The organism is Marinobacter vulgaris (genome assembly GCF_003344045.1).
Classification (GTDB): Bacteria; Pseudomonadota; Gammaproteobacteria; order Pseudomonadales; family Oleiphilaceae; genus Marinobacter; species Marinobacter vulgaris.
The window spans coordinates 228,651-687,324 of record NZ_QFWX01000001.1 but is presented as its reverse complement, the minus strand read 5'-3'; the positions used below and the strand labels follow the sequence as shown (position 1 = coordinate 687,324).

The window sequence follows — 458,674 nt, the reverse complement described above, 5'->3', positions numbered from 1 at the left end:
AACCCTGGGCCAGTTCCTGCAGGGCACACTGCCGCTCAGGCTGCGCCTGCCTCTGGGCTGCGCATCTCTGATGCTCGGGGTGATTCCGATAGCGCTAGGCATATACACCCAGTCCCTCGCACTGTTCATCGGCGGTGCTGTGATTGCCGGTATCGGCCAGGGCATCTCATTCCGCGCCGGTATGGGCGCCATCGCTGCGGCCAGCCCTGCAGGGGAGAAGGCAGCGGTGACGTCCACGTTCTTTGTCGTGGCCTATATCGCTATCTCGGTGCCGGTGATCGGCCTGGGATTGATGGCGAGCATGACCAGCCTAATGACGACCGGGATCACTTTCGCCGCTGTGATGGGGTCACTGGCGGCGCTGGCTTTGGTACTGCTGATTCGGCGGGAACGTGCAGGGGGAAAATAGATCTGTCCCGGTTTTCCTAGGTCGTCGGCTCCGTAAAAACGATCTCCATTGGCAACCCCTCTGAGTCAGCGACGGGCGAAGCAGGCACAGTCTGCAGAGCCTCACCCGGTGCACACGCGACGACCAGCGCAACCAGTGCGTCCAACACATCGTCCCGCGCCACGGATTTGCGGGGATAGGCGTCCAGGGCTTCGCTGACCAGATTTCGGGCGTTCGGAAACATCCGTTCCAGTAGCGCCATCCTCTGTTCGAAACCATCAGATTTTTTCTTCTTAGTAACCAGCGCACTGCGACCATTCAGGGCCCAGAAACACACCTCCGGGTGAACCTCTCTGATCGAAACCTTCCGATTGCGATTCCGCAGGAATTCATCGACCTCTCTGATCTTTGGCGTGATCGCATACGCCTGTTTACTGAGCTTTTTTCCAATCGCCTGAACGCTTAGTGCCTTAGCGTCCTCGTAGTTTCGCGCCTGAAGCACCGATCTGCATGGCGCAGGAAAAACCGAAGAGGCCTTGGCGCGCCCGAGGAGTTTTCGGGCTTCCACATCGCATACCCGGCCGGCTGAGCCCTGGTCAATCAGGCCGATTGGGATATCAATGCATACTTTGGAGTTATCGGGAAGCGAATCGCATAGGTTTGAAATGCTCTCTTCCACTCCGAAGGTGATTTCTTCACCCTCTTTTTGGAAGAAGAACCATCCGGATTTGCATCCGTCTATGCCGACTGATTTGGTCATTGGTTCCTTTAACGCCGCGTTCACCAGCTTGTCCGGTGCAACACTTTGTTAACCCATATTGCGTGATTGATACTCTTTGCTTGCATTAGCTAGATATTCTTTTTTATCGTCGTGTTTCGCTAGGTCGTCACGTATAGCTGTTAGCGCATATTTGGAGTACTTAAATATAGATGAAGAACCAGCGTCAACTTCAATTGCATATCTTTTGCTGCTTTTTAGTCCCAGCTTCCAGACAAGAACCTGGGCATCATAGGATCGAATTTGAAGCTCATCCGCCAGATGCTTAACCAAAAAAGGATAATCTTTATTTGGGTCAAGGTTAGGAACCACTACAGTATCGACTGGCGCAAGATTCCCTACCAGCTTGAGCGTAGGAGCTCCCTCTTTTTCCTTAAAATTTCCCTCTTGAACAAAAGAGACCTCATTTTTCAAGCCGGCCAATAGTTCCTCATCTATAACAAAATTGTTCGCTATGTTGGAGGATTCCATCTTGCCACTATAAAGATCAAGCAACGCTACGTTTTTTGGTCCAATTCGCGATATTTTCTCAATATGTTCCATCCATAGCTTTCGTTCTTTTTCGCGAATTTCAATCTGCATTCGCTTTAGTTCAGGAAACTCAATTCGTTTACTTGTCCCGCGATACCGATAGTAGATGTCTCCATCTTTTAAGACATCACCGGAGTTTTTCTTACAAATTACTGGTTTATCATCGGCCTCTTTTATTGCGATAAACCCATAGTGCTTTCTTTTGAACGTGACAACACCTATATCCCAGTGAATTTCTGGACTAAAGTATTCCGAAAGGTACGTGGATAGCTGCTCTATTTTAATCTGATCAAATTTATATTTATCGATTCCCTTCAACGTTCTCGGGTTATCAGTAACACCAAAAACAAGCACCCCACCTTGCGTATTCGAAAAGGCACAAATTGTCTTGAGATACTTCGCTAGGCTTTTGAAGCCAAAGCTCTCTTTAAATTCGAGAGACGTCGATTCTCTAGATTTGACTTTTCCATCATCGCTCGAATTAGCGAGAATCTCTTTAACTCGGTCTTCGTAGATGCGACTCATTTTTTTCCTTGTGCGAGGTTCAACATTTTGACCAGCGGCGCACTTTAGTGTGCCCGGTGCAGGGCCGCAGGCCCGGAACAACCTTCATCGCCTTGTTATGCATTATGAGCCCTCGACTTTCGAAAGACGTTCCTCTAAAGCTTGTATTTTTTGCTTTAACCTTTCCTTTTCCTCTGGGTACCGCCTGATCTGACTGAGCTTTGACACGGACGCGTAGGAAGCCGCAAGGACTAAAACCCAGGCAGAAAACTTGAAAAGAGCGAATGGGATTGAAGCCCCGCTGATAACCGCTAGAAAAGGACCTATGATTGAAGCAACCCCAATTAAGAACAGGACTATAAACAGAAGCCGGAAGCTAAAAAGTACGGCTTCTTCAAAAGAGTTCCCGACGCGCTCGAGCCATTCCTGCTCTGTCTTAAGCTCCTCAAGTTTTCCTGTGATCGCTTTTTTCGTCCGATACTGCCAGAACCACTTAAATCCATAAACCAATACCATGGTCAATAAAGCGAGCATTACTGACTTGGCATCCTGAATTGTAAGTTCCACGAAAAACTCCCTAGTTTTATTGTCTAACGACAGCGGCAGTGGCCGACGAAAGGGTCGTCCCCTGACCGCACTTGTTAGATTAGTGGCGTAGCTTTAGGTATTTTGCACACAAGGCATCAAATTCAGAATGCTGAGAAATAAGCCACTTCATAGTCTCTCCGCGAGCAGCAGCATGCTGTTTCTTTTCTTCACTTGAAGGGCCTTCAAGAATCGAATTATGAAGACCAAGATCTACAATCTTATCCCACAGTGTTTCATCTAAATATAGGTAAACTTCATTTCCAAATAGCCATTTAGCTGAACGAGTAGCCACAAGATAATTGATTTCTTCGGCCTGAGTTAATTTCCCGTTTCGTGCGACAATACCAAGCGTATTCCGGACGGCCTCATATATTTCCAAGCGCTTTTCAAAAAGATCATGCTTTAATTTATTGCGAGAAACTTGGAATTGGCGGAAGGCAATCCACGATCCAATCAATGCAATAACGGGAATTCCAATGGCAGAAACGTAATCAGCCCAGTGGATCGCTTCGCTCATAGCGCGTATACCTGAATTGAGGGGGATGTAAGCTTCATTGGCTAGGTTTTGGTTCGCCGGTGTTGACCAAAGAACGTAACTAAAGCCGATAACGCAAGCCACCAGTACAATAGAAAAAATTCCTAATAGTAGCGTCAACACGCCGGTTTCAGGCGCCACTTCCAAGCCAAGCTTTTCCCGGAGTTTAAAAACATCATCTCTGGTGACTACTGAAAGAACAGCTCCAGTCGTGAAAAAAAGTGAAAGTCCAATTCCGATAAGCCAGGGCAAATAAAGAGCAAGTTTAGCCTGCTCCGTATCTGTATTTGCGAAGTAAAAGGATAGCATTGCGCCCGAAACAGCAAAGTACAGACCTATTATTTTTACAGCCATTTCAATATAAAATTTATACGTCTCAATATGCTGTTGGTATTGGCACCAATCGACCTCTGGCTGATCCATAAAACTCCCTAAATTTAAAGCCTGCGTCACGGGTGGCTAAAAGCGTAGCTTTTTGACAGCCCGTGCACGCATTTGTTAGAGACATTCATTGTATGCGCGCCTTTCTACTACGCATAATATGCGTATAAGAAAATACATGAGACTTTCCTTTCCAACACATCATTATGCATACAAGTATGGTCGCGCCAAATATAACTATACGTAAAAAACTTACTGGTGCCGAAACTAAAAACGGTGGAAGAGTCGAATAAATTAGAAAACCCCAAATTATTAGTGTAAAAAAACTAACCCACTGATTGATTTTTGATACCGACAGCTGAGCCGGACCAGTTATTATTTTCTCAACGATGTCGTCATCTTTTGGTCTTTGAAGTCTCGTTTTGTAAAGCGGGCCTATCACCGAATCTTCAAGCATATTAACGTGATTTTCCCAATTTTCCTGCCAATATTTACTTCCACGATTCACTAAGAACCACGACCAGCTAAACACGAGACCTACGCAACCAATAATGAACGAATATAATTCCCTCTGGTCAATATCTTTGGAGCCCAGCACAGCAAAAAACCCAGCAAATGCTACTGCGATTAGCGCCCAAAAGTATGTCGCGCGCCTCCAATACATATCAATTTCAAATTTTCTTATATCTAGAGCGTAATCTAATGCCCGCTGCGTTTTCTCAATGCCTTCATCATTGATGCCGAATTTCTTCTTGTATCTATCTTGATTGTTCATGGGCACCTTAATTTTCTATCCTCGAAAGAACCGTCGGCATAGCAGTCCCGTTGTTTTCTTTGTTATAGACTTTCTGCTTTCGCTATTAAATCGGATAAGATTCTTTCTCTTTCAGCCCTTCTCGATTTGTCTGATGTTGAGCGTGTCGAGACCTCAGCATATAGCTCTATTTCTGGTTCGTCGGGGTCAAAATCATCCGCTTTAGCACGACTAACAAGACGTGTAATCGCTGTACAGACATCATCTGGACGTTTAAATTGATTTTTACCTGATGCTCTAAAATATTCCAAACAAACGCCGAAAAGGGAGTGAAAATTCCCCTTTGATTTAAATATCATTTTATTTTCATTATTAACAAGAGATCGCACTAGATTAATTGATGCGTTAAATTCGTCTTCGTATTCTGATTCAGACGGGAACTCTTCGTCATAGTTAACGTAAGCAGTTTCAAGCATGTCCTTTTTTGCCGTTATGCCAAATACTTGTCTAACCAAAAGCTCACTTACATACTCAATATCTAGCATTCTGCGAACATCTCTCGCAGTGAAAAGCCCAATACTTTGAAAATATGGATTATCCGCTAAGCGTTCGGCAAGCTGCTTAAATCTTCCAGAATATCTTGCATTTCTGAGCTCCTGATCATTCAATACTATATTATTGGTATTTAGCTTCGAAAAAATACTTCTTATTTCTTCGTCATTAGTTTTTCTAAGAAACCTAACTACTATCTTATAATCCCAGAATGACTCCTTTGCTTCAGGAGAAAGATCTTTAAAATATTCTCCATCCCAGTCATCATCGGTCGGTAACGAGAACTCATTATTAATGAATTTTAATATTGAGGTTATCCTCTGCTGCCCATCGACTACAACATGGTTTTGTTTTCCATTATCTGGATTGGTTACTACTTGAATATAAATTTCGGGGAACGGAAGATCCTTGAGAACAGTATCCATAAGAGCAGCCCGCTCTTTTTCTAACCAAACAGCGCGCCTTTGAAATTTTGGACTTATTTCAAGATCTTCATTATTTTTTAGTCCGTTAAACCACGATATGGTTTGCAAGCTAACATCATAATCCATTTTTTATCGCCCCTTTTGCTAACCGAAATCCTCTGACGTAATAGTCAATAGCTTCTTCTATATTTTTAAAATACATCATATTTACTGATCGATATCCCACATACTTGTTTGCATATTTGTTTGAATTGACCTCGTAGGCAAAGCGCGCAGGTGCTCTTCTACTTAATATCCATTTCGGAGATATAAACCCAGAATAAACATTTTCTCCATTTCTCTTAAGTCTCGATCGTTGATTTTGGCTCAAAAGATAATATTTGTTTCTGTGATATTCCCTAAGTTCTTTCCAAGTTTCTTGGAAAGCTTCATGGCATATAATGACAACGTCAATATCCGAGTAATCACCAAATGGGCGTAAAAATTTATCTGGATTTAAACTATATCCCCAGTTGCCCGAACCCATGATCGCTATGTGCTCTGCACATTTATAATCAGAAAATATCAATTTTATATATTCGCTGTAATCATTTTCCTTCGGAATCACATGAGTAAAACCTCTGAAAAGACTCTCTTCAACGATATCCTCTGGGTCTAGACCCCATATTATTCTTTTGAAATTATCAACGCTCATTTTTACCTTTATGGGTCCATATCTCTAACAGCATCGAGACCGAACGCTACGATATTGCAGAAAACTGCCCTCCTCATGATTACCTTGAAAAGAAGAGACGCCTGCATGCTTCGGCTATAGAAAACAGAAGCTTAGACGAGAAAAAACGACAACGCACGGAATATCCTGACTTCTTCGATATGCAATAACGAAGAAGTCAGGATATTACAGCCCGTATAAAGCAAAGGAGACAGAGTAAGCGCCGGCGGGCGGCGCTGGAGGCAAGTTGATACCTATAGGGGCAGCGATTCGAATTAGCGACGCTGCTTGATCACCTTCCATGCTGAAAGAGCAGCTGCCACGACGATACCCAACGCAAACAGGTACTCCACGTGCAAAACATCCCCAATCGCTTCGTGGCCTGGGTGCGCAATTACGCTGAATGAAGCTGATGATCGTCTCCAGCCCTACCCCGTCGTACAGGTTGGTGAACACAAACGGTCGCTCACCCCGCATTTTTTTTTGTCTCGATCCATCACGTCCAGGCAGGCGTGAACCTGTTCAGCGATGTCGATTTTGTTGGTGATCAGCAGGTCGGATTTGGTAATTCCGGGGCCGCCTTTGCGGGGGATTTTGTCGCCGCCGGATTCCACCAGCGCCAGTTTTAGCTTTGAGGGGCAGCTTTGCAGGTCGTTATACCGTCAAGTGCTTTTTGATTAGTTCGTCAGACAACTCCCCAATCCCCCCCTCAGCAACCCGTCGACCTCTATCCAATATCGCAAACCGATCCGCATACTTCCTCGCAAACGGCAACTTCTGCTCCACCAGCAGCACCGTCAGACCATCCTCCTCAATCAGCCTGCGAATCACCTCCCCAATCTGCGCCACAATATTCGGCTGAATCCCCTCCCCCGGCTCATCCAGAATCAGCAGTCTGGGCTCAATCACCAGTGCCCGTCCAATGGCCAACTGCTGTTGCTGCCCACCGGAAAGGTCGCCGCCTCTGCGGTTCTTCATTTCCTTCAGCACCGGAAAAAGTTCGTACACCCGCTCGGGGATTTTCTTGCTGCCGTCCTTGCGCACTGCCAGCCCGGTGCGGAGGTTTTCTTCCACGGTCAGCAGGGGGAAGATCTGCCTTCCCTGGGGCACATAGCCGATGCTAAGGCGTGATCGGTCTTCGATTTTCTTTTTGGTGAGTTCCACGTCTTCGGCAAATTCAATGCTGCCGCTTTTGGTGGTTTCCTCGCCCATGATGCATTTCATCAGGGTGGTTTTGCCCACGCCGTTGCGGCCCATTACGCAGGTGCACTGGCCCTGGGGTACGTCCAGGTCCAGATCCCAGAGGGTGTGGCTTTCGCCGTAGTATTGGTTGAGCTTCTGGATCTTCAGCATTACTCCTCCTCCCCCAGGTATACCTTGATGACTTCCGGGTCGTTGGAGACCTGGTCCATGGTGCCTTCGGCCAGCACGCTGCCCTGGTGCAGCACGGTCACCTGGCGGGCGATGGAGCGCACGAAGCCCATGTCGTGCTCCACCACCACAACGGACTGTTTGCCCGCCAGGCTGGTGAGCAGTTCGGCAGTGCGTTCCATTTCCTGTTCGGTCATGCCGGCTACGGGTTCGTCTACCAATAACAACCTTGGCTTCTGCATCAGCAGCATGCCGATTTCCAGCCACTGTTTCTGGCCGTGGGAGAGAATACCCGCGAGTTTGTCCCGCAGTTTCTGCAGGCCGATGGTTTGCAGCACTTCGTCGATGCGGTCCCGGTATTCCGGTTTCATGATGGCGGTCAGGGTGGGCAGTATGCGTTTGTCGGTGGCCATGGCCAGTTCCAGGTTTTCGAACACGGTGAGTGCTTCAAACACGGTGGGTTTCTGGAACTTGCGGCCGATACCCAGGCTGGCGATGTCGGGCTCGTTCTTGGTGAGCAGGTTGTGGCGGCTGCCGAACCATACCGAGCCGGTATCCGGGCGGGTTTTACCGGTGATGATGTCCATCATGGTGGTTTTGCCCGCGCCGTTGGGGCCGATGATGCAGCGCAGCTCGCCGTCGTCCACGGTGAGGTTGAGGTTGTTGATGGCCTTGAAGCCATCAAAGCTCACGTTCACGCCTTCCATGTACAGGATGGGGCCGTGGCGCACGTCGACTGGCGAGGCCACGGGGGCAAGGAAGTCGAACACTCGGTCGCGATGGGTGAGTTGCTCCAGCATGCTCATGCGGTGGCCTCCTGTCCGGTGGGTGTGTCGTCATCAGTTTTGGCTTTGCGGCGTTTCTGCAGCAGGCCGGCGATGCCCTTGGGCAGGAACACGGTTACCAGCACGAACAGGCCACCCAGGGCGAACAGCCAGGCGTCCGGCATTACGCCGGTGAACACGGTTTTGGCGTAGTTCACCAGGATGGCGCCGATCACTGCGCCGTAGAGGGTTGCGCGGCCACCCAGGGCGACCCACACCACGATTTCGATGGAGAACAGCGGCGAGAATTCGCTGGGGTTGATGATGCCCACTTGCGGCACGTACAAGGCCCCGGCCACACCCGCCAGCATGGCGGACACCACGAACACGAACAGCTGCACCCGTTCCACCCGGTAACCCAGGAAGCGGGTGCGGGCTTCAGCGTCGCGGCAGGCGATGCTCACCCGGCCCAGTTTGCTGGTCACAATGGCGCGGCAGATCACGTAGCCGATGGCCAGGGCGATGCCGGTGGCGATGAACAGCCCCAGCCTTGTGGCGTCTGTGCGCAGGTTGAAGCCGAGGATGTCGCGGAAGTCGGTCAGGCCGTTGTTGCCGCCAAAGCCCATTTCGTTGCGGAAGAAGGCCAGCATCAACGCAAAGGTCAGCGCCTGGGTAATGATGGAGAGGTACACCCCGGTCACCCGCGAGCGGAAGGCCAGGAAGCCGAACACCAGCGCCAGTATGCCCGGTGCCAGCAACACCATGATGAAGGCAAACCAGGCCATGTCGAAGCCCAGCCAGTACCAGGGCAGTTCGTCCCAGTTCAGGAACACCATGAAGTCCGGCAGGATCGGGTCGCCGTAGGTGCCACGGTCACCGATCTGGCGCATCAGGTACATGCCCATGGCGTAGCCGCCGAGGGCAAAGAAGGCGCCGTGGCCCAGGCTGAGGATACCGAGATATCCCCACACCAGATCCACTGCTACCGCCAGCAGCGCGTAGCACAGGTATTTGCCCAGCAGGGTGACAGTGTAGGCGCTGACATGCAGGGCGCTGTCCTGGGGCATGAACAGGTGGAGGAAGGTGACCACCACCAGGGCCGCGAACAGTACGCCAAGGAAAATTTGTGTGGAACGCTCCTGAAACGGCCGGAGCAGCCAGTTCTGTGATATCGCCATAACTCAGCCCTCCGCTGCCCGGCCTTTCTGGGGGAAGAGCCCCTTCGGCCGTTTCTGTATGAAAAGAATGATGAACACCAGCACGATGATTTTCGCGAGTACGGCACCGGCCCAGGGTTCAAGCAGCTGGTTGATGGTGCCCAGGGAGAGCCCGGCAATGAGGGTGCCCCACAGGTTGCCCACGCCACCGAACACCACCACCATGAAGGAGTCGATGATGTAGTTCTGGCCCAGGTTGGGGCCGACGTTGGTGAGCTGGGACAGCGCCACACCGGCCAGGCCGGCTACGCCGGAGCCGAGGGCAAAGGTCATGATGTCTACCCGGGTGGCGCGGATACCCATGGAACGTGCCATGTTGCGGTTCTGGGTAACGGCGCGCACCTCCAGGCCCAGGCGGGTCTTGCGCATGATCAGCATCAGTGTGGCGAAAACCACCAGCGCAAACGCCAATACGTACAGGCGGTTGAGCGTGAGGGAGAGCGCGTCATTGATCACCAGCGAGCCGCTCATCCATTCCGGTGTGACCACGGTGCGGTTCTGGGGGGAGATCACGGTACGCACCAGCTGCTGCAGGATCAGGCTGATGCCGAAGGTGGCCAGCAGGGTTTCCAGCGGGCGGCCCTTGAGGTACTGGATCACGCTGCGTTCAATGATGATGCCGGCGGTGGCGGCCACCATGAAACCGGTGGGAATGGAGAGAATCAATGCCAGGCCGGGCTGGCCGGGGAAGAGTTGCTGCATGCCCCAGGTGGTGTAGGCACCCAGCATGATCAGTTCACCGTGGGCCATGTTGATCACGCCCATTACGCCGAAGGTGATGGCCAGGCCGATGGCGGCGAGGACCAGAACCGAGCCGAGGGAGAGGCCGAAGTACAGGGTCTCGGCGGCGCGGTTCAGTTTGAGTTTCTGTTCGATGGTGCCCAGCGCCTGTTTGGCCTTGGTGGCCAGCGCAGGGTTATCGCCCCGGACGGCCTCGTTCAGGGCGGCACGGGCGCGGGGGTGCAGGCTGCCGGCCAGTACGTCGATGGCCTCCAGGTTGCCTTCGCCCACCCGGTAAATGGCCAGGGCTTCTTCAATGCGGTTGCGCACCCTGGCGCTGCCTTCCTGTTCCAGCCGCGCTTCCAGCGGCGCAACCAGCGAGGCGTCCACTTTGCCCATCATGTCCTGTGCGGAGGCTTCACGCACGTCCGGGTCTGCGGCGTTCAGGTCCAGCATGGCGAGTATGCCTTCAAGCTGGCCACGAATTCGGTTGTTGATGGCCACTCTGTCCAGCTCGCGGCGGGACATGTCGCCCATGTTCTCTCCGGTCAGCGGGTTGGCGATTTCCCAGTCCCGGCCCCGGTTGTTCAGAACCAGCACAACCTGGCCGGTGTCTTTTATCCGGCTCAGGCGGTTGTTGCCGTAGGCTTCAATCCAGCCCCTGGCTCTTTCATCACCGCTGCTGACGATGGCGTTAATCGCTTCTTCCACTTTGCTGGCCGGTGCTTCTGCGAGGTTGAACAGCAGTTGCTCTCCCGGGTCCTCGTCCTGTGCCGTTGCAGGAAGTGATAACACCGAAGCCAGGGCAATAAGCAGCAATGTGAGCGATCGAAGGATGCCCATGAGTGTGTCCTGTCTGTTGAAAGCGGGTTGCGGGGTGGCAACCGGGGGGGCGGTGTCGCTACCCCCGGTTGCCTTTGGTGCTTTGCTGGTGGCTATGCCTTATTCGTCAGCCGCCGCCATTTCGCCGGCGGAGGCACCGCAACTGCCGGTTTTGGTGTTGAAGGTTCCGCAGGACATCGGCTTGCGCCAGTCAGCAATCAGGTCCCGCGAACCGGGCAGGTAATCAGACCAGGCATCGCCAGCGACGGTGGACGGGGTTTCCCAGACCACGGAGAACTGGCCGTTGTCCTGGATCTCGCCAATCAGCACCGGCTTGGTGATGTGGTGGTTGGGCATCATGGCGGCGTAGCCACCGGTCAGGTTGGGCACGGTTACACCGATGATGGCGTCTTTCACCGCGTCAACGTCTGTGGTACCTGCTTTCTTGACGGCCTCGATGTACATGTTGAAGCCGATGTAGTGGGCTTCCATTGGGTCGTTGGTGACGGCTTCGTCGTTGCCGGTGTGTTCGATCCACTGGTCGATGAAGTCGTAGTTGGCGTCGCTGTCCACGCTCATGAAGTAGTTCCAGGCAGCCAGGTGGCCGACCAGCGGGCCGGTGTCGATACCGGAGAGTTCCTGCTCACCCACGGAGAAAGCCACCACCGGGATGTCGGATGCAGCAATGCCCTGGTTGCCCAGCTCACGGTAGAAAGGCACGTTGGCGTCACCGTTGATGGTGGACACCACGGCGGTCTTCTTGCCAGCGGAACCGAAGCGCTTGATGTCAGACACAATGTTCTGCCAGTCGGAATGCCCGAAAGGCGTGTAGTTGATCATGATGTCTTCCTTGGCCACGCCCATATCCATCAGGTAGGTCTCAAGGATCTTGTTGGTGGTGCGCGGGTAGACGTAATCGGTGCCCGCCAGTACCCAGCGTTCCACGCCGATTTCGTTCATCAGGTAGTTCACCGCAGGAATCGCCTGCTGGTTGGGGGCGGCGCCGGTGTAGAAGACGTTCTCGGAAGACTCTTCACCTTCGTACTGAACCGGGTAGAACAGCAGGCCGTTGAGTTCTTCCACTACCGGCAGTACGGATTTGCGGGACACCGAGGTCCAGTTGCCGAAGATAACGTCAACCTTTTCCTGGGCCAGCAGTTCGCGGGCTTTTTCCGCAAACAGCGGCCAGTCAGAAGCGGGGTCAACAACGACCGCTTCCAGCTCACGGCCGAGCACACCACCTTTAGCATTCTGCTGTTCGATGAGCATTTCCACGGTGTCTTTCAGGACCGTTTCACTGATGGCCATGGTGCCGGAGAGGGAATGGAGAATACCGACCTTGATGGGGTGCTCGTCGGCCATTGCGTTAAGGGAGACAGAGAGGGCCAGCGCTGACAGGCCAATTTTCACGTGTTTTTTGATCGTCATGTTGGTGCGTCCTTGTTTGCAGGTTGGTTCGTGCCATTCGCTTGAGTAAACGCACCCCGGCCACTGCATCTGTCGTTCCAGTTCCAATCAATCCCCATACATAACAAAGGGTTATCTAGTATACAAGCTGCCTCTGCCGACCGTTGCCGAGCTCAATGCCCTGTAAAACCCCGGGTTGAGAGCCTTTTGTTGGTGCACTCGCCCTTCAATGGTGCGCCCGGCCCACATTCCCTTGCTGGCCAATCGATCCTATATAACTGTTTTCATTGACTATTCCTAGAAACTCCCCGAATGGCACGGGCATTGCCATTGCTCATGTATACAAGTTGATGACGCACATGAGGACGAACCATGCCCGCAACACTCGGATGGACCATTGAGGATTGGCGAAAGGCTTACCAGTCAGGCGCTACGCCCGAGGAACTTATTGGCGAACTGGTGGCCAGCCTGGACACAACCGACAACGCCTGGATTGCACTATCAGACAGCACGCAGTTGCAGGCCGCCCTGTTCGATCTGTCAGGCTCCCTTTATAAAGTAGGCAGCGATGTCAGCCGGCTGCCGCTGTATGGCGTTCCTTTCGCGGTCAAAGACAACATCGATGCCACCGGTTTCGAAACCACCGCCGGCTGCCCTGCCTATGCCTACACGCCTGACGAGGACGCCACCAACGTTGCCCGGCTGAAGGCGGCTGGCGCGGTGCTGATCGGCAAGACCAACCTGGACCAGTTCGCTACCGGGCTGGTTGGCACCCGCTCTCCGTACGGGGCGGTACCCAACGCCTTCAAGCCGGAGGTCATCAGCGGCGGTTCCAGCTCCGGTTCCGCCTCGGTGGTGGCCCGTGGCCTGGTGCCTTTTGCGCTGGGTACGGACACCGCCGGCTCCGGCCGGGTACCTGCGGGGCTGAACAACCTGGTGGGCCTGAAGCCGACCCGGGGGCTGTTCAGCATCCAGGGCGTGGTGCCTGCCTGCCGCTCCCTGGATTGTGTGTCGGTGTTTGCGCTGACGGTGAACGATGCCGGACTGGTGGCGGATGCTATGGCCGGGTTTGATGCCGACGATGCCTTCTCCCGCAGGGCACCTTACGCGCTGCCTCTGGATGGCCCTGCCATTCGGCGCCCCGGGCCGGTGAAACACCTCGGCATTCCGGAGCACCCGCAGTGGTTTGGTGACCAGCAGGCAGAGGCAGCCTGGAACACCGCCCTCAGCCTGTGGCGGGAGCAGAATGTGGAACTGGTGCCGCTGGATTTCAGCCCCATGCTGGAGCTGGCTGCGCTGCTGTACGAAGGCCCCTGGGTGGCAGAACGCCACGCCGCCGTGGAATCCTTTATGGCCAGCCATGGCAACGATATGAACCCGGTGGTTAAAAGTATCATCAGCAATGCCACCAGATTCACCGCCACGGATACCTTCAGGGCCCAGTACCGCAAAGAGGAACTGCAGCGCCAGATTGATGAGCTACTGGCCGATGTGGACGCCCTGCTGGTGCCCACCACCCCCACGGCACCCACCATTGAAGCGGTCAATAATAACCCGGTCACCCTTAACAGCCAGCTGGGCACTTACACCAACTTCGTCAACCTGGCCGACTTCTGCGCCCTGGCCATTCCCGCGGGCTTCCGCGACGACGGCCTGCCCTTCGGCGTTACCCTGATCAGCGGTGCCTGGAAAGACACCGAGCTGCAGCATCTGGCCTGCCAGTGGCTGAATGCCCACCCCACCCCATTGGGCGCCATCGACAAGCGCCGGCCGGAAGAAACCCCCGGCGCAGAAATTTCCACGCCCACCGTGAAGGTGGCCGTGGTCGGCGCCCACCTCAGCGGCATGCCCTTGAACCGCCAGCTCACCGAGCGTTATGCCGCACTGCTGGAGCAGACCACCACCTCTGCCAATTACTGCCTCTATGCCCTGCCCAACACCACACCGCCCAAGCCCGGGCTCAAGCGGGTCGCGACCGGCGAGGGCCGGAAGATCCTCGTGGAAGTCTGGGAAATGCCCGCCTCGGCCTTTGGCTCCTTCGTGGACCTGATCCCGGCGCCCCTCGGCATCGGCAAGGTGGAACTGGCGGATGGCCGCTGGGTGAACGGCTTTATCTGCGAAGGCTACGGCTTTGAGGGTGCGCGGGATGTGACCGAGTTCGGCGGCTGGCGCGCATTTGTTCAGGGGTCTGACCCTGCCTAAAGGAGATTCAATATCATGTTCAGCAAAGTACTCATCGCCAACCGTGGTGAAATCGCCGTTCGCACCATTCGCACTCTCAAAGCCATGGGCGTTGCCAGCGTGGCGGTGCATTCCCATGAAGACCGCCACAGCCTGCATGTGACAACCGCCGACGAAGCGGTGGCCCTGACCGGCAACGGCGCCAGCGAAACCTACCTCGACAAGGCGCAGATACTGGCCGCGGCCAGGCACACCGGCGCCGAGGCCATCATTCCCGGTTATGGTTTTCTGTCCGAGAATGCGGATTTCGCGGAAAACTGCGAGGCCGAGGGCATCGCGTTTATCGGCCCCACGCCAACGCAGATGCGCGAGTTCGGCCTGAAACACCGCGCGCGGGAACTGGCAGAATCCGCCGGCGTGCCTCTGGCCCCCGGCAGCGGCCTGCTGGAAAGTCTCGAAGAAGCAGTGGCGACCGCCAACCGGCTCGGCTATCCGGTGATGCTCAAAAGTACCGCCGGCGGTGGCGGCATCGGCCTGACCCGCTGCAATAGCGAGTCTGAATTGCGGGATGCCTTTGGAACGGTCCGTCGCCAGGGCCAGAGCTTCTTTAACGACAGCGGGGTGTTCCTGGAGCGCTTCATCGCCCGCGCCCGCCATGTGGAAGTGCAGATATTCGGTGACGGCGAGGGCAATGTCGTTGCCCTGGGCGAACGGGACTGTTCCCTGCAGCGCCGCAACCAGAAGGTGGTGGAGGAAACTCCGGCCCCGAACCTGCCGGCCGCCACCCGCCAGAAGATGCTGAATGCTGCCGTCTCCCTCGGCCAGTCGGTGAATTACCGCTCGGCAGGCACCGTTGAATACATCTACGACGCCGACCGGGATGAATTCTACTTCCTGGAGGTGAATACCCGCTTACAGGTGGAGCACCCGGTGACCGAGTCCGTCACCGGTCTGGACCTGATCGAATGGATGCTGAAAATCGCAGCCGGCGAGAGCCCGGACCTGGCGAGCTTTGAGCCGGAACTGAAAGGTGCCTCCATGGAGGTTCGCATCTACGCCGAAGATCCGCTGAAGGATTTCCAGCCTTCACCGGGCGAACTGACCGATGTGCACTGGCCCGAGGAAGACGTCCGGATAGACACCTGGGTGGAAAACGGCAGCCAGGTCTCCGCCCACTATGACCCGATGATTGCCAAGCTGATCGTGCACGGCACAGACCGCGCCGATGCCCTGGTCAAACTGAAAACAGCCCTCGGCGAGACCCGGCTGATGGGCATTGCCACCAACCTTGATTACCTGCGCCAGGTGGTGGGCCAGCAGAGCTTTGCCGACGGCATCGTCTCCACCCGCGCGCTGGAGAGTTTCGAGTTCAGGCCCTCGGTGGCGGAAGTGGTCAAACCCGGCACCTACACCACGGTTCAGGATTACCCCGGCCGCATCGGCTACTGGAACATCGGTGTGCCTCCAAGTGGCCCCATGGACGACTACGCCTTCCGCATTGCCAACCGTATTGTGGGTAACCACCACGAGGCGGCAGGCCTGGAAGCCACCCTGATCGGCCCGAGCCTGAAGTTCCATAAAGATTCGGTGGTGGCCCTGACCGGTGCGCTGACCGAAGCGACCCTGGACGACAAGGCGGTGGAATTCTGGAAGCCCATCACCGTCAAAGCCGGCCAGGTACTGGCTGTGGGCAAGGCCATCAAAGGATGCCGCACCTATCTGGCGGTTCGCGGCGGGTTCGATGTGCCCGTGTATCTGGGCAGCCGTTCCACCTTTGCCCTCGGCCAGTTCGGCGGACACGGCGGCCGGCCCCTGCGCCCGGGTGACATGCTGGGCATCAGCCAGATCAGCCTGCCCGCCTGCACCACCACTGCACCAACCCATGACCCGGCCCCTGCGGACCCGGACCTGGTGCCGGACTATCCCGACCACTGGGAAATCGGCGTGCTCTATGGCCCCCATGGCGCCCCGGATTTCTTCACCGAGGCGTCCATCGAAAAGTTCTTCGAACAGGACTGGGAAGTGCACTACAACTCCAATCGCCTCGGCATCCGCCTGAACGGACCCAAACCGGAGTTCACCCGCGCCGACGGCGGCGAAGCGGGCCTGCATCCTTCCAACATCCACGACTGCGAATACGCCATCGGCTCCATCAACTTCACCGGCGACATGCCCGTGATCCTGACCAAGGACGGCCCCAGCCTGGGCGGCTTCGTGTGCCCGGTGACGATTGCGAAGGCCGAGCTGTGGAAAGTAGGCCAGGTCAAACCCGGCGATACCATCCGTTTCGTGGCCATCGATAACGACACCGCCGTGAAGCTCTCCAAACGCCAGGAACTGGCCATCAACAGCCTGATGGCGCCGCCGCTGCCGGCACTGGTCGCGCCGGGCCTGGCACCCTACAACGGCCTGTCCGCCACCATCCTGGCCCACCTGGAAGAAACCGACAGCCGCCCGGAAGTCACCTACCGCCAGGCCGGCGACCAGTACATCCTGCTGGAATACGGCCCCAACGTGATGGACCTGGGCGTACGCTTGCGAATCCATGCGCTGATGGAAGCCATTGCCGACGTGCAGCCGGCCGGCTTGCTGGAACTGTCCCCGGGCGTGCGCTCCCTGCAGCTGAGATACGACGCCCGTATCCTGCCGCAGGAATCGCTGATGACCTACCTGCTGGACCTGGAAGCCACCCTGCCGCCCACGGACGAACTGCAGGTCCGCAGCCGCGTCATCCACCTGCCCTTGGCCTTCGAAGACACCGCCACCCTGGAAGCGGTGGACAAATACCGCCAGTCCGTGCGCGACACCGCCCCCTGGCTGCCCAACAACGTCGACTTCATCCAACGCATTAACGGCTTGCCCAGCCGTGAAGACGTCCGCGATGTGCTGTTCTCGGCAAGATACCTGGTGCTCGGTCTTGGCGACGTCTACCTGGGCGCCCCCTGTGCCGTGCCCCTGGACCCGAGGCACCGACTGCTGACATCCAAGTACAACCCGGCCCGCACCTACACCGCCGAGGGCACCGTGGGCATCGGCGGCGTGTACATGTGCATCTACGGCATGGACTCCCCCGGCGGCTACCAGCTGGTCGGCCGTACCCTGCCGATCTGGAACAAATACCTGAAAAACCCCCAGTTCGCCGAAGGCGCCCCGTGGCTGCTGCGGTTCTTCGACCAGGTATGCTACTACCCGGTTTCCGAGGCCGAACTGAACGACATGCGAGACCAGTTCCGCGCCGGCCAGCTAACAGTGAAAATCGAGGAAGAAACCTTCGACCTCAAATCCCACCAGGCCTTCCTGGAGGCCAACGCCGACTCCATCGCCGAATTCCGCAAGCACCAGCAGGCGGCGTACGCAAAAGAGGTCGCCCTGTGGAAAGACAACGAAGCGGAAGAGCTCGACAAACTTGCCAAGGCGCCGCCGAAAGCGGACGTGTCTGACCTGGAGAAATTCGGGGAACTGGTGAGCGCAGAGATTGCCGGCAACATCTGGAAGTGCCTGGTGAAAGCGGGGGACACCGTGGCGGAGGGGGACCCATTGGTGATCGTGGAAGCCATGAAAATGGAGTTCGAGATAAACGCGACCCAATCCGGGCAGATCAGTGCCATGCATGTTGAGCCCGGTAAGGCAGTTACTCCCGGCGAGCCTCTGTTGAGCATCAAGATCTGACTTTGGAGTTTGATGCTTTACTGCACTGCCCGCGTGTTGGGTGCTGGGTCGATTAGAGAACCAGAGGGAAGCAGGGAAACATGGCAACAACCAGCAAAAGAAAAGAGTCCATGGCAGACAGGGTTTATGAAGCCCTGAAGGACGACATTTTTGAGTTTCGGCTGATCCCCGGTGACAAATTCAGCGAAGGAGATGTGGGAACGCGCCTGAATGCCAGCCGCACGCCGGTGCGTGAAGCGCTGTATCGTTTGCAGCGGGAAGGCTTTGTGGAAGTGCTGTTCCGCAGCGGCTGGCAGGTGAAGCCGTTTGATTTCCAGCAGGTGGAAGAACTCTACGACCTGCGCATTACCCTTGAACGGGCCGCGATGCACAAGATCTGCCAGTTGCCGGAAATGCCACAGATCGTGAAAACCCTCACCGCCATCTGGAACCCGGACCACCCCTCCGAACGGGCGGTGGGCAGCACCGTAAGGGCCCTGGACGAAAGCTTCCATTGCGACCTGGTGGCCGCCGCCGGCAACCGCGAGATGACGCGGATTCACCGGGAGATTACCGACCGCCTGCGGATTATCCGCCGGCTGGACTTTACCCGCGACGACCGGGTTGACGCCACTTACCGGGAACACGCCCAGATACTTGCGTCCGTTCGGGCCGGCCGCGCCGGGGAGGCGGCGGACCGGTTAACGAACCACATCCGCATCAGCCAGCGGGCGGTGCGGGAAATTACCATGGAGAAAATCCGCGAAACCGCCGAAGCCCACCAGTCATGGTCCAGGCTCTGATTACAAATCTGTAAGCTATATCGCACAAGCCACAGAGCAGATCTCCGATTACCTGAAACCGGGTCCCCAGTAGAATGGATAGCGTCAAGGATGAGAAGCTGGCATGGAATGCTGGCACAGGGAAGATCACCCCACGGATGGGGTTGCCCATGGAATCAGGGCTTACAGGGACGATGCACAGGGAAGAAGCGCCCAGGATGGAGCGCAGCCTGAAGGATCAGGCATGGGGTCAGCCACGGGCAGGTGCACAGATGATGTGTTTCTGCCCGTGCACTTCACTCCTTCTTTTCAGTTATCCTTTTGTTTTCCAACCAGCTCCGCCGCTTTTACGTCCTGACCAACAATCAGAAACGTGAATTCACACTCAGGAGCCAAATCACTATGAATTGCACCCCGACACGCACCCCCCTTATGGCCACACTGGTCCTGCTGTTCAGCCTGTTCGCCGGTTTCGCCCACGCGGAGCCAGTCACCATCAACATCAATACTGCTGACATCGAAACCCTGGCCAGCCTTGACGGCATCGGGCAGAGCAAGGCCGAAGCCATCGTGGCCTATCGCGACGCCAACGGCCCTTTCCAGTCCAGCGACGAGCTTGCCAATGTCAAAGGCATTGGTGAGCGCACGGTGGAAAAGAACGCTGAGCGAATGACCGTCGAGTAACCCTCCAGGGCAGTGGCCAGGCGCCACTGCCCGACTTTCCTGAACGATTCCCCTAAAGTCGCCTGGCAACACAGGTTCTGCGGCCCTATCATTGACTGTTACAGTCAATGATAACCTCGAGCGGCAGCACTATGGTTGATCCCATCAAGGTTTACCCGGCCAAACCTTCAAAAGTCTATTTCTACGGCACCTGCCTGGTGGACATGTTCTACCCGGATGCAGGCATGGCCGGCATTCAGTTACTGGAACGGGAGGGCATCGAGGTGATCTACCCCGAGGACCAGACCTGTTGCGGCCAGCCTGCCTACACCTCCGGTTACCACGACGAAGCCCGCGCGGTTGCCAAGGCCCAGCTGGGGCTGTTCCCGGAAGACTGGCCAATTGTGGTGCCCTCCGGTTCCTGTGGCGGCATGATGCGCAAGCACTACCCTGCGCTGTTCAAGGACACCGCCGAGGAGGTGAAAGCGGCGGAAATTGCTGGCCGGATCTGGGAACTGACGGATTTTCTGCTGCAGGTTTGCCATATCAAGCTGGACGACCTGGGTGAGCCAACGACCGTCGCCATGCACACTTCCTGCACCGCCCGCCGCGAAATGGGCGTGGCGGAAGTCGGGCCGAAACTGCTGGGTCAGCTGAAAAATGTGAACCTGGTGGAACAGGAGCGGGCTGCGGAGTGCTGCGGCTTTGGTGGCACGTTTGCCGTGCGTCACCCGGAGATTTCCGGTGCCATGGTCAGTGAAAAAGTGGACACCCTGGTGAATGCGGGCGCGAAGGAATTCGTTACTACCGACTGCGGCTGCCTGATGAATATCGACGGCTACGCTGAGAAAAACCAGAAGCCGGTGACCGGCCAGCATATTCTGAGCTTTCTCTGGGAACGCACCAACGGCGATGGGGGCAAGCGCTCATGACTGAAACCGCACAACAATCACCTCATCACATTGATGTGAAAGAATTTCACCCGCGCGCGCGGGCGGCCATCCACAACCCGCAGATTCGGCAGAACTTCCGCAAGGCGATGGACGGGCTGATGAGCAAGCGCAAGTCCGCATTCGAGGGCTGGGACCTGGAGACCCTGCGGGATCTGGGCGCCAATATCCGCCTGCGGGCACTGGCCCACCTGCCGGACCTGCTGGAGCAGCTGGAACAGAAACTGACCGAAAACGGCATTACCGTGCACTGGGCCAGCGATGGCGACGAAGCCTGCAAGATCGTGCGGGACATTTGTCTGGCCCGCAACGCCAAGACCGTTATCAAGGGCAAGTCCATGGTGTCCGAGGAAATGGAGCTGAACCATTACCTCGAGGAACAGGGCATCGAAGCCCTGGAATCAGACTTGGGCGAATATATTGTGCAGCTGGCCGAGGAAACGCCGTCCCATATCATCATGCCGGCAATTCACAAGAACACCGAAGAAATTTCTCAGCTGTTGCATGACAAGACCGGCACCGATCTTTCCCATGATGTGGAGTACCTGACTGCCAGCGCGCGTTTGCAGCTGCGGGAAAAGTTCATGAATGCGGATGTGGGCGTCTCCGGCGTTAACTTCGCCGTCGCCGAGACCGGTACCCTGTGCCTGGTGGAGAACGAAGGCAACGGGCGCATGACGACCACGGTGCCCCCCTGCCATATCGCGGTGACCGGCATCGAGAAGGTGGTGCCCAAGCTGGAAGACGTCACTGCCCTGTTGGCGCTGCTGACCCGCTCCGCCACGGGTCAGCACATCACCACCTATTTCAATATGATTTCGGGCCCCCGCAAGGCCAATGAGCTCGACGGGCCGGAAGAGGTCCATGTGGTGCTGGTGGATAACGGCCGCTCTACCATCTACCAGGACGACGAACTGCTGGACACCCTGCGCTGTATCCGCTGTGGCGCCTGCATGAACCATTGTCCGGTCTATACCCGCGTCGGTGGCCACGCCTACGGCACCACCTACCCGGGCCCCATCGGCAAGATACTGATGCCCCACATGGTGGGCCTGGACGAAGGGCGGCATCTGCCCACGGCGTCGAGCCTCTGTGGGGCCTGCGGTGAAGTCTGCCCGGTGAAGATCCCGATACCGGATCTGCTGGTGCGGTTGCGCCAGGAGTCCGTGGACGGTGACAAGCTGCACCCGGCCAAGGTGCGCGGCCATGGTGCCAAGCGCAGCAATATGGAAGCCATGATCTGGAAGGGCTGGAGCTGGATGCATGCGCGCCCCGGCATCTACCGGATGGGCACCCGCCTGGGCGCCCGCTTCCGCAAACTGCAGCCCGGCAAACTCGGTGGCTGGACGCAATACCGCACGGCACCAAAACTGGCCGCCAAAACCCTCCATGAACGGATCAAGGAGCGCAGCCAGTGAGTTCCCGTGACGCCATCCTGCAACGCCTGCGCCACCGCACCGGCGGCGAACTGACTGCCCCGGAATGCGACTTCTCGGTTCTCAACCGGCCCGAGTGGAGCACCGCGGAAAAACTCGACATGTTCGAGCAGACCATCGAGTCCGTCCATGGCGAAGTCCATCGCACAACGGAATCCGGCTGGATCGACCGGCTGGCTGAAATCCTCCAGACCCGTGGTGCCCAGACGCTGCTAATTACCAAAGAACACGAAATCGGCAAGGCGCTGCGAAGCGCCACAGAAGGCCGGGAAGACCTGCCCCATCTGCTGATTTATGACGAGCCGGTGGAAAGCTGGCAGGAAACCCTGTTCAGCGACGTGGATGCCGGTATTACCTCCACCCGTGGTGGCATTGCCGAAACCGGGTCCCTGATCCTGTGGCCATCGGTAGACGAGCCACGACTGATGAGCCTGGTGCCGCCAATCCATATTGCGGTGCTCAAGGCCAGTGAGCTCTACACCACGTTCCACCACGCCATGCAATCCCAGAACTGGGCCGCTGGCATGCCAACCAATGCGCTGTTAATCTCAGGGCCGTCGAAAACCGCAGATATCGAGCAGACCCTTGCCTACGGTGTCCACGGTCCCAAGGAACTTATCGTACTGGTTATTGAATGATTCAAGGCGCTTTACTGATCGCCCTGGCAGCCCTGCTCTGGGCGACTACGGGTATTGTCGCGAAATTCCTGTTTAACGGCACCGAGCTGCAGGCGGTGACGCTCGGCTTTCTGCGCCTGGCGGTCGCGCTGCCGTTTTTCTTTGCGCTGATGCGCAGGGAGCAGCGGGCCCTGGCTGGCAGGGCTACCCCGTTACCGAAATTTACCTGTAAGTCTCTGGCTCCGCTGATCGCCCTGGGGTTGTTCCAGGCTGTCTACCAGGGCAGTTACCTGCTGGCCGTGGATATGACCGGCGCGGGTATTGCCACACTGATTGCGTTGTGCCTGGCGCCGGTGCTGGTGGCTATTCTGGCAGCGCCCTTGCTGGGAGAAAAACCCGGACTGGTCACCATCCTCGCCCTGGCCGCGGCCATTGCCGGCACCGCCATGCTGGTGATAAGCGATATGGACAGCGCCGGCAGATTGCGACTGGGCGGTATCCTGGTAGCCGTTCTGGCGGCCTTTGTGTACGCCGGCTTTACCCTGACCAGTCGCCATACCTCCACGGGAACACCCGTGTTCACCACCGCCTTTATCTGCTTTTTTACGGCCGCGCTGATCCTGTTGCCCGTGGTGGCGGTCAGTGGTGGCTTCGAAGGTCTGGAAACCCTGGGAGTCGGGCAGTGGCTGATGGTGGCTTATATCGGCGTTGTGCCGACCTGCCTGGGGTATCTGAGTTTTTTCAGTGGCATGAAAACGACGCCGGCAACGTTATCCAGCATTATCGTGACCCTGGAGCCGCTATTCGTGGCGCTGCTTGCGTGGGTTTTCCTGGGCGAGGTGCTGGGCGTGATCGGCATGACCGGCGCGCTGATTCTGACAGCGGCGGTCATTGTGGCATCAGGCAGCAGTGCCGGGAAGAGGCCCGGCACTGCCTGACACGGCAAGAGGCTCTTGCTTAACTGTCCTGGCCTTCCTCTTGCAACCGGCGCTGTTTTTCAAGCATGTTCGGTTGCAGGATCTCGATCCAGTAGCCGTCGGGGTCCTTGATGAATGCCAACCCTTTCATCTTGCCATCGTCCGGTTTCTTGACGAACTCCACGCCCAGTTTATCCAGCCGGTCACAGGCGTAATAGACATCCGGAACTGCCACACCGATATGGCCGAAGCCCTGGGGTTCGTCGTTGCCATTGTGGTAGCTGAAATCCGGATCGTTCTCGGTGCCCCAGTTGTGGGTCAGCTCGAGCATAGCCTCGCGACCGAAGATAAACGTGGTGCGGTGGGCATCATCGTGGGGCACCCTGTTGGCCTGGCGATCATCAAGGTAGGCCATAAAGTAGAGGGTGAACTTCATTTCCGGGAAGTCGAGTTTCCTGACCAGCCGCATGCCCATTATCCGGGTGTAGAAGTCCATGGAGCGCTCGGGGTCCTTGATGCGCAGCATCGTCTGGTTGAAGACATAGCCCTCGGTGTCGGGGACGGGTGCTTCGTGCAGGCCAGGGGCTTGTTCGAAGTGCTTGGGCATGGAGTGCTCCCTTTCTTATGCGTTCAGGATTCAAACATTATACGTGTGTGCGTTACCAGAAGATTTCAAGGGCACAGCCCGCCGGCCGGGCTTCGATTCAAGCCAACTGGTGCTCCTCGCCCTGGTAATAGGCCTCCACTCTGGGGTTCATCACCTTTCTCCATAGCGGCGGAATCATGGCAATGAGGATCATCGCGGTATAGCCCGCCGGAAGCTGGGGGGCAACGTCATGGTGGCGAAGTACCTGGTAGCGGCGTTTGGCCCGGGCGTGGTGGTCACTGTGGCGCTGAAGGTGGAACAGGAAGGCATTGGTGAGAAAGTGATTGGAGTTCCAGCTGTGTTCCGGACCGGTACGTTCATAGCGGCCGCTTTCAAGTTTGCGGCGGTGGAGGCCATAGTGTTCCAGGTAGTTGACGATCTCCAGCATGTTAATGGCGATGACGCTCTGCCCCAGAAAGAAGACCACTCCAAGCCAGCCGAAGGCGATTGTGAAGGCGGCGAGCGTCAATGCGGAAAGGCTGTACCACCAGATGAGTTCGTTGCGCCAGTTGCAGGCGCGGTGGCTTTTTTTCCGCAGACGGCTGGCTTCGAGCTTCCAGGCATTCAGGAAATTGCGCACATAGGCCCGGGGCAGGAAGTTGTAAAGCGACTGGTTATAGCGCGAGGACGAGGCGTCTTCCGGGGTCGAGACATGCACGTGGTGGCCGCGCAGGTGCTCAACCTTGAAGCCGGCGTAGCAGACCAGTGACAGCATCAGGCCGCCGGCCCATGTCTCGAGCCTGTCATCCTTGTGGATGAGCTCGTGGGCAACGTTAATGCCCAGGCCGCCCACGATGCCCATGGAGAAAATCCAGCCAATGCTGCCGGCCACACTGAAGATACCGGATGCCAGCACAAACATGCTCCATACCAGCAACCCGACAAAGGCGGCGACCCAGCCCAGGGTGATGAATCTGTAGAAGACTTCGGCGTTCATGCGGGGTGTGTCGACGTCCTCGTCCGGGTTGAGGGCATCCTTACCCAGCAGCAGATCAAGTATGGGAATAAAGCCATACACCACGAAAGGAACACCCCAGGCGAACAGATTGACCCACCCCGTGGCCTGCCCGGCCGCCAGTGACAGAGGCGGCAGGGCCAGAGGTATCAGAGCGATAAGGAAGCTGTATTTCTTGAGCGTCAGTAGCGTCTTTCTGCGCGCGTATTCGGTGCTCGGGGCTAATGGTCTGGTACTCACGGGATTTCCCTTAATGGCGGTGGCGTTGGATCTTGTCGATCGCTTATTGTTAATGAATTATTGTCCTACAATACGACAATCGTCAAGCGGTCATTGCCGCCTTATGCCAGTGACTATCCCGGTCAGGACCCGTAAAATGCCCGTCTCAATACAGTGGGCCGTTCATGACCAACATCCCCGATCAAGATTATCAACAGCGCGCGTCCTGGCGCCGGCTGACGGTTTTCAGCCTGCTCTTCATCGCCATGACGGCCGCCGGGCTCTATGCGGTTTACGACCAGTTCGCGGGGCGCAGCGTTACCTTTGACCCGCGCCTGGTTTCACCGCAGGCCCTTGCTTCAATCGTCGCCCTGCTGATGGTTTACTTCGGGGCGGACGGGTTGCGGCTGCACTATACGCTGCGGGCGCTGGGGCACCGTTTGCCCTTTCCGGTGATTTTCCGGCTGGTGTTCATCAATCTGTTTTTTTCCAACGTCACACCCATGGCCACCGGCGGCGGCTTTGCACAAATCTGGTACCTGCAGCACCACGGGGTGCCGGTGGGGCGCGCTACCGCAGCAACGACCATCCGCACGGTCATTGCGGTGATCTTTATCTTTTCCCTCACGCCGGTTTTCCTGCTTACTCTCGACACCCTCGATAACCAGCCCCTGGTTGGCGAACTGGGGCCGATACTGGCCTTGCTGATCCTTGTCTATCTCGGTTTTTTCATGGTGGTCCTGTTCCGTACGCGGTGGCTGATTGGCCCATTGGGCCGATTGCTGAGCCTGTTGCACCGGTTCCACCTGCTCGGCGAGCGACGGCATGACCGCTGGCAGTTCAAGGCCAAGCGGGAAATGCTGCGCTTCTCCTCCAGCTTTGGCCACTACATCAACGGGCCGAAACAGTATGTGGCGCTGTCGGTCGTGTTTACCTTTGTATTTCTCCTCAGTCTGTTCAGCTTTCCGGCGCTGCTGATATCGTCCCTGGATTACGACGTAGACTACGTTGTGAGTACGGGCCTGCTGGTGGTGACCACCTTTGTGATGTACTTTTCACCAACACCCGGCGCTTCCGGCATATCCGAGGGGGTATTCGGCAGCTTCTTCCGGGACATACTCACGGCCAATCACCTGTTACTGGTGACCGTAAGCTGGCGATTCATCACCATCTACATCGGCATGCTTGCCGGCCTGGTGATTCTGCAGAGGGAACTGATGAGGAACAGAAAGGAATTCCCATGAAAAGCCGCCACCCGCTGAGAGCGCTGTTTTACACCAGCCTGTCGATTGTCCTGCTGCTGGTGGGGTACAAGGCCTACCTCAACCTGTTCGCGCCCGAGTTCAAGGCCCTGCACACAGAACAGGTGGCCCTCATCAGTGACAGTCTGTCCGATTCCGAGGGCTTCAGTTTTGCGGTGGTGGGCAACATCAACAACTCCGTGGGCGTTTTCGAAGACCAGATGATTCCGGTACTTAACCAGGCCGACCTGGACTTTGTGGTTTCCGCCGGCAATGCCGTCAGCGGGGGCGGGGAAGACAAATACCGGGCCATCCACGGAACCCTCTCCCACCTGGATATCCCCTACCTGCTGACATTCGGCGAAAATGAATACGAGAACTTCGGCAGCTACCGCTTTTACGACCACTTCGGCCCGCATTTTTTCAGCGTAAAAGCCGGCGGCGCCCGCCTGATCTTCCTCGACAGCACCGGCAAGACACCCTGGCAATGGCAGATCCGCTGGCTGAATGATCTGCTGAATCAGGAGCCCAACCGATTGCGCTTTCTGTTCATCGGGCACCCGCTACTGGAACCCGAGCAGGAAGCTCCCTTCGAGCAGGACGAGGATTTCCTCGAGCCCCCGGAATTCCGGCAGGCACTGCTTGAGGCTATTGCCCGGCACGATATCGATATGGTGTTCTCCGCCAATCTGTCCCTGTATTCGGATCAGGTCCGGGGCAACACCCGCTTCATTACCACGGGCGGAGCCGGTGGACTGGTGCTCAACGATGACACCAGCTTCTATCACTACGTGCGGGTGGATGTCAGCGAAGACGGTGAAGTCAGCCATTCCCTGCAGCGACTGGAGGGCCGGCAGAATCCGGTGCTGAGCACACTGGAGTCCCTCTGGTTCTTCGTTTACTCCCTGTTCTACGTGGGCTATGTGAACTTTATCCTGCTGGTGGCGGTGTTTGTGCTGATCAGCACCAAGCTCTACAGCGCCATTTTCGTGGAGAAGGACTACTACCCGGACTATGACCTGGACCCGCAGCCCTGGCTGTCCCGGCCATTACGGGTTGCCATGTTCACCAATAACTACCTGCCTTTCATTGGCGGCGTCCCCATTTCCATCGAACGGTTGCGCAAAGGCCTGGAAACCCTCGGCGACACCATCCTGATTGTCTGCCCGCGGTATCGTGACCAGCCACAACAGGAAACCAACGTGCTGCGGGTTCCGTCACTGCTGTCCATGGGCGAGGATCGCGAATTCCGGCTGGCCAATATTTTCCTGTCCAGGATCCGCAAGCGAGTGAAGGCTTTCAAGCCGGATATCATCCACCTGCACCACCCGATCTGGCTGGGCGGATCCCTGGGGCTGTTCATCGCCCGGCGCCTCAAGGTGCCGGCGGTCTACACCTACCACACCCGCCTGGAGCACTACGCGCATTTTGTACCCCTGCCGGGCAGCCTGTTTCGGAACCTGATCTCCCACGAGCTGATCAAGCACTTTGCCAACAAGTGCAATGGCGTTATCGTGCCCACCTACTCCACCGAGGAATACCTGCGGATGATCGGCGTCAAAAGCCCCGTATTCGTTCAGCCGACCGGCATCGAGTACCAGCGTTTCCAAGAGGTTGCCGATGAAGATGTCCGCAAACTGCGGGATTCCCTGAACATCGTCGATGAAATCGTATTCGTCAGTGTCTCGCGGCTGTCCAATGAAAAGAACATCGATTTCATGATCGATGCCATCGACGCACTACGCCGGCGTAGCGACCGCCCATTCAGATTCCTGATGATTGGTGAAGGCCACCAGCATGAGCGGCTGCAGCAGCGCATTGATGAACTGGAACTGCAGGACTGCTTTACATTGGTCGGCTCCATTCCGCCCGATGAGATGGCCACCTGGTATCATTTGGGTGACGCTTTCCTGTTTGCCTCCAAATCGGAAACCCAGGGCATGGTAATCCTGGAAGCCATGGCTGCAGGCCTGCCGGTGGTTGCCGTACGCTCCAGCGGCATTGACGATGTGGTGCGCCACGGCTTCAACGGCTTCAAGACACCGGAGAAACAGGATCAGTGGTGTGAGCGGGTGCGACAGCTGCTGGAAGATGACGCACTGCGCCAGGAGATGGCCGACCACGCCCTGGAATTCGCCGCGGATTATTCCGTGGAGCAGTTTGCCCGGGATATACGGGAAATCTACGCCCTGACCCTGGCGCAATCGTCCTCCCGGTAGCCGCAGCAGGGGACTGCCTTCAATGCCCCGCTATCAAGGCACCTGTTCCAACGCCAGCGCTGATCGGTTTAGACTGTGAAAACGTACCTGTAAGGTACTTTTTCAACCCGGAGACAGACTGTGACAGGCATTCCCGTTGGTATCAGCACCTGCCTGCTGGGCAAGGAAGTCCGCCATGACGGCGGCCATAAACATTCCCGCTTCTGTACCCAGGTACTTTCCCGCCACTTCGATTTCCGCTCCATCTGCCCCGAGCTGGAAGCAGGTCTGGGCGTGCCGCGGCCAGCCATACACCTGCGCGAAAATACCGATGGCCTCAGACTGATCGAGACCAGAGGCACGGCAGACCACACTGACGCCATGCAGGGGTTTATCGATGAAGTGATGCCGACCCTCGCGGACCTGAGAGGCTATATCCTGATGGCCAAGTCCCCCAGCTGTGGCATGGAGCGTATCAAGGTACACAACGACAACGGCAACGTGATCCGCCGCGACGGCAGAGGGCTGTTTGCCGAAGCCCTGATGCGGCACTACCCGCTGATGCCGGTGGAAGAGGAGGGCCGCCTGAATGACGACAGGCTGCGGGAGAACTTTATTGAACGGGTATTCGCCTACGACGACTGGCTGCAGAACGTGGCGGGCGAAAACCTGACGGCCCGCGCCCTGATCGGGTTTCACACCCGCCACAAGTTCCAGTTGCTGGCCCACTCCGAGAAGATCTACCGCCAGCTGGGGCCCATGCTCGGAAACCTGAAATCCGAACCCCTGACAGACATTGCGGAGCGTTATATTGCTTCCTTCATGGAAGCGATGACCCAGAGGGTGAGCCGCGGATCCCACGTAAACGCCATGCAGCACCTGATGGGTTATCTGAGGGACTCCATGGTAGATGAGGACCGGAAAGTGCTGGTGGAGCAGATCGAGGCCTACCACCGGGGTGAAGTCCCCCTGGTGGTGCCGATGACGCTGTTGCGGATGGCCCAGCGGCGGGAGCCGGTGGACTATCTCCACAGCCAGCAGTACCTGACCCCCTACCCGGACGAGCTGGGGCTCAGGAACCGGGTCTGACGCCCGTCAGAACCCGTAAAGCAGAACAGGAACAAGGACAGCGTGACAATGGCAAGGTTTGCCTTGAACTGCATGAATCCTCCCTGGTTTTAACGGTCAGGATTTGGCACGACGCTCGCCCATGTCACTCTTGCGGGCCTGCTGTTCACGCTCTGCCTTTTTGCGGGCTTTTCGCTCTGCAATGATACGTGCCGCCTCACCGCCCACATGGGCTTCGCCGCGTTCCTCCGCCAGGCGCATCTGGCGCTCACGCTCGGCGAAGCGGGCTTTCTGCGCTTCGGTCAGCGAGTCGATACAGCGATGACAGCTGACGCCCTGCTCGTATTCCGGGCGCTGCTTGTCTTGCTCGGTGATCGGCCGGCGGCAGGCGTGGCACTGGTCGAAGTCGCCCCGCTCCAGCTTGTGATTCACGGTTACCCGATCATCAAACACGAAGCACTCCCCCTGCCACAGGCTCTGGGATTGCGGCACCTCCTCGAGGTATCTGAGGATGCCACCCTTCAGGTGATACACCTCATCAAAGCCCTGTTCCTTCAAAAAAGCCGTGGATTTCTCGCAACGAATACCGCCGGTACAGAACATGGCCACCTTCTTGTGCCTTGATGGATCCAGGTTCTCCTTCACGTACCCGGGAAACTCGCGGAACGTATCCGTGGCCGGATTCCTGGCGTTCTGAAAGGTGCCGATCTCCACTTCGTACTGGTTACGGGTATCCACAACCAGAACGTCCGGGTCAGAGATGAGATCATTCCACTCTTTGGGGTCGACATAGGTGCCCACGATGCGTTTCGGGTCTATACCCTCCACGCCCATGGTGACGATCTCTTTCTTCAGTTTGACCTTGGTGCGCTTGAAGGGCTGGATATCGACAAAGGATTCCTTGTAATCGATGCCCTGGAACCGGTCATCGGCATCCAGCCAGTTGCGGACAGCATCAACACCCTTGCGGCTGCCGGCGATGGTGCCATTGATGCCCTCGCGGGCCAGCAACAGGGTGCCGTGCACGTCTTTCTCAAGCATCAGGTCCAGCAGCGGCTGGCGAAGGGTTTTGTAATCGTTCAGGACTGCGAACTTGTATAGCGCGCAGACAACAACATCCTGGCTCATGAGTCTGGTTTCTCCTGCGGGCCGGACCGTAAATCCGGAGCATGGTTAATGGTCGCCAAAGGCGCGAGGCGGCCATTCTAACGGATCCGAACCCAGGAGAATATTACGGGGTATTACTGCTGCGCATCCGCCAGCTCGCGATCAACCACTGCTGACAGCTGGCCCCATCCCGGGCGGGTCAGGCGGATGTTATCGACCAGTACCGTCGGTGTGCTGGTCACGCGCAGCTGCATTGCGACCCGCCGGCTCTGCTCGATTTCTTCGAGGTGCAGGTCTGTGGTCATGCAACGGCGGAAACGGCGCTCCTCCAGTCCCAGATCGTTGGCATAGCGGCTGAATGTATCGACCGGGCTGCCGGAGCCACTCCATTCAGTCTGCATGTCAAACAGCATGTCGTGCATTTCCCAGTAGGCGCCCTGATCACCGGCGCAGCGCGCGGCCTGGGCGGCAGGCATGGCGTTGTCGTGTTGCTGGAGTGGCAGGTCGAAATACACAAAGCGGACTTGGCCGGACTCGACGTACTGCTGTTTTAGCTGTTGGCTGGCCTCAGCAAAGCGGGCACAGGCCGGGCACTGGAAGTCCGCGAACTCCCTAACCACCACAGGCGCATCGTCTGCACCCATGGATACGCCGTAACGGTCCAGTTCGGCAGGAAACGGGCCGGCATTGGGGGTAGCGACCGGCAGCTCATCAGACGTCGGGTCCGGACTCGCGGTGAGGAAAAATACGCCGATGGCAACAAACACCAGCACGATAACACCGATACCGATGACCAGCGGCTTGCGATTCTTCTGCCTGGGGGGCGGCGGGGCACCGGTTGCCTTTCTTCTTTTTGCTTCGCCCATATGGGAGCTCCTTGTTGTTTAGTCGTCTATGATCATTTTCAGCCAATAACAGGCACGCTAAGATCCTCTCTATCGTACAGAAGTTCCAACAGCAATTAAGGAATTCCCATGGCCTTACCCGAATCACTGAAGAACTCCCTGAACCTCCCCCTGGTGGCAGCCCCCATGTTTCTGATCTCCGGCCCGGAAATGGCCCTTGCCTGCTGCAAGCAGGGCATTGTTGGCAGCTTCCCGGCTCTGAACCAGCGCACCAGCGAGGATTTTGAGAAATGGGTGATTCAGATGAACGAGGGCCTTAACGACTTCCGCCAGACCCATCCGGACCGGAAAACCGCCCCCTACGCCGTTAACCTGATTGTTCACCGTACCAACCCCCGCTGGGAGGCTGATCTGGAGCTGTGTGTAAAGCACCAGGTGCCTATTGTGATCACGTCTCTTGGCGCCGCAACCCGCGTGACCGAAGCCGTGCACAGTTACGGTGGCATGGTGTTCCACGACGTCACCAACCAGAAGCATGCCCGCAAGGCGGCAGAAGCCGGCGTGGATGGCATTATCGCCGTGTCTGCAGGCGCAGGCGGCCATGCCGGCACCCTCAACCCGTTTGTGCTGGTGCACGAAATTCGCGAGGTGTTCGATGGCATTATCCTGCTGGCCGGAGGGCTTTCCAGGGGCGAGGACATACTGGCAGCCCAGGCCATGGGCGCGGACCTGGTCTACATGGGTACCCGTTTTATCAACACCACCGAATCACAGGCGGAAGCGGCCTACCAGAACATGATCATTGAGGCCGTGTCCGGTGACATCATCCACACCCCGGCGGTCTCCGGCATTCCCGCCAACTTCATGCGCCAGAGCCTGGAGGCGGCCGGCTACCCCATGGACAAGCTGAACCAGGCCGGAGAGCTCAACTATGGAGAGAAACTCAAACCCGTAGATGACGAGGCGAAAGCCTGGAAGACCGTATGGTCTGCGGGCCAGGGAGTCAGCCAGATCAAGGATGTTGTGTCAGTCAGCGAGCTGGTGGAGCGCATTGGCAAGGAATATCGGGAGACCCGTTCAGAGCTTTGTGGCTAGGATTTCAGTAATAGAGGGTGCCCTGATGGGCACCCTGGCACGGTTATTGGCGATCAGTCGTCATCATCCTCTTCGAGTTCGACCTCTTCGGCTCTGTAGCGATATACCCCGACGTTGGTCGATCTATACTCCACCTCTATGATCGGAAAAGCTCCGGTCAGAGGGTTAACCAGGCTCTCCACTTTAGAGCGGTCATTGTCTGCGAATGCGTTTGCATCTGCAGCCATCCTGACACCCAGCACAGTGATTGACTGGTCATCTATACCGCGTAACTTTCCTTCCAGTTCGAACTCGCCCAAGCCGTCGCCTTCCGGCTCTTCGCGCTCAATCTTGAGGGCCTCCAGGAAGATGTCTCCCCTGCCGTCTTCTCTTTCGATCCCCGCAACTTCGACTTCATCCCCCCAGAACAAATCCTCGAAATCGATTCTCGCGTCGTCATCGCCTGTGATAATGGTCAAAGGCGTCGCTTTTACGCGCACGCCACCAACCTCAAAGGTCCTGGCAGAGCGGTCAACTGAAGAGGTTATATTGCCTTCAACTTCAGCATCAGCCTCCCTGAGTTCAATTTCCTCAGCCACAACCGTGCCGTCGGCGGCAAATTCACCCTCAACCTCTACCAGGATTCCCTGCTGCAAATCGCTGACCGTAAGACCACCATCAAGCTCGGTGTCGCCAGTTACCTGAACCGTAAGGTCGCTTATCAGGAACGTGCCTGTCTGGGCACCAGAACCACTTGAGCGAAAAGATTCCTGAATAGTGCTGGTTAGTTCGATATCTTCCGCCGCATTCCGACCGTAACGGCGAAAATCGTCGCGTTCGATTTCCCTCGCTTGCAGCGTGTCACCAGTGTAGCTCCCCTCGACTTCAAAGAAACGGCCCGGCACCAGATCGCTCACGCCAAGCCCTTCGCCAAATTCAACGTTATTGGCGTCATAGGTCACTTCAATGCCACCGATGATGAAACTGCCTTGTTGAACAGAATCCTCTTCAATCGCACCCTCCAGTTCCACGTCTGATCCAGTGGCTGGGATAACACCTACATAACTCGCGCGGAAGGAACCATCTTCCTGTCTCCAGCCACTCACCCTGATGCTAAGCCCCGTACCTTTCTGGGCCAACAGGTCCGTGTAGGTTGTACCGCTGACAACCGTCTGTTTATTAACAACGACGGTCTGGCCAAGAACAACCAACCGTATAAATTCACCAGCTCCCGAGGCGTCTGGTGTAATTGTTTCAATCACACCTCTAAGCGTATCGTCATACTCAACAAGATTGGCCGTGCCCTGGCCATCATCCTGCCATTCCCCGTTTACCCGCAGGATCATGCCCTCGTCCAGCTCCGACTCCATGGAAATACCGTCGTCGCTTTGCACTCCGCCGTTGAGGTTTTCGGTGTTAAACCGAACCCCATTAACGACCACGCTACCAAATCCGGAAACCGGGCCTACGCTCGACCCGGTGCCGCGGATACCGCCCTCGGCGACATCAAGATCACCACTGCCACCACCGCCACCACAGGCGGTGAGAATTCCCAACGCCAGAGCGCTCATTGAAAACCAGGCAATTGCGGGGACGGACTTCGGTTTCATTCGTGTTTCTCCCTGGCCGGTAACGTGGCCAACAATATTCATCAACAATCGTTAAGACGTCTGCGGGGGCTGTTGCCGTAGCTCGTATCATCTTCTGCAATCGAGACGCTATCACCCTGGTATGGCAGTCCCGGGACATAAGCGCTGCGGCGCAGTAACAGGCAGCCGCTATCATTCTGCTCCACGATTCCCTTGCGCAGCAGTTCGTTGAAAATGACCGTCGGTGCAAGTTCACGATTCACATGGCCGACAAGACTGGTAAACCCCGCCTCTCCCGGACTGGAGATGGGCAGAAGCGTAGGTTCGTTGTCGGCGTCAAGGAACTTCTGACAGCTGATCCAGTGCCGGACAACTTCCCGGGCACTGGCAGACAGAAGCGTGTTCACCAGTTCGGTGAGCTGCCAGCTTTGGCGAATTCGCGCGCAGGATCCGGGCCTTGTCATTTCTGGTCTCCATGGATCTCCGGCTGAACCGGATCTTCAAAGTAGAAAATGCCGACACCGGTCCGGACCGCCTCTCCCCTGGCGCCGCCCTCTCCCTGGCTGGCAATATCGCGGTCATGGGGGCCGAGCCACCGGTCGAGCTGCTCCAGCATTGACTGTGACTGCTCTGCTGCATACTGGCGCCAGCGCACGATGACGTCCGGCGGTATGTTGTTGTATACCAGCGTTCTCTGAAACAGGGGCTGACTGTTTTCTCCGCTCCCCACCAGGTTGTGATCAATGGTCGCTATCAGGTCTGATACGTCCTTACCGAAGATCTGTAGCATTTCTTCGCTGTCACCCGCCGGCACATAGGCCCTTTGGCGTAACGTCAGCTTTCCTGATCCGTCCGTTGCCACAACACCCACGCGGACCAGTTCTTCCAGAACCGCCCGCGGCGTCATATCGCCGCTGTAGCGTTTTACCAGTTCGCTGAAGCTGAGCGGGCCGTCGAACGGCAGCTCTGCGGGCTCACCATCACTGGTCTGGAAGGCGGAATCATGAACCCAGCCGGAAACCACGCGCGAGGCACGGTTTTCATGCCTCGCATCCAGGCCTCCTGCATGCTCACCTGCCAGGATCTCGCGCTGCCTCTTGACCTCCTTTCGCGTCAAACCCGTCATAACAGCTGCGCTGGAATCCGTGGGCTTTTTGCGATTGTTAGAAAAGTCTTCCAGAGCGGCATCCACATAGGCGCGCCTGACCAGCTCTGCGAACTCGGCAAACGGAATACCATTGCGGAGCAGCAGGCGTGCCATGGGGCGCAGAATGCGATACAGCGCCCGATGCAGGGGATTGGTTTCAGACTTTTTCATATTTGGGATTGTATTCCCATAGCGATATCAAAACCAATCAGTCGTCTTCCTCAATCTCACTGATGACATAGTCACCGCCGGTACTGCGGAAGTATTCAACCTCTACCTGATTGCCCACCCGGATGTCAGAGATATCCTCATCATCAAGGAACAACGTGAGTCCAAGCACGGTAACCGAGTTGTCAGTTACAGCTGTTATCCGTCCTTCAAGCTCGAAGTCTCCGCCATCTTCGTCGTCCTCACGTTCGATTTTGAGGGCTTCCAGATAGTCGGTGCCGGACGAGCGCTGACGGCCTTCCACTTCGATAAAGTCACCGACCCGCAGGCTTTCAATATCGCGAGTTCTCATGGTGATGCTGTCATCATCGTTATCGTCATCTTCGATGAGGGTGTTGCTGCTCAGCACTACACGTACACCACTGACAACCAGTTCGTTGTCGTTCTTCGATTCGATAACGCCTTCCACTTCCGCATCACCATCACGGGGTTCAATCTCTTCAGCCACGAGCACACCATTTCGGAAGCTGCCCTCGACCTTAACCAGCAGGCCATCACCCAGGTCACTCTCCTGCAGCCCGTCATCAAACTCGGTGCCGCCGTTCACCTGGACAGTAATTCCGTTGACGCTGAACTGCCGGCTGGCGTCGTCGTAGTCACCGCTGATGGCTCCTGCAATCTCGACATCATCGTCGTCATCGAACAGATCGTCTTCATCGTCGACCTCTTCTGCGATCAGAATACCGCCACTATCAATAAAACCCTCCACCTCAACGGCGAGGCCGTCGGCAAGATCATCAGGGTCCAGATCGTCATCCAATTCGGCGCTCTGATAGTTCACCTCGATACCGTTGATCTGAAAGGTCTGCGCGACTGGATCCAGGTTACGGATCACACCTTCGATTTCGACTTCATTGATGTCGTCAAAATCATCACTGACCGGTTTTACGCCTACGAAACTGGCACGGAAGATACCGTCGTCAAGTCGCCAGGCACTGATACGGACCCGATAGGTATCAGCGGCAACCCCATCCAGTTCCGCCGGTGTCGCGCCTTTGAAAACTGTTTGCCCATCCACCAGAATTTCCTGCCCGGCGACAATCAGCGTGCCCTCCCCGTCAAGCAAATCCGGACCATTCCAGATAGCGGATTGCAATGTGCCGCGGATCGTATCGTCATAATCCAGGCGATCGGCCTCGCCCCGACCATCATCGCCCCAGCGGCCACGAACCTTGAGAATCATGCCTTTCTCGAGTTGTGTTTCCCGTTCAATGCCGTCGTCGCTGTTAACACTGCCGTTGGTATCAAAGCGGGTGCCATTCACATACACACTGCCAAAACCCGACACCGGACCGACACTGGTGCCAGAAGATGCGGAGTCAGTGCTCGACGAGCCGGAACCACCGCCGCCGCCACAGGCCACAAGAGAACCGGCGACTGCACCGGTCAGGACCAGTTTGATTGCTGTTGCAAGGGGATTACGTTTCATTGGCCTTCTCCTTTTTAATTGGGATTATTTTCCCAAATATATAATTGGGAATTTATTCCCATTTTTAGGAGTTGTCCAGTTTTTGATCATGAAGATTTTGTGAACTTTCCGGCCCTATGGGCGTAAGCTACTGAACAGACAAATTAAAACAGGGGAAAAATAATGCTGGGATTTTTGAAGAGCGATCCGAAGAAAAAGCTACAGAAAGAGTACGAGGCGAAGCTGCAGAAGGCGCTCCACGCCCAGCGCAACGGTGACTTGCGCACTCACGGCACACTGATGGAAGAAGCTGAGAAGATCTACGCGGAACTGCAGAAGATTGGTAAGGAGTAGGTCTCCGAGTTTGGAGGAAGCTCCAGCTGGTGCCCCTGTTCAAAACCGTGGAGCGCCAGGGATGGCGCGACCGAGCCCTACAGGGACGTATTTACGGGCGTGTTTTGAACAGGGCGTACCAGTAGGACCCGAACTAGAAGTCGCCCATCAGATGGCGGAGTTGCCGGTTCAGACGGTCGACTTCACGCCGCATCTCCTGAACTTCATCAAGAAGCTCCAGGGACATCGCCAGGCCCGGCAGATTCAGCTTAAGGTCACGCTGCAGCCGCTGGGCCTTGCGCAACCGGGCCAGGGCCGGGAGATCAAACTCCCACTGGCGCGTCTCCGGCGATTCCTCAATCGGAGCAATCACACCATAGCTTACAAGTTTGATAACGAACTCGGCATGGCAGTCCCCACGCTCGCAAATCTCACGCAAAGTGAATGTTGCGGTCGGTTCCACCAGTTCGACGCTCAGAATCCGGTCTTTTTCAGTCATCCTTCACCCCGCTCACACATGCAGTTTGCTGCGTGGATTGAACCCTTTTTCTGCCTCGGCCAGCTGCCGGTAAAGCTCCTCGGCTTCTTCACTGTGACGCTCGGGCATCACAATCTGCAGCACCACCAGCTGGTCTCCCGGATGTTTACCAGGCAGACCTTTGCCCTTGAGCCGCAGCTTGCGGCCGCTGGAAGAGCCCTTGGGGACTTTTACGTTCACCTTCGAGCCAACCGTGGGAACGGTGACTGACGCACCAAGGGCAGCCTCCCAGGGGGCGATGGGCACGGTTACCAGTATATCCCGGCCCTCCACCGTGAACATGGGGTGCGGCGCGTATTCCACCTCGATGAAGAGATCGCCGTTCTCCGCGCCACCGACGCCGGGTGCACCCTGGCCCTTCAGACGGATGTGCTGGCCTTCTTTCATACCGGCGGGGATTTTTACGTTCAGGGTTTTCTGGCGGGGGACTACCCGGCCATTGGCGTCAGGCTCCTGAACGGTGAACGACACCTGCTTCTCGCAGCCCTGAAACGCTTCTTCCAGGAAAAGTGCCAGCCGGGCGTGAACGTCTTCACCCCGCATGCGCATGGAATGACGCTGGCCACCGAAACCGCCCCCAAAGCCGGGGCCGGCTCCACGGCGCCGGCCACCACCGAAGATTTCCTCAAAAAAGTCGCTGAACTGCGCCGCATCGGCTTCGGTGTAGCCACCACCGCCAAAGCCGGAGGCACTCTCCCATCCGGGAGGACGCTCGAACGACCCGTCTTTCCGGGCCCCGTATTTCCTGAGCTCATCGTATTCCGCCCGTTTCTCAGGGTCTTTCAGTACTTCGTAGGCCTCGCCGACGTCTTTGAATTTCTCATCGGCCTTGTCCTCCTTACTGACGTCCGGATGGTATTTCCGGGCCAGTTTGCGGTAGGCCTTTTTAATCTCCTCGGGGGAGGCAGACTCGCTCACACCGAGTACGGCGTAATAGTCTTTGAAGTCCATTCTTATCCTCACACCTGTTTAGAATGCTGGGCGTTATTTGCCCGGTTACTACCACTATATTTGATGAGGAAGTGGAAATTACAAGGTGGGCACGCATCAGAATTGACGCGTATCAGCTGTGTGGGCCGGGTTTATGCTCTTGTTTTCACCCCCTGGCCTATCCTAGGCTTGGTTAAATACGAGGAACATTTCAGGCATGGAATGCCGCCCATTTTGTTTTCAGGCAGGAGGGCACCTCCCATTACCCAAGAACCAGAGCTGGAACGAAAGGCCGGCTGGAGAAGTTCTCCCATTCTCGGGATGCTGGCCAGCATCGTTTTTGTCGGCGTTATTCTTGCGATCCTCTATTCCCTGGGCATCCATGAACAGGTTGTGGTCATGCTTCAGTGGTTTGAAGCCCAGGGCGCCTGGGCTGCCCTGTTGTTTGTTCTGCTGATGACGGTAACAGTGGTAGCACTATTGCCCGGCTTTCTGTTTACCACCGGCGCAGGCTTTGTATTCGGGGTGGCGGAAGGCACCGTCTATGTCGTCACGGGCACCGTGTTGGGCGCTTCCCTCGCTTTTCTGATAGCCCGCTATCTTTTTGGCGATCGCGCAAAAGAATTCGTGATGGCGAGAGCACGCCTGCGGCTGATGAGTGATGAGCTGACGCCCCATGGCTGGAAAATCGTACTCCTGACACGGCTGATTCCGTTTTTCCCCGGGAAGCTTTCCAACTATTTCTTTGGCCTGACCCGCTTTTCATTCGGCGGCTTTGTCTGGGGTTCCGTCATTGGCTTTATCCCTTTCTCCCTTCACAACGTCTACCTGGGCTCCATCGCGGCCGACCTGACTGTCCTGGGCGTGCGGGAGACCGGCCGCTCTCCTCTGGAGTGGGCCATATACGGCGCAGGCTTTGCCGGCACCCTGGCGGCTGTCATTTTTCTCAATATCCTGTCGCGCCGTGCCCTGGCCAAATACACAGACAAAGAACACACCCTGGAGATCAAACAGTGACCTGGATGAAATGGCTACCCTGGCGCTTTGTCGTGAAAAGCGTCGCCCGTAAACACGGTTTTCTCGATCCCATTGCGCTGCTCTCCAAACTTCATGGTTTCGCCCAGCCCTCGGAGGTTGGCGAGCCCATCGAGCTGCTGCGTGCCGGTGTGGTTTTCCATGCCCGGGGCCTGATAAACAGCCGCGTCATCCAGCACAATCTTGACTGGGTCTGGCCCTACTGGATCGAGCGGCAGTTCGATCCCAGGGACCCGTCGTTCATTCCCCGAGCGTTTTCCATTACCCATATCAACCTGAGCAACCGGAACTGGACCGCCGTGGGGCATCCCGACTGCGACGAGCTGCCGATCGTGGACCCAAGAGGCCTGCTGACGCCGTTTTTTGACAGCTGGTCGCTGGACGGATGGCTGCTGGCCAAAGACGGTCGCTGCCTGCTGCCCTCGCGGACGAAAGCTGCCCGTCAGTGGCAGGAACTCGGGGATGTAATCAGCGTGGATACGGAGTCATCCATGGACGGGCTGGAACTGAACAGCCGCTCCTGGGTGGAGTTGGAAGATGGCATTCCGGTCTGCAAATTCCGGGTGCGTGCAAAGTCGGACGTGTCGGGCTCACTGGTGCTTGCCCTGCGGCCCTCCAACCCGGAGGGAGTCAGTTTCATTAACAGCGTCAGCCTCTCCGGCAAACGGGATGCCTGGACGGTGGACGGCAATCGTTCAGTCACCTTCAGCGCCCCTGCCGAGAGGCATCATGTTTCGGATTACAGGAATGGCGATGTGCACATCCACCTGACGGATCGCGAGGATCAGCAGGAGGGCGTCTGTGACGTAGGCATGGTAACAGCGGCCGCGCTGTTTTCTGTCGAGGCCGGCAAGACCCGGGAAATCACCGCCAGCATTCCGCTTAGCCAGAGCCCTGCAGATCTGCCGGAGGCCGATGCCTGGCAGACAGAGCGCGAAGGCCATGCGCGGCTGGTGTGTCCGGAACCCCGATTCCAGTTTCTCTATGATGCGGCGGTGGCATCCCTGATTCTTCATTCGCCGGATGATGTCTATCCCGGCCCGTTCACTTACAAGCGCTTCTGGTTCCGCGACGCCGCCTTCATCATCAACGCACTGCTGAGCATCGGGCTGACGGCCCGAGCTGGCAGGGCCCTGTCACGCTTCCCCCAGCGCCAGACCAAAGGCGGTTATTTCCGCTCCCAGGAGGGCGAGTGGGACGCCAATGGCGAAGTGCTCTGGATACTCAAGCGCTTTTTCGACCTCACCGGCCGCCGCCCGGAAAAACACTGGCATGACCCCATACGCCGAGGCGCCAGGTGGATCACAAACAAACGCCTGCGCAAGGAAACGGAAGCACCCCACGCCGGCCTGCTGCCGGCGGGTTTCAGCGCTGAACATCTGGGCCCGAATGACTATTATTACTGGGATGACTTCTGGGGGATCTCTGGCCTGCACGCTGCCGCCGACATGCTAGCGGCCGACAGCCCGGCCGATAGCCGGACGTTCCGGGACGATGCAGTCGATTTCGCGAAAGCCGTCGATCGCAGCCTTGAGGGCTGCCGGCAGCGCCTGAAACGGCCGGGCATGCCAGCCTCCCCCTACCGTCGACTGGATGCGGGCGCCATCGGCTCCCTGGCCGTGGGTTACCCGACCCAGCTCTGCGCGCCTGATGATCCGCGACTGCTGGACTGCGTTGAATTTCTGCTGGAGCGGTGCTTTGTCGACGGTGCCTTCTACCAGGACATGATTCACTCCGGCCTGAACGCCTACCTGACCCTGCATGTGGCCCAGATTCTTCTGCGGGCCGGGGACCCCCGTTATCTGCAGCTGATCGACTCGGTGGCCGACCTGGCATCCCCTACCGGCCAGTGGCCTGAAGCCATCCATCCCGGCACCCGTGGAGGTTGCATGGGAGACGGGCACCACGTCTGGGCATCGGCGGAATGGGTACTGATGGTCCGTAACTGCTTTGTGCGGGAAGAAGGCGAACGCCTGGTGCTCTGCGGTGGCATACCGGAACGCTGGCTGGAACAGGGCGAGACCATCAGCTTCGGTCCAGCGCCAACCGCCTTCGGCACCGTCTTCGTGACTGTGACGCCCGACTCCGGAGGTTCTCCAACAGTTGAGTGGACCGCCGACTGGCACACCGAAGAGCCGCCTATTGATGTGAAGCTGCCAGGGTATGAGCCGGTGGTCGCGAGCCCGGGCACAAATGCCGTCAAGCTCTAATCAGCCAGGCATTATCGAGAAGTTCAAACAAGCAGTGATAGGCCTTCCTTCCGGGACCCTAAAAAACATGGATGTTTTTTAGGAGCCTACAGGGACGTATTTACGGCGTGTCCCGGAAGGAAGGCCTATCAGTGCGAAGCCCCCGCAACCGAAAGGCTACAGAGGCCAACTCCCAACCCTACTTAACCTTGGGATCAAGCTCCCCGGCAGCATAACGCTCAAACATGCGCTCAAGGTTAACAGGCTTGATCTTGCTGGCGTTGCCGGCAGTGCCGAAAGCCTCGTAGCGGGCCACGCAGACATCCGTCATCGCCTTCATGGTTTCCTTGAGGAATTTGCGCGGGTCAAACTCGGCCGGGTTCTGGGCCAGGAAGCGACGAACCGCGCCAGTGCTGGCCAGGCGCAGATCAGTGTCGATGTTGACCTTGCGAACACCATGCTTGATGCCTTCCACGATTTCCTCGACCGGTACGCCGTAGGTTTCCGGAATCTCGCCACCGTATTCGTTGATGATCTTCAGCCATTCCTGGGGCACAGAGCTGGAGCCGTGCATGACCAGGTGGGTGTCCGGGATACGGGCGTGGATGGCTTTGATCTGGTCAATAGCCAGGATGTCACCGGTCGGCGGACGGGTGAACTTGTAGGCGCCGTGACTGGTGCCGATGGCGATGGCCAGGGCATCCACGTGGGTTCTCTGGACGAAGTCCGCCGCTTCTTCCGGGTCGGTCAACATCTGGCTGTGATCCAGGGTGCCCTCAGCGCCGATACCATCTTCTTCACCGGCCTGGCCCGTTTCCAGAGAACCCAGACAGCCCAGCTCACCCTCCACCGATACGCCACAAGCATGGGCCATTTCCACAGTGCGACGGGTAACATCCACGTTGTAGTCGAAGTCGGTGGGCGTTTTACCATCTTCACCCAGGGAACCGTCCATCATTACTGAGCTGAAGCCCAATTGGATGGAACGCTGACACACAGCCGGGCTGGTGCCATGGTCCTGGTGCATCACTACCGGAATATGGGGAAACTCCTCAATGGCCGCCAGAATCAAATGGCGCAGGAAAGGAGCACCGGCGTACTTGCGGGCACCCGCGGAGGCTTGAACAATGACTGGAGAATCAGTCTTGTCGGCCGCTTCCATGATGGCCCTCATCTGTTCCAGGTTGTTCACGTTATACGCCGGCACGCCGTAACCATGTTCTGCGGCGTGGTCCAGCAGTTGCCGCATCGAAATCAGGGCCATTGGGTTTGTCTCCTTGGTTTATTAAATGTCTGTAGCAGACTTCCTAGCTTGGAGCCTGCTTCGGAGGGCCGAGAAGCTCTTCCGGGACACGCCGTGAATACGTCCATGTAGGCTCGTAAAAAACATCCCTGTTTTTTACGGTCCCGGAAGAGCTTCTCGGCCCTCCTCGCGATTTTACGATGTGCTATGCGCCGCGTTCTTCTAGTACGGCAACTGCCGGTAGCGTCTTTCCTTCCACGAATTCCAGGAAGGCACCGCCGCCGGTGGAAATGTACGAGATTTTGTCACTCACACCGTACTTGTCAATGGCAGCAACGGTGTCCCCGCCGCCGGCCAGGGAGAAGGCGTCGCTTTCTGCGATGGCTTCCGCCAGGGACTGGGTGCCGTTGCCGAACTGGTCAAACTCGAACACGCCAACCGGGCCGTTCCACAGAATAGTCTTTGAGGACTTCAGCAGGCCTGCAAACTTGGAGGCGGTCTCGGGGCCGACGTCGAGGATCATGTCGTCGTCAGTGACGTCATCGATTTTCTTGACGGTGGCTTCGGCGGTCTCGGCGAATTCGCTGGCGACTACCACATCCACTGGTAACGGGATTTCCACGCGGGAAGCGATTTCCCGGGCGGTATCGATCAGGTCGTGCTCACACAGGGATTTGCCCACAGGGTGCCCGGCGGCAGCGAGGAAGGTGTTGGCAATGCCGCCACCGACGATGATGGAGTCGCAGACTCTCTCCAGGGCGTTGAGTACATCCAGCTTGGTGGAGACCTTGGAACCGCCAACGATGGCAACCACGGGCTTGGCCGGGTTATCCAGGGCCTTGCCGAGTGCTTCCAGCTCCTTAGCCAGCAGCGGCCCGGCGCAAACCTCGGGGGCGAAGCGGGCAACACCGTGGGTGGAAGCCTGCGCGCGGTGAGCAGTGCCGAAGGCGTCCATGACATAGACATCGCACAGGGCTGCATACTTTTTGGAAAGCACTTCGTCGTCTTTCTTTTCACCCTTGTTGAAGCGCACGTTTTCGAGCAACACGACTTCGCCGTCGGCGACTTCAACGCCGTCCAGGTAATCGGTGATCAGGCGGACTTCCTGATCCAGCAGATTGCTGAGGTGCTCGGCCACCGGTTTCATGGAGGACGCCTCGTCATAAACGCCCTCTTCCGGGCGGCCCAGGTGGGACATCAGCATCACAGTGGCACCGGCGTCTCTGGCGGCCTTGATGGTGGGCAGCGAGGCGCGGATACGGGCATCGCTGGAAACGGCGCCGTTTTTTACCGGTACGTTCAGATCTTCACGGATCAGCACCCGCTTACCTGCGAGGTCCAGATCGGTCATTTTCTTGATGGCCATAACATTGATCCCTAAGTTTGCGGGGCCAGACCCCTTTGTCAGTGACCGGACAGCCAGCTTTTGCTGACGTCCAGCATCCGGTTTGCGAACCCCCACTCGTTATCAAACCAGCACAGCACCTTCACCATGGTACCGCCAGTGACCCGTGTCTGGCCGCCGTCGACAATGCCCGAGTGGGCGTCGTGGTTGAAATCGGAGCTTGCCAGAAGCTCATCGGTGTAGCCCAGAATGCGTTTCAACGGGCCATGGGCAGCATTTTTCAACAGGGTATTGACCGCCTCCACCGAGGTCCTTTCCCGGACGTTTACCACCATATCGATGGCCGACACGTTCATGGTGGGCACGCGCATGGCCACCGAGCTGAACCTGCCTTCCATGTGAGGAAGCAGGCGCTCAATGCCCCTGGCTAGACCCGTATCCACAGGAACGATGTTGTGCAGCGCGCTGCGGGTGCGGCGCAGGTCCTGGTGATGGTAGGCGTCAATGACGGGCTGGTCATTCATGGCAGCATGAATGGTGGTCGTGCTGCCCTGCTCCACACCCAGGGCATCGTCCAGGATCTGGATAACCGGCACCAGGCAGTTGGTGGTACAGGAGGCTGCCGCAACGATCCGGTCCGTATCCGTCAACTGGTCCTGGTTCACGCCATAAACCACGGTACGATCCACATCCGACTCCGCCGGTTGCGAAAACAGCAGGCGCGCCGCGCCGGCTTTCAGGTGCTGCTCTGCCGTGGCCCGGTCAGTGAACGCGCCGGAACATTCCAGCACCAGGTCAATGCCCAGCTCGTGCCAGGGCAGTTCCGAGGCATCGGCCTGGCGAACCACGCGGATGTGGTCACCATTCACAACCAGGGAATCGCCCTCAACCATGATTTCACCCTGGAACCGACCATGGGTGGAATCGTAGCGGGTCAGGTGGGCAATGGTGTCGATATCCGCCAGCTCGTTAATCGCGACCACCTGCAAATGGTCGCGAAAACCGTTCTCATAGAGCGCCCGCAAGACGCACTGGCCGATACGGCCGTACCCATTGATAGCGACGCGATACGGTGCGGCGGTGCTCATCAGGCTTCCAGCAGCTCACCGGCCACAGCAATGATGTTCTCAACGGTAAAACCGAACTCCTTGAACAGCTCACCCGCAGGCGCGGATTCACCAAAGCTGCTCATGCCCACCACGCGGCCGTCGAGGCCAACGTATTTGTACCAGTAGTCCTCGATGCCGGCTTCGACGGCAACGCGGTTGGTCACATCCAGCGGCAGAACTTCCTGCTTGTAGGCGGCGCTCTGAGCGTCAAAGGTGTCAGTGCTCGGCATGGAAACGACACGAACCCTGTTCCCTTTCTCCCGCAGCGCAGCCGCCGCGTCCTGCGCCAGCCCGAGCTCGCCGCCGGTGGCAATCAGGATCAGATCCGGAGTGCCTTCGCTGTCAGAAAGAATGTAGCCACCCTTGGCCACGTTCTGCAGCTGTGTGGCATCCCGATCCTGATGGGGCAGTCCCTGGCGGGAAAACACCAGGGCCGTCGGGCCGTCGGTACGCTCAAGCGCCGCTTTCCAGGCAATCGCAGATTCAACGGTGTCTGCCGGGCGCCACATGCTCATGTTGGGTGTGGTGCGCAAGCTGGCCATCTGCTCTACCGGCTGGTGAGTCGGGCCGTCTTCGCCCAGACCGATGGAGTCATGGGTGAAGACGTAGATGGAGCGCTGCTTCATCAGTGCGGCCATGCGCACGGCGTTACGGCAGTACTCCATGAAGATCAGGAAGGTGGCGCCATAGGGCACGAAGCCACCGTGCAGGGCCACGCCGTTCATGATGGCGGCCATGCCGAATTCACGAACGCCATAGTAGATGTAGTTGCCGCTGGCATCCTCGCTGGTCAGCGGTTTGCTGCCACCCCAGATGGTGAGGTTGGAGCCGGCCAGGTCGGCGGAGCCGCCCAGCAGTTCCGGCAGCAGCGGGCCATAAGCATTAAGGGTGTTCTGGGATGCCTTGCGGCTGGCGATGGTCTCGCCCTTGTCCTGGCATTCCTGGATATAGGCCTGGGCCTTTTTGGAGAAGTCTGCCGGCAGTTCGCCGGCCATGCGGCGCTTGAACTCGGCAGCCAGCTCCGGCTCGGCCTTCTCGTAAGCGGCAAAAGCCTGCTCCCACTCCGCCTGAGCGGCTGCACCCTTTTCCCGGGCATCCCAACCGCTGTAGATTTCTGACGGGATCTCGAAGGCGCCGTGGTTCCAGCCCAGCTTTTCCCGGGTCAGGGCGACTTCATCCTCGCCCAGCGCGGCGCCGTGGCAGGCTTCGGTGCCCTGTTTGTTGGGGGAGCCGAAGCCGATAATGGTCTTGCAGCAGATCAGCGTGGGCTGGGACGTGTTCGCCCGCGCCGCTTCAATGGCACCGCGGACCGCTTCCGGATCGTGGCCGTCGATGGCGGGAATGACCTGCCAGCCGTAGGACTCGAAACGCTTGGGAGTGTCGTCAGTGAACCAGCCATCCACTTCGCCGTCGATGGAAATGCCATTGTCGTCGTAGAACATGACTAGCTTGCCCAGACCCAGGGTGCCGGCAAGGGAGGAGACTTCGTGGGAAATGCCCTCCATCAGGCAGCCATCGCCCAAAAAGGCGTAGGTGTAGTGATCAACAATGTTGTGGCCGGGACGGTTGAACTGCTCGCCCAGGGCTTTTTCTGCCAGAGCAAAACCAACGGCATTGGCAATGCCCTGCCCTAAAGGACCGGTAGTGGTTTCAACCCCTGGCGTATACCCGTACTCCGGGTGACCGGGGGTTTTGGAGTGGAGCTGGCGGAAGTTCTTGATGTCATCGATGGAGACGTCATAGCCACTCAGGTGCAGCAGGGAGTACTGCAGCATCGAGCCGTGGCCATTGGAGAGCACAAAACGGTCGCGGTTGGCCCACTTCGGGTTGGCCGGGTTGTGGCTGAGGAAATCATTCCAGAGTACCTCGGCGATGTCCGCCATACCCATGGGCGCGCCCGGGTGGCCGGATTTGGCTTTCTGAACCGCATCCATGCTCAGCGCGCGAATGGCGTTGGCGAGATCTGTGCGAGATGGCATTGACGTTTTCTCCAGTTTTGGTCGGCAGAAGATGAACTGATAAAAAGAAGGCGCGTATTTTCGCCGATTAGTGACCACCGGGGCAAATCGGCGTCGCTCTTTTCACACCCCATGCCGTTGGCGGATTTTCTTCACTGGAAATTTGGCCAATATTTCAAACAGATCCAACACTATATCAATTTATTTTGATATAGATATTGATTGACCGGCCCTACATCCCTAGACTTTGCCCCATGACATCCCTGACCACACATGCAAATGAAGCGTCCTCCGTGGACGCCCTGGCACCGATCTTCAAAGCGAGCGGAGATCCGCTGCGCCTGGAAATTCTGCGTGTGTTACGCCGGGACACCTTCGGCGTGCTGGAACTGAGCCAGCTGTTCGATATGCGCCAATCCGGCATGAGCCACCACCTTAAAGTGATGCACAAGGCGGGATTGCTGGAACCCCAGCGCGAGGGAAACGCCATTTTTTACCGGCGCCCGCTGAATCTGGAAAGCGACAAACTCACCGACCAGACGATCCGCCAGGTGTTTGAAACCGTGGATCGCATTCCCCTGCCGCAACATCTGCGGGGAAAGATCGAGGCTATCCGCAACCAGCGTGCTGACCAGTCCCAGGCGTTCTTTGCGCGTTACGCGGAGAAATTCCGCGAGCAGCAGGAGCTGATCGCCGCGTTTGACCTGTACGCCGGACCCGTCGCCAACCTGATCCGCAACCGCTCTACCCGGCATGACTGGAAAACCGCCCTGGAAATCGGCCCCGGAGAGGGTGCATTCCTGCCCGTGCTCTCGGAACTCTGTGAGCATGTCGTGGCGCTGGACAATTCCCGCGACATGCTGGCCAAGGCCACACGCACCTGCATCAACGAGCATCTGAACAACGTCGACCTGATCGAGGGCGTCACGGACCACCTGCTGGCCCGGGGCGACGATTTCGACCTGGTAGTGGCCAACATGGTGCTGCACCACGTGCCCAGCCCCGCAGACATCTTCCTGGATGCCTCGGCACTGATGAAAACCGGTGGCTGCCTGATGATTAGCGACCTGTGCAGCCACGACCAGGACTGGGCAAAAGAGAACTGCGGTGACCTGTGGCTGGGCTTCGAGCCGGAAGAGTTAACCAGCTGGGCTGCCGATGCGGGCCTGGTGACCGGCGAGTCCCTGTTTATAGGCCTGCGCAACGGATTTCAGGTGCAGGTAAGAGAATTCTGGAAAAGCACGGACATTGTCTGAACGCAGAAATCAAAACTGCATCAGTTTTTTTTGATATAGAATTATGCAGGCTCTGAAAACTGATTTACGATACTGACATCAACACAGCCGGCCCGGCCCAAAGATCTACTGCCGGCGCGAATTTGCAACGCTCACAGAGGAGCAAACCTATGTCTGATTACAGCGTCTTTACCTCCGAATCGGTCTCTGAAGGCCACCCTGACAAACTGGCAGACCAGATTTCTGATGCCGTACTCGACGCCATTCTCGTGGATGACCCCCATGCGCGGGTTGCCTGTGAAACCATGGTAAAAACCGGTGTCGCCATCGTCGGCGGTGAAATCACCACCAGCGCCTGGGTTGACCTGGAAGACCTGGTACGGGACGTAATCAAGGACATTGGCTATACCTCTTCCAGGGTGGGCTATGACGGTGACACCTGCGGCATCATCAACATCATCGGCAAGCAGTCAGTCGACATCGCCCAGGGCGTTGATCGCAAGAAACCGGAAGACCAGGGCGCCGGCGACCAGGGCCTGATGTTCGGTTACGCCAGCAACGAAACTGACGTGCTGATGCCGGCACCGATCACCTTTTCGCACCGCCTTGTCCAGCGCCAGGCCGAAGCCCGCAAGAGCGGTTTGCTGCCGTGGCTGCGCCCCGATGCGAAAAGCCAGGTAACCTGCCGCTATGAAAACGGACAGGTGACCGGCATTGACGCCGTGGTGCTGTCTACCCAGCACGACGAAGACGTTACCCAGGCAGACCTGAAAGAAGCGGTGATGGAGCTGATCGTCAAAAACGCTCTGCCGGAAGAGTTGCTGCACAAGGACACCCAGTTCCACATCAACCCGACCGGCAAGTTCGTCATCGGCGGCCCCGTAGGCGACTGCGGCCTCACCGGCCGCAAGATCATCGTCGACACATACGGCGGCATGGCCCGCCACGGTGGCGGCGCTTTCTCCGGCAAAGACCCGTCCAAGGTGGACCGCTCCGCAGCCTACGCCGGCCGTTATGTCGCCAAGAACATTGTCGCCGCGGGCCTGGCCGAGAAGTGCGAGATCCAGGTGTCCTACGCCATCGGCGTGGCGCAGCCGACATCGATTTCCCTGAACACTTTCGGCACCGGCAAGATCAGCGACGACAGGATCATCCAACTGGTCCGCGAGCATTTCGACCTGCGCCCCTATGCCATCACCAACATGCTGGACCTGCTGCACCCGATGTACCGTGCCACGGCAGCTTACGGCCACTTCGGCCGCGAGCCGGTTGAGATGACCGTGGGCGGCAAGACATTTACCTCCTTCCCATGGGAGAAGACCGATCGCGCGGACCTGTTAAAGGACGCCGCTGGTATCTGATTTCAAAACTGGTCGTACAAAGACAGCGATCACCAGAATTTTAATGACAGGAGAACACCATGAGCACTCCAGCTGAGAAAATGAAGCAGTTCGACGACTACAAGGTTCGCGATATTTCACTGGCGGCCTGGGGCCGCAAGGAAATCAACATCGCAGAGGGCGAAATGCCCGCGCTAATCAAGCTCCGTGAAAAGTACAGGGGTGAGCAGCCGCTGAAAGGCGCCAACGTCATGGGCTGTATCCACATGACGATCCAGACCGCCGTGCTGATCGAAACCCTGATCGAACTCGGCGCCAACGTCCGCTGGTCGTCATGCAACATTTTCTCGACCCAGGACCAGGCCGCTGCCGCCATCGCCGCCCAGGGTATCCCGGTATTCGCCTGGAAAGGCGAAACCGACGAAGAGTACGACTGGTGCCTCGAGCGCACTGTGGGTGCGGACGTGGAAGGCTGGGAACCCAACATGATTCTGGACGACGGCGGCGACCTCACTGCCCTGCTCCATGAAAAATACCCGGAAGTCCTGGCCAAGTGCCACGGCGTGACCGAGGAGACCACCACCGGCGTACATCGCCTGCAGGAAATGATGCGGGACGGCAAGCTGAAGGTGCCTGCGATCAACGTCAACGACTCGGTCACCAAGGCCAAGAACGACAACAAGTACGGTTGCCGCCACAGCCTGAACGACGCCATCAAGCGCGCCACAGACCACCTGATGGCCGGCAAGAAGGCGCTGGTTATCGGTTACGGTGACGTGGGCAAGGGCTCTGCTGCGTCCCTGCGTCAGGAAGGCATGATTGTAAAAATCACCGAGGCCGACCCGATCTGTGCCATGCAGGCCTGCATGGACGGTTTTGAAGTGGTGTCGCCCTACCTCGACGGCGTCAATACCGGCACCGAAGCCGGCGTGAACAAGGCGCTGCTGCAGAACACCGACCTGCTGGTGACCAGCACCGGCAACATGAACGTGTGTGATGCCAATATGCTCAAGGCCCTGAAGACCGGTGCCGTGGTGTGCAACATCGGCCACTTCGACAACGAGATCGACACCGCCTACATGCGCAAGAACTGGGAGTGGGATGAGGTCAAACCCCAGGTACACGTGGTGTATCGCGACAAGGCCACCAATGACCATCTGATCCTGCTGTCTGAAGGCCGCCTGGTAAACCTCGGCAACGCCACCGGTCACCCGTCACGGATCATGGACGGCTCCTTTGCCAACCAGGTGCTGGCACAGATGTACCTGTTCGAGCGCAAGTTCGCCGACCTGCCGGAAGACGCCCGCGAGAAGGGCATCTACGTTCAGGTTCTGCCCAAGCAACTGGACGAGGAAGTGGCTCGCGCCATGGTGGAAGGCTTTGGCGGTGTGATCACCAAGATGACACCGGAGCAGGCGACGTACATTGGCGTACCGGTCGAAGGCCCGTACAAGCCGGAAAGTTACAAGTACTGATCAGGTAGCAGCATGGAAACCCAGAAACAGTTCAAGCGCCGCTTCAGCTTCGAGTTTTTCCCGCCCAAGACTGACATGGGCTGGGAGAAGCTGCAGGGCGTTCGCAACACGCTGGCCGAGGTTGACCCGGATTTTTTCTCGGTCACCTTTGGCGCCGGCGGCTCCACCCGGGACCGAACTGTGCAGACAGTACTGGACCTGCACAAGCGCGGCGTGTCCACCGCTCCGCATCTGTCCTGCGTGGGTGCCACCCGCGACAGCATTGCGGAACTGCTGGACGTATACCGTGACAATGGCATCAACCGTATCGTCGCCCTCCGGGGCGACATGCCCTCCGGCATGGGGGCAGCGGGTGAGCTGCGCTACGCCAATGAGTTGGTGACTTTCATCCGTAAACACAGCGGAGATACCTTCAATATCGAAGTGGCGGCCTATCCGGAGTTCCATCCCCAGGCCCGTACCGCGGAAGAGGACCTGAAGAACTTCGCCCGCAAGGTCGAAGCCGGCGCCAACAGCGCCATTACCCAGTACTTCTTCAACGCAGACAGCTACTTCTATTTTATCGACCGGCTGGAAAAGATGGGGGTCACCATTCCGGTGGTGCCGGGCATCATGCCCATCGTCAACTTCTCCAACCTGACCCGTTTCTCCGACATGTGCGGCGCGGAAATCCCCCGCTGGATCCGCAAGCAGCTGGAAGCCTACGGCGATGACAGCGACAGCATCCGCAAGTTCGGCGAGGAAGTGGTCACCGGCATGTGCGAGAAACTGCTCGCCGCCGGAGCCCCGGGATTGCACTTCTATACCCTGAACCAGGCTGAGCCCAGTGTCAGCATCTGGAAAAATCTGGGACTTGGCGAGCGGGAGAAGATTGCTTTTTGACGGATCTTCCATTCTGTCGGATTACCGCTTTGCGTAATCCGACACCCCTACTACTCCCGTCCCCCATCTCCCGTCCAACCATTTGATTTCCTGCATTTCTCCCGTTAATGGTCTAAAGTGTAGAGGTTGCAGTTCCATTAACCGCCCCCGGGCAAACCAGGCTTGATCAGCCTCGATTTCCGGAGCATCCCACCGGATGCCAGGGCGAACACAGAAGAAAAAGGAGATTGTATGAGCACAAAATGGCTTAAAACGGTTGGCGCAACCCTGGCATTCACCGTGGCAGCGGGAACCGCCAGCGCAGAGACTCTGCGTGTTGTTACCGACCCCAGCTTCGTGCCTTTTGAAATGATGGACCAGGAAACGGGTGAAATGATCGGCTTCGACATGGAAATCATTCGTGAAGTGGCGGACCGTGCCGGCTTTGAGATTGACCTGAACACCATGGACTTTAACGGCATTATACCGGCCCTTCAGACCGGCAATGTGGACATCGCCATCGCCGGCATCACCATCACCGAAGAGCGGGAGGAAATCGTTGACTTCTCTGACCCGTACTACGACTCTGGCCTGCGTATTCTGGTACGCCAGAGCAACGATGATGTGGAAGAGATCTCCGATCTTGAAGGCAAGAAAATCGGCACCAAAATCGGAAGCACCAGTTACGACTTCCTGACAAAAAATCTGGACGACAACGACGGCGTAACTCCCTATCCGGGCAGCTCAGACATGTACATGTCCCTTATGTCAGGCGCTGTTGATGCAGTCTTCTACGATGCGCCGAATGTCGGCTACTTCGCCAAGACCAAAGGCGAAGGCAAGGTGAAAACTGTTGGCAAGCTATACGAAGGCCAGCAATATGGCATCGCCCTGAAAGACGGCAGCGAGTGGGTCGATGACGTCAATGAAGCCCTGGCTGAGATCAAGGAAGACGGCACCTACAAGGAAATCTACGAGAAGTGGTTCGGCCCCATGCCGGAAGACCAGTAAAACTGAGAACCACAGCCGGGGCCGACAACGCCCCGGCTGGCAACTCCCCACTCAACGGAGACTCCCACTGTGGAATTCCAGTTTCAGTTTGACTGGCAGGCAGCGATTGACTCGATTCCCTTCCTGCTTAAAGGCGTTCCCTATACCCTATTGATTTCCTTCGGCGGCCTTGCCATTGGCTTTGTCCTCGGTATCTTTTTCGGTTTGCTGAGCATCAACAAAAAATGGTTCTTTCGCTGGCCTGCCACGGCGTACATCGAAATTTTCCGCGGCACCCCTATTCTCGTACAGGTGCTGTTCATCTTCTACGGCTTGCCGGACTTGATCGGCGGCCCCATTGACCCGCTGACTGCCGGTATCGCAGCCATTGCCCTGAACTCCGGCGCCTACATCTCGGAAGTGGTCCGGGGCGGCGTGCAGTCCATCGACAAGGGCCAGACCGAAGCGGGCCTGTCCCTCGGGTTGTCGCGATCCCAGACCTTCTGGTCGATCATCTGGCCCCAGGCTTTCCGCCGCATGATCCCGCCTTTGGGCAACCAGGCGATCGTGAGTATCAAGGACACCTCACTATTCTCGGTCATCGGCGTGGGCGAGCTGGTCCGTCAGGGCCAGGTGTATATCGCCAATACCTTTACCGCCTTCGAGGTCTACTTTGTGGTGGCTCTGATGTATCTCGCGATCACCCTCTCCCTCTCACTCGTGCTTCGCTACATAGAGCGGCGCGGGCTGGCTTCCGTCTGAAGGATAGGTACCCATGACACAGATCGTGCAAATGCAGGGCATGAACAAGTACTTCGGTACCTTGCATGTCCTCAAGGAAATTGACCTGACCGTTGAAGCCGGCGAAGTGGTGGTAATCATCGGCGCCAGTGGTTCCGGCAAGTCGACTCTTATACGTTGCGTCAACGGCCTGGAAGAATTCGAGTCCGGCAAATTGATAGTGGACGGTAACGAACTTGCCCCGAAAGGCGGTAACCAGAAAGCCCTGACCGAAATCCGCAAGGAAGTGGGCATGGTGTTCCAGCAGTTCAATCTCTTCCCCCACCTGACGGTGAAGAAAAACATCATGCTGGCACCCAGGAAGGTTAAGGAAGCACCCGAGCCCATCGCCAATGCCACGGCGGAGCGGTTACTGAACCGCGTGGGCATTGCCAGCCAGGCGGACAAGTACCCCTCCCACCTGTCCGGAGGCCAGCAGCAACGGGTAGCCATTGCCCGCGCCCTGGCCATGGAGCCAAAGCTGATGCTGTTCGACGAACCCACCTCGGCACTGGACCCGGAGATGATCGGCGAAGTACTGGATGTAATGCGGGAACTGGCGAAAGAGGGCATGACCATGATGGTGGTAACCCACGAGATGGGCTTCGCCCGGGAAGTGGCCGACCGCGTGATCTACATTCACGAAGGCAAAATTGTCGAGGAAGGCAAGCCGGCGGATGTCTTTGACAACCCGCAGAATGAACGTACCCAGGCATTTCTTAGCCGGGTGCTGGCGCACTGAGCAGGAGCCAGCCTGAAACAGTCACCCCGCCTTCCTGTAAACGCGGGGTGGCTGCCAGGCGGCAGTGGTCAGCAGGCGTTGTTAACTGTAATATCCGCACAGGTTAACCGCCGAGAATCCAGAACCTGACCGTCCCACGGAGATTTATCATGCGCAACGCTGACCTCGTCGCCCGCGGCCTCAAATCCGTATGGCATCCCTGTACCCAGATGAAAGACCATGAAGGAGCCGTACCGCTGGTCCCGATCAAGCGGGGTGAAGGCGTCTGGCTGGAGGATTTTGAGGGCAACCGGTTCATTGATGCGGTGAGTTCCTGGTGGGTCAACCTGTTCGGCCATGCCAATCCGCGAATCAACCACGCGATTCAGGAACAGATCGGCCAGCTGGAACACGTGATCCTGGCGGGGTTTACCCACGAGCCAGTGGTTAACCTGTCCGAGCGCCTTATCGAAGTGACCCCGGAAGGTCTTAACAAGTGCTTTTATGCAGACAATGGTTCTTCGGCCATCGAGGCGGCACTCAAGATGAGCTTCCATTACTGGAAGAATCACGGCAAGCCGGGCAAGAAAAACTTCGTGAACCTGAGCAACAGCTATCACGGAGAAACCCTGGGAGCCCTGGCCCTGGGTGATGTTGCTCTCTACAAAGACACCTATCAGCCGTTATTGATGGAAGTGCTGACAGCGCCCTCTCCCGACGCGTTCAATAAAGAGCCAGGGGAAAGCGACGAGGGTTACGCCCTGCGTCAGTTCGAGGCCATGGAAGCGCTGCTGGCAGAAAAGCACGACGAGATCTGCGCCGTGGTGGTCGAGCCTCTGATCCAGTGCGCAGGAGGGATGCGGATGCACCATCCCATCTATCACACCAGACTGCGTGAAGCCTGCAACCGCTATGGCGTGCACCTGATCGCCGACGAAATCGCCGTGGGCTTTGGCCGTACCGGCACTCTGTTTGCGTGTGAACAGTCCGGCATCACCCCGGACTTCATGTGCCTGTCCAAGGGCCTGACGGCCGGCTATCTGCCGCTGTCCGTGGTGCTAACCACCGATGACGTCTATAACGCCTTCTACGACGACTACCAGACCCTGAAGGCGTTCCTGCACAGCCACAGCTACACCGGCAACCCGATTGGCTGCGCCGTCGCCCTGGCAACCCTGGACATTTTCCGCGACGACAACGTTCTCGAGAACAACAGGCGCCTGAGCGCCTGCATGGCTGACTCCGTCGCCCACCTGGCTGACCATCCCAATGTTGGCGACATCCGTCAGCACGGCATGACCCTGGCGGTGGAAATGGTGAGGAACAAGGCCACCAAGGAGCCTTTTCCCTGGCAGGAGCGTCGTGGTATCCGGGTGTACCAGCACGCCCTCACCCGCCAGTCGCTGCTTCGGCCTCTGGGCAACGTCGTCTACTTTATGCCACCCTACGTGATCACCGAAGAACAGATCCGCCATCTGGCACAGGTCGCCACCGAAGGCATCGAACTCGCAGTACGGGACTGAAGCAGACACCATGCGTATCCCTCGCATTTACACCGACTCACCTCTTGACGAGGGTGCCAGTGCGGAACTGGACGACAACGCGGCACACCATGTTGGCCGAGTGCTGCGCATGCAGCCCGGGCAGGAACTGCTGCTGTTCAACGGCGACGGCAACGACTACCCCGCCACCATCACCGATGCCGGCAAAAAGCGGTTGGAGGTCCAGGTTGGCAGGCCGGTGATCAACGTCACTGAATCCCCTCTGGAGATCGTCCTTGGCCAGACCCTGTCCAAGGGAGACCGCATGGACTATGCCGTTCAGAAAGCGGTGGAAATGGGCGTCACCCGCATTGTGCCCCTCACCACCGAACGCTGCGACGTGAAACTCAAGGGCGACCGCGAAGACAAACGTCTGCGCCACTGGCAATCCGTAGCCGTCAGCGCCGCCGAGCAATGCGGCCGCGCCCGGGTACCTGAAATATTGCCGGTAATGCCACTGGCGGACTGGTTCGTGCACACCAGCGACTGCGACCTGCGACTGGTCCTCCACCACCGCACGGAACACTCCCTGGACACTCTGACCAGGCCCGCCCGGGTCGCCCTGATGATTGGCCCCGAGGGCGGCCTGAGCCCGGATGAGATCACCGCTGCCGAAACCGCCGGTTTCCTCCCCGTCGCCCTCGGCCCCCGCATCCTCAGAACCGAAACCGCGCCGATCGCGGCGATGGCCCTTTGCCAGTGGTTGTGGGGAGACATCGGACGTTGAACATCATGGAAGCTGCGAGCAACGGATGACAAGCCTGCTAAATACCCAGGAATTCTGGCAATACCTCAGTATCCCGGTCATTGCCGCCCTGATCGGCTGGATCACCAACTGGCTGGCCATCAAAATGACGTTCTATCCCCTGGAGTTCGTGGGAAAACCGCCACTACTGGGCTGGCAGGGCATTATCCCTTCCAAGGCCCGCAAAATGGCCGCCATCAGCGTGGACGCCACCATCTCCAAAATCGGTACCGTGCAGGAAATCTTCCAGCAGATTGACCCCGAGGTACTCGCTGCCCACATCATTTACACCGTCGAACCCCGCACCGAAGAATACGTCGACGAACTGATGCTCAAGGAGCACCCGATCTTCTGGGAAAACCTGCCGGCCTCCGCCAGGAATCTGGTCTATGAACGGGTACGCAAAGCCACCCCGCAACTGGTGGACAACCTGGTGGGCGATGTGTCTGACAACATCGAAGATCTGCTGGACATCAAGGGCATGGTCATCGAGCGGCTGGCGAAAGACAAACGCCTGCTGAACCGGATATTCATCGAATGCGGCGAGGTGGAATTCCGTTTCATCATCAACTCCGGGTTCTACTTCGGCTTTCTGTTCGGCCTGGGACAAATGACCGTGTGGTACTTCTACCAGGCCTGGTGGGTGCTGCCCTTCTTCGGTTTGCTGGTGGGTTGGGCCACCAACTGGATCGCACTGAACGTGATCTTTCGCCCGCTGCATGAGAAAAAAATAGGACCTTTCCGGCTGCAGGGGCTGTTTCTGAAGCGTCAGCCCGAAGTGGCGGAATCCTTCTGCCACATCGTGACTCATGAAATTCTCACCGTCGGCAATATCGTTTATGCCATCATGGAAGGCCCGAAAGGTGACCGCGCCCGCAACATGGTCAAGAAACACATCAAGCCCCTGGTGGATGAGACCGCCGGCCTGGGCAAAGCCCTGACTCAGGTGGCTTTTGGACCGACAGGCTTTGCCACCCTTAAAAACCAGGTGGGCCAGAAAGCCATCGATATTTCGCAAACCTCTTTCAACAATCCTGCATTTGAAACGGACCGGGCGCGGGCGGTAGAACGAATCATGGTTAAACGCATGATTGCCCTCTCCTCGGAGGAATTCCAGGACCTGCTGCGGCCCTGCTTCCAGGAAGACGAAATCAAACTGATCCTGGTGGGCGCCTTCCTGGGTTTCACGGCCGGACTCTGTCAACTGGTCTTCGTGTTCGGCGGCTCCGTTTTCTGAGGTCGGGGCTGAAAAACCACCAGTTATCTGCGCATTCACGCTGGGCATAATCGTCTCCTGACTCTATACTCAGGCCAGACCGGTGTGTATGTCCCGGCGACAATTCTTTTCCCGGAGGCAGCGGATGCCAGGCTTTCTTTCCTGGATGTCAGGGTTATTTTTTTCCGACAAACCGAACAGAGTATCAGCACCTGAGTCCCGCCTGCTTAACCCGGCTGCGTCAACGGAAAACAGCACGGAGACAGATCCCGCGCTGGTCCACCAACTGGAAGAGTATCTGTTTTGCTGGCTTCTTGACTCGCCGCCCACAGCGCTGCACTCGGAAGCCGGGCGATGGGAACACATACTGGAGGATCTGCGGGAGCGAATTGCCACGGGGGCGCTTAATGAGTTACCACGCCAACCCATGACCCTGCCCAAGCTGATGCGGGCGCTCTCCGATGACAAATCGGACCGGAACCAGCTCACCGAGATCATCCTCGATGATCCGGCACTCACCGACCAATTGCTACAGATTGCCAACAGCCCGTATTTTCGGCCCGGGGACCAATCCATCGACTCCGTGGACCAAGCGGTTTTCGTGCTGGGTCTGGACGGTATTCGCAACGTGATTTCCGCCTCCATCATGCGCCCCATGATGGCAGCCCGTAACAGTCGCGAGGCCCTTTTTGCCCAGAGAGTGTGGCGCTGGGGCCTCACCTGCGCCCGCAGCGCGGAACTGATCGCGAAAATCCAGGGCCAGGACAGCAGTGTTTACTTCATGTCCGGGTTACTGCCTGCTCTCTCCTATATCACCCTTCGCAGAGAGCTGCAGCGGATATGTCACGCCGAGCCGGGAATGACGGAACCTCCCGCCTCGCTGATACACGACGCCCTTTCCCGCTACCAGTGGGCAACGTCACAGCTGCTAGCCAATGAGTGGAATCTTCCTCCCAAATACCATGCCCTGCTGATGGCGGCCGAGCGACCTGCCCCGAGGCAGAGGCACACCCCGCTTAACGACGGCATTATCGTGGGAACCCGGGAAGTCCTGCGCCATGCCCACCAGCGCAACATGCCGGAGGAAGACGTGCTCAGTATCATTCACATTTCCGGACCACAGTTTACCCGGGTGCGCAAAGTCATTCTTGACGTACTGGAGGCCGGCTCCAAAGCACGTGCCTAGGAGCTTTTGCCGCCTTCTTCTTCCTGCCTCAACAATTCGGCAAAGGAAACCGATTCGTCTTCCGGAGCGCGGGCCAGGAGTCGTCGGGGCACCAGATACGGCAGGCGGTCAACCACACGGTCTTCATCGTGGCGAATGGCTTCCAGCACCCCGCCAATGGTTATCCTATCCAGAGACTGTCCCGGCACCAGACAGTCGCCGTTTCGGCCCGCCAGCTCCAGCAGTCGCGCACGAATGAGCTTGTCGCTGACGCCACGGGTTACCTCGCCGGGCACCCGCAGCTTCTGCTCAATCTCCTCCTGCTGGGGAGCCGGCCGGCCTTCACTGAAAGGCTTTGCCACCAGCCACATCAGTGCCAGGCCGGTATTTTCCTGCAGCTCCGGTGACAACCTTACCTGCCTGCGTTTGGCCACCGCGCCGGGATTCTGCAGATAAAACGCAATACTGGAACCCAGCAGAAGGATTATCCAGTTCAGATATAGCCAGATCAGCAGGATGATGCCGATGGCAAAACTGGAGTAAATGGCCGCGTACTTCGCTGAACCTGCCACAAAAGACGCGAACAGCATGCCTGCGAACTGCCAGGAGACGCCGGCTACCAGACCACCGATCAGGGCGTAACGAAACTTCACTCTGGTATTGGGAATAAACACGTACACGAAGGTGAATGCCCCCACCACGAGCATAAAAGGGGTAAAGCGAGTGGCAAAAAGAACCGCTGACCCCAGCGGCTCAACCGCCATCAGCGCCTGGACCAATGACGATGAAAAAATGGTAGCACTGATACCTATTGCCGATACCATCAACAGCGGACCAATCATGATCACGCTGAGGTAATTGCTGAAACGCTGGGCCATGGAACGCATATCCGGCACTCGCCAGATCATGTTGAAGGAGCGCTCGATTTTCTGCACCAGCGAAATCACGGTATAAACCAGCAGAGCCAGGCCCACCGAACCCAACACACCGACTTTCATGTTATCCACAAACCCGAGAATCTGCTCGGCAATCTGCACGCCCTGAGGTCCCATGGGTTCAAAGAACTGGAACAGGAACGGCTCCATACGCTCGTGCACGCCCAGCGCCTTGAGCACAGAAAAGCTCAGCGCCAGCAGCGGCACAATACTCAACAGCGTGGTATACACCAGGCTCATGGCGTGCAGGGTCAGGTTGCCGGCAGTGATATCCCGCACCAGGGCATAAGCCGTACGCCCGGTTTTATAAAGCCATGTCCATGGCCAGCTTTGCGGCGGGTTGGGATTGGCCAGAATCCAGGTCTCAGCTTGCTGGAGTCTGTCTTTCAGTTGGATAGAAGCCACACAACATCCTGCTTAAAAGTGTTTTTTTACTGGTGACAATTCAGAAGAGTAACTGTTAAATCAGACAGATGACAGATTCCGCGCTGTAATCTCCACAATCCTCTGCCTCGCTTCCCGACTTGCCCACGCGGAATGGGGGGTCACAATCAGATTGGGAATGTCGTCCGCCAACAGCGGATTGCCGTTGCGGGGCGGCTCTTCAGTCAGCACGTCAAAGCCGGCGCCGCCAATGGTACCGGCCCGCAGGGCGTCGGCCAGTGCCTGCTCGTCCACCAGGCCTCCGCGGCTGGTATTGATCAGCAGCGCCTCCTTTTTCATCATCTTCAGCTCGCGGGCACCGATCATGTTCCGGGTTTCGTCCGTCAGCAGGCAATGCAGGGAGAGTACGTCTACCCTGGGCAGTAACTCGTTCATGGGAACCCTGGTGTAACCATCCACCTCGCCAGCGGCCTGGCCCGGTCTTGCGCCGAGCAGGATATTCATACCGAATGCCCTGGCCCGTTCAGCCACCCCCTGCCCGAGATCACCGTAACCAAAAATTCCCAGCGTCCGCCCTTCCAGCTCCATGATCGGATGATCCATCAGGCAGAACATCGGGCTCTGTCCCCAGCGTCCGGCCCGCACATCCCGGTCGTAATCCAGCAGGCGCGTGGCCAGTGCCAGCATCAGCGCCATCGTATGCTGTGCCACGGTTGATCGCCCGTAGTTGGTGACATTCATTACCGCTATTCCGTGGGCCTTCGCAGCTTCCTGGTCAATGTTATTCAATCCGGTAGCCACCACCGCAATCGTCTTCAGTTCCGGACAGGCCTCAAAATGCTCCCGCCTCAGCACCACTTTGTTCACCAGAACCGTGTCAAAATCCCGGATTCGTTCCGTTACCTGCTCCGGTGATGTCCGCGGGTGTTTCACCATCTCACCGGTCACGGCCTCAATCGGCGAAAGGTCCACGTCGCTACCCAGGGTGTCTGCGTCCAGAAATACGGCTTTCATTTATCAATCCTTATTCGTGAAAGTATTGGCCAACCAACAGTCCTCAAGATTAAGTTAGACTGGACAAAACCTCCAACCGGCAAAAAAGGGGAACCCATATGGACCATGAATTCTGGCATGAACGCTGGGCCAAGAAAGAAATCGGCTTCCACGAAGGCACCGTCAACCAATACCTTTACGACCACTGGCCGGAACTGGCCGGCGATGGCACCGGCGCTGTGTTTGTTCCCCTGTGCGGAAAAGCACACGACATGTGGTGGCTCCACGACCGCGGCCACCCCGTGATTGGTGTGGAACTGAGTGAAGTCGCCTGCAAGGACTTCTTCGAGGAGGGCGGCGAAAAAGCGAAGGTCCATCCCGGCGAGCCCTTCATTACCTTCAAACACGATGGGCTGGAACTCTGGTGCGGCGATTTTTTCCAGATCGTGCCGGATGACCTGAAACACGTAAAGCTGGTGTACGACCGCGCCGCCCTGATCGCGCTGCCACCCCACATGCGCAAGGACTACGTCGACCACCTGACCGCAGTCATTCCGGACGGGACACGGATACTATTGATCACCCTGGACTACGATACCGTGATCAAGGGCCCGCCCTTCAACGTCAGCGACGACGAAGTGCGGGAACTCTACTCCGACGATTACGAAATAGAGCATATCCTGACCAACACCCTGGCAAAGGACCACCCCTTCACCAAGCGCAAAGGGCTGGCGGGAGCCACTGAAAGCGTGTTCCGGCTCCGTAAACGCTAAATCATAATTTAATGAACCTTAACGTTTCTCTCCCTGTCCAACTCCCGAAGCTTGAACTAAGCTCAAAGTAACCGAACCGAAATACAGTACCAGCGTTTTTCGGTTCGGTACTCCCTATACTTCCATCCATAACCTTAACACCCGTCCGGAGTGGCGGATCCAATAGCAACGGGGAAATTGCGTGAACTAAAAGCTGTCTATTAAACAGTAAGAGAGCAAGCGAGGGGCCATCTATGACCATCATGCAGCACTTCAAAGACCGGTATGAAGCGACTCAGGAGGAAGAATACACTCTTGAGGAATACCTGGAGATCTGCAAAAAGGACCCGGCGGCATACGCCACTGCCGCAGAACGGATGTTATTGGCAATCGGCGAACCGGAACCTGTCGACACCTCCCGTGACTCCCGACTGTCACGCATTTTTTCCAACAAGGTGATCAAGCGCTACCCGGAATTCTCGGAATTCTACGGTATGGAAGAAGCGGTCGAGAATATCGTCTCCTTCTTCCGCCACGCAGCCCAGGGCCTGGAAGAGAAGAAACAGATCCTGTATCTGCTCGGGCCCGTCGGCGGTGGTAAATCCTCGCTGGCAGAAAAGCTCAAGTCTCTGATGCAGAAAGTGCCCTTCTATGCCATCAAGGGTTCGCCGGTGAACGAATCCCCGCTGGGCCTGTTCGATCCGGCGGAAGACGCGGCGATTCTGGAAGAAGAATACGGCATTCCGTCCCGCTATCTGAAGTCCATCATGTCCCCCTGGGCGGTAAAGCGCCTGCACGAATACGGCGGTGACATCAGCCAGTTCCGGGTGGTGAAGATGTACCCGTCGGTTCTGGACCAGATCGGTGTTTCCAAGACCGAACCGGGGGACGACAACAACCAGGACATTTCCGCATTGGTGGGCAAGGTAAACATCCGCATGCTGGAGGACTACTCTCAGGATGACCCGGACGCCTACAGCTTCAGTGGTGGCCTGTGCAAAGCCAACCAGGGCCTGCTGGAATTCGTGGAGATGTTCAAGGCCCCGATCAAGGTTCTGCACCCGCTGCTGACCGCCACTCAGGAAGGCAATTACAACACCACCGAGGGCATGGGATCCGTGCCCTTCGACGGTGTCATACTGGCCCACTCCAACGAGTCCGAGTGGCAGACCTTCCGTAACAACAAGCACAACGAGGCCTTCCTCGACCGGGTTTACATCGTCAAGGTGCCTTATTGCGTGCGCGTTACCGAAGAGATTGATATCTACCGCAAACTATTGCGTGACAGTTCCCTGGCCGGTGCCCCCTGCGCCCCGGACACCCTGGACATGCTGGCGCAGTTCTCCATTCTGTCGCGCATCAAGGAGCCGGAGAACTCCAGTATTTTCTCCAAGATGCGCGTCTACGACGGCCAGAACATCAAGGATACCGATCCCAAGGCCAAGTCGATCCAGGAATACCGGGATGCGGCCGGTGTGAACGAGGGCATGGACGGGCTGTCGACACGTTTTGCCTTCAAGATCCTGTCCAAGGTGTTCAACTTCGACACCACCGAAGTCGCTGCCAACCCGGTCCACCTGCTGTATGTGCTGGAAAAGCAGATAGAGCAGGAGCAGTTTCCGGCGGAAACCCATGACCGCTACCTGCGGTTTATCAAGGAGTTCCTGGCACCCCACTATGTGGAATTCATCGGCAAGGAAATCCAGACCGCGTATCTGGAAAGTTACAGCGAGTACGGCCAGAATCTGTTCGACCGCTACGTGACCTATGCCGACTTCTGGATACAGGATCAGGAATACCGCGATCCGGAGACCGGGGAAATCCTCAACCGGTCAGCCATTAACGATGAGCTGGAAAAAATCGAGAAACCGGCGGGCATCAGTAATCCAAAGGATTTCCGTAACGAGGTGGTCAACTTCGTGCTGCGGGCACGGGCCAATAACCAGGGGCGCAATCCGTCCTGGCTCAGTTACGAAAAGCTGCGCAGCGTGATCGAGAAGAAGATGTTCTCCAATACCGAAGACCTGCTTCCGGTGATTTCTTTCAATCCGAAGGCCAGCCAGGAAGACCAGAACAAGCACAAGCAGTTCGTCGAGCGTATGGTCGATCGAGGCTACACGGAGAAACAGGTCCGTCTCCTTGCGGAATGGTACCTGCGGGTTCGTAAGTCTCAATAAGTCAGCTCTCATGCGCTGAACTGGAGTGAAACTATGGGTATGACCCACGTAGTCGATCGGCGACTGAACGGAAAGAACAAGAGTGCGGTAAACCGGGAACGGTTCCTGCGTCGCTACCGTCACCACATCAAGAAGGCGGTGGCGGATGCGGTTCACCGCCGCTCTATCACCGACATCGAACGCGGTGAAAATGTCAGCATCCCTTCCCGGGATACCGACGAACCGATTTTTCATCATGGCCAGGGTGGCAAACGGGAAGTGGTGCATCCGGGCAACAAGGAGTTTGTGGCCGGGGATACCGTGCCCAAGCCCCCCGGGGGCGGCGGTCAGGGCCAGGGACAAGGCCAGGCAAGCCCAGACGGTGAAGGCATGGATGAATTTGCTTTCCAGATCACCCAGGAAGAGTTCCTGGATTTTCTGTTCGATGACCTCGAACTGCCCAATCTTGCCCGCAAGAGGCTGAAGGATACCGAAGCGTTCAAGTACGTTCGCTCCGGCTTTTCCACCCAGGGCGTTCCCGCCAAACTGGATGTAGTGCGCTCGTTGCGAGGTGCCCATGCGCGGCGGCTGGGCCTGGGTGGTGCCCGCAAGAAGAAAATCCGCGAGATGGAAGCACAGCTGGCGGCACTGAAGAGCGCCCCGGAAGATCTGGACCCCGCCTTCAGCCACGAGGATCAGATCAAGGCGCTGGAGGATGAGATCGCCGAACTCAAGGCCAATGTCCGCCGCATCCCTTTCATCGACGAGATCGATCTGCGTTACCGCCAGCATCTGAAGCAGCCTCAACCGGCCACCAGTGCCGTGATGTTCTGCCTGATGGATGTATCCGGGTCCATGACCCAGATGCACAAGGACATCGCCAAACGCTTCTTTATTCTGCTGTACCTGTTCCTGAAGAAAAACTACAAGAAGATCGACGTGGTCTTTATCCGCCACCACACCAGCGCCAAGGAGGTGGACGAGGAAGAGTTCTTCTATTCACGGGAGACCGGCGGCACGATTGTTTCCAGCGCGCTGAAACTGATGCACAAGATCATCGAATCCCGCTATTCCCCCGCCGAGTGGAACATCTACGCAGCCCAGGCTTCGGACGGCGATAACTGGAACGATGACTCCCCCATCTGCAGCAAGTTGCTGGCCGACAGTATTTTACCGCTGGTTCAGTACTACGCCTATGTGGAGATCACACCCCAGGATCACCAGATGCTGTGGTATGAGTACGAGAAGATCCAGGAGCGATTCCCCCAGAGCTTCGCCCTGCAACAGATCGCCGATCCCGGTGAAATCTATCCGGTCTTCCGCCAGCTGTTCGAGAGGAAAGCCGCATGACCGACACCATGGACAGACCCAACGCGCCTAAAATCCGCGAACCGATTTCCACCAGCTCCGAGTGGACGTTTCCGCTGCTTGAAAAGTATGACGAGGAAATTGCCAAGTGTGCGGCGGAGTTCGGGCTGGACACCTATCCCAACCAGGTGGAAGTGATCAGTGCCGAGCAGATGATGGACGCCTACAGTTCCGTGGGTATGCCGGTGGGGTACCACCACTGGTCCTTCGGCAAGCAGTTCCTGTCGACATCCAAAGGTTACCAGCGGGGCCAGATGGGACTGGCGTACGAAATCGTCATTAATTCCAATCCCTGCATCGCCTATCTGATGGAAGAGAACACCCTGCCCATGCAGGCACTGGTGATTGCCCACGCCTCCTACGGTCACAATTCGTTCTTCAAGGGCAATTACCTGTTCCGTACCTGGACCGATGCCAGTGCCATTATTGACTATCTGGTGTTTGCGCGGGATTACGTGGCCGAATGCGAGGAGCGGCATGGCGTGGACGCGGTCGAGCAGATTCTGGATTCCTGCCATGCGCTGATGAATTACGGGGTGGACCGCTACAAACGTCCCGCGCCTATCTCCGCGGCGGAAGAAGCGCGCAGGCAAAAGGAACGGGAAGAATACCAGCAGCGCCGTCTCAGCGATCTCTGGCGAACGATTCCGAAGCTGGACGATGATGAAGACCCGATCCGGCGCAAGCAGCGTTATCCGGAAGAGCCCCAGGAAAACATTCTCTACTTCATCGAGAAAAACGCACCGCTGCTGGAAACTTGGCAACGGGAACTGATTCGCATCGTGCGCAAGCTGGCGCAGTATTTCTACCCCCAGCGCCAGACCCAGGTGATGAACGAGGGCTGGGCAACTTTCTGGCACTACACACTGTTGCACCGCATGTACGACAAGGGCCTGGTGAACGACGGCTTCATGCTGGAGTTCCTCCAGAGCCATTCCGCGGTGATCTACCAGCCGCCGTTTGACAGTCCCTGGTACTCGGGCATTAACCCTTACACCCTGGGCTTTTCCATCTTCACCGACCTCCGTCGCATCTGCGAAAACCCGACCGCCGAGGACCGGGAATGGTTCCCGGATATTGCAGGTACAGACTGGGTGGAAACCCTGCATTTCGCCATGAAGAACTTCAAGGACGAAAGCTTCATCCAGCAGTTTCTGTCGCCCAAGGTGATGCGGGACATGAAATTCTTTGCCATCCAGAACGATGATGAAGAAGACGTGTACCGCATCACCGCGATCCACGACGATCCGGGCTACCGTGCGCTCAGGGAGAAACTGGCGCGGCAATACAACCTCAGCTATCGGGAGCCCAACATCCAGGTATGGAATGTGGATGTCAGGGGCGATCGCTCGTTGACCCTGCGGCACATTCCCGTGGACCGGGTGCCATTAGGGGACGACACTGAGGAAGTGCTGCGCCATGTACACCGGCTGTGGGGTTTCGACGTGCATCTGGAGAGTGTAGATGATGGCCGGGTGGTGGAAGAGGCCCACTGCCCGGTGAAGGAACTGGATGAGGAGTGACCCCCCGGTCACTCCTCATCAGAGCCTGTTTACGCCGAGACTGAAGGCAGTCCCGACAGCGCCATCGCCAGTTCCTGCTCGTCGTATTCGTAATCGCTCAGCTCACCTGCGAAATACGACGTATAGGCCGCCATATCAAAATGGCCGTGGCCGCACAGGTTGAACAGGATCACCTCTTCCTTGCCTTCCCGCTTGCAGCGCAGGGCCTCGTCGATGGCGCCCTTGACGGCGTGGTTGGCTTCCGGTGCCGGCACGATGCCTTCGTTGCGGGCGAAGAGCACGCCGGCCTCGAAGCATTCCCGCTGGGTATAGGACACCGCGTCGAACAGCCCCAACTCCATGGCGTGAGACACCATGGGCGCCATGCCGTGATAACGCAGGCCGCCAGCATGGAAACCCGGTGGGGTGAAGTCGGAACCCAGGGTATGCATCTTGGTCAGCGGCGTCATGTGGGCGGTATCACCGTAGTCATAGGCGTACCTGCCGCGGGTCAGGGTCGGGCAGGCAGAAGGCTCTACCGCCACAATCCGGGATTTCTGTCCACCGCGCAGCGCATGGCCCATGAACGGGAACGCAATGCCGGCAAAGTTGGAACCACCACCAGTGCAACCCACAATGACATCCGGCCAGCAATCCGCCATCTCAATCTGCTGCATGGACTCCAGGCCAATGATGCTCTGGTGCAGCAATACGTGGTTCAGCACCGAGCCCAGGGCATACTTGGTGCCCGGATCCTGTACCGCCAGTTCCACCGCCTCGGAAATGGCAATGCCGAGGCTGCCGGTATGGTCCGGATTCTCCGCCAGTACCTTGCGCCCGAATTCTGTCAGCTCTGACGGTGAAGCCACACATTTCGCACCGTAGGTTTCCATCACGGCACGGCGATAGGGCTTCTGGTTGTAGGAAACCCTTACCTGGAACACTGTCACATCCAGATCGAACAGGGAGCCGGCGAACGACAACGAGGTGCCCCACTGGCCAGCGCCGGTTTCCGTGGTGAGAGTGCGAATGCCGGCTTCGCGGTTATAGAAGGCCTGGGGAATCGCCGTATTTGGCTTGTGACTGCCAGCAGGACTGCCGCCCTCGTACTTGTAGAAAATCTTTGCCGGTGTACCCAGCGCCTTTTCTAGGCGGTGAGCGCGGTACAGCGGAGCCGGACGCCAGAGTTTATAGACGTCGCGCACCGGCTCAGGGATCTCGATCTCCCGCTCGGTGGACACTTCCTGTTCGATCAGCGACATGGGAAACAGCGGTTCAAGATCGGAAGGCCCGACCGGCTGCTGCGTACCGGGATGAAGCACCGCTGGCAGCGGCTCCGGAAAATCTGCCTGGAGGTTATACCAGTACTTCGGCATCTGGCTTTCTTCGAGAAGAAACTTGGTTTGCATGGTCATGAATACCCTGGGGTTTGCGTTGTTATCAGGCCTTCAGAATACCCATTCCAGGCCGGCATAAAAAGTTCTTCCTGGCGCTGCTTCAAGAAACGTCTATCGCTGCCATTGAGAGGGTTATTACTGACTTTCATCAGATCGGAAATCAACGATTGCTCTTCAAATCCCGATCAGATCCACCAGCCATGGCACGATCAGGGCGGTCGCAAATGCCGACAGAGCCATGGCCAACCCCGAGAAAGCGCCCATCTGGGAGCTGACCTGAAAGGCCCGGGCCGTGCCAATGCCGTGGGCCGCTACCCCCATGGCGATGCCTTTCACGCTGTCATCGGTGATACGCATCCACTCAAACAGTTTGGTACCGAGCACCGCCCCGACGATACCCGTTGCCACCACCAATACGGCGGTCAGGGAGGGAATGCCGCCAATAGTCTCTGAAATACCCATGGCGACGGGCGCGGTTGCAGATTTTGGCGCCAGGGACATCTGGATTTCGGTGGAGCCGCCAAGCAGCCAGGCCAGACCGATCGAACTGCCCGCGGCAATCACCACACCACAGACCAGGGAAACCGTCACCGGCAACCATAGCTGGCGTAGCCGCGAAAACTGCTCATACAGGGGCACCGCCAGCGCCACGGTGGCCGGCCCCAGCAGAAAATGCACAAACTGCCCACCCTCAAAATATTCGCTGTAGGAGGTGCCGGTCATCATCAAAACAGCGATCAGCATCGCCACCGATGTCACTACCGGATTGACCAGGGGGCTGGAATTGGATTTCAGGTACAGCCGATAGGCAAGACCATAGGCCAGCAGCGTTATAGTTAGCCCCAGCAGTGGTGAAGCGGAGAGATAGACCCAGATATCGCGGATGGCTGGCTCATTCATCTGCCTGCCCTCCCCCCTGTTCCGGCCGGGCAAACCAGCGCGTGGTTAACTGCATGATGCCGGCAGTGGCCACCATGGTAATGATGGTGGAGAAAAACAGGGCCAGGGTGATCGGCAGCCATTCGTCTGCGATGCGATCAAAATGGGCCATCATGCCGACTCCGGCCGGGACGAATAACAGGGACAGGTGGCTGAGCAAAGCCGTTGAGGCATTCTCCACTGGCTCTGGCGTGCGGCCCCGGATCATCAGGGTCAGGAACAGCATCACCATACCCAGTACCGGGCCGGGTATGGGAACCGCCAGCAGGCGAACGGTGACTTCGCCCACCAGTTGATAGACCAGCAGCAGCGTCATTCCGTTAAGAAAGTTCATGGTGCTGGTCTCGCAATGATCGGGGCAGGGATGATTTTTCGACCGTACGCCGCCAGCACAAAGCCGATGGGGAACATCAGCACGCCGTACACCGCCGCCGGAATCGACATGGTGCTGGACTCAAGTAACGTCAGGGTCACCAGCAGGGCAATGGTACTGTTCTTGATGCCAAGCTCCACAGCAACAGCGATGGATTCCCGCTGGGTCAGCCCGGCAGCCCGTCCGGCCAGCAGGCCCAGGAAGATTCCGGCCAGGTTCAGCAACAGCGTTGCCGGGCCTGCCTGACGGAGCAGGTCCCAGATCTGGTCACGTACACCCCAGACCAGTCCAACCACCAACAGCGCCAGCACCACCCCACCGAACACACTCACGGCGCTTTCCGCACGATGGGACAGCGCCGGTGCCCGGGTACGAAAAACCATGCCGATAGCGACCGGGAACAGCACGATACCTATCAGCATGCCAACCGTGCGACCCACCGGCAGAGCGATGGATTCCTCGGTTCCGGCATAAAGCTGTAGAGCATAGTTGGTCAGTAATGGAAGGGTGACAATGGTAATGAGGCTGGCTGTCACCGTCAGCACAATCGACAGGGCGATATTTCCCCGTGCCAGCAACACAAACAGATTGGAGGTGGTGCCACCAGGGCAGGCGGCAATAATCACAAGGCCCACAGCAATGGCGGGAGAAAGATTGAGCATGGCAGCAATTGCGAAGGCAATCAGCGGCATCAGCAGTATCTGGGCAATGGTTCCCACGATCATGCCTTTTGGATAAACAGCCACCTGGCGAAAATCCCGGACCGTCAGGGTCATTCCGATACCGATCATGATGATGAACAGAGCGATCGGCAGCCCTGCAGAAATCAGGGGACTGGACTCCACGGTGCCTCCACGGATTGTTGTTTTAATGACGTTAGCCAGCGAAAGAAAATAGCACAAGCGAAGCAAAAAAAGTGAAACCTTTCGCGCCGTTCGTCGTGTGATTATCCCTGTTGTTGCGTATACTTGCGATCAACAACTATACGAACCCAAACGCAGTTAATAACGTGCAGTTTGGCTGCTCACCACGCAAGAGGACAAGGAATGAAACGCCTGGGAACACTGGATGCATCCTGGCTGGCAGTAGAGTCGGAAGATACGCCGATGCACGTTGGTAACCTGCAGATTTTTTCACTGCCGGAAGATGCGCCGGAGACCTTTCTGAGGGACATGCTGGCGCGCATGAAAGCAGAAGCCGATATTGCACCGCCCTGGTGTTACAAACTGGCGTTTTCCGGATTTCTCGGCCGCGTGGTGGCTCCGTCCTGGAAGGTCGACAAGAAGCTGGACCTGGATTACCACGTGCGCCACTCGGCACTGCCGCGCCCTGGCAGCGAGCGCGAGCTGGGCATCTTGGTATCCCGGCTGCACTCCAATCCCCTGGATTTTGCCCGCCCTTTGTGGGAATGCCATATTATTGAGGGCCTGGAGAATAACCGCTTTGCCCTTTACACCAAGATGCACCACTCGATGATCGATGGCATCAGCGGTGTCCGGTTGATGCAGCGTGTGTTGAGCAAAGACCCGGGCGAAATCAATATGCTGCCGCCGTGGTCGGTGCGCCCGGAGCGCACCCGCGGTAGCAAGACCGACACCGAGGCCAGTGTTCCCGCCGCGTTTTCCCAGGCAATGGAGGCCCTGAAGCTGCAGGCCGACATGGCCCCTCGGCTTGTGGGCGCCATGAACCGTCTGATCCATTCGGCCCGACACCCGGAGGATGGCCTCACACCTCCGTTCGCCGGCCCGGTATCAGCCCTCAACCACCGGGTGACCGGCCAGCGGCGCTTTGCCACCCAGCACTACCAGCTGGAACGCATCAAGCAGGTTTCCCACGCCACCAACGGCTCCCTGAACGATATCGTGCTCTATCTGTGCGGCACCGCCCTGCGGCGGTTTCTGCTGGAACAGGAGGGGTTGCCGGACACGCCACTGACCGCAGGAATTCCGGTCAATATCCGGCCCGTGGATGACCAGGGCACCGGCACCCAGATCAGCTTCATGATTGCCTCGCTGGCCACGAATGAGGCTGACCCGCTGACCCGGCTACAGAACATCAAGCAGTCCACACGACGGGCCAAGCAGCACCTGCAGAAACTGCCCCGCAAGGCATTGACCCAGTACACCATGCTGCTGATGTCACCGTATATTCTGCAACTGATGTCAGGCCTGGGCGGGCGCATGCGGCCGGTGTTCAACGTCACCATATCCAATGTGCCGGGTCCGGAAGAAACCCTTTATTACGAAGGGGCGCGACTGGAAGCTATGTATCCGGTGTCGCTGATTGCCCATGGTGGTGCGCTCAATATTACCTGCCTGAGCTATGCCGGTTCACTGAACTTTGGCTTCACGGGCTGCCGCGACACGCTGCCAAGCATGCAGAAGCTGGCTGTCTACACCGGCGAAGCGCTGGATGAGCTTGAAAGTCTGGTGCTGCCTCCGCCGGCCAGCTCCGCGGCCGGAACGAAGAAAGCAGGTACCGGGGCCCGCAAAGCCCCCCGTAAAAAAGCGACTCCCAAAACCGGATCCTGACTGGCCTCCGGCCCCACCGGGCCGGGGCTAATCAATATTCTCCAGGTGATGCTGTAAAGCAGCCGGGTCCGTCAGCACGATCCGGCCGTAAGACAACTCCAGCAGCCCCTCCCGCTCGAAGCCCTTGATCCATTGATGAATGCCCTGGCGGGTCATCCCCATCATGTTGGCAATATGTTCCCGGGTAATCCAGATGGTCACCGGCTCCGAGCCTGCCTCACGGTTGCCCTGGATCTCCGCAAGGAACAGCAGCCGCCGGCCAATCCGTGCGGCGATGCCTCGCAGGGCATCGTCTTCAATGATAGACATGGCCGCCCATAGGCGGCGGCTGACCATGTCGAGGATCACCGGGTAACATTCCGGGTATCTCCCCATAAGCTGGCGGAATGCGTCACCGGGCATTTCAACGATGGTCGCCGCCTCGTGTGCCCTGGCCCCATAGACCCGCCGCATACCGGGAGAAAACACCGAATCTCCGAACCAGGTGCCGGCACTGAACATGATCAGGGTGGCCTCCCTGCCCGCAGAATTGACCGAACTGATGCGCACCACGCCGGAGGCAATAATATTCAGAGTCGACGTTGCCGACCCCTTGTCGTAGATCGGCTCATCCGCTTCGAACCTGCGGGTACGGGCGATAGCCGCCAGATCCTCCAGCGCTGGCCGGGGAAAGCCGGAGAACAATGGGCAGTTGGCGAGCAGACTCTTGATATCGATCATATTCTGAATTGTAAACGAATTGACAGTCTTCGCCGATCACTCTTGCCTACACTCGGTGAGTGAACACAGTCATTACTACAACAAGAACACCTGGTGAGAGAGCCACGCTATGTCAGAACCGCTTTCCATTCCGTCAAAAAAGAATCAGGTCAGCAAGGAAGAGTGGCAGCTTCGGGTTGATCTTGCAGCGGCCTACAGACTGGTTGCGCTCCATGGCTGGGACGACCTTGTCTTTACCCATATTTCCGCGCGCATACCCGGTGACGAGCACCATTTCCTTATTAACCCCTATGGCATGATGTTCGAGGAAATCACAGCCTCCAGCCTGGTGCGAGTCGACCAGGACGCCAACAAGATCAACCCCGACGACTTCGACATCAACCCCGCCGGCTTTACCATCCACAGCGCCATTCATTCAGTAAGGGACGATGCCGCCTGTGTAATGCACCTGCACACCGCTGACGGTATCGCCGTCTCGGCCCAGCAGGAAGGTCTGTTGCCACTGTCTCAGCAAAGCCTGTTCGCACTGGCCAGCCTGTCGTACCACGACTACGAAGGTGTTGCGCTGCGCGAAGACGAGAAGGCACGCTTGCAGAAGGATCTGGGCAACGCCAATTTCATGATTCTGCGCAATCACGGCCTGCTGACCACCGGAAGCAGTATTCCTGATGCCTTCCTGGCCATGTATATCCTGCAGACGTCCTGTCAGATCCAGATCCGTGCGCTATCCGGCAATCGTCCACTGACGCCTATCCCCGCCGGCATCGTCGACACCATCAGACAACAGGCCGACCAGGTCACCAAGGGCCTGGGCGGTAAACTGGCCTGGCCGGGGCTACTGCGCAAGCTGGACCGCATCGACGCCAGTTTCCGGGAATAGCAGGCGTACAGAAATGCCGAAGGGGTCATGTGACCCCTGCTCCCCCGAACAACAACCGGATTCACTTCCATGCTTGCAAACATTGGCCTTCTGGCCGGTCTCGTTCGGTTGGAAGCGGCGACGGATTTCCTTTCAGGCAATCTGTAGCAGTCTGAGCAGCTGTGGCCGGTGCTGATCCTGGATCACATCCGCCAGGGTGTATTTGTCCAGGGTTTCGAGGAAAGCCGTAAGCGCTTCGCCAAACATGGACTTCAAACCACACACCGGCGTGATACGGCAGGCATTCTTTGAAGACAAGCACTCGACAATATTGAGATCCTGCTCGGTTTCCCGCACCAAAATACCAACGTTGATATCAGTAGGCGCCATATGCAGTCTCATGCCACCCTTTTTACCCCTGACAGTCTCGATGTAGCCCTTTTTGTTGAGCTGGTGAACCACTTTCATCAGGTGGTTCTTGGAGATATCGTAGCTGTCTGCAATTTCCTGGATGGTTGCCAGCTCGTCACCCTGCACCGCCAGGTAGATCAGAACACGCAGGGAATAATCGGTGTAACGGGTGATATGCATTCATCAACTCCAATACTTCAGATGCATCGTTAGCACGAGGCACGCGTTAAGAGATAACAGGTGAGGCCGATAAACATCAGACCTGTTGCTACCAGCACCACCGGTGCCGCACCGCCGAAAAACAATACTGACCAACTTACACACAACATCAGGCACGCAAACCGTTTTCCCTTGATCGGAATCGCACGCCTGTGGCGCCAGTTCTGTATGGCCGGGCCAAAAGTCCGGTGATTTTCCAACCAGACAGCAAAGGCCGGGGAGCCTTTGCTTGCGGCCCAGGCCGCCAGCAGAACAAACGGTGTCGTTGGCAACAATGGCAAGACAACACCGATAGCAGCCAATGCGATACTTGTATACGCAAGGACCCTGAAACCGGTTCTTCCGGACAAAGAATTCATTGGCATCTTCTCTCGGCAACGACCGTAACTTATGTCGCTATTCTACCTGTAATCAGTGTACGGGTCTTCCCAGTTGCTTCAGCGACACCAGCCTGGTGACGTAAGAAATCTTGATTCCGGTAGCAAATATCAGCGTTCCGATATGAGCGACAATCTGCCCGGCCATGGGCAAGACACTCGCATACGGATAGGCGAGAAGAATTGTGGCCAGAAGCCCGATCGTGGAAGCAAGCAGAGCACCATTTGCGAACCCGAGCAGCTTTTCCATTCCCTCTTCCTCATTTAAAACATATTAGTAATACATCTTTAATATATTGGGAACTGCTAAGAATATCAACGGGAAAATACATACCGCCAAGTCACCCTGGACTGGCGCCGGAAAGGGAATACTCCCGCTGGGGTATCGGATTCGACGGGCTGATTTGCCATAATTGAGCTACGCTATAAACTAAAAGCTTATACAACAACGGACAGGAACGCTCCCAATGCCCAACGCCAAGCTGACAGACCGATTCGGCCGCACCGTCAACTATGTGCGCCTGTCCGTAACTGACCGCTGCGATTTCCGCTGTGTGTACTGTATGGCCGAGGATATGACCTTCCTTCCACGGCAACAGGTTCTGACCCTGGAGGAAATTGCCCGGGTTGCCCGTAACTTCGTGGATCTTGGCACTGAAAAGATCCGCCTTACGGGGGGCGAGCCACTGGTGCGGAAGGACATCCTGGAGCTGGTCAACGAAATCGGCAGCTATGGGTTGCGTGACTTCGCCATGACCACCAACGGCAGCCAGTTGACCACCATGGCCGAACCACTGCGCAAGGCTGGAATGCACCGGCTGAACATCAGCCTCGATTCCCTGGATGCTGAAAAATTTCACAACATCACCCGCACCGGCAAACTCAGTCAGGTGCTGGATGGTATCGATGCCGCCCGCGATGCTGGTTTCCGGGGCATCAAGCTCAACACCGTGGTCATGAAGGGTCGCAACGATGAGGAAATCCCGGAGCTGATTGAGTTCGCCCGCAAGAAGCAGGTTGATATCAGCTTCATCGAGGAAATGCCCTTGGGCGAGATTTCCGAGCACGACCGGGGCCTGGCGCTGTGTACCAGTGAAGAAGTGCGGGATATCATCCGCCGGCACCACGAACTGGTGCCTGCAACCGAGGATTCCGGCGGCCCCGCACGCTACTACCGGATGCCGGACAGCCCTACCAAGGTTGGCTTCATTTCCCCCCACTCCCACAATTTCTGCTCTACCTGTAACCGGGTGCGCGTTACCGTCGAGGGCCGGCTGCTGCTTTGCCTGGGCAACGAGCATTCGGTGGATCTTCGCCGGGTTCTGCGGGGTAACCCGGTAACAGACGACAAGCTCCGGGAAACCATTATCAACGCCATGGACCTGAAGCCGGAGAAGCATCACTTTTCCACCAACGGGGATGTCGAGATTCTTCGGTTTATGAATATGACTGGCGGCTGAAGAGTTAACGCCTGGAACTCCTGGCTCGGAGTAAACGCCCGGAAGTGGGTGGGCCCTCCGGGATACGCTGTGAATACGTCCATGTACGCTCGACAAAAACATCCCTGTTTTTGACGATCCCGGAGGGCCCACCCACTTCCGGGCTTATGCGAATCTAGTGACTGCCGTTGTGACTACCCATACTACCCATTTCCATGTTTTGGTATGACATGTCCTGGGTCAGATGGTCCATTGTCACATCTTTGAACTCAACAACTTCTCCGCCAAATTCATTGGCGAATTCTACCGCTGAGTTTTCTGATGCGAACGAGGCCAGAGTTGGCCCCATGGCTCCGGTGCGCTCAGACCCCACCACAAAGAAAGCCTCCCGGGCGTCTATCAGGGCGGTGTCGTCCGGGCGTTCCCAGTCGGTCTGGGCCATGTCGTGGACGTAGAGGGTGTGATCCCGCTTGGCGTTTTCGGGCTGTAGTACCCAGGCGAACATGTCGCGGGTCGAGCAGAACTTGTGTACCTGCTGTTCTCTGGCGGTTATGGCTTCGCCTTTCGGGCCCGGGAAGCGGGTGATGGCCATGCCGCAGACGTGACACTCATCGCCGGATTCAATATGGACCGGGTCGGGCTTTTCGGTGACCTGCTCTTCGGTTTCGGAGCAGCCGACCAGGAACACGGCAAACATCACCGCTGTTGTTAACGCTTTAAAATTAACTGTACGCATGAATATCTCCGTGTCAGATTCGGCGGTTACGGAACAGGGCCCAGGCGCCGGCAAGGGGGATAACAAACCAGAGCACCAGGGCAAACCACAGCCCGTTGGCACCAATGGGCAGGTCTGCACCAAGGCTCAATACGCCGCTTAGCTGGGCGCCCTCACCGAAAGCAACGATGTTGAGCAGACGGTAAATGTCGGTGGGGTTGAGCATCAGCAGCCAGGGCAGCAGTTCGGGGCTGAGTTTGCCTTCACTGGCAACCAGAATGCCCAGCAGCATCAGATCGAAGACCAGCACGAAGAAGAACCAGATGCCCAGCGCCATGCCGGCGGCTACGGGCTTTTCGCTGACGCGCACGCTGATCATGTAGGCCAGCGCAATAAAGCCCCAGCCCAGCAGGATGGTGGAAACAATAAACCGGAACATGGCGGCGGCCAGGGCGCCAACAGCTACCTCATCCACCAGCAGGGCAATGGCGATGCCGGCGACGCCGAAACCGAGCAGCGTGGCAAAGGCCAACGTCAGGCCATGGCCGAGGAATTTGCCGAACAGCAACTGCCCGCGGCTGAGGGGATAGGTCATCAGCAGGAGCAAAGTGCCGCCCTCTTCTTCTCCCACAATGGCGTCATAGGCCAGTAGCAGTGCGATCAGAGGGATCAGGAAAATACCCAGGCTGGCCAGGCTGGCGATGGTGGCGGGGGTGGAAGCATAACCCACCTGCCCCGAGGCTGCCGCGCCAAACCAGGCGATGCCCAGTGCCAGTACCGCGAATACCAAAGCGATGGCAATCAGCCACCGGTTGCGCAGGCTGTCGCTGAGTTCCTTGCGGGCGATGGTCCAGATGCTGTTCATTGGGCACCTCCCCGGTGTGCCAGGCCACCGGCGCCGATAAAGTGAACGTAGACATCCTCCAGAGTGGGCTGGTAAATACCAAGGTCCTGAACCTCTCCGGAACTCATCAGCGACTGGATCAACGCCATTTTCTCCGACGGGCGAACGTCCACCTGCAGGCGTCCGTTATCTTTCTTGATCATCAGGCCGTTACCTGCTGAGGCACCGGCAATGGCTTTTTCAAGCGCAGGGGTACCGTTGGCCGGTTCGATGGACAGGGTGACCGGCATGTTGGCCTGCCGGCGCAGGGAAGCCAGGTCGCCCACAGCCTTCACGGCGCCATCGGTAAGAATTGCAGCCCGGTCGATATAGGGCTCTACACCCGGCAGCACGTGGGAACACAGCACAATGCCTGTGCCTTCGTCCCGCAGCCTGCGCAGCAACCGGTACAGATCCGCGGTTGCCACCGGGTCCAGCCCCACCGTGGGCTCGTCCAGCATCAGCAGTTTTGGCGTGCCAAGAAGTGCCTGGGCCAGCCCCAGACGCTGACGCATGCCCTTGGAGTAAGTTTTCACCCGTGCATTCATGGCATCGCCAAGGCCCACCTGCTCCAGCAACTGCGGAACCCGCTTCAGGGGCGCCCCTTTGAGCCGGGCAAAGTGATTGAGAATCTCCCGCCCGGTCAGCTGCGGGTAAAACATCACATTCTCCGGCAGGTAGCCGATGTGCTGGCTGACATGGGGATCACCCGCCTCACCGCCGAGCACCGATACCCTGCCCTGGGTCGGTGTCATCAATCCCAGGATCAGCTTGATGCTGGTAGTCTTGCCGGCGCCATTGTGGCCAAACAGCCCGAGAATCTCACCGGGCTCCAGACGCAGGTCAACGCCGTTCAGAACCAGGGCCTTGTCGTACCGGTAACTCACATTTTCAAGACGGAAACAGCTCATCAGGACTCCGGCTGTATGGATTCGGGCTGACTCATCAGCGGGTGGGAATCGCTGACACCAGCGGCTTTGATCACGGGAAACGCGTCCTGCACCCAGCGCAGGGTATCCACGGCGGGGCTGAACATCAGCACCTTGGCTTCCGGGTAGGTCCACAGCAGCCGGTCGACATTGTCATTGGGCTCATAGGCCACATCGCCAATGCCATCCTGATTGCGATCCCAACCCAGATAGTCACTCCAGTAATTGCCCCGCCCCTCCTTCGACCATTCCTGGGTGCGGGTCGCCACATACTTCACCTGGCGCTGGTTATTCACAAAGGCATTGCTGAACACTTCGTTCTCTTCCGAACCCGCTGTCAGATGAATACCAATATTGCTGTCGCGGAACACATTGCCCTCAAAGGTGTTGTAGAGCGAGTTGTAGATAAACACCGCCTTACCCTCAGCCCCGGAAATCGAAACACCCCCCGTCTCGCCCTGGGAAACGCCGGTCACCACATTGCCCCGCAGTTCCGAGTTGGTGATGAAGTTCATCAGAATGCCGTAGTTCTCATCGTTCTCGGAGCGGTTGTTAAACACCTTCAGATACTTGCTCTGCATCAAGGCATATCCGGTCCGTGTCCCCCGGGTGACGTTGCCTTCCAGCAGATTGTGCATCGAGTACATATAGTGAATGCCATAACGCAGATCCGTAATCAGGTTGCCGCGGAGCTCGTTATTGTTCGCCGTCTCGATATAGATACCGTCCCGGGTCTGACTGATGTCATTGCCTTCAATGAGCGCTCCGGTGGTGTTGAACATATGAATTCCGTTACCCCGATCCTGTGACCGTATGCCGGGATCTCCACGCAGATGATTATTACGAACCGTCACATCCTTAGTGGCATCCAACCAGATCCCGAACGCCGGACCGCTCAGACGATTGTTCTCGATCACCGCGCCCCGGGCTTCGCGGGCCACAAAAACCCCGGCATCCAGCTCGTTCAGATCCCCCCCCCAGTTGCGCACATCACAACCGGAAAACGTCACCCCCTCCGCCAGGATATCCACCGCGTTACCCTCACCCCCGCCATCGATGACCGTATCGGCATGACACGACACCGTGACACCGGGCACCCGCAAATCCAGCGACGAAAGTTGCTCGGGCGGCAGCTCAAAGACAGCACCGGGCTCCAGTGCATCCAGCTGTTCCTGCAGGCCCGCGTGAGCGGTAGGCGATAACAAGGCGACTGTCAGGGCCACCCCATAACGCAGAATTAGGTACATCAGCTTCTCTCTGAGGGTAAACATTTAGAGGCCAGCAACCTAGGCACGGCAAGCCAAGAGGAGACTGCTTTCCAAAACTGTGCGGAGCCATGGATGGCGGAGCTCAAGCGCCCCATGGACGGGCTTGAGCGTGTTTTGGAAAGCAGTCTCCTCTTGGTTTGCTTCTCCCAGGCTGAAGCTCCCGAAGGAGCCTCAACCCAGGATCAGCCAACAGAAGGTCAGGCCTTCTCCACCAACATGCGACCACCCATCTCCATGTGCAACGCATGACAGAACCAACTGCAGTAGTACCAGTAAACCCCCGGCTTACCCGCGGTAAAGGTCACTGAAGACGTCTGCTGCGGACTGATCTCCATGCTCACACCGTGATTCACCATCACAAACCCGTGAGACACATCCTCAATGGAATCCAGGTTGGTCACATACACCGTAACCTCATCACCTTCCTTGACCTTGAACTCCGTAGTGCCGAACTGGGGCGCCACCGAGGTCATGTAGACCCGGACCTTGTTGCCGTCACGGACCATCTCATTGGCAGCTTCCAGTGTGATGCCGTCCTTCTCGGCCTGAGCCCTTGCGCTGGCAAAGAAGGGATCGTCCCGGGTGTAGATCTTCTTGGTCTTGATCTGGTCACGACGAATCAGGATACAGTCGTGCGGTTCCGCGAACGCGGGGCCGTCATGAACCAGCTTCATCTCCTCACCGGAAATATCGATCAGCTGATCATTTTCGGGATGCAGCGGCCCTACCGGCAGGAAACGGTCCTTGGAGAACTTCGACAGAACCACCAGCCATTTGCCATCGGCATCCCGGGATTCGGTCAGCGACGCATGGTTGTGGCCGGGCTGGTAATGAACGTCGAGCTTCTGACGGATGTAATTAACATCTTCACCGTTGTAATGCCTGATGGCATCGGCGACGTTCCACTTGACCACCTGGCTGTCGATAAACAGCGTGGTATAGGCGTTGCCACGACCGTCATAGGTGGTGTGCAGCGGTCCGAGGCCCAGCTCCGGCTCGGCAACAATGGTTTCGCGCAGTTCAATCCTGTTGTCGAACAGATCATCCAGCTTGTCGATCTGGATAACGGAACAGGTCGGCGACAGCTTACCGTTGGCAATGAAGTATTTGCCGTCCGGAGAGGTGTTCAGGCCGTGAGGGTTCTTGGCAACCGGAATGTAACGGGTGAGTTCGGATTCACTACGCCCGTCCACTACAGGCACCTCGGAATCACCGATGGTCTTGAAGTTGCCTGCCTTGATGGCGGCTTCAATACGTTCAACGTTAAACACCACGACCCAGTCGCGATCGTTGCGCATTGTGCCCGCCAGCTCCGCCGCTTTCTCCGAGTTGTAGCAGGTGGAAGCAACGTACTTGCCAGTGTAGTCAGCATCGGTATTATCCAGGTTGCCGTCCACAATCACCTGCCACGCCACTTCCATGGTGTCCGCATCAACAGCGCTGAACATGGTGTAGCTGTTTTTCAGACTGAAATCGCTGCCGTCATTCGGGTGTGGAATGACAAATTCCGCGTTACAGAAGACATATTTGGTGCGAGGCACTTTCTGCAGCCGCAGACCGTGAATCGCCTGCACGTTCGGGATGTGCGTAATCTTGTCCGTCTTCATGATATCCAGGCGGATACGGGCAATACGGCTGTTGGCCTTGTCGTTGATGAACAGATACTTGCCGTCGTAACGCCCGTCTTCCATGGAAATATGAGGGTGGTGACAGTCACCATTCAGGTACTGCCGATCGCCGCCAAGGATCTCCTTGCTTTCATTGGTGATACCCCAGCCGGTGGCCGAATCCACGTTGAACACAGGGATGCGCATCAGCTCACGCATGGACGGCACACCAAGAACACGAACCTCTCCCTGGTGGCCGCCGCTCCAGAAACCGTAATATTCGTCCAGTTCGCCCGGGGCAACGTGAACCTTGTTCTGGGCGTCCTTGACAGCGGCAGCCCAGGACTCCCGGGTCATCACGGCGCCACCCAGGCCGGTAGCGCCCACGGCACCGGCAATTGCGGTTGCACCCAGGAATTTACGGCGGCTCAGTCCGCTCTCTTCCGGTGCATTGTTACCTAGCTCTTCTTTCTTTTTCATAGCATCCAACTCCGTTGTTGGTCATGGCGGTATTGCGTTTCTTCTTCCTGCTTTTCTTATGTCACCTGGGTAACCGGTATCTGCTCCGGATGGCCCGGTGCGTTATGGCCACGGCGCTTACCGCGGCGTTTAACAATCAGCGGTGGGCATTTCTTGTCATCGAAGTAGGTCATCTGGCAATCCAGGCAGTAGTGGCACTCCTGGTAATTGATGGTGCCGTCCGGATGGATGGCCTGTACCTCGCATTCGTGGTCGCACAGCCGGCAGGGGTTTCCGCACTCTTTACGACGCTTCAGCCAGTCAAAAACCCTCAACTTGGTGGGTAACGCCAGCGCCGCGCCCAGAGGGCACATGTAGCGACAGAAGACCTTGCGGGTGAACAGATTCACCACGATCAGCAGCACGGCATAGGTAACGAACGGCCAGCTGCGGTCAAAGCGCAGGGTGATGGCCGTCTTGAACGGCTCGATTTCGGCCATCTTCTCGGCGGTTGCGAGCGAATCCAGGGATACACCAAACAGCACCAGCAGAACGATGTACTTGATGGCCCAGAGGCGTTCATGGATAGCAAAAGGCACCGTGTACTGTGGCACTTTCAGCTTGCGGGCAATTTCGTTTACCAGCTCCTGCAGTGCTCCGAACGGGCAGAGCCAGCCACAGTAGACAGCCCGCCCCCACAGCAGAACAATGCCGGCGACCGTTGCCCAGAGAATGAATATCACCGGATCGACAAGGAAGGTTTCCCACTGGAAGCCGCTGATCAGGCTATTGACGAATGTCAGTACATTGACAATGGACAGCTGCCCCAGGGCATACCAGCCAATGAAGAACAGGGTATAGGTCAGAAAGGCGTGGCGTATCCAGCGGGTTACTTTCGGCTTTTTGACCAGCCAGTCCTGGAAAAACAGGATGAACATGAGAACGCCAATACCAATGCCCAGAACAATGACCTGGAACTGGCGCTGATACCACACCTGCACCCACAGGGGCTGGGTTTCCAGCCAATCTTCCTCGCTCAGCTCCACTTCTGGCCGGGTGTAGTATTGGTCCGGCAGCTGATATTCCAGCGGGAATACGGCGAACTCGCTGTCCAGTGGGCCGGTCTGGCGCTTGACGGACAGCTCCAGCGACCAGGGCGTGCCCGGGTCGAAATTGTACTGCTGCCGGATGATGAAGATCGCCATTTCGGAGAAATCCGGCATACCCTCGGCATAAACGTCACTCAGGCGATAGAAGTCCAGATCCCGGAAGTTGAAGGTGTCGCCAAACTGGCGAACCTGGACGCGATCGAAAATACCGCCGCGCACGTAGCCAGAACCCTTGAAGGAGTATTCCCCGCTCGCCATCACTGCAATGGCGTGCTCGCCCTCCTGCAGCTCCGACATCAGCCACTGGTACTGGTCTTCACCAAGCAGGTTCCTGCCGATGGTGGGTACGTTCAGATAACCGGTGTAGAGATCGATCAGCGCCTCATCGCGCTCGTCGGGAGCGGCCTCGTCAATACCTTCTGCCCCGGTTCCCTCGAAGGCATCGTCTACCTGCCCCCGGGTCACAAGTAGACGACGGATAGAGCCATCACCGGTCAGTTCTCCCCAGCTTTTTTCCGTGAACTCATCGGTGTGGACTTCCGCCACTGGTGGTCGTGAGTCCTTTCCGCCTTCAACCAGGCCCAGCTCGGCACCGATCCGGTGAGCGGTTTTCATGATGACTTCGTTGATCACCATTACCGTGACCGTGGCGCCGGAGAGGCCGTCCACGGCAATGCGGCGTTCCGAGGACTTGCCGCCCACCGTGACTCTCTGGTCTGCCTTGAGGCCGACGTACTGGTCGGTGAATTCATGCATCTTGATTTCGGGGATGCCGATCAGCAGGATCGGCTCATCGTGGTGTATCACCCGCGCGCCCTGGATCTCGCCCTCGGTATCAAGCACGACCATGGCATTCAGGGGTTTGCCGGAATAGGCAGGCGTCTGCACGAAGTCAAGAGTCTGATAGGCGTAACCCAGAAGCTCCTCGCCACGGCGGAGTTCCTGGATTGCGCGGTTGTCCTCCCGCGGAGATATGTCATCGACAGAGGGGAAGGCCTTCTGGATTACCTGACGCGCCGCGAGGGGTTCGTATTCCTCGGGAGCTGCCGCTATTGCAGTTGCCACTGGCATCAGGCCAAGGCCAACCACTCCCAGAATTGATATGACAGCATGCTTTATAAAATTCACGACACCCCCGGGGACCAATACAACAAAAACTTCAAATACCCTTCTAACCGGGTTACCCCAGGGCGACTGCCTGGCCTTTACTGTCCAGCGGCAAATAATTTCCTACGTGGCCCAGGCGGATGGACTCCACCATCATGGTGAGGGGCTGCTGCGCCTCATCAGACGACGGTGCCGTCCCGCCACGGCCGGACATGGCAGCGACGAACACCACATCCCAGGCCTGCCCGGTCTGGCGGGACTCATCCACCAGCGCCTCAAAGTTACTGACTTCCTCGGGCGCTTTGTCGACACACACCACGGGTGTCAGGGCGCCACCCTCGCCGTTGGCAAATCCTGCCCTCTCGGCTTCTGACGCATCGTCCGGCAGCTCGGCGCGGCAGAATACAAACAACAGTCGCTGGGGCTCGGGTTCAGCATCCGCAGCTTTGAGCAAATCGGTATAGCTAGAGATCATCAGGGGTTCCTGCTTTGACTAATTACTGGCTGATCTGAATCAGCCGCGCGGGGTCGGAAATGAACACCCGGCTGCGGTTAACGCGGACGAGGCCATTCGATTTCAGGTCTGCCAGAATCCTTGAGAAGGTTTCCGGCTGCATGGCAAGCCGTGACGCAACCAGGCATTTCGGCAATGGCAATTCCACTTCGCCACCCTGTTCCGCTCCGCTTGGCAACAGGTCGATCAGGTAACGGATCAGACGGTCACGGGCACTCTGGACGGTCATGATTTCCAGGTCATGGAAGCGCGCCACGGCGCGCCTGGCATAATGGCGAAGTGCTGCCTGAGTGTATTCGGGCTTCCTTTCCAGCAGTTCCTGGTAAACCTTGACGGGTATCATCAGCACTTCGCTGGATTTCAGTGCTTCGGCGTAACAGGCGTACCGGGCCGGATCTGCATAGATCATGACCTCGGCGAAGCAGTCACCGGGAGCAATGCTGTCCAGTGTGCGGTCTATGCCGGAGGCGTCGAGGCGGTAAAGGCGGAGCCGACCGGATACCACGAAGAAGAAGTGGTGAGCGGGCATGTCCTGGCGGTAGAGCAACTGGTGATGACCCAGGCGCAGGCGTCTGGATTGTCGCAACAGTGCGGTGAGGTCGTCGTCGCTCAGCGATGAGAAGAGTGCATGTTGGCGCATGGGGGCCAGCTGGTCGTCTTCGTTTATGAGTTTGTTGACGGCAACCAGTACCGGTTTGCTGTAGCGCGTTTCGGCGGTTTGTATCAGTGCCATGGTGTCTGCCCCTGCATTAATAATGCATTTCATATCTGGTTTTATAGTAATGGGGCTTGAGGGGAAAATCGCTCCCTCTATGGGGGTAGTTGAGGGGCTATTTCTGAGTAATTGATTTGCCTCAAAGAAGGGCTTTGGTGCATAGCCTGGCGGGGAGCCTCTTTCCAAAAACACGCTCCTTGCGGCACGTCCCTGTGACGCTTGAGCTTCGCCCCTCAGCGCTTATCGCTCCTGCGTCGCGCTGAGGGTCCTGGGCAGGCCATCCGTGGCCAGCCCGTGAAGAGCTATTCGCTCTTCACCCATGGCTCCGCACAGTTTTGGGAAGAAGGGGGCTACCGCCCTCCGAACGTTACCGTTGTCGCCCCGCTTACTGCATCAGTGGTGAGTCGGGTATTTCCATGTCGACTCCCTCAACACCGGTTTCCGCTGCCAGAACCTGAAGGTACTGACGGAACGCCCGTCTGGTGACGCTTTCGCTCAGATACTGCCGTATCTGGGGTTTCACATGCTCATAGGGCAGCTGTTCGCCGTCGATGCGTTGGTCGACTCTTACGATGTGCCAGCCGTAGCGGGTTTCGATCAGTTCCGGGTTGAGGCCTTCCTGGAGGGACAACACCGGGCGTTCGAATTCTTCGACGGTCTGGCCCCTGCTGATCTGGCCCAGACTGCCGCCCTGGTGGCGGGATTCGCAGGCGGAGTACTGCTTGGCAAGCTCCGCAAACTGGGCACGGCCGTCGAGCAGTGAGGACATGAGCTGTCTGCCTGCCTCTTCCTGGCGCATGCGCTCCTGGACGTCGTCCGGGGCCGCAGCGAGGAGGATATGGCTGACGGCCATCAGGGTGGGGCTGCGGAAGCGACCGGGGTTGGCGGCGTAGAAGCGTTCACAGTCCTGCTCGCCGGGGTCGGGGACGTTGAGTTCCAGTTCCAGTACACGGGCAATGCGGTCTTCTTCGTCGGCAATCTCTTCCAGGTTCAGGCGGCTGGCCTGTTGCAGGAGGAGTTCGCGGATGACGAGGCTTTTGGCGGCTTCGTGCCAGGCTTCGGCGACTTCTTCGGCCCGGTGGTGCTGCATTTCCCGGGCGATGTCGTCTTCCTCTATCAGGATGTCGCCCACGTAGACCGGCGGGAACTGGTTTCTGGGTTTTTCGGCTTCGCCGACGGGTATGAGTTGCATAGTGATAACCTCAGTGAACATGGGGTCAGATGAAGCTTTCATCTGACCCCGTTTTCAGTTGCATCAAGCGCGCTTGCGCACCACCTGGTACTTCCGTCCGAAATACTCCACCGGCACGCTGAGCATGTGCACCAGGCGGGTAAACGGGAACAGTACAAAGATGGTCAGGCCCAGGAAGATATGGGTCTTGTAGATCCAGTGCACATCAGCGATGTAGCCTGCCACGCCGCCCTGAAGGGTGACGATGCCCTGGGCCCACGCGGAGAACTTGAGCATGGTGCTGCCATCCAGATGACCCATGGTGGGCAGGATGGTGAGCATGCCCAGCACCAGCTGGATGACCAGGATGATGATGATCATGTTGTCCGCAAAGGTGCTGCTGGCCTTGATGCGGGGGTCGGTCAGCCGGCGCCAGGCCAGCATGCCGCCACCGATGATGGCCATGACTCCGGCAATACCGCCAACCACAATCGCCAGGATCTGTTTGGTGCCCGGTGTCATGAACGGCTCATAGAGCGCGTGGGGCGTCAGCAGACCTACCAGATGACCAAAGAAGATCACCAGCACACCCACATGGAACAGCACACTGGCCAGGACCATGTTTTTCTTGCGCAGCATCTGGCTGGAGTGAGCCTTCCAGGTGAACTGGCCCTGGTCGTATCGGGCCCAGGTACCGAAAACCAGCACGGCCAGGGCGATGTACGGGTAAACCCCGAAAAACAGTGTATTCAGATAGGACATCATTTCAGTTTCCTCCTGCGCCCTCAGGCGCCTCCTGCCTGACGGGGCATAGCATCCGTCATCAGCTGATCGGCGAGATGGATGGTCTGAGTCTGCTCCAGTTCGCGGCGGCGCTGGCCAACAACGCCCCCCGTACTGCAGGAACTTCCCTGATCGTCCACAAACTTCACCATTTCCTCTTCCCACACCTTGTCCAGCGCCTCCGGCGTATCGTCGCGCTCTTCCGCGGCGACGATCTGTGCCAGCTCCTGGCGATTGGCCTCACGGCCAGACAGCACCAGCAGCGAATCCATCAGCACGTGGTAGAGACTCTCTCGCTGGTAAAGTCTCTCTCCCAGAAGTCCGAGAATATGGTGGATATCTTCCAGCCAGTTCTTGATCTCTTCCCAGGGCCGTGTGGAGAGATACTCCAGGAACAGCGGCAGATAATCCGGCAGTTCCTTGGCATCGATCTCCAGGCCGTTGGCGCGATACTGCTCCATCAGATCCACCATCGCCTGACCACGGTCCCGGGACTCGCCGTGCACATGTTCGAACAACAGCAGGGACGTTGCCCTGCCCTTGTCGAAGGTGCCCACGTAGTTTTCCTGCATGTCCAGCAGATCACCGTCGCACACCAGATCGACACATCGCAGCAGCTGTTCCTTGTTCTGCCTTGGCAACCGGGCGTCTTCGAGGACAGCTGCTACCAGCGCGTCTTTGGAGGCCTGGAGCTCTTGGGTGGGGTACTCAAGCACCCGTGCTATTACTTTTAAAACTTGCATCTCGGCCTCCTTATTTCTGTAGCTGTTTCGGGTCAACCTGCTTCACGGTAGACAGTTTCTGCACCATGCTGGTGGTCTGCTTACGACCGCCGAACATGTTGAACTCGCTGTCGCCGTTGCAGCCGTCGCCGAAGCTGAATCCGCAGCCGCCGCGCTCGCCGTGGGCGTCAGGGAAGGCTTCCTTCGCCAGCTCGCGATGGCTGGTGGGAATCACGAACCGGTCCTCATAGTCCGCAATCGCCAGGTAGCGGTACATCTCATCGGCCTGGGCCTTGGTCAGGCCGACTTCCTGCAGCGCCCGCAGGTCTTCGCGGCCTTCCACGGTTTCGGCCCGCTTGTACAGTCGCATAGCCATGATCCGCTTGAGTGCCAGCACAATCGGCTTCTCATCACCCGCCGTCAGCAGGTTGGCCAGGTACTTGACCGGAATCCGCAGGCTTTCGATCTTGGGCAATATGCCGTCAAACTCGACCTTTCCGGCTTCCGCAGCAGACTGGATCGGGCTCAGGGGCGGCACGTACCAGACCATGGGCAGGGTGCGGTATTCCGGATGCAGCGGCAGGGCCAGCTTCCAGTCCACCGCCATTTTGTAGACCGGGCTGCGCTGGGCAGCTTCGATGACGTTCATCGGGATGCCGTCTTTCTTCGCCTGCTCAATCACCTTGGGATCGTTCGGGTCCAGGAAGATTTCCAGTTGCTTCTCGTACAGCTCGTGCTCGCCCGGGGTGCTGGCCACTTCTTCAATGCGGTCGGCATCGTATAGCAGCACACCCAGGTAGCGGATGCGGCCGACACAGGTCTCGGAGCAGACGGTCGGCATACCGGCTTCAATCCGCGGGTAGCAGAAGATGCACTTCTCGGACTTGCCGGTTTTCCAGTTGAAGTAGATCTTCTTGTACGGGCAGCCGGAGACACACATCCGCCAGCCACGGCACTTGTCCTGGTCGATCAGGACGATGCCGTCTTCTTCCCGCTTGTAGATAGCGCCGCTGGGGCAGCTGGCCACACAGGTGGGATTCAGGCAGTGCTCGCAAAGCCGCGGCAGATACATCATGAATGTATTTTCGAACTGGCCGTAGATATCCGCCTGGACCTGGTCGAAGTTCTTGTCCTTGCGGCGCTTGGCGAACTCGGTACCGAGAATTTCTTCCCAGTTCGGGCCCCATTCGATTTTCTCCATTCGCTGGCCGGAGATCAGCGACCGTGGCCTCGCCACCGGCTGGTGCTTGCTGTCACCGGCGGTATGCAGGTGCTGGTAATCGAAATCAAACGGCTCGTAGTAGTCGTCTATCTGCGGCAGATCCGGGTTGGCGAAAATGTTCGCCAGGATCCGGAAGCGGCCACCGATCTTGGGACGGATCTTGCCGGAGCTGTCACGCATCCAGCCGCCCTTCCATTTGTCCTGGTTCTCCCACTCTTTCGGGTAGCCGATACCGGGCTTGGTCTCGACGTTGTTGAACCAGGCGTATTCCATGCCTTCACGGCTGGTCCATACGTTTTTGCAGGTAACTGAACAGGTGTGGCAACCGATGCACTTGTCCAGGTTCAGTACCATGCCGACTTGGGAACGGATTTTCATTTTACAGCCTCCTGAACAGTGTCGTTACCTTCGCCATCGAGCCAGTCGATGTTGTGCATCTTGCGCACCACCACGAATTCATCGCGGTTGGAGCCTACGGTGCCGTAGTAGTTGAACCCGTAGGAGTACTGGGCGTAGCCACCGATCATGTGGGTCGGTTTCGGACAGACCCGTGTGACCGAGTTATGGATACCGCCACGAGTACCGGTGATCTCGGAGCCGGGAATGTTCACGACCCGCTCCTGAGCGTGGTACATCATCACCATGCCCGGCATGACCCGCTGGCTGACCACCGCCCGGGCTGCAATGGCACCGTTGGCGTTGAACACCTCGATCCAGTCGTTGTCTTCCACGCCGATTTCTTTGGCATCGTCTTCACTCAGCCAGACGATGGGTCCACCGCGGGACAGAGTCAGCATCAGCAGGTTGTCACTGTAGGTGCTGTGGATGCCCCATTTCTGGTGCGGAGTCAGGAAGTTAAGCGCCTTCTCGGGATTTCCGTTCGGCTTTTTGCCAAGCATGGGTGCCATCGCCTTGGTATTGATCGGCGGACGGTAGACCAGCAGGCTCTCACCGAAGGCGCGCATCCACTCATGATCCTGGTAGAACTGCTGGCGACCGGTCAGGGTACGCCAGGGAATCAGTTCATGAACGTTGGTGTAACCCGCGTTGTAGGACACATGCTCGTCTTCCAGGCCAGACCAGGTCGGGCTTGAGATGATCTTGCGTGGCTGGGCCACGATGTCCCGGAAGCGGATTTTTTCATCTTCCTTGTTTTTCGCCAGGTGGGTGTGGTCCAGACCAGTTTTTTCTGACAGCGCCGCCCAGGCTTTCACTGCAACCTGTCCGTTGGTTTCCGGCGCCAGGGTCAGGATCACTTCTGCCGCATCAATGGCAGATTCAATCTTTGGCCGACCGGCATTGGCCCCGTCCAGGTGGGTATAGTTCAGCTCCTTCAGGAAGTTGATTTCCTTCTTGGTATCCCAGTTGATGCCCTTGCCGCCGTTACCGAGCTCATCCAGCATCGGCCCAAGGGAGGTAAAGCGGGCGTAGGTGTTCGGGTAGTCCCGCTCCACGGTGATGAAGTGGGGCGCAGTCTTGCCCGGGATCAGCTCGCACTCGCCGCGCTTCCAGTCCTTCACATCAAAAGGCTGGCCAAGCTCGGCCGGTGCGTCATGCAGCAGCGGCAGGGTGACCACGTCTTTCTCGACACCCAGGTGACCTTCGGTCGCCTTGGAGAAAGCCTTGGCAATACCCTTGTAGATTTCCCAGTCGCTGCGGGCTTCCCAGGCGGGATCGGTGGCAGCGGTCAGCGGATGAATGAACGGGTGCATGTCCGAGGTATTCAGGTCGTTCTTCTCGTACCAGGTGGCAGTCGGCAGAACAACGTCGGAATACAGGCAGGTGGTGGACATGCGGAAGTCCAGGGTCACCAGCAGATCGAGCTTGCCTTCCGGCGCCTCCTCATGCCATTTCACTTCTGTCGGCTTGACACCGCCTTCGTGGCCAAGATCCTTGCCCTGCAGACCGCTCTTGGTCCCCAGCAGGTACTTCAACATGTACTCGTGACCCTTGCCGGATGAGCCCAGCAGGTTGGAACGCCAGACGAACAGGTTGCGCGGGCAGTTCTGCTTTGCTTCCGGATCCTCGCTGGCAAAAGCCAGGGAGCCGTCCTTCATGGACTGGGCCACGTAATCGGCCACTTCCATGCCGGCTTTCTCGGCTTCAGCTGCGATACCCAGCGGGTTGCGATTCAGCTGTGGCGCGGAAGGCAGCCAGCCCATGCGCTCGGCGCGGACGTTGTAATCAATCAGGCTGCCACTGAATTTGGACTTATCCGCCAGCGGCGACAGGATTTCGTCCACACCCAGTTTCTCGTAGCGCCACTGGCCGGAGTGGGCATAGAAGAAGGACGTAGAGTTCATGTGGCGCGGCGGGCGCTGCCAGTCCAGACCGAACGCCAGCGGCTGCCAGCCGGTCTGCGGGCGCAGTTTTTCCTGGCCAACGTAGTGTGCCCAGCCGCCACCGCTCTGGCCGATACAACCACACATGATCAGCATGTTGATCAGGCCACGATAGTTCATGTCCATGTGGTACCAGTGGTTCATACCGGCACCCACGATGACCATGGAACGACCCCTGGTCTTGTCCGCGTTGTCGGCGAACTCGCGGGCAATGCGGATCACCTTGTGGGCGGGAACACCGGTGATCTTTTCCTGCCAGGCCGGGGTGTAGGGCTTCACTTCGTCATAGGAAGTGGCGCCGTCATCGTCGCCCAGGCCGCGGCTGATGCCATAGTTCGCCACCATCAGGTCGAACACAGTGACGACGCGGCCTTCGCTGCCGTCGGCCAGTTGCACTGTGCGACTGCCCAGCTTGTGGGTCAGGGTGTCGGAGATCTCCACGCTCTTGAAATGGTCATGCTCGATACCGCCAAAGTACGGGAACGCCACATCCACCACGTCATCGTGTTTCTCGACCATGGAAAGCTGCAATTCCACGTCGGCGCTGCCAGCGGTCTGCTTCAGGTTCCACTTGCCTTTCTGACCCCAGCGGTAACCGATAGAGCCGTTCGGCGCGGTCAGCTGATTGGTTTTTTCATCGATGGCAATGGTTTTCCATTCGGGGTTGTTCTCTTCCCCGAGGCCATCCACCAGGTCACTGGCACGCAGGAAGCGGCCCGGCACGTAGCGGCCGTCCTCACGCTGATCCAGCATGACCAGGTAGGGCATATCGGTATAGCGCCGAACGTAGTCGGTAAAATACGCGCTGGGCTTGTCGATGTGGAATTCTTTCAGAATCACGTGGCCCATGGCCATACCCAGTGCGGCATCGGTGCCCTGCTTCGGGTTCATCCACTCGTCAGACAGCTTGGACACTTCCGCGTAGTCCGGGGTAATGGCAACCGTCTTGGTGCCCTTGTAACGTACTTCGGTAAAGAAGTGAGCGTCCGGGGTACGGGTCTGGGGTACGTTGGAACCCCAGGCGATGATGTAGCCGGAGTTGTACCAGTCCGCGGACTCGGGCACGTCGGTCTGCTCGCCCCAGGTTTGCGGGGAGGCCGGCGGCAGGTCGCAGTACCAGTCGTAGAAGCTCATGCAGACGCCACCGATCATGGACAGGTAACGGCTACCGGCGGCGTAGGACACCATGGACATGGCGGGAATCGGCGAGAAGCCGATGATGCGGTCCGGGCCATATTTTTTGGCGGTATAAACGTTGGAGGCAGCAATCAGCTCGTTGACTTCGTCCCAGTCGGACCGCACAAAACCACCCATACCACGGCGAGGCTTGTATTCCGCCGTTTTCTTCGGGTCTTCCACGATAGAGGCCCAGGCGTCTACCGGGTCGCCGTGTTCCGCTTTGGCGGCCCGCCAGAGCCTCATCAGATGCTTGCGCATCAGCGGATACTTCAGGCGGTTGGCGCTGTACATGTACCAGGAATAGCTGGCACCACGGGGACAGCCGCGGGGCTCGTGGTTGGGCAGATCCGGACGGGTGCGGGGATAGTCGGTCTGCTGGGTTTCCCAGGTAACCAGGCCGTTCTTGACGTAGATTTTCCAGCTGCAGGAGCCGGTGCAGTTTACGCCGTGGGTGGAGCGCACAATCTTGTCGTGCTGCCAGCGCTGGCGGTAGCTGTCTTCCCACTCGCGGCTGACGTCGTGGGTTTCGCCGTGGCCGTTTGCGAACGGCTCGCGCTTTTTCCTGAAGTAGCTCAGTTTATCGATCAAATGACTCATGGTCTCTCTCTCCATCTGCCCGTCTGCCGGATCGCTGTTCTGATGCAGCTCCGATTTGAGACCATTGTGAGCGAGAGAAACCCTGAAATCTGCGTGGTTACTACCACATAACCGGCTTCTACCACCTGGGTGGTAGAGGCGCTATACACCCCTGTATAACAATGCCTGACGCTCATCGCGACGGTAGTCAGAGGCAAATAAGAGCAGCGTGCAGGCCAGCAGCACAAAAAGAATCATGAACATGGCCGTACCCAGACCAATCCAGTGAATGATTGCACCAAACAGCACTGGCAGCAGGAAGGCAACCAGGCAGGCACTGAACAGCAACATACCGGCCACGAAGGCAGCAGCACCCCGGTTTTCTGCGATGATCATGCGCTGAAGGCCACCCATGGCAGAGCCCAGAGCCACGCCCAGTAGCACAATGAAAAACCCTTCCAGAGCGAGTGGCAGGGCCAGCTCCAGCTCAATCACTGACTCCACGCCACGGACTGATATCGTCATCGGCGGGTAGGACAGCACAAACAGGGTGGCAAGGCAGGCCGCCAGCGAACGCACCACCACGCGGCCGGCCCCATAGCGATCTGACAGCCCGCCCCCCATAATCTGGGCCAGCGCGCCAGGGACCACAAACCACAATGCCAGTCGAGCGCCTGACTCCATGGTCAGAAGGAAACGGGAGGACATGAAATCCGGCAGCCATAACGCCAGGGAAAAAAAGCCCCCGGCCACCACCCCAAAGTAAAGGTACATTCGGCACACCCGCGCGTCTGCGAGGCGCTTCAGTAATTGCAGAGCCCCGGTTTCAACGTCAGGATCGCCACGGGCGTCGGAATCGTCGGTCAGCAATGCCAGCAGGGCGGTCACCAGTAAAATAACCACCAGATAGGCAAGCGGCACCCCCCGCCATGAGAATGCCTGCACAATGAGCGGAACCAGGTAGTAATTGAAACCGGCCCCCGTCACTCCCGCGCCAAAAATTCCCAACACCAGCCCCATATGCCGGGAGGGCGTATGGCAGGTCACGAACTGCAGGCCAGCACTGTAGAATCCGCCCGCCAGACCCAGGCCAGCGGCAACCAGCAGGTAACCGGCCCAGGTTTCCACCGTCAGCAGCAATGCCATGCAGGTGGCAAGGCCAAGCAGACAGGCAATCATGACCCGCCGTGCCCCGACCTTTTGCGCCGCAATTCCGGCAGGCACCGCCAGTAAGGCTCCAGCCGCCATGGGCACTGCCAATAACAGACCAAACTCCAGGCTGCCCAGCCCCAGTGCATTCCGAACATGCGTGCCCGCCACGGCAAACAGGGTCCAGCAACCTGCAGCGATAACGAAGCCTACGACCGCCAGCGGAAGAACCACTGCCAGCGAGGCCAGATTATCACTGTCGCTGTCATCTCCAATGAAAGGCTGCATAACACCACCCACCAAAAGCCAACTTTCAGTTTCATGTTTTGCCCTGTAAAGGGTCAAAGACTATGATGGGGGATTGCCTATCGGGGTAATCAGGGACAGTCAGCTATCCTGAAGGAGGTACACTCCGGTTTAAAAACAGGTCACAATCGCCTTCATATTTGTTGTTCCCGACGAAGAAATCAGATGACACCTAACAGTCCCCTTGTTAAACGCATAGCCATTGTTGTTGGCGCTGTCGTACTGACCGCCATGGTCAGTATGGCGACCACCCTCGGAGTCTCACGCAGCATTGAGGGCAATGCCACAGCCATCAACGTGGCCGGCTCACTGCGTATGGGCGCCTATGAACTGCTTGCCCGCTCTGCCGCCGACTCCGCTGAGAACCACGCCACCACCTTCATGACCAGGCTGGAAACCTACCAGGCACGCATGGCCCATCCCGGGTTCAACCAGGCCATTCCCGATGCCGCGGACCACCCCCTGAAGCGACAGCACCAGGCCATGGAATCCCTCTGGCAGAACGAGCTCCGGCCGGCACTGGTTGCCAGCGCGCCAAACAGCACGCGCGTGACCCAGGAGCTCATCACTGCTACCGAGCTCTATGTGGCAGAAGCCGATGAACTGGTCAGCATGCTGGAGCACCGGACCGAGGCTCGCGTCGACCTGCTGCATCTGATCCAGATCATCAGCCTGGTGTTTTCGATTCTGATTATTTTCGGGCTGTTCCTCGACATCAAGAAACGGGTGCTTCTCCCCCTCCGCAAACTGGTCAACATCGCCGTCGCAGTGGGTGAACAGGATTTTTCGCGCAAGGCCAATCTTAAAGGTTCGGATGAGCTCTCTCAGCTGGGCATGGCCTTTGATCAGATGACCAGCGAGCTGGCCCTGAGCTATCGCGAACTCAAAGAAGAAGCCATGGCGAAAACCCGTGAACTGGAAAAGAGCCATGCTGCCCTGGAACTGCTCCACTCCTCCAGTCGCTCCCTGTTTGCCAATCATGACCTGTGCAATGGGGCCATTCCCATGCTTCAGGACCTTGAGCAACTGCTTGGCATCGGCCCCATACGGCTGTTTCTCCATGACAAGAATTCCAGCGAACCGGTAGAGGCCATTACCACCTCAACCACAGACCGCCCCTTCTACTGCAAGGATCACCATTGCAATGCCTGCCTGGTGACCCCGGAGGTGTTCGATGAGCTGCCATCGGAGGATAACGACGGCCGGCGACTACTGCTGCCGATTCGCACACCCGGACAGTTGCTGGGCACGCTTGAAGTCTGGTATCCCGCCAGCAAGGGGCTCTCCCAGACTGCCCGCCGCCTGCTGGAAACCCTGAGCGACCAGTTGGCCACGGCAATTTTCCTGGAGCGGCAGATTACCGAGGAGCAGCAACTCACGCTGGCAGAAGAGCGCACGGTGATCGCGCGGGAACTCCACGATTCCCTGGCCCAGTCCCTGTCATACCTCAAGATGCAGGTGGCACGACTGCGCCGTTTGGCGATCACCGGGGAACATGAAAAAATCCATAACGACATTCTGGAAGAGCTGAGCACCGGCCTGAACAGCGCCTACCGTCAACTGCGGGAGCTGCTGACCACCTTCCGCCTGAAACTGGACACCCCCGACCTGGCTACAGCTCTGCAACAGACCGTGCGGGAGTTCTCTGAACGGCTGGGCAGCGAGGTGCGGCTGGAATACCGGCTGCCCCCGCAAACCCTGTCTCCCAATGAGGAAATTCACACCCTGCAGATCGTTCGCGAAGGCCTGGCCAATGCGGTGAAACACTCTGAGGCATCGGAGATTCTGGTGCAGGTGATGTTTGAATCTCCCCGGGTACAGGTCAGAATACTCGATAATGGCAGGGGGCTGCCGCCCGGGGAGCAACCGGCACAGCACTATGGCCTGATAATCATGCAGGACAGGGCCCGCACTCTGGGCGGCAAAGTCAACGTTATCAACCGTGACAGTGGCGGCGTGGAAGTCACGTTGAGCTTCGTGCCCAAGAGCAGGCACCTGATCACATCCGCAGCCGCGAGCGGCTGAGCGTTGCAACACTACTTCAAATTATGAGAGGAACCATGTCTGACTCACCCGCAAGCATCCTGTTGATTGACGATCACCCTTTGCTTCGTCAGGGCATAAAACAACTGATCGAAATGGAAGACGACATGCAGGTGGCTGGCGAGGCAAGCAACGCGGTTGACGGTATCCGCCTGGCACAGGAGCTGGAGCCCGACCTGATCCTGATGGACCTCAATATGCCGGAAATGAACGGTATCGAGGCCCTGAAAAAGCTTCGGGAAAAAAGTATCAGCTCCCGCATCATCATGTTCACGGTGTCCGACCATGAAGACGACGTGGTCGCAGCCCTGAGAGCGGGAGCCGACGGCTACCTGCTCAAGGACATGGAACCGGAGGACATGATCCGACAGTTGCACGAGGCTGCCGTTGGCAAGATGGTGATCAGTGACCGCCTGACTGCGCTGCTGGCCCAGGCGCTACGGTCCCAGAAACCACAACAGGCCTCACGCCCTGACTTCGACAGCCTGACCCCACGGGAAAAAGACATCCTTCGCCTGATTGCCGAAGGCCTGTCCAACAAAATGATTGGCCGCAAGCTGGACATCAGCGATGGCACCGTCAAGGTGCACGTGAAGCACCTGCTGAAGAAACTGAACCTGCGCTCCCGCGTGGAAGTCGCGGTATGGGCGGTAGAGGAAGGCCTGCACAAGGGCTGAGTTATATCAAATCAATCCACCATGGCTTCCGATACTCTGGGCAGGTTTCTGACCGTCTCGGAGTAAGCCATGGCCTTTAACCTGCCCCCCATTGCAACGCTGAACAGCCCGCTTCTTGATCAATCCCTGGCGGTGCTCAGGGAGTATCTGCCCGGTGAGCCAGCAATGCGTCAGCCACCACCATTGCTCCATCACTGATCTGCTGCTCACGCAAAACTCTCCCCATACAATTCGCTTTGGCCGGTATCTTCCATTGCTTTGACATATTCCGCTATAAGACGTATATTCTATACATCTTAATAACATCCCCTCAGTGCTTTGCATTCCAGATACCGCGCTGGCAGTCAACGTACGAATGCGGCATTGCCTGTCGCTCCCAAAGGGGCACACCTCTAGTCATTGACCTGTATTTTCGAGGCCTTAATGCTCACAGCAGAAACCATAGCAACCGTTAAAGCCACCGTTCCGGCATTGCGGGATCACGGCGAAACCATAACCACTCATTTCTATCAGGTTATGTTCCGGGATTACCCTGAAGTGAAGGCCTACTTTAATCAGTCTCACCAAGCCCAGGGCACCCAGCCCCGGGCATTGGCCAACAGTGTCCTTGCCTATGCGGAAAACATTGACCGCCTGCAGGCATTGGAAGGAGCACTGCCCAATATTATCCAGAAACACGTCGCACTGGATATTCGGCCCGAGCACTACCCTATTGTCGGCGAGTGTCTGCTGAAGGCCATCGGAGATGTGTTGGGCGATGCGGCTACCCTGCCAGTGATGAGCGCCTGGGCAGAGGCTTACCAGCACCTGGCCGATCTTCTCATCGGGGCCGAGGAGTCCATTTACCAGGAGCGGGAAAATCGCAGGGGCGGCTGGCGTGGCCCACGCCGTTTCCGGGTTGCGCGCAAAGAGACTGAGAGTTCGGTCATTACCTCTTTCTACCTTGAACCCGTGGATGATGGGAAAATCATGGATTTCCAGCCCGGTCAGTTCATTACCGTCCTGCTGGATATCGATGGCCAGCCATCACGGCGCACCTACTCGCTGTCCGGCGGAGCCGGGTCCAATCACTACCGGATCAGCGTCAAACGTGAACCGGGGGGCATTGCATCAAATTACCTGCATGACCATATCGAGGTCGGCACGGAACTGGATCTGCTACCTCCGTCGGGGGAATTCACACTGACCGAAAGTCCACGACCACTTGTACTCTTGACCGCAGGTGTCGGCATTACACCGGCAATCAGTATGTTGGATGCGGCTGCCAGCAGCGGCCGCGATATCCAGTTCATCCATTGTGCCCTGAACAGCCGGGTCCACGCCTTCCGCGACCACGTTGACATGCTGGCTATCGAGAATGAAAACATCCAACCCCATTACATCTACAGCGACCCATTGCCCCATGACCGTGCCGATTCCGAAGGCTTCATCGATGAAGAAAAGCTGACCCGACTGTTACCAGAGGATCGCGATGTGGACCTCTATTTTCTGGGACCAAAGCCGTTCATGAAATCTGTCTGGTGCATTGCCTCGGATCTGGGGATACCGGAAAGGCAAATCCGCTACGAGTTCTTTGGGCCTTTGGAAACTCTCGGGGCCAGTTGATGATTGGCCCCTGGACTTTTCCGGGGGCATTCGATTTGATCCATCAATATCTCCCGTGCCATTTCAACACTTCATGATATCCTTTTGTGAACTATCTGCTAACCTTCATACTGAATACGCCTTTTTAAGTGCAGCTGCATCCGGTCAACGTATGGGAGCCCACTGCTATGAGTGGTTTTATAGTCAGACTATATCGCTATCATCCGGAACAGGATCGTGTGCCTTACAGCCAGGATTTCGAGGTTGGTGATGAGTTCCGCAACCGCATGGTGCTGGATGTGCTGGAGCATCTGAAAACCCGTGATACTACCCTGGCATTCCGGCGCTCCTGCCGCGAAGGGGTCTGTGGCTCTGACGGGCTCAGCATTAACGGCCGTAATGGCCTGGGCTGCATTACCAACGTAGCGGATGCCCTGGGTAAAAAAAATGTTCTGGAAATCCGGCCACTTCCGGGCATGCCGGTGATCCGGGACCTGGCGGTTGACCAGTCACTGTTCTTCAAACAGTACGAGCGCGTTATGCCCTGGCTGATCAACGATATGCCGGACCCGGCAATTGAAAGGCTGCAAAGCCCGGAGGACCGCGCAAAGCTGGACGGGTTATACGAGTGCATCCTCTGCGCCTGCTGCACCTCCGCCTGCCCGTCCTGGTGGTGGAATCCTGAGAAATACATCGGGCCATCGGGGCTGTTGCAGGCGTATCGGTTCCTTGTGGATTCGCGGGATACCGCCACCGGCGAACGCATGGAAAAGCTGGAAGACCCGTTTAGCGTATTTCGCTGCCGCGGCATTGGCAACTGCACAGCGTACTGCCCCAAGGGCCTCAATCCCATGAAAGCCATTGGTCATATCAAGGCCATGCTGCTCCGGGAACAGATCTGATTGCCCTTGCCGGTTCACTGATTTGCAGTGTTTAACCAGGTACCAATTGATTTATCTTCAAGAAGACAATGTGGCTCCCTGTTAATCTGGCAGAACCTGTTTTCTTCCCGAGGATTAGTAATGACAGAGGATCCGCGCAAACCTGACTGGAACCCTCGAAGCGACGAAGTGTTGGGTGGCCAGATACGGGCCTACGATACCATGCGTGCCCAGTGTCCGGTCGCCTGGAGCGACTACCAGCACTGGACGTTGTTCAGACATGGCGATGTTATGCGAGTACTGGAAGATCACCAGACCTTCAGCAGTGCGGCATCAAACCATCTTTCCGTCCCCAATGGCATGGACCCACCTGACCACACCCCCTATCGGCAGGTAATCGAGCCTTATTTCTCGCAACAGGCCATGAGTGAATTCGAGCCGGCCTGTCGCAGCATTGCCCATCACCTTGTCAATAGAATTCGATGGCTATATTTATGATTTGCTGGAAACCCGACGCCGCGCCGCAGCCAACGCTCCCATGGACGTCACTACGTTGTTGATGAAAGAACTCGTCAATGGGCGCCCCATGACCGATGAAGAGCTCACAAGCCTTCTGCGCAACTGGACTGTCGGTGAACTGGGCACAATCAGCGCCAGCGTATCGATTGTTGTTAACTACCTATCTGAACATCCGGATCTCAGGCAAAGCCTTGCCAATGACAACTCTGCGTTGCCGGACGCTATCGATGAAATACTGCGCATGGACGCGCCTCTGATGTCCAACCGCCGGGTCAGCACCCGGGATGTGGAGATTGGAGGAAGGCGGATTCCGGCAGGCGAGAAAATCACCATTTTGTGGGCATCCGCTAATCGTGACGAGAGGGTCTTCGGTGACCCGGATGCGTTTTGCCCAAAGAAGAACCGTGACCAGAATCTGCTTTATGGTGCTGGCGTTCACGTCTGCCCCGGTGCACCGCTTGCCAGGATGGAGCTGAGGGTTCTGATGGAGGAATTTCTGGCCGCTGTCGACACCCTGGAACCTGCGCCCGATGAGCAGCCTGAGCGGGCAGCTTTCCCGACCGGCGGCTTAAGTTACCTGCCAATGATCATCGGGAAACGTCAAGGATAGGAGTCAGTTAACCGGTTTTTCTTCCCTGAAACCCAGCTTCTTGAGAATCACCATAGCCGGGCACCATTTGGTGAAGGAGGACTGGATCAGGTTAAGGGCAATGAAGCCGGTAAAGAAAAGCCAGTACGGGCTTACATAGTGAGCCAGCAGAATGGAAATCAGCGTGAACACACCGGCTATCAGCCGAAGACCTTCATTAACTGTCATAACGACCTCCTTTATGGAATATCGATATACCTTCAATGAATATGCTCCGCTCAGCAATGACTTAAATCATGATTTACACACATGGACGCGAAAAAATGATCCGGTCGAAACACTGCCTTACAGCGGCTGCATCAGTTTCATAGCCGGTTATTCAGAATAAAATCCCGTAGCGCTACCGCATTGTTATGTTTGGTATCTTTTGCCGCGAACACCAGGGTAATCCGGTTGTGTTCTTCAACCAGGTTTTTGAGTTTCTCAAGATCTTCAACCGCGTCTTCCGTGGCTAGCTCGCTGAGGTATCGTTCCCGGAACTCCGACCATTTATCCGGATCGTGGCCGAACCATTTCCGCAATTCAGTGGACGGTGCCAACCCTTTTAGCCAGTGGGCGATATCGGCATCTTCTTTGGCCACACCCCGGGGCCAGATGCGGTCTACGAGTACCCGCGGGCCGTCCGAGCGGGCGGGGGCTTCATAGGCCCGTTTAAGGCGGATATCCATAATTCCCTCCCTCCTTTCTGTGCGAATGTATTGTCCGAGGTTACTCCCTGAATTCCATGCCCGCAAAGCGCCAGGTCAGCTATGGTCAGCACTTACAGTTCTTGACAAGTCTGTTCATAAGCGATGTGATCGAATAACAGTCTTTCGAGGGATACATCCGGACTTATCATCATCAGGAGGATGAAATGGACGCTCTCGTCAATTCCCTGCCCACCATCAGTTGGCACAACATCCTTGCCGCAGGACTTCGGATATTGGTCATCCTGGTAGCTGCCTGGATTGCATTGTACCTACTCCGCCGGGGCCTGCATCGCCTCGAACGTCAACTGGCACTTCGCACCCGTAAAGAAGGCGAGCCGCTAACCGAGTCGGCCAAGCGCATCGACACCCTTATCCGGCTTTTACGCCAGGGCATTTACCTGGTTCTCTGGATAATTGTGGTCCTGCTGATTCTCAGACAGGCTGGCATTGACATTACGCCGCTCCTGGCCGGCGCCGGCATCATTGGCCTCGCGGTAGGCTTCGGGGCACAGAGCCTTGTGAAGGATCTCATTTCCGGTTTTTTCTTCCTCCTGGAAAATCAGGTCCGTGTTGGTGATGTCGCCATGGTTAACGGCACCGGCGGCCTGGTTGAAGCTATCAACTTCCGCACTATCATTCTCCGGGATCTATCCGGGACCGTGCACATTTTCCCCAATGGCAGCGTCACAACCATGGCAAATATGACACGTGAATGGTCTGCGTACGTGTTTGAGCTGGGAGTGGCCTACAAGGAAGACACGGACAGGGTCGTGGCTATCATCAACCAGGTTGGCGCGGAAATGAAAGCAGACCCTGCCTACGGGCGCTTTATGCTGGATGAATTGCCGGAGCTGTTCGGGGTGGATAAATTTGGCGATTCTGCCGTGGTCATCAAAGGGCGCTTGAAAACCACGCCCATCAAACAATGGGAACTTGGTCGGGAATTCCTTCGTCGCATCAAGAAAGCATTCGACGATCAAGGTGTAGAAATTCCCTTTCCTCATCGCACACTTTACATGGGCGATGCCAGCAAACCCTTCGACATCAGAACCTCGCAAAAGTAAATCGGCTCAAAACAATCTTGAAATCGACTTCGTTGTCCACTATCCGGGCATTCCGCGGCTGATGCTAGTGCCAATCCCTGACAGCAAGTAGCATCACTGCTATGGTGTTTTTAAACCTGCAAATAAAAGGAATTATTCAAATGACAGCTAGAACCGGAAAATTCCTGGCTACCGTATTGTTGGGCCTGACAATCTCAACCAGCTCCCTCGCCGCGGAACCTGTCACCCCCGAACTCACTGACAAACTGAGCCAACTGCTTCAGCAGGAAATGAGAGCGGTACAGGGGGGCATGACTTCCATTCATTCCGCCATGGTTATGGGCCAGCATGAGGCTGTTGCAGAGAATGCCCAACAGATTCATGACAGCTTTATCCTGCAACAGGAGCTGACGGAGGAGGACCGCAAAGACCTGATGTCCGCTGTTCCGAAGGGCTTTATCAAACTGGACAAGGAGTTTCACAAGCTCGCAGCTTCACTGGCAGAAGCTGGTAGAAACGAAGACACCAAAGAACAGCACAGACTGTTCAGCAAAATGACAGGCAACTGTATTCAGTGCCACAGCAAGTACGTGTCTGACCGTTTCCCTGACGTTAAATCCGTCAAGGACTGATCGGCTCCTCGACGGCATGAATCGGCCAGGATGATGGCATCCACGCCCAGGCCTGCAGCGCGATCTACTGGCGTTTTCCATTGCTCCCAGCCATCCGGCTGTGGATAGGTATTGATGGCACAGAAAACACGGCTGCCCCTGGAGTGGGCGTATTCGATACCTTCACCGGCACGCTTGTCATTGAAATTCAGCCCCGCAAACTGGCGGGCGTTGGTGCTGCCACGGAAGCCGAAATAGACTGCATCAGCGCCATTGTCCACGGCGGTTTTCAGGGCTGGCAAACTACCAGCCGGGCATACGAGCTCCATGGCTATCTCCACTGCAAGAGTGCGGACACCATACCGCCACCCGCGCAGGGAGCGCCTTGACCATTGTCAGCGTGCGGTCCTAAGGATCAACAACGCCAGCCCACCCCTTTGTGAGTACCCTACGCAGGATTACCTAGGCACTGGTTTCTGGTTTCAAATCATACAGCTAACATTTAATTACAAAGACTTACCTGCCAGTGACTACCACCACAGCTACCCACTCACGTGAATACCACCTGCTCCGATTGTTCCGGACAATGGGCCCACGTTTCACAGAAGAGAATGGACCATGAGCCTGATCAACAATCTCTCCATGCGTGGCAAGCTACTGGCACTGGTTTTGCCAGCGCTTGTTGTTATCGCCTACTTTGCGATGGACTCCATCACCACCAGCTACGATGAACTTGGCAACATGCGGGAATTGCGCACCATGGTGGAGCTGGCAGATATCGGTGACCCGCTGATCGAAACCCTGCAGAAGGAACGCGGCCGGTCGGCTGTGGCTTTTGCCAGCCAGGCGGGAACCGAGATTGCCAAACAGGCAAACCGGGATCTGGGGGTGCAACGGCAACAAACCGATACCCGCCTGCGAGAGTATGACGCACAGCTGAATACTCTGAGGCTGGAGGCAACCTTTGACGACAGCGTCGATGACAACATCCGTTCTGTGCAGCAGGCGCTTGGAAACCTGGACTCACTCAGAGAGTCGGTCGACAGGCGGAGCATCGCCGCAGCCGAATCGGCCAAGCGCTATACCGCGCTTATCATGGAGCTGGTGGAGCGAATTCCGCTGATTATCCGCCGCTCAACCGACCCGGGCCTGACCCGGGAAGTCAACGCCTACTATGCCCTGGCAGAAACCACCGAGCGTGCTGGCCGCGAGCGTGCGGCGGGTGCTTCATTGATTCGCAGCGGTGACTTCGACCTGCCTTCGATTCAACAGATCGCCGACCTCGGCGGACAGCAGCAGGCCTACCTCAATCAGGCCCTGAGCATGCTTTCTTCAGAAGCCCCACTGACCACCGCCCTCAAAAACCTCGGGCAAACGGCAGCCAGCCGTGACCTTGTGGAAATGCGCGAAACCCTGTTCAGCAGCCCCTCCGGCCTGTACGCACTGGATGCGCCGGAGTGGTTTGCAACCACCACCCGTCGTATCGAGGGTCTTAACCAGACCCGATCGGACGAGCTGGAAAAAATACTGGCGCAGGCCGACAGGGGGGTTGCTGACGCCCGCGGTGAGCTGGTTACCGCCTCGATCATTGCCCTGGCTGCCATTCTTGGCGTCCTGGTGCTGACCGTGTTTATCATTCGCGCCATCAGCCGTCAGGTCGCCGACTTGCTTGCGGCCGTCCGGTTTGCCATGGACAACAAGGATCTGACCCGCCAGGTTTCCATATCCAGTAGCGATGAAGTGGGCACTATTGGCAAGGCCATCAACGAGCTGTTCGGCCGTTTCGGCAGTGCCCTTCAGCACATCGACAAGGCCAGTGTCCAGCTGGCAACCGCCACCGAAGAGACCAGTTCCACCGCCGACCAGAATGCCGGCCAGGTGAAAAATCAACAGCAACAGATTGAGCAGGTCGCCGCAGCAACCGAAGAGATGTCTGCCACATCCGAGGAAATCTCACGCAATACCCAACAGGTAGCCGATGCAGCCGGCAGCGCCATGGAAAAGAGCCGCGCGGGCGAAGAAGTCCTGCACGGCAGTGTGCGCAGAATCCGCTCTCTGGCTACCTCGGTGCAGGAGGTAAACGAGGTGATCGAGGAGCTGGAACGCCGCAGCACCTCAATCAGCGATGTGGTGGATGTGATTCGTCAGGTGGCCGACCAGACCAACCTGCTTGCCCTCAATGCTGCCATTGAAGCTGCACGGGCCGGCGAGCATGGCCGTGGCTTTGCAGTGGTCGCCGACGAAGTACGTACCCTGGCGCGTCAGACCCACGAGTCCACAACCAAGATTGAAGGCATTATCAACGGCTTCAAAGACATCACCGACAGCGCCAGCCGTTCCATCACCGCCAGCCACAAACTGGCCAATGAAACCAGTGAGCAGGCATCGGAACTGGAGCAGACGTTTGCCGATATACTCAGCGACGTAAACAGCATCTCTGACATGGCTTCCCAGATTGCCACGGCCTCTGAGGAACAGGTGTCAGTGACCCGGGAGCTCGCGGGTAATATGGAGTCTGTCAGTGAGGCAGCAATCCTGACGCTGACCGGCTCCCAGGAAATTACCCAGGTAACCGGGGAACAGGCGCGGCTTGCACGCCAGCTCCAGGACCTGGCCAATGAGTTCAAAGTGCCCGCCTGAACAGCGTCCATACCGAAGCCCGGCGACAGGTGCCGGGCTTTCAGGGCTCAGGCATTTCTGCTCAGCCAGCCCGATCAGATGAGATCTTCATCTGACTTCCGGGCCCTTCGAACGTCACGGGCTACGGCCCGGCAAATGACACCCAGCACAACAAACGTGATTGCTGGCCAGATCAGTATGTAGGCTCCATAAATCAGTTCGTTGGTCATTTTGCACCCTCCGGAATCATTGCGGCATCGTCTTCGATACCCGCGTCATCGTAGTCATCGACCCGCTTTCTGATCAGGTCGAAATCAAAACGCTCATTGCTGGTCAACGTCATGGCGGTACAGACCACCGCACTGGCACCATAGGCTGTCAGAGAAGCCACCAGCACCATGTAATCCCGCAGGAAACCGGTGGCGAAAACCAGCATGGCAACCAGCGTGATCAAACCGGCCACAAGCCCGGCCGCGCGGCCAAAGAAGCCGAATACCATCATGCCGATGACCACAGCACCGCCAACAGACGCCAATACCTCAAACGCCAGCACCGTGAATCCGGTCATTTCCAATAACTCGAAACGCGCGATACAGAACAGAGCCATGGCCACCACCACAGACCAGGTGAAGGCGGCATTGGTGACCCGGTCCCAGTAACAGCTGACGATGACCGGGAACACAATGGCCCCCCAGAGGGCACCCACGAACACCAGCATCACCAGGATATCGAGAGAGAAACTGGCGAACACCAGTCCCGCTACCGTGGCGACAACCATGGTGATACGTCCGACCAGCATCATCACTTTGGGATCGGGATTATTCCTGGCGATATTCTTGCCATACACGTCCGCCATTACGATGGTCGAGAGTGCAGACAAATCCGAGTCGGCGGTGGAAGACAGGGACCCGATCACCAGAATGAAAAACAGGGCCACGAAGACGGGCGACAGATAGGTGGACACCATCTGGGGGATCAGGTTGTTCATGTTGCCATCGATCGGCTCCATGCCCACAGACAGCGCCATCAGGCCAATCATGCCAAGGCCGATAACAATGGCGCCGTAGCCGATAGTGGCTGTCACAAACGTCGATTTGATGTGCTTTTCACGAACCGCAAACAGGCGTTGGGAGATAGTCTGGTTGCCGATAGCGTAGGCGAGAACGGCCACGAAGAAAGGCGCCCCCTGGTTCATGATGGCGTCCACCGAAAACAGGCTGGCCTGCTGGTCGGTCATACGGCTCAGGCCATCGACCATCACTTCCGTACCACCGGCTGAGAACAGCACGGCAGGAATGATAATGATGGCAATGGCCATCAGTGCGACCAGTTGGGCAAAATCCGTAAACACCGAGGCCCGGAAGCCGGAGGTCAGGGTGTAAGCCAGCACACCGATACCGGCAACGATCACACCGGTTTCGAACGATAAGGGGGAAAGCACAGACACCAGGGCACCGGCAGCCGTGAAGTTCACCATCAGACTGATCACACTCCCCAGAATATTGGAGCCTGCCAGAATCAACTGGCTGGAGGCGCCATGGCGGGCGTGAATCAACTCACCCAGGGTGTGGCCATTGGGCGCAAGCTGGCGAAATCGGCGACCAAACGGATAGATGAACAGAATCATCAGGGCGCCCCAGAGGCCGTAATGAATAGGCCCGGACACGCCGTAGGTATACCCGGATGTGGCCGCGGCATAGAAGGAGGCGGCCCAGATCCAGGTAGCAGTCATGCTCGCTGCGCCCATGCCAAAGCCGACATGATGCCCCGCGACCATAAAACCGGAGGTGTCTTCCCTGTCTTTGCGGATCAGCAGCGTCAGCAGGTAGGTGCCGCCATAGAAGGCGGCAAGCAGCAACAATACAGTCACTGTGGAGAATTCGGTAAAGCCGGTGTCGTTCAAGTCACAACCTCTTTTCAAAACAACAAACAGCCGCCAGTGGCCCGAATCATCTGGAATTCGGCCGTCAGGGGCAGGTGTCGGAAAACATCGCATTCAGGCGGTGCGGCTATTCAGGCGCGCGCAGAACAGCCACCGCTGGAGAGGTTTGAGGTCGCTAAGGGAAGCTTAGATGGGGCAAAAGCCCGCAAGAATTGTTAGATGTCAAAGTATTTTTATCCTCTTGACCAGAAAACCGCAAGCCAGGTGAGAGAGCGCATGACAGTACGCAAGAACTCACCTGGAGTCCAGTGGTTAGAGGGCGAAATATTAGCATGCAATACAGGTGGCTTTTGGCAAAAGCAGGTCAGATGATCCGCGAGAACCGCTGACTGGCACCCTCCTTCCGGTACAGATCAAAAATCTGGCAGATGGCGCGAATCAGCAGCCGGCCGGCGGGCTGGACCTGCAATGCAGTGCCATCATCGGCAATGAGCTCATCCTGAATCATCGGCTTCAGGCGGTTCAGTTCATCGGTGAAGTAGCGATCCAGATTCTCCCCCCACTCATTGGCAAACTGCTGGCGGTCCAGCCGGAACTGGCAGATCAGCTGGCCGATGACCCAGCGGCGGATACGGTCGTCCCGGCTCAGGTTCACACCCTTGGTGATGGCGAGCTGGCCGGCATCGATAGCGGTTTCCCAGGAAGGCAAGTCATGATTGTTCTGGAAGTAGGCATCGTCGGTCTGGCCGATCGCGGACACACCCAGGGACACCAGGTCGCAGTCCGAGTGGGTGGTATAACCCTGGAAATTCCGGTGCAGCCGCCCTTGCCGCTGGGCCACGGCGAGGCTGTCGTCCGGCTTGGCAAAGTGGTCCATGCCGATGTATTCGTAACCTGCCTCCAGAAGGCGATTGATGGTGTTGTGCAGGATAGTCAGTTTCTGCTGGGGCGTGGGCAGCGTCTCCGACAGAATACGGGTCTGCGGATAGAACCGGTCCGGCAGGTGGGCATAGCAGAACACCGAGAGCCGGTCCGGCGACATCTCGATCACCGCTTCCAGGGTTTCAGCGAAGCTTTCCGGGGTCTGGTGCGGCAGTCCGTAGATCAGATCCAGGTTGATGGAGCGGAAGCCCAGGCGGCGGGCTTCGTTGAGCACGGCCTCGGTCATTTCCCGGGGCTGGATGCGGTTAACGGCTTTCTGAACCTTCGGATTTACATCCTGCACACCCAGGCTGATGCGATTGAACCCCAGATCCCAGAGCGTCGGCAGGGTGTCCTGGTCCACTTCCCGCGGATCGATCTCCACGCTGTAATCCCGATCGTCACCGGTCTGAAGGTTGAACAGTTCGCCATAGCCTGCCATCAGGTGTTCCATGACCTCCTTTGGCAGGAAGGTGGGTGTGCCGCCACCCCAATGCAACTGTTTCACGGGCCGGTCCGCACCGAACAGCCGGGACTGGATCGCGGCTTCCTTCAGTAGCCGCTCCACGTAGGGCATGGCCTTGTCGCGCTTCTTGGTGATCACCTTGTTGCAGGCGCAGTAGTAACAGAGGTGGGCGCAGAACGGCAGATGCGTATAGAGTGACAATGGCCGGCCGCTGGCCTTGCTGCGAGCGGCTGCCTTTACCATATCTTCCACCGGATAATTCTGGTTGAATTCCACTGCCGTCGGGTAAGAGGTATAGCGCGGGCCGCTAAGGTCATAGCGGCGAATCAGCGCTTCGTCCCAGATGAATTCCGGCAGTGTGGATTCGGTGGTTTGCAAGGTGGCGGTGGCAGTCATAATACGAGCTCTGGTGTCGAAAACAGGGGGCATCCGGATAATGTCGACATCCTAGGACATTCCGGCGCTTCGCATTTTGATGCGGGTCAGCTGAACGATGGTTTCAGTTTACCAGCCCCCTTGATGAACCACCCTTGGGCTCTTGGCGTATCCTTGCTACCTCTTTTGGGGAGTATATGGTGTTTGGCGCCCGGCAAGCGGAGGGGGTGCCCTGCCAAAATACGCTGTGAATACGTCCCTGTACGCTCGGCTCCGCCATCCATGGCTACGCACGATTTTGGCAGGGCACCCCCTCCGCTTACCTGACTGTTCTGCAAAGCCGCAAACCAAAAACGGAGCCTACCCTTTGCCATGCCAAACCTGATTCTGATTCTCGGTGACCAGCTGACCCCCGATATAAGCGCACTGGAAGACGCTGACCGAAAACGGGACCGGATCGTGATGGCGGAGGTCCATGACGAAGCCACCTATACCAACCACCACAAGAAGAAAATCGTACTGCTGTTCAGTGCCATGCGCCATTTCGCGCAGCGGTTGCAGGCGGATGGCTGGCAGGTGCATTACCAGGCCTACCATCCGGACAATCACGAGCAGAGCCTGGAGGCCGTCGTCGCCCACCAGCTCAACGAGACCGGCGCGGATCGAGTGATTACCACCGAGTGCGGCGAGTGGCGGCTGCATGAGCAGATCAGTCAGTGGCATGAACGGCTTGAGGTGCCGGTGGAGATCCGCCCGGATTCCCGTTTTATTGCCAGCAAGCAGGAATTCGTGGATTGGGCCGAGGGCCGGAAGCAGCTGCGGATGGAGTTCTTTTACCGGGAAATGCGGCGAAAAACCGGTTTGATGATGACTTCTGATGGCAAGCCCGAGGGTGGGCAGTGGAACTTTGATGGCGACAATCGCCGCAAGTGGACGGGCAAACCGGCAGCCCCCGCCCCGTTCCGGGTGGAGCCTGATGACGTGACGCAGGCGGTGATTGACCTGGTGGAGGAGCATTTTCCCGATCATTTCGGCACCACGGAGGACTTTCACTTTGCGGTAACGCCAAAGGACGCTGAGCGGGCCCTGGATTACTTTATTGACTTCGCCCTGCCCTGCTTTGGCGACTTCCAGGACGCCATGTCCGATGACGAGGACTGGCTGTTCCATTCCATTCTGTCCCCCTACATCAATTGTGGCCTACTGGACCCACTCGCTGTTTGCGAAGCGGCTGCCCGGGCCTGGCATGCGGGGCGAGCGCCGATCAATGCGGTGGAAGGGTTTATCCGGCAGATCCTGGGGTGGCGGGAGTTTGTGCGGGGGATCTACTGGATGAATATGCCGGGCTATGCGGAGGAAAACCGGCTTGGCAATACCCGCTCCCTGCCCTGGTTTTACTGGACCGGTGACACCAAGATGCGCTGCATGCACAAGGCCATTGATGCCACCCGCCGCAACGCCTACGCCCATCACATCCAGCGGTTGATGGTCACCGGCAACTTCGCGCTTCTGGCCGGCGTCAGGCCCGAGGAGATCTGTGACTGGTACCTTGCGGTGTATGCCGATGCCTATGACTGGGTCGAGTTACCCAATGTGCTGGGCATGGTGATGCACGCCGATGGCGGCTACCTGGGTTCGAAGCCCTATGCGGCAAGCGGCAAGTATATCCAGCGGATGTCGGACCACTGCAGCAACTGCCATTACAAGGTCAACAAATCCACGGAAGCCGATGCCTGTCCATTCAACGCGCTGTACTGGCATTTCATCGACCGTCACCGGGATGATTTCGCCGGCAACCCGCGGATGGGCATGATGTACAGGAACTGGGACAAGCAAAAGCCGGAGCGGCGCGAGGCGCTGCTCAAGCGTGCCGATGACCTGTTGATACACCTGGAGCAGCTTTGACCGCGGTGCTCACGGTGGGCCGACTTCGCAGGCCAGCACCAGTGCCCAGAACTCCGAGAAGTCATTGACCACCACGTCGGGTTTGTCCGGGTGCTTGTGGGTGCCGGGAAAAATACGATTCAACCAGGGCAGGTCCCATTGCGCGCCGTTGAAGAACACCGCCGTCATACCGGCGCGCTTGGCGGCAATCACATCGGTGGTGCTGTCACCCACGTACCAGACACTGGGGTCCGGGGGATAATCCAGTTTCTGTACCGCAAGATATAGCTGGTCCGGGTGGGGTTTTCTCAGGGGCACATCATCACCACAGACATCCACATCGAACAGATGGGTCCAGCCGATATCGTCCACCGCAGCGAGCTCGTGCTCGAAGAACTCACGGTCGCGATTGGTGATGACACCCACCTGGATACCCATGCGGCGCAAACCTTCAAGCACCGCCCGCACTTTGGGCTCGAACGCCTTGACCGTGCCGTAGTGTTCCCGGTAGTGGCGATTGAACACCTTGTGGGCAACCTGTTTCGCCTCCTGGTCTTCACCGAACAGAACCTCAAAAATGTCCGTGCGTGAAATCTTGCGATCCGCTCGGACTTTAGGGTGCAGCCTGGCAAATTCACGAACATAAGCCACCAGGCGGGCGTCCTCCGGGGTCTTGCTGTCCTCCGGCGCCAGCATGCGATCGACCAGGCCCAGTTCCTCAAACTCCGGAAACATGTCATCCACCGCGTGGTACATGGCATCCAGCGTGTCCACCAGTGTCGCATGCCAGTCGAATAACACCACCGAAGGACGAATCAGGCTGACTACCGCCGGGTGCCAGTCAGGCTCAATACGGGGCTTTGGTGGCTCCGGGCGGGGATAGGGGCGTGGCCGGACTTCCGCGGGGGTTGCCCGGAAAGCCTCGGGCTCCTGCCGTTCCAGCAGCGCCAGCAGGTTGATCAGATCCTCAAAGCTGTCCAGGATCGCCGCCGGGGCATCACGACGGCTGAACCAGCTGTCAATTCGCTCCATCTCCCAGCAGGCACCGTTATAAAACACACCGGAAACACCGGCGCGGTTGGCTGTGAGCATGTCCACATAACTGTCGCCCACGTACCAGGCGCGCCCGTCTGCGGGTAGATCCAGCTTCTCCAGGGCGCGGACGATCACTTCCGGATCAGGCTTGTACTCGGTAACGTCGTCGGCGCAGACCGTGACATCAAAGAGATTCTGCCACCGCCCCTCGTCCACGGTTTTCAGCTCCCTGTCCAGGAACTCACGGTTGCGATTGGTGGATACCGCCAGCTGGATGCCCATCGCTTTCAGGGCCGTGAGATATTCGTAGGCGCCCTGCTGGAAGGGCTTCACCTTGCCAAAATACTTGCGGTAGCAGTTGTTGTAGGCCTCATGGGCGATCAGCCTGGCTTGTTTATCATCACCGAAGATGGCGTTGAAGATATCGGTGCGGGAAACGCGGCGCTCCGCCAGGATACGCGGATGTAACCGCCGGAAAATCCGGATGTAGCGCACCAGGCGGGCATCGTCAGCAGTGCGGCATTTATCCTCCGGCAACAGCCGGTCCACCAGCCCCAGATCCTCCAGTTGCGGCAGCATATCCTCCATGGCACTGAACATGGCATCGTGGGTGTCCACCAGGGTGCCGTGCCAGTCGAACAAAAGCACCGATGGTGCCGGCAACCCATCACTGAATCGGGCCATCAACAATCCCTCATGGCATGGAAAACGTAAAGGTATTCACACCCAGTAAAAACTATTTGGACCAGATGCACAAAAAACCTCACCTGCCTGAAAAAACCTGCCCGGTCTGTGAGTGCCCCTTTGCCTGGCGCAAGAAGTGGGCAAGGGACTGGCCTAACGTCCGCTACTGCAGCGAGCGCTGCCGCCGCGCCGGGAGGCCGGCCCGATGACCACCGTCGTCTGGTTCAAGCGGGACCTGAGAACACGTGATCACGAGCCACTGGCAGCCGCCGCCAGGCTTGGCGAAGCGGTGATCCCACTGTACGTCGTTGAGGATGATTACTGGCAGCTTCCGGATACCGGCGAAAGGCAGTGGGCGTTCATCCAGGAGTCGCTGCAGGATCTTGACCGGCAACTGCGACAGGCCGGAAATCGGCTGGTCGTCCGCAGGGGTTCGGTTACCGCGGTCCTTCGGCAACTGAAAGCCCACCATAATCTGACAAGAGTATTCTGTCACCAGGAAACCGGCGGTCACTGGACCTTTGAGCGGGACCGCTCGGTGATCGGATGGTGCAGTGAAAACAATGTGGAATACCGGGAATGGAACCAGTTCGGGGTGGTCCGTCGCCTCGCGGACCGGGATGTCTGGGACAGGGCATGGGCGAACCTGATGGGCCGGCCGGTCCTGGGCTCTCCGGCGTCCGTTCCCGCTTCTGACCTGACTTGGACAGCCCAACCCGATGAGGTAACCCCGGCGTTTACCGAGAGGGACCTATGCCCTGACCGGCAGACCGGAGGCAGCACCCGCGGGGACAGACTGCTGGCATCGTTTCTGGAGCAGCGCTGCATCGGTTACCAGTACAATATTTCCAGCCCGCTGACCGCCGTGAGGGCATGCTCGCGTCTGAGCCCCCATGTTGCCTATGGCACTGTCAGCCTGCGGGAGATCTATCAATGGTCGAAGACCACCGGAGACCATCGCAACACCCTGCCCCGAAAGAAAAAAAGCCTGACCAGTTTCCGCTCGCGGTTACACTGGCATTGTCACTTTATCCAGAAACTGGAAGACGAACCGGAACTGGAATTCCGTGCAATGCACCGCGAGCTGGAAGGCCTCAAATCCTCCCCCAACGATTCCGAGCGACTGCAACGCTGGCAGGAGGGCCAGACCGGCTGGCCGTTGGTGGATGCCTGCATGCGCGCCCTGCACCACACCGGCTGGATCAATTTCCGCATGCGGGCGATGCTGATGGCAGTGGCCAGCTACCAGTTGTGGCTGCACTGGCGAGAGCCGGCATTGCACCTGGCCCGCCAGTTCACCGATTTCGAACCCGGCATCCACTATCCCCAGGCCCAGATGCAGTCCGGCCTGACGGGCATCAACGCCCTGCGCATTTACAATCCGGTGCTGCAGAGCCGCAAGCTGGACCCGGATGGGGCATTTATCCGCCGCTGGATTCCGGAACTGGCCGGCGTACCCGCAGAGATGATCCATACGCCCTGGTTGATGACACCGGCCCAGAAGGGGCGCTTCGGCGGTAACACTTACATCGCTCCGGTGTGCGACCACGAACAGGCGGCCCGGGCCGCTCGCAAGGCGCTGGGCGATTTTCGCACGCAGCATGTCAGCCAGGAAGAAACCGCCCGCGTGCTGGAGCGCCATGGCAGTCGCAAGGGACCTGTACAGAAGCGACCTTCGCTGCCCCGAAAACCCACAAAAGCGGCCCGGGATGCCGAAAACGGCCAGCTATCGCTGTTTGACTAGCCGGCTTGCAACCAGGGCCAGCAGGGCAAGAGCAACGGCGATCAGCATTGGCCATGCCAGTGCCCACACCTGGTACGCTGCCGGCAACCACACCGGTGGCTTGACCAGCCCTTCAACATTCCAGGGCATCCACCAGAAGGCGACAAGGCTCACGACCACCGCCGCCAGCCACCCTGCCGCCAGCATCGGCGGGTTGCGGCCGCTTTCGAGGTTGCCAGTGAGTGTCCACAGATACCGCAATACCAGCAACAGGGTGGCCACCGCCCCGGCAGTCATTAGCGGGGACAGGTAACCGGCCAGGGCAAACTCCAGCTGTTCTTCCAGAAGGCTTTCTTTCATGGCCAGTTTGGCAAGCGCTCCGCTGGTGAACGGCAACCCGGCCAGCGACAGGCCCGGCACGGTAATCAACAGCCAGACAGCGGCCCGGCGAGCTGCTCCTGCCGGCAGCGACACCCCCGCAGACAGGAACAGGCTGCCCTTGGCAAGACCATGATGAAGCGCGTACAGGGCAATGATGGAGAGCAGGACCGGTGCGCGCCCGTGGTCTGCCAGAGCGGCACCCACCATCAACACTATCAGCCCCATCTGGCTGACACTGGAATAGGCCAGTACCGCCTTTGGCCGCCGCTGGCACACGCCCAGTACCGCGGCACCGATTGAGCCCAGGGCCCCGGCCACAATCATTACCGCACCCCACCCCGGCAGGGCGGTTTCACCAAATGGCAGCGTCACCAGCCACCCCAGCAACCCGGCCTTGATCATCGCACCACTGAGAACGGCACTGGCGGGTGTGGGTGCCACCGGATGCGCCAGTGGCAGCCAGAAATGCAGTAACGGCAAACCGGCTTTAACACCGAAACCGGCTATTAACAGCCCGATGATCAGATCCCTGCGGGACGAGCCGGCAATGGCTTGCGGTAAGTCCGTCAGCAGCTGACTGTCCGCGGCCGCAGAGGCCAACAGCAATCCCGCAAGAATGGCCATTTCCCCCAACACCGCCATCACCAGATAAACCCGCCCGGCGTAGCTCGCCTCGCCTGTGCCTTCGTGCACCACCAGGCCATAGCCGGCGAAGGTCATTAACGCGAAGAAGCTGTAGAAGCTGCCAATATCCACGGCCACCGTCAGGCCCAGATTTCCCGCCAGGGTCAGCCCCCAGAACACACAGAACCGCCGCAGATGGTGAGCCGCCAGATAGCCCACCGCGTAGATGCCCGCGACCGTCCACAGCAACGCCGTCAGCAGCAGGAACAGCCGGCGCAGTTCATCCATCGCCCACAGCCCGCCGTTGAGCAGCCATGGCAGCTCCAGTTGCCAGCCAGGATCGGTAGCAACCGCCAGCATCAGTGCTGGCACAGGCAACAGCGGCAGCGCGAAACGCATTGCCCTCTGCCAGGCCGAACGCAGAGCCATTGCCGGATACAGCAATGGCACGCCCACCGCCAGCAGCACCAGAACCGGCTCGGCGGACATCATGACGAATACTCCCGCAGCACAATCAGCTCAGCCCACGACAGTGGGCTGAACGGCAACGAGGCCAGAACACCGACCATCACTGTCATTACGGCGGTCAGCAACGGCGGCCAGAACAGCCAGGCACTGGTTTCCAGACGTCCCCAGCGGCGTTCATGGGGCCAGCCTGCTGCCGGCTCGCGGAACCAGAGCCGATGCAGGACTGGCAGAAAATAGGCAGCATTGAGCAGGCTGCTTGCCACCAGCACGGCGATCACCCAATCCATATTGGCAGCCAATGCTCCGCTGCCCATGGTCCATTTGGTGATAAAACCCGCCAGCGGCGGCGCACCAATCATGCCGAAGGCACCAATAGTAAAGGCCAGGGAGGTGCCGGGCATGCGTCGCCCGGCACCATCCATTTCATCAATGCGGTGAATACCCAGGGTTTCCGCGTAATTGCCGGCACAGAAAAACAGGGTGATCTTCATGATGCCCTGGTGTAGCAGATGCACCAGCCCGCCGACGGCTGCGACCGGCCCAAACAGGGAAATTCCGAGAATGATGTAGGACACCTGGCTTACCGTGGAGAATGCCAGCCTGCGCTTCAGATCACGCTGCCACAGGGCCCGAACGGACGCATAAAGAATGGTGAAGGCCGCCAGCCAGGCCAGCGGTGCCAGCAGCCCCAACGCGGCTGAAGCCTCAACACCATAGATATCGTGAACCACCCGCACAATGCCAAAGGCGCCGGCCTTCACCACTGCCACGGCATGAAGCAGGGCGCTGACCGGGGCCGGCGCCACCATCGCCTGGGGCAGCCAGCCATGGAGGGGGAATATTGCCGCTTTTACCCCCAGCCCGGCCACCAGCAAAATAAAAATCAGGATCAGCGAACCCTGAATGTCGGGATCGGCATCGGTGAAATGGCCACCCTCACGGAATGGCAGATCGCCCGCCACCCCGTGCAGCCAGGCAATCGCCAGCAGCAGCACGGCGCCTCCGGTCAGCGTGTAGATCACGTAGGTTCGCCCCGCTTTCAGGGCTTTTTCGGTACCCCGGTGCACCACCAGCGGATAGGTGGACAGCGTCAGCATTTCGTAGAACAGGAAGAAAGTGAACAGGTTGCCTGCCAGGGCAATGCCCATGGTGCTGGCCACGCACAGGCTGAAAAACCCGAAAAAGCGGCTGCGGTTGGGGGAATCCTCAAGATACCCGACGGCGTAGATGGTGGTCAGCAGCCAGAGCACCGAGGACAGCCCCGCAAACATCAATGAGAAGGCATCGGCTCTGAGCACAAACGTTACACCCGGCACCATGGTAAAGCTCAACCCATAGTCCACGCCGCGGAACACGCCCCAGACCATCACCACCACCAACGCCAGTTTCACCAGAGCGGCGCCCAGGTTCACTCCCGTCCGCAAGCGGTACCCCTTTTCCGGCAGGGCGAAGATGACCACCGAGGCAATCATTGATGTCATCAGGGCAAACAGCGGTATCCAGGCAGTCAACGTCATGGCGAGCCCTCCTCTTCGAACGGCAACGCCATTACCGAAAGCACTTCCGCGGACACCAGTCCAAGCCCGATGGCCATCAGCGCCAGAACCATCGGTATGACTTCCAGACTTCTGGGCGGATGGTAGAACTCATCCGTCTCCAAGCTTTCCAGAAATGATGCGCGGTAGATCCGGAACACATACGCCGCTGAAAGCAGACCGCCCGCGAGCAACACCAACAGCCACCACCACTGGCCACTGCCCAGGCTGGCCTGCAGCAGCAGCCACTTGGCGGCGAACCCGCCGGACGGGGGCAAGCTCATCAGCGACACCCCGGCGAGGCCGAAGGAAAACAGCGAAAACGGCAGAAAGCGGCTGACGCCAGTCAGCGCATCCACGCGGGCACTGCCGGTGGCAAGGATAAGGTTGCCGGCGGCAAGGAACATGGCAGCCTTGGCCAGAGCATGGCTGATCACCTGGAGGGTAACGCCTTGCTGGGCCTGCAAGGATACCGACTCAGATACCGAGTAGGTCAGCGGGAACAACAGAAACAGGTAACCGATCTGGGCCACCGAAGAATAGGCCACCACCTGTTTCAGCTCCAGCTGGCGGCATGCCAGCCAGCTGCCCCATACCACCGCCGCGCTTCCCAGCAGGCCGACCAGCTGGGCCGCTGCCAGGCTACCGAGGGGCTCGCCAAGCTCCAGCCATAACCTTGCGGCAATATAAAAAGAGGCCTTGACCACCAGTGCCGACAGCAACGCGCTGACCGGGGATTTGGCAATGCCATGGGCCGGCGGCAGCCAGCGATGCAGAGGAAACAGAGCCGTCTTCAGGGCCAGGCCAGTAACCATCAAGGCAAGCGCCAAGCCAGACCCTGCCGGCACAGCGTGTTCTTCCAGCCGAAAAACGACACCGGCAATGGACAGGGTCCCGAACTGCCCGTAGATCAACGCCACGCCAAGCAGATAGGCCAGGGAACCCAACAAGGCCGCCAGCAGATATCTGATCGACGCCCGCAGCGCCCCGGCTTTGCCTCCCAGCGCCACCAGGCCAACCGCAGAGAGGCTGATCAGCTCCAGCCCCACATAAAGATTGAACAAGTCCCCTCCCAGCCATACTGCGTTCAGCCCGGCCCAGAGAAACCAGAACAGGGGCCAGAAGTAACGGTGCCAGGGCTTGTCGGGATCGATGTAGACCCCGGCGTGAAGGCCACAGGCACTGGCCACCACGGCCGTGAGCAACACGAAGGTAACGGCAAGCCCGTCCACACGGAGTTCGATGCCCAGCGGTGCCTGCCAGCCCCCAAGGCCATAATAGAAGCCCCCGTCCCGGGAGACGATCAGCCATAGCCCGAGCGACACCAGAACCTGAACCACAATGCCGCCCCAGGTCACCAGACGACCCCAGGCGAAGTTCATCAGCAGGGTGAGCACCGCCCAGGCCAGCGGAGTGAACAGCAACCCTGCCATCAACCACAGCGTCATTCCGGACCACCCTCCCGGGAAGCGCGCTCGCCCTCAAGACTGGTCATTCCGGACAGATGGTAATAGCGTCTTATCAGCACCACGGCCAATGCAGTAGCGGCGATCGCCACCACAATACCGGTAAGCACCAGGGCCTGGGGCACCGGATCCGGCCCACCCTGATGCTGGGGCAGTCCGACCATCACCAGGAAAACGCCGGACCCCATGATATTGAAGGCCAGCAGCTTGCGGAGCAGATGCGACAACCACAACAGCCCGAACAGGCCGATGCCACACAGCATGGCGCCCGCCAACGAATAAAGCAGTGACGCTGTCATGACGACGAGCCCTCTTCGGGATCCTCGGCATCATTGACCGGAGCTGACACGAACAGCGCCAGCAGCACCATGGCAATGGACAGGGTCAGCACCGATTCGATAACCACGATCAGGGTTTTGGTCATTCCCGGCGGGTAGGCCAGAAAGGCCTCGCCCCCGATGGCACTGGCCACCGCCACCAGCAGAAATACCGTAAAACCCAGTGCCAGGCCCAATCGCAACAGCAGGCCCGGGCGGAGAAACGCCATGGGGCTGCCCCCAAGGCGCATCAATACACCGGTGGCAGCGAGCACCGCCCCAGCCTGAAATGCGCCACCCGGGCGATCGGCACCGGCCCACAACAGGTACCCCGCCAGTACCAGCATCAGCGGCACGAACCAGCGCTGCAACGCATAGAGCAACGAGTCCGAGGTGCACAATTGCGGGTCTTCCAAGGATGCGGTTTTTGCCATCGAGATACCGGCAATGCCGGCAATGACCAGCACACCGATCTCCAGCAGGGTGTCGTAACTGCGGAAATTCAGCAATACGGCGGTGACAGGGTGCTCCACGCCGCTGCGATCGAGATTTTCAGACAGCAGTTGCGCCAGGTCCACCGGGGCGGGGTTGCCGGAAATGGTCCAGATGCTGCTCGCCAGCACACCGGTGAAGGCAAGGCATACGCCAATAATAGCCAGCGCTCGCAAACTCCGGATCATTGTCGACCGTCTCCCTGCTGCTGCGCCCGGAGTCGTTTGCTGCCAAGGTGACTGACGGCATCCAGCAGCAGAACACCGGTAAGACCGGCACCGATCGCCGCCTCCGCAAGGGCAATATCGGGCGCATGCAAACGAACCCACGCCACCGCCATCAGCACGCCGAAAGCGATGAACACCACCACCGCCCGGAACAGGTCTCTGGAGCAGAGAGCCGCCACAGCGGTTACCACCAGCGCCACTACCAGCAACCCGTCCAGCAACCACTCAACCATTGCCACGCTTCCTCCCGGTACCGGTCTTATCTCCTGACCTGACCGCCCGCGCAACCAGGTGCGCCGAGGTGGCACTGGCTGCCAGTGCCAACAACCAGATCAGCACCACCTTAAGACCCGTTGCCAGTGATGAGGCCTGGGGCAACAGGGCGAGAGCAATAAACCCGAGCCCCAGATTATCAATCTTGGTGAGGGCATGGATGCGGCACAGAGTATCCGAAAACCGGAACAGGCCCAGGGTGCCCACGCCAAAGAACAGGCACCCCACCACCAGGAGCACAACCTGGACAACCAGTATGACCGAGTCAATCATGGCCGTTCTCTCTCAGGCCCCGTCGGGTGACAAAACCGACAACCGCAAGCACCGACAACAGCGCCAGAATCAGTGCCACATCCCGGAGTGAGGGCATACCCTGGGCTTCCGCCAATACCAGTAACAGGGCCACGCCCGTGGTTCCAAAAAGCTGGGAGGCCAGCATGCGGTCGGCGGGATGCGGCCCGCGCCAGATGCGCACAAACGCCACCAGCAGGTTACCCAGAAGAAACACGGCAACCGTATTCAGCGTCAGGGTCATGGCGTGGTCTCCCCTGCCCCCGCTGGTCTCAGGCCGAACACCCCGGCAATCTTCCGTTCGGCCGAACGGACGTCTGCGTCAATGGGCTGGTCCAGATCAAGGCAATGAAGCTCCAGGCTGGCACCCTGCAAACGCACACTCAGGGTGCCCGGCATCAATGACAGGGTATTGGCCAGCAGCCAGCGGGGGCCACCAGCCGGTAGGCTGGTTGTTACAGTAAGGTAGCCCGGATTGACCGGAACCGACGGGGACAGCAGTCGACGTCCCACATCCACGCCCGCCACCACCGACCGCAGCATGAAGAACCCGGCGAATCTCAAGGTTGCGAGCGGATGGAGAGCATAGCCGGAGGGTGAGTAAAGCTTGCAGGAGAGCAGGCCCACCAGCACAACAATCACCGCGCCGAACCCTAGCCCTGATGAATCGCCTTCGGTCATCACCCACCACACCAGGTAGAGGCCCGCGGTCCGCAGGCAGAAAGCTCCGAATAAGGCCATAAACACTCCCTTTCCGATCTTTAGAGAGACTACCACAGGCCAGACTCTTTAGCGGAGCAGCCAGCGGGCTCACCCGCTGACCCGACCAATCGTCAGTCCGGGTTGATATACCATGGCACCGACGCTCGCTCACTGCGCTCCAGCTCTGCAATAACCTGGGCGCCCAGCAGCAGAATAATGGAGCCTACCTCCAGGCTGATGAGCAGGACAATAATGGTTGCCAGGGACCCGTAGATCACATTCACGAATGAAATATTGAGAAAGTAGTACATCATGACCAGCCGTGTCGCCTCCCACAGGATGGCCGCTACCAGACCTCCGACCACGGCCCGACGCGGCGATATGTGCGAAATCGGCAAGACTTTGTAGATGGCGCTGAACATGAGAAAAACGCTGACAAAGCTGAGCAGGTACAGGATGAGACCCGGCTCTTCATAAAGGGTATTGATGACGGCAAACAGCAAGGTCAGAGTAAAAAGGCCGGCACCCAGTACCAGCATGAATGCGTAGGGAAGCACGGCTGACAGCCAGAAGCTGCGCCGGGGATTGTCCGGGCGATGAAAGATAATGGCGATCGAGTCCTCCAGCATCCGGAACGCAAAGGAGCTGAAAAACAGCAGTACCGGAATGCCCGCAATGCCGATGATGTCCCGTGATTCCATGAAAGCGCGCACCGCCTCCAGCCACACATCTGCGTGGGCGGGCGCAAAATGCTGGGCCTGGATCGCCATGACCTCCAGCAGCTGCTCTTCTTCCACCACCCGGGTCAGCAGAACCCCGAGCAGCGCCAGCAGGGGCACCGCAGACAGGAGAACGTTGTAACCAACTCCACCGGCCAGCAGAATACCCCGATTGCGCAAAAAATTGCCCAATACCCGGCGTGAAAAACACCAGAATCGCCGCGCGAATAGAACTGCGGAACCATCACTCTCCGTCATCTGGTCATGGTCCCCGCTCAGCGATCACGCCTGTCTCTATTCACTTTTCCCGTTGTCCCTGACCCTGATATCCAGCAGCGAATCAATGTCGCTGGCCTCAAGGGTTTCTTCCTCGAACAGGGTGTTGGCCAACCGCTCCAACTGGTCACGATTTTCCTCAAGCCGCTTGTTGACCTCTTTTTCGATACCGGTGATGAGCTTCCTGACCTCGTCATCAATCTTCTCGGCGGTCGCCTCGCTGTACTCACGCTCCCGGGAGATCTCATGACCCAGGAACACTTCCTCCTGGCTGGAGCTGACCGACATGGGGCCGATAACCTCACTCATACCCCAGCGGGACACCATCCGGCGGGCCAGTTTGGTGGCCTGCTCGATGTCATTTTCAGCCCCACTGCTGACTTCGTTGAAGATCAGCTGCTCGGACGCCCGTCCGCCCAGCATGACGGCAATCCGGTCCCGGGCATAGCTTGCGGTCATGTTCAGGCGGTCTTCATCCGGTGCCTGCTCGGTCAACCCGAGGGCCTGACCCCGGGGAATGATAGTGACTTTTTCGAGCGGGTCCGCCTTGGGGAACAGCAGCGCCGTCAGCGCATGCCCGGACTCATGGAAGGCAATCACCTTTTTCTCGTCATCACTGAGGTTCTGCTCCCGTTTGGCCCCCATCAGCACTTTATCCCGCGCCATGTCGAAGTGCCGCATACAAACCACCTTGCTGTCATCGCGGCCAGCGAACAGGGCAGCCTCATTGGCAAGGTTTTCCAGGTCGGCACCGGCAAACCCGACGGTCCTGCGTGCCACTGCAGCCAGGTCGACATCATCCCCCAGCGGCATGGCTTTTGTGTGAATGCCGAGTATCTTTTCACGGGCCTGCCTGTGGGGCCGGTCCAGGGTGACCTTGCGGTCAAATCGACCGGGGCGCAGCAGGGCCGGGTCCAGAACATCGGGCCGGTTGGTGGCGGCAATCACCACCACGGTCTCATGGGGAGAGAAACCGTCCATCTCCGAGAGTATCTGGTTCAGGGTCTGCTCACGCTCGTCGTGACCACCGCCAACGCCCGCGCCCCGGGAGCGGCCAATGGCATCGAGTTCATCGATGAAAATGATGGACGGGGATTCTTTGCGGGCTTCCTCAAACATGTTGCGCACGCGGGACGCCCCCACGCCCACAAACATCTCGATGAATTCGGAACCGGAAATGGAGAAAAACGGAACATCGGCCTCGCCGGCCACCGCCCTTGCCATCAGGGTTTTGCCGGTACCGGGCGGCCCCACCATCAGCACCCCCCGGGGAAGCTTGGCCCCCAGGCGCTGATAGAAGTCAGGGTTTTTCAGATAATCAACAATCTCGGTCAGGTCCTTCTTGGCATTGTCCGAACCGGCGATATCCTTGAAGGTTTTGCCGGGTTCATCCCGGGAAAAGCGCTTGGCTTTGGACTTGCCCATGCTGAACAGGCCGCCAGCCTGCTGGCTCCCCATCTGGCGCTGCATCCGCTGCCAGAAGAAAATAACCAGGCCAAGGATGATTAGCCAGGGCAGGAAGCTGACCAGCAGACGGGACAATATGTCCGGGCCCGATTCCTTGGCCGTGATAATGACGCCATTCTGCTCCAGCAGATCCACCACCTGGGTATCACCCACCTCCGGAATATAGGTGCGGAACATCTGCTGGCCAGACGGGTCTTCCGAACCGCCGGCATCTTCCATGGTTCCCGTTACCTGATGCCCTTCAATGGTGACTTCGGACACCTTTCCAGCGGTCACCCTTTCCTTGAACTCGTTGTAGCTCAACTCCTGGGAACCGGATTGCGATACCAGCTGAATGGCGTAGAAAACCAGAAACGCCAGCAACAGGGCATTCAGGACCCGGACCCACTGGGGTGGCTCATTCTGCTGTCCGGTCTCATTCATGGGGTCAAGGGGTTTGCGCTGACGCTGATCCTCTCGCTTCTGATCGTTTTGCGGATCGAATCGCTTGGCGTCATCAGACATCAAAAAATTCCTCAGTTATGAATACTCGTAATCATTGCCCGGATCAGCTTTTATCCGACCAACCCTCATCCGGCCTGAACCGGTCTCCGTGGTTATCTGCCAGGGTTGCCAGTGAGCTCCGGATATCGTCAAAGCCCCGCTTATGAGCGTAGTTCATGGGGCCACCACGGAAGGGGGCAAAACCGGTGCCGAAGATCATGGCGCCATCCACCAGGGCCTCGTCCCCGATTACGCCCTCTCTCAGGCAGGCCATGCAGGCATTCAGCATGGGTAACAGCAGCCGGTCGAGGGTATCATCCGGGGCGGCCTCGGTTTTGTCCTGCTTATCGGCCTTGCCTTTTTTCCACTGATACAAACCCTCCCCGGACTTCTTACCCAACTTGCCATCCTTGACCTTTTCCCGGAGCCAGTCCGGCGCCGGCGGCATGTCGGTGTCCAGGCGGTCACGAAGCATGTCTGCCACACTCAGGCAAATGTCCAGGCCAACCTGATCGGCCAGTTCGATCGGTCCCATGGGCATACCGAAGTCTTCCGCCACCCGGTCAATGCTTTCGGCGGCAACGCCTTCATCCAGCATGACCATGGCCTCCACAAGGTAGGGTGTCAGGGCCCGGTTTACCAGGAAGCCAGGCGCGGTTTCGACCGGCGCAGGCAACCGGTCAATCTGGCCAACAAAGGCACGGGCCCGGTCCAGCACTTTGCTGTCAGCCTTATCGTGGTTGACCACTTCAACCAGCGGCATCAGGGCCACCGGATTAAAAAAGTGCAGGCCAACCAGACGTTTCGGGTCCTTGAGTTTTTCACCCAGGGTTTCCAGGGGAATACTGGAGGTATTGGTGGCCAGGATGGCGCCATGCTTAAGTCTGGGCTCCACATCCTCATAGACCTTCTGCTTGATATCCACTTTCTCGGGCACCGCCTCGATCACCAGGTCGGCCTGTTCGACGCCACGATTGGCAAAATCCGGTGTCAGGCGATCCAGGATATCCCGGCGCTGGGCTTCAGACCGGTGTTTCTTTTCACACAGATCTGCCAGTTTTCCGACCGCTTGGGCCAGCTTGTCCGCCTCCATATCAAACAGGGTGACCCGCAACCCCTGGAAAGCACACCAACCGGCAATATCGGCCCCCATCTCACCGGCACCGACCACGTGCACATGCTCAACGGGTTCGGCCCCGGTGCGGGTCAGGCCTTTCATTTTTTCACGCAGGAAGAACACTTTGACCAGGTTACGGGAGGTGTCCGTCATCATCAGCTTGGCAAAGGAGGCGATTTCCTCCTTGCGCATGGATGGGCCGGACTCTCCACCGTACTGCTCCCACAGATCAATCAGCGCCTCGGGCGCAGGATAATGCTGGGGCGGCGCTTTTTTGGCCGCCTGCGAGCGCATCTGGCGGGTCTGCAACTGCCGCGCCGGTTTCGTGGAAAGCACCCGGCCACGCATGCCACTGCTGCTCTGCTCGACATCGCCGGTAACCGCCGCCTCGACAGCCGCGGCCACATGGCGCTCTTCCACCACCAGGTCGACCAGCCCCAGTTTGCTGGCCTTGACGTGGGGAAGGGTCTTGCCAGTCAGCATCATGGTCATGGCTTCAATCGGGTCCACCAGCTGGGTGAGACGCGCCGTACCGCCCAGGCCCGGGTGCAGGCCCAACTGGACTTCGGGGAAGCCCAACTTGGCGCCGGGGATGGCAAACCGGTAGTCGCAGGCCAGGGCCAGTTCCAGACCACCACCCAGGCAAGAGCCATGAATCACGGCAATGGTCGGAAAGGACAAGGCCTCAAACCGGTCAACCACCTCATGGGCCCGGCTAAGCTTGTCCACGACCTCCGACTCCGATCCGAGTTCGGAGAATTCGGTGATATCGGCTCCGAGGCAGAAGCCTGTGGGCTTGATGGATCGTAACACCAACCCTTTTGGCGGCTTGCTCTCAAGCGCCTCCACAATCTTGCCAAGCTCTTCAAGAACGCCGGCAGAAAGGACGTTGGCTGCGGCCTCTTTTTTATCAAAGATCAGCCAGGCAACGTCCTTTTCATCCCGGCCAAGGCGCCAGTGCTGCCAGTTTTCTGCCTGTTTTTCGGTATCTGCGTTCGCAAATGGGCCCCGGGCCATCTCACGGGCACTCAGGGCTTTCAGAATATGACCTGTCATTGTTGCCTCCTGCAATCTTATGGCTAAAGCGTGAATGCTGTGACCGGGTTTACACCGCCTCGATCAGCATGGCTCCGGACTGGCCGCCACCAATACACTCGGTAGCAATGCCCCGTTTGACGCCCTTGCGGTGCAGGGCATTCATCAGGTGGAGGACAATCCGGTTGCCGCTGGTGCCTACCGGGTGACCCATGGCCACGGCACCGCCATCGATATTCAGGCGCTCGGGGTCCAGCTTTCCCATGGGTTTGTCCAGCCCCAGGGCCACCTTGCAGAACTCCGGGTCGGCCCAGGCTTTCATGCAGGCCAGTACCTGGGCTGCAAACGCTTCGTTGATTTCCCACAGGTCAATATCATTCAGGCCGGCGTTGTGTCGTTTCAGCAACGCGGTGGAACTGAGTACCGGGCCAAGCCCCATGATCTTGGGGTCCAGAGCGGCCCACTCACTGTCGACCAGGACCGCTCGTGGCTTGAGCCCGTATTTCTTCACCGCCTCCTCGGATGCCAGTATCAGCCAGGAGGCCCCATCAGTGACCTGGGAACTGTTGCCGGGCGTCACCTGACCGAACGGTGGTTCAAAGGCAGCCTTGAGTTTGGCAAGAGCCTCGGCAGACGTGTCGGCACGCACTCCATCATCGTGTTTGAAAAGCTCCCCTTCCGGCGAAATGGCCGGCACAACCTCATCGTCCAGCCAGCCTTCCTCCTGGGCGCGGGCAAGACGCTGATGGCTGGATACGGCGTACTCATCCGCTTCCTGCCGGGAGATGTTGAACTGCTGGGCCAGTACTTCGGCGGTCTGGCCCATACTCAAACTGACAATGGGATCGGTCAGTCCCTTGGCCAGACTGATTTCCGGCTTGAGCTTCTTGGGGCTGAACTGGCCGAGCTGGCGAACATAATCCTGGGGGGAAGACGCTGCATTGAGTCCCGCCAGCCATTCCACGGCCTCTGTCTGCAGCACCATCGGGGCATGGCTGAGAGCGTCGGTGCCCCCCGCCAGGATCAAATCACTGTCACCATCACGAATGTATTTGTAAGCGGTATCAATGGACTGCATTCCGGAACCGCAGTTAATCTGCACCGTAAACGCGGGCATGGCTTCGCCCATCCCCAGGCGCAAAGCCGCAATCCGTGCCGGGTTCATCTCCGATGGCACCACGTTGACACAGCCAAGGATGACCTGGTCATAGGCGTCCACCGGTATCGGCTGGCGCAAGAGCAGAGGGCGCCCGCACTGGACAGCCAGATCAACCGGCGAGAACGGGCCCGGTCGCCCCCTGGCCTTGAGAAATGGGGTGCGCGCGCCATCAACCAGGTAAACCCGGCGCGATGAGGGTTTCTCCTGCGGGCTTGAGTTGTCGGTTTCGGTGTTCGGGTTGCTTGGTGTCATCGGGATCCCTCCGTAAGCTGATTACAAAATTCGGTAAATCCGGTGCTCTGCTGCCCAGTGTTCTACTACTGAGGTGGCCCCATTCCCGGGCGTTTCAAGGGTGGCCCTGGTAAGGCTCCCGAGTTGAAATCCTTCTTTTAATCTATAACTCTAGTACTTCTCACCAAAAAGGAGGATATCTATGTCTCGCCCACAGGATCTTTTCCCCACCCGTCTCGAGCGTAAACTGGGCATGTTTGAAAGGCTGGACCCGGTCGTGCACACACCGGAGGAACGGCTCTCGGACGGCCCGCTATCCGCCGAGAAAGTGCGCGAATTCGATGACAGAGGCTTTCTGTTCTTTGATTCGTTTTTTTCCAAGGATGAGATGGACGGCTTCATCAAGGAACTCAAGGATTACGAGGAAGACGAGGATCTCAAGCTGTCCGAAGGGACCATTCTTGAGCCGGGAAAGGAAGAAATCCGCTCCATTTTTGGCATTCATGAAATCTCGGACCGCTTTGACCGCCTGACCCGTGACCCGCACCTTCTGGACATCGTGCGCCAGCTGCTGGACAGCGAAGTGTATATTCATCAGTCACGGATCAATTACAAGCCCGGTTTCAAGGGCAAGGGCTTCAACTGGCACTCGGATTTCGAAACCTGGCACAGCGAGGACGGCATGCCGCGGATGCGCTGCCTGAGCTGCTCCATCGTGATGACCGACAACAACGAGTTCAACGGTCCGCTGATGCTGATTCCGGGTTCGCAGAAGTACTTTATTCCCTGTGTTGGCCGCACTCCGGAGAACAACTACAAGGAATCACTCAAAACCCAGAATCTGGGCGTTCCCGATGCCGCCAGTCTGACCAGGCTGATGGACGAGAACTCCATAGAGGCACCCAAAGGGCCGCCGGGATCCCTGATTATTTTTGAGTGCAACACACTGCATGGCTCCAACCTGAACATGTCGTGCTGGCCACGCAGTAACCTGTTCTTCGTGTACAACAGCGTTCATAACACGCTGGAAGAACCCTATTGCGGCAACAAGCCCCGGCCCGAGTTCCTGGCCAACCGGAAAAACTGGGAACCACTGAAGCCGGTATAACCGACGGCATGGGGTGTGGGGCTACTCCCCCCCCCCACCAAAGGACTGCTCAGAGCAGGGCTCTGACCAATAACCGCTTTTGGTTTGTCAGTCGCTTTCTTTTTCCTTTGCCTCCGTACCGGACTTTTCCACAGACGGCAGCACGAGTACCGGACACGGGGCATTAACCGACACATACTCCACCGTCGCCCTGCGTATATGCCAGCGCCCGCTGCTACCCCGTGATACCAGCATGACCAGATCAGCACAGAGTTGCCCGGCCAGAGCGACCAGCTTTTCACCGGCGTTCCCGGCCATCACGTGTAAATTGGCGCTGCGGTTCAGAGGGAGGTATTTTCGCACAAGCAGATCCAGCACCCCCCTGACCTCGGCTTCTTTCTGTTCCGGCGCCTCCTCGGTTACATGGGGGAAAAACCCGCCACTGCCCGGGCTATAGGCGCTGGCAAGATGAAGCTCACCGTCCTCATCCAGCAGATCCATAGCGGCCTCAAGGGCACGCTTGCCCTCCCCATCGTCGTTTGGGTCAATGGCGATCAACAGTTTGTGATACATGCCCGCTCTCCTGTCTGTTTGTGCTGGTGGCTTCCACTTCCGGGAAGGCCCGCCCCTGGACCAGTTCGTTCACGCTGTAACCGCGGTAGTCAGCCCGCAGGGCCCTGAACAGCGCGACTGCCATGAAAATCAGCAGAATGCAGAAGGGCAGGCCCAGTGACGTAATCACGTTCTGAAGGGCATCCAGCCCGCCGGCCAACAAAAGCGTTGCGGCAATTATACCCTGCGCCACTGCCCAGAAAATCCTCTGGCGTACCAGAGACGGCTGGTCGTCCCGGCGCGTCAGCATGTCGATCACAAGGGAAGCGGAATCCGATGACGTGGTAAAGAAAATCACGATAATGATCACACTCAGGGCCGATGCCACGTCTGCAAGGGGGAAGGCCTGCAGGAACGCGAAGATCGCTACGGAAGGATCCTGCTGCACTTGCTCTGCCAGTGCGATCTGGCCGTTCATCTCCACCTGGATCGCGGATAATCCGAAGATGCCGAACCACACCAGCGTGAAAGCGGTCGGGGCAAAAAGCACACCGGCGACAAACTCGCGGATGGTGCGCCCACGGGAGATCCGCGCGATGAAAATCCCCACATAGGGCGCCCAGGAAATGGTCCAGGCCCAGTAGAACAGGGTCCACTGGCGCTGCCAGTCGGTTTCCTTGAAGGTCTCGGTCCAGAAGGCAAGCCAGGGCAATGCGTCGAAATAATCACCCACACTCTGAACCATGCCCTCGGCTATAAACACGGTCGGCCCCACGGCGAGCACAAACCCGAGCAGGACTATGGCCAGCACAATGTTAAGCTGGGACAGCCGCCTCACTCCCTTGTCGAGTCCCAGGGCCACCGAGGTAGCAGCAATGCTGGTAATGGTGGCAATCAGGATAACCTGAACCAGCCCTGTCGATGGAGTGCCGAACAGGTAATTGAGACCACTGTTCAGCTGCAGCGTTCCCAGTCCCAGCGACGTTGCCACACCAAACAGGGTACCGAGGACCGCAATCACGTCCACCGCCCAGCCCCACGGCCCGAAAGCCTTCTGGCCAAGAATCGGGTAGAACAGGCTGCTGATGCGCATGGGCAGGTTGTGCCGGTAGGCAAAGTAGCCGATCGCCAGCCCCGGCATGGCAAAGATGGTCCAGGTGTGCAGACCGAAGTGATAGAGCGCGACGGTCATGGCATCACCGGCGGCCCTTTCCGAGCCCGGTTGCACACCCTCAAAAGGCGGATTGGCAAAGTGGGATACCGGCTCTGCCACACCCCAGAACATGAGTATGGTGCCGATGCCGGCAGCGAAGAGCATGGTGAACCAGGTCAGGTTGGAGTAATCGGGCCGGCTATCATCGGCTCCCAGACGGATATTGCCGTAGCGGCTCACGGCCAGCCCCAGCAGAAACACCAGTAAAGAGGTTACCGCGAGGATGTAGAACCAGCCCAGGTTACGGGCCACCCAGCCGGTAAGCAGCCCGAAACTGTCAGCTACGACCTGGTCAAAAGGAACCGCCAGGGCGACAAACAGAGCAGCCACCCCGGCAGAGGTGAAAAACACCCCGGGTATTGTCTGCAGCCCCAATCGGCGTTGCAGGCGTTCCAGCACATCAGCCTCCGTTTGTTCCGGAAAGATCCACGAAAGGCCTTACGCTACCACAGACGCCACCCGGTTGAGAGGCACAGAGATCAATTCCGGTTCTGTTGGCGTTGGTGCTCCAGCATCTGCTCCATCATCATCTGCATCTGGTTCATGCGATTTTCCATCATCTGCAGACGCTGCTCGCTGTCCATACCAGCACCACCGGCACGATTGCCCTGGCCATTGCCAGACTGCTTCTTGCCCTGGCCCTGATTATTCATCATGCCCTGGCCGTTATTCATCATGCCTTGGCCGTTATTCATCATGCCTTGGCCGTTGTTCATCATGCCTTGGCCATTGCCCATCATGCCCTGGCCCATCATGCCACCACGCATCATGCCCATGTGGTCCTGCATGGATTCCATATGCTTTTCCCGAATCTGCTGGCGCTCTTCGGCCGATTCGGCATTACGCATTTCCTGCATCATGCCCTGCATTCGGGCCATGTTTTCCTGCATTTGCTGCATTTGTTCCTGGTTCATCATGCCCCCGCGGGGCATTTGCTCGGAATTGCCCTGTGCAAACGTCAAAACAGGTGCAGCCACCAGAACGGAACACGCGATTAAACGACTAAATCTGTTCATAAGAGTCTCCTTTAAAGTACTTTTTCCTGCATCATATCCAGTAAAGACCATGAAACTGAATTGAGACTGAAAATTGAGCTTAAACGGAGATTACATCGAAAAATATTGACCTGAATCAGGAGTAAAGCAAGGGCTAAGACGGGAACGCGCACTCCCCATGCAACCGGCAGATCACAGCAGGAAGACCCCGAAGCGTTTCATAGTCGCGGCCAAAGCAGCAAAGCACACAATTGTAATAATCGCGCTCGCGACAAGAGACACCCAGAAACCGAACCGTGGCAAAAGCATGGGAAACATAAGAAACATCGGTAATGTCGGCAGCACGTACCAGAAGGTATACCAGGCGTGGTTACTGATCTTTTCCTCTGGCTGCTGCTCCAGATAAAGCCAGATCATTGCCAGAACCGTCACCATCGGCAAAGCGGCTATCAGTGCACCCAGCTTGTCACTTCGCTTGGCGACTTCAGAAATCAGTACCACCAGCGCAGCGGTGATGGCGTATTTGGTGATGAGCCATGCCATTATCATGCCCTCCCTACAGCCTCGGCTGGGTCTGATAAGCACCCGGACCGTCAACGGTACCCTGCCCGGGAACATTTTCCACATTTAATTTCGATACCGCCCTAAAGCAAGGTATCGTCTTCGACCATCTGATTTAGCTGCGCTGCGGCTTTTCGACAGGACAATGGGAACCATTATGTTGTCAGCTTTCCTCAACGGCCATTGCCACGGGCACACTTCCTCCGGCAGATACCGTTACATCCGGATTTTCCTGGCCCTAGTATTGCTCGGTATGGGCACCGAGGTGCTGGCCCATGCCGTTGCCCAGGGTGACAAGGGATACATCCAGGAAATAACCGGCGTAAATCTCATTGCCTTCATGTACCTCGGGGCCAAACACATGGTCACCGGCTATGATCATCTGCTGTTCCTTCTGGGGATCGTGTTTTTCCTCTACCGGATGCAGCACATCGCGATCTACGTCAGCCTGTTTGCGCTCGGCCACTCCACTACCATGCTCCTGGGCGTGTACTTCAACATCGGCATCAACAGCTACATTATCGACGCGATTATAGGCCTGTCCGTCGTCTACAAGGCGCTGGATAATCTGGGTGCGTACCAGCGCTGGTTCGGCTTTCAGCCCAACACCAAGGCCGCCACACTGATCTTCGGTTTCTTCCATGGCTTTGGCCTGTCTTCAAAAATCATCGAGTACAACATTTCCCCGGATGGACTGGTACCGAACCTGCTCGCGTTCAATGTGGGCGTGGAGGTTGGCCAGCTAATTGCCCTGGCCATGATCCTGATTGTCATGAGCTTCTGGCGCAAGACCGATGGTTTTTTCCGTCATGCCTACACCGCCAACGTCGCCATGATGAGCGCAGGGTTCCTGCTCATTGGTTATCAGCTCACCGGCTACTTCACTGCTTGATTCTGGAGACCGCTCATGTACAACACCGATATGCCTTCCCGTAACGAGCTGCCGAGTTCAGCCCAGCTGATTCGCTCCACTATTATTGCGGTCATTGTCGCTCTGGTACTACTTGTTACCGTGGTGATGCCGGCCGAGTACGCCCTTGACCCCACAGGTGCGGGTCGCCTGCTTGGTTTGACGGAAATGGGTGAAATCAAGGAACAGCTGGCCCGGGAAGCAGCGGCTGATGAGGCCGCGCAAATGGTGCCGGTGCAAGCTGCCAGCGTGGAGAGCGCACCGGAAGCTGGCGACTCTGTCCCGGAGAATCCTGCGCCCGCTGCACCCGAGGTTCAGCCAACGGAGGCAGAGCCTGTTCTTCAAGCGGTGGCTGAACCAGAATGGAAGGACGAAGTAAGCTTTGTCCTGTCCCCTGGTGAAGGCACCGAGTTCAAACTCACCATGGAGGAAGGCGCAGTTGCGAACTTTTCCTGGGTATCTGAGGGCGGGCCTGTCAACTTCGACACCCACGGCGACGGGAGCGGCCAATCCATTTCCTATGAGAAAGGCCGTGGTATTCCCGAGGATGAAGGCGCCCTGGAAGCTGCCTTTACCGGCAATCACGGCTGGTTCTTTCGGAACCGGAACAGTAACGACGTCACCCTGGTGCTTCGCACTCGTGGTGAGTATGGTGAACTGAAAAAGATGCTCTGATCAGACCGGAGTCGGTAAACAGCCAATATCAACGCGGCGAATCGGGCACTTGCCGTCTCGGTTTCAAGGCCAATCACCCCGCGCATAATTGATGATGTTACCGACTCTCGACCCTACACAAGGAAAAACTGGGCCGCCAGGCCGATGATAAGCGTAGCCGCAAATGCCGTTATCACCACGACGCCGTGCCATGGGTCGGTTGCAACGGATGCCGACTCCCCTGACCTGTACATCGGTACGATGATGCGCAGATACACCGCAAGCGACAGCACGCTGTTGATGATTGCCACGACAGCCAGCCAGGTAAACTGAACATCGATGGCAGCGGCAAAAAGCATGAATTTACCGACAAAGCCTGCCAGTGGCGGAATGCCGACCAGGGACAGCAGGAAAATCACCATTGCAATACCCAGCATCGGCCGTGTGCGCCCCAGCCCGTCAAAGTCGTTCAGAGTGCGCCCGGTGGTGGCCGCAATGGCGAAAGCGCCCAGATTCATGGCCGCATAGGCGGCGGCGAACAGAATGATTGATGGTAAGGCAAGCTCACTGGAGCCCACCGCCAGGATGCCCAGGAGGAAATAGCCGGACTGGGCAATCGACGAATAGGCCAGCAGCCGGATAACGTTATCCTGCACCAGTGCAGCAAGATAGCCGTAGGTCATGCTTAGCACTGCCAGGCCCGCCATGACCGCAGTCCAGCCAGTTTCCGGTGGCAGGTAACGAACCACCTGAGTGAGCGCAAACAGAGCGCCAATCTTGGGTACGACGGACAGGTAGGCGGCAATCGACAGCGGGGCACCCTCGTAGGCGTCGGGTGCCCAGAAGTGGAACGGAACCAGCGATGCCTTGTAGCCCAGACCCACAACCACGGCCACGAACCCGAGAATAACGGCCAGCGGCATCGTGTCCATGCCCGGCAGATCGGCGATCAGCGTAGAGCCGGAGGCACCAAACCAGTAGCTCAGGCCGAAAATCATGATGGCAGTGGTGACTGAAGCGAACACAAAGAATTTCATGGCCGCTTCGGTCGCCGGGTCAGTATCCGGGTAGGCAACCAGGGCAAAGGTCGCCAGGCCGGTCAGCAACGTACCCAGCACCAGAAACATGGTGTCCCCTGCCCCCGCCAGCACCAGGGCGCCCAGGGTGGAAAAGATCAGCAGACTGTAGACCGTACCCTCGCGGGCGCTCCCCCGGACATCCGCCCGCGCCAGCAGCATCGAAAGCACGGTAGCTGGCAACAGGATGAGCTTGGCCCAGATGCTTAAGGTGTCGATGCGGAAACTGCCGCCAAATATCGTGGTGTCTGTGCCCACCAGGCGCAAAGTCATCCCCGTGGCGACAACCAGGCCGATGACCGCAACCACCAGCGAAATCCGGGGCCGGCGCAGCATCTCCGCGATAAGGGCACCGACAGCCGTCAACAGGACGGCAATTTCCGGAGCTAATAAGGCGAGATCACGACCCATTACAGCACCAGTGCCGATGTGGTCCGGTGAATGACGTCCAGCACCCAGGACGGCGCCACGCCCGTGGCGACAGTGAGCACCAGCAAGGGCGCGACCGCGAGAATTTCCCGGGGGCTCAGATCCGGCATCTCACTCCAGCGATCCCGGGGCTCACCCATAAAGGTTTCACGCAGAGCCTTGAGAAAGGTTCCGGCGATAATGGCAATACCCAGAATCACGATAACCGCAATGGGAGTGGTGCCCAAAGTCGCGAGGAATATCTGGAACTCAGCCGGGAAGTGCGCCAGGCCCGGCAGGCCCAGCGACGCGAAGGCCGCCAGCACAAAGAACCAGCCAAGCAGCGGAACCGTTTTAAGCAGGCCGCCAAACTCCCCCATTTCGCGGGTACGGGCGCGCTCCTGGATCATGCCCACCAGGAAGAACAGAGCACCGGTAACCAGACCGTGACTGAACATCTGCAGCACCGCGCCGTCCAGAGCGGTGGCACGGACTGCAGGATCCAGCGTTAACGCAGCCGCGGCGACGCCAACGATCACGTAGCCCATGTGGTTGACGGACGTATAGGCCACCAGGCGCTTGAGGTCGGTCTGTGCCAGGGCGGCAAAGGCGCCGTAAATCGCGCTGACGACACCGAAGAACAGGACAACGATTCCAGCCTCGCGGAAAGCGTCAGGCGTCATTTGCAGGGCGAAGCGCACAAGTCCGTAAGTGCCGAATTTCAGCATGATGCCCGCCAGGATGACGCTACCAACGGTCGGTGCCTGCACGTGGGCCGCAGGCAACCAGGTATGCAAGGGTATCGCAGGAATCTTGACGGCGAAGGTAATCAGCATGGCGATCAGCGCCCACATGGCCGCAGCCCCCTCCAGTGGAGGATTGGCAATCCAGGCCCGCATATCGAAGGTGGGATCGGGACTGCCGAGGTAAAGCCCCAGAATCGCGAGTAATAACGGCAGGCTGCCCAGCAGGGTGTAGATAAAGAACATCAGCGCTGCACGCTGCCGCTCCTCATGTCCCCATCCGGCAATCATGAAATACATCGACACCAGGGAAACTTCGAAGAAGACGTAGAACAGGATTCCGTCCAGCGCGGTAAAGGTACCGATCGCCGCGGTCTCCAGAAGCAGGATCAGAGCCACGTAGGCACGCGGGCGATCGCGAAGCGATGACGCGTAGATCAGAGAGACCAGGAAAAGCACAGCACTCAATAACACCAGCGGCAGGCTGATGCCATCAACTCCGACCCGGTAAGCAGCGCCAATGGCCGGCATCCATTCCAGCTCTTCGACCTGGGAAAAGCCCTCACTACTCACCCCCTGCAGCCACATGGCCAGCGCACCGACCAGGGTCAGCGCGGCACTGGTGATCGCAATACCGTGCACCGTCCGCGCGGTCGGCTTCGGCAAACACAGAATCAGCACGGCGCCGACAAGTGGCAAAAACAGGGTCAGGGATACGAGTGGTAGCATGAGTACAGGGTTCCTTTAAAAACTCAGTGAAGCTGAAAACAGGGTGACAACAAAGAGCGCAGCGGTGGCTACCGCGCTGATTGCAAGACTGTGGTGAATCATGCCGCTTTGCAGGGTTCGGGCCCGCCCCCCCAGGGCCCGCACGCCGGCCACCAGGGCGAAGATCAGGCCGTCGATACCGCGCTCATCCCCGCCCCGAACCCAGCGACCCACCACCAGATTGGCGCGGCCGACGCCAAGCACGGCCAGATACAAACGTTGTTCCAGGCGCTGGCCCCCACGGGCAATGGTGAGAGCTGCATGGCCGACGCCAAGCGCGGCCGCGTAAAAATGATCTTCCAGACGGTCACACCCCCGGGCAACAGCCATTGCGGGCCGGCCTACCCAGGCGGTGAGCCCGCCCGCAACCACCAGCCCCGATTCTGCCCATGGATGGGCAGGGCCAAGCAGACGCTGGACCGGCACCAGCCAGCCCAGGGCCAGTCCGGCCAATGCGGCGACCAGCCCGAGCACTATGGCGACGACGCCCGCGGTTTCCGGAGCGGGCAGATCAAGCATTGTTTCCAGGGGACCAAAGGCAAGACCCAGGACAGCGGCGGGGATCGCCAGGCCCCAGATGCCAGCGCGCATCCAGCCAGTACCAGCAACCGCCCGGGTTTCACCTGAGCCCTGCCAGAGCAGGCGTAAAGCCCGGGCCATATAGGCGCCGGTCAGCAGGGTGCCAGCAAGGGCAAAGGGAACGAGCCAGGCAGCGCCCTGCCCCGACAGCGCGGCAGCGATCACCGCATCTTTGGAGAAGAACCCGCTCAGCGGTGGGATTCCGGCCAGTGCCAGCGCGGCCAGTGCAAAACCGGCGAAAGCCCAGGGCCTGGCGCGACCAACGCCTTTCAACTGGTCAAAACCGGTACCCTCGCGGGCATGTTGAAAATCACCGGCAGCAAGAAACAGGGTGCTTTTAATGGCCGCGTGGGCGAGAAGGTGCAACAGCGCGGCCATCGGAACCCCGGCGCCTACTGCAATCAGCATCAGACCATACTGACTGGCCGTGGAAGCCGCCAGCATGCGTTTGAGATCACGCTCGGCAAGCGCAATGACCCCGGCGGCCACCGTGGTGACACCACCAACAAGCCCGACGGCCAACAGCGCCTCAGGCGTCAGCAGCGGGGCCGAGCGGATCAGCAGGATAGCGCCCGCCGCCACCAGCGTGGCCGAGTGCAGCAGCGCCGAGACGGGCGTTGGCCCTGCCATGGCCCGCATCAGCCAGTCCTGCAGAGGAACCTGGGCCGACTTGCCCATCGCCGCCAGCAGTAACAGCAGCCCGGCGGCAGTCGATGCGCTATCGCCAGTTTCCAGAGAGACGGCAATCTCACTGGTACCTACGGACCCAATGAGTATGAATATCGCAACGTAAAGCCCGAGATCCGCGCTGCGGGTATAAAGAAAAGCACGACTGGCTGCGTTCGCAGCTTCGGGCCGCTGAAACCAGAAGCCGATCAACAGGTAACTGCACAGACCGATCAGCTCCCAGGCCGCCAGCAGCAGAACCCAGTCGCCAGCCAGCACCAGCGCCTGCATCGCGGCCAGGAACAGCGACATCATGGCATAGAAGCGTGCCTGGCCGGTCTCCCGCTTCATATAGCCGACCGCATAAATCAGCACGAACGTTGCCACCGTGGCTACCGCCGCACTCAGCAGCGCTGTCATTGGCCCGGCGACCAGGCGCAGTGGCATGTCCGGCAAGCCAGGCAGAAGCAGGGTTTCGGCCTGGCCATCAACGACCCCGGTCAGAAGCCATAGACTTCCTGCCAGGCTGAGCGTTGCGCCAGCCAGGACCAGCGCGGCTCCACCACGGCGCAATACCAACACGGCCAGGGCGGCGATCAGCGGCGGCAGTATTGGCAGGAGCACTGCATTCATCCTTTCAGGTCCTCCGCTTCTTCCATCTCGACCGAGCCCTTGGCCCGGAAGCGGGCAATGGCGACGCCAAAGCCGACCGCCATCTCCAGCGCCATAACCGTCATCACCACCAGCACAAACATCTGGCCGGAGTAGGCTTCGGGATGTAGAAAGCGCCAGAAAGCCACCAGGTTCACCATGGCGCCCGCCAGCATCACCTCCACGCCCATCATGATCATCACCAGATTGGTCTGGGACAGCGCGCCGTAGACACCGATACCAAAGAGGATGGCGCCGGTCAGAAGCGCTACTATCAGAACTACGGTCATTCCGATGCCTCCTTGTTGTCTTTACTAGCCAGGTTTTTCACTGGTATTGCCACCGCCGTGGCCGCGATCATTGCGGTCAGAATAGTGATGCCAGCAGTTTCAAAGATCATCATCGAGCGCCCGAGTAACTCCATGCCCAGCGCCCGTGTCTGCGCTTCCGCGTCCGGCACCTGCTCCGCTACGGGGCCCCAGTCCGACAGTAGCGCAACGGCGATGGCGACAACGGCGGCACTCACCCCGGCGCCGATCGAGAAGCGCTTCTGGTGGCTCATGTCCATACCGCCAAGCCCACCAGGATCCATCATGAACATCACCATGAAGATGGCCATGATGCTCATCTCAGTGGCCATCATCATGATCTGCAGAACACCCAGGAATTCGGTCTGCATCGCCAGAAACATGCAGCCTACGGCAGTCTGCGAAAACAGCAGCGCCAGCGCGGAACGGACCATGGATGACGTGCGAAACACCACCACGCCAAAGCCGATGGCGGCCAGCCCGAAAACGGCAACGAAGAAAGCCTGTGCGTACATCAGGGAACCACCAGAATCAGTAAACCGACGATAATGATATTAACCAGTGCCAGGGGAATACCCAGGATCCAGCACCACCGCATCAGATCTGCTTCGCGGATACGCGGCAGATAGCGACCGACCAGCAGCATCGACACCGCCACGGCCAGGGTCTTCACCAGACTCCAGGCCCAGGGTGGAAACAGCGGCCCATGCCAGCCTCCGAGGTAGAACACTGTAGTTGCTGAAGCCAGGGTAACCACCAGCGTCAGCCGGGCCAGGCGCAACACTGCCAGGCGCACGCCTGTGTACTCGGCGTCCACACCACCGCCAAGATCTCCCTCTGCAGTGGGCAGATCGAATGGCGCGCGGAACGCCAGTGCCATGGCCGCAATGAAAAACAGAACGAAACCCAAGGGCTGGTAGACGATGTTCCAGAGGCCCGCCTGGGAGCTCACGATCGCGGTGTTCACCAGGGACTCGGCGCGCATGGCCACGGCCGTGATCGGCATGACAATAAGCATGGAATAGGCAATAAGCTGGCCCAGAAAGCGCCAGCCGCCGATCATTGCGTAGGCGCCATCCGGCCCCCAGCCCGCCATGATCACCGCGACCAGCACATAGGCCAGGGCCGCGTTAATGAACAGCGCACCGGTGCCAAGGTCCGCGATGATCAGGTCCGGTGCCAGCGGCAGAACCGCCATGCCAAGCACCGCTACCACCAATAGCAGCACCGGCGCCGCCTCGAAAAAGACCCGGTCCGGCGAGCGCGGCACAATGGATTCACGCCCCAGGTGAGCCAGGCCGCTGTATAGTGGTGCGGCCGGACTCAGACGGCCAGTTGTCATCCAGCCTTCGATCACGGCGAGCAGCCAGGCGCTGCCAAGCAATGCCAGCAGAACGATGGCGACGGTCACGAGATCACCTCCCAGGGCGAAAGATCCAGTGACCCGACTGCCAGCAGCGCATCGCCCAGTTCCTGGCCTTCGACAAGCTTCGGCACCAGGTCAATATGATGGCTGCAGGCGGTGTCCAGCTTGTAGGATTTCACCTTTCCATGCTCCAGTTTCAGACTTAACCGGGCTTCGCCGCGGGGCGTATCAACGGTTGCCTTACCGGTTCCTGACGCATTGCCGATGTCGCGAAGAACCGGCAGCTCCGGTTCCTCTCCCGACTTTAGAAGTTCAAGGCTGGCCGCAATTTCGTCCAGACGTTGCCACAGCCGAGCCCAGGCATCTCCGCCGTCTTCCGCAGCCCGCGCTACTGGGCCGCGCAGGTCAGAAGAGTCGACCGGCAGTACGCCAATACCCTTAAGCCGCGATTTGAGCAAAGGCGTTCGCTCAAGACGGGTTCCCAACGTGCGCAGTTCTGGTTCCAGCTCAGCAATCCTGTCCCGGCCCGCGTCTCTGACTTTGAGCTGCAGAGTTGAAGCCCGCTGCGTCAGCCAGGCGAAGCCGAGCTGACGCCCTGACTGGGCCAGCCAGCCAAGATGACTGGCGATGCGCTCGCGCTCAAGGGCGCTATTACGGGCCTGAGTCGTCGCCTGATCGTCACTCAGCCCAGCCGCTTGCTCGATTGCAAGGCAGGCCAGCAGACGGTAGCTCACCGGCGCCAGCGGTATGGCCGAGGCCAGATGCTCGATGAAGGTATCGGCATCCATCTCCTCGCTTTCCTGGCTCCCTTCGCTCTCTTGACTCTCTTCACTCCCTTCACCTTCGGTGGCCATACCCACCAGGGAGGTCGCCTGTCCTTCGGTTACGCCGTCGCCGTCCAGCGTCAGCGTCAACTTCAGGCCACCGGGCAAGCCTGGGAAGACCGGACCGAAAGGCACCTCAAGCCAGTCCATCTGCAGGCCATCGGCGCTGCGTGGCAGATCCTTGGTGACTTCGATCATGGACATGAATCCCGAGGCGCCATGATCGTGGCCACCGTGATCGTGTTCTTCATGATCATGCCCACTATGATCGTGTTCGCCGTGATCATGCCCGGAATGTTCATGTTCTGAATGGTCGTCAGATTCGCCATGTTGATGTTTGTGATCATGATGGTGCTGATGATCATGGTGATGTTCATGATCATGGTGGCTCTGCTGCTCCTGATCATGGTAGTGCTCGTGCTCGTGGCGATGGTGTTCGTGATCATGGTGGTGTTCATGGTCGGGCGTCGATTCACCGGCTTCCCGGGCTACCAGGTCCATGCCACATTTAGGGCAGCTGCCCGGCTCGTCTTCGACAACTTCCGGATGCATGGGGCAGACATACTCGATCCTGGCGTGCAGAACCGATGAATCGAACTCCTCCGGCGAGTCCACAAAGGCACCGTCGGCAAATGCGCGCTCTAGCCTACCTACCGCTTCGGTAAGCTGATCCTGGGAGAGACCTGAGGAAATATCGGCGCCAGGTAAAGTCGACGGTGTCTGACCGCCTACCAAGAGAATGGCTCGCGGCCTGGGCATCTGCGCGTAGAGCACCGCCACGGCATCGCACATTTTTTCCGAGATGTCGCCGACGATCATCAGCACGCTGGCATCGCGCGGCGTGGTGCTGATGCGCAAGCCTGCAGCCCTTATATCCAGACCATGCGCCAGTGCCACTTCCGGACCGGGAACGATCAGACAGCTCAAATTACGGGCCAGTGCCCGGGAGACCAGCTTCTGCAGTAATGAGGGCCGTTTCTGCCGTGCACCTGTTGAGTTTATTGTTAGATCAGAACTCATTGCCGCCTGAAAGCCCCCTGACTCCATCCGTAGAGCAGGCCGAGAAAGAGAATGGCCAGAAACACGCCCATATCAAGCAAGGCAACCATACCCACCTCCTTGTACACAACTGCCCACGGGTACATGAACGCCATCTCCATATCGAAAGCCAGAAACAGCAACGCGTAACCGTAGTACCGGGCATGATAGCGCCCCCATACCGGATCCCGCGACAACACTCCGGAACTCGCCGGCACATCTTTGCCTGGCTCCCTCTGCGCCGGGCCCATGATGCGCGCAAGGCCGTACAGGCTCAGCACCACACCAACTGTGCCCAGCGCCATGCCCAGTAACAGAAGGTATTGTTGCGTACCACTCATGGTTTCTCCCGCTAACCTCGTCTTGTGGTGCGTCCGTATCAGATCGCCTGAACAACCTCAGAAAGCGAATCCCTGACTTTGCCGGCAACCTGCTTGAGCTCGTCGTTATCAATGGCGGACATGGAAACCACCGGGTCTATCGCGCTGACCTCTACGCCCTCTGAAACCTCACGAAGGATGACGTTGCAGGGCAGCATGGCCCCCACACGAGGCTCGATACCGATGGCTTCCCAGGCCATAGCAGGGTTACAGGCCCCGAGGATGAGATACTCAGGCATATCCTTGTCCAGCTTCTTCTTCATGGTGGCCTTGACGTCAATTTCTGTCAGCACACCGAAGCCGTGGTTGGCGAGAGCCTCACGGGCTCTCTTGTCCACCTCTTGGAAACTTTCATTCTGGATGATTCGACTGATTGTGTATGACATGGCTATCTCCAATGAGTCGCCGCGATGGCCACACAGGCCACCATCGGCAATTTAGTGTTCAGACATCCTGTTCTTTGTTCTTGTCTGCCGGCCAATCCGCAAATGCGAGGAAGTAAAGCAGGATGAGGTTAATCACAGGGAACAGTATCAGCACCCCCATCCAGCCGGGGTATCCCGTCCGCTGGCATATACGGCAGGCCGGGATGACAACGATGATGGCAATCACCAGCATCCACAGCCAGTGGCCTGCCCACATGGTGTTACCAAACATGTTGTGTTCCATCATTATAGAAACCTCCGTTCAGCTCACTTGTCTCAGTGGTGATGGTGGTCGTGGGCGCCTTTTGGTGGCTCAACCCCGCCGGTTCTCTTCAGAAAGACCTGCTCTGCGACCGCGAGCAGATCGAGTGCGATGGCTGAAGCCGGCACCCAGACGTTAGCCTTTATATCCTTTCGCAAATAACGCAGCACGCCCCAGTGAATGGAAACATCCGTGATCAGGTAGAATACGATTCCCAATGCTGCAATTCGGGACAGATCAAAGAAGGCCGTCAATATCACCCCCAGTACAACAGTGTAGACCAGCGTGTGTTTCTGGATGCTACCTGGCATGCCAAAGTGCCTGTGGGGTAACAGTATCATTTCAGAGAGCATTGCCAGCATGCGCGATATCGCGAAAGATTGCTGGCGACAGCAAAACCGACCAGTGTGTAGATCACGACACAGGCGGCACTGGAAATACCAATGGCGCGCCCGTCATTGCGGTATCAGAAGGAGAGTCTGGCGCCTACGACAGCAAACCAGTCTTCCGTGCTGCCGCCCGAATCCCGGGCGAGGTCGGCGGTGTCTCCGTACTTACGCTCGTGAACCACGCCCACATAGGGTGAGAAGGAGCGGCCGATCACGTCGTAACTCAGCCTCAGGCCCACTTCGGTGGAATTGAGCCCCTGGCCAACGCCTATCTCCGTGTCCTCGGAAAACGCCAGCAGGCTTTCAAACGTTGCCGACAGGATCCAGTAATTGGTGATCAGCAATTCATACTCGGCCTCGAAATCGGCCGAGGCATCGCCTTCGTCGCTGACGTAGAGATTGGTGTCTATTTCGAACCAGTAGGGAGCCAGGCCGGTCAGGCCGAGCACACCATATACCCGATCCGGGCCTTCCGGGGTGTCGACGCGGATACCGGCCTTGGCGTCCCAGAAGTCATCGACCGGAACCTGGGCAACGAACTGGTTTTCCAGAGTTTCCCAGGCGTTGTGGGCTTCTTCCCATTCGCCTTCGAAGAGCCAGCGGAACTTGAGTTCATCGGTGCCGTAATACGCATCCCCCTCAATAACCGCCAGCTCCTCGTCAGAATCACTGTACCGGTACTCAAGCTTTTCGGTAGACACACCCCAGAAGGTCTTGGCGGTCTGGGTCTTCTTGGCAGGATCTTCCTGGGCCATGGCCGGGTTGATCAATGCGGCCGAGGTCAGGGCCAGGCCACACATGGATGCCGTTAATCGACTCATGACTCACCTCCCGGCGTCCCGTTCTGCTTGCCTTCGGCAACGGTGCTGTCCGGGCCACCCTCAACCACAATCTTGCGGAACATGCCCGAGGCGGCGTGGTAGGACAGGTGACAGTGGAAGGCCCACTCACCCGGCGCATCCACCTCGGTTTCCATATAAACAGTGGTGGCAGGTGCCACGCTGATAACGTGTTTCAGGGGGTTCCACTTGCCCTCACCCACATCAAGGATCGACCACATACCATGCAGGTGCATCGGATGAGTCATCATGGTCTCGTTGACGAATTTGAAGCGGACGCGCTCGCCGTACTGGAGCACGATTGGATCGGCGTCCTCATATTTGATGCCGTTGATGCTCCACTCGTAGCGCTCCATGTTGCCGGTAAGGCGAAGTTCAATTTCGCGGGTTGCCTCGCGGTGCTCGTACAGCGGGTTCTGGGCCTTAAGGTCCGCGTAGGACAGGAATTTCCCGCCATTGCTGGCAGTGGGCACCAGTCCGCTGCCTTTGGCATAGAAGGGATCTTCCGGCATGCTTGCCCCATCACCCTCATCCATACTGCCATGGCCCATGGCGCTGTGATCCATGCCGGCCATGTCATCACCGCCTGTGTCATCACGATTCATGTCAGCCATGTCATCACTGCTCATGTCTCCGTGATCCATGCCGCCGTGGTCCATGTGCCCGGCCATATCAGCCATGGTCAGCAGCGGGGCTTCTCGCAGCTCTGGTACTTCCGCCGTCATACCCTCTTCCGGCGCCAGGGTGCCCCGGGCATAGCCGGAGCGGCCCATGGATTCGGCGAAGATGGTGTAGGCCTTTTCGTCCTTGATGCGAACGATCACATCGTAGGTTTCCGCCACGCCGATGCGGAATTCATCCACATTGACCGGCTGAACATTGTTGCCATCGGCCTGAACAACGGTCATTTCCAGCCCGGGAATGCGAACATCGAAATAGGTCATGGCAGAGGAGTTGATAAAGCGCAGGCGAATGCGCTCGCCCGGTTCGAACAGCCCGGTCCAGTTCTGCTCCGGGCCCTTGCCGTTGATCAGCCCGGTGAAGCCCTGCACGTCCTCGATATCCGCTTTCATCATGCGCATATCGCCCCACATCATCCGGTCCTGCAGCGCCGCCATGAAACCTTTCTCGCCAGACTCGGCAAAGAAGTCGCCCACGGTCTGCTGCTGACGGTTGTAATAATCGGCGGACATTTTCAGGTTACGCATGATGCGATCACCGGAATGGGGGTGCTTGTCAGTAAGCTGCACCACGTATTCCCGGTCATAGCGGAAGGGTTCGCGGCCCTCTGGCTCGATCACAATAGCGCCATAGGCGCCGTTGGGTTCCTGGAAACCGGAATGGCTGTGAAACCAGTAGGTGCCGGCCTGAACAATCGGGAACTGATAGGTAAAGGTTTCCCCAGGCTTGATGCCGGGAAAACTGATGCCCGGCACGCCATCCTGCTCGAAAGGCAGAATCAGGCCGTGCCAGTGGATGGACGTCATCTCATCCAGGTTGTTGGTAACATTGATGGTGACTTCTTCCCCTTCCTTGAACCGCAATATTGGTCCCGGGGATGCGCCGTTGTAACCGATGCCTTCCTTGACGAAATCGCCGGTGTCGATCTGGACCCGGTCAACAGAAATGTCGTATTCAGCGGCGGTGACCGCCATGGAGACAAGACCACCGAAAAGGGCAGCCAGCATTCGCTTTTTCATGGCATAAACCTGCTTATTCAAAATCAATATCGCCGTACATGCCGGCCTGGTAATGGCCCGGCACGTTGCAGGCAAACTCGAGGTCGGTGGCTTCGGCAAACGTCCAGATAATCTCTCTGGTTTCACCCGGCTCCATCAACACGCTGTTGGGGTCGTCGTGTTTCATGGAATGGCCGTTGCCCATGTCCATTTCCATCATCTCGCGATCAATGTGATCACCCTTGAGCACTCCGTGCTCCACCATCATCTGCATTTCTTCCTGATGGGCCTCGTGCATCTCTGCAGTACCGATGTTGAACTCGTGCACCAGGGCACCCTCGTTGCTGACGCGGAAACGAATGGTTTCCCCGGGCTTCACAGAGATGGACTCGGGCTCGTAGTAATTGTCCATCATGGTCACGTCGATGGTGCGCGATACGTTTTCCGCCTTTCCAGGCTCGCCCACCGAATCACTGCCATGATGCCCGCCGTGTTCACCAGCAGCGTAGGTACCAGACGAGATTGCCAGTAACATGGCGGGCAACAGAGCATTCTTGAGGATCTGATTCATCGATTTCTCCCGGAACTGGATTTTGGCTATTCGGTTTTAAACCATACTCTGCCCCAGGAACCTGAATCCTTGCTGAATTTTCCGATGAACAATTTTCAGGTTACATTCAGCAAAGGGCCCTAAACTGCAACTGACTCCAAAACGCAGGTACACCCATGCGATTGCTTCTGGTAGAAGACGACACCCTCATTGCCGAAAGCCTGAACCGGCAACTGACCGCCGCCGGTTTTACCGTCGATGAGGCCGGTACCGCCAGACAGGCGGAGAATCTTGGCAAACAGGAAGACTACCGGGTAGTGGTGCTGGACCTGGGGCTGCCCGACGGCAACGGTCTGGATGTGCTCAAGAACTGGCGGGCCGACAAACTGGCCATGCCCGTACTGATCCTGACCGCCCGCGGCGACTGGCAGGACAAGGTGAACGGTCTCAAGGCGGGAGCAGACGATTACCTGGCAAAGCCTTTCCAGACCGAAGAACTGCTGGCCCGACTGAACGCGCTGATTCGCCGTAGTGAAGGCCGGGTTGAGGCAAAACTGGCCACCGGTGGCTTCGAACTGGACGAACACCGCCAGTGCCTGCAAACACCCGACGGCCAGGAACACTCCCTGACAGGTACCGAGTTTCGTCTGCTGCGATGCCTGATGAGCCGCCCGGGCCAGGTGTTCTCGAAGGAGCAGCTGCTCGAGCAGCTCTACAACCTCAGCGACAGCCCCAGCGACAACACCATTGAAGCCTATGTGCGCAGACTGCGAAAAATTACCGGGGCCGAAGCCATCATGACCCGTCGCGGCCAGGGGTATATCTTCAATGCATTGGATTGACCCCCGGCGCTCCATCCGCAAAAGCCTGCTCACCTATCTGCTTCCAGCAGCCATTGCGTTGATGACTGCCGCCTGGGTCGTTCATGGCCTGTTACTGGAACGTATGGCCCAGGGATTCGTGGAGGACCGTCTGCAGGATGAAGTGGCTTTCCTTGAGCACCAGTTGCGGCAGTCGGGACCGGAGGAAATCCGCGACATTGCAGAGGGTGATTACTTTGAGAAAGTCTTTCACCACGCCTTTGCCCTGCGCACAGGCAACCAGGTTCACAGCTCGCCGGCGCAATGGTCTGCCGCTCTTGAGCCCCTGCTGAATGCTGCAGACACAGGCTTTGTGCGCATATCAGAGCCCGCAGCCGATGCTTCGCGAGCCGATTTCCTGGCATACCGCAAGGCTTTGACCCTGAACGGTGAAACTGTGGTGATCGTGGTGGCCGAGGACCTGAGCCACCTGCAGCAAAGCCAGCAGGAATTGCATCTCTGGACCGCGGTCGTCTCTGCCATTCTTCTGGTACTGCTGATACTGGCAATCTGGCTGGCCATCCGGCTGTCTCTGGGCTCCGTCAACCGTATCAAGCAAGGCCTGACGTCCCTGCAGAGCGGTGCCAGCAATCGACTGGACGTGGAGGCCCCCACAGAGTTCCAGCCTCTGATCGGCCAGCTCAACCAGCTTCTGGACACCCTTGACCAGAGGCTTTCCCGGTCCCGGGATGCCCTGGCCAATCTTTCCCATAGCGTGAAGACGCCGGTGTCTGCCATTCGCCAGGTGCTTGAAGATGACACCCGCGTGCTGGATCAGGAGCTGCGGCAACAACTGGCCCAACGGCTTTCTGACATTGACCGCCAGCTGGAGAGCGAAATGCGCCGCAGCCGGTTCGCCGGCCCCCAGGCGGGCAAGGCCGCCAAACCCGTCAGCCAGGCCCGGGACCTGTTATGGATGCTGGGCCGACTGTACCCCGACAAGAACTTCGAACTGGAAACCGAACTGGGCCCGGAAACCTCCTGGCCAATTGAAGAACATGATCTGAATGAGATTCTCGGCAATCTGGTCGATAATGCCGGTAAGTGGTCCGCGACCGGTGCCGAGTTGTCACTGACTGAATCCGCAGGTGAACTGGTCATCACAGTGGAGGACGACGGGCCCGGTGTCAGCGCCGATGCCCTTCCAACACTGGGGAACCGCGGCGTGCGCCTGGACGAGCAAACTCCCGGGCACGGGCTCGGACTGGCCATCGTCAGGGAAATAACCGATCGCTATGGCGGCAGCCTGTTATTCAGTATCGGAACACGGGGCGGGCTCAGGGCGAGCGTCTCCTTGCCCAAAGCAAGAACAGCAGGGGTCACCCATCATGAAAATCGGTGAGATCTCCAAGGCAACCGGCATACCGGTAGAGACCATTCGTTACTACGAGAAAATCGGGCTGGTACCCGAGCCAGCGAGGGAGGCCAGTGGCTACCGGAACTACCGGCAAAGCCATCTCCAGCGGCTGTTGTTCATCAGGCGCTGCCGCAATCTGGACATGGCCCAGGATGAAATCCGTGAACTGATCCGCCTGGCGGATCAACCGGACGCAGACTGCAGCGAAGTCGATGCGCTGCTTGCACGTCACCTCAGCCACGTACGCGAGCGCCTGCGTGAGCTGGCGAGTCTGGAAAGCACCCTGGAACAGCTTCAGCAGGCCTGCTCCGAAGGGCGCACCGTCAGCGAGTGCGGCATTCTCGGCGGATTAACCTCGGAGCCCTCTGCGAACACGCCCGCCGGCAACAGCAGTCACATTCCGGGCACCCATGGAACGCGCTGAACGCGCCCTCCGCCCATAGTGTTGACTCTGTAGCAGCTACAGGGTTTTTAATGAATACAGTCCGACAACAGGAGGTATTCATGGCGTGTAGCTGCTCCGCTCCCGAACCCAAATCCCCCGCACCCGGCTTTCGCAAGGCCTTGTGGATTGCCCTTTGGGTCAATCTGGCCATGTTTCTGGTAGAAGGTTATGCCAGTCTCCAGTCCGGCTCTGTATCCCTCATGGCAGACGCCATCGACTTCTTCGGTGACAGTGCCAACTATCTGCTGTCGCTGTCGGTACTCTCAATGGGGATGATATGGCGCGGCCGGGCTGCCATGGTGAAAGGCATAACCATGGCGGTATTCGGCTTCGCCGTCATGGGCCGCGCCATCTGGGTGTTGCAGAGTGGCATTACCCCGGAACCATTGACGATGGGAGCAGTCGGTTTGTTGGCCCTGGCCGCCAACGCGGGTGTTGCCATCATGCTGTTCAAGTTCCGGGAGGGCGATTCCGACATGCGCTCGGTGTGGCTTTGTAGCCGCAACGACGCCATCGGCAATATCGCGGTGATGGTGGCGGCCCTGGGTGTCTTCGGAACGGGCACCGCCTGGCCCGACCTCATTGTTGCCGCAATCATGGGAACCCTCGCCATCACCGCCGGCATCAGTGTCGTACGCCATGCGCGCAACGATATTGCCCAGGGAAAAACAGCTGAAGCCATTCATACCGGCTGAGCGGGGTCAATGCGGCAGGGATTTTTCGCAGCCGCGCACTGTGCACTGCCTTCGTTCGAGTGCTAAGGTTATTTCTCACAGAGTAATCGCATTGCGAACTACCAGTCAGAACAGGCCAAGGAGTTATCAAATGAGCACAACGAAGAAAACCGCAGCCAGCGATAAACAGCCGTTTCTTTCCGACATCAAGAATATAAGGGAACGCGCCCGCGCAAACATGCGCGACGGTGCAATCACCGACGGCTATAAAGCCGACCGCGAAACCGTGATCAAAATTCTCAACGAAGCCCTCGCCACCGAAATTGTCTGCGTGCTGCGTTACAAGCACCACTACTACGCCGCTGACGGGCTCAATGCAGAAGCTGTGGCACAGGAATTTCTGGAGCACGCCCAGCAGGAACAGGAGCACGCCGATCAGATTGCCGAGCGCATTGCCCAGCTGGGCGGCAAGCCAAACTTCTCGCCAGACAGCCTGTCCACGCGCAGCCATTCGGAATACATTGAAGGCGATACGCTCAAAGAGATGATTGAAGAAGACCTGGTAGCGGAGAGGATCGCCATTGACAGCTATCGCGAGATTATCCAGTACCTGGGAGACGACGATCCGACCACACGTCGGTTAATGGAAGAGATTCTCGCAGTCGAAGAAGAGCACGCCGACGACATGGCCGGCCTGCTGCAGGATTACGCCTGAATACCTGCCTACCCGAATACCCAGGCGATCATTACCGGAATAAACGCCAGCGCAAACAGGGTGCTCAGTAACGTGGTACCCGCCGCCTGGCGTGGAGAGGCATCCAGCAGGGTCGCAATGACCACGGTATTGGCCGCAATCGGCGTAATGGAAATCAGGAAAATGGCCTGGTGCACAGCCAGGTCGTAGACACCGAACCAGTTTGCATCCAGCCACCAGAAAGCCATCGCAAGCAGCGGCCATGAAACAAATTTGCCGAAAAAAGCCAGCGCGGTGAATGAGGGGTTACCGGCCAGACCGCGGAAGCTGAGGATGCCCATTCCAATAATCATCATACCCAGAATGCTGTAGGCCCCCTTCAGATTATCGAAAAGGGGCACGAACACCTCCGGTATGGAAAAGCCGGCAAGATTCAGAACCACCGCAACCAGAAACGCATAAACCGAAGGCAGCTTCGCCACCCGCGCCAGCGCATCACCGATGCTGTATTTCCCTCTCGCCGCCAGATAAAACCCCACCGAGTTTTCAAACAGCGTGGTCCCGAGCATGCAGACAATATAGAGCGCCAGCCCCTCCTGACCGAACAGCAACAGTGCAACGGGAATACCGAAATAGCCGGTGTTGCCGGTACCAACCGATAACGGAATGATCGATGCACTGCCATCGGACAACCAGCGCCTGGCCAGGGCCATGTGCACAAGCGCCATCAAGGTGCAGAAAGCGAAAACCAGCCCCGGCAGCATTATTACTTCCAGGCTCAGCGGTGCAGCCATAACGCCGGAAAACACCACCGACGGTGTCACGATGTACAGCATGATGCCGGCAATGTGCTTGCCGCTGGCCTCGAGATAACGGCCGGCAATCCAGCCCAAGGCCACCGTTATATAAAGAGGCAGAAGCTTGACGAACAGGGCGAGCGCTGCAGACATGGATTCTCCGGAACCAAACCTTGGAAATGGGGCGGCGATCGCAGTCTATCACTTACCTCCCAAGAGGTAACTCTCCGGCGCAATGGTGAAATATCCCCCCGTGCTTGACTATATTAAATATCATTATGCATACATTTTTATATGCTGGTGGAACAGTCAGGTATTTCACAAAGACCAAGGAGGGGGACCCAGGACCCGGCGCCAAATCAATCTCATGAATCCCGCTAGCCCTCCACGTTAATCGACTCTGTGAAAAAGGCTTAATGATTTAAGTCATTTCAAAAGATTCTTCTCTGATACGATAATTTGCATACAGTTAAAAAAGAGTCAAAGCCATGAATTCGACCTTCAGGCAAGACGTCTCCTCGGCCCCCTGCATGCTGGGCGACACTAACCGGGATATCATCCAGCAAGATGCAGCGCCAGAGTCGACGGCCCTTCTTGACGGCCTGAGCCGTATATTCGGTATTCGTCTTGCGGGGCACGAAAACGATCCGGATGCACGATTTCTGGCAGACCTCGCCCGGTTGTTTCATCCCCGCCGGGTAGATGCCGAAACCGACATGGAGAAACACGACACTCCCTGGGCAAATGTTTATCTGATTCAGTACGGCATCATGCGGCTGTTCCGGGAGGCACCCAGTGGCAAGATCGCGGTGCACCATTTCTTTTCCGAGGGCGATATGATCTGGCCCGTCTTCGGCCGCAGCCGTACTGTGCGAAACACACTCTGTCTAACGAGCGTAACCCCTGTCACTGCCTGGGTAGCTGACTTTTCCGCCTTCCGTTCCGCGATACAGTCTCACGATGACGGGCTCTGGCCCATGTTCGCCCTGGTGCTGACCGAGGAGATGGCGGAGCTGACCAGTATGAGGGAATTCCGGAAACAGACCATGTCCGCGCGAGAGCGATACCTGTTGCTGCTGGAGGAGTACCCGGAGCTGGTCAAACGGGTGCCGGATAACCAGCTGGCTTCCTGGCTGGGAGTGGTGCCCGCAACCTTTTCCCGGCTGAAAACCGGCGCCCTGGCGAGCCGGCCGTAAATTCCGGCGCAAATCAGTAAGCACAAAAAAGGGCAGCAAGCTCTCGCCTGCTGCCCCAAAAAACGCTCAACGCTCAATCAATTCCGCAAATATCAGCCGTGCAGTCTGACGGCAAGCTCTGCCACATGCCTGCCCTGATAGCGGGCTATGTTCAGCTCTTTCTCGCTGGGCTGGCGGGAACCGTCGCCACCAGCAATGGTGGAGGCGCCATACGGGGTACCGCCGTTCATCTCCGACACATCGAAGAAATCCGGGATGCCATATCCAAGCGGTACGATGACCATGCCGTGATGGGCCAGAGTGGTCCAGAACGAGCTGATGGTATGCTCCTGGCCGCCACCGGTTCCGGTGGAGGTAAATACGCTGGCTAACTTGCCGTGGAGCTTGCCCTCCGCCCAGAGGCCACCGGTCTGGTCGAGAAAGGTGCGCATCTGTCCTGACATGTTACCGAACCTTGTCGGAGTGCCAAAGATAACCGCGTCGTAGTCCGACAGCTCTTTCGGATCGGCTACCGGTGCAGCCTGGTCGGATTTGCCACCGGCGCCCAGGAATGCCTGGTCAGACATGGTTTCTGGAACCCGTTTCACGGTGACCTCAGCCCCCGATACGCTCTTTGCGCCCTCGGCAACCGTGCTGGCCATGGTTTCGATATGCCCGTACATGGAGTAATAGAGAACAAGTACCTTTGCCATAGCAGTCTGTAGCCTCTTGCAGTTGATGGATGTTGCAAGCCTACTGCACGGACAGGTATCGAAAAACCGGAAGATTTGATCCGGCTTGTTCAGAATTTCTGATCATTCTCACAACGTTGTCACACTCATATGATTGCGTACACGTGTACGCTCAAGTACCGTAGCACTGTGGCCGATATGGAATCGAGATTGATGAACGCCAAGAACCCTTCCGCGGAATCCCCTCATCACCGCATTGAAGAATGGCTGAACAGTGCTACCCACGGGCTGGGAGCCATTCTCAGCGTAATTGGCACGATCGCTCTGATCGTAGCGGCCGGCCAGTCGGGAGATACCTGGAAGATCGCCAGCTTCAGCATTTTCGGAGCGTCGCTGATACTGCTTTACCTGGCGTCAACGCTTTATCATGGCGCCCGCAATCAGGGACTGCGGGCAGTGTTCAAAACCCTGGATCACTGCGCCATCTTTCTGCTGATCGCCGGAACCTACACACCTTTTCTGCTGGTCAATATGCGAGGCACCACAGGCTGGACACTTTTCGCCATCATCTGGTCCCTGGCCGTTACCGGCGTGGTTCTCAAGATCATTTTCAAAAACCGCTTCAAGCTCGCCCGGGTGGGCATCTATATTGCCATGGGGTGGCTGATTACCTTTGCCTCATCTGACCTGGTGGCCAGCCTGAATGAGACCGCACTTTACCTGACCATCGCCGGCGGCGTGGTTTACACCACCGGCGTGATTTTTTACCTGGCCGACCGCATACCCTATATGCACGCGGTATGGCATCTGTTCGTGATCGGCGGCAGTGCCCTCCACTTCAGCGCCGTCTATTACGGAGTGCTTCCTCACACAGCCTGACTCAGAAGGCCCAGACCGTTGCCATCAGAACGCCCCAGGCCAACACCGATGCTGCCATTATCGTATAGGTGGCGGACATGGCAACCACGTCGTTTTCAGAGCGTTGACAGAGCGACCTGACTCCCCCGTAAATCAGGGCGCATGACAGGAACATACCCACGGCCACGGCAACCACGCACACCGCCAGCGATGGCACCAGCAGTGCAAGAGAAGACAACCACAAAGGTATGGGGGCAACTGCAGCCAACAGATAGGCATCCTGATAGCTGATCTCCATCTTGTTGCCATCAAGAACGGCGCGGATAAGCCAGCCCATGACGAAGAAAGTCAGTAATTCCGCCAGGAACAATATAGTCGTTATAAAGCGCCATTCCTTGTCGGCAAATCCGGACAGAAAGGCATCGCCATAATGAGTGCCCGCGTAATACAGCATCACAGGCGGCAGAAGTGACATAGGTACGACCACCACCCACGCCAGAAAGGGAATCGACAAATTCCGGCGTTTAAGCTCCAGCCATACGCCATTGCCCGAGAACGGTAAATGAAACAACTGGGAGATAGTCATGACGCACCTCTTTGATCAGTTCTTGTACTTCAGTGATAGCCGGGTCAACCTGTATGGTCAATGACCAGTCATGACCTCGGACAAGTCGACGGGCCGCCAAGAAATGGCGTAACAAGATGGCAGGCCCGCTGATCCTGGTTCTTTGCATGCTGTCGGTGGTTTTCTGGACGGTGGCTGAAGCGCCCGGGAATGTTATGGTTCCGTTACCGGACCCAAGGCGTGTCATGTTGGTCTGTTACTGCTGATGACATTCATGGGCGGCAGGATTATCGCCCCTGCTGTGGCGGGGACGCCGGAAATGATTGGCTACCTCTATTGCGCCCGGAATCCGGGGGCCTACTCCATAAGATATACGACCCTCATAACATTCTGATTTAAATACATAAAAAATTGATTTTTTTGTATCATCAGCCGCCAGAAAAATGGTTACTAGCTATCCTTTCTTGTCCTTGATATTTGTCATGATCACCCCGACCCTTCCGTTTGCAGAATGGCTCCCATAGCCCATACGCCACCATTGCCGTGGCTCCGGGTCAGCAACCAAAGGAGCAGTTATCATGGCCAAAACCAACGCCGACATCGAACACTGGGATGTCGAAAACGAGGAATTCTGGGAAAGGGAAGGCAAGCGTATTGCGTCCCGAAACCTGTGGATTTCCATCCCCAGCCTGCTGATGGGCTTCGCCATCTGGCTGATGTGGGGCATGATCACCACACAGATGCAGAACCTGGGCTTTCCGTTCTCCATTGAACAACTGTTCACCCTGAGTGCCATTGCCGGACTTTCCGGTGCCACCCTGCGGATTCCGGCGTCGTTCATGATCAAAATCGCCGGTGGCCGCAACACCGTATTTCTGACCACCTCCCTGTTAATGATTCCCGCCCTGGGCACCGGTATTGCACTGATGAACCCGGATACTCCGTTCATTGTCTTCCAGGCGCTGGCGCTGCTGTCCGGTATTGGTGGTGGTAATTTTGCCTGCTCCATGAGCAACATCAGTTCCTTCTACCCGAAAAGCAAACAGGGGTATGGACTGGGGATGAATGCCGGGCTCGGCAACTTCGGTGTTACCACCATGCAAGTCGTGATCCCCCTGGTGATGACCGTCGGTATATTCGGCGCAATTGCAGGTGGGCCGATGGAACTGCAAAGCCCGAGCGGCACTCTGATCGGGCGTATCGAGGCCGGTACCGACACCTGGATCCAGAACGCGGGCTTTATCTGGCTGGTCTTCCTGATACCCCTGGCTTTCGCCAGCTGGTTCGGCATGAACAACCTGCGCACCATTACCCCGAACCCGGGCAGCCCTGCTTCCGCCTTCGGCAAGATTATTGGCCTGTATGCGGTTGGCCTTGTCACCTCCGTAATCGGGGTTTACGCGCTGGACATTCTGAATATGTGGGTGGCGCTGCCCCTGACCATCATCCTGACGCTGGTTCTCCTGCGCCTGATCCCCGGCGATATCAAGCCCAACATCCAGAACCAGTTTGCCATTTTCAGCAACAAGCATACCTGGGCCATGACGGTACTTTACATTCTGACCTTCGGCTCTTTTATCGGCTTTTCCGCTGCCTTGCCGCTGTCCATCAGCGTCATCTTCGGCAACATGATGGAAGTGGCGGCGGACGGCACCGTGACCCGGGTCGTCAATCCTGACGCCCCCAGCGCTCTTACCTGGGCCTGGATCGGGCCTTTCGTGGGAGCCCTGATTCGCCCGGTCGGTGGCTGGATCTCCGACAAGATGGGCGGCGCCATCGTTACCCAGATCATCTCAGTCGTTATGGTGGTGGCATCGGTAGCAACGGGGTATGTGATGATGCTGGCCTACAACTCAACTGATCCCAATAACTACTTCCCGGTGTTCCTGATTCTGTTCATCGTGATGTTTGCCGCCAGTGGTATCGGCAACGGCTCCACCTTCCGCAGCATCGGTGTGATCTTCAATCAGCAGCAAAAAGGCCCGGTGCTGGGCTGGACCTCTGCCGTTGCCGCCTATGGTGCTTTCATCGCCCCCAGGGTAATGGGCCAGGAAATCCAGGCCGGCACACCGGAACTGGCCATGTACGGATTTGCAGTGTTTTATGCGCTATGCCTGGTGGTTAACTGGTGGTTCTACCTGCGCAAGAATGCGTACATCAAGAATCCGTAACAGCCAGCGAAAACGCTCACGAACTGACCGGCTTCCCAAAGGAAGCCGGTTTTGCTTTATCCCCCGCTTGTGAAGGGACGTGGTGGGACAACAGAACCCCGGTCCGCAGCAGTTCACGCAACGTGGTCTGGCCCTGGTCAACTTTCGCCAACCCGTCATCAAGCATGAGCACCCGCCCTCTTTCAACCAGACCATGCCTCAGGCCTTGCTCGTCTTCGTGCCGAAGAATCCGGGCATAATCGTCCTCCGTCAGCTGCCAGGTTTCAAAGATGCCAATGCGACCGTGGAATCCCAGATTATTACAGGCCGGGCAACCCACTGGCCTCCAGGTCACAGCCGGTACCTCGCGGCCGCACTCCCTGAGCCACTGAGCTTCAATCTCATCCGGCTTGTTTTTTGGCCCTGCATGCCGGGCAGAGCTGCAGAGGGTGCATCGCGTATCTCACCGATCAGTACGTAATCCGGGTCAAGGTGCAACATGGCCTAGGTGCCGTTGGCGAAATTCAGCCCGCGGGTCGGATCCAGGTCAGTTTCATCCAGACTGTAAACGAAGCTTCCCTCGTCACAGCGGACAGAGGGAATGGGGTCGAGGGAGGCCATGGCCTTGAGCTGGTTCACCAGGCGTCGGTCAGGCCCTGCAGTATTGCGGGAGGATCATGAAAGCCTGCCGGCGCACCAAGAAAAACCCGCCAGGATTGCTCCTGGCGGGTTCCGGTACAGACAGGTTGAGCCGTGTTGGTCAACCCGCAGTCTTTGCAGCCAACTTCTGCCGTTCCTCCTCTTCGATCTGAAGGTCAACGGAGGACACCTGGTACTCCTCCGCAAAGCCGGACTCGGGTTCCTTCAGCCACATCAGACAGAGGACCCAGCTGACAAAGGCGCCCCCTGCGATGATATAGAAGAACTGTGTGGGCGTGACGAAGGTGAAGATAGTGAGGTACACCACCGCACCGACATTACCGTAGGCACCGGCCATGCCGGAAATCTGCCCGGTGAGGCGGCGTTTGATAGAAGGGATAATGCCGAAGGTGGCACCTTCGGCGCCTTGCACGAAGAACGAGGTAAATACAGTAACAGCCACGGCAATAATCAGTGGCCAGCTGGAGTTCATGAACCCCATCAGTGCGAAGCCGATGGAGATGCCGAACATGTAGCTGAGCATCACGAAACGGCGGTTACCCATACGGTCGGAGACCATGCCCCCCATCGGGCGCGCCAGCAGGTTCACGAAGGCAAACGAAGCCGCAATCATGCCAGCGGCAGCCGCATTCAGGCTCCAGGTTTCCTCAAAAAACATGGGCAGCATGGACACCACTGCCAGCTCTGCACCAAAGTTGGCGAAATAGGTGCTGTTGAGGGCCGCCACGCTGTTGAACGGGTATTTGTCGTCTTCCGGCACACCTTTTTTGAGGATGGGAATGTTCACCCGCAGGATCTGGACGATCTGGTAAATCACAATGGCCGTGATGGCGCCGTAACAGATCAAGGCTCCGGTCATGCCGATATATCCCATGCTCTGAATGCGCCACACCAGGATAGCCAGCACGCCAACCAGTGGGATCGTCCACAGGATAAGCTTGATCATGTCGCCCCAGGAACTGACTTCCAGCGCAATAGCCTTGCGAGGCTTGCGGTGAACGGTACCCGCAGGGCCGTCTGTGATGGCAAACCAGTAATAGACGCCGTAGGCCGCCATGAAAATTGCGCTCTGGGCGATGGCCCAGCGCCAGCCGTCTTCGCCGCCATACATGTGCAGGGCGATGGTGGGCAGAGAGATGGCGGCCGCCGCGGAACCGAAGTTACCCCAGCCGGCGTAGAAGCCCTCGGCGAAGCCGATGTCCCTTGGTTTGAACCACATGGCCGTCATGTGGATACCCACGACAAAACTGGCACCGATAGAGCTGAGTACCAGGCGGCTGACCAGCAGCTGCATCATGGTGGTGCCGAAGGCAAATACCAGCGCCGGGATGGCCATCAGTACCATAAGTACCGAAAACACGCGACGGGGACCAAAGCGGTCCAGGGCCATGCCCACGATAATGCGCGCAGGGATGGTCAGGGCCACGTTACAGATGGCAAACAGGCGGATGTCATCCTTGGTCAGCCAGTCGACGCTCTTCAGCATACTCGACGCCAGGGGCGCCATGTTGAACCACACATAAAAGGTAATAAAGAAGGCAATCCAGGTCAGGTGCAACGCCCTGATTTCCGGATTGCGGACGCGGAATACGTCTGCGACTTTCATTTCAGCCTCCGGGGCTAGACAATGGTTGTTAAGGGGTTATCAAAGGCTGGGCAGAATGAGCAGCGGGCACTGCACCCGGCGCGCGAGGAAGGAGCTCACACTGCCAAAGGTCATGTAATCCAGCTCATCCACGAAATAGGTCAGGGATCTGGCAATAAAGCCGCCATCGGGCTCGTGGCTGTGGCGGGCAATCACCAGCATGTCGGGGCGGATTTTCTTCTCAGCAGCGAACAGCAGCATCTTGCGTGCGTCGCCCTCAAGCATCAGGGTCTCAGCGGCAATTTCCTCGTTCTGACAGACCTCCATCGCCTCCAACAGATGCTGTTTGAGTTCGTCTACCTCCTGCTGGAAGAAATCTTCGTTCCCCGAGGTGATGTCGCGGGGGTTTTCGGCCACGGCAACAAGCGTGATCTGGGGTTTCAGATCCCGAAACATGGTGATGGTTTGAGCCAGGGCCAACCTGGCATTTCTCGAACCGTCGTAGGCAATCATGATTTTCATCGTAGGCTCCAGACCCGTTATGCCAGCGCACACGCATGGCAGGCTTAATATTTGTCAGCATTAGCCCACAATCACCTATTGCCCTCACTTGATATGAATCAATTCCAGCCCCGGGTACCCCACCAGAGACACAGCCGCGGTATCCCCTACACACCTTTCTCCCCATCAACCTCTACCTCCTCATGCCTTCAAGGGGGTACCTCCAATGCCACGGCGGCAGAGTGTCCATTCTTGATATTGTTCAAGTAGCGTTTCGGGGGTGGCGGGATACAGTCGAAGCAATGCATTTGCAGTTATTGGCAGGAGGAAATTGATCATGGAAAACAGCGTATCGAAGCGTGAACAATACCGGGCGCTGGGCATATCCACTTTTGCCTTCACCCTCTGCTTTGCGGTCTGGACCATTTTTTCCATCATCGGCATCAAAATCAGCCAGGACTTCGGGCTGTCGGATACCCAACTCGGATTGTTGATGGCAACGCCCATACTCACCGGATCCATCAGCCGGCTGTTCCTCGGTATCTGGACGGACCGTTTCGGTGGCCGCTGGGTTTTTGGCATATTGATGCTGACAACGGCGGCCTGCGTTTACCTGCTTACGTTTGCCAACAGTTATCTGATGTTGCTGGTGGGCGCCCTGGGAGTCGGCCTGGCCGGCGGTTCATTTATTGTTGGCGTGACCTACACCGCTGCCTGGTTCGAAAGGGAACGCCAGGGCACGGCGCTGGGCATCTTCGGAGCGGGCAACGTAGGCGCCGCCGTGACCAATTTTGGCGCTCCTTTCCTGCTGGTGGCCCTGGGCTGGCAGGGCACCGCCCAGGTCTATGCCACGGTACTGGCGGTCATGGGTGTACTGTTCATCCTCCTTGCCAAAGAGGACCCCATGGCCAGGGAGCGCGCCAGCAAGCAATCCCAGTCGTTCCTGGAACAGATGGCGCCCCTGAAGGAACTGCGGGTGTGGCGCTTCGCACTCTATTATTTTTTCGTGTTCGGCGCGTTTGTCGCCCTGGCCCTGTGGCTGCCCCACTACCTCATTGGCGTCTACGGCCTGAACATCAAAACCGCGGGCATGATTGCGGCGCTCTATACCATTCCTGCCTCCCTGTTCCGTATTCTCGGTGGCTGGATGTCAGATCGTTATGGCGCCCGCCGGGTCATGTACTGGACATTTATGGCCTCGGTGGTCTGCACCTTCCTGCTCAGCTATCCGCCGACCGAATACGTGGTCCACGGTATCGATGGCGATATCCGCTTCTTCCTCGAAGTAGGCCTGGTTCAGTTCGTGATTCTCACGTTTATCCTTGGCTTCTTCATGTCCCTGGGCAAGGCCGCCGTATACAAGCACATTCCGGTTTACTACCCCACCCATGTTGGCGCCGTGGGCGGCGTTGTCGGCATGATTGGTGGTCTCGGGGGGTTCCTGCTGCCGCTGATGTTCGGTGTACTCAACGACATTACCGGAGTCTGGCAGAGCAGCTTCATGCTGATGTTCGTCATTGTGGCTTCAGCCCTGGCCTGGATGCACTACGCCATCCGTTCCGCGGAGAGAGTGGAGTGGGCAGCCCAGGAAACCAAGACCGACCTGCCGGAACTGGCTTCGCCACAGCTGTTCTACCCGCTGAACCGCCCGGCCCGGCAAGACGACCGGCTTACCAACGGTCATCCACCCCTGAAGTAACACGCCCGAAGCTTTTGCCCTTGTAGCCATGACCTGCGCTACCATGCCCCCGACCTCCGGGGGCTTTTTTGCTTGCGGTATATCCAACCCTTCCGACTCGCTTTAGAATTCAGCCTCCACGAACTGCCTGGAGCTGTTGCTTTCCATGTCCAACCAACCTAGCCCTTCAACCGGTTTTGAAAAGCTGCGGCGCATCGAGTCCAGCCGGCTATTTCAGAGCGTGGTCATTGGCATCATTATCCTGTCGGCTCTGACCATCGGCGCCAAAACCTATGAGCTGCCGCCGCTGGTAGAGGGCTCGCTGATCGTGATGGACAACGCCATCACCGTTTTCTTCCTGCTGGAAATCCTGTTCCGGTTCGCCGCCTGTCCCAACAAGAAGCGATTCCTGATGGACGGCTGGAACCTGTTCGATACGCTTGTCGTGCTTGGCAGCCTGATCCCGCTGAATAATTCTGATGCCGTTCTGCTGGGTCGGCTGCTGAGGGTGTTCAGGGTACTGCGGCTGATTTCCGTGGTGCCGGAACTTCGGTTTCTGATCAACTCGCTGCTGAAAGCGATTCCCCGCATGGGCTATATCGCCGTGCTGATGTTCATCATCTTCTATATCTACGCAGCCATGGGCTCCATGTTTTTTGCAAAAGTGGATCAGGACCTGTGGGGAGACGTTGCCATCGCCATGCTGACCCTGTTCAGAGTCGCCACCTTCGAGGACTGGACGGACGTCATGTACGCCACCATGGAGCAGTACCCGTTAAGCTGGATCTACTACCTGACGTTCATCTTCCTGACGGCATTTGTATTCCTGAACATGATGATCGGGGCAATACTGGAGGTAATGAGTGAGGAGCAGAACGCCAAGCAGGCGCAGGAGGCCCATGACGAAAGGGGTGAGATCGCCCGCCAGCTACAGGCGGTTCAGGAACAGTTAAAGGAACTGACGAAGCAGGTGTCAGGGAAGTCTTCCGGGGAGCACTAGCTCCCCGGAAGATCTGTCAGAACGGTTTGGCAATCGCCAGGTGGAAAATTGCCGTGATCTGGACCAGCGCCAGTACCGCGGCAATCACCCTTACCTGGAAGCTCCGGGTTTCCTTGAGTGCAAACATCCCGGCCACAATATAGCCGACCAGCAGGACAATCTTTGCCGTCAGCCAACCGTGCACAAGCGGCATCCACGGCGTGACAAAGATCAGGGCGATAGCGGCCACCAACAATACCGTATCATTGACGTGCGGGATCCAGCGCAGAGGGGTCTTGCGCCAATCAGGCTTGCCCACCGCATCCAGCAGCAGGCGCAAAGAAAACAGCACCACCGTCAGGTAGGCCGCAAGCATGTGGATACTTTTCAGAGTCAGGTAGCTGCCCATAAACTAATCCTTTGGAAATCATATCGATAGTTACATTGTACGCAAAAGTACCGCCTGATGGGTATGTTATTCCTGCAAACATTTATCTAACATGCACGTTATATTCAGACTGCCAGTGGAGTTATTGTCATGCAGGCTATTCCCACAACCGAAACCGCAGGGAGCGCAAGCATCCCTAAGCTGTTCGGCTATCCGTTTCGCATTTTCTTTGTTTCCATGGCAGTGCTGGCTATTCTCGCCATTCCCGTGTGGATTCTGCAGGTCAGTGGTGCCATTCAACTGCCACTGGCCATGCCGGGACTATTCTGGCATCAGCATGAAATGCTGTTCGGCTTCCTGTCTGCGGCCATCGCCGGCTTTCTACTGACCGCTGTTTGCGTATGGACCCAGACCGAGCGGACCCACGGCTTGCGTCTTGCTCTGCTGTGGGGAGTCTGGCTCGCAGGGCGGCTGTTACTGGCATTCGGCGAAGGCATGCCGGACTGGCTGGTTCATGGTGTAAACCTGGCCTTCCTGCCGCTGGTAATGCTGGATGCCGGATGGCGTGTATGGCACGCAAAACAGAAGCGGCAATTGATGATTCTGGTAGTACTTGGACTGCTCTGGCTGATGCAGATCGGCTTTGTCACCAGGCTCGACCCTGCCTTCAGCTATGGTGCCCTGATCATGGCCATGGCGTTGATCAGCATCATTGGTGGTCGCATCACCCCTGCCTTCTCCGCAGGCTGGCTCCGTCAACGGGGACTGGATGCAACCCGGGTTAAAATCGTCCCTGCCCTGGATATGGCCGTGCTGTTCAGCATGATACTGCTGATGGCATCCCTGGTTTCCGGCTGGCAAACCATAACAGCCATTCTCGCCATTACCGCTGCCGTGCTGATGCTGGTGCGCCTTGCCGGCTGGAAAGGCTGGCTGTTCCGCAAGGAACCGCTGCTGTGGGTGCTGCACCTGTCCATCCTCTGGGTGCCGGTTGCACTGTTGCTGCTCGCCGGTTCCCTGCTGGCCGGCTGGCCCAGCAACGCCTGGACACATGCCGCCGGGACCGGCGCCGTGGGCTGTCTCATCCTGGGCGTTATCGCCCGGGTATCCCTCGGCCATACCGGTCGCCCACTGGTTCTGCCACGGGGCATGGTCGCCGCATTCTGGATGATCCAGCTGGCAGCACTTGTGCGCGTGATAACCGCTTTCGATGTCATACCCTGGCACGCGGGTGTGGGTGCAAGCTCGCTGTTATGGGTGCTCGCATTCGGTGTGTTCCTGGCCCGGTATTCCCAGATACTGGCGTCACCACGGCCTGACGGCAAGGAAGGCTGAAGCTTCGAGAAACCACCGCGATGCCCTGATGCCCGTCAGTCTTTGCCGGGCACTTCCCCAAAAACTGCAACCAATGGTCAATAGCCAAATGCTGAATAACAGCTAAAGTATAAGAAACCATTTTGTAACAGGAACAATGGCATTATGACCCCCGATCACTTTGACAAGGCGGACTTGATCGCCTGCGGGCACGGCACGCTTTTCCCGGGCAAGATGCGGCTGCCTATCAACGAAATGCTGATGATGGACCGCGTAACCCATTTCAGTGAAACCGACGGCCAATACGGCAAAGGCAGCATCATTGCCGAACTGGATATCAACCCTGACCTGTGGTTCTTCAAGGTGCATTTTGTCGATGATCCGGTCATGCCTGGCTGCCTGGGCCTCGATGCCATGTGGCAGCTGGTGGGTTTTTTCCTGGCGGCGACCGGGGGCGAAGGCAAAGGCCGGGCACTGGGAAGCGGTGAGGTAAAATTTTCAGGCCAGGTGCTGCCAACCAACAAACTGGTTCGCTATCACCTTGATATAAAACGGGTGATCCGCCGCAAGCTGACCATGGCGATTGCCGATGCCCGCATGGAAGTGGATGGCCGCGAGATATACACAGCCAAAGATCTCAAGGTTGGCATGTTCAATTCAACGGATGACTTTTAGGAGCCATTAAATGCGTCGTGTTGTCATTACAGGTATGGGGATTGTCTCCAGCCTCGGAACCAATCAAGATGAAGTGACCCGGTCATTGCGGGACTCGATTCCTGGCATCGGCTTCAGCCAGGAAGCCAAGGACAACGGCCTGCGCAGCCATGTCTGCGGCCAGATCGACCTGAACCTGCCGGACCTGATCGACCGCAAGCTGATGCGCTTCATGTGCCCGGCTTCCGGTTACACCTACCTGGCCATGAAAGAAGCCATTGCGCAGGCAGGGCTAACGGACGAGCAGATCCGCGCCAACTCAACCGGAGTCATTACAGGGGCGGGTGGAGCCTCCACCGTGGAACTGATGGACGCGATTGATACCCATCGCGCCAAGGGTATCCGCCGCGTTGGCCCTTACCGTGTACCCCGCACCATGGGCAGCGCCATTAACGCGTCTCTGGCCACGGCATTCGGTATTACCGGCGTTAACTACGGCATTACGTCCGCCTGCGCCACCAGCGCCCACTCCATCGGCCATGCCGGTGACCTGATTGCTCTTGGCCGCCAGGACGTCATGTTCGCCGGCGGTGGCGAAGATATCCACTGGACCCTGAGCCTGATGTTTGACGCCATGGGTGCTCTGTCCACCAAGTACAACGACACTCCCGGAAAAGCCTCCCGCACCTATGACAAGGATCGGGACGGTTTTGTCATCTCCGGTGGCGGCGGCATACTGGTACTGGAAGCCCTGGAACATGCAGAGGCCCGCGGTGCCAACATACTGGCGGAACTGGTCGGCTTCGGCGCCACCTCTGACGGCGCGGATATGGTCGCCCCGAGCGGCGAAGGCGCAATCCGCTGTATGCAGCAGGCCATGAAGAACGTGGATGGCGAGATCAGCTATATCAACACTCACGGCACCAGCACGCCCGCCGGGGATGTCACCGAGCTGAAGGCACTGAAGGAAACCTTTGGTGACAGGATACCGCCGCTGAGTTCGACCAAACCACTGTGCGGCCACGCCCTGGGCGCTGCCGGGGTACACGAGGCCATCTACAGCCTGATCATGCAGCGGGGAAACTTTATCGCTCCGTCTGCCAACATCGAAAACCTCGATGAAGGCGCCGAAGGCTACCCCATCGTACGGGAGCGGCAGGACAACGTGGACCTGCCCCTGGTGATGAGCAACAGCTTTGGCTTTGGCGGCACCAACGGCACCTTGGTGTTCAAGAAAGTCTGATAACTGCAGCGAGGCCCGGGGCACGCAAGTTCCCCGCCCCGGGCCCGATCAGGCGCTACACTGCCATGGAACGGTAGGCCCCCGGCGACTTACCCATCCAGCGCTTGAACGCGCGGCTGAACGCACTGAGCTCCGAGAAACCCAACTGTTCGGCAATTTCCACCAGCGACTTGCTGCGGTCATTCAGATACGCCAACGCGCGTTCGCGCCGGATCTCTTCAAGCAACGCCGCAAACGTATGGCCCTCCCGCTTCAGCCTTTTGTGTAGTGTATGCCGGCTCATGTGCAGTTGGGAGGCAATGGCTTCCACCCCCACCCGACCACGCTCCAGATGTCCGGCAATCAACGAAGTCACTCGCGCATTGAAGGGCACTTTCGGCGCAAGGGGCTCCATCGGATCTGATTGCATGTCTCTTACTCCTGATATCTCAATGCGGGCGCTGAACAATTCCAGATGTCAGCGTACACATGTTAGCCGAAAATAACCATCTCCGGGCTTGAGCCGCATCAAGGAAAAAATCATCCGATAAGGCACCATGAGCCGCTCTCAACCTCTGAACAACCGACGTCCCTATCCGGAGCGCCAATGCACATTCCCGAACTGCTGGCTCCTGCCGGCACTGCCGACCACCTTGAAACCGCCTTTGCCTATGGCGCAGATGCTGTCTACGCCGGCCAGCCCCGGTACTCGCTGAGAGTAAGGAATAACAGCTTCAAAAACATGACGGCTCTTGGCGCAGGCATCACCCGCGCTCACGAACTGGGCAAACAGTTCTATTTGGTGTCCAACATTTCACCCCACAACGACAAGGTCCGAAGCTACCTGAGGGACCTGGAACCGGTACTGGAATACCGTCCCGATGCCCTGATCATGTCCGACCCTGGGCTGATCATGCTGGTGCGCGAAAAATGGCCGGACCAGCCCATACATCTGTCGGTGCAGGCCAACGCCGTCAACTGGGCAACCGTGGAGTTCTGGCGCAGGCAGGGTATCAGCCGTGTCATCCTGTCCCGGGAACTGGCTCTGGACGAGATCCGGGAAATACGCGAGAAAGTACCCGGGATGGAACTCGAAGTCTTCGTCCACGGCGCCCTCTGCATGGCTTACTCCGGCCGCTGCCTGCTGTCCGGCTACATGAACCACCGCGACGCCAACCAGGGCGCCTGCACCAACGCCTGCCGCTGGAACTACAAGGAAGTCAGCCACAGCCACGACCAGACCGGTGACCTCATCGCCACCTCAACCAATGGCGAGGTCCAGACCGCCGAACCCCGGGAAATCCTGCTGGAAGAGCCCAATCGCCCCGGCAGCTACATCCCCGCCTACGAGGATGAACACGGCACCTACATCATGAACTCCAAAGACCTACGCGCCGTCCAGCACGTCGCGGCACTGGCGGAGATGGGCATCCACTCCCTGAAAATCGAAGGCCGCACCAAAAGCACCTACTACGTCGCCCGCACCACCCAGGCCTACCGCCGCGCTATCGACGACGCCGCAAAGGGCAAACCCTTCGACATGAACCTGATGAACCAGCTCGAAGCCCTCTCCAACCGCGGCTACACCGAAGGCTTCCTGCGACGCCACGTTCCCCGGGAATACCAGAACTACGACCAGGGCTCCTCCCTGAACGGCAGCCAACAGGTTGTCGGCACCATCACCGACGTAAATGACCAATGGCTCACCATCGACGTGAAAAACAAGTTCGCTCCCGGTGACGCCCTGGAACTGATCACCCCCGCTGGCAACCTGCGATTCAGCGCGGAAACCATGGAAAACCGGAACGGTGAATCCATGGAATATGCCCCCGGCAGCGGCCATATCGTCCGCATCCCGAAACCCCACTCGCTGCCCGATTTGCTTGACTTCAGTTATCTGACTCGAATCCTGCCATCATCTACCTAGCAGTTTTTGAGTCGATCGAGACCAGCAATTAGTCGAAGGCATCGGGCGGGTCTGGCTCCCAAAACCGTGCATTGCCAGGGATGGCAATGCCGAGCCCCCATGGATGGGTTCACGGCGTGTTTTGGGAGCCAGACCCGCCTGAGGCCCGCCACTACAGCTTCCAGTCTTACCCCAGGCAAGGCCAAAGCTATCAATCCGATTGGGAGCCCCTTAGTGCCCCAAGAGCCGATTAAGGTATAATCACGACACGCGCAATTTAATACCTGACTATTTTACTCTGGTATTGTATACTTACTCACCATAAGAAACGGATTTTGCCCTTGGATATCAACAGGGCAACACCCAGTCCGTCATCCAAAAACCGATTGAAGGGCGTAGTTACTGCATGGGCAACCACTGCAACGCCCGCAAAATTTACATCCGCAAGGTGGCGCCAAACGAGGCCACCTGCGACACCAGGGGCTGCAAAGCCCGAGATGAGAGAATACGGAGCGACGATCATGGCGACCACCGATAAAGAGGTGAACGAGCTGATCAAACGGGAGTACGAACACGGTTTCGTAACAGACATCGAATCCGACACGTTCGAACCCGGCCTGAACGAAGACGTGATTGCCCGCCTTTCCGGCATCAAGAAAGAGCCGGAGTGGATGCTGGAATGGCGCCTGAAAGCCTACCGTCGCTGGCTGGAAATGGACGAGCCGGACTGGGCGCACGTGGGTTACCCGAAAATCGATTACAACTCGATTTCCTACTACTCCGCGCCCAAGCGCCCGGAGGACATGCCCCAGAGCCTAGATGAAGTGGATCCGGAACTGCTCAGAACCTACGAGAAACTGGGCATTCCCCTGCACGAGCGTGAAAAGCTGGCAGGCGTGGCTGTCGACGCAGTATTCGACTCTGTATCCGTGGCAACCACTTTCAAGGAACCACTGGCCAAGGCGGGTGTGATTTTCTGCTCGATCTCCGAAGCCATTCAGGACTACCCGGAACTGGTCAAAAAGTATCTGGGCTCCGTGGTTCCTGCCGGCGACAACTTCTTCGCCGGCCTGAATTCCGCAGTCTTCTCCGACGGCACCTTTGTTTATGTGCCCAAGGGCGTGCGCTGTCCCATGGAACTGTCCACCTATTTCCGCATCAACGCGGCCAACACCGGGCAGTTCGAGCGCACACTGATTATTGCCGAAGACAGCAGCTACGTAAGCTACCTGGAAGGCTGCACCGCCCCGATGCGGGACGAGAATCAGCTCCACGCTGCCGTGGTTGAACTGGTTGCCCTGGACGATGCGCAGATCAAATATTCCACGGTCCAGAACTGGTATCCGGGGGACGAGAACGGCAAGGGCGGCATCTTCAATTTCGTGACCAAGCGCGGTGCCGCCATTGGCAAGAATTCGAAGATTTCCTGGACCCAGGTCGAAACCGGTTCCGCCGTCACCTGGAAGTACCCGAGCTGCATTCTGCGCGGCGACAACAGCGTCGGCGAATTCTACTCGGTGGCGCTGACCAACAACTATCAGCAGGCCGATACCGGCACCAAGATGATTCACCTGGGCAAGAACACCTCCAGCACCATCATCTCAAAGGGTATTTCCGCCGGCAGGAGCTCCAACGCCTATCGCGGCCTGGTTAAATTCGGCCCCGGTGCGGAAGGTGCGCGCAACTACACCCAGTGTGATTCGCTGCTGATCGGCGACCGCTGTGGCGCTCACACCTTCCCGTACATCGAAAGCAAAAACAAATCGGCCATCGTCGAGCACGAGGCCACCACCTCCAAGGTCAGCGACGAGCAGATGTTCCTCTGCCGCCAGCGCGGTATCGACCCGGAGCAGGCTGTTTCCATGATTGTGAACGGCTTCTGTAAAGAGGTGTTCAAGGAGCTGCCGATGGAGTTTGCCGTTGAGGCTGGCAAGTTGCTTGAGGTTAGTCTTGAGGGGTCTGTGGGTTAATGCTTCATTGCCCCGCTGGGTTTGGTGGAGGTCAGTGAGCAGGTTGGGTCTTCCGGGACACGCCGTGAATACGTCCATGTAGGCTCCTAAAAAACGTCCTTGTTTTTTAGGGTCCCGGAAGACCCAACCTGCTCACTGCCCCGGACTTTTAACGGGCACGAATACAGATCGATCCGCCGAGACAACGTTATTTTGCTTCGGCGGGCAGACACAAAAGTATGCGGAAGCCATCGGGCAGGCCCTTCCGGGATCGTAAAAATCAGGGATGATTTTTCCGAGCGTACATGGACGTATTCACAGCGTATCCCGGAAGGGGCTGCCCGAGGGCTGACTCCCCCACAGTTGGCAGTCAGCCCAAGGCACAAGAATTCAGACATCAGGAAGAGAGAAGCCATACATGCTGAGCATCAAGAACCTGCACGCATCCGTTGAGGGTGAAGAGATCCTCAAGGGCATCAACCTGGAAATCAAGGCCGGGGAAGTTCATGCCATTATGGGCCCCAACGGCTCTGGCAAGAGTACGCTGTCCCAGGTGCTTGCAGGCAACGAGACGTTTGAGGTGACTGAAGGCGAAATCACTCTGAACGGCGAGAACCTGCTGGATCTCGAGACCGAAGAGCGGGCTCGCGAAGGCATTTTCCTGGCGTTCCAGTATCCGGTAGAGATTCCCGGTGTCAGCAACCTCCAGTTCCTGCGCACCGCCGTTAACGCCATGCGCACACACCGTGGCGAGCCAGAGATGAACGCGGCCGAGTTCATGAAGCTGGCCAGGGAAGTTTCCAAGCAGGTGGATCTCGACCCCGCCTTCCTCAAGCGCGGTGTTAACGAAGGCTTCTCCGGCGGCGAAAAGAAGCGCAACGAAATCATGCAGGCACTGCTGCTTCAGCCGAAGCTGGCGATTCTGGATGAGACCGATTCGGGGCTTGATATCGATGCTCTGCAGGTGGTTTCCAAGGGCGTCAACGCCCTGCGTGCCGACGACCGCGCCATTCTGATGGTGACTCACTACCAGCGCCTGCTGAATCACATCGTACCGGATTACGTGCACGTTCTCGCCGGTGGCCGGATTGTCAAATCCGGTGGGCGTGAGCTGGCTCTGGAGCTTGAAGAGCGCGGTTACGGCTGGCTCGGCGTGAAAGACGAAGAAACCACCCCCAGTGCAGCCAGCTAAGGAGGTCGTGGAATGAAACCAGCACCAACGCTTTCCAGCGCCTTCCTTGAGCCGGCAGGGCATTCACTGCCCGGGCCGCTGCTTGAGCTGCGCAAACAACGGGGTACGGCACTGGTCGATATGCCTTTGCCCACCCGTAAAACCGAAAACTGGAAGTACTCCAGCCGGCACCTGAAGCTGACGGACGGTCTGGCAGCCTCTCTGCCCGCGACCGGCAAAAACGGGCTGAGCCTTTCACTGCCCGGTTACCGGGTGGTGTTCCGTAACGGCGTCATGATTCCCGAGGCCTCGGACTTTCCGGATATCGAGGGCATCCTGATTCAGCGTTTCGGTGACCTTGATGACAGCGATGCCGCTGCCCTTGCCGAGCGCCTGGACAACACCCTGGACACCCGCGCAGTACAGATGGCGCGGCTGAACTCGGCCCGCTTTGAGGATGGCCTTTACATCCGCCTCGACAAGGAAGCGGTGCTCGACCAGCCACTTTTCTTTGTGCACGAAGTCACCGGTACGGATTCCGGCTCAGCCTACCCACGTATCTATGTGGATGCGGCGCGACACAGCCAGATTACCCTGGTTGAGGAATATCTCTCCAGTGGCGATCAGCCGGTCATGGTCGACTCGGTCACCGAGTTCACGCTGGGCGACGGCGCCAACGTCACCAGCGTGCGCCTGGTCATGGAAGGTGAGAACGTTCAGCACATTGGCGCCACCGGTGTGCGCCAGGCAGCCAACTCCCGCTTTGAGAGCCATTGCGTCGGATTTGGCGGGCCACTCCGCCGCCATGATCTGATGGTCCGCCTGGAAGGCGAAGGCGGCGAGTGCAAATTGAATGGCGTGGTGGTTACCCAGGGCAAGCAGCATTACGACAACCACACCTCTATTGAGCATGTGGCTGCCCACTGCAACAGCGAGGAAACCTACCGCAACATTGCTGCGGACCAGTCCCATGCTGTCTTCAACGGCCGCATCCATATTCACGAGGATGCCCAGAAGTCGAACGCCAACATGAACAACAAGAACCTGTTGCTCTCCACCGGCGCCGAGATAGACACCAAACCCGAACTGGAAATCTACGCGGACGATGTGAAGTGTGCCCACGGCGCCACCATTGGCCAGCTGGACAAGATATCCCTGTTCTATCTGGTTTCCCGTGGCATCGGTCGGCGCGAAGCCAATACGCTCCTGACCATGGCGTTCATCAACGAACTCGTTGAACAGATCCCGGTCCAGGCAGTCAAAGATGCTGCCCAGATCCGGCTGAATGAGTTTTTCGACCAGACATTTGAGGAGGCCTGACCGGTTATGACAGACCTTTCCGTGGCAACAAAGGCTGGCAAAGCGGCGTTTGACGTCGACGCTGTCCGCCGGGACTTTCCGATTCTTGATCAGCAGATCAACGGCAAGCCTTTGGTATACCTGGACAATGGCGCATCTGCCCAGAAGCCTATTGCCGTGCTCGACGCCATGGACAGGTATTACCGGGAAATGCACTCCAACGTCCATCGCGGTGCCCATACCCTGGGTGACCGTGCCACCAGTGCGTTCGAAGGTGCCCGGGAAAAGGCCCGTTCATTCCTGAACGCCGGCAGCACCCGTGAGATTGTCTGGACGCGAGGAACCACCGAGGCCATTAATCTGATTGCCAATGGCCTGGCCGGTCGCCTGCAGCCGGGTGACGAGATCCTCGTCAGCCATATGGAGCACCACGCCAATATCGTGCCGTGGCAGATGATTGCCGAACGCACTGGCGCAAAAGTGCTTCCTGTGCAGGTTACACCGCAAGGCGAGCTGGATCTGGACTCGTTCAACAGCCTGCTGGGTGACCGCACCCGGATACTGGCATTGACCCATGTATCCAACGTTCTCGGTACCATTAACCCGATCGCTCCGCTGATTGAACAGGCCAAGGCTCGTGGCATTATTACCGTGATCGACGGAGCCCAGGCAGTGCCCCACTACAAGCCGGATGTTCAGGCCCTGGGCTGTGATTTTTACATGTTCTCGGCCCACAAACTGTTTGGACCCACCGGGATCGGTGTCCTTTACGGCAAGGCCCAGCTGCTTGAAGAAATGCCCCCTTACCAGGGTGGCGGGGAGATGATTGAGCGGGTGTCGTTCGAGCGCACCACCTGGAACACCCTGCCCTATAAGTTTGAGGCGGGCACACCGGCCATTGCCGAGGCCGTCGGCCTGGGCGCAGCGATTGACTATCTGGATGGTCTAGACCGTCCCGGTATGGAAGCGTCGGAAGCTGCCCTGCTGGCCCGCGCCAACGAGCTGGTGGAAACGGTTCCCGGCATGGAGATCATTGGTACCTCCAGCAACAAAGTGCCGGTCATGTCCTTTAAAATCGCCGGCCTGCACCCCAGTGATATAGGCACGCTGCTGGACCAGCAAGGCATTGCGATCCGCACCGGCCACCACTGCGCCATGCCGCTGATGGACTTTTACGGGGTTCCCGGGACAGCCCGGGCATCCTTCGCGTTTTACAATACACTGGAAGAAGTGGAACAATTATTCACTGCTCTGCAGAAAATCCAGCGCCTGTTTGCCTGATGGAGGTGGAAACATGACAGCCGAAGTCTTTACACCAACCGTAGCCGTCACCATGACGCCCACTGCGGTGAAACACGTACGCAAACAACTGGACAAGAAGCCAGGAGCGAAAGGTATCCGCCTGGCCATCAAGAAAAGCGGATGTTCCGGCTTCAAATACGAAACCCAGTGGGTGGAGGAAGTTGGCGCGGACGACAAGGTGTTCCACATTGATGGTGTGGACCTGTTCGTTAAGGAAGAGCACCTGCCGCTGGTCAACGGCATTGAGATCGATTTTGTGACGGAAGGGGTTAACTCCCTGTTCCAGTTCCGGAACCCGAATGCGACTGCGGAATGTGGTTGCGGCGAAAGTTTTACCGTCGCCTGAATACGAACCTATAACGAGGCCCTCTAAGGCATGCAAGAACGGGAAGTGGTCCTGACCAAACGCGAAGTAGAGGCACGCCTGGTGCCAACCGGAACCGAAATCATGATTCCGTCGGACACCTTTGTGACCATAACACAGTCACTGGGCGGCAGTTTTACTGTTGCCGTAAACGGCAATCTCGCTCGCATCGAAGGCCACAACGCCGATGCCCTGGGCAAGAAGCCCCTGGAAAGCAGCTTCGAAACCCCCGCAGACGGCACCGTGAACGAAAACCAGGTCTGGGAAGCTATGCAGAATTGCTACGACCCGGAGATTCCGGTCAACGTGGTGGATCTGGGCCTCATCTACGACTGCAGGATTGATAACGACCCCGAAAACGGTAACCATGTCTACGTCCTGATGACCCTGACCGCGGCCGGCTGCGGCATGGGCCCGGTGATCACCGAGGACGTCAAGACCAAGCTCGAGCACGTGCCCAATGTCAACAAGGTCACGGTTGAGCTTACCTTCGACCCGCCCTGGAACAACGACATGCTCACCGACGAAGCCAAGCTTGAACTGGGGATGCTGTAATGACCGCCTCTGAACAGGACTTTCTCGACAACCCGCTCGGCAAAGACACCACCCTGGACGATGTGGTGGATGGCTTCGAATTCCTGGACGACTGGGAAGAGCGATACGCGTTTATTATTGACCTGGGCAAGCAGCTGCCAGCATTCCCGGATGACGAGCGCACGGAAGAGAATTACGTGCACGGTTGCCAGAGCCAGGTCTGGCTGATTCATCACTACGATGAGCAGAGCGGCAAGCTGTACCTGCTGATTGACTCCGATGCCATCATCGTCCGCGGCCTTGCAGCGATTATCCTGGTGGCGCTCAATGGCAAGACGCCCAGAGAACTCCTGGCCACGGACATAGACGAGCTGTTTGAGCAACTGGACCTGTTCCGCCACATCTCCCCCACCCGGGGCAACGGGCTTCGGGCCATGGTGGGCAAGATTCGCGATATCGCGGCGGAAACCGTCGCAGCCTGAGCGCGCTTGTGCAAGCGCTCACCAGACAATCGCCACGTCATCCCGCTGAATATTGATCAGCCCCCCCGAGACAGGCATATTGCCGTTGCTGAAATCCGGATGGACGTTGTTCAACGTCACCGTCGTACGGCTGTCCTGCAGCTCCGGCGTGGCACCGGGAGAATCGAAAAAGCTGTTACTGCGGTAGAGTTTCAGCTCATCACCCGGCCGCAGACCCGCCGTGGCGCCAGAGTCCAGCGTTACCCTGTTACCGTCCACCCGGGTTACCCTCGTAATAAAAGGCTGGCACGCCAGGGCATTGTTGACCGCAGCGGTCATATCCCTCATCAGCCCGCCAACGGCCTGGCCATAGCTGGTTTCCTGGAAACCGGCAGAACCGAAGCCGTCGGATGAACCCGGACCAGCATTCCAGCGCGCCTCCGTCGCGAACCGCTCCTGGTAAATCGGCGAGCCACTGAAACCGTCATAGATCATCAAATCCGCCACGAAGCGCCGGTTCTGATTAACGGCACCGATTCCCCGCTGCATGCGGTCGATAATGGAGGTACCCCAGGCATCCGGATCGGACACCCCGACATCACGGATTACCCCGGCAACCACGAACTGCACGCCGAGCTCCCGCGCCACCTGAATTACGTTGGTAAGACGGTTGTTGAACTTCTGCTGTGTCGGCGCATTCAGAAGATCACTGAACAGCCGTTGGGTGGTGGCACCGAACACCTGGAGGTTACCGGTGGCCCGAAGATCCGCCTGCAGCAATTGCGGCAAGATTTCGCCGGCATCGCCGATCCGGCCAATGCGGGCCTGATCCGGGTACACCATGGGGAAGCCGGTCACGGCAACCCGCTTCCTGAGCCCCACAGCCTCACCAGCCTGGCAATGGCCACTCCCGGACATATCAGCCCGCACCGTCACGCGCAGAAGATTGCCGCGGCGATATTCGTCCACCACTTTCACTGACCTTGCCCGCGACGACGAAGCAACCTGCAGACGGGACTCGGTGATCACTCCATTCTCTACCGTATCGCGGCTGCTGATTGTCGCCTCATACTGCAGGGACACATCCCGCAGGGCAGCCTGCCTGGCTTCCTGCCTGGCGCTATCCACGTCATCGTCGTGGATGGTGGCATGTCCGATGCCCTCAAGCACCACGGCCTGGGCAGTGGCCGCTGCCATCAGCGCTGTAATAACCAGAATTGCCAGCTTCATGGCGGATTGGTCTCTCAGTCGAGGTAATAGAGGGAGTCGACGCCCCGGCTCTGGACATCACCGACGCTGTCGTTATCCCTGGGCATGGGAATCGGGCACAGGTCCTGCACCTGGGTATCAGCCACACGGGATACACAGGCGCGGAACCTCGGCTCCAGCTTCAACTCCATCACCGTCTCCACAACCCCGTCACTGTGCTCATTCACGGCAACCATCTTGGCGCCGCGAATGTAGCTGTCCACGTAGGTGCGAAACATATCGTTCTGCAACACGAAATCATCCACCGTTGAGCTGCCGTAAATCACCGTGCCATAGACCCGTTCCGCCAGATTGCGGTAGGCATCCAGCTGTGACGCCCGCCGGGCCAGCAGGCGTTTACGGGTGTTCAGGCGATCTTTCGACGCATTTTCATAGGTTCCAAAGCCACTGACCCGGACCGTAATGGGGTCCAGCCCGGTCTGCTGCCGTGACACACTCTCATTCCGGTGCTGTCCGACCGGGGCACAGCCCACCATTGTCACCACCAGCGCAGGTATCAGTATCCACCGCAGGGTCATGTTGATTCTCCGAAAAAACACCAGTTCGGCGCTTCCATGAAAAATTCACGCCAACCTTTGTAACTGGCTGAAATTTATCACCCACCACCCGATAAGGCTGTTTTCACTTCATCCGGGCGGCAAAAAACCACCGCCATTTACATTATGAAAACAAACCGTTACCGCATCACCGGTGTGTCGCCAAAGCAACTGGATTAGTCTGAACATCGCGTAATCTTTAAACCGACACTAAAAATGCATCATCAGGATCCATCATGACCGAAAATCGTCTGACAAAGCTCTCTCTGGCCATTGGCCTGTCCATCGCAACCACTTCTGCTATGGCCAGCCCGCAAGCGTTTATGTCCGCCCGCTCTTTCGCAATGGGTGGGACTGGTGTTGCTGTTGCCACTCCTTCCACTGCACCCGCATCCAATCCGGCGATGATGGCGGCAGACCACCACAGCTGGAATGATGATTTCGGTTTACAATTGCTGTCTTTAAACGCCAGAGCGGCTGATGAGGAAGAAGTCATTGACCAGGTTGACGACATTCAGGACGTGATCGACGACCTAGAATCCCGGATCTCCTCATTTAAGCAGAACACAAGCGACCAACAAGCCGTTCAGAACGGAGCAGCCGATCTCCGCGACCGCCTTACGGCATTTGACGACGACACCATGCGGGCCAACATTGGGTTGGGTCTGGGCTTCGCTGTACCAGGCAAGTCACTGTCCATCGGTGTCTTCACCAACGCGAACCTCACTGCCACCGTTCGCGGCGATGTCTCAAACCAGGACACCACTCTTCTTGACGCCATCGCTGAAGCTCCCGACGCAACAGCAGTGCAGGCAGAAATCAATCAGGTTACGAACGCTGATGGCAGCTTGGCACTTACTTCAAAGGGTAAAATCCTGGCTTCGGCAGTCGGCGAGGTTGGCGTTTCCTTTGCGCGCCAGTTTGAACTGTCCAATGGCAATCAATTCCAGTTCGGACTCTCACCAAAATACGTTGAACTCAGAACATTTCAATACACAGAAAGCGTTTCCGGTTTTGAAGACGATGAGTCAGATGATGACCAATATCAAACCGACAAAAGCGGCTTCAATCTGGACATGGGTGCAGCTTACGCCTTTGGTGAAGAAAAACAGTGGAACGCAGGGATCGTCATCAAGAACCTGATTCCCATGGAACTCGACTCCGCTGCCAGCCGCCCCGAGTTGGATGAAAAGGTGAGAACACTGGAGCTCAACCCTATGGCGACCGTCGGTATAGCCCATAAGAGCGATTTCCATGTGGTGACTGCAGAAGTTGACTTGACCAAAAAAGAAGCATTCGGCTTTGAAGACGACACCCAGTGGATGGCCTTTGGCGCAGAGTTTGATGCCTTCCGTTACGCCCAGCTTCGAGTTGGGGTTCGTCACAACCTGGCCAGCAACGATGACAATAACGGTATTGAGGAAAAAACTCAATTCACTGCGGGTCTTGGTCTGAATATTCTCGGTGCCCGAGTTGATATCGGTGGTCTGTTCAGCGACGCCGACATGGGCGCTGCCATCGAACTCGGCGCCGCGTTCTGATCCTTTGAGGATTGCAAGTCCACTGCAGCCCGGCGCCCCGCCGGGCTTTTTTTATAGCCGTCCGGTTTGCCAGGGCCGGGCCTTACCCTGATAATCCCCCCCGAGAAACATTCCACAGGGAGCATCACCCGATTCATGAAAACCTACCTGGTTGGCGGCGCTGTACGTGACGAACTTCTTGGCCTGCCGGTAAAGGACCGGGATTGGGTAGTCACCGGCGCAACGCCAGAGGAAATGCTCCTGCGGGGCTTCAAACAGGTGGGCGCGGACTTCCCGGTCTTCCTGCATCCGGATACCCGGGAAGAATACGCACTGGCGCGAACGGAGCGAAAACAGGGGCGAGGCTATCACGGCTTTACCGTCTACAGCGCTCCGGACGTGCCCCTGGAAGAGGACCTCAAGCGCCGGGACCTTACCATCAATGCCATGGCCAAATCCGTCGATGGCGAGTTGATCGATCCATTCGGGGGCCGCAAAGACATCCAGTCTCGCAGGCTGCACCACGTCTCCGAAGCCTTTGCCGAGGATCCATTGCGGATTCTTCGCACCGCGCGGTTTGCCGCTCGGCTGCAGCCAATGGGTTTTGCCGTGGCGGAGTCAACCATGACACTGATGAAGCAGATGGTCGACGACGGTGAAATCGACGACCTGGTGCCGGAACGGGTCTGGCAGGAAATCCAGCGTGCCCTGCATGAAAACGAACCCGGCACCTTTTTTGAGGTCCTTCGTGATTGCGGGGCACTGGCGAACATCATTCCTGAACTGGGCGAGGACGAGGCTTTTGCAGCCGCAGTCCGGGCGCTTCGCTGCGTTCATGACAGCCACGGTGAAACACCGGCCCGATTCGCGGCACTGATGTCGCCGCTGTCGCCAACTGACGCCCGCAACCGGGCCTCGCGACTGAAGGCTCCGAACGACTGCCAGGATCTGGCCCGGCTTACCACCAGCCTGATGCCGCAGATCCGTGCCATGTCCAGCTTCCAGCCAGATGCACTGCTTCGGTTACTGGATGAAGCCGATGTCTGGCGCCGTGTGGACCGGTTTTCGGGATTACTGCTGACCCTGGGATGCGCCCTGCCAGACACCGAGCATGAGAAGCTGGGCTGGCTGGAATCGGCACAGCGTGCCGCTATCGGGGTTGAGGCAAAGGAATTGATGGCGCAGGGGTTCCGGGGAAAAGAACTGGGGCAGGCAATTCACAGGGAGCGGTTGCAGCGCATCTCCACATGCCACAAGACACAGTGAGGCACATCATGAAATCAACAACCCCGGTCGTACTCATCACCGGTGCGGCACACCGACTGGGCGCCCATACCGCCAGGCATCTTCACCAGCGCGGCTGGAATCTGGTCATTCATTACCGTTCGCGGGAATCCGACGCCAACAGCCTGTGCGATGAGCTCAATGACATCCGGCGCGAATCCGCCGTGGCGATCCAGGCCGACCTCGCCAGCGCGGGCCAGACTGGGAGCCTCGCCAACAAAGCTGTCTCGGCCTGGGGCCGGCTTGATGGCCTGGTCAACAATGCTTCGGTGTTTTATCCCAACCCGACTACGGAAGCCACCGCAGACGACTGGGCCACCATAATGGATACCAACCTGCGGGCGCCTTTCTTTCTCGGCCAGGCCTGTCTGCCGGCCCTGCAGGAATCCCGTGGCGCCATCGTCAACCTGATCGACATCTACAGTCAGCGCCCGCTCGCGGACCATCCGCTATACTGCGCCAGTAAATCAGGCCTGGCATCATTAACCCTTTCCTGGGCAAAAGACCTGGCACCGGAGGTGCGGGTTAACGGTGTTTCTCCCGGCGCCATTCTCTGGCCCGAGGGCGATGCGGCCATGGATGATAATCATCAACGCAGTATTCTGGCCAAAACACCCCTTGCCCGAACTGGCACACCGGAAGACGTTGCCGGCGCGGTGGCCTTTTTCCTGTGCGATGCGCCTTTTGTGACCGGCCAGATACTGGCGGTAGATGGCGGCCGAAGCCTTAATATGTAACAAGATGTCACCGGCTTTCTTTGGCCATTTCCGGCTTTCCGCTACACTACATAAAGCTGTACAAACCTTGATGATAACTGGAGATATGCCATGCGTGATGTTGTTATTGTAGCCGCCAAACGTACCGCCGTCGGCAGCTTCGGTGGGGGGCTGTCCAGCCTTCGTGCCGATGAGCTCGGCAGCGCTGTAATCAAGGCCCTGCTGGAAGAATCCGGCATTGCTGCCGACCAGGTCAACGAAGTGGTCCTGGGCCAGGTGCTGACTGCTGGCTGTGGCCAGAACCCGGCAAGACAGGCCTCCATCAATGCTGGCATTCCAGCCTCGGTGCCGGCCATGACCATCAACAAGGTCTGTGGCTCCGGGCTCAAGGCCGTCCACATGGCAGCGCAGGCGATTCGCTGCGGCGACGCCGAGCTGATTATTGCCGGTGGCCAGGAAAGTATGAGCCAGGCACCCCACGTGCTTCCCAATAGCCGCAACGGCCAGCGCATGGGCAACTGGAACATGGTCGACACCATGATTTCAGATGGCCTGTGGGACGCCTTCAATGACTATCACATGGGCGTGACCGCAGAAAACATCGTGGAGAAATACGGTATTACCCGCGAAGAGCAGGACGAATTCGCAGCTGCTTCTCAGCAAAAAGCCTCTGCGGCCAGGGACGCCGGTTATTTCGACAGCCAGATTGTTCCGATGACCATTCCCCAGCGCAAGGGTGACCCGCTGATCGTCGACAAAGACGAGAACCCCCGTGCGGGCGTTACCGCGGAAGGCCTCGGCAAACTGCGTGGTGCCTTCAAGAAGGATGGAACGGTTACCGCCGGCAATGCGTCTTCCCTGAACGACGGCGCGGCAGCGGTTATTGTCTGCAGCGCCGACAAGGCCAAAGAGCTTGGGCTTACGCCCCTGGCGACCATCCGTGCCCATTCGAGTGCGGGTGTCGACCCCAAGATAATGGGTACCGGGCCGATTCCGGCCACCCAGCGCTGCCTGAAGCTGGCGGGCTGGTCAGTAGACGATCTGGACCTTGTTGAAGCCAACGAGGCCTTTGCAGCACAGGCCATTTCCGTTAACCGCGATCTGGGCTGGGACACCGCAAAGGTCAACGTGAACGGAGGTGCCATTGCCCTGGGCCACCCGATCGGGGCATCGGGCTGCCGGATTCTGGTCAGCCTGCTGCACGAAATGGCACGCCGGGATGCCAAGAAGGGTCTGGCTACCCTGTGCATTGGCGGCGGCATGGGTGTTGCTCTCGCCGTGGAGCGCTGATCACGTAATGCTCAATGTGGTGCTTTTCGAGCCTGAAATACCGCCGAATACCGGCAATATTATCAGGCTCTGCGCTAATACCGGATGCCGGCTGCATCTGATTGAACCCCTGGGATTTACATTGGAAGACAAGCAGATGCGGCGGGCCGGCCTGGACTACAGCGAATATGCAACGGTCACGGTTCACCCGGACTACAGGAGTTTTCTGGACAGCGAGCAACCTGCGCGGCTGTTCGGGCTGACCACCAAGGGCTCCCGGGGGTATCATGAAGTCGCTTACCGGAAGGGGGATTACCTGATGTTTGGTCCGGAAACCCGTGGGCTGCCAGCAGACATTCGCCAGGCGCTTCCGGAGGCGCACTGCCTGAGAGTACCAATGCGCCCGCAAAGCCGCAGCCTCAACCTGTCAAATACGGCTGCCCTGGTGGTCTACGAAGCATGGAGACAGCTTGATTTTGAAGGCGCGCAGTAATCATCGTCAGGCAGCAGTTCTGGTTCTTGCATCCATTTTATTGCTGCTCAGCACCAGCGCCCTGTCCGGGTACAGACCCGGGGAAGAATCGGGGCGGGTAATAACCACGCCTTCGGCCACTTCCGAGGTGTCGGTTATGTTCGGTAAGAAAATTGTCAGGCAGCTTTATACCAGTTGCGGGCTTAACATCAGTTACCTGGACGTCCCCGCGGCCCGTGCAGTGATGATGGCGGAAAAAAGCCAGTCCGATGGCGAACTTGCCCGCATCCCCATGGCGGTGAAAGACGATGCACCGTTACTCCCGCTGAGCACCCCCATCGACGAAATACGCCTGGTACCACTATTCCTTAACAATGAATCTGCCACAGCCCACGCCAACCTGACCGGAAAACGAATCGGGTTCCTCAATGGCTACCGGATGATTGCCAGCGTATTACCAGAAGATGCTACGCCAGTGGCCACCAGCGATACCTTCCAACTGGTCAACCTGCTTGAACGCAAGCGAATTGATGTCGCCCTGACACTGGAATGGGATGCACTGGCCGCCAAATATCACAACCAGGATATGGTGATCGGCGAACCGCTACTGGAATCTTCCCTCTACCACTGGGTTCACGAATCCCGGGAGCAGGACATTGCCTGCCTTTCCGGAGAACTCAATCGCATGAAGGCGGACGGGAGACTTCAGCGAGCGATTCGAGAAGGCATCGAATCAGGCTCGCCAAATCAGGCTCAGTGAGTTTTCTCTTCCTTGGTTTCGCCTGAAGCCTCTTCCTGCTTGCGCTTCAGCGCCTGGGCATAAATAGCATCGAAGTTGACGGGCGCCAGCATCAGCGCCGGGAAGCTGCCTTTGTTCACTACCCCGTCAATTGCTTCACGCGCATAGGGAAACAGGATGTTCGGGCAGTAAGCGCCCAGCATCTGGCCAAGCTGCGCGCCTTCAATTCCTTTCACCAAGAAAACGCCGGCCTGCTGGATCTCGACTATATAGGCGACTTTTTCGTCGACCTTTGCCGTCACCGTCAGGGACAGAACCACTTCATACTGGCTGTCACTCACCTTGTTGTGGGCGGTGTTCAGGTCCAGGTTGACCTGTGGCTTCCACTGGTCCTGAAAAACTGCCGGGGAGTTTGGGGACTCGAACGACAGGTCCTTCACGTAAATACGCTGGAGCGCAAATTGAGGTTGTGCCTGATTTTCGTTGCCTGCTGCGGCCTGATCATTTTCAGCCATTTTCTTGTCCTTTCTTCGATTGGGGGATAGAACCGTTACTTCTTAACCAACGGCAGGTTGCTGCCTTTCCAGTCGGCGATGCCACCGTTCAGACGAACCACATTGGTATAGCCTTCGGCCTTCAACTGCTTCACCGCCATGGCAGAATGCTGGCCCATCTTGTCTGCCACGATGATTTGCTTGTCCTTGAACTTCTTCAGCTCCGACGCGCGGCTTTTGATACTATTGAGGGGAATATTGATTGCACCGGTAATCCGGCCCTCGTTAAAATCCTTGCGATCACGGATGTCGACGACAACAGCTTCATCGCGGTTAATCAGATTTACCGCACCCTGTGCCGATATTTTCGCGCCGCCACGGCGGGACTCCAGCACCAATATGGCAAGCAGGAAAGCGACAAACAGAGACACCAGAATGTAATGGTTAACCGCAAATTCGAACACCCTTTCCATGAAAACACCTTGCTGAATAGTTTGTGGCGGGATTATACACACCCTTCCCCACTGACAGAAGATAACCGAGGTGGCCGAAGGGTGCGGAAATGTTTAGAATCAATGTTCGTTTTAGTAAATTTCCCAAACTACCATCGGATTGAGTGATGACTTCCAAGCGTAAGCCTACTGCACTGATTATTCTTGACGGCTGGGGGCACCGTGACCCAGCTGACGATAATGCCATCAGCAACGCCAATACGCCGTTCTGGGATAAGCTATGGAAAAATCAGCCAAAAACGCTGATCACCACATCCGGTATGTTTGTCGGCCTGCCCCAGGGGCAGATGGGTAACTCAGAAGTCGGCCACATGAACCTCGGTGCTGGGCGGGTTGTTTACCAAAGCCTGACACGAATCGACAAGGATGTAGAAGAAGGTACTTTTACGCAAAATCCCACGCTGTGCGCCGCCATGGACAAGGCCATCAACAACGGGCGTGCCGTTCATCTGATGGGACTGCTCTCGCCCGGCGGTGTGCACAGCCACGAGGACCATATCCTGGCAGCAGCGGAAATGGCAGCCGCACGGGGCGCCAGGGAAGTCTACATTCACGCCTTCCTGGATGGCCGCGACATGCCGCCACGCAGTGCCAAAGCATCGCTGGAAAAGGCGGCCAACAAACTGAAACACCTTGGGGTTGGCCGGGTAGCCTCCGTTGTTGGCCGCTACTTCGCCATGGACAGGGACAATCGCTGGGACCGCGTTGAAGAAGCCTACAATGTGATGACTCTGGGGGAGGCCGAATTTACCGCGTCCGACCCGGTGACCGCGCTGGAACTGGCCTATGAGCGGGGAGAGAATGACGAGTTCGTCAAAGCGACCCGCATCAGGGCAAGCGGCGACACCAAAGGCACCATCGATGATGGTGACACCGTGATCTTCATGAACTTCCGCGCCGACCGCGCCCGGGAAATGACGCGCTGCTTCGTGGAAAAAGACTTCGACGGCTTCGAGCGGCGCAAACACCCCGAACTGGCGGATTTTGTCATGCTCACCGAGTACGCCGCGGATATCAAAACCTCTTGCGCCTATCCGCCGGAGCAACTCTCCAATGGCTTGGGTGAATACGTTTCCAGCCAGGGCAAGACCCAGCTCCGGATCGCCGAGACTGAAAAGTACGCCCACGTTACCTTCTTTTTCAATGGCGGCATGGAAACGCCGTTCGAAGGTGAAGACCGGATCCTGGTGCCGTCGCCCAAAGTCGCCACTTACGACCTGCAGCCGGAAATGAGCGCGCCGGAGGTGACCGACAAGCTGGTAGAAGCCATCAAGAGCGGCAAGTACGACCTGGTGGTGTGCAACTACGCCAATGGCGACATGGTTGGCCATACCGGCAAGCTGGATGCCGCCATAAAGGCGGCCGAGTGTATCGACCAGTGCGTAAGCCGTGTTGCAGGGGCGCTTGAGGAAGTCGGTGGTGAAGCGCTGATTACAGCAGACCACGGTAACTGCGAGCAGATGACCGACCCCAGCTCCGGCCAGGTTCACACCGCCCACACCGTAGGGCCGGTACCCCTGGTTTATGTCGGCCCTCGCACGGTCTCCCTCAAGGATGACGGCAGCCTGAGCGATGTGGCACCTACCCTGCTGAGCCTGATGGGCCTTGAACAGCCGGCGGAAATGACAGGCCACAGCCTGGTGGAGATCGATTGATTAAATGTCTGTGGCTGGTTCTGGCAATGCTTGCAGTTGCCACGCCGGCTCTGGCGCAGGAGCAGGTCACCCCGGGCCAGATAAAGGCGCTCAGGGAAGAGATTGCCGATATCGACGACTGGCTGGCCGACGCCGAAGAAGACCGATCTTCTCTGGAGCAGCAGCTTTCCGGCATTGAGCGGGAGATCGGCCAGCTTACCCGGGAGCGTCGTGAACTCCGTGAGGAGGCCAGAGAGCAGCAACAGCGCCTCACCGAGCTCAGCGAGGAAGAGGCAGAACTGACCCGTACACTCGAAAGCCAGCGCGAGAGCCTGAAAAAACAGATTCGCGCCGCCTGGATGGAGGGTGACGCGCCCGCGGTCAAAGTCCTGCTTAACGAGATAGACCCGGACAAGATAGCCCGCACCATGACTTATTACGAATACCTCAGCCGGGACACGATTGAGCGGCTGGAGGCATTCGCTGCCAATCTGCGACAGCTCAAGGAAACCCGGAAACAGGTCAGCGCCGGTCGACTGCGGCTGGCAGAGTTGGAGCAGGACGTCGCCAACCGTCAGCAAAAGCTGAGCACCAGCAAAACCCAGCGGGCACAGACCCTGGCGGCCCTGGAGACAGACATCAGCGACCGCAGGAATGAGCGTGAAGAGCTGGAAGGGGACCGCAGGCGGCTGGAAAAACTGCTGAAAGACGTGGAAGAGGCCATCGCAAACATTCCCACGCCCAATGAATCAGACCCTTTCGGATCACTCAGGGAGAAGCTCCCCTGGCCCGCGCAAGGCAAAGTCGCCAGCAGCTTCGGTGACAGTTACGCAAATGGCAAGCTTAGCTACAGAGGCTTGTTGATCAACACGGCTGAGGGCAGCGAGATCAGGGCCGTTCACTACGGACGTGTGGTGTTTGCCAACTGGCTCAGGGGCTTCGGGCTGATGACCATACTCGATCACGGCGATGGCTACATGACTCTCTATGGCCACAGCAGCAGCCTGTTTACCAGCCCTGGCGACTGGGTTGAAGCCGGTGAAGCCATTGCCCAGGCAGGCCAGACCGGGGGCACCGGGAATCCGGCCGTATACTTTGAAATCCGCCACAACGGCAAACCTGACAACCCGCTGCGCTGGCTGGGCAAACGCTGAGCCTCATCTTGGCAGGCGAAAGGCTGACAAATCAGTCCGGTAACGCCATACTGTCCGGCAATACTCGGGAACTAACCAGTCACTGAAATAACACAGGATATGTGAATGAGACGGGTAAGATACTTTAACCACGCCGCACTGCTCAGTGCGCTCGCCCTCGTGGCCTGCCTGACCGCTCTGCCCGGCCTTGTTCACGCCCAGGAAGTCGATGAAGAAACCCGGCACCTGCTGGAAGGCATCCAGCACGGAGAACAGGTTGAAATTGCTCTTCCGGATCCGGAAGAGCAGCTGCCTCTTGATGACCTGCGAAAGTTCGCGGAAGTATTCGGACGCATCAAGGATGCCTACGTAGAGGAGGTCGACGACCGCCAGCTTCTTGAGAGCGCCATCAAGGGCATGCTGTCTGACCTGGACCCGCATTCTACTTACCTGGCCCCGAAAGACTACGAACAGCTGGAGGAAAGCACCTCCGGGGAGTTCGGCGGCCTGGGCATTGAGGTAGGCATGGAAGACGGCTTTGTAAAGGTCATTTCTCCCATCGACGATACCCCGGCACAGAAAGCCGGCGTGCAGGCTGGCGACCTGATCATCAAACTGGGCGACCAGCCCGTCAAAGGCATGTCCCTGGAAGAGGCTGTCACACTGATGCGCGGCAAGCCCGGCACAGTGCTCACTCTCACGATCATGCGCGAAGGCGAATCCGCACCCATTGAGATTGATGTGGAGCGCGACGTCATCAAAGTCACCAGCATCAAGTCCCGTATCATCGAAGATGGCTATGGCTATGTCCGGATCACCCAGTTCCAGGCGGATACCGGCTCGCAGTTCACCAGCGCACTTGAAAACCTTGAAAAGGAACATGGCAGCGACCTGGATGGCCTGGTCATCGACCTGCGCAACAATCCGGGCGGGATTCTGCAGGCTGCCGTTGAGGCGGCTGACGCTCTGCTTGATGAGGGACTGATTGTTTACACCGAAGGTCGGATCCAGAGTTCACGCCTGCGCTTCAATGCCAAGCCCGGAAATGTGATGCCGGATACCCCCGTCGTGGTGCTGATCAACGGTGGCTCCGCATCGGCCTCGGAAATCCTCGCAGGCGCATTGCAGGATCATCAGCGAGCGGTGGTCATGGGCACCCAGTCATTCGGCAAGGGCAGCGTCCAGACCGTCATCCCCCTGGATGAAACCCACGCCATCAAGATGACAACCGCCCGCTATTACACCCCTGACGGTCGCTCTATCCAGGCCAAGGGCATCAAGCCGGACATTGAAGTAAAGCCTGCAGAACTGACCGAGCTGGATGGCCAGCCGTTCTTTACCGAGGCGGATCTGAGTGGCCACCTGGAAGGCCGGGACGAGGGCCAGGAAACCACTGAAGAGGAAGCCGAGGCTACTCCTGAAAACAGAGACTTCCAGCTGCGCTCGGCACTGAACCTTCTGAAGGGCCTGGGCATCCTCAACAAGCGGAACAGGCCGGAACAGGAAAGCGCGGATTGAAAGTACTACCTACGCTGATCGCCGCTATCCTTGCGGCATCTTCGCCGGCGATTGCCAGGGCAGAGCAGGACAGTTCGCAGCAGATGCCACCCACTATCGCGATCATTATCGATGACATGGGACACAATCTGGTGGAGGGCCGGAGGCTGATAGGTCTGGAACAGCCCATAACCCTGGCCTTCCTGCCCTACCGCAGGCACACAACCGAACTGGCAGAACAGGCATATCGCAACCAGAAAGAGATTATGCTTCACGCCCCCATGGCCAATACCCGCAATATCGGCCTAGGCCCCGGTGGTCTGATCCCGGGCATGGGCAAAGACAGCATAGCGACAACGCTACGCCGCGCGTTACAGTCCATTCCCCACGTCCGCGGTGTAAACAACCATATGGGCAGCCTGCTCACCCAGCAACTGGAAGCCATGGACTGGGTAATGTCCGAGCTGGATCACTACCCGGTCTATTTCGTCGACAGCCGTACTATCGCCTCCTCGATTGCCGGCAAGGTGGCCGCCTCCTACCGCATTCCCACCCTTACCCGCGATGTGTTCCTCGACCATGAGCAGACCGAGGAGTACCTGGACAAACAGTTCCGACTGCTGATCAAACGGGCAAAAGAAAACGGCAGCGCCGTCGGCATAGGGCACCCCCACAAGGTAACGGTAGACTATCTCGAAAAGCGGTTGCCGGAACTGGACGAGGAAGGTATCGCCATCGCGACTGTCAGTGGCGTGTGGGCCATGAGAAACGGTAACCGGCCAATGTTTGCGGAAGGAGAAAAGCGGGCAATTCGGCCAGCGCTGGCAAAACAAAGTAGATCGGATTAGCCGAAGGCGTAATCCGACAATACCTCAGTCACGCACCACGATTCCTTGGGCTTTCATAAACGCCTTGGCTTCCGGAATCGTATGCTGCCCGAAGTGGAAGATGGACGCCGCCAGCACCGCATCCGCACGCCCCTTTTTCACCCCGTCCGCCAGATGCTGAAGCTCGCCAACGCCGCCTGATGCAATCACCGGGACCGATACCGCGTCACTGATTGCCCGCGTCAGCCCCAGGTCAAAGCCAACCTTGGTCCCGTCCCGGTCCATGCTGGTCAGCAGCAGCTCACCGGCACCCATAGCAGTCATCTTGCGGGCCCATTCCACAGCGTCCAGCCCCGTGGGCTTGCGGCCACCGTGGGTAAAAATCTCCCAGCGCGGCTCTTCACCCTCACCACTGACACGCTTTGCGTCAATGGCCACCACAATGCACTGGCTGCCAAAACGGTCCGCGGCTTCGCGAACAAATTCCGGATTGAATACCGCAGCGGTGTTGATGGACACCTTGTCAGCTCCGGCGTTCAAAAGCTTGCGAATGTCTTCCACGGTGCGCACGCCACCGCCGACCGTGAGCGGGATAAACACCTCGGCGGCCATCCGTTCCACGGTTTCGTAGGTGGTATCACGGCTTTCGTGGCTGGCAGTAATGTCGAGGAAGGTAATTTCGTCGGCGCCCTGCTCGTTGTATTTTCGGGCCACTTCCACCGGGTCACCGGCATCGCGGATATCGACAAAGTTGACACCTTTAACAACGCGGCCTTTGTCGACATCAAGACACGGAATAATGCGTTTTGCCAGAGACATGATCGTCCTACCCCTTCAGGCTGTCGCAAAAGGCCTGGGCTTCGGCCACATCGAGGGTGCCTTCGTAGATGGCCCGGCCGGTGATGGCACCGAGGATGCCCTTGTCGGCCACGGTAGCCAGCCTTTTTAGGTCATCCATGTTGGTTACGCCTCCGGAAGCGATGACGGGAATGCCGCCTTCTTCCGCGAGCGCGGCGGTAGCCTCCACATTAACACCTTGCATCATGCCGTCGCGGCTGATATCGGTGTAAACGATCGCTTCCACACCGTCGTTGGCGAAGCGTCTGGCCAGGTCAGTTGCCATGACTTCGGATACTTCCGCCCAGCCATCGGTAGCAACGCGGCCGTCTTTGGCGTCCAGGCCGACGATGATATGGCCCGGGAATCTCCTGCACATCTCGGTGACGAATTCGGGCTCTTTCACCGCCTTGGTACCAATGATCACCCACTGAACACCCGCTTTGAGATAGGCCTCAATGGTTTCGGCGGAGCGGATGCCGCCGCCAATCTGGATCGGCAGGTCCGGGTATTTGCGGGCAATGGCCTGGACGATCTCGCCGTTGACCGGCTCACCGGCAAAGGCACCGTTCAGGTCCACCAGATGCAGGCGGCGGGCACCGGCATCCACCCAGCGGGTGGCCATGTCTACAGGGTCGTCACCGAAAACAGTGGAGTCGTCCATGCGGCCCTGGCGCAGTCTCACGCATTTGCCGTCTTTCAAGTCTATGGCCGGGATAATCAGCATTTTCCAGTCCAGTTGGTAAAGTTTTTCAGTAATTGCAGTCCCGCCCTTGCGCTTTTCTCCGGGTGAAACTGCACTGCAAATATGTTGTCTCTCGCCACGGCGGCGGCCAGGTCGACGCCGTAATGGGTACGGCCGGCGATGTCCGGGTTGCCGTCCGCTTCGGCGTAATAGCTGTGCACAAAATAGAAGCGGTCGCCGTCCGGAATGTCGTGCCAGAGCGGGTGATCCATGGTCTGGTGAACTTCGTTCCAGCCCATGTGGGGCACTTTCAGGCGCTCGCCGTTTTCGATGAGGTTATCGCCGAAAAAGCGGACTTCTGACTGGAACAGGTCAATGCAATCCACCCAGCCGTTTTCCTCACTGCGGGACATCAGCGCCTGCATACCCACACAGATGCCCAGCAAAGGCCGGTCAGTGGATACTTCCCGCACCAGGTTATCGATACCCAGGCGGCGGATTTCCGCCATGCAGTCGCGGATGGCGCCAACGCCCGGCAGGATGACACGGTCGGCATCGCGGATCAGGTCGGCGTTGTCGGTGACCAGCACGCGGATATCCGGCGCTACGTGTTCAACCGCCTTGCTGACGGAATGAAGGTTACCCATGCCGTAGTCGATAATGGCAACGGTTTTCATCGGGGAGAGACTTCCTGAATCGTGGTTTCTGTCTTGACGTCGATCTTGGCCCGGGGCCGCTTACAGCGACCCCTTCGTGGACGGGGTGATGCCCGCCATGCGCTCGTCCATTTCGATAGCCATGCGCAGGGCGCGACCGAATGCCTTGAACACGGTTTCAATCTGATGGTGGGTATTCTTGCCCTTCAGATTGTCGATGTGCAGGGTCACAAAGGAATGGTTTACAAAGCCGTGGAAAAACTCTTCAAACAGATCCACATCGAAACCACCTACCGCTCCCCGGGTATAGGGCACGTCCATCATCAGGCCCGGGCGACCGGACAGGTCGATCACCACGCGGGACAGGGCCTCGTCCAGCGGCACGTAAGCGTGACCATATCGACGGATGCCCTTCTTGTCACCTACCGCCTGCCTGAAGGCCTGGCCCAGGGTGATGCCGATATCTTCCACGGTGTGATGGTCGTCTATGTGCAGGTCGCCCTTGGAGACGATGTTCAGGTCCACCAGACCGTGGCGGGCAATCTGGTCCATCATGTGCTCAAGGAAGGGCACACCGGTATCAAAACTGGACTTGCCAGTGCCATCAAGATCGATTTCAACGGTGATCTGGGTTTCCAGGGTATTTCTTTCTACCCGAGCCTTGCGTTCGGCCATGGTGACTCCATAGTCATCAATCGGCAACTGCCGGAAATGTGTCTGAGCGCATTATACCTTCTATCGTTTCCCGCGTCCCGTAACGGCCTTCATGATGGTGATAGCTGCAGGCGTCATCAGACCGCTTTTTTCAGGTTCTTCATGTAGGTGTCCACCAGGCTGTTGAACTCGTGCTTTATCACCGGGCTGATCGCCAGCTTCAGCAGACTCGGCAGCGGCACCGTCAGCTGGGCGCTGGTCTGGAATTTTACCGAGGTGGTGCTGTCGTCTTTTGCCTTGAGCGTCCAGGAGCCTTTTACCACGCCATTACCTTCGCCCTTCACCGGTTCCCAGGTGATTTTTCCGTTCTCTCTGTCGGCGTAATACTTACAGGCATAGACGGACTGGATGGCGTGCTTGTCTACCCCTACCTTTTCCATCTCCCAGCGGTAGGTGTTGTCGCCCAGATCCACCAGATTGTGGACCTTGGGGAAGTGGCTGGCTGACGCCGGAACATCTGCAAGAAGATCAAACACCTTGTCATACCCGGCCGGAAGGTCCAGTTCACGGTTCAGCTCAATAGAGACAGTAATAGCCACTGCTTGCTCCTTTTTATCGTTGTAAGACGCGCATTACGTTGCTGTATAAAGATGCTGTGCATATAAGGTGCCTATTTTGGCTGATCACTAACGTATTGTCATACATCCAGGCTTTTATTTTGTTACCCCTGGGTTATGCTTGGGCTAACAACCCGCCTAGAAACCGGACATGAATTAACGGAAGGACGCCAGAATCATGAAAGCTGTTCGTTATGTGGCTCTCGCCATTGTCGGCCTGATCATCCTTGCCATTGCGGCCGTAGCCGTCGCCATCGCTGTCATTGACCCCAACACCTACAAGCCACAAATAGAGAAAGTGGTTGAAGACACCACCAACCTCGACCTGATCCTGGCCGGCAACATTGGCTGGTCTTTCATCCCTCTGGGGCTGGAGCTCAATGACGTTGAGGCAACCCTGGAAGAGGAGCGCCTTGTTCGTCTGGAGCAACTGGTGGCCCGAGTCAGCTTCTGGTCCCTGGTAACCATGTCGCCCCGCGTAGATACGTTTGTGTTGAGCGGTCTGGACGCCAACCTTTCTGTAGATGAGGAGGGAACCGGCAACTGGACACGGATCATGCCCGAAGGTGAAGCGCAGCCAGAGCCGGAACAGCCCCCACAACAGGAAACGGCGGAAGAAAGCACCGGAGACAGCGAGCCGCTTGACTTCAATGTGCAGAGCGTGGAAATCAGCAATGCCAGCATTCACTATGTAGACAGAGGCACCGGCCAGGCCTTCACCCTGGAAGACTTCACCCTGACCGCCAGCGAAATTACCCTGGGTTCCAGCTTCCCGTTGAACGTGGCGTTCCGGTTTGCCACCAACCAGCCCCAGTTTGAAGTTGACGGCGATATCAGTGCCCGCCTTGCGGCCAACGAAGCACTGAATGAATTTGCTGTATCCGGCCTCGAAGCAGTCTTTGACATGAGCGGTGAACCATTCGGTGGAGAATCCGTTCGTGCCGAGCTCGCAGGTTCCCTGGAAGCCAACCTGGAGAACGAAACCGCAACCCTCAGCAGCTTTACCGCCAGCCTGGCCGATCTTACGTTGAACACTGACCTGTCGGTTAACGGCTTTGGCGACCAGCCCCAACTTGACGGCAGTGTCAGTATTGACGAATTCTCCCTCAAAGCCCTGTTCGCGGCGCTGGGCCAGCCGGCCATTGAAACCGAGGACCCGGACGTAATGAAGGCTGTTGCCTTCTCCACCTCTATTGGCGGCCCTGCCGGCACCGTGGAGCTCAGAGACCTCGCCATCACCCTGGACGACACCACATTCCAGGGCAGCGCGAGCTATGCCCTCGCCAACAGCGCCGTCGGTCTGGACCTGCAGGGCGATGCCATCAATGTCGACCGCTACCTTCCGCCCGCCAGCGAGGAAGATGCAGAATCCACGGCTGAAGAATCGCCACAAGGAGGCGGTTCGGCGGAAGAAGGTGATCTGCTGCCACTGGAAACGCTTCGGTCGCTGGTACTGGATATCAACCTCGGTCTGGGTGAGCTGATTGTCAGCAACCTCACCATCAGCGAGATCAAATCGGTGATCACCGCAAACAACGGCATACTCAAAGTGGAGGATTTCAGCGGCAAGCTCTATGACGGCTCATTCGGGGCCAATGTTACCCTGGATGCCCGCTCTGACAACCCGCAATGGACAATCACCAAGGATATCAACAATGTCCAGACCCTGCCCCTGCTGACCGACCTGGCCGAGGTGGATATGCTATCCGGCGGCGCCAATATCGATGTGAATGTCAAAACCACCGGCAACCGCATCTCCGCCCTGCGCAACAACGCCAACGGTGAGATCAACTTCAACCTGGCCGAGGGCGAATTCACCCGGATGAACCTCACCCGCATGGCCTGCCAGGGTATTGCCATGGTCAACCAGGAAAGCCTGACCACCTCAGACTGGGGAACCAGCACCCCATTCAACGACATGAAGGGCACCATCAGGATCGACGGCAATACCCTTAACAACACCGATCTGGTAGCCGCCCTCGCGGGCATGAGACTGGAAGGCGACGGCACCGTCGATCTGGCAGCCTCCGATCTGGACTATGAAATTGGTCTGCGCATTGTCGGCGAAATTCACCGGGATGAAGCCTGCCGGGTAACCGAAGTGGTGGAAAACGTTGTCATCCCGGTTGAGTGCCGTGGCGACTTCGCTGAGGACCCCGCTGGCCTGTGCTCCTTTGACGGCTCACGCTTCCGCGACACATTGAAGACCATCGCCGCCAACGCAGCAAAAGCCAAGGCCCGGGAAGAAGTAGACGAGGCAAAGGCCAAAGCGGAAGAAAAGGTTTCCGAGAAGCTCAAGGAAAAACTGGGCGAACAGGGCGGCGATCAGGTGAAAGACGCCCTGAAGGGTCTGTTCGGCCAATGACCGACAGCTTTGCCCGCAAGCTTCTGGCCTGGTACGACGAAAACGGCAGGCACGACCTGCCCTGGCACCATGACCGAAATCCTTACCGCGTATGGGTTTCGGAAATCATGCTGCAGCAGACCCAGGTCACCACCGTTATCCCCTACTTCGAAGCCTTCATGGCGCGCTTCCCGGATATAGGGGTACTGGCCAGGGCGCCGGTCGATGACGTGCTCAGCCACTGGTCAGGGCTTGGTTACTATGCCCGCGCCCGCAATCTGCAAAAGGCTGCGCAGCAGGTGGTCGAGGAACACGAGGGTCAGTTTCCCGGGAGCCAGGACCAGCTGCAGGCACTTCCGGGCATTGGTCGCTCCACTGCGGCTGCGATTTTGGCCCAGGCCCATCAGCAGCGGGCTGCCATACTGGACGGTAACGTCAAGCGGGTTCTGGCCCGCTACCATGCGATCGCCGGCTGGCCCGGAAAAACCAGCGTGTTGAACCAGCTGTGGCAGCGCGCGGAAGAACACACCCCCGATGAACGCATACGCGACTACACCCAGGCCATCATGGACCTGGGTGCCATGGTGTGTACCCGCAGCCGCCCGGCCTGCCCAAGCTGTCCGCTGCAAGCCGGATGCGAAGCCTACGCAAAAGGCGAGACCGGCCTTTATCCCGCCTCAAAACCCAAAAAGAGCAAACCCGAGAAGACCACCTGGATGGTGATACTGGAAGATCACGAAGGCCGCATCCTGCTGGAACGCAGACCGCCCAGCGGCATCTGGGGCGGCTTATGGAGCCTGCCGGAAATGGACCCTGCCTACAGCCCGGAAGAGCTGCCTGAGGCTTGCGAAGAAGCCTTTGGGTTCAACTGCAGCGAGCCGGAACTCACCAGCGGTTTCCGTCATACGTTCAGCCACTACTACCTGCATATCCAGCCGGCACGACTGACTGTGCACAGCTCCTCGCAGGTGAAGGATATGGAAAACCATCAATGGATCCACCCGGACAAAGCCCTCACCCTCGGCCTACCGGCACCTATCCGCACCCTGCTGACCTTACCGGAACAAACCGTCCTGCTTTGATCTGTTATCATTCCTGCAGATTCAGCAACACCACCTCCAAACAGGAGCAGACATGAGCCGCACCGTATTCTGTCGCAAATTTCAGGAAGAGCTTGAAGGCCTGGACTTCCCGCCGATGCCGGGCAAAAAAGGCCAGGACATCTACGAAAATGTCAGCAAGAAAGCCTGGGAAGAATGGCAGGCCCAGCAGACCATGCTGATCAACGAAAAGCACCTCAGCCTGATGGACCCGAACACACGAAAATATCTGCAGGCGCAGATGGAGCGCTTTTTTAACAACGAGCCGTTCGACAAGGCCGAGGGCTATGTACCGCCGGAAAAGTAGGACCCAAGCCATGGAAGCGCCTGCAAAAATTTTCCCGGATCAGCCTTGACTCGGGCAACCTAAACCGGTTTAATAGCGCCCCGTTGCACAGCAGTACCGCAACGCGCCCGGATAGCTCAGTTGGTAGAGCAGGGGATTGAAAATCCCCGTGTCGGTGGTTCGATTCCGCCTCCGGGCACCATAAGATTCAATGACTTAGCCCGCTTTTTAGCGGGCTTTGTTGTTTCTGGAATTCAAGTAAGTAAGCGACATATTGGCAATTCCTGAAAAACTGCGCAGCCCGACTCCGGATCGATTGCAACCATGGCCCCCAAGATACCCTGGAGGCTTTGGGCTATCCGGTTAGAGCGGCTGTTTGGTGGGGCGGATGATAATCTCGTTGACATCGACATCAGCCGGCTGTTCGATGGCGTAGGTAATCGCCCGCGCAATCGCATCGGCGTCGATGGCGTCCTCGTACATCTCGTCCACACCCTTAGCAGTATCGGGGTCGCTGATTTTACTGGTCAGCTCGGTGGCTACCGCCCCCGGCGAGATATTGGTGGAGCGGATTTCCCCGTCACCTTCCTGGCGAAGGCCTTCGGATATCGCCCTCACCGCATACTTGGTTGCAGAGTAGACTGCAGACGCGGGAAAGACCTTATGCCCGGCGACTGACGAGAGATTGATGATGTGGCCAACATGCTGCTCGCGCATGGTCGGCAGCACGGCGGCGATGCCATAGAGCACGCCCCGGATGTTAACGTCGATCATCTTGTCCCACTCATCGACCTTGAGTTCATCAAGCGGCGATAGCGGCATCAGGCCTGCGTTGTTGACCAGTACGTCGATGCGGCCGAAGGCTTCCTTCGCCGCCTTTGCCAGCGACTCAAGCTGATCCCGGTCGGTAACGTCGGTCACCTGGTAAATGGCGTCACCGCCCTGTTCCTTGATAGCGTCACGCAGCTCCACAAGGCGTTCCTCGCGCCGGGCAGCAAGCACCAGCTTGGCGCCACCCTTGGCCAGGCGGTGGGCAGTGGCTTTACCGAGACCACTGCTGGCGCCGGTGATGATTACAACCTTGCCATTGATTTCTGACATGGGTTTCTCCTGTAAAAATGAATGATTGAGTGTTTCCAGCCGTGCGTTACGCCGGCAGCGCGGATGATCACGGCAGGAAAATAGCCTTTACGTTGACGAATTCCTTCATGCCAAAGCCACCGTGCTCACGTCCGTACCCGGAATTCTTGACTCCGCCAAAGGGCATATTCGGATCAGCGGCGCCGAACGAGTTGATGCGGATCATGCCAGTGTCGAAATAATCACGGGCCAGTTTCAGGGCACGCTCTTCGTCCCTGGAAAAGATACCGCCGCCCAGACCATAGCGACTTTCATTGGCCAGCCGCATGGCGTCCTCGTCGTCCCTGGCGCGGATGACCGATGCCACAGGCCCGAAGATTTCATCGTCGTAGGCTGGCATTCCGGGCGCGAGGTCGGCCAGTACCGTGGAGGGGTAATAGGCCCCCGTGCGGTCAGGCACTTCGCCACCGCAGAGGATTTTTGCACCCCTGGCGACGCTGGTCTCCACCTGCTCTTTAACAGTGTCAAACTGGTCCTGGCTGGAAAGCGGGCCAAGCTGGGTGTTCTTATCCGTGGGGTCACCCATGGTGATGTCTTTCATTTGAGCCACGAACCCGTCGACGAAAGCGTCATAGACCTTGTCGGTCACGATGAACCGCTTGGCGGAAATGCAGGTCTCTCCGTTGTTGTAAAGCCGGCCCATGACCGAAAACTTCACGGCGGTTTCGATGTCGGCATCCTCCAGCACCAGGTAGGCGTCGTTCGACCCCAGCTCCAGCACCGTCTTTTTCAGTGCTTTAGCGGCCAGAGCACCGACATGTCGCCCGGCCCCGTCGCTGCCGGTCAGCGTGACACCACGTACTTTAGGATGTTCAATCAGCTTGTCGCTGGTGTCGTGGTCGATCACGATGACCTGAAACAGATCCTCGGGCAGGCCTGCCTCGATGCATAATTCCCGCAGGCGCAGGCCGGATCCGGTACAGATGCTGGCATGTTTCAGAACACAGCCGTTGCCTGCCATCAGATTTGCCGCCAGTACGCGAACTGGCTGGTAGATGGGAAAGTTCCAGGGCTGGATCGAATAGATGACACCAATGGGCTGATAGCTGACGACGCCGCGCTTGCCGTTGAGACCCTGCTCCCGCTCCTCATCGGCCAGCGCTTCGGGCCCGTTTTCAGCGGTGTAGTCGAAGATCGCTGCACAGAGTTCTACCTCAACGTGCCCGTCTTTCAGGAGCTTGCCGGTTTCGCTGGTCATCAAGGCAGCCAACTCATCGGCATTGTCGCGCAATTTCTGGCCAATCTTCCTGAGATAGGGCCCCCGTTCCTGATGGGTCAGTTCACGCCATTGCAGAAACGCCGCATGGCAGGCTTCAAGCCGATCCGTGGCCTGCTTTTCGGTCATGATGTCGTAGCTCTGAATTTCTTTTCCGGTCGCAGGATTAATGGTGGTGACTGTCGACATGGTCGCTCCTTCGGGGTCTGATGGGAAAGCGCGGCTGGCGCTAACCTTGCCCAAGTCTCGTGCCGCTGGAGGACTCTGTCTGTTCGATAGCGAACGCTCACCGCTCAATGTAAGAAAAGTAAGGCTCTTCGGTTCAACCTGTATAGCAAAGCGTAAATACGCGACGACTTTGCTGAACAAAACTTGACCAATCAACCGGTAGATCTACACTCATTCTGATGAACGGCCATTCATTTAACTCGCACAGATTGGAAACAAACAAACAACAATGATGGGAGTAATTTGCAATGCCTAATAAACTACCCGGGCGGGCGCTTGGCGCGTTTGCCGCCTCTGCACTGATTGCCGGTTTGCCTGTCGTCGCAAACGCCGAAACCCCTGATCTTGAACAGAGCACGGTGCTATCCGGTCTTGAAAGTCCGTGGGATATGGCTTTCCTCCCGGATGGGACCATGTTTTTCACTGAGAAGTGTAAAGGCCTGTCGGTAAGGCTGCCCGATGGCAGCGTTAACAACCTGTTGGGAATGAGAGACTCCGAAGGCTACGCCACCAAGGCGGACGATCTTGCCTGTGAGGGCCAGGCCGGGATGAACGGTGTTGCGGTCGATCCCGACTTCGCTGACAACCGCATGGTCTACGTCTACTCGGCATCCCGGATGAGCAGCCCGCCGACCAACCGGGTGCTCCGGCTGACGGTGAACAGTGATCTCAGTGAGGCCTCCGACCGCACGGATATTGTCGAGGACATTCCATACAAGGAAGCTGCCACTGATCATCCGTTCGGCGATGCTGGTGCGCACAATGGCGGCCGCATCCGCTTCGGCCCGGATGGCTATCTGTATGTGCCCACCGGCGACAATCACAACAGCGCGTTACCCCAGTCCGGGACCAAGCTTGGCGGCAAGGTGTTACGTATCGACAGAGATGGCGAGGCGGCTCCCGGTAACGCGGAAGCGACACCGGAAGGCTTTGATCCCAGGATCTTTACCTATGGTCACCGCAATGTTCAGGGCCTTGCCTTTCACCCGGAAAGCTCTCAGCCGATCATAACCGAACATGGCCCCTGGCATACGGACGAGATCAACGCGTTGGTGCCTGGCGCCAACAGCGGCTGGGATCCACGTCCAAACATGGCCGGACGGGACGATTGCCCGGATGACTACTGCGGTTATCAGCCGAATCAGAACGAGGGTATGGATCCGGAAAAACGGGCTGAGTACATGCCAATGACGGATACCGAAACCTACCCTGACGCCATGACACCCATATGGGACAACAATGGTCTCTCCCAGGGCATCAGCAGTGCTGCCTTCCTGACCGGCGAGAAATGGGGTGACTGGAATGGTGACCTGGTTGTCAGTTTCCTGGGCATCGGTTTCGGGGGAACACCTGTCGGCCAGCGGATCAATGTGATCGACCTTGAGAAGGACGCCACTTCCGTAGGGGATGTTGTCGAAATGCCGGTGCCTGAGGGCTCGGCACGCTTCCGCGCACTGGTCGTCGGGCCAGAGGGTGATCTGTTTACAGCGGTGGATGAAGGTCAGATCTACCGGCTAACTCCCAACTGAGCCTGCCCGAGCAGCACTGCCCGAAGGCAGTGCTGCTTTTATCAATTAGTATCCTGGTCAGACCGTTAGCCTACCTGACAACGCAGGTGCCTGCCCTGCGCTCGAGAATCGCCAGCGCATCCTCCAGCCTGCCGATACCACTGATGCCGCCGCTTTCGGCAAAATTGCCCGCTGCCGCCATTTTCGGCCCCATGGAGCCAGCCGGCAGGTCCAGATCCCGGGCTTCCTCAAGGGTCAGTTCAGGGATTGGTGCCGCGGTGTCCTTGCCAAAATCACGGTAGATGGCGTCTACATCGGTGAGCAGCAGCAGTGCATCGGCCTTCAGTTGACTGGCCAGCAGCGCGCTGGCGGCGTCCTTATCGATCACAGCTTCCACACCGATCATGCTGCCATCGTCCCGGCGCAGGATGGGGATGCCGCCGCCTCCGGCGCAGATCACCACAACGTCCTGCTCCAGCAGCAGTTTGAGCACCCGCATGTCGGGAATTTCCAGGGGGCTGGGCGAAGGCACAACTCTTCGCCATTTGTCACCATCCTGGGCGATCTGCCAGCCTGCCGCCTCGGCTTTGGTTTCGGCCTCTTGCTTTTCATACACCGGCCCGACAAATTTTGTCGGTTTTTTGAAGGCGGGATCGTCCTTGTCCACCAGCACCTGAGTGAGCAGGGTTGCCACTGGCCGGTCATGTTCCAGGGCGTTTTCCAGCTCCTGTTCAATGATATAGCCGATCATGCCTTCGGTTTCGGCGCCCAGCACGTCCAGCGGATAGGCCTCCTCCGGCTTGTAGGCAGCGCCCTGCAGCGCCAGCAAACCAACCTGGGGGCCATTGCCATGGGTGATGACCAGCCGGTGGCCGGCGCGGACGATTTCCGCCAGTGAGTCAGCGGCAATTTTTACATTGGCGCGTTGAGCCTCTGCGGTCAGCGGTTCACCGCGCCGCAACAGGGCATTGCCACCAAGAGCAGCGACGACAAGCATGTCAGATTCCTCCTATCAGGCATCTCAAGTCAGTTTCCGAGGGTGGCAACGAGTACCGCCTTGATGGTGTGCATGCGGTTCTCGGCCTGATCAAACACGATGGAGGCGGGGCTCTCGAAGACGTCTTCGGTGACCTCCATGGCGTCAATACCGAACTCAGCCTGCATCTGCTTGCCCACGGTGGTCTCGGTGTTATGAAACGCCGGCAGGCAATGCATGAACCTGACTCGCGGGTTGCCGGTTTTCTCAATCAGTGCTGCGTTGACCTGGTAGGGCTGCAACAGTTTGATCCGCTCAGCCCACTTCTCCTTGGGCTCGCCCATGGACACCCAAACGTCGGTATAGACGAAATCCACGCCCGCCACCGCGGCGTCAGTATCCTCGGTGATCATGATCCGCGCGCCGGTTTCACTGGCAATGGCCTCGGCCTCCTTCTGGATGGCCTCGCCAGGCCAACAGGCCGTGGGCGCACACAGGCGCACGTCCATTCCCATCTTGGCACCGCCAATCAGCAGGCTGTCGCCCATGTTGTTGGCGGCATCCCCGATGAACACAAACGCCACATCCCGCAGGGGTTTTTCCACGTTTTCCTGCATGGTCAGGAAGTCCGCCAGTATCTGCGTGGGATGGAATTGGTTGGTCAATCCGTTATAGACCGGCACGCCGGCATACCTGGCCAGCTCCTCGACCACTTCCTGGCCAAAGCCACGGTACTCGATGGCGTCATAGACCCGGCCCAGCACCCGGGCGGTATCTTTCACTGACTCCTTATGCCCGATATGGGTACCTGTGGGCCCCAGATAGGTAACCCGGGCGCCCTGATCAAACGCCGCAACCTCGAACCCAACGCGGGTTCGGGTGGAATTCTTTTCGAAGATCAGCGCAATGTCCTTGCCCTGTAACTGGGGCACTTCGGTGCCGGCGTATTTGGCGGTTTTCAGGTCGGCGGAAAGCTTCAGCAGAAAACTGATTTCCCGGGGTGTAAAATCCCGCAGGGTCAGGAAATGTCGGTTCTTGAGATTGAAAGCCATGGTTCTGCTCCTTCCTTATCAGACTGCGTCTCGTATTGTCGGGCAGCTCATGCAGCGGCCACCGCCCCTGCCCCGCCCCAGCTCTGCACCGGGGATGGCGAGTACTTCTATACCGGCCGCTTCCAGGGCTGCGTTGGTGTCGTCGTTACGGTCGTACCCGATGACCACACCGGGGCTAAGTGCCAGTACGTTATTGCCATCATTCCACTGCTCCCGCTCCCGCTCGGCCGGGGTATCCCCGCCGGTGGCGACCACTTCCAGGGACGGATAACCCAGAACCTCCGCAACCACGTCGAACAGTGGCCGCGGATCCTGGTGAAACGACAGGTGTTTGCCGTCTTTGCCCGGCCGCAGGTCGTAACACACCATTTCATCCGCCACTTCCTTGAAGCTGGTCACCACATTGCCTCCGCAGAAGGTAAACACGGTATCCAGGTGCATCGCCGAACGGGTCTTGGGAATCTGGCAGGCGATCACCCGCTCTGCGGTGCCGTTGGCAAACAGGGCTCTGGCGAGCTGGCCGATGGCCTGGGGGGAAGACCGTTCCCCCATCCCCACCAGTACGGCGCCATTGCCAACCGGCATGACGTCACCCCCTTCCAGACTCGCCAGGGCGTGATCCTCAAGAGGATCACCCCAATGCACATTGACCCTGCCGGCGAACTTCGGATGAAAACGGTAGACCGCACTCATCAATAGGGTTTCCGGTTTGCGCGCTGCCCAGTACATGGGATTCAGGGTGACACCGTTATAGATCCAGGCGCTGTTGTCCCGGGTGAACAGGAAGTTTGGCAGCGGCGGCAGCACGAACCCGTGGGGGCCCAGATGGTTGCCGAACAATCCTGCGGGGTCGAACGGCAAGTCCCCCACTTGCAGGCCACCGATCAGGAATTCAGCCAGGGTCTGGCCGGGAAGCTCATCCATCCAGGCCCGCAGATCCGACACCATGCCCACCCCTATGTGGTTCCAGGTAATCCGGTTGTCCAGAATCCAGGCCCGGGCTTCGGGAAGATCAAGGGTTTCCGCCAGTAGTTCGTTAACATCCAGTACGTCCACGCCGCGGGCACGCATCAGCCCGGCGAATACGTCGTGGTCTTTCTGGGCCTGTTTGACCCAGAACACGTCGTCAAACAGCAGCTCATCGCAGTTGGACGGTGTCAGCCGCCTGTGGGCAAGCCCGGGGCGGCAGACGATGACCTGCCTCAGGGTACCGGTTTCGGAATGGACTCCGAGAGTGTGTTCAGCCATGTCGCATGCTCCTTTGCCTTGGGTTGCAGATAGCTTTACAGCAAGGATTACAGAAACGCACCGATACTGATCACCGCACTGATGAAAATGGTCAGGATCAGTAACAGCGGCCAGATGAATGCCAGCCAGCGGTCGTAGGAGACACGGCCGATAGCAAGGCCGCCAACCACTACAGCGAAGGTGGGATTAATCAGGTTCACCAGCCCGTTGGCTGACTGGTACGCGGTGACCACCAGATCACGCCCCACGTTGGCGAAGTCCGCCAGTGGCGCAAGAATCGGCATGGAAAGCACAGCCAGCCCGGAGGAGGACGGCACGAAGAAACTCATGCCCACCTCAATCCAGAACATCAGGTTGATAAACGCCAGTTGCGGCAACCCGCCCAGGGTAGTTTCGGCACTGTGCAGGATGGTGTCGGCAATCATGCCCTGTTCCATGATCACCACAATGCCCCGGGCCAGCCCCACAACCAGCGCCACACCGAGAAGGTCGCGGGCACCGTCAACAAAGCTGCTGGTCAGCTTTTTCTCACCCAGCCGGGCGATGATGCCGATCACGATGGCAGCACCAAAGAACAGTGCGCCCATTCTGGCCATCCACCAACCTTGTGAAGACACCCCCCAGATCATGACAATAAAGGTGAGTGCAAAAATGACCAGGGCAATTTTTTGGGTGCCTGTGAGCTCGAAATCTTCCATCTCGTCATGGCCCTGGAGGAATATCCTGCGGTGGGCGTCTCTCTGGCTGGCGACCACGGAGCGGGATGGATCCGCCTTTACCCGCCGGGCATAGCGCATGACGTATCCGGCACAGATCACCAGGCCGCCCACAAGCAGCACAAAGCGCAGCACGATGCCGTCAGTAAAGGGAATGTCAGCGGCGTTGGAGGCAATAACCGTCGCGAACGGGTTGATGGTCGATCCCAGCACACCGATACCGGCTCCGATAAGGATAATGGCGACCCCGGTAACCGCGTCATACCCTGCCGAAATGATCACCGGAATCAGAATGGCATAGAATGCCAGAGTCTCCTCTGCCATGCCGTAGGTCGTGCCACCCAGTGCAAACAGCGTCATCAGTATCGGAATCATCCATATCTCGCGACCCTCCAGCCGGTGCATGGCACTGCGAATGCCCGTGTCGATGGCACCGGTGGCGTTCATCACGCCCAGAAAGCCACCGAGGAACAATACGAACAGGGCAACATCAATGGCATTGGCCGCATAACTGTCCGGGTCGTAGAAGCCCGCCGTAGGTGCCAGCATGACATCCACAAAGCCCTGGGGATTGGGGTCGACCGTTTCATAGGTGCCGGGCACCGCAACTTCACGCCCGACTTCTTCGTTCATGGAACGTTCATATTGGCCGGCGGGAATAATCCAGGTTAACGCTGCGACCACAATGATCAGCAGGAACAGAATGGTATAGGCGGTAGGAAATCGTGTTTCCAGATCTTCTTCCGGGTTGGTTTCGGGAGTGGGTTCATCAGTCACGAGGCTTCTCCTGTCCATAGTGGCTTACTGATGGGGCTATCCATCACTGCAAGTATGAACGTCATCGCCTGTAGGTAAAGTGATCAGCATCAACTCGCCATCGGATGATGCCACTACGTGCTATCCGCATAACTGCTGAGATAGCGGCACTGACATTTGCGTCTAATATGCTTCCGCACCAGAATGACCTACACCGTTAACCACCCTACCCAACACGCAACGCATTCAGGGAACTGCCATGCTTCTTTCGTTTCTGGCTATTACTTTGGGCCTCGCACTTCTGGTGTGGAGTGCCGGCAAATTTGTCGAAGGTTCCGCAGCGACGGCCGGATACTTTGGCATGCCGCCGTTGCTGATCGGCATGGTGGTGGTTGGTTTCGGCACTTCCGCGCCGGAGATGGTGGTATCAGCGCTGGCGGCAACCCAGGGTAATCCGGGCCTGGCGTTGGGCAACGCCTACGGTTCGAACATTACCAATATCGCCCTGATCCTGGGCATTACCGCCCTGATCAGCCCGATAGCCGTTAACTCCCAGGTGATGCGCAAGGAGCTGCCAATACTCGCGGCGGTGACGGCACTGGCCGCGTGGCAGTTGTGGGACGGGGAGCTGACGCTGATGGATGCGATGGTGCTGCTGGGCGTGTTTTTTCTGTTAATGGCCTGGTCCATCCGCCAGGGCTTGACCCAGACATCCGACGCCCTCGGCGCCGAGATTGCCGAGGAAATGAGTCACCGCTCAATGCCCCTTCGCACCGCGGTGCTGTGGCTGATTGCGGGCCTGTTGCTGCTTATTGTCAGCTCGCGGATCCTGGTGTGGGGGGCCGTTGAGATTGCCCATGGCTTTGGGGTGAGCGACCTGATCATCGGCCTCACCATAGTGGCGGTGGGCACGTCCCTTCCGGAGCTGGCATCGTCTGTTATTGCCGCCCGCAAGGGCGAGCACGATATTGCTCTGGGCAATATTCTGGGTTCAAACCTGTTCAACACCCTGGCGGTTGTGGGCATTGCCGGTACTATCAGCCCGATGGCGGTGGCACCGGAGGTGTTCTACCGGGATATCGCGGTGATGTCTGCCCTGACGTTGTTACTGTTCGTACTCGGCTACGGCTTCCGCAGACCGGGGCGCATCAACCGGATTGAGGGTGGTTTTCTGGTCATCTGTTTCGTGAGTTACACCGCCTACCTGATTGCAACCACCTTCACTTCCTGAGCGGGCGCGAACAGGCGAGCGCCTTCAGCCCAGCAGACACTCCCGCGACAACTTCTGGCTGAGTTCCCGCCGTTGTCGGCGCAGGCGGTTGCCCTGGTCGTTGGAATAACCGGCCCTGAGTTGCTGGTGAATTCGCGCCAGCTTTTTGCGATAGCCCTGGCAGCGGGCGTTATTGCGTTCGCGGGCTTCCTGTCGGTCTGATGGCCTCCGCTGGTCGCTGCTGCCAGCCTCCAGGCTGCGATTGACCTGCTCGTTGATGGCGCTTACCCGTTTACCCCGGGTAATGTTCTCCCGCATGGGAATCAGTGAAGGGCGTTTCAGTTCCACCTGGTCGTGCTCACCTTCACTGGGCTTCCTGTCGCTGAAGTGAGCGACACCCTGGTCGTCAACCCAGCGGTATACCTCTGCTACCGAAACGGCGGGGATAAAGACTGATACAAAAACTGCGACTTGCCTCCATGGCATTGGTTTCCACTCCCTGTGGTTTTGTTTGATGGCAGAAGCAGTATAAACAAAACCACAGGCTAGTGAGGGGCCCAGGCCTCAATTCGGGCACCCGGTCAGGCGTCCAGCAGTTCAATCCAGTGTTGAACCGGCACCTTCGCCTTTGTTTCCAGGTGCATCTGGCAGCCGATGTTGGCGGTAACGATGCGGTCCGGGCTGTCCACGGTCAGGGCCTTGAGTTTGTTGTTCAGCAATCGCTGGCTGAGTTCCGGCTGGAGAATCGAGTAGGTGCCGGCGGAACCGCAGCACAGGTGCTTCTCTTTGGTGTCCGCCAGCTCAATTCCCGCTTTGCGCAATACCTGGTCAACCACGCCGCTTTGCTGCATGGCGTGTTGCAGGGTGCAGGGGCAGTGGAAGGCTACCTTGCCGGCACCTTTGGGAACGTCCAGTTTTTCCAGGTCCTGTTTCAGCAGGAAAGCCCCCAGGTCAATGGTCAGCTCGCTGACTTTCTGTGCCTTGGCGGCGTAGACCGGATCGCCTTTCAACAAATGGCCATACTCCTGGACCATGGCGCCACAACCGGAGGCGGTCATGATAATGGCTTCTGCACCGGCGTCGATAGCCGGCCACCAGGCGTCGATATTACGGCGCATGGCTTCCAGGGCCTTTTCGTGTTCAGACAGGTGATGATTCACGGCTCCGCAACAGCCGGCTTCTGGCGCCTCCACCATGCTGATACCAAGCCTGTCGAGCACCCGCGCAGCAGCGGCGTTGGTGTTCGGGGTTGCGGAAGGCTGAACGCAACCGGCCAGGGCCAGCACGATGCGCTCGTGGCTGGCCGCCGGCCAGGGGCTGGCCTGCTTTCTCGGCGGCACTTTGGTGCGCAGCTTTCCCGGCAACACGGGGCGGAAGAGCTGGCCCATGCGCAGCAACAGGCCAAACAACTGGCGATTGGGCAGAACGCGGGCAAGTGACCAGCGTATCCACCGTTCTTTGGGTGGCCGGGGCATTTCCTGTTCCATGAGGCCGCGGCTGATGTCGAGCAGGCGACCGTACTTTACGCCGGAGGGGCAGGTAGTTTCGCAGCTGCGGCAGGTCAGGCAGCGGTCCAGGTGCTCACGGGATTTTTCGGTGACTTCTTCGCCTTCCAGAAACATTTTCATCAGGTAGATGCGGCCGCGGGGGCCATCGCGCTCGTCGTTCAGCTCCTGATATGTCGGGCAGGTGGCGGTGCAGAAGCCGCAGTGGACGCAGGCTCGCAGGATGGACTCGGCTTCCTGCCCTTCTGCTGTGTTGGCGAATTGTTGGACTAGGTTGGTTTGCATTGTTTACCTGCTATCAAACTGTGTGCATGAGCGGGTGAGGTAGGGGTATCTGAAATACGCTCAAGCCCTCCATGGGCGCTTGGGCTCCGCCATCCCTGGCTCCGCACAATTTCAGATACCCCTACCCCACCCGCTTTCAGATTTTGTGCTGACCGCCTGACTCGAGTTCCGATGCGGAGCGGCTGGGGCACCCCTTGCGAAACTGTGCGGAGCCAGGGATGGCGGAGCCCAAGCGTCACATGGATGTGCCGAAGGAGCGTGTTTCGGAAGGGGTGTCCCAGCCGATCTGCCAACTCCGAAATCACTATCACAGCCAGCTATACAGCCGCCCCGGATTAAAAATACCCTCGGGGTCGAACGATTTCTTCAGCCGGCTCTGGAGTTCCTTCAGCGCCCTCGGCTGGTGGTGCATGACTTCATCGGTGCGGTCGCCGCCACGGAACAGGCTTACCTGGCCGCCGGCGCGTTGGGCCAGGGTTTCCATTCGGGCGATGTCGGCTTCGCCGCGATACCAGCGCTGGGAGCCGGCCCAGTCGATCAGCCAGGGGCCGTCCAGTTCCGGGTTACCGGCGGTGGATCCGACAGAGAAACGCCAGAGTGGTTCATCGCCGGCAAAGAAGTCGTGTTGCATGTGCTGGAGCTGTTGCCAGAAAGCATCGCCCTGCTCGGTGACGTCACCGGACCACTTTTCAGCGGTGGCTTCCACGGCGGATCTGGCGCCAGCCAGGCGCAGATAGACTTTGCCGTCCACCCAGGCAGCGCCGGTGATGGGTTTGGGCTCTTTTGCGCGGCTGTTCATGTAGTGGATCACATCGTCCAGGGACATCTCTTCCACCAGGGTCAGGGACATGGCCGGTTTTGGCATGACCTTGAGGCTGATTTCGGTGATGGCGCCGAGGGTGCCCATGGCGCCGGCCTGCAGCCGGGAGGTGTCGTAGCCGGCCACGTTTTTCATCACCTGGCCACCGAAGCGCAGGTGTTCGCCCTTGCCGTTGAGCAGGCGAATGCCCAGCACCTGATCCCTTACCGAGCCGGACCAGGGCCGTGCCGGGCCGGAGAGGTTACAGGCCAGGGTGCCGCCGAGGGTGGAACCCTCACCAAACCTGGGCGGCTCGAAATGCAGGCACTGGCCCTCTTCCGCCAGGGTGGCTTCGATTTCTGCCAGGTTAGTGCCCGCGCGAGCGGTCATTATCAGTTCAACCGGGTGGTACTCCACAATCCCGGTGTGTTCGCCAAGTTTCAGCGTGCCGGCGTCGGTATCGGCGGACCGGCCCATAAAGGCCTTGGTGCCACCGCCTTCAATGTTGAGTTTCTGGCCGGATTTTCCAGCCTGGAGAATCTGCTCTTTGAGCGTCTGCGAAATATCACCCATGCGCAGCTTCCACCGTGTCGTGCTTGTGTTGTTTGTGTTCCAGGGAACGGTATTCCTGGCAGAAACGCAGGGCGGGCACGCCCTTGCCAGGATTGAGAATACCCGCCGGGTCAAAGGCGGCCTTGACGTCGTGGAACTGTTGCAGTTCTTCATCGTTGAACTGCACCGCCATCTGGCGGATTTTTTCCACACCCACGCCGTGCTCGCCAGTAATGCAGCCCCCCACCTCCACGCACAGATCGAGAATGCGGCCACCGAAGGCTTCGGTACGTTCAAACTCACCGGGCACGTTGGCATCGAACAGGATCAGCGGGTGCAGGTTGCCGTCGCCGGCATGGAATACGTTGGCAACGCGCAGCCCGAATTCCTCCGACATTTTTTCCATTTCCAGCAGCACGTGGGCCAGATACCGCCGCGGGATAGTGCCGTCCATGCAGTAATAATCCGGTGAGATACGCCCCACCGCCGGGAACGCGGATTTACGGCCTTTCCACAGCAGCGCCCGCTCTTCCTCACTCTGGGAGGTTTTTACCGAGGTGGCGCCCAGCTTGCGGAACAGGGCCTCTGCCTGTGCGATATGTTCGTGGACCTCCTCTTCGGTGCCATCAACCTCACACAGCAGCAGTGCCTTGGCCTCCCGCGGGTAGCCCGCCTGGGCAAAATCGTCGGCGGCGATAATGGCGTGGCCGTCCATCATTTCCAGGCCACCGGGGATAATGCCGTGGGAAATGATGCCACCGACGGCATCACCGGCTTTCTGAACGCTGTCGAAGCCAGCCATCACCACCTGGGCCACTTCCGGTTTGGGCAGCAGCTTTACCTTCACTTCGGTCACTATACCCAGCAGGCCTTCAGAGCCGGTCATCAGTGCCAGCAGGTCCATGCCGCATACATCCAGGGCGTCACTGCCAATGGTGACCCGCTCGCCCTCGGCGGTAATCATCTCGACGCTGAGAATGTTATGAACCGTCAGGCCATACTTGAGGCAATGCACGCCGCCGGAGTTCTCAGCCACGTTACCGCCGATGGTGCAGGCAATCTGGGACGAGGGATCAGGCCCGTAATAGAGCCCGAACTGGGCCGCCTCTTCGCTGATGGCCAGGTTGCGGACACCCGGCTGCAACCGCGCCGTGCGGGCCAGCGGGTCAATATCCAGAATGCGGTTGAACTTGGCCAGCGACAATACCACGCCCTCTTTATGGGGCATGGCACCGGCGCTCAGGCCGGTACCGGCACCACGGGCCACCACGGGCACTTCATGCTCGTTGCAGATGCGCATTATCCGCTGCACCTGCTCGGCGGTCTCCGGTAGCACCACGAGCATGGGCATCTCACAATACATGGACATGCCGTCGCACTCGTAGGGCTTCATGGTTTCGTTATCAGTGATAACAAAATCCGGGTCTATGAACGCGCGGAACTGTTCCGCCAGTTCCGCTCTGCTGACTTTCGGCTTGGTGGTCATATCATTCTCTGGAGTCAATGGCTTCAGGTGTGACAGCCCTCAACCACGTTTAGTTTCGAAATAATCGATGCCGGCCTGGGCGCAATCCATGTCCTGCTGGGGCGTGCCGGAGCTGAGCCCGATACCACCGACAACCTCGCCATCAACAATCACCGGTAAACCGCCCCCTACGGAACTGATACGACCACCCACCTCGGTGTGGATGCCAAAGGCCAGCTTGCCCGGGACATTGACCGCGTTGTAATCGTGGGTGGCCTTCTTCGCAGCGGATGCGGTGAAAGATTTATCCTGGGCGATGGTCACACTGCTGATCTTGCCACCGTCCATGCGCTCGAACGCAATCAGGTTGCCGGACTCGTCGGTAATGGCAATGCACATGGGCACGCCGATTTCCCGGGCTTTTTCAGCTGCCCCTTCAATGAGCATCCGCGCTTCAGCAAGGTCCAGTCGTTTGATCGTCAACATAAAGCATTACTCCTTGAATTGATTAACCGTAAACCAGCCCTGGCAGCCAGGTGACAAGGCCGGGGATCATGATACACATAAACAGGCCAAGCGCCTGAATAGCCAGGAACACCAGTGATGACTTGAAAATCGTGGCCATGGATATTTCCGGCGGGCATACACCGCGGAGGTAGAACAATGCGTACCCAAATGGCGGACTGAGGAACGACATCTGCATATTGACCAGATAGAGCACACCGAACCAGAGCACCACGTCTTCCCCTGCCACCGGCGGGAAGCCCAACAGCCCCGAAAACTCCAGAGCTTTGACAATAGGAATGAAGATAGGAACTGCCAGCAGCAGTATGCCAACCCAGTCCAGGAACATGCCCAGAACCACCAACAGGAACATCAGCAGGAAAAGAATGCCATAAGGCGACATGCCAGTACCCAGGATGGCATCCGTTACAAATTGCTGGCCACCCTGAAGGATGTAGAAGCCAACAAAGACCGAGGCACCGAACATGATCCACAGCACCATGGCAGATGCCTTGGTAGTGGTTACAGATGCTTCCCGCAGCCCGCCAATAGAGAACTTACCATGCATTATGGCCACCACGATGGCGCCAAAGGAGCCGATACCCGCCGCTTCCACCGGCGTTGCGATGCCACCAAACAACAGGCCCAACACCAGAAACACCAGAACCAGTGGAGCAATCAGGTTTTTCGTGAGAAGGAGCTTTTCCTTCAGGGAAATCCGCTCTTCCACCGGTACGGGCGGCCCCAGCTTCGGATTGATCCAGCTGCGGATCAGCACATAGGCTATGTACAGGGAAGACAACATCAGGCCCGGGATCACCGAGCCAAGATACAACTCACCGACCGATTGCTGCGCGACAACCGCGTAGAGAATCGCCAGGATCGAGGGCGGAATCAGTATACCCAGAGTACCGCCAGCCATGATTGAGCCCAGCGCTATCTTCTGGTCATATCCGCGTTTGAGCATCGCAGGCAGAGCGATGATACCCATAGTGACAACCGCAGCTCCAATAACGCCCACCATGGCTGCAAGAAGGGTAGAGGCCAGGATGGTTGCTGTCGCCAGACCACCGCTGAGGCCGCCCATCCACTTGTAGACGACGCTGAACATTTCCTCAATCAAGCCCGCGCGCTCAAGCATCGAGGCCATGAAGATAAACAGCGGTATCGCCGCCAGATCTGAGTTGGTCATCATCGGGAAGATACGACCCGGGACGAGGTTCAGCATCATCGCGTCGCCCACCAGGTAGATGAACATCACCCCGAGACCGCCAGTCACGAAAGCCAGTGGCAACCCCATCATCAGGGCCACGGCAAGGGAACCGAACATCAGATAGGTCAGAGGCCCGACCTTGACATCAGAAAGGCTGCCGGAGAGCTTGAACAGGAATTTCTCGTCGCTCCAGGGGTCGTAGAAAAGAATGTTGATCATTTCCACACAGATAACAAACGCCAGTGCCACTGTGGCGATAATCATCAGCCAGGTGCTCAGCTTCCCGACAAGGTTACTGCCCGGCGCAGTTGTTGTATTTGTAGTCATGCGGTGCGCTCCCGGCCAAGACGGACAAACAGGACAATATCCTTGATCAGCTTGGATGTGCCTGCGAGTAAGAGAAGAACTGAACCCACCACCATCATGCCTTTCGCCGGCCAGTGCTGGATGCCCCAGGTCTCAACCGTGGTTTCGTTCATGGCGTAGGAATCCTGGAAAAAGCTCCAGGAGGTAACCAGCAGAATCAGGGCAAAAATGAAGAAGAACATGGATGTAAAGATATCCAGGCCAATTCTTCCTCGTGCTGGCAGCATGTTGTACATCACATCTACACGCACGTGGGCACCATGAAGCATGGCAAATGCGCCAGCCAACATGTATTGCATACCAAGCAGCAGAAAGCTGGCTTCGTGAACCCAGATGCTCGGCATGTTGAAGAGGTAGCGCATCACCACTCCATAGAAATAGAACACAACGGCATTGATTGTCCAGAACGACACGAACAGCCCGGACTTGTCACAAATCCAGTCCACTACTTTGGTAAACCAGTTGCCCTCGAACTGGAGATAGATCAGCGGATCCTCCTCTTCCGCCTGCAATTCCGCCGGTGTCAATTCCGGTTCGACAGTCTCGCCTCCGTGACCACTACTCCATTTGTCCCAGGCCATCATGATCAGTGGCATGACCGCAAGCCAGCCCCAGTAGAACCAGTGCGGCATTACGAATCCGAAACCTTCGAGATCAGACATGTTGTTACTTCCTCAGCCACAAAACGGGGAAGGCGGGAGACTCCCTTGCCGGAGTCATCCCTGACCTTCCCCCTGTTTCTTATTTTATCAGTTCAGCAAGGCGCTACCGGCCCGGTACACCTTCGAGGTCAGACTCATCGATATAGCCGACGGTCTCGTTCATCATGTACTCGATCTGGATATCGAAGATGGCACGGGCATCCTCGTCCTTGTTCGCCCACTTGTACCAGATCGGAATGGCTTTGCGGCGCCATTCATCCACGTCTTCCTGGCTCAGACGGCTCACGGTATCCCCTGCGTCCTTGAACTTCTCCATGGCTTCGATGTTGCGCTTCTGGATGGTCAGGTAGTGCTTCTGGGAATAGATGCGGACTTCATCCTCGACAAGCTGCTGGAGTTTCGGATCCAGAGCATTCCAGGCACGCATGTTCACCGTCAGATCCATCAGGTCCACCGGCTGGTAGATGGACATCACGCCCGGAGGTCCGAACAGGATGTAATCCGTCACCTGGGAGAAACCCAGCTCCCAGTTCACCGCCGGGCCCACATAGTCGGCTGCGTCGATGGTGCCCTTTTCCAGGGCCGGGAAGATGTCAGAGCCTGGCAGGCTCACGGTGGAGGCACCGAACGCCTGGAATACCTCCGCAACCATACCACCAGGAACCCGCAGCTTCAGGCCTTTAAGGTCATCGAGGCTGTTTACCGGCTCCTTGGAATGGATGATATTGGCATCGTGCTGGATCGGGCCAACGTAGAACAGCCCGAACTTCTCGTAGATTTCCCGGGTCTTCTCCAGCATGCCCATGGAATAGAACATGATATCCCACTGATGGGGCTGGTCAGGACCGGCTGGGTAGGAAGACAGGAACACTGACGCGGGAATCTTGCCGGACCAGTACAGGGTGAACGGATTCATGCCCTGCAGTACGCCGCTGCGAACCGAATCGAACAGGGAATTGTTATCGGCGGCGACAGCCTTGGCGGGGAAACACTTGAAGATCAGTTCACCGCCGGATTTCTCTTCCATACCATTGCACCAGTCCTCGAACAGGTCGTAGCCGACCGTGCCCGCGTCCCAAACGGACTGGATCTTCCAGGTTGTTGCAGCATGGGCCTGGCCGGCACCCATCAGCATAGCGCCGGCAAAGGCCGCACCTAAAGCTGCAGCTTTGAGAAAGCTTCTGCGAGGTTGACCCTCGCCAGTATCACTTTTATTACGGATGTTATTGTTGGAATCCATCGAAACATCTCCGTGGCTTTTTCCGTTGGCTTTGTTGTTATGAGCGTCACAGCAACGCCGGCGCAGGCCGACATTATACTGATACTCGTAGCCTTAGCCGGTTTAGTCCAGCCCGGGAGCCACTGGTCATACCAGTTTTTGAAGTACAAAAAATGGACGAAATACTCTGAATCAGCCATATTTAGAGGGCGCGGACCCATATCGGTTGCCGAAGAATCGACAACAATCAGAACCACTACTGGTCAGACCACACAGTACACAGGCATCAAAATGGCAATCTCCCAGGAAATTTCATACCGGCTGGAACGCCTTATTCTTGATGGCGGGCTGGCTCCGGAGCAGAAAATACCTTCTGAGCGGCAACTGGCAACACGATTGGGAGTCTCCCGCGCAGTGATTCGAGAGGCCCTCCACGAACTTCAGGGCCGCGGTGTTATTGAAACCCGGCATGGCAAGGGTTCGTTTGTGGCCAGCATGTTGCCCCGAACTGACGACCTGGACCCGCAGAGCCCGCTGATGCTCCTTTTTGAGGGCCACCCGAGAACGCTCTTTGATCTATTGGAAGTACGGGAACAGCTTGAAGGGCAGGCCGCTTACCTTGCAGCAAAACGCGCCACCACTCTGGACCTTCATCGCATCACCAAAGCCTATACAGCACTGGAACAGACTGACCCGCTTACCAATGCCAGGCCGGACCATAACTTTCATCAGGCTATTGTGGAGGCTTCCCACAATCCAGTGCTGGTACACGTGCTGAACGGCCTCAAGAACCTCATGTTGTTGACCGTCCAGGCATCGGTGGCCAACCTGAATCCGCGGGAGGAAATGCGCAACAAGATCTCCCGCCAACACAAACGCATCTACCAGGCGGTGATGGCAAAAAACCCCGAGGCGGCCAGGCGCATTGCGATGTCCCATGTGCGTTTTGTCAGTGATGCAATGCGGGGCATTGAGCAGCAGGGTACCGCCATTATCCGCGAACCGTTCAACGGTCCTGCATCGGTCGCTACCTCACCATAAAACCCTTAATCGGCAAAAAACTTGCGTCAAATACTCATTCATCCACAATTAACCGGCGGATCGGCAGTGAAGGCGGTTTCCTGCCGGGCGGGTATTGATTTTGCTGGCCACTGTCCGTAAAACTTGCGCCTTTGTTCAGACAGCCTCAGGAGTCATCTATGGCGGAAACAGCGCCTCTGATCTGCAGGGATATTTGCAAGACCTTTGACCAGTTGGAGGTACTCAAGGGTATTTCGCTGGAAACCAGGAAAGGTGATGTCATATCCATGATCGGCAGCTCCGGCTCCGGCAAGAGTACGTTTTTGCGCTGCATCAACCTGTTGGAAACACCCACTTCCGGCGACATTATCGTGCACGGCGACCCGATCCGGTTCACAACCAACCGCAAGGGCGAGCGTATTCCGGCGGACAACAAACAGGTTGAGCTGATACGCGCCCGGCTTTCCATGGTGTTCCAGAGTTTCAATCTCTGGTCCCATATGACGGTTCTTGAGAACATTATTGAAGCACCGGTGCACGTGCTCAAGGTCCCCAAAAAGGAAGCGATCGAGAGAGCGGAAGCCTACCTGAACAAGGTTGGCATCTATGAGCGCAAGGACTACTACCCCGCCCAGATGTCCGGCGGACAGCAGCAGCGGGCCGCCATCGCCCGGGCCCTGGCGATGGAGCCGGAGGTCATGCTGTTTGACGAGCCGACGTCGGCGTTGGATCCCGAGCTGGTAGGAGAAGTGTTACGAGTGATGCAGAGCCTGGCGGAGGAAGGCAGAACCATGATCGTGGTCACCCACGAGATGTCTTTTGCCAGGGATGTGTCGTCCCAGGTCCTGTTCTTGCATCAGGGCGTGATTGAGGAGCAGGGCACGCCGGACAAGGTCTTTGACAATCCGGACTCGGAACGGATGAGGCAGTTTCTGGCCCCCAACTTCTGATGTGCGTGCTATCTTGAAATCAGCAATAAGGCAGACCACTGCCGATAATAAAGCCCACAAGGCACATAACGACTGGAGAAGTGACTCATGAAAAAACTGATTGTTGCAGCAAGCGTAGCCCTGTCCATGATGGCAGGTGTCGCTCAGGCTCAGGAACGCGATCTGCGCATTGCATTCGACGTTCCCTACGCGCCTTTCGAATACAAGGATGATGACGGCGAACTGACCGGTTTCGAAGTGGAACTGGCCGAAGCCATGTGTGAAGAGATGAACGCCAACTGCGAGTTTGTCATCCAGGCGTGGGACGGCATGATTCCGGGCCTGTTGGCCCGCAAGTTCGACCTGATCATGTCGTCCATGTCCATCACCCCCGAGCGTGCGGAGCGGGTACTGTTCTCCGAGCCTTACTACAACACTCCGGGTGGCTGGTTCGCACGTGAAGGCTTCGACACCGATGTGACCGACATGGATGCCATGGAAGGAAAGACCGTTGGCGTGCAGCGCGGCACCACCATGGACACCCATGTAACCGAGGAGATGGGCGGCATTGTTAATATCAAACGCTACACCACCGCTGACGACATGGTTCTTGACCTGGAAGGCCAGCGCCTCGACGTGGTCTTTGTGGACTACCCGGTAGGTGAGCAGACCATCCTGAGCAAGGAAGGTTTCAAGGAAGTGGGTGAGCCGGTCAAGCTTGGCCAGGGTGTCGGCGTTGCCATGCGCAAGCGCGATGAGGACCTGGCCGAGGAAGTAAACGCGGCCCTCGCCACACTGAAGGAAGATGGCACCTACGACGCCATCATGGAAAAGTACTTCGCCTACGACATCAAGATGTAAAACTGGCCTAGGGGCAGCCTTTTTGGCTGCCCCTGCTCACCGGATGCTTCCATGATCGACCTGAAAGGCTACGGCCCGGCCCTGCTGGATGGCGCAGTGGTCACCATTGAGCTGGCTCTCCTTTCCCTTGCCCTGTCTTTGGCGCTCGGCCTGATTGGCGCCTCTGCCAAACTGTCCAAAAGTCGCGTAGCCATTGCAATAGCCACCACCTACACCACCCTGATCCGGGGCGTACCGGATCTGGTTATGATGCTGCTGTTTTACTACGGTGGCCAGGTTGCCGTTAACAACCTGTCTGATTATCTTTACGACGCCTACGGCGTGGACTTTTTCTTCCAGTTCGACCCGTTTATCGCCGGCGTTCTTACCATTGGCCTGATCTTTGGCGCCTACATGGCGGAAACCTTTCGGGGCGCCTTCCTGGCTGTCGACAGCGGCCAGATTGAAGCCGCCCGCGCTTACGGCTTCAGCCGCTGGCGCACGTTCCACCGGATCATACTGCCGCAGATGCTGCGCCATGCGCTGCCCGGCCTCGGCAATAACTGGCAGGTGCTGCTGAAAACCACCGCACTGGTTTCCATCATCGGCCTGACCGATATGGTTCGGGTGGCCGAAGAGGCCGCCAAGGCCGAACGCATGCCGTTCCATTTCTTCATTCCGGTGGCGTTTGTTTACCTCAGCCTGACGGCCATTTCCGAGCTGTTTATCAAGTGGCTCACCAAGCGCGCCAATGTTGGCGTGGTACAGGGGAGCTGAACCATGCCCGAGTTTCTCGCTGAGCTGCTGAGCCAGAACGACATCTTTACCGCATCGACCATCATGGAATACTGGGGCGGGCTGGTTACCACGGTTCAACTGGTCTTCCTGTCGCTGGTGTTGGGTCTGGTCCTGGCCGTTCCGCTGGCGATCCTGCGCACCTCGAAAAACCCGCTGATCAATGCTCCGGTCTGGTTCTACACCTATATTTTCCGGGGCACGCCGCTGCTGATCCAGCTCTACATTATTTACTACGGGCTCGCCCAGATCGAGGGCATCCAGCAGACGTTCTGGTGGGAAATCTTTCGGGGAGCCTTTTACCCTGCCCTGCTGGCGTTTACCCTGAACACCGCCGCCTACACCACGGAAATCATCCGTGGCGCCATTGTGGCCACGCCCAGTGGCGAGATTGAGGCGGCAAAAGCCTACGGCATGAGCTGGGCACTGCGCATGCGCCGCATCATACTGCCGAGCGCCGCCAGGCGCGCGGTACAGGCCTACTCCAACGAGGTCATTTTCATGCTTCACGCCAGTGCGATTGCCAGCGTGGTGACCCTGGTGGACCTGACCGGCGCGGCGCGTAACATCTATTCCCGGTTCTACGCACCGTTTGATGCGTTTATCTTTGTGGCGCTGATCTACATGGCGCTGACGTTCATGCTGGTGTTTGCATTCCGCAAACTGGAAAACTATCTGTTACAGCATCAGCGGCCGGTGAGTGGCTGATCCTGACATTGGCTGAGGGAAGCGGGGAGTCCCATGACGGTTCGAGAACTGGTTTTTGGTCGCGGTCGCGACTGGCTCTCTCATACCCTGTCGACCGCCGAGCATGCGTCTTCAGAGAAAGTCGTTGTGCTTGGCGATGGGACCGGGCTGCAGCTCCAGGATTCCGGACTGCTTTACCTGGAGCCCCCGACCGGGTGCGCCAATCCCAATAATGAGTCGCTGATTGTTTCCGCCGGTATTCATGGCAATGAAACCGCGCCCATTGAAGTCCTGAACAGCCTGCTCAATGAACTGCTCGACGGCCAGTGGCGACTGGCCTGCCCGATGCTGCTGATACTGGGCAATCCGCAGGCGATGGATGCCGGTAAGCGCTTTATCGAGGCCAATCTCAACCGGCTGTTTGGCGGCGCCCATCGCAACCCCGAATACCGTGAGCTTGCCGAAGCGGAGCGGGCATGGAAGCTTGAACGGGCCTGTGAGGCCTTTGCCTCGAAGCATCCCGCCAACCTCTGCCACTACGACCTGCATACCGCCATCCGCCCTTCCCTGAGGGAGAAATTTGCGCTTTATCCGTTTATTGAAGGGCGGGATGTGCCCCGGGCTCAGGTTGATTTCCTGCTGGAGGCCGGGGTGGATACCCTGCTGATGCAGCACCGTGAGGGCACCACTTTTGCCTCGTTTTCCTCAACCGCACTGGGTGCAGAAAGCTTTACCGTGGAGCTTGGCAAGGTCCACCCTTTCGGGCACAACGACCTTGGCCGTTTCACCGCCATCAGCAACGCCCTGAGGCGGCGGATGAAAGGCGAGCCGCCACCGGACCCTGGCAAGGCCGCGAAACCGATAACGGTGTTTGAAGTGGTTCACGAGATCCTGAATACCGGCGACAGCTTCCGCTTTCATGTGCCCGACGATGTGGCCAACTTCACCATGTATGACCCCGGCACGGTGATATGGGAGGATGACACCACCTGCTACAGGGTGGGCGACGAGCCCGAAGGCATTGTCTTCCCCAACCGTCACGTGCCCGTTGGCCACCGAGTGGGGCTGATGGTGAAGCACCGCCACCGCTAGCCACTAGGCCGGTGCGTTCTCCGGTTCAGCCACCTTGCAGCGGATGACACGCGTGCACACCGACGGCACGACCAGCAGCGTCAGCACCGTGGAGGCCAGCAACCCCGATATGATGGCCCAGGCCATGGGCGGCCACAGTGTCGAGCTGGAGAAAGCCAGGGGCAGCAGGCCGGCAACGGTGGTGCCGGTTGTCAGCAGAATCGGCCGGGTGCGCTGCTCTACCGCCTTGCGGACCGCATCACGAATGGCATCGCCCTGCTCCAACTGCCGGTCCATGACGTCCAGCAACACGATGGCGTTGTTCACCACGATCCCCACCAGCGCAATCACCCCCAGCAGAGACTGAAAGCCGAACGGCGAACCCGAGAGCACCAGCCCCGGGAAAATGCCCACCGTCGCCAGCGGCACGGTCAGCAGAATAATCCCGACGCGGCGGAAGGAGTTGAACTGTATCAGCAGGAAGAACAGCAATAGCAGCACGCCGATAGGCGCCGTGGTCAGCAGGGCATTGTTGGCATCGCCAGAGCCCTCGGCATCGCCGCCCATCTCCAGCCGGGTTCCGGCCGGCAGCGGGTTGTCGTCAAGCGCTGCATCCAGGCCTTCCAGCGCCTGGCTGAAGCTGTAGCCGGCATGCAGATTGGACCATACGGTGTTCATCCGGGTGCCGTTACGCTGGTAGAGGGCGGCCGACTGCCAGGAGGTTTCTACCGAGGCGATGGCCGAAAGGGGTACGGCATCCCCCTGATCGTTGTAGATATTCACGGACAGCAATCTTGGCAGTGACAGGCTGGTGCCTTCCCGGGAGCGCAGCACCAGTGGAATCGGATCGTCCTCCTGACGATACTGTTCCGCCACCACGCCAAAACTCTGGCCGTAGAGGCTCTGGGCTACGTCAGACCGGTTCAGGCCGAAGCGGGCCGCACTGGCATCGTCGACATTGATGGCAATACTGGGAATGCCTATATCCAGGTCGTGACGCACATCCACGGTACCCTCAACGTTGCGCAGTGCGGAGAACAGCTGCTCTACCGCCCGCGCCCGGGTTTCATCGTTGGCGTGGTAGACCCGGAGTTCCACCGGCGCGGCACGGGGTGGCCCCTGGCCGAGGATGCCTGCGGTCACCTGCAACTCCGGCATCTCCTGCCCGACATACTCGCGTATCCACTCCACAAGGCCGGTCGTGTCCTCCAGAGTGGGTGTGGCTACCACGATCCGGCCCCGGTTTGGCGCCTGGGGTTCCCGCCTCAGGTTGTAATAGAAACTGGGCCCGGTGAAACCGGTGAACCGGTGCACCTTGACCGCCTCCGGCCGGGCGCGGATGGCCCGCTCCAGGTCAGCCGCGACCTGCGACGTGCGCTGCTGATCCGTGCCTTCCGGCATGTACAGCTCAACGATAACCTGTGGCCGGTCCGCATTAGGAAAGAACTGCTGTTTCATGAACGGGGTCAGCGACAGGCTGAATAGCACCAGGGCTGCGCCCGCCAGAATCAGGGTTCCGGGCCGCCGGGCTACCAGGCTTCCCAGGAACCGGGACAGACCAACCAGCCGGTCTTCCCGCGCATTCACTTTGCGGGGCTTGAGAAAACGGGCCGCCAGCAGTGGCACGGCGGAAATGGCCAGCAGATAACTGACCGACAGGGTAAGCATGATCATCACCGGCACGCCGCGGGTGAAATCCGCCGTCCCGCCCTTGGAAAGCAGCAACGGCATGAACGCCGCTATGGTGGTGCCGGTGGAGGCTCCCAGGGGGCCGGCAAGTTCACGCACCGATTGCTTTAGGGCGTCGAGCCTGCGCATGCCGTCGTCGAGGTAGCCCTGGATGCTCTCCACAATCACGATGGCATTATCAATCAGGATACCCAGGGAAATCACCATGCCGATCACCGCTATCTGGTGCAGCACCCCGCCGCCAAGGTCATAGAGCCCGATACTGATCAGCGCCACCATGGGCAGGATCGACGCCACCAGAATACCCATGCGGATACCCATGCCGGTGAACACCACCGCCACGATGATGATCACCGACAGAACCAGGCTCCAGGCCAGGTTGTCCAGGCGCTCTTCCACCTTGTCAGGCTGGAAGAACATTTCGCGAATCTGGTAGGGGGCGAATTCCTCGCGCACCGTCGACAGCCGCTCACGAAGCCGTTCGCCGAAACGGATGGCGTCGGTGCTGCCCTCCTCCATGATCATGGATACCAGCACCACCCGTTCGCCGTCGTACCAGGCTTCCGGTTGTCGTGGCTCGGCGGGGCCGCGCCACACTTCCGCGGCGGCGGCCAGTGGCACCTGGGAGCCATCCGGCAGTTCGATGGGGGTGGCGCGGATGGCGTCCACGCTGGTGAATTCACTGTTGGGCAGCACCGACAGGCGGCGGCCATCCGCCACGATAAAACCACCCGGGGTGGTCTGGTTCCGGCGCGCAAGCGTGTCCAGTATCCGGGCCGGAGAGATGCCGAGCCGATAAAGGGCGGCATCGTCCAGCGCCAGAGTGATCTGCTCGTCGACGTCGCCATCCAGTTCAATGCGGGATACTCCGGGAATATCCGCCAGGTTCTGTTTCAGCCGCTCTGCCACATCACTCAGCTCCGTCACCGAACTGGAGCCACCGACTGCCAGGATGATGGCGGGGATATCAATCATGCGGTCATCAAGCACCATCTGGCCCACATCGTCCGGGAATTCCAGACGCGCACTGTCCATGGCCTGGCGCACCCGGTCCCAGGCGGAATCGGTGTCGTAGATGGTGTCATTCAGGCGCACCCGGAAAACCGCCACGCCGGTGCGGGCAGTGGCCTGGACGAAATCCACTTCCTCCACCTGCCGCAGTTCATCAGACAATGGCTGCAGCACCAGCCGTTCCAGTGCCTCGGCACTGGCACCGGGGTAGTTAACGGTAATCAGGCCTGCACGATACGGAAACGAGGGATCTTCTTGGCGGGGCATGGTGCTGTAGGCGGCAATACCCAGCAGGCACAGCATGGTCACCACCATGCCCAGCAAGCGCTGGAAGTTCAGCAGGCGCACTGACATCAGCGCACCTCCACCGCATCACCGTCGGAAATCCGGGTCATGCCGGCGAAGATCACCTGGTCACCGGCGGTGAGGTCAGTGGCATCCACCACCACGCGCTCGCCAATAATCCGCTGCACCGTGACCGGCACCCGGCGGGCGATGCCCCCGGAGACGCGAAACACGCTGGCGCCGCCATTGGATTTCATTACCGCCAACAGAGGCACCGTAGTGGCAACGGTCTCGCGGGGTGTCATTCCCACCTCCACCGGCTCCCCGGGCTCGAGGGTATCGGCAGGCAGGCTGACCAGCACCGGGTGAAGCTCACCGCGCACGCCGCCGGACTGGGCAATCTCCACAATGGAACCGGTTTCCGGCGGGTGGTTGCGGTCCTGCACGGACCACACCGGCAACAACTGCCCCAGCGCAACATGGCTGAGCATGTAAGCGGGCACCCGCACTTCCACTTCCCGGCCCTCCGGGGAAGACAGTCGCATAACCGGCTGCCCGGACGCCACGAACTCGTCACGCTCGACCAGCAATGCTTCCACGCGGCCGTCAAACGGCGCCCGCAATTCACTTTCCTGTAATAGCCGTGTGGCCTCTGCAAGAGACGCTTCCGCGGTTGCCATACTGGCCTTCAGGCTGTCCCGACGGGACGCCAGTTGCTCCAGCCCCTGCTGCGACACCACGCCCCGCTCATGCAACTGGCGGGAGCGCTCCCATTCACGCTGGGCCTGGTCGTACTGGGTTCTGAGCTCTTCCAGGCGCGCGGCGGCAGAGTCCCGGGCCGGCTCCAGGGCCGGATTGTAAACCCGCGCCAAAAGGTCACCGGTTTCCACGGTCTGCCCCAGTTCAACCGCCCGCTCACGCAGGGTGCCGCTGACCTGGAACGTCAGCGTTGCCCGCTGCGCCGCCCGCACCAGGCCGGAAAACCGGAGCGACACGCCCTCGGTCTGCCCGCCGGTCACTGCAGCCGCACGCACCGTTACCGGGTCAAGCCCTTTGTCCGGGCCTGGCTCACTGGATTTACAGCCACTGACCAGCAGAATCAGAACAGCCGCGAGGGAAGCAACGGCGAGATGCCGGGAGGTGTTCATTGAGACGTCCTCTTTACCCTGTTCAGGGTATGTTGTTTTGGGCCCATCCGGTGGACAAAAAATTATTACCCGACATAATGTCATTCTTTGACAATTTGTCAATAATCGGCTTATATCCCCACCATGTATCACGAGAGTGCCGTCTCGATAATCCGGAATCCCCTATGAGTGAGCCGTTGAAAACCCGTAGAGAGAAAGAAAAGCAGGCAAGGTACGACGCCATCCTGGACGCCGCCGAGCTGGCATTTGCAGAGAAAGGCTACGAACGCACGTCCATGGATGACATCGCCCGCACCGCTGCCCTGAGCCGCGCGCTGCTGTATGTGTACTTCAGGGACAAGGCCGCCATCCAGCACGGCATCATGCTGCGGGCCGGCCACAGCCTGTGCCGCCGCTTCCGGGAAGCGCGCCAGACTGCCGATACCGGGCTGGCGCAGATCAGGGCCATGGGGGTGGCCTATTACCAGTTTTACCGTGACCAGCCGGATTACTTCTCAGCTCTCACCGCCGCGTCCACCGCCATGGCGGAGGCCGACGATGATCTGGCGAACGAGATGTTGCGCTGCAAGGCGGAGACCATGGATCTGATGGTAGGGGCAATTCATCTGGGGCTGAGCGACGGCACCATGAACCGCGACCGCATCCACGATCCGGTGGAAACAGCGCTATACCTTCGCGGCGCACTGCACGGCGTGATCATGCTGTGCCAGAGCGAAATGGCCGAAAGCGGCCAGGCGGGGAACTTCCCTGCCGAATCACTGATTCGGCACACCATGGAAATGCTGACGTCTTCTATTGCCTCTCGATAGGATTGGCAGAAAACTCAGAGCTGAAAGTCGTATATCGACCCCAGCCCCAGAATCCCGCTCAACTCATCCAGTGCCTTGCGCACCTCATCAAGCAGCATCGGATCACCCAGATCATCCTGGGACAGCTCGTCCCGGTAATGGGTCTTCACCCAGGTCGTCAACCGCTCGTAAAGCGCATCGTTGAGCAGAACACCCTGGTGCATGGCCCTGAGTTCATCGTCATCCAGCACCACCCGCAACCGCAGACATGCAGGACCACCGCCGTTGCGCATGGACTGTTTGACGTCGAACACCTCGACCGAGGTAATCGGCCCGGCGTTCGCCACCAGCTCATCCAGGTAGCGGCTGACGGAGGTAATTTCCCGACACTCCCCCGGTACCGCCAGCATCATGCCGTCCGGGGTATTCAGCAGCTGGCTGTTAAACAGATAAGAGGCCACCGCATCTTCCAGCGGGACCTGCTCGTTGCTGACCCGCACTGCCTCCAGCTCTGCACCGGTCAGGCGGGCGCGGATGCCGGCCAGCACCTGTTGCTCCTCCAGAAACGCCAGCTCGTGGTAGAACAGGGTGTTGGCGTTACCCACCGCGATGACGTCGTTATGGAATACGCCGGCGTCGATAGCGTCCGGGTTCTGTTGGGCGAAGACCACCTGGCTGTCGGTCAGGCCGTGCAACCTGGCAATGGCCTGGGAGGCTTCCAGTGCCTGGCGGGCAGGGTATCTTTTGGGGCCCGGTGCCTGTTCGTTGAAGGCAACCTTGCCATAAACGAACAGTTCCACACCCGGCTCGCCGTAACCGCCACACAGCCGGGTATGGTTGGCGGCGCCCTCGTCGCCGAACTGGCTGACCGACGGCAGCGCCGGGTGATGGGCAAAGCGGGATTCGTCCTTGAAAATGGACTTGAGCGCCCGGCCGGTGACCAGGTGTTCAATGGAGCGATGAAACTTGGCGCTCAGATTGGCCGGGGTGAAGTGCACGCGGTGATCCGACGTGTCGGCACTGGGCGAGACGGTGGCGGCATTCGCAGTCCACATGGTGGATGCCGAGGATACCGCCGCCAGCAGGGCCGGGCTCTGCTCGGCAGCAGCCCGCAGCACGTCGCCGTCAGAACCACCGAAGCCCAGCGCCCGCAGGGTGGGAATGTGGGGACGTTCATGGGGGGGAAGCACGCCCTGGACATAGCCCCTGTCAGCCAGCTGCTTCATCTTTGCCAGCCCCTGCAGGGCCGCTTCCCTGGGGTTGGAGACAGATCGGACGTTGGACCTGGAGGCCACGTTACCCCAGGAAAGCCCGGCGTAGTTATGGGTGGGCCCTACCAGGCCATCGAAGTTGGCTTCTACCGCGTGCTTGGCCATGTCTGGTTTTCCGTCAGTCGAAATTTAGCCCCGGAGCAAGGCTTTCCGGCATTTCACTCTTTTTCGCCTCCAGCGAGGCCATGGGCCAGGCGCAGTAATCGGCCGCGTAGTAGGCGCTGGGGCGATGGTTACCGCTGGCACCTACGCCACCGAACGGGGAGGCACTGCTGGCACCGGTCAGCGGCCGGTTCCAGTTCACGATACCGGCCCGCACTTCGTCCGCCAGCCGCTCGTAAAGCTTGTGGTCATCGGTGAGGATACCTGCCGACAGTCCATAGCGGGTGTTGTTGGCCAGCTCCAGGGCTTCATCAAAGCTCTTGTAGCGGAAAACCAGCAGCAAGGGGCCAAAGAACTCCTCGTCTGCAAGCTCCAGGCCGGTCGCATCCACGATACCCGGGGACAGCAAACCGGTGCCTTCCTTCAGCTGCTTCATTTCCAGCAGTGAGCGGGCGCCCTGCTGCAGCAGGCAAGTCTGGTCTGACAGCAGTTTCTCGGCCGCTTCCACGGAGATGACAGAGCCCATGAACGGTTGCGGCTCCGCATCGAACTCACCCACTTTTATGCGGCTGACCACCTCGGTGAAGCGCTCCAGAAACCTGTCACCCTTGGTACCCTTGGGTACCAGCAAACGGCGTGCACAGGTGCAACGCTGCCCGGCGGACAGGAACGCGGACTGCAACGCATGGTGAACGGCACCGTCCACATCATGGACGTCCTGAACTATCAGCGGGTTGTTGCCACCCATTTCCAGGGCCAGTATTTTCTCGGGCTGGCCACCAAACTGTTCGTGCAACAGGTGCCCCACGGTGGAGCTGCCGGTGAAGAACAGGCCGTCCAGGCCCGGGTGGGCAGACAGGGATTTACCGGTTGACGCCGCGCCCTGAACAAGGTTGACCACCCCGGCGGGAATGCCGGCCTTCTCCCATAATTTTACGGTCATCTCGCCGACACCGGGGGCCAGCTCGCTGGGCTTGAACACCACGGTGTTGCCAGCCAGCAGGGCCGGAATTATGTGACCGTTGGGCAGGTGCCCGGGAAAATTGTAGGGGCCGAACACCGCCACCACACCATGGGGCCGGTGCCGTAATACCGCGTGTCCGCCAGCAACATCGGATTCCGAGTGGCCGGTGCGGTCATGGTAGGCACTGACGGATATTCCGATCTTGCCGATCATTGCCGCCACTTCCGCGCGGGACTCCCACAACGGCTTGCCGGTTTCCAGGCCAATCTGGTGCGCCAGTTCTTCCTTGTGCTCTTCCAGCAGTTTGCCGAATTTCTCCACCAGTGCCTGGCGCTCCTCGAACGGACGCTTGCGCCAGCCAACAAACGCACTGCGGGCCTCACGCACCGCCGCATCCACATCCTCGATGCTGCCGCCAATGCCATCCCAGACAGTTTCGCCGGTCACCGGCTGAAGGGATTCGAATAACTCGCCATGGCCCTCCAGCCAGAGCCCATCAATAAACAGTTGGCCTGTCAGTTTGGCCATAGTTATTACCTCCTTCCGGTGTCTTTTAAAGGGGCCAGCCGCACCAGATCGCCGGATTCAACCTCCAGCGCCCCTGCCACTTCAGCCGGGATGCTGACAGTATCCAACCCGATGCATCCGGCGGGTATGGTGGTTACCCGAAAGTCACGGAATGAACGGTTGGATATCATGACCTGGTCTTCCGCCGGCACATTCAGGTCCAGCGGAGTCTTGCGGATCATCACGTGGCGATTGATGCCCTCGCGTACGGTGCGGATGTTGTGAATGAACGCCTCCACAACCGGGCCACCGTCGAAGATGTCCACCATGCCGTTGAAGTTGAATCCCTCCGCCTGCAGCATATTCAGCGCCGGCGCGGTGTTTTCGTGTACCCGGCCAATCACTGCGCGGGCAGCATCCGGCAGCATCGGCAGGTAAATGGGGTATTTCGGCATCAGCTCGGCAATGAACGATTTATTGCCCAGCCCGGAGAGCACATCGGCTTCGCTGAATTCCATGTCAAAGAATTTGCTGCCAAGGGCATCCCAAAGAGGGCTCTGGCCGTTGCCATCCGACACGCCGCGCATCTCGGCGAATACTTTCTCGGAAAAATGCTTGCGGAAGTCATCCAGGTACATGAACCGGCAGCGGGACAGCAGCAGCCCGGTGCCGCCACCCCGGTGGGAGCCCGACAGCAGCAGTGAACAGATTTCCGTGGTATCGGTCATGTCGTTGGACAGGTGCAGGGTTGGCGTGCGCACGTGCACGCCCAACTCCCGTGAGGCGTTTACCGTCACGCTCAGCCGGTAGTTGTAGAACACCTCATCCAGCCCTACCCGGGCCTGGATGCCGCTGATGCCCACGCACTGTTTCAGTTCGGTGTCTTCCAGGGCAAACAGGTACAGCCCGGCTTCCGGGGCGCAGCGCTGGTTGAAGGTTTCCCTGGCGTGGTCAATTTTTTTCTGCAGCAACTCCCGGTCTGCCGGCAAGGTGGTCAGGCCCTTGCCTGCCCCCTGCGCCATGGCGTAAAGGGCATCCAGATCGTTTTCCTGTAGTGGTCGGATCAACAGCATACCGGCCTCCTGCGTGCGATCGCCCTGTTCATAGCGGTGTAATCCTTACTTCGTCACCGGAGCTTCGGCCCAGGCAGTTCCAGGTTTTCACCGGCACCCTGACCTCGTCCCCGAGGCTTTCGGTGAGCGCGGTCAGGGTGCAGCGAAAGCGCTCGCCTTCGCCACCGGAAACCAGGCACGGCTCGCCATCGTCGGTATTGGCGGCATGCAGGATTTTGGGGTGGCTGGTCACCACGGATTTGAGCGTGTCAGTGCGGGCTTCCAGTACCGGGCCGGCGTCGAAAATATCCAGGTAGCAACCGCTGTGGAATCCCTCGTGCTGCAGCAGCTCGAAGGTTGCGCGGGTTTGCGGGTGCGGCTGGCCCAGCGCTTCCCGGGCCGCCTGACTCAGCAACGTGACGTAAATCGGGTTGGGCGGCATGAGCTCGGCGATAAAGGTTTTGCTGAGCAGGCCGGAATACTGGTCCGCGGTTTCAAAATCCATGTTGAAGAAATGCCGGCCCAGACTGTCCCAGAAAGGCACATCGCCGTTCTCCGTCTGCACGCCCTGGATCTCCACAACAATCTGATCGGTGAACAGCTCACGGTGAGCGGCGATAAACAGCATCCGCGCGCGGGACAACAGCTCGAAGGCATCGGTACCGCGCAGCTCGGGCCTGATCGTGAAGGAACAGAGCAGGGTATGGTCAGTCAGGGCATGGGACGGATACAGAACTTCCACCCGCCGGGAGACCCCCAGTTCATGGGAGGCATGGATAAGCGCGTCCTGCCGGTAATTGTAGAAAGGCTGGCCGTTGCCCGCCCGCGCATCAATACCCGATACGCCCTGGACTCTGCCGCTGCCGGTATCTTCCAGGACAAACAGGAACCGTCTGGCTTCACTAGCGTTGTTCGTGCCGGCAAAGGAGCGGGCAGACTGTTCGATTTTGGCGGCCAGTGCGTCCTGTTTCTTGGGCAGTGTGGATGACATGCGGGGGCCCTGGCCCCCGGCAATGTCGAGAATGTCGTTCAGGTCACCCGGCTGAGCCGGACGTACCAGCCACATAGGCGGCTCCCCTGTTCAGTGTCGTTGGTGTCGGACTATTGGCCACAAACCTTTTTTACAGCCGCTTCAAATCGCGTCAATGCCTCATCAAGATCCGGCTCGGGAATAATCAGCGACGGCGCCAGCCGGATAACGCTGGGGCCGGCGATCAGCACCATCACACCCTCCTCCAGGCCGGCATTGAGAAACTCCTTGGCTTTGCCTTGCCATTCTTCGGTCAGCACGCAACCCAGCAGCAGGCCGGAGCCGCGAACCTCACTGAAGATGCCGTAGCGCTCACCGATCTCCATCATGCCCTTGCGCAGGTGATCGGAACGGGCGGCCACGCCTTTGAGAATATCCGGCTGGCTCACGGTGTCGATTACCCGCTGGGCAACGGCGCAGGCCAGGGCGTTGCCGCCGTAAGTGCTGCCGTGGGTGCCGACGCCCAGGCTTTTGCCAACCTTTTCCGTGGTCAGCATGGCCGCCACCGGAAAGCCCCCGCCAAGGCCTTTGGCCGTGGAGAGAATGTCCGGGGTTACGCCGTACATCTGATAGGCGTAGAGGTGGCCGGTGCGGCCAACGCCGGACTGGACTTCGTCGAATACCAGCAGCGCGTCGTTGTCGTCACAAAGTTCACGCAGCCCCTTGAGGAACTCCCCATCCCCGGGCATGACACCGCCTTCACCCTGTATCGGTTCCACCACCACGGCGCAGGTCTTGTCTCTGGAGATCAGCTTTTTCACCGACTCCAGGTCATTGAAATCGGCGTGGTGGATACCACCCGGGGCCGGCTCGAAACCTTCCAGGTACTTGGGCTGGCCGCCCACACTGACAGTAAACAGGGTGCGGCCGTGGAAGGCGTTCTTGAAGGCGATGATTTCGTTCTTTTCGGGACCGAAATGCTCCCAGGAATAACGACGGGCCAGCTTGAACGCGGCCTCGTTGGCCTCGCCCCCGGAGTTGGCGAAGAACACCCGCTCGGCGAAGGTAAGACCACACAGGGTTTTCGCCAGCCGCAGGGCAGGCTCGTTGGTCATCACATTGGACAGGTGCCAGATTTTCTCGGCCTGATCCATCAGCGCGCTCACCAGCCCGGGATGAGAGTGCCCCAGGCAGGTCACCGCGATTCCGCCCGCCAGATCGATGTATTCCTTCCCCTCCTGGTCCCACACGTGGGAGCCTTCCCCCTTCACGGGAATCACCGTTCCCGGCGCGTAGTTGGGCACCATTACCTCATCGAATAATTCACGGCTGACGGGTTCTCTGTTCATCGGTCTCTCTCAGACAAAAATCGTGAAACGGTACATTTAATCATACGCCACTCAAGGCATGAGCACATCCGGCTGGCCGATCGCGTCCAGCTCAACCACCCTCAGCGAGCGCCCATCCTGACCCATCAGGGCCTTGACCACCAGCTTGTAGGAATCCAGGTCAAATCTCACAGCCTGGCCCCGCAGTGACAACTCCCGGGCCTCATCCTCACTGTGCAACGTGGCCACGTGCATCCAGTTGTAGACCACCAGAAAGTCGGTCCTGCCGGTCCTGGCATTGTGTTCGGACACCGCCACCGGCCCTCGCCAGGGCCAGGTTTTCAGGCGCAGGCCGTGAAACGCGATCTGCACCCGCAGGTTGTACTTCACCACATCCTCGCCGCCGTCACAGGCGCCCCGGCAGCGGCCCAGGGTGCGCTGGAAGCAGGGGCCTTCGTGTTCCGGCTCCAGCCCCAGCAGCTTGTTGCAAAGGTCATTCTTCGCCGCGATACCACTGAGGGCTTTCTCGGCGTCCTTCTTGCTGCGGAACAGCCCGAAATAATCACCCAGCCGGTGAGGCTCGATTTCACGGACCAGCCGCGCCTGCAGGTAGCCGTCCGCATTTTCCACAAGCTCGATACTCACCAGATTCTTGGCGGCGCGGGAGCGGCGATTGAACAGCGGTTTCAACTGCTTTATCTGCTTTAATTCAAGCAGTAACGCGCCCAGCTCGCCAGCGGTTTCTGTCCAGTCCACCCGCCGCAGGCTTTCCGACATGCGGATGCCACGGCTGGAATTGTGGTCCCCGGAGAAGTGAGAGGCGACTCGCTGGGCAATGTTAGTACTTTTACCGACGTAGAGGAGAACATCATTTTCACCATAGAACCGGTACACCCCCGGCCCGCGGGGAAGATCCTGCAGTACGTCGGTCGGCAGATTGGAGGGAATGCTCGGCCGCTGCAACAGGTCGCGGACGGCGGCTTCCATGGCCTCATCACCTTTGCCAGCCAGCGCATGCTCGAAAAACCCCAGCATGGCAGACACATCGCCCATGGCCCGGTGCCGCTGGACCTGCCCAAGCCCGTGCCGCTCGATCAGTGCATCCATGTTGTGGCGGCGAAAGCCTGGGTAGAGCTTGCGGGACAGCTTGACGGTGCAAAGCACTTTCGCAGAGAACAGCAGCCCCAGCCGCCGGAACTCGGCCTTGATAAAGCCGTAATCGAAGCGGGCGTTGTGGGCCACAAAAATCGTGTCTTCCAGCTGTGACTCCAGCTCCGCGGCAATATCCTCAAACACCGGAGCCTCCGCCACCATGGCATTGGAAATGCCGGTCAGGCTCTCGATAAACGGCGAAATGCGGGTCTGTGGATTGACCAGCGTCTGCCACTCACCCACCACCTGCCCTGCGCGCCAGAAGCGGATACCAATCTCGGTGATACGGTCGTGGGAGGCGTTGCCCCCCGTGGTTTCGATATCAAGGAAGGCAAAGGTGGCGGATTCAAGAATTCGGGCATTTTTCGTCATGGGGGTCGTTTACGCCTTCGGGCAAATCGCAGATGCATTCTGTATCAGAACAGTACGAGTAACCTCAATTCTCAAAAAGTTCCCCTAACCCCACGATTTCGCTGTATAGACATTCGTCTAATTAATGCACGAATTTATTTGAATTGTCATGGAATGGTAACTACTTTGAAGTGGGTCCAACAAAAATAAGTGTGGAGACAACAAAGATGCAAAGCAACAAATTAAGAATGGCAATTCGTTCGACGGCTGCAATCGCGGCTCTCGGCATGGCTTCCCAGGCAATGGCTCTCGATGTTCCGACTGGCGACGACTGGGATACCAGTATTTATGGTTATGCGCGTCTAAACGCTGTTTACGACATCGACGAAGATGTTGCGATCTCAACCGAAGCCGGGTCCTACGACCTGATCAATACCTCTGGTTCTGACGGGGCAACCGGCAACTTCGGTGCCGATGCCAGCCAGACCCGTATTGGCTTGACCACTACGCATTCCAGCGGCGCCAAAATGACGGTAGAAGGTGACTTCCGTGGTGGAACTCTGCGCCTGCGTCATGGTTTCGGTGAGTACAGGGGCGTCCTGATGGGCCAGACCTGGTCCAACTTCAACAGCTTCGTAGGCAACACCTCTACGCTGGACTTTGACTCACTGCCGGGTCTGGCGGGTCTTCAGGGTCGTGTTGCGCAAGGGCGATACACTACTGGTCCATTGTCAATCTCTCTCGAGGAGAACGTCGCTTCTATCTTGGGAGCAGCGGCGGTTGATTCTGTTGGAACACCGGTTTTTGACATCAACACAGGCTTGCAAGCAACGGATGCTAATGGAGATCCGGTATTTGTAGGCAGAACCACTGCAAGCACTCAGAAAGAACCACTACCAACATTAACTGCCAGGCTGCAAGACTCACAAGGCGGCCTGTCCTACTCTGCCGCAGTACTTGTGCATCAGCTGGAAGTGGATGGCGGCACACAGGACGATACAGCCGTCGGTGTTGCTACTTTTGTGGCAGGTAAAATGGCCCTGACCGATATGATTACCATCCAAGGCACTTTGACCTACAGCGACGGCGCAAACAGCTACCTTTATCGCTCAGGCGATAATTTCGGTGCTGATAGCGCCTATGTTGTCAACGGCGAACTGGAAACAATCTCAGGCTATGGCGGCTCCGTTGGCGCTGGGTTCAATCTGGGCGGCGGAAGCAGCATCAACATTGGTTACGGCATTGTGGATGTCGACTGGGATGACGCCGCCGATGATCTTGGCGCAGCAGAGGTTGCTGGTGAAAGCGAGACCAATTCTGCGGTAATGGCTAACTACCAGTGGACGCCAGTTGAGAACGTGATGATGGGTATCGAATATGCCCGCCTGCAGCGTGACAACGTTGACGGTAGCGACGGTGATGCAAACCGCGTCATGTTTGCAGCACAGTACAACTTCTAAGCCTTCTGGAAGTTAACTCAGCAGAAACCCCGGCTCCGGCCGGGGTTTTTGTTTGTGGTCGACAAAGTGAAAACATGGCAGCAGGTCGTCAAGGCTAAATCACTGCCAGACCAGACCAATAACCAAGCAGAACCAGGGAGGAGATATCACAGTCGCTAAAACAAGCAAGGCCGGTCAGGTTATTCAGAACCGTTGAGCGCCAGGGACGGCGCGACCGAGCCCGACAGGGACGTATCCACGGGTGTGTTCTGAATAACCTGACCGGCCTTGCGACCGCCCCGCAACCCGCAGGCTACAGAGCGATCAATCACCAGAAATCAAAGCAGCAAAGAGCGAATGTCCCCCAGCAACTGACTCAACATGGACGTGAACCGCGCCGCATCCGCCCCGTTCACCGCCCGGTGATCATAGGACAGTGACAACGGCAGCAGCAGCCGCGGCTGGAAACCCTTGCCATCCCAGACCGGCTTCATCGCCGCCTTGGACACACCAAGAATCGCCACCTCCGGCGTATTCACAATCGGCGTAAACGCCGTGCCACCGATACCACCCAGACTGGTGATGGTAAAACAGGCACCCTGCATTTCCGCCGGCTTCAACTGCTTGTCCCGGGCCTTCTGGGCCAGCTCCGCACTTTCCGCGGCCAGCTCCCAGAGCCCCTTCTTGTCCACATCCCGGATCACCGGCACCATCAGCCCGTTAGGCGTATCCACCGCAATCCCGATGTGGATGTACTGCTTGCGGATCACTTCCTTGCGCTCCATATCCAACGCCACATTGAACTGCGGCAGCTCTGCCAGGGCAGTGGCACAGGCTTTCAGCAGGAACGGAAGCGGCGTCATCTTCACGCCCTTCTTCTCGCCAGCCGCTTTCTGTGCCTTGCGGAAGTCTTCCATGTCGGTGATATCCGCGTCCTCGAACTGGGTAACGTGGGGCACGTTCAGCCAGCTGCGCTGCATGTTATTCGCCGTGGCGAACATCATGCGGGACATGGATTCCCTTTCAATCTCACCGAACTGGCTGAAGTCCGGCAGCTTGACACCGGGAATACCGGCACCAGCGGCACCTGCGGACACCGCGCTGCCCTGCTGCGTCTGCTGCAGCTGGCTCTTCACGTAGGCCTGCACATCGTCTTTCAGGATGCGGTTTTTCGGGCCCGACCCCTTGATGCGGGTAAGATCCGCACCGAATTCACGGGCCAGCTTGCGCACCGCGGGGCCGGCGTGAACCTTGGTGCCCGGCGCGGGCGGCTCGTAGGTTGCCGACGGCTGCTCCGGCTTTGGCTCCTCACTCTTGCCTTTCGACTCCGCCTTGCTTTCCTGTTTGTCGCCGCCGGAAGACTCGGCGGCATCAGAGGAGGCTTCTTCCTCGTCGCTTCCGCCGCCTGCACCACCGTCTTCCGTTACCGTCATTTCCAGCAGTTCGTGGCCCTCGGAGATCTTGTCTCCCTCGGAGACCAGGATCTTGCCGACCTTGCCAGCGTAGGGGGACGGAATCTCCATGGTGGCCTTGTCGGACTCCACGGTGACCATCGGGTCGTCCACCGCTATCTCGTCACCCTCGCTGACGTTGATCTCGATAACCGGCACGTCGTCGAAGCCGTCCAGCGACGGCGCCTTCACGGTTTCCTTGCGGGAACCGCCGGATTTCTTCGGCGCCGGTTTTTTCTCCCCGGCCTTGTCGTCCTTGTCCTCTGACTTCGCTGCGGATTTATCCTCCTCAGCGGAGCCGGCTTCTTCGCCACTGCTCTTGTCGTTACCGGAACCACCGGACTCTCCGGCTTCCATCATGCCGACAACGTCGCCTTCCTTGACCTTGTCACCCACCTTGACGGTGATCTTGGTGATCTTGCCGGCACCAGGCGAGGGCAGCTCAACCGATGCCTTGTCGGACTCTACCGTCAGTATCGGATCTTCTTCCTCAACCGAATCCCCCTTGCTGACGAGGATTTCTATAACCTCAACCTCGTCTGCACCGCCGAGATCCGGAACCTTGATTTCCTGCTCACTCATGGCGGTCTCCTTAGCTCAGCACCGGGTTCGTTTTGTTGCGATCGATTCCGTACTTCCGCATGGCTTCGAGGACCACGTCCTCCTTGATCTCACCATCCCGGGCCAGAGCCGAGAGTGCGGTGACCGCCACGTAGTAGCGATCCACCTCGAAGTGACTCCGCAGTTTTTCGCGGGTGTCACTGCGGCCGAAACCGTCGGTGCCCAAGGTCAGGAAAGTTTTCGGGATGTAGGCCCGTACCTGCTCGGAGAACAGCTTGATGTAGTCCGTGGAAGACACCACCGGCCCCTGCTGTTTTTCCAGGCACTGGGTGATGTAGGACTTCTTCTGCGTGTCGTCCGGATGCAGGCGGTTCCAGCGCTCGATGTGCAGACCGTCGCGGGCCAGCTCGTTGAAGCTGGTAACGCTCCAGACATCGCTGGCCACGCCAAAGTCATCCTTCAGCAACTGGGCCGCAGAACGCACCTCGTTGAGAATGGCACCGGAACCGAGCAACTGAACCCGCGAGGCTTTCTTGCCGCCCTTGGCTTCAACCGACTCGAGCTGGTACATGCCCTTGATGATGCCCTCTTCCACCTTCTTGCCTTTGGGCATGGCGGGCTGCTCGTAGTTTTCATTCTCGATGGTCAGGTAATAGAAGACGTTCTGGTTTTCTTCAAACATTTCCTTGATGCCATGCTGGACCACCACGGCCATCTCGTAGCCGTAGGCCGGATCGTAGGCCTTACAGCTGGGGATGGTCTGAGCCAGGATGTGGCTGTGGCCGTCCTGGTGCTGCAGGCCTTCACCGTTGAGCGTGGTGCGCCCGGCGGTGCCACCGATCAGGAAGCCGCGGGCCTGGATATCGCCAGAGGCCCAGGCAAGATCGCCCACCCGCTGGAAGCCGAACATGGAGTAGAAGATGTAAAAGGGCACCAGCGGGAAATTGTTGGTGCTGTAGGAGGTGGCCGCTGCCATCCAGGCTGCCATGGAACCATCCTCGTTGATGCCTTCCTCAAGCACCTGCCCCTTCTTGTCCTCCTTGTAGTACATGATCTGTTCACGGTCTTCCGGCACGTACTTCTGGCCTTCCGAGGTGTAGATACCGAGCTGGCGGAACATGCCCTCCATACCAAAGGTACGGGCCTCGTCCGGCACGATGGGCACAATCCGCTTGCCGATACGCTTGTCCTTGGTCAGTGCCGTCAGCAACCGCACAAACGCCATGGTAGTGGAGATTTCGCGGCCGTTGGAGCCTTCCAGCAGGGTCTTGAAGGTATCCAGGGCCGGTGCCTGCAGCGGCTGGCAGTCTTTACGACGTTTGGGATAGAAGCCGCCGAGCTCCTGCCGGCGTTTTTTCATGTAGACGATTTCCGGGCTGTCCGGCGCCGGGCGGTAGTAAGGTACGTCCTTGAGCTCTTCGTCCTTCAGCGGCACCGCAAAGCGGTCACGGAAGGCCTTGAGCTGGTCCATGTCCAGCTTTTTCAGGGAGTGCGCGGTGTTCTGGGCCTCGCCCGCGGTGCCAAACCCGTAACCCTTGATGGTATGGGCCAGGATCACTGTCGGCCGGCCACCGTTATTGTGGATGGCGCGGTGATAGGCGGCATACACCTTGTAGGGATCGTGGCCGCCGCGGTTGAGCTTGGCGATATCCTCATCGGTGAGGTTCTCCACCATCTTGGACAGCTCCGGGTATTTGCCGAAGAAATGCTTGCGGGTGTAAGCCGGGCCGTTGCTCTTGAAGTTCTGCAGGTCGCCGTCCACGGCTTCGTCCATGACGCGCTGCATCAGGCCATCGGTGTCCTGCTCGAACAGCGGATCCCACATGCGGCCCCAGACCACTTTCAGCACGTTCCAGCCGGCGCCGCGGAAGACGCCTTCCAGCTCCTGGATAATCTTGCCATTGCCCCGTACCGGGCCGTCCAGGCGCTGCAGGTTGCAGTTGACCACAAAGATGAGGTTACTGAGGTTCTCGCGGCCGGCCACAGAGATGGAGCCCAGGGTTTCCGGCTCGTCACACTCGCCGTCACCCACGAAGCACCACACCTTGCGGTCGCCCATGTCGATCAGCTCACGGCTGTGCAGATACTTCATGACGTGAGCCTGATAGATGGCCTGGATCGGCCCCAGGCCCATAGACACCGTGGGGAACTGCCAGTAATCCGGCATCAGCCAGGGGTGGGGATAGGAAGACAGGCCGTTGCCGTCCACTTCCTCCCGGTATTTGTCCAGCTGCTCTTCCTCAAAGCGCCCTTCCAGGAAGGAACGGGCATAGATGCCCGGTGAGGAGTGACCCTGGAAGTAGACCAGATCCGATTCACGCTTCTCATCACCGCCGTGGAAGAAGTAGTTGAAGCCGACATCGTAAAGTGTGGCTGCCGAGGAGAATGACGACACATGCCCGCCCAGCTCACCGGGGCGCTGATTGGCCCGCAACACCATGGCCATGGCATTCCAGCGGATCAGCGAGCGAATCCGGCGCTCCATGAACAGGTCACCCGGCATGCGGGCTTCCTGGGTTACCGGGATGGAATTGCGGAATGGTGTGGTGATGGAGTAGGGCAACTCGGTGCCGTCGCGGCTGGCTCGTTCGGAGAGCCTTTCGAGAATGTATTTGGCGCGATCTACGCCCTCCTGTTCGATCAGAGACTCCAGCGCATCCAGCCATTCACTGGTCTCTATGGGATCATCGTCCTGGTGCATCAAACCTCCCCTTGGCATAAAAAGTACGGCGCGCGCTACGATCGGCAGCCAAGCGCCTTGCGGTATCGATAAGCTGCGATGGAATGCAGACCGTTTTGTTGTGGGTATTCGCCTGTTTGTTTCTTTGAACAAGCATAGAACACGATTGCGAGTTTTACCGCCCGAAGCGCGTTTGCCTTGACGGTTTATTGACCGAGCCAATCCACACTTTACGTAGTATTTTTACTACATCTTGCAGTGAAAATTCGCTTTTAAGGTCGGTTTCACAACAACCGACCAGACTATTTCGGTTAGTTACGCAAGAATGGCGTTTTTTTCCACGTCAAACAAGCATCTTCAGACCAATGTCGTAGGATTCCTACCGAAGCTAAAAGCCTGGCTGTACGGTTTTATTTAGACCTGAAAATGCTTTTGGTTTTATGTATACTCGCCTGCCCGTTTTTTAACCAGCGGAGCGGTGGCGACTTCCACCCTCCTGAATTTGGCGCACAACCAAAGAGGGCGATCCATGAACTCCATCGTCACGTTCCCGAACCGCATCCCCACGGCAGAGTTCGAAGAGCGGCGCTTCAAGGTCTTTACCGACCGCCAGCTCGACAAAATTGACGTTATTCAGAATCTCCCCGAGGAGACACTGTTTGAAATGAAGGTAGTGGCCAGTGTGCTGCCCTTCCGGGTCAACGAGTACGTGATCAACGAGCTGATCAACTGGGACAAGGTACCAGACGACCCCATCTATCAACTTGTCTTCCCTCAAAAAGGCATGCTGAAAGATGCGCATTACGAGCGCATGGCAACCATGCACCGGGAAGGCGCCGAGAAAAAAGAAATCCAGGCAGTAGCGAAGGAGATTCGCGACGAACTGAACCCCCATCCGGCCGGCCAGATGGAAATGAACATGCCGGAGCTGAACGGCGAGGTTCTGGACGGCGTGCAGCACAAGTATCGCGAAACCGTGCTGTTCTTCCCGGCCCAGGGCCAGACCTGCCACTCCTACTGCACCTTCTGTTTCCGCTGGGCCCAGTTTGTGGGCGACAAAGACCTGAAGATGGCCAGCACCGAAGCCGAAAAGCTTCACGGCTACCTGCAGGAGCATACCGAGGTCAGCGATCTGCTGGTGACCGGCGGCGATCCGATGGTAATGAAGACCAAGAACCTGGTTCAGTACCTGGAGCCGCTGCTGCAGCCGGAACTTGACCACATCCAGACCATCCGCATCGGCACCAAGGCCCTGACCTTCTGGCCCTATCGCTTTGTGACCGACAAGGACGCGGACGAGCTGATCGACCTGTTTGCCCGCCTGGTCGATGCCGGCAAGCACGTGGCCATCATGGCCCACTACAACCACTGGCAGGAAATCACCACCGACATCGCCGAGGAGGCCATTCGTCGCCTGCGCGCCACCGGTGCCGAAATCCGCGCCCAGGGCCCGCTGATCAAGCACGTCAATGACAACGCCGACGACTGGGCGAAGCTGTGGAACAAGGAAGTGCAGCTGGGCATCATTCCCTACTACATGTTTGTGGAGCGGGACACCGGCGCCAAGAACTACTTTGAAGTGCCCCTGGTGGAGGCATTCCACATCTACCGCGAAGCCATGAAGCAGGTCTCCGGCCTGGCCCGCACCGCCCGCGGCCCGTCAATGAGCGCCGGCCCCGGCAAGGTAGAAGTCCAGGGCATCACCGAGATCAATGGTGAGAAAGTATTTGTGCTGCGCTTTATCCAGGCCCGCAACCCGGACTGGGTGCAGCGGCCCTTCTTCGCCAAATACAGCGAAACCGCGACCTGGCTGCACGAGCTGGAGCCCGCTCTCGGGGAGGAGAAGTTCTTCTTTGAGGATGAGTATGAGGAGATGAAGCGAGGGAACGGCTGACACTGCCCCTTTCCGAACGGCCCCTGATCGGGGCCGTTTTTATTTCCCCGTCATGATCAGCTTCGGCGAAACTTGGGCACAAACCCCTCCGGCTTATCTTTCAGCCACTCGACAAATGTCTGCAGCTCCTCCAGCTCAAGCAGTTTTTCCCCGGTATTGAAGTGCAGCCCCAGCTCATATTCCGGGCGTGCCTTGTGAATCGCGTTATGACAGGGCCGGCATACCCACAGCGTGCGGGTAATCAAATCTTCCCTGGTAAACAGCTTCTGAAAGCGCTTCTTGCGGTGCAGGTGTTTGGGGATGAGGTGATGGCGGGTGAGCCGGGCAACCGGGCGCTGGCAGAGTTCGCAGCATGGGGGTTGAGGGGGAAGTTTCAACATCGGTGGTTACCAGTCGGGTTTTGCCATGGGCTCTACCCGACTTACGGTAACGAATACGCGTCCGGATCAATCAGTGCATGAGGGTATACAGTTTGCGCCGATAGGTGCGCACGTCCGGGTTGTTATTACCCAGCTTGTCGAACAGCTCGATCAGTGTGGTCTTGGCCACTTCGTCCTTGTACTTGCTGTCTACCTGCATCAGGCGGATCAGCAGCTCCATGGCCTCGGCATTGTTTTCCTGCAGGATATGATGCAGCGCCAACAGATGGAGGGCGTTGGGGTCTTTCGGATCCTTATCGAGTGAGTCCTCCAGTTCCTTGACCGGGGGCAGTTCGGCGGACGCCCTGAGAAACTTGATGCGGGCGGCAAGCTGCTTGGCCTGCTGTTGCAGTTTTTCTTCCGGCGGCAGGCTTTCCAGGACCTGTTCGGCGGTTTCCAGATCGCCCAGCTCAGCCTTCAGCTGCGCCAGGTCGATCAGCACTTTCAGGTCCTCCGGGTCGTTCCGGTTCATCTCGGTGAGAACCGCCAGAGCCGCTTCCACGTCACCCTCTTCCCAGAGCCGGTGGGCCTTGTCGTAGGGGGCTTCCTCTTCTTCGGGGATCTCGATGTGCTTGTCCAGGATCTTGCGGATTTCGCTTTCCTGCAACGCACCGTTAAAGCCGTCCACCGCCTGGCCGTCTTTCACCAGAATTACCGTGGGCAGACTGCGCACACCCAGGCTGCCGGTCAGCTGCTCCTGCTGGTCGGCGTTTACCTTGGCCAGCATGAAGCCACCCCGGTACTCGTCCGCCAGCTTCTCCAGCAGCGGTGTCAGCTGCTTGCAGGGTGCACACCACTCGGCCCATACATCAATCAGGATCGGCGTGCGGGACGAGGCTTCCATCACATCCTGCTGGAAGTTGTCCATTGTGGCGTCAAAGATATAGGGCGAGTTACTCATGGATGGCACCTGAAAGTAGATTCCTGAAATGTGGTCGACGAATTGTTGTTGGTTTTGGGGGCTGAAGGCAGGAATTCAAGGTTTGGCCCTCATCCTCTTGCCATCCGGACAATTACCGGCCCTTACCTTGAAATCATGGCCTGCGCCGCTACATAGGCAGTAGGCCCGGGAGCGCCGCTCCCCGAATGATACCCCGGAGGATGCTTGCACGGTATGAACGACGACAACCGCGACTACGCTTTTGAAGCACCCGAAGAAGACCTGACCGAGCTCATCGGCGAGGACGAGAACAGCAAGAGCCTGGTACTGCCAAAACAGCACATGCCCCGGCGCATGTATGTTCTGCCTGTCTCCAACCGCCCCTTCTTTCCGGCCCAGGTGCAGCCGATTGTGGTTAACCAGAACCCCTGGCAGGAAACCTTAAAGCGCGTGGGAGAAACCGACCACAAGGTGCTGGGCATCTGTTTTGTGGAAGACAGCGACCCGGAACAGGGCATCCCCGGCAGTGAGGAACTGAAAACCATCGGCTGTGCCGTCAGGGTTCACCATGCCCAGGGGGAAAACGGCAAGGTTCAGTTTATCGCCCAGGGGCTGCAGCGCTTCCGTATTACCCAGTGGCTTCGCCGCCGCCCACCCTACCTGGTGGAAGTGGAATACCCGGAAGAGCCGGAGGAAGCGGCCGACGAGCTCAAGGCCTATACCCTGGCCATTATCAGCTCGATCAAGGAGCTGCTGCGCACCAATCCCCTCTACGGCGAGGAGGTGAAACAGTACCTGTCCCGTTTCGGGCCGGACGACAGCTCTCCCCTGGCGGACTTCGGCGCCTCCATGACCAGTGCACCCGGACATGAATTGCAGGAAGTGCTCGACACCGTGCCCCTGCTGCGGCGCATGGAAAAAGTCCTGCTGCTGATGGCGAAAGAACAGGAAGTTGCCCGCCTGCAAAGTGAAATCAGCGAGGAAGTAAACGAGAAGGTCCAGAAGCACCAGCGTGAGTTCTTCCTCAAGGAACAGCTCAAGGTGATCCAGCGCGAGCTGGGCATGGCCAAGGATGACAAGACTGCAGACGCCGAACGTTTCCGCGAGCGCATGGAGAAGCTGAGCCCGCCGCAGCAGGTGAAGGAGCGCTTCGACGACGAGCTTCAGAAACTGCAGGTGCTGGAGCAGGGCTCGCCTGAATATGGCGTTACCCGCAACTACCTGGACTGGCTGACGCAGGTGCCCTGGGGCCTGACGTCGGAAGATCACTTTGATCTCGGCGAAGCCCGCCGCATCCTCGACCGTGACCACGACGGCCTGCACGACGTCAAAGACCGTATCGTCGAGTTCCTCGCCGAAGGCACTTTCAAGGGTGAGGTCAGCGGCTCCATTCTTCTGCTGGTAGGCCCTCCCGGCGTGGGCAAGACCTCCATCGGTCACTCCGTCGCCGACGCCCTTGGCCGCAAATTTTATCGCTTCAGTGTCGGCGGCATGCGCGACGAAGCCGAGATCAAGGGCCACCGCCGCACCTACATCGGCGCCATGCCGGGCAAGTTCGTGCAGGCCCTGAAAGACTCCAAGGTGTCCAACCCGGTGATCATGCTGGACGAAATCGACAAGATCGGCGCGTCCTTCCAGGGTGACCCGGCCTCCGCGCTGCTGGAAACCCTGGACCCTGAACAGAACCGGGAATTCCTGGACCACTACCTGGACGTGCGCATGGATCTGTCCAAGGTGCTGTTCATCTGCACCGCCAACCAGTTGGACACCATTCCCCGGCCACTGCTGGACCGCATGGACGTGATTCGCCTGTCCGGTTACATCTCCGAGGAAAAGGTCGCCATCGCCAAGCATTTCCTGATGCCGCGGCTGCTGAAGCGGGCCGGCTTGCTGAAAAAGCAGGTGAACATCACCGACGCTGCCATCAAACAGATCATCGAAGGCTATGCCCGGGAAGCCGGCGTGCGCAGCCTGGAAAAACTGCTGCACAAAGTCATCCGCAAAGGCATCGTGCGGTTGCTGGAAAACCCGGACCAGCCAGTGAAGGTGGGCGTATCTGACCTGCAGACCTATCTGGGCCAGCCGGCGTTCCGCAAGGAAAAATCCATGAAAGGCGTCGGTGTCGTCACCGGTCTTGCCTGGACCGCCATGGGTGGCGCCACACTGAGTATCGAAGCCTCACGCATCCACAGCACCCAGCGCGGGTTCAAACTCACCGGACAGCTGGGGGACGTGATGAAAGAGTCCGCCGAAATCGCCTACAGCTATGTCTCCTCGAACCTGAAGCGGTTCAAAGGTGACCCGACCTTCTTCGACAAATCCTTCGTGCACCTGCACGTCCCCGAAGGCGCCACGCCGAAGGACGGCCCCAGCGCCGGCGTCACCATGGCCACCGCCCTGCTGTCCATTGCCCGCAAGGAAGCACCGCAGCAGAACCTCGCCATGACCGGCGAGCTGACTCTGACGGGCCAGGTGCTGCCAGTGGGTGGCATCCGCGAAAAAGTCATTGCGGCAAGGCGCCAGAAAATCAGCAACCTGATTCTGCCGGAAGCGAACCGGGGGGATTATGAGGAATTGCCGGAGTACCTGAAGGAAGGGCTGACGGTGAATTTCGCGAAGCAGTACAGTGACGTATTCCAGGCGTGTTTTGGGGATAAGCCCAAGAAGGGGGCAAGTGTTCATTGAATTAACTGGTCGGACCAGTATGTAGCTGCCTTGACGCCCATGAGGGCCTTGTCTTTACTCGAATCAGCGTGAACAAAAAACAAACATCCGGTGGCCTTTCAGCCGCCGGCTTTCAACTCGCTGATACAAAGAGAGTGGTACAACAATGAATAAGAAATCCTCGATCTTGGGCGTGGCCATTGGTCTCGCCTGTCTACCCCTTGCCTATGGCCAGTCTGACAATACCCTCGAAAAACTTGGCAATTTCCAGACCACCGGCGATGCCGAATTTACCGTCATCGATCAGAAAAGCGACAGTGCCGCCGCCATCCGCAAAACCCTTGAAAAGATTCGGGTACCAAAAGGGTTCGAAATCAGCCTTTACGCGCTGGTTCCCGATGCACGCCACATGGCAGTCGGTCCGCAAGGAGTCGTTACCTTTGTAGGAACCCGCAAAACCGAAGTCTGGGCCGTCACCGACCGGGACAAGGACCGCGTTGCCGACGAAGTTAAGAATTTTGCGCCGTCGGTGGCCAAGTCCATTCCCAACGGCCCCTGCTTTTCGCCCGCCGGCGTGCTCTACATCGCCGAACAGAACCGGGTTCTGGCCTACCCTGCCGCCGAGTTCTTCTACGAGAGCGGAGATGTCGTGGCCTCGGAGGTCATCCCCGGGGGCGAATTGATTCCTGAAGAATTCGTCAGTTACAACCACACAGCCAGGGTCTGCGATGTCGGTCCTGACGGCAAGCTCTATATTTCCCTCGGCCAGCCCTATAATGTCGCCCCCAAGGAGCATCTCGACACTTTTGCGGAATGGGGTATTGGCGGCATTATCCGGGTGAATCAGGACGGTACCGGGCGAGAAGTTTACGCTCGTGGTATCCGCAACTCTGTTGGTCATGACTTCAACCCCGTTACCGGCGAACTCTGGTTCACAGACAATCAGGTGGACGGTATGGGTGATGATATTCCACCGGGGGAAATCAACCGCCAGACGGCTATGGGACAACACTTTGGCCATCCCTGGTATGGCGGTGGTGATGTTCGCACCAATGAGTACAAGGGCGAGGAAGTTCCCGTGGATGTGGTGTTCCCGGTCTCAGAAACAATCGCGCACGCAGCCGATCTGGGCATGGTGTTCTACAAGGGCAACATGTTTCCGAAACAGTATCAGGGCGGGATTTTTTCAGCGCAACACGGTTCCTGGAACCGGACCGTGCCCGTGGGAGCCCGGGTTATGTTCACGCCGGTAGATGCCGAGGGCAATGTTGCCGGAGAAACGGTGCCCTTCGCTGAGGGATGGCTGGATGAGAACGGCGAATACCTTGGCCGCCCGGTGGATGTGGCCTTGTTGAAAGACGGGTCACTACTGGTCTCGGATGACCTGGCTGGTGCGGTATATCGAATCGCCTATACCGGTTCAGACTCCTGATGCCGTGACCGGGGAGGAGACCACTGAGAGTCCCTCCCCGGTCCTCTGGAGATACCATATGACAAGAATAATCAAAATTGCGTTATCCAGAATTGTGGTTATCGCATCTTTTGTAACCATGGTTTCAGTCGCCCATGGCGCAGATCCTGAAGAAGGGCGGAAACTTGCAGCCCAATGCAAGACCTGTCATGGCCTGGATGGGATTGCAAAGATCCCCGTTGCACCCCACCTTGCCGGCGAAAGCCAGATATATATTGAAAAACAACTCAAGGCCTTCCGCAGTGGCAAGCGGGAGAACGACATGATGTCTGTGGTGGCAAAAAACCTCACAGACCAGCAAATTTCCGACCTTGCAGCCTGGTATCAATCTATTGAAATTACCGCAAGGATGCCGGAATAACTACTGCGACCGATGTCAGTCTTTCAGGACTGGTCATCGGCCTTCCAACCATCGTCCTTGAGGACTGAGCCTACGGTTAGCAGAGGCGCGGCATCAATATTATCCGCATCCATCATATTGGCAACCCGCTGAAGTGAAGCCAGAATCATGGTCTGCTCCCACTCCGCCAGGTTCTGGAACTTCAGTATGAACTCCTCCTGAAGCGGATTTGGAGCGCGAGAGAGGATATCCGCCCCCTCTTCCGTCAGGTGGGCATGCACCTTTCGCTTGTCCCGGGTACTGCGAACCCGGTAAACCAGCTTGCGAAGCTCAAGCCTGTCCAGAATGGTGGTCACCGTGGCCTGGCTCAAGCTGACCTTGTCGGCAATGGTGCCAATGGTCACCTCACCCAGGTCACGAATACTGCGCATGATCAGCAACTGGGGGCCCGTCAGCCCCGCATGCTTGCTCAGGCGCTTGGAATGCAGGTCCGTTGCGCGGATGACCCTGCGCAACGCCACCAGAACCTCTTCATAATTATTCAACGCACCACTCCGCTTTTTGTCTGCCAGATTCTTTATAACACTAACTATTAGAGGTCTTTGTTACCCATAATGCAAGCCACAGCCAGCTCGATCAAGAGGCCCTATTACACTGACCTGCCAGCGCTTTTACCAATTTCGGCATTTTTTCCGCCAGCCACTATGCTAAGGTCACCGTCTTGTTGAATTTCCGTAAACGGACACGGCCAGATGAACACCCGAATATACCGCACCTCTCCTCACCGCCCTTCCGGCCAGCGCCTGACGGCCCTCCTCGCTTCGTGGCTTGTCGCATTGTGCTTCAGTACCGGAGCCATGGCCCAGGAACCCGGCGAGGACCTCACCGCTGACGACGTGCAGCAGCGAATCGATACTCTGGAAGAACCCATGTATACGCCATTCGTTGAGCTGTACCTGCTGGAGGAAAGCAAAGCACTGCGCAAGGAAATGATGAACACACGCGCAGAGCTGATAGAAAAGGTGGTCGACAAGGAGCTGTCGGTGGCAGACAAGACCATGTCTTACGCCACGGATACCGTTACCTATTTCTTCTACCTGATTGCCGGCGCCACCTCCATCCTGGTGATGGTGGGCTGGAATTCCATTCGCGACATGCGTAACCAGCTCACTACCCTGGCCGAAAAGCGCGTGAACGAACTGGTGGTGGAGTACGAGAAGCGGCTGGAATTCATTGAAGATCAGCTCAGGCAGAAATCCGATATCATCCAGCAGAATCAGGCGGAAATTGAGCGCACCAACGAAGTGCACTCCCTGTGGCTGAAAGCCAGCCAGGAAACCTCCCATCAGAACAAGATTTCAGCCTACGACACGATTCTGGATCTTCGACCGGACGACGTGGAAGCCCTCAGTTACAAAGCCGACGCAGTCCTTGAGATGCAGGAGCCCCTTTGGGCCATCAGCCTTTGCCAGCGCGCCCTGAAGCTTGCGCCGGACAACGGCCATGCCCACTACCAGCTGGCCTGCGCCTATGCCGAGATTGGCCGCTGGGATGATGCGGTGGCAACGTTGCAGAAGGCCATTGATATTTCCGAGGCGTACAAGGACGACGCTTCCGTTGATCCCAGTTTCGAACAGCTGCGGGATCACGAAAGTTTCCGGAGGCTGTTTTTTTCACAGGACGAAGAGCGTCCCGACGCCTGACGCGACAGACCGGCACGTTACTTGCTGTACTTCCAGCATGGTATGTTCCGGCCGCGACGCTGACCTTCACTGCTTGACAAGGCAGGATCTGTGGTGTTTGTTTACAACGCTGAGAACATAAGAATAACCCTGAAACAGGACAGACCCAATGAGCACACCAGTCAAGAAACTCGTAACTGCTATCGCAACCTCTATCGCCGTGATGGGCGCAGGTCACGCGACCGCTGAAATCAAGATCGGCATCGCCGGACCGATGACCGGGCCCGTTGCCCAGTATGGCGATATGCAATTCTCCGGCGCCCGCATGGCGATTGAGCGCATTAACGCCGACGGCGGCGTTATGGGAGAAGAACTCGTCGGTGTTGAATACGACGATGTATGTGATCCGAAGCAGGCCGTAACCATTGCCAACACCATGGTGAACGATGGCGTGCGCTTCGTGGTTGGCCACCTCTGCTCCAGCTCGACCCAGCCCGCCTCTGACATTTATGAGGACGAAGGCATTCTGATGGTCACGCCGGCCTCCACCAGCCCGGAAATTACCGAGCGTGGTTATGAGCTGGTATTCCGCACCATCGGCCTCGACAGCATGCAGGGACCGGTTGCCGCCAACTACCTGATCAGCCAGGACCCGGAGAGTGTCGCTGTCATTCATGACAAGCAGCAGTATGGTGAAGGCATTGCAACCGCCGTGCGTGACACCCTCGAAGAAGGCGGAGTCGAAGTGGCAATGTTTGAAGGCATTACTGCCGGCGCCAAGGACTTCTCGTCGCTGGTTACCAAGCTCAGACAGGCCGACGTGGACTACGTCTATTATGGCGGCTATCACCCGGAACTGGGCCTGATCCTGCGCCAGGCGCGCCAGGCGGAGCTGGACACCATCTTCATGGGCCCGGAAGGGGTTGGTAACAAGGATATCAACACCATCGCCGGCGAAGCAGCCGAAGGCCTGCTGGTAACCCTGCCGCCGAGCTTTGACGAGAAAGAAGAAAACCAGGAACTGGTCCAGGCCTTTGAAGAAAAAGGCGAAGATCCGTCCGGTCCTTTCGTTCTGACTTCCTATACCGCCGTACAGCTGATTGCCGATGGCATTGAAGCCGCTGAATCAACCGATCCGTTCGAAGTTGCCGAAGCCCTGCGTGAAGGCACCTTCCAGACACCAATCGGTACCGTTGAGTACGACAGCAAGGGCGATATGGAATCGTTCGAGTTTGTTGTCTACGAATGGCATTCAGATGGCAGCAAAACTCCGGTAAACTAAGCCGCAATCGTTAACAAACGGTAATCATGAGAACACCTTCTCACCGCGATCCGGGGGAAGGTGTTTTTCTAGGCTCCTGTTGATCCTGTAGTCAGCGCGCCCGGTACCCCGAGGCCTTGCCTGAATACGGGGAAGGGGGCAGGCTATCGGAGTCCCACACAGATGCAAGACCTCCTTTATTTTGTTCAGCAGCTTATTAACGGGCTGACGATCGGGAGCACCTATGCCCTGATCGCGATCGGCTACACCATGGTTTACGGCATCATCGGCATGATTAACTTTGCCCATGGTGAGATCTACATGATCGGGGCCTATACGGCGCTTATCGCCATTACCGGCCTTACGGCACTGGGCATCGTCTGGCTGCCGCTGATCCTGGTGGTGGCGTTGCTCTGCGCGATGATCGTTTCCAGTTCCATGGGCTGGGCGGTGGAACGGGTGGCCTACCGACCCGTGCGCGGGAAGCACCGGCTGATCCCGTTGATCTCGGCGATCGGCATGTCCATCTTCCTGCAGAACTACGTCCACCTCGCCCAGGGGTCCCGTAACATCGGTTTCCCGGCACTGATTGAGGGCGGCTTCCGCTTCGGTGCCGAAGACTCGTTCCAGACCTCGATCACCTATATGCAGATCACCATTTTTGCGACCACCCTGGTTTGCATGACGATTCTCTCCCTGTTTATTTCCCGTTCCCGCATTGGCCGCGCCTGCCGCGCCGTCTCCCAGGATCTGGGCATGGCCAACCTGCTGGGCATCGATACCAACCGCATCATCTCCGCCACATTCGTGATTGGTGCCGCGCTGGCAGCGGTTGCCGGCCTGCTTCTGGGCATGTACTACGGTTCCATCGACCCGCTGTTCGGGTTTATCGCCGGCCTCAAGGCCTTCACGGCTGCGGTGCTTGGGGGCATTGGCAGCATACCGGGCGCCATGCTTGGGGGACTGATCCTCGGCGTTGCCGAGAGTATGACCTCCGGCTATCTCAGTGGTGAGTACAAGGACGTTGTGTCCTTCGGGCTGCTGATCCTGATCCTGCTGTTCAAACCCACCGGCCTGCTTGGCAAACCGGAGGTTGAGAAGATCTGATGGCCTCTCATAACCTGAAGCATGCGCTGTTTTGCGCCATTGTCACCCTTATCATTTCGTACCCCATCCTGGGCTTCAACCTTGAAAGTCAGGGCATAGACGTCACCCTGGAGGGTGCCGAAACCTCCACGGTGCTCGGCGTGTTGCTGGCCGCGGTTATTGTCTTCCTGTTCCAGCTGTTCCGGGACAATGTGATGGGATCCCTGCGCCAGCTGCCGGCCGTCAATCCACTTGCCAACCGCAAGCCCATGGAACAGAGCAAGCGCCTGAAGCTGGAATCCACCCTGCTCACCTTGATGGTCATAGGGGCACTTATCTGGCCCTTTATTGCCTCCCGGGGTGCCGTGGACCTGGCAACCCTGGTGCTTATCTACATCATGCTGGCCCTTGGTCTGAACGTGGTGGTGGGCCTTGCCGGCCTGCTTGACCTGGGCTATGTGGCCTTCTATGCCGTTGGCGCCTACACCTTCGCCCTGCTGTCCCAGTATTATGGCGTGTCCTTCTGGTTCGCCCTGCCCATTGGTGCCTTGCTTGCTGCGCTGTTCGGGCTGGTGCTCGGCTTCCCGGTGCTGCGATTGCGGGGGGATTATCTGGCCATCGTCACCCTGGGCTTTGGCGAGATCATCCGTATCCTGCTGAACAACATGACCAGCCTGACCGGTGGTCCCAATGGCATCGGCGGCATTCCGGACCCGACCCTGTTCGGCATGGAGTTCGGCCGCAGGGTCAAGGAGGAAGGCAACACCTCTTTCCATGAGACCTTTGGCATCGCCTACAGCGGCGAGCACAAGGTGATCTTTCTTTACCTGATTGCCCTGGTGCTGGCTGTCATTACCGCCATTGCCATCCGCCGCCTGATGCGTATGCCGGTGGGCCGCGCCTGGGAAGCCCTGCGGGAAGATGAAATCGCTGCCAAATCCCTGGGCCTGAGCCGCACGGCGGTAAAGCTGTCGGCATTTACCATTGGCGCCTTCTTTGCGGGCTTTGCAGGTACCGTATTCGCCTCCAAGCAGGGCTTTATCAGCCCCGAGTCCTTCGTGTTCCTGGAGTCGGCCATCATCCTGGCCATTGTGGTGCTCGGTGGGATGGGTTCCCAGATGGGGGTCATCCTGGCAGCGATTGCCGTCACCATCCTGCCGGAACTGGCACGGGAGTTCTCCGAGTACCGGATGCTGATTTTCGGTGCCGCCATGGTGCTGATGATGGTCTGGCGCCCCCAGGGCCTGATGCCCATGCGACGCATCCACATCGAACTGAAACGGCAGGAGTGACGGGTAATGCTTGAAGTACAGAATCTGTCGATGCGCTTCGGCGGCCTCCTGGCGGTGGACCAGGTCTCGCTGGACGTACAGGAACACGAAATTGTGGCGATCATCGGCCCCAACGGGGCCGGCAAAACCACGGTCTTTAACTGCATGAGCGGGTTCTACAAGCCCACCGGTGGCAAGATCCTGTTTGAAGGCCGCGAGATTCAGGGCAAACCGGATTACAAGATTTCCCGCCTTGGCCTGGTACGAACCTTCCAGCACGTGCGATTGTTCGGCCGCATGACGGTGGTCGAGAACCTGCTGGTAGCCCAGCACCGTCACCTCAACACCAACCTGCTCGCGGGTATTCTGAAAACACCGAACTACCGTGAAAAGGAACAGAAATCTCTGGACCGCGCGGCCTACTGGCTGGACCGGGTTGGCCTGACGGAACTGGCCAACCGGGAAGCTGGCAACCTTGCCTACGGTCAGCAGCGACGGCTGGAAATTGCCCGCTGCATGGTCACCGAGCCCAAGCTGCTGATGCTGGACGAGCCGGCTGCCGGCCTCAACCCGGCGGAAACCAAGGACCTCAATCAGCTGATCATCAGCCTCAAGGAGGACTACAACGTCTCCGTGGTACTGATTGAGCACGACATGAGCCTGGTGATGGATATCTCCGACCGCATCAATGTAATCAACCAGGGCCGGCCCCTGGCCAGTGGCACCCCGGATGAGATCCGCCGGAACGACGATGTAATCAAAGCCTATCTGGGTGAGGCCTGAGGATTAACCATGCTTGTACTAGAAGATGTCCATACCCACTACGGCAAGATTGAGGCACTTCACGGTGTCTCGGTGGAAGTAAAGAAAGGTGAGATTGTCTCCCTGATCGGCGCCAACGGCGCCGGCAAAACCACGCTGCTGATGACCGTTTGCGGCAACCCCCAGGCCACATCCGGTCGGGTGATTTTCCAGGGGCGGGATATCACCCGCGACATGACGTCCAACATCATGCGCTCCGGCATTGCCATTGTGCCGGAGGGCAGGCGCGTGTTTTCCGGCCTGACCGTCGAGGAAAATCTGCACATGGGCGGTTTCTTCAATACCAAATCGGAAATCCGCAAAAGCCAGGACCACGTCTATGAGCTGTTTCCGCGCCTGAAAGAGCGGGAACACCAGCGTGCCGGCACCATGTCAGGGGGTGAGCAGCAGATGCTGGCCATCGGGCGGGCGCTGATGAGCAAACCCAACATGATCATCCTCGACGAGCCCTCGCTGGGGCTGGCGCCCCTGGTGATCAAGCAGATCTTCGAGATCATTGGCAAGCTGCGGGAGGAAGGCATTACCGTGTTCCTGGTTGAGCAGAACGCGCACCAGGCCCTGAACCTGGCAGACCGGGGCTATGTGCTTGAGACCGGCCGCATCCGTCTGCACGACACCGGCAGGAATCTGCTGGCCAACCCGGATGTTCAGAATGCGTATCTGGGCGGTTAACACGACGACCTGATCAGCCATCGACTTTGCTGGTTAAATCAAGCACTCAGGACGTTTCTGACTTGCCTTCCTGAGATATGAACTATAATCAGGGTCAACGGTCGACCTGTCTCCACGGGAAATCAGTCAGGGCCGTTAGCGCGCCAGCTTCGGGAGGTACCCTCCCATGCGGACTTGGCGTGTTTGCGACGACAGCTAAATCAAACAAGGAGTGGATAATGAAAAAACTGATCGCAGGTGCACTGCTCATGGGTGCTTCTACCCTCGCTTTCGCCCAGCCCGGCTGCGGCGTTGGTGCCATGATCTGGAAAGGACAGTCCGGCATCGCGCCCCACGTCCTTGCCGCCACCACCAACGGCACCTTTGGTAACCAGACCTTTGGTATGACCACCGGTACCCTCGGTTGCCAGACCAACCAGTCTGTGCAATCCATGGCCATGTACATGGAAAGCAACATCGACAAGGTCGCCCGTGACATGTCCCGCGGCTCAGGTGAAAACCTGGAGACAGTGGCCGTGCTGCTGGGTGTCGACGAGGCAGACCGGGATTCATTCCGTAAGGTCCTGCAGGACAACTTTGCGACCATCTTCCCGTCTTCGGACACCACATCCGGTGAAGCGGTGGATGCCATCGTGGCCCTGCTGGAGCAGAATGAATCGCTGAGCAAGTACGTAGCAGCCTGATCGTCCAACCAGGAAAAGGACAGAGCGCGCCAGGGACGGCGCAACTGCTACCGGGATTTCCACTCGTCTTAACATCCGGAACTGACTGACCATCCATGCGCACTTCGCTTCAGTTCGCGCTGGCCCTGCTCTGGCTGGCAACAGGTTTTCACGCATACGCCAAGCCACTCCCGGACACCGGAGACCTTCATCAACACCCTGCATGGCTGACCCTCGGGCATTACCAGCCCGACCGCTTCGGTGATGGCCATACCAGCCAGGCGGACGATGACCGATTTTTCCTCAGTGACCGGGGCAAAACCTCGCCGGAGGCGGAGCTTGACGCCACGTTACGGGCGATCACCCAACCCGGAAGCGGAGATGACAACGCCCGCTGCCGCTTCCCCGCCAGGGATCGATGGCTCAGACAGCAGCTGGACCTGCCACAGCAACCGGCAGACTGCCCCGCCTATGACGAATGGGCCGAGGAGCTGAATACCGAAACCGTGACCCTGGTGTTTGCCGCTTCGTATCTCAACAGCCCGTCATCCATGTTCGGCCATACCTTTCTGCGCCTTGATCCACCCCGGGAAGACGAGGAAACCAACCTGATCCTTGCCAACACCATTTCCTATGCGGCGGACGCGGCAGCCCACGACAGCGAGATTCTGTTCGCCTACAAAGGCATCTTTGGTGGCTACCCGGGTATCACCTCCATCCAGCCGTATTATGAAAAAATCCGCCTCTATTCCGATATCGAGCATCGGGACCTTTGGGAATACCAGCTCAACCTGACGCAGGCGGAAGTTGACATGATGCTGGCCCATACCTGGGAGATTCGTGACCGCAACTTCGATTACTACTTCTTCGACGAGAACTGTGCCTATCGGCTGTTGGCCCTGATCGACGTGGCACGTCCCGGCACCAACCTGCTGGAGGAAGTCAGCACTCACGCCATTCCTTCGGATACGGTCCGCTGGGTGGTGGACCGGGGCCTGGTGGAGGACGTCTATTACCGCCCCTCTGCGGCAACCAGCGTCAGCCACAGCATTGACTCCCTGCCCGGCGATCACCAGACCCTGGCAGCCGCTATCGCCAACGGCTACGTGGATGCGGACGCGCCGGAGGTAAAAGCGTTAAACCAGAAAGAACGGGCGCGGGTGCTGGACACCACCTACGACTATGTCCGTTATCAGAGCGAAGCCGACGGCTGGCCAAGAGACCATGCAGCGCCCCTCTCCCACGACCTGCTGCGTGAGCGCAGCCAGATTCGCGGCGTGGCCGCACAGGACGGGCCTCCGCAACCGGCTATCCGGGACGACCAGGGCCACGCGACCTTCCGTGCCAGTCTAAGTGGTGGGCGAATCGGCGACCGCAACTTCACTCAACTGACATTGCGCCCGGCCTACCACGATGTACTGGACCCACCCGCAGGTTACCGCAGCGGCGCCCAACTCCAGTTCCTGCGTCTGGATGCACGTTTATACACTGACAATGATGAAGTGCAGATCGAGCAACTGACCGGCGTTGAGATCCGCTCGCTGTCGCCCCGCAACCAGTTCTTTTCGCCACTCTCCTGGCAGGTTGGTTTCGGCGGCCGCCGCACTGATACTGAAACCAACCGGGTGTTCACCCCTTATCTGGAAGGCGGCGCTGGCGGCAGCTGGCAACTGGCCGGCGGCACCCAGGCCTTCGCCATTGCCACCGCCGACCTTGAAATCGACGACGACCTGCGCCGCGGCTACGACGCTGCACCGGGAGCCGACCTCGGCATACTTCATCAGAACAATCAGTTCAGCCTCCTCGGTGGCGTAAAAACCAGGGCCTGGATCGTCAGCAGCCAGCACCGCCAGGACCAGGCCTACCTTGAAGGCAACTGGCACTTCGGACGTGAATTCAGCCTGTTCGGAAAATTCAGCCGCGAAGACCACTACGACAGGTACCGCAGCACATGGCAATTAGGACTCCACGCGTACTTTTGATAGCTCTGAAGACACTGGCCGGCATAACTGCCGCACTCGCCGTGCTCATGCAGACCGGCTGCAGCAGCGTGTTCTTCTATCCCGATGACGTCACCTACATTACTCCCGACCGCCTGAACCTGAACTATGAAAACGTGTTCCTTGACACCCCGGACGGTGAAACACTCCACGGATGGTGGCTGCCCGCAGAAGCGGAAGCCAAAGGCACGGTCTATTTCCTCCACGGCAATGCCCAGAACATAAGCAGCCACATCATGAACGTCGCCTGGCTGCCCGGTGAGCACTACAACGTGTTCCTTATTGATTACCGGGGCTATGGCCGATCAACCGGCGCGCCCGACATAGAGGGCACCCTGCACGACTCAGAGGCCGGCTTTCGCTGGCTGATTGAGCACCCGGACGTACAGAAGCGGCCCCTGTTCCTGCTGGGCCAGAGCCTGGGTGGCGCACTTGGCACTGCGTTGGCCAGCGAATGGGTAAAACGGGACGAACAACCACCACTGGACGGTGTCATCCTCGACGGCACCTTCTCCGGTTTCCGCACCATAGCGCGGGAAAAACTGGGCGAATTCTGGCTTACCTGGCCCCTGCAGATTCCACTGAGCTGGACCATTACGGATGAATACGAAGCCCATGAGCGCATCGGAGATATCAGCCCGGTGCCGGTGATGGTGATTCACAGTGTGCGGGACGGCATTATTCCCTTTCATCATGGGCAACGGTTGTTTGAGGCCGCAGAGGAGCCCAAGGAATTTCTGCAGACGGACACGGGCCATGGGGCCACGTTTGTCATTCCGGCGTACAGGGAGACGGTTCTGGATTTTATGGAGGGGCAATAAAAAGCCCGCCAGACTCCGGGGAGTGGCGGGCTCTTTTGTCCGGTTCAGCTTACAGCGCGGAGAGGTCCGTGGGCTGTTCGCCTTCCTTTACTTCTTTCATGGACAGCTTCACGCGCCCGCGGTTGTCCACGTCCAGTACCTTCACCAGAACTTCCTGGCCTTCGCTGAGCTCGTCGGTGACGTTCTCGATGCGACGATCGGAAATCTGGGAAATGTGTACCAGACCATCCTTGCCGGGCAGGATGTTAACGAAGGCACCGAAGTCCACAATACGCTCAACACGGCCATTGTAGATGGCACCTACCTCGATTTCGGCGGTTATTTCCATCACACGCTTCATCGCAGCATTGGCCGCTTCCTGGTTGTCGGCGTAGATCTTCACGTTGCCGTCGTCATCAAGATCGATGGAGGCGCCGGTCTCGTCACAGATCGAGCGAATCATGGAACCGCCCTTGCCGATAACGTCGCGGATCTTCTCCGGGTTGATCTTGATGGTGGTGATACTCGGCGCGCGGCTTGAAAGCTCTTTGCGCGGAGCAGAGATCACTTTCGCCATTTCCGCGAGGATGTGCATCCGCGCCGCGTTGGCCTGGTCGAGAGCAACTTCCATGATCTCGTCGGTGATGCCCTGGATCTTGATATCCATCTGCAGAGCAGTGATACCTTCAGAGGTGCCTGCAACCTTGAAATCCATATCGCCGAGGTGATCCTCGTCACCCAGGATGTCGGTCAGCACTGCGAACTTGTCGCCTTCCTTGACCAGACCCATGGCAATACCGGCAACCGGCGCCTTGATCGGCACACCGGCATCCATCAGCGCCAGGCTGGAACCACAGACGGACGCCATGGAACTGGAACCGTTGGACTCGGTGATCTCGGATACCGCACGGATCGTGTACGGAAACTCTTCCATGGACGGCATGACCGCAGCCACACCACGCTTGGCCAGACGGCCGTGGCCGACTTCACGACGACCCGGAGTACCGACACGACCGGCTTCGCCAACGGAGTACGGAGGGAAGTTGTAATGGAACAGGAACGGATCCTTGCGCTCACCTTCCAGGGCATCGATGATCTGCATGTCCCGGGCAGTACCCAGGGTAGTCGTCACGATAGCCTGGGTTTCACCGCGGGTGAACAGGGCAGAACCGTGCGTGCTGGGCAGGATACCGACTTCCACCTCGATCGGACGAACGGTCTTGTTGTCACGGCCGTCAATGCGCGGTTTGCCGTCGATCACCTGCTTGCGAACAATGGTCTTCTCGACCTTGCCGAAGTACTTTTTAACATCATCCGCGGAAGGCTGGCCTTCCTCTTCACCCGCCAGCTTCTCAACCAGCGCGCTCTTGATCTCGCCCAGGCGAGCGTAACGCTCCATCTTGTCGCGGATGCTGTAGGCTTCCTCGATGGCTGCGGCGGCTTCGGCGTTGACGGCATTCAGCAGATCGGTGTTTTCCGGCTCTGGCTGCCAGTCCCAACGGGGCTTGCCAACTTCTGCGGCAAGTTCCTTGATGGCGGTAATCGCAGTCTGCATTTCCTGGTGGCCAAAGAGCACTGCACCCAGCATCTGGTCTTCAATCAGGCCCTTGGCTTCGGATTCAACCATCAGCACCGCATCTTCGGTGCCGGCAACAACCATGTCCAGCAGTGAGGTTTCCAGCTCTTCGAAGGTCGGGTTCAGGAAATAGCCGCGCTCGTTGGTGTATCCCACGCGAGATGCGCCAATCGGACCATCAAACGGGATACCCGAGATGGACAAAGCGGCGGAAGCCGCCAGCATGGCAGCAATGTCCGGATCCTGGTTCTTGCTGGATGACATTACGGTCGTGATCACCTGGGTTTCGTTCATGAACCCCTTGGGGAACAGAGGACGAATCGGGCGGTCGATCAGGCGTGATGTCAGGGTTTCTTTCTCGGACGGACGGCCTTCACGCTTGAAGAAGCCACCCGGGATTTTGCCCACGGCGTAGGTCTTCTCGAAATAGTTGACGGTCAGCGGGAAAAACGGCTGACCCGGCTTGGCGTCTTTGGCGGCAACCACGGTACCCAGCACCGAGATGTCGTCAACGGTAACCAGCACAGAACCGGTGGCCTGACGGGCAATACGGCCGGTTTCAATCGTGACGGTCTTGCCGCCGAGTTCAAACGTTTTCTTTACGGGTTTGAGATCCACTGTAACTCCTGAATTCATCATTTCAAATTGACTCAGACAACCCGCCCATGCGGTCTGTCCGTTATAACTGCAGCAAGGCCTGAAGTGATGAACCGAAGAGTAACCCGTCTGAAAGCTAACAGGCTGTTGCAAAATCCCGGGCGGGGGCAGCGTCTCCGGGAGACCGCAGACCGGGGTTTTCAACAACCTGCTATCAATTTCAACTTTCCAATACGACAGGGAGTTTCTTCAGGATTCACTGACAGACACGATGCAGGGGAAAAGCACAACCGGCAGGGCAGATACCCCGCCGGTTGTTAAGGTACAACCGGACTAGCGACGCAGGTTCAAACGCTGGATCAGCTCCAGGTAGCGGTCTGCGTTCTTGCGCTTCAGGTAGTCCAGCAGCTTGCGGCGCTGGTTAACCATCCGGATCAGACCGCGGCGGGAATGGTGATCCTGCTTGTTGGTCTTGAAGTGATCCTGCAGCTTGTTGATGTTGTGGCTCAACAGTGCAACCTGCACTTCAGGAGAACCGGTATCGCCATCACCCTGCTGATAATCCTTAACAATCTGTGCTTTCTCGTCGGCAGAAAGTGCCATAACTCACCTCTATTGTTGCGATGCTATCGAATTCGGCCGAACCACGCATCTCTACAGCCCGGCTAATCAGCTACAACCGTCGGACAACGGTTGTCAGCCACTCTTTACCAGACGCCGAGGCACCAGTTTGGTGACCTCCCCGTCCGGGAATCCTTCCGCCAGCCCGACAAAGCGCCCGCTGCCATAAAGGCGAACGTACCCTTCAACCGGCTGACCCGATATTCTAACCGGTTGTCCGTTCAATATCGATACCAGCGCACTGCCTTCCAGTTCCTGCTCGGGGAACATGGACAGAGCGGCATCCGGGGCCACCAGCAGGCCATCCAGGCTCTCACCCTGTTCACGCATGGACTCCAGGGTGGTGACCTCGCAGGCATCCGCCAGGGTGAAGCCTGACGCCATGGTACGGCGCAGGGCCGTGACATGTGCGCCACAGCCCAGGGCCTCACCGATGTCTTCCACCAGCGAACGGATATAGGTGCCCTTGGTGCAACTGACCGCGATATCCATCTCGGTCTCCCGCAACTCCAGCAGTGTCAGCTCGTAGATCGTGACCGGTCGGGACGGGCGATCCACTTCGATGCCTTCCCGCGCGTACTCGTAAAGGGGACGACCCTTGTGCTTGAGCGCGGAGTACATGGAAGGAACCTGCTGGATAGCGCCACGGAACCGGTCAAGAACCAGCTCCAGGGCTTCAGCATTCAGTCCCGGAGGAACCGGCTTTTCGGCAACCACCGCGCCCTCGCTGTCGCCGGTTTCGGTGCGGACACCCAGGCGCGCCGTGGCGACGTAAGCCTTGTCGCTGTCCAGCATCATCTGGGAGAACTTGGTGGCCTCACCAAAGCACAATGGCAGAACACCGGTGGCCAGAGGATCCAGGGCACCGGTATGGCCGGCTTTGGCCGCTCCGAAGAGCGCTTTCACCTGCTGCAGGATGCCGTTGGACGTGATATCCATTGGCTTATCGATAACCAGGATGCCGTTTACATCACGGCCTTTGCGGCGTCGACTCAAGCGTCTCGCTCCGGACCACTGGTGGAATCATCGCCGTCTGCCTCTTCATCACGATGGACGGCCGGCTTGTCGCCGACCGCCTCGCGAATCAGGTTGTCCATGTGGCGGCTGTGGCCGAGCAGCGAATCGAAGTGGAAGCGCAGCTGGGGCGTAACCCGCAATTTCATGGCACGGCCGATCTGCCCACGCAGGAACCCGGAAGCCTTGTTGAGCACCGCCAGGGATTCCTTGACCTCGGGGGAGTCCTCGGTCAACTCTTCGGTCGTAAGCAGGGATACGTAGATATCCGCGTAACCAAGGTCACGGCTGACCTTGACGGCATTTACCGTGACCATGCCCACCCGCGGGTCTTTGACCTCCCGCTGGATGAGCTGGGCCAGCTCGCGCTGCATCTGATCGCCAATGCGATCAATCCGGCTGAACTCTCTTGGCATCAGGCCCCCGTGGACTCAAGCTTGCGCTCGACCCGTACGCGATCGAACACCTCGATCTGGTCACCGACCTTCACATCGTATCCTTTCACGCCAATGCCGCATTCCATGCCATTGCGGACTTCCGGTACGTCATCCTTGAAGCGACGCAGCGACTCGAGTTCGCCTTCGAAGATAACCACGTTGTCACGCAACACACGAATAGGCTTGTTCCGGTACACGGTACCTTCGACCACCATGCAACCGGCCACCTGGCCGTACTTCGGTGAACGGAATACGTCACGTACTTCGGCAATGCCGACGATATCCTCGCGGAATTCCGGTGCCAGCATGCCGGTCAGGGCGGCCTTCACGTCATCAATCAGGTTGTAGATGATGCTGTAGTAACGCAGATCCAGGCCTTCCTGCTCGACCAGTCGCTTGGCTGCCGTATCGGCACGCACGTTAAAGCCGAAAATAACTGCATTGGTGGCCATGGCCAGGCTCACGTCCGTCTCGGCAATACCGCCAACGCCGGAGGACACGATCTTCACCTGCACTTCCTCGTTGCCCAGGTCCTTCAGCGACTTGGTAATCGCCTCCAGCGAACCGCGAACATCGGTCTTGAGAACCACATTGAGGGTCTTGACCTCGTCCTTGCCCATATTCTCGAACAGGTTCTCGAGCTTGGCCGCCTGCTGCCTGTGTAAACGCTGTTCACGCTCGCGGGTCTGGCGGAATTCCGCCAGTTCCTTGGCCTTCTTCTCGTCGGCCACCGCAAAGAACTCGTCACCCGCGTTCGGCGTGCCATTGAGACCCAGTATCTCCACCGGAATGGAGGGGCCTGCTTCCTTGACCTGTTTGCCGGCCTCATCGGTCATGGCGCGAACCTTACCGAAGTAACCACCGGCGACAACCATTTCACCCTGGCGCAGTGTGCCGTTCTGAACCAGCACGGTGGCCACAGAGCCACGGCCGCGCTCGAGACTGGACTCGACAACCACACCCTTGGCCGGAGCGTCCGCAGATGCCTCGAGCTCAAGAATTTCCGCCTGCAGCAACAATGCTTCAATCAGGTTGTCTATGCCCTCGCCGGTGTGCGCCGATACCGGAATGAACTGGACTTCGCCGCCGTATTCTTCCGGGATTACTTCCATACCGGCCAGCTCGCCCTTGATCTTCTCGGGGTCAGCACCTTCCTTGTCCATCTTGTTGATAGCGACAACAATGGGGACGCCAGCGGAACGGGCATGCTCCACCGCCTCCTTGGTCTGGGGCATCACGCCGTCATCGGCTGCCACTACCAGGATAACGATGTCGGTACACTGGGCGCCACGGGCACGCATGGCCGTAAAGGCGGCGTGGCCAGGGGTATCCAGGAAGGACACCATGCCGTGATCCGTTTCCACGTGATAGGCACCGATATGCTGGGTAATACCACCGGACTCACCGGACGCTACCTTGGTGCGACGAATGTAGTCCAACAGCGAGGTCTTGCCGTGATCGACGTGACCCATCACGCTTACAACCGGTGCGCGCTTGGTCTTGTCCTTGCCTTCAAAGGCGAACTCGCTCAGCACGTCTTCCTCAAACGCATCCTCGCTGACCGTGTTGGGCTTGTGGCCCAGCTCTTCGGTCACCAGCACGGCGGTTTCCTGATCGAGAGCCTGGTTGATCGTTGCCATTACCCCCATGCCCATCAGTTTCTTGATGACGTCCGCTGACTTGACGGCCATCCGCTGGGCAAGATCACCCACTGTGATCGTTTCGGGAATATCGACTTCTCGTACCATTGGCTTGGTCGGCCTCTCGAAAGCATGACGCTTTTCTTTGGGTTTCTTTTTCGCACGAAGCGGCTTGCGCAGCGTGGTGTCTTCCTCTTCTTCATTAATAACAAGAGGTTCATCAACCGGACGGTTGCGCGGACCGCGATGTCCCGCAGACTTCTTCTTGGGCTTGCCGTCGTCCGGCTCATCGCCACGCTCACGGGCTTTCTCTTTCTTCTTCTTCGGCTTGCGATCCTTGCCCTCGCCTTCTTCCGGCGGCGGGATCGGCATGTCTTCCGGCGCGGGAACCGGCGACGGTTCCGGCTCGGCAGCCACTTCCGGCTTCTCGTTCTCTTCCGGTTTTTCGTCGGCAGCCGGCGCTTCCGCCGGTGCCTCTGATACCGGCACTTCAGTCTTCGGAGCTTCGGCAGCCTGTGGCTGCTCAGCCGTTACTCGCGGCGCTTCTTCCGGCGCTGAAGGGGCCTGCTCGGCGACCTCTTCCTGCTGCTTTGCCGCTTCCGGCTCCAGCTCAGCGCGCTTGATATAGGTGCGGCGCTTGCGGACCTCAACATTGACCGTTTTTGCACGGCCCGCTTTCAGCGTGGTTGTTGTCTTGCGCTTGAGAGTGATCTTCTTCGGCTCGGACTCATCCTCACCATGATTCTTTCTCAGATAGGTCAGCAACTGTTGCTTCTCATCACTGGTAACAGAATCTTCTTCGGAGCGGGCTTTCAGGCCAGCCTCCACTATCTGTCGCAGCAAACGATCCACGGGAGCGCCTACATCTGCGGCCAGTTGTTTTACCGTTACATCAGCCATACTGGTCCTCCTCCCGATTAAGCCTGGTCTTCAAACCAGGGGGCGCGTGCAGCCATAATCAACTGGCCGGCACGCTCTTCTTCCATTCCTTCGATGTCGATCAAATCATCAACCGACTGCTCTGCAAGATCTTCCATGGTACGGATACCCATACCGGCCAGCTTGAATGCCAGACCCCGGTCCATGCCGTCCATTGCCAGAAGATCTTCTGATGGTTCCGCGCCTTCAAGTGCCTCTTCGCTGGCCAGAGCCTGATTCAACAGGGCGTCCTTGGCACGGCGGCGCAATTCGGTGACGGTGTCTTCGTCAAATCCTTCAATAGCGAGCATCTCCTCCATGGGGATGTACGCCACTTCCTCAATGGAAGTAAATCCCTCCTCGATGAGCACGCCGGCGAACTCCTCGTCCACATCCAGATTGGCGGTGAAATGCTCCAGCAAGGTGTTGTATTCCTGCTCCTGACGCTGACCGGCTTCCTCCTCGGTCATTACGTTCAGTGTCCAGCCGGTCAGCTCCGTCGCCAGTCGCACGTTCTGTCCGTTACGGCCGATAGCCTGGGCCAGGTTGTCTTCGGCAACAGCCACCTCCATGGTATGGCGATCTTCGTCCATCACGATGGAAGCCACTTCTGCCGGCGCCATGGCGTTGATGACCAGCTGTGCCGGGTTATCGTCCCAGAGCACAATATCAACACGCTCGCCACCCAGCTCATTGGAAACCGCCTGTACCCGCGAACCCCGCATGCCGACACAGGCGCCCACCGGATCAATCCGGCGGTCATTGGTCTTTACCGCGATCTTGGCGCGGGAACCCGGATCCCTGGCTGCGCCGCGAATTTCGATCAGCTCCTCGGCAATTTCCGGAACCTCAATGCGGAACAGCTCAATCAGCATCTGCGGATCGGTACGGCTCAGAATCAGTTGCGGACCGCGATGATCGGTCCGGATTTCCTGCAGCAGGGAACGGACCCGGTCACCCATGCGGAAGGTCTCGCGGGGGATCAGGTGTTCACGGGGTAGCAGGGCTTCGGCGTTGGCACCAAGATCCACGATGACGTTGTCCCGTGTCACTTTCTTTACGGTACCGGAAACCAGTTCGCCCACGCGATCACGATAGCTGTCGACAATCTTGCTGCGCTCGGCTTCCCGTACTTTCTGGAAGATGATCTGCTTGGCCGCCTGGGCACCGATACGACCGAAGGCAACCGATTCCACTTTCTCCTCATGGATGTCGCCCGGCCGGAGATTCTCGTCAATTTCCGCGGCTTCCTGCATGGTCAGCTCGGTGCCAAGTGCAGGAACGGCATCGTTATCAACGATCAGCCAGCGGCGGAAGGTTTCATATTCCCCGGTGCGGCGATCAATGGAAACGCGGATGTCGGCTTCCTCGTCGTCATAACGTTTTTTGGCAGCGGTGGCGAGTGCCAGCTCGATTGCTTCAAAGATCACATCCTTCTCGACACCTTTCTCGTTCGAGACGGATTCAACCACCAGCAAGATCTCTTTACTCATTGGATTGCCCTGCCCTTAAAATAAACTTTGCGTCCACTGACTTATTCAAATACCGGAACGATGTTGGCTTTCTCGATGCTATCGAATGGCAGCAGGTACTCGTGATCATCCACGACCACCACAACGTCCTCGCCCTCAACACCCTTAATCAGGCCCTGGAACTTGCGACGCCCTTCAAATGCCATCCGTAATTTGAGCTGGACCTGGTGGCCGGCAAATGCCTCGTACTGCTCCAGGCGGAACAACGGCCGATCCATGCCCGGAGACGAGACCTCCAGGGTATATTCTGTCTGGATGGGGTCTTCCACATCCATCACGCCGCTCGCCTGGCGGCTGACTTTTTCACAGTCTTCGATGCCGACGCCATTCTCGGCATCGTCAATAAAAATCCTTAACAGGGAATGGTGTCCCTGGGAGCGATATTCAATGCCCCAAAACTCGTAACCCAGCCCTTCTACAATCGGCCTGAGGATTTCTTCCAGCTGCTTCAACTTGGCTGACAAAGCTATTGCGTCTCCGTTATTCGTTTTTTCGAACCCAAAAACAAAAAAAGGGCTGTTGATCAGCCCTTTTTATGCACCAGGGCCTGATGCGCCAGGCCCCTTAATCAAAAAGCCCCGAACATTTGGGGCTCTTTGTTGCAAGAACTCGCAGGGGTAACCAAAACCGACAACCTCCCCTGCTGACAGACACCTGGCCTGCCTGGAGCCGACGGGGCAACGTATTACACCCGGAACCCGCTCCAATATCCGCCGGAGTATAGAGACGCCGGCCTTACTGGTCAAGGACTGACCAAAAAAACGGCCTGGTAGTTCCAAGCCGTTTTTCTTCTATATGGTGCCCAGGGCCGGACTCGAACCGGCACGGCTTTCGCCACTACCCCCTCAAGATAGCGTGTCTACCAGTTCCACCACCTGGGCATTACTTTTACTCGAGCTCGGGAAGTTCATTTTCGTCCCCGCGCCCGGATTCGCCGCCATCGGCCGATTCACTTTCAGCCTGCCCGGCACCGGATCGGGATTCCTCAACTACAGGAATACCCGCTTCCCCTGCCACTTCGGCACGCTGCTTGGCGAATACAGCCAGCGAAAAACTTGTTACAAAAAACACAATGGCCAGCAAAGTCGTAGCGCGAACCAGGAAACTACTGCTGCCCTCGCTGCCAAATACCGTCTGCGAGGCACCACCACCAAAAGCAGCACCGGCATTGGCACCTTTACCATGCTGAATCAGCACCAGACCCACCAGTGCCACCGCGATGACCACGTGGAGAACGACAACCAGTGTTTCGACCCAATCCATAATGTCTCTCTAATGACTCGTGCTAATGGCTTTCGCGAATCTTAACCTTTCAGGACCTGCCTGGCATGGCCCGGCAAATACCTACAAAATCTTCTGCGCTCAACGATGCACCGCCAATGAGGCCGCCATCAATGTCAGGTTGAGCAAAAAGCGCGGCAGCATTATCCGCTTTTACACTGCCCCCGTAAAGCAGGGATATTTCTTCTGCAGGTGCCCCGAAGGATTTCAATACGCCCCGGATCGCAGCATGCATGGCCTGGGCATCTCCAGCGGTGGCAGTTTTCCCGGTGCCAATGGCCCAAACCGGCTCATAAGCAATTACCACCTGCCGCCACTGCCCGGCACTTACGCTCGCAATTGCACTACGCACCTGAACCGCGACAACCTCTTCCGCACTGCCCGCTTCACGCTCCTCCAGGGTCTCGCCAACACAGATGACCGCGTCTAATCCCGAAGCCAGCGCCCTGGAAACTTTGACCGCCACCTGTTCATCGGTTTCGCCAAACAGCTGCCTGCGCTCCGAGTGACCCACAAGTGTGTAACCACACCCGCAGTCTTTGGCCATCCCGGCAGATATTTCACCGGTATAGGCCCCGGAATCCCAGCAGGCAACGTTCTGGACACCAACTGCAATCTGACTGCCGGCCTGGCTGATGACATCACTGACAAAAAGTGCGGGAGGAACAATAACAACCTCCACGTCATTATCAAGCGATGCGAGGTCAGACCGGATCTGGCCCAGCAGGCTGGCCACAAGGTCTTTTGACCCGTTCATTTTCCAGTTTCCGGCGACGATCTTACGGCGCATAAACAATCCCTGATTCGAGGGAGGGCGAACTATACAGCAGTCTTTTAACCCAGACAACTGCCCCGGGACACAAAATCAGGCCCGGGAATTCTCCACGACAACAGCAAGTTCCTCAGCAATCTTAACAATTTCCGACTCGTCCTGCCCTTCTGTCATGACGCGGATCAACGGTTCGGTACCCGAGGCTCGCAGCAATACGCGCCCCCCACCACCAAGCCGTGCTTCCGCCGAGGCCACCGCCCTGACAATATCGTCGCGACCGAGAGGATCAAACCGCTTGCCCACCCGTACGTTGATCATTTTCTGTGGCAATTTGCTCATGCCATGCCGCAGATCCGCCAGCGAGCCTCCAGAGCGACTGACCGCCAGCAGTACCTGCAAGGCCGAGACTATGCCGTCTCCGGTGCTGGTGCAGTCACGGATCACCATGTGGCCGGAGCCCTCGCCACCAAGCAGCCACCCCCTGTCAATCAGCCGCTCCATAACATAGCGATCGCCCACTTTGGCGCGCTCAAAATCGATACCCTGCTCCCTCAAGGCCAGCTCGACGCCCAGATTCGTCATCAGGGTGCCCACAACGCCGCCCTTGAGAGTGCCGGCAGCGTGGCGCTGCGTTGCAATCACGTAAAGCAGTTCATCGCCATCCACTTCCGACCCGTCACTATCCACCATCAACACACGGTCACCGTCACCGTCAAAAGCAATCCCCAGGTCTGCTTTCTTTGCCAGGACTGTCTTGCTCAGAGTATCAAGATGGGTGGACCCGACATTCAAATTGATGTTCAGGCCGTCCGGATCGCCACCCACGACAGAGATCCTGGCGCCCAATTCGCGGAAAACCTTGGGGGCAACGTGGTAGGTAGCGCCATTGGCACAATCCAGAACGATGTGCAGGCCTTCCAGGGAAAATTCGTTGGGCACCGTGCTCTTGCAGAACTCGACATAACGCCCGGGAGCATCATCCACGCGGAACGCCTTGCCCAGCTCTTTGGAATCACAAACCTCAATGGGCCGGTTCAGCCAGTGCTCTATCTCGGTTTCAAGGGCGTCATCCAGTTTGGTACCGGCGGGAGAGAAAAACTTGATACCGTTGTCATGATGCGGATTGTGGGAGGCACTGATGACAATGCCGGCAGACGCACGAAAAGTCCGCGTGAGATAGGCGATGGCAGGCGTGGGCATGGGCCCCAGCAGCTTTACATCCACTCCTGCTGCGGACAACCCGGACTCCAGGGCGGACTCGAACATGTAACCTGACAGGCGGGTGTCCTTTCCGATCAGTACACTGTTGCGCTGGCCCGACCGCTTGAAAGCCTGGCCTGCGGCCCAGCCCAGATGCAGCATGAACTCTGGCGTGATCGGGTATTCGCCAACCCGCCCACGAATACCGTCCGTGCCGAAGTATTTTCTGTCACTCATCGTGCAGCTTCCTCCATTGCCATTACTACTTTAACGGCATCAACTGTTTCCCTGACATCATGGACACGTATTATCGACGCGCCCTTCATCGCCGATATTGTCGCGGCAGCAAGGCTTGCAGGCAAGCGTTCATTGACATCGCGGCCGGTGATATGGCCGAGCATACTTTTGCGAGACAGCCCCACCAGTACCGGATGCCCCAGGAGCTGCAACTGATCCAGCGAGGCCAGCAACTGCAGGTTATGTCGGGGGGATTTCCCGAAACCGAAACCGGGGTCCAGAATGATATTTTCAGTCCGTACACCGGCCTTTTCAATCATCCGCATCCGCTGGGCAAGAAAGGAACTGACCTCCCGGCGCACATTGCGATAGCGCGGATCATTCTGCATGGTATCCGGCTCGCCCTGAATATGCATCAAACATACCGGAATATCAGCTCTTGCAGCCACCTCAGGCGCGCCCTCTCTTTGCAGGGCACGAACATCATTAATCAGTCCGGCACCCAGCTTCGTCACTTCGGTCATAACCTGCGGCGAACTGGTATCCACCGATACGATGACATCAAGCTCGCGAGCGATGGCTTCCACCACCGGGCAGACCCGGCCCAACTCTTCATCCACAGACACTACAGTGGCGCCCGGGCGCGTCGACTCACCGCCCACATCCACAAATACCGCACCATCCGCGACCATTTCGCGAGCTCGAGCCAAGGCCGCATCGACCCGATTAAAGCGACCTCCGTCCGAGAATGAATCGGGCGTTACGTTGAGAATGCCCATAACATGGCAACCAGACATGTCCAGCTCCCGGCCCGCGAAATTCATCTGCATAAACAACCTTTGCTGCAATCTGCAAAAAACAAACGCCGCCCCTGCCGGGGCGGCGTTAATGGGTCAGTGATCTCCAGACCGGTTTACACCGTGTCAGTGCTCACCGGCAGGGCGGCCAACGCCGGGTTGGCGTCCGTCGTCAGAGCCTTTGGGAGCAGGCGCCTGCTCAGGCTCTTCAGCCGCAACACCTCCAGACGGGCCGTTATCACCCCAACCTTTCGGTGGACGCGGCTCACGGCCTTCCATGATGTCATCAATCTGATGACGATCGATGGTCTCGTACTTCATCAGTGCTTCGGCCATGAGGTCGAGCTTGTCGCGATTATCAATCAGCAACTGCTTCGCTTTCTCGTAGCAGCTGTCGATGATGTCGCGAACTTCCTCATCGATCCGCTGGGCGGTTCCCGGTGAATGAGTCGGCGCTGGCGGAGCACCAAAATACCCACCCTGATCTTCGTTGTCGTACTGTAACGGTCCCAGCTTTTCAGACAGGCCCCACTTGGTCACCATGTTACGGGCCAGGCTGGTGGCCCTTTCGATGTCGTTGGAGGCACCGGTGGTCACGCCGTCAACGCCAAGGGTCAGTTCTTCAGCGATACGGCCACCGAACAGACTGCAGATCGAGCTGATCAGGAAGCGCTTGCTATGACTGTACTTGTCCTCTTCAGGGAGGAACATAGTGACACCCAGCGCACGACCCCGGGGAATGATGCTGACCTTATAGACAGGATCATGTTCCGGGACCAGACGGCCCACGATCGCGTGGCCGGACTCGTGATAAGCGGTGTTGCGCTTCTCTTTTTCGCTCATGACCATGGATTTGCGCTCGGCGCCCATCATGATCTTGTCTTTAGCGAGTTCGAACTCTTCCATGGAGACCAGGCGCTGATTCCGACGCGCCGCAAACAGGGCAGACTCGTTGACCAGGTTAGCCAGATCCGCACCCGAAAATCCTGGCGTACCACGGGCAATCAGCTTTGGTTCGACGCCGTCAGCCAACGGCACCTTTTTCATGTGCACTTTCAGAATCTGTTCGCGACCAATGATGTCGGGCAAGCCTACAACCACCTGGCGGTCAAAACGACCAGGGCGCAGCAGCGCAGGGTCGAGAACATCCGGCCGGTTGGTGGCAGCGATAACGATAACACCTTCGTTGCCTTCAAAACCGTCCATTTCCACCAGCAGTGCGTTCAGAGTCTGCTCACGCTCATCATGACCGCCGCCCATACCGTTACCACGACGGCCGCCAACAGCGTCAATCTCGTCTATGAAGATGATGCAGGGGCTCTGCTTCTTGGCCTGTTCGAACATATCGCGAACCCGGGAAGCGCCCACGCCCACGAACATCTCGACGAAGTCGGAGCCGGAAATGGAAAAGAAGGGCACCTTCGCTTCGCCGGCAATTGCCTTGGCGAGCAATGTCTTACCGGTACCCGGCTGACCCACCATCAGAACGCCTTTGGGGATGCTGCCGCCCAGGCGCTGGAACTTGCTGGGATCCTGAAGGAAATCAACCAGCTCTTTCACGTCTTCCTTGGCTTCATCCACACCGGCAACGTCGGCGAAGGTGGTCTTGATCTGATCCTCACTCATCAGCTTGGCTTTACTCTTGCCAAAGGACATGGGGCCCTTGCCGCCGCCACCTCCCTGCATCTGCCGCATGAAGAACACGAACAGCGCGATGATAATGAGGATCGGGAAAGCAGCCACCAGCAACTGGGTCCAGAGGCTTTGGCGCTCCGGCTCCTTGCCAATGACTTCCACGTTATTAGCCAGCAGATCGTCCATCAGCTTCTGATCGGCGAGTTGAGGCCGGATGGTCTGGAACTGGGAGCCGTCACCACGGACACCCTGCACCTCCAGACCGTCAATGGTCACCTGACGGACACGTCCGTCCTGCACCATTTCCACGAATTGGGAATAGTTGACCTGTTGGCCGCTGGTGGTGGGAGTGAAATTCTGAAACACCATCAGCAGTACGGCGGCTATGATTAGCCAGAGAACCAGATTTTTTGCCATATCGTTCAAGGATCGTCACCTGTGAATTGTAGGATCGCCCCGTCAGGAGAAAGCCTTTTCTGACACTTTACACCAATTGTACGCCCGTCCACCAGAATCGGCCCATCCATGTCGGCCACTGCAGGGGTGTCAATTCCCTTGGCCACTTCCGACCTGCGGGCGGGTCAGCCCTTAAATCCCTTGCACACCTGGTAGATCTCCCTTGATCGGGCCCGGGAGGAGTCAGGCTTCCTGCTGACAACGGTGGTAAAACTTTTACGCATCTCGGCCAGCAAGGTATCAAATCCTTCTCCCTGAAAGACCTTGGCGACAAAAACACCGCCCGGCTTCAACACCTGCTGCGACATATCCAGCGCCAGCTCTACCAGACCCATGGCATTGGGAATATCTACCGCAGCCATACCACTCATATTGGGTGCCATATCTGAAATTACAACATCAGCCCGGCGGTCACCCATTAATTCCAGCAATTCATCGAGGACCGACTGCTCGGTAAAATCCCCCTGAACAAACTCCACACCTGCAAGCGGATTCATGTCCAGTATGTCACTGGCTATGACCACGCCTTTGTCACCAACCCGTTCTACAGCGACCTGGGACCACCCGCCGGGCGCCGCACCCAGATCCACAACAATCTGCCCGGGCCTGAAGATGCGGTCTTTCTCGTCAAGCGCAATCAGCTTGTAGCTGGCGCGGGATCGATAGCCATCTTCACGGGACTTTTTGACCCACACATCGTCGAAATGTTCCTTCAGCCAGCGATCACTGGTTTTCGAACGGGCCAAAACCTACCTCCAAAAATCATTCTGCCCGAAGGCGAGGATACGTGGTAACTGCCATTTCACCGGCCGGGCGATCTGTTACAATTGCTCAATTATACGGAATCGTCCGCTGTTTCGCCGCTGACGTTTTGTTAATTGCATCCATAAAGAGAATACATAATGAGTCTTTCGCCAGAACAGCGCCGGGAGTACCGGGGCATCGCCCACAACCTGAAGCCGATCATTATCGTTGGCGACAAGGGCCTGACTGAAGGGCTCCAGGAAGAGCTTGAGCGCGCCCTGAATGACCATGAGCTGATCAAGATCAAGGTGGCCAGCCAGGACCGCGAAACACGCCAGGAGGCAGTAGCCGCCCTGTGTGAAGCCTCAGGAGCTGAACTGGTACAGACCATCGGCAAGGTTGCCGTCATCATGCGCCGCGCCAAGAAGCCCAACCCGAAGCTCTCCAACCTGCTGCGCCAGAAGCACTGAATCCGCATCCTGCCACCGGCAGGAAAACAAAAAGCCGGCCGGGAATTCCCCGCCGGCTTTTTTGATCCCGGAACAGGCCCTGCTTCAGATGTGCTCTACCTGCTCGATTTCATATTCAACCGTACCGGATGGTACCCGGATTGCCACCACATCTCCCTCGCTCTTGCCCACCAGCGCACGGGCAATGGGCGAGGAAATCGACAGTTTGCCGGCCTTGATGTCGGCTTCATCTTCACCGACGATCTGATAGGTTACCTGCTCATCCGTATCCACGTTGAGCAGGCGCACCGTAGTACCGAAAATCACCTTGCCGGTGTTCTCGATGGTATTGACGTCGATGACCTGTGCCGCGGACAGCTTGCCCTCGATTTCCTGAATGCGCCCTTCGATAAAGCTTTGTTGCTCCCGGGCAGCGTGATATTCCGCATTTTCCTTCAGATCGCCGTGTTCACGGGCGTCGGAAATGGCGGCAATCACCCGGGGACGATCCTCGGACTTCAGTTTCTGAAGCTCTGCGCGGAGGCGGGCCTCACCCGCTTTTGTCATGGGTACTCTGTCAGCCATAATCTTACTTTCCTGCGTGTAAATCCTGAAGGCGGCGCACCGTGCGCTCAGGGCCAAACATAATCGCCCTGCAAAATGCTTCGCCGCCTGCCAGCGTTGTTGTATAGGTTACCTTGGACTGCAGGGCCGACTGGCGAATTTGCGCCGAGTCTGAAATGGCCTTGCGCCCTTCGGTGGTGTTGATAATCAGCTGAACCTGACCATTCTTGATGGCATCCACAATATGTGGACGCCCTTCCCGAACCTTGTTCACCCGGTCAACGGTAATGCCGGCCTCTTTAAGCGCCTTCGCAGTGCCCGTTGTGGCGATCACCTTGAAGCCCGCATCGACAAGATCCTGTGCCACCTTGGCAGCGCCGGGCTTGTCGACATCACGAACCGACATGAACGCCGTTCCTTTGACCGGCAGGCGCTCACCGGACGCCAGGGCCGCCTTGGCGAAGGCTTCATCGAAGCTGTCGCCAATACCCATAACCTCACCGGTGGATTTCATTTCCGGGCCCAGGATCGGGTCCACCGCCGGGAATTTGTTGAACGGGAACACCGACTCCTTGACCGAATAATGGGTCGGCACGATTTCCTGAGTAAACCCCTGCTCCGCCAGCGACGTGCCTGCCATGACCCGCGCCGCCACTTTGGCAAGGGATACACCAATGGCCTTGGAAACAAACGGGACCGTTCTGGAGGCCCGCGGATTCACCTCGATAACGTAGATCCGCCCGTCCTGCCAGGCGAGCTGGACGTTCATCAGGCCGATGACGTCCAGCTCGATGGCCATCTTGCGCACGGCTTCACGCATCTCATCCTGCACATCTTTGGGCAGCGTGTACGGCGGCAGGGAACAGGCAGAGTCACCGGAGTGCACGCCAGCCTGCTCAATGTGCTGCATGATTCCGCCAATAACCACATCCTTGCCGTCACTGATGGCGTCAATATCCACCTCGATGGCGGCGTTCAGGAAGTGATCCAGCAAGACCGGGCTGTCGTTGGAGACCAGCACCGCATTGCGCATGTAACGGACCAGCTCTTCCTCGTCGTAGACGATCTCCATGGCACGGCCGCCCAGCACGTAGGACGGGCGCACCACCAGCGGATAACCGATCTCCCGGGCTGCCACAATGCCTTCCTCGTGGCTGCGCACGGTGGCGTTCTCCGGCTGGATCAGGCCCAGGCGGCCAATCATCTGCTGGAAACGCTCACGGTCTTCGGCACGGTCAATGGCGTCCGGGCTGGTGCCAATAATGGGCACGCCGGCCGCTTCCAGGCCACGGGCCAGCTTCAGCGGAGTCTGGCCGCCATACTGGACAATCACACCCTTGGGTTTCTCGACGTGGATGATTTCCAGCACGTCTTCCAAGGTAATCGGTTCGAAATACAGGCGATCCGAGGTGTCGTAGTCGGTGGACACGGTTTCCGGATTGCAGTTGATCATGATGGTTTCGTAGCCATCCTCGCGCATGGCGAGGGCCGCATGAACACAGCAGTAATCAAACTCGATGCCCTGGCCAATGCGGTTGGGGCCACCCCCGATCACCACGATTTTCTCGCGGTCGGAGGCGTCCGCCTCGCACTCTTCCTCATAGGACGAATACATATAGGCGGTGGAAGAGGCAAACTCCGCGGCGCAGGTGTCGACCCGCTTGTAAACCGGACGGATGTCCAGGTCATGGCGAAGTTTGCGCAGGCTGACTTCAGAGATGCCCAGCAGCTTTGCCAGCCGCGCATCGGAGAACCCCTTGCGCTTGAGGCGGAACAGGGTATCGCGATCAATATCCGCCTTACCCGCGGACTTGAGGGCATTTTCCTCTTTGATCAGGTCTTCAATCTGGACCAGGTACCAGGGATCAACGTGGGTATTGCGGAACACATCGTCCACCGAGTAGCCGGCGCGGAAGGCATCGCCGATGTACCAGAGGCGCTCGGCGCCGGGCACGTTCAGTTCCTGGGTGAGGGTTTCCTGGCCGTCAGTGGTGTTCAGATCCACCTTTTCTTCAAAGCCGTCGGAACCCACTTCCAGGCCACGCATGGCTTTCTGCAGGGATTCCTGGAAGGTCCGGCCAATGGCCATCACCTCACCCACGGATTTCATCTGGGTGGTCAGGCGGGCGTCGGCCTGGGGAAATTTCTCGAAAGTAAACCGGGGAATCTTGGTGACCACATAGTCGATGCTGGGCTCGAACGAAGCCGGGGTAACACCGCCGGTAATCTCGTTGCGCAGCTCATCCAGGGTATAACCCACGGCCAGCTTCGCCGCCACCTTGGCAATGGGGAAACCTGTGGCCTTGGAAGCCAGGGCCGAGGAACGGGAGACCCGGGGATTCATCTCGATCACCACCACACGGCCGGTATCCGGGTTTACGCCGAACTGGACGTTGGAGCCGCCGGTTTCCACGCCGATCTCACGCAGCACCGCCAGAGAGGCGTTGCGCATGATCTGGTATTCCTTGTCGGTCAGGGTCTGGGCCGGCGCAACGGTGATGGAGTCGCCGGTGTGCACGCCCATGGCGTCGAAGTTCTCGATGGCGCACACGATGATGCAGTTGTCGTTCTTGTCACGGACAACTTCCATCTCATACTCTTTCCAGCCAATCAAAGACTCGTCGATCAGCAGCTCGTTGGTCGGCGACAGGTCCAGGCCACGGGTACAGATTTCCTCGAACTCGTCGCGGTTGTAGGCAATGCCTCCGCCGGAGCCACCCATGGTAAATGATGGGCGGATAATGCAGGGGAAACCGATATCGTCAGCCACTACCCAGGCCTCGGCCATGGAATGGGCGATGGTGGCCCGCGGGCACTCCAGACCAATCTTCTTCATGGCCTTGTCGAAACGGTCGCGATCCTCGGCCTTGTCAATGGTATCGGCGTTGGCGCCGATCATTTCCACGCCGTGCTTTTCCAGTATGCCGTGCCTTTCCAGATCCAGCGCACAGTTCAGCGCGGTCTGGCCGCCCATGGTCGGTAACAGTGCGTCCGGGTTTTCTTTCTCGATGATCTTTTCGACGGTTTTCCAGGTAATGGGCTCGATGTAGGTGGCATCGGCCATGACCGGATCCGTCATGATGGTGGCCGGGTTGGAGTTAACCAGGATAACCCGGTACCCCTCTTCCCGCAGGGCCTTGCAGGCCTGGGCTCCGGAGTAGTCGAACTCACACGCCTGCCCGATCACGATGGGACCGGCACCCAGGATCAGTATGCTTTTTATGTCGGTACGCTTTGGCATCAACGTGCCTCCATCAGGCGAATAAATTCATCAAAGAGCGGCGCCACGTCGTGGGGGCCGGGACTGGCTTCCGGGTGACCCTGGAAGCTGAAAGCCGGTTTGTCGGTGCGGCGTATTCCCTGCAGGGAATCGTCAAACAGGGATTTATGGGTCGCCTCCAGATTATCCGGCAGGCTGGCCTCGTCGACCGCGAAGCCGTGGTTCTGGCTGGTGATCATCACAGTCCCATCCTTGAGGTTCTGAACCGGATGATTGGCACCGTGGTGGCCATGGCCCATCTTGATGGACTTTGCACCACTGGCCAGGGCCAGCAGTTGATGACCCAGGCAGATACCGAATAGCGGAATCCCGGTTTCCAGCACTTCGCGGATGGCTTCGATGGCGTAGTCACAGGGTTCCGGGTCACCAGGGCCGTTGGACAGGAAGATGCCGTCCGGCTTCATCGCCAGCACTTCCGCGGCGGGTGTCTGTGCCGGGACTACTGTGATATCGCAGCCGCGGCCGGCCAGCATGCGCAGGATGTTGAGCTTTACCCCGTAGTCCCAGGCGACCACCCTGAACTTCGATTCGGTGCGCTCGCCATAGCCACTCTCGATGTCCCACTCGCTCTGGCTCCAGGTCCAGGTTTTTTCCGAGGTCACTTCTTTTGCCAGATCCATACCCTTGAGCCCGGGAAAGGCGTTGGCCAGCTCAAGCGCACGTTCTGCGGTGGCATTCGCACCGGCAACCACGGCACCGCTCTGGGAGCCCTTGTCCCGCAGGATTCGGGTGAGGCGGCGGGTGTCAATGTCGGCAATGCCCACAATGTTGTTGGCGCGCAAATAGTCCTGCAGCGAGCCGGTGCTGCGCCAGTTGCTCACCATCAACGGCAGGTCGCGGATAATCAGGCCGGCAGCCTGAACCCGATCGGATTCGATGTCTTCTTCGTTGACACCGGTGTTGCCGATGTGGGGATAGGTAAGGGTGACAATCTGGCGGGAGTAGGAGGGGTCGGTCAGGATTTCCTGGTAACCGGTCATGGCGGTGTTGAACACCACTTCCCCACTGGTTTCCCCTTCAGCGCCAATGGCGGTGCCGTAAAACAGGCTTCCGTCTGCGAGTGCAAGGATGGCTGGTGTACTCAAGGCTTGTATCCTCATCGAGTGGCGTACAGGTTCGTCACGAACAGGAACGCAAGCGCAAATTCAGGTCGCAAAAAAGCGAGAGGGAGTTGAACTCCGTCCCGCTTTTTCTATAGAGCGTTGTCAAAGCTACGCTTGGTGCAGTTAAACCGCGTCATTGTAAGAAATATGGGACTTTGTGTCCATGTTCATTACCATCTACTTCAACCCCAGCACATCCTGCATGTCGTATAACCCGGCAGGCCTGCCTTCCAGCCACAACGCCGCTCGCATCGCCCCTTTGGCAAACGTCATCCGGCTGCTCGCCTTGTGGGTTATCTCGATGCGCTCACCCTCGGTGGCGAACATAACGGTGTGATCCCCAACCACATCCCCGGCGCGGATGGTTTCAAAACCGATTTCCTTGCGGGTGCGCTCGCCGGTGAAGCCTTCACGACCGTAAACGGCGCATTCCTTAAGGTCGCGGCCAAGGGCATCGGCGACGACTTCACCCATGCGCAAGGCAGTGCCTGAAGGGGCATCTTTCTTGTGACGGTGATGGGCTTCGATGATTTCCACGTCATAGTCGTCACCCAGAGCTGCTGCCGCGGTACGTAACAGGTTGAGGGTGACGTTGACGCCAACGCTCATGTTGGGAGCAAAGACCACGGGAGCCTGCTCGGCGGCCAGGGCCAGCTGCTCTTTCTCAGCGTCGGTCAGGCCGGTGGTGCCGATGACAATCATCTTGCCGTTGGCTTTGCAGAATTCGACATTTTCCAGGGTCAGGTCCGGGAAGGTGAAGTCCACGAGCACGTCGAAATCATCTTTTACCTCGGCCAGGCTTCCGGCCATTTTCACGCCGGTCCTGCCGATACCGGTCATCTCGCCGGCGTCGGCGCCAACGAGGCTGCTGCCCGGCTCGACAACCGCGGCGCCAAGCTCAAGACCATCAGTGCCGTCAACCGCTTCGATCAGCACCTTGCCCATTCGCCCGGCCGCGCCGATGATCGCTACCCTCGTATCGCCCATTTCACCTGTCCTCAGAATTTCATTTCGTCAAAGAAACTTTTCACACCCTCAAACCAGGACGTCTTCTTCGGGCCGTGCTTGTTGCCGTCGCCGTCATCCAGAGTCTCCTGAAACTCTTCCAGCAGCTCTTTCTGGCGCTTGGTAAGGTGAACCGGCGTTTCCACCGTCACCCGGCACAACAGGTCGCCCGAAGGCCCGCCACGAACAGGACTGACACCCTTGTTCCGCAACCGGAACAGTTTTCCGGTCTGGGTTTCCGGCGGAATCTTCAGCTTCACGCGGCCATCAAGTGTCGGCACTTCCAGTTCGCCACCAAGGGCGGCATCAACGATGCTGATAGGTACTTCGCAGTAGAGGTTGCGGCCATCGCGGGTGAAAATCGAGTGCTCGCGCACCGCAATCTGGACATACAGATCGCCCGGCGGACCTCCGTCGATGCCCATCTCGCCCTCCCCGGAGAGGCGAATGCGATCGCCTGTGTCCACGCCAGGCGGCACCTTGACCGAGAGTGTCTTCTCTTCCTGGACGCGGCCAGTACCATGACAGTTCTTGCACGGATTCTTGATAACCTTGCCCGCGCCCCGGCAAGTAGGGCAGGCCTGCTGTACGGTAAAGAAGCCCTGCTGCATGCGCACCTGGCCCATGCCGTTACAGGTGCCGCACGCTTCCGGGCGGGAACCTTTTTCGGCGCCGCTGCCGTCGCAGGTTTCACATTGGGTGTGACCGGGGATACGGATCTGGACCGTCTTGCCTTTTACCGCCTCTTCAAGGTCCAGCTCCAGGGTATAGCGAAGGTCAGCACCGCGAGTGGTGCGGCCACGACCCCCGCCACCGCCAAAGATGTCACCAAATACATCACCAAAGATGTCGGAGAAGCTGGCACCGCCACCTCCCCCGCCAAAGCCGCCACCGGCCTGGCCATCTACGCCGGCGTGGCCAAACTGGTCGTAGGCCGCACGCTTGGATGAATCCGACAGTATTTCGTAAGCCTCGCTGGCTTCCTTGAACTTGTGGTCGGCATCTTCATCATCCGGATTGCGGTCAGGATGATACTTCATTGCAAGCTTGCGGTAGGCTCGCTTGACCTCTTTTTCATCCGCTTCCCGGGCAACCCCGAGAATCTCGTAATAATCGCGCTTGGCCATGCTCTAAAACCCTGTTGGTAAAACGAGGAAAACGCGGGAGAGCTCCCGCGTTTTCCAACTGACTGATGATCTTACGTTTTATCGCTTGTCGTCGTCTTTGACTTCTTCAAACTCGGCATCAACGGCGTCATCACTCTTACCGGACTGGGCGTTTTCTTCGCCCCCGGCCTGCTGCGCCTGTTCTGCCTGATCCGCATACATCTTCTGGGCCATTTCGGAAGATGCTTCTGTCAGCTTCTGGGTCTTGGCTTCGATGTCTTCCTTGTCGGAACCGGTCAGCGCTTCTTCCAGCTCCTTGATGGAAGCCTCGATGGACTCCTTCTCGCTGTCGCTGATCTTGTCACCGGCATCGGCCAGCGTCTTGCGAACGGTGTGAACCATTGCATCGCCCTGGTTGCGGGCCTGGACCAGCTCCTCGAACTTGCGATCCTCGTCCGCGTTGGCTTCGGCGTCGCGAACCATCTTCTCGATTTCGTCCTCGTTCAGGCCTGAGGACGCCTTGATCACGATAGACTGCTCTTTGCCGGTCGCCTTGTCTTTCGCAGACACGTTCAGGATACCGTTGGCATCGATGTCGAAGGTGACTTCGATCTGCGGCGTGCCACGGGGTGCCGGCGGAATGTCTGCCAGGTCGAACCGACCCAGCGACTTGTTCTGTGCCGCCTGCTTGCGCTCACCCTGGACTACGTGAATGGTCACGGCAGTCTGGTTGTCATCCGCAGTGGAGAATGTCTGCGACTTCTTGGTCGGAATCGTGGTGTTCTTGTCGATCAGCGGCGTAGCCACACCACCCATGGTTTCGATACCCAGGGTCAGGGGGGTTACGTCCAGAAGCAGAACGTCTTTCACGTCACCGGAGAGCACGGCCGCCTGAATTGCAGCACCCATGGCTACAGCTTCGTCCGGGTTCACGTCTTTACGTGCTTCCTTACCGAAGAAGTTCTTCACCTTTTCCTGAACCATCGGCATGCGCGTCTGACCACCGACCAGGATCACCTCGTCGATTTCACCGATCTTGGCACCGGAATCTTCCAGCGCGGTACGGCACGGCGCAAGACTGCGCTCAATCAGTTCTTCAACCAGTGACTCCAGCTTGGCACGGGTCACTTTCACATTCATGTGCTTGGGACCGCTGGCGTCGGCCGTTACATACGGCAGATTGACGTCGGTCTGCTGGCTGCTGGACAGCTCGATCTTGGCCTTCTCGGCAGCCTCTTTCAGACGCTGCATGGCCAGTGAGTCACCGCGCAGATCAATACCGCTGTCTTTCTTGAACTGGTCGGCAAGGTACTCGATCAGCTTCATGTCGAAGTCTTCACCACCCAGGAAGGTGTCACCGTTGGTGGCCAGTACTTCGAACTGGTGCTCGCCGTCCACGTCGGCAATTTCGATGATGGAGATGTCGAAGGTACCACCACCCAGGTCATAAACCGCTACGGTGCGATCGCCGCTCTTCCTGTCCAGACCGTAGGCCAGGGCAGCAGCGGTCGGCTCGTTGATGATCCGTTTGACATCAAGACCGGCAATCTTGCCTGCGTCTTTAGTGGCCTGACGCTGGCTGTCATTGAAGTAGGCCGGTACGGTGATGACCGCCTCGGTCACTTTCTCACCCAGGTAATCTTCTGCAGTCTTCTTCATCTTCTTGATGATTTCCGCAGACACCTGAGGGGGCGCCATCTTCTCGCCCTTCACTTCTACCCACGCGTCGCCATTATCAGCCTTGGCGATCTTGTAGGGCACCATCTTGATGTCTTTCTGGACCACGTCGTCTTCAAAACGACGACCGATCAGGCGTTTGATGGCGTACAGGGTGTTGTTCGGGTTGGTGACCGCCTGACGCTTGGCCGACTGGCCTACCAGTGTTTCACCGTCTTCGGTATACGCAACGATAGACGGCGTGGTGCGATCACCCTCGGCGTTTTCGATAACCTTGACCTTGTCGCCATCCATGATGGCTACACAGGAGTTTGTGGTTCCCAGGTCGATACCAATGATTTTACTCATGCAAATGCTCCAATTCGGTTGTTCAATTCAATTCTGACTAGATTCAAGGCCAATCCGGCCAAGCCGGTGTACTGCCTGTTTACTGGCTATATTGGCGCTTTAATCTGCTTTTCAAGCCTGTTCGTCGATTTTTGGTGAGCTCTGGGCCTTGGCCACCATTACCATGGCCGGGCGGACCAGCCGTTCGTTCAGCGTGTAGCCTTTCTGGACGACCGAAACAACACTGTTGGGCTCGGCGTCGGGTGCCGGCACCATCGACAGGGCCTCGTGCTTCTGCGGGTCGAACGGCTCTCCAACAGGATCAAGCTGCTCGACGTTGAATTTCCTGAGGCTGTTCATGAACAGATTCAAGGTCATCTCGACCCCTTCGCGGATAGATGCGACCTGCTCGCCGGCGTCTTCGTGCCCTTCGGTGCTTTCCACAGCCTTTTCCAGACTGTCAGCAACAGGCAGCAGCTCTTTGACAAATTTCTCCAGTGCGAACTTGTGAGCCTTCTCAACATCAATTTCCGCGCGGCGACGGACGTTCTGCATCTCTGCCTGGGAGCGCAGCATCTGCTCCTGAAACTCCTGCGCCTGCGCTTTCAACGCTTCAACTTCATTTTCAGGAGAGCTCTCGGGGTCATCCCCGGCTGTGCCCGCTTCTTGCGCAGCGGCATCAGCAGACTCTTGCAGCTCTTCCTCAACCTGTTCGTTACGCTTCTCGTCAGCGCTCATGGCAACTCCTACTTTGATCGTCGACGGCCCTGACACCGGCCGGTTAGCGATTGCTCCCGGCCCTGCTGAGCCGTAAAGAACGTGTTTGCGAACGGATATGGGGCCCGCAACAGATGTTTCAACCGTTGAGGTCATCATTCATCCACAAATTCTTCGGGGGATATTTGCAAACAGGAAAAACCCTGTATATATTCACAGTCACTGTATGTAATCACAGTACCCAGGAATCGAGCGGAGGAATTCTGCATGCTCACACAGCTCACCGTGTCCAATTACGCCATCGCCGAAAGGGTCGAACTTCAGTTTGGCAAGGGCATGACGGCACTCACCGGGGAAACCGGCGCCGGCAAATCCATCGTACTGGACGCCCTCGGCCTTGCCATGGGTGGTCGCGCTGATGCAGGCGCAGTCCGTCACGGCGCCAAGCGGGCAGACATCACTGCCACCTTCGATGTATCCCGCATTGCCGAAGCCCGGCAATGGCTGGAAGCTCATGAGCTGGACGACGACAACCAGTGCATCCTCCGCCGCGTGATCAGCAAAGACGGCCGTTCCCGCGCCTATATTAACGGCCAGCCCTGCCCCCTCACGCACCTGAAGGACCTGGGCAGCGTACTGATGGACATCCACAGCCAGCACCAGCACCAGTCCCTGCTGCGCAAGGAAACCCACCGCAAACTGCTGGATGAGTTTGCCGGGGTGGAATCTCTCGGCGACCAGACCCGCGAGGCCTGGAAAACCTGGCACAAGACCCGCCAACGGCTGACCGAACGCCAGCAGAACGCGGACGAGGCGGAGGCACGCCTGCAACTGCTACGTTACCAGGTAGAGGAACTGGACCGCCTCGCACTGGAAACAGGCGAACAGGAGCAGCTGGAGAAGGAACAGGAACAGCTCAGCCATGCAGACACGGTGTTGCACAACAGCCACCAGGCCAACCTGCTGTGCACGGAAGACGACAACAGCGCGGCTGACCTGTTGCGCCAGGCACTGCAGCAGCTGGAGCAACTCCCCGTGGAAATACCGGCACTGGCGGAAACCATCCAGATGCTGAACGAAGCCCAGATCCAGATCACCGAGGCTGGCGACAACCTGCGCCATTTCGTGGAGGATTACGACGCCGATCCGACCAGGCTGGCCGAAGTGGAAGAGCGCCTGAGTGCCATCTACCAGATGGCCCGCAAACACCGCATCACGCCGGAAACCCTTCCTGAATTCCACCAGTCCCTGAATGCCGAACTGACTTCACTGGATGACGGTGAAGGCAGCGTTGAAAAGCTGGAGGCTGAGCTGGAAGAACAGAGGCGCCGCTTTAACGAGCTGGCCTCACAACTCTCGGAATCCCGTCAACAGGCGGCCGCCAGCCTCGACCAGAAGATTGCCGAGGAACTGGCCCAGCTGAGCATGCCGGCCGTCCAGTTTGTCACCCATCTGAACCGTAACAGGGATGCCGAACCTGCGCCTCACGGCCTGGAGGATGTCGAGTTCCTAGTCAGCGCCAACCCGGGCCAGCCTGCGCGGCCGCTGGCCAAGGTAGCTTCTGGTGGTGAGCTCTCACGCATCAGCCTGGCCATCCAGGTGGTGGTTGCTCAAACCTCCACCACACCAACCCTGGTATTTGACGAAGTCGATGTGGGTATTGGCGGTGGAACCGCCGAAGTGGTCGGTCGTTTATTGCGCAGTCTTGGCGATAACGGGCAGGTCCTGTGCGTAACACATCTCGCCCAGGTGGCGGCGCAGTGTCACCAGCACCTGTTCGTCAGCAAGTTCACAGAAGCAGACGCCACCTACTCGAGAATCGAATCACTGGATGACGACGGCAGGGTCAGCGAAGTGGCGCGAATGCTGGGTGGTGTTGATATGACGGAGCACACCATCGCCCACGCCCATGAAATGTTCACAAAGGGCCAGGCAACACACCATTGACCGGTGGTAAGGACAAAGCTATTCCCCTCTCGATCCTGAGAGTTGTTGGGGCGGGCTAGACACCCGCCCCTTTTTTGTCCCGAGCCTCAACTTGCGCAGGCCCCCGCATCAGGACTTGATAGGTTTGACATAGAGAATCAGGCTGTGGTCCACGATTTCATAGCCACGCTCTTTGGCGATCTTCTGTTGGCGCTCTTCAATGATATCATCAACGAACTCGATCACCTCTCCGGTCTGCGTGCAGACCATATGGTCGTGGTGGTCATCGCCGGCCATTTCAAAGACCGCGTGGCCACCTTCGAAGTTATGGCGCAGCACCAGGCCGGCAGCCTCAAACTGGGTCAGAACCCGATAGACAGTCGCCAAGCCTACATCGTCACCCTGCTGCAGAAGCTTTTTATAAACATCCTCGGCACTGAGGTGGTGCTCCTCAGAGCTTTCCAGGATATTGAAGATTTTCACTCTCGGCAGAGTGACTTTAAGGCCGACTTTCCGCAATTCGGTGTTTTCGGATGACATGTTACGATTCACTCTTTGGTGTGCTTCACGGCTTCCGGTATGATGGAGCCGCATGTTAACGGTCAGACCGTGTCACACCTGCCTTTGGCAGGCGATTTCAAGATAGAGGATTTCCCCCGGCGATGCAAAAGATCACAGCTCTCATTCTCACTCTCATCATGACTGGCTGTGCTTTCCCAGGTGTGTACAAGATCAACGTACAACAGGGAAACATACTCACTGACGAAGAGCTGACCTCTCTGACCGAGGGAATGTCCCGTAGCCAGGTTCATTCCCTGCTGGGAACGCCCCTGATGACCAACCCGGCCGACCCGTCCCGGGAATATTACGTGTATACCTTCCAGCGCAGCGGTGGCGACATCAAGGAACAGCGGGTTATCGTCTACTACGATAACAACCAGTATTCCTATTACGAGGCGCAACTGCTGGAAGAGACACCGGCCTACTGAGCCGGTATCAGGCTTTCTTCTTTGCCCGGTTAAGCCGGGCCTGCTTGGGGTCGATTTTGAGCGGGCGGTAGACTTCAACCCGGTCACCGTCCCGCAGCTCATGGGAAGACGGGTTCTTGATCACCTTGCCGAAGATGCCCATATCGTCCCTCTCCGCATCAATCTCCGGGAAAACCGCCGTAATACCGGAACGCTTCACCGCCTCCACCGCAGTGGTGCCTTCCTCCACCTGCAAACGGATGATTTCCTGCCGCTCGGGTCGGGCGAACGCCACTTCCACGTCGATCACAACACACCTCCGCGATAGAGCTCGTCCGCGCGGCGACAAAAGGCATCCACCATGGTTGTCGCGGCCTGGTTGAATACCGGCCCGAACGTCATACGCGACAGTGATCCGGAGAATTCGAAATCCAGGGTCAGAATGACTTTGCAGGCATTTTCATCCAGAGATTTGAAATGCCAGCGCCCGCTCAGATTTCGAAACGGACCGTCCACAAGGCTCATTTCGATGGTATGCGGCAGCAACAGCTGGTTACGGGTGGTCAGACGATGGCGAATGCCACCCCTGGCAATATCCATGGAAGCCACAATCTGATCGCTGCTCTGCTCATGTATTTCCGTATCCGCGCACCAGGGGAGGAATTCGGGATACCGGGCCACGTCGTTGACCAGATGGAACATGCGGTCTGCCGGATGCATAACCAGCGCGGTTTTATCAATCTGATGGGGCATTGGGGGCGAACGTCCTGCTTGATACGTGCTTGAATAAATGACACTGCGGAAGCCAGGCCGGCGAGGCCAGCCTTTATCAGACACTATGATAAAGGATCTCGCCGTTATTGGGACCACTTTCATTGCCATTTGCGCCTTCGAGCTCTCCGTCTCCCTCCGTCTGCACAGGTTCGGCGCCCTCTAGCTGACTGTCCTTGCCCCCTTCGTCTTCGGCTTCCGGAGGATTTTCACCAGCGCCCTGCAGAGGTATCGATTCCGTTGCCAGGACCTCCGCCGGGCCGCACCAAAGGGCAGCGCTCCCGGTACTGCACATGCCAAGCAAGGAGACCGCGGTGTACTGGATACCGATATACGCAACAACCAGGGGGAGCACCAGCCGCATGACCCAGAACCATATGCTCCGGAACAGGCCCGGGGCCGCGCCAAGGATGGTAAAGGTCAGATTGCGCGTCAGACACCAGCCGGCGAAAACAGCGATCAGGATACTCACCAACGGAATCAGCAGCCCCCCTGAAGCCAGCTCAACCCATCGGAACACCGTCCCGCCCGCAAGACGGACCTCTGACCAGGCATTAAAAGACAGCAGAGAGCCAAGACCCAGAAGCCAGACAAGTATCGCCATCAAAAACACCGACCAGGCCCGGGGTGCTCCGGTCCATTCCCGGAACCAGCCGACCACCGGCTCAAGCAGCGACAGGGAAGTTGTCCATACGATCATCACAACCACCAGAAAGACGGTCGCAATCAGGAACTGGCTACCCGGCAGGTCTGACAACGCCACCGGCAGGGAGAGGAAGAGCAGACCAAAGCCACGCTCTCCTTCCGTGGCATTTCCCCCGGGCACAAAGGAGTAGATCGCCAGACCCGCCACAATCGCGATCAGGGTATCCATCAACACAACCGCCAGCACGGAACGCTTCAGTCGAGTGCCCACGGGTGTGTAGGCACCGAACAGGGTCCACACTCCCATACCCAGTCCCAAGGTAAAAAACGCGTGAAATAGCGCGGCCTGAAGACTTTCCGGAGTCACATCAGCGGGGCGGAAACTGAGCATATAGTCGGAGGCAGCGCGAAACTCACCGGCCCAGGCCGCCAGAGCACCCAGTACCAGCAGCATCAGAAGCATGAGGGGTGCTACCACTCGCACCGCACGCTCAAGACCATCGACCACACCCTGTGTGGAAACCCAGATCACCAGTAGCAGAAAAAACCCGTGCCAGGCCATGAATACACGATAGTCGTCGGGATCGGAAACCAGCGCGGAGAGAGTCGCCGCCGCTTCTGCCTCGCCGGCACCAATGAACCGGCCCATAGCGCCGTAGAAAACGTAGGCCAGGGCAATGGCGCCGAACACGGCAGTAAAGGAGAGAACCAGGAGCGCGGCAACAATGCCCATCCTGCCAGCCCATACCCACCAGCGGGAACACCGCGCCCTGCGCACGTACCCGTCCATCGCCAGCACCAGACCGTGGCGGGAATGCCGCCCCATGGTCGCCTCCGTCACCATCAGCGGCAGGGTGATCAGCACCAGGCAGAACAGATAGAGCAGAACGAACAATCCGCCACCGTGCTGGCCGGCCAGGTAGGGAAACTGCCAAACGTTCGCCAGGCCAAACGTTGCACCGGTTGCAGCCCAGAAAAAGGTCGTTGGCCGGGTCCAGGACCCGGTGGGTGTTTCGTACGGTATCGGCATTCCATTCCCTGACGACATCTGAGGAGACATTGTAGCGGAGGAATTACGACCCGTACGACCATCGGCAGAGGCAATCACGCCGATTTCGTGACCGGTCTGGCACTACTGAGCTACAATGCGCGCTTTTCCGGCACAATTACGCCCGATAAATTCCTTGTCCGACTCCGGATCACCGATTCATGAGCAAGAAGAAACCCGGCGCCCCGAGCGCCACCATTGCCCTGAACAAAAAGGCAAAACACGAGTACCACATCGAGGAGCGCTTCGAGGCCGGCCTTGCCCTGCTGGGCTGGGAAGTGAAGTCCCTGCGCGCCGGCAAGGCGCAACTGACCGACGCCTATGTGTTGTTGAAGGATGGTGAAGCCTGGCTCCTTGGTTCCCACATTACGCCGCTGACGACAGTGTCAACCCACGTGATTGCGGATCCGACCCGCACCCGCAAGCTGCTTCTGCACGCCCGGGAAATCGGCAAGATCGTTGGCAAGGTGAACCAGGCAGGTTACACCTGCATTCCCCTGGCACTCTACTGGAAAAAGAACAAGGTAAAGTGCGAGATAGCCCTGGTGAAAGGCAAGAAGCAGTTCGACAAACGCGCCACCGAGAAAGAGCGGGACTGGAACCGCCAGAAGCAGCGTATCTTGCGCGATAATAACGTCTGATCACGAAACCGCACAAATTTACAGATACCTGACACCGGTCAAAGGCAGTACCGGCCGGTGTGTCGCATACTCACTCTCTTTGTTCGGATTTTCAACAGGCCTATACTCGGAGATTCCGGTGCATGGCAAAGGGAGAGCTTATGTCACCCAAACAGATACCTATGTCCTCCATCGATCGCGCGTGGCTGCGCATGGACACCCCGGAAAATCCCATGATGATCTGCGGGATACTGGCCCTTGACCGCTCCATCTCCATCAATCGCCTGAAACGAACGCTCGAGGAACGCTTCCTGTGCTTCCAGCGCTTCCGCCAACGGGTGGTGGACGACGGCGACCGGGCCTACTGGCAGGACGACCCGCTGTTTCACCTCGACAACCACCTGCATGAAATCGCCCTGCCGGGCAAGGCAGACAAAGCCGAGCTCCAGAAACTGGCCGGCGACCTGAACAGCACCTCCCTGGATTTCCGCCGGCCACTCTGGCAAATGCACTACATCAATGACTACGAGGGTGGCAGTGCAGTGATAGTGCGAATTCACCACTGCATTGCCGACGGTATTTCGCTGGTGCGGGTCATGCTTTCCCTCACCGACAAGACCCCCGAGCCCAAACTGAAGCGGGTCACCACAAAACCGAAGGTCCGCCACAAAACAACTTCCACCCTTCAGCGCACGCTGCACCGGCTGGTGGACAGTACCTATACGGCAACCGACCAGGCCAGGCTGTTCATCCACTCGGTGCGCAAAGAGCCCAGCTACCCCCTCAAACTGGCCACCGCCGCCGGCGGCGTTGCCTTTGATCTGATCAAGCTGGGCCTGGCGCCCTTCGAACCAAAAACCGACCTGAAAAGCCCTCTTTCCGGCCGCAAGCAGGTCTCCTGGGGCGAGCCCCTGGACCTCGACGAAGTTAAGGCTTGTGCCAAAGCACTCGGAGGTACCATCAACGACGCCCTGCTCTACGCCACCACCGGCGCACTGCAGCGGCATTTTGCCGCCAACAAAGAACCCATTCCGGAGTGCGGTATCCGGGTAGCCGTGCCTTTCAACCTGCGGCCCCTCGACCAGCCCATTGAGACCCTCGGCAACAAGTTCGGGATGGTTCTGGTAACACTGCCTGTGGAAGTGCAGGACCCGATCATGTGTTTCCGGCAAGTGCAGGAGAACATGAACCGGCTAAAACGCTCCTACCAGGCCCAGGTGACCTACAGCCTCCTTGATTTGTTCGGCCGTGGCCCCGATATCCTTGAACGCCGGGCCCTGGACCTGCTGAGCAACAAGGCCTCGGCAGTGCTTACAAACGTGCCGGGGCCCAAACATGCCCTGTACCTGGCTGGTAGCAAATTGACCCAGCCCATGTTCTGGGTGCCCCAGAGCGGCAGCATCGGCATCGGCATCAGCATTTTCAGCTACGCCGGCACTGTGCAGTTCGGCATTACCGTCGACAAGGCCATCCAGGCTAATCCGGAAGATATCATGAAACACTTCCGGGAAAGCTTTCAGGCCCTGAGCCACGCCGCCCTGGCCGGCCGGGGAGCCGGTGTACGCAAGGCCGGCTAGAGCCTGTAGGTACATCTGGCAGGCCAATCGTACAAAACTGTACAAACAAACCTTGAAGTCCGGCAATCCGGACACATATACTAAGCATAAGGGGACGACATGGCTTCGACGCCGGTGGCGAACCCTTGAGTGCATGTCGAGATGGCAGCGAATCTCGTTAATCCAAAGCTGCAACGCAATAGTCGCAAACGACGAAAACTACTCACTAGCAGCGTAAGCTGCTAGTCGTCCTGACTGGGTCGCCCGTAGCCCAGAGCTACATCTCAGGACGTCATCGCTTACGGGATGCTCCTTTAACCAGAGCTCACTGGTTAGAGGCTAAGATTCAAAGAGCTCGGTTCTTGCACCCTGACTCTCGGGTCGCTTGAACTTAAATCAATAGAGAGACGCTAAACATGTAGACCTCAAGGCTGAGTACTGGCGGACGCGGGTTCAATTCCCGCCGTCTCCACCAACCAAGAGTTTCAGGGGTCCAGCGAGACCCACTGAAACGCCCAAAGCCCCGGAAATGGGGCTTTTTTATGCCTGTCGTATCCATATTGATCCATCGGCATCCTCACCTCTCCCGCCCAGTCGCTACAGAAGGATTGCAGGTGGACGATCTGTCCTTCGAGGAGCACCTTTTGGATATCTCATAAAAAAATAACCGCGAGCCATGTCGCGGTTATTTCGCCATCAATAACGATCGAGACTCAGGAACCGACGATGCCGCCGTCCTTCCTGCGGATTACGATGGTGGCGTCACGTGGGATGGTAACGCCATCGGTTTTGGCCGGGAAGTTTGTCGCTTTCGGATCTCCATCACCCGGGTGTTGGGTGTTGGTGAACAGCGTACCGAAATCAGGCGTTGGGGCCAGCCCCGTTATTTCGTCTGAGTTCACACCCATCAACAGGCGCCGGTATTCACCTGTGTTTGTGTCGAACACAACCAGCTGGTCCTGAAGTCCGTCGGGTTGGCCACCATCGGTGCCGATGAACAGACGGCCGAACGGGTCGGCGAACGCGGCATCCGGGTCGGTAAACACATTGGCACCTTCGTCCGCTGGGGCCTGATAATTGGCGAAAGACAGATCCTGAGAATCGATCGCCGTCTTCGGGTCGTCTGGTGAACGGGTATTGCGGGCCAGCAGGAACAGATTCCAGGTGAACGTCGTCTCGCTGGTATCAGTGGTCGCGATAATGTAGCCATCCGTATTTTCGAAAATAGGGTTGGCTTCGCTGAGCTCGCCCTGGCCATCGTCCTTGCGATCGTTGTTCGTCAGGGTCCAGTAGACCTCTCCTTCTTTTCCGATAGTACTCCACTCCGGGCGATCCATTGGAGTGGCGCCAACAGCGTCTGCCGCGAGCCGTGCATAGGTGAGCACCTTGTCCTGGGTGTCGAGGCCGGCGTTAGCAATTGCAGAATTCGCCGAGGTGAGTTCGATCCATACGCCCGTGCCCTGACCGTCGTTGCCGTTACTGCCCTGATCAAAACGTGCCACATACAACTTGCCATCGTCGAGAGGGCTCATGCCGGCGGCGATGGACTTCCGCCATGGTTCGTTGGATTCGTATTTGTAGCAGTAGTCACCACGCTGGTCATCGCCCATATACACGGCAATCCGGCCATCTTCGAGCTCTTTCACGGCGGCGGCCTCGTGCTTGAATCTGCCCAGGGCAGTTCGTTTGACAGGCGTCTGTGCGCCATCGAAGGGATCGATCTCAACGATCCAGCCGAAGCGATTGGATTCGTTGGCATAATTGCCATTCTTCAGATCGAAACGCTCATCGTACACATGCCAGGAGTAGCCGAAGCCAAACCGGCTAAAGCCATAACGTCCATACGCCTCATCCTGAAGAGCGTCGAAACCGCCGATGCTCGCATCTGATGATCCGAAATAGCCGTTGAAATTCTCTTCGCAGGTAAGATATGTGCCCCAGGGCGTTGGGCCGGAGCCGCAGTTGTTCAGTGTGCCTTGCGGGGTGTTACCGATAGGGTTTTCCAACAATGGACTTCCCGCGACAGGGCCGGAAAACGTAACTTCCGTGTTGCCCGTGATACGGCGGCTCAGCGCGCTTGGCACCACGTCCCACTTGCCACGCCAGTCCCGGCCGATGGCAACCACCGAGACACCGTGGGCCGCCTGTGAAAGCCGGACATCTTCCAGGCTTTCCGGGCTTGCCTTGCCAAGGAGGTGAGGGTTGGTTCCGTATTCATGGTTGACACAGAGCATGCCAGAACTGCTACTGAGCACGCGGCGGCGGGCTTGCGCCGGTAGCTCACTACCGCGCCGGACTTCTGTTGCGAGCACATCCGGCAGATTCGAGGGGAAAAACCACATGCCATCATGGCCAATGCCGATCATCTGTTCCTGCTCTGCGGAAGTCGGGCGACTGCCCGGATCGCCTTCGTAGGGGGCGATTCCCGAGTCCGGGTTGATCGGCGTTCCCCAGGGAATCAGAACCTGATATTCATAGTCCGGCGAGATGGTAATCGTCTTGCCGCCAGCCGCTGTGGCGTCCTTGATGGTCAAGGGTGCGAAATTCAGGAGCGGGCCCCTATTCTGGCCGGGCGCGAGCGATTTGCCCATTCCTTTGGCATAGACCGAAGCCGGTAAAAAGAAGCTGGTAGCCGCCACGGCTAGCGAGCCCTGAAGGAGCCTGCGACGCGACAGTTGCGCGGCCGCGACCTCCTTAAAAGGAGTGCTCCCAGTAGGGTTCGTGGAGATGTCCTCAGATGATTCGTCGAGCTGGTATCCGGATTTGGTTTCAAGCGTCATAGCGTCACGGCTCCTGGCGTTCGGAGAGGAAGAAAGTTTGCCGAGTGCTTCCATTACCAGACACTCAGGCAGGGATAACCCTCGTTGCAGCTTCCCTTCTGAGCGAGAGTGCGCATCGAACTACGGGTCATTTAAAGATAAGCGGTATTTGTTTCACTTTGGCGTCGGAAAGATGACATTAGCTGAGTCATCCGTCCGTTAATCGTGTGAGCTTTACAATGATCGAAGGGGCCGACCGCAGGTCAGCCCTTGATTGAACGAACCGCAGGTTTGGCCATCCACTCGTGACCCTTCAACATGCCGTGCCAGTACAACGTTGGTAGCTGCTTGGCCTTGAGATACCAGGCGGCGCGGGTGGCTTTGGTGCCATCGTTGATCCATTTGGGGAAGCTGGGCTGCAGCACGCCACCGTAGCCAAACTCCGCCAGCACGATCTTGCCGTTTTCTACGGTGAGCGGGCAGGAGCCATAACCCAGGTAGGCTGCCCGCAGGGGCTCATTGCGAAGACTGGCGATGAGATTCTCTGCCACTACCGGCGCCTGTTTGCGAACGGCGGCGGCGGTTTTGGCATTTCCGGTGCCACTGACGTCACCAAGACCGAAGATATTGGGAAAGGTTTTGTGGCGCAGGGTGTCGTCTTCCAGATCCAGCCATCCGCCCTCGTTGGCAAGGGCCGATTCCCGGATGAATTGCGGAGCGCGCTGGGGAGGCACCGCGTGCAGCATCTCGAAATTGACTTCACGGTCCTGGCTGTTGCCGTCGCCATCTGTACTGCGGAACACGGCGGTTTTGGCCGGGCCGTTAACCGCCACCAACGTGCTCTGGAAGTTCACATCGATACCGTATTTCTCAATGTAGGCTTCCAGTGCCGGCACATAAGCCGGCACACCAAACAGCACCGCTCCAGCGTTATGGAACTGAACATCCAGGTTGCCCAGTACACCATGCTTGAGCCAGTAATCCGCGGACAGATACATCGCTTTCTGGGGAGCACCGGCGCACTTGATCGGCATGGGTGGCTGGCTAAACAGGGCCCTGCCCTGCTTGAGATTCTGGACCATGTCCCAGGTATAGCTGGCCATGCCTTCGCGATAGTTCGACGTCACGCCGTTGTTTCCCAGCGCTGCCTCAAGGCCCTCAATGCCGCCCCAGTTAAGTTCCAGCCCCGGCGCCAGCACCAGCGACTCGTAGCTGATGGCTGAACCGTCGTCCAGCACCACCTGGTTATTGTCCTGGTCTACGGCTGTCACCGCTTTCTGATACCAGGAAACAAACTGCGGCATCACTTCCGCCATTGGCTTTGACGTCACTTCCGGGCGGAAAACGCCACCTCCGACCATGGTCCAGCCGGGCTGATAGTGATGCCTGGTGGCAGGTTCAATGATGGCCAGGTCGATACCCGGGTCACGCCTGTGAAGGCTGGCCGCTACGGAAATACCGGCGGCGCCGCCGCCTACGATCACGACGGTGTGCGCTTTGACATCGCCCTTTGCAATGGTTGTGTTGCTGATCATGCCTAGAACCTCTTGTCTTTATTGGTAGCCTGTGGCGCTTGAGATTAATCAAATCCTACCAAACTTTAGGTTCTATCGTTAGATTATTATTGCATATAATATTCCCTGAAAAGCCCTACTCCTTATCAGGACATGCACCGGAGGCCGACATCATAAAATCAGCCAGGCAAAACAGTATGGTCGCCCGGGGCGCATGGAAGCCGATATAATCCACAGCAACACTGATGGATTGTCTTTAGCGGTACTGAACATGGAAAGAAACCACAACGACGCCACCAACCTGCAGCAGCTTCTGGAGCAGATCAGCCAATCGTCAGCAAACGCCGGGCAGGTATCGGTGAAGGATATTCTCAACAGTGTGGGAGAGCGTTCCTTCGGGCCCGTGGTATTGCTGGCAGGACTGATAACCATCGCGCCGCTGGTCGGGGATATTCCCGGTGTTCCGACGGTTATGGGGATGATCGTGTTACTGACGCTCGGGCAACTGTTGTTCCGGCGCCACTCGATCTGGTTGCCCGCGTGGGTATCGCAACGCTCGGTGCCACAGGAGAAGCTGCTGAAGGGCGTGGACTGGCTGCAAAAGCCGGCACGATTCCTTGACCGCTGGACAGGACAGCGGCTTGTGTTCCTGGTGGACGGGCCGGGGCTTTATGTTATGGCGGTTATCTGCATGCTGGTGGCCATGATCATGCCGGCAATGGAAGTCGTCCCCTTCAGTGCCAATGGCGCGGGAGCAGCGCTGATGGCCTTCGGGCTGGCTATCGTGGCAAGGGACGGGTTGCTGGCAATACTGGCAACGTCTTTTACGGTAGTCACGGTAGGGTTCGTGGTCGCCAGTCTGGCGGGATAGCGCCGGGATTCAGTAAAAAAAAGAGCCGTCCGATGGCTCAAAGATGCAGAGGAGCCGGAGCTCCGATAGTCGCTTTCAGGGACTAACACACCTTCAGTACATCAGAAGAACATGACACGATTGTGACAGCGGATCAGCTTGACGCGTTTTTCAGGTCTTCAAAAAACCGGTTCGTGCGCACGCTGATGTCATTCAGCTTGGCGTCCCACTTCTGCTGGTAGCTATTGAACGACTCGTCGCTTAAACGTGAAAACCGGGCGCCGGCCTCTGCCAGCACGCGTGAGCTGTCAGCGAATACATCAAAGTCCGGCTCATCCAGCCTTTCGCTGCTCTGCTCCAGATCGTTGGCAGTCTGCTGCAAAGCACTGCGGTCTCGGGCGGGAGCCTGCTGATTGTCTTCCAGGGCCTGTTCAATGGATTTCTCGAGTTCTTCCATAAAGTCCTGCAGGGCACGGCCATAGCTCTCCATGGCTTGCCGGGCCTGGCGACTGGCTTCGTCGGAATAGGCTTCAAACTCACGGGCCATGGCGTCCATCTGCAGGGCCAGGTCGCTGGAAGACCGGCTGAAGGTCGCTGACAGGCGCTCTCCGAGCTTGTTGATTTCGCCCATCAGGCCGTCCAGGGGTGAGGGGTTCATGATGGCTTCGCCGGTGCGCTGGTAGTCCACCAGCCAGCCACCATTGAGTTCCACAAGGTGGGTCATCACTTCCCGGCGTTGCCCCGAAGTGCCGTTTGCGGGCGGCAGGCGGGTAACAATCGTGGCTTTGCGGCCGTCAATAACAACCCGGCCGAAACCGGGCACGGTGTCCAGCCAATCACGGCCATAGCCGTCAAAGCCGGAAGGCGCAGCAAGCGTTGACAGATCGGCAACAGCATCGGCATCGTTCTCGGCCATCGCCTGCCAGAATTCGGCAGCCACTTCCTGGGGCGTCTCCGGTTTGCTGCATCCGGCAACCATAGCCAGAACCAGCGACAGTAACGCCATCCTCAACCACGTTTCAGTCATTCACCCACCCTCAGACTCATATCAATTCAGAGCGGATGATACTACACCGGCTAGAGGTTGCAGGTGAGCTTTACCAATTCTTCATCAAACACCCGGCGGTTTTCGCTGTAATCCACCGGGACTTCAATCAGCTGCACACCGCCTGCGGTCAGGGCTTGTTTCAGCGTCGGCTGCAGGTCCTCGGTGCGTTCAATGCGATGGCCGATGGCGCCGTAGGCTTCGGCGTACTTCACGAAGTCCGGGTTGTTGTAATCAAGCCCGAAATTCTCGAAGCCTTCCTGGGACTGTTTCCACTTGATCATGCCATAGGCGTTGTCATTGATGATCAATATGACCAGATTGAGCTTCAGGCGCACCGCGGTTTCCAGCTCCTGGCTGTTCATCATGAAACCACCGTCGCCACAGACCGCCATCACCTTCAGATGTGGATACAGCATGGCCGCCATCATGGCACTGGGCAGGCCGGCACCCATGGACGCCAGGGCGTTGTCCAGCAGTACGGTGTTGTTGTCGTAGGCCGGGTAATTGCGGGCGAACCAGAGTTTGTACATGCCGTTATCCAGCGCGATGATACCGTCTTCCGGCATCACCTGGCGCACGTCGTAGACGATGCGCTGGGGGATAACCGGGAAGCGGCCTTCATCGACCTTTTCGGACAGGTGGCAGTCCACCGCAGCCTTCACCTCCATGAAACGGGTGAAATCATGGCTCGAGCACTGGCCACAACGTTCAGCCAGGTGCTCGACACTGTTGGCGATGTCTCCCACCACCTCATGCTGGGGAAAATAGACCGGGTCCACATCTGCGCTGCTGAAGTTCACGTGGATGACCTGCTTGCCACCGGGCTTCATGAAGAAAGGTGGTTTCTCCACCACGTCATGCCCCACGTTGATGACCAGGTCGGCGTGGTCGATGGCGCAGTGAACAAAGTCGCCGGAAGAGAGCGCGGCGTTGCCCAGATACCGCGGATGGCGCTCGTCCACAACACCCTTGCCCATCTGGGTTGTAAAGAACGGAATACCCGTGACGTTGACCAGGTGGATCAGCGCCTGGGACACGCGTTTGCGATTGGCACCCGCACCAATCATGATCAGCGGGTGCCTGGCCTTGTTGATCATGTCGCAGGCGGTGTTGAGGCTCTTTACGCTGGCGGTGGGCCGGCGGGCATCGCTGGGTTCAAAAATATGAGTGTCGGCATCGGCCACTTCCGCGGCAATATCCTCGGGCAACTCCAGGTGGACGGCGCCAGGACGCTCTTCTGAGGCAATACGGAAGGCTTCCCGCACCTTGGCGGGGATAGTATTGGCGTTGCTGATCTGGCGGGTGTACTTGGTGAGCGGGCGCATCAGGTCCACTACATCCAGAATCTGGAACAGGCCCTGTTTCGATGATTTGATGGGTTTCTGGCCCGAAATCATCATCATCGGCATACCGCCAAGCTGGGCGTAGGCAGCCGCGGTCACCAGGTTGGTAGCGCCGGGGCCGAGGGTAGACAGACATACACCCACGCGGCCGGTCAGGCGCCCGTAGGTGGCAGCCATGAAGCCCGCCGCCTGTTCATGACGGTTGAGGACCAGCTCGATACCGGATTCACGCAGCGCCTCCAGAAAATCGAGGTTTTCCTCGCCCGGGACCGCGAAGATGTACCGGATTCCCTCGTTTTCCAGGGCATGAACAAAAAGCTCTGCACCGTTTCTGCGATTGTCGGCCTGTGCGGTCATCCTGTCTCCTGTTATCTCAACGCCTGTCGCCTGGGAGCTCAATTCCCCCCTGGCTCGGCCTGAAACGAATCAGCCGGTAGCCGGTCACGGCCCCAGCTCTGATGGACGCGATCGATCACCCGCGCCAGCTCTTCCCTGCCCACTTTTGCGGGTTCACCACGCTCCAGCGGATCGTAGTGGAAGATGTACAGTCGTGATGCAAACTGCTCAAAAGGCAGTGAGGCCTCACCGAAGCGCTCGCCCTTGGTGGCCGTGCTTACCTGCACATCGCCGCCCCAGTGCTGACCACTGTCGTTGTTGGGGTTGTAGAAGTACACCCGCATCACGTTATCCGGATCCAGATTTGCCCGCAGTATGGTGATTGCATGCCAGCCAATAAAGCGTGCAGCGCTGTCGGTGACGGCGACGCCTGCCGGTTGCGGGTGCACAAGGGGCTGATTGCCGTTGTAGTGCGGGTGGTAGCTGGCATAAAAATGCCTCAGAAACCCTTCCAGATCCTGCAGCTTGCCGGTCGCGACATCGACATTGATACTGAAGCCGCGCCCGGCAGACCAGCCGTGGAACTCCGGATTCACCCAGCGGTGGGGATCGCCCTCACGCCCGATACAAAGACGTCCCATTTCTGCATAAATGCGGTCGAGATGAGGCACAACTACCAGAGACACCGGATCAAGGTCCAGGGTGACCGCCAACGCAACGCCGCCACGGCTGGAAGCCGACGACACCGGCGTGCCCTCAAAATGCATGATGATTTCGTTATCCCGGGCCGCCCAGGTGACCATCTGCAACAGATAATCCGGATCGTTATAGGCCCACATGGATAGGGCGCGGGCAGACTGGCAGGTGGGGTTGTTGCCCTGCCCCACTCCCAGGGGCTGGCCCAGCATGTTCAGAACGCCCTGTATCAGCCAGGCCTTGGGCTGGGGGTTATAGCCATAGGCAAGCTCAAGACGGTGCCGGGCTTCCGGGCACAGGGAGAGCGTCGTCTGCCGCCAGAGCGCCGGTGCGACCGGCGGCTGGTACAGAATGCCCCGTTCGAGCAGCAGTGCCAGGCCGTAGATGCCCTGTGCCGTTTCCGGAAATATGCCCTCGCGAATCAGCGTCAGCACCAGATCCCGATAATGCAGGAGGCAATCCCGCCCGGTCATGGAAAGCCCGAGCGATTCAGCGATCAACGCATCCTGGTTCTCCAGAATGAATCGGATAAACGTTGCGTGATAGGGCGAAACCAGCCCGGTATCGTGCATGGAACGGGCAAAGCCGGTGGCCTCCCCCTGGAGAGCGCTTGAATCCATGTGACTCAGACGCTCTTCATACACCTCAATGCCGGGATCCTCGCGGCAGGCCTGAGTCGGCCCGTAAAGGCTGGAAATCAGACGCTCTGCACCCTGCCCGGCACTGCCCATGTCCACTTTCGGATCGCTGCGGCAAACGGCAATCTGGGTGATCATCTGGCGAACACCACCTACCTGGATAGGCCGCTGCTGGAGGATGCGCCAGATTTCATCAATCAGGCGATCTACCACATGCTCGTAACCGATGCTGGTCGCCACATAGTCCAACACGGAGCGGCTGATCAGCCCCAGCTTGCCCTGCTGACGCTCCGTCTCGCCGCCTTCACCAAAAAGCAGGGTGAGGTTAATGGCGAGCACCTGGGTCAGGTAGTGATGGGCCTGCTCGGCCGACATGGACTCATGAGGGTAGTCACCCATCGCCACCGCAAGCAGGCGAAGCTCGCTCATGGCCTCGACAAGAACAGTGTCGGTTTCGGTGCTCTGAAGGGAAAACGGGGTAAGCTGGGGTTGCAGAGTGGTCGGCTCCGCCCAATCCGACCCCAGGAACACGCCGGCTTTCTCAAGCCGCTCTGCACGGTCCCGAACGGCCTGGCACCCGCCGGGCTGTAACAGCACCTGCCGAACCACATCAAACAAAGGGGGCAAGCTGGCGGCTTTGGCGAAGCTGCGGCTCTCATCGAGAGCCGTGATCGCATCATCCAGCTGTTGCACCAGCTTGTCGGCGGGTGCCGGGCTGCCGGCATCGGAATTGCTCAAACTGTCTTCCTCAGGATCTGAACCAGACCCGTTGTTGTAAATTCCTTGCGGAATTATACATAGAAATCCAGCTCCTCCTGATGTTTCAGCAAATCTCTCATCTCATAGGGCTCTTCACCAAAGAAATAGACCACGCCCAAGTTGGCGCCACAAAGGCTGCCAAGCGGGTGCTGCCAGCACTTCTGCCTGTTCTGGTTCAATTTGTAACATCACCCCAGTTTCAGGGTTGAGAGCGTGCGTTCCCGCACTTTGTTGAGTAGCTGCTCATCATCCACCAGCGACTGCCCATAGGATGGCACCATCACTTTCATGCGCTCCTGCCACTCGGACGTCTTCATACGTTCCGGGAAGCAGCGCTCGATCACATCGATCATGGCGTGGGCCGCGGTGGATGCCCCCGGCGATGCCCCCAGAAGGGCTGCCAGGGTGCCATCCTTCGCCGCTACGATTTCGGTGCCAAACTCAAGTTTTCCGCCGCCCTCCGGGGATTTCTTGATAATCTGCACGCGCTGGCCGGCCTCCTGCAGGCGCCAGTCCTCTTCCTGGGCGTCGGGGAAGTAGTTGCGCAGTGATGCTACACGGTCACTGTGCGACTGGAATACTTCGCCGATGAGATAACGGGTCAGGTCCATGTTGGTGCGGCTTACGGACAGCATGGGGCGCAGATTGGTGGAGCTGACCGATCCGAACAGGTCGAACATCGATCCCTTCTTGAGGAAACGGGTGGTAAAGCCGGCAAAGGGGCCGAACAGAAGTGCCGGCTCGCCGTTAATGATGCGGGTATCCAGATGCGGGACGGACATGGGTGGCGCGCCGATCGGTGCCTTGCCGTACACCTTGGAATTGTGCTGTTTGACAATTTCCGGCTTCTGACATACCAGCCATTGTCCGCTCACCGGGAAACCGCCATAACCTTTGGATTCGTCGATGTCGGATTTCTGCAGCATCGGCAATGCACCGCCCCCGGCGCCCAGGAATACAAACCCGGCCTCCAGCTTGGTCTGCTCGCCGGTTTTCTGGTTCTTCACCCGCACTTTCCAGCGGCCGTTGTCGCGCTTGGCAAGGTAATGAACCGGGCTACTGAGCATCAGCTCGAAATTCGGCGTGGATTCGAGGAATTTCACCATGCTGCGGGTCAGGGAGCCGAAGTCCACATCCGAACCATGCCTGATCCGGGTGGCAGCCACCCGTTGCATCGGGTCACGGTTTTTCACCACCAGCGGCATCCACTCTTCCAGCTCCCTGGGTGATTCGGTGTACTCCATCTCGCGAAACAGGTGATGGGCGCTGAGCTTCTCGAAACGGCGCTTGAGGAACTTCACCCCGTCTTCACCCCAGACAAAACTCTGGTGCGGCGTGCGGTTAATGAATGTTTTGGGCTCCGGCAGGATGCCCTGCTCGACCATATGGGACCAGAACTGCAGCGAGACTTCGAACGAGGCATTGATTTTCAGCGCCCGCTCGATGGTTACCTCGCCATCCTCGCTTTCCGGTGTGTAGTTCAGCTCGCAGTAGCCGGCATGGCCGGTGCCTGCGTTATTCCATCCGTCGGTGCTTTCATGGGCCACGTGGTCTAAACGTTCCACCATGACGATGTCCAGGGAAGGATCCAGCTGCCTGAGCATCATCCCGAGGGTGGCGCTCATGACGCCACCGCCGACCAGCACTACATCTGCCTGTCTAACGGCCATTGGTTATCACCCTAGCTAGTTTAAAGCCTGTCACCCGTCCACGATCAGCAGGGGGCGCTTGAGATTGTGGCGCGATTATCCAGTTTTTCACCCAGAGAATAAATTGCGATGATCAACTGTTGGCCAACATACTGATTTTACGAACAGTGGCCGCGGGTGGGTCAAAGGTTTAAAATGCGCCCGCCGGGCGTGCTGTCATCATTCTCGCGCCTGCGGGCCAGGATATCACCGCCACTTTAGTCTCATACCGTGGGGCTTCCACCATCAGGGCTTCTTTTATGCTACTGGCATTTGCAGCAATCATTGCTGGTCTGGTTCTTCTCGTCTGGAGCGCAGACCGATTCATCGAAGGTGCGGCGGCAACCGCCAAGCACCTGGGCATGCCGTCACTGCTGATCGGCATGGTGATCATCGGATTCGGCACGTCAGCGCCAGAGCTGGCGGTGTCGGCGATGGCGGCCCTGGACGGCAACCCCGGGCTGGCACTGGGCAACGCCTATGGTTCGAACATCACCAATATTGCGGTGATCGTCGGCCTTACGGCCGTGATCGCTCCCATTGCCGTGCACTCCCAGGTAATCCGCAAAGAGCTGCCATTGCTGCTGGTACTGACTGCGATTGGCGGTTACCAGTTGATCGATGGCGAACTGACGCGCCTCGACGGCTGGGTGCTGCTGGGGGTGTTTGCTGTAGTGATGGGCTGGTCCATTTACCAGGGTATTCAGGGCAAGGGCGATTCACTGATCGGCGAGACCGAGTCGGAGCTGGTTGCCCATCCGATGCCACTGAAGAATGCACTGATCTGGCTGGTGGTTGGCCTGGTCCTGCTGCTGGTCAGCTCCCGCATGCTGGTCTGGGGGGCGGTATTCATTGCCCAGAGCCTGGGCGTCAGCGATCTGATCATTGGCCTGACGATCGTTGCCATCGGCACCTCGCTTCCGGAACTGGCGTCGGCCCTGGCGGCGGTGAAGAAAAACGAGCACGACCTGATACTCGGCAACATCGTGGGGTCGGGCATTTTCAATACCCTGGCTGTTGTCGGCCTGGCGGCGACCATCCAGCCGCTGGCAGTGGATATGGAAGTGCTTTACCGCGACTGGACGCTGATGACAGCGCTTACCGTCGGCCTCCTGGTAATGAGCTTTGGGCTTAACGGCAAATCGCGCACCATCGGGAGGCCCTACGGCCTGATACTTCTGTTGGTGTACGTGGGCTACGCCAGCTATCTGGCGTCCACTGTTATTCGCTAGAGCGCATCACTTTTTAATGGAAAAAGCGTTGATCAAATATTGAGCATAGTCTATGGATAGTCTATAGGTAATAAGGATATAACCTGCCCTTGGCAAAGAGGTACAGGGCTCCACCGTCCAACGACAAACCTAATAAGGAGACGGACTATGCAACAGGATAGATTCCTTCACCGGGGCCCGAACGATCCAGGGCTGGAAAGCCCCGCTCGCCGACGGCTGCTGGTGGGCAGCGCCGGTGCCATGGCGGCAGTAAGCCTGCTCGGTTTCATCCCCCTCGCCAGGGCGGATGAACCGAAATCATTACCGGATTATGCAGCATGGAAAGAGCGCAGTGCCCTGATCGTCCACAGTACCAACACCATGGAAACCGAGCGCGGTGCAATCGGTAACGGTGTCATCACCCCCAGCGACCGCCTGTTCGTGCGCAACAATCTGCCGGCACCTCCGGCAACGATTACCGATGATCCCGACGCCTGGGAAGTCAACATCGAGGGCGTCCGTAATCCACGCAAACTCACCGTGGGCGAACTTAAGTCCATGGGTGTGACAACGGTAGCCTCGGTACTGCAATGTTCCGGTAATGGCCGCGCATTCTTTCCCCATGGCGCCAGCGGCACCCAATGGTCGGTTGGCGCCGCCGGTTGTGTCATGTGGACAGGGGTGCCGCTGAAAGATGTGGTGGAAGCCCTGGGCGGGCCGGATTCCGACGCCCGCTACATCACCAGTACCGGGGGCGAATCACTGCCCGAGGGCCTCGATCCGAAGACCATCGTGGTTGAACGGTCGGTGCCCACCAGAGCCCTGGACAGCGCCCTGCTGGCCTGGGAAATGAACGACGAGCCCATGCCGCACACTCATGGCGGTCCGCTCCGCATGGTGGTTCCAGGCTACTACGGCGTTAACAACGTCAAGTACGTCAAGACCATAGCCTTCACCGAAAACCAGACCGATGCCAAGATCCAGGCCTCCGGCTACCGCATCCGGGATGTGGGCGAGAAAGGATCCCCGGACCAGCCGTCCATGTGGGAAATGAACGTCAAGTCCTGGGTTACCGCTCCGCTTGAAAGCGGTCGCAGCGGTCGCAATATGATTTATGGCGTAGCCTTTGGCGGCACCGTTGCACTCGATAGGGTGGAGGTGTCTCTGGACGGTGGCAAAAACTGGAAACAGGCACGGTTCCTGGGCCCGGATCTGGGCCCCTATGCATGGCGTCCGTTCGTGATGGCCGCAGACCTGTCACCCGGCGAATACCGGATTGTCAGCAGGGCCACCGATACCCAGGGCAACAGCCAGCCAGAGGGCAGGACGGAAAACGAGCGCGGTTACGGCCACAATGGGTGGAGTGACCACGGGGTCACGGTCACTGTCAGTTAACAGAAGGCGGGGGCCGGATCCGGAGTTTTCCGCCCCCCTGACCGATTCCAGGTACACCGACTATGAGAAAAACCGTCGCTGTTTTATCAGCCGGTCTGCTGGGCTTTGGCTGCCTGGCTGAGGCCAGTGAAACCGACACAGGAAAGCAGGTATTCGTCCAGGAGGCACAGCCCTCCTGCACCATTTGCCACGCCCTTTCGGATGCCGGCTCTGAGGGCGCCATCGGCCCGGACCTGGATGAACTGAAACCCACCCGCGACCAGGTCATCAACGCGGTGACCAGTGGCGTCGGCGTCATGCCGGCCTTCGCTGACTCCCTGTCATCGGAGCAGATTCAGGCCGTGGCCGACTACATCGTTAAAGTTACCGCAAGCCCCGAATAGCAGCTGGCTGGCCAGCAGACGACGCTAGTCCCGGTTTTCCCGGAACACCAGCGCCACCGAGTTCAGGCAGTAGCGCTGCCCGGTGGGCGGCGGGCCGTCGGGGAACACATGCCCCAGATGGCTATCACACCGTGGGCAGCGGACTTCCGTGCGCGTCATACCCATACTGTTGTCGTCAATGTAGCGGATATGATCCTTGTCGAAGGGCTGGAAGAAACTGGGCCAGCCAGTGCCGGAATCAAACTTGGAATCCGAGCTGAACAACGGCAGCTCGCAAAGCCGGCAGTAATAGACGCCGGGATTCTTGTTATCCAGCAAGGTGCCGCAGAACGGCCGCTCGGTGCCATGGTCCAGCAACACGCGGCGCTCTTCCACGGACAGGCTGGCAGCCTTTTCATCAATCTCTTCGGGTGTCAGCGGTGTCAGGTCGTAACCTGCAGCAGAAACGCTCATTGCAGCCTCCTCAGGCAATATCATTATCGGTATAACCGGGCTTCAGCCGGTCACCGAATGTGTCCACAAGCTTTTCCATCTTTGGTGCTGCGACAGCCATGATGTAGGGCTGATAGGGATTGCGGGCCGCAAAATTCTGATGGTAGGACTCGGCCGGATAAAATGCCTCCAGGGGCTCCAGGGTGGTTACCACCGGATCCTCGTAAACACCGGCGGAATTGAGCTGGCGAATATAGGCCTCCGCTACCCGCTTCTGGTCTTCAGATTCATAGAAGATTGCCGAACGGTACTGGGTCCCGCGATCATTACCCTGACGATTGAGCTGGGTGGGGTCATGGGCCACGGAGAAAAAGACTTTCAGGATCTCTCCGAAGCTGACTGTCTGCGGGTCGAAATGGACATCCACCACTTCGGCGTGACCGGTCTGCCCGCTGCATACCGCCTCATAATTAGCGGTCTCGGCGGCACCTCCGGCATAGCCGGATTCCACCCGGCTAACCCCGCTAACCGCCAGGAAAACCGCCTCCACACACCAGAAACAGCCACCGCCAAGCACCACTCTCTGCTCGCGGGAATCACCGGCGGGCAAATCCTGTTCCGGTTCCGGAAAGCGGCTTTTCGGTACATTCAGGCCTGGAATATTGCAGGATGTCGACATATCAGCTTCTGCCTCTGAGTCATTCATTAATGCGCGTGTAGTTACACCCAAGTGTGGCCTCACTGACGCGGTTTGGCCACCCCTGACACCGAGATCAGAAAAGCATCAAACCAGCCAGCGCGCTACCGGGCGCCAGAATCCACACCGGCACCCGCCACAGGGCCAGGCTGACCCAGGCCAGCATGACAAATGCGATTGCGGCGGAGCTATTTACGGCGGATGTGAATACCGGATCATATAGTGCCGCCAGCAACAGCCCGACAACACCCGCGTTTACGCCGGCAAGTGCGGCCCGGGCAAGCTCATGGCTGCGGATATACGACCACAGGGGAAGGCCGGCAAACACCAGCAGGGTCCCCGGCAGGAAAACAGCAACAACGGCCACCACGGCACCGGCCCACCCATTCTGTATGCCCCCCAGAAACGCGGAAAAGGAAAACAGCGGCCCCGGCATCGCCTGGGCAACCCCGTAGCCGGCCAGGAAAGTGTCTGCGGGCATCGCGCCGGAGGCGACAAAACCCTCCTGCAGCCAGGGCAGCACCACGTGCCCGCCGCCAAACACCAGGGCACCGGCACGATACAGCTCCGCCCAGATCCAACCGAGCGAGCCCGGGGAAATCGGCACAAACGCCAGCATCAAAAGCCCGGCAAACACGGCGAAAAAGACCATGGGGCGCCGGGTCTGCACGGGGATGGTCAGCGTTTGCGACGACTGTTGTTGCGGCAGTTTCAATACCGCACCCGCCGCGCCGGCGGCCAGGAGGGCAAGAATCTGCATCCAGGTCGCACCCACCGTCAGCAACAGTACCGCCACCAGAACTGCAATGGACAAGCGGGGACCATCGGGACACAGGGTCCGGCCCATTTGCCAGACCGCCTGCGCCACAACCGCGACTACAAACAGCTTGAGGCCGGTTATCCAGCCCCCTTCCCCGGCCTCCGGCCACAGGCCAAGGCCAAGCGCAAACAGTGTCATCAGCAATGCCGATGGCAGTGTAAAGCCCAGCCAGGCTGCGGCCGCACCACGGTAGCCACGCTGCAGAAAGCCGAGGGTCAGGCCGACCTGGCTGGATGCCGGGCCGGGCAATAACTGGCACAATGCCACCACCTCGCCATAAGCGGAGTCCGATAACCACTGCCGGCGTTTGACGAATTCTTCATGGAAGAAACCGAGGTGGGCGGCGGGCCCGCCAAACGAGGTCAGCCCAAGCCGCAGAAACAGCAGGAAAATGTGCCAGGGAGCCAACGCCCCGGCAGGGGACTCGTTTGAATCGGTATCCTTGGAGAAGACATCCCTGGACATGGAACTCTCTGTCTGTGACAACGTGTATTAAGAAGGATGAACATTATGACTTCTCTGTTGCATCACTCCCAGACCTAACCATAATGAAGGGGCGTGTTGACCGGATCGTGACAGGAAACGTTGACAACAACCAACAGGACGAGCAATGACTGCCCGGGCACATACACCAGAACATCAGGACGAACTGCTGGAATATCGCCTGAGCCTCCGTCTTGGCCCGGTTCATGCCAGGCAGCGCCTCGGCATCGAACGTGAAGCAGAGGCAAAGGTTTTCGGGCCGGACCAGCAATCGTTCCATCTTGAAAACATCACCTCCGCCCCGCGGTTTATCAGCACATGCCTGAAACTGGCGGGGCTGTTCCGGCGGGGACAGGCCAACAGCCGCCGCCTGGACATCGTCCATAACCGCTTCCACATTCCCGGCCTGCCCGCAGCCTTCGAAGGCTATCGCATCCTGCAGCTGACCGATCTCCACGTGGACATGGACGAGGCTAACCTGCAGGCGGTCATCAACCGGATCAAACCGCTCGAGTATGACCTGTGCGTGCTGACCGGGGACTACCGCCGCCGGACCTGGGGGCCGATTGATGATGCCATGGAAGGCATGGCACAGCTGAGGGACGCCATTCACGGCAAGGCGTATGCGGTATTGGGCAACCACGACAGTGTTCGCATGGTGCCGGGCCTCGAGGACATGGGGTATCACCTGTTGATGAACGAACACGCCATCCTTCAACGGGGTGATGACAAGCTCTACTTGGCAGGCGTGGACGATGCCCACTTTTACAAGGTCCACAACCTGCACAAGGCCGGGGATGAGATTCCGCCGGGCGCCACCAGCCTGTTGCTCAGCCACACTCCGGAAATCTGGCGGGAAGCCGCTCATGCCGGCTACGACATGTTCCTCTGCGGCCATACCCACGGCGGTCAGATCTGCCTGCCCGGAGGCATTCCGGTCACCCTGGACGCTGACTGTCCACGGGAACTGGGCCGCGGACAGTGGCGCAGAAACGGCATGCAGGGCTACACCTCGCCCGGCACCGGCACCTCGGTCGTCAACGTGCGCCTGAATTGCCCCCCGGAGGTGACTTTGCATACGCTCACCAGCGGGCCAGAATAGCGGAACGGGCTCAGTGAGGCTGGTGACGGATGCCCAGCCGGTACAGCAGCGGTGACAGCAGTATGTTGGAGAGGGTGAACAGCACCACAACACCTGCCACCACAAGCCCGTTCAGGTCCAGCCAGTACCACGCCAGAATCATCGGCAGCAGGGCTTCGGGAATCTGGTCCAGCCCAATAGCCCGGCCACTGGAGGCCAACCCGGCACGACGCTTGATAAAGCTGCTGATCATGTCCCCGATCAACCCCAGCAACCCGAACAGCAGACCGAACACCAGGCCCATTCCGGTTGTCAGCGCGAACAGGCCGCATGCCAGGGTACCGGAGACCAGGCCGCGCCAGGTTTTGCTGCTGCCAAGCAGCGGCCGGCCATCCCGCCACCGGCGCCCACCGTCGATGGCCGCGGACCAGCGCCGGCCCAGCACCCGGGCGGCGACCACCGGTGCCCCGTTTGCCAGCACCAGCATCACGAAGAGCTCGAGAGAAATCAGCAAACTGCCCAGCCTCCGTCAGCTGTCGCCCGGTGGACGAGATTTTTTCAGGACACGCCGCCCTTGGTCAGTTTCAGCGGATCCATCAATTTTTCCAGCCGGTCGCGGTCCAGACCACTGCGCTCTTCCGCCACGTCAATCACCGGCCTGCCGCTCTGGTAGGCTTCCTTGGCAATATCCGAGGCCAGGCTGTATCCGATCTCGGGATTCAGGGCAGTGACCAGCACCGGATTTTTGCCCACCGCCGAGTCCAGATGATCGGCATTCACGGTGAAGTCGCGAATCGCTTTGTCGCCGAGCATGGTGGAGGCGTTGCTCAGAAGATCAACCATGTCCAGCAGGTTGGCACCCACCAGTGGCAGCATCACATTCAACTGAAAGTTTCCGGACTGACCGGCAATGGCAATGCTGTTGTCCAGACCCATGACCTGGGCCCCTACCATGGCTACCGACTCCGGGATCACCGGGTTCACTTTCCCCGGCATGATGCTGCTGCCCGGCTGTAACGCCGGCAGGCTGATTTCCGCGAGGCCATGAATAGGGCCGCTGTTCATCCAGCGCAGATCATTGGCAATCTTGGTAAGCACGATGGCCAGGCCCCGGAGCTGTGCCGACAGCGCCACCGGCGCATCAATCGCACTCTGCCCCACAAATTTGTGGTCCAGTGACTGGAAATGGTAGCCGGTATTGGACTTCAGGAACTTGACGAACTGCTCAGGGAATTCGTGCAGTGCGTTCACACCGGTGCCTACCGCGGTTCCGCCCTGGGGTACCTTCAGCAGATCGTCGGCCGCAGCGGCCAGTCGCTTGTCCATTGCCAGCAACTGCTCCCGCCAGGTGCGCAGCTCCTGGCCCAGGGTAACCGGCATCGCATCCATCAGATGGGTTCGCCCGGTTTTGACCTGCTCTGAAAATTCTGCCTCGCGCTCGTAAATCACACCGCACAGATGCGTCAGCGCCGGTATCAGACGTTCGCGGACACCGGTCACGGCACTGACATGAATCGCGGTTGGAATGACATCGTTGGAACTCTGACTCATGTTGACGTGGTCGTTGGGGTTGATCTCGACCCCCTCCCGTTTAGCCAGGGCCGCAATGACCTCATTCACATTCATGTTGGTGCTGGTGCCGGATCCGGTCTGGTACCGGTCGATGGGGAACTGGTCAGCACACTCGCCATTCAGTATGCGATCGCCCGCAGCCACGATGGCGTCACGCACGTCGTTGTCCAGCAGTCCAAGGCTGGCATTGGCGTCGGCAGCCGCCTGCTTTACCCGAACCACCGCCGCAATAAAGGCGGGTGGCATGGGCAGGCCACTGACCGGAAAATTTTCCACGGCTCTCTGGGTTTGGGCGCCCCAAAGGGCCTTCTCGGGAACACGGACTTCGCCCAGGCTGTCTTTTTCCGTCCTGAAATGGGTCATGACATACTCCTCGTCGGCCAGACTCGGTTATTCATTAAGTGGAGCCATCAGTCTGACATGGTCGCAAATGCCGGTAAGCTGATCAAAATTCATGACCGGGCATGAACCGGACAGACCTGTGAGTGTAGACCGTCATTCCCTGACAGGGTTCAGGGACGCGGAAAGACTGGTTACCAGTGCCCTCAGTCGATTGGGTTTCACCGGCTTGTTAAGCACGGGCAGGCGCTGGGCTCTGATCAGCCGGAGTGTTTCATCACCACGGTCCGCGGTAATCACCGCAGCGGGAATATCGTGACCAAAGCGGCGGCGAACCTCCTGGATCGCCTCGCAACCCGTCAGATTGTCATCGAGATGGAAATCCGCAAGCATGATGTCAACGCCCCGGCATCGCTCAATGGCTTCATCTGCGCTGGCGGCCGTCACTACATGGCACCCCCAACGCTCCAGCAATGCCCGCATACTCTCCTGTACCGGCTCTTCATTATCGATCACCAGCACTCGCAGCCCATCAAAGGAGGAGGTGGCGGGTACCGGCGCTGCAATGCTCCGGGCACTCGGGGACGCCTCCATAACCGTACTCAGTGGGAGCAGGATGCTGAAGCAGGAACCCCTGCCGTAGCTGGAGTCCACCCGGATTTCACAACCCAGCACCCTCGCCATCCGGTCAACAATTGCCAGTCCCAGGCCAACACCCTGGCGGCTGCTACCTTTGGGCAGTATCTGGTGGAACTCCCGGAAGATATCCGCGAGCTTTTCCTTTTCAATGCCGACCCCCGTGTCCCATATCCCGATTTCCAGGTTGGGCCCCCGTTTGCGGGCGGCAAACAGCACCCCACCGGTGTCGGTGTAGCGAAAGGCGTTGCTCAGCAGATTCCTGAGTATTCGTGTCAGCATTCGCGGATCGGTGCGGACGCTGCCGTGACCGGCCCGCACGCGAAAGTTCAGGTCTGCGTTTTCAGCCAGTGGTTCGAATTCCTGGGCCAGGCCCCGCATCAGCTCACCGATATCGGTATGGACATAGTCCGGCTGCATGGCTTTCTGTTCCAGCCTGGAAATATCCAGCAGATCCGACAGCAGGTCTTCCGCGCTTTCCAGCGAGCGCTGAACCCGGTGCACAAGGCGGCTTTCGTCCGCCGGCAGGTTACTGTCCATGAGGGCGGAGACCAGCAGGCGGGCGGCGTTCAGGGGCTGCAGCAGGTCATGACTGGCAGCGGCCAGGTACTTGTCTTTGCTTTCATTGGCGTTCTGTAATTCGTCGGTGCGCTCCTCGACCCGGCGCTCCAGGTCCGCGTTGAGCTGGCGCAGTTTTTCCCGGGCCTGATGGCGCTCGGTTATGTCAGCAACGAACGCCTCCACCACTTCCGGGCCAAGGTCGGGGCGCCTGAGCAAGGTAATGGCAACATGAACCGGCGTGCTGTCTGAGCGCCTCAACCGCGTTTCCCTGGCGCTGAGGCTGCCCTGGTTCAGCAACTCCTGGCGGATGTCATCAAAATCCCCGGAACTGCAGAACAGCTGTTCCCGCAGACGTATGACACCGGCGATGAGTTCATCAGCACTGTCATAGCCACAGATACGGGCCATGGCGGGGTTGGCGGCGACAAAGCCACCACGGAGATTGGCCTGAAAGATGCCGTGCAGGGCGTTTTCGAACAGCCACTTATAGCGGTTGCGCTCTATTTCCAGCTCCTCTATCCGTTCCTGAAGTGCGGGATAGTAGTTCTTGCGCAGCGACTGGCTGCCGAGGCCGAGTAGATCGCCGACCTCGTAGCCGGTTTCTCCGGAATCAGAGGGCTTCTGCATAAACGACTTCGACGTCGCGGCGGGAGGACTTCCGCGGATTAGTCAGGATACACGGGTCCTGGAGGGCGAACCCTGACAGATAGGGAATGTCGGATGTGGTCACACCCAGTTTCGCCAGTTTGGCTTCCAGCCCCACCGCTCCCTTGAGTGCAATGATCCGTTCCATCAGCCTGTGCTTGATCACCGGTTTCGACATGCCGCGGGTGTCAATGTCCATGGCCTCGGCCACCCGCCTGAAACGGTCTTCGGCTGCGGTGTAGTTGTAGGCCACCACATGCTCAAGCAGCAGCGCATTGCAAAGCCCGTGGGGCAGATCGAGGAAGCCTCCCAGGCTGTGGGACATGGCGTGGACCGCGCCCAGAATAGCATTGGAGAACGCCAGTCCCGCCTGCATGGACGCCAGCATGACCTGCTCCCGCAGATGTGCGTCAGCGGTATTGCGCACCAGCGGTTCCAGATTGCGGTTGATCAGCCGGATGGCCTCCAGCGCGTTGGTGTCCGTCAGCGGCCCGCTGCCGGTGGAAACATAGGCCTCAATGGCATGCACCAGGGCATCGACACCGGTGCAGGCGGTCAGGTAGGCATCCATGGTTTCCGTTACTTCGGGATCTATCAGCGCCACATCCGGAACCACCGCCTTGCTGATGATAGAGAATTTGAAGCGCCGGTCCGGGTCGGAAATGATCGCGAACTGGGAGACATCGGCGGACGTGCCGGCGGTGGTGGGGATCAGGATCATTGGTGGCGATGGCGAGGTGACGGTATCCACGCCCTCAAACTCGAGGATACTGCGGCCATGGGCACTGACAATGCCAATTCCCTTGGCACAGTCCATGGGGCTGCCGCCGCCGATGGCAACGATGACATCACACTCATTGGACCGGTACAGCTCGGCACCGGCCATGACTTCATCCACCTTGGGGTTGGGCGAGACGCCGGTAAACAGGGTCACGCGAATGCCGGCACTCACCAGGATATCCACGATTTCAGCAACCCAGCCGGCTTTCTCCACACCAGGATCCGACACCAGGAACACATGCCGGGCGCCGAAGTTGCTGGCAAAGTTGGCCACCGCCTTGCGGGAGCCGGCGCCAAAGACGATTTCGGGTGAGACAAACTTGCGCAGAGCGGAAATGTCGTAGCTCATGGGCGTTCTCTTCAGGGATGCTGTTGTTTTTATCTCGGAACCAAGTCTACCTTAACTGCCGGGCACCATCATTGCACTTTTGGCTATGCCGCTGATAGAACGCCAGCAGATTCTCAAGCAGTGCAATCTGGTTGTGTCGCTGGCGGAAGCCATGCCCCTCCTCTTCGAACCACCAGAGCTCAACGGCCTGCCCGTTCTGCTCAAGCACCTCGACCATGGCCCGGGTCTGCTCCGGCACCACCACCCGGTCCTGACCTCCCTGGAAAAAGATCATTGGCCCCCGGATACGGTGAGCCTGCAACACCGGGGTGCGCTCCTGCCAGCGCCCGGAAAACTCATCCGCAGCTCCCAGCAGCCAGTCAAGGTAACCGGACTCGAAGCGGTGTGTCACTTCTCGCAGACGGCCGGGATCACTGACCCCGAACAGGCTGGCCCCGGCCCGGAAACGCTGGCTGCGAGTCATCGCCATCAATGCCGTGTAACCGCCCGAGCTGCGGCCCTGGATGAACAACCGACGGGCATCACCGCGACCACTGGCCACCAGGTAGTCCGCCGCTCTTTCCATGTCTTCCACGTCTGCCTCGCCCCAGCTGCCGGCCAGCGCCAGGCGGAAATCACGGCCAAAGCCCGCGCTGCCCCGATAATTCACTTCCGCCACCGCGAATCCGTGATGGCACCAGAACTGGACCTGGGGATTGAAAACCGGCCAGGCGGTCGAGGTGGGGCCGCCATGGGCAATCAGAATCAGCGCCGGCGGTTGGTTTCCTGACTCGCCGCCAAGGGGCGGGTACCAGAACCCGCTCACTTCCTCATGCACTCCGCGGGAAGGCGGAATCCGAAAAGCACGGGGCGTGACAATCGGTGTACCGGGAAACGGGGTTTCGCCCCCGGCGATGGTCTGGACACGGCCGTTTTCCAGATTCACTGCCAGCACTGAATCCAGCCGGGAAGCCGAGCGGGCGATGCAGTAAAGATGGCCGTTGCAGACCGTAAGGTGGCGAAAATCGGCATAGTCCGTGGCGACTCTGGCCGGTGGTAAGCCGGCAGTCAGTTTCAGCCATAACTCTGCGCTGCCGGCAATGTATCTTACCCGGGCCCAGCGGCCCCGCTCCAGCGGACAATGGTGGCGCTCGCCCAGTTGCCAGGGGGCACTGGCATGATCCGCCTCTGTCGGGTCCAGGCAGCGCCACCTGGCCCGTCCTGCCGTGAAGGACACAGCCCAGGGCTGCCACCAGCCCGCGTGATCTGACAGCACATGCAGCTCTTCGCCATCGAACGCCGGCTGCTGGACGCTGCCAGCCGTGGGCGTCGGCCAGCAACGGGCCGCTGTCAGCCTGCCGTCTGCGCCCACATCCGCAACCCACAACGCAGACCTCACCCAGGGCATATCCGGAAGCGACCAGGACACCCAGGCAATGCGCGACCCGCTGGAAGACAGCGCCGGTGCGCTGTAAAAATCCTCGCTGTCGTGCAGGGTCAGGAATCTGTTGTGCCCCTGCACGGCCACCAGCTGCTGGTGCCCTTTGCTTTCTCGCACCGCCAGCACCCGACGATGACGATGATCCCATGCCAATCCGCCAAAGCTGGCGTCCGGGTCCCGGATTATCGCCTTGGTGAGGCCGGTCTGCGGATCGATACGGTGGATCTGTTGCTGATTCGCCTCTACCGCGAACACCGCGTCCGCCCCGGCGCATACTGCCCCGCCGCCATAGCCGTTGACCTGGCTGCGAATCCCGAAATCCGCCGACGTTACCGGTTGAGCGCCATCCGCCGTGGCTTTGCGGAGCAGATTGTTACTGCTGGCCGGATCGAACTCCAGCCAGAAAATGCCCGCTTCAGAGGCTGTCAGAGCACCGCGCTGGGTAAATGCCGCGGAGGCCTGCTCCGCGGACAGTATCGGGAAGGCCGGCGGGCCGGGCGTATCAGCCCCTGAAGAACAGGCGGGAGTTGTCGGTATTGCGATAGGTCAGCTCCTCAAGCCCGGCAGTGGCATGGTCCGCCGCCTGGCGGGCAGCGAGGATGCGGTCGTGGTGGGGCGACTTGCTGCAGACCGGATCGGCATTGTCAGCATTGCCGGTCAGCAAATAGGCCTGGCAACGGCAGCCACCGAAGTCCCTGCCTTTTTCATCGCAGGAGCGACAGGGTTCCGGCATCCAGCTATCGCCCCGGTAATGATTGAAACCCGGGCTGTCGTACCAGATGGAGTGTAGCGACGATTCCCGCACATTGGGAAAGTCGATGGGCAGCAGGCGGGCACTGTGACACGGCAGGGCGGTGCCATCCGGCGCCACCGTCAGGAACAGGCTGCCCCAGCCGTTCATGCAGGCCTTTGGCCGCTCCTCATAGTAATCCGGTGTCACAAAGATCAGCTTCATGGCCGAGCCGCTGGCCGTGAGGCGCTCGCGATAACGGTTCACTTCCGCCTCGGCCTTCTCCAGTTGCGCTTTGGAGGGCATCAGTCCCTCGCGGTTTTCAAAGGCCCAGCCATAGTACTGGCAGGTAGCCAGTTCGACATAGTCCGCACCCAGGCGCTCACAGAGGCTGATGATATCCTCCATCTGGTGGATGTTGTGGCGATGGATCACGAAGTTGAGCACCATGGGATAGCCCGCTTCCTTCACCGCGCGGGCCATGGCCAGTTTCTGGTCGAAGGCCTTGCGGGAGCCGGCAACAGCGTTGTTCAGTTCCGGGTCCGAAGCCTGGAAACTCACCTGGATGTGATCCAGGCCGGCGTCCCGGAAAGCGTTAACCTTGGCCTCCGAGAGTCCCAGCCCCGAGGTGATCAGGTTGGTGTAATAACCCAGCTGCCGCGCCTCTGCAATCAGCTCAGGCAGATCCTGGCGTACCAGCGGCTCGCCGCCGGAGAAACCCAGCTGTGCTGCTCCCATTTCCCGCCCCTGGCGCAGCACCCTGACCCACTCTTCGGTGGTCAGTTCCTGCTGGGTCTGGGCGAAATCCAGCGGATTGGAGCAATAGGGGCACTGCAGCGGGCAGCGGTAGGTCAGTTCCGCCAGCAGCCAGAGCGGCGGCCCGATACCGGGGCGATCACCGGTGGGCATGGCGTGACGGGCTGTCATGAGAACAAAATCCAGTGTTGCTGTTCGGCATCTTTCAGGAACTCGCTGACATCATCCTCAAGGGAGCCCGCATCCGGAAACTGCTGCTCCAGGGTTGCCACGATGTCCGCCACATTGCGCTGGCCGTCCACTTCCTTCAGCACTGCACCGGCGCTGTCATTGAGCCGCACCATACCCTCGGGGTACAGCAGCACATGGGCATTCTGGGCCGGCTCCCACTGGAAGCGGAAGCCCGGGCGCAGCCGCGGTATCTGCTCCAGGAGCTTCGTCATCACAGCCCCCGGTGCCAAACGGGCTGGTCGGTGACGGTATGATACGGTGGCGTCTGGTGCTGATAAGCCATAGTCAGGGCATCCAACATCGACCATAAGATATCCAGTTTGAATTGAAGAATTTCCAGGGCACGGGCCTGCTCGGCCGCGGTGGTGAAATGATCCAGGGTAATCGTCAGCCCGTGCTCCACATCCCGGCGCGCCTCGGACAGACGCTTGCGGAAGTAGGAATAACCATCGGTTCTGATCCATGGATAGTGCCGGGGCCAGCTGTCGAGCCGGGACTGGTGGATTTCCGGCGCAAACAGCTCGGTCAGTGAAGAACAGGCCGCCTCCTGCCAGGTCGCCCGGCGGGCGAAATTCAGATAGGCATCCACTGCAAAGCGGACACCGGGCAGCACATGGCGCTGGTCAACCACTTCCTCCCGGCTCAGCCCCACCGCCTCTGCCAGACTGAGCCAGGCCTCGATACCACCCTCGTCGTCACTGTGACCGTCGTGATCCAGCACCCGCTGCAGCCACAACCGGCGCACGGACGCATCCGGGCAGTTGGCCATGATGGCGGCATCCTTGCGGGGGATATTGATCTGGTAATAGAACCGGTTGGCGACCCAGCCACGGATCTGCTCGGGCGTGCAGTCACCGCCATACATGGCTTTATGGTAGGGGTGATGGATGTGGTAATACTGGCCTTTGGCGCGCAGGGCCTGCTCGAAATCCCTGCGGTTCATGACCGGGGTTGCAACTGCGTTCATGAGGGCTCCGCCATGTCCAGATGCATTCCGTCAAAGGACACCTCAATGCCGTGCCTTGCCAGCACAGCCCGCTCCGGGGAATCCTCATTCAGAATGGGGTTGGTATTGTTGATATGGATAAGAATTTTCCGTTTTGCCGGCATGGTATCGAGCACCTCGATCATGCCGCCGGGGCCACTCTGGGCCAGATGCCCCATTTCCTGGCCGGTGCGGGTACCGACCTCGCAGCGCAGCATTTCGTCATCATGCCACACGGTGCCATCCACCAGCAGGGTGTCGGCCTTGCGCATCCATTGCAGGATCTGCTCATCGGGCTGGCCCAGCCCCGGCGCGTACATCACCGTCTCGCCGCTACGGGTGTCTTCGATGAACAGGCCGATATTATCCCCCGGGTGCGGGTTATTGCGCCTGGGTGAATACGGCGGTGCGTTACTCAGTAACGGAATGGCGGTCAGGCGCAGCGACGGTGCACAGGGTATGGTAAAAGACTGCTGATCGGTGCAGGGCACTTCCTGCCACCGGGGCCCGCCATTCCAGTGCTCCAGCATGCGGAATAAAGGGAAACCACTGCTCAGGTCCTCATGCACCTGTGCGGTACACCACACATCCAGTGGCAAGCCCTCGCGTAGCATCAGCAGGCCGGTGGTGTGGTCCACCTGGCTGTCTATCAGCAACACGGCGCCAATGCCGGTATCACGCAGGGCGCGACCCGGCTGCATGGCGTCAAACGAAGCCAGCTGGGCGCGGATGTCCGGGGAGGCATTACAGAGAATCCAGCTGACACCGTCCTCGCTGATGGCAATGGACGACTGGGTGCGGGCGCTGGCGTTCAGGGACCCTTTGCGGTAACCGTCACAGTTGGCGCAGTTGCAGTTCCACTGGGGAAAACCACCTCCGGCTGCGGAACCAAGGATTCGAATCTGCATGGCGGGAACTCCGGAAACAAAACGGCCAGCGCAAATTGGCTGGCCATTCTTTCTCAGCGGTTGGCGAAGTACATGGTGACTTCGAATCCGATCCGCAGGTCTTCATAAGCTGGTTTGGTCCACATGATGCTTACCTCTTGTGATGTTTGTTGTGGCGTTGAGGATCCGTTAACCGGTCTTCCGGTAACTCACTTCTTATCCTACGCAGTCTAAGGATAGTCAAATATGGTACTTTGGCACTGATTTTCTGCCCTGAACTGCACTGCACTTCATCCTTTGGACCCATTATTGCCGGCATTCGCCTGGCCAAAAAAAAGGGCCCCGGGTAGGGCCTGAAAAATGGCAGGAAAACCCAAAAGCCCCCGGCCAGTCACCGGGAAAGAATGTGCACATCCGTGTGCTGACTCGCTACCGGGCCCGTGTGGATAAGCCCGGGCACAACAGTCATTGCATTGCCGGGCTCAGAAGAAGCCCAGCGGGTTGATGTCATAACTGACCAACAGGTTCTTGGTCTGCTGATAATGGTCCAGTGCCATTTTGTGGTTTTCACGGCCGACACCGGATTTCTTGTAACCACCGAATGCAGCGTGTGCCGGATACTGGTGGTAGCAGTTGGTCCATACGCGGCCCGCCTGAATACCACGTCCCATGCGGAAGGCACGGTTGATGTCGCGGGTCCAGAGACCGGCACCCAGGCCGAACTCGGTATCGTTGGCGATGGCCAGGGCTTCTTCCTCGTCCTTGAAGGTGGTGACACCCACCACCGGACCGAAGATCTCTTCCTGGAACACGCGCATGTTGTTCTTGCCCTTGAACAGGGTGGGCTGGATATAGAAGCCGTTGTTGAACTCACCCTCCATTTCCTCACGGCCACCACCGGTCAGCACTTCCGCGCCTTCCTGCTTGCCGATTTCGAGGTAGGACATAATCTTGTCAAACTGCTCCTTGCTGGCCTGGGCGCCCACCTGTACGTCTGTATCCAGGGGGTTGCCGCGCTTGATCGATTTGGTGCGCTCGATGACCTTGGCCATGAATTCGTCGTACATGTCTTCCTGCACCAGGGCGCGAGACGGACAGGTACAGACTTCACCCTGGTTGAAGAACGCCAGCACCAGGCCTTCCACGCACTTGTCGATGAATTCCGGCTCGGCCTTCATGACATCGGAGAAGTAGATGTTGGGGGACTTGCCGCCCAGCTCCACGGTGGACGGAATGATGTTCTCGGCTGCGCACTTGAGAATGTGGGCGCCTACCGGTGTTGAGCCGGTAAACGCGATCTTGGCAATGCGCTTGCTGGTGGCCAGGGCCTGGCCGGCTTCGATGCCATAACCATTGACGATGTTGATCACGCCCGGCGGCAGCAGGTCGCCAATCAGGTCCATCAGGATCAGGATACTGGCGGGAGTCTGCTCGGCCGGCTTCATCACGGTGCAGTTGCCTGCAGCCAGACAGGGCGCCAGCTTCCACACGGCCATCAACAGCGGGAAGTTCCAGGGAATGATCTGGCCCACAACACCCAGAGGCTCGTTGTAGTGATAAGCCACGGTGTTGTTGTCGATGGCGCTGGAGGCGTCTTCCTGGGCACGGATACACCCGGCGAAATAACGGAAGTGGTCTACCGCCAGGGGCAGGTCGGCGTTGATGGTCTCGCGAACCGCCTTGCCGTTGTCCCAGGTTTCAGCAACCGCGAGCATCTCGATGTTCTGCTCGATGCGGTCGGCAATTTTCAGCAGGATGTTGGAACGCTCGGTAGTAGAGGTTTTGCCCCAGGCCGGTGCGGCCTTGTGGGCGGCGTCCAGCGCCAGTTCGATATCTTCGGCCGTGGAACGCGGAATCTCGCAGATCACATCGCCGGTAACCGGCGTGATGTTTTCAAAATACTGACCCTTGGCGGGAGCGACCCACTCACCACCAATGAAGTTTTCGTAGCGGGGCTTGAAGGAGACAACGGAGCCTTCCTTTCCGGGTTGTGCGTAGATCATGGTCTCAAACCTCTTGTTGTGGTTGTCGAAGGGCAACGCGGCCTTTCGCGTTTACCCAATCAATGTAGACCTCAACGCCCGATAGGTGAATGATCCGATGGAGCTGAAAAACTCCTCCCTTGGTAGTAGATGGCACCGGGCCTGCAGCATCGCTGGCTTCACACCAATAAACCGCCCCGGTTAAAGTTTGCACCTCGATCGCCCTCACCAACGCACCAACACAGTGCAGGCGCCCCGTCTGGAAGCGCCCGCTCCCCACCTTAAAAAATAAAAATCAATAAAACCAATTAGTTATTAATTGGCATAGAGTCTGCAACGTCACTCATACGCAGCGAGACGTCGGTTACTGAAACCACCATCAAAGCGCCAAAATCTGACCAATGGTCAACTAGGGTTCCGGTCTGCCACCGATCGATGCAGACGACTGGTCCGAGAGTTGACGACCTTTTCCAAGGTTACACGGCGGGACAAAAGCCCGGGAGGATCGCTCAGTTACTGACGCCTCTCGTTTCTTTAAACGCCATAGCCAGGAGGAAAAGGCCATGTCATCCACAGCAGCCCCCCTCTACGACGATCTGATTCCCGGCGGATCCCACTGGTCCTTCATCATGCGCCGCGGCCACGTGCTGCGCCTGATTGACGAAACCGGCGGGGCCAACGTCGGCATGTTGATGTACAACCCCGAGAACCCGCTTGAGCGGTACAACATGCCGGACACCCTGAAAAACCAGCACACGTTCCTGCTTACCAAGGGCCATGTATTGCTTTCCGACATGGGCCGGGTATTTGCCTCCATCATCCGTGACGACCTGGGCTGGCACGATACCGTCAGCGGCACCTGCAACGCTGACCTGGTGGAGCAGCACTGGGGCAAAAAGACCTATCAGGATGCCCACAACCACTACCACCGCAACGGCTTCAGCAGCTTCCTCAATGAGCTGGCCAAGTATGGCCTGGGCAAGAAAGACCTGACGGCCAACCTGAACTGGTTCAGCAAGGTGCAGACCGACGACGACGGCAACATGGCGTTTGTCAGCGGTCACTCACACGCCGGTGCAACGGTGGACCTGCGTTTCGAAATGGACACCATCGTGGTGCTACACACCTGCCCGCACCCGATGAATCCGGCCAGCGAGTACCCCAGCCATCCCGTGCGTTACCAGCTGTTCAAGGCGGCCCCCATGACCGATGCCGACCCATGCAGGCTGTCGTCGCCGGAGGCCACCCGCGCCTTCGCCAACACTGCCCTTTATCACCTGTTCCAGTAACGGAGGCCGGACATGATCAAGCAAAGCGCATTGAAACCGGAAAACGCCGCCTTCCGCGAAACCGTACCCGCAGGCGAGTATTTCCTGAAAGTCGTAAAGACCGGGGAGACCGTCCGCATTCTGGACCTGGAAGGCAACCAGGCGGCCGACACCCTGTTCTACAACGCCCACAACCCCGCCGAGCGCTACAGCGCCGTGGACACCATCCGCGAGCAGGGCAATGTCTACCTGACCGCCGGCTCAAAGCTGATGTCCTCGGAAAACAACGTGATGCTGGAGATCACCGCCGACACCTGCGGCCGCCACGATACCCTCGGCGGCGCCTGCGCGGCGGAGAGCAACACCACCCGCTATGCCCTGGACAAGAAGTGCATGCACGCCTGTCGTGACAGCTGGCTGGTGGCGGTGACCGAGCACGAGGAGCTGGGCATGAGCAAGCGGGACATCACCCACAACATCAACTTCTTCATGAATGTACCGGTCACCGCTGATGGCGGGCTGACTTTCGAAGACGGGATTTCCGACGCCGGCAAGTACGTGGAGCTGGAAGCGAAGATGGACGTACTGGTGATGATTTCCAATTGCCCCCAGCTGAACAACCCCTGCAACGGATGGAATCCCACACCGATCGAGGTGCTGGTATGGAGCTGAGCGGCGCCCTCAATAATCCCGGCAAAGTCCTGATCGCCAATCGCGGGGCCATCGCCTGCCGCGTCATCCGTACCCTGCGGGAGATGGGCATCACGTCCGTGGCGGTCTACGCCGAAGCAGACGCAGACTCGTTGCATGTGCGGCAGGCCGACGAATCTTACTCCCTGGGTGAGGGCTCTGCCGCAGCCACCTACCTGGATCAGGACAGACTGTTTGAGGTGATCCGCAAGAGCGGGGCAGGCGCCATCCATCCGGGCTACGGTTTTCTCAGCGAGAACGCGGCTTTTGCCCGCCGCTGCGATGCCGAAGGGGTGGTGTTTCTTGGTCCCACACCAGAACAGATGGAGCAGTTCGGCCTCAAGCACACCGCCCGGGCCCTGGCCGAGAAAGCGGGCGTACCGTTGTTGCCCGGCACGGGATTACTGACAGACCTGGATGAGGCCCTGAAGGCCGCCGAAACCATCGGCTACCCGGTGATGCTGAAAAGCACTGCCGGCGGCGGCGGCATCGGCATATCACGCTGTTACAGCGCCGAGGATCTGGGCAAGACTTTCGAGTCGGTCCAGCGCCTGAGCCGGAACAACTTCAGCAACGACGGCGTATTCCTGGAAAAATTCGTGGAACACGCCCGTCACGTCGAAGTGCAGCTGTTCGGTGATGGCCAGGGCCAGGTCGCAGCCCTGGGCGAACGGGACTGCTCCGCCCAGCGCCGCAACCAGAAGGTCATCGAGGAAGCGCCCGCGCCAGGCCTGAGCGACGACGTCCGCACCCGCATGCACAGCACCGCCCGCCAGCTGGGCGAAAGCATCGCCTACCGCAGCGCCGGCACGGTGGAGTTCATCTACGACCCGGACACCACCGAGTTCTACTTTCTGGAGGTGAATACCCGCTTACAGGTTGAGCACGGTGTGACGGAGCAGGTTTACGGCGTCGACCTGGTGCGCTGGATGGTGAAACTGGGGTCCGGCACCCTGCCCGATCTGGACGAACTGAGCCGCAACCTCACCGCCTCCGGCCACGCCATACAGGCGCGCATCTATGCCGAAGATCCCAACAAGGATTTCCAGCCCGGTGCCGGCCTGCTGACCAATGTCGAATGGCCCGAAGACAACGGCCTGCGGATCGATACCTGGATTCAGCCGGGTACCGAAGTGTCACCGCTGTTCGACCCCATGCTGGCCAAGGTCATCGCGCACGAGCAGAACCGGGAAGCGGCCCGGCAGCGGTTAATGCAGGCCCTGGATGACAGCCGGTTATATGGCATCGAAACCAACCTCAGGTACGTCCGTCAGGTGCTTGATGATCCGCGTTTTGTCGAGGGTCGACTGTTTACCCGCACCCTCAATGAATTCGACTACCAGCCGGCCACCGTGGACGTCATCAGCGGTGGCACCCTGACCACCATCCAGGATTACCCGGGCCGGATCGGCTATTGGGAAATCGGCGTTCCCCCCTCCGGGCCCTTCGACAGCTACTCTTTCCGCCTGGGCAATCGCCTGCTGGGCAACCCGGAAACAGCAGCGGGGCTGGAAATCACCCTCAAGGGACCGGCGCTCACCTTCAATCGCGCAACCCAGATTGCCCTGACCGGGGCGCCTCTCGATGCCACCCTGAACGACGAGCCGGTTGCTTTCTGGCAGGTCATTGATGTGCCTGCCGGAGCCACCCTGAAAGTCGGTGCCACCACCGGCCATGGCGCCCGCGCCTATGTGCTGTTCCGCGGCGGTCTGGACTGCCCGCAATACCTGACCTCCTGCAGCACGTTCACCCTCGGCCAGTTCGGCGGCCACTGTGGTCGGGCCCTGCGGGCGGGGGATGTACTGGCGTTGGCCAGCGCCAAACCCGTTGCCACAAGCAGTCTGCCCAACGCCCTGAAACCGTCCATCGGCAACAGCTGGAAGCTCCACGTGACCTATGGCCCCCACGGCGCGCCGGACTATTTCACCGGCCAGGACATCGACACCTTCTTTGCCAGTGAATGGGAAGTCCACTATAACTCCAGCCGCACCGGCGTGCGGCTGATTGGTCCGAAACCGGAGTGGGCCCGCAGCGACGGCGGTGAGGCCGGCATGCATCCCTCCAACATCCACGATAATGCCTACGCCGTGGGCACGGTGGATTTCACCGGTGACATGCCGGTGATCCTGGGCCCCGATGGCCCCAGCCTGGGAGGATTCGTGTGCCCGGCAACCGTGATCAGCGCCGATCTCTGGAAACTGGGCCAGCTCAAGGCCGGCGACAAGGTGCAGTTTGTGCCGGTCAGCCAGAATCAGGCGGTAGCCCTGCGGGAAGCCCTGGACGAATCCGTGGCTACCCTGACGGCAGCCACTGCCTACATCACCCCCATCAAACCGACCACCCCGATTCTGGATTCTCTCAGTAACACCGGCCACGAAACCGGCGTGGTGTACCGTGCTGCCGGGGACAATTACCTGCTGGTGGAATACGGCCCCATGGAGCTGGATATCCGCCTGCGTTTCCGCGCCCATGCCCTGATGCTCTGGCTGAGGGACCAGAAGCACGATGCCATTCTGGAACTGACACCGGGCATCCGATCCCTGCAGGTGCACTACGACAGTCAGAGACTGGACCAGCGCGCCCTGCTGGACATGCTGATCAGCGCCGAACAGGAACTGGAACAGCAGCCGGAATGGGATGTGCCGGCCCGCATCGTGCACCTGCCCCTGTCCTGGGATGACGAGGCGTGCCAGACCGCCATCGCCAAATACATGCAGTCCGTGCGCAAGGATGCCCCCTGGTGCCCGAGCAACCTGGAGTTCATCCGCCGCATTAACGGGCTGGACAGCATCGACGAGGTCAAAAAGACCGTGTTCGACGCCAGCTACCTGGTAATGGGCCTGGGGGACGTTTACCTGGGGGCTCCGGTGGCCACGCCTCTGGACCCGCGCCACCGCCTGGTCACCACCAAGTACAACCCGGCGCGCACCTGGACCGCGGAAAACTCCGTAGGCATCGGTGGCGCCTATCTGTGCATCTACGGCATGGAAGGCCCGGGGGGTTACCAGTTCGTCGGGCGGACCCTGCAGATGTGGAATCGCTATCGTACCACCGACTTCTTTGAGCCCGGCAAGCCCTGGCTGCTGCGGTTTTTTGATCAGGTGCGTTTCTACGAAGTCAGCGCCGAAGAGTTGCAGCAGATTCGCCGGGACTTCCCCAACGGCGACTATCCGATTCGCGTCGAAGACGCCCGCTTTAATCTGAAGGATTACGAGCAGTTTCTTGCCGACAACAACGACGAAATAACGACCTTCACCGACAAGCGCAAGCAGGCCTTTGACGAGGAACTGCAGCGCTGGATTGAATCCGGCCAGATCAACTTCAGTTCCGAAGCGCCTATCGAAGACACCGGCGAGGACAACGCCGCCAACCTTCCGGCGGGCCAGCATGCTGTGGAAAGCCACGTGGCCGGTAACCTCTGGGAGTGCCTGGTCACACCCGGCGACACCATAGAGGTTCAGCGCCCCGTAGCGATTGTTGAGTCCATGAAGATGGAAATCGAGTTACTAAGCCCGGTGGCCGGCCGCGTTGTGGAGGTGCGGCGGGAGGCAGGCCAGGCGGTGTCACCGGGTACACCGGTGGTCATCGTGGAAGAGATATCAAACCCCGAATGAAAGCCAGTTTTACCAACATGGGCAGTGCCCAAGGAGTGACACCATGAAAACACGCAATGTCAGCACACGTCTTGCCACCGGTCTGTTCACGGCCACCCTGGCCATGGGAGCTGCCGCCCAGGAAAGGGATTCCTTCAGCATTGCCTGGACCATCTACGCCGGATGGGTGCCGTGGCAGTATGCCGAGGACTACGGAATCATGGAGAAGTGGGCAGACAAGTACGATATCGAGGTGGATATCGTGCAGGTCAACGACTACATCGAGTCCATCAACCAGTACACCGCCGGCCAGTTTGATGGTGTTGTGGCCACCAGCATGGACGGCCTGTCGATTCCCTCGGCCTCCGGCGTGGATACCACCGCCCTGATCGTGGGTGACTACTCCAACGGCAATGATGGCCTGGTGTCCAAAGACGCCGCGTCCATCGCCGAGCTGGAAGGCGAGACCGTCCACCTGGTGGAGCTGTCGGTCTCCCACTACCTGCTGGTTCGCGCTCTGGATACCGTGGGACTTGAGGAGCGCGACATCAGCGTGGTGAACATTTCCGATGCGGACCTGGTATCCGCGTTCCAGACCGACGATGTGCGCCACGTCGCTACCTGGAATCCGCTACTGGCGGAAGTGGAAGCCTATCCCGGCGCCACCAAACTGTTCGATTCCAGCCAGATTCCCGGCCACATCAAGGATCTGACTCTGGTGAATACCGAGACTCTCGAGGAGAACCCGAAACTGGGCAAGGCGCTTGTGGGCGCCTGGTATGAGACCATGGGTATTCTCGCGTCCGATTCCGAGGAAGGCGACGAGGCGCGGGCGTTTCTCGGGGAGATCTCCGGTACCGATCAGGCCGGTTACGAAGCGCAGCTCGACGGCATGAAGATGTTCTGGAAGCCGGAGAATTCGGTGGAGTTCATTCGCAGCGAGGAGGCTCGCGAGGCGATGGACAGTGTTCGTCAGTTTTCTTTCGACAAGGGACTGCTGGGCCAGGGTGCCATGAGCCCGGACTTCGTCGGTATCGAGTTTCCGGATGGGTCCATCATGGGCGACTCGAGCAATGTGAAGCTGCGGTTTAACGACAGCTACATGCAGATGGCGGCTGACGACGAGATCTGATGATCTCTTTACTTGCCTGATTGGTTACCGAAGGGCACGATACTCGTGCCCTTTTTTTGTGGCTTTGGAGCGTGGTTGGGGTCGGATGGTCTCTCCAAAACACGCTCCTTCGGCACATCCATGTGACGCTTGGACTCCGCCATCCATGGCTCCATACAGTTTTGGAGAGAGCATCCGCCCCCAACCCCGAACGCAAGTGCAAGCCGGAGAGAAATCTACCAATGCGTCGTACCAAGGAAGATGCTGAGAAGACACGCCAGACGGTGCTGGAAGCTGCGTTGAAACTGTTTAGCCGGGACGGCTATTCCCTCACCACCCTGAGCCGTATTGCCAAAGAAGCCGGTTGTAGCCGTGGGCCGATTTACTGGCATTTTCAGAACAAGGATGACCTGTACGAAGCGGTGCTCGCCTATTCACAGGAACCGTTGGAAGCACTAGTGGCCGAGTGCGCAGATATGCGAGAGACGCCGATTGAGGCAATGGACCGGTTTATCGAGCAATGGCTGGGGTTGCTGGCGAATAACAGGCAATACCGGCAATCGTTCGAGATTCTGCTGAACAAGACCGAACTGACCGACGCCATGAGCCGGACGCTGAAACGGGAGCGGGCGCTGACGAAGTCGGTTATCCGGTTGTTTCAGGATCTGGTTGAGCAGGCGGTAAACCAGGGCTTGATTACAACGAATGAAAACCCTGAAAACCTGGGTTTATTGAGTTATACCTACCTGATGGGCATCACTCAGACCTGGCTTTTCACGCCGAAACTGTTTTCATTAAAACAGGAAATACCGTTTTTCCAACGACAGTTCTGGGCGTTACTCGGAAAGAAATAACGATACCAGCGCAATTGGCAGTTTCAGGCAATACCAGAGTAGCGATGTAGGGAGGGGCCGTTCTCAGGGGATGTCGAAAACATGGATGTTTTCGTCAAGCGTACAGGGACGTATTTACAGCGTGCCCCTGAGAACGGCCCCTCCCGACAGCGCGGGCAGGACAACACTCCCAAAAAGTCAGAACATCTTCAGATATCGCGCCACTTCCCATTCAGACACATGGTTCTGGTAGCTTTCCCACTCTCCTTTCTTGTAAGCCACAAAGCTGCTGAACATCGCCTCACCAAACACCTCTCTGGCCAATGGATCTGCCTCGAAGGCTTCCACCGCCTCGCCCAGGCTCCGCGGCAGGTATTCGATGCCCTGCTCGATGATTTCCGCGTCGCTGTAGTTGTACATGTTCTCGTGGTGTGGGGCGCCGGCATCCAGACCTTCGCGAATGCCTTCCAGACCGGCGGCCAGGATCAGGGCGCTGCCGAGATAGGGGTTGCAGGCAATGTCCGCTGCGCGACACTCAATGCGCCCACCCATGCCGGGAATACGGATCATGTTGGTGCGGTTATTGGAGCCATAGCACATGAACACCGGCGCCCAGGTGGAACCTGACATGCTGCCCTGGCGCACCAGGCGCTTGTAGCTGTTTACCGTGGGTGCAATGACCGCGCTGATGGCAGCACCGTGCTTCAGTACGCCGGCGGTGAAATGATAGGCGATCCTGCTGATGCCGCAGTTGTGCAGGTCATCGCCCTGGGGCTCGAACAGGTTGCTGCCGGTTTTGATGTCTGCCAGGGACATATTGTAATGGGCGCCGCTGCCGGTGCGGTCGGCAAACGGCTTGGGCATGAAGCTCGCGAAGGCGCCATGCTTGCGGGCGATTTCGTTGGCCATCATGCGGAAGAACACCAGGCGGTCGGCCATGGTCAGGCCGTCGGCATACTTGAAGTCGGTTTCGAACTGGCCGTTGGCGTCCTCGTGGTCGAAGGAGTAGACGTCCCAGCCCAGTTCGTTCATGGCGTCCACCAGCTCGTCCATGATGGCCAGGTTGTCCATCAGGGTGCGGGGGTCATAGCAGGGCTTGCCCAGGGCGTCCCGGTCACTGAGCGGGGCAAAGCCGCCATCTTCGGTGTCGCGGAACAGGAAGAACTCGGTTTCGATGCCGAGGTTGAAACGGTAGCCCATGTCCGCGGCGGCATTCAGCTGGCGGCGGAAAATATTGCGGGAACAGGCCTCAAAAGGCGCACCATTCAGATACAGATTACCGGGAAACCAGGCCAGCTTGCGGTTCCAGGGACAAACAGCAAGCCCGCTGGCGTCCGGCATGGCGGCCACTTCGTCGTCGGAGATATCCTGGGGCACGCCGTCCAGGGCGGCACCGGTATAGAGTTCCGAGCCTTCCATCATCTGGCCAAGATGGGCAATAGGCACAAATTTTCCCTTGCTGATGCCGTGGATATCCACATAGCTGGCAATGGCGTATTTGACGCCTGCCTCGGCAAGCTTCTGCTTCAGGGTCTGGGTGTTGGTCAGGTCAGTCATCGTGTTTCCTCTCTGTAACCCGCCAAGACGGGTGGTCGATGGTTGTTCTGGCACGTTTCTTTCTTGGGCTTCCCCATTCAACTTACATGCCAGCGTGTATATAAAGCCTGAAAAGCCGGTTTCAGCCCTTGAAGCCGTTCTGGCCAGAGAGGTCAAAATGATGATAAACCAGTGGCTTGAAGACGATTTTGAGGCGGGCGACCTGCCGCTATCGGGCGGTGGAACCCTGTTTTCCGCCCGCCTGCATTACCACCAGATGGGAGCGCTGAACGCACCAAAAGACAACCTCATCCTGCTGCCCACGTACTATGGTGGTGCAGCCGCAGGCAACTACCCCTGGGTGGGGCGCTACAGCCCCCTGAATCCGGATGAGTACTGCATTGTCATTCCCTCCATGCTGGGTGCCGGGGAATCCTCGTCCCCTTCAAACACCTCTGGCCAGCAAGCCGGCGCCGGTTTTCCCGCGATCAGCCTTTACGACAATGTGATGCTGCAAAAGCGCTTGGTGGATGAAGTATTCGGTGGCGCCGACATTGCACTGGTGATGGGTTGGTCCATGGGTGGCATGCAGGCGCTGCAGTGGGGCTGCCTGTTTCCGGAACAGGTCCGTGGGGTGCTGGCCACCTGTTGTACGGCCCGTTGCCACCCCCACAACCGGGTGTTTCTGGAAGGCGTCAAGGCCGCTCTGACCTGTGATCAGGATTTCCGGGACGGTCATTACCGGACGCCACCGACACGGGGGCTCAGAGCCTTTGCCCGAGTCTATGCCGGCTGGGCTTATTCCCAGGCTTTCTTCCGCCATGAAGGCTGGCGCGATATGGAGTTCGATTCCATCGAGGCGCTGCTAAAGTTCTGGGAGGAAGATCACCTGACCCAGGATGCCAACAACCTGCTTGCCATGCTGGACACCTGGCAGCGCGCCAACATCAGTGAGAACCCGAGGTTTCTGGGCAACTACGAGTCAGCGCTCAACGCGCTTGCCATGCCAACCTGCCTGATGCCAGGCAGCACAGATCTCTACTTTACCGCCGAGGACGCCAGGCAGGATGCCCACAAAATGCCGGGCGCCACACTTGACGTATTGCCATCTGACTGGGGGCATATTGCCGGTGGCCCGGGCCGGGAACGCCACAGCCATCAGAAGATCATGCTGGCCGCCCGCTCTCTGCTGGCAGGACAGGAGCATTAACGGTGCACCCGAACTGATAACGCACCGGCATGGTGCGCTGCTTCTGGCGGTAACCAGCTTGAAATGGGCCGATCAGGCGTGTTTTACCAAGCTGGCACGCCACCTGCACTGATCCTGCCAGACGGTTTTGATAGCGGTTTTGCTGACCACGATCCGTTCACAACAACACCGCAGGCGTGCGGCGAATATAACGAATGCAATGGGTGACTAGGGTTCCGGTCCGGGCAGGCTTGTTTCATCAGCCCGGATGGCTGGTCCGAGAGTTACCGACCTCTGGGAGGTTACACGGCGGGACAAAAGCCCGGGAGACCGAGTCGCAAGGGAGGCTGCTGCCCGCGATGACCTTGCCGTGTTGTGTGACCAGAGGAGACAACCTATGCGACTGATCAACCGCCATCCCGGGCGGGTTACGACCACCCTGCTTGGCCTTCTGCCTTTTCTGCTGATCATGCTTGTTTACAGCCTTGCCTCCCAGGAGCGCCTGGCAGACAACCCCAACGACAAGCTGTTGCCTGGCCTCGAACAGATGACCGCCGCGGTCGATCGCATGGCCTTCCAGGAGGACCGGCGCAGTGGCGACTACCTGATGTGGCAGGACACCACCGCCAGCCTCAAACGCCTTGGGCTGGGTATGGCCATTGCCGCCTCCCTGGCCCTGGTGGTGGGCATCCTCAACGGTGTACTCCCCCTGGTCCGGTCCAACCTTGCACCCCTGGTCTCGGCGCTTTCCATGGTCCCGCCTCTGGCCATACTGCCCATTCTGTTTATCGTATTCGGCCTCGGCGAACTGTCCAAGGTCATGCTGATTGTGATCGGCACGGCGCCGATCATGATGCGGGATGTGGCCCAGCGCGTCAGGGAGCTGCCCGGCGAGCAGCTGATCAAGATCCAGACACTGGGCGCCAACTCCTGGCAGGTGATAACCCGTATGGCCCTGCCCCAGGTTCTTCCCCGCCTGATTGACGCCGTGCGTCTCAGTCTTGGTCCGGCCTGGCTGTTTCTCATTGCGGCGGAAGCCATCGCCTCGACCGAAGGCCTGGGCTATCGCATCTTCCTGGTGCGACGGTACCTGGCCATGGATGTGATTCTGCCCTATGTCATCTGGATCACCGTTCTCGCCATCATCATCGACCAGTGCCTGCGCTTGGCCAATCGCAGGCTGTTCCCTTGGTACAACGCAGGAGGCCACTGATGAGCTTTATAACCGTCAGCAACCTTTGGAAAGAATACGGCGGCCAGGTCGTACTGGAGAATCTCAACCTGGAGGTACAGCAGGGAGAATTCTGCACGTTGGTAGGCGCGTCCGGTTGCGGCAAGTCCACCTTCCTGAAAATGCTGCTGGGCCAGGAAACCCAGAGCCGTGGCGAACTGTTGCTGGAAGGCAAGCCGTTTCCGGGGGAGCCGGACAGGAACCGGGGCATTGTGTTCCAGCGTTACTCGGTATTCCCGCACCTGACCGTGCGCCAGAATGTACTGATGGGCCTGGAGCTGGAACAGAAACCCCGGCTTGGCAAACTCTTTGGCAGCGCCCGGCGCGCGGCCCTGGAGAAAGTGGACGCCATGCTGGTGTCCGTCGGTCTCGAGGGCTCCGCGGACAAATGGCCACACGAACTCTCCGGGGGCATGCAGCAGCGCCTGGCCATTGCCCAGTCCCTGATCATGCGGCCACGGGTGGTGCTCCTGGATGAACCCTTCGGCGCCCTGGACCCGGGTATCCGCAAGGACATGCATGACCTGCTGCTGAAGCTGTGGCGGGAGACCGGCACCACCATCTTCATGGTGACCCACGACCTGAAAGAGGGCTTCTACCTGGGCACCCGCCTGCTGGTTTTCGACAAGGTGCGCCACGACCCCCACGACCCGCAAGCCTTTGGCGCGACCATCACCTACGACCTGCCCATTGCCAGGGCAGACAGCAAACTGTTCGAGGACATCAAAGACTCGGTCGCCCAGACGGCCCGCCATCAGGCAGCCTGAGTGACGACAGCCGCGTTAAAACGAAAAAAAGGGCTGCCCGGAGGCAGCCCCTGAATACCGATAGAACATCGGAGGTTACACTGGATCAGTTGCTGGCAACCCGGTCCTTCGGCAGCCTGAAGGTCCAGACAGTACCACCCTGGTTGAAATCCTTGACCACTCTGGCCACTTCACCACCCCAGAGAGGAACCGCTCCGCCCCAGCCAGTGGAGATGGCCACATACTGCTCACCGTCCATTTCCCAGGTTACGGGAGTACCGACAACGCCGGTGCCGGTATTGAACTTGTACAGCTCCTCACCGGTCTTGGCGTCAAACGCTTTCAGATAGCCTTCAGGCGTTCCGGTAAAGACAAGGTTGCCGGCCGTGGCCATGACGCCACCCCAGAGCGGAGCCGGGTTGTTGTAACGCCAGACTTCCTCGCCGGTTTTCGGATCAACCGCACGCAGCACCCCGATAAAATCGTCGTTGGCCGGCTTGATGGTAAAGCCTGCACCCAGGTAAGCGGCGCCCTTCTTGTAGGAAACCGGCTCGTTCCAGATATCCATGGACCATTCATTGGAGGGAATGTAGAACAGGCCGGTATCCTGGCTATAAGCCATCGGCTGCCAGTTCTTGCCACCCAGGAAAGCCGGGAAGGCTACAACGGTTTCGCCTTTTTCACCGTCAGCATTGGCCGGGTTACCCGGGCGACCGTCTTCGGTGTTGTAGATCGGACTGCCATCCTCATTCAGGCCCGTGGCCCAGGTGACTTTGTCCACGAACGGGAAGCCGCGGATAAACTCGCCGTTCTCCCGATTCAGCACGTAGAAGAATCCGTTACGGTCTGCCGTGGCGGCGGCCTTGACGGTTTTTCCGTCCTCTTCATAATCAAAGGAAATCAACTCGTTGACGCCGTCGTAATCCCAGCCGTCATTGGGAGTGGTCTGGAAGTGCCACTTGATGCTGCCATCTTCCGGATCAATAGCCAGTCGTGAGGCCGAGAACAGGTTGTCACCCGGGCGCAGATGGGAGTTCCAGGGGGCCGGGTTACCGGTGCCAAAGAAAATAGAGTCGGTGTCGGGATCGTAGGTGCCACCCAGCCATGTGGCAGCGCCACCGGTCTTCCACATGTCACCGGGCCAGGTCTTGCCGGCTTCGCCACCGGAGATGCCGTTTTCGATCTTCTCACCGTCCTTGTAGACGTAACCCATGTGACCTTCAACGGTCGGGCGTGTCCATAGCAGGTCGCCGGTATTTGGATCGCGGGCCTCCACGGTGCCGACAATGCCGAACTCACCACCGGACACGCCGGTGATCAGCTTGCCATTGACGATCAGCGGTGCTGCCGTCATGGAATAGCCAGCCTGGTAATCCGCTACCGTTTTGATCCATACCGGCTTGCCGGTGTCCTTGTTCAGGGCAACCAGCTTGGCATCAAGGGTGCCAAAAATGAACAGGTCACCGTAAAGGGCGCCACCACGGTTCACCACGTCACAGCAGGGCATGATGCCGTCCGGCAGACGGGCATCGTACTGCCAGATTTCCTCACCGGTGCGGGCATCCACCGCATAGGCACGAGAATAGGACGCCGTCACGTACATAACGCCATCCTTGATCATCGGCTGGGATTCCTGGCCCCGCTGTTTCTCACCACCGAAAGAAAACGCCCAGGCAGGCTGCAGATACTGGATGTTCTCTGTATTCAGGGCATCCATCGGGCTGAACCGCTGGCCCTGGACGCCCATACCGTAGCTGACAATGTCATCAACGGTGTTGTGATCATTCATGATGTCTTCATCGGTGACCGCGTGGGCCCCCAGGGACACAGCCAGCGCCAGCGCACTGGCGGTAAACTGTTTACCGAACGTATTCGATCTCATGGTTGCGCTCTCCAAAGTCTCTTGTTGTCAGTGTGTGTAGCGAACCGGGAATTTTCCCGCCTCTGACCTGCATTCTTCCCCTGAGCAGCCATTACAACAATTAATCGCCGGAACAGGTTTTCTCATCACTTGGTAGTAAGACCCTAAAAAAGCCCGCGCGTGGCGGGCTGACAGGCAGTCACTGCTTATTCGCCGCTCTCCTCGGGGCCGAGAATCGCGTCGTAGTAGCCGGGACGACTGTAAGACAGTCCGTGATTGGCGAAGAGCTCTGCCATCTCGCCGGAGCGGACCATGCGGTCTACAATTGCCTCCACCGCATAGCTTAGGGCGCGGTGGGTATGACGGACCGCCAGCCCGACATCCCAGACCTGTTTGGTTATCCCCGGAAAGCCATTGCCTGCCTTGGTAAAGCCATTGCCGGCGTGAGCCTCAAGCTGGTGCTCAATTTCCCCACGCATACCCATGACACCAACAACTTCTCCCTGCTCCATGGCCTCGAAGGCGGCACCCATGTTGCTGTAATGCTGGACCTGGTCCCTCAAGCGTCCGCCAAAAGCAGAGGTAAGATAAGTGGCCGGCAGCGTGTCGACTTCCACACCGATGGGGTGATACTGGAAGACCGCAATGGTTTCCACGCCGTCGAGCCGGCTTTCGTCAAAGGCGATCTGCCACCGCTCCTGCTGGTAGGGGCCCACGAAAACCACCTGCTCGTTGATCATCTCGCCGGTGGAATCCCGCATGTACTTGAAGGTGCTGTCGTAGGGTACCCGCGTCATGATGTCCGCTATACGGGTTTTTGCCAGATAATGCCCCTTCCAGATATGGTTCCGGAGATCATCGCCCAGGCTTTCATCGGGGATAATCCAGTAGGGACGGAACTCCACACCCAGCCCCTCGGCAATTCGGCGGCCCAGATCTGCGTCCACACCCCTGGCCTCGCCATCCACCTCGTAGGAATAGGGCGGGAAATCCTGGTACATACCGACATTCAGGTAGCCGGAGTCCTGCACGATATCCAGGGTTCTGTCCGGAATCAGGGAACGGGATTCCTGGGCCTGGACAGGTCCGAAGACGCACACCAGAGCAACAACCAGCGACCAGCCAAAGCGATAAACCGACTTCATGCACTCACCTCCCGAAAAAATACCATGGACTAACAGGCTGCGTGTGCCGGTCACATAGGCTCAGGGACTGATTCAATGTAAGTCTTGATGGCCCAGATAGCGGTCTGGTCCAGGTTATCCTTGAACGACGGCATGCCTCGCCCGGTACCGTTCATGACACGGCCGATGAAGTATTCATCATCCCACTCCGTCAGCTCTCTAAGATCGGGAGTCAGCCCGCCGGACATCGCCTGGATGCCGTGGCAGACCGCGCAGTTACCGGCGTAGCCGCTCTCGCCCACCTTGACCGCCTCATCATGCAAGTCCCCGTGTTCGTTGCCTTCTCGAAACGGGTTCTGGCTCAGCGCTTCCTTGCCCAGGTCGGGCAGACTACCGGTGTCCACTTCCTGGGGAGTAACGTCCCCGTGGGACATGGCCAGACCGGCAGCGGTGAGCAAGCCCGCAGCCACGATGGCCTTTAACGAAAAAGAAGAAACTGACATGTTGTTGCACCTCTGGTTTGAATCCCCGTGCGCTGGCTGTTTGTTGTGAATGCATTGCCAGCGACCTTGAACAAGTCTAGGAACACGCCATCCCGATCAGAATGCCACTTTCGCGCCTTCGTTCTAGTTCCTTGGTAGTAGGTTCCGCAGCGGTTACTGCGTGCGGGGTCTGAAGAATAGTTCTTTAGTACCGTCAGTTTCCTACTTTCTGAATATTTCGACGGCTACCACCCTTCTCTAAGCTGGACGCAAGAACAACAAATACCGGGGAAAGGACCGCGTTATGAATCTGAAAGGGAGGCTACTGATCGCTTCAGCTCTCTGGGGCTGGCTGCTGGCACCGACCTCTGCAATGGCCCTCGACGTGACCATCGGCTACATCCACTGGGTGCCCGACCAGGGGCCGGTTCTGTCCAATGTGACGCCGGAACCGGAAGACGCCGGCCTCCGAGGGGCAGAACTGGGCATTGCCGATAACAACGCCACCGGGCGGTTTCTCGACCAGAACTACACCCTCGAATCTGTCATTGCCAATGACGCAGACGGAGCCATGGCGGCCCTTGACGGCATGCTGGAGAGCGGCGTTGATCTGCTGGTGACCCGCGTCCCTGCCGACACCCTGCAGGCTATGGCCAAGCAGGCGGGCGACAGGGCACTGCTGTTCAATGCCGGCGCCCGGGACGATGGCCTGCGGATCCGCGAATGCCAGCCCAACGTCCTGCACACCATTCCCTCCTACGCCATGCTGACCGACGCCCTTGGCCAGTGGTTGAGCATGCGCCGCTGGAAGGAGGTATTTCTGATTACCGGCCCCACCGATCAGGACAAGGCCTGGGCGGACGCCTTCCGCCGCTCCAGCAAGCGCTTTGGCCTGGACATCATTGCCGACAAGCCCTGGACCTTTGATTCGGACCTGCGCCGCACGGCCTCCAAGGAGCTTCCCGTCTTCACCCAGGCCGGTGATTACGATGCCGTGGTGGTCGCCGATGTACGGGGTGATTTCGGTGAGTATGTGCCGTTCAACACTTGGCTGCCACGCCCGGTCGTGGGCACCCAGGGCATGGGGCCGGAGGCCTGGCACCGGGTGGTCGAGGCCTGGGGTGCGGCGCAGTTGCAGAACCGCTTCCGCGAACTCGCCGGGCGCGAAATGAACAGTGAGGATTACGCCGCCTGGGCAGCGATTCGCTCCATCGGCACCAGCGTCACCACGCTCAGTGACGCCGGCCATTCGGAGATTCACGACCACCTGTTCTCCGGCGATTTCCAGCTCGCCGCCTTCAAGGGTCGCAAGCTGACCTACCGCCCCTGGAACGGCCAGCTGCGCCAGCCGATTCCCCTGGTTCACCCCCAGGGACTGGTGGCGACGCCGCCACTGGAAGGCTTCCTGCATCCCGAGACCGAACTGGATACCCTGGGCTACGACAAGCCGGAAAGTGATTGCCAGATCCATTGACCCCACTGAACAACAAGAAGGAACACCGACCATGAAACAGGCTTTCAGAATTGCAGCTCTTGCAGCCGCCATCGGCTTTTCTGGCCCGGCGCTGGCAGGCCTCGCCTACGTCTCCAACGAGAAGGACAATACCCTCTCGGTCATCGACACGGACACCCACGAAGTGGTGGACACCATTGAGGTAGGCGCCCGCCCTCGCGGCATCCTGCTGTCCAAGGACTACACCAAACTGTATATCTGTGCCAGTGATGACGACACCGTGCAGGTGCTGGACCTGGCGACCCGCAAGATCATTGATACCCTGCCCTCAGGTGAAGACCCGGAGCAGTTTGCCCTGCACCCCAACAACAAGCATCTGTACATCGCCAACGAGGACGACGCCATCGTGACCGTGGTGGATGTGACCAATAAAGACGTGCTGGCCCAGATTGATGTGGGTGTGGAACCGGAAGGCATGGCGGTGAGCCCGGACGGCAAGTGGGCGGTGAACACCAGTGAAACCTCCAGCATGCTGCACTGGATCAACACCGAGACCTTCGAAATCGAGAAGAACACCGTGGTAGGCCAGCGTCCGCGCCACGTAGAGTTTACCAAAGACAGCAAGATTGCCTGGGCGTCGGCGGAGATCGGCGGCACCGTGCACATCTTTGATGTGGAGACCATCGAGGAAATCAAGCAGATTGATTTCCAGATCAGGGGCGTGCCACAGGACCGAGTGCAGCCGGTTGGCATCGAACTCACCTCCGACGGCAAGTATGCCTTCGTAGCCCTGGGCCCTTCCAACCACGTCGCGGTCGTTGATGCCCAGACCTACGAGGTACTGGATTACCTGCTGGTAGGTGCCCGTGTCTGGCAGCTGGATCTGGACAAGGATGAAAAGTTTCTTTACACCACCAACGGGGTGTCCGGCGATGTGTCGGTTATTGATGTGGAGGACATGAAGGTGATCAAATCCATAAAGGTAGGCCGCTATCCCTGGGGCGTGGTCATTGATCCCACTTCATGACCATTGAAGCTCGCAACATCAGCTTTCGCTATGGCGACAAGCCGGTGCTCAAGGAGGTCAGCTTCACGCTGACCTCCGGCGGTTTTCACGCCCTGCTCGGGCCCAACGGCGCAGGCAAGTCAACGCTTTTTGGCCTGCTGACCCGGCTGCTGGCCTTGCAGCAGGGCGATGTGCTGATGGCCGGTCAGTCCCTGAAGAAGCAGCCTGCGGAGGCCATGCGCAAGATTGGCGTGGTGTTCCAGCAGAATGCCCTGGACCTGGACCTGACCGTGCGCCAGAACCTGCTCTACCACGCCGCCCTTCATGGTCTTTCCCGCAAAGAGGCCCGCAGTCGGGGCGACCGCGAGCTTGAACGCTTCCAGCTGCTGGAGCGGGCCAACGAACCGGTGCGAAAACTCAACGGCGGCCACCGCCGGCGGGTAGAAATCGCCCGCGCCCTGCTCCACGAACCTTCCCTGTTGCTGCTGGACGAACCCACGGTGGGGCTGGATGTGGCCAGCCGCCGGGGGCTCAACGATCACGTCCGCAGGCTCTGTGACTCCGATGGCCTGACTGTGCTCTGGGCCACGCACCTGATCGAAGAGGTTCGTCCGGAAGACCGGGTGCTGATCCTGCACGAAGGCAAACTACTGGCCGACGGCGCCGGCCACGATATCTGCGAAGCCGAAGGCACCCGCGACCTGGCGGAAACCTTCCACACCCTGACCGGAGCCGGTTGATATGAAAGCTGCGCATTACTGGCACTGTTTCGTGGGCATCCAGACCCGGGAATGGCTGCGTTTCTGGCAGCAGCGCACCCGCTTTGCCAGCGCCCTGGTTCGGCCGCTGCTATGGCTGGTGGTGTTCGCCGCCGGCTTCCGGGCGGTGCTGGGCATTTCCATCATTCCGCCCTACCAGACCTACATCACCTACGAGACCTACATCGCTCCCGGGCTGTGCGGGATGATCATCCTGTTCAACAGCATGCAGGGGGCGCTTTCCATGGTGTACGACCGGGAGCTGGGCAGTATGCGGGTGCTGCTGATGAGCCCGCTGCCACGACCGTTTTTGCTGGTGACAAAGCTGCTGGCCATGGGGGTGGTGTCTATCGGCCAGGTTTATGTATTCCTGCTATTGGCATTGCTGGTGGATGTGGAGCCGCCGCTGTGGGGTTATCTAGCGGTGCTGCCGGCCCTGATTCTCACCAGCCTGATGCTCGGCGCCCTGGGCCTGCTGATCGCCACCTGGATCAAACAACTGGAGAACTTTGCCGGGGTGATGAATTTTGTCATCTTCCCCATGTTCTTCATGTCATCGGCCCTGTATCCGCTCTGGCGCATGAACGAAGCAAGCCCCTGGCTGTACTGGATCTGCCAGTTCAATCCGTTCACCCACGCGGTGGAGGCCATCCGCTTTTCCCTGTACCTGGAATGGAACCCGATGGCCTTCGGGATAACCGCAGGCGTAACGGTTGTTTTTGCACTGCTCGCGACGACCGGATTCCGTCCTCAGCGCACCAAGATCCTCGGCGGAAAGCCTGCTTAAAGGTTGGGGGCGATTAGCGGGCAGGGCTTTCCGAAACTGTGCGGAGCCAGGGATGGCGGAGCTCAAGCGTCACATGGAAGTGCTTGAGCGTGTTTTGGAAAGCCCTGCCCGCTAATCGTCTTGCACCAGATCAGGAATCCGCAGGATCCAGCTGACGAAGCCGCCCTAACAAACTATCGATAAGTCCGGGCTCACCAACCCTGTCATCCCATTGCAACCGCGCCGGCTTGCCATCCAGATACCACAGCCGGTTCGCCAGAATCTCCGCGTCACCCCCATCATGGGTCACACAAATCATCGCCATTCCGGGATTGGTATCGAGAATCCCCGCAATAAGCGTCTTCAACTCACCCGCCATCACCGGGTCCAGCGAGGCAAAGGGTTCATCCAGCAACAACAGATCGGGCTTCACGGCAAGACAACGGGCCAGCGCTGCCCGCCGGGCCATGCCCAGGGAGAGCTGGTCCGGCAGGTAGTGGCCATATCCTTTCAGGCCCACACTGGCCAGGTGGGCTTCCGCTTCCTGAGGTGTTGCTCCCACCAATTGCAGGTTGGCACTCAGCGTCCGCCAGGGCAGCAACCGGTGCTCCTGAAACAGATAGCCAACCCGAAGTGCCTCGCGGCCTCTGATCGCTTCCGCGGGAATGGTCTTGTCCAGCCCGGCGATGGCGTTCAGCAGGGTGGTTTTGCCAATCCCGGACGGCCCCAGCAGGCAGATGCGATCGCCCCGCTCTATGGTGGCAAAAACTTCCCCCAGCACCGGCTGGCCGAAGCTGCGCCCGGCAATCCGCAGTTCAAGCATGGGCCGCCTCCGGCTGGCGCCAGCGACTGGAGCGGCGTTCCAGGGGCTGCAGGATGGCCAGTTCGATGAGCTGAACCACCGCAATGAACGCCAGGCTGTAGGCGAGAATGGCGGCCACGTCGAAGACCTGGAAAGCCATGTGCAGCTGAAAGCCGACACCGCTGGAGCGACCCAGCAGCTCCACCACCAGCACGATCTTCCAGATCAGGGCCAGCCCGCCGCGGGTGGCGGCCATCAGGTAGGGAAACAGTTGCGGCACCCAGACCTCGCGAAACCGCTGCCAGCGGGTAAAGTCGTAGACGGTGGCCATTTCCTCAAGGCGATAGTCGAGGCTGCGGGCACCCTCACGTACGGTCACCGCCACATTGGGCACCTTGTTGATGACCACGGCCATCACCGCGGCCACTTCCACCAGGCCGAACCAGACGTACATCAGGATGATGGTGACCAGTGCCGGCAGGTTGAGCAGCAGTACCAGCATGGGATCAAACAGAGCGTTGGTGGTTCTGGAGCGGCCCATGACGACGCCAATCGCGGTCCCCAACAGCATCGCCAGGATAAAGGCCACGACAACGCGCCCCAGGGTCGCGCCGAGATGGTGCCAGAGTTCGCCGGAGGCGGATTCCTGCATCAGAGTATCAAGCACGTTGAGGGGGGTGGGTAGCAGCGGGGAGTTGAGCGCCCAGGCAACCACCGCCCAGACCAGCACAAACGAGGGCAGCGCCACCCAGTAGCTCCAGGCCGGAGGGCGACCTGGACTCTGGCTCACGGCTGCCTCCGGTAGAACAGGTGGGCCGGCATCAGGTTGTCGGAGTCGGCGCCGGTGAGTTCCAGCAAACGATGCAGATCGGCTATCCGCTGATCGCTCAGTGGCGCTGGTGTGCCGGCGATGAAGCCGTCCTTCAGGGCCTGGAATACGCCCTCGTCCGGCTTGCCCATCAGTGGTCGCAACCGCTGCCAGTGCGAATCATCTTCAGCCAGTTCCGTTTTCGCCCGGCTCAGGGATGCGGCGAAGCGGTCCATCAGCGGGCGGTGATCTTCCGCCCAGCCCGCCGGAAACACATACCCCAGCACCGGCAGATTGCGGTCCAGATCCATGGCCGTCAACAGGTCCGCCATTCCGAAGGCGGAGCGCCAGCCACCCTCGCCCCGCAGGCGGGCCGCGAAATGCCAGTAGGTGACAATCGCATCCACCTGGCCCCGTTTCAGGGCCTGGCTCAGCAGGGGCGGCGCGGCGAACTGGACTGCGGCGGCGTCATCCAGGCTGACCCCCTGCTGCCCGGCAACCTTCTGCAGCAGAATCCAGCCCTTGCTGTCCGGCCCGCCGGCAACGCCGATGCGCTTACCGGCCAGGTCGGCCACCGAGCGGATGGGCGCTTCCTCGGCCACCACAATATCGCCGATCTGGGAGGAAAATGGCACGTACAAGTAAGGCGTGCCCGCCTGGAATCGCGACTGCGCCCACAGCAGATCTGCCACAGCGCCATTCACCGAGCCACTGGTCACGGCCAGGCGGGAGGCCGGGAGATTGGCAACCAGCTTCAGTTCGAGACGGTAGCCCTGCTGTCGGTCCAGCCCCCGGTGCAGGATATGGTCCAGCTCCCAGTGGGCAGTGCCGAACTGCAGGACACTGACGGACAGCACAGGCAGGGGTGCGGGGCTTTTATCGCCGGAATCACCTGCGTCACTGGCGTGGGTTAATTCTGCAACTATAAATACCAGTAACAGGACGGGAATTGCCAACCAGGAAAAGGGGCTCCTGGCAGCGTATCGATCAGAGGCAGGCGTTGTTATTCGTTGTTGATTCATGCCTCCACGATACGAAGCCCGCTGCCGCGCAAGAATAGTACTTTGGTGCCTCTTTTTTGGTGCGATGGTCGCATTCAACCGGGGGCGCAGATAACGTGTAATGAAATCATCACAATAATAAACAGAGAACCGCTTCCAGTCCGGAAGCTTCTCTGCCCAGGAGGCCGCTATGCTTAACGAGCTCGATGCCGCACTCTCTTCCGAAAAGCGCTATGCTGCATCGGAAACAGCCCCGAATAATGACAACAACCAGGTGGAGCCATCCATGGAGCCGGCTTACAAAATTCTCATCGCCGACGACCACCCGCTTTTCCGTGAAGCCATCAGCAGCGTCATTTCCTCAGGATTCACCGGCAGCACCATCATAGAAACGGCAGACCTGGATAGCGCAGTGGAAATTACCCGGGAAAACGACGACCTGGACCTGATCCTGCTGGACCTGAACATGCCCGGCATGCACGGCCTTAACGGGCTGATCTCCCTCCGTAACGAGGCGCCCACGATTCCGGTGGTGATTGTGTCGGCGGAAGAGGACAAACAGGTGGTACTCCAGGCCATTACCTATGGCGCCTGCGGTTTTATTACCAAATCCTCGCCCCGGGCCCAGATGACCGAGGCAATTCAGCAAATTCTCAACGGCAACGTTTACCTGCCCTCGGACATCATCCGTACCGGCAAAGAGAGCACCAGCCGCCGCAGCCGCAATGAAGATAACCCCATTTCACCGGAACTGCTGAATTCCCTCACCCGGCGCCAGCTGCTGGTGCTGGAACGCATGTCCAAGGGGGAGTCCAACAAGCAGATTGCCTATAACCTGAATATCGCCGAAACCACGGTAAAGGCCCATGTGTCGGCGATATTGCGCAAGCTTGGGGTTCATAACCGGGTGCAGGCGATTCTGTCGGCCAGTGATGTGGATTTCAGTCAGTACCTGAAGCGGTAGGAGATCACCTCCTCAGGAGGTGATTCATCGCACTGCGCAACTTCAACGGCTTGACCGGCTTGTTCATCAACACATGGCCCAGTTCACGAATATGCTGCTTCAGCTCGTTGCTGTAGTTAGCGGTGATCATCACCACCGGCGCGGGGCAATGCCGGCGGCTGTTGATGCTTGCCACCACGTCCACGCCGTTCTCGTCGTTATCCAGATGATAGTCAGCCAGAATAAGATCCACCGGGCTCTGTGCCGGATCCAGCTGGCGCTCCAGATCCTCCAGTGACACCGCCGAAACCACCTGGCAGTCCCAGCCCTCCAGAAGTGTCTGCATGCCCTGGCAAATGGCGTGATCGTTATCAATCACCCATATTATGGCACCACCCAGACCGCCATCGTTTGACACCATCCGGCTTTCATCCTGTGTCCGCCTTTTCGGCTGCAACCGTCCGACAGGCACTTTAACGCTGAAAACAGAGCCCTTGCCCTCGATGGACTGCACGGTCACCTGATGCCCGAGAATCCGCGAAATCTTGTCCACAATGGCCAGGCCCAGACCCAGACCCTTGTCGGGTTGCGAACCGGCCGGGCGGATGCGCTTGAACTCCTGGAAAATCTCGGTGAGCTTGTCCTGGGGGATGCCGGGGCCGGTATCCCACACCTGCAGCAGCACGTGATCGCCCTCGCGGCGGCAACCCAGCAGGATTCGACCTGTGCCGGTGTAACGGATGGCATTGGTCAGGAAGTTGCGCAGAATGCGCGCCAGCAGCTGGGAGTCTGATTCCACCACCGCCGATGACGGCACAAAATCCAGGGTCAGGCCCTCTGCCATGGCCATCTGGCGGAACTCCCGGGCGATGTTGTTGAGCAGGTCTCTCAGGTCGAACGCCATGATGTCCGGCTTGATAACCCCCGCGTCCAGCTTGGAGATATCCACCAGAGTACCCAACAGGTTTTCCACGTCATCCAGCGAGGTGCTCACCGATCGCACCAGCCCTTCCGCCTTGGGCCCGAAGGAGTGCTCCAGCAGAGCGCTGGTGAACAGGCGCGCGGCGTTCAGGGGTTGCAGCAGGTCGTGGCTGACCGCTGCCAGGAACTTGGTCTTGGACAGATTGGCGCGCTCGGCGTCCATCTTGGCGTCCCGCAACCGGGCCTCGACGGCCGCGCGCTCATCGATTTCCTGGCGCAACTGGTCGTTGAGCCCGGTCAGGGCAGCCGTGCGCTCCTTGACCCGCCGTTCCAGGTCGTCATAGGCCTGCTCAAGAGCAAGGGCGGTTTTGCGACGGTCGGTGATATCCCGGATCAGTACAAAGAAGCCGGTCACCCGACCCTCCTCGTTAACGTCCGGCACATAGGCACGGAGCATATACCGGATCTCTCCGGTATCGTTGGTTTCCTCGAATTCAAAGTTGACACTGTTGCCTTTCAGCACGTCCTGAATGTGGGGCATAAGCCGCCGGTAAAGCTCCGGCTGGTGAATATCGTACAGATGCTTGCCCAGCGGGGAGTCACCATTGCGGCCGTACCAGTCTTCGTAGACCTTGTTGCAGAATTGCACGCTCATATCTGCGCCAACATAGGCAATCAATGCCGGTACATGGTCGGTGACCACGCGTATCCAGCGTTCGCTTTCCTCCAGCGCCTTGATGCGGCGTGCCATTTCGCTGTTCTTGACGTCGGTGATGTCCGAGTACAGCACCACCAGTCCCCCTTCCCGGGTCGGCCTTTCTGTCATCTGAACCCAGCGGCCATTGGACAGCAGGAACACCACGCCTTCCGAAGAGGCATTGGCATGCTCCTCCACGATCAGCCCGGAAGCGATCGCACGCGTTTTGACTTCGGCAATGGACGTGCCTGCCGGTGGAACCTCAAGGCCGGAGAATTTCCAATAGCTGCGGAAGCGGCTGTTGCACTGGATCAGCCGGTGTTGCTCGTCGAAGAGCACAAAACCGTCGGCGATGCTTTCAATGGCATCGACCAGGCGCTGGCGGGTGGTTTCAGCTTCCTCGCGGGCGCGATGAAGGGCCTTGTTGCTGCCCTTGAGTTCGTCCATGGTCTGGTTCAGGGTTTCGGTGCGTTCACGCACCTGCTCCGCCAGCACCACCGAGTGCTCGAACACCGCATAGGGCTCGGGTTTGTGGGCCGAACCCGATTCCACCCGCACGATCAGGGCATCGCGGATTTTCCGCAGGCGTTCGTTCTCCGCCTCCAGCTCCGCAATACGCTGTTCCCTGCTGCTGTCAGGGTCAGCGTCAGTTGGTTCCGTAACCGGCATCAGGCTGACCAATTACCACCCCCGTGAACGTCTGATTGATATGCATGCCATCGAATTGCTCGCCATAGGTGTTGAAGCCAATGACCTTGTGGTGGCGAAGGAAATCGGAGACCTCATCGGCCACACCGGTCAGCTCCGCCTCCAGACGCCGTAAAAAACAGTCACAGCCAATGGTGACCAGGGGTGGCCCGACCACGCGCTCGGAGGCCTCAATCTGGGTGCGTACGCTGTCCAGCAGGGACCCCGGCTCCATGGCCGTCATCACGATCCCGGTTTCCACCGCGCAGTAGAAGGTCAGGCTGTTGTCAGCGTTTACCCGCTGCACCGAGCGCACGAAATAATGCCCGCCGATGCGGACTGCCATGGGGCGCAGGGCAAAGATCTTGCGATCCAGCGCTTCCACCGTCACACCAACGGCCCGGGCATAGGCTTCGGCCGCCGGTTCCGCATTCAGTTCGTATACCGTGCGGCTCTTGGCATCGGCGTGGGTCACCACCAGTTTCTCGCTCCGCGCCTGCATGTGGTGGGTGGAAAACACCCGGAAATCCAGCGGCGTGTTCACCAGCATCACCGTGGCCGCGCCGGTGTGGAACTTGCCGTCAAAAAATACATGGGTATTGGCCAGGCGTTCATCGTCGCCGGCGGAACCGCCGAACTGGGGAATGGTACCCAGGGCAGCATTGAGAGTGGCCAGTACCAGCTCTTCCCGGCTCGACAGACCATCCAGCAGGGTGATGGCAAAGGTATTGCCCTTTACCGGTGCCAGGCGGGCCTCGCGACAGGTCGACAGCAGGCCGTCAATCAAGCCCTGGGCGTCCTGCAGGGTGAAGCTCTCGAGTTCACTGATCAGCGCACAGTCGATGGAAAAATAGCGCCGGTCAAAGCCGATGGCGGTGATGCAGCCCCGCCCATAACCCTCTGGCGTGATTTCGCCGGCCGATGTGCAACCGCTGACCCGAACGCCGGCAAACACGTGCTCCAGCGCAACGCCCAGGCGCGCGAGATCGTATTCCGCGGAACAGAAGAACAGCACACAACCGAGATTCTCGTGACTCAGCTGGCTGGCAAGGTTGGTAGCGGCCAGCATGGGATCGCGTACATAGGAACTGGCTACCCGGACGGCAGGCAGTGTAGTGGCTGGCTTCATGAATGCACGCTCCGCAACCGGGTGTCTTTCCACCGATTCTACGGCTTTTGCAAACGCAGCCAATGCGACTTCAGTGCTTTTAATGGGAGCGCCAAAATGATCGTAAGCCATTGATTAAAATACCTCCTGAATCAATGCCTGCCAGCGCTGCCGGTTTGCGGGGACGCAAACCGGCACTTTAGTCTTACCCTGAAACAAGACAGAGTCGCTTCCCTGCGCCCTGTCGCCTGCGATCAGAACGTAATAACCGCCCCCACGGCTATGGTGTCCATATCGGCCGCTTCAGCACCTGAGGATTTTACTTCCTGCTCAAACATGTTGTATTCAGCAACCAGCTTGAAGTTGCTGTTTACGTCGTGGAAGAAGCCAATCGTAGTGTTCTCGGTTTCGAAATCTCCAAGCCCGGCAGCCCCAAGTCCGTTTGCATCTGCATCCGTTTCGCCGTAGGAGACCGCCACACGATTAGCTCCAAAGCTATAGGAACCCTGAACAAGGAAGCCGTCCGCATCCTCTTCACTGGCTAACGGTGCATTTATCAAAAGAACAGGGTTATCTCCCTCGGAAGTGAATCCCGATGCGTGGAATGAAAACCCTGCAATTGAGGCCTTTACACCATATCCAAGGGCTTCTGTAGTGATGGACTCATTGGTACTTTCAGTCTCCGACTTCTGATAACGACCGTTCAACCAGGCTGTGAGATCTACGCCGCCAAGAGAGGTTGCATAGCTGATTTCAGATTCAAAGCGAGGCGCTTCCTGGAAGTTATCATTGTTAAAAGGATCTGTCGGGTTAGGGTCGCTGGTCGTTGAAGCCGGCTCCATAATTGCGACCGCAATGTTCAGCCCACCCATGGCCGGCGCCCGGTAAGTAATCTGCGCGCTTGGTGTCGGATAGGGATAGCCGGTGCGGATGTTACCAAAGGAGACACCCCCGGATGAGAGACCCGGAGAACCAAAGCCCATCAGGATTTCATCCAGAAAGATGTTGGAGCGTGCATACAGTCCGAAGTCTTTACCAATCAGCAACTGGCCAAAGTCACCATCAGCAGTTGCATAAAACTGACGAACATCGATGGCGGTATCCGTCGGGTTGTCCATTGAGTCATTGATCGTGGTCCAGAATGATGACCGGCCTCCGAGGACTATATCACCCATGTCCTTGGCGAAGTTGAATCCGATGGTGTTGGGCAGGAAGCCCATCTTTACCGTGGAGTCCGAATTTCCGGACAAGTCGTCATCACGTGAAACGTAGAAGGCATTGAAATAACCATCCACAGAAAAACTGGTTCCATCTTCGCTATATAATTCGATTGCTGCGTTGGCGCCGGTACTTGCCCCCATGGCAGCCGCCATCGCAATAGCAAGCCCTGACTTTCTGAAATTGTTGTTGTTCATAACTCCCCCGGTTTTTATTGAATCTGGGTGTTGAGCAACGGGTCATTACCGGTTGCTCAGGCGCACTCTCTCGCCTGAATTCAATAGTCGGCGAAGCGGAGGGAGTGGAACATGCGCCAAGGGAGCAGGTTTTCTGATCTTTTAGGAGGCGTCGGAAACAGGACTTTGGGATTAATACCCGTCAGGCGGGGAAGCAATCGAGCTCTTGCAGACAATCGTCAAGGAAGGTTTCGGGGTCGACCATGATGGCTTCGTCAGCGACAACACCGAACTGGACCTGGCCGGCATAACTGGCAATGCTGACCCCTAGCCCGATGTCGCCCGCCTGGGGCACCCAGAACATCTGTTCCGTTATACGGCACCCGGCCAGATAGCGCTCATCCCGGGTACCTGCCACGTTCGAGACCACTGCGCTGGCTTTGCCATAGAACACATCCGCAACCGGCTGACGCCAGGCCTCGGGGATGAGAGAGGCACTGCCCGCAAGCGCCCAAGACAGCCCCGGTTGCCAGCTTTTCTTGAGTTTACGGGTTTCATGCTTGATGCGGAAAAGCCGCTCCAGGGCACTTTCACCGTCCACTGGCAAGGGCACGAACACGGTTCCGAAGTAGTTGCCCATGGTACCGGGCTCGGGTTTTATTCCCTCCGGAAGACGGCTGCGAATATCCACCGGTACCGCAGCATGAAGTACCGCCTCATCCATGTCGGTATTGTCAGCCACCAGCCGCTTGCGGACCGCCGCGGCCACGCAACTGAGCAGAACGTCGTTGATGGTGACGCTGGTGACCGTGGCAATGTGGCGAAAACGGTCCAGCGCGATCGGTGGCGACCAGCGGCACTGCCGCCTGCCCAGCAGCGAGCGTTTGAGCGATGAGTCGGTGTCTTCCGGTTCCACCAGCAACTGGCTGAGCTCGTTAACCAGCTTCAGGCTTTTCCAGGTGGCCCTTTCCAGCCCGTTGCGACCGGCCGTTCCACCATTGCGTGGAATGTCCTCACCGGACCCGGCTTCGGCCTGAGGCACCTCACTGGCGGTCAGCTCCCGCAGCCAGGCATTGGCAGCGCGCCCCCAACGCCCGGCATCGGCCTGTTCCGGCGCGCCGTACAGCACCGGCGCCTGCCGTGGTGACGGCGGGCACAGACGCTCGAATATGCCCAGCAGGGAGAGACCGTCTGCGTAGCAGTGATGCATTCGTAACAGCAGCGCGGCGCCACCCTCGGCTTCGGGCAGCAGCCAGAACTTCCAGAGCGGGCGGTAAGCGGGCAGGGGCTGGTTCAGGCGGGCAGACACCCAGCCCTGTAATGCCTGTCGGTCAAGCTCGCCAGTAATCACTTCAAGGTGATGATGAAGCGAGAAAACCGGATCCTCTTCCCACCACCAGCCCGGAGCCCGACGCACGGGCATGAAGCGAAAGCGCTCCCAGGCCAGCCAATAGGTGCGCAGAAATTCCCGGAATCGGGCTGCCGTCAGTCCTTCCACCCGCAGCATGACCGTGATGGTCATGGGGTTTTCCGGTCGCTCGAGGGCCAGCCAGGCTGAATCCACAGGCAACAGCAGATGCGATTCCTTTTGACTCAAACCTGTCTGTCCCCGGGTCAATACAGTGAGAAGTGAATAGATGACCGTGCATTGTGCCAGACAAGCACCAATGGCTCCATATAAGGACTCGCGGCACCCACTCACAAAAAATTACACGGGGGCAACCTTTCACCTATATACTGGTAATAACGATTGATGAAATGGTTATGAGGCACCCGATATGCCTTTGCGCTCGGTTCGTCAAAAGTCTGCTGGCCGCAACCGAGCGTATAATTGAACAACCTGCACCGATAAAAACCAATAAGAGGCGAACGCGGGGTGCTGGAGGAGACCAGTTATGAAAGCGAGTCATGTACGCAAACTGATAAAACCGATAGAAAGCGCCTACTCCGAAATGTTCTCGGGGCACGTTTACCGTGTCGGCACCGGCGCTGTTTCTGTCCGTAATCACAGTGGCAAGGCGGAACAGACCGTTATCGGCGTACACGGCTTTCTGGAGAACCACTGCTACTTCACCCAGGCCTACGATGCACCCACTACCGAACTGATCCTGCTTACCTGTAGCAATTACCACATTCCGGTCAATGGAGTAACGCCCGAGTCTCCGGACTGGGAAGCGCCCATTGAACACATGGAAGGCACCATTGAATACGACGCCTGCATTCTGAACCAGGCACTGGCAAACCTGCCGAGTACCGACAATATCCGTGTGCACGGTCATTCCCGCGGTGGCGCTGTCATTCTGGAGGCTATCAATCAGTGTCCGGAGCTGTTTGAACACGTGGAAGTGGTACTGGAAGCCCCGGTGCTCCCGGATGGCCGGCTTTCCGCCCTGGTGACCGCCATACTGGAACCGGTAAGCCATGGCATGTGGCCGTGGCTGATCCGCCTGATCAACAGCGCGCCGTCGTCTGCCTACGGCCAGACCTTTTTCGGCAAGATGAATCCACGCAAGAAGCAGCTGCTGGGCAAACTGTTTTCCGCCACCAAGGATCACCTGACCATTGTTCGTAACATCGAGGACCTGATGGAGTGGATGGGCCGGACAGACGCAAGCGTCTACAACAACGTGCGTTACGGTACCTTCCTGATCCCCGCCGTGGATCGTATTCTGGATCGCCAGGCCATGCTGGCCAGTGCCCGCCAGAGCCCGACCACCATGCGCATTGTTGAAACCGAGGCCCCCAGCCATTTCATCACGCTCGACAGCAAGGAATGGGTACCAGGCTTTGAAACCCTGCCGGCTATCGCCCACGGCTGAGGTTGCTGCACAATCGTTTCGGCTCCGCTAAACTGGCCCGCTTCGATCGCAGGTTTAGTGGAGCCACACCCCCATGTATCGTGAGCGCCTCGTCGCCACCAGCGTCCAATCCAGCAGCGCCCGCCGCTTGCAGCAATTGTTGCTGGACTACCACGACTTTCGCCAGCACAAGGCCGCCCACCCCTTGCTGGAACACACCTTCCTGATTGCGGACTGGCAGGCGCAGCGGCTCAAAGACACCCATGGGGACCTCTACCGACACCCGGGCTATCACACCGGCCTGGAATTCCTGCTAACAGACCTGTACGCCCCTGCCGGCATGACCCGCCGCGATGACAACATCGACCGGGTCTTCCCGAAAATGGTGAAGTGGTTGCCGGACAACCTGCTGGATACCTTTGCCGGACTGGTCGAGCTTAACCTGATTACCCAGCAGCTGGATCTGGAGCTGGCTGAGCTTTGCCACCACCAGGGTTTCTCACCGGACGCACTGACCAGTGATAACTATTGCCAGGTTTTCCGCAGCAGCCAGCGCATGGCCCATCGCGAACGCCAGATCACCCTGGTAGCAGAGGTAGGTCAGCAACTGGATCGCTACGTGCGCAACCGCACCCTGGGCTGGCTGCTATCCATGAGCAGGGCGCCAGCGGAAATGGCGGACCTGAGCGACCTGCACAGCTTCCTGCATCGGGGCTATTCCGCCTTCCGCAAAATGAATGATGTGGAACTGCTCATCGACCGACTGGTGACGAGGGAGAGAAAGGTGATGGACAATATTCTGAAAGGCCACCCAAAGCCGTTTGAGCTGCCGGGTGACCTTTAGCGGGATACCTTCGCTCAGGCCTTCAGAATCTGGTCCAGCTGGGAATGGATTTCCTGCTCGATGCGGGATTTGAACGGCCGTAGCATCATCCCCAGCTCCAGATGGATATGGAGATCGCTGGCGGTGAGATTGAGGTGTCCCTTCACCCCGCTGCGCTTGAACTTCAGATGGTCGCCTTCCCACTGGTAATTCACGTCAAACTGCTTGGACAGATCCCTGGCCAGGGTTTCGGCCGCCTGGCGGGCGTGGTCTTTGTCGAGGGAATGGGCGCGATGGACATCAATAACGGACATGGATCGGGTTTCTCCGCAAATTGGGGACAGTTTTACAGTGTAAGGCGGCATTAAACTTGTAGCCACCCCCGCAGGCGTTAGAATACGGGGTTCAGATCCTGACAGGACCCAGCCATGAGTGAATACCAGGAAAAAGTCATGAGCGAGCAACAATCGTCGGCCAACCAGCCGCAATCAGGCGCCCCGAAAGACGACGTCACCCATTTTGGCTTCCGCAACGTGCCCAAAAGCCAGAAAGCCGGCCAGGTAGCGGACGTATTCCACTCAGTGGCGGGCAAATATGACCTGATGAACGACCTCATGTCCATGGGAATTCACCGTCTCTGGAAACGCTTCACCATTGAGCTTTCCGGGGTGCGCAAAGGCCATCAGGTGCTCGATATTGCCGGCGGTACCGGCGACCTGACCATGAAGTTTTCCGATCTTGTTGGTCCTGCCGGCAAGGTGGTGCTCGCCGATATCAACGCCTCTATGCTGCAGGTCGGTCGTGGCCGGTTGATGGACCGTGGTTATGCCGGCAACATCGAGTACGTCCAGGCGGACGCCGAACACCTGCCATTCCCGGACAACAGCTTCAACGCCGTCAGTATTGCCTTCGGCCTGCGAAATGTCACCGACAAGGACCAGGCTCTGCGGGATATGACCCGGGTCCTCAAACCGGGCGGCAAGGTGATGGTGCTGGAGTTTTCCAAACCCACCAATCCGCTGCTCAGCAAGGCCTACGATGTGTACTCGTTCAACGCCCTGCCGCTGATGGGCCAGTTGATTGCCGGCGACTCCGGCAGCTACAAATATCTGGCCGAGTCCATCCGCATGCATCCGGACCAGGATACCCTGAAAGCAATGATGGAAGAGGCCGGGCTGGTGAACTGCAAGTATTACAACATGACCGGCGGCGTGGTCGCCCTGCACGTCGGAATCAAGCCCTGATGTTTCCTGGCCCTACCCTGATGTCCGCCGTTACCGCCATCGTCGAGAGTGCCCTCAACCGCGCCCTGGAGCTGGACCCGGCGGGCAAAGGGGCACTGATGTCCGCACTGACGGGGCCGGTACAGTTTTCGCTGGAGACTGTGGGGCTCACCCTGGTGTTGCAGCAGGCCGGTGACCGCGTTCAGGTGACCAGTCAACCGGTCGAATCTCCGGCGCTGATATTGTCTGGCCGGCCCATGGCCTTTGCCGCCCTGGCAACCGGTGACGACCAGGTGTTCAAGGAAGGGCGCATTCAGGTCACCGGCGACACCGCCCTGGCGCATCAGTTCCAGCGTGCCATAGACCAGCTCAACCCGGACTGGGAAGCGGCCATGGCGGCCTATATTGGCGATGTGCCTGCCCACTTCATCGGTCAGCGCGTTCGCGGGGCCGTGCGCTGGAGCAGGCGGGCGTTCGCTTCGCTGAACGACAACCTTGAGGAATACATCCACGAGGAAAGCCAGAGCCTGCCCGGCCGCAGGGAACTTGAGGCTACCTTCACGGATATCGACCGGTTGCACCTGCAGACCGAACGCCTGGAAGCCAGGATTGCACGGCTGGAAAACACCGATCAACAAGACCCACCGGAGACCTCGTGAAGCGCCTGCAACGCCTGTTCCGCATTGCCTGGGTATTCTGCCGGTACCGGCTGGATATCTTTCTGCCAATGGCGGAACTGCCTGTCCCGCTGAAGCTGTTTTTCCTGCTGGCGCCCTGGCATCTGTTCCCGCAACCCAAGCTCGACCGGGGTGACCGGTTGCGCCTGGCCCTCGAGGAACTGGGGCCGGTGTTCGTCAAATTTGGCCAGATTCTCTCCACCCGCCGGGACCTGCTGCCGGACGACATGGCGTTCTCTCTCAAGAATCTGCAGGACAAGGTTCCGCCATTCCCCGGCGAAGCCGCCCAGGACATCATCGAGAAATCCCTCGGTGCACCGGTGGCAGAGCTGTTTGCCGAGTTTTCCCGCGAACCCATGGCCTCCGCCTCCGTGGCCCAGGTCCATGCCGCCACTCTGCGGGACGGCCGGGAAGTGGTGGTCAAGGTAATACGCCCCGGCATCGAGCGTGTCATCCGCCAGGATCTGTCCCTGCTGTACATGATGGCCGGCCTGCTGGAACGGTACTGGTCCGAAGGCCGGCGGCTGCATCCGGTGGAAGTGGTGGCAGATTACGACTCCACCATTCACGACGAACTGGACCAGCAGCGGGAAGCGGCCAATGCCAGCCAGCTGCGGCGCAATTTCGAGAATTCGTCGCTGATCTACATTCCTTACATCGACTGGGATTATACCCGCAAGTCGGTTCTGGTCATGGAACGCATCTACGGCATTCCCATTGCTGACGTTGCGGCACTGCAGGCAGCAGGTGTGAACCTGAAGGTCCTGGCGGAGAAAGGTGTGGAGATCTTCTTCACCCAGGTCTTCCGGGACAGTTTTTTCCACGCCGACATGCATCCGGGCAATATTTTCGTGGACGTCAGCAATCCGGCGGATCCGAGGTACATCGCCGTCGATTTCGGCATTGTCGGTACCCTTGACCCGGACGACCAGAGCTACCTGGCGCGCAATCTGCTGGCGTTTTTCCGTCGCGACTATCGCCAGGTCGCGGAGCTCCATATCCAGTCCGGCTGGGTGCCCGCGGACACCCGAGTCAACGAATTCGAAGCCGCCATCCGTACCGTCTGCGAGCCCATTTTTGAAAAGCCGCTAAAGGACATTTCCTTTGGCCACTTCCTGCTGAGGCTGTTCCAGACAGCGCGGCGATTCAACATGGAAGTGCAGCCACAACTGGTGTTGCTGCAGAAGACCCTGCTGAATGTCGAGGGCCTGGGGCGCCAGCTCTACCCGGAGCTCGACCTGTGGAGCACCGCGCAGCCTTTCCTGGAAACCTGGATGCGCAAGCGTATCGGCCCTTCCGGCCTGATCAAGTCGCTGCAGACCCATCTGCCCGCCTGGCTGGAACAGTCGCCCGAGATGCCGCAGCTGGTCCACGATGCGCTGGTACAGCTGCGCAATTCCGGCTCCAACGGCCAGTCCAGCCGCGCTACACTGGAACTGCTCCGGGAGAACCGTGCCCGGGAAGAGCGGCGCTGGCGCCGGGGGTTGGCAGCCGCCGCATTGGTTGGGGTAGCCTGGCTGAGCATCGACCACGACCTGGCCACCATTGCACAGACCATGCCGGCCCACGGCTGGGCCCTGTTGGCTGCAGCTACCTGGCTGATTGCCGGCAGCGCACGCAAAACCTGATGGACGTCATATAAATGCAAGATTCAGAAGCTAGAGTCAGAAGCCACGACTGGTTGGCAGAGATTCGCTGGAACGCGGACGGGCTGGTGCCTGCCATCGCCCAGGATGCCACCACCGGGGATATCCTCATGATGGCCTGGATGAACGCCGAGTCCCTCAGGCTGACCGCTGAAGAGGGGCAGGCCGTGTATTGGTCACGGTCAAGGGGTAAACTGTGGCGCAAAGGCGAAACCTCCGGCCATCAGCAGATTATTGCGGAAATACGGCTGGATTGTGACGAGGACGTGATTCTTCTCAAGGTCGAACAGAAAGGCGGCATTGCCTGTCACACCGGCCGTCGCAGCTGCTTCTACCGCCGGCTGGAAAATGGTCAATGGACAAGTGTCGAGCCGGTTCTCCGGGACCCTAAGGCAATTTATGGCAACAAACTGGGAGGCAGCAGCAATGAGTGACGTTCTGGAACAACTGGCCCGGGTGCTGGAGGCCCGCCGGGAGGCGGACCCGGACACCTCCTACGTTGCCAGCCTTCACCAGAAGGGCCTTAACAAGATCCTGGAAAAGGTGGGAGAGGAGTGTACGGAAACTCTGCTGGCCGCCAAGGACGCGGAGCACTCGGGCGAAACCCGGGATGTGGTTTATGAAACCGCAGATCTCTGGTTTCATAGCATGGTCATGCTGTCGCGCCTGGGCCTGGGCCCCAAAGACGTGCTCGACGAACTGGCCAGCCGCTTTGACCTTTCAGGCCTTGAAGAGAAGGCGTCGCGTGGCAAATGACCGGAGATACCTCTGAAGAGGGTTTCCGGATGCCCCCCGATGTGGCGTACAATCGGATTTAACAGAAACATAATAGAAATATAGCAACGAGGGTCCCGGCATGGGCATCAGTATCTGGCAACTCCTAATCGTACTCGGCATTGTTATTCTTCTGTTCGGAACCAAAAAGCTCCGCAACATCGGTAGTGACCTGGGCGGCGCCATTCGTGGTTTCAAGAAGTCCATGAGCGATGAAGACAGCAAAAAGGATGCAGACCAGGACGCCATCGAAGAAGAGAATGCCGACGCCAAGGCCTACCAGGCCAGCAGCGCCGAAGAAAAGCCACGGGACAAGTCCCACAGCTGAGACGGGCTGAATGTTTGATATTGGCTTTGTCGAGCTGCTGATCTGCGGCGTCATCGCGTTACTGGTTCTCGGCCCCGAGCGTCTGCCCACGGCAGCACGGGCGGCCGGGCGCTGGATTGGTGGCGCCCGGCGTATGGTCAGCCAGTTTTCCTCGGAGCTCGACCGCCAACTGAAGGCGGAAGAGTTGCGGGAGGAGCTGCGTAAAGCCGGCGACGTTGGTCTGGACGATGTCCAGAAGTCGGTTCGTGGCGCCCTGGATGAGGCCAAAAAATACGAACACATGATTCTCTCCGACGACGAGAAACCCGCGCAGCGGTCGGCACCTGCCACCCGGCGTGTCGCCGAGCCGGCAGAGCCCGAGATCAAGCACAACGAAGACTCCCAGAAACACCAGGACAGCCCCCCGGATAACCGTTCATGACCACCAAGCCTGACGGCAAAAACACCCAAGGCCCAGACGAAACGCAACCGGAAATGCCACTGGTCGAGCATTTGCTGGAGCTGCGTAACCGCCTGTTGAAAATGGTGTTGGCGGTGATCATCTGTTTTGCGGCCATCTATCCGTTCGCCAACGAACTCTACCTGCTGATATCACAACCCCTGCGGGATCTGCTTCCGGTCGGCCAGACCATGATCGCCACCGACATCACCTCGCCGTTCTTCGCACCGTTGAAGCTGGCTCTGGTGCTGGCGGTATTCGTGGCAATTCCGGTGATCCTCTATCAGCTCTGGAGCTTTATCGCGCCGGGGTTGTATGCCCATGAAAAGAAACTGGCGTTTCCGCTGCTGTTCACCTCGGTGATCCTGTTCTACCTGGGCGCGGCTTTCGCTTACTTCGTGGTATTTCCCCTGGTGTTCGGCTTCTTCACCGCCATCGGCCCCGAAGGGATTGTCGAGCTGCCAGACATCACCAGTTACCTGAATTTTGTGCTGAAAATGTTTTTCGCCTTCGGCATTGCCTTCGAGATACCCATCGCCACTATCCTGCTGATTCTTACCGGCGCCACCACCCCGGAAGACCTTGCGGCGAAGCGGCCGTATATTGTGGTGGGCTGCTTCGTGATCGGCATGCTGCTGACCCCGCCGGACATCATTTCCCAGACCCTGCTGGCGCTGCCCATGTGGCTGCTGTTTGAACTGGGCATCCTGTTTGGCCGGCTCGCCCGGCGCGAAGTAAAGGACCCGGACGCCACTGAAGCCTCTGGCGAATGAACCTGGCGTTACTGTTCACGGAAGACTTTGTCGCGGCTGACCACGCCTTACTGGCCGGGCGCCGGCTGGCGCACCTGCATTCTGTTCTGAAGGCCACTGAAGGTGACCTGGTTCCGGTGGGTCTGGTGGACGGCGAGATGGGCACGGGCCGGGTGCTACGGCTCACTGAGACCGAGGCCCTCCTGCAGGTGAAACTCACCGATCCGCCACCGGCGCCGCTACCTCTCACCCTGGTCCTGGCCATGCCACGGCCCAAGATGTTCCGCCGCGTTCTGCAGACCTGTGCCACCCTTGGCGTCAAGGATATCTGGCTGGTCAACAGCTACAAGGTCGAGAAAAGCTTCTGGCAGACGCCCTGGCTGTCAGAGGAAAACCTGCGGGAGAATCTGGTACTCGGCCTGGAGCAGGCCCGTGACACTCTCATGCCGCGGGTTCATATCCGCAAATTGTTCAAGCCGTTTGTGGAAGATGAACTGCCTGCGCTGCTGAAAAACACCCGCGCGCTGGTCGCCCACCCCGGCACCAGCTCACCCTGCCCGACCCATATCGAAGGGCCGGCGACGCTGTGCGTGGGCCCGGAAGGCGGGTTTATTCCCTACGAGGTGGATAAGCTGATCGAGGCCGGGTGCGAAGCCGTGCATCTTGGCAGTCGCATCCTGAGAGTGGAAACGGCGGTGCCGGTTCTGGTCAGTCGCCTGTTTGATGCTGGCGCCTAGTCAAGCCCCATGGCCTCAGCGGCGATGCGGTTCTTGACAGGACCGAGCTGGTTCAGCCAGTTCATGCCGGTATTGCGCAGCCAGCGTGCGGTCAGTTCATCCCTGCCAAACAGCTGCTTGAAACCCTCCATGGCCGCCATCACGGCAAGATTCTCGCCTTTTCGGCGACGCTGATAGCGCGCCAGCACCCGTTCGTGGTCAGGGGGCGTGCCCACCTTTCGGGCCCGGTAGAGTTCATCCAGCAGGACGCGGACATCGCCATAGCCCAGGTTTGCGCCCTGCCCGGCCAGAGGATGTATGGTGTGGGCCGCATCGCCCACCAGTGCGAATCCGCTGGCGATATAGTCCTTGGCGTGGCGCTGGCGCAATGGAAATGCATAGCGGCGCGAAACCACCTCTACTGCTCCCAGCTCCTGTTCTATCGCCCTTTCCAGTTCTGCCTTAAAAGCGTTGTCGTCCAGTGCCATCAGCCGGCGGGCTTCTTCGGTGTCCTGGGACCAGACGATGGAGCAGAAATGTTCATCACCGGATTCCGTCAACAAGGGCAGGAAAGCCAGTGGCCCGGTGGGCGAAAATCGCTGCCAGGCAGTGAACCCATGGCTGCGGGCGGTTTGCACCGTGCAGACAATGGCCTGTTGGTCATAATCCCATTCCCGGGTTGGCAACCCCACCCACTGGCGCAGGCGTGAATGCGCGCCATCGGCGGCCACCACCAGGCGGGCGGTCAAAGTGCGACCGTCTTCAAGCCGGATCCCGCGAACATCGCCCTCCTGACGCCAGCCGCTGACCCTGACGCCGTCAATCAGCTCAACAGTACTATCGGCAAGCGCGGCAAACAGCGCCTGCACGATCCGGCGATTCTCGACAATAGTCCCCAGCGCCGGCGCCCGCAACTCCGCGGCTTCAAACTGAATGCGGCCGGTGCCGTCCCCGTCCCAGACCGTCATGGTCTGGTAGGGGCAGTGGCGACCGGCGGCAATATCCGCCCACACGCCCAGTTGTTCGAGCAGTCGCTGACTGGCTATTGAAATGGCGCTGACACGGGGATCAAAACCGTCCACCCCGGTGGCTTCCGCAGGCGCCTGCAGCAACGCCTTGCGCTCGCTGCCCTCCACCAGACCGACCCGCCAGCCCTGACGCGACAATCCCAGTGCCAGAGCCGAGCCTACCATGCCGCCGCCCACCACCAGGATGTCGAAATTCGCTTGTTCAGTCATGGTTGCTGCGTTCCGTTGAGGAGGCGCCGGGAGCGCGGATGTCGGCACGGCGGCCGCCCAGCCCCATCGCCTGGCGGGCAAACCAGCGCTTGGCCCCGGGTAACAGGTCGAGCCCGATCAGGCCAGCATCGCGGGCGGTCGTCGCCAGAGGCCGATGAGCGCCAAAAAGCTGGATAAGTGAATCGGAAAACCGCACGGTTTGCTGCCAATCCCGGCGATGGCGGGCCTGATAGGCTTTCAGAGCCGCCAGACTGCCCAGCGGCCGTTGCTCCTGTGCTGCTACCCGGAACTGCTCCACCAGGACCATCAGCCCTCGCAGCGCCAGGTTAAACCCCTGCCCCGCCACCGGGTGCAGGGCATGAGCCGCATTGCCCACCAGGACAACGCCGGGGCGCACGGACTCATCCACGGTTTTCAGGGTCAGCGGGTAATGGTTGCATTCGCCGATGCGGGTAAACCGCCCCAGGCGCCAGCCAAAACGCTGTTGCAGGCGCTGGCACTTCTGGGTGTCATCCAGCGCCAGAAGCTCGTCGAGAGCATCGCTGGCAAGGGTCCAGACCAGGGCTGCTGTGTTTCCCGCCCGGGTTGGTGAGCCATGGGGTAACAATGCCATCGGCCCGGCATCGGTGAAGCGTTCATAGGCGGTATAGTTGTGACTTTGGCTCGTGGAGACGTTGGCGATCAGCGCGTGCTGGCCATAGGCCTGCTCATCGACCCGAAACCCCAGCTTTTCCCGCAGACCGGAACGGCCGCCGTCAGCTACCACCAGGCATTGCGCGGTCAGTTGTCGCCCGCCATTGTCGGCACCAAGCGTCACTCTTACACCGTCCGCAAGGGGCTCCATGTCCGTCACTTCCGCTGGCGCCTGCCAGACCACGTTGGTGTGCAGCAGTTCCCGCATCAGGCACAAACCCATCCAGCGGTTGTCTGCGACATAACCCAGGGCTTCCTGCTGGTGGTCGGCGGCGTTCAGCCTCGTGGCGCCGAAGTGACCCCGATCCGATACGTGGATATGGCGGATTGGTGTGGCGTGTTCAGCAAGGCGCTGCCATAGCCCCAGCTCTTCAAATATCAGCCGCGATCCCCAGCCCAGCGCCGTTGAACGGGCGTCATAGCTGGGCTGGTAGCTGTCCGGCAGCGCCTCCGGAGACAACGGAAATGCTTCCACCACCGTCACTCGCAGCTGCGGCAGGGTTCGCGCCAGCGCCAGCGCCAGGGTGGCTCCCGCCAGCCCCCCGCCGGCGATGATGATATCAGTATCGTGCTGTTTCACAGTCAGTCGGCCATCAGCGTTTCAATCTCCGGGATGGTTTTGGGGACGGCATCGGTGAGTACCCGGCAGCCCTCCTTCGTCACCACCACGTCGTCTTCAATACGAATGCCGATGCCGCGCCAGCGCTCATCCACGTCCGTATTATCCGGCGCGACGTACAGTCCCGGCTCAACTGTCAATGCCATGCCCGGCTCCAACTGACGCCAGGCGTCACCCACCTTGTAGTCACCCACATCGTGCACATCCATACCCAGCCAGTGGCCGGTACGGTGCATGAAGAAGGGCTTGAATGCCTGTTCCTCAATGGCCTGCTCCACGGTGATGTCTTTCAGCAGGCCAAGATCGATCAGTCCCCGGGTAAGCACTTTCAGCGCGGCCTGGTGGGGGTGATCCCAGTGATTGCCCGGGCGGACCTGTTCTATGGCCGCGTACTGTGCTGCCAGTACAACCTCATACAAAGCCCGCTGCTCGTCGCTGAATCTGCCGCTGACGGGGAAGGTACGGGTGATATCAGAGGCATAGCATTCCAGTTCACAGCCAGCGTCAATCAGTACCAGATCGCCTTCGTTCAGCGGAGCGCTGTTCTCGATGTAATGCAGGATGCAGGCGTTCTGGCCGCCGCCCACAATGGAAGGATAGGCCGTGGAGCGGGCGCCGTTTTCCATGAAGGTATGGATCAGCTCCGCTTCCAGGTTGTACTCGTAGCCGCCCTTGCGGGCACGTTTCATCGCCCGCTTGTGGGCTTCGCAGCTGATTTCGCCAGCCTTTGCCATGACCCTGATCTCGGCCGCGCTCTTGTACAGACGCAGGTCATGGAGCAGGTGTTCCAGAGCAACGAATTCCCCGGGAGGGTGGGCGCCGGAGCGCACCTTGCTGCGGATCACCTTGACCCAGTCCATCACCTTGGTGTCAAAGCTCTGGTCCTTGCCCAGCGGGTAATACACCCGACTGCGGCCCTCGATCATGCCCGGCAGGATGTCGTCAATGTCGGAAATCGGAAAGGCATCGTCCAGACCGAAAGTTTCAATGGCCCCCTCCTGGCCGGCCAGGAAACCATCCCAGAGCTCCTTCTCGGGGTTGCGCTCCCTGCAGAACAGCACCGACTCGCCGTGCTCACGGCCCGGGATCAGCACCAGAACTGCCTCAGGCTCGCCGAAACCGGTCAGGTAATGAAAGTCACTGTCCTGGCGAAACGGATGCAATACATCCCGGTTACGCACTCGCTCCGGCGCGGCCGGCAATATGGCGATACTGTCTGGCGCCATCCGCTCCATCAGCCGGCGGCGGCGATCATTGAATTCCTTGACGGGTATCAGTGAGGCCATGATCTCTCCCACGGTTGATAAAGTTGCCTAGTGCAGGGTCGGGGTGTTGGGTGCCGGCTTTTCCGGCGGGTTGAACTCGGTAAACACCGCAAGGGCACCCAGCCGCACGTATTCGACTATTTCCATCAATTGCTGTTCACTTTCATCATCCGGTTCGTCATCGTCGGCAACCTGGCTGATGGCCACCAGGTCTTCAATCAGCTCGCGAATCTCGTCCGGCGCCTCGCCCAGAGCCTGGCCTGCCGACAGCGCCATGCCCTCGAGGAAGCCCCGCACCCAGGACGTCAGCGCTTCCAGGCGCTGTTCAATGGCGTAGTCATCATCCGGCAACAGCGGCTGGAAACTCATGTCAGTGGCCTTGAGCAGCTCCAGTGTCTGGCTGTAGGCCGACGCCATGAATTGCCGCAGGTCGTCAGATTCGTCGGTCGCGGTCGCGGGCAGGCCCATGTGTTCGCAGACCATGGCCAGCCATTCCTCTTCTTCTATACGGGCACCGGCAGCAAGTCGGCCACAAAGAACGCCGTGAAGCTCCGACGGATGGCTGAAAGCCTTATGGGCAGTGAATACATTGGCCCAGCGCTCGAAGGCCACGGCGCGGGCGTTGGAGGTGTCAGTTTCGGACATGAAACGGGACGGTCCTGTATCGGTGGATGAAAGCCTATCCTAGCATTCGGTCAGGGTTAAGGCACTTGCCCTCTTGATTCCCGACGGGTAAAGAGTAAATTATGTTATAACATATCAAAACTACCGGGAGCATAGCCCCATGCCCATCCGTATGCCGTCCAGTAACGCCCGCCATTCGAACCGCACAGCACCGCTGCTGGCACTTGTCAGCCTGATCGCAGCTGGCGCGGTGGTGCCAGCTGTCCTGGCCGCTGACAACCCCGGTGCCCACGAACATGGCCACGCCCGCTTGCAGATGGCGGTGGAGAACAACCGTGTTGACCTGATGTTCAACTCACCGGCCTATAACCTTGCCGGGTTCGAGCACGAAGCACGCACAGAAGCCGAAAAAAACCAGTTGGCAGAGATCCATCGCTGGCTGGAGACAACGCCGCTGGTCAACATACAAGCGGCCAACTGCCGCGTGAACTATGCAACGGTTCAACTGGGCGGGAACATGCAGGCAGCGCACGGGAATGATCATCACGATCATCACCAGGAAGACAGCCATGACCACCACGAGCACGAGCACGAGCACGAGCACGAGCACGACGATGAGGGTGCGACGCACCGGGAATTCAACGTATCCCAGCAGCTGCAATGCGACCGCATCGGAACAGGCGAGGAATTCACCTCCGCACTGATGCAGCAGTTCCAGAACCTGGAGGAGCTTAACGTTGAATGGGTGGGGCCGTCCGGTCAGGGTAGTGCCAGGCTGACGCCTTCAGCCAGGGCGTTCACCCTGAACGACTGAGCCTGTGCCAAGCCGTACTCGCCCTACTCTTCGTAGGGCGTGACATTGTCGGCAACGATCGAATAAGAAGACGAGGCGATGTCATTCTCGGTTCTGTCGATCTGCAGGGTCCCCTCGATCCAGACCGGATCGTACAGGGCTTCCAGCTTGAAGCCCTCTTTGTACTTTACATGGATGATCTGATTCGGGGGCGGGGGTGGCACATGAATACAGGCACCGTAGTAAGGCACCAGGAAAAACTCGAGAATGCGCATATCCTGGGTCGTTTTCAGCGGCACCACAAAGCCCGGAATGCGGCCGGATTTGCCTTCCATCTCCGGGACCACACGCCCGGTCATGATTTCGTCCGGCAATGTCGCAGGTCCGTCGCCTTCATGGATGACTTCCGGCAGGTTTTCAAGCAGATTGAGATCCTCCTCCGGCATCAGTTCGAGCCAGTCGATCTCCGCCGAGGCTTCTTCTGCGCTGGCCGCTGCCACCACGCTCAACGCTGCCGTGAACACCAGGGCGGCAAGTGCCGGCAAAGGAACCGCGAGTCGCCTACGCTGTCCAGTGACTTTCAGATGTTGAACCATAAAACGGATTACTCCTGAACCAGTGCCAGAATCATACACCGGATGACCGATGCCTGACATGACCAGCAAGACAGACTTGCCGGCGGATAGTTCCACCGCCCCCAGACAAGCCCTCCGTATCTGCAACCTGAGCTTTCGCTGGGACGCCACCCAGCCGCCCCTTAGCTATCCGGACATTACGCTGAATACCGGTGAACACCTGTTTCTGAGAGGCCCGAGTGGCAGCGGCAAGAGCACCCTGCTGAGCATGCTGAGCGGCCTGATCGTGCCGGACTCCGGCACGCTGACGTTGCTGGGCAAAGAACTGGCCAACCTGACCAGTGGCCAGCGGGATCGCTTCAGGGCCGACCACATGGGCGTTATTTTCCAGCAGTTCAATCTGGTGCCCTACCTCACCACCTTGGGCAACGTCATGCTGCCCTGCAGGCTTTCGGAACAACGTCGGTCACAGGCCATGCCCACGCCACAGCAGGAGGCGGAATCGCTGCTGACCGCCCTGGGCATTCCACAGAGCCACTGGCACCGAAGGGTGACCGGGCTGAGTGTGGGCCAGCAACAACGCGTAGCCGCCGCCCGGGCCCTGACCGGCGCCCCGGAACTGATCCTGGCAGACGAACCCACCTCGGCCCTGGATAGCGATAACCGCGACCGGTTCATCGCACTGCTACTGGAACTTGCTGCAGAAAAACACTCCTCGGTCATTTTTGTCAGTCACGATCAGAGCTTGGCGCAGCGGTTTGACCACCGGATCACACTGGAGGTGGCCCCATGACTGTGCGGCTGGCGTTTTCACTGGCCATGGCAAGCCTCTGGTACCGGCGCAGAGTGCTGGCTCTGGTCACCCTCACGCTGACCCTCAGCATTACCCTGTTGCTGGGGGTCCAATACCTCCGTACCGAGGTCAAGCAGTCTTTTACCAATACGGTCTCCGGCACCGACCTCATCGTGGGCGCCCGCAGCGGTCAGCTGAACCTGCTTTTGTACACCATCTTCCACATCGGCGATGCCACCAACAACATCCGCTGGAGCACCTACCAGCAGTTGCAGGAAGATGAGCGCATCGGCTGGCTGGTGCCCATCTCCCTGGGGGACAGCTATCGCGGGCACCGCGTGGTGGGCACCAGCGAACAGTTTCCCGAACATTTCCGCTATGGCCGCGACCAGAAGCCGGAACTGGCAGTGGGCGAATGGTTCGATGACGTCTTCGACGTGGTACTGGGAGCACGGGTGGCCCGCGAACACGGGCACCAGCTTGGCGATGACATCGTTCTCTCCCATGGTGGTGGCAGGACCAGCTTTTCCAATCACAAGGACACTCCGTTTACCGTCACTGGCATTCTCGCGGCCACCGGCACTCCCATGGACCAGGCGGTTTACATCGGCCTGGACGGACTGGAAGCCATTCATATCGGCTGGGAGTCGGGCGTGGCCATCCGGGGAAGGACGGTCACCCCGGAACAGGCCAGAAAGCGGGATCTGACACCGGAGACCATCACCGCTGCGCTCGTTGGCATTGATCGCAAAGTGCTGACCTTCCAGGTCCAGCGACACATCAACGAGTCAGGAACCGAGCCGCTGACCGCCATTCTGCCGGGGGTAGCGCTCAGCGAGCTCTGGCGGATCATGGGCCAGTTCGAAAAAGCCCTGCTTGGCATTACCGCTTTTGTGGTGATCACCAGCCTGATCGGGCTCGTGGCGGTGCTGTTGACCCTGCAGGCGCAGCGGCGGCAGGAAATCGCCATACTCAGGGCCACCGGAGCCTCGCCCATGCTGATTGCCGGGCTGCACGTGATCGAATGTGTGATACTGGCGCTGGCAGCCTGCGGGCTTGCAGTGGTCGCAGGCGCCGCCGGGGTTGCCGGGCTCAGCCCATGGCTGCTGGACACATGGGGCATTCAGGTGGGCCTGCGGCCACTGAACGCCATGGAATGGCTGATTATTGCCTGCGTCCCGGCCGCTGCGTTTCTCGTGGGTCTGATTCCGGCGCTTCAGGCCTGGCGAGGCAGCCGCAAACAGGGGCTGGGCCATGTTATTCCAGAGTGACGGACATCACGCATCATGGGCCATGACATCCCTGTAAATTGACCAGCTTGCAGTCCACACTTATAGTTAGTTCACCTCTTTGATACAGGCGTTGGACGACTCATGGAACAGTCCGAACTACAGGCGTTGGCGGACAAGCTCGACAGGCTGATTGAGCACTGTCGCAAACTGGAACGTGACAACGCGATGCTGCGCGAGCTGCAGGACGACTGGAACCGTGAGCGGGCGCAGCTCATGCACAAGAATGATCTTGCCAAAAACAAGATCGAAGCCATGATAGGCCGCCTCCGGGCCCTGGAGCACCACTGATGCCACAGCATCCGACAACCGTCGAAGTCAAGATACTCGACAAGGAATATCTGGTCGCCTGCCCTGAAGAACAGCAGAACGCTCTGCTGCAGGCAGCGAGGCACCTGGACATAAAAATGCGGGAAATCCGCTCCAGCGGTAAGGTCTTCGGCACCGAGCGCATTGCCGTAATGGCCGCCCTCAACATCACCCACGATTTCCTGGAGCGGGACACCATGTCCGGCGCTGCCAGCTCGATTCTCAATGCCATGGACGAGAAACTGGACACGGCGCTGGGTGAATCCTCAGGTAACTAAGCATTACACACGGATCCGATTCAGGTGTTGCAATCAGCCCCGGCAATGCCCGTATAATAAGAACAACTTCCTGGGCTGTTCGCTGGTCGGATTCGTCCTCGAGCCGATGCGCACTACCCAGGTGGCTACTTCAGGGCATTGTGAGCACGTCCCCTTACGGGGAAAGCCTAATATGTCACAGCGGCCACCAACCTTGAACTATGGGTTCAAGGGCCACATCCGATAACGGCAGCCCGGGAAGCTTATTTTGTCCAACGTTATCTCCCCCCAGCCCTTCGAAGACCACCCGAATTCGCAAACACGCAGCAGACTCCGCAAAAGCCTCCGGCAGAAACGCCGTTCACTGTCAGTGCAAGAACAGCATGTTGCCGCCGACCGGCTCGCACTGAACCTGCTGCAACATCCCGATCTTTACCGCGCCCGCCATGTGGCGATCTACCTGCCCAACGACGGCGAAATCGACCCCGAGGTTTATGCCCATATCGCGCGGCAGCGCGGAATCCGTTTTTACCTTCCGGTACTGCACCCGGTCCACCACGGCAGACTCGTGTTCAGCGCCTACACCGACAGCACGCCGCTGACGCCCAACCGTTTCGGCATCCCCGAACCCCCTTTTCACGAGGGGCTGAGGCGGCCACCATGGGCGCTGGATGCGGTGCTGTTCCCACTGGTAGGTTTTGACCGGTTCGGAGGCAGGCTCGGAATGGGCGGGGGCTTCTACGATCGCACGTTTGCCTTTACCCGCAGTCGGCCACGGCTGGCGCCCAAGCTGATCGGCCTGGCCCATGAATGTCAGAAGGTATCGGAATTACCACTGGAGCCCTGGGATATCCCCCTGCACAGCGTGGTGACTGACAACAGACGTTACCGCATGAAAGCGAAAAGCGGGCGGTAGCGTTCAGTTCCTGACAGCGGACACGATAACCGCTTCGGTCTCGGAAGCGGTGGGCTCATCATCAGATGCCTGAAGCGATGTGAAGCCAGTGACCACAAGGCCAACGGCAAAAATCAGCACAACCATCCGGATAATGTCAGGCTTGCGGCCCATGGCGGGAATCTCCGGTATCCGTGAGAGTAAAGTCTATTCAAATCAGAGAAATATTCTTGTTTTAAAGAATCAGCAAAAAGACTAACACCTATATTGAATTTTACAATTTTTCACGGGTTAAAGTTCGGTAAGCTTTCTCAAAGTCTGCTGAACCGGGTAGGGAGCCCCCTCCCGAAACTGTGCGGAGCCATGGATGGCGGAGCTCAAGCGTCACAGGGAGGTGCTTGAGCGTGTTTCGGGAGGGGGCTCCCTACCCGGTTCCCGCACCAGATTACGAAGGCTTGTTATTACCGGCGCCCAAGAACAGCTGGTAAGCCTCGTTATCGGTCATGTTTTCGTAGCGAAAGCCGACTTTGTCGAGCATTTTCTCGAAATCTCGCACTTCCTCATCCTCCACCTGAGCGCCCAACAGCACCCGGCTATAGGCGGCACCGTGGTTCCGGTAATGGAACATGGAGATGTTCCAGCGGGTGCCCAGTGACATAAGGAATTTCAGCAGCGCACCGGGGCGTTCGGGGAATTCGAACTGGAAGACTTTTTCGTTGGTGATGGTCGGGGCATGGCCGCCTACCATGTGACGGATGTGCTGCTTGGCCAGATCGCTGTCGGTCAGGTCAACAACGGCATAGCCTGTTTCGCGCAGCTCCTGCACCAGGTCTTCGCGGCCGTGGCCACCAGCCTGGATCTGGATGCCTACGAAAATGGTGGCGTTGGTGGCATCGGCGTAGCGGTAGTTGAACTCGGTGATACTGCGCTTGTGCAGGGCGTTGATAAAGGTTTTGAAGGCACCCGGCTTCTCGGGGATGGTGACCGCCAGGATCGCTTCGCGTTTTTCCCCGATTTCCGTGCGCTCGGATATATAGCGCAGGCGGTCGAAGTTCATATTGGCGCCGCTGAGGGTGGCCACCAGGTTCTCGTTCTCAATCTTCTCCCGCTCGATGTACTTCTTGAGACCCGCCACACCCAAAGCACCAGCGGGCTCGGCGATGGACCGGGTATCCTCGAACACATCCTTTATGGCGGCGCAGATCTCGTCGGTGGAGACGGTAATGACCTCGTCCACGTGATCCTTGCAGATTTCCCAGGGATACTTGCCGATCTGCTTGACGGCCACACCGTCCGCAAAGATTCCCACTTCGTCCAGTATCACGCGCTTGCCGGCTTTCAGCGCCGCCTGCAGGCAGTTGGAATCCTCCGGCTCAACACCAATCACCTTGATTTCAGGCCGCAGGTATTTGATATAGGCGGCCATGCCGGCAATCAGCCCGCCGCCGCCTACACAGATGAAGATGGCGTGGATGGGCTTGCTGAACTGCCACATGATTTCCATGGCCACCGTCCCCTGGCCGGCAATCACGTCGGGATCGTCGTAGGGGGGGATGTAGGTGTAACCGTGTTTCTGGATCAGCTCCTGGGCATGGGCTGCCGCTTCGTCAAAGGCATCGCCTCGCAGAACCACTTTGGCGCCATGATCCCGTACCGAGCGCACTTTGATTTCCGGGGTGGTCTGGGGCATGACGATCACCGCCTTGATGCCGAGGTTCTTGGCAGCCAGGGCCACGCCCTGGGCATGATTGCCGGCAGAAGCACAAATCACACCTTTGGCTTTCTGCTCCTCCGAAAGCTGGGCAATCCGGTTATAGGCGCCACGAATCTTGAAAGAAAATACCGGCTGAAGATCTTCGCGCTTGAGCAGTATGTTGTTGCCAAAGCGCTTCGAGAGGCTGCGGGCCTCGGTCAGCGGGGTCTCGATGGCCACATCGTAAACACGGGCATCGAGGATTTTCTTTATATAGCGTTGCGGCATGGTTCCGTCCGGAGGTTGATGTTTTGTTGGAAAAACGCACAGTGTAGAAACTTTGCCGGGGTTTCGTCTATAAGCTGGCCGGTCGGAGGCGCTATAATGAAAGGTGCTGTGACCATTTTTTCAAAAACGGAGCTCTCACGATGAATCAGGACGAACTGAAAAAAGCCGTCGCCCAGGCTGCACTGGACTATATCAGGCCCCATCTCGACCAGGACAGCATTATTGGCGTAGGCACTGGCAGCACCGCTAACTGTTTTATCGACCTGCTGGCCGAAATGCGTAATGACTTCGACGGTGCGGTTGCCAGTTCCGATGCCACGGCGGAGCGGCTCAAGAGTCACGGTATTCCGGTGTACGACCTGAACAGTGCTGCACCTCTCGAGTTTTATGTGGACGGTGCGGACGAGACCAATGAACACCTGGAGCTTATCAAGGGCGGTGGCGGCGCCCTCACCCGCGAGAAGATCATAGCGGCGGCATCCAAAACCTTTATCTGTATTGCGGACGAATCGAAAAAGGTGGGCATCCTCGGGACGTTTCCGCTGCCGGTGGAGGTCGTGCCCATGGCCCGCAGCTATGTCGGCCGCGAAATCGTGAAGCTGGGCGGCGACCCGGTGTACCGCGAGGGTTTCACGACTGACAACGGCAACGTTATTCTCGATATCCATAACCTGGATATTTCCCGGCCAATTCAGGTGGAAGAGAAGCTGAACAACATTGTGGGTATTGTCACCAACGGGCTGTTTGCCCGGCGGCCTGCGGATTTGCTGTTGCTGGGAACCGATGACGGCGTTAAGACCATTTCCCGCGAAGACGGCTAGCTCGGGTAAGCCTCGAAGAGGTGGGCTCATCAGGGGCACGCTGTGAATACGTCCCTGTACGCTCGACAAAAACATCCTTGTTTTTGACGTCCCCTGATGAGCCCACCTCTTCGCGACCCTGACTTTTTTGGATCTCTCTTTACCAAGCGCTTGCTTGGTTATTCAATCTGGGTAAGACTGCTTCCATGATTTTGATCACAGGGAGCTTTACCGTGTCCGATTACTTCAACGGAACCCATGAGCAGGTTCGCCAGAGTGCGCGCAAGTTTATTGCCACCCACGTTCTGCCTTACATAGACGACTGGGAAGAAGCCGGGGAGTTTCCCCGGGAGCTCTACAAAAAAGCCGGAGATGCGGGGCTTCTTGGGGTGGGTTTTCCGGAAAGCCTGGGTGGCGTCGGTGAAGGCGATGTGTTCATGAAGGTCGCCGTTTCAGAGGAACTGATGCGTTCGACCTCAGGGGGGCTGGTGGCAGGCCTGGGGTCACTGGATATCGGCCTGCCGCCGGTGGCGAAATGGGCCCGGCCAGAGATCAAGGAGGCCATTGTGCCTCCGGTATTGCGCGGTGAGAAAATTGCCGCACTGGCGGTCACCGAGCCTGGCGGGGGCTCGGATGTGGCCAGTCTCAAGACGCGGGCAGTCAGGGATGGCGATCACTACATCGTCAATGGCAGCAAGACTTTCATCACCAGCGGTATTCGCGCCGACCATTACACGGTGGCGGTTCGCACTGGCGGTGAAGGCCATGGCGGCATCAGCCTTTTGCTTATTGATCGTGACATGCCGGGCTTCTCCACCGGCAAAAAGCTGCGCAAGATGGGCTGGTGGGCCAGTGATACCGCGGAGCTGTTTTTCGAAGACTGCCGGGTGCCCGCGAACCGGCTGATCGGCGCAGAAAACGCGGGTTTTATTGCCATTATGAGCAATTTCCTGTTCGAGCGGCTGAGTCTGTCGATCATGGCCTATATGACCGCCGAGATTGCCCTCGAGGCCGCCATGGCCTGGGCCGGGCAGCGGCAGGCGTTTGGTCGCCCTGTCAAAGGCTTTCAGGTGACGCGCCATAAGCTGGTGGACATGGCTACCCAGGTGGATGTGGCGCGGGAGTACACCTACCGCTGTGCCGCGCTGATGCAGGCCGGCAAGAATCCGATCAAACAGGTGGCCATGGCAAAGAACTTCGCGGTGGACGTGTGCGAAAAAGTTACCCGGGAAGCCGTCCAGATCCACGGCGGCATGGGTTATATGCGGGAATCCGTGGTTGAGCGGCTTTACCGGGACGGCAAGATACTGTCGATCGGTGGCGGTACCGACGAGATCATGAAGGAATTGATTGCCAAGCAGATGCGGTTGTAGCAAGACCAACGTTTAGTTTCGATCCACATCAATGTCCCGTATAATTGCGACCACTTTTTAAACGCAGTTAAACGCACTTCAGGAAGGATCACTCATGAACTTCGATAACATCCCGGTTGGCAAGAACCCGCCAGAAGACATCTACGTGGCCATCGAAATCCCGGCCAACAGTTCCCCGGTCAAGTACGAGCTGGACAAGGACATGGGCGCGCTGCTGGTAGACCGCTTTATGGCTACCCCCATGTTCTACCCGGCCAACTACGGCTTCATCCCTCACACCCTTGCCGATGACGGCGACCCGATCGACGTACTGGTTGTGACTCCCTATGCCATACAGGCAGGTTCCGTTATTCGCTGTCGCCCGGTTGGCGTACTGAACATGGAAGACGAGGCCGGCGGCGACGCCAAGCTTGTTGCCGTTCCCCACGACAAGCTGACCACCTCGTACCACAACGTGCAGGAAATCGACGACCTGCCGGAACTGCTGCGGGACCAGATCCACCACTTCTTCGAGAACTACAAGACTCTCGAGCCGGGCAAGTGGGTCAAGGTTCAGGGCTGGGGCAATGCGGCCGCGGCCAAGCAAGCCATTCAAGCTGCCGTGGACGCCTACAAGGGTTAAAACCAGCGCTTACAGGCGAAGACAAAAAAACCGGGCCATTTTGCCCGGTTTTTTTTGGCGATCTGCTTTACCGGTATCAGCCCCGGCTCAGCAAATCACGCATGTCGCTGATTGCAGCACTGGCACGTGACAGGTATGCCGCCATGGTCAGTGAATGGTTGGCAAGAACCCCAAAGCCGCTGCCATTGAGGATTACCGGACTCCACATCTCGCCCTGAGCCCCTTCCAGCTCAATGATGATCTGTTTGGCGCTGGATACGGCGTTCTTGTCGTTCAGCACCTTGCGGAAATCCACCTCAATGGCGCGGAAGATGTGCAGAAGAGCCCAGGAACTGCCACGGGCTTCATAAAATACATCGTCAATTTTGGTCCATGGGGTTTTGACTTCCTCCCCCATTACATCTTCGGAAAGCGGATCGTCCGGATTGATGTTGGACACTGCGTCAGAGACCGACGCCTTGCCGACACTCTCGCCGAGGGTCCGGGACAGACTGCCCAGGCGCGTTTCAAGATCCCCCAGCCAGTTGGCCAGGTTATCGGCTCTGGCGAAGAATTGGGCGTCGGGCTGGTCAGGGCGGGAAAGGCGCTCAAGGTAGCTGCGAAGCGCTTCAATGCCCCTGCGATATTCTGCCTCGGTAGACGGGAGTGCCCAGCTGCCACTGTCAAAGTGAAGCTGTGGCTCGGCAATAACCAGATCCTGGTCTTCCGCAGACTGGCTCTGGGCGCGGCTGATATCTCTACGCATTGCACGGGCCAGGTCCCGAAGCTGCACCAGCACACCATATTCCCAGTTGGGCATGTTATCCAGCCAGACCCCGGGAGGAGCAATGTCGTTGGACAGATACCCGCCGGGCTTGTTGAGCATTGTCTCTGCTATGCGAATCATGGTCGCAGTGGTGGCAAAGCCGGTGACAGGCTCTCGCTGCATTTCATTAGCCACCGCCCGGGTATGTTCGCGAACCGAGAACTCATCGGGTTCGCTGCTCCAGATCATTCCCAGCACCAGCGCGACCAGCAAATAAACAACAACTAAAGCCAGGATGAATTTTCCGACCACGCCACTGCCTCCGAAAAAATCCCGAAGGTCGTCTTTGCGGTCGCTGAAATACTGTCTGATTTTTCCTGACATTGGCTGTGTTTCCCCTGTTTATCGTTTCCCGTGTGCGCGCTCTGGCTACCATGAAGCAAAGGCAAGTTTTATGCAATTTGCGGCCTTACTGCAAGCAACGAAAATCTCCCTGGCCGGATTAACGGTTTCTGAAGCGGATGTGACCTGCACCGCAGAATTGACAAACATTTACATCCGGTCACCTGCGCCGACAACATCAAACACTATAGACTCTGCTATACGACAAAAGTTGAAAATATCTGCCTGCAATGGGGACAGGCGGCCAGGAACGACAAAAAAGACAGGCCGAAGCACAATGAACGACGAAAGCCAGAAATATAAACTCAGGCAGCACTTTGCCCGCCGTGTTACCACCCAGGCGCGGGTTGTCCTGGATACGTGGCGGAAGATCCACCAGGATGCCAGAGAATCTGCCGCGTTCAGGAGTGACTTCGCCAGGGCGGCCGACAAGCTGGTCCGCTATGCCAGACGATTCGAGATGCAGAGCCATGCCGACGCGGGGCAAAAGGTCCTCGGGCTAATTAATGAATGGCCAGAAGGCCGGCCACTACCCGACGGCCTTGACCGCAAACTCCAGGACGCCATTGAGCAGCTCTCCCGGTGCACCCTCCGACGCACGGACCAGACCGCCAGCGAAGCTCCCCAGCAGTATCGCCGCACGCCCGTCTATATCGCTCTGTCCAGCGAGGAAATGGCCAGCCGGCTCATTCGCCAGCTGGAATTTTTCGGCTTCCGCGCCTCAGCATTCCATACCGCGGAAAAGCTGATCGAAGCTTGCGCCCTTCACAAGCCCGAAACCATCCTGATGGACGTCAACTACGGTGGCGAACCGTTAAGTGGCATCGCCACCATTGAACGCCTGCAGGAGCGTCACGACACCCCCATCCCTATTATTTTCATGAGCGATGAAGACGGCTCTATTGAAACGCGTCTGCGCGCCTCGCGATGCGGGGGCGAGGAATTCTTCTATCCGGCGGTCGATCCCGGCCAGCTGATCGAGAAAATCGAGACCTATACCCACGGCAACACGGTGGAGCCGTACAAGGTACTGGTGCTCGATGACTCCCGCGCCCAGGCAAAGTACATGGAAACGGTTCTTAAAAAGGCGGGGATGAACGCCCACATCATCACCGACCCCATGGAAATCATCCGTGCGCTGGAGTCGTTTTCCCCCGAGATCATCATTCTCGACATGTATATGCCGGGCTGCACCGGTATGGAAATCGCACGGGTGATTCGCCAGCAGGACCGCTTCCACAGCGTGCCGATCATCTATCTTTCCGCGGAGGAAGACGTCACCAAACAGCTACACGCCATGAGCCTGGGCGGCGATGACTTCCTGACCAAGCCCATCGACCCCAAGCACCTGATTTCCACCATCCACAACCGTGGCAGGCGAGCGCGCTCCTTACTGGCGCTGATGATCCGCGACAGCCTGACCGGACTGTTCAATCATACCCACACTCTGCATCTGCTGGACCAGGAGATTGTGAAGTGTCGGCAGAAGGATCAGACGCTGTGCTTCGCGATGATCGACATCGATTACTTCAAGAAAGTGAACGACACCTTCGGACACCCCATCGGCGACCGGGTTCTCAGAAGCCTGTCCATGTTTCTCAAACAGCGCCTGCGCAAGTCGGACCACATCGGACGTTACGGGGGTGAGGAATTTGCAATCATCCTGCCGGACACCCGCGAGAGTGACGCCCGCAACGTACTGAACGAGATCCGCGAACGCTTTTCGGAGCTGCTGCAACCGGCGGGCGACCGGGAGTTCAATGTTACTTTCAGTTGCGGTGTCGCCGCCTGGAAAGGTGACACCTCCCAGGCCCTTTGCGAACGGGCAGACAGGGCCCTGTACAGGTCGAAGGAACAGGGCAGGAACTGTGTTACCGCCGCCGGCGACTGAAACCGGCGGTAATCCACGGCCCGACCCGCGCGCGGGGCCGTTTTATGAAACCAACGTCTTATAGCGCTCCTGACTCCCCTTCACGACAATATCATTACCTGCCACAAAGGTTGCTTTGTGAGAACAGGGTACTTTTCGACGCACGGCCGAATGTCAAAAAGTGTTGATCTGAAGACTTCAAAACCGCACCATTGGGGATAAATGTCGCTAAATTCGGCGATCCTGTGCAAACGTCATCAAGGCAGACGAATTAATGTCGACCATACTCGTACTCCATGGCCCCAACCTCAACATGCTGGGAACCCGCGAGCCGGAGGTCTACGGCCATGAATCATTGGCTGATATTGACGACCGTTTGCACCAGAAAGCCGCCCAAGTTGGCCATCACCTGCTACATTTACAGTCAAACGCGGAATATGAACTGATTGAGCGGATACATGAAGCCAGATCTGAAGGGGTCGATTTCATCATCTTCAACCCGGCGGCATTCACCCACACCAGTGTTGCACTGCGGGATGCCATCCTGGCTTCGGGCATTCCGTTCATCGAGGTTCATCTTTCCAACGTGCATGCGCGGGAAGCCTTCCGCCATCACTCTTATTTTTCTGATATCGCCGATGGCGTTATCTGCGGGCTGGGCAGCCTGGGGTACGACCTTGCACTCGAAGCGGCCCTGCAACGAATTCATCGAGAGAACTGATTAAAACGGGATCGGACTGACTATGGACATTCGCAAGATCAAGAAACTTATCGAGCTGCTGGAGGAATCCGACGTCGAGGAGCTGGAGATTCACGAGGGTGATGATTCGGTTCGCATATCTCGCCGTCGTGAACAGTTGGCTGCGCCCCAGTATATGGCCCAGTATCCTGCGCCCCAGACCTCCTCAACCCCACCACCGCCCGCGCCGGCCTCAGATGAACCGGCCAAGCCGGCAGAGCCCACCGGCCATGCGGTCAAGTCGCCGATGGTAGGCACCTTCTATCGCTCGCCGTCACCCACTACCAAGGCCTTCGTGGAAGTCGGGCAGTCGGTGAAAGCCGGCGATGTCGTGTGCATCGTCGAAGCCATGAAGATGATGAACCAGATCGAGGCAGACAAGAGCGGCACCGTCGCCGAGATCCTGGTCGAGAACGGACAGCCGGTCGAGTTTGACCAGCCGATGATCATCATTTCCTGAACCCGGTGATACTCTCATGGCAATGTTAGAAAAAGTTCTGATCGCAAATCGCGGCGAGATCGCCCTGCGCATTCTGCGCGCCTGCAAGGAGCTGGGGATCAAGACCGTGGCCGTCCATTCGCAGATTGACCGCGAACTGATGCATGTACGCCTGGCGGATGAGTCCGTCTGCATCGGCCCCAACAGTGCGGCTGAAAGTTACCTGAACATCCCCACGATTATCAGCGCCGCGGAAGTCACGGATTCCGTCGGCATTCACCCCGGGTACGGCTTTCTGGCCGAAAACGCGGATTTTGCTGAACAGGTGGAAAAAAGCGGCTTCCGCTTCATCGGCCCCAGGGCTGAAACCATCCGCCTGATGGGCAACAAGGTCTCTGCCATCAACTCCATGATCGAGGCCGGCGTGCCCACCGTTCCCGGCTCAGATGGCCCGCTGACAGACGATGACGAGCGCACCCTGGAAGTGGCCAGGCGCATCGGCTATCCGGTGATCATCAAGGCGGCATCCGGTGGCGGTGGCCGTGGCATGCAGGTCGTTCACTCCGAGGCGGCGCTCCTCAAAAGCGTGCAGATCACCCAGACCGAAGCGAAGAACACCTTTGGCGATGCCACGGTCTACCTCGAGAAATACCTGGAGCGACCCCGCCACGTGGAGGTCCAGGTCCTGGCCGACACCCACGGCAATGTCATTCACCTGGGTGACCGGGACTGCTCCATGCAGCGCCGCCACCAGAAGGTACTGGAAGAAGCGCCAGCACCAAATATTGACGCGGAAGCCCGGGAAAAAACCCTCAAGGCCTGTGTCGATGCCTGTAAAAAAATCGGCTACGTCGGAGCCGGCACGTTCGAGTTCCTCTACCAGGACGGCGCCTTCTACTTTATCGAGATGAATACCCGGGTGCAGGTGGAGCACCCGGTATCGGAGATGGTGACCGGCGTCGACATCGTGCGCGAGCAGTTGCGTATTGCCAGCGGCCTGCCCCTGCAGTACACCCAGGACGAGATCAAGATCTCCGGCCATGCCCTGGAATGCCGCATCAACGCCGAGGACCCGCAAACCTTTGTGCCCAGCCCCGGCAAGGTCAAGCACTTCCACGCTCCGGGAGGTAACGGCATACGGGTCGACTCGCACCTTTACAGTGGCTACACGGTGCCGCCTTTCTACGATTCCATGGTGGCCAAGCTGATCACCTGGGGCGACGACCGGGAAATTGCCCGTCGCCGCATGAAAAACGCGCTGGACGAACTGGTGGTGGAAGGCATCAAGACCAATCAGGCACTGCACCGCAAACTGGTGCGCGATGGCGGCTTCAAACAGGTAGACTTCACCATTCATTATCTGGAAAAACTGATACGGGACTGACCCGTAAAGTCTATTCGTCTACCCAACAGGACGCCTACATGCCCTGGATACAACTACAGATCCCGGCTGATCCCGACAACGCGGACCAGCTTGAGGATCTGCTGATGGAGATGGGCGCTGAAGCCGTCTCCATGGAAGATGCCGCAGACCAGCCGTTGTACGAGCCTGATCCGGGCACGACACCTCTCTGGCACCAGACCAGTGTAACCGGTCTGTTCGGTTCCGAGCGGGATATTGAAGAGCTCTGCGCTGCGGTCAAGGACGCCTGGCATCAGCAGACCCAGCAGTCATTGCCGGACATCGACGTTACCCTGGTGGAGGACAAGGACTGGGAACGGGAATGGATGGAGGATTTCAAGCCGCTTCGCTTTGGCGAGCGCCTGTGGATCGTCCCCAGCTGGCATGACGCCCCCGACCCCCACGCCGCCAACCTGCTGCTGGATCCGGGGCTGGCGTTTGGCACCGGGACCCACCCTACTACCGCACTGTGCCTGGAATGGCTGGATGGTCATGACGTGGAATCACGCCAGGTGATTGACTATGGTTGCGGCTCCGGCATTCTCGGCCTGGCAGCCCTGCTGCTGGGTGCCGATCACGTCATCGGCGTTGACACCGACCCCCAGGCACTGGAAGCCAGCCGCGAAAATGCGCGCCGCAACAGGGTTGAAGAAGACCGGCTGGACCTTTTCCTGCCTGCCGATGAACCGGATACCATGGCAGATGTGATGCTGGCCAATATCCTGGCCCAGCCACTGATCGGACTCGCGCCCAGCCTGGCGGCGAAGGTGAAACCCGGCGGCGATATCGTGTTGTCCGGAATACTCTCCAACCAGGCCCGCGAGGTCATGGAAGCCTACGAGCCCTGGTTTGTCATGGACGAACCGGAACAGCGGGAAGAGTGGATACGGCTCACAGGACGGCGCAACGACAGGTGACGGAAACGGCCGAACCTACTAAACTCCGTGACTCGTAGCGATGTCGCTTACAGGAATGAAGCATGACCCAGAGCAGCCTGCAGACACGATGCCCGAAGTGTGAAACGCGTTTTCGGGTAACCGACGCCCAGCTTGGCGTAGCTGGCGGCAAAGTGCGCTGCGGCAACTGTATGGCTGTCTTCAATGCGGTTGAACATCAGGTCGGGGACAGCACTTCCAGCGCAACGAGCGACCCCAGCAAGGCGCCGGCAAACCAGGACGAACCGGCAGACCAGCGGTTTACGTCTGAGGACGATCTGATTTTTGCGGACAATCCCGAAGAAGACGCCGCTGAAGGTCCGTATGCCGGCACCAAGCTGACGTTCTCCGATGACGAACTGAGCGACAGCTTCCGCAGCGTTGATGAGTGCAAGAGCAGCAGTTTTGAGAGCGAAGGCGACGAAAATCAGGAAAAAATAGACGAAAGCTGGGCAGAAGCAATGCTGTCCGACGATGATTCCTCGCCAGGACCGGAGTCTGCTACCCCGGGGCCGGCAGAGCACACGCAAGCAGAAGCCCCGGCGCAGCGCAAGCCAGACAGGAGCCCTCCGCGAGAAGACCCGAGCCTGGAACCTACGGACGAACCCGAGGAGTTTTACGTCGACCAGCCGCAGTCGTCATCGTTCGACTATGACAGCGGACCGGTCTCCGATAACGAGCCCATCACCGCCAGCTCGCCGTATACAGATCTTCGCAGAGAGCCTGTTTCGGTTGGCGGTAACGGAGGTGGGCGCCTCAGGACAGCCCTCTGGACCCTGGTGGTACTGGCCCTGATCGGCGTTCTGGTTGCACAGGTGACCTGGTTCCAGTTCGACCGGCTGTCTTCCATACCCGAGCTACGCCCCTTCTATGAACAGGCCTGCGAAATTAGCGGATGCGAACTGAAACCGCTGATCAATGTTGACGCCATACAGAGCCGCAAACTGGTGGTAAGAACCAACCCCGAGGATCGCAGCCAACTGGTCGTCGACGCCGTCATTATCAACCGGGCATCGTTCGAGCAGCCTTTCCCGGCCATTGCCCTGACCTTTTCCAATCTGAATGGCGATGTGGTTGCCCAGAGCGTGTTCACACCGGAGGAATATCTCGCGGGGGAAGGTCAGGGAATGGAGGCCATGCCCACCGATACGCCAGTGAGGATCATGATTAATATCCGCGACCCCGGCAGAGATGCGGTGAACTACAATATCGCCTTCCGCGCCAATCCTGAGTAAGCAAGTCCTCACTTGCAAAATAATGCGGAACTCCATCGAGTTGCCTGAAAGTCAACCAGACAGAACGAAAAATAATCAATTTTTTCATGACTTCGCCCCTTCAATAGCATCCCTCCCGGCGGTATCATTACCGCCCTTCGAAACCGATCGGTTACTTATTGAGCAACCGATCAGTTCGACGCTCGCTTAACCCGCTGTTACACGGACTCAGACCATGCTGCCGACGGCAAAAATCGGGCCGTACACCCTGCCCAATCCGCTGATCGTTGCCCCCATGGCGGGTGTGACCGATCGCCCCTTCCGCCTGCTTTGCCGGCGAATGGGTGCCGGGCTGGCAGTCTCGGAAATGGTTATCGCGGACAGCAAACTGTGGCACACGCGCAAATCACAGACGCGGATGAACCATCAGGGTGAACCCGAGCCCAGGTCGGTGCAGATTGCCGGCGGTGATCCGGACATGCTGGCAAACGCCGCCAGGCTGAATGCCGAGTTCGGGGCCCAGATCATCGATATCAACATGGGCTGCCCGGCCAAAAAGGTGTGCAACAAGGCCGCCGGTTCGGCACTGATGAAGGATGAGGCGTTGGTGCGGGACATACTGGAAGCCGTCGTGGCTGCCGTGGATATCCCGGTCACCCTCAAGATGCGCACAGGTTGGGACCGGGAGCACCGCAATGCGCCCCTGATAGCCCGGATGGCTGAGGACGCCGGCATACAGGCCCTGGCCATCCATGGCCGCACCCGCGCGGACGCCTACAGGGGGGAAGCGGAATACGACACCATCGCCGAGGTAAAATCACGGGTAGGCATTCCGGTATTTGCCAACGGTGACATTACTTCGCCGGAACAGGCGGAACAGGTGCTGAGCCATACCGGCGCCGATGGTTTGCTGATTGGTCGCGGTGCCCAGGGCCGGCCCTGGATTTTCCGGGAAATCCTGCATTTCCTGGAAACGGGCAGGCACCTGCCGGAACCACCGATAGATGAAGTGGAACAGGTACTCAGCGAACACCTGGGGGCACTGCACACCTTTTATGGCGAAACCATGGGCGTGCGTATTGCCAGAAAACATGTGGGCTGGTACCTCCAGTCCCATGACGAAGACAAACGATTCCGCAAACGCTTCAACGCCATCGACTGCGCGCTGGAGCAGAAAGACAGTATTCAACAGTATTTTGCAGGCTTACGAAATGGAGAGGTATTCGCAGCATGACCGCCGAGACTTTGGCTAAAGACAACCTGACCCAACCCGCCAACGATGACATCCATCAGTTGCAGACGGTAAATGGCAGCGGCAACACCGTTACCCTGCGCGACAGCGTGGAAGTTGCCCTGAAAAACTACTTCGCCCAGCTTGATGGCGCCCCGGTTACCGAGGTCTATCAGTTGGTGTTGTCGGAGGTGGAAGCGCCGCTGCTGGAGCAGGTGATGAAGTACACCCGCAACAACCAGACGAAAGCGTCAACCATGCTCGGCCTGAATCGCGGCACACTGCGCAAGAAGCTTAAGCAGTACGGTCTGCTATAATCCAGCTACCCGACTGAAACGAGGGCCTCCCGGACAATATTCGCGAGGCCTTCATTCGTTCATACCAGCAGAAATAAGTGACCCATGGCAAATCAGGCTAATACCCCCGTTCGTCGCGCGCTGATCAGCGTGTCTGACAAGACCGGTATCGTAGAATTCGGCCGTGCGCTGACTGCCCGCGGCATCGAGTTACTTTCAACCGGTGGCACCTTCCGGCTGTTGCAGGAAAACCAGGTACCGGTCACAGAGGTAAGTGACTACACCGGCTTCCCCGAGATGATGGATGGCCGCGTGAAAACCCTGCACCCGAAAATCCACGGCGGCATCCTCGGTCGACGCGGTACCGATGACGCCGTGATGGCAGAGCACAAGATCGATACCATCGACATGGTGATTGTGAATCTCTACCCCTTCGAGGAGGCCGTGGCCAAACCGGACTGCGACCTGGCCACAGCGATCGAGAATATCGACATCGGTGGGCCCACGATGGTTCGTGCCGCGGCAAAAAACCACAACGATGTCGCCATTGTGGTGAATGCCTCTGACTATGGTCGGGTACTGAAAGAACTCGAGGCCAACGACGACCAGCTGAGTTACAGAACACGGTTTGATCTTGCGGTAAAAGCGTTTGAGCACACCGCCGGCTATGACGGTGCTATCGCCAACTACCTGGGCGGCCGCACTGCAGACAATGACAACGCCGAGTTCCCGCGCACCTTCAATACCCAGTTCGTGAAGGTCCAGGACATGCGCTATGGCGAAAATCCGCACCAGCGTGCGGCCTTCTACACCGAACGCCAGCCAAGGGAAGCCTGCATTGCCACTGCCAAGCAGCTTCAGGGCAAGGAACTGTCTTACAACAACGTTGCCGATACCGACGCCGCACTGGAGTGCGTCAAACCTTTCGCTGACCCGGCCTGCGTTATCGTCAAGCACGCCAACCCCTGTGGTGTGGCCATTGGCGCGGATATCCGGCAGGCCTATGACCTGGCCTTTGCCACCGATCCCACGTCCGCCTTTGGCGGCATCATCGCCTTCAACCGCGAGCTGGATGCAGAGACCGCTCAAGCCATCATCGACCGTCAGTTCGTGGAAGTGATCATCGCCCCGACCATCGCGGCGGAAGCTGTGACGCTGGTGGCTGCCAAGAAGAACGTCCGCCTGCTTGCCTGTGGCGAGTTCGACGGCGAGCGCGCAAAATCCCTGGACTACAAGCGGGTTACCGGTGGCCTGCTGGTGCAGGACCGGGACCTGGGCATGGTGGCCATGGAAGACGTCAAGGTCGTCACCGAGCGACAGCCCTCCGAGCAGGAACTGAACGACCTGCTGTTTGCCTGGGAAGTGGCCAAATACGTCAAGTCCAATGCCATCGTTTATGCCAAGGCCGGTCGCACCATCGGTGTCGGTGCCGGCCAGATGAGCCGGGTCTATAGCGCAAAAATCGCCGGCATCAAGGCGGCTGATGAAGGCCTGGAAGTAAAAGGTTCGGTTATGGCTTCCGACGCCTTTTTCCCGTTCCGGGATGGCATTGATGCCGCCGCACAGGCCGGCATAACCGCGGTTATCCAGCCGGGCGGCTCCATGCGTGATCAGGAAGTCATTGATGCCGCCAATGAGCATGGCATTGCCATGGTGTTCACCGGGATGCGCCATTTCCGGCATTGATGGGGCGCCAGCGTGATCCGACAAAAAGGAATACAGCAATGAACATTCTCGTAATAGGCTCCGGCGGCCGCGAACACGCCCTGGCCTGGAAAGCCGCGCAATCCCCGGGTGGCGACCGTGTCTTTGTCGCCCCCGGCAACGCCGGCACCGCCCGGGAACCCGGCCTGGAGAACATCAACATCGACGTAATGGACCTCAATGGCCTGGCAGACTTTGCCGCTGCCAACAGGGTTGGCCTGACCATCGTCGGGCCGGAAGCGCCCCTGGTGGCCGGCATTGTCGACCTGTTTGAAGAGCGTGGCCTGCGGGTGTTTGGTCCCAGTGCCGGCGCGGCGCAACTGGAAGGGTCCAAGGCGTTTACCAAGGACTTCCTGGAACGCCAGCAGATTCCCACCGCCGCCTACGCCAATTTCACCGATGTCGACCAGGCACTTGCATACGTTCGCAGCCAGGGCGCGCCTATCGTGGTGAAAGCCGATGGCCTGGCCGCAGGCAAGGGCGTCATCGTTGCCATGACGCTGGCAGAAGCCGAAGACGCCATCCGCGATATGCTGGCAGGCAATGCCTTTGGTGATGCGGGCAGCCGTGTTGTTGTGGAGGAATTTCTGGAAGGCGAGGAAGCCAGCTTTATCGTCATGGTGGATGGCGAGCACGTGCTGCCCATGGCCACTTCCCAGGACTACAAACGCGTGGGCGATGGCGATACCGGGCCCAATACCGGCGGCATGGGTGCCTACTCCCCGGCGCCGGTGGTCACGCCTGATGTTCACAAGCGCATCATGGACGAGGTGATCCATCCCACCGTTCGCGGCATGGCGGCGGAAGGCCATCCCTATAAGGGTTTCCTTTATGCCGGCCTGATGATTGATGACAGCGGCGCTCCCCGGGTCATTGAGTTCAACTGCCGCTTTGGCGATCCGGAAACCCAGCCCATCATGCTGCGCATGAAATCGGACCTGGTAGAACTCTGTCAGGCTGCTATCGAGGGCAGACTCGACCAGTGCAGCTCGGACTGGGATGAACGCCCTGCCGTAGGCGTTGTGCTGGCTGCGGGCGGCTACCCTGGCAGCTATCATAAGGGAGATGTTATCTCGGGGCTTCCCGAAACAGAAACTGCCGGTGAGAAAGTGTTCCATGCCGGAACCCGGCTCAACGGTGAGCAGGTGGTGACCAATGGTGGCCGTGTACTTTGCGCCACTGCACTTGGGCAATCCGTCACCGACGCCCAGAAGCGCGCCTATGAGGTCGCGGCACGGATCCACTGGGAAGGTGTCTTCTGCCGTAACGACATTGCGTATCGGGCCATCGCCCGGGAGAACGCCGCCAGCACGTGAATCAAAGTATCACCAGAAAGCCCGGTCTTGCAGGGCTTTCTGGTGATAGATGCACCTGCCGATGACTGCGAGTCAGGAAACCAGGATCCGCTCCAGCGCCTCACGAATGCTTTGCGGAATCGCAACAGCGCAATCCTGTCCGCGGTCGACGAATACATGGACAACCTGGCCAACCGCTACCGCTTCAACATCGCCGTTCCGAAAAAGTCCGAGCTCGTAAGTCACTGAACTGTTTCCAATTCTCACCACCCGGAGCCCGGCCTCCAGGGCGTCCGGGTAGGCCACCGGTTTGCTGAACTGACAGCTGGAGCTGACCACGTATCCAACCACCGGCGCATTATTGATATCCAGCCCGCCAACCTCAATCAGGTACCGGTTGATGGTGGTATCGAAGTAGGAGTAATAGGTCACGTTATTCACATGCCCATAGATATCATTATCCATCCACCGGGTGGTGACAGGGTACAGAATGCCAAATTCATCTCGTTCCACAAATTTCTCCATTCAGCAGCTCTATCGCAAAATGGCCTAATCGAACAGCACTACCTGACGAACGGCCTTACCGGAGGCCAGTTTCTCGAAACCTTCATTGATGTCATCCAGCCTCAGGGTATCGCTCAGTAATCTGTCCACCGGCAGCTTGCCCTGGCGGAACAGGCTGACATAACGGGCAAGGTCGCGTACCGGAACACAGCTGCCCACGTAACTCCCCTTGAGTGTGCGTTCCTCCGCCACCAGACTGACCTGCTGGATAGACACCTTTTTTTCCGGGTGGGCCAGCCCGCCGGTCACCGTGGTGCCGCCGCGACGAGTGATCTGGTAGGCGAATTCCAGGGCTTTTTCGGATCCGGCCATTTCAATGGCACAGTCGACACCGCCGTTGGTCAGTGCCTTGATCTTATCGACGCACCCTTCTTCCCCGGAATTAAAAGCGTGGGTGGCACCAAGCTCTTTGGCCAATGCCAGTTTGGTGTCATCCAGATCGATGGCTATCACCTCTCCGGCACCGGCTACCAGAGCTCCCAGAACGCTGTTCAGCCCAACACCACCCAGGCCGACCACCGCAACCGCCTGCCCCGCCCTGATATCTGCGGAGTTTATCGCGGCACCCACGCCGGTCAGCACGGCGCAACCAAACAACGCAGCATGGTGCAGCGGCAGGCCGGCATCTACCTTGACCAGCGAATCCCGCGACACGACAGCATGGTCCGCGAAGGCAGACACCCCCAGATGATGGTTCACCGGCGTGCCGTCTGCCCGATGCAGCCGGTGCTCACCACTGACCAGGGTACCGGCGTTATTGGCTTTTGCTGCCGGCTCACACAGGGCCGGGCGCCCTTCCGCACAGGGGGCGCAATGACCACAGCTAGGCACAAATACCGCAACCACATGATCCCCTGCTTTGAGGTCGCGGACGCCATTGCCGACACTCTCCACGATACCGGCTGCTTCATGGCCCAGAGCCATAGGCACTGGCCGGGGTCGGTTGCCGTCAATGACAGAGAGATCGGAATGGCAGAGGCCGGCTGCCTTGACCTGAATCAGCACTTCATTATCACCGGGCGGAGACAGTTCCAGCTCCTCGATCACCAGGGGCCTGGTGTCCTGGTACGGACGCTCCGCCCCGATCGCTTGCAGAACAGCGGCTCGAATTTTCATGACGACAACCTCGTGGTGTTTGTGACTGGCAACCGGTAAACAGAGTAGATGCTTTGATGGATTTCACAAACAGTTCCGCAAGCCACCATGAACAAGAACTTAATGATAATTTTTACTTGTTGTTAATGATTATCGTTTGTATAGTTGCCCGCCTTACCTAAACACGTTGTAACAGGAGAGCAACATGCCAACGCCTTTTTCCCGAAACCTGCTTGCCCTGGCAGTCATTTCCGCCTCGGTGCCTGCCATGGCCCAGGAGCAGAGCCTGGACGAACTCGTTATCATCGGCGATGAGGCTTCAGCTTCCGCGCTTCCGGGTTCCGCCCACGTGGTTTCCGATGAGGAACTGGATACCATGAAGTACACCGATGTCCATCAGGTCGCACGCCAGGTGCCCGGTGTATATTTTCAGGAAGAAGACGGCTACGGCCTGCGACCCAATATCGGCATTCGCGGCTCCGGCAGCGGCCGCAGCGGCAAGGTAACGCTGATGGAGGACGGGGTGCTGATGGCGCCGGCACCCTACGCCGCGCCCGCGGCCTATTACTTTCCGTCCTTCGGGCGCATGAGCGGCGTGGAAGTGCTCAAGGGCCCCGACCTGTTGCGTTACGGACCGCAGACCGTTGGTGGCGCCATCAACTTCCGCTCCACGCCCATTCCCCAGGAAGCGTCCGGTAACGTCACCACAGAAATCGCCGAGGACAGCAGCAAGCGGATACACGCCTGGTACGGTGCCAGCCGCGAACAGGTGGGTTTTGTGGTGGAAACCCACCAGCAGGAAACCGACGGCTTTAAAGACATCCGTGATTCCGACCGGGAAACAGGTTTCGACAAGCAGGACTTCGTGGCCAAGTTGCGCCTGAACAGCCCGCTCAGTGCCGACGTTTATCATCAGCTGGATCTCAAGGTGGATTACAGCGAGGAGCTGAGCAATGAAACCTACCTCGGGCTGACTGACGAGGATTTTGACGCCGACCCCAACCAGCGATATTTTGCCTCCGAGCGCGACAACATGGACACCAAGCGCAACGGCTATATGGCCCGTCACCTGGTGGAACTGAACAATGACGTAAGCCTTACCACCACCGCTTATCGCAATGAATTCGAACGTAACTGGTACAAGGCCGCCGGCCTGGGCAGCTTGATTGATGACGCCAATGCCGGCGATGTAACCGCTCGGGCAAAGCTTCGGGGCGAGACGAACCTTGAATTCGATATCAAGAACAACAACCGCGAATACGTCTCCCAGGGCCTGGATTTCAAGGCGGACTGGAATACCGAACTGGCAGGGATGAGCCATGGGATCACTTTTGGCACCCGCTACCATGAAGACGAAGTGGACCGTTTCCAGCCTGTGGATACCTACGAGCAGGTTGTATCCAATGGCCGCCCGACCCTGGCATTCCAGTCTTCAACCCTGGACACCGGCATCAGCTCCAGCAATAACCGTATCGAGGAAGCCGAGGCCTGGAGCAGCTTTATTGCTGACCGAATCGATGTAAACGATCGCCTCACAGTCACCACCCTGCTTCGTTACGAGGACATCGAAACCACGGAAACCCGCTACTCTGATCAGGCCAGAACCACCGTCGATCGCGAGCGCAACAACGACACTTCTGAATGGCTTCCGGGTGTTGGCGCTACCTACGATCTGGACGGCGGCATTACCCTGCTTGGCGGCGTGCACCGCGGCATGGCACCGGCGAGCCCCGGCAGCAAAGACAACGTTGAGCCTGAAATCAGCGTCAACTACGAGCTGGGCGCCCGCTTCAGCCGGGGCGCAACGCGCGCCGAGCTGATCGGTTTTTACAGCGACTACTCCAACACCGTCGAAAACTGCTCGGTTGCCACACCCTGCTCCAACGATGCCACCGCCGGCTCTTTCAGCCAGGGTGAATCCCGGGTGCAGGGTATCGAGGCACTGATCGGCCACGAATTCACTCTGGCCAACGGCCTCAGCGTACCGGTTGAGGCCAACTGGACCTTCACCGACGGCGAGATCACCGAAACGGCGGATGACGGCAGCGTGCTGAAAGGCGACAACCTGACCTACCTGCCAGAGCACGTCGCAAACCTGCGTGCCGGCCTGCGTCAGGGCGATCAGTGGGATGTCTACGCCAATGTTGGTTTCGTCGACAGCATGTGCATTGACAATACCTGCGAACGCGGCGACGACAACACCTTTAGCGAAACCGAGTCGCTCACGGTTGTGGATCTTTCCGGCAGCTACGCACTGACGTCCAACGCCCGCATGTTCGCCAAAGTAGCCAACGTGTTCGACGATCAGAAGATTGTAGCCCGCTCCCCCGACGGCGCCCGTCCCAATCTGCCGCGCACCGGCTATGTTGGCGTGAGTGTCGACTTCTGATGTCTGAAAGGGACAAATCCCGTTACTCAACGGGTTAACTCGGCAATCCTTCGACCCGGTCCTTGACCGGGTCTTTTTTTGGGGTAGTGTAAGCGCTTCCGCAAACGGACGTTTGAAGCCCTTGCGCAAGGAGTTGGCCCCTGATGCTACCCAGACGTAGCTTCCCCCTGATCGCGCTGCTGGTCACGACGCTTTTGTTCAGTGCCTGTTCGCGTCAAACCCTTTACGAAAATGCCATCAGCTGGGAGCGTTCAGCAGCGGGGCTGCAGGCATCCACAATTTCGGTGGATAACATGACCATCGCGTATCTGAGCAATGAAGAACCGGTGAATGGCGAAACCATCGTGCTCATCCATGGCTTTGGCGCCAACAAGGACAACTGGACCCGGCTGGCAGGGGAACTGACCGATGAGTTCAACGTCTACGCAATCGATCTGCCCGGTCATGGTGACAGCAGCAAGTCGCTGGATCTGGGTTACCGATTCGAGGATCAGGTTGGCCACCTGTCAGAAATACTCGCAGCTCTGAATATTGATGAAGCCCACATGATGGGGAACTCAATGGGCGGTGCCATCACCGCACTCTATGCCGCGACCTATCCCGACCAGATTCGCTCCGCGGTGCTGTTCGACCCTGCCGGCATTCTCGAATACGACAGCAAACTGGTGGAACTGGTGATGGAAGGCGACAATCCCCTGATCCCGGCCAAAGAGGGGGATTTCGAGAGACTGATCGACTTTGCCCTGGAGAGAAAACCCTTCGTTCCCTGGCCCATTTATGAAGTGATGGAAGAGAAGGCCATCGCCAACCGGGAGGTCAATCAGGCGATTTTCGAGGCCATCCGGGACAGCGTATACGAGCAGGATTTTCGTGAGGCCATTACCCGCATCGAAGCACCGGTTCTGGTGATATGGGGCAAGGAAGACCGGGTGATCAACTACCGCAATGCCGACGTGTTTGTTAACCGGATTCCCGATGCCCGCAAGGTTCTGCTGGACGGTGTGGGTCATGCTCCAATGGTGGAAGTGCCGGAAAAATCCGCCGAGTTGTTTCGTGAATTTCTGGCTGAAACGAGGTAGCCTTGGCCTAGCCTTTTTTCCAACCGCGAATTAACCATGCCTGAAGCCATCTGGATTTCCTTCGCCTTTGTCCTCGGTCTGCTGGTCAAGACAGTTGGCCTGCCTCCTCTGGTGGGTTACCTTGCCGCCGGTTTTGTGCTCAGCGGCATCGCCGCGGCTGCCAACATCGCTGTTGAAGCAACCGATGTGCTGGCGCATATCGCCCACCTGGGCGTGCTGCTGCTGCTTTTTACCGTTGGTCTGAAACTGAAGCTCCGCTCCATCGTCAGCCCCGAGGTCATCGGAGGCAGCCTGCTGCATTTCGGTATTACCTGTGCCGTATTCACCCCGGGGCTCTATCTGCTGATGGAGCTGGACTGGCAGACCGCATTCCTGCTTGCGATTGCCCTGTCATTCTCCAGTACGGTGCTGGCGGCCAAGGTACTGGAAACCAAGCGGGAACTACGGGCGTTCCATGGCCGCGTCGCCATCGGCATCCTGATCATGCAGGACCTGATCGCACTGGTGGTGATGAGCCTTGCGGCAGGCCAGACACCGTCCCAGTGGGCGCTGATTGTATTTGGCCTGCCATTGCTGAGGCCCCTGCTGTTCAAGCTGCTGGATGCCAGCGGCCATGATGAACTGCTGGTTCTTCTTGGGCTCTTGCTGGCACTGGTTGTCGGCGGGTTGGGTTTTGAAGCTGTCGGGCTGAGTTCGGAGCTGGGCGCCCTGGTGTTCGGCGCCATGCTGGCCAACCATCCCCGCTCCCAGGAACTGGCAAAGTCCCTCTGGAGTGTGAAAGAAGTCTTCCTGGTGGGCTTCTTCCTGCAGATTGGCATTGGTGGCCTGCCCGATGGCCAGGCACTGGTATTTGCGCTGGTGGCGGCCATTGTTCTGCCACTGAAAGGGCTGCTGTTCTTCTTCCTGCTGATACTGTTCCGTCTCCGCGCCCGCAGCAGCTTTCTCAGTTCGTTATCGCTGACCAATTACAGCGAGTTTGGTCTCATCGTCGCCAGCGTGGCACTGCCGGAATGGCTCATCCCCCTGGCAATCACGGTGTCACTGTCTTTTGTGATTTCCGCGCCTCTTAACCGATACGCTCATTCCCTTTATGAACGCTGGTCCGGTTCCCTGGTGAAATTTGAAGGCCAGACCCATCATCCGGATGAACAACCGATCTCCCTTGGTAGTACCAGGGTTCTGGTCATGGGCATGGGAAGAACCGGCACCGCGGCCTACGACTGGCTAAGGCAAACCGAGCCCGAATTGATAGGGCTGGATTCAGATCCCGCTAAAACGCAGAAGCACCAGGCTGCAGGACGTAATGTTGTTTTTGCCGATGCCGAGGACAACACCTTCTGGCAGGGGCTCTATATGCCTGAACTGCAATCAGTCATCCTGGCCATGAACGACATCGAGGGTAAGCTCATCGCCGCCCGAATGTTGCGTCGTAAAGGGTTTACCGGCTATATCGTGGCCCACACCATGTACGCCGATGAAGCCAAAAAGATCCGCGAAGCCGGTGCCGACGAAGCCTATCTCACCATGAGCGAAACCGGTGTGGCGCTGGCCAGCCATCTGCGGGATCAGCGGCCCGCGATACCGTCACAAACCGCAGGAACAACCTGATGTACGAAGCCATGGGTTCCAATGAAAACACCATGACCCAGATGACCTCCCTGCACGAGGAGCGCCTGGATTTTGTGTTCAGAACGATAAAGGCCACCGGTGCCAGGCGTGTTCTGGATCTTGGCTGCGGCTCGGGCTCACTGCTCTACCGGTTGCTGGCGGATGACCAGTTCGATGTTGTGACCGGGCTCGAGGACTCTGGCGTTTCCCTGCAGCAGGCACGTGCCATTCTGGCGGACTACCTGGATGCAAAGTCTGGGCGAATAAACCTGGTGCGGGGATCCTATGCCGAAAGCAATCCGGTTCTGGCAGGCTATGAAGCGGCCGCCATGGTGGAGACCATTGAGCATGTCCGGCCTGAGCAGCTTTCACGGGTTGAACGGGCCGTATTCGGGGAATACCGGCCGGGCAGCCTGTTCATGACCACACCCAACCGGGAATACAACCCCCTGTTCGACCTTGCGCCCGGAGAGTTTCGCGAGGAGGACCACAAGTTTGAATGGGACCGGCTCAAGTTCCAGCGCTGGGCCCGGGGCGTGGCCGAACGTAATGGCTACGAGGTGCGTTTCGGCGGCATCGGGGAATTTGTACCCGATGTCGGCCACCCCACCCAGACCGCCTTTTTCACCCGCAGGGACTGAGCGACATTCGCTCGCTACTTTAACGAATTCTGCGCCAGGCGCTCAGTTCGGCAATGGTATGCTGGAACTTGCGGCGGGTTTCCCGGATAACGAACGGCACGTCCTGCGGCGGCTGTATTTCCTCAAAACGACTGGCCAGGATCTCCCGCATGCCGTCCCGTACCGTTCGCGGCTGGCCGTTACGCTCGAATCCGCCAATCCAGTTGGCCCGGGGGGTGAACTCTTCCATCAGGGTATAGGGCGAGCTGATCACCAGGGTACCGCCCTCGGCCAGGCGATTGTGAATATCGCCCAGAAACGCGCCCGGATCCTGGAGCCGGTCGATCAGGTTGCCGGCGAAAATCAGGTCGTAATCCCGGTGCTCCTCCCCCAGCTGACAGGCATCGCCCGTGGCAAAAGATACCCGGCCCGAGCTTCTTGCCAGTCCGAGCTCCTCAAGGCTGACGGTAACCCGGGCTCCCAGTTCACCCTCGTCCCGCCGGAAATAGTCAATTTCACCATCCTGCTGAAGGTTGTGCGCCGCATTCACGAAGCTTTTCGACAGATCCACACCGACAACCTTTTCAAACACGCGGCCCAGCTCGAAAGCCGTGCGGCCAACAGCGCAGCCCAGATCCAGCGCCCTGCGCTTGTCCCGGCCCGCCATCAGTTCCTGGCAGATAGTGGCGCAGCGGGCCGGGTAATTGCCCACACCGAAATAGCTCTCCCCGAAATGGAACCCCAGATACTGGCTAAGCTGCTCGTCGGTTTCATACACATTCATGGCTGATCCTCAGCGGTTATACGGTCAGGCCTGTGGGAGTGCACAGGTGCGGAACCCGGTATAGACGTCGTTTCTCTGGGCCAGGTAGGCCTGGCGATAGGTTCCGCGAATCAGGTTTGGCGAAGTCGCGCAACTGCCGCCGCGGGTGACCTTGTGATCTCCGAACTGCAGTGTCGACATAAACGGATACATATCGGTCTTGAAGCCGTCATACGGGAAAAACTGGCTGCTGGTCCATTCCCACACGCTGCCAATCATCTGGCGGCACCCGAACGGGCCATCTCCGGCGGGGAAATCCCGGACCGGATTGCGGGCCATGGCCCGCCCCCCCATATCCGCATGCTCCGGGCTTACCCTGTCATTGCCCCAGGGGAAGCGACGAAACGGCTCACCTGGGCGATTGCCCAGCGCCGCCACCTCCCATTCGTACTCCGTCGGCAGCCGCCGACCCGCCCAGTTGCACCAGGCTTCCGCTTCCCAATAGCTGATATGACACGCCGGCGCGTCGGGATTGAGGGGCAGCCATTGATCGAAGAACCGCTCCTGCCACTGATCATCATGCCAGCGCCAGTACAGCGGGTGTCTCGGCGCACGCAGAACGGGTTCCGGGCTGCCATGAACCAGCGACACATCGGTTTCGGTCTGCAGCCATTTACGACCGCCAAAAGACCACAGGTCCGGGCGCTGATAGCCGCCGTCTTCCACGAACGCCAGGAACTCACCATTGGATACCGGCAGGCGGGAGATGGCGAATGACTCCAGTTTCACCTCAAACCGTGGCTTCTCGTTATCGAATGCAAAATCGGAGGTGGCGTAATCCCCGGACTCACCCGGCATGCCGATCAGCCATCGCCCGGCCGGAATAATGGCATCGCCGGTGATACTGTCCCCCGGCGCCACGCGCTCATTGGTGAAATCCGGCGTGGGCGGGTAGCCTACGGTCTGCCGGCACCAGATCAGGGACTCGATGTGCATGTTCTGGTGAAAAATGGCATAGCGATAAAGATACAGATCTTCATCCGTCAGCGGTGTGCTGCGGATGCGGTCGGCCACGCGATCGTAGATGGTATCGAAATAGGCCAGGGTTTCCTCGCGGCCGGGAAACAGTTCCCGGCACCAGCGATCCCGGTGGTCTACATGGAAAGAGTCCCACAGGTCGTCCATGGCCGGATTATAACTGGGCGTGCCGTCCAGCAGGTTGAACACAAACACCTCGTAGAAGAAAGCCGCATGGCCCATCTCCCACAAGGGCGGATTTACGCCGGGATGGTAAGGCACATCCAGTTTTGCTTCCGGCAACGATGTTACTAATGCCCGGGTTCTTTGCCGGGCGGTTTCCAGTTCTGCCAACAGGGTTGTCTTGTCCACGCCAGTCATTCTCCAAATACGCCGTTCACGTCCCAGATACGAACAGCCCCATATTATGATGGCCTGCAGTCCTGATGCCCTCAGGATACGACAGCAAACCGCCAGATGGATGATTTTTTTGCCATCGATTCCAGAATTGATTCAGCCCCATACCAGCAGGATCATGGGCACCGCCACTACCGTCACCAGAATTGACAGCGGCAGGCCCAGTTTCCAGTAATCACCGAACTGGTACCCACCCGGCTCCATCACCAGCGCATTGGACTGATGTCCGATGGGCGTCAGGAATGCACAGGAGGCCCCAACCGCCACCGCCATCAAGACGGCATCGGACGCCATGCCCAGTTCCGCGGAAAGGCTGAGGGCAATGGGAGCGACCAGCACGGCCGCGGCCGCATTGTTCACCACATTCGAGATCAGCATGGTGCCGACAAGCACCATGGCCAAAACGCCCCAGGGGGCAAGGCCGCCACCCACCGCCAGCATCTGCGCGGCGATCAGCTCCGCGCCACCGGTGGTTTCCAGGGCCTGCCCCACCGGGATCATTGCGGCCAGCAATACAATCACCGACCAGTCTATGGCCTTATAGGCACCCGAGGCATCGATCAGTTTCGCCAGCACCATGGCGACAGCACCGGCGACCAGCGCGACGGGCGGCGACAGCCAGCCGCTCACGATGGTCACAATACTGGCGATAAAGATGCCCGCCGCGAGCAGGGTTTTACGGGGTGATCCCAGCCGGAGACCGCGTTCCGCCAGTGGCAGACAACCGAGATCGGAAAGTGTGCCGGCGAGCGTGTCCTCGAACCCCTGAACCAGCAGGATATCGCCGGCGTTGAAGCGTATGTCTCCCAGCCGGCGTTTCAGCCGCTGCCCCTGCCTGGCAACAGCAACGATATTGAGACCGTAGCGCTCCCGCAGGTTAAGACGATTGGCGGTTTGCCCTACCAGCGAGGAATCGGGCGTGATAACTGCCTCGGTCAGTTGCACCTCCCCTTCATTGAGCTGTTTTTTGCGGCTTTTTCGGTCCTTCTCCTGCTCTTCGTTTTCCGACTCATCCTCTTCCTCGTCCTGACTGCCAAGCTCCAGGCCGGTGTTGTCGAGAAACGCCTGCAGGCTCTCGGTGTCCGACTCCACCAGCAGCAGATCGTTTTCCTTCAGGACCTTGTAGGTTGAGGGCGCAAGCTGGCGCTTGTCATCACGGACGAGTGCCAGCACCACCACATCCCCGTCTTCGCCACCTTCCGCCAGCAGGTTGTGGAGTGTGGCTCCGGCATGGGGGGATCCTTCCGGGATCTTCAGCTCTGTCAGGTAGTCGCCAACACTGAACAGCTTGTCATCATCATCACTTTCGCCGCCCCGCTGTGGCGTCAGCCGCCAGCCGACCAGGGTTATAAAGGCAATGCCGGCAAGGGTGATGGCAGCGCCAACGGGGGCAAAGTCAAACAGACCGAACGAGTCAGCCCCTTCCCTGTAACTGGCGATGATGATATTCGGCGGTGTGCCTATCAATGTCATGGTGCCGCCGAGAAGCGAACCGAACGCCAGCGGCATCAGCAGCAGCGATGGCGAACGCCCGGACTCCCGGGACATCCATACCGCCACCGGCATCAGCAGCGCAAGCGCACCCACGTTATTGATGAACCCGGAACAGAGTGCTACCACGCCGGTCAGGGTGAGGATCTGCAATGTCGGACGATGGCCAACCTTGCCCAGCAACTGCGCGATATTATCCACTACGCCACCGTTCACCAGACCCTGGCTTAGTACCAGAACCGCGGCTACCGTTACCACGGCCGGGTGTCCGAACCCCGCAAACAGGTCCTTGGTGGGCACCAGTCCGGCAATGGCGATTGCCAGTAATGCCAGCATGGCAACCACATCAAACCGCAACCGGTTCCAGGCAAACAGGCCCAGTGTGGCTGCCAGCACTGTGAATACGACTACCTGATCTGTACTCAACCCTGCCTCTCCCGTTGTTTCCATTGACGCCTGGTCCTTATGGCAACATACCTGATTTGAGCGCTTTAATCAGACCCTCCGGGCGGTATAGTAGCGATACATCCATGAAAGGGAGAGATTCCATGCCACCCAGACCTGCCAGGCCGGTTTCCGCATCCGCCATCGACCAACATGTGTACAAGGTGTTCCCGAACGACATGAACTCACACCAGACAGTGTTCGGCGGCATGATCATGGCCAAGTGTGACCGTCTGGCGCTGGTGGTCGCGGAACGGCACTCCGGGCATGTCTGCGTAACGGCTGCGGTGGATTCCATTCACTTCCGTGCACCCGCCAAGGGTAACGACACCCTGCTGTTCAACCTCGCCCTCAATCGCAGCTGGGGTTCTTCCATGGAGATCGGGGCAAGGGTAGAGGCCGAAAACAGCTACACCGGAGAGTGCCGGCACATACTGTCGGCGTTTTTCACCTTCGTAGCACTGGACGAGAACGACAAGCCGATTGATGTGCCGGCGGTGAAACCGGACACCGAGGACCAGAAACGCCGCTTCGCGAATGCGGAAATCCGGCGGGAGGGGCGCCTGGCAACCCGCAGCAAACTGAACGAGCGCTGACCGATTGTGTCGGCATACTTTACAGGAGGCCTGCTGCACCATAGCTCTCATTTTGTAACCGCCTGAAACCACCGCGAGTATGAAAACTGGCACACAATCTGAATGTCGGTCACCGGGCTTTCCCGCCTGTTTACCAAGCCGTTTGAGATCACAGGGCAGTGACTGGATCGAGCCGTTCCAGCCTTCTGGGAGTTTAATGAACGTTTAGCCGTCCGTTTTCCGACAAGAACTCAAGGAGAGTCGTCATGAAGGAAAAACGACCGCTCGTCTGGTTGTCGGCGGAACACTCCGGTTGTACAAACCACGCTACTGGACTGCAGGAATGGCGGTTGCTTCCCATAGCCATTGGCGCTGGGCCAGGCCAGGGTGATGTCCCCGGCGACACCACCTGGGTTGGCGTCTTCGATCTCAGCGAACTGTCCAGTGAGCAGCTGGCGGTGGCCGGCAGCTGGCTGGAAGCACTCCGGGTCGAGCACTGGGTCGCCATCCTTGAGCCTGGCCAGATCGATAATCCGGGTGTCTGCGAGCTTATCAACCGCTATTGCGAGGATTACCACACGTTGCCGGTTCAGCCTGAACGGCTCAACGGGATCCTTGGCCACCTCTGGGGCATGTCCGAACTCCAGGCAAGGACTTCCCTCGTCGCGCCGCTAAGCTATCACGACATTGCCCTGGAGGGTGAGTCCACGGCCATCAGGCGTACACGGGGACTGCTTGGCAAGTTCTCACATACTGAAGAACCCGTGCTGATCTACGGTGAAAACGGCACCGGCAAAGAAGCGGCCGCCAGATTCATTCACAACAACTCCCCTCGCAGAAACAAACCCCTGGTTGTCATCAACTGTGCTGCCCTGCCCCCCTCACTGACTCAGAACGAACTGTTCGGGCACGAGAAAGGGGCTTTTACCCATGCCCTGAGCGCCCGGAAGGGCAGAATTGAAGCCGCCGACGGGGGCACCCTGCTGCTGGTCGGTGTTGATGAACTCCAGGCAGAACAGCAGTCAGCCATTCTGCGCTTTCTACAGGAAGGGCAGATCGAACGCATTGGTGGTTTTCACCCTATCAGGGTGAATGCGCGGCTGATCGCCACCAGCACGAGTCCCCTGGAAGATCTTGTCGCCTCCGGCCGCTTTCGCAGCGACGTTTTCTATCGGCTTGGCAGCCTGCATGTGCTACTGCCCCCGCTGCGGGAGCGCAAAGAGGACATTCCACTGCTGGCAAACCGGTTACTGTCAGCCACGCCCTCACCTGCAGGGCCCAGGCGCCTGGCACACAAAACCACGATATGCCTTGCCGAACATCCCTGGCCGGGAAATCTCAGAGAGCTCCAGAATCGGTTGCGCCAGGCTTCACTGCTCGGAGAGGGTCTTGTCATTGATCCCGACGATATGGGTTTTGGACCGGCGTCGGCCAACCGCCAGAGCCGGAGCCAGGAACTGTCCCTGGATGCCTTCCGCTCACAGGCAGACCGCCAGGCAATCTCGGTAAGCCTGGCTCTGGCCCAGAATAATATTTCCGCTGCGGCCCGACTGCTCAACATTTCAAGAGTTTCGTTTTACCGGCTGATGGACAAGCATCACGTCCCTCACAGAACGTCCGTCTCGCCTTCGAAGGGTGCAAAAGGAGATTTCCCATGGCTGTAAAATTGCTCTGGCTCATTCCGGTGTTAACGATAGCGACGCCAATACTCCCTGCAGCCGCCCAGGCGGACAGGGACTCTGCATCGCGGCAGGGTAGCGCGGCGATATCGGCACCCGAGGAAGAGAATGACCCGGCCACCAATATTGCATCGATTACCGCAGACCGCGGCATCGTTACCCGACCGGGCCGGTTCACCATCGAGCCGTCGATTTCATATGCCCATAGCAACTCTACCGCTGTCGCGGTGGAAGGTTACACCGTTATACCCGCCCTGCTCATCGGGCTGATCAACATCTCGGAGATCCAGCGTGATATTTTCGTTGGCGCCATGTCACTCAAATATGGCTTCACCAGCAAGCTTGAGGCGTCGGTCCGTGTGCCTTATCTCAGTATCAGCGAGGACCTCAGAGAGCGGGAGGTCTTCGATGGCACGCCGGTGGATATCCTCCGCGAGTCCTCAGGCGAAGGTCTCGGTGACGTGGAACTGTCGTTTCGTTACCAGCTGACCGATGGGTTGGGCGGCTGGCCCTACGTGATTGGTGCCTTGCGGGTTAAAGCACCAACCGGAGAAGGTCCTTACGACGTCGAACAGCGGGTTATCCGGGATAGTGAGGGCAATCAGATCGGAATCGAGTTGGAAAATAGGCCGACTGGGTCCGGTTTCTGGTCCTTTGAACCGGGCTTTTCGTTCATTTATCCGACAGACCCGGCCGTGTTGTTCGGAAATTTGAGTTATGTCTGGACCCAGGAAGAGGATCAGGGATTGGAAAATGGCGGTATTATCGATCCTGGCGATATCGTGCGTTTCGGCTTTGGAATGGGCTTTGCGTTTAATGACCGTACGTCCTTCAGCCTGGGCTATGATCACTCGGTCATCCGCAAAACAACCTTCGAGCGGGATAACGATCTGTTTGCAGCCAACTTCGACCGCATCCAGATCGGTTCCCTGTCGTTCGGCCTGTCACAGCGTCTGTCTCGCTCCACTTCCCTGAGCCTGACAGTGAGCGTGGGGGTGACGGAAAATGCGCCGAATAGCGAAATTACCCTTAAACTGCCGATCAGCCTCTAGGGAGAAACCGAACGAACATCAGCGACCCAGCAACTGGATCAATTGATCGCTGAACCGTGCCGGGAACTGGTTCCCGGCACCACCGAAATTGTTCAGCTCGATATTCAGTTGGTGCATATTCTGTATCACCGTACTATCGAGGTTATTCTGAATCACCGTCATCCAGCCGCTTGGCCCCGCCATATTGCTGGATACCCGGGCACCCCCACTCCGGTTTGCACTGATAACCTCAAGGACTGTTTCAGTATGGTGGTTCACCAGGCGATCATTGACGACCTGATTGAGATTGGGGATCGTCAAGCGATTGATCACCATGGTGTCGCCATTGATACCGACAATCTGTTCCAGCCCAATACTGATCTCCAGGTTATCCATCAGGAAGCCACCACGGTACCCGGCCAACTCCGGATCACTCAGGGGCTCGACACCCAGCCTGAGCTCTGCCTGGACAGATGGCGATAACGTTAGCAATGAGATAACCAATACAGCGACCGCTGGCATCCGCACCATCATGATCATCACCATTCCCTTGTGGAGGGCCAGTAAGGCAGCGTGTGGCCGAGTGAAGGACCACCCTGAACTTTCTGTATCGGCGCCCGGGCCACCTGAGGCCAGTGTCCCTCGCCGAGAAATGCGTCACGCCCCTGCTGTAGATGACTGCGTATAACAAAGGCGGTGCCATTCCAGTACTCACTGAATTGAGCATAGGAATAAACCTTTAGCCCCCGCGCCGGATCCCCCACCAGAACCTCGCCATCGCTGATGCCCTTGATCAGAACAAAATGCTGGAAACCATCAATGTTTAGCAAAACGATCATGGGCAATCGCACCTTTTCCTTGAGGCCGGTCAATGGCACGCGGAAGCCGTCGGCCTGATACCCTCTGGCCTCAAGGTAGCGTTTCATATCGAGCATGGAAAAACCCTGCTGACGCACTTTTTCTTCGTCCGCCAACGCCAGCATTTCGATGAAAACGTCGTGTTCTGTCACCGGGTCGTCGTAGTGGAAGGATAACAGCGAGGCCAGAGCTGCGGAGCCGCAACTGAAATCGTATTGCTGGCGCATCACGCTGTCAAAACGCCGGTTTTCGAAACTGGTAACCTTTAGCTGAAAATCACCCCCGATACCCGGCACCATAACCGAGCCGGCAAAGGCAGTGGACCATAGCAGCCCGGCACTCGCGCAGATCGCAACAAGAACCTTTCCGGCCATGGCCCACCTCCGTCAGTGATTGATCAGTATATTGATCTGGGTACTATCCTGAATGACCACCTGGTTACCGGTGTTCTGGATAACCGTGGCAATCCCGCTCATGTTGCCGAACGCGTTGTCGGAAATACTGTTGTTGCCAGTAACCACATTACCCGACAGCAGGTTATCGGACACATTCGCATTCTGCTGGTTATCGTTAATCTGCCACTGCAGCGGTATTCCCTGGCGACCGCTTGCGTCCGCCAGCTGATCGGCCGATAACGGCGTGGCGTCCATCCACTCCTCGGCCGATACCAGTCCCGTTGCCCCGATTATTAACACCAGCAAGGCAGCCTTCAGTTTCCATCTGATGACGTCACCCATGGCAGTTCTCCCGGAATAACCGGGCCGCACCCGTCAGGCGCGGCCTGGATTCCTTACTGGGTGCCAGCGCCACCACCGGTAGACAGGTTGGACATTACGCTGACGTTAGACTGCGCAACACCACCGACCCCGGAATTCTGGGCGAAGGAGCCAACACCGGTGAAGTTCGCTGAACCACCAGAGATTTCGTTGGTGTTCCGAACCTCGGTGTAGGAACCACGACCGTCTGCTGTGCCGTAGGTCACGGTCACGTCAGAAACGCTGCCATCAAGCTCGGCAGTGTTCATGAACGCGCTGACGTCCAGGGTGAGGGTGTTGTAGGAATCCGCCACATCACTGTCGGTGCTGTTGTCAGTGTTGTAGGAATCAGCAACATCACTATCAGTGCTGTTATCGGTATCGCTGTTGTACGAGTCCTCCACATCACTATTAGTGCTGTTGTCAGTGTCGGTATCGGTATCGCTGTTGTACGAGTCCGCTACATCACTGTTGGTGCTGTTATCGGTATCTGTGTCAGTGTCAGTATTGTAGGAATCCTCAACATCACTCTCGGTGCTGTTATCAGTATCGCTGTTGTACGAGTCCGCTACATCACTGTTGGTGCTGTTATCGGTGTCGGTATCAGTATTGTAAGACTCCTCCACGTCACTGTTGGTGCTGTTGTCAGTGTCGGTATCGGTATCGCTGTTGTACGAGTCCGCTACATCACTGTTGGTGCTGTTATCGGTGTCGGTATCAGTATTGTAAGACTCCTCCACGTCACTGTTGGTGCTGTTGTCAGTGTCGGTATCGGTATCGCTGTTGTACGAGTCCGCTACGTCACTGTTGGTGCTGTTGTCAGTGTCGGTATCGGTATCGCTGTTGTACGAGTCCGCTACGTCACTGTTGGTGCTGTTGTCGGTGTCGGTGGCGGTGTCGCTGTTGTATGAATCCTCGACATCGCTATTGGTGCTGTTGTCGGTATCGGTATCAGTGTCGGTGTTGTAAGAGTCCGCCACATCACTGTTGGTGCTGTTATCTGTGTCAGTATTGGTCGAGCTGTCATTGCCTGAATTGGTGTTACCGGAACTGTCATTATTGGCAGTAGAAGCATCGTTAGCATTGGTATTCGGATCTCCGTCACCACCCAGCTCCTGGCCGACGGCAAAACCGGAAATTCCCAGACTCATTGCGATGGCAGCTGCTAGCAAACTTTTCCTGGTATTCATAATGTCGCTTCCTTTTCGATTATTGGCTTTTGGAGGGATCCGACTAAAACCGCTAGCCTTCGGTAAGCCAAGGTTCAGACCCGCTAGACAAATGGAGCGATTACCGTGCCAGGATTAACAAGAGACCATCAACATACTGTTTAAAAAGGTATTTTTCTTTTTAAAGCAACGCGGGAGTCTTTGCGGAAGCGTTCGACTGTTTCAGGAATGAAACAGAGCTGATGAGGAGAACAGACAGGAAGGAATGTTTATTAATGGAATTCAGAAACTTGGGTGAAAATGCCGATGTAAAGAAAACAAAACCCCACACAAAGTGGGGTTTTGGACTCTGAAGCGGGCTGAGAAGCCCGCTTCATTGGCAACCAGACCAGTGCTTAGAACTGGTTCATGGTGTTGTCTTTGCCGCCAGCCTTCAGGGCTGCGTCACCTGCGAAGAACTCCTTGTGATCATCACCGATGTTGGAACCGGCCATGTCCTGGTGCTTCACAGTCGCGATACCCTGGCGGATTTCCTTGCGCTGGACACCGGCAACGTAAGCCAGCATGCCTTCGTCACCGAAGTAGCCCTTGGCCAGGTTGTCGGTAGACAGGGCTGCAGTGTGGTACGTCGGCAGCGTGATCAGGTGGTGGAAGATACCGGCTTCACGGGCACCGTCGCGCTGGAAGTTGGCAGTCCACTCGTCGGCCAGCTTGCCGAGTTCGGTGTCGTCGTACTTGGCGTTCATCAGGTCCGCGCGCTCGTAGGCAGACACGTCCTTGCCCTCGTCCTTCCAGGCATCGAATACCTGCTGGCGGAAGTTCAGGGTCCAGTTGAACGACGGGCTGTTGTTGTAGACCAGCTTGGCGTCGGGCACCACTTCCTTGATGCGGTTGACCATGGCAGCAATCTGGCCAACGTGGGGCTTCTCGGTTTCGATCCACAGCAGGTCAGCACCGTTCTGCAGACTGGTGATGCAGTCCAGAACAACACGGTCTTCACCAGTGCCCGGCTTGAACTGGAACAGGCCGGAAGGCAGACGCTTGGGCTTCATCAGCTTGCCATCAGACTTGATCACAACGTCGCCGTTGTTGATGTCTTCCGGCTTCTCGATGTAGTCACCGTCCAGGAAGCTGTTGTACTGATCCCCCAGGTCACCCGGCTCTTCAGTTACCGCCAGCTTCTGGGTCAGGCCGGCACCCAGGGAGTCGGTACGGGCAACAATAACGCCGTCGTCCACACCCAGCTCAAGGAATGCCAGACGGACAGCGTTGATCTTGGACAGGAAGTCGGCGTGGGGAACGGTTACCTTGCCATCCTGGTGACCACACTGCTTCTCGTCAGACACCTGGTTTTCGATCTGGATGCAGCAGGCACCGGCTTCAATCATCTGCTTGGCCAGCAGGTAGGTCGCTTCAGCGTTACCAAAGCCAGCGTCGATGTCGGCAATGATCGGCACGATGTGGGTTTCGTGGTTGTCGATCTGCTTGATCAGCTCGTCAGCCTTGGCGTTGTCGCCAGCGTTCTGGGCTTCTTCCAGGGCGCGGAACAGGTGGTTCAGTTCCCAGGCATCCGCCTGACGCAGGAAGGTGTACAGCTCGCCAATCAGGCTGGAGACAGCTGTTTTCTCGTGCATGGACTGGTCTGGCAGCGGGCCGAACTCGGAACGCAGGGCGGCAACCATCCAGCCAGACAGGTACAGGTAACGACGCTTGGTGCTACCGAAGTGCTTCTTGATGGAGATCATCTTCTGCTGGCCGATAAAGCCGTGCCAGCAACCCAGTGACTGGGTGTACTGGGAGGTATCTTTATCGTAGTTCGCCATGTCTTCACGCATGATTTTCGCGGTGTACTTGGCGATGTCCAGGCCAGTCCTGAATTTGTTCTGGGCGCGCATACGAGCCGCGTGCTCGGGCTTGATGGCGTTCCAGGTGGGGTTCTGCTTCAGAATGGAAGCAATGGCGTCAACGTCGTTTGCGTATGGCATGATCTCAGTCCTGTCTTCTACGGTTTGAGGTGCTCTTTTTTTGAAGTATAAAAGCAACTTCAGCGCGTCAGCGTCCGTTCACAAAACAACCAGCCCGCTGACATTGCCGGTTACTTTAGTGGGTTTGATTTTATAATTGAAATTTATATTATCTATATTCGGCATTTTTTCGGTGAATACTTACAGCGGTCAAACTTGAGCTGCACCAGGCAGGCCTGAACGGCCAGTGCTAACATGCAAACTCAGGCGATAAAACGCTTTCGATCACGACACAGGTGACAGGCCCCGGTGTTCTATATTCGAGCTTTCGGCCACTCGTTTCTGCATGCCCTGAAAAACCTCTTGCCCATTGTTGCGGTTGTGGTGTTTTTCCAGCTCGCCATTCTGCAACAGATACCGGATAACACCCTGGGCATGGCCTTTGGCCTGCTCATTGTGGCGGTGGGGGTCGCGCTTTTCCTTCAGGGGCTGGAATTGAGCATTTTCCCCGTGGGCAAGAGCCTCTCGAACCAGTTCGCCCGCCGGGGCTCCATTCCGATCCTGATGGCGTTCGGGTTTGCCCTCGGGTTTTCCGCTGTGGTAGCGGAGCCTGCGCTGATTGCCGTTGCCCAGCAGGCCCAGGAAATCAGCGGCGGCAGAATTGACGCCCTCACCCTGCGGCTGCTTGTGGCGGTGTCTGTCGGGGTCGTGGTGGCATTGGGGGTGCTCCGGACAATACTAGGCTATCCGTTACACTGGTTCATGATCGTGGGTTACCTCACGGTCGTAATCGTGACCTGGTTTGCACCGGAGGAGATCGTCGGTCTTGCCTACGATTCCGGCGGGGTTACCACCAACGTGGTGACGGTTCCCCTGGTTGCAGCACTTGGCATCGGCCTTGCCGTTTCCATTCGCGGCCGCAATCCGCTTACCGACGGTTTCGGGCTGGTGGCACTGGCCGTCATGGTTCCCATGATTACCGTTCAGCTCTACGGCATTCTGGTTTACTCGGGAGACCAGGCGGACGGCGAGCTGTTGATGGACACCGGCGTCGATCCCTCCCCGGTTTCCGGGCCAGTAAAACTACTGCTGGAGCTGGCTGAGATGGTCAGGGACGTATTGCCCATCATCCTGACCATTCTTGTATTCCAGTATCTTGTATTGCGGCGTGGCCTGAGCAATCCCCGCAAGATTCTGTTTGGTTTTGCCCTGGTCATTCTCGGCCTCTACGCATTTGTGGTGGGCCTGAAAATAGGTCTGTTCCCCATTGGCACCAGCATGGCGGAGCAGCTGGTGACCCTGGATGGATTTCTCTTCGTTTACCTGTTCGCCTTTATGATCGGGTTTGCCACTACCATGGCGGAACCGGCGCTGATTGCCATTGGCCAGCAAGCGGAAGAGGCTGCTGCCGGCGCGATTAACGGCAATGCCATCCGCCTGTTTGTTGCCCTGGGAGTCGCTATCGGGATTACCGTCGGTGTGCACCGCATCATCGCCGGAGACTCGATCCATTACTACATCATGGGCGGTTACCTCGTGGTTATCCTGCTGACCACCGTTGCCCCGCGCTATATCATTGCACTGGCCTACGACCTGGGCGGCGTCACTACCTCGGAGGTTACGGTCCCGCTGGTAACCGCACTGGGGATTGGCCTGGCGAGCAATATCGACGGGCGCAGTGTGCTTATTGACGGCTTCGGGCTGATTGCCTTTGCCTCCATCTTCCCCATCATCACGGTAATGGCCTATGCCATTGTTGTTGACCACATCGCTGCCAGAAGGAAACTCTCCACATGAAATTCTCTGTACTTGTCGCTATCGTCCCGGAAGATCAGGAACAGGAGTGCATCGACGCAGCCCGGGACCAGGGCGCTGGCGGTGTCACGGTGCTGGGTGGGCGCGGTATCAGCAATACCGCAAAGAAGACCTTCTTTGGCCTGAGCTATGATGGCAGCCAGAGCATTCTGGTGATGGTGCTGGAAAAAGGGTTGTCGCTGGATATCCTGAAGGCCATCCAGCACATTCTCATGCCCAGAAAAAACGACTCCCGGGGGCTGGTGTTCACGCTGCCCCTTGAACACCTGGGGGGCATTGACCTGTCCCAGGTTGAGAAATTTGAACAGCATGTAAAAGACTCACTATAGGCGGATCCCCGGGATGAAACTTGTAAAGGATGTGATGATTCGGGACACCATCAATGTGTCCCCGTTTGCCAGTCTCCGTGAGGCCTTGTCACTGATGAAAAGGCACAAGGTGAAATCACTGGTGGTGGAAAAACAGAATGAACACGATGCCTACGGCCTGATCACCTACACCAATATTCTCAAGGCGGTGATTGCGGAAGACGGCGATATCGACCTGCTCAATGTGTACGATGCCTGCGCAAAGCCGGTGATCAGCGTCGGGGAACACCTCGGTATCCGCTACGCGGCCAGCCTGATGAGCCAGCATCGCGTGAAGCGCCTGCTGGTCCTGCAGGATAATGAACTGGTGGGCTTCGTGGTTATGGACGACATCATGGCCGCCCTGCTCGAAACCATTGATTGAACCAGGCCCAGGCTCATGACGCGCACAGCACAACCAACCGGTCATCGCCCTTCAGGTCCAGATACTCGTCTCTGGGGGGTTTAAGCCTCAGATGGCGCCCCTGCTGATCGGCAACACCGCGCCAGACGCCGAGCGCCACTTCGCCTTTTGCCGCCACCACTTTCTCCAGCACCTGAAAGTCGGCGCTGGCGGGTAGCGGGTAATCGTTGGGATCGCGGAACTGTATCTCGGCCCCACCGACGGTAAACAGCTCGTCCAGCACCACCCTCAGCTCACGCCGCAACGCCACCTGGGCAAGCACGTGGCTGACAATCATCGGGCTGATCATCATTTCACTCTGGTGCCCGGTCAACAGGTTACGGTTGTCGGGATCACTCAGCTCCATGATCAACTGGGGGCGCCGGCCACCTTTACTGAGCAGGTCTTCCAGCTGGAGGTAGCCGACCATTGCACGGGCATCGGCTTCTTCACCGGAGGCCAGACGATCACTGCTTACCAGCATGATGGAATCGTAGTTGAGCGGGCCCACCCGCCGCAGCTCACCTTCTACCATGTAATCCGCCTCCACGTGCCGACAGATAACGTCGCGCTGGTGCCCCAGGTAACGGTCTATTTCCTGCTGGCGCTCCGAGGCGGGCACCACCGAGACCACATCCACCTCAAACCGCATCTTGCTGTAGCTGGCGAATTCGTCTATCAGGCTGGGAACGCGGCGGTTCCACCCCAGCACAAGAACCCGGTGGACGCGTTCGGAAAAGGCAACCGCGTGGCTGACGGGCTGCCCGCGATGGATCACCGGCAGTTTCGGGGCCTTGGGATCGGATTCGGTTTCGGCATAGTCCCGCGCCAGCATCACAACGCGATCTTCGGCGGCTATCGCGGTATCCGACGCCGCCGGCATCTGGACATGCCAGCCCCTGCCGGCCGGTTTGAGAATACCCAGCACAATCGCCTGTGACCGCTGGGATGCCAGCTCACCGAGTGTCATTCCCGCCAGGGACTCGCCACCCCGGATATACATTTCGCAGCCTTCGCCGGCGGTCAGTAGCTCATTGTAGATTTCCGACAGTCCCGGATGCAGAATGTTCTGGACCATCAGCCGGCTGATGGTGGCATCACCGGCCACCACCTCCAGCTCGCCGGGATAGGCCCGCTCAATGACCGGGTGTTTGCGTATATCCTGAATTTCGGCCACCACGAACGGCAGTGGCGCACCCAGGTGCCGCGCCTGTGCGGCAATCGACAGCAGCGCCTTGACGGTTTCTATATCCGAGGTGACCAGACTGCCCGCTTCATGGGCCGCGCTGGGCACTATCACCGCAGAGGCATCCAGGCAGGCTACCCGCTGCAGCGCATCCGGCTGGATTGCGGCACCGGAGCGCAGAATGATCTGGCGCGCCTTGCGGCCGATTCCGGGCTCATTGCGCAATTCATGCACCTGGGCCGCAGAGGCGGTTTCCGAAAGCACCACCAGACGCAACCGGCTGGTATCGTGCTTCTGGAGGAACCTTCGCATACGGCCCGAAGAGCCCAGCAATTCACCGAGCAGGGGCAGCGTCTGGTTGGTCCAGCCCAGCACCACGATATGGTTTCTCAGGGTGACCGGCGTCAGCCCTCGTTCAAGGTCCGTCATCTTGGCTATCAGCCATCGGGTCAGGATGGCCACCAGGGTACCCATGAACACCACATAGCCGCTGATGGTCAGGATGGTGGACACCAGCCGCTGCCAGTTACCCACATCATCCCCCAGGTAGCCCGGGTCCGTCAGCCGCAGAAAGGCCCACCAGATGGCCCCGCCCATATCCTCATGGGGTTCGCCGAAGGGAATCACCAGCAGGCCGCCAATCAGGGAAATCAGGCCGATGAAGACGCCCACCACCAGCAACTGAAAACCAGCGCCTTTAACAAGCTGGCGTTCTACAATAAATTTGACACGGTCAACAAAACGAAAGGGGAGCATCACTGTCCTTCTACGCAAACCCGAAATGCCCGTAGCATAGCCCATTAGGCAAGGCGGAGACGGGTAAAAGTTTGTTCAATGCCGACTACCTGACCGGGAAATGCCATGCGTCGCACCCTGAGAATCCTTATTGGCACGACTGCCCTTCTGCCGATGGCCCTGGCAGCCGAACTCAACCACCTGCCGCAACCGTGGCGGCAGGAGGCGGTGGTCATGGGTGCGGACGAACCCGACAATGAGGAACGCTACCTCCATGAACTGTCTTTTCAACACAGCCAGCCTGCACCGTCGGTGATTGATAACGGCATCCGCGGGACCGGCGGCAGCGTCGGTAGCCGGCGGCTGTATCTGGATTTCCGGTTCCGCCAGGACTTCGGCTTTAACGAGAATCACCAGGGTTTCCTGCTCGACATACAGCGCAGCGAGGACTTTGACGGCAGCTACGATCGACAGCTCGTGGGGTTTCGCCACCAGCTCACCGATGCCACGGAGGTCTGGCTGCAGGGAGATGTGTTTCCGGACAAATCCCGCTCGGATATATACTTCAGCGGCCGTCACAGCTTCAGCAACGAATCCTGGATCCACGGCAGCTGGATTTTGCCCGACGCCTATTTCAACAGCAAAACCCGCAGCGACGATGCGTTTGTGGACCCCGCCCAAAGCTTCTTTGTTCAGTGGCATCAACCCGCAGCGCAACAGCAGCTCGGCACCACTGCCTCCGTAACCTATTCTCCACCCTCCACTTTTGACAGCCGTGAGGAGAGCCTGGTGGTGGAAAATGAAACCCTCCGGGGGGCGCTTACCCACCAACTCCGACGCGGCCACTGGTCGCTGCGAGCAGAACTCAGCGGCGAATACACCCGCCGCCATTACACCCTGGACGAGCGCCCCGGCACCATACCCACCAGCCGCGACCACATCAGTTTCGATGTCGAAGCGGTTCATAAGAACCACCGCCTGCAACCCGGCATCGGGCTGCATTATTTCTATCTCAGGGAACAGGGATATACCGGCCGAGACCTTGATGAAATTGCTGACGTGCGCCGCAGAGAGCCCACTGTATCGGGGCGGTTCAGGCTGCCACTGACACCGGCCGTCACGCTTACGCCCGCGATCTACCTGAGTGTTCCGGACATCGACCAGACCTATTCAGAAAGTGATGACGAAAACCACCACGGGTTTACCGGCAAATTCGCATTGCCCTTCGAAATAGTGCTGTCCCGGGAAGAAAGCGCCATTCTGACCCTCGCGCCTACGTTTTATCTGCACAAGGCGGCGTTTGGCGGTGGCAACCTCCAGTTGCACTGGCCTATGTAGGCGCGAGCCGGCTCTCCGCGATAATCGCTTCATCCAGGGTTGGATAGAAACGGATCACACCCGGCTCGGGCTTCACGCCCGCCCTGGCCAACGTGCGCAGCGGCTGAAACTGGAGGTCGGCAACGACTACCTGCGTGCCGTCCTGCCTGCAGGTGTCGATAAGCTTGTTCAGGGCCGACAGGCCGCCGGCGTCCAGAATTGTCACCCCGTCCATATAGAGAATGAAGCCACGGGCACTGGCTGATAACTGCGCCAGTTCCCCGAAAATCCGGTCGGCCGCGGCAAAGAACAGAGGGCCGTTGATTTTGAATACCTGCCAGCCATCCGGGAGTCGGGCGCCCGCCATCCGCTTGCTTCCAGTAATATCCGTAACCCGGGTCATCTGCGCCATTTCCCGCATGAACAGTACCGCCGCCAGCAGGATACCGGTAGTAATCGCAATCACCATGTCCAGCAGTACTGTCAGCGAGAAGCAGGTAATGAACACCAGTATGTCGCTGCGCGGGGCCGTTTTTATCAGATGCAGTGACTTGGGCGCCTCGCTCATGTTCCACGCCACCATCACCAGCAATGCCGCCATGGCCGCCATTGGAAGATAGGCCAATAGCGGTGCCAGTGACACCAGTGCCAGCAGAACCACCAGGGCGTGAACCATTGCCGAGACCGGAGACTCGGCACCAGCGCGGTAGTTGGCTGCCGAGCGGGCAATGGCGGCGGTTGCGGTAATACCACCGAAAAACGGGGTGATCACGTTGCCGATGCCCTGGCCCAGCAACTCACTGTTGGCACTGTGACGCTTGCCCGTCATACCATCCAGCACCACCGCACACAGCAGCGATTCGATGGCGCCCAGCATGGCGATGGCAAAGGCCGCCGGCAACAGATCCCGCACCATGTTCCAGCTGAGGCCCAGGGGCTCACCGCTGGCGTCCGGTCGGTTCCAGGGCCAGGCAAACTCCGGCAGGAAGGGAGGAATACCGGCACCCAGGGACCCGTCCGCCAGCAGGTAGCTGAACCGTGAACCAATGGTTTCTATCGCTGCACCGTTGGCATTCAGCAGCACTGCCAGGAGACTGCCAATGATCACCGCCGGAAGATGCGGCGGTACCGGCGTCCTCAGACGGGGCCACAGCAGCATCACCGCCAGGGTGGCCAGCGCAACCAGGGTCGTCAGCCCGTCCAATCCTGGCAGCGCCTGAGCAACCACCGCCAGCTTGTCCCAGTAGTGCTCCGGCATTTGCTCGATGCCCAGCCCGAAAAAATCTTTCACCTGCAAGGTGGCAATTACCACCGCGATGCCGCCGGTAAAACCGAGAGTGACGGCCTCGGGGATGTATTCGATGAAGCGGCCCAGTCGCATCAGCGCCATAACGATGAGCAGCACCCCGGACATAAGCGACGCCAGCAACAGGCCACCAAGGCCATAGGTTTGCGCGATGGGGTAAAGAATCACCACGAAGGCGGCGGTCGGGCCGGAAACGCTGAAACGGCTGCCACCGGTCAATGCGATCACAAATCCGGCGATGAAAGCGGTATAGAGGCCGTACTGGGGTGGCACACCGCTGGCAATCGCCAGTGCCATGGCCAGGGGTATAGCAATAATGCCGACAGTCACCCCTGCCATCACGTCGCGGCCCAGACGCCTGGGGGTATAGCGCTCATCGATGCAGGCCTCCCGCAAAGCATGGGCAAACCGGAGCGAGAACAGATAGGCACGGTGCGGCATCAGGTATCCCTAACCATGGATCGGAAAAAACAAAAGGCTGACAGCCAACCGGGTTTCGTGATCGTATAAGCAACTATGACGACATATTCGCACACTCTGGTAATACTCGCCTGCCTGCTGTTGGCCGGCTGTGCCTCGATGCCCGGCGGCGACCCGAAAACACTACCGCCACAATCCCAGTACGATTCTGTCATCGCCGACAGCGACGGCCGGTTGCTCTCCATCAACCAGCTGGCAGAAGAGCTGGCTCCGGCGGATGTGGTGGTGATTGGCGAATATCACGGCCATCACGGCGCCCACCTGCTGCAATCGCTGCTGCAGTCGGCGCTCCATCAGCAACGGCCGCAACAGGTTTTGAGCATGGAGCAGTTCACACTGAACCATCAGGCCGAGCTGGACGACTATCTGGCGGGCCAGTCCGGGGAGGAGGAACTGATTGCCGATGCCAATGCCTGGCCCAACTACAAGGCCTCCTACCGGCCCCTGATCGAGTTCGCGAAGAACCGGAACCTGCCTGTGGTTGCCGCCAATGCACCCGAGGATATCGTCCGCTGCATCGGTCGTAGCGGCGCGGACTATCTCGAAAGACTCGACAAAGAGCGACGCCGGCAGCTACCGGAGGCTCCCTTTGTTGACACGCCTGGTTATCGCCAGAAGTTCCTCGAGGCACTTGGCGCAGGCCATGGCACAAGCCACGACCAACCAGATAACAGCGAGCGAATGGAAAACAGCTACAAGGCCCAGCTGCTGCGTGACAATACCATGGCTGATCGGGTGATCAGGACCCTGGAGCAGAACCCCGGCCATCAGGTTATTCACCTCACCGGCACGTTCCATGCGGAAGAACGCCTGGGCGTGGTGGCTGTGCTGGAGAAAAAACGCCCGGACCTTGAGGTGGCCGTTGTCAGCCCGGTCTTCTGGGGACCGGGCGATCAACTGGACAGCCTGCTGGAGGACCATCGGGGAAAAGGCGATTATCTCTATTTTCTGCAGCCATTGCCGCAGGAGTACAAGGACAGTGAACGCCACCGCGAGGCCATCATGGAACAGTTCCGGAACGCGGCGGACCTTTCCTGTGACTGAGCAGACCCTGCCCTGGCGCTACGCCGCTTTTTGCTGCCCCGCCCGAATCACGATAGCGATGCCTCCGAGAATGGCGATCCCGGCGACAATCAGCCTCAATGTCAGCGGCTCACTCAGCAGCAACACGCCCCCCACTGCGGCTATCACCGGGACGCTGAGCTGGACCGTAGCCGCCGAGGTCGCCTGCAGCAGCGGCAATGCCATGTACCAGACGGCGTATCCCATACCCGAGGCGATTGCACCGGAAGCGACCGCGTAGCCCATGCCCGCCATGTCAATGGTGGCGCTGGCCATCATCACGAGACTCAGCACCAATGCCATGGGCACCGCGCGGATAAAGTTGCCGGTGGTAACGGCCGTGGGCTCGCCGGCACCTTTTGCCCGCAGCGAATAGATGCCCCAGGCGATGCCGGCACAGATCATCAACAGGGAACTGAATAACGGGGGCGCCGTGAGGCCGGGCAACAACAGCCCCACCAGGCCGGAAAAGGCCAGGACAAAACCCACCCACTGCCAAAGATGGGGGCGATTGCCACGGGCAATGCCGATGCTGATCATGGTGGCCTGAACCGCGCCAAACAGCAGCAATGCCCCCATGGCAGCAGACAGGCCGCCATAGGCATAGGAGAAAGCAGCGGCATAGACAAACAGGGCCAGTGCCGAGCCCCAGGAGCCCTGTTTCATGGGTGCCCGGTTGCCACGGATACTCAGCAACAGCCACAGCATCAGGGCACCGGACACCAGGCGAACGCTGGTAAAGGTGGCGGCGTCAATGTCGGTATCACGCAGCGCGGCGCGGCAAAGCAGTGAGTTGCCGGCAAAAGCGGTCATGGCAACGGTCGTCAGCAAAAAGGGTCGTAATCGAGACAAGACAGCACTCCCGGTCAAACAGGTTCGGAACTCTCCAACTACCAGGCTATCCAGTGTAGGCGCTGACCGTGAAACTGCTTATTACTCAATGGTCGATAACAGACGGCTACTGAAGACCTGTTCATCGGACCCGCTGAACAGCACGAAACGCACCCGCGTTACATTGTCCAGCCGCGGGAGAACCTGCTTTACCGCAGCCAGGGCCACATCGGCCGCCGCTTCTATCGGATAGCCGAAGGACCCCGCGGATATAGCCGGGAACGCCACTGACTCAATGCCTTTGCTGTCCGCCAACTCCAGTGCATTGCGGTAACACTCCGCCAGCCAGTAATCAGAGGGCTCATCAACCCCATACACCGGCCCCAGGCAATGAATGACGAACTGGTTCGGCAGGTTATGGGCGCCGGAAATAACAGCCTCGCCGGGCCGGATCGGAGCCATGGGGCGGCATTCCTCCGCCAGCGCCGGCCCCGCTGCAAAATGCAGCGCACCGGCGACGCCGCCACCTGGCATCAGTTGCGCATTGGCGGCATTAACCACCGCCTCGATGTCATCCTGGCGGGTGATGTCACCGCGCATGCATTCCACGGTTTTTCCGTTCAGTTCAACCTGTGCCATAGAACCCTCCCATTCGTTTCCCAGTCCCCCATATCCGGCGCGGATTATTGTGTCTGCACCATTTCATTGGTGACCTGATAAGCCCCGGCCAGCCAGTCAAGAATTTCCCTGGCGGCCGGGTGATCAAACCGGCGGTAGCATTCGGTCATTGCCTGGCGACGCTCACTGCTGATTCTTTCCAGCCCCGCATCCTGCAATACCAGCAGATCGGCTGCTACCTGCCGCGCCAGATCCTTGCCCAGAACTTCTTCAGCGGCCTGGTGAAATGCCTGGCCATACTGGTATTGCGGCCCCTGTTCATAGCTGAGAGCCAGAGTGATGGCCGGAATGGCTGTCAAGGTTGACTGCAAAGCGGGATTGATGGCGTGCCCCGCAAGAAACGCCCTGTTGGCCGAAGGCCTGCCCGTGAACCCCCGCAGGTGCAGGTGGCGGGACATGCGATCACCATCGTTCACCGGGTAGTTATCCCACAGCACGGGCTTACGTCCAAGCGCCTCCGCAACTCGTTGCAGATGTCCTGGCGATATTTCCCGGGAGCACACTTCCTCTCCCGTCCAGAATACCTGCACCGAAGGGTCCAGGGCCCTGCCCAGGTCTTCCAGGTAATGCGCCGGGCGCTCGCCGAACACCCGGTCCAGCACCGGATCATCGGAATAATAACTGGGGCAGACCGTCAGTTGCCCGGCCCCGCTTCGCTCAGCCACCCAGTGGATGATGTCCGCCTGGCGGGCAGCCAGATCCGGCGTATCGCTTTTCATGTCGTCAAACAGGATGGCCAGGTGCCGTATACCCAGACGATCAAAAGTCGCCAGTTTGTCCGCCAGCGCTTTTTTTGCAGAATCGTCAAAGTTATTGAAGACTTCAAACGGGCTCAGCCCGACACCGAACCCCACATCCTGCTCGCGGCAGAAAGCGGAGAAATCAGCCAGCCCGCCGGCGACCGGGTCGGGGTGGGGCTCGTTCCAGCGGCGGCGGAGAAACCCGTCGGCCTTGGGCGCATACCAGTAATTTTGGTATCCATGGGGCGCCAATGTTCGCACAAGCTGACGGCGCTCCTCCCAGCTCCATAAGGGACCGTAAAAGCCTTCTATAATGCCCAGCGGGGGGTGTTCAGACATTGGTTTTCCATCGTTCAGGTGCAGGAATCGATCAATATCCGCTAAACTCGCACAATCGGTATTTCATTAATAGCTCAACAAGATACTATGCGACAAAGGAGCGCAGCGAATGGACATTAAAACCTTTGAAGACCTGATCATCTGGGCCCGCGAGCTTCATACCAACCTCTCCCAGTGTCTGTCGGAGTGCTCCACGAAAAACCAGGACGAGCGCGCCAGTGCGTTGCTGACCTATCTGGCTGCCCATGAGGCCGAACTGGCACGCATTACCGACGAGTTCGATAAACAGGCTGACCCGAAGGCCCTGAACACGAGGGTCTACGATTATCTGGACAACGAGCACAAACGCATCAAGGCACACCAGAGCTGTGATGGTCATTACGCCAATCTCGACTTTGACGGCATTGCGAGGGAGGTATTTGCGTTCCACGATCAGCTGATCGACCTTTACGACAGCCTGGCCGGCAAGGCAGAAATTCCAGAAGCCAAGGATCTGGTGGAGTCAATGCGGACGATGGAAGAGAACGAAAGCATGAGGCTGGCCAGTCAGGTCGGCAGAATGAATGATCTCTGAGGTTTATCACCCCCGGTAATGAAAACTGGAAAAACTGGAATTTGCGCGCCGCTCGAAGTACTGTACGTATAAACAGTACTTCAGGGTCAGTTATGAAAACGCGCGCCACATCGCTTAATCCAAACAACCGCTTCCAGCCCATCGTCACTGACCGCGACTGTGACGACGGCTGGTATCAGGACCCTGCTGACGAAACCTGCCCCGACTCCCTGGCCACGGAAGTTACCGAGGAACAGGTACGCTCTATCATCAGCCGGAACCGTTCACCGGACGTGCCTTTCGATCAGTCGATTAACCCCTACCGGGGGTGCGAACACGCCTGTATTTACTGTTTCGCCCGGCCCACCCACGCATACTGGGACATGTCTCCGGGTCTGGACTTCGAAACCCGACTGATTGCCAAGCCCAATGCCGCGGACCAGCTTCGCAGGGAGCTGGACAAGCCCGGCTACCGGGTATCGCCCATAGCCCTGGGTATCAACACGGATGCCTACCAGCCAATTGAAAAACAGCGGGAAATTACCCGGGACATCCTCGGGGTACTGGCGGAGTATCGTCACCCGGTATCCATTATTACCAAGGGCGCACTGATACTGCGTGACCTGGATTTGTTATCGGAACTGGCAGGCCAGGGCCTCTGCACCGTCAGCATCAGCCTGACCACCCTCGACAACACCCTGAAACGCCAGATGGAGCCGCGGACGGCGGCGCCAGCTACGCGCCTTAGAGTCATTCGTGAACTCACCGCTGCCAGCGTGCCAGCCGGCATCATCATTGGCCCGGTGATTCCCTTCATCAATGACCACGAGATCGAGGCGATACTGGCAGCCGCCGCCGAAGCCGGTGCGCAACGGGCAAGCTGGATCATGCTGCGCCTGCCCCTGGAGCTGGACGAACTCTTCCAGGACTGGCTGGGGCGGCACTTTCCCCAGCGTGCCGGGCATGTCATGGCCCGTATCCGGGACCTCAGAGGGGGCAAGAGCTACGATGCACGATGGGGCGAGAGAATGACAGGAACAGGCCCCTACGCCGAGCTGGTGCGCCAGCGCTTCAACAGGAAGGCCCGGAGCCTCGGGCTTGGCCGCAAGGAAGCGGAATCCCTGCGCAGTGACCTGTTCCGTCGACCCGATGGCGAACAGATGCACCTTTTCTGAGTGAGACTCGCACCACAGGGGTGCAGCTGCAGAAAACGGCTACGACCTAGGTCGTACAGAAACCGGTTTTCCATTCCGTTTCTTACCGTTTGTTGTTAACTTGAACTAGACTAACGAGTCACTCATCCCGAAAAACGGGAGAGGCTCTCGACACAACAATGACAACAGAGGCCAGAAGAGCAATGAAAATTCGTTCTGTTCTATCCGCGGCAGTGCTGGCTGTAGCAACCACGTTTGCTTCCACACAAGCCCTCGCCCAAGAAACCTTCACCCTGCGCCTGGCAGAGACCTGGGGCCCCAACTTTCCGATATTTGGTGATACCACCAAAAACTTTGCCGAGCGCGTGGAAAAAATGTCCGACGGCCGGCTAAAGGTTCGTATTGATTCCGCCAACAAGCACAAGGCCCCGCTGGGTGTGTTTGATATGGTCAAGGCCGGCCAGTACGACATGGGCCATTCCGCATCCTACTACTGGAAAGGCAAGGTTCCCAACACCCTGTTTTTCACCAGCATGCCCTTCGGCATGAACGCCATGGAACAATACGCCTGGTTTTATCACGGCGGTGGTATGGAGCTGATGCAGGAGGTCTACGAGCCTCACAACATGCTCTCGTTTCCCGGCGGTAACACCGGCGTTCAGATGGGCGGCTGGTTTCGCAAGGAAATCAACTCCCTGGAAGATCTGGAAGGCCTGAAAATGCGGATCCCGGGCTTCGCTGGCGAAGTCTTCGCGGAAGTCGGCGTCAATCCGACCAATATTCCCCCCGGTGAGCTCTACACCTCGCTGGAGCGCAACACCATTGATGCGGTGGAATGGGTAGGTCCGGCGCTGGATCTGCGCCTTGGCTTCCAACAGATCGCTGATTACTACTACACCGGTTGGCATGAGCCTGCCACTGAACTGCAGTTCCTGGTCAACAAGAAAGTCTGGGAAGAACTCCCGGCGGACTTGCAGGAAATCATGCGCATAGCCATGCGCACTGCCTCCTACGACATGCTGGTTCACTCCCAGCACGCCAACGCGGAAGCATGGGACACCATTCAGGAAGATTACCCGAACGTACAGATCAAGCAATTCCCACAGGAAATCTTCCAGACGATGTACGAAGCTAACGAGAAGCTGCTGGATGAAGCCGCCAGTGCAGACGAGCAGGCGGCAAGAATCGTGAAGTCCCAGGAAGAATACCTCGAGAAGAGCAGGGCCTACACGAACATTTCTGAGCGGGCCTACCTCAACACGATGGCAGAAGTCGAGTAACATATAGGCAGTAAATGAGCCGGGATCGCTCTTCAGGTGATCCCGGTTTTGTCGTTTATAGTAACCGGAAAATCGCCAGCTGATCTGGTGGAGGGCAATCAATGCGTTGGATTATCAAGCTGGACCACGGCCTGGCATGGCTATCCATATTTTGTGGCTGGGTGGCCTGTGCAGCCATGATATTGATGGCTGGAAACGTCTTCTATGATGTCGTGGCCCGATACGCTTTCAATGAGGTTTCAATAGGCATGCAGGAAATGGAATGGCACCTTTATTCGGTGGTGTTCCTGCTCGGTATCCCCTACGCACTGCGCACAGACGGTCATGTCCGGGTCGACGTTTTTTACACTCGCTGGAGCGACAAGACCAAGGCCTGGGTCAATATCGTCGGGGCGGTCCTCTTTGTCATACCCTTCTCCTATCTCATCTGGAACTATGGCTATAATTTCGCCGTTGAGTCTTACAGTATGGGCGAAGGCAGTGGCGACCCTGGCGGTCTCCCCCATCGTTGGATCATCAAGAGCGTGATTCCGATTTCCGCAGTCTTTACCGGAATCGCCGGGGTCAATATGGTGACCTTTGCAATTAGGGTTATCTCAGGCGAAAAGACTTACGAACCCAAGCATGGCGCGGAGGGTCTCGCATGATTGGCATGATTATGTTCGTAGCCGCCCTCTTCCTGCTGATGCTGGGGTTCCCGGTTGCCTTTACCTTTGGTGGTGTTGCCCTGTTTTTCGGGGTGTTTGCCGAAGGCATGGACCTGTTCGCTTTCATGCCCTATCGCATCATGAGCGTCATGCAGAACACGGTGCTTATGGCGGTGCCACTGTTTATTTTCATGGGTGTTGTACTGCAGCGCACAAGGCTGGCTGAACAACTACTGACATCCATGGGCCGCCTCTTCGGCGGACTGCCCGGCGGGCTGGCAATCTCAACCATTCTCGTCGGTGCCCTGCTCGCGGCATCAACAGGCGTGGTTGGTGCCAGTGTTGTTGCCATGGGCCTGATCTCACTGCCGGTCATGCTGGCCCACGATTACGACAAGCGGCTTGCTACAGGCACCATCTGCGCCGCCGGCACACTTGGCCAGATTGTTCCGCCTTCGATCATTCTGATCATTCTTGGCGATGTCCTGGGACTGCCAGTGGGTGACCTGTTCAAGGCCGCGGTTATTCCGGGCGTGGTGCTGGTCGGCCTTTACATTTTCTACATTCTGATACTGACCCGCTTCCAGCCGCAAATGGCGCCCGCGATGCCGGATGACAGTGGCCTGTCACGAAAAAAGGAAATACTCGCGGCCCTGCTGGCGATTATTCCACCTCTGGCGCTGATCGTGGTTGTTCTTGGCTCCATCTTCGCAGGCATTGCCACACCCACCGAATCTTCCGCGCTTGGCGGTATCGGCGCCATCGTGCTGGCAATCATCTATCGGCAGTTCTCCTTCAAAATGGTGTGGGACGCATCCAAGGATACCGTCAAGGTCACTGCCATGGTGTTTGCCATTCTGGTGGGAGCAACTGCGTTCTCCATGGTCTTCAGCTATACCGGTGGCGACTACCTGCTGGAAGAGTGGTTGCTGCAGCTTCCCGGCGAGAAATGGGGCTTCATCATCCTGGCCATGCTGGTCATCCTTATCCTCGGCTTCTTTATCGACTTTGTGGAAATCTCGTTCATTATTGTGCCGATCCTGGCACCGGTAGCAGAAGCCATGGGCATTAACATGCTCTGGTTTGCTATCCTGATCGCCATGAACCTGCAAACCAGCTTCCTGACCCCCCCCTTCGGGTTCAGTCTGTTCTATCTCAAGGGGGTATCGCCTGCCGGGGTAAGAACCACTGACATCTATAAAGGGGTATTGCCGTTTATCCTGATGCAGGTGTTCGTGCTGGCGATGATCGTTATCTTCCCGGAATGGTTCGGCATGAGCGCATCCTACTGACGCCACTAACGGTACCGGGGCCCTGCTTCAGGCCCCGGGACGCATCATGTGATTCCCTCCCGTTGGTGCCTTAGCCATCTTCCTCACTGCTGGACATGACAAAACACGCTTGTTTTCTATACTGATAGTGAAGCAGGCGATTCTCAGTTGTAACATAGGGACACGCCCTGACGCTGAATCACTGTCGGTTGGAAAAGGCCGGCCCCATCCCGTGATTAACCAGCTTGATAGGGAGACATGGATCCATGAATCAAAGCACCGCCCGGAAAACCGCCAATCAAAGTGACGAGCGCCAGGATGACAGACCACACCTCCTGACACTGCCACTGGAAGACCAGCAGGCAGACAGGGAGCCCCACAGCTATGAGCGCTGGCTGATCGCCAAACTGTTGCGCATGGCGGGTTCGCCGCCGGTGCGCTTCCAGTTATGGAATGATGACTTCATCGAGCCCGAAGAAGGTAAGGCTCGTTTCACCCTGAGACTGACCGACCCCAAGGCTCTGTACGCTCTGGTGACCAACCCCAACCTGGCGTTTGGTGACCTGTATGCCGCCGGACGACTGCAGGTAGATGGCGACCTGCCAGAGTTGATGGAAGCGCTTTATCGCGCCGTTCACAGGGCACGGCCACAGTGGCCCAAGTGGCTTGAAGCTCTCTGGCGCAACCACAACCCAAGGTCGACCGGTGTCTCGGAGGCAAAAGAAAACATTCACCACCACTATGACCTGGGCAACGAGTTTTACCGTCTCTGGCTGGACCAGGCGGAGATGCAGTACACCTGCGCGTATTACGAATCAGCGGATCTGACGCTGGAGCAGGCGCAGCTGGCCAAACTTGAGCATGTATGTCGCAAGTTACGACTGAAACCCGGCATGACCGTGGTGGAAGCGGGCTGCGGCTGGGGTGGCCTGGCACGCTACATGGCCCGCAACTACGGGGTGAAGGTACACTCCTACAACATCTCCAGGGAACAGCTGGCTTACGCACGGGAAGAGGCCAGGCGTCAGCAGCTCGACCACCTGATCGATTACGTCGAGGATGACTATCGTAATATCAGCGGGCAATACGACGCTTTTGTCTCCATCGGAATGTTGGAACATGTCGGCAAGGAGAACTATGAAGCGTTGTCAGACCTGATTCGTCGTTCACTCAAGCCTGACGGGCTGGCACTACTCCACAGCATTGGTCGCAATCGACCCATGCTGATGAACGCCTGGATTGAAAAACGTATTTTCCCGGGCGCCTATCCACCCAGCATCTCCGAGTTCATGGGCATTTGTGAGCATGGCGGTTTCTCGGTGCTGGATGTGGAGAACCTGAGACTGCATTACGCCCAGACGCTGACCCACTGGATGGAACGGTTTCAGGACAACAAGGACAACGTAACGGAAATGTATGACGAGCACTTTGCCCGTGCCTGGGAAATGTACCTGGCCGGTTCCACGGCGGCCTTCCGCGCCGGGGCACTGCAACTGTTCCAGGTTGTCTTTACCCATGGCGAAAACAACGAGTTGCCGCGAAGCCGCCAGGATATCTACACGTTTCCCGCAGCTCCGGAGGCGAACTGATGGACTATTATGACCTGATCATCGTCGGCGCCGGACCTGCGGGATCTACCCTTGCGCACGCGCTGCAGGACAGCGGCAAACGGATTCTGCTCATCGACAAGCAGGATTTCCCGCGGGACAAGACCTGTGCCGGCTGGGTGACTCCGGCGGTGATGAAAAGCCTGGATATTGATACTGCTGATTACGGTTCCAGACACACCTTACAGCCCATCCGGAAGTTCCGCATCGGCATGATGGGCCAACCGGCCGTCGAGAATGACCACGGCGAAATCGTCAGCTACGGCATAAGACGCTGCGAGTTCGATGCCTATCTGCTCGACCGGGTAACGGCCCCGAAACAATTGAAAACGCCGGTCAAGGCCATCGTTCGCCGTGATGGCAACTGGGTGGTTAACGACACCTGGGAAGCGCCATTGATTGTCGGCGCCGGCGGCCACTTCTGCCCCGTCGCAAAACTGCTTGGCGATGGGCCCGGCAGTCACGAGACGGTCGTCGCCGCCAAGGAAGTGGAATTCGAGATGACACCGCAGCAGGCACAAGTTTGTCAGGCCCGCGGTGACACACCTGAGCTCTGGTTCTGCCGCGATCTCAAGGGTTATGCGTGGGTATTCCGCAAGGACAATTTCCTCAATATCGGCCTTGGCCGCGAGGATAATCACAAACTGACGGAGCACCTGAACGCCTTCGTGGATGAAATGAAGTCATCCGGTCGAATACCCGCGGATTTACCGGGCAGGTTCAAGGGCCATGCCTACCTCCTGTATGCCCATGCGGAAAGACCCCTCGCCGACGATGGCCTGATGCTGATTGGTGATTCTGCGGGCCTTGCGTACACCCAGAGCGGCGAAGGCATTCGCCCTGCCATTGAGTCCGCGTTAATGGCCGCGGACATAATCCGTGACCGGGAGGATTACTCCGCCCAATCACTGCAAGACTATGGTGAAGCGATCGCGCAGCGTTTCGGCAACCGCGCAGCGCCCCAGGAAAATGGCTGGCAGCTGCCTGGCTGGGTCAAGATGCCACTGGCAAGCACCCTGATGCGCTCCCACTGGTTTACCCGGAAAGTGGTAACCGAGAAATGGTTTCTGCATCAGCAGGTGCCGCCTCTGGAAGCCGTTGCCGATAGCTGAACTATAACGAAAAATGGCGGCCCTGAGGCCGCCATTCCAGATGGAACTTACTACTGATCGGTCTTAGTGGCCCAGATAACTGCGATACATCCAGACGGTTTTTTCCTGTTCAGAGATATAATCGCTCATCAGGGCTACGGTACCTTCGTCATCGGCGTCGCCGGCCAGATGCAGTAATTCACGCTGTTTGCCGATCAGCTTGGCGAAGCTTTCCACGATGTTCTCTACCGCGTCCCTGCCATCAGCCACATCTTTGCGCTCCGGCACTTCTGACTTCTCGATATAGGTGCTATAGGCGTGTGCCGGGCGGTGACCCAGAGTCAGTACCCGCTCGGCAATCTCATCAATTTTCAGCAGCAGGTCGTCATACAGTTCCTCGAACTTTGCATGTAGCTCGAAAAAGTTGTCACCCTTGATGTTCCAGTGATAGCCGCGCACGTTCATGTAAAAGATCTGATAGTTTGATAGCAGATCGTTCAGTGAATTCGCCAGTTGTTGGGTTTTCTCTGTATCCAGGCCGATAAAGTTTTTGCTCATAACGTGTCTCCTTGACAGTTATCTGAATGTTCTGGCCATTACATTAACCAGACAGGCTTCATAGGTAAAGCTTGGTTATCCAATGCAGGCCATAGTCCCCGACAATTTACTGGGCACGATAACAATAGTAAAGGGCTATTATTTTTCTTAAAGCAATTAATTTAACAATGATTATCACTTGCTGTTGAATAGTAACCATAAGCACAGTCAACAGGCAGAGACGACCATGAGTACCCTGAAAATGTTTGTCCATAATCACGGAACCAAGGGTGACAACTCTTTGCTGAAAACGATCACCTTTGCGATAACCCACTTCACGGTTGCGTTTACCGTTGCCTATCTGATTACCGGGGATATCCTGATCGGCAGCCTGATCGCCATGGTCGAGCCGGCGATCAACACCGTTGCCTACTTCTTCCACGAGAAGATTTGGGCGCGCAAGCAGCAGATTGCAAGGCACTCCGGCAATCAGGCGCCAGGCCCGGTCGCCAACAGTGTCTGAATACCTTCGGGTGGTTAGCCCCCTGGACCACAGTCCAGGCAGTTCTCAACCGGTTGCGGACCAATATCCAGGTTCCGGTTAAGATCTCGCAGGGCTGTACGCAACCCCTCTTCGATGACCGGATGATAGAACGGCATGTCGAGCATTTCGCTCACCGTCATACGATTCTGGACAGCCCAGGCCAGCAAATGACCAATGTGTTCGGCGGCAGGCCCGAACATCTCGGCACCGAGAAACAGTCCGCTGCCGCGTTCCCCGTATAAGTGCAGCAGTCCCTTGTTGGCGCCAATGACCCGGCTGCGGCCCTGCCCTTCAAATGAAACTTCGCCAACAGCATACCCCCCCTTGCAACGCTCCTCGACTTCGTTGAGGGTCATACCCACGGTGGCAATCTGCGGATCCGTAAACACGATGCCCAGCGGAACACGGCGCAATCCTGCCCGCACATCGGGATAGCGGCCGGCGTTATCACCTGCAATGCGGCCCTCATCAGCCGCCTCATGCAGTAACGGAGCTTCGTTGTTGGCATCGCCGGAGATGAAGATATGGCTGTCCCCGCACTGAAGCGTGTAGTGGTCGAACAGTGGGGAGCCGCGGTCGTCCTGGGCAATATCGGCATTCTGGATATCAAGCCCGTCTACGTTGGGACGCCGGCCCGTCGCGGCCAGCAGGTAGTCAAAGGTTTCTGTCACCTCCCCCCGATCGGCGTCCGTAAACCGGATACTCACACCTGCATCCGTCCGTTCCACCGACTGCACCTTTGCATCCGCATCGAGGGGGAATTCGTCATTGAACGATTTCAAGGCGTATTTGCGGATCGCATCTTCCTGCATGGGGCCCACGGCACCGCCGACGCCAAACATGCGAACCCGAACACCAAGCCGGCTCAGCGCCTGCCCCAGCTCAAGGCCAATAATGCCGGGACCGAATACCGCCACTGACTCTGGCAGGTCTTGCCACTCAAACACATCATCATTGACGATCAGGCGATCCTTGGCCTCCTTGAGGAAACCGGGGATATTGGGCCGCGAACCCGTGGCGATCACCACTCGCTCCGCCTCTATTTCCAGGTTGTCGCCAACAACAATCCGGTGCGGCGACAAAAAGCGGGCGTGGCCGTGAATGCGATGGGCCTCGGGAAAATCCTCGATGGCCTCGAGCACGAAACTGACAAACCGGTCCCGCTCTTGCCGAACTCTCTCCATAACGGCCCTGCCGTCGATCCGGACATCACCGGGTTTAATGCCGAACATCGGAGCCTTCTTCATATGGTGTGCACTGTCTGCTGCCGCGATCAGCAGTTTGCTTGGCATACATCCAACCCTGGCACAGGTGGTTCCGTAGCGACCGCCCTCAATCATCACCAGGTCGTCGGTATGCTTCCGTGCGGCACGATAGGCGCCCATGCCAGCCGTTCCCGCTCCGATAATTGCGACATCTACCTTGCGTTTGTCCACGTCAACAACTCCTGGCCCGTCAGAATGTTTCGTACACCTGTCTGAGTATAGAGGGGAAATCCTGGAATGGTTCAGTTCCGGATCAAAGCACTTATTGCACCCTGTACAGGACTTTTTAACCCCAGCCTTCTAGACTGACATCCTGCCCCGAAATGACCCCAGGAGACAAACAGGCATGCATAATTACTGGCCGGAGTTCATGACCGTTGCCATCGTCCACTTCCTCGCGGTCGCCAGCCCCGGCCCGGACTTCGCGGTGATGTTTCGCCAGGCTCTGTGCCAGAACCGTCGCAATGCCCTGCTGACCGCCTTTGGCATCGGCACAGGCATACTCGTTCACGTGGGATATTCCCTGCTGGGCATCGGCCTGATTATCCAGCAATCCCTGGTATTGTTCAGTATTCTCAAGGTGGTCGGTGCCCTGTACCTCACCTGGATCGCGATACAGTGCCTGCGCTCCAAAGCCGGCGGCATCCATGTGGAGACCGCAACCGGAGAACAGCAATCCGGTTTCGCAGCCTATCGCCTGGGTTTTCTCACCAATGCCCTGAACCCGAAAGCCACGCTGTTCTTCGTGTCGCTATTCTCTGTAATCATCAGCCCGGGCACACCGATCGCGATCCAGTCCGCCTACGGCATCTACATGGCGGTAGCAACGGGGCTGTGGTTCGTGGCGGTCGCGGTTTTCTTCACGCTGCCCCAGATCCGCAAGGGTTTTAACCGCTTCGGCTACTGGCTCGACCGCCTGATGGGCGGCGTCTTACTGTTGCTGGCAGGACAGTTGCTGTTTTCAACGGTTTCAGGAGAAGGGAGTATTCAGGGTAAAGAGTAACCCGAACCGCCTACACTAGCTCCGGATTCACAGGTCACGCAACAGCTCTTCGGTTTGCTCCCAGCTGATACAGGGATCGGTCAGGGAACACCCGTAAATCAGATCGTTACTATCATTCTGACGGCCTTCTTCAAGAAAACTTTCCAACATCAAACCCGCGATATTCCGGTTACCTGTGCGTTTCTGGCTCATCACTTCCCTGGCAATCTCCAGTTGTCGCACCGCCTGCTTCTGAGCGTTGTCATGGCTGCAATCAACCATCACGGAAGCAGAAACGCCCGCGTTGGACAAGGCATCCATAGCTTCCCGGATACTATCGGAGTCGTAATTGGTAATACCCCGGCCACCACGCAAAACCAGATGCGTATCGGGATTGCCCTCGGTGGTAATCATCGCCGGAGCACCATTGCTCCCTACTCCGAACCGATGATGGGGATGTGCCGCGGACTTCATGGCATTGATGGCAACGCCAATACTGCCATCGGTGCCATTCTTGAACCCGGTTGGCATCGGCAGACCACTGACCATCTCGCGGTGTACCTGGGATTCGGTAGTGCGGGCGCCAATGGCGGTCCAGCTTACCAGGTCGCCAAGGTAGTCCATGGCGAAGAGACTCAGGGCTTCGGTGGCCAGGGGCAGGCCCATGTCTGACAGGTTCAGCAACAGCCGGCGGGAACGGAGCAGGCCTTCGTTGAGATCGCCGGTACCGGTGCGCTCCGGGTCGTAAAGCAGGCCTTTCCAGCCGACGGTGGTACGGGGTTTTTCGAGGTAGGAACGCATGACAATCAGGAAACGGTCACCGACTTCGTCCGCCAGTGCCTTGAGTTTTTCACCGTACTCCAGCGTGGCCACTTCGTCGTGTATGGAACAGGGGCCGACAACCACCAGCGTTCTTGCATCCTTACCGTTCAGGACCCGGCGGATGGCTTCCCGGTGGCGGTGTATCTGCGCCTGTACGTGGGCCGGCACCGGCAGCTTGGTGCGAAGTGCCGCCGGCGTCGGCAGCAGAACTTCCCCGCCCACACTCTCCATCTGTGGTGGCTGGTTTGCCTGGTTCAGCGTCTCGATGTTCATGATCAGTGTTCCCGTTTCCCTGTGTCAGAATCAGAAAAGCCCCGGCTGGGCTACCAGTCGGGGCTTTTCGAGTCCGGTGGCAGCCTGGGTTTCTGCCGGGCTGCCTTCCTCGTTATTCGGTCGATGAAGATCCTATGGGCGGCCCGGGCTCTGGCTAAAATAAAAGCCATAACCAAACCACCAGAAAAACACAGCAGCGACCGTAGCCATCGGCATTTCACCGAAAGCTTGCAGAACATTCAATTGACAGGCCGTGTGTGTCGTCTTCATGCTTTTCAATATATATCCCCGGTTTCCGGCTTTGCAACCCGAAAATACGGTTTTGTGGAATTTTCGGTCAAACCAGTCGCGGAGTCTTCCATGCACACTCAGATTGCCCGGTCCGTTATGACACGCATCTGGCCACTGCTGGCACTACTCATACTGCTGCCTTTTTCGGGAGCCGTCGCGGCGGAGCCCGAAGCTCGCGCCTACAAGATGGACCAGCGCCCCGCCGGGGATGTCGCCCGGCAGATTCGAGAACTCTACCCCGATGGCCAGGTTTCCATCACTGCGCGTGGTCAGCAAATGGTCGTACGTGGCGAGCCAGACGTACTGGATGAGATTGGCATGTTGGTGGAGACCATGGATGTGGCGCCCTCGCAGATGCGGATTAGCGTGCGCTCCCGAAGCAATATCGATGCAAAAAGTGGCAGTGGCGGCGTAGGTATCCACAATAACCAGATCAGCGTTAAGGCTGAACGCAAGGTCACTACCACACGCCACAATCAGGAGCGGACGCTGGTTATGCAGGACGGGCAGACCGCGCACATCACATCCGGTCAGGTCCGCACCGTGCCTGTCGCTATCCGTGGAGGTCGCAACCCGGCGGCGTTTCTGGCACAGGTCGAAACCCGAAGCGGCTTCCTGGTGAGCCCGCAAGTCATTTCCGATCAGGCCATTGAACTGAACATTGTTTCGTTCGAGGAAGATCCGCAAAGCGACCTCCCCGGCTACGAAACCGAAGCCCTGATGACAATTCGCCAGGTCGAGCCGGGCCAATGGGTGGAACTCGGCAGCACCCGCCAGCGACGGGCCGGTGAACAATCCGGAATCATTTACCAGACCAGCGGCAGCAGGCGTGAGAACCAGGCGTTCGAAGTAAGAGTGGACCTGCTCTGAAATCGGTCAGGACTGGCGTGGAAGCAACACAGACTTGGCTTCATTGATTTTCGCCGCCAGATAGTCATTACCGCCCCGATCGGGATGCAGCTTCTGTATCAGGCGTCGATGGGCCTGGATGATTTCCTCACGGGTGCAGCCCGGCGCAACCCCGAGAATCTCGCACGCTTCCCCGGTCGACATCTTGCCGGAACTCGTTGCGGCCTGATGGTGCCGGCTGTCGGACTTGTCACGTCTGGCATCCTCGCCACCGACACCCCTGCCCTGGCCAAAAACTCGACCAACCATCGGTGCAAACCTGAGTAATGCGGGTACCTTCCTCAGTAAAGGCAGCACAGCGGCAACGGCTGCGGTCAGCACATGAACCCGGCCGGTCAGTACCATGAACACAAGCAGAACGCCGCCAGCCACCAGGACAACTTTCCACGTCGCCGCCTTTTTCTTCTCGGGGGTTAACGCCCCCCACTGTTTCAGTATAATGAATGCGGCTGCCGCCAGGGCAATACCGAGAATCCATTGCATTCGCTAATCCTTATTGGCGCCCGGGTCGTACGCTTGTCATCTGGTTGTGACAAGATAACCTGAAAGAGGGCCTGTGACATCTCCTCGCGGATGCCTGTGATGCCTCTTAATAACAGCGCGGTAATTGTACGCATATTTACTGACGAATCGATGACAGCGCCCTTCTGCATTGTATAGGATGCTATTCTTTACGGTTTACCAGCGTACTCGTTGACACCATCTCCCTCACCGGGGCGTCTCGGCCGCCACGGTGGATGGCCAGAGCCTACGAAACTGACACGATCATCTGCAACAGACATACGACCCAGGATCTGAACTATGCGCACGGCCTCCCGCTTCCTGATTGTAATCATCTTTCTCGGCGTCGTACTTGGCGGCATTTTTGGTTATAAATTCTATCAGTTTGACCAGATGGAGGAGCAGTCCTCCCAGCCGCAGCCCCCGGCAAAAATTTCTGCAACCACAGCGCGGGCCGAGAGCTGGACGCCTGAACTCAAGGCCGTCGGCAGCGTTGAGGCCATTAACGGCATCCGCGTTGCAAACGAAGTGCCCGGCGTTGTTGAAACCATCAGCTTCGAGTCAGGTGATGAGGTCAACAAGGGCGACGTTCTTATCCGACTTGACGCCGCCATTGATGAGGCCGCTCTGCGCACACGGCGGGCAGAAGCCCAGCTTGCCGAGCAGGAATTCGCCAGAGTCTCTGATCTGTTGCCAAAGCGCGCTGTCTCCCAGTCCCAGTATGATGAGGTCAAGGCCAACTTCGATGCCGCCCGGGCCCGCGTCAATGAAGCCGAGGCTCAATTGAGCAAGAAGGTTATCCGCGCGCCGTTTGACGGCAAACTGGGCCTGCGGCTGATTGACCAGGGTGAATATATTGGCACTGGCACCGCCATCGTCGAGATCAATATGCTGAATCCGATCTATGTGGATTACACCCTCTCGGAAAAAGACCTGTCGAAGGTTGCCCGGGACTATGACGTGGTGGCAACGGTTGCCGCGGTTCCCGAGCGCACCTTCGAAGGCAGGGTCAGCGCCATCAATACCTCCGTCAATCCCCAGACCCGTACCGTACGCATTCGCGCCACGCTGGAAAACGAGGACAACCTGCTGCGCCCGGGGATGTTTGCCACAATCTCTACCCGGCAACCGGAGGATCGCGAGGTGATTACCGTTCCTCGCACGGCTATTTCCTATAACACCTACGGCGACTTTGTCTTCGTTGTGGCAGAAAATGACGATGGTGAACTGATCGTTAACCGGCGTACTGTGCAGACGGGCAATACCCGTGATGGCCGCGTTGCCGTAACCGATGGCTTGGAAGACGGTGAACAGGTTGTGTCCAAGGGCCTGTTGAGACTGCGCGCGGGACAGCGGGTCGAGATTCAGGACGATAGCGACAAGCCGGCGGAGGCGTCCGAGTAATGCGTTTTACCGATATATTCGTTCAGCGACCGGTTCTCGCTACCGTTGTTAGCCTGCTGATACTCCTGCTGGGCGCCCGGGCGGCCCTGGAAATGGAGATACGCCAGTATCCGGAGCTGGAAAGTACGACGGTGACCGTCACTACCGCCTACCCCGGCGCAAGTTCCGATCTGGTCAAAGGGTTTATCACCACGCCACTGCAACAGGCGATCGCCGAGGCCAGTGGCATTGATTATCTGACCTCTACCAGCTCCCAGGGCCAGTCCACCATCGAAGCCAAGATGGAACTGAACTACGATGCCAACGCCGCACTGGCGGAGATTCAGGCCAAGGTAGCCAGCCAGCGCAACGTGCTCCCCCAGGCTGCCCAGGACCCGGTCATCACCTCGACCACCGGCGACTCCACAGCCCTGATGTACATCGCTTTTTACAGCGACGAGCTCGCAGTCCCCCAGATAACCGACTATCTGACCCGCGTGGTGCAGCCCAAATTGCAGGCACTGGCCGGTGTCGGCAAGGCCGACTTGCTCGGGCGCAACTTTGCCCTGCGCGTCTGGCTTGACCCGGAACGTCTGGCAGCCGTGGACATGACACCACGAGAAGTGGTGGACGTGCTGCTGCAGAACAACTATCAGGCAGCTGTCGGCAATACCAAGGGCAAGTATACCGAGATCAGCATGACCAGCGACACCGACGTGGGTGATCCGGACCAGTTCAAGGATCTGGTGGTGAAGGAGTCCGATGGTTCCCTGATCCGCCTGCAGGACATTGCCCGGGTTGAGCTGGGTTCGGAAACCTATGACCAGCTGGCGCTGTACAAGGGGCAGCCGGCCACCTATGTAGCCATTGAGTTGTCTCCCGGGGCCAACCCCCTCACAGTCGCCGCAAAAGTGAAAGACGAGTTGCCGGGGATCGAAAGCCAGTTGCCGTCGGGGCTAAACGTGCGCCTGGCCTACGACGCTTCCGACTTTATTGATAACTCGATCAGGGAGGTCATCAAGACACTGCTTGAGGCTCTGGTCATCGTTCTGGTGGTGGTCTTTCTCTGCCTCGGCTCCATTCGCGCCGCCGTGGTGCCGTCCGTTGCTGTTCCACTGTCTTTGATCGGCGGCGCGTTCTTCATGCTGGTAATGGGCTTTTCCCTGAATCTGCTGACGTTGCTGTCAATGGTCCTTGCGATCGGCCTGGTGGTGGACGACGCCATTATCATGGTGGAGAACGTTCACCGACACGTCGAGTCCGGCGAATCCCGCTTCGACGCTGCCATTAACGGTGCCCGGGAAATGGCCACCCCCATTATTGCCATGACCACCACTCTGGTGGCGGTTTATGCGCCTATCGGTTTCATGGGCGGCCTGGTGGGCTCATTGTTTACTGAATTCGCGTTCACTCTGGCAGGCACGGTGGTCATCTCCGGCATCGTGGCATTGACGCTGTCCCCCATGCTGGCCGGCAAGGTCCTCAAACCCCACGGCAACCCGGGCCGCTTCGAGCAGTTCGTGGAGCGCAGTTTCGGTGGCCTCGCCAACAGCTACAAAAGTGCTCTCAGCTCGCTGATGGACACTAAATCGGTGGTGGTCTTTTTTGCCATTGTGGTGCTTGGTTCCATCTATTTCATGGTCAACATGAGCCAGAGCGAGCTGGCACCGACTGAAGATCAGGGTATCCTTTTTTACCAGGGAAGCGGCCCCCAGACATCGACCCTCGATTACCTGCAGGAACACGGCGATGAAATTCAGCAGCGGATGTCAACAGTGCCCGGCTACAACGAGGATTTCATGATCCTTGGTATTACCGGCCCCAACGCCGTCTTCGGCGGTTTCAAAATGAAGCCCTGGGGCGATCGCAATATCAGCCAGTTTGAAGCCCAGCCTTTGCTGGACAAAGAGTTGAAAAACGTCACCGGCCTGCAGACTGCTGTATTCCCTCGACCTTCACTACCGGGTTCCGGCGGCGGCCTGCCGTTCCAGTTCGTGATCACCACCGGTGACAGCTACGAGCAGCTGAATGAGGTTGCCAACGAACTTCAGGGCAAGGCCATGCAGAGTGGTAATTTCATGTTCCTGCAGAAGTCCATCGATTTTGACCGACCGGTTAATCAGATCAAGGTGGATCGGGACAGGGTTGCCGACCTGGGTCTGTCGATGCAGGACATCGGCCAGGCCATGTCCAGCATGCTGGGTGGCGGCTACATCAACCGCTTCAACATGGAGGGCCGGTCCTATCAGGTCATCCCCCAGGTGGACCAGGAGTTCCGCATGGACAAAGAGGCGCTGAACGACTACTACATTCGAGCTGACAACGGCGAACTGGTGCCGCTATCCAGTGTTATCAGCTTCGAGAACACGGTAGAACCCTCCCAGCGTACCCAGTTCAACCAGTTGAACTCATTGACACTGGAGGGTGTGGTAACACCGGGCGTGACCATAGGGGATGCCATGGCCTTTATGGAAAGCGCCGCCGATAAGAGTTTCCCCCAGGGTTTCTCCTTCGATTACACCGGTGAATCTCGGCAGTTTGCCAATCAGGGCAGCGCCCTGATGGTGACATTCTTCCTGTCGCTGCTGGTGATTTACCTGGTGCTGGCGGCGCAGTTTGAGAGCTGGCGGGACCCATTCATTATTCTGGTATCCGTGCCCATGTCGGTGGCCGGTGCCATGGCGTTTATCGTGCTCGGTTTCGCCACCATGAATATCTACACACAGGTGGGGCTGATCACGCTGATAGGCGTGGTGTCGAAAAACGGCATCCTGATCGTGGAATTCGCCAACCAGCTTCAGGTGGACAAAGGGCTTGGCAAACGGGATGCGGTGATCGAGGCCGCCGCCATTCGCCTGCGGCCGATCATCATGACGTCTCTGGCGTTGATCTTCGCCATGGTGCCGCTGCTGATTGCCGTCGGTCCGGGTGCAGAAAGCCGCTTTGCCATCGGCCTGACAATCAGCGCCGGCCTTGGCATCGGTACCCTGTTCACCATCTTTGTGCTGCCGGCGTTCTACATCCTGCTGGGCCGTGACCATCACGGCTCCGCCGCCGATCAGTATGCGGATAATTCCGGTGAAGGTGGCAGTGGCAAGCCGGCGACGGCACACTGACCAGGGCCCGGCCACCTGCGAGTGCGCCGGGCTGTTCAGCTCTGCGCGTCAGGGAGCGGCCAGAGGCTCCTCAGAGTGCCCGCTTTCAGCCTCAAGCAGGTTGCGTCGCCATTGGGCGGTCTCGCTGGGCAGTTCCCCGAAGTGTTCCCGGTAAAGGGCAGCAAACCGGCCAAGATGGGAAAAACCCTCGTCAGCTGCATACCGGGAAATATGCGGCACCATGCACTGACAGTCCACCAGGCGGTACCTTACTCTCGTCAGACGGTTGCGCTGATAGAGCCGATAGGGTGTTATGCCGGCGTCCCGTTTCATCAGGTAGTACAGGTTGCGCTCACTGACCCCGGCGTAGCTGGCCAACTCCGTCAGGTTGAAGTCCCAGTCCGGCTCGTGCCTGATCTTATCCACGGCACGAAGTAACCGACGGTCCAGGCCGGAACAGTCACAACCAGATTTTGATTCCTCCCGTGCAATCCGGCCCAGCCGGCAAAAAAGCTCGCTGGTCATCTGTCTTGCGTGATTGTGATCGCGGAAGAACAGCGACCGCCGGAGGTAACAGTCGATCAGTTCATGACATTCTGCAATCGGCAGGCCGGCGTTCGAATTGACGAGGTTGTTCAGAATGTCTGTTCGCGGCCTCATAATCATCACGCGGCCGAGTTCTGGCAGGCGCAGATGAAAACGGTCTTCAGGACGGGCAACAATCAGCTTTCCCAGTGGCTGCCAACGGCCACCCTGCCGCGCTATCTGGGGTTCTCCGCCTAGTGGCACCAGAACAACCGGGTCGGACGTGCGGCAACCGGTCAAATCCATACCCTGGCTGGCATAGATACAGACAATGAAACCCTGCTCTGACTCCAGGGCCGATAAAGCACCGACAGGGCCGCCACCATTGTGTAACCGGCACGCCATGTCCCTGCATCCGGAGATTTTCCGGATGGCCGCAAGCCACTCTCCGAGCGACGCCCGACTGAGTCGCAGATAGGCGTCAAGTTCCAGTGCTGATGCTGTATTTGGCATAGGGTCCGGGGGAAAGAGAATCATGCTTTTCTTTTAGGGCAATCCAGGCACGCCACCTAGCCAAATGTTGCAAAACCCTGCTGCAACGCCCAACGGGTAGCCCTTTTATTGATCAGCATCAATAAATACTGCAGTTAACGAACGCCATGGTTGGGGCCTGGCCAGAAAAAATCCCTGCCCGCGGTGACAACCCAATTCACATAACTTGCTGTGCTGATCCCCGTTCTCTATTCCCTCGGCGACAACTTCCAGGTCAAGCGCCTCGGCAATACCCAGGATTGCCGCAACGATTCTTGAATCCCGGCACTTACCTCCAAGGCGCCGAATAAACTGCTGGTCAATCTTGAGAACCTGCACGGGTAATGTGTGCAGGTACGCCAGCGAGGAATAGCCCGTTCCGAAATCATCGATAGCAATAATCACACCCTGCTCACCCAATATTCGCAGACGATTGAGGCACTGTGGTGACAGGTTCATCAGGTGGGTTTCGGTGATTTCGATCTCAGGCCTCCAGCCTATACGGCGGATACGATCAAATAGCGGTCCAAGAAGACTTTCTAGGCGCTTATCAGTAATCTGACGAGCCGATATGTTGATCGCCAGGCAAAGCTCCCCGGGCAGACTTTCAGGGCGCTCCGGCAGATCCGCGAGAATACATCGCACAAGATGTTCACTGAGCTCATGGATATGCCCCCGCTGCTCTGCGATGGGAACAAACTCACCGGGCGAAACCTCGCCAAATTCCGGGTGGTTCCAGCGTATCAGTACCTCCAGCCCAGCCACTCCACCGGTATCGAGACGATACTGGGGCTGATAGACAACGCTGAACTCTTCAGGAGCGGTCTTCAACGATGCCACCAAAGCTTCGGAAAGACGCTGCTTGTACCGACCTTGCTCGGTATCCACAGCACTATAAATCCGATAGCAGGCCCGCCCCGCCAGCTTGGCGGTATACATGGCACGGTCTGCATTTTGCAGAAGTGACACAGCAGTTTTGCCGTGCTCCGGGTAAATGGCAGCACCTACAGAGGCTGACAGGAAAAACTCGCGATGATCGACCACCACCGGAGCCTGGAAGGTCCGCGTCATGCGCTCGCAAACGCACTCAAGATCGGTATCTGTTTGCAGCTCTATGATGGCGGCAAACTCGTCGCCTGAAAGTCTTGCTACCAGGTCCTCCCGCCTGAGCACATTCTGAATACCCTGAGCTGCCTGCTGCAAAACCCGGTCACCGCAATCGTGCCCGTGCAAGTCATTGACCGACTTGAAGAAATCAAGGTCCACATACAGCACGGCGAAACGAGGATTTTCCCCTGCGTTCCGGGATACGCGAGCCTTGAGGAATTCCTGGAAGAGCGATCGATTCGGCAGTTCGGTCAAAGGGTCGTAATACGCCAGAGAGGCCAGGCGTTCGTCGCCAGCCGCAACGTCACCAACGTCCATGAAAACGCCAGCAAAGAACCGCCGATTATCATGCTCTACCGGATAGACGGTTAACCACTGGGGATAGGTCTCCCCGTTTTTGCGCCGGTTCCAGATCAGCCCCTCCCAGTGCCCGTGACGGTCGAGGCTGTCCCACATCGCCCGATAAAACTCCCGAGAGTGCAACCCCGAGCTGAGCAACGAGGGCGCTTTCCCGAGGACTTCACCTGCCTGATACCCGGTTACTGCGCGAAACATCTTATTAACGTAGGCAATTCTCGGCTCTGTTGTGGACAGCATGATTGCCTTGGGATGGTTGTCTACCAACGCCCTGAAATCTTTTTGTTGTAGTGCCTGCATGTACTGCTTGCTCCTTTCCAGCAGTCGCTGAATCTGGTCTGACCAGTTCAAGTCATCAGCATAAGGGATATCGGTTGCAAACCTAGCCGTATATTGCAAAAACCCTGCTGTTAAGACGAAAGCACAAGAAGCCAGCCAGCGATTCCCCGCGCCGGCGCAATAAGGTAGGCTGAAAGCCGTTCCGTCTCTTAACCTGGAAGATTGCCGTTACTGTGACTCTTGGAAACCTGTTCTGGCTGTTTGTCGCCGGCTTTGCCGTCTGGTATTGGTGGCGTGCCAAGGCCATCAAGGACTTTGTGCTGCAGGCGGCCCGAAACTACTGCAAAAAAATGGATGTGATGCTGCTGGACGAGGCGGTGTATCTCCGTGGCCTCTGGTTCAAGCGAGACGAAAACGGCCGCGTTCGCGTTTGGCGCCGGTTTCTTTTCGACTTTACGTCAACCGGAGAGGAGCGCTACAACGGTCGTATCATCATGCTCGGCCAGCGCATTGTTCAGATGGAGCTGGAGCCCCATCGCTTCGGACCGGATTTCTAGTCGGGCACACCGACACTGGCTGATTAACAGTTCCCGACCGTTGCCACCTCCGATTCGGACCATTCTGCCGCCAGCCCTGCGGCAATCACCTATCTGACAACACGCACAGATTCCGCCCAGGTTTCCTATACTGCCTGCTAAACCTCCCAACCAGACAACAGAACGGAACCATGGATATCCAGACAGACCATCGCTATGCCATCAACCTCAACGTGCGGGGCATCCAGCCCTCAGCGACCCTCCGTATCAATGAGCTCAGCAACCAGCTCCGCTCCGAGGGCCGTGACATTGTCAAACTGGGGCTTGGGCAGTCGCCATTCCCGGTACCGGAGAGGGTCGTTGAAGCCCTGCGGCAGCACGCCCACGAGAAAGACTACCTTCCGGTCAAGGGGCTGAAGGCACTGCGGGAAGCGATCGCCGGCTATATCAATCGCAGTGAACGCATGCGCTTTACCTGGGAAGACGTATTGATCGGCCCCGGTTCCAAGGAACTGCTGTTCATGCTTCAGCTGGCCTATTATGGTGACCTGCTGATTCCGCGCCCGAGCTGGGTTTCCTATGCCCCCCAGGCCCGCATCATCGGCCGCTCGGTTCACTGGCTGCCTACCCATGCCGAGAACAACTGGCAACTGACCGCGGAAGAACTGGACATCATCTGCCGTGACGACCCGTCCCGTCCGCGCATACTGATTCTCAACTACCCGTCCAACCCCACCGGTTGCACCTATACCGAAGACCAGCTGCTCGCCCTCGCCAATGTGGCGCGAAAATACAAGCTGATTCTGTTATCCGATGAGATCTACGGCGAAGTGCACTTTGAGGGCAAGCACAAGTCGATTGCCCGCTACTATCCCGAAGGCACCATCATCAGCACCGGGCTGAGTAAATGGGCGGGCGCCGGTGGCTGGCGCCTGGGCACCTTTATTTTCCCGCCGGAGCTGCGGCCACTGCAGAACGCCATGGCGATCATCGCCAGCGAAACCTACACGGCCACCAGCGCTCCCATCCAGCATGCCGCCATTGCCGCGTTTTCCGGTGGCGCTGACCTGGACGAATACCTGAAGCAGTCGCGCCGGGTGTTGAAAGTGGTGGGTGAATATCTCCATCGCAGGCTTACGGCAATGGGGGCTGTGGTACAGAAGCCCGAGGGTGCCTTCTATCTGTTTCCTGATTTCTCCGGTTTTCGCGAGGCTCTTGCACGCCGGGACATAAAAACCAGCCAGGCCCTGTGCCAGTCCCTGCTTGAAGATACCGGTGTCGCCATTCTGCCGGCCAGTGATTTCGGATTCGTTCCGGACCACCTGGCGGCTCGCCTGGCGTTTGTCGACTTCGATGGTGCCGAGGCCCTGAAACTGGCGGGCGACGACTACGCCAACCAGGAACTGGAGGACGACTTCGTCAACCAGGCCTGCCCGCGTCTGGTAAAAGCCATGGACAGACTGGAGCAGTGGCTCACTGGCCTGTAACCGGATCGTGTTAGACTGGCGCTCTCATTTTCTGATCGGAGGGCGCCATTTTGTCTGAGCCGAAAGCTATTGCAACCATTGCTGATTTTGCCGCAGAGCTGGCCCTTGAGGCCGGCGAACTGGTGCGGCGGGAACGTGACGAAAATACCCTGCGCACGGACTACAAGCAGCAGACAGAACTGGTTACCCATGCCGATGTCATAGCAGACGAGATGATCACCGGCGCCATCCGTGAGCGTTTCCCGGACCACCGTATCCTCTCTGAAGAAACCATGCCCGACCTGAGCCAGGCAGAAGAACTGGATACCCCGCTTTGGATTATCGACCCCATCGACGGCACCGTGAACTACGCCTATGGTCATCCCCAGGTGGCGGTTTCCATTGCCTATGCGGAGCAAGGAAAAGTTCAGGTAGGCATCGTGCATGCGCCTTTTTCTGGAGAAACCTTCCGCGCCGTTCGCGGCAGTGGCGCCACCCTTAACGGCAACCCCATAGAACACAGCGCTGCCACCGTGCCCCGGGACTCCCTCTTCGCTACCGGCTTCCCCTACACCAAGGACAGCCTGGAACCGCTGCTCCGCCGCCTGGACGCCATGATTCACCAGTGCCGCGACCTGCGCCGTATCGGTTCCGCCGCACTGGATATCTGCTGGGTGGCCTGTGGCAGACTGGACATCTACTACGAAAACGTCAGCCCCTGGGATTTTGCCGCTGCGAGGCTGATCGCCCTGGAAGCGGGTGCGACGGCCGGGCATTTCAGTGAGGTACCGGACGGTTATCCGGCGGACCTGTGGGGGAGGGATATACTGATATCGGCACCGGCGGTCTGGGAACCGGTGCGGAAGATTCTGCGCAGGGCATCCGGATACGAGTGATTCACACTTGTGCCACTGTTCAGATTGGTTTGTCGGCTTGCAATGAGTGACTCCAGACTGCCTCGGACACCAGCGCCCAGGCTTCTTCGAAATCACTGGAGGGCAGACGGGAAAACGAAGACCGGATAAACCTCTGCACCCTGCCCTCGATAAACACCAGCACAAAGTCCGCACCGCGGGCCGAACTGGTCCGTGGGCGCAAACCCTGGCGAATCTCGCCTTCCTTGAGTGCCTGACGCACCTGGGTTTCCAGGCGTTCGAAAAACTGCGAAGCGCGCCTGCGGAGGGCGTCGTTTTCACCCATCAGGGCGTCGCCGGTCAAAATCGTGCAAAGGCCCGGGTTACGCTCGGCAAACACCAGCACCAGATGGACCAGTTGCTGTAGGCGAACTGTTACATCTTCCTGTTCCTGCAGGATTACCTGGCAACGGGAAAATACCGCCTCTTCGGCAAACTCGATCAGGGCCTCGAACATCTTTCGCTTGCTGGGGAAATGCCGGTACAGGGCCGCCTCGGTAACTCCCACGGATTTCGCAAGGCCGGCGGTAGTAATGCGGGCCCCCGGATCTTTCTCCAGGAGTTCAACAAGGGCATGGAGAATCGCTTCTCGACGACTTGGTTTTTGTTCTGTCATAACAGGACTGCAGCACTCTGTTTAACTTTTTGGGGAATACGGATCTGGGAGTACAGAGACAGGCGGGCAGGTCCAGTCGGGACACGCCGTGAATACGTCCCTGTAGGCTCGTAAAAAACATCCCTGTTTTTTACGGTCCCGACTGGACCTGCCCGCCTGTCTCCGTGTCGAGTCTTGTGATTGTGACCCAGATCAGAAGAAGGTGCCATCAATCGGAGATGACGCACTGGCGTAAAGCTTCTTCGGCATACGGCCAGCCAGATAGGCATCACGGCCGGATTCAATCGCCAGGCGCATGGCCTTGGCCATGCGGATGGGGTCCTGAGCCAGGGCGATAGCCGTGTTCATCAGTACGCCGTCACAACCCAGTTCCATTGCCAGGGTCGCATCAGATGCTGTTCCCACACCGGCATCCACCAGTACCGGCACATTAGCGTTTTCCGCGATCAGGCGGATGTTGTAACGGTTCTGGATGCCCAGGCCGGAGCCAATGGGCGCGCCCAGGGGCATTATGGCGATACATCCCATTTCTTCCAGGCGCTTGGCCAGCAAAGGATCGTCAGAGCAATACACCATGACCTTGAAGCCGTCCCGAATCAGCTCTTCCGCAGCCACCAGGGTTTCGGTCATGTTCGGGTACAGCGTCTTTTCCTCACCCAGCACTTCCAGTTTGACCAGGTCGTGGCCATCCAACAGCTCCCGGGCCAGCTTGCAGGTGCGCACAGCGTCCTTCGCGGTGTAACACCCGGCGGTATTTGGCAGCATGGTGTAGCGGTCGGGAGAGACTACATCCAGCAGGCTGGGCTCATCCGGGTTCTGGCCAAGGTTCGTGCGACGAACGGCAAAGGTAACGATTTCGGCGCCGCTGGCTTCAATGGCGTGGCCGGTTTCCATCATGTCATGATACTTGCCGGTGCCAACCAGCAGACGGGACTGATAGACCCTGCCGGCAATTTCCAGTGGCTTGTCTTCGGGAAGCTGTATTTGGGAACTCTCACTCATGCTGAACACCTGAACCTGTCATTGAAATCGGGGATAAATAAACAGCCAGCCTCAGCCGCCGCCAATGGCGTGAACGACCTCTACCCTGTCGCCGTCGCTAAGGGTGAACTCGGTGTGCTGGCTTCGCGGAACAATATCTTCGTTCACTTCCACCGCCAGACGCTTGCCGGTCAGTGACAATTGCTCAATCAGCGCTGCCACGGTAGCCTCGTCGGAAAGCTCCATGGGGTTACCATTTACCTGAACCTGCATAGTTGTACCTGAATAACGTCTGTTGCTATCGCCTGAACCCGGAGATGGCCACCAGTATCCAGCCCATCATAAAGCCGATGCCGCCAACCGGCGTCACCGGTCCGACCCAGCGAATATCAGTGAGCACCAGGAGATACAGGCTGCCGCTGAACAGCAGGATTCCGGCGACAAAAAATCCGGCCGCAATGCCGAGCAGGTTCCGGGACAATCCTGTCAGCGGGAGTATCGCAACCAGAATCAGTGCCAGTGAGTGATATACCTGATATGTGACGGCAGTCTGAAAAACTTCAAGGCCACGATCACCCAGCACACCCCGCAGACCGTGCGCACCAAAGGCGCCAGCCATTACCGCCAGCAGGGCAAACAGGGCGCCGCAGATCAATACGGGCCGTAGCGGTTCTACGTTTTTAACAGTCACAATGGATCTTTTCACCACTATCCAGGTTCATCAACGTGAGTGTGCCACCCCAGACGCATCCGGTATCCAGCCCGATAAAACGGTCACTGTCCGTCCTGCCTTCCAGGGCTGCCCAATGGCCAAACACCACGCGCACATCGTCCGTCCGCGGAAACTGGAACCAGGGCGCATATCCGTCCGGTGCCGCAGCAGCGGAGTCCTTGGCAGCCAGCTCAAGGGTGCCGTCCTCGGCGATAAAGCGCATGCGGGTGAAATAGTTGGTGATGGCACGCCAGCGGTCCATGCCGGCAAGGTCGGGATGCCAGCGTTCAGGCCGGTTGCCATACATATGGGTGAAATAGACCTCCGCCTCGGGTCCGCGGATAACGGCTTCCACCTCGCGGCCATAACCAAGTGCCTGATCGACCGTCCAGATATGGGGCAGCCCGGCATGGACCATCACCAGGTTGCGGTTGGCATCGTGAACAAACAGGTTCTGTTGCCTGAGCCAGTCAAGCAGGCGCGGGTGGTCCGGTGCCTCAAGGATATCGGACAGGGTATCCTTGTTTTTGAGAGCATGGCCGCCAAGGGCGACCGCCAACAGGTGCAGGTCATGATTGCCGAGTACAACCACGGCAGAACTACCCAGGCTTTCGACATATCGCAGGGCATCAAGAGACGAAGGGCCCCGATTGATGATATCACCGGCTACCCATAGCCGGTCCCGGGACGGTGAGAAATCAACTTTGGCAAGCACGTCCATGAGCCGTTCGTAACAGCCCTGGATATCTCCGATGGCATAATCAGTCATGGCTTACCTCGTCGCCACGGTGGCTTTCGGGCTTGCTGTCCGCCAGCAGGTCGGCAATTGCTACGTACTCTGCCAGGCCCAGGTTTTCCGGGCGCAGGCCATCATTGATACCGATGCTGTTGAGCTGCTCCACCGTTACCAGGCCGGCCAGAGCCTTGCGCAGGGTTTTGCGGCGGGCACTGAAGGCGGTACGTACGACGGCCTGCAGCAGTTTGTAGTCCTTTGCCGGATGCGGTAATACCTTGTGGGGAACCAGGCGGACAATAGCGGAGTCCACTTTCGGCGCCGGGCGGAAGGCCCCCGGCGACACTTCAAACAGAGGCTGCACGCGGCAGAAGTACTGGGCCATGATGCCGAGCCGGCCGTAATTGTTGTCGCCGGGAACCGCGGCCAGCCGCTGCACCACCTCTTTCTGCAGCATGAAGTGCATATCCTGAACCACACCCGAATGGCCCAGCAGATGGAAAATCAGGGGCGTGGAAATATTGTACGGCAGGTTGCCGATGATTCTCAGGGGCTTTTCGTCCACCAGTTCGCCAAAATCGAACTTGAGCGCGTCCGCCTGGTGGATTCGCAGGTTGGGGTAATTGAAGAACTTGGTTCTGAGCACCGGAATCAGGTCCCGGTCCAGTTCGACCACCTGCAGGTTGGGATTTACGCCGAGCATTTCTTCCGTGAGCGCGCCGAGACCGGGGCCGATTTCCACCAGGGCATCGTCCGGTTTGGGGTTGATAGCGCGGATGATTCGCTCGATCACACCGGGGTCATGGAGAAAGTTCTGACCGAAGCGTTTTCTGGCCTGATGGCCGTGTTTGTTGCTCACTCGAAGGTTTCTCTTTTTGCGGAGGTTGCCATTTGTGCGCCCACCCTGATCGCGGTTTTCAGGCTGCCGCCATCGGCTTTTCCGGTACCGGCCAGGTCGAGAGCGGTGCCGTGGTCGACGGAAGTGCGGACAATGGGCAGGCCAAGGGTTATGTTGACGGCCCGGCCGAAGCCCTGGAACTTGAGGACCGGCAGGCCCTGGTCATGGTACATGGCCAGCACCGCATCGGCGTTGTCCAGCCAGTGCGGCGTAAACAGGGTGTCAGCCGGCAATGGCCCGGTCAGCGCAATTCCCTCACAGCGGAGCTTATTCAGGGCAGGCTCGATGATATCGATTTCTTCCCTCCCCAGATGGCCGCCTTCACCGGCGTGGGGATTGAGGCCCGCGACCAGGATTCTGGGGCGTTCAAGGCCGAAAAACTTGCGCATGTCGGCGTCAAGAATACGGGTGACCTGGCTCAGGCGTTCCGGTGTGATGGCGGCAGCGACGTCTTTCAGAGGTAGATGGGTGGTGACCAGCGCAACCCGGAGCTCCTCGGTGGCCAGCATCATCACAACACGTTCGACACCGCAGAGTTCCTGCAGGAATTCGGTATGGCCACTGAAGTTGATACCGGCGTCGTTGATCACGCCTTTGTGCACCGAAGCCGTCACCATGCCGTCAAACATTCCGTTCAGGCAGCCCCGGGCGGCTATTCGCAGTGTTTCCACAACATAGGCACTGTTGGCCGGATCAAGCCTACCGGCTACGGTGGACGCCAGCCCCTCGACATGCAGAACAGACAGCCGGCCCGGTGCTGTGGCTGCCGGGGTTCCGGGCTGCCAGTCCTCCAGTTCCACAGCCAGTCCGAGCAAATCTGCCCGGGCCTGCAGCAGGTGTTTGCAGGCTACCGCTACAATACCGTGCTGGCGCTGGTCCCGCGCCAGCTGCAGGCAGAGCTCCGGGCCGATACCCGCCGGCTCGCCCGCGGTCAGTGCAAGGGTGACCTGCTGTCTCATGATTCGCTGGCATCTCCGGAATCGTCATTCTTGAACTCGATAAAGGCCTCATCGCGGATTTCCCGCAGCCAGTTCTGCAGCTCGGTATCGAATTTGCGGCGATAGATCGCCTGCCGTGCCTCGGATTCGCGAACATCACCGCTGATATCCTGCTGTCGACGATCCTGCACCTGCAGAATGTGCCAGCCAAACTGTGACCTGAAGGGTCCTTTAAGCTCGCCAACATCGGCCTCCATCATCGCCTGCTCGAACTCCGGCACCATCTGTCCCGGGCTGACCCAGCCAAGGTTGCCACCGTCGGATCCGGACACCGGATCGTCCGAATACTCCCGCGCCAGAGCATCAAAATCCGCGCCGTTCTGGAGTTGCTCATAGAGTTCGCGGATAGCCTCTTCGGCCTGACTTTCCGACACGGTTTCGGAAGTACGCACCAGGATATGGCGGACTTTGGACTGCTCAATGACCTGAGCCTCTTCACCACCACGGCGGTCCATGACCATCACCAAGTGGAAACCACTGCTGTTTTGAAGAACCGGTGAAACCGTCCCGGTTTCCAGATCGGGTACCACGTCGGCAATCAGGGACGGCAGCCTGTTCTCTGCACGCCACCCCATGTCGCCACCCTCAAGGGCATTGCTGGCATCGGATTCAGCCACCGCAACTTCACGAAAATCCCGCCCGCCGGCGATTTCTTCGCGCAATCTTTCTATCTTGTTGCGGGCCTCGCGCACTTCTTCGTCATCGTTGAAGTCTTCCACTTGCACGAGGATATGAGCGAGTTCGTACTCGGCATTGCTGCGCCCATCGCCGGCGGTGGCTTCCAGATAGTTTTCCACCTCACGGTCGGTTACCCGCACGCGGTTGCCAACCTGGCGCTGCTGGACCCTGCTGGTGATCATTTCATTGCGGATCTGTTCACGGGCTTCGCGGTAGGTAACCCCTTCCTGACTCAGCTGCTGTTCAAACTGGTCCAGCGTCATGTTGTTGCGCTGGGCAATGGACGCCATGGTCTCATTGAGCTCGTTATCGCTGATGCGCATGCCGGCCCTCTCGGCCATTTGGAGCTGTATTGATTCGGTAATCAGCTGCTCCAGCACCCGTTCTTCAAGAACATCCTGTGGCGGCAGGCCCGTTCCCTGAGCCCTCAGGCGCCCCACGATAGTATTGATGCGGGCGTCCAGCTCGGACTGCAGAATAACGTCGTCATTGACAACCGCAACAACCTGATCAAGCAGTTTGCGTTCGGCCTGTACGGTTGCAGACAAGGCCACAACCATCAGTACCAGTAGTATTCGTGCGCAATGGCGAAGGTTCGCCTTCATAGTCACCTCTGTATGGATAAATACCGCCTGTCTCCGGGCACAGGATACCCGCACTTCTCAGTAATCAGCGACCGCCGAACCGGCGACGTTCCCTTTCATCAAAGCCGTAGATGGCTTCGGATATTTCGTCGGAAGAACCGCCACTGCCACCCAGCCCCTTGAGCTGAATCTGGAACAGCATGCGGCTTTCAAGTTCCTGGTCATCCGTGAAGTAGTTCTGGTGCACCAGCTGGACACTCCAGCAGCAATTATTGTATTCCAGCCCGGCCAGTGAGCCGACCGTACGATCAAGCTGCGAATCGTAAACCCAGCGGCCGATCAGACTAACACGGTCTGTGACAGGAAAAACGCCCCCGATATCCGACTGTTCGAATTCGTTTCGACGATAGGTGTGGCCTACGCTGGCCAGATAACGATAATCACTGGAGTGAAAGACCAGCTGGCTGCGGCCTTCCTCGGTTTTGTGGGTGTCCGGCTCCCACAACCCGGATGTGCGGATTTCCATCCCATCCACCGGCCGCAGAATCATCTCGCCCGCCAGCGGTGAATCGCTGGTGTCAGAAGCGCCCTGCCCGGCCAGAGTCACGTCCCGATCGTCATAGTAATGCACCTGTCCTATGCTGAATCTGGCCCGCTCGGCGCCTGTCAGGAGGTCATTGAAGCGGCTGGTCAGTGCCACTGTGAGCTGGTTGGTGTCGCCAACCCGGTCACCACCGCTGAAGCGGTTGCGCTGGAACAGCTCGTCAAAACTGAATGAACGGATAGTGGTATCAAAATCCGGTATGAACCCCTGGTCTGCCTCCGCATCCGCCCAGGCGTAATAGAGGCGGGGCTCAAGGGTCTGATTGTAGGGGATATCAAACAGGCTGGACTGTCGATCGAAGTACAGTCCCGAATCCCACTCGGCCACCGGCACCGTGCGGTCAAACCCGGGGTCCCGCAGGTTATAATCTTCCAGCTCGTAGCGGGTGTAATCCACGCCGACCGATGGCCGCACGTAGCCCCAGAGCGCCCGCATCGGAAGTGCCACCTCCGGTATCGCCCTGACCCGCTGGCCGTTGGCGCGATCGAGACCGGTCAGGTCAGCATTATCGCGGTAAAAATAGGTGTACTGGCTTTCCAGTGAAAGTTCCGCAGGCCCGGCATCGACTGCTGCGCCGTATACCACTTCCGGCAACTGCGAGTAGGGAACATTTTCATCAGCGATGAAATCACTGATGGTCTGGTAGCCGCTCAGATAAGTCTCGAAGTACTGTGAAGAGTCCCGGTAACGCACTCCACCCCGTCGCTGCAAATGGGTCGTGCGGTTGATCTCGAGGGTGCGGTTCAGGTCGCTGAGATACTCGTCATCACTGACTGCCGAATAGTCACCGTAGCCGGTCCAGCCACCACCGAAAGCAGCCTGGGTACTGAAATCCAGACCCCAGCGTTCACCGTCTTCCCCGGGAAATTCCCGCGCAAACTCGGCATCGTCGGCAGCGTAGCCGACCTGCAGTACTGACTCCCCCAGGCTGCTCAGATAACGCCCCTCGGCCTCGGTAAACAGGCCGCGCCCGTGAATATACTGCGGCGTCAGCGTGGCATCGTAATGGGGTGCCAGGTTCAGGTAGTAAGGTACGGAGAAGAAGGCACCGCTGCCCGTGTTAGACGTGCCAAAGGAGGGGTAGAGAAAACCACTCTTGCGGCGATCGTCGATGGGAAAGCTGGCATAGGGCCAGTAGAACACCGGGATATCACGGATCTGCAGCCGCACATGCTTGGCTGTACCGACGCCCTCACCCTGGTCCAGGTGAATCTCTGACGCCACGATCGACCAGTCGTTACTCTGGGGCGCACAGGTGGTCAGTGATCCCTGGCGTATCTGCACCTGGTCTTCAGCGGTGCGGGACAGCTGCACGGCAGAGCCGCGCATTTCCGGGCCATGCAGCAGGAAGGTTGCGGTATTGATATCCACCAGACCACTATCGACGTCGTAATCCGCGCGGTCACCGGTCAGCAGAAATCCCTCGCCGCGGCTGGTCAGCGGTCCTTCAATGGCAACCGAGCCCGCAGCCTGGTCATACCGCGCCTCGGAACCGGTCACCCTGAAGCCCCCCTGCTGCAGACGCACATCCCCGCGGAGATAGAGCTCATTGTCAATTTCGTAGCGGGCATTGAGACCGCTGGCCTGCAGGGGGGCCTGGCCGCCATCAGACGCTGCCTCTCCAACCATCCCCGTCGGCACCCCAGAAGGCAGGTAACCACCCTCGCAAAAGTCCGGCAAGGAGCGGCGAACCTCCTCGGGCAGCTCCGCTTTCGGGCGCCAGTCGATCTCTGCCGCTGAAGGAACCGCCTGGGCCAGCACAGCCGGCGCCACCGCCCATACAGAACTGCCCGCGACCAGCGCGGCCAGACACCCTGAACAGGCTCGCAACCGGTGCGGCGGTGTTCGCAGCTTCCTTGATGGGGCTGGCACGATGAGAAGTTTCCTCTCCTGAATGGGTTTGCCTTTGTCGGAGGCAATTTGAGAACGGCCTAGTTTACACGCCGCCCTTTGCCTTGTTAACGGAAACTGGTGTCGCGTCTGGCCAATTCGTTGCTGCCAAACCGTTTTACTCTCTATACTGATCTGCTAACTTTCCGGCATGAACCGAAAAAGGTTTGGCCACTAATAACTTCTGAGCCAGGAAACCAGCCAATTCATGGATACCCGCCTGAAAATGCTCACCCAGTGGGTCAGAGACCTCCCCGGCTTTGACCAGGCAACCCCCCTGCCAGTATCCGGGGATGCGAGTTTCAGGCGTTATTTCCGGGTCAGCGGCGATCCCCACGGCACCGGATCACAAAACTACATCGTGATGGACGCACCGCCTGAACACGAAGACTGCCAGCCCTTTGTCGCCATCGCCCATCACTGGCGCACCCTGGACATTGCCGTGCCAGACCTGGTTTACGAAGATCTCACCCGGGGCTTCCTGCTGCTGGAAGACTTCGGTGACCAACTGATGCTCGGCGCGCTCAGTGCCGGCAACGCCGACGAGCTCTACAGCGCCGCCATGGATGAACTTGTCCGCATCCAGCGCGCCAGCGACTCCCCGGATTATCCGTTGCCGACCTATGATCTTGAGCTGCTGGACCGTGAGATGGCCCTGTTTCCCGACTGGCTGCTGACCCGCAAGCTGGGCCTGACATTGGGTAACGGTGAACGCGCACTACTGGAGACCACCTTCGCATTTTTGCGCGAGAGCGCGCTGGCCCAGCCGGAAGTGGCGGTACACCGGGACTATCATTCCCGCAACCTGCTGATTCGGCCAGGGACTGACAGGCCCGGCGTGATCGATTTCCAGGATGCCGTGCGCGGCCCGGTGACCTATGACCTGGTGTCCCTGGTGAAAGACTGTTACATCCGCTGGCCGGAAGAGCGTATCAGCCAGTGGACCGAGCAGTTCCGTTTGCTCAGCGCGGATGCCGGCCTGCACAAAGCAGATCAGGCAACTTTCCGCCAGTGGCTGGAGCTCATGGGCATGCAGCGCCACCTGAAGGCAGCAGGCATCTTTGCCAGGCTGGCAATCCGCGACGGCAAAACCGGATTTCTGAAAGATATTCCCCGCACCGTCGGGTATCTGGTGGAGGCCAGTAGCAGACAGGCAGCCCTGCGCCACTTCCACGAATGGCTGACCGATGATGTAGTCCCCGCCATCGAGCGGCAGATCGGCCCGGTGGAGACACACGGCCAGTGAAAGCCATGATCCTCGCGGCCGGCAAAGGCGAACGCATGCGGCCGCTGACCCTGACCACCCCGAAACCGCTGCTGCCCGCCGGTGACAAGCCGCTGATCGTGCATCACCTGGAGCGGCTGAAGGCAGCCGGCTTCCGACAAATGGTGATCAACCATGCCTGGCTGGGTATGCAGATTGAAGAAGAGCTGGGCAATGGCGGCACCTTCGGGGTGTCCATCGAGTACTCAAGGGAACACCAACCGCTGGAAACCGCTGGCGGCATTATCCAGGCCCTGCCCATGCTGACCAGCGGCGGGGATGAGTGGTTTGCCGTGATCAACGGTGATATCTGGTGTGACCTGGATCTGGCGCAACTGACCCCGCCCGACGGTGCCGACGCTCTGCTGGTCATGACCGATAACCCGCCACACAACCCAGCCGGCGATTTCTACCTTGGCCCGACCGGCAGGGTAGCCATGGACGGGCCGGAGATGCTCACCTTCACCGGCATCAGCCTGCTCCACCGCCGCCTTTTTGACGGGCTGGCACCAGGCACCATGAAGCTTGCCCCGCTACTGCGCGAAGCCATGGCGCGGAACCGTGTCAGGGGCCTTCACCATACCGGGCAATGGATGGATATCGGCACCCCGGAACGACTGCGGGAACTGGACCGGAAACTCAAGGGAAGCGAGAGCTAAGCGATGACGTCTGACTCCAGGACCAACAGCCTCCCGGCGCGCATGGAAGCCGAGTTCAGCGAACTTCTCGGCGAGTTGTCCGCCTGTGGTCACCAGGCCAATGAGCTAATGGTCAGAACACGGCTGCCAGGCTGGTGCCGCCGCAGCCTGTTCTTTTTTCTGGGCTATATCGCCAAATCCCAGGGCCGGGTGACGGAAAAGGACGTCGGGTTTGCCGAAGCGCTGATGAAAGCCCTGAAACTGTCTCAACGCCAGCGCCGAAAGGCTATTGGCCATTTTCGCAAAGGCAAGGCTGCTGAGCACATTCCCGCCATGAAAGCCCTTGGCCTCAGGCTGACCCGCCGCATCTGGCCTTCGCCGGCACTGCGCGTCGCCATCTGCTTATGCCACGCGGCCCAACTGCAGGGACGACCGGAGAAACCCAGACGCTATCGCTGCGAGGACGCCATTGACCAGATGGGGCTGCCAATCCGGGTCAGTGACGACATACTCGAGAGCTACGCTTGCAAGGTCTGGATCACCGAGCCGGAAGCCCAGCCGCGCCCTTCCACCTTTGAGCAGGCCTGCCAGCTTCTGGGGGTTACCCGCAGGGACTCGCGGGATATCATCAAACGGGCCTACCGCAAAAAAGTATCCGAATGCCACCCGGACAAGCTGGCGCAGCAGGATCTCAGCCCCGCGGAACTGGCCAGAGCCAAGGACCGGCTGCAGAGATACCAGCAGGCCTGGGAGCTGATCAGCAAGCGCCTGTCGGTTTGAACCCGGCGTAGCGGCTGCCGGAGGTGTGCCTGGAGGCTGAGCTAACGGTCTGATGCCAGCCAGGCTGAAAGCCGGTTAGCCAGTGCCGCTGCATTTCGGGGCTGCGGCTGCTCTGCCATCGCCACCGGCTGCCGGGTATAGCTGGCAACGCCCTCACGCCGCAATGCGGCCTCACGCCTCTTAGGCGACCTGAGCCCCGAACCCTCCATGAGGTCTGGTGCACGGGAGCTGTGAAGCTCCAGCACACGGATTTGCCCTGCCCCCGAGAGCCATTCCGTCAGCGCAGCCGAACTGTCGCGGTCAAACACCGGCGCAATCCAGATCAGCGCGGATACCTCACCACTCCCGACACTTTCAGAGTTTGCCATCCGCGCCACATGGCCCGCCGCCACGCCGATGCCAGCGACGGCCACCCTTTGATAGCCCCGGCCCGCAAGGTTTCCTGCGGCCGCTGCCAGAGCTTTCTGGATCCGGGTCTGGTACTGGTCCTCCAGCTCTTCCACATCAACACTGTCCATTACATCGATCATCACCGACCCGGTGTCATCGGCGCCCTCCTTGGATTCGTCAGGGGCGGATCTCCGTGGCTGCCGATGGGCCCTCTGCAGGGCGTAGGGCGGCGGCTCCAGCCCCAGGGTCATGACTGCCCAGCCGGCTCGCGCCATCGGCTGGCGCAAGGCACCCGCCAGGCCGGAGGCAGCGGACTGACCCTCATCGGCAAGAATCACCAGGGCACCCTTTGCGGGTGCGTCCGCTTCCGGCTCAAACAGCGCCAGTACACGCTCCTCCTCCGCCGGTTCCAGCCATACGGCGTCATCCGGCCACTTTCTGGCGATCGCCTGTGAATCCAGCCCCGTCGAGATCATCACCCGTTTGCGTTCGCCGGCCGGTGCTTCCGCGCCTTCGCCCCGGGAGTCCGCATTCTCCTGAGCCAGTGCAGAAGACGCACCAACCGCAGTACCACTGGCAAGAATGATCAATAATCGGATAACCGGTCTTTCAAACCATTTGCTCACAGGCCGTCACTCATTCCGTGCGAAAAATCACCATCAAGCTGGTAGACTAGCAACCGATCCACGTGCCGTCATCGCTTCTATTATCAAACCGTTCAAGAGAGCCGTCATGAACCCTTACCAGATTGCCCCGTCCATCCTGTCAGCCGATTTTGCCCGACTGGGCGAGGAAGTCGATAACGTACTGGCTGCCGGTGCCGACATTGTCCATTTCGATGTCATGGACAACCATTATGTACCCAATCTGACCATCGGCCCCATGGTCTGCGAGGCCCTGCGCAAGCACGGCGTTACCGCCCCCATCGATGTCCACCTGATGGTGTCCCCGGTGGACGACCTGATCCGCATGTTTATCGATGCCGGTGCCAGCTACATCACCTTCCACCCGGAAGCATCGAATCACATCGACCGCTCCCTGCAGCTGATCCGCGAAGGCGGTTGCAAGGCCGGCCTGGTGTTCAACCCGGCCACACCGCTGCACTATATCGACCATGTCATGGACAGGCTGGACATGATCCTGCTGATGTCGGTAAACCCGGGCTTTGGCGGCCAGAAGTTCATTCCCGGCACCCTCGACAAGCTGCGCGAGGCCCGCAGGCGCATTGATGCCAGCGGCCGCAACATCCGCCTGGAAATCGACGGTGGCGTCAAGACCGACAACATCCGTGAAATTGCCGAAGCAGGTGCCGACACCTTTGTGGCCGGCTCTGCCATCTTCAATACCGACGATTACAAAACCACCATCGACGGGATGCGGGCGGAACTGGAACTGGCCAGACAGAGCCTGAACCAATGAGCCTGGCGGGTCTTTTCAGCCAGCGCTGGCCGGGGGTTGCCCTGTTCGATCTGGACGGCACCCTGGTGGACAGCGCGCCCGACCTGGCCGCCGCCATTGATTCCATGCTGGAACATCTGGGGCGCCGCAAGGCCGGCATCGACAATGTCCGGCAGTGGGTCGGCAATGGCGCCGGCGTGCTGGTGCGACGTTCCCTGGCGGGGCGCGCAGACTGGGAGCCGGCCAGCGAGAAGGACGATGCGCTGTTCAACGATGCCCTGGCCATCTTCTACCACGCCTATGAAAACCTAAACGGCCAGCACTCCGTACTTTACGATGGCGTGGAAGAGTGCCTGGCCCGGCTGGCGGACTACGGGTGCCGCATGGGCATTGTCACCAACAAGCCCGAACAGTTTGTGGCGCCCTTACTGGAGCAGATGGGCATCGAGCACTGGTTCGACCTCAGCATTGGCGGGGATACCCTTCCGGTACGCAAGCCGGACCCGCAGCCGCTGATCCACGCCATGACCGAACTGGGCGGTACCCGCGGTACCACGGTGATGGTGGGTGACTCGGTCACCGACATCAGCGCCGCCCTGGCAGCAGGCATACCCTCGGTAGCGGTGCGTTACGGCTACAATTACGGGGCGCCGGTAGATTCACTGGGGGCGGATGCAGTTGTTGATTCCCTCGCGCAGCTTTTGTAATCTCACAGGACATTGATTTGAAACCTTCAATTCGGGAGATTCCTGCCGTGCAGGGACTGAGTCTGATGACAGCGCGAGGCATTCTCACAACCCGCGTAACACGATGGTGGCGATGGCGTACTGGCTGAATGTCGCCCGCAAGACCACCATACCGATCAGATTTCAGGAATCGTTACCATGACACCCGAGCAATTCGCCGAGCTCGCCCAGGCCGGCTTTAATCGTATCCCCGTCTACCGCGAAGTCCTTGCCGACCTGGACACGCCGCTCAGCACCTATCTGAAGCTGGGCAGTGGTCCCTACTCCTACCTGTTCGAGTCCGTGCAGGGTGGCGAGAAGTGGGGCCGCTACTCCATCATCGGCCTGCCGAGCCGGGAAGTGCTCAAGGTCTTCGGTCACGACATCACCATCACCCGTGACGGCAAGGTAGTCGAGGAGACAACGGCAGACGACCCGCTAAACTTCGTGGAAGACTACCAGGCCCGCTTCAAGGCGCCGGACCTGGACGAACTGCCGCGCTTCAACGGCGGCCTGGTGGGCTACTTCGGCTATGACACTGTTCGCTATATCGAAAAGCGCCTGCGCAGGACCTGCCCTCCGGACAGGATCGGAACACCCGATATCCTGCTGATGGTATCCGATGAAGTGGTGGTGTTTGATAACCTGCGCGGCAAACTGCATCTGATCGTCCATGCCGACCCCAGCCAGGAAGGCGCCTATGAGCAGGCCCTGCAGCGCATCGATGATCTGGAATCGCGCCTGCACCGGCAGACCGCTGATGCTCCCCGCACTCCGGCGCATCTGCGTGGCAACACTGTAGACGAGAGCGACTTCATTTCCGGCTTCAACCAGGAAAAGTTCGAAGCGGCGGTGGGCAAGATCAAGGAATACGTGCTGGACGGCGATGTGATGCAGACCGTCATCTCCCAGCGTATGTCGATTCCCTTTGAAGCACCGCCCCTGAACCTGTACCGCTCACTGCGGGTGCTGAACCCTTCCCCCTACATGTATTTCCTGGACCTGGACGACTTCCACATCGTCGGCTCATCACCGGAAATCCTGGCGCGGGTGGAAGACGAGGAAGTTACCGTTCGCCCCATCGCCGGCACCCGCAAACGCGGCGCCACCGATGCAGAGGACAGAGCCCTGGAAGCCGAACTGCTGGCCGACCCCAAGGAAATTGCCGAGCACCTGATGTTGATCGACCTGGGCCGCAACGACGCCGGCCGGGTGTCGGAAACCGGCACCGTGAAACTGACCGACAAGATGATCGTGGAGCGCTACTCCCACGTGATGCACATAGTCTCCAACGTGACCGGACGCCTGAAAGAGGACACCAGCTGCCTGGATGTCCTGCGGGCCACCCTCCCCGCCGGCACCCTCAGCGGCGCCCCCAAGATCCGCGCCATGGAAATCATTGACGAGCTGGAGCCGGTGAAGCGGGGCGTTTACGGCGGTGCCGTGGGTTACCTGTCGTTCAATGGCAACATGGATACCGCCATTGCCATCCGCACCGCCGTGATCAAGGACAATACCCTGCATATCCAGGCCGGTGCAGGGGTGGTAGCCGATTCGGTACCACGTCTCGAGTGGAAGGAAACCATGAACAAGGGCCGCGCGATCTTCCGCGCTGTCGCCATGACCTACAACGATTTCAACCACTGAGGCGGAGGAACAGAGCATGTTGCTGATGATCGATAACTACGATTCCTTCACCTACAACGTGGTGCAATACCTGGCCGAACTGGGTGCGGATGTCCATGTGTACCGCAATGACGAGATCACGGTCGAGCAGATCGAGGCCCTGAAACCGGAGCGCCTGGTGATCTCCCCGGGACCCTGCACCCCCAATGAGGCGGGCATTTCCATGGCCGCCATCCGCCACTTCGCCGGCAAGCTGCCCATCCTCGGCGTGTGCCTGGGCCATCAGGCCATCGGCCAGGTCTACGGAGGCGATGTGATCCGCGCCGGGCGGGTGATGCACGGCAAGGTGTCACCCGTGTTCCACAAAGATGAAGGCGTGTTCCGTGGCCTGAGCAACCCGCTGCAGGCGACCCGCTACCACAGCCTGGTGATCGACAAGGACACCCTGCCGGAGTGCCTGGAAGTGACTGCGTGGACTCGCAATGAGGATGGCTCGGTGGAAGAAATCATGGGCGTTCGTCACAAGACGTTGCCCATCGAAGGCGTACAGTTTCATCCAGAGTCTATTATGACTGAGCAGGGGCATGAGCTTCTTCGGAACTTCCTTAGGAGCTAGTTTTGTTTGGGTGGCCTTCGGGGTCTGGTTCTGATTCCGGGCAGTAAGGGGGAGAGTATTCCCCAAACACGCCTCGAGAGATCCCTGTTCGGCTCGAGCTCCGCCATCCATGGCTCCGCACGGTTTGGGGAATACTCTCCCCCTCACTGCCCTCTCGGCATTTTTCCAGTGTGTTCTCCACGCAGAGCTGGAAAAGCAAAAATGGGTTTTGGGGCACGAAACACTGGATAAGCCCTTACCGAGGATTAAAGGAGATGGCTGGGGTGGCCACTTCACAAAACGTGCGGAGCCATGGATGGCGGAGCTCGAGCCGCACAGGGATGTCTTGAGGCGCTTTTGGGAAGTGGCCACCCCAGCCATCGACCATACTCCCAAATCAGAGGGCCAACCCAATAACAGGCCCTACACCCAGCAGGAAATTGCTAAGCTAGACCCAAACACAGAAGACAAAAAGCAGATTGAACCAAGAGGCCCACGAATGGACATGAAAGAAGCACTCAACCGCATTGCCTCCAACCTGGACCTGTCCACGGAGGAAATGAAGGACGTTATGCGCATCGTCATGAAAGGCGAAGCCACCGATGCGCAGATCGGGGCTTTTCTGATGGGCCTGCGCCTGAAGAGTGAAACCATCGACGAGATCACCGGTGCCACCGAAGTCATGCGCGAGCTGGTAACCCGGGTAACGGTCAAAGCCGAGCCACTGGTGGACATCGTCGGTACCGGTGGCGACGGAGCCAACCTCTTCAACGTCTCCACCGCCGCTGCTTTTGTGGTTGCAGCGGCCGGCGGCTTTGTCGCCAAGCATGGCAATCGTGCGGTATCGTCCAAAAGCGGCAGTGCTGACCTGCTGGAAAACCTGGGCATCAACCTGCAGATGAAACCTGAAGAAGTCGCCCGTTGTGTCGAGGAAATCGGTGTCGGCTTCATGTTCGCGCCCGCTCACCACGGGGCCATGAAACACGCCATCGGCCCACGCAAAGAGCTGGGCTGTCGTACCATCTTCAATATCCTCGGCCCGATGACCAATCCGGCCGGCGTCAAGCACCAGTTGATCGGTGTGTTCACCAGGGAACTGTGCCGGCCTATGGCAGAGGTTCTGCAGCGCCTGGGCGCCGAACATATCATGGTAGTGCACTCGAAAGACGGTCTGGACGAAATCAGCCTGGCAAGTCCGACTCATGTGGCGGAACTGAAAAATGGTGAAGTCACCGAATACGATATCACCCCGGAAGATCTGGGCATCAAAAGTCAGACCCTGGCGGGCCTGACCGTGGACACTGCCGAGGACTCGCTTAAACTGATCCGGGCCGCCTTCGGCCGTGGTCATGATGAAACGGCCGAAAAGGCCCGCGACCTCATTGCCCTGAATTCTGGCGCCGCCATCTATGTGGCTGGATTGGCGAGAAC

At 58.4% G+C, this 458,674-nt stretch carries 423 protein-coding genes, 2 tRNA genes, 2 other RNA genes, 4 pseudogenes and 2 riboswitches (2 of these 433 only partly in view); of the genes and pseudogenes, 199 read left to right on the top strand and 232 right to left on the bottom strand.

What is annotated here, in order from left to right:
* Nucleotides 1–409: the end of an MFS transporter gene (locus DIT71_RS03180; protein ID WP_114611739.1), read on the top strand. Its footprint begins 791 nt before the window's first position; only the last 409 of its 1,200 coding nucleotides appear in the window; its start codon lies beyond the left edge, outside the window; the stop codon is at nt 407–409.
* A gap of 16 nt (nt 410–425) precedes the next feature.
* On the opposite strand, the gene DIT71_RS03175 is transcribed toward DIT71_RS03180, so the two are convergent.
* The 13 genes and pseudogenes from DIT71_RS03175 to urtA form a co-directional block, all read right to left on the bottom strand.
* Nucleotides 426–1,148, bottom strand: coding sequence for a DUF429 domain-containing protein (locus DIT71_RS03175; protein ID WP_114611738.1), 723 nt, complete (start codon nt 1,146–1,148; stop codon nt 426–428).
* Nucleotides 1,149–1,196: 48 nt separating this feature from the next.
* Complete coding sequence (locus DIT71_RS03170) at nt 1,197–2,222, bottom strand: ATP-binding protein (RefSeq protein ID WP_114611737.1); 1,026 nt, start codon at nt 2,220–2,222, stop codon at nt 1,197–1,199.
* A gap of 102 nt (nt 2,223–2,324) precedes the next feature.
* Nucleotides 2,325–2,768, bottom strand: a complete 444-nt coding sequence (locus tag DIT71_RS03165; RefSeq protein WP_144114467.1) for a hypothetical protein — start codon at nt 2,766–2,768, stop codon at nt 2,325–2,327.
* Between the two features lie 79 nt (nt 2,769–2,847).
* Nucleotides 2,848–3,747 carry a hypothetical protein gene (locus DIT71_RS03160; RefSeq protein WP_114611735.1) on the bottom strand — a complete coding sequence of 300 codons (900 nt, stop codon included), beginning with the start codon at nt 3,745–3,747 and terminating at the stop codon, nt 2,848–2,850.
* 85 nt (nt 3,748–3,832) lie between these two features.
* Nucleotides 3,833–4,480 (bottom strand): RipA family octameric membrane protein, encoded by a 648-nt coding sequence (locus DIT71_RS03155; protein ID WP_114611734.1) that lies wholly within the window; start codon nt 4,478–4,480, stop codon nt 3,833–3,835.
* A gap of 62 nt (nt 4,481–4,542) precedes the next feature.
* Entirely contained in the window at nt 4,543–5,562 is a 1,020-nt protein-coding gene (locus tag DIT71_RS03150) for a DUF262 domain-containing protein (RefSeq protein WP_114611733.1), read from the bottom strand.
* Nucleotides 5,552–6,130, bottom strand: a complete 579-nt coding sequence (locus tag DIT71_RS17840; RefSeq protein WP_144114468.1) for a hypothetical protein — start codon at nt 6,128–6,130, stop codon at nt 5,552–5,554. The genes DIT71_RS03150 and DIT71_RS17840 overlap by 11 nt, the downstream gene beginning before the upstream one ends.
* A gap of 414 nt (nt 6,131–6,544) precedes the next feature.
* A pseudogene (locus tag DIT71_RS03145) lies at nt 6,545–6,783 on the bottom strand (GTP-binding protein); the annotation flags it as partial.
* 19 nt (nt 6,784–6,802) lie between these two features.
* On the bottom strand, nt 6,803–7,501 hold the full coding sequence (gene urtE, locus DIT71_RS03140) for an urea ABC transporter ATP-binding subunit UrtE (RefSeq protein ID WP_114611732.1): 699 nt from the start codon (nt 7,499–7,501) through the stop codon (nt 6,803–6,805).
* Complete coding sequence (urtD, locus tag DIT71_RS03135) at nt 7,501–8,325, bottom strand: urea ABC transporter ATP-binding protein UrtD (RefSeq protein WP_114611731.1); 825 nt, start codon at nt 8,323–8,325, stop codon at nt 7,501–7,503. The genes urtE and urtD overlap by 1 nt, the downstream gene beginning before the upstream one ends.
* Nucleotides 8,322–9,461 carry an urea ABC transporter permease subunit UrtC gene (gene urtC, locus DIT71_RS03130; protein WP_114611730.1) on the bottom strand — a complete coding sequence of 380 codons (1,140 nt, stop codon included), beginning with the start codon at nt 9,459–9,461 and terminating at the stop codon, nt 8,322–8,324. The genes urtD and urtC overlap by 4 nt, the downstream gene beginning before the upstream one ends.
* Nucleotides 9,462–9,464: 3 nt before the next feature.
* Nucleotides 9,465–11,063, bottom strand: a complete 1,599-nt coding sequence (urtB, locus tag DIT71_RS03125) for an urea ABC transporter permease subunit UrtB (protein ID WP_114611729.1) — start codon at nt 11,061–11,063, stop codon at nt 9,465–9,467.
* Nucleotides 11,064–11,162: 99 nt separating this feature from the next.
* Nucleotides 11,163–12,470 (bottom strand): urea ABC transporter substrate-binding protein, encoded by a 1,308-nt coding sequence (gene urtA, locus DIT71_RS03120; protein ID WP_114611728.1) that lies wholly within the window; start codon nt 12,468–12,470, stop codon nt 11,163–11,165.
* A 351-nt stretch (nt 12,471–12,821) separates the two neighbouring features.
* On the opposite strand from urtA, the gene atzF reads away from it, so the two are divergent.
* The 8 genes from atzF to DIT71_RS03080 all read left to right on the top strand — a co-directional run bounded on the left by atzF (nt 12,822) and on the right by DIT71_RS03080 (nt 23,664).
* Nucleotides 12,822–14,651 carry an allophanate hydrolase gene (gene atzF, locus DIT71_RS03115; RefSeq protein ID WP_114611727.1) on the top strand — a complete coding sequence of 610 codons (1,830 nt, stop codon included), beginning with the start codon at nt 12,822–12,824 and terminating at the stop codon, nt 14,649–14,651.
* Between the two features lie 15 nt (nt 14,652–14,666).
* Nucleotides 14,667–18,299, top strand: a complete 3,633-nt coding sequence (gene uca, locus DIT71_RS03110; protein ID WP_114611726.1) for an urea carboxylase — start codon at nt 14,667–14,669, stop codon at nt 18,297–18,299.
* An 80-nt stretch (nt 18,300–18,379) separates the two neighbouring features.
* Nucleotides 18,380–19,081 (top strand): GntR family transcriptional regulator, encoded by a 702-nt coding sequence (locus DIT71_RS03105; RefSeq protein ID WP_114611725.1) that lies wholly within the window; start codon nt 18,380–18,382, stop codon nt 19,079–19,081.
* Nucleotides 19,082–19,462: 381 nt separating this feature from the next.
* Nucleotides 19,463–19,744 carry a ComEA family DNA-binding protein gene (locus DIT71_RS03100; protein ID WP_114611724.1) on the top strand — a complete coding sequence of 94 codons (282 nt, stop codon included), beginning with the start codon at nt 19,463–19,465 and terminating at the stop codon, nt 19,742–19,744.
* Between the two features lie 131 nt (nt 19,745–19,875).
* Nucleotides 19,876–20,655 carry a (Fe-S)-binding protein gene (locus DIT71_RS03095; protein WP_114611723.1) on the top strand — a complete coding sequence of 260 codons (780 nt, stop codon included), beginning with the start codon at nt 19,876–19,878 and terminating at the stop codon, nt 20,653–20,655.
* Nucleotides 20,652–22,091 carry a LutB/LldF family L-lactate oxidation iron-sulfur protein gene (locus tag DIT71_RS03090; RefSeq protein ID WP_114611722.1) on the top strand — a complete coding sequence of 480 codons (1,440 nt, stop codon included), beginning with the start codon at nt 20,652–20,654 and terminating at the stop codon, nt 22,089–22,091. Before DIT71_RS03095 ends, DIT71_RS03090 begins: the two co-directional genes overlap by 4 nt.
* Nucleotides 22,088–22,747: a LutC/YkgG family protein gene (locus tag DIT71_RS03085; RefSeq protein WP_114611721.1), complete on the top strand. Its 660-nt coding sequence runs from the start codon at nt 22,088–22,090 to the stop codon at nt 22,745–22,747. The genes DIT71_RS03090 and DIT71_RS03085 overlap by 4 nt, the downstream gene beginning before the upstream one ends.
* Nucleotides 22,744–23,664 carry a DMT family transporter gene (locus tag DIT71_RS03080; RefSeq protein ID WP_114611720.1) on the top strand — a complete coding sequence of 307 codons (921 nt, stop codon included), beginning with the start codon at nt 22,744–22,746 and terminating at the stop codon, nt 23,662–23,664. The genes DIT71_RS03085 and DIT71_RS03080 overlap by 4 nt, the downstream gene beginning before the upstream one ends.
* 19 nt (nt 23,665–23,683) lie before the next feature.
* Here DIT71_RS03080 and gloA read toward each other — a convergent pair whose 3' ends face one another.
* Together gloA and DIT71_RS03070 are read right to left on the bottom strand one after the other, a co-directional pair.
* On the bottom strand, nt 23,684–24,250 hold the full coding sequence (gene gloA, locus DIT71_RS03075; protein ID WP_114611719.1) for a lactoylglutathione lyase: 567 nt from the start codon (nt 24,248–24,250) through the stop codon (nt 23,684–23,686).
* A gap of 97 nt (nt 24,251–24,347) precedes the next feature.
* Nucleotides 24,348–25,484, bottom strand: a complete 1,137-nt coding sequence (locus DIT71_RS03070; protein ID WP_114611718.1) for an alkane 1-monooxygenase — start codon at nt 25,482–25,484, stop codon at nt 24,348–24,350.
* A gap of 164 nt (nt 25,485–25,648) precedes the next feature.
* Between DIT71_RS03070 and DIT71_RS03065 the strand changes: the two genes are divergently transcribed.
* From DIT71_RS03065 to DIT71_RS03055, 3 genes are all read left to right on the top strand, one after another.
* A complete protein-coding gene (locus DIT71_RS03065) occupies nt 25,649–26,707 on the top strand; it encodes a lysylphosphatidylglycerol synthase transmembrane domain-containing protein (protein WP_114611717.1) in 1,059 nt (352 codons plus the stop codon).
* Nucleotides 26,704–28,923, top strand: coding sequence for a glycosyltransferase (locus tag DIT71_RS03060; protein WP_114611716.1), 2,220 nt, complete (start codon nt 26,704–26,706; stop codon nt 28,921–28,923). The genes DIT71_RS03065 and DIT71_RS03060 overlap by 4 nt, the downstream gene beginning before the upstream one ends.
* Nucleotides 28,924–29,043: 120 nt before the next feature.
* Nucleotides 29,044–29,991 carry a YbgA family protein gene (locus DIT71_RS03055; protein WP_114611715.1) on the top strand — a complete coding sequence of 316 codons (948 nt, stop codon included), beginning with the start codon at nt 29,044–29,046 and terminating at the stop codon, nt 29,989–29,991.
* A 96-nt stretch (nt 29,992–30,087) separates the two neighbouring features.
* On the opposite strand, the gene trhO is transcribed toward DIT71_RS03055, so the two are convergent.
* The gene (trhO, locus tag DIT71_RS03050) at nt 30,088–31,098 is read right to left on the bottom strand and encodes an oxygen-dependent tRNA uridine(34) hydroxylase TrhO (protein ID WP_114611714.1); all 1,011 of its coding nucleotides are present in this window, start codon (nt 31,096–31,098) and stop codon (nt 30,088–30,090) included.
* A gap of 113 nt (nt 31,099–31,211) precedes the next feature.
* Complete coding sequence (locus tag DIT71_RS03045) at nt 31,212–31,943, bottom strand: DsbA family protein (RefSeq protein WP_114611713.1); 732 nt, start codon at nt 31,941–31,943, stop codon at nt 31,212–31,214.
* 108 nt (nt 31,944–32,051) lie between these two features.
* On the opposite strand from DIT71_RS03045, the gene DIT71_RS03040 reads away from it, so the two are divergent.
* Entirely contained in the window at nt 32,052–33,017 is a 966-nt protein-coding gene (locus DIT71_RS03040; RefSeq protein WP_114611712.1) for an NAD(P)H-dependent flavin oxidoreductase, read from the top strand.
* 53 nt (nt 33,018–33,070) lie between these two features.
* Here the strand turns inward: DIT71_RS03040 and DIT71_RS03035 are convergent, their stop codons facing one another.
* The 4 genes from DIT71_RS03035 to DIT71_RS03020 are packed head-to-tail and all read right to left on the bottom strand — an operon-like array spanning nt 33,071 to nt 37,389.
* Nucleotides 33,071–34,606 carry a DUF5666 domain-containing protein gene (locus DIT71_RS03035; RefSeq protein WP_114611711.1) on the bottom strand — a complete coding sequence of 512 codons (1,536 nt, stop codon included), beginning with the start codon at nt 34,604–34,606 and terminating at the stop codon, nt 33,071–33,073.
* A 41-nt stretch (nt 34,607–34,647) separates the two neighbouring features.
* Nucleotides 34,648–35,049: a hypothetical protein gene (locus DIT71_RS03030; protein ID WP_114611710.1), complete on the bottom strand. Its 402-nt coding sequence runs from the start codon at nt 35,047–35,049 to the stop codon at nt 34,648–34,650.
* On the bottom strand, nt 35,046–35,903 hold the full coding sequence (locus DIT71_RS03025; RefSeq protein ID WP_114611709.1) for a DUF6502 family protein: 858 nt from the start codon (nt 35,901–35,903) through the stop codon (nt 35,046–35,048). The genes DIT71_RS03030 and DIT71_RS03025 overlap by 4 nt, the downstream gene beginning before the upstream one ends.
* Nucleotides 35,904–35,940: 37 nt before the next feature.
* Complete coding sequence (locus DIT71_RS03020) at nt 35,941–37,389, bottom strand: DUF5666 domain-containing protein (protein WP_114611708.1); 1,449 nt, start codon at nt 37,387–37,389, stop codon at nt 35,941–35,943.
* A 162-nt stretch (nt 37,390–37,551) separates the two neighbouring features.
* Between DIT71_RS03020 and DIT71_RS03015 the strand changes: the two genes are divergently transcribed.
* Complete coding sequence (locus DIT71_RS03015; protein ID WP_114611707.1) at nt 37,552–37,722, top strand: DUF6435 family protein; 171 nt, start codon at nt 37,552–37,554, stop codon at nt 37,720–37,722.
* A 133-nt stretch (nt 37,723–37,855) separates the two neighbouring features.
* Here the strand turns inward: DIT71_RS03015 and DIT71_RS03010 are convergent, their stop codons facing one another.
* Together DIT71_RS03010 and DIT71_RS03005 are read right to left on the bottom strand one after the other, a co-directional pair.
* Complete coding sequence (locus DIT71_RS03010; RefSeq protein WP_114611706.1) at nt 37,856–38,200, bottom strand: chaperone modulator CbpM; 345 nt, start codon at nt 38,198–38,200, stop codon at nt 37,856–37,858.
* Between the two features lie 12 nt (nt 38,201–38,212).
* Nucleotides 38,213–39,190: a DnaJ C-terminal domain-containing protein gene (locus tag DIT71_RS03005; RefSeq protein ID WP_114611705.1), complete on the bottom strand. Its 978-nt coding sequence runs from the start codon at nt 39,188–39,190 to the stop codon at nt 38,213–38,215.
* Nucleotides 39,191–39,391: 201 nt separating this feature from the next.
* Here DIT71_RS03005 and DIT71_RS03000 point away from each other — a divergent pair, with 201 nt between their 5' ends.
* Nucleotides 39,392–40,186 (top strand): TVP38/TMEM64 family protein, encoded by a 795-nt coding sequence (locus DIT71_RS03000; RefSeq protein WP_114611704.1) that lies wholly within the window; start codon nt 39,392–39,394, stop codon nt 40,184–40,186.
* Entirely contained in the window at nt 40,183–42,414 is a 2,232-nt protein-coding gene (locus tag DIT71_RS02995) for a hypothetical protein (protein WP_114611703.1), read from the top strand. Before DIT71_RS03000 ends, DIT71_RS02995 begins: the two co-directional genes overlap by 4 nt.
* A 178-nt stretch (nt 42,415–42,592) precedes the next feature.
* Here DIT71_RS02995 and fba read toward each other — a convergent pair whose 3' ends face one another.
* From fba to tkt, 4 genes are all read right to left on the bottom strand, one after another.
* Nucleotides 42,593–43,657 carry a class II fructose-bisphosphate aldolase gene (gene fba / locus DIT71_RS02990; RefSeq protein WP_114611702.1) on the bottom strand — a complete coding sequence of 355 codons (1,065 nt, stop codon included), beginning with the start codon at nt 43,655–43,657 and terminating at the stop codon, nt 42,593–42,595.
* A 184-nt stretch (nt 43,658–43,841) separates the two neighbouring features.
* Nucleotides 43,842–45,002, bottom strand: a complete 1,161-nt coding sequence (locus DIT71_RS02985; RefSeq protein WP_114611701.1) for a phosphoglycerate kinase — start codon at nt 45,000–45,002, stop codon at nt 43,842–43,844.
* 38 nt (nt 45,003–45,040) lie between these two features.
* Nucleotides 45,041–46,069: a type I glyceraldehyde-3-phosphate dehydrogenase gene (gene gap, locus DIT71_RS02980; RefSeq protein WP_114611700.1), complete on the bottom strand. Its 1,029-nt coding sequence runs from the start codon at nt 46,067–46,069 to the stop codon at nt 45,041–45,043.
* A complete protein-coding gene (gene tkt / locus DIT71_RS02975; RefSeq protein ID WP_114611699.1) occupies nt 46,069–48,069 on the bottom strand; it encodes a transketolase in 2,001 nt (666 codons plus the stop codon). Before tkt ends, gap begins: the two co-directional genes overlap by 1 nt.
* A gap of 233 nt (nt 48,070–48,302) precedes the next feature.
* On the opposite strand from tkt, the gene DIT71_RS02970 reads away from it, so the two are divergent.
* The 11 genes from DIT71_RS02970 (at nt 48,303) to DIT71_RS02920 (ending at nt 60,138) form a co-directional block, all read left to right on the top strand.
* On the top strand, nt 48,303–49,304 hold the full coding sequence (locus DIT71_RS02970) for an ArsR/SmtB family transcription factor (protein ID WP_114611698.1): 1,002 nt from the start codon (nt 48,303–48,305) through the stop codon (nt 49,302–49,304).
* Between the two features lie 149 nt (nt 49,305–49,453).
* A complete protein-coding gene (gene metK / locus DIT71_RS02965; RefSeq protein ID WP_114611697.1) occupies nt 49,454–50,644 on the top strand; it encodes a methionine adenosyltransferase in 1,191 nt (396 codons plus the stop codon).
* A gap of 59 nt (nt 50,645–50,703) precedes the next feature.
* Entirely contained in the window at nt 50,704–52,098 is a 1,395-nt protein-coding gene (gene ahcY, locus DIT71_RS02960) for an adenosylhomocysteinase (protein ID WP_114611696.1), read from the top strand.
* A gap of 12 nt (nt 52,099–52,110) precedes the next feature.
* The gene (gene metF / locus DIT71_RS02955) at nt 52,111–52,980 is read left to right on the top strand and encodes a methylenetetrahydrofolate reductase [NAD(P)H] (RefSeq protein WP_114611695.1); all 870 of its coding nucleotides are present in this window, start codon (nt 52,111–52,113) and stop codon (nt 52,978–52,980) included.
* A gap of 231 nt (nt 52,981–53,211) precedes the next feature.
* The gene (locus tag DIT71_RS02950) at nt 53,212–53,970 is read left to right on the top strand and encodes a transporter substrate-binding domain-containing protein (RefSeq protein ID WP_114611694.1); all 759 of its coding nucleotides are present in this window, start codon (nt 53,212–53,214) and stop codon (nt 53,968–53,970) included.
* 69 nt (nt 53,971–54,039) lie between these two features.
* Nucleotides 54,040–54,711, top strand: a complete 672-nt coding sequence (locus DIT71_RS02945) for an amino acid ABC transporter permease (RefSeq protein WP_114611693.1) — start codon at nt 54,040–54,042, stop codon at nt 54,709–54,711.
* A 13-nt stretch (nt 54,712–54,724) separates the two neighbouring features.
* On the top strand, nt 54,725–55,471 hold the full coding sequence (locus DIT71_RS02940; RefSeq protein WP_114611692.1) for an amino acid ABC transporter ATP-binding protein: 747 nt from the start codon (nt 54,725–54,727) through the stop codon (nt 55,469–55,471).
* 149 nt (nt 55,472–55,620) lie between these two features.
* Nucleotides 55,621–56,973, top strand: coding sequence for an adenosylmethionine--8-amino-7-oxononanoate transaminase (locus DIT71_RS02935; protein ID WP_114611691.1), 1,353 nt, complete (start codon nt 55,621–55,623; stop codon nt 56,971–56,973).
* A 10-nt stretch (nt 56,974–56,983) separates the two neighbouring features.
* On the top strand, nt 56,984–57,718 hold the full coding sequence (locus tag DIT71_RS02930; RefSeq protein WP_114611690.1) for a 16S rRNA (uracil(1498)-N(3))-methyltransferase: 735 nt from the start codon (nt 56,984–56,986) through the stop codon (nt 57,716–57,718).
* A 25-nt stretch (nt 57,719–57,743) separates the two neighbouring features.
* Nucleotides 57,744–58,973 (top strand): hypothetical protein, encoded by a 1,230-nt coding sequence (locus DIT71_RS02925; RefSeq protein ID WP_114611689.1) that lies wholly within the window; start codon nt 57,744–57,746, stop codon nt 58,971–58,973.
* A 124-nt stretch (nt 58,974–59,097) separates the two neighbouring features.
* Nucleotides 59,098–60,138 (top strand): HDOD domain-containing protein, encoded by a 1,041-nt coding sequence (locus tag DIT71_RS02920; RefSeq protein WP_114611688.1) that lies wholly within the window; start codon nt 59,098–59,100, stop codon nt 60,136–60,138.
* On the opposite strand, the gene DIT71_RS02915 is transcribed toward DIT71_RS02920, so the two are convergent.
* Both DIT71_RS02915 and DIT71_RS02910 read right to left on the bottom strand, forming a co-directional pair.
* Nucleotides 60,135–61,457 carry a YihY/virulence factor BrkB family protein gene (locus tag DIT71_RS02915; RefSeq protein ID WP_114611687.1) on the bottom strand — a complete coding sequence of 441 codons (1,323 nt, stop codon included), beginning with the start codon at nt 61,455–61,457 and terminating at the stop codon, nt 60,135–60,137. The genes DIT71_RS02920 and DIT71_RS02915 overlap by 4 nt on opposite strands.
* A gap of 60 nt (nt 61,458–61,517) precedes the next feature.
* The gene (locus DIT71_RS02910) at nt 61,518–62,450 is read right to left on the bottom strand and encodes a D-2-hydroxyacid dehydrogenase (RefSeq protein WP_114611686.1); all 933 of its coding nucleotides are present in this window, start codon (nt 62,448–62,450) and stop codon (nt 61,518–61,520) included.
* A 98-nt stretch (nt 62,451–62,548) separates the two neighbouring features.
* Between DIT71_RS02910 and tmpT the strand changes: the two genes are divergently transcribed.
* The 4 genes from tmpT (at nt 62,549) to DIT71_RS02890 (ending at nt 68,228) form a co-directional block, all read left to right on the top strand.
* A complete protein-coding gene (gene tmpT / locus DIT71_RS02905; protein ID WP_114611685.1) occupies nt 62,549–63,202 on the top strand; it encodes a thiopurine S-methyltransferase in 654 nt (217 codons plus the stop codon).
* A gap of 233 nt (nt 63,203–63,435) precedes the next feature.
* The gene (locus DIT71_RS02900; RefSeq protein WP_114611684.1) at nt 63,436–65,358 is read left to right on the top strand and encodes a PrkA family serine protein kinase; all 1,923 of its coding nucleotides are present in this window, start codon (nt 63,436–63,438) and stop codon (nt 65,356–65,358) included.
* Nucleotides 65,359–65,391: 33 nt separating this feature from the next.
* On the top strand, nt 65,392–66,687 hold the full coding sequence (locus tag DIT71_RS02895; RefSeq protein WP_114611683.1) for a YeaH/YhbH family protein: 1,296 nt from the start codon (nt 65,392–65,394) through the stop codon (nt 66,685–66,687).
* The gene (locus tag DIT71_RS02890) at nt 66,684–68,228 is read left to right on the top strand and encodes a SpoVR family protein (RefSeq protein WP_114611682.1); all 1,545 of its coding nucleotides are present in this window, start codon (nt 66,684–66,686) and stop codon (nt 68,226–68,228) included. The genes DIT71_RS02895 and DIT71_RS02890 overlap by 4 nt, the downstream gene beginning before the upstream one ends.
* Before the next feature lie 29 nt (nt 68,229–68,257).
* On the opposite strand, the gene DIT71_RS02885 is transcribed toward DIT71_RS02890, so the two are convergent.
* The 4 genes from DIT71_RS02885 to DIT71_RS02870 all read right to left on the bottom strand — a co-directional run bounded on the left by DIT71_RS02885 (nt 68,258) and on the right by DIT71_RS02870 (nt 71,761).
* Entirely contained in the window at nt 68,258–69,616 is a 1,359-nt protein-coding gene (locus DIT71_RS02885) for a TrpB-like pyridoxal phosphate-dependent enzyme (RefSeq protein ID WP_114611794.1), read from the bottom strand.
* Between the two features lie 162 nt (nt 69,617–69,778).
* Entirely contained in the window at nt 69,779–70,504 is a 726-nt protein-coding gene (locus DIT71_RS02880) for an LrgB family protein (RefSeq protein ID WP_114611681.1), read from the bottom strand.
* Entirely contained in the window at nt 70,497–70,877 is a 381-nt protein-coding gene (locus DIT71_RS02875; protein ID WP_114611680.1) for a CidA/LrgA family protein, read from the bottom strand. The genes DIT71_RS02880 and DIT71_RS02875 overlap by 8 nt, the downstream gene beginning before the upstream one ends.
* Nucleotides 70,874–71,761, bottom strand: a complete 888-nt coding sequence (locus DIT71_RS02870; protein ID WP_114611679.1) for a bile acid:sodium symporter family protein — start codon at nt 71,759–71,761, stop codon at nt 70,874–70,876. Before DIT71_RS02870 ends, DIT71_RS02875 begins: the two co-directional genes overlap by 4 nt.
* Before the next feature lie 201 nt (nt 71,762–71,962).
* On the opposite strand from DIT71_RS02870, the gene DIT71_RS02865 reads away from it, so the two are divergent.
* Nucleotides 71,963–73,447 (top strand): WS/DGAT/MGAT family O-acyltransferase, encoded by a 1,485-nt coding sequence (locus DIT71_RS02865; protein WP_114611678.1) that lies wholly within the window; start codon nt 71,963–71,965, stop codon nt 73,445–73,447.
* Between the two features lie 27 nt (nt 73,448–73,474).
* Here DIT71_RS02865 and DIT71_RS02860 read toward each other — a convergent pair whose 3' ends face one another.
* On the bottom strand, nt 73,475–74,167 hold the full coding sequence (locus DIT71_RS02860; RefSeq protein ID WP_114611677.1) for a Crp/Fnr family transcriptional regulator: 693 nt from the start codon (nt 74,165–74,167) through the stop codon (nt 73,475–73,477).
* A gap of 109 nt (nt 74,168–74,276) precedes the next feature.
* On the opposite strand from DIT71_RS02860, the gene DIT71_RS02855 reads away from it, so the two are divergent.
* Nucleotides 74,277–75,047 (top strand): class II aldolase/adducin family protein, encoded by a 771-nt coding sequence (locus tag DIT71_RS02855; protein WP_114611676.1) that lies wholly within the window; start codon nt 74,277–74,279, stop codon nt 75,045–75,047.
* Between the two features lie 132 nt (nt 75,048–75,179).
* Here the strand turns inward: DIT71_RS02855 and DIT71_RS02850 are convergent, their stop codons facing one another.
* The 3 genes from DIT71_RS02850 to DIT71_RS02840 are packed head-to-tail and all read right to left on the bottom strand — an operon-like array spanning nt 75,180 to nt 76,283.
* Nucleotides 75,180–75,617 (bottom strand): RrF2 family transcriptional regulator, encoded by a 438-nt coding sequence (locus tag DIT71_RS02850; protein WP_114611675.1) that lies wholly within the window; start codon nt 75,615–75,617, stop codon nt 75,180–75,182.
* Between the two features lie 29 nt (nt 75,618–75,646).
* On the bottom strand, nt 75,647–76,015 hold the full coding sequence (locus DIT71_RS02845; protein WP_114611674.1) for a YbaN family protein: 369 nt from the start codon (nt 76,013–76,015) through the stop codon (nt 75,647–75,649).
* A 52-nt stretch (nt 76,016–76,067) separates the two neighbouring features.
* A complete protein-coding gene (locus tag DIT71_RS02840) occupies nt 76,068–76,283 on the bottom strand; it encodes a hypothetical protein (RefSeq protein WP_114611673.1) in 216 nt (71 codons plus the stop codon).
* Between the two features lie 217 nt (nt 76,284–76,500).
* Here DIT71_RS02840 and moaA point away from each other — a divergent pair, with 217 nt between their 5' ends.
* Nucleotides 76,501–77,493, top strand: a complete 993-nt coding sequence (gene moaA, locus DIT71_RS02835) for a GTP 3',8-cyclase MoaA (protein WP_114611672.1) — start codon at nt 76,501–76,503, stop codon at nt 77,491–77,493.
* A gap of 154 nt (nt 77,494–77,647) precedes the next feature.
* On the opposite strand, the gene DIT71_RS02830 is transcribed toward moaA, so the two are convergent.
* The 14 genes from DIT71_RS02830 to DIT71_RS02765 form a co-directional block, all read right to left on the bottom strand.
* Entirely contained in the window at nt 77,648–78,208 is a 561-nt protein-coding gene (locus DIT71_RS02830; RefSeq protein ID WP_114611671.1) for a nitrous oxide reductase accessory protein NosL, read from the bottom strand.
* Nucleotides 78,209–78,221: 13 nt separating this feature from the next.
* Entirely contained in the window at nt 78,222–79,052 is an 831-nt protein-coding gene (locus DIT71_RS02825) for an ABC transporter permease (RefSeq protein WP_114611670.1), read from the bottom strand.
* Complete coding sequence (locus DIT71_RS02820; protein ID WP_114611669.1) at nt 79,049–79,981, bottom strand: ABC transporter ATP-binding protein; 933 nt, start codon at nt 79,979–79,981, stop codon at nt 79,049–79,051. The genes DIT71_RS02825 and DIT71_RS02820 overlap by 4 nt, the downstream gene beginning before the upstream one ends.
* Entirely contained in the window at nt 79,981–81,246 is a 1,266-nt protein-coding gene (locus DIT71_RS02815; RefSeq protein WP_114611793.1) for a nitrous oxide reductase family maturation protein NosD, read from the bottom strand. The genes DIT71_RS02820 and DIT71_RS02815 overlap by 1 nt, the downstream gene beginning before the upstream one ends.
* 218 nt (nt 81,247–81,464) lie before the next feature.
* On the bottom strand, nt 81,465–83,354 hold the full coding sequence (gene nosZ, locus DIT71_RS02810) for a TAT-dependent nitrous-oxide reductase (RefSeq protein WP_114611668.1): 1,890 nt from the start codon (nt 83,352–83,354) through the stop codon (nt 81,465–81,467).
* A gap of 56 nt (nt 83,355–83,410) precedes the next feature.
* Complete coding sequence (gene nosR, locus DIT71_RS02805) at nt 83,411–85,513, bottom strand: transcriptional regulator NosR (RefSeq protein ID WP_114611792.1); 2,103 nt, start codon at nt 85,511–85,513, stop codon at nt 83,411–83,413.
* A 109-nt stretch (nt 85,514–85,622) separates the two neighbouring features.
* Entirely contained in the window at nt 85,623–86,024 is a 402-nt protein-coding gene (locus tag DIT71_RS02800; RefSeq protein WP_114611667.1) for a ribonucleotide reductase subunit alpha, read from the bottom strand.
* A gap of 22 nt (nt 86,025–86,046) precedes the next feature.
* Nucleotides 86,047–86,796 carry a Crp/Fnr family transcriptional regulator gene (locus DIT71_RS02795; protein ID WP_114611666.1) on the bottom strand — a complete coding sequence of 250 codons (750 nt, stop codon included), beginning with the start codon at nt 86,794–86,796 and terminating at the stop codon, nt 86,047–86,049.
* Between the two features lie 367 nt (nt 86,797–87,163).
* Nucleotides 87,164–87,970, bottom strand: a complete 807-nt coding sequence (locus tag DIT71_RS02790; RefSeq protein ID WP_114611791.1) for a peptidylprolyl isomerase — start codon at nt 87,968–87,970, stop codon at nt 87,164–87,166.
* Nucleotides 87,971–88,033: 63 nt separating this feature from the next.
* Nucleotides 88,034–88,711, bottom strand: a complete 678-nt coding sequence (gene narI, locus DIT71_RS02785) for a respiratory nitrate reductase subunit gamma (RefSeq protein ID WP_114611790.1) — start codon at nt 88,709–88,711, stop codon at nt 88,034–88,036.
* 23 nt (nt 88,712–88,734) lie between these two features.
* Nucleotides 88,735–89,475 carry a nitrate reductase molybdenum cofactor assembly chaperone gene (gene narJ, locus DIT71_RS02780; protein WP_114611665.1) on the bottom strand — a complete coding sequence of 247 codons (741 nt, stop codon included), beginning with the start codon at nt 89,473–89,475 and terminating at the stop codon, nt 88,735–88,737.
* 10 nt (nt 89,476–89,485) lie between these two features.
* Nucleotides 89,486–91,054 (bottom strand): nitrate reductase subunit beta, encoded by a 1,569-nt coding sequence (gene narH, locus DIT71_RS02775; protein ID WP_114611664.1) that lies wholly within the window; start codon nt 91,052–91,054, stop codon nt 89,486–89,488.
* On the bottom strand, nt 91,051–94,794 hold the full coding sequence (locus DIT71_RS02770) for a nitrate reductase subunit alpha (protein ID WP_114611663.1): 3,744 nt from the start codon (nt 94,792–94,794) through the stop codon (nt 91,051–91,053). The genes narH and DIT71_RS02770 overlap by 4 nt, the downstream gene beginning before the upstream one ends.
* A gap of 141 nt (nt 94,795–94,935) precedes the next feature.
* Nucleotides 94,936–96,210, bottom strand: a complete 1,275-nt coding sequence (locus DIT71_RS02765) for an MFS transporter (RefSeq protein WP_114611662.1) — start codon at nt 96,208–96,210, stop codon at nt 94,936–94,938.
* A 183-nt stretch (nt 96,211–96,393) separates the two neighbouring features.
* Here DIT71_RS02765 and DIT71_RS02760 point away from each other — a divergent pair, with 183 nt between their 5' ends.
* The 7 genes from DIT71_RS02760 to DIT71_RS02740 all read left to right on the top strand — a co-directional run bounded on the left by DIT71_RS02760 (nt 96,394) and on the right by DIT71_RS02740 (nt 102,542).
* On the top strand, nt 96,394–98,253 hold the full coding sequence (locus DIT71_RS02760) for a histidine kinase (RefSeq protein ID WP_114611661.1): 1,860 nt from the start codon (nt 96,394–96,396) through the stop codon (nt 98,251–98,253).
* Between the two features lie 35 nt (nt 98,254–98,288).
* Nucleotides 98,289–98,948, top strand: coding sequence for a two-component system response regulator NarL (narL, locus tag DIT71_RS02755; protein ID WP_114611660.1), 660 nt, complete (start codon nt 98,289–98,291; stop codon nt 98,946–98,948).
* 69 nt (nt 98,949–99,017) lie between these two features.
* A complete protein-coding gene (locus DIT71_RS18355; RefSeq protein ID WP_264756319.1) occupies nt 99,018–99,146 on the top strand; it encodes a hypothetical protein in 129 nt (42 codons plus the stop codon).
* Between the two features lie 225 nt (nt 99,147–99,371).
* Nucleotides 99,372–100,553 (top strand): NO-inducible flavohemoprotein, encoded by a 1,182-nt coding sequence (gene hmpA, locus DIT71_RS02750; protein ID WP_114611789.1) that lies wholly within the window; start codon nt 99,372–99,374, stop codon nt 100,551–100,553.
* Nucleotides 100,554–100,720: 167 nt separating this feature from the next.
* Nucleotides 100,721–101,434, top strand: coding sequence for a succinate dehydrogenase iron-sulfur subunit (locus DIT71_RS02745; RefSeq protein ID WP_114611659.1), 714 nt, complete (start codon nt 100,721–100,723; stop codon nt 101,432–101,434).
* A 120-nt stretch (nt 101,435–101,554) separates the two neighbouring features.
* A complete protein-coding gene (locus DIT71_RS18080; RefSeq protein ID WP_227537911.1) occupies nt 101,555–101,911 on the top strand; it encodes a cytochrome P450 family protein in 357 nt (118 codons plus the stop codon).
* The gene (locus DIT71_RS02740) at nt 101,880–102,542 is read left to right on the top strand and encodes a cytochrome P450 (RefSeq protein ID WP_227537910.1); all 663 of its coding nucleotides are present in this window, start codon (nt 101,880–101,882) and stop codon (nt 102,540–102,542) included. Before DIT71_RS18080 ends, DIT71_RS02740 begins: the two co-directional genes overlap by 32 nt.
* Before the next feature lie 3 nt (nt 102,543–102,545).
* Here DIT71_RS02740 and DIT71_RS02735 read toward each other — a convergent pair whose 3' ends face one another.
* Together DIT71_RS02735 and DIT71_RS02730 are read right to left on the bottom strand one after the other, a co-directional pair.
* On the bottom strand, nt 102,546–102,749 hold the full coding sequence (locus DIT71_RS02735) for a YgaP family membrane protein (protein ID WP_114611658.1): 204 nt from the start codon (nt 102,747–102,749) through the stop codon (nt 102,546–102,548).
* Between the two features lie 137 nt (nt 102,750–102,886).
* Nucleotides 102,887–103,249: a DUF488 domain-containing protein gene (locus DIT71_RS02730; protein ID WP_114611657.1), complete on the bottom strand. Its 363-nt coding sequence runs from the start codon at nt 103,247–103,249 to the stop codon at nt 102,887–102,889.
* A gap of 185 nt (nt 103,250–103,434) precedes the next feature.
* Between DIT71_RS02730 and DIT71_RS02725 the strand changes: the two genes are divergently transcribed.
* Entirely contained in the window at nt 103,435–104,334 is a 900-nt protein-coding gene (locus DIT71_RS02725) for a mechanosensitive ion channel family protein (protein ID WP_114611656.1), read from the top strand.
* Nucleotides 104,335–104,474: 140 nt separating this feature from the next.
* A complete protein-coding gene (locus DIT71_RS02720) occupies nt 104,475–104,945 on the top strand; it encodes a cytochrome c (RefSeq protein ID WP_158538946.1) in 471 nt (156 codons plus the stop codon).
* A gap of 20 nt (nt 104,946–104,965) precedes the next feature.
* On the opposite strand, the pseudogene DIT71_RS18585 reads toward DIT71_RS02720, so the two are convergent.
* A pseudogene (locus DIT71_RS18585) lies at nt 104,966–105,253 on the bottom strand (peptidase U32 family protein); the annotation flags it as partial.
* A gap of 289 nt (nt 105,254–105,542) precedes the next feature.
* Between DIT71_RS18585 and DIT71_RS02710 the strand changes: the two are divergent.
* A complete protein-coding gene (locus DIT71_RS02710; RefSeq protein ID WP_114611654.1) occupies nt 105,543–107,564 on the top strand; it encodes a methyl-accepting chemotaxis protein in 2,022 nt (673 codons plus the stop codon).
* A gap of 74 nt (nt 107,565–107,638) precedes the next feature.
* Here the strand turns inward: DIT71_RS02710 and DIT71_RS18075 are convergent, their stop codons facing one another.
* The 3 genes from DIT71_RS18075 to hemN all read right to left on the bottom strand — a co-directional run bounded on the left by DIT71_RS18075 (nt 107,639) and on the right by hemN (nt 111,208).
* The gene (locus DIT71_RS18075) at nt 107,639–107,773 is read right to left on the bottom strand and encodes a putative transporter small subunit (RefSeq protein ID WP_227537909.1); all 135 of its coding nucleotides are present in this window, start codon (nt 107,771–107,773) and stop codon (nt 107,639–107,641) included.
* On the bottom strand, nt 107,770–109,446 hold the full coding sequence (locus DIT71_RS02705) for a sodium:solute symporter family protein (protein WP_199490932.1): 1,677 nt from the start codon (nt 109,444–109,446) through the stop codon (nt 107,770–107,772). Before DIT71_RS02705 ends, DIT71_RS18075 begins: the two co-directional genes overlap by 4 nt.
* A gap of 343 nt (nt 109,447–109,789) precedes the next feature.
* A complete protein-coding gene (gene hemN, locus DIT71_RS02700) occupies nt 109,790–111,208 on the bottom strand; it encodes an oxygen-independent coproporphyrinogen III oxidase (RefSeq protein WP_114611652.1) in 1,419 nt (472 codons plus the stop codon).
* A 351-nt stretch (nt 111,209–111,559) separates the two neighbouring features.
* Here hemN and DIT71_RS02695 point away from each other — a divergent pair, with 351 nt between their 5' ends.
* On the top strand, nt 111,560–113,092 hold the full coding sequence (locus tag DIT71_RS02695; protein ID WP_114611651.1) for a cryptochrome/photolyase family protein: 1,533 nt from the start codon (nt 111,560–111,562) through the stop codon (nt 113,090–113,092).
* 9 nt (nt 113,093–113,101) lie between these two features.
* Here the strand turns inward: DIT71_RS02695 and DIT71_RS02690 are convergent, their stop codons facing one another.
* The gene (locus DIT71_RS02690; protein WP_114611650.1) at nt 113,102–114,790 is read right to left on the bottom strand and encodes an HAD family hydrolase; all 1,689 of its coding nucleotides are present in this window, start codon (nt 114,788–114,790) and stop codon (nt 113,102–113,104) included.
* 65 nt (nt 114,791–114,855) lie between these two features.
* Here DIT71_RS02690 and DIT71_RS02685 point away from each other — a divergent pair, with 65 nt between their 5' ends.
* The gene (locus DIT71_RS02685; RefSeq protein WP_114611788.1) at nt 114,856–114,999 is read left to right on the top strand and encodes a DUF2256 domain-containing protein; all 144 of its coding nucleotides are present in this window, start codon (nt 114,856–114,858) and stop codon (nt 114,997–114,999) included.
* Nucleotides 114,996–116,534, top strand: a complete 1,539-nt coding sequence (locus tag DIT71_RS02680) for an FAD-binding domain-containing protein (protein ID WP_114611649.1) — start codon at nt 114,996–114,998, stop codon at nt 116,532–116,534. The genes DIT71_RS02685 and DIT71_RS02680 overlap by 4 nt, the downstream gene beginning before the upstream one ends.
* Here the strand turns inward: DIT71_RS02680 and DIT71_RS02675 are convergent.
* The 13 genes from DIT71_RS02675 to DIT71_RS02615 form a co-directional block, all read right to left on the bottom strand.
* Complete coding sequence (locus DIT71_RS02675) at nt 116,517–118,010, bottom strand: complex I subunit 5 family protein (RefSeq protein WP_114611648.1); 1,494 nt, start codon at nt 118,008–118,010, stop codon at nt 116,517–116,519. The genes DIT71_RS02680 and DIT71_RS02675 overlap by 18 nt on opposite strands.
* Nucleotides 118,007–119,503, bottom strand: coding sequence for a complex I subunit 5 family protein (locus DIT71_RS02670; protein WP_114611647.1), 1,497 nt, complete (start codon nt 119,501–119,503; stop codon nt 118,007–118,009). Before DIT71_RS02670 ends, DIT71_RS02675 begins: the two co-directional genes overlap by 4 nt.
* On the bottom strand, nt 119,500–120,969 hold the full coding sequence (locus DIT71_RS02665; RefSeq protein ID WP_114611646.1) for a complex I subunit 5 family protein: 1,470 nt from the start codon (nt 120,967–120,969) through the stop codon (nt 119,500–119,502). Before DIT71_RS02665 ends, DIT71_RS02670 begins: the two co-directional genes overlap by 4 nt.
* On the bottom strand, nt 120,966–121,286 hold the full coding sequence (locus tag DIT71_RS02660) for an NADH-quinone oxidoreductase subunit K (protein WP_114611645.1): 321 nt from the start codon (nt 121,284–121,286) through the stop codon (nt 120,966–120,968). The genes DIT71_RS02665 and DIT71_RS02660 overlap by 4 nt, the downstream gene beginning before the upstream one ends.
* Entirely contained in the window at nt 121,283–121,984 is a 702-nt protein-coding gene (locus tag DIT71_RS02655; protein WP_114611644.1) for a Na(+)/H(+) antiporter subunit B, read from the bottom strand. The genes DIT71_RS02660 and DIT71_RS02655 overlap by 4 nt, the downstream gene beginning before the upstream one ends.
* A complete protein-coding gene (locus tag DIT71_RS02650) occupies nt 121,981–122,256 on the bottom strand; it encodes a Na(+)/H(+) antiporter subunit B (protein ID WP_114611643.1) in 276 nt (91 codons plus the stop codon). Before DIT71_RS02650 ends, DIT71_RS02655 begins: the two co-directional genes overlap by 4 nt.
* Nucleotides 122,249–122,569: a monovalent cation/H(+) antiporter subunit G gene (locus tag DIT71_RS02645; protein WP_114611642.1), complete on the bottom strand. Its 321-nt coding sequence runs from the start codon at nt 122,567–122,569 to the stop codon at nt 122,249–122,251. The genes DIT71_RS02650 and DIT71_RS02645 overlap by 8 nt, the downstream gene beginning before the upstream one ends.
* Entirely contained in the window at nt 122,562–122,831 is a 270-nt protein-coding gene (locus DIT71_RS02640; protein WP_114611641.1) for a monovalent cation/H+ antiporter complex subunit F, read from the bottom strand. Before DIT71_RS02640 ends, DIT71_RS02645 begins: the two co-directional genes overlap by 8 nt.
* Entirely contained in the window at nt 122,828–123,328 is a 501-nt protein-coding gene (locus DIT71_RS02635) for a Na+/H+ antiporter subunit E (RefSeq protein WP_114611640.1), read from the bottom strand. The genes DIT71_RS02640 and DIT71_RS02635 overlap by 4 nt, the downstream gene beginning before the upstream one ends.
* A gap of 92 nt (nt 123,329–123,420) precedes the next feature.
* Entirely contained in the window at nt 123,421–124,266 is an 846-nt protein-coding gene (locus DIT71_RS02630) for a YihY/virulence factor BrkB family protein (protein WP_114611639.1), read from the bottom strand.
* A gap of 36 nt (nt 124,267–124,302) precedes the next feature.
* Nucleotides 124,303–126,255, bottom strand: a complete 1,953-nt coding sequence (ftsH, locus tag DIT71_RS02625) for an ATP-dependent zinc metalloprotease FtsH (protein WP_114611638.1) — start codon at nt 126,253–126,255, stop codon at nt 124,303–124,305.
* A 43-nt stretch (nt 126,256–126,298) separates the two neighbouring features.
* Nucleotides 126,299–128,407, bottom strand: a complete 2,109-nt coding sequence (locus DIT71_RS02620; protein ID WP_114611637.1) for a 3-hydroxyacyl-CoA dehydrogenase NAD-binding domain-containing protein — start codon at nt 128,405–128,407, stop codon at nt 126,299–126,301.
* A gap of 49 nt (nt 128,408–128,456) precedes the next feature.
* On the bottom strand, nt 128,457–129,797 hold the full coding sequence (locus DIT71_RS02615) for an acetyl-CoA C-acetyltransferase (protein WP_114611636.1): 1,341 nt from the start codon (nt 129,795–129,797) through the stop codon (nt 128,457–128,459).
* Nucleotides 129,798–129,978: 181 nt separating this feature from the next.
* Between DIT71_RS02615 and thpD the strand changes: the two genes are divergently transcribed.
* Entirely contained in the window at nt 129,979–130,884 is a 906-nt protein-coding gene (gene thpD, locus DIT71_RS02610; RefSeq protein ID WP_114611635.1) for an ectoine hydroxylase, read from the top strand.
* An 87-nt stretch (nt 130,885–130,971) separates the two neighbouring features.
* Here the strand turns inward: thpD and DIT71_RS02605 are convergent, their stop codons facing one another.
* From DIT71_RS02605 to DIT71_RS02590, 4 genes are all read right to left on the bottom strand, one after another.
* Nucleotides 130,972–131,436, bottom strand: a complete 465-nt coding sequence (locus DIT71_RS02605; protein ID WP_114611634.1) for a universal stress protein — start codon at nt 131,434–131,436, stop codon at nt 130,972–130,974.
* Complete coding sequence (locus tag DIT71_RS02600; protein ID WP_114611633.1) at nt 131,408–133,027, bottom strand: BCCT family transporter; 1,620 nt, start codon at nt 133,025–133,027, stop codon at nt 131,408–131,410. The genes DIT71_RS02605 and DIT71_RS02600 overlap by 29 nt, the downstream gene beginning before the upstream one ends.
* A gap of 80 nt (nt 133,028–133,107) precedes the next feature.
* Nucleotides 133,108–133,644: a hypothetical protein gene (locus DIT71_RS02595; RefSeq protein ID WP_114611632.1), complete on the bottom strand. Its 537-nt coding sequence runs from the start codon at nt 133,642–133,644 to the stop codon at nt 133,108–133,110.
* A 171-nt stretch (nt 133,645–133,815) separates the two neighbouring features.
* Nucleotides 133,816–134,166 (bottom strand): DUF3147 family protein, encoded by a 351-nt coding sequence (locus DIT71_RS02590; protein WP_114611631.1) that lies wholly within the window; start codon nt 134,164–134,166, stop codon nt 133,816–133,818.
* A 271-nt stretch (nt 134,167–134,437) separates the two neighbouring features.
* On the opposite strand from DIT71_RS02590, the gene DIT71_RS02585 reads away from it, so the two are divergent.
* Together DIT71_RS02585 and DIT71_RS02580 are read left to right on the top strand one after the other, a co-directional pair.
* Nucleotides 134,438–135,076, top strand: coding sequence for a HupE/UreJ family protein (locus DIT71_RS02585; RefSeq protein ID WP_227537924.1), 639 nt, complete (start codon nt 134,438–134,440; stop codon nt 135,074–135,076).
* Nucleotides 135,077–135,091: 15 nt separating this feature from the next.
* Nucleotides 135,092–135,769 carry a hypothetical protein gene (locus DIT71_RS02580; protein ID WP_114611630.1) on the top strand — a complete coding sequence of 226 codons (678 nt, stop codon included), beginning with the start codon at nt 135,092–135,094 and terminating at the stop codon, nt 135,767–135,769.
* Nucleotides 135,770–135,882: 113 nt separating this feature from the next.
* On the opposite strand, the gene DIT71_RS02575 is transcribed toward DIT71_RS02580, so the two are convergent.
* The 14 genes and pseudogenes from DIT71_RS02575 to DIT71_RS02505 all read right to left on the bottom strand — a co-directional run bounded on the left by DIT71_RS02575 (nt 135,883) and on the right by DIT71_RS02505 (nt 148,720).
* Complete coding sequence (locus DIT71_RS02575) at nt 135,883–137,235, bottom strand: NADH-quinone oxidoreductase subunit N (protein ID WP_114611629.1); 1,353 nt, start codon at nt 137,233–137,235, stop codon at nt 135,883–135,885.
* Complete coding sequence (locus tag DIT71_RS02570; RefSeq protein ID WP_114611628.1) at nt 137,235–138,704, bottom strand: complex I subunit 4 family protein; 1,470 nt, start codon at nt 138,702–138,704, stop codon at nt 137,235–137,237. The genes DIT71_RS02575 and DIT71_RS02570 overlap by 1 nt, the downstream gene beginning before the upstream one ends.
* A gap of 15 nt (nt 138,705–138,719) precedes the next feature.
* The gene (locus DIT71_RS02565) at nt 138,720–140,621 is read right to left on the bottom strand and encodes an NADH-quinone oxidoreductase subunit 5 family protein (RefSeq protein ID WP_114611627.1); all 1,902 of its coding nucleotides are present in this window, start codon (nt 140,619–140,621) and stop codon (nt 138,720–138,722) included.
* Nucleotides 140,618–140,929, bottom strand: a complete 312-nt coding sequence (gene nuoK, locus DIT71_RS02560) for an NADH-quinone oxidoreductase subunit NuoK (RefSeq protein ID WP_114611626.1) — start codon at nt 140,927–140,929, stop codon at nt 140,618–140,620. Before nuoK ends, DIT71_RS02565 begins: the two co-directional genes overlap by 4 nt.
* Nucleotides 140,926–141,462 carry an NADH-quinone oxidoreductase subunit J family protein gene (locus DIT71_RS02555; RefSeq protein ID WP_114611625.1) on the bottom strand — a complete coding sequence of 179 codons (537 nt, stop codon included), beginning with the start codon at nt 141,460–141,462 and terminating at the stop codon, nt 140,926–140,928. The genes nuoK and DIT71_RS02555 overlap by 4 nt, the downstream gene beginning before the upstream one ends.
* On the bottom strand, nt 141,462–142,358 hold the full coding sequence (locus DIT71_RS02550) for a complex I subunit 1/NuoH family protein (protein WP_114611624.1): 897 nt from the start codon (nt 142,356–142,358) through the stop codon (nt 141,462–141,464). The genes DIT71_RS02555 and DIT71_RS02550 overlap by 1 nt, the downstream gene beginning before the upstream one ends.
* The gene (locus DIT71_RS18070; RefSeq protein WP_227537908.1) at nt 142,355–144,157 is read right to left on the bottom strand and encodes a heavy metal-binding domain-containing protein; all 1,803 of its coding nucleotides are present in this window, start codon (nt 144,155–144,157) and stop codon (nt 142,355–142,357) included. The genes DIT71_RS02550 and DIT71_RS18070 overlap by 4 nt, the downstream gene beginning before the upstream one ends.
* Nucleotides 144,154–144,516 carry an NADH-quinone oxidoreductase subunit A gene (locus DIT71_RS02535; RefSeq protein WP_114611621.1) on the bottom strand — a complete coding sequence of 121 codons (363 nt, stop codon included), beginning with the start codon at nt 144,514–144,516 and terminating at the stop codon, nt 144,154–144,156. The genes DIT71_RS18070 and DIT71_RS02535 overlap by 4 nt, the downstream gene beginning before the upstream one ends.
* 38 nt (nt 144,517–144,554) lie before the next feature.
* Nucleotides 144,555–144,941 carry a DUF302 domain-containing protein gene (locus DIT71_RS02530; RefSeq protein ID WP_114611620.1) on the bottom strand — a complete coding sequence of 129 codons (387 nt, stop codon included), beginning with the start codon at nt 144,939–144,941 and terminating at the stop codon, nt 144,555–144,557.
* Nucleotides 144,942–144,999: 58 nt separating this feature from the next.
* Nucleotides 145,000–145,227: a DUF805 domain-containing protein gene (locus DIT71_RS02525; RefSeq protein ID WP_114611619.1), complete on the bottom strand. Its 228-nt coding sequence runs from the start codon at nt 145,225–145,227 to the stop codon at nt 145,000–145,002.
* Between the two features lie 29 nt (nt 145,228–145,256).
* A pseudogene (locus tag DIT71_RS02520) lies at nt 145,257–145,705 on the bottom strand (amino acid permease); the annotation flags it as partial.
* A gap of 3 nt (nt 145,706–145,708) precedes the next feature.
* Entirely contained in the window at nt 145,709–146,452 is a 744-nt protein-coding gene (locus DIT71_RS02515) for a copper resistance protein B (RefSeq protein WP_114611618.1), read from the bottom strand.
* Entirely contained in the window at nt 146,449–148,170 is a 1,722-nt protein-coding gene (locus DIT71_RS02510; protein ID WP_114611617.1) for a copper resistance system multicopper oxidase, read from the bottom strand. The genes DIT71_RS02515 and DIT71_RS02510 overlap by 4 nt, the downstream gene beginning before the upstream one ends.
* Nucleotides 148,171–148,183: 13 nt before the next feature.
* The gene (locus tag DIT71_RS02505; RefSeq protein WP_114611616.1) at nt 148,184–148,720 is read right to left on the bottom strand and encodes a cupredoxin domain-containing protein; all 537 of its coding nucleotides are present in this window, start codon (nt 148,718–148,720) and stop codon (nt 148,184–148,186) included.
* A gap of 155 nt (nt 148,721–148,875) precedes the next feature.
* Here DIT71_RS02505 and DIT71_RS02500 point away from each other — a divergent pair, with 155 nt between their 5' ends.
* The 5 genes from DIT71_RS02500 to DIT71_RS02480 all read left to right on the top strand — a co-directional run bounded on the left by DIT71_RS02500 (nt 148,876) and on the right by DIT71_RS02480 (nt 152,750).
* Complete coding sequence (locus DIT71_RS02500) at nt 148,876–149,541, top strand: response regulator transcription factor (protein WP_114611615.1); 666 nt, start codon at nt 148,876–148,878, stop codon at nt 149,539–149,541.
* A complete protein-coding gene (locus DIT71_RS02495) occupies nt 149,528–150,901 on the top strand; it encodes an ATP-binding protein (RefSeq protein WP_114611614.1) in 1,374 nt (457 codons plus the stop codon). Before DIT71_RS02500 ends, DIT71_RS02495 begins: the two co-directional genes overlap by 14 nt.
* Entirely contained in the window at nt 150,888–151,340 is a 453-nt protein-coding gene (gene cadR / locus DIT71_RS02490) for a Cd(II)/Pb(II)-responsive transcriptional regulator (RefSeq protein WP_114611613.1), read from the top strand. Before DIT71_RS02495 ends, cadR begins: the two co-directional genes overlap by 14 nt.
* Before the next feature lie 80 nt (nt 151,341–151,420).
* Nucleotides 151,421–152,056 (top strand): cation diffusion facilitator family transporter, encoded by a 636-nt coding sequence (locus tag DIT71_RS02485; RefSeq protein ID WP_114611612.1) that lies wholly within the window; start codon nt 151,421–151,423, stop codon nt 152,054–152,056.
* Nucleotides 152,057–152,186: 130 nt separating this feature from the next.
* Nucleotides 152,187–152,750, top strand: coding sequence for a ferritin-like domain-containing protein (locus DIT71_RS02480; protein WP_114611611.1), 564 nt, complete (start codon nt 152,187–152,189; stop codon nt 152,748–152,750).
* An 8-nt stretch (nt 152,751–152,758) separates the two neighbouring features.
* Here DIT71_RS02480 and DIT71_RS02475 read toward each other — a convergent pair whose 3' ends face one another.
* Nucleotides 152,759–153,679 carry an AEC family transporter gene (locus DIT71_RS02475; RefSeq protein WP_114611610.1) on the bottom strand — a complete coding sequence of 307 codons (921 nt, stop codon included), beginning with the start codon at nt 153,677–153,679 and terminating at the stop codon, nt 152,759–152,761.
* A 335-nt stretch (nt 153,680–154,014) separates the two neighbouring features.
* Here DIT71_RS02475 and DIT71_RS02470 point away from each other — a divergent pair, with 335 nt between their 5' ends.
* Complete coding sequence (locus tag DIT71_RS02470) at nt 154,015–154,722, top strand: Crp/Fnr family transcriptional regulator (RefSeq protein ID WP_114611609.1); 708 nt, start codon at nt 154,015–154,017, stop codon at nt 154,720–154,722.
* A gap of 92 nt (nt 154,723–154,814) precedes the next feature.
* Here DIT71_RS02470 and wrbA read toward each other — a convergent pair whose 3' ends face one another.
* Complete coding sequence (wrbA, locus tag DIT71_RS02465; RefSeq protein WP_114611608.1) at nt 154,815–155,414, bottom strand: NAD(P)H:quinone oxidoreductase; 600 nt, start codon at nt 155,412–155,414, stop codon at nt 154,815–154,817.
* Between the two features lie 192 nt (nt 155,415–155,606).
* Between wrbA and trhA the strand changes: the two genes are divergently transcribed.
* Nucleotides 155,607–156,272, top strand: a complete 666-nt coding sequence (gene trhA / locus DIT71_RS02460; protein WP_114611607.1) for a PAQR family membrane homeostasis protein TrhA — start codon at nt 155,607–155,609, stop codon at nt 156,270–156,272.
* Nucleotide 156,273: 1 nt separating this feature from the next.
* On the opposite strand, the gene DIT71_RS02455 is transcribed toward trhA, so the two are convergent.
* The gene (locus tag DIT71_RS02455; RefSeq protein WP_114611606.1) at nt 156,274–156,837 is read right to left on the bottom strand and encodes a Yip1 family protein; all 564 of its coding nucleotides are present in this window, start codon (nt 156,835–156,837) and stop codon (nt 156,274–156,276) included.
* A 557-nt stretch (nt 156,838–157,394) separates the two neighbouring features.
* On the opposite strand from DIT71_RS02455, the gene DIT71_RS02450 reads away from it, so the two are divergent.
* The gene (locus DIT71_RS02450; RefSeq protein ID WP_114611605.1) at nt 157,395–158,987 is read left to right on the top strand and encodes an MFS transporter; all 1,593 of its coding nucleotides are present in this window, start codon (nt 157,395–157,397) and stop codon (nt 158,985–158,987) included.
* Nucleotides 158,988–159,003: 16 nt separating this feature from the next.
* Here the strand turns inward: DIT71_RS02450 and DIT71_RS02445 are convergent.
* The 4 genes and pseudogenes from DIT71_RS02445 to DIT71_RS02435 all read right to left on the bottom strand — a co-directional run.
* A pseudogene (locus DIT71_RS02445) lies at nt 159,004–159,399 on the bottom strand (ATPase, T2SS/T4P/T4SS family); the annotation flags it as partial.
* 71 nt (nt 159,400–159,470) lie between these two features.
* Complete coding sequence (locus DIT71_RS18350) at nt 159,471–159,605, bottom strand: hypothetical protein (RefSeq protein WP_264756318.1); 135 nt, start codon at nt 159,603–159,605, stop codon at nt 159,471–159,473.
* 121 nt (nt 159,606–159,726) lie between these two features.
* Nucleotides 159,727–161,232 (bottom strand): MFS transporter, encoded by a 1,506-nt coding sequence (locus tag DIT71_RS02440; RefSeq protein ID WP_114611603.1) that lies wholly within the window; start codon nt 161,230–161,232, stop codon nt 159,727–159,729.
* 39 nt (nt 161,233–161,271) lie between these two features.
* Nucleotides 161,272–161,733: a universal stress protein gene (locus DIT71_RS02435; protein ID WP_114611602.1), complete on the bottom strand. Its 462-nt coding sequence runs from the start codon at nt 161,731–161,733 to the stop codon at nt 161,272–161,274.
* A gap of 316 nt (nt 161,734–162,049) precedes the next feature.
* Here DIT71_RS02435 and DIT71_RS02430 point away from each other — a divergent pair, with 316 nt between their 5' ends.
* Complete coding sequence (locus tag DIT71_RS02430) at nt 162,050–163,411, top strand: MFS transporter (RefSeq protein WP_114611601.1); 1,362 nt, start codon at nt 162,050–162,052, stop codon at nt 163,409–163,411.
* Nucleotides 163,412–163,556: 145 nt separating this feature from the next.
* Nucleotides 163,557–164,390, top strand: a complete 834-nt coding sequence (locus tag DIT71_RS02425; protein ID WP_114611600.1) for an ion transporter — start codon at nt 163,557–163,559, stop codon at nt 164,388–164,390.
* 16 nt (nt 164,391–164,406) lie between these two features.
* Here the strand turns inward: DIT71_RS02425 and DIT71_RS02420 are convergent, their stop codons facing one another.
* Nucleotides 164,407–164,778 carry a SirB2 family protein gene (locus tag DIT71_RS02420; protein ID WP_114611599.1) on the bottom strand — a complete coding sequence of 124 codons (372 nt, stop codon included), beginning with the start codon at nt 164,776–164,778 and terminating at the stop codon, nt 164,407–164,409.
* Nucleotides 164,779–164,907: 129 nt separating this feature from the next.
* Between DIT71_RS02420 and DIT71_RS02415 the strand changes: the two genes are divergently transcribed.
* The 3 genes from DIT71_RS02415 (at nt 164,908) to fabB (ending at nt 167,968) form a co-directional block, all read left to right on the top strand.
* Entirely contained in the window at nt 164,908–166,092 is a 1,185-nt protein-coding gene (locus DIT71_RS02415) for an NnrS family protein (RefSeq protein ID WP_114611598.1), read from the top strand.
* A 144-nt stretch (nt 166,093–166,236) separates the two neighbouring features.
* Nucleotides 166,237–166,746 (top strand): bifunctional 3-hydroxydecanoyl-ACP dehydratase/trans-2-decenoyl-ACP isomerase, encoded by a 510-nt coding sequence (gene fabA / locus DIT71_RS02410; protein WP_114611597.1) that lies wholly within the window; start codon nt 166,237–166,239, stop codon nt 166,744–166,746.
* A gap of 10 nt (nt 166,747–166,756) precedes the next feature.
* Complete coding sequence (fabB, locus tag DIT71_RS02405) at nt 166,757–167,968, top strand: beta-ketoacyl-ACP synthase I (RefSeq protein ID WP_114611596.1); 1,212 nt, start codon at nt 166,757–166,759, stop codon at nt 167,966–167,968.
* 55 nt (nt 167,969–168,023) lie between these two features.
* Here the strand turns inward: fabB and DIT71_RS02400 are convergent, their stop codons facing one another.
* Complete coding sequence (locus tag DIT71_RS02400) at nt 168,024–168,377, bottom strand: helix-turn-helix transcriptional regulator (RefSeq protein WP_114611595.1); 354 nt, start codon at nt 168,375–168,377, stop codon at nt 168,024–168,026.
* 177 nt (nt 168,378–168,554) lie between these two features.
* On the opposite strand from DIT71_RS02400, the gene trhP reads away from it, so the two are divergent.
* The 8 genes from trhP (at nt 168,555) to DIT71_RS02355 (ending at nt 176,954) form a co-directional block, all read left to right on the top strand.
* Nucleotides 168,555–169,874 carry a prephenate-dependent tRNA uridine(34) hydroxylase TrhP gene (gene trhP / locus DIT71_RS02395; RefSeq protein WP_114611594.1) on the top strand — a complete coding sequence of 440 codons (1,320 nt, stop codon included), beginning with the start codon at nt 168,555–168,557 and terminating at the stop codon, nt 169,872–169,874.
* 500 nt (nt 169,875–170,374) lie between these two features.
* On the top strand, nt 170,375–171,823 hold the full coding sequence (gene sufB / locus DIT71_RS02385; RefSeq protein WP_114611592.1) for a Fe-S cluster assembly protein SufB: 1,449 nt from the start codon (nt 170,375–170,377) through the stop codon (nt 171,821–171,823).
* 397 nt (nt 171,824–172,220) lie between these two features.
* Complete coding sequence (sufC, locus tag DIT71_RS02380) at nt 172,221–172,994, top strand: Fe-S cluster assembly ATPase SufC (RefSeq protein ID WP_114611591.1); 774 nt, start codon at nt 172,221–172,223, stop codon at nt 172,992–172,994.
* Nucleotides 172,995–173,006: 12 nt separating this feature from the next.
* Nucleotides 173,007–174,293, top strand: a complete 1,287-nt coding sequence (gene sufD / locus DIT71_RS02375; protein ID WP_114611590.1) for a Fe-S cluster assembly protein SufD — start codon at nt 173,007–173,009, stop codon at nt 174,291–174,293.
* 6 nt (nt 174,294–174,299) lie between these two features.
* Nucleotides 174,300–175,553, top strand: a complete 1,254-nt coding sequence (locus DIT71_RS02370; RefSeq protein ID WP_114611589.1) for an aminotransferase class V-fold PLP-dependent enzyme — start codon at nt 174,300–174,302, stop codon at nt 175,551–175,553.
* Between the two features lie 13 nt (nt 175,554–175,566).
* Nucleotides 175,567–175,920, top strand: coding sequence for a HesB/IscA family protein (locus DIT71_RS02365; RefSeq protein ID WP_114611588.1), 354 nt, complete (start codon nt 175,567–175,569; stop codon nt 175,918–175,920).
* A 30-nt stretch (nt 175,921–175,950) separates the two neighbouring features.
* The gene (gene sufT / locus DIT71_RS02360; protein ID WP_114611587.1) at nt 175,951–176,493 is read left to right on the top strand and encodes a putative Fe-S cluster assembly protein SufT; all 543 of its coding nucleotides are present in this window, start codon (nt 175,951–175,953) and stop codon (nt 176,491–176,493) included.
* On the top strand, nt 176,493–176,954 hold the full coding sequence (locus DIT71_RS02355; RefSeq protein WP_114611586.1) for a SufE family protein: 462 nt from the start codon (nt 176,493–176,495) through the stop codon (nt 176,952–176,954). Before sufT ends, DIT71_RS02355 begins: the two co-directional genes overlap by 1 nt.
* An 18-nt stretch (nt 176,955–176,972) precedes the next feature.
* Here DIT71_RS02355 and DIT71_RS02350 read toward each other — a convergent pair whose 3' ends face one another.
* Both DIT71_RS02350 and DIT71_RS02345 read right to left on the bottom strand, forming a co-directional pair.
* Nucleotides 176,973–178,163, bottom strand: a complete 1,191-nt coding sequence (locus tag DIT71_RS02350) for a flagella assembly protein FlgT (protein ID WP_114611585.1) — start codon at nt 178,161–178,163, stop codon at nt 176,973–176,975.
* Nucleotides 178,164–178,177: 14 nt separating this feature from the next.
* Nucleotides 178,178–178,720 (bottom strand): LPP20 family lipoprotein, encoded by a 543-nt coding sequence (locus DIT71_RS02345; RefSeq protein ID WP_114611584.1) that lies wholly within the window; start codon nt 178,718–178,720, stop codon nt 178,178–178,180.
* 254 nt (nt 178,721–178,974) lie between these two features.
* Between DIT71_RS02345 and traF the strand changes: the two genes are divergently transcribed.
* The 6 genes from traF (at nt 178,975) to DIT71_RS02315 (ending at nt 184,759) form a co-directional block, all read left to right on the top strand.
* Nucleotides 178,975–180,279 carry a conjugal transfer protein TraF gene (gene traF, locus DIT71_RS02340; protein WP_114611583.1) on the top strand — a complete coding sequence of 435 codons (1,305 nt, stop codon included), beginning with the start codon at nt 178,975–178,977 and terminating at the stop codon, nt 180,277–180,279.
* 135 nt (nt 180,280–180,414) lie between these two features.
* The gene (locus DIT71_RS02335; RefSeq protein ID WP_114611582.1) at nt 180,415–181,524 is read left to right on the top strand and encodes a multifunctional CCA tRNA nucleotidyl transferase/2'3'-cyclic phosphodiesterase/2'nucleotidase/phosphatase; all 1,110 of its coding nucleotides are present in this window, start codon (nt 180,415–180,417) and stop codon (nt 181,522–181,524) included.
* 8 nt (nt 181,525–181,532) lie between these two features.
* Nucleotides 181,533–182,279, top strand: a complete 747-nt coding sequence (locus DIT71_RS02330; RefSeq protein ID WP_114611581.1) for a pteridine reductase — start codon at nt 181,533–181,535, stop codon at nt 182,277–182,279.
* A gap of 90 nt (nt 182,280–182,369) precedes the next feature.
* Nucleotides 182,370–183,548: an acetyl-CoA C-acetyltransferase gene (locus tag DIT71_RS02325; RefSeq protein WP_114611580.1), complete on the top strand. Its 1,179-nt coding sequence runs from the start codon at nt 182,370–182,372 to the stop codon at nt 183,546–183,548.
* 7 nt (nt 183,549–183,555) lie between these two features.
* Nucleotides 183,556–184,020, top strand: a complete 465-nt coding sequence (trmL, locus tag DIT71_RS02320; protein ID WP_114611579.1) for a tRNA (uridine(34)/cytosine(34)/5-carboxymethylaminomethyluridine(34)-2'-O)-methyltransferase TrmL — start codon at nt 183,556–183,558, stop codon at nt 184,018–184,020.
* A 136-nt stretch (nt 184,021–184,156) separates the two neighbouring features.
* A complete protein-coding gene (locus DIT71_RS02315; RefSeq protein ID WP_144114470.1) occupies nt 184,157–184,759 on the top strand; it encodes a type 2 periplasmic-binding domain-containing protein in 603 nt (200 codons plus the stop codon).
* Here the strand turns inward: DIT71_RS02315 and secB are convergent.
* Together secB and DIT71_RS02305 are read right to left on the bottom strand one after the other, a co-directional pair.
* The gene (gene secB, locus DIT71_RS02310; RefSeq protein WP_114611577.1) at nt 184,753–185,253 is read right to left on the bottom strand and encodes a protein-export chaperone SecB; all 501 of its coding nucleotides are present in this window, start codon (nt 185,251–185,253) and stop codon (nt 184,753–184,755) included. The two genes, DIT71_RS02315 and secB, sit on opposite strands and share 7 nt — an antisense overlap.
* A 35-nt stretch (nt 185,254–185,288) precedes the next feature.
* A complete protein-coding gene (locus DIT71_RS02305; RefSeq protein ID WP_114611576.1) occupies nt 185,289–185,705 on the bottom strand; it encodes a rhodanese-like domain-containing protein in 417 nt (138 codons plus the stop codon).
* Between the two features lie 146 nt (nt 185,706–185,851).
* On the opposite strand from DIT71_RS02305, the gene gpmM reads away from it, so the two are divergent.
* The 4 genes from gpmM (at nt 185,852) to DIT71_RS02285 (ending at nt 190,856) form a co-directional block, all read left to right on the top strand.
* Nucleotides 185,852–187,399 carry a 2,3-bisphosphoglycerate-independent phosphoglycerate mutase gene (gpmM, locus tag DIT71_RS02300; protein ID WP_114611575.1) on the top strand — a complete coding sequence of 516 codons (1,548 nt, stop codon included), beginning with the start codon at nt 185,852–185,854 and terminating at the stop codon, nt 187,397–187,399.
* 26 nt (nt 187,400–187,425) lie between these two features.
* Nucleotides 187,426–188,532 carry a murein hydrolase activator EnvC family protein gene (locus tag DIT71_RS02295; protein ID WP_114611786.1) on the top strand — a complete coding sequence of 369 codons (1,107 nt, stop codon included), beginning with the start codon at nt 187,426–187,428 and terminating at the stop codon, nt 188,530–188,532.
* Nucleotides 188,533–188,637: 105 nt separating this feature from the next.
* The gene (locus tag DIT71_RS02290) at nt 188,638–190,029 is read left to right on the top strand and encodes a S41 family peptidase (protein WP_114611574.1); all 1,392 of its coding nucleotides are present in this window, start codon (nt 188,638–188,640) and stop codon (nt 190,027–190,029) included.
* Entirely contained in the window at nt 190,026–190,856 is an 831-nt protein-coding gene (locus DIT71_RS02285) for a divergent polysaccharide deacetylase family protein (RefSeq protein WP_114611573.1), read from the top strand. The genes DIT71_RS02290 and DIT71_RS02285 overlap by 4 nt, the downstream gene beginning before the upstream one ends.
* 24 nt (nt 190,857–190,880) lie before the next feature.
* Here DIT71_RS02285 and hisF read toward each other — a convergent pair whose 3' ends face one another.
* From hisF to DIT71_RS02260, 5 genes are all read right to left on the bottom strand, one after another.
* Nucleotides 190,881–191,654: an imidazole glycerol phosphate synthase subunit HisF gene (hisF, locus tag DIT71_RS02280; RefSeq protein WP_114611572.1), complete on the bottom strand. Its 774-nt coding sequence runs from the start codon at nt 191,652–191,654 to the stop codon at nt 190,881–190,883.
* Nucleotides 191,655–191,661: 7 nt separating this feature from the next.
* On the bottom strand, nt 191,662–192,399 hold the full coding sequence (gene hisA, locus DIT71_RS02275; protein ID WP_114611571.1) for a 1-(5-phosphoribosyl)-5-[(5-phosphoribosylamino)methylideneamino]imidazole-4-carboxamide isomerase: 738 nt from the start codon (nt 192,397–192,399) through the stop codon (nt 191,662–191,664).
* The gene (gene hisH, locus DIT71_RS02270) at nt 192,393–193,034 is read right to left on the bottom strand and encodes an imidazole glycerol phosphate synthase subunit HisH (RefSeq protein WP_114611570.1); all 642 of its coding nucleotides are present in this window, start codon (nt 193,032–193,034) and stop codon (nt 192,393–192,395) included. The genes hisA and hisH overlap by 7 nt, the downstream gene beginning before the upstream one ends.
* A 60-nt stretch (nt 193,035–193,094) precedes the next feature.
* A complete protein-coding gene (gene hisB, locus DIT71_RS02265) occupies nt 193,095–193,688 on the bottom strand; it encodes an imidazoleglycerol-phosphate dehydratase HisB (RefSeq protein ID WP_114611569.1) in 594 nt (197 codons plus the stop codon).
* A gap of 116 nt (nt 193,689–193,804) precedes the next feature.
* Nucleotides 193,805–194,266: an SRPBCC family protein gene (locus tag DIT71_RS02260; protein ID WP_114611568.1), complete on the bottom strand. Its 462-nt coding sequence runs from the start codon at nt 194,264–194,266 to the stop codon at nt 193,805–193,807.
* 196 nt (nt 194,267–194,462) lie between these two features.
* Between DIT71_RS02260 and DIT71_RS02255 the strand changes: the two genes are divergently transcribed.
* The 4 genes from DIT71_RS02255 (at nt 194,463) to DIT71_RS02240 (ending at nt 198,216) form a co-directional block, all read left to right on the top strand.
* Nucleotides 194,463–196,649 carry an AsmA family protein gene (locus DIT71_RS02255; protein ID WP_114611567.1) on the top strand — a complete coding sequence of 729 codons (2,187 nt, stop codon included), beginning with the start codon at nt 194,463–194,465 and terminating at the stop codon, nt 196,647–196,649.
* The gene (mutY, locus tag DIT71_RS02250) at nt 196,646–197,710 is read left to right on the top strand and encodes an A/G-specific adenine glycosylase (protein ID WP_114611566.1); all 1,065 of its coding nucleotides are present in this window, start codon (nt 196,646–196,648) and stop codon (nt 197,708–197,710) included. The genes DIT71_RS02255 and mutY overlap by 4 nt, the downstream gene beginning before the upstream one ends.
* Nucleotides 197,711–197,762: 52 nt before the next feature.
* Nucleotides 197,763–198,035, top strand: coding sequence for an oxidative damage protection protein (locus DIT71_RS02245; protein WP_114611565.1), 273 nt, complete (start codon nt 197,763–197,765; stop codon nt 198,033–198,035).
* A 105-nt stretch (nt 198,036–198,140) separates the two neighbouring features.
* Nucleotides 198,141–198,216 (top strand) — tRNA-Phe (locus DIT71_RS02240).
* A 161-nt stretch (nt 198,217–198,377) separates the two neighbouring features.
* Here DIT71_RS02240 and DIT71_RS02235 read toward each other — a convergent pair.
* Together DIT71_RS02235 and DIT71_RS02230 are read right to left on the bottom strand one after the other, a co-directional pair.
* The gene (locus tag DIT71_RS02235; protein ID WP_114611564.1) at nt 198,378–199,115 is read right to left on the bottom strand and encodes an SDR family oxidoreductase; all 738 of its coding nucleotides are present in this window, start codon (nt 199,113–199,115) and stop codon (nt 198,378–198,380) included.
* A 67-nt stretch (nt 199,116–199,182) separates the two neighbouring features.
* The gene (locus tag DIT71_RS02230) at nt 199,183–200,559 is read right to left on the bottom strand and encodes an NAD-dependent succinate-semialdehyde dehydrogenase (RefSeq protein ID WP_114611563.1); all 1,377 of its coding nucleotides are present in this window, start codon (nt 200,557–200,559) and stop codon (nt 199,183–199,185) included.
* Nucleotides 200,560–200,846: 287 nt separating this feature from the next.
* On the opposite strand from DIT71_RS02230, the gene DIT71_RS02225 reads away from it, so the two are divergent.
* Nucleotides 200,847–202,127 (top strand): PQQ-dependent sugar dehydrogenase, encoded by a 1,281-nt coding sequence (locus DIT71_RS02225; RefSeq protein WP_114611562.1) that lies wholly within the window; start codon nt 200,847–200,849, stop codon nt 202,125–202,127.
* A 70-nt stretch (nt 202,128–202,197) separates the two neighbouring features.
* Here the strand turns inward: DIT71_RS02225 and arcC are convergent, their stop codons facing one another.
* Genes arcC through DIT71_RS02205 form a run of 4 tightly spaced genes read right to left on the bottom strand, consistent with a single transcriptional unit; the run spans nt 202,198 to nt 206,875 of the window.
* Nucleotides 202,198–203,103 carry a carbamate kinase gene (gene arcC / locus DIT71_RS02220; protein WP_114611561.1) on the bottom strand — a complete coding sequence of 302 codons (906 nt, stop codon included), beginning with the start codon at nt 203,101–203,103 and terminating at the stop codon, nt 202,198–202,200.
* A gap of 29 nt (nt 203,104–203,132) precedes the next feature.
* A complete protein-coding gene (argF, locus tag DIT71_RS02215; protein WP_114611560.1) occupies nt 203,133–204,134 on the bottom strand; it encodes an ornithine carbamoyltransferase in 1,002 nt (333 codons plus the stop codon).
* An 18-nt stretch (nt 204,135–204,152) separates the two neighbouring features.
* Nucleotides 204,153–205,382 (bottom strand): arginine deiminase, encoded by a 1,230-nt coding sequence (locus tag DIT71_RS02210; protein ID WP_114611559.1) that lies wholly within the window; start codon nt 205,380–205,382, stop codon nt 204,153–204,155.
* Between the two features lie 47 nt (nt 205,383–205,429).
* A complete protein-coding gene (locus tag DIT71_RS02205) occupies nt 205,430–206,875 on the bottom strand; it encodes a YfcC family protein (protein ID WP_227537905.1) in 1,446 nt (481 codons plus the stop codon).
* Between the two features lie 238 nt (nt 206,876–207,113).
* On the opposite strand from DIT71_RS02205, the gene DIT71_RS02200 reads away from it, so the two are divergent.
* A complete protein-coding gene (locus tag DIT71_RS02200) occupies nt 207,114–208,085 on the top strand; it encodes a calcium/sodium antiporter (RefSeq protein WP_114611557.1) in 972 nt (323 codons plus the stop codon).
* 24 nt (nt 208,086–208,109) lie between these two features.
* Here the strand turns inward: DIT71_RS02200 and DIT71_RS02195 are convergent, their stop codons facing one another.
* The 8 genes from DIT71_RS02195 to dctP all read right to left on the bottom strand — a co-directional run bounded on the left by DIT71_RS02195 (nt 208,110) and on the right by dctP (nt 216,655).
* Entirely contained in the window at nt 208,110–208,550 is a 441-nt protein-coding gene (locus DIT71_RS02195) for a DUF4124 domain-containing protein (RefSeq protein ID WP_114611556.1), read from the bottom strand.
* A gap of 95 nt (nt 208,551–208,645) precedes the next feature.
* The gene (gene glcF, locus DIT71_RS02190; RefSeq protein WP_114611555.1) at nt 208,646–209,854 is read right to left on the bottom strand and encodes a glycolate oxidase subunit GlcF; all 1,209 of its coding nucleotides are present in this window, start codon (nt 209,852–209,854) and stop codon (nt 208,646–208,648) included.
* 307 nt (nt 209,855–210,161) lie between these two features.
* Nucleotides 210,162–211,226, bottom strand: a complete 1,065-nt coding sequence (gene glcE, locus DIT71_RS02185) for a glycolate oxidase subunit GlcE (protein ID WP_114611554.1) — start codon at nt 211,224–211,226, stop codon at nt 210,162–210,164.
* Entirely contained in the window at nt 211,219–212,691 is a 1,473-nt protein-coding gene (locus DIT71_RS02180; RefSeq protein WP_114611553.1) for an FAD-linked oxidase C-terminal domain-containing protein, read from the bottom strand. Before DIT71_RS02180 ends, glcE begins: the two co-directional genes overlap by 8 nt.
* Nucleotides 212,692–212,730: 39 nt before the next feature.
* Complete coding sequence (locus DIT71_RS02175; RefSeq protein WP_114611552.1) at nt 212,731–213,156, bottom strand: GlcG/HbpS family heme-binding protein; 426 nt, start codon at nt 213,154–213,156, stop codon at nt 212,731–212,733.
* 22 nt (nt 213,157–213,178) lie between these two features.
* On the bottom strand, nt 213,179–214,714 hold the full coding sequence (locus DIT71_RS02170; RefSeq protein WP_114611551.1) for a TRAP transporter large permease: 1,536 nt from the start codon (nt 214,712–214,714) through the stop codon (nt 213,179–213,181).
* Nucleotides 214,711–215,415, bottom strand: a complete 705-nt coding sequence (locus tag DIT71_RS02165; protein ID WP_114611550.1) for a TRAP transporter small permease subunit — start codon at nt 215,413–215,415, stop codon at nt 214,711–214,713. The genes DIT71_RS02170 and DIT71_RS02165 overlap by 4 nt, the downstream gene beginning before the upstream one ends.
* A 103-nt stretch (nt 215,416–215,518) precedes the next feature.
* Nucleotides 215,519–216,655 (bottom strand): TRAP transporter substrate-binding protein DctP, encoded by a 1,137-nt coding sequence (gene dctP, locus DIT71_RS02160; protein ID WP_114611549.1) that lies wholly within the window; start codon nt 216,653–216,655, stop codon nt 215,519–215,521.
* Nucleotides 216,656–216,925: 270 nt separating this feature from the next.
* Between dctP and DIT71_RS02155 the strand changes: the two genes are divergently transcribed.
* The 6 genes from DIT71_RS02155 (at nt 216,926) to astE (ending at nt 221,997) form a co-directional block, all read left to right on the top strand.
* Nucleotides 216,926–217,675, top strand: coding sequence for an FCD domain-containing protein (locus DIT71_RS02155; RefSeq protein WP_114611548.1), 750 nt, complete (start codon nt 216,926–216,928; stop codon nt 217,673–217,675).
* 158 nt (nt 217,676–217,833) lie between these two features.
* Nucleotides 217,834–218,604: an ABC transporter ATP-binding protein gene (locus DIT71_RS02150; RefSeq protein WP_114611547.1), complete on the top strand. Its 771-nt coding sequence runs from the start codon at nt 217,834–217,836 to the stop codon at nt 218,602–218,604.
* 87 nt (nt 218,605–218,691) lie between these two features.
* The gene (locus DIT71_RS02145) at nt 218,692–219,444 is read left to right on the top strand and encodes a transporter substrate-binding domain-containing protein (protein WP_114611546.1); all 753 of its coding nucleotides are present in this window, start codon (nt 218,692–218,694) and stop codon (nt 219,442–219,444) included.
* 51 nt (nt 219,445–219,495) lie between these two features.
* Nucleotides 219,496–220,200, top strand: a complete 705-nt coding sequence (locus DIT71_RS02140; protein ID WP_114611545.1) for an ABC transporter permease — start codon at nt 219,496–219,498, stop codon at nt 220,198–220,200.
* 3 nt (nt 220,201–220,203) lie between these two features.
* Nucleotides 220,204–220,926 carry an ABC transporter permease gene (locus tag DIT71_RS02135; protein WP_114611544.1) on the top strand — a complete coding sequence of 241 codons (723 nt, stop codon included), beginning with the start codon at nt 220,204–220,206 and terminating at the stop codon, nt 220,924–220,926.
* A 33-nt stretch (nt 220,927–220,959) separates the two neighbouring features.
* On the top strand, nt 220,960–221,997 hold the full coding sequence (gene astE / locus DIT71_RS02130) for a succinylglutamate desuccinylase (RefSeq protein WP_114611543.1): 1,038 nt from the start codon (nt 220,960–220,962) through the stop codon (nt 221,995–221,997).
* Between the two features lie 3 nt (nt 221,998–222,000).
* Here the strand turns inward: astE and DIT71_RS02125 are convergent, their stop codons facing one another.
* Both DIT71_RS02125 and DIT71_RS02120 read right to left on the bottom strand, forming a co-directional pair.
* The gene (locus tag DIT71_RS02125) at nt 222,001–225,030 is read right to left on the bottom strand and encodes an efflux RND transporter permease subunit (RefSeq protein ID WP_114611542.1); all 3,030 of its coding nucleotides are present in this window, start codon (nt 225,028–225,030) and stop codon (nt 222,001–222,003) included.
* Nucleotides 225,030–226,109 carry an efflux RND transporter periplasmic adaptor subunit gene (locus DIT71_RS02120; protein ID WP_114611541.1) on the bottom strand — a complete coding sequence of 360 codons (1,080 nt, stop codon included), beginning with the start codon at nt 226,107–226,109 and terminating at the stop codon, nt 225,030–225,032. Before DIT71_RS02120 ends, DIT71_RS02125 begins: the two co-directional genes overlap by 1 nt.
* 164 nt (nt 226,110–226,273) lie before the next feature.
* Between DIT71_RS02120 and DIT71_RS02115 the strand changes: the two genes are divergently transcribed.
* On the top strand, nt 226,274–226,918 hold the full coding sequence (locus tag DIT71_RS02115; protein WP_114611540.1) for a TetR/AcrR family transcriptional regulator: 645 nt from the start codon (nt 226,274–226,276) through the stop codon (nt 226,916–226,918).
* A 14-nt stretch (nt 226,919–226,932) separates the two neighbouring features.
* On the opposite strand, the gene astB is transcribed toward DIT71_RS02115, so the two are convergent.
* Genes astB through DIT71_RS02085 form a run of 6 tightly spaced genes read right to left on the bottom strand, consistent with a single transcriptional unit; the run spans nt 226,933 to nt 234,615 of the window.
* Complete coding sequence (gene astB / locus DIT71_RS02110) at nt 226,933–228,273, bottom strand: N-succinylarginine dihydrolase (protein ID WP_114611539.1); 1,341 nt, start codon at nt 228,271–228,273, stop codon at nt 226,933–226,935.
* A gap of 13 nt (nt 228,274–228,286) precedes the next feature.
* Nucleotides 228,287–229,762, bottom strand: a complete 1,476-nt coding sequence (gene astD / locus DIT71_RS02105; RefSeq protein ID WP_114611538.1) for a succinylglutamate-semialdehyde dehydrogenase — start codon at nt 229,760–229,762, stop codon at nt 228,287–228,289.
* Nucleotides 229,763–229,767: 5 nt separating this feature from the next.
* Nucleotides 229,768–230,814 carry an arginine N-succinyltransferase gene (astA, locus tag DIT71_RS02100; protein WP_114611537.1) on the bottom strand — a complete coding sequence of 349 codons (1,047 nt, stop codon included), beginning with the start codon at nt 230,812–230,814 and terminating at the stop codon, nt 229,768–229,770.
* A 28-nt stretch (nt 230,815–230,842) separates the two neighbouring features.
* Entirely contained in the window at nt 230,843–231,859 is a 1,017-nt protein-coding gene (locus DIT71_RS02095; protein ID WP_114611536.1) for an arginine N-succinyltransferase, read from the bottom strand.
* Nucleotides 231,860–231,894: 35 nt separating this feature from the next.
* Complete coding sequence (locus DIT71_RS02090) at nt 231,895–233,112, bottom strand: aspartate aminotransferase family protein (protein ID WP_114611535.1); 1,218 nt, start codon at nt 233,110–233,112, stop codon at nt 231,895–231,897.
* A 51-nt stretch (nt 233,113–233,163) separates the two neighbouring features.
* Nucleotides 233,164–234,615 carry an exonuclease domain-containing protein gene (locus DIT71_RS02085; protein ID WP_114611534.1) on the bottom strand — a complete coding sequence of 484 codons (1,452 nt, stop codon included), beginning with the start codon at nt 234,613–234,615 and terminating at the stop codon, nt 233,164–233,166.
* Nucleotides 234,616–234,821: 206 nt separating this feature from the next.
* On the opposite strand from DIT71_RS02085, the gene DIT71_RS02080 reads away from it, so the two are divergent.
* Nucleotides 234,822–236,054 carry a hypothetical protein gene (locus DIT71_RS02080; protein ID WP_114611533.1) on the top strand — a complete coding sequence of 411 codons (1,233 nt, stop codon included), beginning with the start codon at nt 234,822–234,824 and terminating at the stop codon, nt 236,052–236,054.
* A 179-nt stretch (nt 236,055–236,233) separates the two neighbouring features.
* Here the strand turns inward: DIT71_RS02080 and DIT71_RS18345 are convergent, their stop codons facing one another.
* From DIT71_RS18345 to aceE, 3 genes are read right to left on the bottom strand one after another with little or no spacing between them, the layout of a single operon-like run.
* Complete coding sequence (locus tag DIT71_RS18345) at nt 236,234–236,365, bottom strand: hypothetical protein (protein WP_264756317.1); 132 nt, start codon at nt 236,363–236,365, stop codon at nt 236,234–236,236.
* 6 nt (nt 236,366–236,371) lie between these two features.
* Nucleotides 236,372–238,066: a dihydrolipoyllysine-residue acetyltransferase gene (gene aceF, locus DIT71_RS02075; protein WP_114611532.1), complete on the bottom strand. Its 1,695-nt coding sequence runs from the start codon at nt 238,064–238,066 to the stop codon at nt 236,372–236,374.
* A gap of 10 nt (nt 238,067–238,076) precedes the next feature.
* Nucleotides 238,077–240,746, bottom strand: a complete 2,670-nt coding sequence (gene aceE, locus DIT71_RS02070; protein WP_114611531.1) for a pyruvate dehydrogenase (acetyl-transferring), homodimeric type — start codon at nt 240,744–240,746, stop codon at nt 238,077–238,079.
* A 508-nt stretch (nt 240,747–241,254) separates the two neighbouring features.
* Between aceE and DIT71_RS02065 the strand changes: the two genes are divergently transcribed.
* On the top strand, nt 241,255–242,619 hold the full coding sequence (locus DIT71_RS02065; RefSeq protein ID WP_114611530.1) for a KamA family radical SAM protein: 1,365 nt from the start codon (nt 241,255–241,257) through the stop codon (nt 242,617–242,619).
* Between the two features lie 56 nt (nt 242,620–242,675).
* On the opposite strand, the gene DIT71_RS02060 is transcribed toward DIT71_RS02065, so the two are convergent.
* Both DIT71_RS02060 and DIT71_RS02055 read right to left on the bottom strand, forming a co-directional pair.
* The gene (locus DIT71_RS02060; protein WP_114611529.1) at nt 242,676–242,999 is read right to left on the bottom strand and encodes a hypothetical protein; all 324 of its coding nucleotides are present in this window, start codon (nt 242,997–242,999) and stop codon (nt 242,676–242,678) included.
* Nucleotides 243,000–243,069: 70 nt separating this feature from the next.
* Complete coding sequence (locus DIT71_RS02055; protein WP_114611528.1) at nt 243,070–243,939, bottom strand: tetratricopeptide repeat protein; 870 nt, start codon at nt 243,937–243,939, stop codon at nt 243,070–243,072.
* Between the two features lie 213 nt (nt 243,940–244,152).
* Between DIT71_RS02055 and lon the strand changes: the two genes are divergently transcribed.
* From lon to DIT71_RS02040, 3 genes are all read left to right on the top strand, one after another.
* Entirely contained in the window at nt 244,153–246,603 is a 2,451-nt protein-coding gene (gene lon, locus DIT71_RS02050; protein ID WP_114611527.1) for an endopeptidase La, read from the top strand.
* 145 nt (nt 246,604–246,748) lie between these two features.
* Nucleotides 246,749–248,014, top strand: coding sequence for a PQQ-dependent sugar dehydrogenase (locus DIT71_RS02045; RefSeq protein ID WP_114611526.1), 1,266 nt, complete (start codon nt 246,749–246,751; stop codon nt 248,012–248,014).
* Between the two features lie 58 nt (nt 248,015–248,072).
* Nucleotides 248,073–248,414: a c-type cytochrome gene (locus DIT71_RS02040; protein WP_114611525.1), complete on the top strand. Its 342-nt coding sequence runs from the start codon at nt 248,073–248,075 to the stop codon at nt 248,412–248,414.
* 23 nt (nt 248,415–248,437) lie between these two features.
* Here the strand turns inward: DIT71_RS02040 and DIT71_RS02035 are convergent, their stop codons facing one another.
* The gene (locus tag DIT71_RS02035; RefSeq protein ID WP_114611524.1) at nt 248,438–248,938 is read right to left on the bottom strand and encodes a MarR family winged helix-turn-helix transcriptional regulator; all 501 of its coding nucleotides are present in this window, start codon (nt 248,936–248,938) and stop codon (nt 248,438–248,440) included.
* Nucleotides 248,939–249,250: 312 nt separating this feature from the next.
* Between DIT71_RS02035 and DIT71_RS02030 the strand changes: the two genes are divergently transcribed.
* The 9 genes from DIT71_RS02030 (at nt 249,251) to DIT71_RS01990 (ending at nt 258,670) form a co-directional block, all read left to right on the top strand.
* Nucleotides 249,251–250,096, top strand: coding sequence for a tetratricopeptide repeat protein (locus DIT71_RS02030; protein ID WP_406565095.1), 846 nt, complete (start codon nt 249,251–249,253; stop codon nt 250,094–250,096).
* Nucleotides 250,097–250,244: 148 nt separating this feature from the next.
* Nucleotides 250,245–251,357, top strand: a complete 1,113-nt coding sequence (locus DIT71_RS02025; RefSeq protein WP_114611522.1) for a branched-chain amino acid ABC transporter substrate-binding protein — start codon at nt 250,245–250,247, stop codon at nt 251,355–251,357.
* A gap of 162 nt (nt 251,358–251,519) precedes the next feature.
* On the top strand, nt 251,520–252,443 hold the full coding sequence (gene livH / locus DIT71_RS02020) for a high-affinity branched-chain amino acid ABC transporter permease LivH (protein ID WP_114611521.1): 924 nt from the start codon (nt 251,520–251,522) through the stop codon (nt 252,441–252,443).
* The gene (locus tag DIT71_RS02015; protein ID WP_114611520.1) at nt 252,443–253,714 is read left to right on the top strand and encodes a high-affinity branched-chain amino acid ABC transporter permease LivM; all 1,272 of its coding nucleotides are present in this window, start codon (nt 252,443–252,445) and stop codon (nt 253,712–253,714) included. The genes livH and DIT71_RS02015 overlap by 1 nt, the downstream gene beginning before the upstream one ends.
* Before the next feature lie 6 nt (nt 253,715–253,720).
* Nucleotides 253,721–254,476, top strand: coding sequence for a high-affinity branched-chain amino acid ABC transporter ATP-binding protein LivG (livG, locus tag DIT71_RS02010; protein ID WP_114611519.1), 756 nt, complete (start codon nt 253,721–253,723; stop codon nt 254,474–254,476).
* Between the two features lie 9 nt (nt 254,477–254,485).
* Complete coding sequence (locus tag DIT71_RS02005) at nt 254,486–255,187, top strand: ABC transporter ATP-binding protein (protein ID WP_114611518.1); 702 nt, start codon at nt 254,486–254,488, stop codon at nt 255,185–255,187.
* Nucleotides 255,188–255,405: 218 nt separating this feature from the next.
* Entirely contained in the window at nt 255,406–255,870 is a 465-nt protein-coding gene (locus DIT71_RS02000) for a DUF3015 domain-containing protein (protein WP_114611517.1), read from the top strand.
* Nucleotides 255,871–255,965: 95 nt separating this feature from the next.
* Entirely contained in the window at nt 255,966–257,831 is a 1,866-nt protein-coding gene (locus DIT71_RS01995) for an Lnb N-terminal periplasmic domain-containing protein (RefSeq protein ID WP_114611516.1), read from the top strand.
* Nucleotides 257,801–258,670 carry an alpha/beta hydrolase gene (locus DIT71_RS01990; RefSeq protein WP_114611515.1) on the top strand — a complete coding sequence of 290 codons (870 nt, stop codon included), beginning with the start codon at nt 257,801–257,803 and terminating at the stop codon, nt 258,668–258,670. Before DIT71_RS01995 ends, DIT71_RS01990 begins: the two co-directional genes overlap by 31 nt.
* A gap of 49 nt (nt 258,671–258,719) precedes the next feature.
* Here the strand turns inward: DIT71_RS01990 and pnp are convergent, their stop codons facing one another.
* From pnp to rlmE, 14 genes are all read right to left on the bottom strand, one after another.
* On the bottom strand, nt 258,720–260,843 hold the full coding sequence (gene pnp / locus DIT71_RS01985; RefSeq protein ID WP_114611514.1) for a polyribonucleotide nucleotidyltransferase: 2,124 nt from the start codon (nt 260,841–260,843) through the stop codon (nt 258,720–258,722).
* 312 nt (nt 260,844–261,155) lie between these two features.
* Complete coding sequence (rpsO, locus tag DIT71_RS01980) at nt 261,156–261,425, bottom strand: 30S ribosomal protein S15 (protein ID WP_114611513.1); 270 nt, start codon at nt 261,423–261,425, stop codon at nt 261,156–261,158.
* Between the two features lie 93 nt (nt 261,426–261,518).
* Nucleotides 261,519–262,439 (bottom strand): tRNA pseudouridine(55) synthase TruB, encoded by a 921-nt coding sequence (gene truB / locus DIT71_RS01975; protein ID WP_114611512.1) that lies wholly within the window; start codon nt 262,437–262,439, stop codon nt 261,519–261,521.
* Nucleotides 262,436–262,873: a 30S ribosome-binding factor RbfA gene (gene rbfA / locus DIT71_RS01970; protein ID WP_114611511.1), complete on the bottom strand. Its 438-nt coding sequence runs from the start codon at nt 262,871–262,873 to the stop codon at nt 262,436–262,438. The genes truB and rbfA overlap by 4 nt, the downstream gene beginning before the upstream one ends.
* Nucleotides 262,873–265,434, bottom strand: a complete 2,562-nt coding sequence (gene infB / locus DIT71_RS01965; protein WP_114611510.1) for a translation initiation factor IF-2 — start codon at nt 265,432–265,434, stop codon at nt 262,873–262,875. The genes rbfA and infB overlap by 1 nt, the downstream gene beginning before the upstream one ends.
* A 17-nt stretch (nt 265,435–265,451) precedes the next feature.
* The gene (nusA, locus tag DIT71_RS01960; RefSeq protein WP_114611509.1) at nt 265,452–266,945 is read right to left on the bottom strand and encodes a transcription termination factor NusA; all 1,494 of its coding nucleotides are present in this window, start codon (nt 266,943–266,945) and stop codon (nt 265,452–265,454) included.
* Between the two features lie 41 nt (nt 266,946–266,986).
* Nucleotides 266,987–267,448, bottom strand: a complete 462-nt coding sequence (rimP, locus tag DIT71_RS01955; protein ID WP_114611508.1) for a ribosome maturation factor RimP — start codon at nt 267,446–267,448, stop codon at nt 266,987–266,989.
* A 332-nt stretch (nt 267,449–267,780) separates the two neighbouring features.
* Nucleotides 267,781–267,865: transfer RNA gene (locus DIT71_RS01950), tRNA-Leu, on the bottom strand.
* 7 nt (nt 267,866–267,872) lie between these two features.
* Entirely contained in the window at nt 267,873–268,247 is a 375-nt protein-coding gene (gene secG / locus DIT71_RS01945; protein WP_114611507.1) for a preprotein translocase subunit SecG, read from the bottom strand.
* Nucleotides 268,248–268,296: 49 nt separating this feature from the next.
* Nucleotides 268,297–269,055 (bottom strand): triose-phosphate isomerase, encoded by a 759-nt coding sequence (tpiA, locus tag DIT71_RS01940; RefSeq protein WP_114611506.1) that lies wholly within the window; start codon nt 269,053–269,055, stop codon nt 268,297–268,299.
* 75 nt (nt 269,056–269,130) lie between these two features.
* Nucleotides 269,131–270,474, bottom strand: coding sequence for a phosphoglucosamine mutase (gene glmM, locus DIT71_RS01935; protein ID WP_114611505.1), 1,344 nt, complete (start codon nt 270,472–270,474; stop codon nt 269,131–269,133).
* Nucleotides 270,471–271,304 carry a dihydropteroate synthase gene (folP, locus tag DIT71_RS01930; RefSeq protein WP_114611504.1) on the bottom strand — a complete coding sequence of 278 codons (834 nt, stop codon included), beginning with the start codon at nt 271,302–271,304 and terminating at the stop codon, nt 270,471–270,473. The genes glmM and folP overlap by 4 nt, the downstream gene beginning before the upstream one ends.
* A gap of 93 nt (nt 271,305–271,397) precedes the next feature.
* Nucleotides 271,398–273,332 carry an ATP-dependent zinc metalloprotease FtsH gene (gene ftsH / locus DIT71_RS01925; RefSeq protein WP_244311885.1) on the bottom strand — a complete coding sequence of 645 codons (1,935 nt, stop codon included), beginning with the start codon at nt 273,330–273,332 and terminating at the stop codon, nt 271,398–271,400.
* A 155-nt stretch (nt 273,333–273,487) separates the two neighbouring features.
* Nucleotides 273,488–274,108: a 23S rRNA (uridine(2552)-2'-O)-methyltransferase RlmE gene (gene rlmE / locus DIT71_RS01920; protein WP_114611503.1), complete on the bottom strand. Its 621-nt coding sequence runs from the start codon at nt 274,106–274,108 to the stop codon at nt 273,488–273,490.
* Nucleotides 274,109–274,264: 156 nt separating this feature from the next.
* On the opposite strand from rlmE, the gene yhbY reads away from it, so the two are divergent.
* Nucleotides 274,265–274,576: a ribosome assembly RNA-binding protein YhbY gene (gene yhbY, locus DIT71_RS01915; protein WP_114611502.1), complete on the top strand. Its 312-nt coding sequence runs from the start codon at nt 274,265–274,267 to the stop codon at nt 274,574–274,576.
* Between the two features lie 84 nt (nt 274,577–274,660).
* Here the strand turns inward: yhbY and greA are convergent, their stop codons facing one another.
* From greA to grpE, 7 genes are all read right to left on the bottom strand, one after another.
* A complete protein-coding gene (greA, locus tag DIT71_RS01910) occupies nt 274,661–275,140 on the bottom strand; it encodes a transcription elongation factor GreA (RefSeq protein WP_114611501.1) in 480 nt (159 codons plus the stop codon).
* Nucleotides 275,141–275,144: 4 nt separating this feature from the next.
* On the bottom strand, nt 275,145–278,360 hold the full coding sequence (gene carB, locus DIT71_RS01905; RefSeq protein WP_114611500.1) for a carbamoyl-phosphate synthase large subunit: 3,216 nt from the start codon (nt 278,358–278,360) through the stop codon (nt 275,145–275,147).
* Nucleotides 278,360–279,484 (bottom strand): glutamine-hydrolyzing carbamoyl-phosphate synthase small subunit, encoded by a 1,125-nt coding sequence (gene carA, locus DIT71_RS01900; RefSeq protein WP_114611499.1) that lies wholly within the window; start codon nt 279,482–279,484, stop codon nt 278,360–278,362. Before carA ends, carB begins: the two co-directional genes overlap by 1 nt.
* Before the next feature lie 195 nt (nt 279,485–279,679).
* Nucleotides 279,680–280,489 (bottom strand): 4-hydroxy-tetrahydrodipicolinate reductase, encoded by an 810-nt coding sequence (dapB, locus tag DIT71_RS01895; RefSeq protein ID WP_114611498.1) that lies wholly within the window; start codon nt 280,487–280,489, stop codon nt 279,680–279,682.
* A gap of 11 nt (nt 280,490–280,500) precedes the next feature.
* Nucleotides 280,501–281,634, bottom strand: coding sequence for a molecular chaperone DnaJ (gene dnaJ, locus DIT71_RS01890; protein WP_114611497.1), 1,134 nt, complete (start codon nt 281,632–281,634; stop codon nt 280,501–280,503).
* Nucleotides 281,635–281,712: 78 nt separating this feature from the next.
* A complete protein-coding gene (gene dnaK, locus DIT71_RS01885) occupies nt 281,713–283,638 on the bottom strand; it encodes a molecular chaperone DnaK (protein ID WP_114611496.1) in 1,926 nt (641 codons plus the stop codon).
* Nucleotides 283,639–283,749: 111 nt separating this feature from the next.
* On the bottom strand, nt 283,750–284,355 hold the full coding sequence (gene grpE, locus DIT71_RS01880; protein WP_114611495.1) for a nucleotide exchange factor GrpE: 606 nt from the start codon (nt 284,353–284,355) through the stop codon (nt 283,750–283,752).
* A 246-nt stretch (nt 284,356–284,601) separates the two neighbouring features.
* Here grpE and recN point away from each other — a divergent pair, with 246 nt between their 5' ends.
* Entirely contained in the window at nt 284,602–286,281 is a 1,680-nt protein-coding gene (gene recN, locus DIT71_RS01875; RefSeq protein WP_114611494.1) for a DNA repair protein RecN, read from the top strand.
* 108 nt (nt 286,282–286,389) lie between these two features.
* Here the strand turns inward: recN and fur are convergent, their stop codons facing one another.
* Nucleotides 286,390–286,800 (bottom strand): ferric iron uptake transcriptional regulator, encoded by a 411-nt coding sequence (gene fur, locus DIT71_RS01870; RefSeq protein ID WP_114611493.1) that lies wholly within the window; start codon nt 286,798–286,800, stop codon nt 286,390–286,392.
* A gap of 122 nt (nt 286,801–286,922) precedes the next feature.
* Between fur and DIT71_RS01865 the strand changes: the two genes are divergently transcribed.
* Nucleotides 286,923–287,249 carry an outer membrane protein assembly factor BamE gene (locus DIT71_RS01865; protein WP_114611492.1) on the top strand — a complete coding sequence of 109 codons (327 nt, stop codon included), beginning with the start codon at nt 286,923–286,925 and terminating at the stop codon, nt 287,247–287,249.
* A gap of 7 nt (nt 287,250–287,256) precedes the next feature.
* On the opposite strand, the gene DIT71_RS01860 is transcribed toward DIT71_RS01865, so the two are convergent.
* From DIT71_RS01860 to DIT71_RS01850, 3 genes are all read right to left on the bottom strand, one after another.
* Nucleotides 287,257–287,538: an RnfH family protein gene (locus DIT71_RS01860; protein ID WP_199490930.1), complete on the bottom strand. Its 282-nt coding sequence runs from the start codon at nt 287,536–287,538 to the stop codon at nt 287,257–287,259.
* Nucleotides 287,535–287,981 carry a type II toxin-antitoxin system RatA family toxin gene (locus tag DIT71_RS01855; protein WP_114611491.1) on the bottom strand — a complete coding sequence of 149 codons (447 nt, stop codon included), beginning with the start codon at nt 287,979–287,981 and terminating at the stop codon, nt 287,535–287,537. The genes DIT71_RS01860 and DIT71_RS01855 overlap by 4 nt, the downstream gene beginning before the upstream one ends.
* A gap of 76 nt (nt 287,982–288,057) precedes the next feature.
* Complete coding sequence (locus tag DIT71_RS01850) at nt 288,058–289,674, bottom strand: sodium-dependent transporter (protein WP_114611490.1); 1,617 nt, start codon at nt 289,672–289,674, stop codon at nt 288,058–288,060.
* Nucleotides 289,675–289,853: 179 nt separating this feature from the next.
* Here DIT71_RS01850 and smpB point away from each other — a divergent pair, with 179 nt between their 5' ends.
* The 3 genes from smpB to ssrA all read left to right on the top strand — a co-directional run bounded on the left by smpB (nt 289,854) and on the right by ssrA (nt 292,343).
* Nucleotides 289,854–290,333, top strand: a complete 480-nt coding sequence (gene smpB / locus DIT71_RS01845) for an SsrA-binding protein SmpB (RefSeq protein WP_114611489.1) — start codon at nt 289,854–289,856, stop codon at nt 290,331–290,333.
* A gap of 140 nt (nt 290,334–290,473) precedes the next feature.
* Nucleotides 290,474–291,889 (top strand): wax ester/triacylglycerol synthase family O-acyltransferase, encoded by a 1,416-nt coding sequence (locus DIT71_RS01840; protein ID WP_114611488.1) that lies wholly within the window; start codon nt 290,474–290,476, stop codon nt 291,887–291,889.
* Between the two features lie 90 nt (nt 291,890–291,979).
* Nucleotides 291,980–292,343: a transfer-messenger RNA gene (gene ssrA, locus DIT71_RS01835) on the top strand.
* Between the two features lie 238 nt (nt 292,344–292,581).
* On the opposite strand, the gene DIT71_RS01830 is transcribed toward ssrA, so the two are convergent.
* Together DIT71_RS01830 and DIT71_RS01825 are read right to left on the bottom strand one after the other, a co-directional pair.
* Entirely contained in the window at nt 292,582–294,648 is a 2,067-nt protein-coding gene (locus DIT71_RS01830) for a PhoX family protein (protein WP_114611487.1), read from the bottom strand.
* A 242-nt stretch (nt 294,649–294,890) separates the two neighbouring features.
* Nucleotides 294,891–296,162, bottom strand: coding sequence for an NAD(P)/FAD-dependent oxidoreductase (locus tag DIT71_RS01825; protein ID WP_114611486.1), 1,272 nt, complete (start codon nt 296,160–296,162; stop codon nt 294,891–294,893).
* Between the two features lie 250 nt (nt 296,163–296,412).
* Here DIT71_RS01825 and DIT71_RS01820 point away from each other — a divergent pair, with 250 nt between their 5' ends.
* Entirely contained in the window at nt 296,413–297,012 is a 600-nt protein-coding gene (locus DIT71_RS01820; RefSeq protein ID WP_114611783.1) for an exopolysaccharide biosynthesis protein, read from the top strand.
* Between the two features lie 133 nt (nt 297,013–297,145).
* On the opposite strand, the gene DIT71_RS01815 is transcribed toward DIT71_RS01820, so the two are convergent.
* From DIT71_RS01815 to mqo, 5 genes are read right to left on the bottom strand one after another with little or no spacing between them, the layout of a single operon-like run.
* Entirely contained in the window at nt 297,146–298,018 is an 873-nt protein-coding gene (locus DIT71_RS01815; RefSeq protein ID WP_114611485.1) for a hypothetical protein, read from the bottom strand.
* A gap of 50 nt (nt 298,019–298,068) precedes the next feature.
* Nucleotides 298,069–299,739, bottom strand: coding sequence for an acetolactate synthase large subunit (locus tag DIT71_RS01810; RefSeq protein ID WP_114611484.1), 1,671 nt, complete (start codon nt 299,737–299,739; stop codon nt 298,069–298,071).
* 38 nt (nt 299,740–299,777) lie between these two features.
* Entirely contained in the window at nt 299,778–301,790 is a 2,013-nt protein-coding gene (locus DIT71_RS01805; protein ID WP_114611483.1) for a hypothetical protein, read from the bottom strand.
* Between the two features lie 53 nt (nt 301,791–301,843).
* Nucleotides 301,844–301,990, bottom strand: a complete 147-nt coding sequence (locus DIT71_RS17910) for a hypothetical protein (RefSeq protein WP_158538945.1) — start codon at nt 301,988–301,990, stop codon at nt 301,844–301,846.
* Between the two features lie 9 nt (nt 301,991–301,999).
* On the bottom strand, nt 302,000–303,481 hold the full coding sequence (mqo, locus tag DIT71_RS01800; protein ID WP_114611482.1) for a malate dehydrogenase (quinone): 1,482 nt from the start codon (nt 303,479–303,481) through the stop codon (nt 302,000–302,002).
* Nucleotides 303,482–303,759: 278 nt separating this feature from the next.
* On the opposite strand from mqo, the gene DIT71_RS01795 reads away from it, so the two are divergent.
* The 3 genes from DIT71_RS01795 (at nt 303,760) to sorU (ending at nt 306,488) form a co-directional block, all read left to right on the top strand.
* Entirely contained in the window at nt 303,760–304,731 is a 972-nt protein-coding gene (locus DIT71_RS01795; protein ID WP_199490929.1) for a calcium/sodium antiporter, read from the top strand.
* Between the two features lie 147 nt (nt 304,732–304,878).
* A complete protein-coding gene (gene sorT, locus DIT71_RS01790) occupies nt 304,879–306,105 on the top strand; it encodes a SorT family sulfite dehydrogenase catalytic subunit (RefSeq protein WP_114611481.1) in 1,227 nt (408 codons plus the stop codon).
* Between the two features lie 62 nt (nt 306,106–306,167).
* The gene (gene sorU / locus DIT71_RS01785) at nt 306,168–306,488 is read left to right on the top strand and encodes a SorU family sulfite dehydrogenase c-type cytochrome subunit (protein ID WP_114611480.1); all 321 of its coding nucleotides are present in this window, start codon (nt 306,168–306,170) and stop codon (nt 306,486–306,488) included.
* A 24-nt stretch (nt 306,489–306,512) separates the two neighbouring features.
* Here the strand turns inward: sorU and msrB are convergent, their stop codons facing one another.
* The 3 genes from msrB to chrA all read right to left on the bottom strand — a co-directional run bounded on the left by msrB (nt 306,513) and on the right by chrA (nt 308,902).
* Nucleotides 306,513–306,941, bottom strand: a complete 429-nt coding sequence (gene msrB / locus DIT71_RS01780; protein ID WP_114611479.1) for a peptide-methionine (R)-S-oxide reductase MsrB — start codon at nt 306,939–306,941, stop codon at nt 306,513–306,515.
* 10 nt (nt 306,942–306,951) lie between these two features.
* Nucleotides 306,952–307,599 (bottom strand): peptide-methionine (S)-S-oxide reductase MsrA, encoded by a 648-nt coding sequence (gene msrA, locus DIT71_RS01775; RefSeq protein ID WP_114611781.1) that lies wholly within the window; start codon nt 307,597–307,599, stop codon nt 306,952–306,954.
* 94 nt (nt 307,600–307,693) lie between these two features.
* Complete coding sequence (chrA, locus tag DIT71_RS01770) at nt 307,694–308,902, bottom strand: chromate efflux transporter (RefSeq protein WP_114611478.1); 1,209 nt, start codon at nt 308,900–308,902, stop codon at nt 307,694–307,696.
* Nucleotides 308,903–309,047: 145 nt separating this feature from the next.
* Here chrA and DIT71_RS01765 point away from each other — a divergent pair, with 145 nt between their 5' ends.
* On the top strand, nt 309,048–310,022 hold the full coding sequence (locus tag DIT71_RS01765; protein ID WP_114611477.1) for a metallophosphoesterase: 975 nt from the start codon (nt 309,048–309,050) through the stop codon (nt 310,020–310,022).
* A gap of 10 nt (nt 310,023–310,032) precedes the next feature.
* On the opposite strand, the gene DIT71_RS01760 is transcribed toward DIT71_RS01765, so the two are convergent.
* The 5 genes from DIT71_RS01760 to DIT71_RS01740 all read right to left on the bottom strand — a co-directional run bounded on the left by DIT71_RS01760 (nt 310,033) and on the right by DIT71_RS01740 (nt 316,420).
* Nucleotides 310,033–310,515, bottom strand: a complete 483-nt coding sequence (locus tag DIT71_RS01760; protein WP_114611476.1) for a CDP-archaeol synthase — start codon at nt 310,513–310,515, stop codon at nt 310,033–310,035.
* 44 nt (nt 310,516–310,559) lie between these two features.
* Nucleotides 310,560–311,936 carry a class II fumarate hydratase gene (locus tag DIT71_RS01755; protein ID WP_114611475.1) on the bottom strand — a complete coding sequence of 459 codons (1,377 nt, stop codon included), beginning with the start codon at nt 311,934–311,936 and terminating at the stop codon, nt 310,560–310,562.
* 132 nt (nt 311,937–312,068) lie between these two features.
* On the bottom strand, nt 312,069–313,736 hold the full coding sequence (locus DIT71_RS01750; RefSeq protein WP_114611474.1) for a hybrid sensor histidine kinase/response regulator: 1,668 nt from the start codon (nt 313,734–313,736) through the stop codon (nt 312,069–312,071).
* Nucleotides 313,720–314,883, bottom strand: coding sequence for an alcohol dehydrogenase-like regulatory protein ErcA (gene ercA / locus DIT71_RS01745; protein ID WP_114611473.1), 1,164 nt, complete (start codon nt 314,881–314,883; stop codon nt 313,720–313,722). The genes DIT71_RS01750 and ercA overlap by 17 nt, the downstream gene beginning before the upstream one ends.
* Before the next feature lie 46 nt (nt 314,884–314,929).
* Entirely contained in the window at nt 314,930–316,420 is a 1,491-nt protein-coding gene (locus tag DIT71_RS01740) for an alpha/beta hydrolase family protein (protein ID WP_227537903.1), read from the bottom strand.
* A 15-nt stretch (nt 316,421–316,435) separates the two neighbouring features.
* On the opposite strand from DIT71_RS01740, the gene DIT71_RS18065 reads away from it, so the two are divergent.
* Nucleotides 316,436–316,816 (top strand): hypothetical protein, encoded by a 381-nt coding sequence (locus DIT71_RS18065; RefSeq protein WP_227537902.1) that lies wholly within the window; start codon nt 316,436–316,438, stop codon nt 316,814–316,816.
* Here the strand turns inward: DIT71_RS18065 and pqqE are convergent.
* From pqqE to exaC, 6 genes are all read right to left on the bottom strand, one after another.
* Nucleotides 316,806–317,960, bottom strand: coding sequence for a pyrroloquinoline quinone biosynthesis protein PqqE (pqqE, locus tag DIT71_RS01735; protein WP_227537901.1), 1,155 nt, complete (start codon nt 317,958–317,960; stop codon nt 316,806–316,808). The two genes, DIT71_RS18065 and pqqE, sit on opposite strands and share 11 nt — an antisense overlap.
* Nucleotides 317,957–318,232 (bottom strand): pyrroloquinoline quinone biosynthesis peptide chaperone PqqD, encoded by a 276-nt coding sequence (gene pqqD, locus DIT71_RS01730; RefSeq protein WP_114611471.1) that lies wholly within the window; start codon nt 318,230–318,232, stop codon nt 317,957–317,959. The genes pqqE and pqqD overlap by 4 nt, the downstream gene beginning before the upstream one ends.
* Nucleotides 318,232–318,987 carry a pyrroloquinoline-quinone synthase PqqC gene (pqqC, locus tag DIT71_RS01725; protein WP_114611470.1) on the bottom strand — a complete coding sequence of 252 codons (756 nt, stop codon included), beginning with the start codon at nt 318,985–318,987 and terminating at the stop codon, nt 318,232–318,234. The genes pqqD and pqqC overlap by 1 nt, the downstream gene beginning before the upstream one ends.
* On the bottom strand, nt 318,984–319,913 hold the full coding sequence (gene pqqB / locus DIT71_RS01720) for a pyrroloquinoline quinone biosynthesis protein PqqB (RefSeq protein ID WP_114611469.1): 930 nt from the start codon (nt 319,911–319,913) through the stop codon (nt 318,984–318,986). Before pqqB ends, pqqC begins: the two co-directional genes overlap by 4 nt.
* Before the next feature lie 53 nt (nt 319,914–319,966).
* Complete coding sequence (gene pqqA / locus DIT71_RS01715; protein WP_007153157.1) at nt 319,967–320,038, bottom strand: pyrroloquinoline quinone precursor peptide PqqA; 72 nt, start codon at nt 320,036–320,038, stop codon at nt 319,967–319,969.
* Nucleotides 320,039–320,374: 336 nt separating this feature from the next.
* Entirely contained in the window at nt 320,375–321,895 is a 1,521-nt protein-coding gene (exaC, locus tag DIT71_RS01710; protein WP_114611468.1) for an acetaldehyde dehydrogenase ExaC, read from the bottom strand.
* A gap of 377 nt (nt 321,896–322,272) precedes the next feature.
* Nucleotides 322,273–322,379, top strand: a riboswitch (guanidine-I (ykkC/yxkD leader).
* 58 nt (nt 322,380–322,437) lie between these two features.
* Here exaC and DIT71_RS01705 point away from each other — a divergent pair.
* The 5 genes from DIT71_RS01705 (at nt 322,438) to DIT71_RS01685 (ending at nt 329,390) form a co-directional block, all read left to right on the top strand.
* The gene (locus tag DIT71_RS01705) at nt 322,438–323,163 is read left to right on the top strand and encodes an urea amidolyase associated protein UAAP1 (RefSeq protein ID WP_114611467.1); all 726 of its coding nucleotides are present in this window, start codon (nt 322,438–322,440) and stop codon (nt 323,161–323,163) included.
* 12 nt (nt 323,164–323,175) lie between these two features.
* The gene (locus tag DIT71_RS01700) at nt 323,176–323,814 is read left to right on the top strand and encodes an urea amidolyase associated protein UAAP2 (RefSeq protein ID WP_114611466.1); all 639 of its coding nucleotides are present in this window, start codon (nt 323,176–323,178) and stop codon (nt 323,812–323,814) included.
* Nucleotides 323,805–327,446 carry an urea carboxylase gene (uca, locus tag DIT71_RS01695; RefSeq protein ID WP_114611465.1) on the top strand — a complete coding sequence of 1,214 codons (3,642 nt, stop codon included), beginning with the start codon at nt 323,805–323,807 and terminating at the stop codon, nt 327,444–327,446. The genes DIT71_RS01700 and uca (DIT71_RS01695) overlap by 10 nt, the downstream gene beginning before the upstream one ends.
* A gap of 43 nt (nt 327,447–327,489) precedes the next feature.
* Nucleotides 327,490–328,557 carry a putative urea ABC transporter substrate-binding protein gene (locus DIT71_RS01690; protein ID WP_114611464.1) on the top strand — a complete coding sequence of 356 codons (1,068 nt, stop codon included), beginning with the start codon at nt 327,490–327,492 and terminating at the stop codon, nt 328,555–328,557.
* Nucleotides 328,558–328,778: 221 nt separating this feature from the next.
* Nucleotides 328,779–329,390, top strand: coding sequence for a TetR family transcriptional regulator (locus tag DIT71_RS01685; protein ID WP_114611463.1), 612 nt, complete (start codon nt 328,779–328,781; stop codon nt 329,388–329,390).
* A 177-nt stretch (nt 329,391–329,567) separates the two neighbouring features.
* On the opposite strand, the gene glnT is transcribed toward DIT71_RS01685, so the two are convergent.
* A complete protein-coding gene (gene glnT / locus DIT71_RS01680) occupies nt 329,568–330,926 on the bottom strand; it encodes a type III glutamate--ammonia ligase (RefSeq protein WP_114611462.1) in 1,359 nt (452 codons plus the stop codon).
* Nucleotides 330,927–331,083: 157 nt separating this feature from the next.
* Here glnT and DIT71_RS01675 point away from each other — a divergent pair, with 157 nt between their 5' ends.
* The 3 genes from DIT71_RS01675 (at nt 331,084) to DIT71_RS01665 (ending at nt 334,092) form a co-directional block, all read left to right on the top strand.
* Entirely contained in the window at nt 331,084–332,115 is a 1,032-nt protein-coding gene (locus DIT71_RS01675) for an alpha/beta fold hydrolase (RefSeq protein ID WP_114611461.1), read from the top strand.
* 196 nt (nt 332,116–332,311) lie between these two features.
* A riboswitch (guanidine-I (ykkC/yxkD leader) is annotated at nt 332,312–332,425 on the top strand.
* Between the two features lie 66 nt (nt 332,426–332,491).
* Nucleotides 332,492–333,307, top strand: a complete 816-nt coding sequence (locus DIT71_RS01670) for an ABC transporter permease (protein ID WP_114611460.1) — start codon at nt 332,492–332,494, stop codon at nt 333,305–333,307.
* Complete coding sequence (locus DIT71_RS01665; RefSeq protein ID WP_114611459.1) at nt 333,307–334,092, top strand: ABC transporter ATP-binding protein; 786 nt, start codon at nt 333,307–333,309, stop codon at nt 334,090–334,092. Before DIT71_RS01670 ends, DIT71_RS01665 begins: the two co-directional genes overlap by 1 nt.
* 85 nt (nt 334,093–334,177) lie before the next feature.
* Here DIT71_RS01665 and DIT71_RS01660 read toward each other — a convergent pair whose 3' ends face one another.
* The 3 genes from DIT71_RS01660 to pedF all read right to left on the bottom strand — a co-directional run bounded on the left by DIT71_RS01660 (nt 334,178) and on the right by pedF (nt 337,559).
* The gene (locus DIT71_RS01660; RefSeq protein WP_114611458.1) at nt 334,178–335,953 is read right to left on the bottom strand and encodes a PQQ-dependent methanol/ethanol family dehydrogenase; all 1,776 of its coding nucleotides are present in this window, start codon (nt 335,951–335,953) and stop codon (nt 334,178–334,180) included.
* Nucleotides 335,954–336,138: 185 nt separating this feature from the next.
* Nucleotides 336,139–337,077, bottom strand: coding sequence for a substrate-binding periplasmic protein (locus tag DIT71_RS01655; RefSeq protein WP_114611457.1), 939 nt, complete (start codon nt 337,075–337,077; stop codon nt 336,139–336,141).
* 50 nt (nt 337,078–337,127) lie between these two features.
* A complete protein-coding gene (pedF, locus tag DIT71_RS01650) occupies nt 337,128–337,559 on the bottom strand; it encodes a cytochrome c-550 PedF (protein WP_114611456.1) in 432 nt (143 codons plus the stop codon).
* A gap of 283 nt (nt 337,560–337,842) precedes the next feature.
* Here pedF and DIT71_RS01645 point away from each other — a divergent pair, with 283 nt between their 5' ends.
* The 4 genes from DIT71_RS01645 to DIT71_RS01630 are packed head-to-tail and all read left to right on the top strand — an operon-like array spanning nt 337,843 to nt 341,542.
* Nucleotides 337,843–339,012 carry an ABC transporter substrate-binding protein gene (locus tag DIT71_RS01645; protein WP_114611455.1) on the top strand — a complete coding sequence of 390 codons (1,170 nt, stop codon included), beginning with the start codon at nt 337,843–337,845 and terminating at the stop codon, nt 339,010–339,012.
* 31 nt (nt 339,013–339,043) lie between these two features.
* Nucleotides 339,044–340,018: a YVTN family beta-propeller repeat protein gene (locus tag DIT71_RS01640; RefSeq protein WP_114611454.1), complete on the top strand. Its 975-nt coding sequence runs from the start codon at nt 339,044–339,046 to the stop codon at nt 340,016–340,018.
* Nucleotides 340,015–340,737, top strand: coding sequence for an ABC transporter ATP-binding protein (locus DIT71_RS01635; protein ID WP_114611453.1), 723 nt, complete (start codon nt 340,015–340,017; stop codon nt 340,735–340,737). The genes DIT71_RS01640 and DIT71_RS01635 overlap by 4 nt, the downstream gene beginning before the upstream one ends.
* A 1-nt stretch (nt 340,738) precedes the next feature.
* Nucleotides 340,739–341,542, top strand: a complete 804-nt coding sequence (locus DIT71_RS01630) for an ABC transporter permease (protein ID WP_114611452.1) — start codon at nt 340,739–340,741, stop codon at nt 341,540–341,542.
* Nucleotides 341,543–341,672: 130 nt separating this feature from the next.
* Here DIT71_RS01630 and DIT71_RS01625 read toward each other — a convergent pair whose 3' ends face one another.
* Genes DIT71_RS01625 through DIT71_RS01615 form a run of 3 tightly spaced genes read right to left on the bottom strand, consistent with a single transcriptional unit; the run spans nt 341,673 to nt 343,994 of the window.
* Nucleotides 341,673–342,344: an ABC transporter ATP-binding protein gene (locus DIT71_RS01625; RefSeq protein ID WP_114611451.1), complete on the bottom strand. Its 672-nt coding sequence runs from the start codon at nt 342,342–342,344 to the stop codon at nt 341,673–341,675.
* Nucleotides 342,337–343,113, bottom strand: coding sequence for an ABC transporter permease (locus DIT71_RS01620; RefSeq protein ID WP_114611450.1), 777 nt, complete (start codon nt 343,111–343,113; stop codon nt 342,337–342,339). The genes DIT71_RS01625 and DIT71_RS01620 overlap by 8 nt, the downstream gene beginning before the upstream one ends.
* On the bottom strand, nt 343,110–343,994 hold the full coding sequence (locus DIT71_RS01615; protein WP_406565094.1) for an ABC transporter substrate-binding protein: 885 nt from the start codon (nt 343,992–343,994) through the stop codon (nt 343,110–343,112). The genes DIT71_RS01620 and DIT71_RS01615 overlap by 4 nt, the downstream gene beginning before the upstream one ends.
* Nucleotides 343,995–344,418: 424 nt before the next feature.
* Here DIT71_RS01615 and DIT71_RS01610 point away from each other — a divergent pair, with 424 nt between their 5' ends.
* Nucleotides 344,419–345,096: a response regulator gene (locus DIT71_RS01610; RefSeq protein WP_114611779.1), complete on the top strand. Its 678-nt coding sequence runs from the start codon at nt 344,419–344,421 to the stop codon at nt 345,094–345,096.
* 4 nt (nt 345,097–345,100) lie between these two features.
* On the opposite strand, the gene DIT71_RS01605 is transcribed toward DIT71_RS01610, so the two are convergent.
* From DIT71_RS01605 to DIT71_RS01590, 4 genes are all read right to left on the bottom strand, one after another.
* The gene (locus DIT71_RS01605) at nt 345,101–347,362 is read right to left on the bottom strand and encodes a PAS domain-containing hybrid sensor histidine kinase/response regulator (RefSeq protein WP_114611778.1); all 2,262 of its coding nucleotides are present in this window, start codon (nt 347,360–347,362) and stop codon (nt 345,101–345,103) included.
* Nucleotides 347,340–348,509 carry a nitric oxide-sensing protein NosP gene (gene nosP, locus DIT71_RS01600; protein WP_406565093.1) on the bottom strand — a complete coding sequence of 390 codons (1,170 nt, stop codon included), beginning with the start codon at nt 348,507–348,509 and terminating at the stop codon, nt 347,340–347,342. The genes DIT71_RS01605 and nosP overlap by 23 nt, the downstream gene beginning before the upstream one ends.
* 233 nt (nt 348,510–348,742) lie before the next feature.
* On the bottom strand, nt 348,743–349,903 hold the full coding sequence (locus tag DIT71_RS01595) for a porin (protein ID WP_114611447.1): 1,161 nt from the start codon (nt 349,901–349,903) through the stop codon (nt 348,743–348,745).
* A gap of 181 nt (nt 349,904–350,084) precedes the next feature.
* Complete coding sequence (locus DIT71_RS01590) at nt 350,085–351,479, bottom strand: WS/DGAT domain-containing protein (protein ID WP_114611446.1); 1,395 nt, start codon at nt 351,477–351,479, stop codon at nt 350,085–350,087.
* A 298-nt stretch (nt 351,480–351,777) separates the two neighbouring features.
* Here DIT71_RS01590 and DIT71_RS01585 point away from each other — a divergent pair, with 298 nt between their 5' ends.
* Both DIT71_RS01585 and DIT71_RS01580 read left to right on the top strand, forming a co-directional pair.
* Nucleotides 351,778–352,701 carry an alpha/beta hydrolase gene (locus DIT71_RS01585; RefSeq protein ID WP_114611445.1) on the top strand — a complete coding sequence of 308 codons (924 nt, stop codon included), beginning with the start codon at nt 351,778–351,780 and terminating at the stop codon, nt 352,699–352,701.
* Between the two features lie 73 nt (nt 352,702–352,774).
* Nucleotides 352,775–353,524, top strand: coding sequence for an FFLEELY motif protein (locus tag DIT71_RS01580; protein WP_114611444.1), 750 nt, complete (start codon nt 352,775–352,777; stop codon nt 353,522–353,524).
* Between the two features lie 14 nt (nt 353,525–353,538).
* On the opposite strand, the gene DIT71_RS01575 is transcribed toward DIT71_RS01580, so the two are convergent.
* Nucleotides 353,539–353,817 carry a polyhydroxyalkanoic acid system family protein gene (locus DIT71_RS01575; protein WP_114611443.1) on the bottom strand — a complete coding sequence of 93 codons (279 nt, stop codon included), beginning with the start codon at nt 353,815–353,817 and terminating at the stop codon, nt 353,539–353,541.
* 138 nt (nt 353,818–353,955) lie between these two features.
* On the opposite strand from DIT71_RS01575, the gene ubiE reads away from it, so the two are divergent.
* From ubiE to DIT71_RS01530, 9 genes are all read left to right on the top strand, one after another.
* A complete protein-coding gene (gene ubiE / locus DIT71_RS01570) occupies nt 353,956–354,747 on the top strand; it encodes a bifunctional demethylmenaquinone methyltransferase/2-methoxy-6-polyprenyl-1,4-benzoquinol methylase UbiE (RefSeq protein WP_114611777.1) in 792 nt (263 codons plus the stop codon).
* The gene (locus tag DIT71_RS01565) at nt 354,747–355,385 is read left to right on the top strand and encodes a ubiquinone biosynthesis accessory factor UbiJ (protein WP_114611442.1); all 639 of its coding nucleotides are present in this window, start codon (nt 354,747–354,749) and stop codon (nt 355,383–355,385) included. Before ubiE ends, DIT71_RS01565 begins: the two co-directional genes overlap by 1 nt.
* Nucleotides 355,382–357,031 carry a ubiquinone biosynthesis regulatory protein kinase UbiB gene (gene ubiB / locus DIT71_RS01560; protein ID WP_114611441.1) on the top strand — a complete coding sequence of 550 codons (1,650 nt, stop codon included), beginning with the start codon at nt 355,382–355,384 and terminating at the stop codon, nt 357,029–357,031. Before DIT71_RS01565 ends, ubiB begins: the two co-directional genes overlap by 4 nt.
* Nucleotides 357,032–357,045: 14 nt before the next feature.
* The gene (gene hisI, locus DIT71_RS01555; protein ID WP_114611440.1) at nt 357,046–357,483 is read left to right on the top strand and encodes a phosphoribosyl-AMP cyclohydrolase; all 438 of its coding nucleotides are present in this window, start codon (nt 357,046–357,048) and stop codon (nt 357,481–357,483) included.
* The gene (locus DIT71_RS01550) at nt 357,476–357,805 is read left to right on the top strand and encodes a phosphoribosyl-ATP diphosphatase (RefSeq protein ID WP_114611439.1); all 330 of its coding nucleotides are present in this window, start codon (nt 357,476–357,478) and stop codon (nt 357,803–357,805) included. Before hisI ends, DIT71_RS01550 begins: the two co-directional genes overlap by 8 nt.
* A 100-nt stretch (nt 357,806–357,905) precedes the next feature.
* The gene (tatA, locus tag DIT71_RS01545; protein ID WP_114611438.1) at nt 357,906–358,151 is read left to right on the top strand and encodes a Sec-independent protein translocase subunit TatA; all 246 of its coding nucleotides are present in this window, start codon (nt 357,906–357,908) and stop codon (nt 358,149–358,151) included.
* Between the two features lie 10 nt (nt 358,152–358,161).
* Nucleotides 358,162–358,572: a Sec-independent protein translocase protein TatB gene (tatB, locus tag DIT71_RS01540; protein ID WP_114611437.1), complete on the top strand. Its 411-nt coding sequence runs from the start codon at nt 358,162–358,164 to the stop codon at nt 358,570–358,572.
* Nucleotides 358,569–359,363, top strand: coding sequence for a twin-arginine translocase subunit TatC (gene tatC / locus DIT71_RS01535; RefSeq protein ID WP_114611436.1), 795 nt, complete (start codon nt 358,569–358,571; stop codon nt 359,361–359,363). The genes tatB and tatC overlap by 4 nt, the downstream gene beginning before the upstream one ends.
* Nucleotides 359,360–360,079, top strand: coding sequence for a 16S rRNA (uracil(1498)-N(3))-methyltransferase (locus DIT71_RS01530; protein ID WP_114611435.1), 720 nt, complete (start codon nt 359,360–359,362; stop codon nt 360,077–360,079). Before tatC ends, DIT71_RS01530 begins: the two co-directional genes overlap by 4 nt.
* On the opposite strand, the gene DIT71_RS01525 is transcribed toward DIT71_RS01530, so the two are convergent.
* Genes DIT71_RS01525 through DIT71_RS01510 form a run of 4 tightly spaced genes read right to left on the bottom strand, consistent with a single transcriptional unit; the run spans nt 360,076 to nt 364,518 of the window.
* The gene (locus tag DIT71_RS01525) at nt 360,076–361,296 is read right to left on the bottom strand and encodes a UbiH/UbiF/VisC/COQ6 family ubiquinone biosynthesis hydroxylase (RefSeq protein WP_114611434.1); all 1,221 of its coding nucleotides are present in this window, start codon (nt 361,294–361,296) and stop codon (nt 360,076–360,078) included. The genes DIT71_RS01530 and DIT71_RS01525 overlap by 4 nt on opposite strands.
* On the bottom strand, nt 361,289–362,569 hold the full coding sequence (gene ubiH, locus DIT71_RS01520) for a 2-octaprenyl-6-methoxyphenyl hydroxylase (protein WP_114611433.1): 1,281 nt from the start codon (nt 362,567–362,569) through the stop codon (nt 361,289–361,291). The genes DIT71_RS01525 and ubiH overlap by 8 nt, the downstream gene beginning before the upstream one ends.
* 2 nt (nt 362,570–362,571) lie before the next feature.
* Nucleotides 362,572–363,894: a Xaa-Pro aminopeptidase gene (gene pepP, locus DIT71_RS01515; RefSeq protein ID WP_114611432.1), complete on the bottom strand. Its 1,323-nt coding sequence runs from the start codon at nt 363,892–363,894 to the stop codon at nt 362,572–362,574.
* Nucleotides 363,895–363,921: 27 nt separating this feature from the next.
* The gene (locus tag DIT71_RS01510; RefSeq protein ID WP_114611431.1) at nt 363,922–364,518 is read right to left on the bottom strand and encodes a UPF0149 family protein; all 597 of its coding nucleotides are present in this window, start codon (nt 364,516–364,518) and stop codon (nt 363,922–363,924) included.
* Nucleotides 364,519–364,657: 139 nt separating this feature from the next.
* On the opposite strand from DIT71_RS01510, the gene DIT71_RS01505 reads away from it, so the two are divergent.
* Entirely contained in the window at nt 364,658–365,311 is a 654-nt protein-coding gene (locus tag DIT71_RS01505) for a ZrgA family zinc uptake protein (RefSeq protein ID WP_114611430.1), read from the top strand.
* A gap of 23 nt (nt 365,312–365,334) precedes the next feature.
* Here the strand turns inward: DIT71_RS01505 and DIT71_RS01500 are convergent, their stop codons facing one another.
* Nucleotides 365,335–365,886: a DUF3299 domain-containing protein gene (locus DIT71_RS01500; RefSeq protein WP_114611429.1), complete on the bottom strand. Its 552-nt coding sequence runs from the start codon at nt 365,884–365,886 to the stop codon at nt 365,335–365,337.
* A 58-nt stretch (nt 365,887–365,944) separates the two neighbouring features.
* On the opposite strand from DIT71_RS01500, the gene DIT71_RS01495 reads away from it, so the two are divergent.
* From DIT71_RS01495 to DIT71_RS01470, 6 genes are all read left to right on the top strand, one after another.
* A complete protein-coding gene (locus DIT71_RS01495; protein ID WP_167507445.1) occupies nt 365,945–366,658 on the top strand; it encodes an ABC transporter ATP-binding protein in 714 nt (237 codons plus the stop codon).
* On the top strand, nt 366,655–367,929 hold the full coding sequence (locus tag DIT71_RS01490; protein ID WP_114611427.1) for an ABC transporter permease: 1,275 nt from the start codon (nt 366,655–366,657) through the stop codon (nt 367,927–367,929). Before DIT71_RS01495 ends, DIT71_RS01490 begins: the two co-directional genes overlap by 4 nt.
* 102 nt (nt 367,930–368,031) lie before the next feature.
* On the top strand, nt 368,032–368,238 hold the full coding sequence (locus tag DIT71_RS01485; RefSeq protein WP_007153200.1) for a TIGR02449 family protein: 207 nt from the start codon (nt 368,032–368,034) through the stop codon (nt 368,236–368,238).
* On the top strand, nt 368,238–368,534 hold the full coding sequence (locus DIT71_RS01480) for a cell division protein ZapA (RefSeq protein ID WP_114611426.1): 297 nt from the start codon (nt 368,238–368,240) through the stop codon (nt 368,532–368,534). Before DIT71_RS01485 ends, DIT71_RS01480 begins: the two co-directional genes overlap by 1 nt.
* A 64-nt stretch (nt 368,535–368,598) precedes the next feature.
* Nucleotides 368,599–368,778, top strand: a non-coding RNA gene (gene ssrS, locus DIT71_RS01475) — 6S RNA.
* 3 nt (nt 368,779–368,781) lie between these two features.
* Complete coding sequence (locus DIT71_RS01470; protein ID WP_167507439.1) at nt 368,782–369,429, top strand: 5-formyltetrahydrofolate cyclo-ligase; 648 nt, start codon at nt 368,782–368,784, stop codon at nt 369,427–369,429.
* Nucleotides 369,430–369,432: 3 nt separating this feature from the next.
* Here the strand turns inward: DIT71_RS01470 and DIT71_RS17980 are convergent, their stop codons facing one another.
* Both DIT71_RS17980 and ilvA read right to left on the bottom strand, forming a co-directional pair.
* Nucleotides 369,433–369,582 carry a hypothetical protein gene (locus DIT71_RS17980; RefSeq protein WP_167507440.1) on the bottom strand — a complete coding sequence of 50 codons (150 nt, stop codon included), beginning with the start codon at nt 369,580–369,582 and terminating at the stop codon, nt 369,433–369,435.
* Nucleotides 369,583–369,853: 271 nt separating this feature from the next.
* Nucleotides 369,854–371,389 (bottom strand): threonine ammonia-lyase, biosynthetic, encoded by a 1,536-nt coding sequence (gene ilvA, locus DIT71_RS01465; RefSeq protein WP_114611425.1) that lies wholly within the window; start codon nt 371,387–371,389, stop codon nt 369,854–369,856.
* Between the two features lie 140 nt (nt 371,390–371,529).
* On the opposite strand from ilvA, the gene rpiA reads away from it, so the two are divergent.
* The 3 genes from rpiA to ppa all read left to right on the top strand — a co-directional run bounded on the left by rpiA (nt 371,530) and on the right by ppa (nt 374,184).
* Nucleotides 371,530–372,210, top strand: a complete 681-nt coding sequence (gene rpiA / locus DIT71_RS01460; RefSeq protein ID WP_114611424.1) for a ribose-5-phosphate isomerase RpiA — start codon at nt 371,530–371,532, stop codon at nt 372,208–372,210.
* Between the two features lie 185 nt (nt 372,211–372,395).
* Nucleotides 372,396–373,562: an acyl-CoA dehydrogenase family protein gene (locus tag DIT71_RS01455; RefSeq protein WP_227537899.1), complete on the top strand. Its 1,167-nt coding sequence runs from the start codon at nt 372,396–372,398 to the stop codon at nt 373,560–373,562.
* A gap of 94 nt (nt 373,563–373,656) precedes the next feature.
* Nucleotides 373,657–374,184 (top strand): inorganic diphosphatase, encoded by a 528-nt coding sequence (gene ppa / locus DIT71_RS01450; RefSeq protein ID WP_114611422.1) that lies wholly within the window; start codon nt 373,657–373,659, stop codon nt 374,182–374,184.
* 76 nt (nt 374,185–374,260) lie between these two features.
* Here ppa and DIT71_RS01445 read toward each other — a convergent pair whose 3' ends face one another.
* Nucleotides 374,261–375,313 (bottom strand): DUF2333 family protein, encoded by a 1,053-nt coding sequence (locus DIT71_RS01445; RefSeq protein WP_114611421.1) that lies wholly within the window; start codon nt 375,311–375,313, stop codon nt 374,261–374,263.
* A 295-nt stretch (nt 375,314–375,608) separates the two neighbouring features.
* Here DIT71_RS01445 and DIT71_RS01440 point away from each other — a divergent pair, with 295 nt between their 5' ends.
* From DIT71_RS01440 to purD, 10 genes are all read left to right on the top strand, one after another.
* Entirely contained in the window at nt 375,609–377,222 is a 1,614-nt protein-coding gene (locus DIT71_RS01440) for a diguanylate cyclase (RefSeq protein ID WP_114611420.1), read from the top strand.
* Nucleotides 377,223–377,475: 253 nt separating this feature from the next.
* Nucleotides 377,476–377,922 carry a type II 3-dehydroquinate dehydratase gene (gene aroQ, locus DIT71_RS01435; protein ID WP_114611419.1) on the top strand — a complete coding sequence of 149 codons (447 nt, stop codon included), beginning with the start codon at nt 377,476–377,478 and terminating at the stop codon, nt 377,920–377,922.
* A 22-nt stretch (nt 377,923–377,944) separates the two neighbouring features.
* Nucleotides 377,945–378,400: an acetyl-CoA carboxylase biotin carboxyl carrier protein gene (gene accB, locus DIT71_RS01430; RefSeq protein ID WP_114611418.1), complete on the top strand. Its 456-nt coding sequence runs from the start codon at nt 377,945–377,947 to the stop codon at nt 378,398–378,400.
* 16 nt (nt 378,401–378,416) lie between these two features.
* Nucleotides 378,417–379,763: an acetyl-CoA carboxylase biotin carboxylase subunit gene (gene accC, locus DIT71_RS01425; RefSeq protein WP_114611417.1), complete on the top strand. Its 1,347-nt coding sequence runs from the start codon at nt 378,417–378,419 to the stop codon at nt 379,761–379,763.
* Nucleotides 379,764–379,801: 38 nt separating this feature from the next.
* The gene (gene prmA, locus DIT71_RS01420; protein WP_114611416.1) at nt 379,802–380,698 is read left to right on the top strand and encodes a 50S ribosomal protein L11 methyltransferase; all 897 of its coding nucleotides are present in this window, start codon (nt 379,802–379,804) and stop codon (nt 380,696–380,698) included.
* A 62-nt stretch (nt 380,699–380,760) separates the two neighbouring features.
* Nucleotides 380,761–381,951, top strand: a complete 1,191-nt coding sequence (locus DIT71_RS01415) for a DUF3426 domain-containing protein (RefSeq protein WP_114611415.1) — start codon at nt 380,761–380,763, stop codon at nt 381,949–381,951.
* 214 nt (nt 381,952–382,165) lie between these two features.
* The gene (gene dusB / locus DIT71_RS01410) at nt 382,166–383,164 is read left to right on the top strand and encodes a tRNA dihydrouridine synthase DusB (protein WP_114611414.1); all 999 of its coding nucleotides are present in this window, start codon (nt 382,166–382,168) and stop codon (nt 383,162–383,164) included.
* Nucleotides 383,161–383,478, top strand: a complete 318-nt coding sequence (gene fis / locus DIT71_RS01405; RefSeq protein WP_114611413.1) for a DNA-binding transcriptional regulator Fis — start codon at nt 383,161–383,163, stop codon at nt 383,476–383,478. Before dusB ends, fis begins: the two co-directional genes overlap by 4 nt.
* Nucleotides 383,479–383,562: 84 nt before the next feature.
* Nucleotides 383,563–385,143: a bifunctional phosphoribosylaminoimidazolecarboxamide formyltransferase/IMP cyclohydrolase gene (purH, locus tag DIT71_RS01400; protein ID WP_114611412.1), complete on the top strand. Its 1,581-nt coding sequence runs from the start codon at nt 383,563–383,565 to the stop codon at nt 385,141–385,143.
* A gap of 38 nt (nt 385,144–385,181) precedes the next feature.
* On the top strand, nt 385,182–386,477 hold the full coding sequence (gene purD / locus DIT71_RS01395; protein ID WP_114611411.1) for a phosphoribosylamine--glycine ligase: 1,296 nt from the start codon (nt 385,182–385,184) through the stop codon (nt 386,475–386,477).
* Between the two features lie 72 nt (nt 386,478–386,549).
* Here purD and DIT71_RS01390 read toward each other — a convergent pair whose 3' ends face one another.
* Together DIT71_RS01390 and DIT71_RS01385 are read right to left on the bottom strand one after the other, a co-directional pair.
* Nucleotides 386,550–386,981 (bottom strand): acyl-CoA thioesterase, encoded by a 432-nt coding sequence (locus DIT71_RS01390; protein WP_114611410.1) that lies wholly within the window; start codon nt 386,979–386,981, stop codon nt 386,550–386,552.
* 24 nt (nt 386,982–387,005) lie between these two features.
* Nucleotides 387,006–388,136 (bottom strand): zinc-dependent alcohol dehydrogenase family protein, encoded by a 1,131-nt coding sequence (locus DIT71_RS01385; protein WP_114611409.1) that lies wholly within the window; start codon nt 388,134–388,136, stop codon nt 387,006–387,008.
* 184 nt (nt 388,137–388,320) lie between these two features.
* On the opposite strand from DIT71_RS01385, the gene DIT71_RS01380 reads away from it, so the two are divergent.
* From DIT71_RS01380 to DIT71_RS01365, 4 genes are all read left to right on the top strand, one after another.
* Complete coding sequence (locus DIT71_RS01380; protein WP_114611408.1) at nt 388,321–390,504, top strand: TonB-dependent receptor family protein; 2,184 nt, start codon at nt 388,321–388,323, stop codon at nt 390,502–390,504.
* A 143-nt stretch (nt 390,505–390,647) separates the two neighbouring features.
* Nucleotides 390,648–391,583: an alpha/beta fold hydrolase gene (locus DIT71_RS01375; protein ID WP_114611407.1), complete on the top strand. Its 936-nt coding sequence runs from the start codon at nt 390,648–390,650 to the stop codon at nt 391,581–391,583.
* 36 nt (nt 391,584–391,619) lie between these two features.
* Entirely contained in the window at nt 391,620–393,191 is a 1,572-nt protein-coding gene (locus DIT71_RS01370) for a cation:proton antiporter family protein (RefSeq protein ID WP_114611406.1), read from the top strand.
* Nucleotides 393,191–393,832, top strand: a complete 642-nt coding sequence (locus DIT71_RS01365) for a methyltransferase domain-containing protein (protein ID WP_114611405.1) — start codon at nt 393,191–393,193, stop codon at nt 393,830–393,832. Before DIT71_RS01370 ends, DIT71_RS01365 begins: the two co-directional genes overlap by 1 nt.
* Nucleotides 393,833–393,851: 19 nt before the next feature.
* Here DIT71_RS01365 and DIT71_RS01360 read toward each other — a convergent pair whose 3' ends face one another.
* The 3 genes from DIT71_RS01360 to DIT71_RS01350 all read right to left on the bottom strand — a co-directional run bounded on the left by DIT71_RS01360 (nt 393,852) and on the right by DIT71_RS01350 (nt 397,925).
* Nucleotides 393,852–394,595: a putative 4-mercaptohistidine N1-methyltransferase gene (locus DIT71_RS01360; RefSeq protein WP_114611404.1), complete on the bottom strand. Its 744-nt coding sequence runs from the start codon at nt 394,593–394,595 to the stop codon at nt 393,852–393,854.
* Between the two features lie 24 nt (nt 394,596–394,619).
* Nucleotides 394,620–395,963, bottom strand: coding sequence for a selenoneine synthase SenA (gene senA / locus DIT71_RS01355; RefSeq protein WP_114611775.1), 1,344 nt, complete (start codon nt 395,961–395,963; stop codon nt 394,620–394,622).
* Between the two features lie 141 nt (nt 395,964–396,104).
* The gene (locus DIT71_RS01350; protein ID WP_114611774.1) at nt 396,105–397,925 is read right to left on the bottom strand and encodes an SLC13 family permease; all 1,821 of its coding nucleotides are present in this window, start codon (nt 397,923–397,925) and stop codon (nt 396,105–396,107) included.
* Nucleotides 397,926–398,047: 122 nt separating this feature from the next.
* On the opposite strand from DIT71_RS01350, the gene DIT71_RS01345 reads away from it, so the two are divergent.
* The 3 genes from DIT71_RS01345 (at nt 398,048) to DIT71_RS01335 (ending at nt 401,249) form a co-directional block, all read left to right on the top strand.
* Complete coding sequence (locus tag DIT71_RS01345; protein ID WP_114611403.1) at nt 398,048–398,539, top strand: acyl-CoA thioesterase; 492 nt, start codon at nt 398,048–398,050, stop codon at nt 398,537–398,539.
* A 245-nt stretch (nt 398,540–398,784) separates the two neighbouring features.
* Nucleotides 398,785–400,182: a sigma-54 dependent transcriptional regulator gene (locus tag DIT71_RS01340; RefSeq protein WP_114611402.1), complete on the top strand. Its 1,398-nt coding sequence runs from the start codon at nt 398,785–398,787 to the stop codon at nt 400,180–400,182.
* Nucleotides 400,173–401,249, top strand: a complete 1,077-nt coding sequence (locus DIT71_RS01335) for a transporter (protein WP_114611401.1) — start codon at nt 400,173–400,175, stop codon at nt 401,247–401,249. The genes DIT71_RS01340 and DIT71_RS01335 overlap by 10 nt, the downstream gene beginning before the upstream one ends.
* An 18-nt stretch (nt 401,250–401,267) precedes the next feature.
* On the opposite strand, the gene DIT71_RS01330 is transcribed toward DIT71_RS01335, so the two are convergent.
* The 5 genes from DIT71_RS01330 to DIT71_RS01310 all read right to left on the bottom strand — a co-directional run bounded on the left by DIT71_RS01330 (nt 401,268) and on the right by DIT71_RS01310 (nt 405,995).
* Nucleotides 401,268–401,768, bottom strand: a complete 501-nt coding sequence (locus DIT71_RS01330; protein ID WP_227537898.1) for a hypothetical protein — start codon at nt 401,766–401,768, stop codon at nt 401,268–401,270.
* Nucleotides 401,768–402,460, bottom strand: a complete 693-nt coding sequence (locus DIT71_RS01325) for a C39 family peptidase (protein WP_114611400.1) — start codon at nt 402,458–402,460, stop codon at nt 401,768–401,770. The genes DIT71_RS01330 and DIT71_RS01325 overlap by 1 nt, the downstream gene beginning before the upstream one ends.
* Before the next feature lie 12 nt (nt 402,461–402,472).
* Nucleotides 402,473–402,823, bottom strand: a complete 351-nt coding sequence (locus DIT71_RS01320) for a hypothetical protein (protein ID WP_114611399.1) — start codon at nt 402,821–402,823, stop codon at nt 402,473–402,475.
* A gap of 53 nt (nt 402,824–402,876) precedes the next feature.
* Complete coding sequence (locus DIT71_RS01315) at nt 402,877–404,031, bottom strand: hypothetical protein (RefSeq protein ID WP_114611398.1); 1,155 nt, start codon at nt 404,029–404,031, stop codon at nt 402,877–402,879.
* A gap of 374 nt (nt 404,032–404,405) precedes the next feature.
* Entirely contained in the window at nt 404,406–405,995 is a 1,590-nt protein-coding gene (locus DIT71_RS01310) for an isocitrate lyase (protein ID WP_114611397.1), read from the bottom strand.
* 288 nt (nt 405,996–406,283) lie between these two features.
* Between DIT71_RS01310 and DIT71_RS01305 the strand changes: the two genes are divergently transcribed.
* The 3 genes from DIT71_RS01305 to DIT71_RS01295 are packed head-to-tail and all read left to right on the top strand — an operon-like array spanning nt 406,284 to nt 408,521.
* The gene (locus DIT71_RS01305; RefSeq protein WP_114611396.1) at nt 406,284–407,771 is read left to right on the top strand and encodes a DUF1538 domain-containing protein; all 1,488 of its coding nucleotides are present in this window, start codon (nt 406,284–406,286) and stop codon (nt 407,769–407,771) included.
* Nucleotides 407,768–408,118 carry a transcriptional regulator gene (locus DIT71_RS01300; RefSeq protein ID WP_114611395.1) on the top strand — a complete coding sequence of 117 codons (351 nt, stop codon included), beginning with the start codon at nt 407,768–407,770 and terminating at the stop codon, nt 408,116–408,118. The genes DIT71_RS01305 and DIT71_RS01300 overlap by 4 nt, the downstream gene beginning before the upstream one ends.
* Nucleotides 408,119–408,131: 13 nt before the next feature.
* Complete coding sequence (locus DIT71_RS01295) at nt 408,132–408,521, top strand: CBS domain-containing protein (RefSeq protein WP_114611394.1); 390 nt, start codon at nt 408,132–408,134, stop codon at nt 408,519–408,521.
* Nucleotides 408,522–408,534: 13 nt separating this feature from the next.
* Here the strand turns inward: DIT71_RS01295 and DIT71_RS01290 are convergent, their stop codons facing one another.
* Nucleotides 408,535–410,481, bottom strand: coding sequence for a CASTOR/POLLUX-related putative ion channel (locus tag DIT71_RS01290; protein WP_114611393.1), 1,947 nt, complete (start codon nt 410,479–410,481; stop codon nt 408,535–408,537).
* Between the two features lie 105 nt (nt 410,482–410,586).
* On the opposite strand from DIT71_RS01290, the gene DIT71_RS01285 reads away from it, so the two are divergent.
* On the top strand, nt 410,587–411,798 hold the full coding sequence (locus DIT71_RS01285; protein ID WP_114611392.1) for a hypothetical protein: 1,212 nt from the start codon (nt 410,587–410,589) through the stop codon (nt 411,796–411,798).
* Here the strand turns inward: DIT71_RS01285 and dauA are convergent.
* Nucleotides 411,791–413,524 (bottom strand): C4-dicarboxylic acid transporter DauA, encoded by a 1,734-nt coding sequence (gene dauA, locus DIT71_RS01280; protein WP_114611391.1) that lies wholly within the window; start codon nt 413,522–413,524, stop codon nt 411,791–411,793. The two genes, DIT71_RS01285 and dauA, sit on opposite strands and share 8 nt — an antisense overlap.
* A 75-nt stretch (nt 413,525–413,599) precedes the next feature.
* On the opposite strand from dauA, the gene DIT71_RS01275 reads away from it, so the two are divergent.
* A complete protein-coding gene (locus DIT71_RS01275) occupies nt 413,600–414,607 on the top strand; it encodes a ChaN family lipoprotein (RefSeq protein ID WP_227537897.1) in 1,008 nt (335 codons plus the stop codon).
* 18 nt (nt 414,608–414,625) lie between these two features.
* Here the strand turns inward: DIT71_RS01275 and DIT71_RS01270 are convergent, their stop codons facing one another.
* The 3 genes from DIT71_RS01270 to DIT71_RS01260 all read right to left on the bottom strand — a co-directional run bounded on the left by DIT71_RS01270 (nt 414,626) and on the right by DIT71_RS01260 (nt 417,213).
* On the bottom strand, nt 414,626–415,477 hold the full coding sequence (locus DIT71_RS01270; RefSeq protein ID WP_114611389.1) for a DMT family transporter: 852 nt from the start codon (nt 415,475–415,477) through the stop codon (nt 414,626–414,628).
* A gap of 81 nt (nt 415,478–415,558) precedes the next feature.
* Complete coding sequence (locus DIT71_RS01265; protein WP_114611388.1) at nt 415,559–416,095, bottom strand: macro domain-containing protein; 537 nt, start codon at nt 416,093–416,095, stop codon at nt 415,559–415,561.
* A gap of 44 nt (nt 416,096–416,139) precedes the next feature.
* A complete protein-coding gene (locus tag DIT71_RS01260; RefSeq protein WP_114611387.1) occupies nt 416,140–417,213 on the bottom strand; it encodes a beta-N-acetylglucosaminidase domain-containing protein in 1,074 nt (357 codons plus the stop codon).
* Nucleotides 417,214–417,322: 109 nt separating this feature from the next.
* On the opposite strand from DIT71_RS01260, the gene DIT71_RS01255 reads away from it, so the two are divergent.
* The 7 genes from DIT71_RS01255 (at nt 417,323) to DIT71_RS01225 (ending at nt 424,837) form a co-directional block, all read left to right on the top strand.
* A complete protein-coding gene (locus DIT71_RS01255; RefSeq protein WP_114611386.1) occupies nt 417,323–417,787 on the top strand; it encodes an ATPase in 465 nt (154 codons plus the stop codon).
* A 92-nt stretch (nt 417,788–417,879) separates the two neighbouring features.
* Nucleotides 417,880–418,941: a PA0069 family radical SAM protein gene (locus DIT71_RS01250; protein ID WP_114611385.1), complete on the top strand. Its 1,062-nt coding sequence runs from the start codon at nt 417,880–417,882 to the stop codon at nt 418,939–418,941.
* Nucleotides 418,942–419,123: 182 nt separating this feature from the next.
* Entirely contained in the window at nt 419,124–420,200 is a 1,077-nt protein-coding gene (locus tag DIT71_RS01245) for a TRAP transporter substrate-binding protein (RefSeq protein ID WP_114611384.1), read from the top strand.
* A 101-nt stretch (nt 420,201–420,301) separates the two neighbouring features.
* Complete coding sequence (locus tag DIT71_RS01240) at nt 420,302–420,847, top strand: TRAP transporter small permease subunit (protein ID WP_114611383.1); 546 nt, start codon at nt 420,302–420,304, stop codon at nt 420,845–420,847.
* Nucleotides 420,844–422,139 carry a TRAP transporter large permease gene (locus DIT71_RS01235; protein WP_114611382.1) on the top strand — a complete coding sequence of 432 codons (1,296 nt, stop codon included), beginning with the start codon at nt 420,844–420,846 and terminating at the stop codon, nt 422,137–422,139. The genes DIT71_RS01240 and DIT71_RS01235 overlap by 4 nt, the downstream gene beginning before the upstream one ends.
* Before the next feature lie 245 nt (nt 422,140–422,384).
* On the top strand, nt 422,385–423,707 hold the full coding sequence (locus tag DIT71_RS01230; protein ID WP_114611381.1) for a class I SAM-dependent methyltransferase: 1,323 nt from the start codon (nt 422,385–422,387) through the stop codon (nt 423,705–423,707).
* Entirely contained in the window at nt 423,707–424,837 is a 1,131-nt protein-coding gene (locus DIT71_RS01225) for an NAD(P)/FAD-dependent oxidoreductase (RefSeq protein WP_114611380.1), read from the top strand. Before DIT71_RS01230 ends, DIT71_RS01225 begins: the two co-directional genes overlap by 1 nt.
* 63 nt (nt 424,838–424,900) lie before the next feature.
* On the opposite strand, the gene DIT71_RS01220 is transcribed toward DIT71_RS01225, so the two are convergent.
* The gene (locus tag DIT71_RS01220) at nt 424,901–425,374 is read right to left on the bottom strand and encodes a Dps family protein (protein ID WP_114611379.1); all 474 of its coding nucleotides are present in this window, start codon (nt 425,372–425,374) and stop codon (nt 424,901–424,903) included.
* A 226-nt stretch (nt 425,375–425,600) separates the two neighbouring features.
* On the opposite strand from DIT71_RS01220, the gene DIT71_RS01215 reads away from it, so the two are divergent.
* Entirely contained in the window at nt 425,601–425,876 is a 276-nt protein-coding gene (locus DIT71_RS01215) for a DUF2061 domain-containing protein (RefSeq protein ID WP_114611378.1), read from the top strand.
* Between the two features lie 14 nt (nt 425,877–425,890).
* Here DIT71_RS01215 and DIT71_RS01210 read toward each other — a convergent pair whose 3' ends face one another.
* The gene (locus DIT71_RS01210; protein WP_114611377.1) at nt 425,891–427,333 is read right to left on the bottom strand and encodes a dihydrolipoyl dehydrogenase; all 1,443 of its coding nucleotides are present in this window, start codon (nt 427,331–427,333) and stop codon (nt 425,891–425,893) included.
* A gap of 175 nt (nt 427,334–427,508) precedes the next feature.
* Here DIT71_RS01210 and DIT71_RS01205 point away from each other — a divergent pair, with 175 nt between their 5' ends.
* Nucleotides 427,509–428,165: a LysE family translocator gene (locus tag DIT71_RS01205; protein ID WP_114611376.1), complete on the top strand. Its 657-nt coding sequence runs from the start codon at nt 427,509–427,511 to the stop codon at nt 428,163–428,165.
* Between the two features lie 27 nt (nt 428,166–428,192).
* Here the strand turns inward: DIT71_RS01205 and DIT71_RS01200 are convergent, their stop codons facing one another.
* Complete coding sequence (locus DIT71_RS01200; protein WP_114611375.1) at nt 428,193–429,239, bottom strand: 3-deoxy-7-phosphoheptulonate synthase; 1,047 nt, start codon at nt 429,237–429,239, stop codon at nt 428,193–428,195.
* A 360-nt stretch (nt 429,240–429,599) separates the two neighbouring features.
* On the opposite strand from DIT71_RS01200, the gene DIT71_RS01195 reads away from it, so the two are divergent.
* Nucleotides 429,600–430,400 (top strand): hypothetical protein, encoded by an 801-nt coding sequence (locus DIT71_RS01195; RefSeq protein ID WP_227537896.1) that lies wholly within the window; start codon nt 429,600–429,602, stop codon nt 430,398–430,400.
* A gap of 6 nt (nt 430,401–430,406) precedes the next feature.
* Here the strand turns inward: DIT71_RS01195 and DIT71_RS01190 are convergent, their stop codons facing one another.
* Nucleotides 430,407–430,922 carry a DnaJ domain-containing protein gene (locus DIT71_RS01190; RefSeq protein WP_114611374.1) on the bottom strand — a complete coding sequence of 172 codons (516 nt, stop codon included), beginning with the start codon at nt 430,920–430,922 and terminating at the stop codon, nt 430,407–430,409.
* Nucleotides 430,923–431,240: 318 nt separating this feature from the next.
* Between DIT71_RS01190 and DIT71_RS01185 the strand changes: the two genes are divergently transcribed.
* Entirely contained in the window at nt 431,241–432,344 is a 1,104-nt protein-coding gene (locus tag DIT71_RS01185; RefSeq protein WP_114611373.1) for an efflux RND transporter periplasmic adaptor subunit, read from the top strand.
* Entirely contained in the window at nt 432,344–435,439 is a 3,096-nt protein-coding gene (locus DIT71_RS01180; RefSeq protein ID WP_114611372.1) for an efflux RND transporter permease subunit, read from the top strand. Before DIT71_RS01185 ends, DIT71_RS01180 begins: the two co-directional genes overlap by 1 nt.
* Nucleotides 435,440–435,487: 48 nt before the next feature.
* Here the strand turns inward: DIT71_RS01180 and DIT71_RS01175 are convergent, their stop codons facing one another.
* On the bottom strand, nt 435,488–436,456 hold the full coding sequence (locus tag DIT71_RS01175) for an AraC family transcriptional regulator (protein WP_114611771.1): 969 nt from the start codon (nt 436,454–436,456) through the stop codon (nt 435,488–435,490).
* A gap of 105 nt (nt 436,457–436,561) precedes the next feature.
* Nucleotides 436,562–438,238 (bottom strand): putative bifunctional diguanylate cyclase/phosphodiesterase, encoded by a 1,677-nt coding sequence (locus DIT71_RS01170; protein ID WP_114611371.1) that lies wholly within the window; start codon nt 438,236–438,238, stop codon nt 436,562–436,564.
* Between the two features lie 212 nt (nt 438,239–438,450).
* Between DIT71_RS01170 and DIT71_RS01165 the strand changes: the two genes are divergently transcribed.
* The 3 genes from DIT71_RS01165 (at nt 438,451) to DIT71_RS01155 (ending at nt 441,115) form a co-directional block, all read left to right on the top strand.
* Nucleotides 438,451–438,774, top strand: coding sequence for a DUF3301 domain-containing protein (locus tag DIT71_RS01165; RefSeq protein WP_114611370.1), 324 nt, complete (start codon nt 438,451–438,453; stop codon nt 438,772–438,774).
* 170 nt (nt 438,775–438,944) lie between these two features.
* On the top strand, nt 438,945–440,240 hold the full coding sequence (locus DIT71_RS01160; protein ID WP_114611369.1) for a pyridoxal phosphate-dependent aminotransferase: 1,296 nt from the start codon (nt 438,945–438,947) through the stop codon (nt 440,238–440,240).
* A gap of 50 nt (nt 440,241–440,290) precedes the next feature.
* A complete protein-coding gene (locus DIT71_RS01155; protein WP_114611368.1) occupies nt 440,291–441,115 on the top strand; it encodes an inositol monophosphatase family protein in 825 nt (274 codons plus the stop codon).
* Between the two features lie 19 nt (nt 441,116–441,134).
* Here DIT71_RS01155 and slmA read toward each other — a convergent pair whose 3' ends face one another.
* The 9 genes from slmA to DIT71_RS01110 form a co-directional block, all read right to left on the bottom strand.
* On the bottom strand, nt 441,135–441,749 hold the full coding sequence (gene slmA, locus DIT71_RS01150) for a nucleoid occlusion factor SlmA (RefSeq protein ID WP_114611367.1): 615 nt from the start codon (nt 441,747–441,749) through the stop codon (nt 441,135–441,137).
* A gap of 192 nt (nt 441,750–441,941) precedes the next feature.
* On the bottom strand, nt 441,942–442,751 hold the full coding sequence (locus DIT71_RS01145) for a thiazole synthase (protein WP_114611366.1): 810 nt from the start codon (nt 442,749–442,751) through the stop codon (nt 441,942–441,944).
* Between the two features lie 51 nt (nt 442,752–442,802).
* Nucleotides 442,803–443,003 (bottom strand): sulfur carrier protein ThiS, encoded by a 201-nt coding sequence (gene thiS / locus DIT71_RS01140; protein WP_114611365.1) that lies wholly within the window; start codon nt 443,001–443,003, stop codon nt 442,803–442,805.
* A gap of 25 nt (nt 443,004–443,028) precedes the next feature.
* Entirely contained in the window at nt 443,029–443,349 is a 321-nt protein-coding gene (locus DIT71_RS01135; RefSeq protein WP_199490940.1) for a DUF423 domain-containing protein, read from the bottom strand.
* Between the two features lie 61 nt (nt 443,350–443,410).
* Entirely contained in the window at nt 443,411–444,211 is an 801-nt protein-coding gene (locus tag DIT71_RS01130) for a symmetrical bis(5'-nucleosyl)-tetraphosphatase (RefSeq protein WP_114611364.1), read from the bottom strand.
* Nucleotides 444,204–445,034 carry a 16S rRNA (adenine(1518)-N(6)/adenine(1519)-N(6))-dimethyltransferase RsmA gene (gene rsmA / locus DIT71_RS01125; RefSeq protein WP_114611363.1) on the bottom strand — a complete coding sequence of 277 codons (831 nt, stop codon included), beginning with the start codon at nt 445,032–445,034 and terminating at the stop codon, nt 444,204–444,206. The genes DIT71_RS01130 and rsmA overlap by 8 nt, the downstream gene beginning before the upstream one ends.
* The gene (gene pdxA / locus DIT71_RS01120) at nt 445,031–446,032 is read right to left on the bottom strand and encodes a 4-hydroxythreonine-4-phosphate dehydrogenase PdxA (protein WP_114611362.1); all 1,002 of its coding nucleotides are present in this window, start codon (nt 446,030–446,032) and stop codon (nt 445,031–445,033) included. The genes rsmA and pdxA overlap by 4 nt, the downstream gene beginning before the upstream one ends.
* Entirely contained in the window at nt 446,029–447,354 is a 1,326-nt protein-coding gene (locus DIT71_RS01115; protein ID WP_114611361.1) for a peptidylprolyl isomerase, read from the bottom strand. Before DIT71_RS01115 ends, pdxA begins: the two co-directional genes overlap by 4 nt.
* Nucleotides 447,355–447,418: 64 nt before the next feature.
* Entirely contained in the window at nt 447,419–449,710 is a 2,292-nt protein-coding gene (locus DIT71_RS01110; protein ID WP_406565092.1) for an LPS-assembly protein LptD, read from the bottom strand.
* Between the two features lie 325 nt (nt 449,711–450,035).
* Between DIT71_RS01110 and DIT71_RS01105 the strand changes: the two genes are divergently transcribed.
* Genes DIT71_RS01105 through DIT71_RS01095 form a run of 3 tightly spaced genes read left to right on the top strand, consistent with a single transcriptional unit; the run spans nt 450,036 to nt 452,509 of the window.
* The gene (locus DIT71_RS01105; protein ID WP_114611360.1) at nt 450,036–451,073 is read left to right on the top strand and encodes an aminoglycoside phosphotransferase family protein; all 1,038 of its coding nucleotides are present in this window, start codon (nt 450,036–450,038) and stop codon (nt 451,071–451,073) included.
* Complete coding sequence (murU, locus tag DIT71_RS01100; RefSeq protein ID WP_114611359.1) at nt 451,070–451,750, top strand: N-acetylmuramate alpha-1-phosphate uridylyltransferase MurU; 681 nt, start codon at nt 451,070–451,072, stop codon at nt 451,748–451,750. The genes DIT71_RS01105 and murU overlap by 4 nt, the downstream gene beginning before the upstream one ends.
* A gap of 3 nt (nt 451,751–451,753) precedes the next feature.
* A complete protein-coding gene (locus DIT71_RS01095) occupies nt 451,754–452,509 on the top strand; it encodes a DnaJ domain-containing protein (protein ID WP_114611358.1) in 756 nt (251 codons plus the stop codon).
* Nucleotides 452,510–452,550: 41 nt separating this feature from the next.
* Here DIT71_RS01095 and DIT71_RS01090 read toward each other — a convergent pair whose 3' ends face one another.
* Nucleotides 452,551–453,525, bottom strand: coding sequence for a DUF3530 family protein (locus DIT71_RS01090; RefSeq protein ID WP_114611357.1), 975 nt, complete (start codon nt 453,523–453,525; stop codon nt 452,551–452,553).
* Between the two features lie 106 nt (nt 453,526–453,631).
* Here DIT71_RS01090 and rpe point away from each other — a divergent pair, with 106 nt between their 5' ends.
* From rpe to trpD, 5 genes are all read left to right on the top strand, one after another.
* A complete protein-coding gene (rpe, locus tag DIT71_RS01085; RefSeq protein ID WP_114611356.1) occupies nt 453,632–454,318 on the top strand; it encodes a ribulose-phosphate 3-epimerase in 687 nt (228 codons plus the stop codon).
* Entirely contained in the window at nt 454,315–455,004 is a 690-nt protein-coding gene (locus DIT71_RS01080; protein WP_114611355.1) for a phosphoglycolate phosphatase, read from the top strand. The genes rpe and DIT71_RS01080 overlap by 4 nt, the downstream gene beginning before the upstream one ends.
* A gap of 177 nt (nt 455,005–455,181) precedes the next feature.
* Nucleotides 455,182–456,669: an anthranilate synthase component I gene (trpE, locus tag DIT71_RS01075; RefSeq protein WP_114611354.1), complete on the top strand. Its 1,488-nt coding sequence runs from the start codon at nt 455,182–455,184 to the stop codon at nt 456,667–456,669.
* Nucleotides 456,670–456,685: 16 nt separating this feature from the next.
* Nucleotides 456,686–457,264, top strand: coding sequence for an aminodeoxychorismate/anthranilate synthase component II (locus DIT71_RS01070; RefSeq protein WP_114611353.1), 579 nt, complete (start codon nt 456,686–456,688; stop codon nt 457,262–457,264).
* 478 nt (nt 457,265–457,742) lie between these two features.
* Nucleotides 457,743–458,674, top strand: partial view of an anthranilate phosphoribosyltransferase gene (gene trpD / locus DIT71_RS01065; protein ID WP_114611768.1) — the 5' portion only. Its footprint extends 97 nt past the window's final position; 932 of the gene's 1,029 nt are visible here — the first part of the coding sequence; it begins with the start codon at nt 457,743–457,745; the stop codon falls past the right edge of the window.

Excerpts from the sequence above, each read along its gene's own strand:
- DIT71_RS02005 (WP_114611518.1), top strand. The coding sequence starts at position 254,486 with ATGCTTGTACTAGAAGATGTCCATACCCACTACGGCAAGATTGAGGCA.
- DIT71_RS02925 (WP_114611689.1), top strand. The coding sequence starts at position 57,744 with ATGACAAGCCTGCTAAATACCCAGGAATTCTGGCAATACCTCAGTATC.
- DIT71_RS03005 (WP_114611705.1), bottom strand. The coding sequence starts at position 39,190 with ATGGACTTCAAAGACTATTACGCCGTACTCGGTGTGAGCGAGTCTGCC.
- DIT71_RS01240 (WP_114611383.1), top strand. The coding sequence starts at position 420,302 with ATGCGTTGGATTATCAAGCTGGACCACGGCCTGGCATGGCTATCCATA.
- DIT71_RS01080 (WP_114611355.1), top strand. The coding sequence starts at position 454,315 with ATGAGCCTGGCGGGTCTTTTCAGCCAGCGCTGGCCGGGGGTTGCCCTG.
- DIT71_RS01285 (WP_114611392.1), top strand. The coding sequence starts at position 410,587 with ATGCGTCGCACCCTGAGAATCCTTATTGGCACGACTGCCCTTCTGCCG.
- argF (WP_114611560.1), bottom strand. The coding sequence starts at position 204,134 with ATGGCTTTCAATCTCAAGAACCGACATTTCCTGACCCTGCGGGATTTT.
- DIT71_RS01675 (WP_114611461.1), top strand. The coding sequence starts at position 331,084 with ATGATGATAAACCAGTGGCTTGAAGACGATTTTGAGGCGGGCGACCTG.
- DIT71_RS02025 (WP_114611522.1), top strand. The coding sequence starts at position 250,245 with ATGAGCACACCAGTCAAGAAACTCGTAACTGCTATCGCAACCTCTATC.
- DIT71_RS02485 (WP_114611612.1), top strand. The coding sequence starts at position 151,421 with ATGGCGTGTAGCTGCTCCGCTCCCGAACCCAAATCCCCCGCACCCGGC.
- DIT71_RS02440 (WP_114611603.1), bottom strand. The coding sequence starts at position 161,232 with ATGAAAGTCGCAGACGTATTCCGCGTCCGCAATCCGGAAATCAGGGCG.
- DIT71_RS02800 (WP_114611667.1), bottom strand. The coding sequence starts at position 86,024 with ATGATCTCTAGCTATACCGATTTGCTCAAAGCTGCGGATGCTGAACCC.
- DIT71_RS02825 (WP_114611670.1), bottom strand. The coding sequence starts at position 79,052 with ATGAACAGCATCTGGACCATCGCCCGCAAGGAACTCAGCGACAGCCTG.
- metF (WP_114611695.1), top strand. The coding sequence starts at position 52,111 with ATGGAAACCCAGAAACAGTTCAAGCGCCGCTTCAGCTTCGAGTTTTTC.
- DIT71_RS01705 (WP_114611467.1), top strand. The coding sequence starts at position 322,438 with ATGTCATCCACAGCAGCCCCCCTCTACGACGATCTGATTCCCGGCGGA.
- DIT71_RS01825 (WP_114611486.1), bottom strand. The coding sequence starts at position 296,162 with ATGATCAGCAACACAACCATTGCAAAGGGCGATGTCAAAGCGCACACC.
- DIT71_RS02845 (WP_114611674.1), bottom strand. The coding sequence starts at position 76,015 with ATGAATTCTTTGTCCGGAAGAACCGGTTTCAGGGTCCTTGCGTATACA.
- nosR (WP_114611792.1), bottom strand. The coding sequence starts at position 85,513 with ATGCCAGTGGCAACTGCAATAGCGGCAGCTCCCGAGGAATACGAACCC.
- DIT71_RS02095 (WP_114611536.1), bottom strand. The coding sequence starts at position 231,859 with ATGTGGCTGGTACGTCCGGCTCAGCCGGGTGACCTGAACGACATTCTC.
- astD (WP_114611538.1), bottom strand. The coding sequence starts at position 229,762 with ATGGCCAAACTGACAGGCCAACTGTTTATTGATGGGCTCTGGCTGGAG.
- DIT71_RS02180 (WP_114611553.1), bottom strand. The coding sequence starts at position 212,691 with ATGACCACCAAGCCGAAAGTCAGCAGAGCGGAACTGGCGGAACAGTTC.
- DIT71_RS02895 (WP_114611683.1), top strand. The coding sequence starts at position 65,392 with ATGGGTATGACCCACGTAGTCGATCGGCGACTGAACGGAAAGAACAAG.
- DIT71_RS01315 (WP_114611398.1), bottom strand. The coding sequence starts at position 404,031 with ATGAATACCAGGAAAAGTTTGCTAGCAGCTGCCATCGCAATGAGTCTG.
- DIT71_RS02435 (WP_114611602.1), bottom strand. The coding sequence starts at position 161,733 with ATGAAAATCATGATTGCCTACGACGGTTCGAGAAATGCCAGGTTGGCC.
- prmA (WP_114611416.1), top strand. The coding sequence starts at position 379,802 with ATGCCCTGGATACAACTACAGATCCCGGCTGATCCCGACAACGCGGAC.
- DIT71_RS01830 (WP_114611487.1), bottom strand. The coding sequence starts at position 294,648 with ATGACGCTTGAAACCAAATCCGGATACCAGCTCGACGAATCATCTGAG.
- urtA (WP_114611728.1), bottom strand. The coding sequence starts at position 12,470 with ATGACGATCAAAAAACACGTGAAAATTGGCCTGTCAGCGCTGGCCCTC.
- traF (WP_114611583.1), top strand. The coding sequence starts at position 178,975 with ATGACCGAAAATCGTCTGACAAAGCTCTCTCTGGCCATTGGCCTGTCC.
- DIT71_RS01505 (WP_114611430.1), top strand. The coding sequence starts at position 364,658 with ATGCCCATCCGTATGCCGTCCAGTAACGCCCGCCATTCGAACCGCACA.
- DIT71_RS02770 (WP_114611663.1), bottom strand. The coding sequence starts at position 94,794 with ATGAGTCATTTGATCGATAAACTGAGCTACTTCAGGAAAAAGCGCGAG.
- sufB (WP_114611592.1), top strand. The coding sequence starts at position 170,375 with ATGGCGACCACCGATAAAGAGGTGAACGAGCTGATCAAACGGGAGTAC.
- DIT71_RS02155 (WP_114611548.1), top strand. The coding sequence starts at position 216,926 with ATGGCAATCTCCCAGGAAATTTCATACCGGCTGGAACGCCTTATTCTT.
- DIT71_RS02400 (WP_114611595.1), bottom strand. The coding sequence starts at position 168,377 with ATGCAATCAGATCCGATGGAGCCCCTTGCGCCGAAAGTGCCCTTCAAT.
- DIT71_RS02840 (WP_114611673.1), bottom strand. The coding sequence starts at position 76,283 with ATGGAAAAGCTGCTCGGGTTCGCAAATGGTGCTCTGCTTGCTTCCACG.
- DIT71_RS01445 (WP_114611421.1), bottom strand. The coding sequence starts at position 375,313 with ATGTCAGGAAAAATCAGACAGTATTTCAGCGACCGCAAAGACGACCTT.
- DIT71_RS02940 (WP_114611692.1), top strand. The coding sequence starts at position 54,725 with ATGACACAGATCGTGCAAATGCAGGGCATGAACAAGTACTTCGGTACC.
- DIT71_RS01755 (WP_114611475.1), bottom strand. The coding sequence starts at position 311,936 with ATGACCCATTTCAGGACGGAAAAAGACAGCCTGGGCGAAGTCCGTGTT.
- dctP (WP_114611549.1), bottom strand. The coding sequence starts at position 216,655 with ATGGATTCCAACAATAACATCCGTAATAAAAGTGATACTGGCGAGGGT.
- DIT71_RS02650 (WP_114611643.1), bottom strand. The coding sequence starts at position 122,256 with ATGGTTGAGTGGTTGCTGGACGGGTTGCTGGTAGTGGCGCTGGTGGTA.
- tatB (WP_114611437.1), top strand. The coding sequence starts at position 358,162 with ATGTTTGATATTGGCTTTGTCGAGCTGCTGATCTGCGGCGTCATCGCG.
- DIT71_RS02255 (WP_114611567.1), top strand. The coding sequence starts at position 194,463 with ATGAAAGCTGTTCGTTATGTGGCTCTCGCCATTGTCGGCCTGATCATC.
- DIT71_RS01200 (WP_114611375.1), bottom strand. The coding sequence starts at position 429,239 with ATGAACATCGAGACGCTGAACCAGGCAAACCAGCCACCACAGATGGAG.
- DIT71_RS02900 (WP_114611684.1), top strand. The coding sequence starts at position 63,436 with ATGACCATCATGCAGCACTTCAAAGACCGGTATGAAGCGACTCAGGAG.
- fur (WP_114611493.1), bottom strand. The coding sequence starts at position 286,800 with ATGTCATCCGAAAACACCGAATTGCGGAAAGTCGGCCTTAAAGTCACT.
- DIT71_RS02330 (WP_114611581.1), top strand. The coding sequence starts at position 181,533 with ATGAAATCAACAACCCCGGTCGTACTCATCACCGGTGCGGCACACCGA.
- DIT71_RS02060 (WP_114611529.1), bottom strand. The coding sequence starts at position 242,999 with ATGTTGAAACTTCCCCCTCAACCCCCATGCTGCGAACTCTGCCAGCGC.
- DIT71_RS02510 (WP_114611617.1), bottom strand. The coding sequence starts at position 148,170 with ATGAAAAAGCGAATGCTGGCTGCCCTTTTCGGTGGTCTTGTCTCCATG.
- DIT71_RS02865 (WP_114611678.1), top strand. The coding sequence starts at position 71,963 with ATGAAACGCCTGGGAACACTGGATGCATCCTGGCTGGCAGTAGAGTCG.
- folP (WP_114611504.1), bottom strand. The coding sequence starts at position 271,304 with ATGCAGATGAATTTCGCGGGCCGGGAGCTGGACATGTCTGGTTGCCAT.
- DIT71_RS01840 (WP_114611488.1), top strand. The coding sequence starts at position 290,474 with ATGTCACCCAAACAGATACCTATGTCCTCCATCGATCGCGCGTGGCTG.
- DIT71_RS03090 (WP_114611722.1), top strand. The coding sequence starts at position 20,652 with ATGACTGAAACCGCACAACAATCACCTCATCACATTGATGTGAAAGAA.
- DIT71_RS01530 (WP_114611435.1), top strand. The coding sequence starts at position 359,360 with ATGAACCTGGCGTTACTGTTCACGGAAGACTTTGTCGCGGCTGACCAC.
- DIT71_RS02745 (WP_114611659.1), top strand. The coding sequence starts at position 100,721 with ATGAGTGGTTTTATAGTCAGACTATATCGCTATCATCCGGAACAGGAT.
- DIT71_RS01220 (WP_114611379.1), bottom strand. The coding sequence starts at position 425,374 with ATGAGCAAAAACTTTATCGGCCTGGATACAGAGAAAACCCAACAACTG.
- DIT71_RS02415 (WP_114611598.1), top strand. The coding sequence starts at position 164,908 with ATGCAGGCTATTCCCACAACCGAAACCGCAGGGAGCGCAAGCATCCCT.
- DIT71_RS02115 (WP_114611540.1), top strand. The coding sequence starts at position 226,274 with ATGAGTGAGCCGTTGAAAACCCGTAGAGAGAAAGAAAAGCAGGCAAGG.
- tatC (WP_114611436.1), top strand. The coding sequence starts at position 358,569 with ATGACCACCAAGCCTGACGGCAAAAACACCCAAGGCCCAGACGAAACG.
- DIT71_RS02085 (WP_114611534.1), bottom strand. The coding sequence starts at position 234,615 with ATGACGAAAAATGCCCGAATTCTTGAATCCGCCACCTTTGCCTTCCTT.
- recN (WP_114611494.1), top strand. The coding sequence starts at position 284,602 with ATGCTCACACAGCTCACCGTGTCCAATTACGCCATCGCCGAAAGGGTC.
- nosP (WP_406565093.1), bottom strand. The coding sequence starts at position 348,509 with ATGAAGCCAGCCACTACACTGCCTGCCGTCCGGGTAGCCAGTTCCTAT.
- accC (WP_114611417.1), top strand. The coding sequence starts at position 378,417 with ATGGCAATGTTAGAAAAAGTTCTGATCGCAAATCGCGGCGAGATCGCC.
- DIT71_RS01585 (WP_114611445.1), top strand. The coding sequence starts at position 351,778 with ATGAAAGCGAGTCATGTACGCAAACTGATAAAACCGATAGAAAGCGCC.
- DIT71_RS02325 (WP_114611580.1), top strand. The coding sequence starts at position 182,370 with ATGCGTGATGTTGTTATTGTAGCCGCCAAACGTACCGCCGTCGGCAGC.
- astA (WP_114611537.1), bottom strand. The coding sequence starts at position 230,814 with ATGCTGTTGATCCGACCACTACAGGAAAACGATCTGGATGCCCTTTAC.
- DIT71_RS02090 (WP_114611535.1), bottom strand. The coding sequence starts at position 233,112 with ATGAACAGAGAACCCGTCAGCCGTGAATTATTCGATGAGGTAATGGTG.
- DIT71_RS01325 (WP_114611400.1), bottom strand. The coding sequence starts at position 402,460 with ATGGCCGGAAAGGTTCTTGTTGCGATCTGCGCGAGTGCCGGGCTGCTA.
- DIT71_RS03175 (WP_114611738.1), bottom strand. The coding sequence starts at position 1,148 with ATGACCAAATCAGTCGGCATAGACGGATGCAAATCCGGATGGTTCTTC.
- DIT71_RS01810 (WP_114611484.1), bottom strand. The coding sequence starts at position 299,739 with ATGACCGCACAGGCCGACAATCGCAGAAACGGTGCAGAGCTTTTTGTT.
- DIT71_RS03170 (WP_114611737.1), bottom strand. The coding sequence starts at position 2,222 with ATGAGTCGCATCTACGAAGACCGAGTTAAAGAGATTCTCGCTAATTCG.
- dauA (WP_114611391.1), bottom strand. The coding sequence starts at position 413,524 with ATGCCGCACCGTGCCTATCTGTTCTCGCTCCGGTTTGCCCATGCTTTG.
- urtE (WP_114611732.1), bottom strand. The coding sequence starts at position 7,501 with ATGCTGAAGATCCAGAAGCTCAACCAATACTACGGCGAAAGCCACACC.
- hisA (WP_114611571.1), bottom strand. The coding sequence starts at position 192,399 with ATGCTGATTATCCCGGCCATAGACTTGAAAGACGGCAAATGCGTGAGA.
- moaA (WP_114611672.1), top strand. The coding sequence starts at position 76,501 with ATGCCCAACGCCAAGCTGACAGACCGATTCGGCCGCACCGTCAACTAT.
- uca (WP_114611726.1), top strand. The coding sequence starts at position 14,667 with ATGTTCAGCAAAGTACTCATCGCCAACCGTGGTGAAATCGCCGTTCGC.
- DIT71_RS01655 (WP_114611457.1), bottom strand. The coding sequence starts at position 337,077 with ATGAAGTCGGTTTATCGCTTTGGCTGGTCGCTGGTTGTTGCTCTGGTG.
- glcF (WP_114611555.1), bottom strand. The coding sequence starts at position 209,854 with ATGCAAACCAACCTAGTCCAACAATTCGCCAACACAGCAGAAGGGCAG.
- DIT71_RS02910 (WP_114611686.1), bottom strand. The coding sequence starts at position 62,450 with ATGAAAGCCGTATTTCTGGACGCAGACACCCTGGGTAGCGACGTGGAC.
- DIT71_RS02815 (WP_114611793.1), bottom strand. The coding sequence starts at position 81,246 with ATGTACCTAATTCTGCGTTATGGGGTGGCCCTGACAGTCGCCTTGTTA.
- aceF (WP_114611532.1), bottom strand. The coding sequence starts at position 238,066 with ATGAGTGAGCAGGAAATCAAGGTTCCGGATCTCGGCGGTGCAGACGAG.
- DIT71_RS02665 (WP_114611646.1), bottom strand. The coding sequence starts at position 120,969 with ATGACGCTGTGGTTGATGGCAGGGTTGCTGTTCACTCCGCTGGCCTGG.
- DIT71_RS01320 (WP_114611399.1), bottom strand. The coding sequence starts at position 402,823 with ATGGGTGACGTCATCAGATGGAAACTGAAGGCTGCCTTGCTGGTGTTA.
- trhP (WP_114611594.1), top strand. The coding sequence starts at position 168,555 with ATGCACATTCCCGAACTGCTGGCTCCTGCCGGCACTGCCGACCACCTT.
- secG (WP_114611507.1), bottom strand. The coding sequence starts at position 268,247 with ATGGATTGGGTCGAAACACTGGTTGTCGTTCTCCACGTGGTCATCGCG.
- livG (WP_114611519.1), top strand. The coding sequence starts at position 253,721 with ATGCTTGAAGTACAGAATCTGTCGATGCGCTTCGGCGGCCTCCTGGCG.
- DIT71_RS02225 (WP_114611562.1), top strand. The coding sequence starts at position 200,847 with ATGCCTAATAAACTACCCGGGCGGGCGCTTGGCGCGTTTGCCGCCTCT.
- glmM (WP_114611505.1), bottom strand. The coding sequence starts at position 270,474 with ATGAGTGACAGAAAATACTTCGGCACGGACGGTATTCGTGGGCGGGTT.
- hisH (WP_114611570.1), bottom strand. The coding sequence starts at position 193,034 with ATGAAAACCGTTGCCATTATCGACTACGGCATGGGTAACCTTCATTCC.
- nuoK (WP_114611626.1), bottom strand. The coding sequence starts at position 140,929 with ATGACCGTAGTTCTGATAGTAGCGCTTCTGACCGGCGCCATCCTCTTT.
- DIT71_RS03030 (WP_114611710.1), bottom strand. The coding sequence starts at position 35,049 with ATGACAAGGCCCGGATCCTGCGCGCGAATTCGCCAAAGCTGGCAGCTC.
- DIT71_RS17980 (WP_167507440.1), bottom strand. The coding sequence starts at position 369,582 with ATGGGCCGCAAGCCTGACATTATCCGGATGGTTGTGCTGATTTTTGCC.
- DIT71_RS02590 (WP_114611631.1), bottom strand. The coding sequence starts at position 134,166 with ATGGCATGGCTCATCACCAAATACGCCATCACCGCTGCGCTGGTGGTA.
- uca (WP_114611465.1), top strand. The coding sequence starts at position 323,805 with ATGGAGCTGAGCGGCGCCCTCAATAATCCCGGCAAAGTCCTGATCGCC.
- hisF (WP_114611572.1), bottom strand. The coding sequence starts at position 191,654 with ATGTCTCTGGCAAAACGCATTATTCCGTGTCTTGATGTCGACAAAGGC.
- DIT71_RS01850 (WP_114611490.1), bottom strand. The coding sequence starts at position 289,674 with ATGCCGATACCGTACGAAACACCCACCGGGTCCTGGACCCGGCCAACG.
- hisI (WP_114611440.1), top strand. The coding sequence starts at position 357,046 with ATGCAAGATTCAGAAGCTAGAGTCAGAAGCCACGACTGGTTGGCAGAG.
- hmpA (WP_114611789.1), top strand. The coding sequence starts at position 99,372 with ATGCTCACAGCAGAAACCATAGCAACCGTTAAAGCCACCGTTCCGGCA.
- DIT71_RS03160 (WP_114611735.1), bottom strand. The coding sequence starts at position 3,747 with ATGGATCAGCCAGAGGTCGATTGGTGCCAATACCAACAGCATATTGAG.
- ftsH (WP_114611638.1), bottom strand. The coding sequence starts at position 126,255 with ATGTCTGATGACGCCAAGCGATTCGATCCGCAAAACGATCAGAAGCGA.
- ubiE (WP_114611777.1), top strand. The coding sequence starts at position 353,956 with ATGAGCGAGCAACAATCGTCGGCCAACCAGCCGCAATCAGGCGCCCCG.
- pdxA (WP_114611362.1), bottom strand. The coding sequence starts at position 446,032 with ATGAGACAGCAGGTCACCCTTGCACTGACCGCGGGCGAGCCGGCGGGT.
- DIT71_RS02080 (WP_114611533.1), top strand. The coding sequence starts at position 234,822 with ATGCAAAGCAACAAATTAAGAATGGCAATTCGTTCGACGGCTGCAATC.
- DIT71_RS17840 (WP_144114468.1), bottom strand. The coding sequence starts at position 6,130 with ATGAGCGTTGATAATTTCAAAAGAATAATATGGGGTCTAGACCCAGAG.
- DIT71_RS03025 (WP_114611709.1), bottom strand. The coding sequence starts at position 35,903 with ATGAAAAAGTCTGAAACCAATCCCCTGCATCGGGCGCTGTATCGCATT.
- DIT71_RS02365 (WP_114611588.1), top strand. The coding sequence starts at position 175,567 with ATGACAGCCGAAGTCTTTACACCAACCGTAGCCGTCACCATGACGCCC.
- DIT71_RS01580 (WP_114611444.1), top strand. The coding sequence starts at position 352,775 with ATGTATCGTGAGCGCCTCGTCGCCACCAGCGTCCAATCCAGCAGCGCC.
- infB (WP_114611510.1), bottom strand. The coding sequence starts at position 265,434 with ATGGCTGATGTAACGGTAAAACAACTGGCCGCAGATGTAGGCGCTCCC.
- rpiA (WP_114611424.1), top strand. The coding sequence starts at position 371,530 with ATGAATCAGGACGAACTGAAAAAAGCCGTCGCCCAGGCTGCACTGGAC.
- DIT71_RS02860 (WP_114611677.1), bottom strand. The coding sequence starts at position 74,167 with ATGATCGATATCAAGAGTCTGCTCGCCAACTGCCCATTGTTCTCCGGC.
- accB (WP_114611418.1), top strand. The coding sequence starts at position 377,945 with ATGGACATTCGCAAGATCAAGAAACTTATCGAGCTGCTGGAGGAATCC.
- DIT71_RS01500 (WP_114611429.1), bottom strand. The coding sequence starts at position 365,886 with ATGGTTCAACATCTGAAAGTCACTGGACAGCGTAGGCGACTCGCGGTT.
- DIT71_RS01550 (WP_114611439.1), top strand. The coding sequence starts at position 357,476 with ATGAGTGACGTTCTGGAACAACTGGCCCGGGTGCTGGAGGCCCGCCGG.
- yhbY (WP_114611502.1), top strand. The coding sequence starts at position 274,265 with ATGAGTCTTTCGCCAGAACAGCGCCGGGAGTACCGGGGCATCGCCCAC.
- DIT71_RS01375 (WP_114611407.1), top strand. The coding sequence starts at position 390,648 with ATGCTACCCAGACGTAGCTTCCCCCTGATCGCGCTGCTGGTCACGACG.
- urtC (WP_114611730.1), bottom strand. The coding sequence starts at position 9,461 with ATGGCGATATCACAGAACTGGCTGCTCCGGCCGTTTCAGGAGCGTTCC.
- DIT71_RS02470 (WP_114611609.1), top strand. The coding sequence starts at position 154,015 with ATGAATTCGACCTTCAGGCAAGACGTCTCCTCGGCCCCCTGCATGCTG.
- DIT71_RS02015 (WP_114611520.1), top strand. The coding sequence starts at position 252,443 with ATGGCCTCTCATAACCTGAAGCATGCGCTGTTTTGCGCCATTGTCACC.
- grpE (WP_114611495.1), bottom strand. The coding sequence starts at position 284,355 with ATGAGCGCTGACGAGAAGCGTAACGAACAGGTTGAGGAAGAGCTGCAA.
- DIT71_RS01795 (WP_199490929.1), top strand. The coding sequence starts at position 303,760 with ATGCTACTGGCATTTGCAGCAATCATTGCTGGTCTGGTTCTTCTCGTC.
- metK (WP_114611697.1), top strand. The coding sequence starts at position 49,454 with ATGTCTGATTACAGCGTCTTTACCTCCGAATCGGTCTCTGAAGGCCAC.
- DIT71_RS01180 (WP_114611372.1), top strand. The coding sequence starts at position 432,344 with ATGCGTTTTACCGATATATTCGTTCAGCGACCGGTTCTCGCTACCGTT.
- DIT71_RS02790 (WP_114611791.1), bottom strand. The coding sequence starts at position 87,970 with ATGCAACTCATACCCGTCGGCGAAGCCGAAAAACCCAGAAACCAGTTC.
- DIT71_RS02040 (WP_114611525.1), top strand. The coding sequence starts at position 248,073 with ATGACAAGAATAATCAAAATTGCGTTATCCAGAATTGTGGTTATCGCA.
- DIT71_RS01685 (WP_114611463.1), top strand. The coding sequence starts at position 328,779 with ATGCGTCGTACCAAGGAAGATGCTGAGAAGACACGCCAGACGGTGCTG.
- thiS (WP_114611365.1), bottom strand. The coding sequence starts at position 443,003 with ATGCAGGTTCAGGTAAATGGTAACCCCATGGAGCTTTCCGACGAGGCT.
- glnT (WP_114611462.1), bottom strand. The coding sequence starts at position 330,926 with ATGACTGACCTGACCAACACCCAGACCCTGAAGCAGAAGCTTGCCGAG.
- DIT71_RS01380 (WP_114611408.1), top strand. The coding sequence starts at position 388,321 with ATGCCAACGCCTTTTTCCCGAAACCTGCTTGCCCTGGCAGTCATTTCC.
- DIT71_RS01275 (WP_227537897.1), top strand. The coding sequence starts at position 413,600 with ATGACGACATATTCGCACACTCTGGTAATACTCGCCTGCCTGCTGTTG.
- DIT71_RS02150 (WP_114611547.1), top strand. The coding sequence starts at position 217,834 with ATGGCGGAAACAGCGCCTCTGATCTGCAGGGATATTTGCAAGACCTTT.
- DIT71_RS03155 (WP_114611734.1), bottom strand. The coding sequence starts at position 4,480 with ATGAACAATCAAGATAGATACAAGAAGAAATTCGGCATCAATGATGAA.
- DIT71_RS03105 (WP_114611725.1), top strand. The coding sequence starts at position 18,380 with ATGGCAACAACCAGCAAAAGAAAAGAGTCCATGGCAGACAGGGTTTAT.
- DIT71_RS02930 (WP_114611690.1), top strand. The coding sequence starts at position 56,984 with ATGCGTATCCCTCGCATTTACACCGACTCACCTCTTGACGAGGGTGCC.
- DIT71_RS01245 (WP_114611384.1), top strand. The coding sequence starts at position 419,124 with ATGAAAATTCGTTCTGTTCTATCCGCGGCAGTGCTGGCTGTAGCAACC.
- DIT71_RS01095 (WP_114611358.1), top strand. The coding sequence starts at position 451,754 with ATGACGTCTGACTCCAGGACCAACAGCCTCCCGGCGCGCATGGAAGCC.
- DIT71_RS18080 (WP_227537911.1), top strand. The coding sequence starts at position 101,555 with ATGACAGAGGATCCGCGCAAACCTGACTGGAACCCTCGAAGCGACGAA.
- DIT71_RS03020 (WP_114611708.1), bottom strand. The coding sequence starts at position 37,389 with ATGAAACGTAATCCCCTTGCAACAGCAATCAAACTGGTCCTGACCGGT.
- DIT71_RS01855 (WP_114611491.1), bottom strand. The coding sequence starts at position 287,981 with ATGCCCCATCAGATTGATAAAACCGCGCTGGTTATGCATCCGGCAGAC.
- thpD (WP_114611635.1), top strand. The coding sequence starts at position 129,979 with ATGTCTCGCCCACAGGATCTTTTCCCCACCCGTCTCGAGCGTAAACTG.
- DIT71_RS02475 (WP_114611610.1), bottom strand. The coding sequence starts at position 153,679 with ATGTCTGCAGCGCTCGCCCTGTTCGTCAAGCTTCTGCCTCTTTATATA.
- tatA (WP_114611438.1), top strand. The coding sequence starts at position 357,906 with ATGGGCATCAGTATCTGGCAACTCCTAATCGTACTCGGCATTGTTATT.
- pqqB (WP_114611469.1), bottom strand. The coding sequence starts at position 319,913 with ATGCAGATTCGAATCCTTGGTTCCGCAGCCGGAGGTGGTTTTCCCCAG.
- DIT71_RS02585 (WP_227537924.1), top strand. The coding sequence starts at position 134,438 with ATGGGCACCGAGGTGCTGGCCCATGCCGTTGCCCAGGGTGACAAGGGA.
- DIT71_RS02795 (WP_114611666.1), bottom strand. The coding sequence starts at position 86,796 with ATGGCACTGATACAAACCGCCGAAACGCGCTACAGCAAACCGGTACTG.
- DIT71_RS18065 (WP_227537902.1), top strand. The coding sequence starts at position 316,436 with ATGACGATGATCCCATGCCAATCCGCCAAAGCTGGCGTCCGGGTCCCG.
- DIT71_RS02660 (WP_114611645.1), bottom strand. The coding sequence starts at position 121,286 with ATGACAGCGTCACTGCTTTATTCGTTGGCGGGCGCCATGCTGTGTGGC.
- DIT71_RS02480 (WP_114611611.1), top strand. The coding sequence starts at position 152,187 with ATGAGCACAACGAAGAAAACCGCAGCCAGCGATAAACAGCCGTTTCTT.
- trhO (WP_114611714.1), bottom strand. The coding sequence starts at position 31,098 with ATGAGCCAGGATGTTGTTGTCTGCGCGCTATACAAGTTCGCAGTCCTG.
- ercA (WP_114611473.1), bottom strand. The coding sequence starts at position 314,883 with ATGAGCTACGACATTTCCGCTCTGCGCAAGTTTGTCTCACCCGAAATC.
- DIT71_RS03080 (WP_114611720.1), top strand. The coding sequence starts at position 22,744 with ATGATTCAAGGCGCTTTACTGATCGCCCTGGCAGCCCTGCTCTGGGCG.
- DIT71_RS01335 (WP_114611401.1), top strand. The coding sequence starts at position 400,173 with ATGGCTGTAAAATTGCTCTGGCTCATTCCGGTGTTAACGATAGCGACG.
- DIT71_RS03010 (WP_114611706.1), bottom strand. The coding sequence starts at position 38,200 with ATGACTGAAAAAGACCGGATTCTGAGCGTCGAACTGGTGGAACCGACC.
- narI (WP_114611790.1), bottom strand. The coding sequence starts at position 88,711 with ATGTCCTATCTGAATACACTGTTTTTCGGGGTTTACCCGTACATCGCC.
- greA (WP_114611501.1), bottom strand. The coding sequence starts at position 275,140 with ATGGCTGACAGAGTACCCATGACAAAAGCGGGTGAGGCCCGCCTCCGC.
- DIT71_RS02455 (WP_114611606.1), bottom strand. The coding sequence starts at position 156,837 with ATGACTATCTCCCAGTTGTTTCATTTACCGTTCTCGGGCAATGGCGTA.
- lon (WP_114611527.1), top strand. The coding sequence starts at position 244,153 with ATGAACGACGACAACCGCGACTACGCTTTTGAAGCACCCGAAGAAGAC.
- DIT71_RS02120 (WP_114611541.1), bottom strand. The coding sequence starts at position 226,109 with ATGAACACCTCCCGGCATCTCGCCGTTGCTTCCCTCGCGGCTGTTCTG.
- slmA (WP_114611367.1), bottom strand. The coding sequence starts at position 441,749 with ATGACAGAACAAAAACCAAGTCGTCGAGAAGCGATTCTCCATGCCCTT.
- DIT71_RS01230 (WP_114611381.1), top strand. The coding sequence starts at position 422,385 with ATGAATCAAAGCACCGCCCGGAAAACCGCCAATCAAAGTGACGAGCGC.
- DIT71_RS01340 (WP_114611402.1), top strand. The coding sequence starts at position 398,785 with ATGAAGGAAAAACGACCGCTCGTCTGGTTGTCGGCGGAACACTCCGGT.
- DIT71_RS01990 (WP_114611515.1), top strand. The coding sequence starts at position 257,801 with ATGGCAATTAGGACTCCACGCGTACTTTTGATAGCTCTGAAGACACTG.
- DIT71_RS02725 (WP_114611656.1), top strand. The coding sequence starts at position 103,435 with ATGGACGCTCTCGTCAATTCCCTGCCCACCATCAGTTGGCACAACATC.
- fis (WP_114611413.1), top strand. The coding sequence starts at position 383,161 with ATGACCGCCGAGACTTTGGCTAAAGACAACCTGACCCAACCCGCCAAC.
- rpe (WP_114611356.1), top strand. The coding sequence starts at position 453,632 with ATGAACCCTTACCAGATTGCCCCGTCCATCCTGTCAGCCGATTTTGCC.
- chrA (WP_114611478.1), bottom strand. The coding sequence starts at position 308,902 with ATGTCCAGGGATGTCTTCTCCAAGGATACCGATTCAAACGAGTCCCCT.
- livH (WP_114611521.1), top strand. The coding sequence starts at position 251,520 with ATGCAAGACCTCCTTTATTTTGTTCAGCAGCTTATTAACGGGCTGACG.
- sufD (WP_114611590.1), top strand. The coding sequence starts at position 173,007 with ATGAAACCAGCACCAACGCTTTCCAGCGCCTTCCTTGAGCCGGCAGGG.
- DIT71_RS01190 (WP_114611374.1), bottom strand. The coding sequence starts at position 430,922 with ATGCAATGGATTCTCGGTATTGCCCTGGCGGCAGCCGCATTCATTATA.
- DIT71_RS01995 (WP_114611516.1), top strand. The coding sequence starts at position 255,966 with ATGCGCACTTCGCTTCAGTTCGCGCTGGCCCTGCTCTGGCTGGCAACA.
- DIT71_RS01575 (WP_114611443.1), bottom strand. The coding sequence starts at position 353,817 with ATGTCCGTTATTGATGTCCATCGCGCCCATTCCCTCGACAAAGACCAC.
- DIT71_RS02345 (WP_114611584.1), bottom strand. The coding sequence starts at position 178,720 with ATGACCCTGCGGTGGATACTGATACCTGCGCTGGTGGTGACAATGGTG.
- DIT71_RS02505 (WP_114611616.1), bottom strand. The coding sequence starts at position 148,720 with ATGAATCAGATCCTCAAGAATGCTCTGTTGCCCGCCATGTTACTGGCA.
- DIT71_RS01185 (WP_114611373.1), top strand. The coding sequence starts at position 431,241 with ATGCGCACGGCCTCCCGCTTCCTGATTGTAATCATCTTTCTCGGCGTC.
- secB (WP_114611577.1), bottom strand. The coding sequence starts at position 185,253 with ATGGCTGAAAATGATCAGGCCGCAGCAGGCAACGAAAATCAGGCACAA.
- DIT71_RS01265 (WP_114611388.1), bottom strand. The coding sequence starts at position 416,095 with ATGGCACAGGTTGAACTGAACGGAAAAACCGTGGAATGCATGCGCGGT.
- cadR (WP_114611613.1), top strand. The coding sequence starts at position 150,888 with ATGAAAATCGGTGAGATCTCCAAGGCAACCGGCATACCGGTAGAGACC.
- DIT71_RS02875 (WP_114611680.1), bottom strand. The coding sequence starts at position 70,877 with ATGAACTTTCTTAACGGAATGACGCTGCTGCTGGTCTATCAACTGGTG.
- DIT71_RS02570 (WP_114611628.1), bottom strand. The coding sequence starts at position 138,704 with ATGCTACCACTCGTATCCCTGACCCTGTTTTTGCCACTTGTCGGCGCC.
- DIT71_RS02850 (WP_114611675.1), bottom strand. The coding sequence starts at position 75,617 with ATGCATATCACCCGTTACACCGATTATTCCCTGCGTGTTCTGATCTAC.
- DIT71_RS01330 (WP_227537898.1), bottom strand. The coding sequence starts at position 401,768 with ATGATCATGATGGTGCGGATGCCAGCGGTCGCTGTATTGGTTATCTCA.
- DIT71_RS01170 (WP_114611371.1), bottom strand. The coding sequence starts at position 438,238 with ATGCAGGCACTACAACAAAAAGATTTCAGGGCGTTGGTAGACAACCAT.
- DIT71_RS01455 (WP_227537899.1), top strand. The coding sequence starts at position 372,396 with ATGATTTTGATCACAGGGAGCTTTACCGTGTCCGATTACTTCAACGGA.
- DIT71_RS02195 (WP_114611556.1), bottom strand. The coding sequence starts at position 208,550 with ATGCCATGGAGGCAAGTCGCAGTTTTTGTATCAGTCTTTATCCCCGCC.
- hisB (WP_114611569.1), bottom strand. The coding sequence starts at position 193,688 with ATGGCCGAACGCAAGGCTCGGGTAGAAAGAAATACCCTGGAAACCCAG.
- DIT71_RS01525 (WP_114611434.1), bottom strand. The coding sequence starts at position 361,296 with ATGACTGAACAAGCGAATTTCGACATCCTGGTGGTGGGCGGCGGCATG.
- DIT71_RS18070 (WP_227537908.1), bottom strand. The coding sequence starts at position 144,157 with ATGAGTTCTGATCTAACAATAAACTCAACAGGTGCACGGCAGAAACGG.
- arcC (WP_114611561.1), bottom strand. The coding sequence starts at position 203,103 with ATGCTTGTCGTCGCTGCTCTTGGTGGCAATGCCCTGTTGCGGCGCGGT.
- carB (WP_114611500.1), bottom strand. The coding sequence starts at position 278,360 with ATGCCAAAGCGTACCGACATAAAAAGCATACTGATCCTGGGTGCCGGT.
- tmpT (WP_114611685.1), top strand. The coding sequence starts at position 62,549 with ATGGACCATGAATTCTGGCATGAACGCTGGGCCAAGAAAGAAATCGGC.
- DIT71_RS01115 (WP_114611361.1), bottom strand. The coding sequence starts at position 447,354 with ATGAAGGCGAACCTTCGCCATTGCGCACGAATACTACTGGTACTGATG.
- DIT71_RS01665 (WP_114611459.1), top strand. The coding sequence starts at position 333,307 with ATGAGCTTTATAACCGTCAGCAACCTTTGGAAAGAATACGGCGGCCAG.
- DIT71_RS01750 (WP_114611474.1), bottom strand. The coding sequence starts at position 313,736 with ATGCAGAAGCCCTCTGATTCCGGAGAAACCGGCTACGAGGTCGGCGAT.
- rbfA (WP_114611511.1), bottom strand. The coding sequence starts at position 262,873 with ATGCCAAGAGAGTTCAGCCGGATTGATCGCATTGGCGATCAGATGCAG.
- DIT71_RS01105 (WP_114611360.1), top strand. The coding sequence starts at position 450,036 with ATGGATACCCGCCTGAAAATGCTCACCCAGTGGGTCAGAGACCTCCCC.
- DIT71_RS01250 (WP_114611385.1), top strand. The coding sequence starts at position 417,880 with ATGAAAACGCGCGCCACATCGCTTAATCCAAACAACCGCTTCCAGCCC.
- DIT71_RS02420 (WP_114611599.1), bottom strand. The coding sequence starts at position 164,778 with ATGGGCAGCTACCTGACTCTGAAAAGTATCCACATGCTTGCGGCCTAC.
- DIT71_RS01865 (WP_114611492.1), top strand. The coding sequence starts at position 286,923 with ATGCAAAAGATCACAGCTCTCATTCTCACTCTCATCATGACTGGCTGT.
- ahcY (WP_114611696.1), top strand. The coding sequence starts at position 50,704 with ATGAGCACTCCAGCTGAGAAAATGAAGCAGTTCGACGACTACAAGGTT.
- DIT71_RS03045 (WP_114611713.1), bottom strand. The coding sequence starts at position 31,943 with ATGGGCGAAGCAAAAAGAAGAAAGGCAACCGGTGCCCCGCCGCCCCCC.
- DIT71_RS02145 (WP_114611546.1), top strand. The coding sequence starts at position 218,692 with ATGAAAAAACTGATTGTTGCAGCAAGCGTAGCCCTGTCCATGATGGCA.
- DIT71_RS02970 (WP_114611698.1), top strand. The coding sequence starts at position 48,303 with ATGACATCCCTGACCACACATGCAAATGAAGCGTCCTCCGTGGACGCC.
- DIT71_RS02765 (WP_114611662.1), bottom strand. The coding sequence starts at position 96,210 with ATGCAGCCTTTCATTGGAGATGACAGCGACAGTGATAATCTGGCCTCG.
- dusB (WP_114611414.1), top strand. The coding sequence starts at position 382,166 with ATGCTGCCGACGGCAAAAATCGGGCCGTACACCCTGCCCAATCCGCTG.
- nusA (WP_114611509.1), bottom strand. The coding sequence starts at position 266,945 with ATGAGTAAAGAGATCTTGCTGGTGGTTGAATCCGTCTCGAACGAGAAA.
- DIT71_RS02305 (WP_114611576.1), bottom strand. The coding sequence starts at position 185,705 with ATGGAAAGGGTGTTCGAATTTGCGGTTAACCATTACATTCTGGTGTCT.
- DIT71_RS01195 (WP_227537896.1), top strand. The coding sequence starts at position 429,600 with ATGCACACTCAGATTGCCCGGTCCGTTATGACACGCATCTGGCCACTG.
- DIT71_RS02640 (WP_114611641.1), bottom strand. The coding sequence starts at position 122,831 with ATGACCCTGACGCTGAATACGGTTGCCGTGTTTCTTCTGGGTAACCTG.
- DIT71_RS02760 (WP_114611661.1), top strand. The coding sequence starts at position 96,394 with ATGACACCTAACAGTCCCCTTGTTAAACGCATAGCCATTGTTGTTGGC.
- dnaJ (WP_114611497.1), bottom strand. The coding sequence starts at position 281,634 with ATGGCCAAGCGCGATTATTACGAGATTCTCGGGGTTGCCCGGGAAGCG.
- dapB (WP_114611498.1), bottom strand. The coding sequence starts at position 280,489 with ATGGGCGATACGAGGGTAGCGATCATCGGCGCGGCCGGGCGAATGGGC.
- DIT71_RS01310 (WP_114611397.1), bottom strand. The coding sequence starts at position 405,995 with ATGCCATACGCAAACGACGTTGACGCCATTGCTTCCATTCTGAAGCAG.
- DIT71_RS02200 (WP_114611557.1), top strand. The coding sequence starts at position 207,114 with ATGCTTCTTTCGTTTCTGGCTATTACTTTGGGCCTCGCACTTCTGGTG.
- DIT71_RS02425 (WP_114611600.1), top strand. The coding sequence starts at position 163,557 with ATGTCCAACCAACCTAGCCCTTCAACCGGTTTTGAAAAGCTGCGGCGC.
- narL (WP_114611660.1), top strand. The coding sequence starts at position 98,289 with ATGTCTGACTCACCCGCAAGCATCCTGTTGATTGACGATCACCCTTTG.
- DIT71_RS02230 (WP_114611563.1), bottom strand. The coding sequence starts at position 200,559 with ATGTCGACAGTCACCACCATTAATCCTGCGACCGGAAAAGAAATTCAG.
- DIT71_RS03000 (WP_114611704.1), top strand. The coding sequence starts at position 39,392 with ATGCCGCCCATTTTGTTTTCAGGCAGGAGGGCACCTCCCATTACCCAA.
- DIT71_RS02140 (WP_114611545.1), top strand. The coding sequence starts at position 219,496 with ATGATCGACCTGAAAGGCTACGGCCCGGCCCTGCTGGATGGCGCAGTG.
- glcE (WP_114611554.1), bottom strand. The coding sequence starts at position 211,226 with ATGGGTGATATTTCGCAGACGCTCAAAGAGCAGATTCTCCAGGCTGGA.
- DIT71_RS02690 (WP_114611650.1), bottom strand. The coding sequence starts at position 114,790 with ATGGCCCGATTCAGTGATGGGTTGCCGGCACCATCGGTGCTTTTGTTC.
- DIT71_RS01070 (WP_114611353.1), top strand. The coding sequence starts at position 456,686 with ATGTTGCTGATGATCGATAACTACGATTCCTTCACCTACAACGTGGTG.
- urtB (WP_114611729.1), bottom strand. The coding sequence starts at position 11,063 with ATGGGCATCCTTCGATCGCTCACATTGCTGCTTATTGCCCTGGCTTCG.
- DIT71_RS02620 (WP_114611637.1), bottom strand. The coding sequence starts at position 128,407 with ATGACAGGTCATATTCTGAAAGCCCTGAGTGCCCGTGAGATGGCCCGG.
- DIT71_RS01255 (WP_114611386.1), top strand. The coding sequence starts at position 417,323 with ATGGACATTAAAACCTTTGAAGACCTGATCATCTGGGCCCGCGAGCTT.
- DIT71_RS02575 (WP_114611629.1), bottom strand. The coding sequence starts at position 137,235 with ATGGGTCGTGATCTCGCCTTATTAGCTCCGGAAATTGCCGTCCTGTTG.
- gloA (WP_114611719.1), bottom strand. The coding sequence starts at position 24,250 with ATGCCCAAGCACTTCGAACAAGCCCCTGGCCTGCACGAAGCACCCGTC.
- DIT71_RS03060 (WP_114611716.1), top strand. The coding sequence starts at position 26,704 with ATGAAAAGCCGCCACCCGCTGAGAGCGCTGTTTTACACCAGCCTGTCG.
- sufC (WP_114611591.1), top strand. The coding sequence starts at position 172,221 with ATGCTGAGCATCAAGAACCTGCACGCATCCGTTGAGGGTGAAGAGATC.
- DIT71_RS02605 (WP_114611634.1), bottom strand. The coding sequence starts at position 131,436 with ATGTATCACAAACTGTTGATCGCCATTGACCCAAACGACGATGGGGAG.
- msrB (WP_114611479.1), bottom strand. The coding sequence starts at position 306,941 with ATGAGCGTTTCTGCTGCAGGTTACGACCTGACACCGCTGACACCCGAA.
- DIT71_RS02820 (WP_114611669.1), bottom strand. The coding sequence starts at position 79,981 with ATGAGCTGTTTCCGTCTTGAAAATGTGAGTTACCGGTACGACAAGGCC.
- smpB (WP_114611489.1), top strand. The coding sequence starts at position 289,854 with ATGAGCAAGAAGAAACCCGGCGCCCCGAGCGCCACCATTGCCCTGAAC.
- DIT71_RS01605 (WP_114611778.1), bottom strand. The coding sequence starts at position 347,362 with ATGCCGGTTACGGAACCAACTGACGCTGACCCTGACAGCAGCAGGGAA.
- DIT71_RS01365 (WP_114611405.1), top strand. The coding sequence starts at position 393,191 with ATGTACGAAGCCATGGGTTCCAATGAAAACACCATGACCCAGATGACC.
- tkt (WP_114611699.1), bottom strand. The coding sequence starts at position 48,069 with ATGCCATCTCGCACAGATCTCGCCAACGCCATTCGCGCGCTGAGCATG.
- DIT71_RS01610 (WP_114611779.1), top strand. The coding sequence starts at position 344,419 with ATGGAGCCGGCTTACAAAATTCTCATCGCCGACGACCACCCGCTTTTC.
- DIT71_RS02565 (WP_114611627.1), bottom strand. The coding sequence starts at position 140,621 with ATGAATGCAGTGCTCCTGCCAATACTGCCGCCGCTGATCGCCGCCCTG.
- pqqC (WP_114611470.1), bottom strand. The coding sequence starts at position 318,987 with ATGAACGCAGTTGCAACCCCGGTCATGAACCGCAGGGATTTCGAGCAG.
- DIT71_RS01135 (WP_199490940.1), bottom strand. The coding sequence starts at position 443,349 with ATGGCTGGCGCCTTTGGTGCGCACGGTCTGCGGGGTGTGCTGGGTGAT.
- DIT71_RS02710 (WP_114611654.1), top strand. The coding sequence starts at position 105,543 with ATGAGCCTGATCAACAATCTCTCCATGCGTGGCAAGCTACTGGCACTG.
- DIT71_RS01225 (WP_114611380.1), top strand. The coding sequence starts at position 423,707 with ATGGACTATTATGACCTGATCATCGTCGGCGCCGGACCTGCGGGATCT.
- DIT71_RS01565 (WP_114611442.1), top strand. The coding sequence starts at position 354,747 with ATGTTTCCTGGCCCTACCCTGATGTCCGCCGTTACCGCCATCGTCGAG.
- DIT71_RS01300 (WP_114611395.1), top strand. The coding sequence starts at position 407,768 with ATGAAATTCTCTGTACTTGTCGCTATCGTCCCGGAAGATCAGGAACAG.
- atzF (WP_114611727.1), top strand. The coding sequence starts at position 12,822 with ATGCCCGCAACACTCGGATGGACCATTGAGGATTGGCGAAAGGCTTAC.
- DIT71_RS01595 (WP_114611447.1), bottom strand. The coding sequence starts at position 349,903 with ATGAACAACAACAATTTCAGAAAGTCAGGGCTTGCTATTGCGATGGCG.
- aroQ (WP_114611419.1), top strand. The coding sequence starts at position 377,476 with ATGTCGACCATACTCGTACTCCATGGCCCCAACCTCAACATGCTGGGA.
- DIT71_RS02880 (WP_114611681.1), bottom strand. The coding sequence starts at position 70,504 with ATGAATGAGCCAGCCATCCGCGATATCTGGGTCTATCTCTCCGCTTCA.
- DIT71_RS02045 (WP_114611526.1), top strand. The coding sequence starts at position 246,749 with ATGAATAAGAAATCCTCGATCTTGGGCGTGGCCATTGGTCTCGCCTGT.
- sufT (WP_114611587.1), top strand. The coding sequence starts at position 175,951 with ATGCAAGAACGGGAAGTGGTCCTGACCAAACGCGAAGTAGAGGCACGC.
- astE (WP_114611543.1), top strand. The coding sequence starts at position 220,960 with ATGACGGTTCGAGAACTGGTTTTTGGTCGCGGTCGCGACTGGCTCTCT.
- DIT71_RS01345 (WP_114611403.1), top strand. The coding sequence starts at position 398,048 with ATGCCACCCAGACCTGCCAGGCCGGTTTCCGCATCCGCCATCGACCAA.
- DIT71_RS02290 (WP_114611574.1), top strand. The coding sequence starts at position 188,638 with ATGAGACGGGTAAGATACTTTAACCACGCCGCACTGCTCAGTGCGCTC.
- DIT71_RS02000 (WP_114611517.1), top strand. The coding sequence starts at position 255,406 with ATGAAAAAACTGATCGCAGGTGCACTGCTCATGGGTGCTTCTACCCTC.
- DIT71_RS03150 (WP_114611733.1), bottom strand. The coding sequence starts at position 5,562 with ATGGATTATGATGTTAGCTTGCAAACCATATCGTGGTTTAACGGACTA.
- DIT71_RS02935 (WP_114611691.1), top strand. The coding sequence starts at position 55,621 with ATGCGCAACGCTGACCTCGTCGCCCGCGGCCTCAAATCCGTATGGCAT.
- DIT71_RS01625 (WP_114611451.1), bottom strand. The coding sequence starts at position 342,344 with ATGCTTGAACTGCGGATTGCCGGGCGCAGCTTCGGCCAGCCGGTGCTG.
- DIT71_RS01480 (WP_114611426.1), top strand. The coding sequence starts at position 368,238 with ATGCCACAGCATCCGACAACCGTCGAAGTCAAGATACTCGACAAGGAA.
- DIT71_RS01390 (WP_114611410.1), bottom strand. The coding sequence starts at position 386,981 with ATGGAGAAATTTGTGGAACGAGATGAATTTGGCATTCTGTACCCTGTC.
- ilvA (WP_114611425.1), bottom strand. The coding sequence starts at position 371,389 with ATGCCGCAACGCTATATAAAGAAAATCCTCGATGCCCGTGTTTACGAT.
- wrbA (WP_114611608.1), bottom strand. The coding sequence starts at position 155,414 with ATGGCAAAGGTACTTGTTCTCTATTACTCCATGTACGGGCATATCGAA.
- tpiA (WP_114611506.1), bottom strand. The coding sequence starts at position 269,055 with ATGCGCCGTAAGATCGTCGCCGGAAACTGGAAAATGAACGGGTCAAAA.
- DIT71_RS02355 (WP_114611586.1), top strand. The coding sequence starts at position 176,493 with ATGACCGCCTCTGAACAGGACTTTCTCGACAACCCGCTCGGCAAAGAC.
- DIT71_RS02530 (WP_114611620.1), bottom strand. The coding sequence starts at position 144,941 with ATGTCATACACAATCAGTCGAATCATCCAGAATGAAAGTTTCCAAGAG.
- DIT71_RS01295 (WP_114611394.1), top strand. The coding sequence starts at position 408,132 with ATGAAACTTGTAAAGGATGTGATGATTCGGGACACCATCAATGTGTCC.
- trpE (WP_114611354.1), top strand. The coding sequence starts at position 455,182 with ATGACACCCGAGCAATTCGCCGAGCTCGCCCAGGCCGGCTTTAATCGT.
- DIT71_RS01700 (WP_114611466.1), top strand. The coding sequence starts at position 323,176 with ATGATCAAGCAAAGCGCATTGAAACCGGAAAACGCCGCCTTCCGCGAA.
- DIT71_RS01160 (WP_114611369.1), top strand. The coding sequence starts at position 438,945 with ATGGATATCCAGACAGACCATCGCTATGCCATCAACCTCAACGTGCGG.
- DIT71_RS02720 (WP_158538946.1), top strand. The coding sequence starts at position 104,475 with ATGACAGCTAGAACCGGAAAATTCCTGGCTACCGTATTGTTGGGCCTG.
- DIT71_RS03035 (WP_114611711.1), bottom strand. The coding sequence starts at position 34,606 with ATGAAACCGAAGTCCGTCCCCGCAATTGCCTGGTTTTCAATGAGCGCT.
- DIT71_RS01215 (WP_114611378.1), top strand. The coding sequence starts at position 425,601 with ATGAGTACCCTGAAAATGTTTGTCCATAATCACGGAACCAAGGGTGAC.
- mutY (WP_114611566.1), top strand. The coding sequence starts at position 196,646 with ATGACCGACAGCTTTGCCCGCAAGCTTCTGGCCTGGTACGACGAAAAC.
- purD (WP_114611411.1), top strand. The coding sequence starts at position 385,182 with ATGAACATTCTCGTAATAGGCTCCGGCGGCCGCGAACACGCCCTGGCC.
- hemN (WP_114611652.1), bottom strand. The coding sequence starts at position 111,208 with ATGACTGCCACCGCCACCTTGCAAACCACCGAATCCACACTGCCGGAA.
- DIT71_RS02885 (WP_114611794.1), bottom strand. The coding sequence starts at position 69,616 with ATGCAAACCAAGTTTCTTCTCGAAGAAAGCCAGATGCCGAAGTACTGG.
- DIT71_RS02695 (WP_114611651.1), top strand. The coding sequence starts at position 111,560 with ATGCCAAACCTGATTCTGATTCTCGGTGACCAGCTGACCCCCGATATA.
- astB (WP_114611539.1), bottom strand. The coding sequence starts at position 228,273 with ATGGCCAAGCACGCGGTAGAAGCCAACTTCGATGGCCTGGTAGGGCCC.
- DIT71_RS01645 (WP_114611455.1), top strand. The coding sequence starts at position 337,843 with ATGAATCTGAAAGGGAGGCTACTGATCGCTTCAGCTCTCTGGGGCTGG.
- DIT71_RS02430 (WP_114611601.1), top strand. The coding sequence starts at position 162,050 with ATGGAAAACAGCGTATCGAAGCGTGAACAATACCGGGCGCTGGGCATA.
- DIT71_RS02670 (WP_114611647.1), bottom strand. The coding sequence starts at position 119,503 with ATGACGTTGACTGCCTGGATACCGCTGTTTGCCCTGATGACATCAATG.
- DIT71_RS02680 (WP_114611649.1), top strand. The coding sequence starts at position 114,996 with ATGACCACCGTCGTCTGGTTCAAGCGGGACCTGAGAACACGTGATCAC.
- DIT71_RS18075 (WP_227537909.1), bottom strand. The coding sequence starts at position 107,773 with ATGACCAACGAACTGATTTATGGAGCCTACATACTGATCTGGCCAGCA.
- DIT71_RS02495 (WP_114611614.1), top strand. The coding sequence starts at position 149,528 with ATGCATTGGATTGACCCCCGGCGCTCCATCCGCAAAAGCCTGCTCACC.
- pqqD (WP_114611471.1), bottom strand. The coding sequence starts at position 318,232 with ATGACGAAGCTCCTGGAGCAGATACCGCGGCTGCGCCCGGGCTTCCGC.
- DIT71_RS02595 (WP_114611632.1), bottom strand. The coding sequence starts at position 133,644 with ATGAACAGATTTAGTCGTTTAATCGCGTGTTCCGTTCTGGTGGCTGCA.
- DIT71_RS02985 (WP_114611701.1), bottom strand. The coding sequence starts at position 45,002 with ATGGCCATCAAGAAAATGACCGATCTGGACCTCGCAGGTAAGCGGGTG.
- DIT71_RS02370 (WP_114611589.1), top strand. The coding sequence starts at position 174,300 with ATGACAGACCTTTCCGTGGCAACAAAGGCTGGCAAAGCGGCGTTTGAC.
- trhA (WP_114611607.1), top strand. The coding sequence starts at position 155,607 with ATGAACGCCAAGAACCCTTCCGCGGAATCCCCTCATCACCGCATTGAA.
- DIT71_RS01490 (WP_114611427.1), top strand. The coding sequence starts at position 366,655 with ATGACTGTGCGGCTGGCGTTTTCACTGGCCATGGCAAGCCTCTGGTAC.
- DIT71_RS02950 (WP_114611694.1), top strand. The coding sequence starts at position 53,212 with ATGAGCACAAAATGGCTTAAAACGGTTGGCGCAACCCTGGCATTCACC.
- DIT71_RS03095 (WP_114611723.1), top strand. The coding sequence starts at position 19,876 with ATGGTTGATCCCATCAAGGTTTACCCGGCCAAACCTTCAAAAGTCTAT.
- dnaK (WP_114611496.1), bottom strand. The coding sequence starts at position 283,638 with ATGAGTAAAATCATTGGTATCGACCTGGGAACCACAAACTCCTGTGTA.
- DIT71_RS02555 (WP_114611625.1), bottom strand. The coding sequence starts at position 141,462 with ATGTACGCACAGGCTTTCTTCGTTGCCGTTTTCGGGCTGGCCGCCATC.
- pqqE (WP_227537901.1), bottom strand. The coding sequence starts at position 317,960 with ATGACAGCCCGTCACGCCATGCCCACCGGTGATCGCCCCGGTATCGGG.
- DIT71_RS02615 (WP_114611636.1), bottom strand. The coding sequence starts at position 129,797 with ATGACACCAAGCAACCCGAACACCGAAACCGACAACTCAAGCCCGCAG.
- DIT71_RS02210 (WP_114611559.1), bottom strand. The coding sequence starts at position 205,382 with ATGGCTGAACACACTCTCGGAGTCCATTCCGAAACCGGTACCCTGAGG.
- exaC (WP_114611468.1), bottom strand. The coding sequence starts at position 321,895 with ATGATCTACGCACAACCCGGAAAGGAAGGCTCCGTTGTCTCCTTCAAG.
- DIT71_RS02580 (WP_114611630.1), top strand. The coding sequence starts at position 135,092 with ATGTACAACACCGATATGCCTTCCCGTAACGAGCTGCCGAGTTCAGCC.
- DIT71_RS02055 (WP_114611528.1), bottom strand. The coding sequence starts at position 243,939 with ATGAGTAACTCGCCCTATATCTTTGACGCCACAATGGACAACTTCCAG.
- DIT71_RS01670 (WP_114611460.1), top strand. The coding sequence starts at position 332,492 with ATGCGACTGATCAACCGCCATCCCGGGCGGGTTACGACCACCCTGCTT.
- DIT71_RS01235 (WP_114611382.1), top strand. The coding sequence starts at position 420,844 with ATGATTGGCATGATTATGTTCGTAGCCGCCCTCTTCCTGCTGATGCTG.
- DIT71_RS18355 (WP_264756319.1), top strand. The coding sequence starts at position 99,018 with ATGGCCTTTAACCTGCCCCCCATTGCAACGCTGAACAGCCCGCTTCTT.
- trmL (WP_114611579.1), top strand. The coding sequence starts at position 183,556 with ATGCTCAATGTGGTGCTTTTCGAGCCTGAAATACCGCCGAATACCGGC.
- DIT71_RS02335 (WP_114611582.1), top strand. The coding sequence starts at position 180,415 with ATGAAAACCTACCTGGTTGGCGGCGCTGTACGTGACGAACTTCTTGGC.
- ppa (WP_114611422.1), top strand. The coding sequence starts at position 373,657 with ATGAACTTCGATAACATCCCGGTTGGCAAGAACCCGCCAGAAGACATC.
- DIT71_RS02450 (WP_114611605.1), top strand. The coding sequence starts at position 157,395 with ATGGCCAAAACCAACGCCGACATCGAACACTGGGATGTCGAAAACGAG.
- DIT71_RS01385 (WP_114611409.1), bottom strand. The coding sequence starts at position 388,136 with ATGAAAATTCGAGCCGCTGTTCTGCAAGCGATCGGGGCGGAGCGTCCG.
- fabB (WP_114611596.1), top strand. The coding sequence starts at position 166,757 with ATGCGTCGTGTTGTCATTACAGGTATGGGGATTGTCTCCAGCCTCGGA.
- DIT71_RS03040 (WP_114611712.1), top strand. The coding sequence starts at position 32,052 with ATGGCCTTACCCGAATCACTGAAGAACTCCCTGAACCTCCCCCTGGTG.
- DIT71_RS01370 (WP_114611406.1), top strand. The coding sequence starts at position 391,620 with ATGCCTGAAGCCATCTGGATTTCCTTCGCCTTTGTCCTCGGTCTGCTG.
- rpsO (WP_114611513.1), bottom strand. The coding sequence starts at position 261,425 with ATGGCACTTTCTGCCGACGAGAAAGCACAGATTGTTAAGGATTATCAG.
- DIT71_RS01765 (WP_114611477.1), top strand. The coding sequence starts at position 309,048 with ATGACTGCCCGGGCACATACACCAGAACATCAGGACGAACTGCTGGAA.
- DIT71_RS02735 (WP_114611658.1), bottom strand. The coding sequence starts at position 102,749 with ATGACAGTTAATGAAGGTCTTCGGCTGATAGCCGGTGTGTTCACGCTG.
- sorU (WP_114611480.1), top strand. The coding sequence starts at position 306,168 with ATGAGAAAAACCGTCGCTGTTTTATCAGCCGGTCTGCTGGGCTTTGGC.
- DIT71_RS01290 (WP_114611393.1), bottom strand. The coding sequence starts at position 410,481 with ATGCTCCCCTTTCGTTTTGTTGACCGTGTCAAATTTATTGTAGAACGC.
- sorT (WP_114611481.1), top strand. The coding sequence starts at position 304,879 with ATGCAACAGGATAGATTCCTTCACCGGGGCCCGAACGATCCAGGGCTG.
- DIT71_RS01495 (WP_167507445.1), top strand. The coding sequence starts at position 365,945 with ATGACCAGCAAGACAGACTTGCCGGCGGATAGTTCCACCGCCCCCAGA.
- DIT71_RS02675 (WP_114611648.1), bottom strand. The coding sequence starts at position 118,010 with ATGATGTCCGCCGAGCCGGTTCTGGTGCTGCTGGCGGTGGGCGTGCCA.
- DIT71_RS01485 (WP_007153200.1), top strand. The coding sequence starts at position 368,032 with ATGGAACAGTCCGAACTACAGGCGTTGGCGGACAAGCTCGACAGGCTG.
- DIT71_RS02030 (WP_406565095.1), top strand. The coding sequence starts at position 249,251 with ATGGCCCAGGAACCCGGCGAGGACCTCACCGCTGACGACGTGCAGCAG.
- DIT71_RS02175 (WP_114611552.1), bottom strand. The coding sequence starts at position 213,156 with ATGTTGACGATCAAACGACTGGACCTTGCTGAAGCGCGGATGCTCATT.
- DIT71_RS01130 (WP_114611364.1), bottom strand. The coding sequence starts at position 444,211 with ATGACTGATTATGCCATCGGAGATATCCAGGGCTGTTACGAACGGCTC.
- DIT71_RS02655 (WP_114611644.1), bottom strand. The coding sequence starts at position 121,984 with ATGATCCGGAGTTTGCGAGCGCTGGCTATTATTGGCGTATGCCTTGCC.
- DIT71_RS02685 (WP_114611788.1), top strand. The coding sequence starts at position 114,856 with ATGCACAAAAAACCTCACCTGCCTGAAAAAACCTGCCCGGTCTGTGAG.
- DIT71_RS01415 (WP_114611415.1), top strand. The coding sequence starts at position 380,761 with ATGACCCAGAGCAGCCTGCAGACACGATGCCCGAAGTGTGAAACGCGT.
- DIT71_RS02165 (WP_114611550.1), bottom strand. The coding sequence starts at position 215,415 with ATGTCTGATCTCGAAGGTTTCGGATTCGTAATGCCGCACTGGTTCTAC.
- gap (WP_114611700.1), bottom strand. The coding sequence starts at position 46,069 with ATGAGCACCGCCGCACCGTATCGCGTCGCTATCAATGGGTACGGCCGT.
- DIT71_RS02920 (WP_114611688.1), top strand. The coding sequence starts at position 59,098 with ATGCCAGGCTTTCTTTCCTGGATGTCAGGGTTATTTTTTTCCGACAAA.
- DIT71_RS01510 (WP_114611431.1), bottom strand. The coding sequence starts at position 364,518 with ATGTCCGAAACTGACACCTCCAACGCCCGCGCCGTGGCCTTCGAGCGC.
- DIT71_RS01635 (WP_114611453.1), top strand. The coding sequence starts at position 340,015 with ATGACCATTGAAGCTCGCAACATCAGCTTTCGCTATGGCGACAAGCCG.
- purH (WP_114611412.1), top strand. The coding sequence starts at position 383,563 with ATGGCAAATCAGGCTAATACCCCCGTTCGTCGCGCGCTGATCAGCGTG.
- DIT71_RS01175 (WP_114611771.1), bottom strand. The coding sequence starts at position 436,456 with ATGCCAAATACAGCATCAGCACTGGAACTTGACGCCTATCTGCGACTC.
- DIT71_RS02890 (WP_114611682.1), top strand. The coding sequence starts at position 66,684 with ATGACCGACACCATGGACAGACCCAACGCGCCTAAAATCCGCGAACCG.
- DIT71_RS02235 (WP_114611564.1), bottom strand. The coding sequence starts at position 199,115 with ATGTCAGAAATCAATGGCAAGGTTGTAATCATCACCGGCGCCAGCAGT.
- DIT71_RS02295 (WP_114611786.1), top strand. The coding sequence starts at position 187,426 with ATGCTTGCAGTTGCCACGCCGGCTCTGGCGCAGGAGCAGGTCACCCCG.
- narH (WP_114611664.1), bottom strand. The coding sequence starts at position 91,054 with ATGAAAATCCGTTCCCAAGTCGGCATGGTACTGAACCTGGACAAGTGC.
- DIT71_RS01690 (WP_114611464.1), top strand. The coding sequence starts at position 327,490 with ATGAAAACACGCAATGTCAGCACACGTCTTGCCACCGGTCTGTTCACG.
- DIT71_RS03100 (WP_114611724.1), top strand. The coding sequence starts at position 19,463 with ATGAATTGCACCCCGACACGCACCCCCCTTATGGCCACACTGGTCCTG.
- DIT71_RS02315 (WP_144114470.1), top strand. The coding sequence starts at position 184,157 with ATGTTCGGTAAGAAAATTGTCAGGCAGCTTTATACCAGTTGCGGGCTT.
- DIT71_RS02635 (WP_114611640.1), bottom strand. The coding sequence starts at position 123,328 with ATGGCCTTATTCGGAGCTTTCTGCCTGCGGACCGCGGGCCTCTACCTG.
- gpmM (WP_114611575.1), top strand. The coding sequence starts at position 185,852 with ATGACTTCCAAGCGTAAGCCTACTGCACTGATTATTCTTGACGGCTGG.
- DIT71_RS03065 (WP_114611717.1), top strand. The coding sequence starts at position 25,649 with ATGACCAACATCCCCGATCAAGATTATCAACAGCGCGCGTCCTGGCGC.
- DIT71_RS02245 (WP_114611565.1), top strand. The coding sequence starts at position 197,763 with ATGAGCCGCACCGTATTCTGTCGCAAATTTCAGGAAGAGCTTGAAGGC.
- DIT71_RS01260 (WP_114611387.1), bottom strand. The coding sequence starts at position 417,213 with ATGTCTGAACACCCCCCGCTGGGCATTATAGAAGGCTTTTACGGTCCC.
- DIT71_RS01660 (WP_114611458.1), bottom strand. The coding sequence starts at position 335,953 with ATGAGATCGAATACGTTCGGTAAACAGTTTACCGCCAGTGCGCTGGCG.
- nosZ (WP_114611668.1), bottom strand. The coding sequence starts at position 83,354 with ATGAAAAAGAAAGAAGAGCTAGGTAACAATGCACCGGAAGAGAGCGGA.
- DIT71_RS02500 (WP_114611615.1), top strand. The coding sequence starts at position 148,876 with ATGCGATTGCTTCTGGTAGAAGACGACACCCTCATTGCCGAAAGCCTG.
- msrA (WP_114611781.1), bottom strand. The coding sequence starts at position 307,599 with ATGTCGACATCCTGCAATATTCCAGGCCTGAATGTACCGAAAAGCCGC.
- pepP (WP_114611432.1), bottom strand. The coding sequence starts at position 363,894 with ATGGCCTCACTGATACCCGTCAAGGAATTCAATGATCGCCGCCGCCGG.
- DIT71_RS02350 (WP_114611585.1), bottom strand. The coding sequence starts at position 178,163 with ATGAAGCTGGCAATTCTGGTTATTACAGCGCTGATGGCAGCGGCCACT.
- DIT71_RS02065 (WP_114611530.1), top strand. The coding sequence starts at position 241,255 with ATGAACTCCATCGTCACGTTCCCGAACCGCATCCCCACGGCAGAGTTC.
- aceE (WP_114611531.1), bottom strand. The coding sequence starts at position 240,746 with ATGCACCAGGACGATGATCCCATAGAGACCAGTGAATGGCTGGATGCG.
- DIT71_RS02135 (WP_114611544.1), top strand. The coding sequence starts at position 220,204 with ATGCCCGAGTTTCTCGCTGAGCTGCTGAGCCAGAACGACATCTTTACC.
- DIT71_RS02535 (WP_114611621.1), bottom strand. The coding sequence starts at position 144,516 with ATGAGTGGTACGCAACAATACCTTCTGTTACTGGGCATGGCGCTGGGC.
- DIT71_RS02830 (WP_114611671.1), bottom strand. The coding sequence starts at position 78,208 with ATGCGTACAGTTAATTTTAAAGCGTTAACAACAGCGGTGATGTTTGCC.
- DIT71_RS02645 (WP_114611642.1), bottom strand. The coding sequence starts at position 122,569 with ATGATTGACTCGGTCATACTGGTTGTCCAGGTTGTGCTCCTGGTGGTG.
- DIT71_RS01820 (WP_114611783.1), top strand. The coding sequence starts at position 296,413 with ATGGAAAGAAACCACAACGACGCCACCAACCTGCAGCAGCTTCTGGAG.
- DIT71_RS01640 (WP_114611454.1), top strand. The coding sequence starts at position 339,044 with ATGAAACAGGCTTTCAGAATTGCAGCTCTTGCAGCCGCCATCGGCTTT.
- urtD (WP_114611731.1), bottom strand. The coding sequence starts at position 8,325 with ATGAGCATGCTGGAGCAACTCACCCATCGCGACCGAGTGTTCGACTTC.
- DIT71_RS02630 (WP_114611639.1), bottom strand. The coding sequence starts at position 124,266 with ATGACGGAGAGTGATGGTTCCGCAGTTCTATTCGCGCGGCGATTCTGG.
- DIT71_RS02855 (WP_114611676.1), top strand. The coding sequence starts at position 74,277 with ATGTCAGAACCGCTTTCCATTCCGTCAAAAAAGAATCAGGTCAGCAAG.
- DIT71_RS03015 (WP_114611707.1), top strand. The coding sequence starts at position 37,552 with ATGCTGGGATTTTTGAAGAGCGATCCGAAGAAAAAGCTACAGAAAGAG.
- narJ (WP_114611665.1), bottom strand. The coding sequence starts at position 89,475 with ATGCAAGTTTTAAAAGTAATAGCACGGGTGCTTGAGTACCCCACCCAA.
- DIT71_RS02525 (WP_114611619.1), bottom strand. The coding sequence starts at position 145,227 with ATGATGGAACACAACATGTTTGGTAACACCATGTGGGCAGGCCACTGG.
- DIT71_RS02125 (WP_114611542.1), bottom strand. The coding sequence starts at position 225,030 with ATGTCAGTGCGCCTGCTGAACTTCCAGCGCTTGCTGGGCATGGTGGTG.
- DIT71_RS01815 (WP_114611485.1), bottom strand. The coding sequence starts at position 298,018 with ATGACTGAAACGTGGTTGAGGATGGCGTTACTGTCGCTGGTTCTGGCT.
- DIT71_RS01360 (WP_114611404.1), bottom strand. The coding sequence starts at position 394,595 with ATGAATGTGTATGAAACCGACGAGCAGCTTAGCCAGTATCTGGGGTTC.
- mqo (WP_114611482.1), bottom strand. The coding sequence starts at position 303,481 with ATGGCCGTTAGACAGGCAGATGTAGTGCTGGTCGGCGGTGGCGTCATG.
- DIT71_RS02170 (WP_114611551.1), bottom strand. The coding sequence starts at position 214,714 with ATGACTACAAATACAACAACTGCGCCGGGCAGTAACCTTGTCGGGAAG.
- fba (WP_114611702.1), bottom strand. The coding sequence starts at position 43,657 with ATGGCCCTGATTTCGATGCGGCAACTGCTGGACCACGCCGCAGAACAT.
- fabA (WP_114611597.1), top strand. The coding sequence starts at position 166,237 with ATGACCCCCGATCACTTTGACAAGGCGGACTTGATCGCCTGCGGGCAC.
- pedF (WP_114611456.1), bottom strand. The coding sequence starts at position 337,559 with ATGTCAGTTTCTTCTTTTTCGTTAAAGGCCATCGTGGCTGCGGGCTTG.
- DIT71_RS02515 (WP_114611618.1), bottom strand. The coding sequence starts at position 146,452 with ATGAGTCGATTAACGGCATCCATGTGTGGCCTGGCCCTGACCTCGGCC.
- DIT71_RS01205 (WP_114611376.1), top strand. The coding sequence starts at position 427,509 with ATGCATAATTACTGGCCGGAGTTCATGACCGTTGCCATCGTCCACTTC.
- DIT71_RS01145 (WP_114611366.1), bottom strand. The coding sequence starts at position 442,751 with ATGAGTGAGAGTTCCCAAATACAGCTTCCCGAAGACAAGCCACTGGAA.
- DIT71_RS01440 (WP_114611420.1), top strand. The coding sequence starts at position 375,609 with ATGAACGACGAAAGCCAGAAATATAAACTCAGGCAGCACTTTGCCCGC.
- DIT71_RS01630 (WP_114611452.1), top strand. The coding sequence starts at position 340,739 with ATGAAAGCTGCGCATTACTGGCACTGTTTCGTGGGCATCCAGACCCGG.
- DIT71_RS02730 (WP_114611657.1), bottom strand. The coding sequence starts at position 103,249 with ATGGATATCCGCCTTAAACGGGCCTATGAAGCCCCCGCCCGCTCGGAC.